350 protein-coding genes, 1 tRNA gene and 77 pseudogenes are annotated in these 461,373 nt (G+C 70.8%); 191 read left to right on the forward strand and 237 right to left on the reverse strand.

The window, feature by feature from the left end:
* Positions 1-71: 71 nt before the first annotated feature.
* From WJ438_RS01195 to istA (WJ438_RS01225), 7 genes and pseudogenes are all read right to left on the reverse strand, one after another.
* Positions 72-827, reverse strand: coding sequence for an IS6 family transposase (locus WJ438_RS01195; RefSeq protein ID WP_406723564.1), 756 nt, complete (start codon positions 825-827; stop codon positions 72-74).
* Positions 828-1,054: 227 nt separating this feature from the next.
* Positions 1,055-2,275 carry an IS110 family transposase gene (locus WJ438_RS01200; RefSeq protein WP_406723565.1) on the reverse strand — a complete coding sequence of 407 codons (1,221 nt, stop codon included), beginning with the start codon at positions 2,273-2,275 and terminating at the stop codon, positions 1,055-1,057.
* Positions 2,276-2,510: 235 nt separating this feature from the next.
* Positions 2,511-3,596, reverse strand: a complete 1,086-nt coding sequence (locus WJ438_RS01205; RefSeq protein ID WP_406723566.1) for an IS110 family transposase — start codon at positions 3,594-3,596, stop codon at positions 2,511-2,513.
* Between the two features lie 171 nt (positions 3,597-3,767).
* Positions 3,768-5,090, reverse strand: a complete 1,323-nt coding sequence (locus tag WJ438_RS01210) for an IS110 family transposase (RefSeq protein WP_406723567.1) — start codon at positions 5,088-5,090, stop codon at positions 3,768-3,770.
* A gap of 235 nt (positions 5,091-5,325) precedes the next feature.
* A complete protein-coding gene (locus WJ438_RS01215; protein WP_406723568.1) occupies positions 5,326-6,396 on the reverse strand; it encodes an IS110 family transposase in 1,071 nt (356 codons plus the stop codon).
* 219 nt (positions 6,397-6,615) lie between these two features.
* A complete protein-coding gene (gene istB / locus WJ438_RS01220; protein WP_406723569.1) occupies positions 6,616-7,386 on the reverse strand; it encodes an IS21-like element helper ATPase IstB in 771 nt (256 codons plus the stop codon).
* Positions 7,383-8,797, reverse strand: a pseudogene (gene istA / locus WJ438_RS01225) (IS21 family transposase). The gene istB (WJ438_RS01220) and the pseudogene istA (WJ438_RS01225) overlap by 4 nt, the downstream one beginning before the upstream one ends.
* Before the next feature lie 300 nt (positions 8,798-9,097).
* On the opposite strand from istA (WJ438_RS01225), the gene WJ438_RS01230 reads away from it, so the two are divergent.
* The gene (locus tag WJ438_RS01230) at positions 9,098-10,132 is read left to right on the forward strand and encodes an IS110 family transposase (protein WP_406723570.1); all 1,035 of its coding nucleotides are present in this window, start codon (positions 9,098-9,100) and stop codon (positions 10,130-10,132) included.
* Between the two features lie 244 nt (positions 10,133-10,376).
* Here the strand turns inward: WJ438_RS01230 and WJ438_RS01235 are convergent, their stop codons facing one another.
* The 3 genes and pseudogenes from WJ438_RS01235 to istA (WJ438_RS01245) form a co-directional block, all read right to left on the reverse strand.
* Positions 10,377-10,712, reverse strand: coding sequence for a transposase (locus WJ438_RS01235; protein WP_406723571.1), 336 nt, complete (start codon positions 10,710-10,712; stop codon positions 10,377-10,379).
* A gap of 177 nt (positions 10,713-10,889) precedes the next feature.
* The gene (gene istB, locus WJ438_RS01240) at positions 10,890-11,681 is read right to left on the reverse strand and encodes an IS21-like element helper ATPase IstB (protein WP_406723572.1); all 792 of its coding nucleotides are present in this window, start codon (positions 11,679-11,681) and stop codon (positions 10,890-10,892) included.
* A pseudogene (istA, locus tag WJ438_RS01245) lies at positions 11,681-13,214 on the reverse strand (IS21 family transposase). The gene istB (WJ438_RS01240) and the pseudogene istA (WJ438_RS01245) overlap by 1 nt, the downstream one beginning before the upstream one ends.
* On the opposite strand from istA (WJ438_RS01245), the gene WJ438_RS01250 reads away from it, so the two are divergent.
* On the forward strand, positions 13,192-13,611 hold the full coding sequence (locus WJ438_RS01250; protein WP_406723573.1) for a hypothetical protein: 420 nt from the start codon (positions 13,192-13,194) through the stop codon (positions 13,609-13,611). The pseudogene istA (WJ438_RS01245) and the gene WJ438_RS01250 overlap by 23 nt on opposite strands.
* Before the next feature lie 19 nt (positions 13,612-13,630).
* Here the strand turns inward: WJ438_RS01250 and WJ438_RS01255 are convergent, their stop codons facing one another.
* The 3 genes from WJ438_RS01255 to WJ438_RS01265 are packed head-to-tail and all read right to left on the reverse strand — an operon-like array spanning position 13,631 to position 16,613.
* Positions 13,631-14,149 (reverse strand): Mov34/MPN/PAD-1 family protein, encoded by a 519-nt coding sequence (locus tag WJ438_RS01255; protein WP_406723574.1) that lies wholly within the window; start codon positions 14,147-14,149, stop codon positions 13,631-13,633.
* Entirely contained in the window at positions 14,146-15,612 is a 1,467-nt protein-coding gene (locus WJ438_RS01260; RefSeq protein ID WP_406723575.1) for a ThiF family adenylyltransferase, read from the reverse strand. Before WJ438_RS01260 ends, WJ438_RS01255 begins: the two co-directional genes overlap by 4 nt.
* Complete coding sequence (locus tag WJ438_RS01265; RefSeq protein ID WP_406723576.1) at positions 15,609-16,613, reverse strand: SMODS domain-containing nucleotidyltransferase; 1,005 nt, start codon at positions 16,611-16,613, stop codon at positions 15,609-15,611. Before WJ438_RS01265 ends, WJ438_RS01260 begins: the two co-directional genes overlap by 4 nt.
* A 523-nt stretch (positions 16,614-17,136) precedes the next feature.
* Here WJ438_RS01265 and WJ438_RS01270 point away from each other — a divergent pair.
* On the forward strand, positions 17,137-17,619 hold the full coding sequence (locus WJ438_RS01270; protein ID WP_406723577.1) for a hypothetical protein: 483 nt from the start codon (positions 17,137-17,139) through the stop codon (positions 17,617-17,619).
* On the opposite strand, the gene WJ438_RS01275 is transcribed toward WJ438_RS01270, so the two are convergent.
* Positions 17,564-18,838 carry an ISL3 family transposase gene (locus WJ438_RS01275; protein WP_406723578.1) on the reverse strand — a complete coding sequence of 425 codons (1,275 nt, stop codon included), beginning with the start codon at positions 18,836-18,838 and terminating at the stop codon, positions 17,564-17,566. The two genes, WJ438_RS01270 and WJ438_RS01275, sit on opposite strands and share 56 nt — an antisense overlap.
* Before the next feature lie 241 nt (positions 18,839-19,079).
* On the opposite strand from WJ438_RS01275, the gene WJ438_RS01280 reads away from it, so the two are divergent.
* Positions 19,080-19,688, forward strand: coding sequence for a hypothetical protein (locus WJ438_RS01280; protein ID WP_406723579.1), 609 nt, complete (start codon positions 19,080-19,082; stop codon positions 19,686-19,688).
* 15 nt (positions 19,689-19,703) lie between these two features.
* Here WJ438_RS01280 and WJ438_RS01285 read toward each other — a convergent pair whose 3' ends face one another.
* Positions 19,704-21,206 (reverse strand): SAVED domain-containing protein, encoded by a 1,503-nt coding sequence (locus WJ438_RS01285; RefSeq protein ID WP_406723580.1) that lies wholly within the window; start codon positions 21,204-21,206, stop codon positions 19,704-19,706.
* A 32-nt stretch (positions 21,207-21,238) separates the two neighbouring features.
* On the opposite strand from WJ438_RS01285, the pseudogene WJ438_RS01290 reads away from it, so the two are divergent.
* Positions 21,239-21,472: pseudogene (locus tag WJ438_RS01290) on the forward strand (IS30 family transposase); the annotation flags it as partial.
* Positions 21,473-21,930: 458 nt separating this feature from the next.
* Positions 21,931-23,043, forward strand: coding sequence for a three-Cys-motif partner protein TcmP (tcmP, locus tag WJ438_RS01295; protein WP_406723581.1), 1,113 nt, complete (start codon positions 21,931-21,933; stop codon positions 23,041-23,043).
* Here tcmP and WJ438_RS01300 read toward each other — a convergent pair.
* The 5 genes from WJ438_RS01300 to WJ438_RS01320 form a co-directional block, all read right to left on the reverse strand.
* Positions 23,040-23,795, reverse strand: coding sequence for a DUF5131 family protein (locus WJ438_RS01300; protein WP_406723582.1), 756 nt, complete (start codon positions 23,793-23,795; stop codon positions 23,040-23,042). The genes tcmP and WJ438_RS01300 overlap by 4 nt on opposite strands.
* 471 nt (positions 23,796-24,266) lie before the next feature.
* Positions 24,267-25,469, reverse strand: a complete 1,203-nt coding sequence (locus WJ438_RS01305) for a hypothetical protein (protein ID WP_406723583.1) — start codon at positions 25,467-25,469, stop codon at positions 24,267-24,269.
* A 109-nt stretch (positions 25,470-25,578) separates the two neighbouring features.
* Positions 25,579-25,953 carry a fic family toxin-antitoxin system, toxin component gene (locus WJ438_RS01310; protein ID WP_406723584.1) on the reverse strand — a complete coding sequence of 125 codons (375 nt, stop codon included), beginning with the start codon at positions 25,951-25,953 and terminating at the stop codon, positions 25,579-25,581.
* A gap of 16 nt (positions 25,954-25,969) precedes the next feature.
* Positions 25,970-26,203, reverse strand: a complete 234-nt coding sequence (locus WJ438_RS01315) for a hypothetical protein (protein WP_406723585.1) — start codon at positions 26,201-26,203, stop codon at positions 25,970-25,972.
* Positions 26,204-26,274: 71 nt separating this feature from the next.
* Entirely contained in the window at positions 26,275-26,592 is a 318-nt protein-coding gene (locus tag WJ438_RS01320; protein WP_406723586.1) for a hypothetical protein, read from the reverse strand.
* Positions 26,593-26,716: 124 nt separating this feature from the next.
* Between WJ438_RS01320 and WJ438_RS01325 the strand changes: the two genes are divergently transcribed.
* From WJ438_RS01325 to WJ438_RS01335, 3 genes are all read left to right on the forward strand, one after another.
* Positions 26,717-28,006 (forward strand): IS701 family transposase, encoded by a 1,290-nt coding sequence (locus WJ438_RS01325; RefSeq protein WP_406723587.1) that lies wholly within the window; start codon positions 26,717-26,719, stop codon positions 28,004-28,006.
* A 599-nt stretch (positions 28,007-28,605) separates the two neighbouring features.
* Positions 28,606-29,415 (forward strand): BlaI/MecI/CopY family transcriptional regulator, encoded by an 810-nt coding sequence (locus WJ438_RS01330; protein WP_406723588.1) that lies wholly within the window; start codon positions 28,606-28,608, stop codon positions 29,413-29,415.
* Between the two features lie 190 nt (positions 29,416-29,605).
* Positions 29,606-29,812, forward strand: coding sequence for a cold-shock protein (locus tag WJ438_RS01335; protein ID WP_352234964.1), 207 nt, complete (start codon positions 29,606-29,608; stop codon positions 29,810-29,812).
* 439 nt (positions 29,813-30,251) lie between these two features.
* Here WJ438_RS01335 and WJ438_RS01340 read toward each other — a convergent pair whose 3' ends face one another.
* The 4 genes from WJ438_RS01340 to WJ438_RS01355 all read right to left on the reverse strand — a co-directional run bounded on the left by WJ438_RS01340 (position 30,252) and on the right by WJ438_RS01355 (position 33,178).
* The gene (locus WJ438_RS01340; protein WP_406723589.1) at positions 30,252-31,343 is read right to left on the reverse strand and encodes an integrase core domain-containing protein; all 1,092 of its coding nucleotides are present in this window, start codon (positions 31,341-31,343) and stop codon (positions 30,252-30,254) included.
* A gap of 208 nt (positions 31,344-31,551) precedes the next feature.
* The gene (locus WJ438_RS01345; RefSeq protein ID WP_010982331.1) at positions 31,552-31,755 is read right to left on the reverse strand and encodes a cold-shock protein; all 204 of its coding nucleotides are present in this window, start codon (positions 31,753-31,755) and stop codon (positions 31,552-31,554) included.
* Between the two features lie 608 nt (positions 31,756-32,363).
* The gene (locus tag WJ438_RS01350; protein ID WP_406723590.1) at positions 32,364-32,630 is read right to left on the reverse strand and encodes a DUF4235 domain-containing protein; all 267 of its coding nucleotides are present in this window, start codon (positions 32,628-32,630) and stop codon (positions 32,364-32,366) included.
* A gap of 5 nt (positions 32,631-32,635) precedes the next feature.
* Positions 32,636-33,178 (reverse strand): hypothetical protein, encoded by a 543-nt coding sequence (locus WJ438_RS01355; RefSeq protein ID WP_406723591.1) that lies wholly within the window; start codon positions 33,176-33,178, stop codon positions 32,636-32,638.
* On the opposite strand from WJ438_RS01355, the gene istA (WJ438_RS01360) reads away from it, so the two are divergent.
* Entirely contained in the window at positions 33,161-34,576 is a 1,416-nt protein-coding gene (gene istA, locus WJ438_RS01360; RefSeq protein WP_406723592.1) for an IS21 family transposase, read from the forward strand. The two genes, WJ438_RS01355 and istA (WJ438_RS01360), sit on opposite strands and share 18 nt — an antisense overlap.
* A complete protein-coding gene (gene istB / locus WJ438_RS01365) occupies positions 34,573-35,343 on the forward strand; it encodes an IS21-like element helper ATPase IstB (RefSeq protein ID WP_406723569.1) in 771 nt (256 codons plus the stop codon). Before istA (WJ438_RS01360) ends, istB (WJ438_RS01365) begins: the two co-directional genes overlap by 4 nt.
* Before the next feature lie 139 nt (positions 35,344-35,482).
* Here istB (WJ438_RS01365) and WJ438_RS01370 read toward each other — a convergent pair whose 3' ends face one another.
* Positions 35,483-35,854 carry a phage holin family protein gene (locus WJ438_RS01370; protein WP_406729553.1) on the reverse strand — a complete coding sequence of 124 codons (372 nt, stop codon included), beginning with the start codon at positions 35,852-35,854 and terminating at the stop codon, positions 35,483-35,485.
* A 389-nt stretch (positions 35,855-36,243) separates the two neighbouring features.
* Positions 36,244-36,528 carry a DUF2382 domain-containing protein gene (locus WJ438_RS01375; protein ID WP_406723593.1) on the reverse strand — a complete coding sequence of 95 codons (285 nt, stop codon included), beginning with the start codon at positions 36,526-36,528 and terminating at the stop codon, positions 36,244-36,246.
* A 290-nt stretch (positions 36,529-36,818) separates the two neighbouring features.
* Here WJ438_RS01375 and WJ438_RS01380 point away from each other — a divergent pair, with 290 nt between their 5' ends.
* From WJ438_RS01380 to WJ438_RS01390, 3 genes are all read left to right on the forward strand, one after another.
* Complete coding sequence (locus tag WJ438_RS01380) at positions 36,819-37,208, forward strand: gas vesicle structural protein GvpA (protein ID WP_406723594.1); 390 nt, start codon at positions 36,819-36,821, stop codon at positions 37,206-37,208.
* 12 nt (positions 37,209-37,220) lie between these two features.
* Entirely contained in the window at positions 37,221-38,009 is a 789-nt protein-coding gene (locus WJ438_RS01385; protein WP_406723595.1) for a GvpL/GvpF family gas vesicle protein, read from the forward strand.
* An 81-nt stretch (positions 38,010-38,090) separates the two neighbouring features.
* Entirely contained in the window at positions 38,091-38,312 is a 222-nt protein-coding gene (locus WJ438_RS01390) for a hypothetical protein (protein WP_406723596.1), read from the forward strand.
* Here the strand turns inward: WJ438_RS01390 and WJ438_RS01395 are convergent.
* The 3 genes from WJ438_RS01395 to WJ438_RS01405 form a co-directional block, all read right to left on the reverse strand.
* On the reverse strand, positions 38,309-38,860 hold the full coding sequence (locus tag WJ438_RS01395; RefSeq protein WP_406723597.1) for a phosphatase PAP2 family protein: 552 nt from the start codon (positions 38,858-38,860) through the stop codon (positions 38,309-38,311). The two genes, WJ438_RS01390 and WJ438_RS01395, sit on opposite strands and share 4 nt — an antisense overlap.
* A 55-nt stretch (positions 38,861-38,915) precedes the next feature.
* The gene (locus WJ438_RS01400; RefSeq protein ID WP_406723598.1) at positions 38,916-39,914 is read right to left on the reverse strand and encodes a YihY/virulence factor BrkB family protein; all 999 of its coding nucleotides are present in this window, start codon (positions 39,912-39,914) and stop codon (positions 38,916-38,918) included.
* Positions 39,915-40,052: 138 nt separating this feature from the next.
* Positions 40,053-40,850 carry an IS5 family transposase gene (locus WJ438_RS01405; RefSeq protein WP_406729554.1) on the reverse strand — a complete coding sequence of 266 codons (798 nt, stop codon included), beginning with the start codon at positions 40,848-40,850 and terminating at the stop codon, positions 40,053-40,055.
* A gap of 178 nt (positions 40,851-41,028) precedes the next feature.
* Here WJ438_RS01405 and WJ438_RS01410 point away from each other — a divergent pair, with 178 nt between their 5' ends.
* From WJ438_RS01410 to ltrA (WJ438_RS01425), 4 genes and pseudogenes are all read left to right on the forward strand, one after another.
* Complete coding sequence (locus WJ438_RS01410) at positions 41,029-41,493, forward strand: hypothetical protein (protein ID WP_406723599.1); 465 nt, start codon at positions 41,029-41,031, stop codon at positions 41,491-41,493.
* 51 nt (positions 41,494-41,544) lie between these two features.
* The gene (locus WJ438_RS01415; protein ID WP_406723600.1) at positions 41,545-42,378 is read left to right on the forward strand and encodes a transposase family protein; all 834 of its coding nucleotides are present in this window, start codon (positions 41,545-41,547) and stop codon (positions 42,376-42,378) included.
* A 266-nt stretch (positions 42,379-42,644) separates the two neighbouring features.
* A pseudogene (locus WJ438_RS01420) lies at positions 42,645-42,818 on the forward strand (IS5/IS1182 family transposase); the annotation flags it as partial.
* A 649-nt stretch (positions 42,819-43,467) separates the two neighbouring features.
* Entirely contained in the window at positions 43,468-44,940 is a 1,473-nt protein-coding gene (gene ltrA, locus WJ438_RS01425; protein ID WP_406723601.1) for a group II intron reverse transcriptase/maturase, read from the forward strand.
* A 189-nt stretch (positions 44,941-45,129) separates the two neighbouring features.
* Here ltrA (WJ438_RS01425) and WJ438_RS01430 read toward each other — a convergent pair whose 3' ends face one another.
* From WJ438_RS01430 to WJ438_RS01445, 4 genes and pseudogenes are all read right to left on the reverse strand, one after another.
* Positions 45,130-46,446: an IS701 family transposase gene (locus WJ438_RS01430; RefSeq protein ID WP_406723602.1), complete on the reverse strand. Its 1,317-nt coding sequence runs from the start codon at positions 46,444-46,446 to the stop codon at positions 45,130-45,132.
* Between the two features lie 143 nt (positions 46,447-46,589).
* The gene (locus tag WJ438_RS01435; RefSeq protein WP_406723603.1) at positions 46,590-46,997 is read right to left on the reverse strand and encodes a hypothetical protein; all 408 of its coding nucleotides are present in this window, start codon (positions 46,995-46,997) and stop codon (positions 46,590-46,592) included.
* Positions 46,998-47,384: 387 nt separating this feature from the next.
* Positions 47,385-47,546 (reverse strand): annotated as a pseudogene (locus WJ438_RS01440) (IS6 family transposase); the annotation flags it as partial.
* 30 nt (positions 47,547-47,576) lie between these two features.
* Positions 47,577-47,861 (reverse strand): annotated as a pseudogene (locus tag WJ438_RS01445) (ISAzo13 family transposase); the annotation flags it as partial.
* A gap of 71 nt (positions 47,862-47,932) precedes the next feature.
* Here WJ438_RS01445 and WJ438_RS01450 point away from each other — a divergent pair.
* Entirely contained in the window at positions 47,933-48,079 is a 147-nt protein-coding gene (locus tag WJ438_RS01450) for a hypothetical protein (protein ID WP_406723604.1), read from the forward strand.
* A 103-nt stretch (positions 48,080-48,182) separates the two neighbouring features.
* Here WJ438_RS01450 and WJ438_RS01455 read toward each other — a convergent pair whose 3' ends face one another.
* Both WJ438_RS01455 and WJ438_RS01460 read right to left on the reverse strand, forming a co-directional pair.
* A complete protein-coding gene (locus WJ438_RS01455; RefSeq protein WP_406723605.1) occupies positions 48,183-48,554 on the reverse strand; it encodes a M23 family metallopeptidase in 372 nt (123 codons plus the stop codon).
* A 329-nt stretch (positions 48,555-48,883) separates the two neighbouring features.
* On the reverse strand, positions 48,884-50,200 hold the full coding sequence (locus WJ438_RS01460) for a peptidoglycan-binding protein (protein ID WP_406723606.1): 1,317 nt from the start codon (positions 50,198-50,200) through the stop codon (positions 48,884-48,886).
* A gap of 262 nt (positions 50,201-50,462) precedes the next feature.
* Between WJ438_RS01460 and WJ438_RS01465 the strand changes: the two are divergent.
* The 6 genes and pseudogenes from WJ438_RS01465 (at position 50,463) to WJ438_RS01490 (ending at position 58,371) form a co-directional block, all read left to right on the forward strand.
* Positions 50,463-51,448: pseudogene (locus tag WJ438_RS01465) on the forward strand (IS5 family transposase).
* Positions 51,449-52,114: 666 nt separating this feature from the next.
* Positions 52,115-52,510 (forward strand): hypothetical protein, encoded by a 396-nt coding sequence (locus WJ438_RS01470; protein ID WP_406723607.1) that lies wholly within the window; start codon positions 52,115-52,117, stop codon positions 52,508-52,510.
* Entirely contained in the window at positions 52,507-54,414 is a 1,908-nt protein-coding gene (locus WJ438_RS01475) for a GMC family oxidoreductase (RefSeq protein ID WP_406723608.1), read from the forward strand. Before WJ438_RS01470 ends, WJ438_RS01475 begins: the two co-directional genes overlap by 4 nt.
* 60 nt (positions 54,415-54,474) lie before the next feature.
* Positions 54,475-56,328 carry a peroxidase family protein gene (locus tag WJ438_RS01480; RefSeq protein WP_406723609.1) on the forward strand — a complete coding sequence of 618 codons (1,854 nt, stop codon included), beginning with the start codon at positions 54,475-54,477 and terminating at the stop codon, positions 56,326-56,328.
* A 1-nt stretch (position 56,329) separates the two neighbouring features.
* On the forward strand, positions 56,330-57,874 hold the full coding sequence (locus WJ438_RS01485; RefSeq protein WP_406723610.1) for a trypsin-like serine peptidase: 1,545 nt from the start codon (positions 56,330-56,332) through the stop codon (positions 57,872-57,874).
* Positions 57,859-58,371: a hypothetical protein gene (locus WJ438_RS01490; RefSeq protein ID WP_406723611.1), complete on the forward strand. Its 513-nt coding sequence runs from the start codon at positions 57,859-57,861 to the stop codon at positions 58,369-58,371. The genes WJ438_RS01485 and WJ438_RS01490 overlap by 16 nt, the downstream gene beginning before the upstream one ends.
* 231 nt (positions 58,372-58,602) lie before the next feature.
* Here WJ438_RS01490 and WJ438_RS01495 read toward each other — a convergent pair whose 3' ends face one another.
* The 3 genes and pseudogenes from WJ438_RS01495 to WJ438_RS01505 all read right to left on the reverse strand — a co-directional run.
* Positions 58,603-60,381, reverse strand: coding sequence for a S41 family peptidase (locus WJ438_RS01495; RefSeq protein WP_406723612.1), 1,779 nt, complete (start codon positions 60,379-60,381; stop codon positions 58,603-58,605).
* 148 nt (positions 60,382-60,529) lie between these two features.
* Positions 60,530-61,456 (reverse strand): DNA/RNA non-specific endonuclease, encoded by a 927-nt coding sequence (locus WJ438_RS01500; protein ID WP_406723613.1) that lies wholly within the window; start codon positions 61,454-61,456, stop codon positions 60,530-60,532.
* Between the two features lie 119 nt (positions 61,457-61,575).
* Positions 61,576-61,737 (reverse strand): annotated as a pseudogene (locus WJ438_RS01505) (IS6 family transposase); the annotation flags it as partial.
* Between the two features lie 261 nt (positions 61,738-61,998).
* Here WJ438_RS01505 and WJ438_RS01510 point away from each other — a divergent pair.
* Both WJ438_RS01510 and WJ438_RS01515 read left to right on the forward strand, forming a co-directional pair.
* The gene (locus WJ438_RS01510) at positions 61,999-63,720 is read left to right on the forward strand and encodes an IS1634 family transposase (RefSeq protein ID WP_406723614.1); all 1,722 of its coding nucleotides are present in this window, start codon (positions 61,999-62,001) and stop codon (positions 63,718-63,720) included.
* A gap of 130 nt (positions 63,721-63,850) precedes the next feature.
* Positions 63,851-66,313 (forward strand): Helicase associated domain protein, encoded by a 2,463-nt coding sequence (locus WJ438_RS01515; RefSeq protein WP_406723615.1) that lies wholly within the window; start codon positions 63,851-63,853, stop codon positions 66,311-66,313.
* A 201-nt stretch (positions 66,314-66,514) separates the two neighbouring features.
* On the opposite strand, the gene WJ438_RS01520 is transcribed toward WJ438_RS01515, so the two are convergent.
* The 3 genes from WJ438_RS01520 to WJ438_RS01530 form a co-directional block, all read right to left on the reverse strand.
* A complete protein-coding gene (locus WJ438_RS01520) occupies positions 66,515-68,275 on the reverse strand; it encodes an ABC transporter ATP-binding protein (RefSeq protein WP_406723616.1) in 1,761 nt (586 codons plus the stop codon).
* A complete protein-coding gene (locus tag WJ438_RS01525; protein WP_406723617.1) occupies positions 68,272-70,056 on the reverse strand; it encodes an ABC transporter ATP-binding protein in 1,785 nt (594 codons plus the stop codon). Before WJ438_RS01525 ends, WJ438_RS01520 begins: the two co-directional genes overlap by 4 nt.
* Positions 70,057-70,261: 205 nt before the next feature.
* Positions 70,262-72,421, reverse strand: coding sequence for a hypothetical protein (locus WJ438_RS01530; protein ID WP_406723618.1), 2,160 nt, complete (start codon positions 72,419-72,421; stop codon positions 70,262-70,264).
* Positions 72,422-72,930: 509 nt separating this feature from the next.
* Between WJ438_RS01530 and WJ438_RS01535 the strand changes: the two genes are divergently transcribed.
* From WJ438_RS01535 to WJ438_RS01555, 5 genes are all read left to right on the forward strand, one after another.
* A complete protein-coding gene (locus tag WJ438_RS01535; protein WP_406729555.1) occupies positions 72,931-73,644 on the forward strand; it encodes an IS6 family transposase in 714 nt (237 codons plus the stop codon).
* A 165-nt stretch (positions 73,645-73,809) separates the two neighbouring features.
* On the forward strand, positions 73,810-74,157 hold the full coding sequence (locus WJ438_RS01540; RefSeq protein WP_406723619.1) for a VOC family protein: 348 nt from the start codon (positions 73,810-73,812) through the stop codon (positions 74,155-74,157).
* 450 nt (positions 74,158-74,607) lie between these two features.
* Complete coding sequence (locus WJ438_RS01545) at positions 74,608-75,105, forward strand: hypothetical protein (protein ID WP_406723620.1); 498 nt, start codon at positions 74,608-74,610, stop codon at positions 75,103-75,105.
* Positions 75,106-75,237: 132 nt separating this feature from the next.
* Positions 75,238-75,702: a hypothetical protein gene (locus tag WJ438_RS01550; protein ID WP_406723621.1), complete on the forward strand. Its 465-nt coding sequence runs from the start codon at positions 75,238-75,240 to the stop codon at positions 75,700-75,702.
* 69 nt (positions 75,703-75,771) lie between these two features.
* Positions 75,772-76,179 (forward strand): hypothetical protein, encoded by a 408-nt coding sequence (locus WJ438_RS01555; RefSeq protein WP_406723622.1) that lies wholly within the window; start codon positions 75,772-75,774, stop codon positions 76,177-76,179.
* A 109-nt stretch (positions 76,180-76,288) separates the two neighbouring features.
* On the opposite strand, the gene ltrA (WJ438_RS01560) is transcribed toward WJ438_RS01555, so the two are convergent.
* On the reverse strand, positions 76,289-77,752 hold the full coding sequence (gene ltrA / locus WJ438_RS01560) for a group II intron reverse transcriptase/maturase (protein ID WP_406723623.1): 1,464 nt from the start codon (positions 77,750-77,752) through the stop codon (positions 76,289-76,291).
* 461 nt (positions 77,753-78,213) lie between these two features.
* Here ltrA (WJ438_RS01560) and WJ438_RS01565 point away from each other — a divergent pair, with 461 nt between their 5' ends.
* Complete coding sequence (locus WJ438_RS01565) at positions 78,214-78,777, forward strand: transposase family protein (protein ID WP_406723624.1); 564 nt, start codon at positions 78,214-78,216, stop codon at positions 78,775-78,777.
* A 924-nt stretch (positions 78,778-79,701) separates the two neighbouring features.
* The gene (locus tag WJ438_RS01570) at positions 79,702-80,196 is read left to right on the forward strand and encodes a DUF1877 family protein (RefSeq protein WP_406723625.1); all 495 of its coding nucleotides are present in this window, start codon (positions 79,702-79,704) and stop codon (positions 80,194-80,196) included.
* Positions 80,197-80,275: 79 nt separating this feature from the next.
* Here WJ438_RS01570 and WJ438_RS01575 read toward each other — a convergent pair whose 3' ends face one another.
* Both WJ438_RS01575 and WJ438_RS01580 read right to left on the reverse strand, forming a co-directional pair.
* The gene (locus WJ438_RS01575) at positions 80,276-80,995 is read right to left on the reverse strand and encodes an IS6 family transposase (protein ID WP_406723626.1); all 720 of its coding nucleotides are present in this window, start codon (positions 80,993-80,995) and stop codon (positions 80,276-80,278) included.
* A gap of 34 nt (positions 80,996-81,029) precedes the next feature.
* Positions 81,030-82,211 carry an IS4 family transposase gene (locus WJ438_RS01580; RefSeq protein ID WP_406723627.1) on the reverse strand — a complete coding sequence of 394 codons (1,182 nt, stop codon included), beginning with the start codon at positions 82,209-82,211 and terminating at the stop codon, positions 81,030-81,032.
* Between the two features lie 173 nt (positions 82,212-82,384).
* Between WJ438_RS01580 and WJ438_RS01585 the strand changes: the two are divergent.
* A pseudogene (locus tag WJ438_RS01585) lies at positions 82,385-82,882 on the forward strand (IS3 family transposase); the annotation flags it as partial.
* Between the two features lie 893 nt (positions 82,883-83,775).
* Here WJ438_RS01585 and WJ438_RS01590 read toward each other — a convergent pair.
* Entirely contained in the window at positions 83,776-83,949 is a 174-nt protein-coding gene (locus WJ438_RS01590; RefSeq protein ID WP_406723628.1) for a hypothetical protein, read from the reverse strand.
* 311 nt (positions 83,950-84,260) lie between these two features.
* Between WJ438_RS01590 and WJ438_RS01595 the strand changes: the two are divergent.
* Positions 84,261-85,430 (forward strand): annotated as a pseudogene (locus WJ438_RS01595) (recombinase family protein); the annotation flags it as partial.
* A gap of 794 nt (positions 85,431-86,224) precedes the next feature.
* Here WJ438_RS01595 and WJ438_RS01600 read toward each other — a convergent pair.
* The 8 genes and pseudogenes from WJ438_RS01600 to WJ438_RS01635 form a co-directional block, all read right to left on the reverse strand.
* Complete coding sequence (locus tag WJ438_RS01600) at positions 86,225-87,205, reverse strand: IS5 family transposase (RefSeq protein ID WP_406723629.1); 981 nt, start codon at positions 87,203-87,205, stop codon at positions 86,225-86,227.
* Between the two features lie 982 nt (positions 87,206-88,187).
* A complete protein-coding gene (locus tag WJ438_RS01605; protein ID WP_406723630.1) occupies positions 88,188-89,417 on the reverse strand; it encodes a Dyp-type peroxidase in 1,230 nt (409 codons plus the stop codon).
* Between the two features lie 19 nt (positions 89,418-89,436).
* Positions 89,437-90,693, reverse strand: a complete 1,257-nt coding sequence (locus tag WJ438_RS01610) for a hypothetical protein (RefSeq protein ID WP_406723631.1) — start codon at positions 90,691-90,693, stop codon at positions 89,437-89,439.
* Between the two features lie 314 nt (positions 90,694-91,007).
* Positions 91,008-91,518, reverse strand: a pseudogene (locus WJ438_RS01615) (IS5 family transposase); the annotation flags it as partial.
* 78 nt (positions 91,519-91,596) lie between these two features.
* Positions 91,597-92,355, reverse strand: coding sequence for an IS6 family transposase (locus WJ438_RS01620; RefSeq protein WP_406723632.1), 759 nt, complete (start codon positions 92,353-92,355; stop codon positions 91,597-91,599).
* Between the two features lies 1 nt (position 92,356).
* Positions 92,357-92,680: a hypothetical protein gene (locus tag WJ438_RS01625; protein ID WP_406723633.1), complete on the reverse strand. Its 324-nt coding sequence runs from the start codon at positions 92,678-92,680 to the stop codon at positions 92,357-92,359.
* A 572-nt stretch (positions 92,681-93,252) separates the two neighbouring features.
* A pseudogene (locus tag WJ438_RS01630) lies at positions 93,253-93,753 on the reverse strand (IS630 family transposase); the annotation flags it as partial.
* 239 nt (positions 93,754-93,992) lie between these two features.
* Positions 93,993-95,255 carry an IS701 family transposase gene (locus WJ438_RS01635; RefSeq protein ID WP_406723634.1) on the reverse strand — a complete coding sequence of 421 codons (1,263 nt, stop codon included), beginning with the start codon at positions 95,253-95,255 and terminating at the stop codon, positions 93,993-93,995.
* A gap of 114 nt (positions 95,256-95,369) precedes the next feature.
* On the opposite strand from WJ438_RS01635, the gene WJ438_RS01640 reads away from it, so the two are divergent.
* Positions 95,370-96,779, forward strand: coding sequence for an IS4 family transposase (locus tag WJ438_RS01640; RefSeq protein ID WP_406723635.1), 1,410 nt, complete (start codon positions 95,370-95,372; stop codon positions 96,777-96,779).
* On the opposite strand, the pseudogene WJ438_RS01645 reads toward WJ438_RS01640, so the two are convergent.
* The 14 genes and pseudogenes from WJ438_RS01645 to WJ438_RS01710 all read right to left on the reverse strand — a co-directional run.
* Positions 96,779-97,084 (reverse strand): annotated as a pseudogene (locus tag WJ438_RS01645) (IS6 family transposase); the annotation flags it as partial. The gene WJ438_RS01640 and the pseudogene WJ438_RS01645 overlap by 1 nt on opposite strands.
* A 144-nt stretch (positions 97,085-97,228) precedes the next feature.
* On the reverse strand, positions 97,229-97,609 hold the full coding sequence (locus WJ438_RS01650; RefSeq protein WP_406723636.1) for a nuclear transport factor 2 family protein: 381 nt from the start codon (positions 97,607-97,609) through the stop codon (positions 97,229-97,231).
* Positions 97,606-98,436 (reverse strand): thioesterase II family protein, encoded by an 831-nt coding sequence (locus WJ438_RS01655; protein ID WP_406723637.1) that lies wholly within the window; start codon positions 98,434-98,436, stop codon positions 97,606-97,608. Before WJ438_RS01655 ends, WJ438_RS01650 begins: the two co-directional genes overlap by 4 nt.
* On the reverse strand, positions 98,433-99,662 hold the full coding sequence (locus tag WJ438_RS01660; RefSeq protein WP_406723638.1) for a PLP-dependent aminotransferase family protein: 1,230 nt from the start codon (positions 99,660-99,662) through the stop codon (positions 98,433-98,435). Before WJ438_RS01660 ends, WJ438_RS01655 begins: the two co-directional genes overlap by 4 nt.
* 57 nt (positions 99,663-99,719) lie before the next feature.
* On the reverse strand, positions 99,720-101,090 hold the full coding sequence (gene dpgC, locus WJ438_RS01665; protein WP_406723639.1) for a (3,5-dihydroxyphenyl)acetyl-CoA 1,2-dioxygenase DpgC: 1,371 nt from the start codon (positions 101,088-101,090) through the stop codon (positions 99,720-99,722).
* Complete coding sequence (dpgB, locus tag WJ438_RS01670) at positions 101,087-101,818, reverse strand: enoyl-CoA-hydratase DpgB (protein WP_406723640.1); 732 nt, start codon at positions 101,816-101,818, stop codon at positions 101,087-101,089. The genes dpgC and dpgB overlap by 4 nt, the downstream gene beginning before the upstream one ends.
* Positions 101,819-101,838: 20 nt before the next feature.
* Positions 101,839-102,963, reverse strand: coding sequence for a 3,5-dihydroxyphenylacetyl-CoA synthase DpgA (gene dpgA / locus WJ438_RS01675; RefSeq protein ID WP_406723641.1), 1,125 nt, complete (start codon positions 102,961-102,963; stop codon positions 101,839-101,841).
* A 71-nt stretch (positions 102,964-103,034) separates the two neighbouring features.
* Positions 103,035-105,614, reverse strand: coding sequence for an amino acid adenylation domain-containing protein (locus tag WJ438_RS01680; protein ID WP_406723642.1), 2,580 nt, complete (start codon positions 105,612-105,614; stop codon positions 103,035-103,037).
* A gap of 159 nt (positions 105,615-105,773) precedes the next feature.
* Positions 105,774-107,021, reverse strand: a complete 1,248-nt coding sequence (glyA, locus tag WJ438_RS01685; protein WP_406723643.1) for a serine hydroxymethyltransferase — start codon at positions 107,019-107,021, stop codon at positions 105,774-105,776.
* 115 nt (positions 107,022-107,136) lie between these two features.
* Positions 107,137-107,751, reverse strand: a complete 615-nt coding sequence (locus WJ438_RS01690) for a phosphopantetheine-binding protein (protein WP_406723644.1) — start codon at positions 107,749-107,751, stop codon at positions 107,137-107,139.
* Positions 107,727-116,699: an amino acid adenylation domain-containing protein gene (locus WJ438_RS01695; RefSeq protein ID WP_406723645.1), complete on the reverse strand. Its 8,973-nt coding sequence runs from the start codon at positions 116,697-116,699 to the stop codon at positions 107,727-107,729. Before WJ438_RS01695 ends, WJ438_RS01690 begins: the two co-directional genes overlap by 25 nt.
* 303 nt (positions 116,700-117,002) lie before the next feature.
* Entirely contained in the window at positions 117,003-125,648 is an 8,646-nt protein-coding gene (locus WJ438_RS01700) for an amino acid adenylation domain-containing protein (RefSeq protein ID WP_406723646.1), read from the reverse strand.
* A gap of 25 nt (positions 125,649-125,673) precedes the next feature.
* Positions 125,674-126,183 (reverse strand): hypothetical protein, encoded by a 510-nt coding sequence (locus WJ438_RS01705; RefSeq protein WP_406729967.1) that lies wholly within the window; start codon positions 126,181-126,183, stop codon positions 125,674-125,676.
* A gap of 386 nt (positions 126,184-126,569) precedes the next feature.
* Positions 126,570-127,273, reverse strand: a pseudogene (locus WJ438_RS01710) (BTAD domain-containing putative transcriptional regulator); the annotation flags it as partial.
* 110 nt (positions 127,274-127,383) lie between these two features.
* On the opposite strand from WJ438_RS01710, the gene ccrA reads away from it, so the two are divergent.
* Positions 127,384-128,640, forward strand: coding sequence for a crotonyl-CoA carboxylase/reductase (gene ccrA, locus WJ438_RS01715; RefSeq protein WP_406723647.1), 1,257 nt, complete (start codon positions 127,384-127,386; stop codon positions 128,638-128,640).
* A 23-nt stretch (positions 128,641-128,663) separates the two neighbouring features.
* Here ccrA and WJ438_RS01720 read toward each other — a convergent pair whose 3' ends face one another.
* From WJ438_RS01720 to WJ438_RS01745, 6 genes are all read right to left on the reverse strand, one after another.
* Positions 128,664-130,406 (reverse strand): condensation domain-containing protein, encoded by a 1,743-nt coding sequence (locus WJ438_RS01720; RefSeq protein ID WP_406723648.1) that lies wholly within the window; start codon positions 130,404-130,406, stop codon positions 128,664-128,666.
* Positions 130,340-134,524, reverse strand: a complete 4,185-nt coding sequence (locus tag WJ438_RS01725; protein ID WP_406729556.1) for an amino acid adenylation domain-containing protein — start codon at positions 134,522-134,524, stop codon at positions 130,340-130,342. Before WJ438_RS01725 ends, WJ438_RS01720 begins: the two co-directional genes overlap by 67 nt.
* 49 nt (positions 134,525-134,573) lie before the next feature.
* On the reverse strand, positions 134,574-137,486 hold the full coding sequence (locus WJ438_RS01730; protein WP_406723649.1) for a condensation domain-containing protein: 2,913 nt from the start codon (positions 137,484-137,486) through the stop codon (positions 134,574-134,576).
* Positions 137,483-140,593 (reverse strand): condensation domain-containing protein, encoded by a 3,111-nt coding sequence (locus tag WJ438_RS01735; RefSeq protein WP_406723650.1) that lies wholly within the window; start codon positions 140,591-140,593, stop codon positions 137,483-137,485. The genes WJ438_RS01730 and WJ438_RS01735 overlap by 4 nt, the downstream gene beginning before the upstream one ends.
* Positions 140,521-142,788: a condensation domain-containing protein gene (locus WJ438_RS01740; protein WP_406723651.1), complete on the reverse strand. Its 2,268-nt coding sequence runs from the start codon at positions 142,786-142,788 to the stop codon at positions 140,521-140,523. The genes WJ438_RS01735 and WJ438_RS01740 overlap by 73 nt, the downstream gene beginning before the upstream one ends.
* A 252-nt stretch (positions 142,789-143,040) precedes the next feature.
* Complete coding sequence (locus WJ438_RS01745) at positions 143,041-143,253, reverse strand: MbtH family protein (RefSeq protein WP_406729557.1); 213 nt, start codon at positions 143,251-143,253, stop codon at positions 143,041-143,043.
* A gap of 561 nt (positions 143,254-143,814) precedes the next feature.
* On the opposite strand from WJ438_RS01745, the gene WJ438_RS01750 reads away from it, so the two are divergent.
* From WJ438_RS01750 to WJ438_RS01770, 5 genes are all read left to right on the forward strand, one after another.
* Positions 143,815-143,937: a winged helix-turn-helix domain-containing protein gene (locus WJ438_RS01750; RefSeq protein WP_406723652.1), complete on the forward strand. Its 123-nt coding sequence runs from the start codon at positions 143,815-143,817 to the stop codon at positions 143,935-143,937.
* A complete protein-coding gene (locus WJ438_RS01755) occupies positions 143,934-144,437 on the forward strand; it encodes a transposase (RefSeq protein WP_406723653.1) in 504 nt (167 codons plus the stop codon). The genes WJ438_RS01750 and WJ438_RS01755 overlap by 4 nt, the downstream gene beginning before the upstream one ends.
* Positions 144,434-144,781, forward strand: coding sequence for a hypothetical protein (locus tag WJ438_RS01760; protein ID WP_406723654.1), 348 nt, complete (start codon positions 144,434-144,436; stop codon positions 144,779-144,781). Before WJ438_RS01755 ends, WJ438_RS01760 begins: the two co-directional genes overlap by 4 nt.
* A 338-nt stretch (positions 144,782-145,119) precedes the next feature.
* Positions 145,120-146,568, forward strand: coding sequence for an NF041680 family putative transposase (locus WJ438_RS01765; RefSeq protein WP_406729558.1), 1,449 nt, complete (start codon positions 145,120-145,122; stop codon positions 146,566-146,568).
* Between the two features lie 95 nt (positions 146,569-146,663).
* Positions 146,664-147,137: an NUDIX hydrolase gene (locus tag WJ438_RS01770; protein WP_406723655.1), complete on the forward strand. Its 474-nt coding sequence runs from the start codon at positions 146,664-146,666 to the stop codon at positions 147,135-147,137.
* 197 nt (positions 147,138-147,334) lie between these two features.
* Here the strand turns inward: WJ438_RS01770 and WJ438_RS01775 are convergent, their stop codons facing one another.
* Positions 147,335-147,973: a hypothetical protein gene (locus WJ438_RS01775; RefSeq protein WP_406723656.1), complete on the reverse strand. Its 639-nt coding sequence runs from the start codon at positions 147,971-147,973 to the stop codon at positions 147,335-147,337.
* A gap of 123 nt (positions 147,974-148,096) precedes the next feature.
* Here WJ438_RS01775 and WJ438_RS01780 point away from each other — a divergent pair, with 123 nt between their 5' ends.
* The gene (locus tag WJ438_RS01780) at positions 148,097-148,333 is read left to right on the forward strand and encodes an Hsp20/alpha crystallin family protein (RefSeq protein ID WP_406723657.1); all 237 of its coding nucleotides are present in this window, start codon (positions 148,097-148,099) and stop codon (positions 148,331-148,333) included.
* A gap of 139 nt (positions 148,334-148,472) precedes the next feature.
* On the opposite strand, the gene WJ438_RS01785 is transcribed toward WJ438_RS01780, so the two are convergent.
* Positions 148,473-149,528, reverse strand: a complete 1,056-nt coding sequence (locus WJ438_RS01785; RefSeq protein WP_406723658.1) for a hypothetical protein — start codon at positions 149,526-149,528, stop codon at positions 148,473-148,475.
* Positions 149,529-150,436: 908 nt separating this feature from the next.
* The gene (locus WJ438_RS01790) at positions 150,437-150,805 is read right to left on the reverse strand and encodes a hypothetical protein (RefSeq protein WP_406723659.1); all 369 of its coding nucleotides are present in this window, start codon (positions 150,803-150,805) and stop codon (positions 150,437-150,439) included.
* A gap of 104 nt (positions 150,806-150,909) precedes the next feature.
* On the opposite strand from WJ438_RS01790, the gene WJ438_RS01795 reads away from it, so the two are divergent.
* Together WJ438_RS01795 and WJ438_RS01800 are read left to right on the forward strand one after the other, a co-directional pair.
* Positions 150,910-151,041, forward strand: a complete 132-nt coding sequence (locus WJ438_RS01795) for a hypothetical protein (protein ID WP_406723660.1) — start codon at positions 150,910-150,912, stop codon at positions 151,039-151,041.
* A gap of 336 nt (positions 151,042-151,377) precedes the next feature.
* The gene (locus WJ438_RS01800; RefSeq protein ID WP_406723661.1) at positions 151,378-151,644 is read left to right on the forward strand and encodes a hypothetical protein; all 267 of its coding nucleotides are present in this window, start codon (positions 151,378-151,380) and stop codon (positions 151,642-151,644) included.
* Between the two features lie 260 nt (positions 151,645-151,904).
* Here WJ438_RS01800 and WJ438_RS01805 read toward each other — a convergent pair whose 3' ends face one another.
* Entirely contained in the window at positions 151,905-153,521 is a 1,617-nt protein-coding gene (locus tag WJ438_RS01805; RefSeq protein ID WP_406723662.1) for an IS1182 family transposase, read from the reverse strand.
* A 253-nt stretch (positions 153,522-153,774) separates the two neighbouring features.
* Positions 153,775-154,272 (reverse strand): integrase core domain-containing protein, encoded by a 498-nt coding sequence (locus WJ438_RS01810; protein WP_406723663.1) that lies wholly within the window; start codon positions 154,270-154,272, stop codon positions 153,775-153,777.
* 42 nt (positions 154,273-154,314) lie between these two features.
* Here WJ438_RS01810 and WJ438_RS01815 point away from each other — a divergent pair.
* The 3 genes from WJ438_RS01815 to WJ438_RS01825 all read left to right on the forward strand — a co-directional run bounded on the left by WJ438_RS01815 (position 154,315) and on the right by WJ438_RS01825 (position 157,228).
* Positions 154,315-154,415, forward strand: a tRNA-OTHER gene (locus tag WJ438_RS01815).
* Between the two features lie 767 nt (positions 154,416-155,182).
* Positions 155,183-156,022: a transposase family protein gene (locus tag WJ438_RS01820; protein WP_406723664.1), complete on the forward strand. Its 840-nt coding sequence runs from the start codon at positions 155,183-155,185 to the stop codon at positions 156,020-156,022.
* A 396-nt stretch (positions 156,023-156,418) separates the two neighbouring features.
* Positions 156,419-157,228, forward strand: coding sequence for an SAM-dependent methyltransferase (locus tag WJ438_RS01825; RefSeq protein ID WP_406729559.1), 810 nt, complete (start codon positions 156,419-156,421; stop codon positions 157,226-157,228).
* Between the two features lie 261 nt (positions 157,229-157,489).
* Here the strand turns inward: WJ438_RS01825 and WJ438_RS01830 are convergent.
* The 3 genes and pseudogenes from WJ438_RS01830 to WJ438_RS01840 all read right to left on the reverse strand — a co-directional run bounded on the left by WJ438_RS01830 (position 157,490) and on the right by WJ438_RS01840 (position 159,201).
* Positions 157,490-158,604 (reverse strand): annotated as a pseudogene (locus tag WJ438_RS01830) (integrase).
* A 193-nt stretch (positions 158,605-158,797) separates the two neighbouring features.
* Positions 158,798-158,935, reverse strand: a pseudogene (locus WJ438_RS01835) (hypothetical protein); the annotation flags it as partial.
* Positions 158,932-159,201, reverse strand: coding sequence for a hypothetical protein (locus WJ438_RS01840; protein ID WP_406723665.1), 270 nt, complete (start codon positions 159,199-159,201; stop codon positions 158,932-158,934). The pseudogene WJ438_RS01835 and the gene WJ438_RS01840, both read right to left, overlap by 4 nt.
* 796 nt (positions 159,202-159,997) lie before the next feature.
* Between WJ438_RS01840 and WJ438_RS01845 the strand changes: the two genes are divergently transcribed.
* Positions 159,998-160,903 carry a TIGR03619 family F420-dependent LLM class oxidoreductase gene (locus tag WJ438_RS01845; protein ID WP_406723666.1) on the forward strand — a complete coding sequence of 302 codons (906 nt, stop codon included), beginning with the start codon at positions 159,998-160,000 and terminating at the stop codon, positions 160,901-160,903.
* Between the two features lie 192 nt (positions 160,904-161,095).
* Positions 161,096-161,449, forward strand: a pseudogene (locus WJ438_RS01850) (IS1380 family transposase); the annotation flags it as partial.
* Positions 161,450-161,570: 121 nt separating this feature from the next.
* On the opposite strand, the gene WJ438_RS01855 reads toward WJ438_RS01850, so the two are convergent.
* On the reverse strand, positions 161,571-162,287 hold the full coding sequence (locus WJ438_RS01855) for an IS6 family transposase (RefSeq protein ID WP_406723667.1): 717 nt from the start codon (positions 162,285-162,287) through the stop codon (positions 161,571-161,573).
* A 151-nt stretch (positions 162,288-162,438) separates the two neighbouring features.
* Positions 162,439-163,431, reverse strand: coding sequence for a hypothetical protein (locus WJ438_RS01860; protein WP_406723668.1), 993 nt, complete (start codon positions 163,429-163,431; stop codon positions 162,439-162,441).
* A 203-nt stretch (positions 163,432-163,634) separates the two neighbouring features.
* Here WJ438_RS01860 and WJ438_RS01865 point away from each other — a divergent pair, with 203 nt between their 5' ends.
* The 3 genes from WJ438_RS01865 to WJ438_RS01875 all read left to right on the forward strand — a co-directional run bounded on the left by WJ438_RS01865 (position 163,635) and on the right by WJ438_RS01875 (position 165,628).
* Positions 163,635-164,387, forward strand: coding sequence for an IS6 family transposase (locus WJ438_RS01865; protein WP_406729560.1), 753 nt, complete (start codon positions 163,635-163,637; stop codon positions 164,385-164,387).
* A gap of 80 nt (positions 164,388-164,467) precedes the next feature.
* Positions 164,468-164,803, forward strand: coding sequence for a hypothetical protein (locus WJ438_RS01870; RefSeq protein ID WP_406723669.1), 336 nt, complete (start codon positions 164,468-164,470; stop codon positions 164,801-164,803).
* A 198-nt stretch (positions 164,804-165,001) separates the two neighbouring features.
* The gene (locus WJ438_RS01875) at positions 165,002-165,628 is read left to right on the forward strand and encodes a nucleotidyltransferase family protein (protein WP_406723670.1); all 627 of its coding nucleotides are present in this window, start codon (positions 165,002-165,004) and stop codon (positions 165,626-165,628) included.
* Here the strand turns inward: WJ438_RS01875 and WJ438_RS01880 are convergent.
* A pseudogene (locus tag WJ438_RS01880) lies at positions 165,620-166,429 on the reverse strand (IS5 family transposase). The gene WJ438_RS01875 and the pseudogene WJ438_RS01880 overlap by 9 nt on opposite strands.
* Before the next feature lie 462 nt (positions 166,430-166,891).
* Here WJ438_RS01880 and WJ438_RS01885 point away from each other — a divergent pair.
* The 5 genes and pseudogenes from WJ438_RS01885 to WJ438_RS01905 all read left to right on the forward strand — a co-directional run.
* Entirely contained in the window at positions 166,892-168,235 is a 1,344-nt protein-coding gene (locus WJ438_RS01885; RefSeq protein ID WP_406729561.1) for an MFS transporter, read from the forward strand.
* A gap of 93 nt (positions 168,236-168,328) precedes the next feature.
* Positions 168,329-168,946, forward strand: a pseudogene (locus tag WJ438_RS01890) (IS5 family transposase); the annotation flags it as partial.
* 69 nt (positions 168,947-169,015) lie between these two features.
* Complete coding sequence (locus WJ438_RS01895; RefSeq protein WP_406723671.1) at positions 169,016-169,327, forward strand: transposase; 312 nt, start codon at positions 169,016-169,018, stop codon at positions 169,325-169,327.
* Positions 169,324-170,244 carry an IS3 family transposase gene (locus WJ438_RS01900; protein WP_406729562.1) on the forward strand — a complete coding sequence of 307 codons (921 nt, stop codon included), beginning with the start codon at positions 169,324-169,326 and terminating at the stop codon, positions 170,242-170,244. The genes WJ438_RS01895 and WJ438_RS01900 overlap by 4 nt, the downstream gene beginning before the upstream one ends.
* 48 nt (positions 170,245-170,292) lie before the next feature.
* Positions 170,293-170,553, forward strand: a pseudogene (locus tag WJ438_RS01905) (MFS transporter); the annotation flags it as partial.
* Positions 170,554-170,609: 56 nt separating this feature from the next.
* Here WJ438_RS01905 and WJ438_RS01910 read toward each other — a convergent pair.
* Entirely contained in the window at positions 170,610-171,653 is a 1,044-nt protein-coding gene (locus tag WJ438_RS01910; RefSeq protein WP_406729968.1) for a hypothetical protein, read from the reverse strand.
* Between the two features lie 108 nt (positions 171,654-171,761).
* Between WJ438_RS01910 and WJ438_RS01915 the strand changes: the two are divergent.
* Positions 171,762-172,231 (forward strand): annotated as a pseudogene (locus WJ438_RS01915) (transposase); the annotation flags it as partial.
* A gap of 134 nt (positions 172,232-172,365) precedes the next feature.
* On the opposite strand, the gene WJ438_RS01920 reads toward WJ438_RS01915, so the two are convergent.
* Positions 172,366-172,812, reverse strand: coding sequence for an anthrone oxygenase family protein (locus WJ438_RS01920; protein ID WP_406723672.1), 447 nt, complete (start codon positions 172,810-172,812; stop codon positions 172,366-172,368).
* A gap of 91 nt (positions 172,813-172,903) precedes the next feature.
* Between WJ438_RS01920 and WJ438_RS01925 the strand changes: the two genes are divergently transcribed.
* The 3 genes from WJ438_RS01925 to WJ438_RS01935 all read left to right on the forward strand — a co-directional run bounded on the left by WJ438_RS01925 (position 172,904) and on the right by WJ438_RS01935 (position 175,797).
* On the forward strand, positions 172,904-173,482 hold the full coding sequence (locus WJ438_RS01925) for a TetR/AcrR family transcriptional regulator (protein WP_406723673.1): 579 nt from the start codon (positions 172,904-172,906) through the stop codon (positions 173,480-173,482).
* A 690-nt stretch (positions 173,483-174,172) separates the two neighbouring features.
* Entirely contained in the window at positions 174,173-174,985 is an 813-nt protein-coding gene (locus WJ438_RS01930; RefSeq protein ID WP_406723674.1) for an SMI1/KNR4 family protein, read from the forward strand.
* Positions 174,985-175,797, forward strand: a complete 813-nt coding sequence (locus WJ438_RS01935) for a hypothetical protein (protein WP_406723675.1) — start codon at positions 174,985-174,987, stop codon at positions 175,795-175,797. The genes WJ438_RS01930 and WJ438_RS01935 overlap by 1 nt, the downstream gene beginning before the upstream one ends.
* Here WJ438_RS01935 and WJ438_RS01940 read toward each other — a convergent pair.
* On the reverse strand, positions 175,787-177,535 hold the full coding sequence (locus WJ438_RS01940; protein ID WP_406723676.1) for an IS1182 family transposase: 1,749 nt from the start codon (positions 177,533-177,535) through the stop codon (positions 175,787-175,789). The two genes, WJ438_RS01935 and WJ438_RS01940, sit on opposite strands and share 11 nt — an antisense overlap.
* A gap of 91 nt (positions 177,536-177,626) precedes the next feature.
* Between WJ438_RS01940 and WJ438_RS01945 the strand changes: the two are divergent.
* Positions 177,627-177,893 (forward strand): annotated as a pseudogene (locus tag WJ438_RS01945) (SMI1/KNR4 family protein); the annotation flags it as partial.
* A gap of 230 nt (positions 177,894-178,123) precedes the next feature.
* On the opposite strand, the gene WJ438_RS01950 reads toward WJ438_RS01945, so the two are convergent.
* Both WJ438_RS01950 and WJ438_RS01955 read right to left on the reverse strand, forming a co-directional pair.
* Entirely contained in the window at positions 178,124-178,498 is a 375-nt protein-coding gene (locus tag WJ438_RS01950) for a PIN domain-containing protein (protein WP_406723677.1), read from the reverse strand.
* Positions 178,495-178,746 carry a hypothetical protein gene (locus tag WJ438_RS01955; RefSeq protein ID WP_406723678.1) on the reverse strand — a complete coding sequence of 84 codons (252 nt, stop codon included), beginning with the start codon at positions 178,744-178,746 and terminating at the stop codon, positions 178,495-178,497. The genes WJ438_RS01950 and WJ438_RS01955 overlap by 4 nt, the downstream gene beginning before the upstream one ends.
* 90 nt (positions 178,747-178,836) lie before the next feature.
* Here WJ438_RS01955 and WJ438_RS01960 point away from each other — a divergent pair, with 90 nt between their 5' ends.
* Complete coding sequence (locus tag WJ438_RS01960; RefSeq protein ID WP_406723679.1) at positions 178,837-178,971, forward strand: hypothetical protein; 135 nt, start codon at positions 178,837-178,839, stop codon at positions 178,969-178,971.
* Between the two features lie 245 nt (positions 178,972-179,216).
* On the opposite strand, the gene WJ438_RS01965 is transcribed toward WJ438_RS01960, so the two are convergent.
* The gene (locus tag WJ438_RS01965; protein ID WP_406723680.1) at positions 179,217-179,957 is read right to left on the reverse strand and encodes a class I SAM-dependent DNA methyltransferase; all 741 of its coding nucleotides are present in this window, start codon (positions 179,955-179,957) and stop codon (positions 179,217-179,219) included.
* Positions 179,958-180,068: 111 nt separating this feature from the next.
* On the opposite strand from WJ438_RS01965, the gene WJ438_RS01970 reads away from it, so the two are divergent.
* Positions 180,069-180,431 carry a DUF4913 domain-containing protein gene (locus WJ438_RS01970; RefSeq protein WP_406723681.1) on the forward strand — a complete coding sequence of 121 codons (363 nt, stop codon included), beginning with the start codon at positions 180,069-180,071 and terminating at the stop codon, positions 180,429-180,431.
* Positions 180,432-181,863: 1,432 nt separating this feature from the next.
* Entirely contained in the window at positions 181,864-182,715 is an 852-nt protein-coding gene (locus WJ438_RS01975) for a hypothetical protein (RefSeq protein ID WP_406723682.1), read from the forward strand.
* A 120-nt stretch (positions 182,716-182,835) separates the two neighbouring features.
* On the opposite strand, the gene WJ438_RS01980 is transcribed toward WJ438_RS01975, so the two are convergent.
* The 3 genes from WJ438_RS01980 to WJ438_RS01990 form a co-directional block, all read right to left on the reverse strand.
* Positions 182,836-183,549: a transposase gene (locus tag WJ438_RS01980; protein ID WP_406723683.1), complete on the reverse strand. Its 714-nt coding sequence runs from the start codon at positions 183,547-183,549 to the stop codon at positions 182,836-182,838.
* Between the two features lie 66 nt (positions 183,550-183,615).
* The gene (locus tag WJ438_RS01985; protein ID WP_406723684.1) at positions 183,616-184,368 is read right to left on the reverse strand and encodes an IS6 family transposase; all 753 of its coding nucleotides are present in this window, start codon (positions 184,366-184,368) and stop codon (positions 183,616-183,618) included.
* 232 nt (positions 184,369-184,600) lie between these two features.
* Positions 184,601-184,843, reverse strand: a complete 243-nt coding sequence (locus tag WJ438_RS01990) for a hypothetical protein (RefSeq protein ID WP_406723685.1) — start codon at positions 184,841-184,843, stop codon at positions 184,601-184,603.
* 480 nt (positions 184,844-185,323) lie between these two features.
* Here WJ438_RS01990 and WJ438_RS01995 point away from each other — a divergent pair, with 480 nt between their 5' ends.
* The 3 genes from WJ438_RS01995 to WJ438_RS02005 all read left to right on the forward strand — a co-directional run bounded on the left by WJ438_RS01995 (position 185,324) and on the right by WJ438_RS02005 (position 189,260).
* Entirely contained in the window at positions 185,324-186,076 is a 753-nt protein-coding gene (locus WJ438_RS01995) for an IS6 family transposase (RefSeq protein ID WP_406729563.1), read from the forward strand.
* Positions 186,077-186,566: 490 nt separating this feature from the next.
* Positions 186,567-188,909, forward strand: a complete 2,343-nt coding sequence (locus WJ438_RS02000) for a SpoIIE family protein phosphatase (protein ID WP_406723686.1) — start codon at positions 186,567-186,569, stop codon at positions 188,907-188,909.
* Between the two features lie 111 nt (positions 188,910-189,020).
* Positions 189,021-189,260, forward strand: coding sequence for a hypothetical protein (locus WJ438_RS02005; RefSeq protein WP_406723687.1), 240 nt, complete (start codon positions 189,021-189,023; stop codon positions 189,258-189,260).
* 15 nt (positions 189,261-189,275) lie between these two features.
* Here WJ438_RS02005 and tpg read toward each other — a convergent pair.
* From tpg to WJ438_RS02045, 8 genes and pseudogenes are all read right to left on the reverse strand, one after another.
* Positions 189,276-189,523 (reverse strand): annotated as a pseudogene (tpg, locus tag WJ438_RS02010) (telomere-protecting terminal protein Tpg); the annotation flags it as partial.
* A gap of 686 nt (positions 189,524-190,209) precedes the next feature.
* A complete protein-coding gene (locus WJ438_RS02015; RefSeq protein WP_406723688.1) occupies positions 190,210-191,127 on the reverse strand; it encodes a hypothetical protein in 918 nt (305 codons plus the stop codon).
* A 58-nt stretch (positions 191,128-191,185) separates the two neighbouring features.
* Positions 191,186-191,275 (reverse strand): annotated as a pseudogene (locus WJ438_RS02020) (IS5/IS1182 family transposase); the annotation flags it as partial.
* A gap of 38 nt (positions 191,276-191,313) precedes the next feature.
* Positions 191,314-192,072, reverse strand: coding sequence for a hypothetical protein (locus tag WJ438_RS02025; protein ID WP_406723689.1), 759 nt, complete (start codon positions 192,070-192,072; stop codon positions 191,314-191,316).
* 535 nt (positions 192,073-192,607) lie between these two features.
* Positions 192,608-193,012, reverse strand: a complete 405-nt coding sequence (locus tag WJ438_RS02030; RefSeq protein ID WP_406723690.1) for a hypothetical protein — start codon at positions 193,010-193,012, stop codon at positions 192,608-192,610.
* 217 nt (positions 193,013-193,229) lie between these two features.
* Positions 193,230-193,655 carry an SMI1/KNR4 family protein gene (locus WJ438_RS02035; RefSeq protein WP_406723691.1) on the reverse strand — a complete coding sequence of 142 codons (426 nt, stop codon included), beginning with the start codon at positions 193,653-193,655 and terminating at the stop codon, positions 193,230-193,232.
* Positions 193,656-193,752: 97 nt separating this feature from the next.
* A complete protein-coding gene (locus WJ438_RS02040; RefSeq protein WP_406723692.1) occupies positions 193,753-193,929 on the reverse strand; it encodes a hypothetical protein in 177 nt (58 codons plus the stop codon).
* A 121-nt stretch (positions 193,930-194,050) separates the two neighbouring features.
* On the reverse strand, positions 194,051-195,757 hold the full coding sequence (locus WJ438_RS02045) for an IS1634 family transposase (RefSeq protein ID WP_406723693.1): 1,707 nt from the start codon (positions 195,755-195,757) through the stop codon (positions 194,051-194,053).
* A gap of 173 nt (positions 195,758-195,930) precedes the next feature.
* Here WJ438_RS02045 and WJ438_RS02050 point away from each other — a divergent pair, with 173 nt between their 5' ends.
* Both WJ438_RS02050 and WJ438_RS02055 read left to right on the forward strand, forming a co-directional pair.
* Positions 195,931-197,205, forward strand: a complete 1,275-nt coding sequence (locus WJ438_RS02050) for an ISL3 family transposase (RefSeq protein ID WP_406723694.1) — start codon at positions 195,931-195,933, stop codon at positions 197,203-197,205.
* Positions 197,206-197,353: 148 nt separating this feature from the next.
* Positions 197,354-197,653: pseudogene (locus WJ438_RS02055) on the forward strand (ATP-binding protein); the annotation flags it as partial.
* A 53-nt stretch (positions 197,654-197,706) separates the two neighbouring features.
* On the opposite strand, the gene WJ438_RS02060 reads toward WJ438_RS02055, so the two are convergent.
* Both WJ438_RS02060 and WJ438_RS02065 read right to left on the reverse strand, forming a co-directional pair.
* A complete protein-coding gene (locus WJ438_RS02060) occupies positions 197,707-198,258 on the reverse strand; it encodes a serine hydrolase domain-containing protein (RefSeq protein ID WP_406729564.1) in 552 nt (183 codons plus the stop codon).
* A gap of 81 nt (positions 198,259-198,339) precedes the next feature.
* Positions 198,340-198,504: pseudogene (locus WJ438_RS02065) on the reverse strand (IS6 family transposase); the annotation flags it as partial.
* A 53-nt stretch (positions 198,505-198,557) separates the two neighbouring features.
* On the opposite strand from WJ438_RS02065, the pseudogene WJ438_RS02070 reads away from it, so the two are divergent.
* A pseudogene (locus WJ438_RS02070) lies at positions 198,558-200,662 on the forward strand (ISAzo13 family transposase).
* 12 nt (positions 200,663-200,674) lie between these two features.
* On the opposite strand, the pseudogene WJ438_RS02075 reads toward WJ438_RS02070, so the two are convergent.
* From WJ438_RS02075 to WJ438_RS02155, 17 genes and pseudogenes are all read right to left on the reverse strand, one after another.
* Positions 200,675-201,283 (reverse strand): annotated as a pseudogene (locus WJ438_RS02075) (IS6 family transposase); the annotation flags it as partial.
* Positions 201,267-201,434: a hypothetical protein gene (locus WJ438_RS02080; RefSeq protein ID WP_406723695.1), complete on the reverse strand. Its 168-nt coding sequence runs from the start codon at positions 201,432-201,434 to the stop codon at positions 201,267-201,269. The pseudogene WJ438_RS02075 and the gene WJ438_RS02080, both read right to left, overlap by 17 nt.
* A gap of 443 nt (positions 201,435-201,877) precedes the next feature.
* Positions 201,878-202,315 (reverse strand): archease, encoded by a 438-nt coding sequence (locus tag WJ438_RS02085; protein ID WP_406723696.1) that lies wholly within the window; start codon positions 202,313-202,315, stop codon positions 201,878-201,880.
* Positions 202,316-202,635: 320 nt separating this feature from the next.
* Positions 202,636-203,899 (reverse strand): annotated as a pseudogene (locus tag WJ438_RS02090) (IS701 family transposase).
* Between the two features lie 87 nt (positions 203,900-203,986).
* Positions 203,987-205,252 carry a helix-turn-helix domain-containing protein gene (locus WJ438_RS02095; RefSeq protein WP_406723697.1) on the reverse strand — a complete coding sequence of 422 codons (1,266 nt, stop codon included), beginning with the start codon at positions 205,250-205,252 and terminating at the stop codon, positions 203,987-203,989.
* Positions 205,253-205,394: 142 nt separating this feature from the next.
* The gene (locus tag WJ438_RS02100; protein WP_406723698.1) at positions 205,395-208,328 is read right to left on the reverse strand and encodes a LuxR C-terminal-related transcriptional regulator; all 2,934 of its coding nucleotides are present in this window, start codon (positions 208,326-208,328) and stop codon (positions 205,395-205,397) included.
* Between the two features lie 218 nt (positions 208,329-208,546).
* Entirely contained in the window at positions 208,547-209,482 is a 936-nt protein-coding gene (locus WJ438_RS02105) for an alpha/beta hydrolase family protein (RefSeq protein WP_406723699.1), read from the reverse strand.
* 709 nt (positions 209,483-210,191) lie between these two features.
* Positions 210,192-211,715 (reverse strand): CocE/NonD family hydrolase, encoded by a 1,524-nt coding sequence (locus WJ438_RS02110; RefSeq protein WP_406723700.1) that lies wholly within the window; start codon positions 211,713-211,715, stop codon positions 210,192-210,194.
* Positions 211,716-211,945: 230 nt separating this feature from the next.
* A complete protein-coding gene (locus tag WJ438_RS02115; RefSeq protein ID WP_406723701.1) occupies positions 211,946-212,887 on the reverse strand; it encodes an MBL fold metallo-hydrolase in 942 nt (313 codons plus the stop codon).
* A gap of 35 nt (positions 212,888-212,922) precedes the next feature.
* Complete coding sequence (locus WJ438_RS02120; protein WP_406723702.1) at positions 212,923-213,846, reverse strand: alpha/beta hydrolase; 924 nt, start codon at positions 213,844-213,846, stop codon at positions 212,923-212,925.
* Between the two features lie 4 nt (positions 213,847-213,850).
* A complete protein-coding gene (locus WJ438_RS02125; protein WP_406723703.1) occupies positions 213,851-214,969 on the reverse strand; it encodes an FAD-dependent oxidoreductase in 1,119 nt (372 codons plus the stop codon).
* 44 nt (positions 214,970-215,013) lie between these two features.
* On the reverse strand, positions 215,014-215,973 hold the full coding sequence (locus WJ438_RS02130; RefSeq protein ID WP_406723704.1) for a phosphotriesterase: 960 nt from the start codon (positions 215,971-215,973) through the stop codon (positions 215,014-215,016).
* Positions 215,974-216,023: 50 nt separating this feature from the next.
* Positions 216,024-216,998 carry a phosphotriesterase gene (locus WJ438_RS02135; protein WP_406723705.1) on the reverse strand — a complete coding sequence of 325 codons (975 nt, stop codon included), beginning with the start codon at positions 216,996-216,998 and terminating at the stop codon, positions 216,024-216,026.
* Positions 216,999-217,226: 228 nt separating this feature from the next.
* Positions 217,227-218,144 carry a LysR family transcriptional regulator gene (locus WJ438_RS02140; RefSeq protein WP_406723706.1) on the reverse strand — a complete coding sequence of 306 codons (918 nt, stop codon included), beginning with the start codon at positions 218,142-218,144 and terminating at the stop codon, positions 217,227-217,229.
* Positions 218,145-218,220: 76 nt separating this feature from the next.
* The gene (locus tag WJ438_RS02145) at positions 218,221-219,294 is read right to left on the reverse strand and encodes an NAD(P)/FAD-dependent oxidoreductase (protein ID WP_406723707.1); all 1,074 of its coding nucleotides are present in this window, start codon (positions 219,292-219,294) and stop codon (positions 218,221-218,223) included.
* Positions 219,291-219,479 carry a ferredoxin gene (locus WJ438_RS02150; RefSeq protein WP_363041555.1) on the reverse strand — a complete coding sequence of 63 codons (189 nt, stop codon included), beginning with the start codon at positions 219,477-219,479 and terminating at the stop codon, positions 219,291-219,293. Before WJ438_RS02150 ends, WJ438_RS02145 begins: the two co-directional genes overlap by 4 nt.
* A complete protein-coding gene (locus WJ438_RS02155; RefSeq protein WP_406723708.1) occupies positions 219,476-220,648 on the reverse strand; it encodes a cytochrome P450 in 1,173 nt (390 codons plus the stop codon). Before WJ438_RS02155 ends, WJ438_RS02150 begins: the two co-directional genes overlap by 4 nt.
* A 311-nt stretch (positions 220,649-220,959) precedes the next feature.
* On the opposite strand from WJ438_RS02155, the gene WJ438_RS02160 reads away from it, so the two are divergent.
* On the forward strand, positions 220,960-221,781 hold the full coding sequence (locus WJ438_RS02160; RefSeq protein ID WP_406723709.1) for an SAM-dependent methyltransferase: 822 nt from the start codon (positions 220,960-220,962) through the stop codon (positions 221,779-221,781).
* 101 nt (positions 221,782-221,882) lie between these two features.
* Here WJ438_RS02160 and WJ438_RS02165 read toward each other — a convergent pair whose 3' ends face one another.
* Together WJ438_RS02165 and WJ438_RS02170 are read right to left on the reverse strand one after the other, a co-directional pair.
* A complete protein-coding gene (locus WJ438_RS02165) occupies positions 221,883-222,827 on the reverse strand; it encodes a helix-turn-helix domain-containing protein (protein ID WP_406723710.1) in 945 nt (314 codons plus the stop codon).
* Positions 222,828-222,965: 138 nt separating this feature from the next.
* A complete protein-coding gene (locus WJ438_RS02170) occupies positions 222,966-223,196 on the reverse strand; it encodes a DUF397 domain-containing protein (RefSeq protein ID WP_406723711.1) in 231 nt (76 codons plus the stop codon).
* 212 nt (positions 223,197-223,408) lie between these two features.
* Here WJ438_RS02170 and WJ438_RS02175 point away from each other — a divergent pair, with 212 nt between their 5' ends.
* Positions 223,409-223,936: an ATP-binding protein gene (locus WJ438_RS02175; protein ID WP_406723712.1), complete on the forward strand. Its 528-nt coding sequence runs from the start codon at positions 223,409-223,411 to the stop codon at positions 223,934-223,936.
* Between the two features lie 44 nt (positions 223,937-223,980).
* A complete protein-coding gene (locus tag WJ438_RS02180) occupies positions 223,981-224,526 on the forward strand; it encodes a hypothetical protein (RefSeq protein ID WP_406723713.1) in 546 nt (181 codons plus the stop codon).
* A gap of 144 nt (positions 224,527-224,670) precedes the next feature.
* Here WJ438_RS02180 and WJ438_RS02185 read toward each other — a convergent pair whose 3' ends face one another.
* Entirely contained in the window at positions 224,671-225,285 is a 615-nt protein-coding gene (locus tag WJ438_RS02185) for a dihydrofolate reductase family protein (protein ID WP_406723714.1), read from the reverse strand.
* 155 nt (positions 225,286-225,440) lie between these two features.
* Between WJ438_RS02185 and WJ438_RS02190 the strand changes: the two genes are divergently transcribed.
* From WJ438_RS02190 to WJ438_RS02200, 3 genes are all read left to right on the forward strand, one after another.
* Positions 225,441-228,179 (forward strand): SpoIIE family protein phosphatase, encoded by a 2,739-nt coding sequence (locus WJ438_RS02190; protein WP_406723715.1) that lies wholly within the window; start codon positions 225,441-225,443, stop codon positions 228,177-228,179.
* A 151-nt stretch (positions 228,180-228,330) separates the two neighbouring features.
* Entirely contained in the window at positions 228,331-229,695 is a 1,365-nt protein-coding gene (locus tag WJ438_RS02195; protein WP_406723716.1) for an FAD-dependent oxidoreductase, read from the forward strand.
* A gap of 218 nt (positions 229,696-229,913) precedes the next feature.
* On the forward strand, positions 229,914-230,411 hold the full coding sequence (locus WJ438_RS02200) for a lamin tail domain-containing protein (RefSeq protein ID WP_406723717.1): 498 nt from the start codon (positions 229,914-229,916) through the stop codon (positions 230,409-230,411).
* 22 nt (positions 230,412-230,433) lie between these two features.
* Here WJ438_RS02200 and WJ438_RS02205 read toward each other — a convergent pair whose 3' ends face one another.
* From WJ438_RS02205 to WJ438_RS02215, 3 genes are all read right to left on the reverse strand, one after another.
* Complete coding sequence (locus WJ438_RS02205) at positions 230,434-232,803, reverse strand: glycoside hydrolase family 65 protein (RefSeq protein WP_406723718.1); 2,370 nt, start codon at positions 232,801-232,803, stop codon at positions 230,434-230,436.
* An 84-nt stretch (positions 232,804-232,887) separates the two neighbouring features.
* The gene (locus WJ438_RS02210) at positions 232,888-234,612 is read right to left on the reverse strand and encodes a GAF domain-containing protein (protein ID WP_406723719.1); all 1,725 of its coding nucleotides are present in this window, start codon (positions 234,610-234,612) and stop codon (positions 232,888-232,890) included.
* Between the two features lie 103 nt (positions 234,613-234,715).
* Positions 234,716-235,408 carry a response regulator gene (locus WJ438_RS02215; protein ID WP_406723720.1) on the reverse strand — a complete coding sequence of 231 codons (693 nt, stop codon included), beginning with the start codon at positions 235,406-235,408 and terminating at the stop codon, positions 234,716-234,718.
* 447 nt (positions 235,409-235,855) lie between these two features.
* Here WJ438_RS02215 and WJ438_RS02220 point away from each other — a divergent pair, with 447 nt between their 5' ends.
* Together WJ438_RS02220 and WJ438_RS02225 are read left to right on the forward strand one after the other, a co-directional pair.
* Positions 235,856-236,215 carry an STAS domain-containing protein gene (locus tag WJ438_RS02220; protein ID WP_406723721.1) on the forward strand — a complete coding sequence of 120 codons (360 nt, stop codon included), beginning with the start codon at positions 235,856-235,858 and terminating at the stop codon, positions 236,213-236,215.
* A 217-nt stretch (positions 236,216-236,432) separates the two neighbouring features.
* A complete protein-coding gene (locus WJ438_RS02225) occupies positions 236,433-237,635 on the forward strand; it encodes a globin domain-containing protein (RefSeq protein ID WP_406723722.1) in 1,203 nt (400 codons plus the stop codon).
* Positions 237,636-237,740: 105 nt separating this feature from the next.
* Here WJ438_RS02225 and WJ438_RS02230 read toward each other — a convergent pair whose 3' ends face one another.
* The 4 genes from WJ438_RS02230 to WJ438_RS02245 all read right to left on the reverse strand — a co-directional run bounded on the left by WJ438_RS02230 (position 237,741) and on the right by WJ438_RS02245 (position 239,962).
* The gene (locus WJ438_RS02230) at positions 237,741-238,115 is read right to left on the reverse strand and encodes a hypothetical protein (protein ID WP_406723723.1); all 375 of its coding nucleotides are present in this window, start codon (positions 238,113-238,115) and stop codon (positions 237,741-237,743) included.
* 85 nt (positions 238,116-238,200) lie between these two features.
* Entirely contained in the window at positions 238,201-238,719 is a 519-nt protein-coding gene (locus tag WJ438_RS02235) for a roadblock/LC7 domain-containing protein (RefSeq protein WP_406723724.1), read from the reverse strand.
* A 38-nt stretch (positions 238,720-238,757) separates the two neighbouring features.
* Entirely contained in the window at positions 238,758-239,561 is an 804-nt protein-coding gene (locus WJ438_RS02240; protein WP_406723725.1) for a DUF4388 domain-containing protein, read from the reverse strand.
* Positions 239,558-239,962: a hypothetical protein gene (locus tag WJ438_RS02245; protein ID WP_406723726.1), complete on the reverse strand. Its 405-nt coding sequence runs from the start codon at positions 239,960-239,962 to the stop codon at positions 239,558-239,560. The genes WJ438_RS02240 and WJ438_RS02245 overlap by 4 nt, the downstream gene beginning before the upstream one ends.
* A 601-nt stretch (positions 239,963-240,563) precedes the next feature.
* Between WJ438_RS02245 and WJ438_RS02250 the strand changes: the two genes are divergently transcribed.
* Entirely contained in the window at positions 240,564-241,673 is a 1,110-nt protein-coding gene (locus WJ438_RS02250; protein ID WP_406723727.1) for a hypothetical protein, read from the forward strand.
* Positions 241,674-241,751: 78 nt separating this feature from the next.
* Here the strand turns inward: WJ438_RS02250 and WJ438_RS02255 are convergent, their stop codons facing one another.
* Positions 241,752-243,095 (reverse strand): hypothetical protein, encoded by a 1,344-nt coding sequence (locus WJ438_RS02255; RefSeq protein ID WP_406723728.1) that lies wholly within the window; start codon positions 243,093-243,095, stop codon positions 241,752-241,754.
* Between the two features lie 224 nt (positions 243,096-243,319).
* Between WJ438_RS02255 and WJ438_RS02260 the strand changes: the two genes are divergently transcribed.
* The 3 genes from WJ438_RS02260 (at position 243,320) to tgmB (ending at position 244,960) form a co-directional block, all read left to right on the forward strand.
* The gene (locus tag WJ438_RS02260; protein WP_406723729.1) at positions 243,320-243,646 is read left to right on the forward strand and encodes a YkvA family protein; all 327 of its coding nucleotides are present in this window, start codon (positions 243,320-243,322) and stop codon (positions 243,644-243,646) included.
* Between the two features lie 119 nt (positions 243,647-243,765).
* Positions 243,766-243,957 (forward strand): putative ATP-grasp-modified RiPP, encoded by a 192-nt coding sequence (gene tgmA, locus WJ438_RS02265; protein WP_406723730.1) that lies wholly within the window; start codon positions 243,766-243,768, stop codon positions 243,955-243,957.
* A 16-nt stretch (positions 243,958-243,973) separates the two neighbouring features.
* Positions 243,974-244,960: an ATP-grasp ribosomal peptide maturase gene (gene tgmB / locus WJ438_RS02270; protein ID WP_406723731.1), complete on the forward strand. Its 987-nt coding sequence runs from the start codon at positions 243,974-243,976 to the stop codon at positions 244,958-244,960.
* 47 nt (positions 244,961-245,007) lie between these two features.
* Here tgmB and WJ438_RS02275 read toward each other — a convergent pair whose 3' ends face one another.
* Both WJ438_RS02275 and WJ438_RS02280 read right to left on the reverse strand, forming a co-directional pair.
* Positions 245,008-245,223, reverse strand: coding sequence for a hypothetical protein (locus WJ438_RS02275; protein ID WP_406723732.1), 216 nt, complete (start codon positions 245,221-245,223; stop codon positions 245,008-245,010).
* Positions 245,224-245,386: 163 nt separating this feature from the next.
* Positions 245,387-245,860 (reverse strand): hypothetical protein, encoded by a 474-nt coding sequence (locus tag WJ438_RS02280; protein WP_406723733.1) that lies wholly within the window; start codon positions 245,858-245,860, stop codon positions 245,387-245,389.
* 199 nt (positions 245,861-246,059) lie between these two features.
* Between WJ438_RS02280 and WJ438_RS02285 the strand changes: the two are divergent.
* Positions 246,060-247,032: pseudogene (locus tag WJ438_RS02285) on the forward strand (GlxA family transcriptional regulator).
* Positions 247,033-247,111: 79 nt separating this feature from the next.
* Here the strand turns inward: WJ438_RS02285 and WJ438_RS02290 are convergent.
* Positions 247,112-247,372, reverse strand: a complete 261-nt coding sequence (locus WJ438_RS02290) for a DUF5133 domain-containing protein (RefSeq protein WP_406723734.1) — start codon at positions 247,370-247,372, stop codon at positions 247,112-247,114.
* Positions 247,373-247,859: 487 nt separating this feature from the next.
* Here WJ438_RS02290 and WJ438_RS02295 point away from each other — a divergent pair, with 487 nt between their 5' ends.
* From WJ438_RS02295 to WJ438_RS02310, 4 genes and pseudogenes are all read left to right on the forward strand, one after another.
* Positions 247,860-248,273, forward strand: coding sequence for a VOC family protein (locus WJ438_RS02295; protein WP_406723735.1), 414 nt, complete (start codon positions 247,860-247,862; stop codon positions 248,271-248,273).
* A gap of 132 nt (positions 248,274-248,405) precedes the next feature.
* Entirely contained in the window at positions 248,406-249,308 is a 903-nt protein-coding gene (locus WJ438_RS02300) for a Gfo/Idh/MocA family protein (RefSeq protein ID WP_406723736.1), read from the forward strand.
* Positions 249,309-249,572: 264 nt separating this feature from the next.
* Positions 249,573-250,778, forward strand: a pseudogene (locus tag WJ438_RS02305) (beta-1,3-glucanase family protein).
* Positions 250,779-251,020: 242 nt separating this feature from the next.
* Complete coding sequence (locus WJ438_RS02310; RefSeq protein WP_406723737.1) at positions 251,021-251,227, forward strand: hypothetical protein; 207 nt, start codon at positions 251,021-251,023, stop codon at positions 251,225-251,227.
* 91 nt (positions 251,228-251,318) lie between these two features.
* On the opposite strand, the pseudogene WJ438_RS02315 reads toward WJ438_RS02310, so the two are convergent.
* From WJ438_RS02315 to WJ438_RS02325, 3 genes and pseudogenes are all read right to left on the reverse strand, one after another.
* Positions 251,319-251,831, reverse strand: a pseudogene (locus WJ438_RS02315) (DUF5709 domain-containing protein).
* Positions 251,832-251,957: 126 nt separating this feature from the next.
* Positions 251,958-253,487 (reverse strand): hypothetical protein, encoded by a 1,530-nt coding sequence (locus WJ438_RS02320; protein ID WP_406723738.1) that lies wholly within the window; start codon positions 253,485-253,487, stop codon positions 251,958-251,960.
* Between the two features lie 136 nt (positions 253,488-253,623).
* Positions 253,624-254,388 (reverse strand): beta-phosphoglucomutase family hydrolase, encoded by a 765-nt coding sequence (locus tag WJ438_RS02325; protein ID WP_406723739.1) that lies wholly within the window; start codon positions 254,386-254,388, stop codon positions 253,624-253,626.
* A gap of 60 nt (positions 254,389-254,448) precedes the next feature.
* On the opposite strand from WJ438_RS02325, the gene WJ438_RS02330 reads away from it, so the two are divergent.
* The 3 genes and pseudogenes from WJ438_RS02330 (at position 254,449) to WJ438_RS02340 (ending at position 257,687) form a co-directional block, all read left to right on the forward strand.
* Positions 254,449-255,111, forward strand: a complete 663-nt coding sequence (locus WJ438_RS02330) for a nucleoside/nucleotide kinase family protein (RefSeq protein WP_406723740.1) — start codon at positions 254,449-254,451, stop codon at positions 255,109-255,111.
* Positions 255,112-255,375: 264 nt separating this feature from the next.
* Positions 255,376-255,879, forward strand: a pseudogene (locus WJ438_RS02335) (N-acetyltransferase family protein).
* 266 nt (positions 255,880-256,145) lie between these two features.
* A complete protein-coding gene (locus WJ438_RS02340; RefSeq protein ID WP_406729565.1) occupies positions 256,146-257,687 on the forward strand; it encodes an ArnT family glycosyltransferase in 1,542 nt (513 codons plus the stop codon).
* A 63-nt stretch (positions 257,688-257,750) separates the two neighbouring features.
* On the opposite strand, the gene WJ438_RS02345 is transcribed toward WJ438_RS02340, so the two are convergent.
* The gene (locus WJ438_RS02345) at positions 257,751-258,152 is read right to left on the reverse strand and encodes a DUF3662 domain-containing protein (RefSeq protein ID WP_406723741.1); all 402 of its coding nucleotides are present in this window, start codon (positions 258,150-258,152) and stop codon (positions 257,751-257,753) included.
* Positions 258,153-258,475: 323 nt separating this feature from the next.
* Between WJ438_RS02345 and WJ438_RS02350 the strand changes: the two are divergent.
* Positions 258,476-259,392 (forward strand): annotated as a pseudogene (locus tag WJ438_RS02350) (MurR/RpiR family transcriptional regulator).
* Between the two features lie 328 nt (positions 259,393-259,720).
* Entirely contained in the window at positions 259,721-260,098 is a 378-nt protein-coding gene (locus WJ438_RS02355) for a hypothetical protein (protein WP_406723742.1), read from the forward strand.
* Between the two features lie 26 nt (positions 260,099-260,124).
* On the opposite strand, the pseudogene WJ438_RS02360 reads toward WJ438_RS02355, so the two are convergent.
* Positions 260,125-260,807 (reverse strand): annotated as a pseudogene (locus WJ438_RS02360) (peptidoglycan-binding protein).
* An 81-nt stretch (positions 260,808-260,888) separates the two neighbouring features.
* On the reverse strand, positions 260,889-261,740 hold the full coding sequence (locus WJ438_RS02365) for a hypothetical protein (protein ID WP_406723743.1): 852 nt from the start codon (positions 261,738-261,740) through the stop codon (positions 260,889-260,891).
* Positions 261,741-261,974: 234 nt separating this feature from the next.
* On the opposite strand from WJ438_RS02365, the gene WJ438_RS02370 reads away from it, so the two are divergent.
* A complete protein-coding gene (locus WJ438_RS02370) occupies positions 261,975-262,397 on the forward strand; it encodes a Zn-ribbon domain-containing OB-fold protein (RefSeq protein ID WP_406723744.1) in 423 nt (140 codons plus the stop codon).
* Positions 262,398-262,425: 28 nt separating this feature from the next.
* Here WJ438_RS02370 and WJ438_RS02375 read toward each other — a convergent pair whose 3' ends face one another.
* Positions 262,426-262,812 carry a PPOX class F420-dependent oxidoreductase gene (locus WJ438_RS02375; RefSeq protein ID WP_406723745.1) on the reverse strand — a complete coding sequence of 129 codons (387 nt, stop codon included), beginning with the start codon at positions 262,810-262,812 and terminating at the stop codon, positions 262,426-262,428.
* A 204-nt stretch (positions 262,813-263,016) separates the two neighbouring features.
* Here WJ438_RS02375 and WJ438_RS02380 point away from each other — a divergent pair, with 204 nt between their 5' ends.
* Complete coding sequence (locus WJ438_RS02380; RefSeq protein ID WP_406723746.1) at positions 263,017-264,375, forward strand: S1 family peptidase; 1,359 nt, start codon at positions 263,017-263,019, stop codon at positions 264,373-264,375.
* Between the two features lie 39 nt (positions 264,376-264,414).
* Here WJ438_RS02380 and WJ438_RS02385 read toward each other — a convergent pair whose 3' ends face one another.
* Positions 264,415-264,600 (reverse strand): hypothetical protein, encoded by a 186-nt coding sequence (locus WJ438_RS02385; protein WP_109378756.1) that lies wholly within the window; start codon positions 264,598-264,600, stop codon positions 264,415-264,417.
* Positions 264,601-264,923: 323 nt separating this feature from the next.
* On the opposite strand from WJ438_RS02385, the gene WJ438_RS02390 reads away from it, so the two are divergent.
* On the forward strand, positions 264,924-266,126 hold the full coding sequence (locus tag WJ438_RS02390) for a Gfo/Idh/MocA family protein (protein ID WP_406723747.1): 1,203 nt from the start codon (positions 264,924-264,926) through the stop codon (positions 266,124-266,126).
* A 70-nt stretch (positions 266,127-266,196) separates the two neighbouring features.
* Here the strand turns inward: WJ438_RS02390 and WJ438_RS02395 are convergent, their stop codons facing one another.
* The 4 genes from WJ438_RS02395 to WJ438_RS02410 all read right to left on the reverse strand — a co-directional run bounded on the left by WJ438_RS02395 (position 266,197) and on the right by WJ438_RS02410 (position 269,798).
* Complete coding sequence (locus WJ438_RS02395) at positions 266,197-266,994, reverse strand: SDR family NAD(P)-dependent oxidoreductase (protein WP_406723748.1); 798 nt, start codon at positions 266,992-266,994, stop codon at positions 266,197-266,199.
* Positions 266,995-267,041: 47 nt separating this feature from the next.
* Positions 267,042-267,968 carry an SDR family oxidoreductase gene (locus tag WJ438_RS02400; protein WP_406723749.1) on the reverse strand — a complete coding sequence of 309 codons (927 nt, stop codon included), beginning with the start codon at positions 267,966-267,968 and terminating at the stop codon, positions 267,042-267,044.
* 112 nt (positions 267,969-268,080) lie between these two features.
* Positions 268,081-268,710, reverse strand: a complete 630-nt coding sequence (locus WJ438_RS02405) for an MBL fold metallo-hydrolase (RefSeq protein WP_406723750.1) — start codon at positions 268,708-268,710, stop codon at positions 268,081-268,083.
* On the reverse strand, positions 268,710-269,798 hold the full coding sequence (locus tag WJ438_RS02410) for an S-(hydroxymethyl)mycothiol dehydrogenase (protein ID WP_406723751.1): 1,089 nt from the start codon (positions 269,796-269,798) through the stop codon (positions 268,710-268,712). The genes WJ438_RS02405 and WJ438_RS02410 overlap by 1 nt, the downstream gene beginning before the upstream one ends.
* Positions 269,799-269,970: 172 nt before the next feature.
* Between WJ438_RS02410 and WJ438_RS02415 the strand changes: the two genes are divergently transcribed.
* Positions 269,971-271,725, forward strand: coding sequence for an ABC transporter ATP-binding protein (locus WJ438_RS02415; RefSeq protein ID WP_406723752.1), 1,755 nt, complete (start codon positions 269,971-269,973; stop codon positions 271,723-271,725).
* 157 nt (positions 271,726-271,882) lie between these two features.
* Entirely contained in the window at positions 271,883-272,386 is a 504-nt protein-coding gene (locus tag WJ438_RS02420) for a metallophosphoesterase family protein (protein ID WP_406723753.1), read from the forward strand.
* A 196-nt stretch (positions 272,387-272,582) separates the two neighbouring features.
* Here WJ438_RS02420 and WJ438_RS02425 read toward each other — a convergent pair whose 3' ends face one another.
* The 8 genes and pseudogenes from WJ438_RS02425 to WJ438_RS02460 form a co-directional block, all read right to left on the reverse strand.
* A complete protein-coding gene (locus WJ438_RS02425) occupies positions 272,583-273,239 on the reverse strand; it encodes an SRPBCC family protein (RefSeq protein WP_406723754.1) in 657 nt (218 codons plus the stop codon).
* Positions 273,240-273,280: 41 nt separating this feature from the next.
* On the reverse strand, positions 273,281-274,390 hold the full coding sequence (locus tag WJ438_RS02430; protein WP_406723755.1) for an XdhC family protein: 1,110 nt from the start codon (positions 274,388-274,390) through the stop codon (positions 273,281-273,283).
* A complete protein-coding gene (locus tag WJ438_RS02435; protein ID WP_406729566.1) occupies positions 274,383-275,579 on the reverse strand; it encodes a vWA domain-containing protein in 1,197 nt (398 codons plus the stop codon). The genes WJ438_RS02430 and WJ438_RS02435 overlap by 8 nt, the downstream gene beginning before the upstream one ends.
* Positions 275,580-275,593: 14 nt before the next feature.
* The gene (locus WJ438_RS02440) at positions 275,594-276,451 is read right to left on the reverse strand and encodes an AAA family ATPase (protein WP_406729567.1); all 858 of its coding nucleotides are present in this window, start codon (positions 276,449-276,451) and stop codon (positions 275,594-275,596) included.
* Between the two features lie 41 nt (positions 276,452-276,492).
* A pseudogene (locus WJ438_RS02445) lies at positions 276,493-277,346 on the reverse strand (FAD binding domain-containing protein).
* Positions 277,343-279,727, reverse strand: a complete 2,385-nt coding sequence (locus WJ438_RS02450; RefSeq protein WP_406723756.1) for a xanthine dehydrogenase family protein molybdopterin-binding subunit — start codon at positions 279,725-279,727, stop codon at positions 277,343-277,345. The pseudogene WJ438_RS02445 and the gene WJ438_RS02450 overlap by 4 nt, the downstream one beginning before the upstream one ends.
* Positions 279,724-280,200, reverse strand: coding sequence for a (2Fe-2S)-binding protein (locus WJ438_RS02455; protein ID WP_406723757.1), 477 nt, complete (start codon positions 280,198-280,200; stop codon positions 279,724-279,726). Before WJ438_RS02455 ends, WJ438_RS02450 begins: the two co-directional genes overlap by 4 nt.
* Positions 280,201-280,508: 308 nt before the next feature.
* Positions 280,509-280,874 (reverse strand): nuclear transport factor 2 family protein, encoded by a 366-nt coding sequence (locus WJ438_RS02460; protein ID WP_406723758.1) that lies wholly within the window; start codon positions 280,872-280,874, stop codon positions 280,509-280,511.
* A gap of 517 nt (positions 280,875-281,391) precedes the next feature.
* Between WJ438_RS02460 and WJ438_RS02465 the strand changes: the two are divergent.
* The 3 genes and pseudogenes from WJ438_RS02465 to rfbC all read left to right on the forward strand — a co-directional run.
* Positions 281,392-283,081, forward strand: a pseudogene (locus tag WJ438_RS02465) (hypothetical protein); the annotation flags it as partial.
* Between the two features lie 76 nt (positions 283,082-283,157).
* The gene (locus WJ438_RS02470; protein ID WP_406729568.1) at positions 283,158-285,095 is read left to right on the forward strand and encodes a glycosyltransferase family 2 protein; all 1,938 of its coding nucleotides are present in this window, start codon (positions 283,158-283,160) and stop codon (positions 285,093-285,095) included.
* Between the two features lie 4 nt (positions 285,096-285,099).
* Positions 285,100-285,708 carry a dTDP-4-dehydrorhamnose 3,5-epimerase gene (gene rfbC / locus WJ438_RS02475; protein ID WP_406723759.1) on the forward strand — a complete coding sequence of 203 codons (609 nt, stop codon included), beginning with the start codon at positions 285,100-285,102 and terminating at the stop codon, positions 285,706-285,708.
* Here rfbC and WJ438_RS02480 read toward each other — a convergent pair.
* From WJ438_RS02480 to WJ438_RS02500, 5 genes are all read right to left on the reverse strand, one after another.
* Positions 285,698-286,501: a class I SAM-dependent methyltransferase gene (locus WJ438_RS02480; RefSeq protein WP_406723760.1), complete on the reverse strand. Its 804-nt coding sequence runs from the start codon at positions 286,499-286,501 to the stop codon at positions 285,698-285,700. The two genes, rfbC and WJ438_RS02480, sit on opposite strands and share 11 nt — an antisense overlap.
* Positions 286,488-287,375, reverse strand: coding sequence for a dTDP-4-dehydrorhamnose reductase (gene rfbD / locus WJ438_RS02485; protein ID WP_406723761.1), 888 nt, complete (start codon positions 287,373-287,375; stop codon positions 286,488-286,490). The genes WJ438_RS02480 and rfbD overlap by 14 nt, the downstream gene beginning before the upstream one ends.
* On the reverse strand, positions 287,372-288,358 hold the full coding sequence (rfbB, locus tag WJ438_RS02490; protein WP_406723762.1) for a dTDP-glucose 4,6-dehydratase: 987 nt from the start codon (positions 288,356-288,358) through the stop codon (positions 287,372-287,374). Before rfbB ends, rfbD begins: the two co-directional genes overlap by 4 nt.
* Positions 288,355-289,422 carry a glucose-1-phosphate thymidylyltransferase gene (locus WJ438_RS02495; protein ID WP_406723763.1) on the reverse strand — a complete coding sequence of 356 codons (1,068 nt, stop codon included), beginning with the start codon at positions 289,420-289,422 and terminating at the stop codon, positions 288,355-288,357. Before WJ438_RS02495 ends, rfbB begins: the two co-directional genes overlap by 4 nt.
* A 349-nt stretch (positions 289,423-289,771) precedes the next feature.
* The gene (locus WJ438_RS02500) at positions 289,772-292,222 is read right to left on the reverse strand and encodes a SpoIIE family protein phosphatase (RefSeq protein ID WP_406723764.1); all 2,451 of its coding nucleotides are present in this window, start codon (positions 292,220-292,222) and stop codon (positions 289,772-289,774) included.
* A gap of 181 nt (positions 292,223-292,403) precedes the next feature.
* Between WJ438_RS02500 and WJ438_RS02505 the strand changes: the two are divergent.
* A pseudogene (locus WJ438_RS02505) lies at positions 292,404-294,557 on the forward strand (PP2C family protein-serine/threonine phosphatase).
* Between the two features lie 20 nt (positions 294,558-294,577).
* Here the strand turns inward: WJ438_RS02505 and WJ438_RS02510 are convergent.
* Positions 294,578-295,951, reverse strand: coding sequence for a S1 family peptidase (locus WJ438_RS02510; protein WP_406723765.1), 1,374 nt, complete (start codon positions 295,949-295,951; stop codon positions 294,578-294,580).
* Between the two features lie 639 nt (positions 295,952-296,590).
* Here WJ438_RS02510 and WJ438_RS02515 point away from each other — a divergent pair.
* From WJ438_RS02515 to WJ438_RS02530, 4 genes are all read left to right on the forward strand, one after another.
* Positions 296,591-296,806 (forward strand): type A2 lantipeptide, encoded by a 216-nt coding sequence (locus WJ438_RS02515; protein WP_406723766.1) that lies wholly within the window; start codon positions 296,591-296,593, stop codon positions 296,804-296,806.
* A 196-nt stretch (positions 296,807-297,002) separates the two neighbouring features.
* Positions 297,003-297,809 (forward strand): HlyD family efflux transporter periplasmic adaptor subunit, encoded by an 807-nt coding sequence (locus WJ438_RS02520; RefSeq protein ID WP_406723767.1) that lies wholly within the window; start codon positions 297,003-297,005, stop codon positions 297,807-297,809.
* On the forward strand, positions 297,806-300,028 hold the full coding sequence (locus tag WJ438_RS02525; protein WP_406723768.1) for an NHLP family bacteriocin export ABC transporter peptidase/permease/ATPase subunit: 2,223 nt from the start codon (positions 297,806-297,808) through the stop codon (positions 300,026-300,028). The genes WJ438_RS02520 and WJ438_RS02525 overlap by 4 nt, the downstream gene beginning before the upstream one ends.
* Position 300,029: 1 nt before the next feature.
* Entirely contained in the window at positions 300,030-302,858 is a 2,829-nt protein-coding gene (locus tag WJ438_RS02530) for an NHLP bacteriocin export ABC transporter permease/ATPase subunit (RefSeq protein WP_406723769.1), read from the forward strand.
* A 24-nt stretch (positions 302,859-302,882) separates the two neighbouring features.
* On the opposite strand, the pseudogene WJ438_RS02535 reads toward WJ438_RS02530, so the two are convergent.
* From WJ438_RS02535 to WJ438_RS02560, 6 genes and pseudogenes are all read right to left on the reverse strand, one after another.
* Positions 302,883-303,194: pseudogene (locus tag WJ438_RS02535) on the reverse strand (ArsR/SmtB family transcription factor); the annotation flags it as partial.
* A 185-nt stretch (positions 303,195-303,379) separates the two neighbouring features.
* Positions 303,380-303,814 carry a subtilase-type protease inhibitor gene (locus WJ438_RS02540; protein WP_406723770.1) on the reverse strand — a complete coding sequence of 145 codons (435 nt, stop codon included), beginning with the start codon at positions 303,812-303,814 and terminating at the stop codon, positions 303,380-303,382.
* Between the two features lie 498 nt (positions 303,815-304,312).
* The gene (locus tag WJ438_RS02545) at positions 304,313-305,878 is read right to left on the reverse strand and encodes an RICIN domain-containing protein (RefSeq protein ID WP_406723771.1); all 1,566 of its coding nucleotides are present in this window, start codon (positions 305,876-305,878) and stop codon (positions 304,313-304,315) included.
* Between the two features lie 341 nt (positions 305,879-306,219).
* Positions 306,220-306,597 carry a toxin Doc gene (locus tag WJ438_RS02550; protein ID WP_406723772.1) on the reverse strand — a complete coding sequence of 126 codons (378 nt, stop codon included), beginning with the start codon at positions 306,595-306,597 and terminating at the stop codon, positions 306,220-306,222.
* A gap of 3 nt (positions 306,598-306,600) precedes the next feature.
* The gene (locus WJ438_RS02555; RefSeq protein WP_406723773.1) at positions 306,601-306,846 is read right to left on the reverse strand and encodes a hypothetical protein; all 246 of its coding nucleotides are present in this window, start codon (positions 306,844-306,846) and stop codon (positions 306,601-306,603) included.
* On the reverse strand, positions 306,765-308,165 hold the full coding sequence (locus WJ438_RS02560) for a glycoside hydrolase family 9 protein (protein ID WP_406723774.1): 1,401 nt from the start codon (positions 308,163-308,165) through the stop codon (positions 306,765-306,767). Before WJ438_RS02560 ends, WJ438_RS02555 begins: the two co-directional genes overlap by 82 nt.
* 849 nt (positions 308,166-309,014) lie before the next feature.
* Between WJ438_RS02560 and WJ438_RS02565 the strand changes: the two genes are divergently transcribed.
* Both WJ438_RS02565 and WJ438_RS02570 read left to right on the forward strand, forming a co-directional pair.
* Positions 309,015-311,429: a SpoIIE family protein phosphatase gene (locus WJ438_RS02565; protein WP_406723775.1), complete on the forward strand. Its 2,415-nt coding sequence runs from the start codon at positions 309,015-309,017 to the stop codon at positions 311,427-311,429.
* Between the two features lie 17 nt (positions 311,430-311,446).
* Positions 311,447-312,109: a DUF4232 domain-containing protein gene (locus WJ438_RS02570; protein ID WP_406729569.1), complete on the forward strand. Its 663-nt coding sequence runs from the start codon at positions 311,447-311,449 to the stop codon at positions 312,107-312,109.
* On the opposite strand, the gene WJ438_RS02575 is transcribed toward WJ438_RS02570, so the two are convergent.
* Together WJ438_RS02575 and WJ438_RS02580 are read right to left on the reverse strand one after the other, a co-directional pair.
* Entirely contained in the window at positions 312,078-313,991 is a 1,914-nt protein-coding gene (locus WJ438_RS02575; RefSeq protein ID WP_406723776.1) for a ricin-type beta-trefoil lectin domain protein, read from the reverse strand. The two genes, WJ438_RS02570 and WJ438_RS02575, sit on opposite strands and share 32 nt — an antisense overlap.
* A gap of 403 nt (positions 313,992-314,394) precedes the next feature.
* Positions 314,395-314,891 (reverse strand): annotated as a pseudogene (locus WJ438_RS02580) (flavoprotein).
* Positions 314,892-315,207: 316 nt separating this feature from the next.
* On the opposite strand from WJ438_RS02580, the gene WJ438_RS02585 reads away from it, so the two are divergent.
* Positions 315,208-315,513, forward strand: a complete 306-nt coding sequence (locus tag WJ438_RS02585; RefSeq protein WP_406723777.1) for a DUF4235 domain-containing protein — start codon at positions 315,208-315,210, stop codon at positions 315,511-315,513.
* Between the two features lie 135 nt (positions 315,514-315,648).
* On the opposite strand, the gene WJ438_RS02590 is transcribed toward WJ438_RS02585, so the two are convergent.
* Positions 315,649-316,041 (reverse strand): VOC family protein, encoded by a 393-nt coding sequence (locus tag WJ438_RS02590; RefSeq protein ID WP_406723778.1) that lies wholly within the window; start codon positions 316,039-316,041, stop codon positions 315,649-315,651.
* 327 nt (positions 316,042-316,368) lie between these two features.
* On the opposite strand from WJ438_RS02590, the gene WJ438_RS02595 reads away from it, so the two are divergent.
* On the forward strand, positions 316,369-317,400 hold the full coding sequence (locus WJ438_RS02595) for a 7-epi-alpha-eudesmol synthase (RefSeq protein ID WP_406723779.1): 1,032 nt from the start codon (positions 316,369-316,371) through the stop codon (positions 317,398-317,400).
* A gap of 90 nt (positions 317,401-317,490) precedes the next feature.
* Here the strand turns inward: WJ438_RS02595 and WJ438_RS02600 are convergent, their stop codons facing one another.
* The 6 genes and pseudogenes from WJ438_RS02600 to WJ438_RS02625 form a co-directional block, all read right to left on the reverse strand.
* Positions 317,491-318,765 carry a cytochrome P450 gene (locus WJ438_RS02600; protein ID WP_406723780.1) on the reverse strand — a complete coding sequence of 425 codons (1,275 nt, stop codon included), beginning with the start codon at positions 318,763-318,765 and terminating at the stop codon, positions 317,491-317,493.
* Entirely contained in the window at positions 318,762-319,367 is a 606-nt protein-coding gene (locus WJ438_RS02605) for a GTP-binding protein (protein WP_406723781.1), read from the reverse strand. The genes WJ438_RS02600 and WJ438_RS02605 overlap by 4 nt, the downstream gene beginning before the upstream one ends.
* Positions 319,348-319,719, reverse strand: coding sequence for a DUF742 domain-containing protein (locus WJ438_RS02610; protein WP_406723782.1), 372 nt, complete (start codon positions 319,717-319,719; stop codon positions 319,348-319,350). Before WJ438_RS02610 ends, WJ438_RS02605 begins: the two co-directional genes overlap by 20 nt.
* Positions 319,716-320,126: a roadblock/LC7 domain-containing protein gene (locus tag WJ438_RS02615; protein ID WP_406723783.1), complete on the reverse strand. Its 411-nt coding sequence runs from the start codon at positions 320,124-320,126 to the stop codon at positions 319,716-319,718. The genes WJ438_RS02610 and WJ438_RS02615 overlap by 4 nt, the downstream gene beginning before the upstream one ends.
* Before the next feature lie 138 nt (positions 320,127-320,264).
* Entirely contained in the window at positions 320,265-321,833 is a 1,569-nt protein-coding gene (locus WJ438_RS02620; protein WP_406723784.1) for an ATP-binding protein, read from the reverse strand.
* 274 nt (positions 321,834-322,107) lie between these two features.
* Positions 322,108-322,248 (reverse strand): annotated as a pseudogene (locus WJ438_RS02625) (AraC family transcriptional regulator); the annotation flags it as partial.
* A 154-nt stretch (positions 322,249-322,402) separates the two neighbouring features.
* Between WJ438_RS02625 and WJ438_RS02630 the strand changes: the two are divergent.
* The gene (locus tag WJ438_RS02630) at positions 322,403-322,783 is read left to right on the forward strand and encodes an anti-sigma factor antagonist (RefSeq protein WP_406729570.1); all 381 of its coding nucleotides are present in this window, start codon (positions 322,403-322,405) and stop codon (positions 322,781-322,783) included.
* A 48-nt stretch (positions 322,784-322,831) separates the two neighbouring features.
* On the opposite strand, the gene WJ438_RS02635 is transcribed toward WJ438_RS02630, so the two are convergent.
* Complete coding sequence (locus WJ438_RS02635; RefSeq protein ID WP_406723785.1) at positions 322,832-323,785, reverse strand: ribose-phosphate diphosphokinase; 954 nt, start codon at positions 323,783-323,785, stop codon at positions 322,832-322,834.
* A 187-nt stretch (positions 323,786-323,972) separates the two neighbouring features.
* Between WJ438_RS02635 and WJ438_RS02640 the strand changes: the two genes are divergently transcribed.
* Positions 323,973-324,635: a DUF4230 domain-containing protein gene (locus tag WJ438_RS02640; protein ID WP_406723786.1), complete on the forward strand. Its 663-nt coding sequence runs from the start codon at positions 323,973-323,975 to the stop codon at positions 324,633-324,635.
* 85 nt (positions 324,636-324,720) lie between these two features.
* Complete coding sequence (locus WJ438_RS02645; protein WP_406723787.1) at positions 324,721-325,356, forward strand: VanZ family protein; 636 nt, start codon at positions 324,721-324,723, stop codon at positions 325,354-325,356.
* Positions 325,357-325,409: 53 nt separating this feature from the next.
* On the opposite strand, the gene WJ438_RS02650 is transcribed toward WJ438_RS02645, so the two are convergent.
* Positions 325,410-325,649: a hypothetical protein gene (locus WJ438_RS02650; RefSeq protein ID WP_406723788.1), complete on the reverse strand. Its 240-nt coding sequence runs from the start codon at positions 325,647-325,649 to the stop codon at positions 325,410-325,412.
* A gap of 106 nt (positions 325,650-325,755) precedes the next feature.
* Between WJ438_RS02650 and WJ438_RS02655 the strand changes: the two are divergent.
* Positions 325,756-326,016 (forward strand): annotated as a pseudogene (locus WJ438_RS02655) (histidinol phosphatase); the annotation flags it as partial.
* Positions 326,017-326,325: 309 nt separating this feature from the next.
* Here the strand turns inward: WJ438_RS02655 and WJ438_RS02660 are convergent.
* From WJ438_RS02660 to WJ438_RS02670, 3 genes are all read right to left on the reverse strand, one after another.
* Positions 326,326-326,589 (reverse strand): hypothetical protein, encoded by a 264-nt coding sequence (locus WJ438_RS02660; protein WP_406723789.1) that lies wholly within the window; start codon positions 326,587-326,589, stop codon positions 326,326-326,328.
* 110 nt (positions 326,590-326,699) lie between these two features.
* A complete protein-coding gene (locus WJ438_RS02665) occupies positions 326,700-328,022 on the reverse strand; it encodes an ROK family protein (RefSeq protein WP_406723790.1) in 1,323 nt (440 codons plus the stop codon).
* Positions 328,023-328,077: 55 nt separating this feature from the next.
* On the reverse strand, positions 328,078-328,236 hold the full coding sequence (locus WJ438_RS02670) for a hypothetical protein (RefSeq protein WP_406723791.1): 159 nt from the start codon (positions 328,234-328,236) through the stop codon (positions 328,078-328,080).
* 82 nt (positions 328,237-328,318) lie between these two features.
* Between WJ438_RS02670 and WJ438_RS02675 the strand changes: the two genes are divergently transcribed.
* The 3 genes and pseudogenes from WJ438_RS02675 to WJ438_RS02685 all read left to right on the forward strand — a co-directional run bounded on the left by WJ438_RS02675 (position 328,319) and on the right by WJ438_RS02685 (position 331,275).
* Positions 328,319-328,804, forward strand: a complete 486-nt coding sequence (locus WJ438_RS02675; RefSeq protein ID WP_406723792.1) for an FBP domain-containing protein — start codon at positions 328,319-328,321, stop codon at positions 328,802-328,804.
* A 106-nt stretch (positions 328,805-328,910) separates the two neighbouring features.
* Positions 328,911-330,164, forward strand: coding sequence for an aromatic acid exporter family protein (locus WJ438_RS02680; protein ID WP_406723793.1), 1,254 nt, complete (start codon positions 328,911-328,913; stop codon positions 330,162-330,164).
* Between the two features lie 56 nt (positions 330,165-330,220).
* A pseudogene (locus tag WJ438_RS02685) lies at positions 330,221-331,275 on the forward strand (hypothetical protein).
* A gap of 80 nt (positions 331,276-331,355) precedes the next feature.
* Here the strand turns inward: WJ438_RS02685 and WJ438_RS02690 are convergent.
* Together WJ438_RS02690 and WJ438_RS02695 are read right to left on the reverse strand one after the other, a co-directional pair.
* A complete protein-coding gene (locus tag WJ438_RS02690; protein ID WP_406723794.1) occupies positions 331,356-332,084 on the reverse strand; it encodes a DUF2470 domain-containing protein in 729 nt (242 codons plus the stop codon).
* A 99-nt stretch (positions 332,085-332,183) separates the two neighbouring features.
* The gene (locus WJ438_RS02695; protein WP_406723795.1) at positions 332,184-332,798 is read right to left on the reverse strand and encodes a TetR/AcrR family transcriptional regulator; all 615 of its coding nucleotides are present in this window, start codon (positions 332,796-332,798) and stop codon (positions 332,184-332,186) included.
* Positions 332,799-332,958: 160 nt separating this feature from the next.
* Here WJ438_RS02695 and WJ438_RS02700 point away from each other — a divergent pair, with 160 nt between their 5' ends.
* A complete protein-coding gene (locus WJ438_RS02700; protein ID WP_406723796.1) occupies positions 332,959-334,509 on the forward strand; it encodes a cytochrome P450 in 1,551 nt (516 codons plus the stop codon).
* On the opposite strand, the gene WJ438_RS02705 is transcribed toward WJ438_RS02700, so the two are convergent.
* The 6 genes and pseudogenes from WJ438_RS02705 to WJ438_RS02730 form a co-directional block, all read right to left on the reverse strand.
* A complete protein-coding gene (locus WJ438_RS02705) occupies positions 334,471-335,301 on the reverse strand; it encodes a pentapeptide repeat-containing protein (protein WP_406723797.1) in 831 nt (276 codons plus the stop codon). The two genes, WJ438_RS02700 and WJ438_RS02705, sit on opposite strands and share 39 nt — an antisense overlap.
* A 43-nt stretch (positions 335,302-335,344) precedes the next feature.
* Positions 335,345-336,274, reverse strand: coding sequence for a sigma-70 family RNA polymerase sigma factor (locus tag WJ438_RS02710; RefSeq protein WP_406723798.1), 930 nt, complete (start codon positions 336,272-336,274; stop codon positions 335,345-335,347).
* A gap of 11 nt (positions 336,275-336,285) precedes the next feature.
* Positions 336,286-337,026: a PIG-L deacetylase family protein gene (locus WJ438_RS02715; RefSeq protein ID WP_406723799.1), complete on the reverse strand. Its 741-nt coding sequence runs from the start codon at positions 337,024-337,026 to the stop codon at positions 336,286-336,288.
* A 76-nt stretch (positions 337,027-337,102) separates the two neighbouring features.
* Entirely contained in the window at positions 337,103-338,404 is a 1,302-nt protein-coding gene (locus WJ438_RS02720; RefSeq protein WP_406723800.1) for an alpha/beta fold hydrolase, read from the reverse strand.
* Positions 338,405-338,507: 103 nt separating this feature from the next.
* Positions 338,508-339,020: pseudogene (locus WJ438_RS02725) on the reverse strand (substrate-binding domain-containing protein); the annotation flags it as partial.
* Between the two features lie 20 nt (positions 339,021-339,040).
* Positions 339,041-339,262: pseudogene (locus tag WJ438_RS02730) on the reverse strand (D-xylose ABC transporter ATP-binding protein); the annotation flags it as partial.
* An 8-nt stretch (positions 339,263-339,270) separates the two neighbouring features.
* Here WJ438_RS02730 and WJ438_RS02735 point away from each other — a divergent pair.
* From WJ438_RS02735 to WJ438_RS02750, 4 genes and pseudogenes are all read left to right on the forward strand, one after another.
* A pseudogene (locus WJ438_RS02735) lies at positions 339,271-339,686 on the forward strand (FGGY-family carbohydrate kinase); the annotation flags it as partial.
* Positions 339,687-339,756: 70 nt separating this feature from the next.
* A pseudogene (locus tag WJ438_RS02740) lies at positions 339,757-340,511 on the forward strand ((Fe-S)-binding protein).
* Positions 340,508-342,004 carry a LutB/LldF family L-lactate oxidation iron-sulfur protein gene (locus WJ438_RS02745; protein WP_406723801.1) on the forward strand — a complete coding sequence of 499 codons (1,497 nt, stop codon included), beginning with the start codon at positions 340,508-340,510 and terminating at the stop codon, positions 342,002-342,004. Before WJ438_RS02740 ends, WJ438_RS02745 begins: the two are co-directional and overlap by 4 nt.
* Positions 342,001-342,675 carry a lactate utilization protein C gene (locus WJ438_RS02750; RefSeq protein ID WP_406723802.1) on the forward strand — a complete coding sequence of 225 codons (675 nt, stop codon included), beginning with the start codon at positions 342,001-342,003 and terminating at the stop codon, positions 342,673-342,675. The genes WJ438_RS02745 and WJ438_RS02750 overlap by 4 nt, the downstream gene beginning before the upstream one ends.
* Positions 342,676-342,711: 36 nt before the next feature.
* On the opposite strand, the gene WJ438_RS02755 is transcribed toward WJ438_RS02750, so the two are convergent.
* The 3 genes from WJ438_RS02755 to WJ438_RS02765 all read right to left on the reverse strand — a co-directional run bounded on the left by WJ438_RS02755 (position 342,712) and on the right by WJ438_RS02765 (position 345,124).
* On the reverse strand, positions 342,712-343,551 hold the full coding sequence (locus tag WJ438_RS02755; RefSeq protein ID WP_406723803.1) for a class I SAM-dependent methyltransferase: 840 nt from the start codon (positions 343,549-343,551) through the stop codon (positions 342,712-342,714).
* Between the two features lie 70 nt (positions 343,552-343,621).
* The gene (locus WJ438_RS02760; RefSeq protein ID WP_406723804.1) at positions 343,622-343,981 is read right to left on the reverse strand and encodes a cupin domain-containing protein; all 360 of its coding nucleotides are present in this window, start codon (positions 343,979-343,981) and stop codon (positions 343,622-343,624) included.
* Between the two features lie 165 nt (positions 343,982-344,146).
* Positions 344,147-345,124: a pyridoxal-phosphate dependent enzyme gene (locus WJ438_RS02765; RefSeq protein ID WP_406723805.1), complete on the reverse strand. Its 978-nt coding sequence runs from the start codon at positions 345,122-345,124 to the stop codon at positions 344,147-344,149.
* A 148-nt stretch (positions 345,125-345,272) separates the two neighbouring features.
* Between WJ438_RS02765 and WJ438_RS02770 the strand changes: the two are divergent.
* A pseudogene (locus tag WJ438_RS02770) lies at positions 345,273-345,425 on the forward strand (hypothetical protein); the annotation flags it as partial.
* 259 nt (positions 345,426-345,684) lie between these two features.
* Here WJ438_RS02770 and WJ438_RS02775 read toward each other — a convergent pair.
* A pseudogene (locus WJ438_RS02775) lies at positions 345,685-346,299 on the reverse strand (DUF6629 family protein); the annotation flags it as partial.
* Between the two features lie 228 nt (positions 346,300-346,527).
* Here WJ438_RS02775 and WJ438_RS02780 point away from each other — a divergent pair.
* From WJ438_RS02780 to WJ438_RS02800, 5 genes and pseudogenes are all read left to right on the forward strand, one after another.
* Positions 346,528-346,767 (forward strand): vitamin K epoxide reductase family protein, encoded by a 240-nt coding sequence (locus tag WJ438_RS02780; RefSeq protein WP_406723806.1) that lies wholly within the window; start codon positions 346,528-346,530, stop codon positions 346,765-346,767.
* A 197-nt stretch (positions 346,768-346,964) separates the two neighbouring features.
* Positions 346,965-347,768, forward strand: a complete 804-nt coding sequence (gene ppk2, locus WJ438_RS02785; protein WP_406723807.1) for a polyphosphate kinase 2 — start codon at positions 346,965-346,967, stop codon at positions 347,766-347,768.
* A 138-nt stretch (positions 347,769-347,906) separates the two neighbouring features.
* Positions 347,907-348,674: a sulfite exporter TauE/SafE family protein gene (locus WJ438_RS02790; RefSeq protein ID WP_406723808.1), complete on the forward strand. Its 768-nt coding sequence runs from the start codon at positions 347,907-347,909 to the stop codon at positions 348,672-348,674.
* Between the two features lie 232 nt (positions 348,675-348,906).
* The gene (locus tag WJ438_RS02795) at positions 348,907-350,796 is read left to right on the forward strand and encodes an ATP-binding cassette domain-containing protein (RefSeq protein ID WP_406723809.1); all 1,890 of its coding nucleotides are present in this window, start codon (positions 348,907-348,909) and stop codon (positions 350,794-350,796) included.
* A 93-nt stretch (positions 350,797-350,889) separates the two neighbouring features.
* Positions 350,890-351,233: pseudogene (locus WJ438_RS02800) on the forward strand (aromatic ring-hydroxylating dioxygenase subunit alpha); the annotation flags it as partial.
* Positions 351,234-351,344: 111 nt separating this feature from the next.
* On the opposite strand, the gene WJ438_RS02805 reads toward WJ438_RS02800, so the two are convergent.
* The 3 genes and pseudogenes from WJ438_RS02805 to WJ438_RS02815 all read right to left on the reverse strand — a co-directional run bounded on the left by WJ438_RS02805 (position 351,345) and on the right by WJ438_RS02815 (position 354,577).
* On the reverse strand, positions 351,345-352,487 hold the full coding sequence (locus WJ438_RS02805) for a Vms1/Ankzf1 family peptidyl-tRNA hydrolase (protein ID WP_406723810.1): 1,143 nt from the start codon (positions 352,485-352,487) through the stop codon (positions 351,345-351,347).
* Between the two features lie 212 nt (positions 352,488-352,699).
* Positions 352,700-353,642: pseudogene (locus tag WJ438_RS02810) on the reverse strand (HAMP domain-containing protein); the annotation flags it as partial.
* On the reverse strand, positions 353,639-354,577 hold the full coding sequence (locus WJ438_RS02815; protein ID WP_406723811.1) for a response regulator transcription factor: 939 nt from the start codon (positions 354,575-354,577) through the stop codon (positions 353,639-353,641). The pseudogene WJ438_RS02810 and the gene WJ438_RS02815, both read right to left, overlap by 4 nt.
* Before the next feature lie 249 nt (positions 354,578-354,826).
* Here WJ438_RS02815 and ygiD point away from each other — a divergent pair, with 249 nt between their 5' ends.
* On the forward strand, positions 354,827-355,684 hold the full coding sequence (gene ygiD, locus WJ438_RS02820) for a 4,5-DOPA dioxygenase extradiol (RefSeq protein WP_406723812.1): 858 nt from the start codon (positions 354,827-354,829) through the stop codon (positions 355,682-355,684).
* 193 nt (positions 355,685-355,877) lie between these two features.
* Here ygiD and WJ438_RS02825 read toward each other — a convergent pair whose 3' ends face one another.
* Entirely contained in the window at positions 355,878-356,354 is a 477-nt protein-coding gene (locus WJ438_RS02825; protein ID WP_406723813.1) for a GNAT family N-acetyltransferase, read from the reverse strand.
* A 236-nt stretch (positions 356,355-356,590) separates the two neighbouring features.
* Here WJ438_RS02825 and WJ438_RS02830 point away from each other — a divergent pair, with 236 nt between their 5' ends.
* The 3 genes from WJ438_RS02830 to lepB all read left to right on the forward strand — a co-directional run bounded on the left by WJ438_RS02830 (position 356,591) and on the right by lepB (position 358,512).
* Entirely contained in the window at positions 356,591-357,313 is a 723-nt protein-coding gene (locus WJ438_RS02830) for a VIT family protein (protein WP_406729571.1), read from the forward strand.
* 65 nt (positions 357,314-357,378) lie between these two features.
* The gene (locus WJ438_RS02835) at positions 357,379-357,969 is read left to right on the forward strand and encodes a DUF6448 family protein (RefSeq protein WP_406723814.1); all 591 of its coding nucleotides are present in this window, start codon (positions 357,379-357,381) and stop codon (positions 357,967-357,969) included.
* A 12-nt stretch (positions 357,970-357,981) separates the two neighbouring features.
* Positions 357,982-358,512, forward strand: a complete 531-nt coding sequence (lepB, locus tag WJ438_RS02840) for a signal peptidase I (protein WP_406723815.1) — start codon at positions 357,982-357,984, stop codon at positions 358,510-358,512.
* Here the strand turns inward: lepB and WJ438_RS02845 are convergent.
* The 3 genes from WJ438_RS02845 to WJ438_RS02855 form a co-directional block, all read right to left on the reverse strand.
* The gene (locus tag WJ438_RS02845) at positions 358,439-359,122 is read right to left on the reverse strand and encodes a Crp/Fnr family transcriptional regulator (protein WP_406723816.1); all 684 of its coding nucleotides are present in this window, start codon (positions 359,120-359,122) and stop codon (positions 358,439-358,441) included. The genes lepB and WJ438_RS02845 overlap by 74 nt on opposite strands.
* 70 nt (positions 359,123-359,192) lie before the next feature.
* Positions 359,193-359,426: a universal stress protein gene (locus WJ438_RS02850; protein WP_406723817.1), complete on the reverse strand. Its 234-nt coding sequence runs from the start codon at positions 359,424-359,426 to the stop codon at positions 359,193-359,195.
* A gap of 134 nt (positions 359,427-359,560) precedes the next feature.
* On the reverse strand, positions 359,561-360,439 hold the full coding sequence (locus WJ438_RS02855; RefSeq protein WP_406723818.1) for a universal stress protein: 879 nt from the start codon (positions 360,437-360,439) through the stop codon (positions 359,561-359,563).
* 316 nt (positions 360,440-360,755) lie between these two features.
* On the opposite strand from WJ438_RS02855, the gene WJ438_RS02860 reads away from it, so the two are divergent.
* Both WJ438_RS02860 and WJ438_RS02865 read left to right on the forward strand, forming a co-directional pair.
* Positions 360,756-361,493, forward strand: coding sequence for a CBS domain-containing protein (locus WJ438_RS02860; protein ID WP_406723819.1), 738 nt, complete (start codon positions 360,756-360,758; stop codon positions 361,491-361,493).
* 309 nt (positions 361,494-361,802) lie between these two features.
* Positions 361,803-362,465 (forward strand): CBS domain-containing protein, encoded by a 663-nt coding sequence (locus tag WJ438_RS02865; protein WP_406723820.1) that lies wholly within the window; start codon positions 361,803-361,805, stop codon positions 362,463-362,465.
* A gap of 75 nt (positions 362,466-362,540) precedes the next feature.
* On the opposite strand, the pseudogene WJ438_RS02870 reads toward WJ438_RS02865, so the two are convergent.
* Positions 362,541-363,589: pseudogene (locus tag WJ438_RS02870) on the reverse strand (alcohol dehydrogenase catalytic domain-containing protein).
* Here WJ438_RS02870 and WJ438_RS02875 point away from each other — a divergent pair.
* The 9 genes from WJ438_RS02875 (at position 363,588) to ppdK (ending at position 372,944) form a co-directional block, all read left to right on the forward strand.
* A complete protein-coding gene (locus tag WJ438_RS02875; RefSeq protein WP_406723821.1) occupies positions 363,588-364,130 on the forward strand; it encodes a universal stress protein in 543 nt (180 codons plus the stop codon). The pseudogene WJ438_RS02870 and the gene WJ438_RS02875 overlap by 2 nt on opposite strands.
* A 247-nt stretch (positions 364,131-364,377) precedes the next feature.
* Complete coding sequence (locus tag WJ438_RS02880; protein ID WP_406723822.1) at positions 364,378-365,769, forward strand: nicotinate phosphoribosyltransferase; 1,392 nt, start codon at positions 364,378-364,380, stop codon at positions 365,767-365,769.
* An 11-nt stretch (positions 365,770-365,780) separates the two neighbouring features.
* On the forward strand, positions 365,781-366,065 hold the full coding sequence (locus WJ438_RS02885) for a DUF1876 domain-containing protein (protein WP_406723823.1): 285 nt from the start codon (positions 365,781-365,783) through the stop codon (positions 366,063-366,065).
* A 127-nt stretch (positions 366,066-366,192) separates the two neighbouring features.
* Positions 366,193-366,663 (forward strand): Hsp20/alpha crystallin family protein, encoded by a 471-nt coding sequence (locus WJ438_RS02890; protein WP_406723824.1) that lies wholly within the window; start codon positions 366,193-366,195, stop codon positions 366,661-366,663.
* 136 nt (positions 366,664-366,799) lie between these two features.
* Entirely contained in the window at positions 366,800-367,681 is an 882-nt protein-coding gene (locus tag WJ438_RS02895; RefSeq protein WP_406723825.1) for a DUF1918 domain-containing protein, read from the forward strand.
* 13 nt (positions 367,682-367,694) lie between these two features.
* Positions 367,695-368,687, forward strand: coding sequence for an Acg family FMN-binding oxidoreductase (locus WJ438_RS02900; protein WP_406723826.1), 993 nt, complete (start codon positions 367,695-367,697; stop codon positions 368,685-368,687).
* Positions 368,688-368,804: 117 nt separating this feature from the next.
* Positions 368,805-369,680 (forward strand): universal stress protein, encoded by an 876-nt coding sequence (locus tag WJ438_RS02905; protein ID WP_406723827.1) that lies wholly within the window; start codon positions 368,805-368,807, stop codon positions 369,678-369,680.
* Positions 369,681-369,741: 61 nt separating this feature from the next.
* On the forward strand, positions 369,742-370,347 hold the full coding sequence (locus WJ438_RS02910) for a hypothetical protein (protein WP_406729572.1): 606 nt from the start codon (positions 369,742-369,744) through the stop codon (positions 370,345-370,347).
* Entirely contained in the window at positions 370,260-372,944 is a 2,685-nt protein-coding gene (gene ppdK, locus WJ438_RS02915) for a pyruvate, phosphate dikinase (protein WP_406723828.1), read from the forward strand. The genes WJ438_RS02910 and ppdK overlap by 88 nt, the downstream gene beginning before the upstream one ends.
* Before the next feature lie 261 nt (positions 372,945-373,205).
* Here the strand turns inward: ppdK and WJ438_RS02920 are convergent, their stop codons facing one another.
* From WJ438_RS02920 to WJ438_RS02940, 5 genes and pseudogenes are all read right to left on the reverse strand, one after another.
* The gene (locus tag WJ438_RS02920) at positions 373,206-373,829 is read right to left on the reverse strand and encodes a hypothetical protein (RefSeq protein WP_406723829.1); all 624 of its coding nucleotides are present in this window, start codon (positions 373,827-373,829) and stop codon (positions 373,206-373,208) included.
* 147 nt (positions 373,830-373,976) lie between these two features.
* Entirely contained in the window at positions 373,977-374,426 is a 450-nt protein-coding gene (locus WJ438_RS02925; protein WP_406723830.1) for a pyridoxamine 5'-phosphate oxidase family protein, read from the reverse strand.
* A gap of 91 nt (positions 374,427-374,517) precedes the next feature.
* Positions 374,518-374,793 (reverse strand): hypothetical protein, encoded by a 276-nt coding sequence (locus WJ438_RS02930; RefSeq protein ID WP_406723831.1) that lies wholly within the window; start codon positions 374,791-374,793, stop codon positions 374,518-374,520.
* A 173-nt stretch (positions 374,794-374,966) separates the two neighbouring features.
* Positions 374,967-376,036: pseudogene (locus WJ438_RS02935) on the reverse strand (zinc-dependent alcohol dehydrogenase family protein).
* A 258-nt stretch (positions 376,037-376,294) separates the two neighbouring features.
* Positions 376,295-376,597, reverse strand: a pseudogene (locus WJ438_RS02940) (YgaP-like transmembrane domain); the annotation flags it as partial.
* A 239-nt stretch (positions 376,598-376,836) separates the two neighbouring features.
* On the opposite strand from WJ438_RS02940, the pseudogene WJ438_RS02945 reads away from it, so the two are divergent.
* The 4 genes and pseudogenes from WJ438_RS02945 to WJ438_RS02960 all read left to right on the forward strand — a co-directional run.
* Positions 376,837-376,950, forward strand: a pseudogene (locus WJ438_RS02945) (ZIP family zinc transporter); the annotation flags it as partial.
* Between the two features lie 321 nt (positions 376,951-377,271).
* Positions 377,272-377,834: pseudogene (locus WJ438_RS02950) on the forward strand (hypothetical protein); the annotation flags it as partial.
* A gap of 35 nt (positions 377,835-377,869) precedes the next feature.
* The gene (locus WJ438_RS02955; RefSeq protein WP_406723832.1) at positions 377,870-379,693 is read left to right on the forward strand and encodes a thiamine pyrophosphate-requiring protein; all 1,824 of its coding nucleotides are present in this window, start codon (positions 377,870-377,872) and stop codon (positions 379,691-379,693) included.
* Positions 379,694-379,792: 99 nt separating this feature from the next.
* A pseudogene (locus tag WJ438_RS02960) lies at positions 379,793-380,094 on the forward strand (enolase C-terminal domain-like protein); the annotation flags it as partial.
* A gap of 428 nt (positions 380,095-380,522) precedes the next feature.
* Here WJ438_RS02960 and WJ438_RS02965 read toward each other — a convergent pair.
* From WJ438_RS02965 to WJ438_RS02980, 4 genes and pseudogenes are all read right to left on the reverse strand, one after another.
* The gene (locus WJ438_RS02965; protein WP_406723833.1) at positions 380,523-380,906 is read right to left on the reverse strand and encodes a hypothetical protein; all 384 of its coding nucleotides are present in this window, start codon (positions 380,904-380,906) and stop codon (positions 380,523-380,525) included.
* A 37-nt stretch (positions 380,907-380,943) separates the two neighbouring features.
* Complete coding sequence (locus WJ438_RS02970) at positions 380,944-381,354, reverse strand: hypothetical protein (RefSeq protein ID WP_406723834.1); 411 nt, start codon at positions 381,352-381,354, stop codon at positions 380,944-380,946.
* A 1,181-nt stretch (positions 381,355-382,535) separates the two neighbouring features.
* A pseudogene (locus WJ438_RS02975) lies at positions 382,536-382,667 on the reverse strand (AMP-binding protein); the annotation flags it as partial.
* Positions 382,668-382,698: 31 nt separating this feature from the next.
* Positions 382,699-383,202 carry a MarR family winged helix-turn-helix transcriptional regulator gene (locus tag WJ438_RS02980; RefSeq protein WP_406723835.1) on the reverse strand — a complete coding sequence of 168 codons (504 nt, stop codon included), beginning with the start codon at positions 383,200-383,202 and terminating at the stop codon, positions 382,699-382,701.
* 76 nt (positions 383,203-383,278) lie between these two features.
* Here WJ438_RS02980 and WJ438_RS02985 point away from each other — a divergent pair.
* The 4 genes and pseudogenes from WJ438_RS02985 to WJ438_RS03000 form a co-directional block, all read left to right on the forward strand.
* Positions 383,279-385,389, forward strand: a pseudogene (locus WJ438_RS02985) (MMPL family transporter).
* 81 nt (positions 385,390-385,470) lie between these two features.
* Complete coding sequence (locus WJ438_RS02990) at positions 385,471-386,358, forward strand: SDR family oxidoreductase (protein ID WP_406723836.1); 888 nt, start codon at positions 385,471-385,473, stop codon at positions 386,356-386,358.
* Between the two features lie 1,061 nt (positions 386,359-387,419).
* Positions 387,420-389,024: an SDR family oxidoreductase gene (locus tag WJ438_RS02995; protein ID WP_406723837.1), complete on the forward strand. Its 1,605-nt coding sequence runs from the start codon at positions 387,420-387,422 to the stop codon at positions 389,022-389,024.
* Between the two features lie 4 nt (positions 389,025-389,028).
* Positions 389,029-389,196 (forward strand): annotated as a pseudogene (locus WJ438_RS03000) (deoxyribodipyrimidine photo-lyase); the annotation flags it as partial.
* Positions 389,197-389,773: 577 nt separating this feature from the next.
* Here WJ438_RS03000 and WJ438_RS03005 read toward each other — a convergent pair.
* From WJ438_RS03005 to WJ438_RS03020, 4 genes are all read right to left on the reverse strand, one after another.
* Positions 389,774-390,640 (reverse strand): F510_1955 family glycosylhydrolase, encoded by an 867-nt coding sequence (locus WJ438_RS03005; RefSeq protein ID WP_406723838.1) that lies wholly within the window; start codon positions 390,638-390,640, stop codon positions 389,774-389,776.
* Between the two features lie 121 nt (positions 390,641-390,761).
* Positions 390,762-390,986 carry a DUF305 domain-containing protein gene (locus tag WJ438_RS03010; RefSeq protein ID WP_406723839.1) on the reverse strand — a complete coding sequence of 75 codons (225 nt, stop codon included), beginning with the start codon at positions 390,984-390,986 and terminating at the stop codon, positions 390,762-390,764.
* Complete coding sequence (locus WJ438_RS03015) at positions 390,983-391,441, reverse strand: DUF305 domain-containing protein (protein WP_406723840.1); 459 nt, start codon at positions 391,439-391,441, stop codon at positions 390,983-390,985. Before WJ438_RS03015 ends, WJ438_RS03010 begins: the two co-directional genes overlap by 4 nt.
* A 1,050-nt stretch (positions 391,442-392,491) precedes the next feature.
* A complete protein-coding gene (locus WJ438_RS03020; protein WP_406723841.1) occupies positions 392,492-393,100 on the reverse strand; it encodes a TetR/AcrR family transcriptional regulator in 609 nt (202 codons plus the stop codon).
* A gap of 106 nt (positions 393,101-393,206) precedes the next feature.
* On the opposite strand from WJ438_RS03020, the gene WJ438_RS03025 reads away from it, so the two are divergent.
* The gene (locus WJ438_RS03025; protein WP_406723842.1) at positions 393,207-394,604 is read left to right on the forward strand and encodes an MFS transporter; all 1,398 of its coding nucleotides are present in this window, start codon (positions 393,207-393,209) and stop codon (positions 394,602-394,604) included.
* A 255-nt stretch (positions 394,605-394,859) separates the two neighbouring features.
* Here the strand turns inward: WJ438_RS03025 and WJ438_RS03030 are convergent.
* Positions 394,860-395,069 (reverse strand): annotated as a pseudogene (locus tag WJ438_RS03030) (N-acetyltransferase family protein); the annotation flags it as partial.
* Positions 395,070-395,129: 60 nt separating this feature from the next.
* Here WJ438_RS03030 and WJ438_RS03035 point away from each other — a divergent pair.
* Positions 395,130-395,264 (forward strand): hypothetical protein, encoded by a 135-nt coding sequence (locus WJ438_RS03035; protein WP_406723843.1) that lies wholly within the window; start codon positions 395,130-395,132, stop codon positions 395,262-395,264.
* 11 nt (positions 395,265-395,275) lie between these two features.
* On the opposite strand, the gene arsM is transcribed toward WJ438_RS03035, so the two are convergent.
* The 4 genes from arsM to WJ438_RS03055 all read right to left on the reverse strand — a co-directional run bounded on the left by arsM (position 395,276) and on the right by WJ438_RS03055 (position 398,810).
* Positions 395,276-396,106: an arsenite methyltransferase gene (arsM, locus tag WJ438_RS03040; RefSeq protein WP_406723844.1), complete on the reverse strand. Its 831-nt coding sequence runs from the start codon at positions 396,104-396,106 to the stop codon at positions 395,276-395,278.
* Between the two features lie 916 nt (positions 396,107-397,022).
* Complete coding sequence (locus WJ438_RS03045; protein ID WP_406723845.1) at positions 397,023-397,175, reverse strand: hypothetical protein; 153 nt, start codon at positions 397,173-397,175, stop codon at positions 397,023-397,025.
* Positions 397,176-397,843: 668 nt separating this feature from the next.
* A complete protein-coding gene (locus WJ438_RS03050; RefSeq protein ID WP_406723846.1) occupies positions 397,844-398,227 on the reverse strand; it encodes an STAS domain-containing protein in 384 nt (127 codons plus the stop codon).
* Between the two features lie 148 nt (positions 398,228-398,375).
* Positions 398,376-398,810, reverse strand: coding sequence for an Hsp20/alpha crystallin family protein (locus tag WJ438_RS03055; protein ID WP_406723847.1), 435 nt, complete (start codon positions 398,808-398,810; stop codon positions 398,376-398,378).
* 152 nt (positions 398,811-398,962) lie between these two features.
* On the opposite strand from WJ438_RS03055, the gene WJ438_RS03060 reads away from it, so the two are divergent.
* The 5 genes and pseudogenes from WJ438_RS03060 to WJ438_RS03080 all read left to right on the forward strand — a co-directional run bounded on the left by WJ438_RS03060 (position 398,963) and on the right by WJ438_RS03080 (position 401,831).
* A complete protein-coding gene (locus WJ438_RS03060) occupies positions 398,963-399,364 on the forward strand; it encodes a J domain-containing protein (RefSeq protein WP_406723848.1) in 402 nt (133 codons plus the stop codon).
* 49 nt (positions 399,365-399,413) lie between these two features.
* Complete coding sequence (locus WJ438_RS03065; RefSeq protein WP_406723849.1) at positions 399,414-400,382, forward strand: Hsp70 family protein; 969 nt, start codon at positions 399,414-399,416, stop codon at positions 400,380-400,382.
* Positions 400,383-400,384: 2 nt separating this feature from the next.
* Positions 400,385-400,768: pseudogene (grpE, locus tag WJ438_RS03070) on the forward strand (nucleotide exchange factor GrpE); the annotation flags it as partial.
* Positions 400,769-401,107: 339 nt separating this feature from the next.
* Positions 401,108-401,467, forward strand: a pseudogene (locus WJ438_RS03075) (hypothetical protein); the annotation flags it as partial.
* 151 nt (positions 401,468-401,618) lie between these two features.
* Entirely contained in the window at positions 401,619-401,831 is a 213-nt protein-coding gene (locus WJ438_RS03080; RefSeq protein ID WP_406723850.1) for a hypothetical protein, read from the forward strand.
* A gap of 305 nt (positions 401,832-402,136) precedes the next feature.
* On the opposite strand, the gene WJ438_RS03085 is transcribed toward WJ438_RS03080, so the two are convergent.
* The 3 genes and pseudogenes from WJ438_RS03085 to WJ438_RS03095 form a co-directional block, all read right to left on the reverse strand.
* Positions 402,137-402,829, reverse strand: a complete 693-nt coding sequence (locus WJ438_RS03085; protein WP_406723851.1) for a lysostaphin resistance A-like protein — start codon at positions 402,827-402,829, stop codon at positions 402,137-402,139.
* A 364-nt stretch (positions 402,830-403,193) separates the two neighbouring features.
* Positions 403,194-403,358: pseudogene (locus WJ438_RS03090) on the reverse strand (IS110 family transposase); the annotation flags it as partial.
* A 13-nt stretch (positions 403,359-403,371) separates the two neighbouring features.
* A pseudogene (locus WJ438_RS03095) lies at positions 403,372-403,756 on the reverse strand (transposase family protein); the annotation flags it as partial.
* Between the two features lie 599 nt (positions 403,757-404,355).
* Here WJ438_RS03095 and ltrA (WJ438_RS03100) point away from each other — a divergent pair.
* Entirely contained in the window at positions 404,356-405,819 is a 1,464-nt protein-coding gene (gene ltrA, locus WJ438_RS03100; protein WP_406723623.1) for a group II intron reverse transcriptase/maturase, read from the forward strand.
* A gap of 168 nt (positions 405,820-405,987) precedes the next feature.
* Here ltrA (WJ438_RS03100) and WJ438_RS03105 read toward each other — a convergent pair.
* Together WJ438_RS03105 and WJ438_RS03110 are read right to left on the reverse strand one after the other, a co-directional pair.
* Positions 405,988-406,346: pseudogene (locus tag WJ438_RS03105) on the reverse strand (IS5/IS1182 family transposase); the annotation flags it as partial.
* Positions 406,347-406,534: 188 nt separating this feature from the next.
* Positions 406,535-407,059 (reverse strand): hypothetical protein, encoded by a 525-nt coding sequence (locus WJ438_RS03110; protein ID WP_406723852.1) that lies wholly within the window; start codon positions 407,057-407,059, stop codon positions 406,535-406,537.
* A gap of 262 nt (positions 407,060-407,321) precedes the next feature.
* Here WJ438_RS03110 and WJ438_RS03115 point away from each other — a divergent pair, with 262 nt between their 5' ends.
* The 4 genes and pseudogenes from WJ438_RS03115 to WJ438_RS03130 all read left to right on the forward strand — a co-directional run bounded on the left by WJ438_RS03115 (position 407,322) and on the right by WJ438_RS03130 (position 410,291).
* Entirely contained in the window at positions 407,322-407,486 is a 165-nt protein-coding gene (locus WJ438_RS03115) for a hypothetical protein (RefSeq protein ID WP_406723853.1), read from the forward strand.
* A gap of 18 nt (positions 407,487-407,504) precedes the next feature.
* Positions 407,505-408,067 (forward strand): annotated as a pseudogene (locus tag WJ438_RS03120) (integrase); the annotation flags it as partial.
* A 667-nt stretch (positions 408,068-408,734) separates the two neighbouring features.
* A complete protein-coding gene (locus WJ438_RS03125; RefSeq protein WP_406723854.1) occupies positions 408,735-409,352 on the forward strand; it encodes a cell wall protein in 618 nt (205 codons plus the stop codon).
* Positions 409,353-409,388: 36 nt separating this feature from the next.
* Entirely contained in the window at positions 409,389-410,291 is a 903-nt protein-coding gene (locus WJ438_RS03130; RefSeq protein WP_406723855.1) for a MauE/DoxX family redox-associated membrane protein, read from the forward strand.
* On the opposite strand, the gene WJ438_RS03135 is transcribed toward WJ438_RS03130, so the two are convergent.
* The 6 genes from WJ438_RS03135 to WJ438_RS03160 all read right to left on the reverse strand — a co-directional run bounded on the left by WJ438_RS03135 (position 410,200) and on the right by WJ438_RS03160 (position 415,610).
* Positions 410,200-410,640, reverse strand: coding sequence for an IS3 family transposase (locus tag WJ438_RS03135; RefSeq protein ID WP_406723856.1), 441 nt, complete (start codon positions 410,638-410,640; stop codon positions 410,200-410,202). The genes WJ438_RS03130 and WJ438_RS03135 overlap by 92 nt on opposite strands.
* Before the next feature lie 594 nt (positions 410,641-411,234).
* Positions 411,235-411,693 (reverse strand): DoxX family protein, encoded by a 459-nt coding sequence (locus WJ438_RS03140; protein ID WP_406723857.1) that lies wholly within the window; start codon positions 411,691-411,693, stop codon positions 411,235-411,237.
* 867 nt (positions 411,694-412,560) lie between these two features.
* Positions 412,561-413,328 carry an SDR family NAD(P)-dependent oxidoreductase gene (locus tag WJ438_RS03145; protein WP_406723858.1) on the reverse strand — a complete coding sequence of 256 codons (768 nt, stop codon included), beginning with the start codon at positions 413,326-413,328 and terminating at the stop codon, positions 412,561-412,563.
* An 88-nt stretch (positions 413,329-413,416) separates the two neighbouring features.
* On the reverse strand, positions 413,417-413,767 hold the full coding sequence (locus WJ438_RS03150; RefSeq protein WP_406723859.1) for a cyclophilin-like fold protein: 351 nt from the start codon (positions 413,765-413,767) through the stop codon (positions 413,417-413,419).
* A 299-nt stretch (positions 413,768-414,066) separates the two neighbouring features.
* Positions 414,067-414,477, reverse strand: a complete 411-nt coding sequence (locus tag WJ438_RS03155; protein WP_406723860.1) for a cupin domain-containing protein — start codon at positions 414,475-414,477, stop codon at positions 414,067-414,069.
* 116 nt (positions 414,478-414,593) lie between these two features.
* On the reverse strand, positions 414,594-415,610 hold the full coding sequence (locus WJ438_RS03160; protein ID WP_406723861.1) for a zinc-dependent alcohol dehydrogenase family protein: 1,017 nt from the start codon (positions 415,608-415,610) through the stop codon (positions 414,594-414,596).
* A 255-nt stretch (positions 415,611-415,865) separates the two neighbouring features.
* On the opposite strand from WJ438_RS03160, the gene WJ438_RS03165 reads away from it, so the two are divergent.
* Both WJ438_RS03165 and WJ438_RS03170 read left to right on the forward strand, forming a co-directional pair.
* Positions 415,866-416,753, forward strand: coding sequence for a helix-turn-helix transcriptional regulator (locus WJ438_RS03165; RefSeq protein WP_406723862.1), 888 nt, complete (start codon positions 415,866-415,868; stop codon positions 416,751-416,753).
* Between the two features lie 319 nt (positions 416,754-417,072).
* Positions 417,073-417,273 (forward strand): hypothetical protein, encoded by a 201-nt coding sequence (locus tag WJ438_RS03170; RefSeq protein WP_406723863.1) that lies wholly within the window; start codon positions 417,073-417,075, stop codon positions 417,271-417,273.
* Between the two features lie 90 nt (positions 417,274-417,363).
* Here WJ438_RS03170 and WJ438_RS03175 read toward each other — a convergent pair whose 3' ends face one another.
* On the reverse strand, positions 417,364-417,783 hold the full coding sequence (locus WJ438_RS03175; RefSeq protein ID WP_406729573.1) for a hypothetical protein: 420 nt from the start codon (positions 417,781-417,783) through the stop codon (positions 417,364-417,366).
* Positions 417,784-417,932: 149 nt separating this feature from the next.
* A pseudogene (locus WJ438_RS03180) lies at positions 417,933-419,222 on the reverse strand (IS3 family transposase).
* Positions 419,223-419,370: 148 nt separating this feature from the next.
* Here WJ438_RS03180 and WJ438_RS03185 point away from each other — a divergent pair.
* The 11 genes and pseudogenes from WJ438_RS03185 to WJ438_RS03235 form a co-directional block, all read left to right on the forward strand.
* Positions 419,371-419,748: pseudogene (locus WJ438_RS03185) on the forward strand (phosphoesterase); the annotation flags it as partial.
* 188 nt (positions 419,749-419,936) lie between these two features.
* Positions 419,937-420,929, forward strand: a complete 993-nt coding sequence (locus WJ438_RS03190; RefSeq protein ID WP_406723864.1) for an LLM class flavin-dependent oxidoreductase — start codon at positions 419,937-419,939, stop codon at positions 420,927-420,929.
* Between the two features lie 186 nt (positions 420,930-421,115).
* Entirely contained in the window at positions 421,116-421,613 is a 498-nt protein-coding gene (locus WJ438_RS03195) for a hypothetical protein (RefSeq protein WP_406723865.1), read from the forward strand.
* A 418-nt stretch (positions 421,614-422,031) separates the two neighbouring features.
* Entirely contained in the window at positions 422,032-423,135 is a 1,104-nt protein-coding gene (locus WJ438_RS03200) for a hypothetical protein (RefSeq protein ID WP_406723866.1), read from the forward strand.
* Positions 423,136-423,521: 386 nt separating this feature from the next.
* Positions 423,522-424,655: pseudogene (locus WJ438_RS03205) on the forward strand (peptidoglycan-binding domain-containing protein); the annotation flags it as partial.
* Positions 424,656-425,538: 883 nt separating this feature from the next.
* The gene (locus WJ438_RS03210) at positions 425,539-426,663 is read left to right on the forward strand and encodes a hypothetical protein (RefSeq protein WP_406723867.1); all 1,125 of its coding nucleotides are present in this window, start codon (positions 425,539-425,541) and stop codon (positions 426,661-426,663) included.
* Positions 426,664-426,692: 29 nt separating this feature from the next.
* Positions 426,693-430,310 carry a DUF6603 domain-containing protein gene (locus WJ438_RS03215; protein ID WP_406723868.1) on the forward strand — a complete coding sequence of 1,206 codons (3,618 nt, stop codon included), beginning with the start codon at positions 426,693-426,695 and terminating at the stop codon, positions 430,308-430,310.
* Entirely contained in the window at positions 430,307-431,857 is a 1,551-nt protein-coding gene (locus tag WJ438_RS03220) for a hypothetical protein (RefSeq protein WP_406723869.1), read from the forward strand. The genes WJ438_RS03215 and WJ438_RS03220 overlap by 4 nt, the downstream gene beginning before the upstream one ends.
* A 50-nt stretch (positions 431,858-431,907) precedes the next feature.
* A complete protein-coding gene (locus tag WJ438_RS03225; protein WP_406723870.1) occupies positions 431,908-435,675 on the forward strand; it encodes a DUF3892 domain-containing protein in 3,768 nt (1,255 codons plus the stop codon).
* A complete protein-coding gene (locus tag WJ438_RS03230) occupies positions 435,668-440,101 on the forward strand; it encodes a hypothetical protein (protein WP_406723871.1) in 4,434 nt (1,477 codons plus the stop codon). The genes WJ438_RS03225 and WJ438_RS03230 overlap by 8 nt, the downstream gene beginning before the upstream one ends.
* Before the next feature lie 45 nt (positions 440,102-440,146).
* Entirely contained in the window at positions 440,147-441,886 is a 1,740-nt protein-coding gene (locus WJ438_RS03235; protein ID WP_406723872.1) for a hypothetical protein, read from the forward strand.
* Positions 441,887-441,946: 60 nt separating this feature from the next.
* On the opposite strand, the gene WJ438_RS03240 is transcribed toward WJ438_RS03235, so the two are convergent.
* Both WJ438_RS03240 and WJ438_RS03245 read right to left on the reverse strand, forming a co-directional pair.
* Positions 441,947-442,240, reverse strand: coding sequence for a hypothetical protein (locus WJ438_RS03240; protein WP_406723873.1), 294 nt, complete (start codon positions 442,238-442,240; stop codon positions 441,947-441,949).
* Positions 442,240-442,829, reverse strand: a pseudogene (locus WJ438_RS03245) (transposase). The gene WJ438_RS03240 and the pseudogene WJ438_RS03245 overlap by 1 nt, the downstream one beginning before the upstream one ends.
* A gap of 286 nt (positions 442,830-443,115) precedes the next feature.
* On the opposite strand from WJ438_RS03245, the gene WJ438_RS03250 reads away from it, so the two are divergent.
* The 4 genes and pseudogenes from WJ438_RS03250 (at position 443,116) to WJ438_RS03265 (ending at position 446,645) form a co-directional block, all read left to right on the forward strand.
* Positions 443,116-443,304 (forward strand): hypothetical protein, encoded by a 189-nt coding sequence (locus tag WJ438_RS03250; protein ID WP_406723874.1) that lies wholly within the window; start codon positions 443,116-443,118, stop codon positions 443,302-443,304.
* A gap of 227 nt (positions 443,305-443,531) precedes the next feature.
* Positions 443,532-444,593 carry a hypothetical protein gene (locus WJ438_RS03255; RefSeq protein WP_406723875.1) on the forward strand — a complete coding sequence of 354 codons (1,062 nt, stop codon included), beginning with the start codon at positions 443,532-443,534 and terminating at the stop codon, positions 444,591-444,593.
* 284 nt (positions 444,594-444,877) lie between these two features.
* A pseudogene (locus WJ438_RS03260) lies at positions 444,878-445,545 on the forward strand (IS6 family transposase).
* A gap of 349 nt (positions 445,546-445,894) precedes the next feature.
* Positions 445,895-446,645 (forward strand): annotated as a pseudogene (locus WJ438_RS03265) (IS5 family transposase).
* 1 nt (position 446,646) lies between these two features.
* On the opposite strand, the gene WJ438_RS03270 reads toward WJ438_RS03265, so the two are convergent.
* A complete protein-coding gene (locus tag WJ438_RS03270) occupies positions 446,647-447,204 on the reverse strand; it encodes a hypothetical protein (RefSeq protein ID WP_406723876.1) in 558 nt (185 codons plus the stop codon).
* A gap of 436 nt (positions 447,205-447,640) precedes the next feature.
* Here WJ438_RS03270 and WJ438_RS03275 point away from each other — a divergent pair, with 436 nt between their 5' ends.
* Positions 447,641-448,477 (forward strand): class II glutamine amidotransferase, encoded by an 837-nt coding sequence (locus WJ438_RS03275; protein ID WP_406723877.1) that lies wholly within the window; start codon positions 447,641-447,643, stop codon positions 448,475-448,477.
* Positions 448,478-448,902: 425 nt separating this feature from the next.
* Positions 448,903-449,799, forward strand: a pseudogene (locus WJ438_RS03280) (transcriptional regulator); the annotation flags it as partial.
* 64 nt (positions 449,800-449,863) lie between these two features.
* Here the strand turns inward: WJ438_RS03280 and WJ438_RS03285 are convergent.
* Positions 449,864-450,847 carry a hypothetical protein gene (locus WJ438_RS03285; RefSeq protein WP_406723878.1) on the reverse strand — a complete coding sequence of 328 codons (984 nt, stop codon included), beginning with the start codon at positions 450,845-450,847 and terminating at the stop codon, positions 449,864-449,866.
* 258 nt (positions 450,848-451,105) lie between these two features.
* On the opposite strand from WJ438_RS03285, the gene WJ438_RS03290 reads away from it, so the two are divergent.
* The 5 genes and pseudogenes from WJ438_RS03290 (at position 451,106) to WJ438_RS03310 (ending at position 456,827) form a co-directional block, all read left to right on the forward strand.
* Positions 451,106-451,300: a hypothetical protein gene (locus WJ438_RS03290; protein ID WP_406723879.1), complete on the forward strand. Its 195-nt coding sequence runs from the start codon at positions 451,106-451,108 to the stop codon at positions 451,298-451,300.
* Positions 451,301-451,444: 144 nt separating this feature from the next.
* Positions 451,445-454,122 (forward strand): annotated as a pseudogene (locus tag WJ438_RS03295) (LuxR C-terminal-related transcriptional regulator).
* 201 nt (positions 454,123-454,323) lie between these two features.
* Positions 454,324-455,951 (forward strand): annotated as a pseudogene (locus WJ438_RS03300) (MFS transporter).
* Between the two features lie 17 nt (positions 455,952-455,968).
* A complete protein-coding gene (locus tag WJ438_RS03305) occupies positions 455,969-456,502 on the forward strand; it encodes a hypothetical protein (RefSeq protein ID WP_406723880.1) in 534 nt (177 codons plus the stop codon).
* A 127-nt stretch (positions 456,503-456,629) separates the two neighbouring features.
* Positions 456,630-456,827, forward strand: a complete 198-nt coding sequence (locus WJ438_RS03310; RefSeq protein ID WP_406729574.1) for a hypothetical protein — start codon at positions 456,630-456,632, stop codon at positions 456,825-456,827.
* Positions 456,828-456,891: 64 nt separating this feature from the next.
* On the opposite strand, the pseudogene WJ438_RS03315 reads toward WJ438_RS03310, so the two are convergent.
* Positions 456,892-458,301: pseudogene (locus tag WJ438_RS03315) on the reverse strand (DUF2252 domain-containing protein).
* Positions 458,298-458,930: a potassium channel family protein gene (locus tag WJ438_RS03320; protein WP_406723881.1), complete on the reverse strand. Its 633-nt coding sequence runs from the start codon at positions 458,928-458,930 to the stop codon at positions 458,298-458,300. The pseudogene WJ438_RS03315 and the gene WJ438_RS03320 overlap by 4 nt, the downstream one beginning before the upstream one ends.
* Positions 458,931-459,157: 227 nt before the next feature.
* On the opposite strand from WJ438_RS03320, the gene WJ438_RS03325 reads away from it, so the two are divergent.
* Together WJ438_RS03325 and WJ438_RS03330 are read left to right on the forward strand one after the other, a co-directional pair.
* Complete coding sequence (locus WJ438_RS03325) at positions 459,158-459,817, forward strand: HdeD family acid-resistance protein (RefSeq protein ID WP_406723882.1); 660 nt, start codon at positions 459,158-459,160, stop codon at positions 459,815-459,817.
* Between the two features lie 124 nt (positions 459,818-459,941).
* Positions 459,942-461,279: a hypothetical protein gene (locus WJ438_RS03330; RefSeq protein WP_406723883.1), complete on the forward strand. Its 1,338-nt coding sequence runs from the start codon at positions 459,942-459,944 to the stop codon at positions 461,277-461,279.
* Positions 461,280-461,373: the final 94 nt, after the last annotated feature.

Here is a 461,373-nt window from a genome sequence, read left to right on the forward strand (position 1 = left end):
TGTCACGTTGTTGGGGGTGTGAGTGCCTGACGGTGTATCGGGCGTGGTGGGGCCGGCTTCCGGCTCCGTGCTCAGGCCGCGGCAGGCAGGCCGGCGACGCCGGTGACCTGATCCCAGATGGCGAAGCGGGTGGTCATCTCAGCGCGGTATGCGGTGGCGGTCATCAGGTGGCGATGGGGCCTGAAGTGGGGTGAGATGCCGCTGAATGCGGACAGGAACTGCTGGGCTCCGCCGACGGAGCGGAAGCCTTTCATGGCGCGTTCGCGCTGCCTCGTCGGCTGATGGCTGTTCTCGGCCCGATTGTTCAGGCCCTTGTGGGAACGGTGCTCGACCGAGGGCATGACCTCGCGGTGGGCCGCACCGTAGGAGCGGAGCTTGTCGGTGATGACCACGCGCGGCACGGCGCGGGTCTTCTTCAGGAGCTTGCGGAAGAAGCGCCGGGCCGCAGCCTGGTCCCTCCGGCCCTGGACCAGGATGTCGAGCACGGTGCCGGCGGCGTCGACGGCCCGCCACAGGTAGTGCAACCGGCCGTTGATCCTGACGAACACCTCGTCCAGATGCCATGTATCCCCGGGCCGCGGCCGGCGGCGGCGCAGGCCGTTGGCGTAGGTCTGCCCGAACTTCGCGCACCAGCGGCGGACCGTCTCGTGGGAGACGATGACGCCGCGCTGCAGCATCAGCTCCTCCACCTCACGGAACGACAGCGGGAAGCGGACGTACAGGCGCACACAGTGGGAGATGACCTCCACCGGGTACCGGTGCCCCCGGAACGACGGCGACGCGTCCCCCACGGACACCTCCTCCAACGTGATCAACCCGAAGATCATCCCACCCGGATGCTGATCGGAAAATCGATCGTCGGGAGGGCAGGCGGCAGCATCCGGGCCGCTTGCGGACCGGATGTCGTGATGGGGTCGGTCAGGCTGGTACGGGTTCGAGGGTGACGTGGTGGCCGAGGGCCTGGAGCTGGCGGACGAGATCGCGGGTCCTGCGGGCGGGGTTGAGATGCCGCTGGTGCCAGTCGGAGCCGAGTTCCTGGTAGACGGCGTCCGGATCATTGATCAGATGCCAGCTGATGACGAGTATCGAGCGGGCGACGGCGACCAGGGCTTTGGCGTGGCCGCGGCGTTTGACGATGCGCCGGTAGCGGGCGCCGAGGAAGGTGTCGGTGCGGGCAGCGGCGTTGGCGGCTTCGCCGAGGGCGCCCTTGAGCCTGGGGGTCCCCCCGGCCGAAGGCTGGGGGAGGGTTGCCCCGTCCGGCCGGGCCCGTGGTGTTCTTCGCCCCGGACTGGATCGTCCTGGGACATAGCTTCGCCCACGAGACAAGGTGTTCGGGGGTGGGGAAGCGGCTCATGTCCGTACCGATCTCGGCGAGGATGATCTGCGCGGTGGCCGGCCCGATGCCCGGGACGGCATCCAGATTCTCGGCCACGGCCCGCGCACTCACACCGGCGCTCGGCCCAGGGCCGGGTTCCGGGCCGTCGTGCGGGGTGGTGATCTCTTCCAGGGTCTGGACGATGAGCCGGTCGAGTTCGTCGATCTGGGCGGTGAGATGGTCAACGGTGCCCAGCAACACCCGCAGCAGCCGGGCGTGGTGGTTCTCGAACTGCCCGGTCAGAGCCTCCACGAGGGCGGGCTTCTTCTTGACCAGGCTGCCCCTGGCGAGGTCCGCCAGGATGCGGGGGCTGCGTTCACCGGCGGCCAGAGCGTCGAGCATGGCCCGGCCCGACATGCCGAACAGGTCCGAGACGACACCGGACAGCTTGATCTGCGCGTCCTGCAGGGCCTTGTCCACCCGGTGCTTGTGCCGGGTGCGTTCCTGGACGAACACCGTGCGGGTCCGGGTGAGGTCCCGGAGCTGCCGGACGGGTTTCGGTGGCACGAACGAGGCACGGACCATGCCGCGTTCGGCGAGTTTGGCCAGCCAGACCGCGTCCAGCTTGTCGGTCTTTGGCCGGCCGGGGACGTTCTTCACGTCCCGCGCGTTGACCAGCCAGCAGTCGAGTCCGCGGGCCTCCAGAATGTAGAAGAACGGGCGCCAGTACGAGCCGGTCGCCTCCATCACCACTCGCTCAACGCCCTGGCAGACCAGCTTGTCGCCGAGCTCCAGGATCGCGTTGGTGGTCGAGGCGACCGTCCAGACCTTCTGGACGCGTCGGCCCTCGATGGTGTCGTGCGGGACGCGCAGGCAGACCATTCCGGATGCCTTGGCGATGTCGATCGCCGCGACCCGCGCGACCGTTCCGTCGTCGTGGTCTTCTCTCGACTCCTCCACGGTGTGCCCCCTGTTGCAATGGTGCCGGCGGGGCTGTCCGGGGAACCTTGAGGGGAACGGAGAAGCTGATCGGCGTGCTCAAGGCGACAGTGTGCGGCCCCTCGGACGGCTCCCTCACCAGACTCCTATGCGGGCTCACGGCCCAAACATCGATCGGCGTCGGCGGACAGCCCCTGCACCGATTTTCACGCCCGCGAGGCGTCATCCGCAGGTGAACGGCTGACTCCTATAGATGTCAAGCGGCAGGAGCGAGGTCGGTTTGACCGATTCGTTTGGTTGGTGTGCTGGTCAGGGCGCGGTAGACCTCACGGGCGACGAATCGCTTGAGGCAGCGCATGATGTCCTTCTTCGACAGTCCTTCCTTGGTGCGGCGCTCGACGTAGGCGCGGGTGCGTTCGTCGTACCGCATGCGCACCAGGACGATGGTGTGCAGGGCGTTGTTGGCGGCCCGGTCGCCGCCGCGGTTGAGGCGGTGGCGGTGGGTGCGGCCGGAGGACGCCGGTATCGGCGCGACCCCGGCCAGATGCGCGAACGCGGCTTCCGAGCGCATCCGTTCGGGGTTGTCGCCGGCCGAGGCCAGCAGCTGGCCGGCGGTCTCGGGGCCGACACCGTAGAGCTCCAGGAGCGCGGGGGCGGCCTGCCGGGTCAGCGGTGCGAGTTCGGCGTCCAGCTCGGCAATCTCCTCGTCCATGGCTTGGTGGCGGCGGGCCAGGCGGCGCAGTGCCGCCCGTGTGGCGGCCAGCGGGCGGGACAGGTCGTCGCCGGGCCGCAGCCGGGCCAGGGTCTGTATCAGTGCTGCCCGTTGCAGGCCGGCGACCTGCTCGCGGAGCATCGCGGGCGCGGAGACCAGCAGGCCCCGGATCTGGTTCATTGCCTGGGTGCGGGCCTTGACCGCGCTGCGGCGGGCGACTCTCAGCACGCGCACGGCTTCGACGACGCCGTCCCGGCTCTTCGGCGTGCCGGTGGCCCGGCCGGAGAGCACCGAGGTCGCGGCGGCGTAGGCGTCGATCGGGTCGGACTTGCCCTTCATCCGCCGCGTCTTGCGGTCGGGCCGGTCGATATCGATGACCGCGACGCCGGCGGCGGTCAGCACGCGGGCGAGTTCGGCCCCATAGGCGCCGGTGCCCTCCACACCCACCACGGTCAGCGTGCCGTGGCCGCGCATCCAGTCCAAAAGGTCGCGGTAGCCGCGGATGGTGGCGGGGAACTCCCGGTCGGCCAGATGTCGGCCGATGGAGTCGATCACCGCGGCGTGGTGGGTCAGGCCGTGGGTGTCGACTCCGCCGGTGATCTCCGGGGCGTCGTGCGTCATGCTGGTCATGTCCGTCCTTGTGGCGTGTCCGTTCCGAGGGCGGCACGCGCCGGTCGGGCGGGTGAACAAGACAGTGACGGGGCTTCTGGACCAAGCTGAACGGAAAATCGGGGCTCAGCCAGGCAGGCGGCAGCATCCGTTCCGCGAAGCGGAACGGATGTAGTGGATGGGCGGGTGGCGTCAGGCCGTGGGGGCGAGGGTGACCTGGTGGCCGAGGGCTTGGAGTTGGCGGACGAGGTCGCGGGTCTTGCGGGCGGGGTTGAGATGGCGGTGGTGCCAGTCGGCACCCAGATCCTCGTAGTGCGCCTCGGGGTCCTGGAGGAGGTGCCAGGCGATCACGAGGATGGAGCGGGCGACGGCGACCAGGGCCTTGGCATGGCCACGGCGCTTGACGATGCGCCGGTAGCGGGCGCCGAGGAAGGTGTCGGTGCGGGCGGCGGCGTTGGCCGCTTCGCCGAGGGCGCCCTTGAGCCAGGGGTTGCCCCGCCCTGCCGGGCCGGCGGTGTTCTTGGCCCCGGACTGGATGGTCCGCGGACACAGCTTTGCCCAGGAGACCAGGTGCTCGGGGGTGGGGAAGCGCCCCATGTCCAGGCCGATCTCGGCGAGGATGATCTGTGCCGTTGCCGGACCGACCCCGGGGATGGCATCCAGGCACGCGATCGGGTCCTGCCCGGGCCGCTCGGAGGCGGCCCCGGCACTGCCGTCGTGACCGGACGGGCCGGTCATCTCCTCCACAAGCGCGGTGATGCGCCGGTCGAGGAGCTGGATCTGCCGGGTGAAGTGGTCGACGGTGTCCAGCAGCACGCGCAGCAGATGACCGTGGTGCTCTTCGAAGTGGCCGGTCAGGGCCTCGATGAGGGCGGGTTTCTTGTTCACCAGGCTGCCTCTGGCCAGGTCTGCCAGGGTGCGGGGGTTGCGTTCGCCTGCGGCCAGAGCGTCCATCATGGCCCGGCCCGAGAGGCCGAAGAGGTCGGAGACCACAGTGGAGAGCTTGATCTGGGCGTCCTCGAGGAGTTTCTCGGCGCGGTGCTTGTGCCGGGTACGGTCCTGGGTGAACGCGGTGCGGGTACGGGTGAGGTCCCGCAGCTGCCGCACCGGCTTGGGCGGCACGAACGAGGCCCGGACCATGCCGCGTTCGCTGAGTTTGGCGAGCCAGACCGCATCTAGTCTGTCGGTCTTCGGTCGGCCGGGCACGTTCTTCACCTCGCGGGCGTTGACCAGCCAGCACTCGAGGCCCCGGCTCTCCAGGAGGTAGAAGAAGGGTTTCCAGTAGCTGCCGGTCGCTTCCATCACCACCCGCTGGATGCCCTGGCACAGCAGCCGGTCGCCCAGCTCCAAGATCGCGTTGGTGGTCGATGCCACCGTCCAGACCTGCTGTACCCGTCGGCCCTCGATCTTGTCGTGCGGCACCCGTGTGCACACCACCGCCGAAGCCTTGGCGATGTCGATCGCCGCGACCCGGGCGACGGTTCCGTCGTCCTGCTCTTCTCCGGTTTCCTGCACGGCCGTCCTCCCCTCCTGCACCTCTTGGGCGGGGCTGTCCGGGGAGCCGGAGGGGAGTTGGAGAAGCTGAACGGCGTGTTCGAGACGACAGTGTGCGGCCCCTCGGGCGGCTCCCTCACCAGACTCCTATGCGGGCTCAACGGCCCAAGCGTCAAACGGCGTCGGCGGACAGCCCCGTACCCATTTTCACGCCCGCGAGGCGTCACGTCAGGGACACGGACGACTCCTATAGTTGTCAACTCGCGGCGGCGGTCGTTCGTGGGGCGGGTCGAATCAGGTGGTAGACCTCACGGATGACGTAGCGCTTGAGGCAGCGGATGATCTCCCGCTTCGTCTTGCCCTCGGCGGTGCGGCGGGCGACGTAGTCGATCGTGGGCTGGTGGAAGCGCATACGGACGATGACGGTGCGATAGATCGCGGCGTTCAGCTGCCGGTGGCCGCCGCGGTTGATGCGGTGCCGGCCGCCGGTCATGCCGGAGCCGGTGGGCACGGGCGCGATGCCCGCGAGCTTGGCGAGGGCGGCCTCGGACTTGATGCGTTCGGGGTTGTCGCCGGCCACGACGAGGATCTCCGCAGCGGTATCCACGCCGATGCCGAACGGTTCGAGCAGCTGTGGGGCCGCGCGGTGAACCAGATCGGCGATCATTTTCGTCAGGTCCTTGGCCTCGGCGTCGAGGTACTGCCACCGCTTGGCCAGCGTGCGCAGAGCATGACGCAGTGCGTCCTCGGGGCCCTCCAGTTGCCGAGGACGCAAGGCCGCCAGATACCGGGCCAGGGCGATCTGTGTCTTGCCCGCGGTCTCGTCGCGCAGGGGATCGGGGGCGTGGACAAGCATCGCTTTCATGGTGACCATCGCCGCTGTGCGCTGTTCGACGGCCTGGTCGTGGGCGATCTTGAGTTGACGGATCATCTCGGCTTCGCCGTCGGCACTCTTGGGTGTGGCCGTCGCGAAGCCGGCCAGGACGGCTCGGGCGGCGTTCTCGGCATCCAGGGTGTCGGACTTGCCGTTCATCCGCCGCAGCCGTCGGTCCGGGCGGCCGGCCTCGACCACTTTGTGCCCGGCCCGGCGAAGGAACGAGGCCAGGGTGGCGCCATAGGACCCGGTTCCTTCGACCCCGAACGCCAGAATCCTGCCGAATGAGTTTGCCCAGTCGAGGAGTTGCTGGAATCCACCGGTGTCGGTGGGAATCGTCAAGGTCGCCAGGATCCCGCCGATCGTGTCCATCACGGCTGCGACGTGCACGTGCTTGTGTGTGTCGACGCCGATCACGACGTGCCCGGACCTGTGCTGCTCGTTGGAGGTCACCGCGTTCCTTCCCGCCGGTAGCGTGGGGTGCACGCTGTCGCCGGCCGGACGGACAGGACTGTCACGGGGACGCTTTGACGAGTTGGCTCCAGGCTCCTGACTTGTTGAATCGACCCCAGACGCTCGGTCTGCAGCCGTAGCGTCCAGGGTGTCGGTCGGCACGGTGTCCGCGTACTCGTCTGAGTGCACCACCGAGTACGAAGTTATGTGCACCACTGCTCAGGCCACGTCGGTGTCCCGCTCGATGGCCTGGAGGCGGTTCTTGAGCCGGTAGCTGTTGCCGTTGATCGAGACGACCTCGCAGTGGTGCAGGAGGCGGTCGAGGATCGCGGTGGCCAGGACCTCGTCGCCGAAGACCTGGCCCCACTCGCCGAAGGTCTTGTTCGACGTCAGGATGATCGACCCCTTCTCGTAGCGCTTGGAGATCACCTGAAAGACCAGGTTCGCCTCGGCCCGCTCCAGGGGCTGGTAGCCCACCTCGTCGACCACGAGGACGCTGGGGCGGAGGTAGCTGGTGAGCTTGCTCATCAGCCGGCCCTGGTCCTCGGCGGCCTTGAGGTGGCGGACCATGTCGTCGAGGCTGGTGAAGTAGATCGAGTAGCCGGCCCGGCAGGCCGCGACCGCGAGGGCGACGGCGATGTGCGTCTTGCCGACCCCCGGCGGCCCGAGCAGGGCGACGTTGGCCTTGTCCTCGACGAAGGAGAGGGTGGCCAGGTCCTTGACCTTGCGCGGGTCGAGGTCGGGCTGGAAGGAGAAGTCGTAGTCCTCCAGCGTCTTGTGGTGCGGCAGCTTCGACAGCCGCAGGCCGTTGCGAAAGCGGCGGTCGTCGCGGACGGCGAGTTCCTCGGACAGCACCAGGTCGAGCAGGTCGAGGTAGCCCATCTTGGCCTCGTCGGCCCGCTGGATGTACTGGTTCAGGGCCTCGGCCAGGTGCGGCAGGCCGAGCTTGACTGCGGTGGTGCGGATGCGGGTGCTGGTCAGCTCGCTCAACGGGCTTCCTCGGTCGGGGCGGGTGAGGTGAAGGGTCGGGTGCCGGTCAGCTCGTCATAGACCGACAGCGGACGGCGGCCGACCTCGATGTGGGCGGCTGCGGCCCGGTTCAGCAGAGCCTGCAGCGGTCCGGTCTCCGGCCCGGCCGGCCGCGGCGGGGTGGCGGCAGAGTGTCGCCGGTGGTGACGCGTCGGCCGGCGCCGGTCGGCAGACCGTCCCAGTGCGTCTCATCCACGATGCGGGCGCCTCGGCCGACTGCCCGCGGATGGACGGCCAGCAGCGTCTGACCGCTGGCGTCATGAACAGTGGAGTGCAGCGTGATCTGGGACTTCGTGGCCCGGACTTCGACCAGTTGACGGGGGCGGACCCTGCGGGCGGGTACCGAGTAGAGGTTCGCGTCGAAGGCGACCAGGCAGTCCTTGCCGACGTGCCGCAGATGCCGCTGGGTGACCACATAGGGAGTCTGCGGCAGCGGGCGCAGAGCCATGTGATCGCGCACGGCCCGGTGTCCGATGACCTCACCGTGGGTGCCGTGGACCTTCGCCCGCCGCAGCGGCACCCAGGCCGCGAAGGCGGCGTTCATCTCCTCGATCGAGGCAAACGCCCGCCCGGCCAGGACGTGGTCGCGGACGATGCCGACCTGCCGCTCGACCCGGCCCTTGCCCTGAGGCCGGTAGGCGGCCAGCACGTCGATGTCGAAGTCGTAGTGCCCGGCGAAGGCGACCGCCTCCGGATGCAGCGGGACCGCCTCCCCGGGGGCGACGTGCCGGCGCACGACCGTCTTGGTCCGGTCGTAGACGATGCTCATCGGCACCCCGCCGAAGTGCGCGAACGCCTGGCGGTGGCAGTCGAAGAACGTCGCCAGGTCCTGGCCGGTGGTGAAGCAGCAGAACGGGTCGCGCGAGTACGACAAGGTCATGTGGAAGGAGTAGACCTTCAAGATGCCGACATGGGCGAGGATCTTGCCCTCATCGCCCCAGTCCACCTGGGCCTGAGCACCCGGGACGACCTCGAACCGCCGGTGCAGACCCGCCAGCTCGCCCGGGCTGATGCCCAGTTCCTCCGCGATCCGGGGCCGGGCCTCCTGAAGGTAGAGCTTGATCCGCTGGTAGTTGATGGTGACCCCGTACTCCTGGACCAGGCGCTCGTGGATCACCCTTCCCTTGAGCAGGATCTCGGACCTGAGCATCGCGTCGATCAGCGGAGCGACCTCGTCCACCACCCGCCGAGGGCGCTGACCTGCTGCTTCTCTCTTCGGCGGCGCTGCCGAAGCGGGGTCCTTGAGGTACTTGCCGACCGTTCGGCGGTTCAGCCCGGTCTCCTTCGCGATCTCCCGCAGGCTCATCGCGCCGGACTCGTACAGCGACCGGAACCGCCTCAACTCCAGCCAGCGATGGGGATCCAAGACCACCGTCAGCCGCCTCCCTGTCCCGTCGAACCGACAGCAGCAGACTCGCGGCCTTCACCCCATCACCGCACCGAAAACGGTGCACTTTCATCCGTACGAGGTGGTGCACGTTCGCTTGTACGCCGACACACGGGCCCGCAGTGCTCCTTGCCGCCCTCGGGCTGGCTCATTGATAGCGTGCCGCCGCCGGCCGGCACCCGCGCGGTGTGGCTCGACAGAGGCATGAAGGTGACACGGTGACTTCAAGTCAGGGTGCCCACCGCACTCCCCTTCCTGTCTCATCGAGTGCGAGGACAGCAGCCTGTGATCCTGATCGGCATCGATCCCCACAAGTCGTCCCACACCGCCGTCGCCGTCAACGCCGCAAGCCACCAGGTGGCCCAGCGCCGGTTCGTCGTCAACGCCGGCACCTTCCGCCAGCTGATGCGTTGGTGCGAGCAGTGGCCCGACCGTCGTTTCGCGGTCGAGGGCGCCGGCGGCCTGGGCCGCTCGCTCGCCCAGCAGTTGGCCGCCGCGGGTGAGAACGTGGTCGACGTGCCCTCCACCCTCTCCGCCCGGGCCCGGCTGCTGGCCACCGGAGGAGACCGCAAAACCGACGCCAAAGACGCCCTCCACGTTGCCCAGGTCGCCCTCTTCCGCCACGACCTGCGGCCCGTAGTCCAGGAAGACCAGACCACGATCCTGCGGCTGCTGACCGAGCGGCGAGACGACCTGGTCCATGAGCGCACCCGCGTCCTCAACCGGCTCCACGCCGTCCTGCGCGATCTCCTGCCCGGCGGAGCACCCACCGGGCTGTCGGCCGACAAGGCTGCCGCCCTGATGAAGGGCATCCGGCCGGTCACAGCCACCGACAACTGCCGCCGGGACATAGCCCGTGACCTGCTGGCCGACCTGCGCCGCCTGGACCGGCAGGTCAAGAACAACGAGGCCGAGATGCGCGAGGCCGTCGCCGCGACCCACACCACCCTCACCACCCTGCCGGGCCTGGGCACCGTGCTGGCCGCCAAGGTCATCGGCCACGTCGGTGATGTCGGCCGGTTCCCCACCGAGCACCGCTTCGCCAGCTACACCGGCAGCGCACCCCTGGACGCCTCCAGCGGCAACAACGTCCGCCACCGGCTCAACACCGGCGGCAACCGCGCGCTGAACTCGGTCCTGCACACCATCGCCGTCTGCCAGATCCGCGACGGCGGGCGCGGGCAGGACTACTACCTCCGCAAGATCGGTGAGGGGAAGACGCCTTCGGAGGCCCGCAGGGCCCTCAAACGACGCCTGTCCAACGTGGTCTACCGGATCATGAAACGAGACCAATGGACCCACCTCGCCCAAGCCGCTTGACACACAGAGGCGCTATGAGGTCACAAGCGCCCGTCCGGCCGCGTGCGTGGTGACGTTGGCGGGCCGACAAATCCGAAACAGGACAGTCGAGACGTCAGTCAGCCAAAGGGTCAGACCCACCAGCGCCGTCACCACGAACATCATCACTGTCAGCCAACGTGACAGCACCGGTTTGGAGCCTCCCTCCGCGGGGGCGACTCCGAGGGGCCAACACCCTCATCGTCTGTGCAGCACCATCCAGTTGCTACCGGCCTACACCGGCAGCCCCTCTCCGTTCAGGACACACGAAGGCCGTCGCTTTTTTCAATATCTCGATCGTCTTGGCCTGGTCGGTGGCGAGCTTGCGCAGTCGCTTGAGTTCCTCCCGCTCGGCCGCGTCCAGCCCGCTACCGGCGGCCACCGACGCCCCCGCGCCGGCCTGCCCGGTGCCGTTCGACTTCTTCACCCAGCCTCGCAGACTCTCCGAGCTGACGCCGAGTTCCCGGGCGACCTCGGTCACCGTCCGGCCCGAGGAGGCCACGAGCGCGATCGCGTCCCGCTTGAACTCCTCGGTGTACCGCTTCGAGTACTTGTTTCCCACCTGGCACTGCTTCCTCTGAGCTCACACCGCCCAGTCTCCAGGTGTCCACGATCAAGGGGAAAAAGTGTCAACGGCCTTCTGGTTCTCCCCGTAGGCGGCCAGGAGTTCGCCCCACTGGCGGCCATCGAGTCCTCCCCGGTGGCGGCCAGATAATTCCCCGCCCTCGGGTCGGTTGGATCAGCTGAAGGGCTTCACCCCCTGTCCGCTGGTGGCCTGGGTGAGCCGGTAGCTGTCACCCTGGGTGACGACGATGTGCGCGTGGTGCATGAGCCGGTCGACCGTCGCGGTGGCCAGGGTCTTCGGCATGATCTCGTCGAATCCGGACGGGTGGAGGTTGCTGCTGACCGCGATCGAGCGCCGTTCATAGGCGGCGTCGACCAGGCGGTAGAAGCCCTCGGCGGCATCCGGGGAGACGGGCAGCAGCCCGATGTCGTCGACGATGATCAGGTCGGAGCGGATGATCTTCGCGAGGGCCCGGGCGATGGAGTCGTCCGCGCGGTGCCGGCGGACCAGCGCTCCGAGGTCTTCGATGGTGAACCAGGAGACGGTCAGGCCGGCCTCGATGGCGGTCTGGCCGAGGGCCTCGGTGAAATGGCTCTTGCCCGTCCCACCGGGGCCGCAGATGCAGAAGTTCTCCCGGCGTCCGATCCATTCCAGGGTCTTCAGGGCATCCTGGGTGGGGCGGGGGATGGAGGACTTCGTCTCGTCCCAGTCGCCGAAGGTCTTGCCGGTGGGGAAGCCGGCCCGCTTGCGGCGGGTGTGAAGGTTGGCGCGGTCGCGTCCGGCGGCCTCCTCGGCCAGCAGGACGCGGACGACCTCGGCCGGGTCCCACCTCTGCGCCTTGGCGGTGGGGATGATGTCGGTCAACGACCGGCGGATGTGCGGGAGTTTGAGCCGTCGGGTCAGCTCGATGGCCTCGGCGAGCGGGTCGCCGCCTGAGCCGGGAACGGTGCGAAGTGGGGTGGCCATCAGGCAAGGTCGCTTTCGTCGTACTCGGGAACGTCCGAGGTCGTGGTGGGGATGCCGAAGGAGGACCAGGCGGAGGTGCCGGGCTGCAGGGAGTGCTCCTCGCTGCGGCGGACCGGCTCGGCCTGGCCGTGGACGGCCTGGTAGTCGAGGATGGACAGCAGGTCCTTGTCGGCGAAGCGGCCGGTGACCGCGGCGGTGCCCAGGGCCCGGTCGACTTCCGCTATGGAGTAGAGCTTTGACAGGGCGACGGCCTCGGCCATCTTCGCCTTGATCCGGCGGACCCCGGCGGCCGCGGCCTCCACCAGCCAGGAGGCGGCACCGGGCCCGAGCGCGAGGAACGCGGTCTCCTCCGCATTGGTGGCCCTCGGGGTGCGGCCGGCCTCCTTGTCCCCGCGCGGCGGGTAGTGGGCGTCGTCCAGGACCGGGGTGCCGGGGGTGCCGCGGCGGTGGCGGGCGACCTCGTGGGCCGAGCCGTCCTCGCCGATGGCGGTGACGATCAGCTCGTCGCCGTGGAAACGGGCCCAGACCCGGTTGTCGATCAGCTGGTGCGGGACCGAGTAGCGGACCGCCTCGACCGAGATCGTGGACTCCCAGTTCACCCGGCGGGTGGTGCCGAACGCGGCGGTGAAGGGCCGGCGCGGCAGTGGGTGCAGCCGCTGGCGTTCCTCCGCGAGCCGTTCGGTGGGCTTTTGCCGAATCGCCTTGTGGGTGCGGGAGTTGACCTCCTCGCAGAAGGCTCGGCAGGCCGCCTCCAGCTCACCGAAGGTCTTGTAGTGCTCGCGCAGGTTGACGTCCCTGGGCACCAGGTCGGCTTTCGCGATCCGCACCGTCGCCTCGGAGCCACCCTTGGTCTCCGGGTCCGCCGGCAGACACGTGCGGATGGTCGTGCCGTAGTGCCGGGCGACCTCGACGATCTCCGGATTGCGCACGGCGATGCCGGCGACGTGGTCGGTGGTGACCGTCTTCTCGTTGTCGGTGAGCACATAGGCCGGCACCCCGCCGATCCGGCGGAACGTGGCATCCAGACACGCGGTGACCGTCGGCAGCGTCTTGTCCCAGATCGGGATCACCACCCGGAAGCGGGACCAGGCCAGCCAGGCGCACCACAGCGTGGTCTTCCGCCCGCCGACGACCGGACCGTCGCCGAAGTCGTACTGCAACCAGAGCCCGGGCTCGGTCACCCACGGCCGATAGACCCGGCGCCAGGCCGCTGAACTGGGCCTTCGCCTCGGCCACCGTGCGGCGGATGGTGCGTTCCCCGCCCGTGAAGCCCATCGCGACGATCCTCTTGTGGACCACGTCCGCGCGGATCTTGCCCTGCGAGCGGACCACCAGTTCCTCGATCTTCGGCAGATAGTCGTCGATCGCGCGGGCCCGGTGACGGCGCCGGTCGGGGTGCTGGCCGGCAGCCCGCATCTTCACATACCGGGCCACCGTGTGGTGGTCGCACCCGGCCAGCTCGGCCGCGGCACGGTAACTGCCCGTGAGGTCGTACGCCTCAAGGATTTCCATGATCTCCCTGCTGTTCTTCACCCGCTCGAGCCTCGCCGAGCAGGACCTGTCGGGGCGAGCGGGGAGATATCTGGCCGTACGCGGGGAAACCCGTGGCCATCAGTGGGGCCGTAAGTGGCCGCCTATGGGGAGCCTGCCATGGCCGCCGTCAGGGAAGCTTCATCATCAGCGTCACCACCGGTGGCAGACAGCGCTGGCACTGCTGTTCAGAGCGGACGGCGACCTGCTGCGCGTGACCGCAGCCTGCCTGGCGCCGTCCACCGGCGTGCCGCGCCAGCAGCCCGTCCGGTGCGCACGACCGCAGGAGAAACAGCGTGCGGAGCGCGTCGGGCACCTGCTGCAAACCAGGCTGGCCGAGCGTGCACCGCACGCGCACGCGACGCCAAGCACGCTCTCATCGGCCTCATCGATGCCGTAAACCGGATCCTCGCCCGGCGTCAGCCGTCTGGCGCTCCCTCGGGTAGTGGCCCCAGCGCCTCGAATCTTGATGGTGGTGGAAGGACCGTTGCCTTCTTGCTTGAGAGGCGTCCGAAGCGTTGACGTCGGACGATCAGTCCGAAGAATGGATCCGCCCCTCCGGGAGCGTAAACGAGGAGCGCTATCGGGCCGTCGCTCGCACGGGCGGTCGCATGCATGGCAGCAACGTCTGTCTGGCTCGGCCCGGACGGAGCGGGATGGCTGTGCCATTCACCGACGTAGCCGGTTGGATCGTCATCCGCTCGCTGGGCCAGAAACGCTGCCAGGAGAACGTTTGCCCTGATGTCATCGCGCACATACCTGTGGGTGGACGCTCCCTCTCCGTCGATAACCAGGGCATGGGTGACAAGGACGTTGGCGTCTTCCCGGTAGCCGAGGAGGAGGCCACCCGTTTCCACGGGTAGATGCTCCGCGGTCGCGGACGTGATGGCCTCGTATGCCTCGCGGCACAGCTCGATCCGTATTGCGGGCCGGGTCACTGATGGCTCATTTCCGATGGGGACTGGAGATGGCGTGTTTCCCCTGCGGGATGGAGGGGGCGGTCGACGAGGAGGCCGATGGCGTGGCGGACGGTTGCCGCTGCTGCCTCAATCACCGCGTGGGGCGGTGTCGGGGATATCGGGCTTCCGCAGCCTGCTTCGTACAGTTGCGGTGCCTTGCTGTCGGCTTTGGTCGTCGAAGGTGGCAGCGTGGCGGCGTCGTCGAGCGGTGGCAGCACGTCGATGCGATAGGTCCTGCCGTCGTTTTGAAGCGCCGCTGAAAGGACTCGTGTGCCCAGTGATCGGGCGCTCAGGTGGAGGAGCGCGGTGGTGGCGAAGTCGGCGGTGGCGTTCACGACAAGGTCGTGCTTCCTCAGGAGGTCTACGGCGTCGTCGCCCGAAGTAAGCGCTTGATCGATGATGTCGATATCGCTGGACATCGTCTCGTTGTGTCCGACGAGGTGTTGCTTGACTGCTTCGACTTTCGGCAGTCCGGCCGCGTCGGGCCCCACGAGGTGGCGGACGACGTTTCCCGGTTTGACGACATCGTGGTCGATTAGGGTGAGGCGACGGACACCGGAGCGCACAAGCATGTCGGCGATGAACGAGCCCAAAGCGCCGACGCCGACGACCGCGACCCTAGATCCACGCAGTTCGGGAGCGAGGAGACCTGCGCGAGCCGACCTGGCTGCCTCGGTGTCCGCCCCCGAGCGCAGACGTGTGACAGCGGTGCCGCCATCCTTCGTGGGCGCTACTTCCAGCACGATCGCACTTTCGTGGGCGCCGCGTCGGTAGATCAGCACGACGACCGCGACCGAATGCTCACGGATTCTGCGCTCCAGGTCCGCGTTCGATTCGATCCGGGCGGAGATGTCTGCCCAGGTTCGCGGCGGCACGTCCACGTCGCCAAGGCCAGCGACGTATCCGAAGCGGTCCTTGCTGTGCTGGAGGGCCTTCCTGGGGCGGGTGCCGTGCCTGATCCGCATAGTTCCGTTCCTGGATGGGCTGAAGCGGACAAAGCGGTTGAGGTACTGGCCGAGGTCGTCGTAGAGGTAGAGGCGCCGGTCCGCGGACGGCTGGAAGTACCGGTCGAGATCGAGGTCGGGGCGATCGTCCGTCCAACCGTTGTCCGCGTGCTCGAACCACGCTGTGATGTGTTCGAGGAACGCGGGTGCCTCCGTCCACCACAGTCCATCATGATCGTCTTCGGCGACCAGGCACAGGGTGCCGTCCGGCTCACGGTGCCAGGACCAGGGCACCGCGTCGTGATCGACCGGCGCAACCCTCGGTGGACGAAACGGGAAGCGGGGCGGCAGGGCTATCACCACACGGGTCGTGCCCGCCGAGTGCGGGACCGGTCCCTGCCATCCCGCTTCGACCTCGCTGAACCCGGCGCGGATGAGGCCTTCCTCGAAGTGCTGTCGTGAGTAGGCGACATATTCGCCAAAGCTGTCGGGGCTCACCCAAAGATCCTCGTGCCAGCGGGCACGACGCGGGCGCCGGGCGAGATCGCGGATGCACGCTTGCTGCCGTCCTCGTTGAAGCCGGGAGGCATCGGGAACACCATGTCTCCATCGCCGTTCTTTCCCAGCAGTTTCCGGAATGCCAGCGCGGCCTTGCCCACGTCCTCCTGGTCGAGCGCAGCATCCGCCGACGCTGCGGCATCAGCGAACCGCGTACGCGCAGCGTCCAGTTCGTCGTCGGTCGCGCGGATGCGGATGGTGTGTCCGGGCAGTGTCGGATCTGTCACCGCGATGCCGTAAGCCACGAAGTCATTTATGATCTTGCTGACCTCCCGGAGAGCGGAGACGTAGTACTCCGCCTGGTCGTTCCCCGAGACTGCGCCAGAGGCGAACGCCTGGTAGGCAGCCATCTCGATGAAGAATCCGCCGGGCTTCTTCTTGCCGAGCAGAGCACGACGAGTCTGACGAAGCAGCTTGACGGTCGGTACGTAGTAATCGTCATGGTCCGCATTCATCGTGCTCGACAGCGCCGTCAGTCCGTCAGGGTTGGTGCGCACCCACTTGTTCCCATCACCCTTCTGCGGAATCTCCCACGTCCCGTCACCGTACGGACGGGCGGGCACCGCGTCGACGTAGAGGTCGTACTGCGGGAAGGAGACTTGCAGACTCCGGTCCTGACGCTTGGTACGCCGGTGCCCATCGGAGTCGGTGCCGAACTCCGCATGCAGGACCTTGAAGAACCTGTCGAGGATGTCCGTCGACGTGACGTCCGCCGGGACATCGGCAAGGCGCACGAACACGTCGACGTCCTTGATCCTGCGGATGGACACGTTGCGCTTGTAGGAGCCGATCAGTACCGGGCTGACACCGTACTCGGCGAGCTTCGAGTCGGCTTCGAGGGCATCGCGGACGAGGCGATGAGCCTCTGGTGCATTGGTCTTGTCGTCGCGGGGCTCGATGGAGCTCAGCGCATCCTTGAACTGCTGCTTGAGGTGAGCCATCGGGCCCTCCGATCCTAGATGTGGCTGCATTGGGTAGCGCTAAGCCTGGCCCACACCACTGACAGGGCCAGGCCGGCCGGGAGAAGGCTGGCAACCCCGTTGGGGGCCGTCAGGAACGCGTCGAATAGCTCGCCAGTCCCCATACGTTGTGCCTCCTCGGGCGCGTCGTCCAGCCCGGGTGCACGCCGCGGCCGCTGGCTCCCCGGTGGGAGCTCTGCGGTCGCAAACACGCATTTACGGCTGCTCGTTCACTACAGTACGACCCACCACTGACAAACCCTCCTGCACCAGGACTAGTTGATCGTTTACGGCGGCGTTCGTGCGCATCGGAGCCACGTTCTTTGCGCAGGTGGGAGGCGCACTCAAGGCTGCTGCCTCACGTTGAGGACCCGCCAGGACCAAGTTCCAGGGCCGATACGGGCCTCGATCGACGGCCGGGAAAACGCATCCCGCGCGTCTCCGGCATCTGTAGGCACACAGCGGGACACTGCAGAGAGGATTCGACCGGAGGGTGGAGGCACGTGTGAGGTGGCTTGGACAGCTGAGGCGGCTGCTGCTCTCCCGGGAAGGCGGCGGCACCGTCCTGATGGCGGCCTCCACGGCCGTCGCACTCGGTGTCGTACCGAGCATCCTGGAGCAGTGGACCACGCGGCAGTGGGTATTTGTCGTGGTGTTCACCGGCGCTCTCGTCCTGGTGCTGGTGGGGTGGGTACTTCAGCGTCCCCGTGGGCTCGGCGTAGTGGTCAGCCTGTACCCGGCGGACCGCACTCAGGCCTCGCGGGTGGTGGCGCTGAAGAACGCTTCCCGCGCCGCGCACAGCGCGACGCTGGTCATCGATCGCGCGGTCCTGTGGCCCGACGAGCGCTCTGTGCAGAGCCGTTCGGATGTGGCCGACTTCATGGCCAGGCTCATCGATGCGCAGATTGAGGCTCTCCTGCTGTATGAGTGGGTCACTCCGTGGCGGGTTGGCGGCCGGGGAGGGCGGGCTTGTCGCCGGCGAGGGTGAGCATCACGAGCGCGATGATCGCGTCCGCGCTGTGGAAGCCGAAGCCGCGGCGGATGATGAGGCGGGTCTTGGTGTTCGTGGACTCGATCAGCCCGTTGCTCATGCCGGTGGTCAAGGCGGCGCGGATGGCGTCGTCATGGCGGCGGATGCGGCGTTGGAGGTCGACGAAGGCGTCGATGCGGCAGCGACGGGCCCAGCCGATCCACCGGTCCAGGGCCTGCAACGCGGCGGTGGGACGGGTCTTGGCCAGCAAGAACACGGCCCGCAGAGCTTCCTTGAGGCGCCAGGCGCGGTGCAGGCGGGGGTCGGTGGCCGCGATCCAGGCGAGCTTCGCGGCCTGGCGGTCGGTGAGGTCGGCTTCGTTCTTCCACAGGGCGAACCGGGAGTCCTTCAGCGCCCGGGCACGCTCGCGGCCGTCGGTGTCGGCGGCCTGGTGGCGGGCCCGGTTCCAGGAGGCCCGGCGCTCGACGTCCAGGGCGTCGGTGGCCCAGGCCACCACATGAAAGGGGTCCATCACACGCAGGGCGGCCGGGGCCCGTTCGGCCAGTGTCTCGGCGATCCAGAGCGCGCCGTCGGCGCTGATGTGGGTGAGGCGGGCGGCCCGCGTCTCGCCGAGGTTGTCGAAGAAACGGGCGAGGACGGTCTTGCCGTGCCCGTCGGCCATCCAGACGACCCGGCCGGTGTCGTGGTCCACGACCACGGTCATGTACTTCTGCCCCTTGCGGTAGCTGATCTCGTCGATCCCGATCCGGACCAGCCCCGTGAGTCGGTCGACGGTCCGGTCGCGGTCGGCGACCACGCGCGCCACGATGCCGCCGACCGTGCGCCAGGAGGTCCGCATCAGCTGCGCGGTCGCGGACTTGGAGCACTCGGCGGCCAGCCACGCGGTCTGCTGGTCGAAGGCACGGGTGTGTCCGGCGTCGTGGCGGGCCCAGGGCACCGCACCGGTCACGATCCCGTGGGTCCGGCAGGCCACCCGGGGTGCGGCGGCCTCCAGGAACACGCGCATCGCCCCGTGGTCGAGGTCCCGCCACCGGCGCCGGCCCCGTCCCGCGTCATAGCCCGGGGCCCGCCGGCGGCACACCCCGCACCGCCCCCGCCGCCGCGCGTCGGGCCGTACCGACACGATCACGCACCGCTCGCTCTCATCGATCCGGACACCTTCGATCACCGTGTGGTCGACCGTCAGCGTCCGCTTCCATATCCTGAAGACAGACACGCCGTTTTCCTGCTTGATCCAACTTGAGCCTCAACACCTCAAGGGTCACAGGGGACGGCGTGTTTCACGTATCAGAGCAGGTCAGGACACCCACTCATACGGCAGGAGAGCCCAGATTGAGGAGTTGCGAGCGGCCGGCAGAGCGGAGCCCGAGGTCACACTGTACGTGCTCGCTCATCTGCAAGACGGGTTCCTTCTGGGCCGACGCCTAGCCGACGATGCACATCTGTCGCTGGCCGTGATGCACCTGTCGCAGCAGGCCGGGCACTCTGTGGTCCCTGGAGTCGACCTCAGCAGCTCACTGCGTGCAGCGCTCAGCCCTCACCAGCGCGGCCAGCTGAGCCAGCACCTGGAGGTTCCCGGGCACGGGCGACCGCAACTGGTGGAAATACCCGACGCGGCCGGACAGCAGCGTCACCGGATCGCGCTGATCGTACGACTGGCGTCGGCCGGCTCCATGGTCGACGACGCCCGCCACGTGGCGGCAACCGGTCAGGTCGCCTACGGGCCAGAACACCACACCGGCTACCAGATCCCGGGCCCGGTCCCTGCGAACGGCCCGTGCGGCGCCTACCTCGTCATCGACACCGGCAACGCCTACCTGCCCGACGATTCCGCCCTCTACGCCGCGGTGACCACCTACGTCTGGGAGTGCTGGCAAACAGCCCGGCAGGAGTGGGCCCAGCGTCTGGGCGGGACCGCTGCGGTGGAGGGGCTGCTGTTCTTCCACGGCCCGCTGCCGGTCGCCGTCGCGCTGGGCTGGCTCACGGCCCGCGACCGCCTCACCCTGGTCCACCACGACATGCACCTGGCACGCGGCACGACGATGCCTCCGGCGGCGGGACCGTAAGGGCTTACCGGGCCCTCATGCGTCGATGACGAAGGCCTTCTCGTACACCTGCTGTGCGTTGACGTCCTCGTACACGGTGGTGGGGCGCAGCCGGTTCCACCGGTTGCCCAGCAGCAGGGCCAGGCCCATGGGGCCGGCCTGGAAGAGGTGAATCGCGGGATGTGCGCGGCAGGCACGGCGCAGCAGGTCCCGAATACCGACGGCCAACGCGCTGGCCGTCGCGGCATCCGGGATGGAGTTGTCCTTCGCCCCGCCAGGCGGGCGCAAGACCAGCAGCCGGGAGACGGGCACCTGATACTCACGCAGGAAGTCCAGCACGTCCTGCGTCAGATCGGTGGCGACCGCGACGGCCACGGCAAGATCCGGTCCGAGATCGAGGATGTGCTCATCGACGGCTGGTGCCAGCGGAGAGTCGTACGCTGCGGTGGATGACCACAGCTGTTCACGCTGAGCCACGGCAAGGTCGGAGCCGGCCACCATGCGGAAGGCGGCACCGACCACGAACGCGGGTGCCAGACGCAGACTGCCGGTGACGGCAACGGTGGTGGTGCCCGGCGGCATCCGATACGGCGCGGCCTCGATGTCCGCCTGCAGCTGCGCCCAGGTCGCTGGGGCCAGCGGACGGCGCTTCACATATTGTGAGCCTCCCTCGAAGCGGTCCACCCAGTCCAATGCGTAGTCGGCATCCTCCGCCATGGGATCCGGCTTTAGGGTGGCGATGGACAGCACCGGACGGGACGAGCCGGTTTCCAGGCGCAGAGCCCGGATCGCCTCCCTAATGTCCGCCAGGGACAACCGGCGCTGCCCGTCGGCGACTTGACGGGCCACCCAGTCCGCGCCGGAGTGCATGGCTTCCTCGTTGAACCGCAGACCTGCGGCGAACATCAACATCTGCAAGTGCTCATGCAGGTGCATCACGTCTCGTGCCAGGTCGAAGCGCAACACCTTCAGCAGGTCCAGCAGTCTCTCCTCGGTCAGCCCGGCGCCGTCGGCCCAACGTCTGCGTGCCTGTCCCTTCTTCGATCCCGGGCCCTGTTGCGCCGCCTTCGGGACCAGTAGCTGAGTGCGGGAGTCCCGCAGCGAAATCAGCGGGTCTTCAGAATCCGGGGACCGGTTGCTCAGCAACGCAAGATCGACTGGAGTGCCGTCCTTGGCGAGCTGCTGCCAGGCCTGCGCCATCTTCCGCAGGATCGACGGGCCGCCACGATCGCTGAGCTTGAGCAGGTAGTCCTCATTGACTGGAGTGGAGCTGTCCGCGGCGTACTTGACCTGCATGTAGGTGTGCGGCGGCACCTGCCGGTACAGGACGACGTCGTCCAAATTCCCCGCGTCGTCGACCTCGACGCCGACCGCCACCACCGGGTTGGGCGCACGCAGCGCCGCATCCCGCACAGCGGCGACACACCCCTGCCACGCAGCCAGCCACTGGTAGCGGTCACCAGCAATACGGACACCCGTCGAGCTCGGTGCAGGCAGGTCAGGCACTGAAACGATCTCCCAGTTGTTGGGGCGCCGCACTTGCGGCCCGGCGTACTCAGCAGATCATCACCGCAACGGACATGCCCGTCTACTTCTGCGACCCCGGCAGCCCCTGGCAACGCGACTCGAACGAGAACACGAACGGCCTGCTGCGGCAGTACTTTCCAAAAGGCACCGACCTGTCCGTCCACAGCCCCGAGCACCTGGAAGCAGTGGCCGCTGAGCTGAACAGCCGCCCACGCAAAACGCTCGGCTGGGAAACCCCAGCCGAGCGTCTCGCTAAGCTCCTGACCACAGCCAATTGATCACTGTGTTGCGACGACCCCTGGAATTCGCCTTCACTGGCTTCTGACATTCATCGCTCCCCGCATGCCCGCGCCCGGCAGGGGCACAGCGGTGGGGTTACGGGGCGGCGGAGCGTGACTCGGGCTCGGTGAGGGGGCGGGCGAGGCCGGCCGCGGGCCCGGAAGAGCGCGGCGATGGTGCAGCCGCCGGTGATCGCTCCGCTGCTGGCACGTGCTCGGGCGCCGGAGCGGGTGCCGAGTTCGCCTGCGGCAACAGCGGCCGGCTGACCGCGGGGCAGAGCGCGCCGGCATAGGGCCGGAACCGAGATCGCCGGCTGGCGCCTCTCCTGCCGCGTGGCCGAAGCCGTGTGCTGGGCGGGGCAGCCGTGCCTGATGGAGGTGGCCGACTTGGTGTTGTAGACAACAGGTCCCGCAGCGGTGACGCTGGGTGTCCAACCGGTGTGGGGTCAGGGGGGACCATGCGGCGAGTGGAGGAACTGCGGGAGCGGACCGTCTGGAAGAGCGATCCGCACACGCAGATCAAGCACCTCGTGTACCGGCACTACCTGCAGTGCTGGATGGGCAAGATCCTTCAGAAGTTTCCCGAGGCCACCATCGTGGACGCCTTCGCGGGACCGGGCGTGTACACCGACGGCCCTCCCGGCTCTCCCATCGTGGTCGCCAAGACCTTCCTCGAGCACACGGCGTATCGGCGCTTCGGCCTGCTCAACCTCGTCTGCCTTGAAGAACGGCCCGACCGAGTGGAGGAGCTCAAGCGGCAGTTCGCCAAACTGCCCCGCTCGCCGCAGCTGAACACCAGCGTGCAGCCGCCGGGAACCTTCGCCGAACGGCAGGCCCAGCTGTCCGGGATCGCCCACCGCGGCCGCGCCGAAACCCCCGTGCTCTGGCTGATCGATCCGTTCCGTCTCAAGAGCGCACCGTTCTCGCTGATCAGGCAGTGCCTCGCCGGACCCCGCGACGAAGTGCTGTTCACCCTCTTCACGAACGAACTGCACCGCTTCTGCCAGCGCGAGGGCTTCGACAAGACGATGACCCCCTACTTCGGCGGAAACCACTGGCAGGCGGCAACGGCCGAGCGGCGCGCCGGGGCCCGCAAGGAAGCCTTCGCCACGGCCTATCGGCAAGGACTCAGGGAACATGGCCTGTTCACCGGCAGCTTCGGCATCAAGATCAGCAACCAGAGTGCCCGCTACCACCTGATCCTGGCCACCCACAACGAAGCCGGCCTGAAGTGCTGGGCGCCCGTCACCTGGAAGCTGGACAGTTACAGCGGACAGGGCGCCTCCGCCGACACGGCAGACGCCCCGTCGCTGTTCGACGAGGCCTCGATCGTGGACCGGCTGGACATCGCGCTGCGCGCCCACGCCGGCACCGAGCAACGGTGGGAGACGCTGTCCAGCCAGGCAGCCCAGCTGAACCACATGGACAAGCACTTGCGCCAAGCCCTGGACAACCTGGCTGCTCAGGGCCTGGCCTTCCGTGTCGACCCCGTCCGTGCGCGCACCGCCTGGCCGGAAGGGTGCACCGTGCGCTTCTACGCCCCCGAGGACGTCGCCGACGAAACCTCCTAGCCCGCAGGAAGCAGCGGGCGGTTCGGCATGTCGTCCCAGGTGCGGCCGTCCAGCTCGCGGCCGCCGGCCTTCGGCGTGCGGCCGCCCCACTGCTTGAAGAAGAAGGCCACCCCGGCCTGCTGGCAGGTGTCCCGGATCTGCGCCACCCAGGCCTCGTCCAGCGGCCGGTGCCCGGGCCCGGACTCGCCTCCCGCGATGACCCAGTCGATCGCCGTCAGCTCCAGCCCGTCCAGCGGCCCCAGCAGCGGCTCGCACGACAGGAACTTCACCGCCGCAGGCGCCTGCCGCAGGTCATCCACGCGCGGCAGTTCCTTCGCACTCTCCACCGAGACGCCCATCCACAGATTCGCCGGCCACTGAAGCCGGTCGGCGACCTGCCGCAGGCGCCGCGCCCGCTTGGTGAGGACCTGGTAGGTGTGCTGCGGGGTGTCGGCGATCACGTCGAAGACGCGGCGCACGTAGTCGAGCGGCACCCGGGCGTGGAACAGGTCGCTCATGGAGTTCACGAATACGGTGCGTGGGCTCTTCCACCCGTACGGCACGCGCAGCGCGTCCGGGTGCAGCGTCAGCCCGAAGCCAGGCCCGGAGGTCCGCGGGTCACCGTCGGCCTGGTATTTCGACGACCCCATCGCCTTCAGCCGCTTCGCCAGCGTCAACGCGTAGCAGTTGTCGCATCCCTTGGAGACACGGTCACACCCCGTGGTCGGGTTCCACGTCGCCTCGGTCCACTCGATTGCACTGCGGTCACTCACCGGCCGGCCCTCCATCCCCTCGAACCGAGCCTCATCCCCAACGGCGCAGCCGCGGCCCGCTGTGTGCCCAACGATCCGTCACACCACCGGACACCGGCATCCAACCATCCTGCGTCCGCGCCGTACTCACTTCCCCGAACAGCGAACATGCGTTCCCCTTCTTCGGCTAGTGCGCATGATGCAAACCGGCCATCCCTGCGCGCTGGACCCGCCGCCCGGGGCGGCTGATCCCCAGGGGCGTTCACGCTGTGGGCCGCGGTGATGCCGAGCCCGGCACCGCGGCTGCCGCCCCGGACTGCTGGGTGCGCTCAGCTCGTGCCCGCCGCCGCGCGGCAGCACGGGGCCTCGGATCTGCGGCGCCGCTGGACGCGGAATGCCGACCTGCGCGAACGCCTGTGCCCCCTGCCGCCCCTGACGTGTCCGGCACCGCCTCGGCGTGACGGCCGCCGGGCATCCGACGGCGGACGGTGGTTATGGGCAGCGGAAGCCGCGATCGGGGTCGCGGCCCTGATCGGGGTCGAAGGCGGCAAACCAGTCGTGCGGGGCGAGATTGACCATGCCCAGTGACTGATGGATGTCGCCTTCGGCGTCCTCGATACCGTCGAGGGAGTGGTCGAACAGCATCAGCACGTCGTGATCCTGGAAGAGGACGTCGGAGCAGGCACCCCAGTCGCAGTCCCGGCGGTCTTCGGGCAGGGCTGCCACGGCGTCGCGCACGAGCCGCGGCCGGTTGCGCGTCAGGTCCTGGGCGCGGGCGATGCCGAGGTGCAAGGCCATCTCCTCGCCGGTGCTGCGCGGTTCGACCTCGGCGGCGGACGAGCAGTCGGCGGCCAGGTCGTCGAAGGCCCGGGCCATCTGCCGCCGCCAGAGACCGTCCTGGCGCCAGGTCACCCGCGGTAGCGACCCGAAGAGCCCGTCGGCGCCCCGCTGGATCGGCTGGTCACCCAGCGTGGATACCTCCTGCCACGCCTGGTCCGACAGTTCCTGAAGGGCCAGGTGCAGCACCGCTCGCGTGCGCGCGGTGAGCACCTCCCCGTCGTCGTCCTCCTCGTCCCAGTCCTCGCTCAAGGGGTCGGCTCCGCCGTAGCGGGCGCGGGAGCGCAGGTGCTCGCGCACGCGGTGCGCGGCCTCCTCGGGGGCGGCGAGCGACGTGTCGATGATCAGCAGTTCGTCGGAGAACGGCTCGGCGCTCAGCAGGACGCCTGCCTCCGTGAGGAGGGCCGCCTCCGCGTCACCGGAGACACGAGGGAGGACCACGGCGAACTGGTTGTCCGTCAGCCGGTCAATGACGCTGGATGTCAGCCCCGCGACGATCCAGGGATCGTCCCAGGGCGCGGCGATGTGGAGGTCGTCGACCACGAGGACACTGCCTGGAAGGTCGACGAACGCTTCGAACTCCGGACGGAATTGACCGGTGGGATGGAGGAGCTGCTCCGCTGCCACCGCGGGGAAGGACTGCTCGTCGGCCATGCGCTGGTGAAGGTTGTGGGCCTTCCAGTACAGGCCGCGCGTCGCACGCAGACTGCCCACCGTCGTGTCGTTGGCGAGGAGGGAGATCTGCCAGGTCTGGACGCCCTCCGCGGCAGGATCGATGAGGCGGTGGACATGCCGGAATTCCAATGTCAGTGCGCTGGGATCCGCCTTGGCGTGGGACCTGGTTGCCTGGTCGGTCATCGACTTCCTCTCGCCGTGCAGCCGCCCGCGGCGGGCGCCGCGAATCCAGGCTAGCCAGCGAGAAGCCCGCTCCGCGTGCCATCAGCACAGACACCGGAGCCCAGCGCGCTCAGCCGCGCTCGGTCCACTCCTTCAGGGCCGTGGCCAGGGCGCGCACGTCCACGTGCCCGGCGGACACCTGGTCGGCGAGGTCGGCGGCCTCCTTGGCAGTGAACCGCACGGGCAGGCCGCTGGCGTGCAGGTAGCCGGCCGCGGCCGTCGCGCCGAAGAGTTCGTTGCTGTGCTCCAGGGCCGGGATGCGGGCCAGCGAGTGGAAGAGGGCGGCGGCCCGGTGATGCGGCCGCGGGTATACGGGTTCGTCCATGACGCGGAAGGCGTGCCGTGCGCGGGCCGCTTCCAGCGCTCCCCAGTCCGTCACGTCAGGGTCGCCCAGCTGTGTGCGGGCGATCTCCAAGAGCCACGGAAGATCTACCGTGAGGTCCATTGCGTCGCTGCCCGTCTCACGCCGCGGACGCGGTGGTGCCGGGTTCCGGGCCGAACCGGCTGGCGAACTCCTCGCGCACCCCGGGAGTGCTGAGGAAGAGGGCGCTGCCCTCGAGGAACCGCGCCTTGTTGAGCTCCTGGGCCAGGACGCGTCCGGCGTACACCGTCGGATCCTCGTGCCGCTCATGCGCCTCGCGCGCGAGCTGCTCGTACTGTGCGTCATCAAGCTCAATGCGAAGTTCCCTGGCCATGCCCTCCACGGTAGCCGGACCCGGCCTCCGACGGGAAGGAATCGGCTGGTGAGCTCCGTCCAGGGGCGCCGTCATGATGTCTCCTTCAGCTCGCTGCGGTCGTCGTCGACGCTGTTAGCTCTGGTCAGGCCCTCGCACACGGGAAGGCTGAGGGCGACGGCGGCCGCGTCGATGTGGGCCCACTGCTCGTCCGTGAGGTCAGGCAGCAGAGGCCTGAGGTGGTGGAGGACGAAGGCGGACTCACTGCTTACCTCTTCGACGGGGGTTTCCGAAGACGGCTGTACTCCTTGGCCCAGCTCGACTCGTGAGCGGTGCGGCCCGGACGGGCTCGCGCAGGGCGAGCTGTAGCCTCTGCCGCAGTCCGGGCAGAGGACTTCGTACACGCCCATGTGCCGAGCCTATACATCTGAACGGAATTCCTGACTCAGAGGACTAGCGGTGATTTGTTGACTTGGGGCAGGGTCCGCGGTAGGCCGGTAGGTGGGGGATTTCCGCAGGCCGGAGGTGGTCGCGATGGTGACCGCGAGGCGTCCGTGCCCGCCGGCGCCGGGACCGCTGGAGGGCTATGCGACCCGGTTCGACGACCTCTTCTCCTCGCTGGCGCAGCGGCGTGGGTTCCGGGAGTACCTGGCCGGGCTGCTGCTGCCGCGGGATCGGAACAAGACGCTGACCTGCCTGGCCGGAGCGGAGCCGATCGTGGGGGCCCAGCACTCGGGGGTGCAGCGGCTGCAGTTCTTCCTCTCCGAGTCGCGCTGGGACCCCGAGCGGGTCAACGCCCGGCGGCTGGAGCTGCTGCGGGCCGATCCGGCGACGGTCCCGCACGCCGATGGGGTGCTGGTCATCGACGACTCCGGGGACCGCAAGGACGGCACCACGACCGCGCACGTCGGGCGGCAGTGGCTGGGCCGGTACGGCAAGACCGACAACGCGGTGGTCACGGTGACCACGCTGTGGGCGGACGAGCGCCTGTACTATCCGCTGCACGCGGTGCCCTACACCCCGGCCCACCACTTCGAACGGGGCCGCAGCGACCCGGCCTTCCGCACCAAGTGGAAGATCGCCGCCCAGCTGGCCGGCCGGGCCCGGGCCGCCGGATTCCCCTTCCGGGCGGCGGTGGCCGACGGCGCCTACGGCGACCTGGACGACTTCCGCTGCGAACTGCACGCCGCCGGTGTGCCGTTCGTCATGGCCGTCAAACGCCGCCGCGGCATCTGGGCCTACGGTGACCAGGCCCGCACCCCGGTGGACGCCGCCCGCGAGCTGGCCTGGGACGGCCCCGGGGAGCCCGGGGACTGGACGCCCGTGGTGCGCACCTTCCGCGACGGGCACACCGCCATCTGGTGGGCCGCCGACGCCACCTTGGGCTTCTGGGGACCGGACGGCCTGACGCGGCTGGTGGTGGCCACCACCGACCCGGCCACCCTGCCGGAGAAGGCCACCTGGTACCTGGCCACCGACCTGCCCCGGCCCGGCTCGCCCCGCGCCGTCGAGTCCCCCTATCCGCCCGCGGACCTGGCCGAGATCGTGCGGATCTACGGCATCCGCACCTGGATCGAGCAGGGCTACAAGCAGGTCAAGGACGAATTGGGCTGGGCCGACTTTCAGGTCCGCTCCGATGCCGCGATCCGTCGTCACCAGACCCTGGTCAACTGCGCGTTCACCTTCTGCTGGGAGACCTGGCTCACCGACTCGGGACCTGAGGCAACGTCGGCACCGGCATCGGACACCGACGCCGGAGAGGGGGGAACGCATCGGTTCCGCCGTGCTGGCCGAAGGCGATCCGCGCCGTCCGCGGCTGGCTGACCCCCGCGGTCGCGCTGCAGCGCTGGTGGCGGGCCTGGTCCACGGCGTCCCCGCCGACCGAGCTCCAGAGCCTGATCGACGCGGTCACCACCGGGCACACCGTGAGCCTCTACTCCCCGGTTTAACAAATCACCGCTAGATAGTGATGTTCAGTGGTGACGGCGGTGGGGGACGGCCAGGCGCCGGGCCGGTGGCCCGCCGCGCGGTGTGTGCTGCGCCATGACCGCGTCCGGCAAGGGCGGCTGATGCGGGAGCGCAGGAAGGCGGGCAGCTCTCCCCTGCGCCGTATGGCCGTGATGTCGTCGGTGGTGAAGTCGTCGTTCACGGCGGCCCCTTCCCCCGCTGTGCACCGCGGCGCCACGGCAGTGTCGCCTGCGCGGGCAGGGCTTCTGTGCGGGCCGGACCCGGGCGGGCCGCGGGGCGGGAGACGGTGAGGTGGTTTCGCGTCCGGTGTCCCTTCCGGCGGGCCGGTGCCGGGAGGTGCGGCAGGCCGGGTGCGGCTGTTCGTAAGGGTGGTGTGTGCCCAGGACAGCGGCGACGGTCCCGTTTGGGTGAGTAGCATCCGGCAGCAACAACCCCCGTATGAAGGAGCGTGCCGCGTGGCCACCGAGCCGGAAGAGCCCACCACCCAGAGCCTGCAGAGCCAGTACGCGGCCCAGTTCGCCGATCACCTCAAGGCCAACCGGGAGGAACAGGCCCGTCTGCGTAAGCGTCTTGAGCAGCTCGAGGCGGACGAGGCCTGGCTGGTCAAGGCACTGGAGACGGTGTCCGCCCCGGCCAGCGCCGGCGCCCGGGCGCCCGAGGGCGAGCCGGCACGGCCGCAGGACAACACGTCCGGGCCCACCGAGCCGACCGAAGCGGCCGAGTCGGCCGAGTCGGCCGAGCCGTCCGAAGCGACCGATGTTGAGGCTTCCGCGGCTGTGCCGAAGCAGCGGCAGGACAAGCCGGCCGAGGCACCCGCGAAGAAGACCACGGCCAAGAAGACGGCCGTGAAGGAGACGACGGCCAAGAAGGCCACGGCGAAAAAGTCGGGGGCGAAGAAGGCAGCAGCGAAGAAGGCTCCTGCGGCGAAGAAGACGACGGCGACCAGGGCCGGTGAACCGGCCCTGGGTGAGCTGCTGTTGAGCGTCCTCGGCAAGCACGCCGGTCAGCCGCGCACCGCAGGCGAGGTCGCCGGCGACCTGGAGCGGGAGCACCCCGAGCGGGCCCGGGACATCAACACCGTGCGCAGCACCCTGGAGCGGCTGGTCGCCAAGAGCCGCATCGAGCGGACCAAGCAGAAGAACACCGTGCTGTACACCGCCGTGACCGAGTCCGCGCCCGCCACGGAAGACGCAGCCGCAGAAGCGTCCCCGACGACCGAGACGGCCGGCGCCGAGGAGACCGAGAAGGTGCCGGCGCAGGCCTAGTCAGGGCCGCGCCGCCCGTCTTCGCGCGCAGCAGCGTCCCGGGCGCCAGCACCCGGCACGCTGCGACCGGCGGAAAAGTCGGATAACCGCGCGCCGACGGGGTAGAACGGACGCCGGGTGCCTTCCGGCTACGGACGGCCCTGCCCACAGACCAGCCGGGACCTCTCGGCGATATCGAAGGACAAGCAGCATGGCCAGCGGCACCGTGAAGTGGTTCAACGCCGAAAAGGGTTATGGTTTCATCGCCCAGGACAACGGAGGCCCGGACGTCTTCGCCCACTACTCCGAAATCCAGGGCGGGGGCGGCTACCGTGAGCTGACCGAGGGCGAGCACGTCACCTTCGACATCGGTCAGGGCCAGAAGGGCCCGCAGGCACAGAACATCGTCCGGGGCTGACCGCTCACGGTGATGCACGGCGGGTTGCCGGAACAGGCAACCCGCCTCTTTTGTGCGCCGAGACCGCGCGACGACCGGGCCGGCCGCCCCGGACGTTGTCGGCGCCGCCGGACAGGAGACCGGGACACCGACCGGTGGGGCAAGCCGCCCTGCTGAGAGCCTGTTGTGCCGGCGCACCGGGCGGGGCCTGCGGGGCGTGCCGCGATGCCATCTGGTGGCAGCCCCCGTAGTCTGACGGTATCGCCTCATCCGCGGCTGCCCCGACTGGAGCCGGAGCGGACCCGCAGGCCCGCATCCTTCACCCTTCCGGCCGGCTGGATGCCTGTCTCCCTCAGGCGCCGGCATCCGTGTCGGGGCAGTCCGCACCCACGGGCTCCCGTTCGTTGCTCCGCGGTGTCTTGTGCCGGGTCTGCGGGTGCCGAGTAATCATCCGCCCTGGTCAAGCGGAGTGGTGGTACTCGTGGAGGGTGCCGCCGAGTCGATCTCGTCGGCGGATCTTCAGGTGTGTGATCTGTCCTGGTTCGGTGATCGGTTCGGGCAGTGAGCGGAGCGGGGCGGCTTGGCCCAGGGCCCGGTGAGGCCGGTGCCTGTTGTAGAAGGACTCGAACTCGCGTAGGGCGTGGAGCAGGTGGCGCTGGTTCCAGATCAAGGCGTGGTCCAGCAGCTGGCGTCGGCAGGTCTGGATCCACCGTTCCATGAGGGAGTTCATCCGGGGCCTCCGGATGTCGCTGAGGACGACCTCCAGCCCGGCATCGGCCGGCACCGCGTCGAAGGCCTGCGTGAACCTCGAGTCCCGGTCGCGGATCAAGAACCTGGCCTGGCTGCCCGCGTCCTCCAGGTCCATGGCGAGGTTGCGTCCGAGCTGCACCACCCAGTCCGCGGTGAGGTGTGCGGTCGCGCCCAGGATCCGGATCCTGCGGGTGGTGTGCTCGATGACGGCGAAGACGTACAGACGCACTCCGGTCGGGGTGCGGGTCTCGAAGAAGTCGCAGGCGAGCAGCGCGTCCGCCTGGCTGCGCAGGAAGTCGGCCCAGGTCGTGCTCTGCCGTTCGGGGGCAGGCGGGATGCCGTGCTCGCGGAGGATCTCCCAGACGGTGGAAGCGGCGACCTTGACGCCCGGCGTGGCGAGCTCACCGTGGATGCGCCGGTACTCCCAGGAGCTGTTCTCGCGTGCCAGGCGCAGGACCAGGGCGCGGATCGATCGGACGGTGGGCGGTCGTCCGCGCCGCCGGGGTGCGCAGTGCGCAGTGTGGCGTCGTTTGAGCAGGTCACGGTGCCGGCGCAGGACGGTGTCGGGGCGTACCAGCAGCAAGAGTTGGCGCAGCTTGTCGATCGGGAGGTGGTGGAGCAAACCGGCGAGGACTGCGCGGTCGGTGTCGGTGAACACGGGCTTGCCGACCTGGCGCTGCAGGACCAGCAGCTGGTGCCGCAGCGCGAGGATCTCGATCTCCTTGTCCCGCTCGCTCCTCGGTAGCAGGCGCAGGAGGGTGAAGGTGTTGGTCGCGGCGAGGTAGGCCGGGCGCAGCAGCACGACCGGTCATGATGCCGCCCGACCGCCGTCCACGTGCCCAGCAGGGGCGCGAGCGGGGAGGCAGCACGGAAGCCCCGCCATCAACGATCAAGCTCCTGACCTGGCCGGATGATTTATCGGCACCTGCAGCTCTGCCGGGAGGCCACTGCAGAGCGCACGGCACCCGCCCAGCGAGGTGACGGGCGGGTGCCGTGGAGATGCAAGCCGTTCAGGCGGGGGTGATGTTCTCCGCCTGGGGGCCCTTCTGGCCCTGGGTGACGTCGAAGTTCACCTTCTGGCCTTCCTGGAGCTCACGGAAGCCGGAACTGGCGATGTTGGAGTAGTGAGCGAAGACGTCGGGGCCACCGCCGTCCTGCTCGATGAAGCCGAAGCCCTTTTCCGAGTTGAACCACTTGACGGTTCCGCTGGCCATACTGCCCTCCAAGGGGACTGGAAATCGGTTCCTGCACCGCGCGGGAACCGGAGGTGATCGCCTTGGTCCTCAGACACTCTGAACAGCAGAAACGCCCGTGCGCACGCTCACGGGCGACCGGTACTTCGGAACCATGACAGCTGACTCTGACGCTACACCGGTAAGCCCACGCCCAGTGCTATCGCCCGTACGTGCCGCCGCCCGCCGCCCGCTGCGTGCTTGCGCCGACTGCGCCCACGGGTGGGTCACTCGGATGGATCGGCGCGTGTCTGGAGTTGCTGCCAACAGTGGTGGACGTGCTGTTCAGCCTCTCGCACGGCACAGGAGGCAGCGTCCGAGAACGCGGCCGCAGATGACGCGGCCGTCTCGGCACGAGGTGCGGTGCGACGGCGCACGAGGTGTGCTTCGCGGGCGACAGGCCTTCGGCTGCCCTGGTGGAGGACGACTGCCCGGGCGACCAAGATCGTGGCGATGACTGCTGCGGCGGTCAGCGCGGCAGCTGCGTGCTGATCGGACATGACGGTGAGGGGTCCTTCGTAAGGGTACTGGCCGGGGCATGGGAGGGCCGGTATTCGTCTCCTACCAGCCCTCCCACCTCCTCATGCGCGTCAGCCGGGCCAGGTTCCGGTCAGGCGGCGGACGGCGGTGGCGCCGGCGCGGTCGACGGCCGCTTTGACTCCGGCGAAGATCGCGCCCTGGAGCGTGGCGGCGAGCAGCACCTCGCGCCAGGAGCGCTCTTCGTCGGTCGCGTCCGGGGCGTCCTCGTCGTGGCCGAGCATCTTCCACGTCTGCTTGAACAGCGCTCCCGCGGCCATGCCGCTGACGGCGCCGAGCGCGAGACCGATCGGCTTGTAGGCGATCTTCGATGCCTTCACCCGGCTCAGCCCTTCCGGCGGCGGCAGGCCAGCCACAGCACGACGGCCACACCCGCTGCCGCCAGCAGCACCTTGCGGTTGTCCCGCGCCAGCTGCGCCCCTTGGGCGGTCTTCTGCCGCACCGGCTCGGGCGCCTTCTCCTGCCACAGCTGACCGGCCTGAGCCGCCTTCGCCCGGGCTTGCGCGGCAGTCTGGGCGGCTTTGTCCTTGACCGGGTCGGGCAGCCGGTCCTGCGCCTGGTGGGCCAGGTCGGCGGCCTTCGCCTTCAGTTCCCCGGCCTTGACCGTGGCTTGCTCCTTCAGCTCGCCGGCCTTCGCTGCAGCCTGTTCCTTGACCTCGACGGCCTTCTCCTGGGCGCGCGCCTTGACGTCGGTCTTCGCTGCGAGCGCCTCGACCGTCTGCCCGTGTCGGCGTACAAGCGAACGTGCACCACCTCGTACGGATGAAAGTGCACCGTTTTCGGTGCGGTGATGGGGTGAAGGCCGCGAGTCTGCTGCTGTCGGTTCGACGGGACAGGGAGGCGGCTGACGGTGGTCTTGGATCCCCATCGCTGGCTGGAGTTGAGGCGGTTCCGGTCGCTGTACGAGTCCGGCGCGATGAGCCTGCGGGAGATCGCGAAGGAGACCGGGCTGAACCGCCGAACGGTCGGCAAGTACCTCAAGGACCCCGCTTCGGCAGCGCCGCCGAAGAGAGAAGCAGCAGGTCAGCGCCCTCGGCGGGTGGTGGACGAGGTCGCTCCGCTGATCGACGCGATGCTCAGGTCCGAGATCCTGCTCAAGGGAAGGGTGATCCACGAGCGCCTGGTCCAGGAGTACGGGGTCACCATCAACTACCAGCGGATCAAGCTCTACCTTCAGGAGGCCCGGCCCCGGATCGCGGAGGAACTGGGCATCAGCCCGGGCGAGCTGGCGGGTCTGCACCGGCGGTTCGAGGTCGTCCCGGGTGCTCAGGCCCAGGTGGACTGGGGCGATGAGGGCAAGATCCTCGCCCATGTCGGCATCTTGAAGGTCTACTCCTTCCACATGACCTTGTCGTACTCGCGCGACCCGTTCTGCTGCTTCACCACCGGCCAGGACCTGGCGACGTTCTTCGACTGCCACCGCCAGGCGTTCGCGCACTTCGGCGGGGTGCCGATGAGCATCGTCTACGACCGGACCAAGACGGTCGTGCGCCGGCACGTCGCCCCCGGGGAGGCGGTCCCGCTGCATCCGGAGGCGGTCGCCTTCGCCGGGCACTACGACTTCGACATCGACGTGCTGGCCGCCTACCGGCCTCAGGGCAAGGGCCGGGTCGAGCGGCAGGTCGGCATCGTCCGCGACCACGTCCTGGCCGGGCGGGCGTTTGCCTCGATCGAGGAGATGAACGCCGCCTTCGCGGCCTGGGTGCCGCTGCGGCGGGCGAAGGTCCACGGCACCCACGGTGAGGTCATCGGACACCGGGCCGTGCGCGATCACATGGCTCTGCGCCCGCTGCCGCAGACTCCCTATGTGGTCACCCAGCGGCATCTGCGGCACGTCGGCAAGGACTGCCTGGTCGCCTTCGACGCGAACCTCTACTCGGTACCCGCCCGCAGGGTCCGCCCCCGTCAACTGGTCGAAGTCCGGGCCACGAAGTCCCAGATCACGCTGCACTCCACTGTTCATGACGCCAGCGGTCAGACGCTGCTGGCCGTCCATCCGCGGGCAGTCGGCCGAGGCGCCCGCATCGTGGATGAGACGCACTGGGACGGTCTGCCGACCGGCGCCGGCCGACGCGTCACCACCGGCGACACTCTGCCGCCACCCCGCCGCGGCCAGGCCGGGCCGGAGACCGGACCGCTGCAGGCTCTGCTGAACCGGGCCGCAGCCGCCCACATCGAGGTCGGCCGCCGTCCGCTGTCGGTCTATGACGAGCTGACCGGCACCCGACCCTTCACCTCACCCGCCCCGACCGAGGAAGCCCGTTGAGCGAGCTGACCAGCACCCGCATCCGCACCACCGCAGTCAAGCTCGGCCTGCCGCACCTGGCCGAGGCCCTGAACCAGTACATCCAGCGGGCCGACGAGGCCAAGATGGGCTACCTCGACCTGCTCGACCTGGTGCTGTCCGAGGAACTCGCCGTCCGCGACGACCGCCGCTTTCGCAACGGCCTGCGGCTGTCGAAGCTGCCGCACCACAAGACGCTGGAGGACTACGACTTCTCCTTCCAGCCCGACCTCGACCCGCGCAAGGTCAAGGACCTGGCCACCCTCTCCTTCGTCGAGGACAAGGCCAACGTCGCCCTGCTCGGGCCGCCGGGGGTCGGCAAGACGCACATCGCCGTCGCCCTCGCGGTCGCGGCCTGCCGGGCCGGCTACTCGATCTACTTCACCAGCCTCGACGACATGGTCCGCCACCTCAAGGCCGCCGAGGACCAGGGCCGGCTGATGAGCAAGCTCACCAGCTACCTCCGCCCCAGCGTCCTCGTGGTCGACGAGGTGGGCTACCAGCCCCTGGAGCGGGCCGAGGCGAACCTGGTCTTTCAGGTGATCTCCAAGCGCTACGAGAAGGGGTCGATCATCCTGACGTCGAACAAGACCTTCGGCGAGTGGGGCCAGGTCTTCGGCGACGAGGTCCTGGCCACCGCGATCCTCGACCGCCTCCTGCACCACTGCGAGGTCGTCTCGATCAACGGCAACAGCTACCGGCTCAAGAACCGCCTCCAGGCCATCGAGCGGGACACCGACGTGGCCTGAGCAGTGGTGCACATAACTTCGTACTCGGTGGTGCACTCAGACGAGTACGCGGACAGCCCGAGCTCTTCGCGGGTCTGCTCGACCTGCTCGCGCAGTTCCTCGGGACTGGAGGCGGTGGGTTCGTCGTGAGGCGGCTGGGTCATCGGTGTGCGCTCTCCTTGATCTCGGCCACGTCGGCCTTCACGTTCTCGACCGTCTGCTCGGGCGTGGGCGGCGCGGCCTGGTCGACCTGCTTCTTTCCACTCATGGCCATCACCGCGGCGATCACACCCAGCACCGCGGTGACGATCAGCCCAGCTGCCCACACCGGCAGCGCCACCGACAGTGCGGCGATCGCGGTGGCGACCAGCGCCTGCGCCATCAGGAAGCCGACCACGCCGGCGCCGCCGAACAGGCCGCCGCCCTTGCCGTAGCGCTTGCCCTTCTCCTTCATCTCCGCCTGCGCCAGCCTCATCTCGCCGCGCACCAGCTCGGTCAGCTGCTGCGAGGCCCGCTGCACCAACTCGCCCACCGGCTCCTGGCCGGAGCGGTCCGTGCTCTGACCGGATCCGGCAGAGTGCGGCTGCGTGCTCGACACGGCGGTCACCTCCCGTTCTCGAAAGTTCCTGCAGGCCGGGCCTGCGTCATGCACCCGACCATCCGATGAGCGCGCGAGTACCCCGAACGGGCGAGTTCAGGGCGGGCGGTGTGGCCCACTTGCAGTCCCGGACAGGAGGCGGTGCTGCGGGGTTTGACCGCGGATGCATGGGTGAGCCGCTGGTTGCGGCTGACAGGTTGCGGTGGCTGCCTGGACGGCTTGTCCCCGGTGTGCCTGGCGGCTGGGCCGCCGGGCACACACAGCCGGCCCACTCGAGCAGGTTCCGAGCGGGCTGGCGCGCGTCTTGCGAGGTGGGCACGGTGTCAGGTGCCGCACTGTTCTTCGTCGTCCACGCCTTCGGTGTCGATCTGTTCCTTGCGGACCTGTCCGCGCACCGTTTCCTCGTCGGTGTGTTCCTCGGTGGACAGGCGCACCCGCCCCGCCGGCACCGTCTCGGTCTTCGTCACGGGGCGTTCCTCATGGAGGCTGAGCTCGTGTTCGGCCTCGCTGATGTCGGGCCCGGACAGGGCGGCATCGCGGGTTTCGTCCGTGATCGGCTCGCGCTCGACGCGGACCTCCTCACGGTGCACCGGCACGGTCTGCTGCACACAACGTACCTGCGCAGCCGGGCCGGACCGGCTGATGCGGGAGCACTCCCCACAGCCGGACCGGTGGCTGCGGGGCACAGGGAAGGGCTGCCGAGTGCCGTCCCCGCCAGGTCGGGGCCGAAGTCTCCGTAGCGCTTGCGGGTGGGCCCGCCCGGCAGGTCCACCTCGCCAGGCTCGTACACGTGTTTGGTCGCAGGTGGTGGGGCTACTCGCACCCGGAAGCCTGCGTCGCAGCGAGGGACAGCGCCGACGGGACCGCGCCAGAGACAGACGACAAGGGGCTGGTCGCCATGACCGTGGCGACACAGCAGGGCGGCGGGGGCGGCTCCAGTGGCCTCTACGACGTTCTGGAACTCATTCTCGACCGCGGGCTGATGATCGACGCCTACGTGCGGGTCTCCCTTCTCGGTATCGAGATACTCAAGATCGAGGTACGGGTCGTGGTCGCCAGCGTCGACACCTACCTTCGCTTCGCCGAGGCGTGCAACCGCCTCGACCTGGAAGCGGGGCCGCGCAAGCCGGCCGGGCTCACGGAGCTCACGGGGCAGCTCACGGAGTCCGGCGCCCGCGGCAAGACCAAGGGAGCCCTGTCCGGCTCCGCGGAGACGATCTCCGATGCCTTCCCGCAGGCACGTGACGAGGGCCGGCAGCGTCAGGGCGACCGGGCCGCGCGCGGGTGAGGGGAGTGAGAGATGAGCACCTACGTCTACGGGATCATCCGCGCCTCACACTCCCCCCTTCGCCAGGACATGGACGGCATCGGAGACCCCCCGCGGCCGGTACGTGTGCTGTGCCGGGGCGAGCTGGCCGCGATCGTCAGTGACGCCCCCGATCAGCTGCGGCCAAAGCGCCGTGACCTGCTGGCCCACCAGCGGGTACTGGACGAAGCCGGAGCGGGTGGCGTGGTACTGCCGATGCGGTTCGGCAGCGCCTCTTCGGACGACGACACGGTGACCCGGGTGCTCGCCGAGCGTGCGGAGCACTTCCTCGAGCGGCTGCGGGCACTGGACGGCACAGCGGAGTGCAACATCAAGGCCAACCACGACGAAGAGGCCGTGCTCCGCCTGATCATGGCGGATCACGACGACATCCGGTCCCTGGCGGAAGCGAACCGCGAGGCCGGTGGCGGCACGCAGGAGCAGCAGATCCGGCTCGGGGAGATGATCGCCGCCGCCGTCCAGGCACGCGAGGCCACGGACGCGGAGCTGCTTCAGCAGGCGCTGGAGCCGATGGCCGAGGCGGTCAGCGCCGGGCCGCAGAGCACCGGCTGGCTGGCCAACCTCTCCTTCCTGGTGGACCGCGGTTCAGCGGACCAATTCCTGGCCGCGGTCGACGAACTCCGCGGGCAGCACCCGCACCTCGGGCTGCGTGTCAACGGCCCGCTGCCGCCCTACAGCTTCGTCGACACCCCCTCGTTGCAGCACGTCGAAGGCGGTACCGCGGAAGCGTTCGGAACCGCGGCAGCCCAGCCAAACGGCTAAGGAGTCGCGGTGCCTCAGGAACGGCGGATCCACCCGTTGCGGGTGACGTCTGTCGGGCCCGGTCCGGCTCAGCGTGAGGCTATGCCTGGTGGAAGTGCGGCACGCGGATACGAGTTCCGTGTCGTCAGCCCCGTCCCGGAGGCCGTCGCAGAAGCGTTCCCCGAGCTGGAGGCTGTGGTGATCGGCAACCAGACGGTGTTCTACGGCGACGTCATTGACGAGGCGCATCTGTTCGGCCTGCCGGCGCGCTTCCAGATGCTCGGTCTGCTGATCGTGGAAATGCGACCGCTCCCCGCAGCTTAAAGCAGCCAGTGGCGCAGGATCAGGCGCAGGGCGCGGCGGGTGAGCCAGGCGCTGGCCAGGCCGATGGCAGCGCCGGCGGTTACGTCAGTTGGATAGTGGGCGCCGCTTTGCACCCGCTCGACCGCCACCATGGCGGCTGGTACTGCACACGCTGCGCCGGCGGCTGGCCATGTGGGTGCCACGGCCGCGGTGAACGCCACCGCGGCGGCGGTGTGTCCGGAGGGGAAGGAGGAGGAGTCGGGGCGGTCGTCGACCTCGTCGTGGGGGAACCACTCCTTCGGCGGCCGGGGCCGGTCGGCCAGCTGCTTGCACAGGCCGTTCGAGGTCAGCTGGGCGATGACCAGGGCGGCCAGGCCGGTGGCCGCTGTTTTACGGCCGCGCCACCCTCCCAGCCGCGCCATCGCGGCGGCGGCGCCACACCACAGCTTCGTGCTCTCCGCAGTCTCCTCCACCGCTGAGAGCACTCTGCCGACGCCGGGCGGGATGCGGCAGGCCGCCTGTTTGGTCAGCGACCGATCAGCGTCGCGCAACCCTGCCAGAAGCCTCATGGAGAGCAGATATCCCGCAGTTCATCAATCTATGCCCAAGGCCATCGGGTGGGGGTCAGCCCTCGCCCAGGCGGCGTCGGTCGTCCTCGTCCCACTTCCGGGTGTCGCGGGGCTGGGTGTAGGGCTCGGTGTCCGGTGGCAGGCCGCCCGCGATGGATCGCTGGCGTACGGTCTCGGCGTCAAACTCCAGGCCCAGCAGGATGGCCAGGTTGGTGATCCACAGCCACAGGAGGAAGACGATGACGCCGGCCATGGTGCCGTAGGTCTTGTTGTAGGAGGCGAAGTTCGCGACGTAGAACGCGAAGGCGGCGGAGGCGATCATCCAGATGACCAGGGCGAGGAAGCTGCCCGGGGTGATCCACCGGAAGCCCTTCACCTTCGCGTTCGGACTTGCCCAGTACAGGATCGCGATCATGACGGTGACCAGGACGACCAGGACGGGCCACTTGGCGATCGACCACACCGTGAGCGCCGTGTTGCCGATGCCCAGCGCGGTACCGGCCCGGCGGGCCAGGGTGCCGGTGAACACCACGATCAGCGCACTGACCACGGCCAGCACCATCAGCACGACCGTCACGCCGATTCGCACCGGAAGAATCTTCCATACCGGGCGGCCCTCCGGCATGTCGTAGACGGCGTTCGCGGCACGGATGAACCCGGCCACATAGCCGGAGGCCGACCACACCGCCAGCGCGATGCCGACGATCGCCATGATGGAGCCGACGCCGGCGTTGCTCTGCAGCTGCTCCACGGCCCGGGTGATGATGTCCCGGGCTGAGCCGGGGGCGAACTTCTTGATGTTGGCCAGCACCGAGTCGGTGGCCGACTTGCCGGTGATGCCCAGCAGTGACACCAGCACCAGCAGGGCCGGGAACAGCGAGAGCACTCCGTAGTACGTGAGGGCCGCCGCGCGGTCGGTCAGCTCGTCGTCCTTGAACTCGCGCAGCGCTCCCTTGAGCACACCGCCCCAGGCCTGTTTGGGCAGCTTCGTCGGTGCGTCCGGCGCCCGGCGCTCCACCTCGGGCCCGGGCCCGACCTCCTCGGGCGTGGGCATCGCGCGTTCCTGCGCCTCGTCGCTCCCGTGATCCGCTTTCCGCCCTGGAAGATGCAGCTTCGCCATACCCCCGGGTAACCATCTGGGGCCCCGCCTACGCCAGCAAGAGCGGCCGCTGGGTGCGGCTAAGGGGTCCTTTCAGAATGCTGGGTTCTTCCGGGCGAGGGTCATGCAGTGGGCGAGCTGGAGGAAGGCGTCGTGCATGTCGTCTCGGGTCTCCCAGCGGGTGCGTAGGCGGCGGGGGCCGTGCAACCAGGCGATGGCGGACTCGGCGACCCACCGCACCCGGCCCAGACCCGAGCCGTGTGGTTCGCCGCGCCGGGCGATCTTCGCCCCGATGCCGCGCTCGCGCAGCCGGCGCCGGTACAGGTCGTGGTCGTAGCCACGGTCGGCATACAGCACGCGGGGCTTGCGCCGGGGCCGGCCGCGCTTGCCCCGCACCGGCACCAGGGCGTCGACCAGCGGCAGCAGCTGGGTGACGTCGTTGCGGTGTCCACCGGTGTGAGACACCCGCAGCAGGGTGCCGTGCGCGTCGGTCAGCACGTGGTGCTTCGATCCCGGCCGCCCGCGGTCAACCGGGCTCGGACCGACTTTTGGGCTGCCGCGCCCCCGCTTGGCCGGGACGTGGGAGGCGTCGATGGTGGCGCGGGAGAAGTCCAGGCGGTCCGCCTCCCGTAACCGGTCCAGCAGCACTTGCTGGAGCTTCTCCCACACCCCGGCCTGCTGCCATTCGGCCAGCCGCCGCCAGCAGGTGGAACCGGAGCCGAACCCCAACTCCTGGGGCGGGTACTCCCACTGGATACCGGTGTAGAGGACGAACAGCACACCCTGCAGTGTCCTGCGGTCATCGATCCGCTTGCGTCCCGGGTGCCGGAACCGCCGCTCGTGCTTGGGCAGCAGCGGTTCGATCACCGCCCACAGCTCGTCACTGAAGATCCACCATCTTGAAGCTGCTGGTCACGGGGCTGGTGTGAGTCGTTGATCGTGTTCTCGCGCTGGTCGGGGGCGGTTGTCGGAGCTCAAGATCGTCTGCCGTTTCGGCGATCACGGATCCACGGGTTTTCCGGCGTGCGCGGGGCGCCTGTCCGTACGATCCGGGCGGGAGGTGCATCAGGTGGCCCAGGACGCGGAACCGGACCTTCGCGAGCTGATCACGGCCCGCAGAGCGGAACTGGAGTTGCAGGCGGAGAAGTTGAGTCAGCAACTTCAGGAAGTGCGCGAGGAGCTGGAGGAACTCGCCGTGGCCGAGCGGGTTGCGCGTCGGCTGGCCGAGCAGCTGCGCGTGGAGCGGGAAGCGGTGCCGGCACAGGCTGCCGGGCAGGTCGCGGGCCGTCCGGTGCTGCTGGTTCCGCCGCGCGAGCGGGGCATGGACGAGGCGGTGCTGCCCGCGGACTACCAGCGGATCATGGACGTGGTGCGGCGGGCGGAAGGGCCGGTCATGGTCAAGCAGGTCTGCGCCGGGCTGGGGATGTCCACCGAGCCGGCCCGCTCGGAGGCGATGCGCGCGAAGCTGAACCGGCTGGCCGAGCGGGGCTGGCTGCGCAAGCTGGCCGACGGGAAGTTCACCACCACGCTGTGAGCGTCAGCCCAGGACCGTAACCGAAGGTCCCCCGGCGGCAGTTGGTGTCGTATGCGAAACAAGACCAGCCCCGCCGGGGGCACCGAGACGGTTGTCTACCAGTCCAGCCTGCAGCTGTCCACGGCCACCTTGGCCTTCCTCGGCGATCTGCTGCGCGGCCACCTGAAGAAGATCGGCTCGCGGTGGCGGAAGCTGCCGCCCGGGAAGATCGCCACGATCGTCCTCGCCGTTCTCCGCCATGACCAGCGGCTTGCCGATATGGCGGGCGGCAACCGCATCTCCGCGACCACGGTGCGCCGCTGGCTGCTGGAGGTGATCGAACTGCTCGCGGCGCGGGCCCCACGGCTGGACCGGGCGCTGAAGAAAGTCACCCGAAAGGGGGGCCACGTCGTCCTGGTCGATGGCACCCTGATCCGCACCCGGCGCCGTACCGGAGCGGACAACCGGCGCAACTACAGCGGGAAACATAAGACCCACGGCCTGCTCTTCCTCGCGCTCACCGACGACAAGGGGCGCCTGCTGTGGCTGTCCGCGGCCCGCCCGGGACGCTCCTCGGAGATCACCACCGCCCGCTACAACAAGCTCGTTGAGCAGCTGCGGGCCCACGAGCTGGGCGCCATCGGAGACCTCGGCTTCACCGGCCTGGACGACGATGTGGACAACCCCGTGGTCATCACCGGCTACAAGGCCGCCCGCACCAAGCCGCTCACGTCGGCGAAGAGGCAGGTCAACAAGCTGATCGCGTCCGTCCGCGCGGTCTGCGAGCACGCCTTCGCGCACCTGAAGAACTGGCGCATCCTCACCAAGCTGCGGTTGTCGGCCCGTTACGCGACGACGCTGCTGCGGGCGCTGCTCGTGCTGACCAACACCGAGGTCGCACGCTGACAGACGATCTTGGGAGCAGGCAACCGCCCGCGACCAGTACGAGTACGAGATCGCTGACTCACACCAGCCCCGATGACCTGCGGGTTCGAAGTTGGAGGAAGCTCATTGATGATGTCGGCCTGGTCAAGTACATGACGTTGATGAGCAGCGCGATGTCTCGATTTGAAGTCGTTCCCCTCTTCTGAAGCATCGCCATACAGCGCAGTGGCTCGCAGCCGGTCGGCGACCTCGCCAGGGCTGGTAGTGGCCGAGATGTCTTCGTCCGGCCGCCCTCGAAGTCGCAGTCGGCGGGCGGGCAGAAACCCGGACCGGCTGTGGCCTTGAGGGCGGCGTGGGTGCTGGTCAGCGGCTGTGCCTCGCGGCGCCTGCCACCCTGCATTGGGATCTCGAAATCGACCGCCCACCGCCGCTTCCCGAGGTGGTCCAGAACCAGAGTGTGGGACTGACTGCAGTCACGCCGCAACATTGAAGGACTCTGTCGGGGATCTTGGTTGCGCCGTGAGGCGCTGTCGGTTCGAGTGGAGGTGGAAGACCTGCACCAACACCCTGTCGCAGCAGGGATGTTGAAGCTGAGGGCAGCCTGATCCGGGTGGTGCCGGGGAGGGCGGGAAGCGGCCCTGACAAAGCCGGGACGTACCAGTACTGCCAGATGGTGCGGGTCCGGCGAGCGTGATGGAGAGGAGTACGCGAGGAACCGGCGTTTTACGTCTCTCAAAGCGACACCGGCTCGAACCTGGCGGATGGGGGCCGGGAGTGGCGCGTATCCGGGTCATCCGTTCGGGTGGCCCGGAGAACTCCTGGGGCGGTATTCAAGAGCTGTCCGGGAGGCCGTGGGGAAGGTCTGCGGCGTACTCGCGGCGATGCCACAGGGACACAGTCGGGCTCCTCCTTCATCGAGCGAACCGCAGTGAACACGGGAACCGTTCCGGTCCTTGCCCCGCACGCCGCGTCCGGCGGTGAGGGTGGGGCCGAGTCCACCGACGACCGATCGGTCCGGGACGGGGCGGAGCCGCCGTAGTACTCCGAGGCCGGGAGAGCCGGTCACATGGGGAAGGGCGGCAGCGGTATCGAGAAGGGAAGGATGCTGCAATGCCGGAAGACGCACTGCCGAACGGCGGTGCTCCGTCGGCGGACCCCGAACCGGGGCCCCGCCGGCGGGTATCGGAGATGCAGGCCAAGCTTCACCGTTGGGCGGCGGCCGATCCGGGCCGCGGGTTCGACGACCTGTTCAACTTCGTGCACGACCCGGCCACGCTGCGCATCGCGTGGGACCGGGTCGCGGGCAATCAGGGGGCGCGGACTCCGGGCGCGGACGGGCGCACGGTCGCCTGGATCGAGTCCGAGATCGGCGTCCCGGTGTTCCTGGCCGACGTGCGTGAGCGGCTCAAGGCACGGGCCTGGCGCCCGATGCCGGTGCGTGAACGCATGATCCCCAAGCCCGGTGGCTCGGGGAAGGTCCGCAAGCTCGGGATTCCCCGGGTGGAGGACCGCCTGGTCCAGGCGGCACTGAAGCTGGTGCTGGAGCCCGTCTTCGAGGCCGACTTCGAGCCGGTCTCCTACGGGTTCCGGCCCGCCCGGCGGGCCCAGGACGCGATCGCCGAGATCCACTACTTCGGCACCCGAGGCTATCGATGGGTGCTGGATGCGGATATCGAGGCGGCCTTCGACAACGTCTCGCACCTCGCCGCCATGGACGCGGTGCGGGCCCGGGTCAAGGACAAGCGCGTGCTGGAGCTGGTCAAGGCGTTCTTGAAGGCCGGTGTCCTCACCGAGGACGGCCGGTATCAGGACACCCACACCGGCACTCCGCAGGGCGGGATCCTCTCACCGCTGATCTTCAATATTGTCCTGTCGGCGCTCGACGAGCACCTGCACGGGCCGTGGAAGGACGGCGGAGAGATGAGTACCAACTCCCGGCGGACGATGCGTCGTTACCGAGGGCTGCCCAGGTGGCGGCTGGTCCGTTACGCGGACGACTTCGTCGTTCTCGTGAACGGCACTCGCGATGACGTCGAAGTGCTGCACGAAGACGTCGCTCATGTGCTGGAACCTCTGGGACTTCGGTTGTCACCGGCCAAGACCCGGATCGTGGACATGGCCGACGGGTTCGACTTCCTGGGGTTCCGCATCCAGTGGCGCCGCAAGCGAGGCACGAACAAGTGGTACGTCTACACCTTCATCGCCGACCGGCCCCTCCGGTCGCTGAAGGCGAAGATCCGTGCCCTGACACACAGGACGTCGCAACTCCCACCCAGGGACGTGCTGATTCGTCTCAACCAGATCATGCGCGGCTGGGCCAACTACTTCAAGCACGCAGTGGCCAAAGACACCTTCAGTAAACTGGAGTACTTCGTCTGGTGGCGGGTGGTCCGGTGGCTGAGAGCCCTGCATCGCTGGCGGTGGAAGGACGTCCGCCGGTGGCTCGCCGACCCCCGCGGGGGCTGGCGCCGCCCACACGCGGACGGGATCGAATTGTTCGACATCGAAGCGGTGACGGTCACCCGCTACCGCTATCGGGCGTCGAGGATCCCCAATCCCTGGACCAGTATCAACCACGCCTGACGGCAGGGACCGTGGAGAGCCCGTTGCGTTGAGAGGCGCACGGCGGGTTCGGCGAGAGGTCCGGAGAGACGGACCGGGAGCAATCCCGGCACCGCGCTCCGGGCCTACTCAGCGGGCGGGCAGTAAACGATCGTGATGTTGCGTCAGGCTCATACACGGCAGCTGTAAGTCTTGATCTTGGGCGTCGGGTCATGTGGTCGCCTCCGCGGTGACGTTGTTCCAGTGCCGGTGGCAGGTGGTGGCGCGGTGCTGGTGGCGGCGGCGCCAGGCGGACCAGTGCAGGATGTGCTCGAGGTCGCGGCGGGGCATCGGGATGACGGTGGCGCGGAGGACGGCCAGGAGTTCGCGTGGGCTGGCCGGGACGAGGTCGGTGCCGGCGGGGCCGGTGGCGCGGGCGCGGGTGACGGTCAGGACCGCGGCGGCCAGGAGGCTGATCAGGCTCCAGCGCATCCACAAGTTCCAGCAGGTCACCTGGCCCTGGTCGAGGCCGGCGGTCCCCTTCGCGCCTTGGAAGTCCTCTTCGATCTTCCACCTGGTGCAGATGATGTCCACGAGGTCGGCGAGGCTGGCGGGGGTGGTGGAGTGGCAGCGGTAGAAGGAGACTTCACGGGTGTAGCGGTGGCGGCGGACGACCAGGTGGGCGTGCCCGGCGGCGGCTGCTTCGCCGGCGGGGGTGTCGTCCTCGATCACGTCGATCAGGGCCCAGTCGTAGTGCCGGTCGTCCTTGAGGCCGTGGCCGGTGCGCATCCGCATCCACGCCTTCTTCGGGACACGGCGGGCGAGTTCGGCGGCACTCAGGCGGCCGACCGGCGTAGTGGCGCGGTGGTCGGCCTTCACGGCCAGGGCGTAGTCGAAGCCCAGGGCGCGGGCGGTGCGGCGCAGCTCGCGCCCGCCGTATACCTCGTCCCCGGCGAACCAGCGCGCCGCGATGCCCAGGGATCGGGCGCGGGCGAGCATGGCGGCGGCAAGCTGCGGCTTGGTGGCGAACTCCACCGTGTCGGGCACGTGCCGTAGCAGGCGGCGCTCTTCGTCCGTGGCCCAGCCGGCCGGCAGGTACAGCTCCCGGTCGATCAGCGCATGGCCGCGGGTGGAGGCGTAGGTCAGGTGCACGGCGACCTGGCACAGGCCGACCCCGCCCAGAGCGCCGGAGTACTGGTGGGCGGCGCCGAAGCAGTCCGTGGACGACTTCGCATCCCCGGTCTCGTCCACCACCAACACTGCTTCCTCTTCGGTGAGTTCACCGGCCGCCCAGGTCGCGAGCCGGTCCCGGGCCAGGTCGTGGTCCCACGCGCCGCGGGAGAGGAAGTGCTGCAGCCGGTGCGGCCCGCCATGCCCCAGCGCCTCGGCCAGTGACCAGCAGTTGCGCCGCTCCAGCTCCATCAGCATCGCCTGCACCGCCTCCCGGGCCAGCAGCCGCGAGTCCCGTCGCGGGAAGCAGTCCGCGACCTGCGCCATCACGTCCCCGAACGCGGCCGTCCACTCCTGCTGGGCTATCGTGGCCTCCACGGCCACCACATCTTGCGTTGTCCTCACAAACGACCATGATCGCGGTGGCCGTTCCCATGTCCGTGCCACCCCTGACCTGCGCAGACACGTCAACGATCAAGACTTACAGCTGCCGTGTCAGTGGCACCTTTCCGGCGGAATGCTCACACGACGTTCCAGCTGTCTTCGCCGAGCCAGCCTTCGGAGTCGGTGAGTTCATCGGAGACGTCGAGGGTCGGTGTCACGATGGATTCATGGCTGGACCGCGCCACGACAGCATAGAGCTTGAAGGTATGCACAGCGAAGGCATCGAGCTTCGATTTCAGTCGTGGCCCGACGGCCACGATGAAGGAATCAGGGCTCTCGCCTCCTTGAAGGGTCCACTCGATGATCCACAAGTAGGTTCGCTCTTTGGTGTGGTCCTTGACGATCACATGGCGATCGTCATGCAACCCCGCCCTACGGTCCGTGAAAGTTCGCGCAGCAGGGAGAAGTTCTTCGGCCGCGAATCGATTGAACGCGTTCTCGTCCGCCTCAGGACGCAGCGTAATGTGATGAATGCAAATCGCCATGCCTTTTCCTTTTGGTGATGCGTCTGGAGGAAACGTTCGGACGTGGTCCGGGCGTCGTGGATCAGGAACAAAGAACCAGGCCCTTCCGGGCGTGTCTGGTGGATGTCGTCGAGGTCCTTTCCGCTGTCACCAGTCCCTCTTGTGTCCGGACAGGAATTCCCGGCGCGACGCCAGAAATTCGACTCGGGCCCCTCAAGGGAGACGTCATGAGCCCTGGCTACCGTACGGAGCGTTTCCTTCACGTCCGGCTGGCTCTGCCGGCGATGCGATTCCGCCCCGATGGGCTACACGTCCGGCTGCGACCGGACGGCACTGTCACGTTGTCGAGGGTGTTGGCGCTTGGCGGGGCGTCGGGGCGTGGTGGGGGCCGGGGACCCGGACCGGTGCTCAGGCCGTGGTGGGCAGGGCGGTGGCGCCGGTGATCTGGTCCCAGGTCGCGAAGCGGATGGTCATCTCGGCGCGGTAGCCGGGGGCGGTCATCAGGTGGCGGTGGGGCCGGAAGTGGGGTGAGATGCCGCGGAACGCGGCCGGCAACCGCTGGGCTCCGCCGGGGGCTTGTGAAGAATCAACATGGCGATTCGGCCTTCTGCGGGGCGTTTTCGGGTGGTGCGAACCGGCTCCCCCACCACAGCGGCGAACCCGCCCGCCGGGCAGCGGATCCTCGCCGCCCTCCAGCTCGAAGACCCCCTTCCGCACCGTCGTCTCGCTCACGCCCGCAGTGCGCGCGACGGCCCGGACCCCGCCATGGCCCAGCAGCCGGGCCTCGATGGCCAGCGCCAGCCGCCGCTGCCGCTCATCCAGATGCGGAAACAACACCCCGAACCTCAGGGCGGGTTGATCACGAACCTCACTCGGTATGCGCATACCAGACCAACGCGCCAGAGCCCGCAAAGCAACGTGTTGATTCTTCACAAGCCCCCGACGGAGCCCAGCGGTTGCCGGCCGCGTTCCGCGGCATCTCACCCCACTTCCGGCCCCGCCGCCACCGGATGACCGCCACCGCATACCGCACCGAGATGATCCACCGCTTCGCCATCTGGGACCAGGCCACCGGCGCCGCCGGCCAGCCCGCCGAAGCCTGAGCACCGGCCCGAAACCCGACCCCCGCCACGCCCCGACGCGCCGTCAGAGACCCACCCACCCAACAACGTGACAGCGTCCCGTTGACCGTTTCCCGTGGGCTGCTCACCATGATGGCTTGCGGCACTGGGCATAGACGAACGGGCCCGCCGGGTGGTCCTCGAAGTGGAGGTGAGGGCCGGTGACCTTGCCGGTCTTGCCGACTTTGCCGATCTTCTGGCCCGCCTTCACCGATTGGCCCGGTTGGACGCCTCGCTGCGACAGGTGGCAGTAGACGTAGACCCGACCGTTGTCGGCTTGAAGGCCGATCCAGCGGCCGTACGCGCCCCCGTTGTTGTTCGACCATTGGACCGTGCCGTTGCGGACGGCGACCACGGGGGTCCCCTCCAGCGCGGCGTAGTCGTCCCCGGTGTGGTAACCGGCCTTGTAGCGCGGGTTCTTGATCCCGAAGCGGTAGGTGACGTGGTGCTCAGGCACCGGGGGGCTACCCGGCCGCCCGAGGTGCCCGATGGCTGGTGGCCGTCGAGGCTGACCTTGAAGCCGAAGCGGTCGCCGAGCTTCTTGAGCGATACCTCTCCCGGAATTCCGTCCGCCTGCGCACCTGAGAAGCCGAGGTGGCGCTGCCATTTGGCGTACGCGTCCTGGGTGAGTCGGCCGAAGACGCCGGGGCCCGAGCTGAAGTCGAGTCCCACGGCCGCTGCCAAGGCCTTCTGGACGACCAGGACGCTGTCGTTGCGCGCGCCGGGTTTGACTTGGGACAGGAGTACGAACTTGGACATGAGGAACATTCTTTCGACGGCTGGTGATCAGTAACCACCGGGTCGACGGGTGGGGTCGAACTGGCGGACGCGGCCTGCGAGATTCGATCCATCCCGGTAGACGCCGTAACGGACCATCACGTAATGCATGGCGGCGCAGATGTTGGCGACGCCGTCGTAGATCGCGTTCGAGGTGCCGGAGTGGTGGTACGCGGCGAACGTCGGCGGGATGACCTGGAGGACGCCGCGCGAGCAGTTGAGCGGATGGCCATCGCTCTGCTTGGGGCCGACGGCGTTGCTGTCCCAGGCGTTGACCGCGTTGAAGTTGTAGGACGACTCGCGCTTGGCAGCAACCAAGATGCCCGGCACCCAGTGGGTCTGCGGCACGCCGAGGATTCGGCATGCCTCCTTGGCCGCGGCCGTGGTGCTGCCGTCCGTCACGTGACCGAAGGTCACCGCCTCGAACGGGATCGCAGTGTAGCCCTTGGCGCTCCGCGCCTCCGGAGCCACTGCCTCGTCGTCGTCCGGCTGATGCCGGCCGTCGAAGAAGTCCAGCCCGAGGACGACAAAACCCTGTCGGCGACCCAGTTCGGTGAGCGAGTAGCGGCCGAACACCCCGTCCGCGTCGGCACCGGTCAGACCCAGCTTGCGCTGGAACGCCGCGACTGCCGCCTTCGTGCGCGGCCCGAACGTTCCGGGCGCGGCGGCGTAATCAAGCCCGACCTCCCTCGCCAGGGCCCTCTGGACGGTCCGCACCGAAGTATTGCGCGCCCCGAACACCAGGTGTGAGGCGGTCACCGTGCGCTCCTCGGCAGGCAGCGCCGTCCCAGGCCAGAGCCAGGACTCCATGGCTGTGCCGCCCCGGTGGTTGTCCGGGTCAGCCGTAGGCGGGCATCTGTCCTCGAACTTGGGCGCAAAGTAACCGACGACCTTGGAGCTCTTGCGTTCGGTCCGGTGAGAGTAGACGCCGTTTCCCTGACCGGCGTCCGTCGCGTCCGCGGCCACCGTATTGCCGCCTTTGGTGCGGATGTGTGTCGCGTCGAAGCCGACCACGAGTTCGGTGTGCTTGCCTTCGGAGAGGTTGACCCACGCCCCGATCGAGGGGTAATCGGACCATTGACCGCGGACGCGCGCCCATTCGCTGAAGGCAGTGACATTGTTGGTCTTGGGTACGAGGTGCTCTAGACTCACGTCCGCGTACATGTCCCAGTCGAACATGACGCACCACGGCTGTCCGTCTTCGCCGAATTGCTTTCCGAACTGCGTCCGGTTGTTGTAGCCGGTCCCGGGTAGATTCGTCTCATAGACACCCTCGGGGACACTCTGGATGTGATCAACGAGTTTTCGCCACTGAGGTACTGCCATCGTCGTCCCACCTTCCGAAATCAGCAGCCGACATCGGCGGTTCTCGGCGGTTCCAAGGAGTTTGAGAGGCTCTGAGTACTCATGAGTCCTTTATCCAGCACAGCACCCGAGACCCTTGATCACCACTTGGGCCATAGCCTGACTGCGTGTGTTCGCTGTGGGTCGGCCTGGCGTGTCAGGCCCTAGGTCCTGTCTGGAGTCCGGATCACGGATTCGGTAGATCGCCTGCGCCATGAGGGCCGGTTTTGATAGGCCATCAGTCATGGCGCGAGGCGATCTCACCGACGACCAGTGGGCCCTGATCGAGCCCCATCTCCCGGTCGCTGCGGTCGGGCCCATCCCCGACCTGCGGAAACACTTCAACGCGGTGATGTGGCGGTTCCGCACCGGCAGCCCCTGGCGCGACCTGCCGGATGAGTTCGGCCCCTGGCAGAGCGCGTACGACCGCTTCCGGATCTGGGCGACGCAGGGCATCTTCCAGTACCTGATGGAGGCCGTGATCGCCGAGGCCGCCGCCCGCGACCAGGTGGACCTGGGCCTGGTCAGCGTGGACTCGGCGACCGCCCGGGCCCACCACCACGCCGCCGGGATGGCCCTCGACCCTGAGCAGTTGGCGGCCCTGGAAGCGGCCGCCGAGTCCGAAAAGGGGGTGCCGCGAAGGGACAAGAGCCGCAAGACGGGCCGGCCGAAGACAACCCGCGCACCGAGCGGCGACGCCTCCGCCGACGACACCGGGCCCGCCTGACGGCCGCCGAACTGGGGCGTTCCCGGGGCGGACTGACCAGCAAGATCCATCTGGCGGCCGACCGGCGCTGCCGCCCGCTGGCGTTCGTCCTGACGCCCGGACAGGCCGGCGACAGCCCGCAGTTCGTCCCGGTCCTGGAGCGGGTGAAGGTGCGCGGGCCGGTCGGGCGTCCCCGGACCCGACCGGACGCGGTGGCCGCGGACAAGGCCTACTCCTCCCGCCGCAACCGCCGCTACCTGCGGCGTCGCGGAATCCGGGCGGTGATCCCGGAGAAGGTCGACCAGGCCGCCAACCGCAAGAAGCGCGGCTCGAAGGGCGGCCGCCCCGTCAGCCACGACGCGGCCTTGTACACCGAGCGCAACACCGTGGAGCGGTGCATCAACCGGCTACGGAACTGGCGCGGCATCGCGACCCGCTACGACAAGACCCCGGAGAGCTACGCGGCCGGACTGCACCTATGCGGTGCGATGCTCTGGCTCCGCAGCATCGCACCACAATCATGATCCGGACTCCAGACAGGACCTAGATGCGACTGGAGTTGCTCGGCCTCCGACAGGTTCTCGGCTCCGAGCGCGATCGCGACCGCCAGCTGCACCAGCACTGCCGCACGGTCTCGCCAGCCGGCCACCGTGCTGGACGGCAACACCGTCGCCAGCGCCTGCGTGAGCCCCGTGCGGTCCGCGCACCGGCGCAACAGCACCGCCCCGGCGTGCCCGACCAGCCTCTTCCCGTCAGCCGCCACCGACAGCCGACGGTCCCACCCTGTATTCTCGACCACCAGAAAGGTGCCCTGACTCTCGCAACGGATACGGACTAGACACTCGCATCCTCGCAGGTCAACGGCACCATTCTGCTATCGGGGCGTCAGGTCCCCCAATTCCGCTGAATACCCAGGGTTAGGCCCCGTAATGTCCTCTCACACCCTCAACAACGTGACAGCGCCTGGCGAAGGGCCATGTCTTCGACCCGTCCACCGGAGTCAACCTGACGCATCCGGAGCGGCCACCCCGCGTAGGCGCCGCGGCCATGGTCTCGAGGTGTGAGGTGCGAGATGCGTGCGAGCAGTCGTTCCCATAGTGTGTTTTTGAGTGCATTTCCTGCTGTATCTGATGACTGTTTGGGTTTCCGTCGTCGCAGTAGAAGTCACCGCACCCTCAAGGGGATAGATCATGGCCAAGCAACGCGCCGCCGCCCGTCGCCCTGCCTCGGTCTACGCGCTGGCCGGAGTCCGGCTCTTCAACGGGGCCACCGGCCTGCTGGCGCCCGCCCTGCTCATCCAGCGTCTCGACCCCGACCGTGAGCTCAGTCCAGCGGCCGTCTACGCCTTCCGGCTCTTCGGGATCCGTACGATCCTGCTCGGCCTCGATCTGCTGGCCAACCGCGGCGAGCGGCTCCGGGAAGACCTGCGCGAGGGCATCTTGATCCACGGCAGTGACACCGCGACAGCGGCCATGCTCGGCATCCGCGGCCAAGTGCCGCCCCGCACTGCCGCCCTCATCACGCTCATCTCAGCTACCAATACGGTCCTGGCCGCCACCGCCTCTGGGAAAGGGAAGCGGAAGTGACCACGCAGTCCGGTGCTCCCCCGGTTGAGACGGGCTTCGACTACGTCGTCGTCGGCGCGGGCGCTGGCGGCGGACCGCTGGCGGCTAACCTCGCCGCCGCAGGCATGCGCGTCCTGCTGCTCGACGCGGGCGGCGCCGAAGAGAACGACAACTACCTGGTGCCTGCCTTCCACGGCGACGCCTCCGAGGACCCTGTCCAACGCTGGGACTACTTCGTACGGCACTACGCCGACGAGCAGCAGCACCGGCGCGACAGCAAGCTCGTTCCGGGCACGGGCATCCTCTACCCGCGCGCCGGGGCGGTCGGCGGCTGTACCGCGCATCACGCGTTGATCACCGTCTATCCGTACAACCGTGACTGGGACGCGATCGCGGAGGAGACCGGCAACGCCACATGGCACAGCACGGCCATGCGCCAGTACTTCGAACGGCTGGAACGCTGTACGTACCGACCCAAGCCCAAGGAGCCGCCCGGCAACCCGCTACTGGCCGCGCTGCTGAAGCTCCTGCCCTTCGCGGCCGCCCGGTACCGCAACGACGCACGGCACGGATTCGACGGCTGGCTGCCGACCGACCTCGCTGACCCTGAACTTGCAATCCAGGACAAGCAGTTGCTGAAGCTCATTCTCTCCGCCGCGCGGGACACGCTCGCCGACTTCCTCGACCGGCCGCTGTCCCCGCTGGAGGGGTTCGAGTCCTTCGTCGATCCCAACGACTGGCGGGTTCAGACGCGTGCCCTGCAAGGGTTGTGGCAGATCCCGATCTCCACGGCGAACGGACGGCGCAGCGCCGCCCGCGAGCGCGTCCAGACCGTACAGCGCAGCCACCCGGACAACCTGATCGTCCGTACACACGCCCTGGCGGCCCGGGTCGTGCTGGATGAGACCGGAGCGGCGACCGGCGTCGACTACCTGGACCAGCCGCACGCCTACCGGGCCGACCCCGGCAGCCACAGCGACCTTGAGTCACCGGTCCGGCGCAGAGTTCTCGCCTCCCGTGAGGTGATCCTGGCCGCGGGAGCCTTCAACACGCCCCAGCTGCTGATGCTTTCGGGTATCGGACCGCGTGAGGAACTGGGGCGGCACGGCATCCCCGTACGGATCGATCTGCCGGGCGTGGGCACCAATCTGCAGGACCGTTACGAGGTCGGCGTGGTCAGCCAGATGGACCGCGAGTTCCCGGCCATCAAAGACTGCGACTTCCACGCGCCGGAGCCTGCAGCCGAACCGGACCGCTGCTACCGGGCCTGGCAGCGCGGCGAGGGCCTGTACACGACCAATGGTGCTGTCGTCGGCGTCACCCGCAAGTCCCGCCCGGAGCTGGACGCCCCGGACCTGTTCATCTTCGGCGGCCCCTTCGACTTCCGCGGCTACTACCCAGGCTACTCGCTCGACCTGACACGCCACCGGGACCGCTTCACCTGGGCCATCCTCAAAAGCCGGACTCACAACACCGGGGGCCGGGTGCGGCTGCGCTCCACCGACCCCCGCGACACCCCGCTGGTGAACTTCCACTACTTCACCGAGGGCACGGACAAGGACGGCCTGGACCTCGAAGCCATGGCCGACGCCGTGGAATTCGTGCGCGGAATGAACCGCAAGGCCAGCTCCGTGATCCTTAAGGAGTTGTGGCCCGGCGAGGAAGTCCGCGGCCGCGAGGGCGTCCGCCGTTTCGTGCAGGACGAGGCCTGGGGCCACCACGCCTCCTGCACCTGCCGAATGGGACGGGCGGACGACCCCTCGGCCGTCGTCGACAGCAGCTTCCGGGTACGCGGGGTGGACCGCCTGCGGATCGTCGACGCTTCGGTCTTCCCCCGCATTCCCGGATTCTTCGTCGCCGCTCCCATCTACATGATCAGCGAGAAAGCGAGTGACGTGATCCTCGGCGATGCCGCCCGCGCCTGAACCGCCACGGCCTCGTTGTCACCCACGCGAAACGACCAGAACTGACCCAAGGAGTGTCCGATGAGCACGCAACGACGCGCCGCACGGCGTTCCGTAGCCGGATACCGCTCTTCCCTCCCCTGGCGGATCGTCACTGGCATCGCTGGGTACGTCGACCGGCGTACCGGCTGGGACAAACTGGCCGTCACCCCAGGTCTGTTGACCCTCCTCGGGCTGCGCGTCAAACTCCGCCAGAAGAACCTCCACGACACCACCCAACTGCCCTCTGTCAATCTTCCCGATCCCGCGCCGCCGTCCGAGAGCCACAAGGTCAACCGGACCGCCGACGGCAGCCACAACGACCTCGACGAGCCGCGCATGGGCATGGCAGGAACCCGCTTCGGCCGCAACATCCCGCTGGACAAAGTCGCCCCGGCCACGGCCGAGGATGTCCTGTCCAGGCCGAACCCGCGCGAGGTCAGCCGCGCCCTCCTCACCCGCCACGAGCTGATCCCGGCCGAATCGGTCAACTCCCTGGTCGCCGCCTGGCTGCAGTTCATGATTCGCGACTGGTTCAGCCACGGTACAAGCCCCACGGAACGGCCTTGGGAAGTGCCCCTCATGGACGATGACCCGTGGCCGGAGCGCCCGATGCGTATCATGCGGACACCGGACGACCCGACCCGCGATCCATTGGCGCCCGCCGGGACGCCTGACACCCGGGTCAACGTGTCCTCCCACTGGTGGGACGCCTCCCAGATCTACGGGACGAACGAGACGGAGCAGCGCCTGATGCGCACCGGTGAGCTGGGCAAGCTGCATCTGTGGGACGACGAGCAGTCGCCGTTCCCCTCGGACCCCTCGCGCGATCCCTCACGGGTTCCCGGCTTCTGGCTGGGCCTCGCCATGATGCAGAACCTGTTCGCTCGGGAGCACAACGCGATCTGCGACCACCTGCACGCCGCGTATCCGTCCTGGGGCGACGAGGAACTGTTCCAGCGGGCCCGGCTCGTCAACGCCGCGCTCCTCGCTAAGATCCATACCGTGGAGTGGACGCCGGCCGTGATCAGCCACCCCACCACCGTCAAGGCCCTGCGGTCCAACTGGTGGGGCATCGCCGGCGAACGCGTCCACAATCTCTTCGGCCGGATCAGCGAGAGCGAGGTCATCAGCGGCATCCCCGGCGGCGAGACGGACCACTACGGCATCCCGTACGCCCTCACCGAGGAGTTCGTGGCCGTCTACCGCATGCATCCGCTCATCCGCGACGAGTGGCACCTGCGTTCCGCCGTCGACGACGCGCCCCTGCGCCACTGCACCCTCCGCGACATCTCGGGCCCCGGGGCGCTGAAGGTCCTGAAGGCCACGGAGATGGCCGATCTGCTCTACAGCTTCGGCACGCTCCACCCGGGTCTGGTCACCCTGCACAATTTCCCGAGTTTCCTGCAGGAGTTCGAGCGTCCCGACGGGTATCTACAGGACCTCGCCGCCACCGACATCCTGCGCAGCCGGGAGCTGGGCGTCCCCCGCTACAACGAGTTCCGGCGGCTACTGCGGCTGAAGCCCGCGGAGAGCTTCGAAGAACTGACAGATAACCCGGCGTGGGCCGAACAGATCGAGCGGCTCTACGACGGCGACATCGAGAAGGTCGACCTCATGGTCGGGCTGTACGCGGAGAAGCTGCCGGCCGGATTCGCCTTCAGTGACACAGCGTTCCGCATCTTCATCCTGATGGCCTCACGCCGGCTGAACAGCGACCGCTTCTTCACCGAGTACTACACCCCCGAGGTGTACTCCAAGGCCGGCATGGCCTGGATCGACGACAACAGCATGATCACGGTGCTCCTGCGCCACCACCCGGAGCTGCGTACGGCCCTCGCAGGGCTGACGAACGCCTTCGTGCCATGGCACACCGCCGGAAGGACGGGGAACTGACATGGGAACGGTGGGCAGGGCTCGCGAGGAGCGCCAGCGCCAGGTCGCGGCGGCTGCCGGGCGGTACCACGAGACCAGCGACGAGCGGCAGGCGGTCGAGCGGCAGCAGGACGCCGGGGTCAGCTTCCCGGACTCGCAGCAGGCACTCGCCGCGCGCGTGGCCCGCCTGCTCGACCGGCATGCGGTGCCTGCCGCCATGGTGGTCGAGGCCGTCCGAGCGGAACCGCTGACCGCGCCCGCCGCGTACGAACGCATCCTCGGGGTGTCCAAGGAGCTGCAGGCATGGAGCTTCCTGCCGCGCGGCGCCCGGGCGGCACGTACCGTCGCCCGGATCTCGGTGCGGGAGGACGGCCGCGAGCTGCCGCTCGGCACCGGCTTCCTCGTGTCACCGAGCCTGCTGATGACCAACCATCACGTGCTCACCGACGCGGAGGCCGCCCGGCAGTGCTTCGTGGAGTTCGACGCCCAGGTCACCGTCGACAACACACCGCAGGCGCCGACGCGGCTGGAACTCGACCCCGATGGGTTCTTCGTCGCGGACGAATGCCTCGACTTCGCCCTGGTGCTGGTCGCCCCCGGCCCGGACCAGCGACCCCCGGGCCAGACATTCGGCTGGAACCGGCTCAGCGCCCAGATAGGAAAGCTGGTGATCGGCGAGCCGGTCAACGTCATCGGCCACCCAATGGGGCGCCTGAAGGAGGTCGCCGTACGCGACAACATGCTCCAGGTACGCCTGGACGACTTCCTCCACTACAAGACGGACACCGAGCCGGGCAATTCGGGCTCCCCGGTCTTCAACGACCAATGGGAGGTCGTCGCGCTCCACCACAGCGGGGTGCCCAGGACCGACGACCAGGGCCGCGTCCTGCGCCGCGACGGACGGGTCTGGCAACCCGGTGACGGCGACGACGCCATCGACTGGGTGGCCAACGAGGGCGTACGCATCAGCTCCATCCTGAAACGCCTCGCCGCCCTGGCACTCACCTCCCGGCAGCAGGCTCTGCTGGCTGAGATGGGACCGGAGTCCGGCCTCCGCCTCGCCGAGGCCGAGGTGGCTCCCGCGACGATTCCCGCTCCCGCGCCCACCGTCGCCGCGCCGCGTCCGGTCGCCGAGAGGGCCACCGCCCGTGCAGGCCTGCGCGCCCGGGACGGCGCGTTCGGCGGCAACCGGCATCTGGTCTTCCTGCACGGTCGCTCCCAGGAGGGCAAGGACCCCGAGAAACTACGCCGAGAATGGGCGGCCGGGCTCAACCAGGGACTCGTCCGCGCCGGGCTCCCCCAGTCGACCCGGCCGACATCTGGTTCCCCTACTACGGCGACAGGCTGGCGCAGGCCCTCACCGCACACGAGGCCGTCCCCCGCATTGTCGAGGCACCGACCGCCACGGCGGCGCAGGTGGTCGCACCCACCTCTCCCAGCGCCCACGCAGTGTACGAGGCGATCATCAGCGAGGCCGCCACCAAGTGGAACATGCCCCCCGAAAGGCATCTCGCCACCGAACGGACCGGCCTGGGCGACGTGGTCGGGGCCTTGCAGAGGCAGCTGAGCTGGCTGGCTGCCAGGAGCGACCTCGACGCCTGGGCCATCGCCTTGATCTTCCGTGACGTGGCCGCGTATCTCGACGACGACCGCGGCATCCGCGACGAGGTCCTGAACTGCGTACTCGAAACGATGCCGGACACGGGAGAAGTGATCCTCGTCAGCCACAGCCTCGGCACGGTCGTCGGCATGGATCTCACCACGGCTCTCCCCTCTGGTGTGAACCTTGTCCACCTGACCACGGCGGGAAGTCCACTCGGCCTGGACAGCGTGTACAGCAGGCTGCTCGTCGGCGGGCCGAAGTGTCCCGACAAGGTGACGGACTGGCTCAACGCATGGTGCCCGACCGACGCGGTGGCCATCGGATGCCCGCTGGGCGACGACTGGGCGGACGGACTGACCGACATCGCCGTCGTCAACGCCCGCGACCGGGCACACAGCATCGTGGAGTACCTCTCCCACGCCGAGGTCGCCCGGGCGGTGGGCAGCCGCCTCGGCCACTGATCCGACTTCAAACCCGGCCGAGCGTGACACTTCTCCATCACGCGAGGGAGGGGCCACCGTCACGGTCGCTGTGAGAGTTGTTCTGTCTTGCTGGCGACCAACTGGCCGGCTGCGAATCCATCTGCTCGGACTGACTGTGCGGAGTCCGCGTTGGGTACTGTCACGTCGGCCTGGCCGTTGGCCAGATCGATTGATTCGCGCGGTCGCTGGTCGAGGTAGATGTCTACCCGATCAACGTTGGTGGCTTTCACCCTGAGTCGCAGGGCACCGTCGACGGGGGTGGCGTTGATGGATACGGCATGTGGGGTCCGGTTTTTTGAGGAGCTGGCCGGCACGGTCGAAGAGGTCGGCGTTGTCCTCCAGAAGATCTCGGCGGGTCATCTGGTGCCGCTCGTCGGGGATGACGCCGAGGTCTTCCACGGGGGTGCCGGACTGGGGGCCGACCCGCAGGGTGCGGCGGATCGATACGCGCATGCCAGCTCCTTTCGGCAGCGGCACGTACGGCGTGGCCTTGTCACCCTGCAGGAGAGAAGAGAGCAGCTGGTGGGTCCAGACGTTGGCGCCGCCGGCGCCGGTGTTCTCGTCGGTGCCGAGCACGGGGCCAATCTGGTGGTCCTGGAAACCTGCGGCGAAGATGTCGGTGGCGGAGTAGCAGCGGGCATTGGTGATGAGGACGACCGGGCCGAAGTACTGCTGCCCGATGGCGTTGGCCTTGTCCTCGGGGGTGAGGGGGAAAGCGCTGGAGAAGGCGGCGCCGATCTCGACAGCCTGTTCCATGGAGGGGACCCAGGCACCGAGGTTGATGTCCGGATTGGTTTGGTGTTCGCGGCAGATCCGCAGGTTGAGCGGGGTGTTGATGAACTGCACCGGCTCGGGGACGATCCGGCGGGGTGTCAGGACCTGCAGGGCGAACTCGGCGGCGTGGATGTGGCCGCCGCCGTTGTCGCGGACATCCACGATGAGCCCATTCTGCGGCAGCTTGCCGATGAGACGGACGAATTCCTCGACGAACGCGAAGGGGTCATCGACGTTGAATGTGAAGATACGGATGTGGCCATACGTGCCGGACTCTGTCCGCACTTTTTGGGCCTTAAACACCTTGGGCATCGTGGTGGCGACCTCGCCCTGGCGCAGTTCGGGGAAGGACTCGTTGGCCTGGACAGCCTTCTCCTGGGCGACGACCCGCGGCGCGAACAGCAGCACCTTGGCCCGGCTGGTTTCGTCCGCGTCGAGATCCAGGCCCTGGGACAAGGCGGCGGCGCTCACCGCGTCCGCGTTGACAAACGCGGGCAGGTTCTCCACGATCCGCCAGTTCTCCCGCAACTCGCGCTTCGTGCCGCCCTCGTCGATGTAACTGACGGTCACCCACTCCTCGAAGGGAGGCAGGTGGATGCGCAGCGGCCGCACCGTCAGCGACTGCACGCCTCGGCTACGCCGGGCTGGGGTGTTGCTGCCGGCGAACCGGGCCGCGTTCAGGTCGACGGCGTCGGAGATGGGGATGCCGCTCCAGTGGGTGATCTCGACGCCAGCCTTAAAGCCGGGTGCGGAGAAGCCCTCGACCACGTGGGTGACCATGAAGTGGGTGCCCTGCTGGTCTGTGTACTGCTCGATGAGGAACGGCAGGAAGGCGATCTTGCCGGCGAAGGGGTTGGGGAGCAGATAGTTGGTGTGGAGGTCTCTGACCGAGTGGAAGGTCTCCGACACCTCGGCGTGGAAAATCCATTCCAAGGGCATGGTCTTCTGCGTCTGCCGTTCCAGGCGCCGACGCAGGACCCGCAGGCGCTGTACCGGATTCACGGCGTGCATCGCGGTCTTCAGCGGCAGGTGGACGTAGTTCTGCTCCAGCAGGACCAGTGCCTGGTCGACGATGAGACGGCGCTCCTCCAGCGTCAGGGTGCCCGCGCCCTGGAGGAAGGTGTTCAATGCCGTTGAGGTGGCCAGGTGAGCGCGGACCGGTTCAGCGGCCTGCTGGATGAACTCGGGCGGGGTGCCGTCAACCGGGTTCGTCATGGTGCCTCCTGAGGGTGGGACGGGGCTCTGGAACTCGCGATATCAGTGATCGGGCGACGTCCACGAAGCAAGCGCGCCGTATGCGGCTTTTGCGCTCGATCGGATACCCCGAGTGGCTTCGAATGGGGGATGCTGATCTCGGCTGTCACTAGTCGTTCTGCCAGGTGATGTCGTGGAAGCTGCCGAGCGGCGTCCACCGCTCCTCGCTCGGCACGCCTGCTACCACGGCGACCGGCCTGAACCGGTCGACCGCCGGCAGTGGCCCCAGGTCCAGGCCGGTGATCTGGGCGATATCTCTGACCGGGGCCTGGAACGTGCGGAAGGCACCCAGAGGCGGGGGCTCACCCACAGCCTCGGCGGCAGCCAGAGCTGCCTCGGCGTCCGTAAGGTCGGGACTCTGATCCAGTACGTAGGCGGTTGCCGCCAGCTCACCGTCGTCGATAAAGGCTGCGACCTTCCAGAAACGAAGCGGGATCTTCACTCCCCGGTAGACCGGATCGTCATCGAGCAGGACGGGTCCCGAGTGGACCACCAGCCGTCGATCAAACTGGGCTGCGTGGTCCAGCAGGAAGTTCTCCAGCCCCAACCACAACTTGATCCCCTGATTGAAGACGTCCGCCTGCGGGGCCGCGTTCGTGTAATGGAAAGTGTCCTCATCCGCCTGATCCGCTTCCGCAGGCTCCCCCCACACAGGGTCCAACCGGCGGACCAGGTGCCCCCGGTCCAGGGAGTTATGCAGGTACAGCTCATTCCCCGCCTGGATGCCGACAGGTACTCGCGGGTCCAACCGCCACTCGCTATCCCGATCCGAAGCACGAAGCCGTGCCCCGTCGATGGCCACAGTCGTCGCCGCTGCCAGCTTCCGGTCCGGACGCAGCACCACGGTGAAGTGCGTGTACAGCAGCTGCACCGTCGCGAGGCTGGAGTCCGCAGGACGGGGCAGCGGCACGCTTCGTCCGAGAAACATCGGATCGTAGCCAGCGCGGTTAGCGAGAGAGCCAGCGGTAAAGGTGCTGGCCGAGGCGGCCGGCTGTGCCGGGTCGGGGGACGTCGTCATGGTTTCGAGGTACCGCACGCCACCGATGACCACACTCCCAGGGACCCGGATGGCGGCAGGAAAGGCGCTGTCACGTTGTGCGTGTGTGAGTGCCTGACGGTGTGTCGGGTGTGGGGGGTCGGGTTCCGGCTCCAGGCTCAGGCTGCGGTGGGCAGGGCGGTGGCGCCGGTGATCTGATCCCGGATGGCGAAGCGGGTGGTCATCTCGGTGCGGTATGCGGCGGCGGTCATCAGGTGGCGGTGGGGTCGGAAGTGGGGTGAGATGCCGCTGAACGCGGACAGGAACCGCTGGGCTCCGCCGGGGGCTTGTGAAGAATCAACACGTTGCTTTGCGGGCTCTGGCGCGTTGGTCTGGTATGCGCATACCGAGTGAGGTTCGTGATCAACCCGCCCTGCGGCCTGCGTTCCGCGTAATTCGGGGGTTCTGGAGTCCCTGCCGGGCTGAAGGTGCAGGTCAGTGGGTTGGAGGCTGGTGACGCGGGCGGATTCGCCTAGAGACGCGATTCTGCGGATTCACCTGCGCTGACCTGGAGTTGCTCCGTAGGGTCTGGAGTCGTGTATGTGAAGACGACGAAGCGGGAGAACAAGTCCGGCACGGTCCGGTACCTGCACCTGGCCCACAACGAGTGGGATCCGGTGAAGGGCCGGGCGGTCCCGAAGGTCCTGTTCACGTTCGGCCGTGAGGACCACCTCGACCGGGACGCGGTGAAGCGCCTGGTCGCGTCTCTATCGAGGCTGCTGGAGCCGGGTGAGGCCCTGGCGTCGACGGCGGCGGGTGACCTGGAGTTCGTCTCGTCGGTCCCGTTCGGCGGCACCTACGTCCTCGATCATCTCTGGCGGCGGCTGAGGATCGACAGGATCGTCGGGCAGGTCGGGCAGCCCAAGCGGGGCCGGCGCCGGGACATGTCGGTGACCGAGCGGGTGCTGTTCTCCCTGGTCGCGAACCGGGCCCTGGCACCGTCGTCGAAGCTGGCGGCCGCGGACTGGGTCACGCACGACGTGCGTGTCGAGGGCCTGCCGGCCACCGACGACGACGCCTGCTACCGGGCGATGGACTGGCTCCACGAAGTACAGGACGACCTGGAGAAGCGGGTGTTCGACGAGGTCGCCAACCTCCTCAACCTCGAGGTCGACCTGCTGTTCTTCGACACCACCAGCACCCACTTCGAGCTGGAGGAGGCCGACGAACCCGTCGCCCGCGACGACCAGGGCCGCCTCCCGACGGACGATGGCCCACCCGCTGAAGAGGACGGCGAGCCCGCGGATCAGGCCGGGTTCCGCACCTTCGGCAAGTCCAAGGACTCCCGCGGTGACCTGCCGCAGATCGTGATCGGGATGGCCGTCACCCGGGACGGGATCCCGGTCCGCGTCTGGTCCTGGCCCGGCAACACCGGTGACCAGAAGCTGATCCGGCAGGTCAAGGACGACATGCGGGACTGGACCCTCTCCAAGATCGTGTGGGTCACCGACCGGGGATTCTCCAGCGAACGCAACCGCCGCTACCTCCGCCAGGGCGACCATGCCTACATCGTCGGCGAGAAACTCCGCTCCGGCAGCCCGGAGGTGAAGGCCGCCCTGTCCCGCCAGGGCCGCTACGGCGAGATCGCCCAGAACATGCGGGTCAAGGAGGTGCGGATCTCGGAGACCGAACGGTTCGTGATCTGCCACAACCCCGAAGCCGCCACCCGTGACCAGCACATACGCGAACAGCTCGTCTCCCAGCTCACGACCCTGATCGAAGACACCGACCAGCTCAGCGACTTCAAGCGTGGCGAACTCCGCGGCAAGATCGCCGACAAGCCCGGCCTCAACCGCTACCTCCGCACCACCCCGGCCGGCAAGCTCCGCATCGACACCGCGAAGATCAAGACCGAGGAGAACCTCGACGGCAAGTACCTGCTGCGATGCTCCGACCCGGACCTGTCCGCGGAGGACATCGCGCTCGGCTACAAGCAGCTCCTCGAAGTCGAGCGGGGCTGGCGGGACATGAAGCAGATCATCGACCTGCGGCCCGTCTATCACCGGCTCGAGGAACGCATACGCGCCCACGTCGTCCTCTGCTGGCTCGCCCTGCTGCTGATCCGCATCATCGAGACCACCGCCGGCGCGACCTGGCCGACCGTCCGCCGCGAGCTCGACCGGCTCCACCTGGGCACCTTCACCGGCCCTACCGGCCTGTTCCGGCAGGTCACCACCCTCACCAAGCCCCAGACCGACCTGCTGGCCAAGCTCGGCACCCCCGCACCGAAGCAGATCATCGCCCTCGAACCCGCACCCCGCTGACCAGCACGAACACCAGCGCCTAGAGAAACGCCTCTCGGGCGCCCTCACCCATGTCCGCGCAGGTCAGACCCCAGATTCGTGACTCTAGGACGCTGAATTACGCGGAACGCAGGAGAGGAGGAGCGTGGAAATGCTGGGTATTCGGCTTCGGGAACACCAGGTCGATCAGAAGTCGGCGTTTCGGAGGTGGGTGGGATTTCCTGCAAGGTCATCCGTGCCGCCGGAGGGGGCGCGGGGGACGATCGTGTCCGCGACCGGATCGGGCAAGACGATCACCGCGGCCGCGTGCGCGCTGGACTGCTTCCCGGGCAGGCGGATCCTGGTGACCGTGCCGACCCTGGACCTGCTCGCACAGACCGCTCAGGCGTGGCGGCTGGTGGGCCACCGCTCCCCGATGGTCGCGGTGTGCTCGCTGGAGAAGGACGAGGTCTTGGAGCGGCTGGGGGTGCGCACCACCACCAACGCGATCCAGCTCGCCCTGTGGGCCGGGAGCGGGCCCGTCGTCGTGTTCGCCACGTACGCCTCCCTGGTGGATCGCGAGGACCCAGAGGACCCCTTGGGCCAAGGGAAGGCGCGCGGGCCGCTGGAGGCCGCCCTGGCGGGCGGGGAGCGGCTGTACGGGCAGTCGATGAGCGGGTTCGATCTCGCGATTGTGGATGAGGCCCACGGCACGGCGGGGGATCTGGGCAGGCCGTGGGCGGCGATTCACGACAACGCCCGGATCCCGGCGGACTTCCGGTTGTATTTGACCGCGACCCCGCGGATCCTGGCCGCGCCCCGGCCGCGGAAGGGCATCGGCGGGCAGGAGCTGGAGATCGCGAGCATGGCCGACGACCCGGACGGGACGTACGGTCCGTGGCTGGCCGAGCTCGGGCTGAGCGAGGCGATCGAGCGGGGCATCCTCGCCGGGTTCGAGATCGACGTGCTGGAGATCCGCGACCCCTCGCCGGTCCTCGGGGAGTCCGAGGAGGCGCAGCGGGGTCGGCGCCTCGCGCTGCTGCAGACCGCACTGTTGGAGCACGCGGCGGCGTACAACTTGCGTACGGTCATGACGTTCCACCAGAAGGTGGAGGAGGCCGCCGCCTTCGCGGAGAAGCTGCCGCAGACGGCGGCCGAGCTGTACGTCAATGACACCTCGGATGAGGATCTGGCGGCCGCGGACCGGCTCCCCGCCTCGTCGATCGACGCGGACTTCTACGAGCTGGAGGCCGTCTGCTTCGCCGACACCCGCGGCTCCCAGGTGGAGATCGTGCAGAACATCGGCCGGGCCCTGCGGCCCAACCGGGACGGCTCCACGAAGGTCGCGCGGATCATCGTGCCCGTCTTCCTCCAGGCCGGCGAGGACCCGACCGACATGATCGCCTCCGCCTCGTTCCGCCCCCTTGTCGCCGTGCTCCAGGGCCTGCGCTCGCACGACGAACGACTCGTGGAGCAGCTCGCCTCCCGCGCCCTCACCAGCGGACAGCGCACAGTGCACGTGAGGCGCGACGAGGACGGACGGATCGTCGGGGTCGGCGGCGAGGACCAGGAGCAGGGCGACACCGACAGTGCGGTCGAGTCGGCGCTGCTGCACTTCTCCTCTCCCCGGGACGCCAGCACGATTGCGGCGTTCCTGCGCACCCGGGTCTACCGGCCAGAATCCCTGGTGTGGCTGGAGGGCTACCAGGCCCTCCTCCGCTGGCGGAAGGAGAACCAGATCACCGGCCTCTACGCCGTCCCCTACGACGTAGAGACCGAAGTCGGGACGACCAAGGCGTTTCCACTTGGGCGGTGGGTGCACCAGCAGAGAAAGGCCCTGCGGGCCGGAGAGCTCGAGGAGCGGCGCAAGGAGCTGCTCGACGCCCCGGAGGCCGGCATGGTCTGGGAGCCCGGCGAAGAGGCATGGGAGACCAAACTCGCCGCGCTGCGCTCGTACCGGCGCGCCACGGGGCACCTCGCACCCCGCCAGGACGCCCTCTGGGACGACGGCGCCGGCGGCCAACCCGTGCCCATCGGGCAGCACATGGCCAACCTCCGCCGCAAAGACGGCCTCGGAAAGGACGCGGAGCGGGCGGCGGAGCGCGCAAAGCAGCTCGCGGCAATCGACCCGGACTGGGACTGCCCCTGGCCACTGGACTGGCAACGCCACTACCGCGTCCTCGCCGACCTGGTCGACGCCGACGGTGTACTGCCCGACATCACACCCGGCGTCCTCATGGACGGCGACGACCTGGGCAAGTGGCTGGAGCGGCAGAAACAGCCGGCCACCTGGAAGCAGCTGGCGACCGAGCAGCAGCAACGGCTGACCCGACTGGGCGTACAGCCCGCCCAGGCGCCGACTGGCGGCCCGGCAGCAACGCGTGCGACGAAGGTGTCGAGCAAGGCACAGCAGGCATTCCAGCGCGGCCTGGCAGCCCTCGCACAATGGGTGGAACGCGAGGGCGCTCACCGGCCCGTGCCGCGGGGGCACAGCGAAGAGATCACAGTCGGCGGCGAGACCGAGCCCGTGACCGTGAAGCTGGGCGTATGGGTCTCCAACACCAAATCCAGGCGGGGCAAGCTCAGCGCGGAGCAGCTGGGCGCGCTGCGGGAGCTGGGCGTGGAGTGGGCATAGATCCGTAGGCTCCGCTGGGACGCGGTCGAACTCGTGTTGGCCGTCGGGCCGGCCAGTGACCGAGGTCGCGCGGGAACTCGGGATCAGTCCGGAGTCGCTGCGGGGCTGGGTGAAGAAGGCCCGCGCCGCCCAGGACACCGGATCGGGACCCGATGCCTGGGGGCGGGCCGTCGATCGAGTCCCTATCGAATCCGGAGCGGTTCAGTCTTGGCCGTTCCAGGACCGCCAGAGCGCCGCGTACGGCCCTTCCGCGGCGACCAGTTCGTCGTGGGTGCCGAGCTCGACGATGCGGCCGTCCTCCATGACGGCGACCCGGTCGGCGTCGTGCGCGGTCTGCAGACGGTGCGCGATGGCGATCACTGTGCGATCGGCGCGCACGGCAGCCATCGCACGTTCGGCGTGCCGTGCCGTCGTGGGGTCCAGCAGCGCGGTCGCCTCGTCGAGAATCAGCGTGTGGGGGTCGGCCAGCTCCACCCGGGCGAGGGTGAGTTGCTGGGCCTGGGCGGCGTCGAGCTGAACGCCGCCGGCGCCGAGGCGAGTGTCGAGCCCGTCCTCCAGCTCCTGGGCCCAGTCGGCCTCAACCATGGCGAGCGCGGCGAGCATGGCACCGTCGGCGGCGTCCGGCGCCGCCATCGCGAGGTTCTCCCGGAGGGTCCCCAGGAACACGTGGTGCTCCTGGGTGATCAGGATGATGCGGTTGCCCAGTGCGCCCGCTGCGGCCAGGGCCGCGACCGATACGCCGCCCACCTTGATCGACCCCATGCGCGGAGCCCCCACACCGGACATCAGCTTGCCGAGGGTGGACTTGCCTGCGCCCGAAGCGCCGACCACTGCCAGCCGCTCACCGGGCTGCACCGTCAGATCGACGTCGTCCAGCACGTCGTGCGTACCGGAGTACGCGTAACGCACTCCGGAAACCTCGATGCGGTCGTCGGCGGGCTGCCGGGTGTCGGGCGCGGTCTCGTCGGTGACTAGGCCGACGCCCTTGATCCGGGCGAAGGACGCCCCGCTGCGCTGGAGTTGCTCCACCCAGGTGAGCGCGCGGTCGAGCGGGTCGACCAGCTGCCACATGTAGAGGCTGCCCGACACCACCAAGCCCAGGCTGACCGCACCGTCGAGGTAGGCGAGCCCTCCCACCAGGAGGACCAGCGCCATGGGCAGCGAGTGCGCGAATCCGGTGACGGGGAACAGCACGGTGCGCAGGAACAGGGTGCGCCGACCCGCGCGGTACGTCGTGTCAATGGTCTTGTCCGTGTGCAGCACCCGGCTCTTGCGCAGGCCGAACGCCTCGATGGTGCGGGCACCCTGTGCCGTGGCGTTCAGCGCCTCGGCGACGTCGGACGCGGCCGCGCCCTCGGCGAGATAGGCGTCCCTGGCCCTGGCGAGGTACCAGCGGCTGACCCACCAGACGAACGGCAGGCCCACGAGCGCGCACAGCCCCAGCAGGGGATGCAGCACGAAGACCGCGACGAAGATGAACAGCACCTGCACCATGGCGATGAACACGTCCGGCGCCGCGTTCCGCAGCGTCGAGGCCACGGTGCCGACGTCCACGGACGAGCGGGTCACCAGATCGCCGGTGCCGACCTGTTCGACCACCTGGGCCGGCAGGGCGAGGGTCCGGTCGACGACTTCCTCGCGCAGCCGGGCAAGCGCGCGCTCGCCGAACCGGTGGGAGTGGCAGCGGGCGTAGCGGGTCAGCACCAGCTGGGCCACGGCGAAGGCAAGTACGGCCATGGCCAATTGGTCGACCTGGGAAGTCGTGATGTCTTCTTGCTCGACCCTGGTGACGATCTTTCCCAGCAGCCACGGGCTCGCGAGGCCCGCCAGCGAGGCCAGACAGGTCAGGATGATGATCTTGACCATGGCCGGGCTGTCGTCCTTGAGCAGCCCCCAGCTGGCCCGGCGCACGGCCGGGCCGTCGGCGACCGGGAGCCGCAGTACCTCTTCCGAGCCGCTCATCGGCTGATTCCTTCCTGGGTACCGGCCGCTTGGACGGACGGTTCGTTTTCGTCGGCGCCGCGGAACACCAGGGCCCGGTAGTCGGGCTGCTGCGCGAGCAGTTCCCCGTGTGTGCCGACCGCGACGACCCGGCCGTTCACCAGGTAGGACACCTGGCTCGCGTGGCCGAGCAGCAGCGGGGACGTACTGACGACGAGGGTGGTGCGTCCCTCGCGGGCGGCCTTGACACGCGATGCGACGGTGGCCTCGGTGTGGGCGTCCAGGGCCGAGGTCGGCTCGACAAGGAGCAGGACCTCGGGGTCGGCGAGCAGCGCCCGCACGAGCCTCAGCCGCTGCCGCTGGCCACCGGACACGTTGAGGGCCCGGTTGTCCAGGCGGGATTCGAGCCCGTTCGGCAGTGACTCGATGATGTCCTCGGCCACGGCGGCCCGTACCGCCCGCTCGATGTCCTCGTCGGAATGGGATTCCCGTACGGAGACGGCAGCGCGGACCGAACCGCCGAAGAGGTACGTGTCGTTGTCGGCGAAGAGGATGTGGCGGCGCACCTCGGCGAGCTCCATGTCGGCCAACGGGATGCCGCCCCAGGTGGCGTCGGAGTCCGTGTAGCGGCCCAGCCGTTCGACCACCGCACGCGCCTCGTCGAAACGGGCGCTCACCAGAGCCGTCATCCGGCCCGCGGGAAGAACCAGTCCGGAGACCGGGTCGTGCAGCTCGGCGGAGCCGCTCGGCGCGGGCACCAGCGTCTTGCTGTCCTCGACATCGGGCGTCATCGCCAGGATGTTGGTCACCCTGCGCGCGGAGACGAGCCCGCGCGGGAGGTCGTCGGCACCTTCGATGAAGAACGTCACGGGCACCAGGAGCGTGGCAACGTATCCGTAGACGGCCACCAGTTCACCGACCGTGATGGTGCCGCCGGCGGCCATCCGCGCGGCGATCCAGGTGACCAGGGCGAGGAAGAGCACCGGCAGACAGGCTCCGAGGGACTGCACCCAGCTGGTGAGGGAGGCGACGCGGTAGCCGTCGGACAGGAGGGCCTGGGACCGCTCCCGGTAGCGGCGGGCGAACATCGGCTTCCCGCCGATGCCGTTCAGCACGCTCAGCCCGGTGACCACGTCCACCGCCTGGGCGGTGAGCTCGCCCTGCTTCTCCCGGTAGGCCCCCTCGGCGCCGTGCAGCTTCTCCAGCAGCGGGCCGATGGTCACCGCCAGCAGCGGGACTCCCAGCAGGACCACGAGCGCCAGCAGAGCGGAGATGTTGAACAGCAGCACGGCGGTCGTGGCGTAGGCGATGACCGCGCCCACACCGGGCCCCGCGATGGTCAGGGTCTGGGCGATCCGGCCGATGTCCCCCGCTTGCAGATGGGTCAGCTCACCCGCCGACACCTTGCTGGTCAGAGCCGCACCCAGATGAGTGATGTGCCGGACGACGACCTGCACCGTGCGGTACGCCGCATCGACCCGGATGAGGGTCATGGTGCGGTGGCGCAGGATGCCAAGGACCGCGACGACCGCACCGACCGCAAGGATGACCGAGACCCAGAGGACCAACTGCCCCCGGTCTCCCGCCTTAAGACCGCTGTCGATCGCCTTGGACATGAGGTACGGCGACAGCATGAGCGCGCACATCCATGAACTGCCCCACAGGGCCCCGAGGACGACCCGCTTGCGTTGCATCTTGACCAGCCACCACAGATAGCGTGCCGGGCTGCGGTGGTCCGGCGCTCCCGGATCGGCATAGGGGACCCGGTGCGCATACGTGCGCAGGTCCGATCCTTCGGTCATCTCGGTTTCCTCACATCGGTTCGTCGAGCAGTTTCGCGCCGCGCCGAACTGCCTCGGCTCGACGAGGATGCGCAGAACGCGAAGAGGGCAGGGGGAAAGAATCCTCGGCGGCGAATCAAGGAACACCAGGTAGACCAGAAGGCGAATTCCCGGAAGTGGGTGGGATTCCCTGGTGTCTACAGCCCGGGGGCAGGCTCGCTGATGATCAGAGATGGGGTGGTTGGGGATAGGTGGCGAGGTGGTCTTGCAGTTCGCGGTGGCGGAACTGGTAGGCGGTACCGGAGATCCGCAGGATGCCCAGGCTGTAGCAGGCGTGGAGGAACCTGCCCAGCCGCCACGGGAGACGGCCACGGGTGCACAACAGCAAGCTCACATACCGCAGGACAGCTCGGCCTCCGAACCCGAACGTGAGCCCGAACACGAGCCCGCCCCCGAACCCGAACACGAGCCCGAACACGAGCCTGCCGAATACGAGCCCGAACACGAGCCAGACCGCAAGCCAGACGGCAAGCCATGCGGTGAGGTCTTTTCGGATCAAGGCCAGCGGATCAGCGATTGATTTCTCGGCTTCCAAAAACAGCCTGCCCGCGAACCCGCCCACGAGCCCGACCGCGAGCCCGCATACGAGCCCGACCTCGAACCCGACCGCGAGCCCGAGCCCGCCGAATACGAGCCCGAATACGAGCCCGAATACGAGCCCGAATACGAGCCCGACCACGAGCCCGAACGCAAGCCATGCGGCGAGGTAGCCCCAGCCGGCTGGCGTACGCAGCAGCTCCAGGTTCACGCGACGCGGCTCGGGCCAGGACCGCCCCCACGCCGCGAACACACCGCCCACCGTCAGCGGTGCGGCCCAAATCAGATGCCACGTGCTGAAGAAACCGGCTCCGGCTCCGGCTGAGAAAAACCACAGCATCGCCGCCCCGGCCGTGAGGAAGACCGCTGCGACCAGGGCCCGCTCGGTCCAGCGCACCCGTCCGGGGCCGGCCAGGGGCCACAGTTCGTGCAGCACCAGGTCGCTGGTGGGCAGGGAGCGGCCGGCCAGGGTACGCCCGGCGGTATTGGCGTGCAGGTAGGAGGCCAGCAGGGCCAGGGCGCGCCAGGCCGTGGCCGGGTCCGGGGGCTGTGCGCGCCGGCGCCGGTGGTTCTGCGGGCCGCCGGTGTCCGTACCGGTGTCGGCGTGCAGGGCCGCGGGGACGAAGTGGTCGAGCAGGTACCGGTGCAGTCGCCCGGTGCGGGCGAGGGGGAGCAAGCCGGCGGGGTCGCGCCGGTAGGCGCCGTTCGGGTCGCGTTCTTGGAAGACGACGGCGGCCAGGGTCAGCCGCCAGGGGGTGTTCAGGGCCAGAGCGAGCGCCCGGGCGTCGGCCGGGACGCTCGCGCCCGCGGCCAGTGCCAGGGCCTCCAGGACCGGCTGCCAGCGGGCCCGCCCGGCCGGGTGGGCGGCCACCCGCCGCTGCAGATAGGCGCGGGCGGTCCCGGGGCCGACCCGGGCCAGGGAGACATGGACCACGGCATGCGGTTGCGCCTCGGCCGCCTCCAGCGCCTGGTAGTGGCCGCGGCGGCAGGTGAGCACCACCGGATGATGCTCACCGCCGACCTGGTAGTCGTCCACGGCCCGCAGCAGGCCGGCCGCGCGGGAGGTGTAGCCGGGCAGACCGGGGTCCATCTCGTCCAGGCCGTCGAGGACCGGCAGCACCAGGCGGGCGTCGACCACCCCGGCCGCCTCGCGCCGGCCGAGCCGATAGGTCTCGGCCAGGTGGGCGGTCAGCCAGTCGCGGAGCGGGCCGCCCGGCCAGGCCGCCGCGGACAGCCGCACCGGCACCGGCTCGCCTTCCGCCCGGTCCCGGGCCAGGCCCAACAGCAGTTCCAGCGCCAAGACCGTCTTGCCCGCTCCCGCATCACTGCCCGCTCCGCCGTCCAGCGTGCCGGTGATCACCAGCCGCCCCGGCTCCAGCCCCCGGTAGAAGACGGTGATCTGCGAGAGCGTCCCCGCCGGTGCGGCTCCCTCGGCCCCCCACGCCGTCGCGGTGAACGGCAGGTCCAACCGCCCGCTCAGCGCCTCCCGGCCACCGCCCAGCAGCCGCTCCAGCTCCTTCCCCTCACGCCGGACAACCTCGCGGGCCAGGTCTTTGGCGATCACCTCGGCGGTGCGCTGCTCCCGCAGCGCCCGCAACGTCGCCCACAGACTCCATCCGCCGGCCACCATGCCGATCAGCCCCGGGGCGAAGGACAGCACCCCGGCGGTGTCCGCGTCCGCCAACTTCACCTGGCCCAGCGCCCACACCATCCACCCCAGCCCGGCCAGACACACCACCACGGACACCCACACCGTCACCAGCAGCCAGACCCGCCCCCAACTCCTCATGTCCCCACTCCCCTTGGCCGCCACCGCACCCACACCGCGCCAACGTACCGCGCAAAAGATGACGCGGGTTGACGCGGCCTCCCCAGCCCGCAGAATCCGACCCCTCGGTACGGCTGACACGCACAAAGAGGTACCGGCGTACCGAACCCCCCCGGCGGGCATGGGTGCGATCTCTCACCTTCGTGTCAGTACGCCACCTGCGCGTATACCGCCCGGTGACAGTACCGACACCCCCTGATCTCTCATGCGCCCTGACTACTTTGTACGGGCTTGCCGACGGTCGTGCCCGGGTGGACGATGTCCGCACCGTTGACCGTACAGACCCCGACAAGCGGACCGCAGCGGCGTTCAGCGTGACTGAGCGGGCCTGCACCGCGGTCGGCTGGGAGTTCGCCATGTCGGGTCCCTGCCCTGGTGTTTATGGCGAATCTGGGCGTTGTCAGGTTGTCCGGCAGCGTTCCTGATTGGCATGATCATCGAGTGGATCGTCACTGGTGAGAGGGCAGGTCGTGGACTCGGTGCAGGCACCCTCGTACCGGGGTTACCGTTATCCGCCGGAGGTTATCGGTCACTGTGTGTGGCTGTATCACCGGTTCACCCTGAGCCTGCGCGACGTCCAGGAGCTGATGCTGGAGCGGGGTGTCGAGATCACGTACGGGACCATCCGCCAGTGGTCCATGACGTTCGGCCCCGACTACGCGGCCGCGCTGCGGCGGCGTGGCCCGCGACCGGGTGACAAGTGGCATCTGGATGAGGTCTTCATCAAGGTCAACGGCGAGCTGAAGTACCTGTGGCGGGCCGTCGACCAGGACGGAGGCGTCCTGGACATCCTGGTCCAGAATCGGCGGGACAAGGCCGCGGCCAGGCGTTTCTTCAGGAAGCTCCGCAAGGAGACCGCCTCGGTGCCGCGGGTGGTGATCACCGACAAGCTCCGTTCCTACGGGGCGGCTCTGCGCGAGACCATGCCCTCGGTGGAGCACCGCTCTCATAAGGGGCTGAACAACCGGGCAGAGAACTCCCACCAGCCGACGAGGGAACGCGAACGGACGATGAAGGGCTTCCGATCCGCCGCCTCAGCCCAGCGGTTCCTGGGAGCTTTCAGCTCCATCTCCCCGCACTTCCGACCACGCCGCCACCTGCTCACCGCCCGTGACTACCGACAGGAGATGACCGAGCGCTTCACCGTGTGGAACCAGGTCACCGGCGTGTCCGCGCAGGCCTGAACCAGCACGGACATCCCGCCCAGCCACGCCCCGCTACAGGTCACGCCGCCCGACGCTCCCTCAACTTGACAACGCCCCGATGATTCCTGCCGACCGATCGAGTCTGCCTTCGAACAGGAACAGTGACGTATCCGAGGTTCGACCTCATGGGGCAAGGAGGCAGTCGTGGCGGTAGGAATCTTCGCTGGTATCGCGGTGAGGAACTACAGGAGTGCGCTGGAGTGGTACAAGCAGCTGTTCGGCTCGGAGCCGGCCTTCTACCCGAATGACGTCGAAGCGGTGTGGCAGCTGGCTGAGGATCGGTATGTGTACATCATCGAGGACGCCGAGCGTGCCGGCGGCGCTGTGAGCATGATCTGGGTGGATGATCTCGAATCCGAGGTGGCGAAGATCGCCGAGCGAAGGCTGCAGCCGGTAGGCGTTGAGAAGCACGACGATGTGTGGAAGTACGTCTACCACGATGCCGACGGCAACGAGACAGGGCTCGGTGGCAAGGTCTCAAGGTCCGAGTGACCCTGGACCGTTCAACGCGAGGTCCGGGTCCGTGAGGGTGCAACGTGACTGCGCTCAAGGCCGGCGGAGTCTCGAAGAGCGAGTCAAGGGTCGGGCAGAGACGAGGTCAGTCGCCGAAGAAGTGAAGGGCCGGGTCTTTGACCTGCGGCCGTGCAATCGATCAACGCTGCGACCTGCGACTTAGCTGTCGGTGGTTGTCAGCGTTGGTCGTCGTTGCGCACGGCCCAGAGACGGCCCGGGCGGAGGTGTCGTGGTATGCCCCTCGATGCGAACTGCGGGCGCGACAGTCGTTGTGGTCTGCTCGGCCGATCATGTGGGTGTTGAAGGCGGCGACGGTCGGCTGTGATCGCTGTGGTTGCTGCACTTCTCTGCTGTACGGGAAGTCCCGCTGTGCAGTCGACTTCCTGCCTGTGTCCCCAACGGGGCGTCTCCTCCGGCATCCTGTCCGACGTGACATTGATCCGTGCGGTGGCGATCGGCTTTCTTGCCGGGGGTGCAGGAGCCCTGATCTTCGACCCCAGAGGTGAGGGACTCGACCACCTGCGTCTCGCCATGCTGATGGGGTTGCTTGTCGGTCAGCTCCTCACGGTCCCGGTCTCACTGGTGGGCGGGGTCGTCTGGGCGCGGCCACGGAAAGGGAGGTCGATTCGACCTTACGACTTTTCCATGGGCTCCCTGCTCATGGCCTTGGGTGTTCTGGTTGTGATCCAGGCGCAGGCAGCGGTGAACTGGCTCAGCACCGAGCCGACCCCCGGTGGCGTTGGCGATCCGGATGGAGAGACATCCATAGCGGGGTTGGCCGGCCTTTCCGGATGTCTGATGGTCCTCGTCGGCCTGGCGTTGCTGGCGAATGGCGTCTGGACGAGTACGCGGACAGGTGGCCTGCGGCCCACTGAACCTTCGCCAACTTCGTTTTCGCAGGTCACTGGGACTGGTGTGAGTCGTTGATCTCGTTCTCGTGCTGGTCGGGGGTGCTTGTCGGAGCTCAAGATCGTCTGCCGTGCCGGCGATCACGGATCTGTGGATTCCCCGGCGGGCGTGAGGCGGATCTCCGTACGATCCGGGCGGGAGGTACGTCAGGTGGCCCAGGATGCGGAACCGGACCTTCGTGAACTGATCACGGCCCGCCGGGCCGAACTGGAGGTGCAGGCAGAGAAGTTGAGCCTGCAGCTGCAGGAGGTCCGCGACGAGCTGGAGGAACTCGCTGTTGCCGAGCGGGTCGCACGCCGGCTGGCCGAGCAGGTGCGCGCCGAAGCCGGGTCGGCGGTGACGCCGTCCGCCGGGCAGGTCGCGGGCCGTGTGGTGCTGGCAGTGCCGCAACGTGAGCGGGGCATGGACGAGACGGTCCTGCCCGCGGACTACCAGCGGATCATGGACGTGGTGCGGCGGGCCGACGGTCCGGTCATGGTCAAGCAGGTCTGCACCGAGCTGGGCATCTCTTTGGAGCCGGCCCGCTCGGAGGCGATGCGGGCGAAGCTGAATCGGCTCGCCGAACGGGGTTGGCTGCGCAAGCTCGCCGACGGGAAGTTCACCACCACGCTGTGAGTGAGCGTGAGCGGCGACGCCGCGCGAGGGGCCCGTAACATCCGTGCCCCCGGCGGCAGTTGATGTCGTATGCGAAACAAGACCAGCTCCGCCAGGGGCACTGAGACGGTTGTCTACCAGTCAAGCCTGACCCTGTCCACGGCCACCCTGGCCCACCTCGGCGACCTGCTGCGCGGGCATCTGAAGAAGATCGGCTCGCGGTGGCGCAAGCTGCCGCCCGGGAAGATCGCAGCGATCGTCCTCGCCGTTCTCCGCCATGACCAGCGGCTTGCCAACATGGCGGGCGGCAACGGCGTCTCCGCGACCACGGTGCGGCGCTGGGTGCTGGAAGTGATCAACTTGCTTGCCGCGCGGGCCGAGCGCCTGGAGCGCGCGCTGAAAAAGGTCGCCCGGAAGGGTGGCCACGTCGTACTGCTGGACGGCACCTTGATCCGCACCCGGCGCCGCACCGGATTGGACAACCGCCGCAACTGTTGAGTCGGCACGGAGCGCGGTGCCGATGTTGCCATCGGTCCGTTTCTCCGTGCCGCTCGCCGAACCCGGCGTGCGGCTCTCACCGCACCGGGCTCTCCACGGTCTCTGTCGTTCAGGCGTGGTTGAGGGTCCAGGGGTTGGGGATTGTGTTGCCCCGGTAGCGATAGCGGGTGACCGCGATCGAGACCATGGGGAACAGTTCGATCCCGTCCGCCGAGAGCTTGTGCCACCGGCCGTTGCGGTCGGTGAAGCGTCGGCGGACGTCCTTCCACCTCCAGCGATGCAGCACCATCCACCAGCTGGTCACCCGTCGCCATACGAAGTGGTCCAGGGCTTTCAGCGTGGTCTTGCATACCGCGTGCTTGAAGTAGTTGACCCAGCCGCGCAGAATCGAGTTGATCCTCTTCAGCACGGTCCCCGGGTCCTGCTGCGACGTTCTGTTCGTCAGGGCACGGATCTTGTCCTTCAGCTGCCGGATGGGCCGGTCGGCGATGAAGGTGTAGACGTACCACTTGTTCGAGCCTCGCTTGCGGCGCCACTGGATGTGGAACCCCAGGAAGTCGAACCCGTCCGACATGTGCACGATCTGGGTCTTGGCCGGTGACAGCCGCAGCCCGAGAGGGTGCAGTACGTCGGCGATGTCCTCGCGCAGGCGGGCGACGTCGTCACGACTGCCGTCGACCAGGACGACGAAGTCGTCCGCGTAGCGGACGATGCGCCAGTTCGCGCGGCCGTGGTGGCGATGGTGTGCCCGCCTGCCTCTGGTGGACATCCGCCCGCCCGGCTCCCACGGCTCCATCACGTGCTCGTCGAGCGCGGACAGGGCGATGTTCGCCAGCAGCGGGGAGAGGATGCCGCCCTGCGGGGTGCCGGTGAAGGTCTCCTCGCGACCGCCGCCCTCAGTCAGGACACCGGCCTTGAGGAACGCCTTGACCAGCCGCAGCACGCGCTTGTCCTTGACCCTTGCGCGCACCCGGTCCATCAGGGCCGTGTGGTCGATGGAGTCGAAGCACGCCTCGATGTCCGCGTCCAGCACCCAGCGATAGCCGTGGGTGCCGTAGCGGTGGATCTCGGCGATCGCGTCGTGTGCGCGCCGCAGGGGCCGGAAGCCGTAGGAGACCGGCAGGAAGTCGGCCTCGAAGATCGGTTCCAGCACCAGCTTGAGGGCCGCCTGGACCACCCGGTCGGAGACGGTCGGGATGCCGAGCCTGCGCACCTTTCCGCTCCCGCCGGGCTTGGGGATCTTGCGTTCGCGTACCGGCAACGGGCGGAATTCACCCGTCTTCAGTACGCGTCGCAGGTCCTCCAGGTAGCCCGGGAGGCCGAGTTCCTGCTCGACGTTGACGACGGTGAGGCCGTCCGCGCCCGGCGTTCGGGCTCCCTTGTTGCCCGCGACCCGTTCGAACGCCACGAGCAGCGTCGCCGGATCGCATACGAGGTTGAACAGATCGTCGAACCTGCGGCCACGGTCGGCCGCCGCCCAACGGTGAAGCTTGGCCTGCATCCCCGATACCCGCTGGTGAGACCCCCGCGGGGCCTCAGGAGCACTGCTGTTCAGCAGCGCGTCTTTCGGCATTGCAGCCTCCTTCCCTTCTCGAAACCGCTGCCGCCCTTCCCCATGTGCCAGGCTCTCCCCGGCTCGGAGTACTACGGTGGCTCCGCCCCGCCCCGGCCCGGTCGGCCGACGGTGGACCCAGCCCTCCCGCCGTGCTGGACACGCGGCAGGAGGGCGGGACCGGGACGGTTCCCGTGTTCGCTCGTTGTTCGATCGTCGGAGTAGGAGCCCGGCTATGCCCCCGCGGCCTCGCCACGGCTACCCCGCAGCACTTCACCGTGGCCTCCCCGCGCGACCGAAGTAGACCGCGCGGAAAGTTCCCCGCCGGCCGAATATCCAGCGGGGACGCACCGCATCCAGCCCTCATCCACCAGGTTCGAGCTGGCGTGCCTTAAGGAGGCGTAGACGCCGGTTCCTCGCGTACTCCTCTCCGTCTCGCTTGCCGAACCCGCCCCATCTGGCAGTACTGGCACGTCCCGGCTTTGTCAGGGCTGCTTCCCGCCCTCCCCGGCACCTCCCGGGTCAGGCTGCCCTCAGCTTCAACCGTCCTGCTGCGACAGGACGGCGGCGGCGGTCTTTCACCTCCACTCGAACAACAAGCGCCTCACGGCGCACACAGCGGGAAACACAAGACCCACGGGCTGCTCTTCCTCGCGCTCACCGACGATCGGGGGCGTCTGCTGTGGCTGTCCGCGGCCCGCCCGGGACGCTCCTCGGAGATCACCACGGCCCGCTACAACAAGCTCGTCGAGCGCCTGCGGGCCACCGAGCTCGGCGTAATCGGCGACCTCGGCTTCGTCGGCCTGGACGACGATCCGGACGACCCGGTGGTCGTCACCGGTTACAAGGCCGCCCGCACCAAGCCCCTCACCTCGGCGAAGAAGCAGGTCAACAAGCTGATCGCGTCCGTCCGCGCGGTCTGCGAACACGCCTTCGCCCACCTCAAGAACTGGCGCATCCTCACCAAACTGCGCATCTCGCCCCGCTACGCGACCACGCTGCTGCGGGCCCTGCTCGTGCTGACCCGAACCGAAGTCGCCTCCTGACAGACGATCTTGGGGACAGGCAACCGCCCACGACCAGCACGAGTACAAGATCGCTGACTCACACCAGCCCCGACGACCTGCGGATTCGAAGTTGGTGGATCTTCACTGTGGATGCCTCTCAGGACTAGCATCAAGGTTCCCGAGACGGCCCCAGTTTGGAAGATCGCGTAACTGGAATCGGGCTGACCTGGCAAGATGCTGACCTGCGAGTCTCCGGGCGACTCGCCGACGTTCCCCGCTGTTCCCCGCCTATGGCCGTCCGATCGGGCACGCATGGGGCACACGTGGCCTTCCCCCGGCCTTCCCGGCTGCGAGTGCGCCCCCTCTTCCCCATACTGAGCCTGCTCGGCGCTTACGCGGTCGGCGGAGCCTCGCGAGCCCAGTCGAAAGGCATCGGCGCGCCCTGCGGGATCACCCAAGGGTGGGGATACCGAGCGTGACAACTGGTGCAGCGTGCGACGAACGGACCGACCTCGGGGTTTGTGAGAACGCTGTAGTGGCTGGAGGGCCGAGCCGGGAGCATGTGCCCGTTCGCCGTCGTCTCCAAGCCTGGCCACTCCGGCGAGCATTGGCACGGGCGATCTACCGCGAGCGGGTCGCTGTCAGGAGTCTTGGTCGTGGTCTTGAAGAGCTTGGCGAAGTTCTCGCGTATCGACACGGCGGCGCCCCCCCGGTCACTACGCCCGGCCCTCGGGCCCCCAAACAGTAACCGAGGTCGGCGGAGTCTCATGAGTTTGAGATCTGGCCTCATCCTTATCAGGTCGATCACGGGGCATCGGCAACGTCGGCCGACCGGCCGGCGTCCTTGGCTGATCGTCCGTTGTGATTCGGCGTTGGTCGGCGCTGCCCGCACCTGTTGGTGTCAGCCGTTGATGTCGACCGACCGACTCAGCGTTGTCGGTTGCCTCGGCCAGAATGCGCGACATGAGCATCGAGATGCAGCTGCGCGCCATGCCGGAGTCCGAGATCCGAGAGGACTGGGCTTGGCTGGAGGAGTTCATGGGGGCCGCCGGGGACTTCGACCGCTTCCAGGCCGAGCGCCGGGCCGGAATCGCCGAAGTCGTGGAGTACCACTTTCCCGCCCTCCATGAGGTCTACAAAGCGGTGTACACCCTGCGGGGCTCTCCTGACTGGGAACTCCCGGTCTTCGGGGGCAGCCCTGTGCACCACGCCACCTACGACCAGCCGCCGTTTCTGATACTCCGCCCCGCCCAGGTGCGCGAGGTAGCGGACTTCCTGGCTGCGGTCTCCTTCGACGATCTTTGGGACGCGGCCCGGCCGAAGGTCCTGCCTCCCTTCTCCGCCTTCGACGAGGCTGAGGTCAAGGGCTGGTTCCTCACCCACCACACGGACCTGCAGGCCTTCTACACCCGGACCGTCCCCACGGGGCACACCGTCGTCAAGGCCTTCTGGTACTGAACCGGGCGTTGTCACGTTGGTGGGGTGTGGTCGGCTGATGGGGTGTCAGGGTGTGGTGGGGCCGGATGGTAGTTTCGGGTCAGGCCGCGGTGGACATGGCGGCAGCACCAGTGATCTGGTCCCAGATCGCGAAGCGGATGGTCATCTCGGCGCGGTGGTCGGAGGCGGTCATCCGGTGGCGGCGGGGCCGGAAGTGGGGCGAGATGCCGCTGAACGCGGACAGGAACCGCTGGGCCCCGCCGACGGAACGGAAGCCCTTCATGGCGCGTTCGCGCTGCCGGGTGGGCTGGTGGCTGTTCTCGGCCCGGTTGTTCAGGCCCTGGTGGGAGCGGTGCTCGACCGAAGGCATGACCTCGCGGTGGGCCGCGCCGTAGGAGCGCAGTTTGTCGGTGACCACCACCCGCGGCACCGTACGGGTCGTCTTGAGCAGTGTGCGGAAGAAGCGTCTGGCCGCAGCGGTGTCCCTTCGGTTCTGGACGAGGATGTCCAGCACGGCGCCGTCGGCGTCGACCGCCCGCCACAGGTACTTCAACTCGCCATTGATCTTGATGAAGACCTCGTCCAGGTGCCACTTGTCCCCGGGCCGGGGCCGCCGGCGGCGGAGGCCGTTGGCGTAGGCCTGCCCGAACTTGGCGCACCAGCGGCGGACCGTCTCGTGGGAGACGGTCACACCGCGCTCGAGCATCAGCTCTTCGACCTCCCGGAACGACAGCGGGAAGCGGAAGTACAGCCACACGCAGTGGGAGATGATCTCCACCGGGTACCGGTGCCCCTTGTACGACGGTGGCGCGCTGTCCACGGACGATCCCTTCCCGGCATGACCAACCAGAAGATCATCCCACCCGGTCAGTCAACGTGACAGCGCCCTGCGCCGCCCTGGCGCGGGTGATCTGCACCAGCTGGTAGACGATGAGCAGCGCATACAGTTCCTGGGCCACCCCTTGGGGGTCCTTCGAGCGCAGGACCTTCTGGTGGCTGCGGAGGTACGTTTTCAGGTCGGCGAAGGCGATCTCGGCCTCCCAGCGTTCCGCATAGAGCCGGACAATCTGCTCGGCGGGGGCCTGCCCGGGATCGAGCAGGGTGGTGATCAGCCGGTAGGGCTCGGTGCGGGGCTCACCGTGTTCGGGAATGACGGTGACCTCGGCCTCGATGACGCGGATCCGGATGCCCTGGGCCTGGCGGGCCCGCAGCCCCAGCCTGCGTCCGCGCTCACGGGCACTGCGGCGCCAGTCGCCCTTGACCGAGTAGACCGGGCCGGGCAGCACCGACAGGTAGGAGCCGTCCGCAAGCTCGGTGAGCACCGGCAGCTTGCGCCGGGAGGGAGTGCGGAAGATCAGGTGCGCGCCGGTGCGGACGATCTGCGACACCTGGGGAAAGCCGGTGAAATACCGGTCGGCCAGCACCAGCATGCCCCGGCGCACGGCCCCGGTCTGCATGAGCTTGTCCAGCAGCGGCAGTTCGCCGACCGACCACGGCCCCCACACCGCCTCGAGCACGGTCCGTGTCCCGCTGGCGATCAGCGTGAGGACCCGGATCTGCGGATAGCGGCCGGAGCCGAAGCGGCCGCGCGGCGGATCACCGAACGCCTTGCGGTTGGCCGGGGTGTCCGCCACGTCCAGGCGGGTGCCGTCCACCGAGACCTTCAGCAGAGCCAGGTCGCATCCGAAGGCCGACATGCCCGGGGCGCCGGGGTCACTGTGCGGGCCGCGCAGGTGCCGGAACAGGGCCCTGAGCGGGGCCGGGCCGAGCCGACGGCGGGCCTGGACCACGGCCGCGGTGGAAGGGATGTGCAGTATCCCGGCCCGTAACTGCTCCTTGAGCTGCTGGAACAGCATCCGCAGCACCTCGGGGTAGCCGGCGGCCGGGCACAGCCACAGAGCGAGGACGAAGTACAAGGTCACGCGGGCCGGCAGAGCACGCACCCGCTGTTCCCGGCGTCCGCAGTCGGCGATGACCTGATCCACGAGGGCGGGAGACAGCAGCTGCGGCAGGGCTCCCAGACCGAGATCGTCCAAGGGATGAGGGGGACCCGATGGCTTCAGCCTCTCTCGGGCAGCGGGAACGGTGGCAGGATGAGCAGACACGGGAGCCTCGGCACGGACGCGGTCTTCTTGGTCGAAACCCAGTCCTGCCGGGGCTCCTTCGTGCCGTCAATCCCTCGAAAGGGCGGTTAACTTACCGGCGTTGCGATCTGACCTACATCCGCACCTGGTCGGGCTGGGTCTACGTCGCCTTCGTCCTGGACGTGTACTCCCGTCGGATCGTGGGCTGGCAGGTCGCGAATCACATGCGTACGGACCTGCCGCTGGACGCGCTGGAGATGGCGCTGTGGCGGCAGAAGATCAAGAAGGACGCCGGCCTCATCCATCACAGCGACCGCGGGTCGCAATACGTATCTATTCGGTATACGGAGCGTCTTGCCGAGGTCGGCGCCTCGGCGTCGGTCGGCTCCGTCGCGGACTCGTACGATAACGCGATGGCCGAGGCCCTGAACGGCACATTCAAGGCCGAATTGATCGAGCATCAGGGGCCGTGGCGGGGCTTCGACGAGGTCGAGCGGGCCGTCTTCCAGTGGGTCGCGTGGTACAACGGTGAACGACTCCACTCTGCCCTGGGCTACGTCCCGCCCGACGAGTACGAACAGGCGTACTGGGCGCCACCAGGGGAAGCCCCGCAGACCGCTTGATCACACGATCGCGGACTCCACAAAACTCGGGGCAGCTCAAAACTCAGCCGTTCTTACACCGAGGCCGGGCGCGAAGCACGCATTCGTCTCCTCCCGGCCCGCGGCAACCGGGACTGCCCGCGTGCGATCAAGAAGCCGAACCGATGGCCGGTGCTGAGAACCCGGGCCAGACGCAACACGGTGCAGCCCGGCCGCTGGGCCCACAACCCGACCTCGAAACCGAAGAGCACCCGCCGGGCCGGAAGACCAGCCACCAAGGGAACGTAAGCCTTGCGCCGATGCCTTCTGCTTGCCTGATGTCCGTAGGCGCCTCAGAAGGCATCCGCTTTCCGAACGTGATCCATTGGTTCGGCTGGGGTGGGCATGAACTCGCGCCTGCGGCGGGAGAGATGGGGCGTTTGGTCCGCTCGTGTCGCTGGTGGAGGTTGCTCATGCCGTCGGTTCTCGGTCTGCTGGAGGCCCGGGAGAAGAAGGTCCGGGAAGAGGCAGCGCGGCTGCGGGAGGAGGCCGAGCGGATGCAGGCCGCGCTCGGCGAGGCGGAATGTGCGCTGCAGCGGCTGGTGGATGCCCGTGTGACGGTGGCCGAGGTACTGGCCGAGCCATCTGCCGCGGTGGCGGAACCGGTGCGGAAGGCGGTGGCGGGGTCGGTGGTGCCGCACCGGACCGAAGGCATGACGGTGTCGGTCCTGGCGCCGGACTACCAGCGGATTGTGTCGGTGCTGGAGTCGGAAGCGGGCCGCGAGGGCATGCGCTGCCAGCAGCTGGCTGCGGCCCCGGGGCTTCAGGCGGTGCCGGCGAAGGTCGAGGGGCCGCGGCCGAAGTCCCCGGAGGGGCCAACCCCCAGAAACGCCTGGTGGAGCGGGGATGGGCCGTGCAGGTGCGGCCGGGGGTGTTCACCGCGCTCGGGATGCCGACCGGCTGAAGGCAGCCGGTCGGCGCCCGGCCAGACGGCCGCTCATGAGCATGGTCATGGACCACAGCACCATGGCCTCGTGCAGGACGGGCAGCGTCTCGTGGTCACGCACCAGACGACGCGAACGCATCAGCCAGCTCAGCGTTCTCTCCATCGCCCAGTCACACTGCACATATGGACGGTCTGGACAGTGAGCGGGCGCCGATAATCGGTCGTGAGGGCCTGCTGCGGCTGGCCGCGGTGGCCAAGCGGCTGCAGGACCGTGACGAGGGAGATGAGTCGCCATGCGCGACGACAGTGACGTCGGCCCCAGAGAACGATTCCGGCGGTGCCGGACGGGCAGGTGTGGGCAGCACTGCCGGAGGTGAACCGACGGGCGGTGGTGGGGCAGTTGGTGCGGCTGGCGAGCCGCGCGTTGCCGGTTGCAGCAATGGCAAGTGAGCGGGACCGACGATGACCTCGGTGATGCCGTGGGAGCGGCCCGGCAGCAAGATCGACGACCGTCACCTGCAGCGGCTCGCGGTGGTCTATGTCCGCCAGTCCACCCGCCGGCAGCTCGTCGACCACCAGGAGTCGACCCGGTTGCAGTACGCCCTGGCGGACCGGGCGGTCGCGCTCGGCTGGCCGGCGGACCGGATCCTGGTGATCGACGAGGACCTGGGCAGGTCGGCATCGAGTGCGGTCGCCCGCACCGGCTTCCAGCGTCTGGTCACCGAGATCGGGCTGGACCACGTCGGTCTCGTGCTGGGCATCGAGATGTCCCGCCTGGCCCGCTCCGGCAAGGACTGGTACCAGCTGATCGAGCTGTGCGCCCTGTCGGGTGCGGTACTGGCGGACCCCGACGGGGTCTACGACCCGGCCGAGTACAACGACCGGCTGCTGCTGGGGCTCAAGGGCACGATGAGCGAGGCCGAACTGCACCTGATCAAGCAACGGATGTGGAGCGGGCGCCTGAACAAGGCCCGCCGCGGCGAGCTGACCTTCCCCCTGCCCAGCGGCTATGTCCGCCGCCCGTCCGGGGAGGCCGCCCTGGACCCGGACGAACAGGTGCAGACCGTGATCCGCCTGATCTTCGCGCAGTTCGAGCGGCTCGGCACCTTGCACGGCGTGCTGCGCTATCTCGTGGACCACGACATCCAGTTGGGCATCCGGCTGCGGGAGGGGCCGGACAAGGGCACCCTGGAGTGGCGAAGGCCGAACCGGATGACACTGCAGACCCTGCTGCACAATCCCGCCTATGCCGGCATCTACGCCTACGGGCGGCGCCGGGTCGACCCGCGCCGCCAGGACCCGGCCCGGCCGAGCACCGGACGGGTCGTCCGCTCCCGGGACGGATGGCATGTGATGATCCCGAATGCCCTGCCCGCCTACATCACCGTCGCCCGGTTCGAGGCGAACGAGGCGAAACTGGCGGCCAACCGCGCCCGCGCCGAAGCCATGGGCGCGGTGCGAGGCGGCCGGGCGCTCACGGCCGGGCTGGTGCACTGCGGACGCTGCAACCGGCGCATGAGCGTGCGCTACCACACCCAGCACAGCAAGGCACTGCCCGAGTACGTGTGCGCCCGGGACATGACCAACTACGGCGCGCACAAGAGCTGCCAGCTGCTCAACTCCGCCTGCGTGGACGCCTTCGTCGAGCAGCAGGTCCTCGCGGCACTGACGCCCGCCGCCGTCGAGGTGTCCCTGCGCGCGGCCGACCAGGTCCTGGCCGAGCGGGCCGAGCTGGAACGGCTGTGGTCGAGGCGGTTGGAACGCGCCGCGCAGGACGCCGACCGGGCCCGCCGCAGCCACCACCTCGCCGAACCGGAGAACCGCCTGGTCGTGCGCCAGCTGGAGAAGGAGTGGGAGGACGCACTCGCCGCCCAGCAGCGGCTTTGCGAGGAGTACGACCGCTTCACCCGCAGCAGTCCGCGCATCCTCACTTTGGCCGAGCGGCAGACCATCACGGCCCTGGCCGGCGACATCGAGGGTTTGTGGCGCGCGCGCAGCACCACAAGGGCGGACCGCAAGGAGATCGTCCGCGCGGTCGTCGACAAGGTCGTCGTCACCGTGCTCGGCACCAGCGAGCGGGTGAAGGTCACCATCGTCTGGGCCGGCGGGACCACGACGGCGGGAGAGGTCATCCGCCCGGTCCAGCGGTTGGAACAGCTCAGCTGCTACCCGCAACTGACCGATCGGATCCGCGAACTCGCAGGCCAGGGCATAGGAGCCAGCGGAATCGCCGACCGCCTGGAAGCCGAGGGCTTCCGGCCCGCGAAGGGCGGCAAACGGATCTCCGCAGCCACCGTCCGCGACCTCATGCGCCGCCTGGCCTGTCCCGCAGGCCGCGTCCACCGGCACCGCCCCGCACCACCCGGCGAGGAGCCCGGCCCCAACGAGTGGTGGCTGGGGCACCTGGCCGCCGAGCTGGACATGACCACCTCCACTCTCTATGCCTGGATCAACCGCGGCTGGATCACCACCCGCCGGGAAAGCTGCTGGCCCCACCGGCTCATCGCCCACGCCGACCAGCGAGAACTCGCCGAACTCCGCGAACGCCGCACCCGTCCGCCCGGCTGGTACAGCCGCCGCATCTGGACCGAGACCGCCGAGACGGCAGAGCAACAGACTCCATGAGTGCGCTGTGCTTGACAGATCTCGACCACCCAGCGCCTGGGGAGCACCACGAACCCCGCCATGTCGTCGGAGCGCTTGACGATCTCCAGGGTGAGCCGGCACTTCTCGGCCGCCCAGTCGATCAGCCGCCCGGCATAGCCGCCGTCCGCCCACACCAGGCGGATGGAGAAGTACATCTCGCGCAGTCTTGCGAGCAGGGGGACGGCGGCGTCGCGGTCCTGCACATTCGCCGCGGTCACCGCGACAGCCAGGACCAGGCCGAGGCAGTCCACCACCAGGTGCCGCTTGCGGCCGCCCACCTTCTTCCCGCCGTCCCAGCCGGATGTTGAGCGCGGGATGTTCGCCGCTGCCCGCACCGACTGCGAGTCCACGATCGCGGCGGTCGGGTCCACCGCGCGGCCCGCCTTCTCCCGCACGCGGTCGCGCAGCCGGTCGTGGAACTCGGCGAGCAGGCCCGTCACCTGCCAGCGGCGGGCGAAGGCGTGCACCCGCCGGTACGGCGGGAAATCCGCAGGCAGGTTGGCCCACTTGACGCCGTTGTCGACCACGTAGCGCACTGCGTCCGGCATCACGCGGTGGCAATAGCCCTCCGGCCGGCCTCCCCGCCCCCGAAACCACGCCGGAACGGGCAGCAACGGCCGGATGACCTGCCCCTCCGCGTCCGTCAGGTCCGAGCCGTAACACCGCGCACGGTCCGGCCCGTCCGCCGCGTTGCCGAACCTGTGCGCGAGGCAGTCACACGACGGAGACGGCGCGTTGGACTCCACCGGCGCGAGCGCGAAAGGCTGCGGCAACAGGGCCTCCTGGTGCTCGTTGGCTTCGACAACCCCGAGCTACCAAGAGGCCCTGCCTTCATGCGCCGACCCCACCGCGATCACCCGATCAAGACCCTCGTTCGACCAGACCAGCCCGTTGATCGGTAAGCGGATGGCTTCTGAGTTTCTTCGATGGCATTTGAAGACCTTTTGATTCTTCCCTCTCGTGGCTTTCGGCCGAAGGAAAGGATGGAAAGGGGACCGGTCGGAACGCCGACGCGCGGGTTTGTGACGGTGCTCGGAGCTTGGACGACACCGCTGCTTGCGGCGCTGATTGGTCTGACGCGGCGGCGCCCCTGCGGTGGTCAGGAGGACCTGGCGCTTGCGCCGGAACACCGCCGCGGGCACGGGGCCTCTACGCCGGCCTCAACAACGGACGGCTCGACGTCGCCCGGCTGCGTCGTGCTGGCGGGGGATACCGCTACCGAGAGCGGCGGACGGCCAGATCGTGCTGCCGCGGACGTCTCGTCCTGACTGCGGCCAGACGCCAACACCTGCCCTGACCGGTCCCTCCGCTATACCTTCGGCCGGGGCGAGGGCAAGCACCAGATGGTCCCGGGCTGGCCGCACTCGAACGGGCCCTCGCCCGAGGCGGCCTTGTCGCCGGGAGCGACAGGTCTCCCGCCGGCACGGTGACCGGGCAGATGACCCGCCCGTTTCCGGAAGCGCTACGACGGCCTGCCCGAGTGCACAGCCGCGGGCGACGGGACGGTACACGCGGCGGGCTGTCGTGGATCGGCGAGCGTACGTCCGGGTCGACCAGTGGTGCATTCCCGGACCCTGCTGATCCCAGAGAGGGCTGAGCGGCAGGCGCAACCAGCTTGACGTCTCAGTCGCCGGGGGAGCCCTGTCACACGCTCAACGCGTGTTCCGCCGTCGGGGTGGCGAGCAGGGCGACGGAGGTGGCGGGAGCGTGGAGAAACGGGCCAGGGCCGCGTGCGTTGTTCGGTGTAGGCGGGGTTCAGCCGAAGACCTCGGCCCCCGGGTAGGGAGCCGCGTCGCGTACCGGCGGCGCCAGGTAGGTGCCGCCGGCCCGGACGGACAACAGTCGGTCGGCCGGTGTGCCGGGGCCGGCCAGTCCGCCGAAGTTGACGCCGCCCAGCCAGCCGCGTTGGGTGAGGACGCGCAGCACCCGGTCGGGGCCGTCCTGGAAACTGACGAAGTTGAGGCCCACCCGGAAGCCGGGGGCAAGGGCTACCGGCTCGAAGAACTCGTAGCCCTGCCGGAAGACCCGCAGTGAGCCGGGCTGCCCCGGGTCCGCAGCGCCGGTCAGGTTGGCCCGGTGGACGTGGGAGGCGGCCACCACCGGGTCGGCGGTGGGCGGCGGTTGCAGGAACTCCTCGTTGCCCGGCTGGGTAACCTCGGTGGTTCCGGCGACCGGGCAACCCGCGGCCGGCACGGGCTGACCCGCCGCGTCGACGCCGGTCAGCGGGGCTCCGGTGAGCTTGTCCCGGCCGACCAGCAGCTCCTGGGCCGCGCGCGGGAGTGTGTGCCATTGGTCGAGGTCCACGGCGAGCTTTAGGAAGACCAGGTAGGTGCCGCCGACTGTCCAACCGTCCTCGCCTGCGTCGGCCTCCCCGATGGCGACCACGCCCTCCCGGTCCTGGCTGCGCAGGTTGGACACGCCGTCGTGGAAGCCGATCCAGCTGCGCCCGTCCTCCCGCTGGAAACCGGTGTGGACGCCCGCGATCTCCAGGACCGCCGCCCGAGTGCCAGGGTCCCGCCCGTCGCGCAGCAGCTTCCACAGCTCCACGACCGCCCGTGATACGGCGAGTTGGGTGTGGGCGGTGAACTGAAGGCAGAACTCCTCGGTGGCGTCGTTGCGCACGATGTCCGGAGCGTACGGCAATCCGCCGCCGACCAGCAGCGGCCCGCCCCCGGTGGGGCGCGGCGAGCGGAACCGCAGGCGCGGCCCGAGGCCCGCCGGGCACGGCACCTTGGCGCCAGGGATCTCGAACGCCTTGGGGCCGAAGCCGAGCAGAAACTCCAGATCGCCGGCGGCCACGGGGTGGCCGGGCAGTTCGGCAAGCCGGCCCTCGGCGAGCTCGCGCAGCATGGCGGTCACCGCACGCAGCGCGCCGTCCACGGCCCGGGCGTCGGCCGCGGGGTCCGCGCGCAGGAACACCAGCCCGAAGTGGGCGGGCGGGCGGCGGCCGGGAGCATGGTAGATACCGGGCTGCAGGGTGCTCACCGCCGTGCCCATCCCCTGTTCACCGCCCACCGCGCGGGCCGGCGACCGGTGTACCGGGGCCATGCGCGGCCTCGAATGCCTCCTTAAGCGGCCCCACCACGTCCTGGCACACACTCGCGTCCCGGCAACGAATCGGAGCGTCCGGGTCGGGCAGCTCCACGAAGTCCTGCGGCGGTACGGTCCGCGCAGGGCCCAGGGCTACGACCGGGCCCACCTGCACCTGGCGGGTGACCTGGTAGCCGCCGGTGACCGGCTCCTCCGTGTCGCCCTCCACCACAGTGATCTCGTCCAGGAAGTGCGGGTCCTCATCCCGCGGTCCGAACTCCAGTCGCTGGTGCAGGCCCTGCGTGCCCCGGCTCAGCCGGATCCACGGGTCGGGCACCGGGGCACCCTCGAACAGGAACACCTCGGAGGTGAAGTGGTGGATGTACATGCCCAGCGGATCCGCGAAGGACACGGTGCGCCCCTGGAAGGCGGCACTGGCGGCGGCCAGCGCGGCGGCGGGGTCGGCGTGGCGGCAGGCGAGAGCGGCGAGGCCGGGTTGCTGGCTGAAGATCTGGTCACGTCCGGCCGGTTCCAGCGCACCCGCGGCGGTCCGCCGGGCGTAGGGCCTGGCGCCGAACATGACGATGTACAGCAGGTCGTCGAGGCCGTTGATGGGGTGGGCCATGAACAGCGCGTTCACCGCGTTGAGGGAACCGACTGGGGCATGCGGGACCCCCGCCTCGACGAGGTCCGCGTGGGATCCGTGGCCGGTCAGCTGGCGGGCGAACGCCACCCGGCGCGCGGTGGGGCTGAGCCGCCCGGGGTCGGCGACTGCGGGGCCGTACAGCTCCTGCCAGCGCGGCTGGGAGCCGAGCACGCCGGTCACGATCGAGCGCAGCAGCTCGGGGTCGTGCTCGGCCAGCGTCAGGTAGTACTCGGGCAGTTCGGTGGTGACCTGCACCCGCTTGGGGCGCAGCCGGCCCTCGCTGTCGGTGGCGGTGACCACCGCGTACTCGCAGTACTCGTTGTGCAGCGCGCGCCGCCCGCGCACTCCCCAGTCGGAGAGTTCGCGGGCGGTGGTCTTGTCGAAGCAGAACCCCGGCTCGGCCGGGTTGCCGAACCAGGTGACCGGAACGCGCTGCGCGGTGGCCGGGTTCTCGGGTTCGAGGGTGAAGTACTTGCTGCCCTGCTGGGCCTCCAGCCGCTGGAACTGGGCGTCGATCGCCTTGTTCCATCGGTCGAGCAGTGCGGCGGGCAGGTCGTCGACCAGCCCGGGGGCGGAGAAGGGCATTCGGCACCTCTCGAAAGTGTGACGGCAGAGCATATGACATCACTCAACGTAGTCACGCATCGTGCGAGGCGCCCGGTGTCCGCGTCCATCCGGGTACCTCAGCCCGGAATGCCCACCGTGTCGCCGGGGCGGCCCGGTGGGCATGGATCGGCGGCGCGGCGGAGCTGACCGGCGAGGGGTGGCCGGATGGGCTGGAACTGGCAGAGCGTGAGCGTGACACCAATCGAATGTGTCCCTGTTTGTCCGTTTCTTGGAGCCCGTAGGCGCCCCCCAGGCCGGATTCGAGGGCGGAGCGTGACACATAGGACCGTGTCCTATGTGGTGAGCTTGAGGAGTAGTTTGTAGCAGCAGAGGGCGGCGGCGAGTCCGAGAAAGGCCAGGTAGTTGCGGGGGTGGCGTTCGTAGCGGTGGTTGAGCCGGCGGTAGCCGGTCAGCCAGGAGATGGTCCGCTCGATCACCCACCGTCGGCGGCCGAGGCGTTCTCTGGACTCGATGCCCTTGCGGGCGATGCGTACGCCGATGCGCTTGCCTCGCACCCATTTCCGCAGCTCGGGTACGTCGTAAGCCTTGTCGGCGTGAAGACGCCGGGGTTTGAAGTACCGGCCATTGTGCGGGTCGTGTCTCGTTAGGTGCCCCAACAGCACGGGCTTCAGGGTCTGGCTGTCGTGGACGTTGGCGGCGGAGAGGCCGACGAGAAGGGGCAGTCCGTTCGCGTCCGACAGGACGTGCATCTTGGAACCCGGCTTGCCCCGGTCCACGGGGCTCGGACCCGTGTGTGCACCCCTTTTTAGCGCGGACGGGCGCGGAGTCGAGCACGGCCCGGGACGGCGTTGTCACGTTGTCGAGGGTGTTGGTGCTTGGCGGGGCGTCGGGACGTGCTGGGGCCGGGTTCCGGCTCCGCGCTCAGGCCGTGGCGGGCAGACCGGCGGTGCCGGTGATCTGCTTCCAGATCGCGAAGCGGACGGTCATCTCGGCGCGGTATCCGGGGGCGGTCATCAGGTGGCGGTGAGGGCGGAAGTGCGGTGAGATGCCGCGGAACGCGGCCAGGAACCGCTGGGCTCCGCCGACGGAGCGGAAGCCCTTCATGGCTCGTTCGCGCTGCCGGGTGGGCTGATGACTGTTCTCCGCCCGGTTGTTGAGGTACTTCGACTGCCGGTGCTCGACGGAGGGCATGATCTCGCGGTGCGCCGCACTGTAGGAACGGAGCTTGTCGGTGACGACCACCCGCGGCACGGCCCCGATTCCTTTGAGGAGCCGACGGAAGAAGCGCCGGGCCGCGGCCTTGTCCCGCCGGTTCTGGACGAGGATGTCCAGGACGTTGCCGTTCTGATCGACGGCCCGCCACAGGTACGTCAGCTCTCCGTTGATCTTCACGAAGACCTCGTCCAGGTGCCACTTATCACCGGGCCGGGGCCGGCGTCGGCGCAGCGCGTTGGCGTAGGCCTGGCCGAACTTCAGGCACCACCGCCGGACGGTTTCGTAGGAGACGAGCACGCCGCGCTCGAGCATCAGTTCCTCGACCTCGCGGAACGACAGCGGGAACCGGTGGTACAGCCACACGCAGTGGGAGATGATCTCGACGGGGTACCGGTGCCCCGGGTGCGACGGCGGCACGGACGACACGAGCGAACCCCTCCCCGGCACGACCAACTCCAAGATCATCTCAGGCAGGTCCGCTAACGTGACAACGCCCCATCGCCACCACCGTCTGCGCGATTCTGTCCGCAACCGTGGGCACGCCGAGGACCCTGACCCCACGCCCTCCCGGCTTGTCGATCTCCACCATCCGCACCGGCGGCGGGAAGTAACAGCCCGACGACATGCGATTCCACAGCTTGTAGAGGTTGCCCCGCAGGTCAGCCTCGAACTGCTCGATCGACTCGCCGTCGACGCCCGCCGCGCCCTTGTTGGCCTTGACCTTCAAGTACGCCTCGAACACCAGGTGTTTCGAGATCTCGAACGACTTCGGTCCACTCGTCCGGCTCATCCCGGGCACTCCGGTTGACCGCCATGCAGACCCGGACGACCCGTCCCCTTCGCTTCGCCCGCATTACCGGACCTCAGCGCTACTACGAGACGGTCCGCCCCCGTGCCCCGCATCGGTACTCGGCCCCTCGCGGCTTTGTCCGCTTGGGGTACTCCCTCTCGACCCCGGCCCACCAGGCCGGCGTCAGTATCGGGGCGACAGGTTCCCACGTTCCGTGCAAGAGCCCGGGCCAGGCTCGCGCCGCCTCCATGCCGGACGCCGTCCGGGCAGTCGGCAGGCTCCCCCGGACTCGTCCCGGAGCCCAGATCATGCCCCGGTTTCGACGCCACTGAGAAAGATTACGACACGTCATCAGCGGTTCGCTCACGCTCGCCTTCCCGACCCACACCTGACGCGATCACTGCCGCGCCTTTTCCGCAGCGCTCACCACGACCGGTACTTAACCGACGCAGCCTGCGGTGGTTTGGGGCCTCCCCCTGCAGGGCGACCCCGGAGGATCTACCTCCATCTCCTGCACAGCACCGCTTCCAGAAGCAGCTACATCAACGCCTCCTTCAGCGTTCGTGGCACACGATCTGGGACTTCTCGTCCACACACAGCACCACCGCGCCCTCGGGTGGGTTGTGGTACAGGCCGACCACGTCGTAGACCTTCTCCACGAACAGCGGGTCCGTGGACAGCTTGAACGTATCGGTCAGATGCGGCTTGAGCTGGAACTTCCGCCAGATCCGGCCGACGGTGGACTTCGACAGACCACTGTGGGCCGCCATCGATTTGCGCGACCAGTGGGTGGCGTTCTTCGGGATCTGCTCCAAAGTGGTGACCACGACCGCCTCCACCTGGTCAACGCTGATGGTGGGCGGCAGGCCCGGCCGCGGCTCGTCGACCAGGCCGTCCAGCCGCTCCGCCAGGAACCGACGCCGCCACTTGCGGACGGTGTCGGCGGCCACCCGCAGATCCCGGGCGACCGCGACGATCGGCGGCACCTCCGGGCCTGCGCACGCCAGCACGATCCGCGCGCGCAGGGCCAGCGCCTGGGCCGAGGTTGCCCGCCGCGTCCACCGCTCCAGCATCGCCCGCTCGTCAGCGGACAGCAGCAGCGGTTCCAGCTTTGGGCCCCGACGAGGGACTGATGCACCAGCAGCAGAAGTCACGCAACTACTAACGATCAACTATTGGCGCAGGACACTAGTAGGGCTTTGTTAGGTCCTGTGGTGGGGTTCGGGGGTCGGTACAGGCCGGCCGCATATCGAGCAGGCGCCGGCCCAGGTGGCCAGGAGGGCCTGGAGTGCGCGGAGGACCGCGTACAGGGTCAGGCCGGCGCAGGGACTTTTGGGTCGAGTCGCAGCAGGGTGCAGAACGCCTGCGCCAGTGCGGCGAGGGTGACATGCCGGTGCCAGCCGTGGAAGCTGCGGCCCTCGAAGTGGTCCAGGCCCAGGCCGTCCTTGAGCTCGCGGTAGTCGTGCTCAACTCTCCAGCGGATCTTGGCGATCCGCACCAGCTCACGCAGCGGGGTGTCGGCAGGCAGGGTGGACAGCCAGTAGTCGGTGGGCTCGGCGGAGCCCGGTGGCCACTCGGCCAGCAGCCAGCACTCGGGCAGGGAGCCGTCGGCGAAGCGGCGGATGGTGCGGTTGGCGGGGCGGACCCGCAGCGCCAGGAAGCGCGAGCGCATCTCGGCGCGGGGGTTGTGCTTGCCGACCCTGCTGCCCTGGCGCCAGGTCACCGTCCGCACCACCGACCTTCCTGCATCCAGGGCGAGTTGGCGCAAGGTGGTGTGCGGCTGGGGGTAGGTCGGGACGGGTGGGCGACCCCGACCGGAGTACGGCGGGCGCTCGGGGACCGCGTCACCCGGGTAAGCGGTGGTGGTGCCCTTGACCGCCACGGCGTAGGCCAGGCCGCGCTCGGTCAGCCCCTCGCGAAAGCCGGTGGCATCCCCGTATCCCGCGTCGGCGACGACCGGCAGGTCCGGCAGTTCCCAGTCCCCGCGCACTTCGTCGAGCATGTCCAGGGCCAGGCGCCACTTCTCCCGGTGCCGCTCGGCCTCGGGGATGCCGGCCCTGGCACGTCGGTGCCGGATCGCCTCCGCCAGCAGCACATCGCCGGCGTGCTGGGCGTCGTCCCAGCTCTCGGGCAGGAACAGGCGCCAGTCGACGGCCGCCGAGGCGCGGTCGGACACCAGGTTGACGCTCACGCCGATCTGGCAGTTGCCGCGCTTGCCCAGCGCGCCGCAGTACATCCGGGCCACCCCCGGGGAGTCGTAGCCGTCCTTGGGGAAGCCCACGTCGTCGATGGCGTACGCCTCCGGCGAGATGTGGGCGGCGGCCCAACGGGCCAGCCGCTCACGGACCGTGGTCCAGTCCCAGGTGGAGGAGGACACGAACTGCTGGAGTTGCTGGTGGTCCACGCCCAGGCGTTCGGCCATCGGCTGCATCGACTTGCGCTTGCCGTCCAGCATCAGCCCACGCAGGTACAGCTCGCCCTTGGCCCGCTGGTCCCGACGCGGCAGCGAATCCAGCATCTGGGCCGCGAACGCCTCCAGACGCGGGCGGACCTCGTCCATCTCCTCAGGTGTCACACCCAACACCGTTGCGTTTGAGTCTTGAGTCGCAGGTCAAGCCCTGATGAATGGCGCAACGGGACGTCCTGATAGATCAGCTTGTGTCGAGCAAGAAGATCATCGGGAGTCCCGTTGCAGGAGAAGTCTGTCATCACGCGCACGGTCGAGGCGGCCGGGGGCGTGTACGCGCCCGGCCACTTGGGCGAGTTGACCCAGATCGTGGACTTCGTACTGGTGGACACGGTGATCGAGGAGACCGGGTCACGTGAGAAGCGGCTGCGGCTGCTGCCGTCCCGGGTCGTGGTCTACTTCGTCCTCGCTCTGGCCCTGTTCGAGGACTGTTCCTATCGGAGCGTGTGGGGCAAGCTGACGGCGGGGCTGGAGGGACTGCCGCTGGTACGTCCGGCGGTCTCCTCGCTGTCCAGGGCCCGACGGCGCATAGGAGCGGCACCGCTGCGGCGGCTGTTCGAGATCCTCGCCGGACCCGTCGCCCACCTCGGGCAGGCCGGTTCGTTCTATCGAGGGCTTCGGACCGTGGCCGTGGACGGCACTTTGCTGCACGTGCCCGATGAGGAGGCGCTCACCTGGCACTATCCCAAGCGAGCGGGCGAGAGCGTGGAGTTCGGCTACCCGCTGCTACGGCTCGTGGTCCTGGTCGAGTGTGGCACCCGTGCCGTGTTGGCTGCCGCGTTCGGCCCCGAGAGCGACGGCGAACTCACCTACGCGGGACGCCTGTTGAGTGTGCTGGACCGCACGATGCTCCTGCTGGCCGATGCCGGCTTCGATGGAGCCGAGTTCGCCCGGGACGTCCAGGCCACCGGCGCCCAGTTCCTGGTGCGCTCCTCCGCCCGCCGGATACCCACCCCTTTCCGGCACCTGGGCGACGGCTCCTACCTGGCCCGGATCGGCTACGGCGTCCTGTCTGTTCTGCTGCCCGTCCGCGTCATCGAGGCGTCCATCACCGTAACCCTGGGCGATGGCACCGTCCGCACCGAACAGTGGCGCCTGCTCACCAGCCTCCTCGACCCGACCGTCCACCCGGCCGCCAGGCTCGTGGATCTCTACCACGAGCGGTGGCAGTCGGAGACGACGTACTTCTCGATCAAGGCGACCATGCTGGACGGCCGTGTCCTGCGCTCCCGCAGCCTGACCGGCCTCGACCAGGAGGTCTACGCCCTGCTCACCACCTACCAGGCCTTGATCCGCGCCGCCGCCGACACCGCCTGCACCCGGGCCGGCCTGGACATGGACCGCATCAGCTTCACCGTCCTGCAGACCACCGCCGCCGACACCGTCACCACCGCGACCGCAATCCTGCCCCCGACGGGACCCGCCGACCTCGTCGGCACCATCGGCCGGGCCGTCCTCGACGCCCTGCACCCCGCCCGCCACCGGCACCGCGTCAAGGCCCGCACCCGCAAGAACCCCACCAGCAAGTACGGCCCGAACGCCGGAAAACACCCCACGACCAGCCAGAACTACACCGTCCACAGCACCGTCACATTCTTCGAGCACGGACTCTCGAACCGCTCAAAGACATAAACGCAACGGTGTTGGTATTTCTGCTCACCGTTGATCTTGATGAAGACCTCGTCCAGATGCCACTTGTCGCCGGGCCGGGGCCGCCGGCGGCGCAGCGCATCGGCGTAGGCCTGCCCGAACTTCGCGCACCAGCGCCGGACGGTCTCGTACGAGACGAGCACGCCGCGCTCCAGCATCAGCTCCTCGACCTCACGGAAGCCGAGCGGGAAGCGGAAGGACCACCACACGCAGTGCGAGATCACCTCGACCGGGTACCGATGCCCCCCTGTACGACGGCGCACTGTCCACGGGCGGTCCCCCTCCATCGTGACCAACCCGAAGATCATCCCACCCGGTCAGCCAACGTGACAGCACCCCCTGGAGCGTCAACGCTGAAAACGCTCAGTACGTGTCCATGGCTGCAGCACGGTCACGATGACCCGTGTCGGGATGCCTACGTACAGGCTCGGTCAGACCATCGGGGTGAAGAAGAAGGTGTCCCTGCGGCGGAAGGCGTTCGCCTCGGAGAAGCTGAAGAAGTCCGCGAACCGCAGTTCCACCGCACGCCCGTCGCGCAGGCGCCCGGCGAAACTGCCCTGGACGGCGACGTCATCGCCCTGCTGAACGAGCAGGGACACGGTGTGCCGTCCTTCCTCGATGACGCGTCCCTCCCTGTAGAACCGCTCCAACCCCGCATGGCCGACCAGCGGCTGGTACCCGGGCCGGTGGTAGACGGCATCCCTGTCGAACAGCTTCACCAGGCCGGACACATCGCCCGCGTCCACAAGCTCGTAGTACCGGCGTACCCGGTCTTCCTTGATGCTCGGTGACGTCACACTGACCTCGTTCATGTGCGCGTACCCCCTGTCAGCCTGCCCGTGCGCGGCAAGCTGGTACGCAGGGCGTCCATGACCTCGTCGAACCGCGAATGCAGATAGAAGTGACCGCCCGGGAACACCTTTACCACGAGCTCCTCGGACGTCAGGTCGCCCCAGGCTCGCAGACCGTTCTCCGGTACCTCGGGGTCGCTGTCGCCGCCGAGTGTGGTGATCGGGAAGGGAAGCGGAGGGCGTTCCCGGTACCGGTAGGTCTCGCAGACCTTGTAGTCCGCCCTGATTACGGGGAGCAGAAGCTCTATCAGCTCCGGGTGTTCCAGCACCGCCCCGTTCGTCCCCTGCAGGGCGGTGATGTGCGCGACCAGTTCCGTGTCGGGAAGCTCGTGCGGCACAGGGCGTCCGGGCCTGCGTGGGAGGTGGGGGGCCGAGTACCCGGAGACGAAGAGGTGCGCGGGAGGCCAGCCCCTGCGCACCAGCTCATGGGCGAGTTCATAGGACAGCAGCGCGCCCATGCTGTGCCCGAAGAGTGCGAACGGCCTGGGCGAGCGGCTTCCGGCCGGTCCCCTCCCCTGCGATCCGCCCGGGGTGTCGAGGCGCGCGAGCAGCGGCTCCACGAGGGCCTCGACCACCTCCTCGGCCGAGGCGGCGGGCGGTTCCGTGAACCGTCCGTCTCGCCCGGGGAGTTGAGGGGCGAGCACCTCGGCCGAGGGACCGAGCCCCGACTGCCAGTCCCGGTACGTCGCCGCACCCGAGCCGGCGTGGGGCAGGCAGACCAGTTGGGTGACCGCGTCCGGCACCGAGGGCTGATTCACGAACCAGCGTCCCGTGCTTGAATTGCTCACGATGAACAGCCTTCCGTCAGGAGGGCGGCCAGCCGCCGCACCCCTTCCTCGATCTGCTCAGGCTCGAGGTAGCTGCACGAGAGCCGCAGTTGGAAATCTCCCGCGTCATCGAGGTGGAAGTGCCTCATCGGAGTCCACAGGACGCCGTATTTCACGGCTGATTTCTCCAGCAGTTCAGTGTCCGCGGGGACGGGTGACTGAACACGCACGAAGAACCCACCCAGAGGGCGGTTCCACCGAATTCCTGGACCGGCGCCATCACCCAGGTGCCGGTCCAACGCGTCCGTCAGACAGCTCAGATTGCGTTGGTAGATCTCGGCTCTGCGGCGACTCAACTCGAGCACGGAACCGCCGTGCTCCAGCAGCATTCCGCCGATCACCGCCTGGCACAGTGGGGACGTGTTGACGGTGACCATGCTCTTCACGGCGGCCAACTCGTCCGCGAGCAGCCCGGCACCGCCCGGTGAGCCGACCTGCTGGTCAGCGATCACAAAGCCGACCCTGGCTCCCGGAAAGGCGACCTTGGCGAACGTCCCGATATGAATGACTCGACGGCCGGCGTCCAGCGCCTTCAGCAGGGGGAGCTCGGATCCGGACGCCGCCGTGAACCCGTACGCGTTGTCCTCGACGATCAGGAAGTCCTCGCGGTCCGCGAGGTCAAGAAGTCGGGTGCGACAGGCGAGCGACATACGGGCGCCACCGGGATTGGAAAAGTCCGGCGCCACGTACAGCGCTCGAATGGGGCGGCCCCTTGCGCGAGAGGCGCGACACGCCTCCTCAAGGGCGTCGCAGTCGATTCCGAGGTCCGTCTCACCCACCGGAAGAACGTCCAGGTCGAGGAGTCGAGCCGCCCCGCGGATACCCACGTAGCACGGGTTGGCCACCGCGAGCACGCTGTCGTCCGGCCGGAACAGCGTGCGGAGGACCAGCAACATCGCTTCCTGCGCACCGACGGTGACGACGAGAGCGTTCGGAGTCGCATCGATCCCGTAGTCCCGACGCAGGGCGTCGCTGACCAGGTCGTTGATGATCCCTCGGCTCGGCCCGTACTCGAGAAGCCGTCGGCGGGCCTGCTCGGGACTCCTGCCCTCGTGGACCAGATGATCAAGAAATCTGTCCACGTACCGCTGTGTGTCGACACCCTCCAGCGTTTGTGGATGCGGAGCGCCGGGCGCAAAGGATATGGCCTCCGGGAATCGGCTCATCACTTCGTTGAGAAAGTCCATGGAACCGAGAAGAGGATCTTGCAGCGAGCCGTGCAGCGAAGAAGGAGCAAGTCTCATCTACTTGAGCCCTCCCTCTTTGGAGCGGGAACGCTGCCACCGTCTCTCGACCTTGGCCAGAACATCATCGCTGTACGCTCTCACCACCTGAGTGACAGCGAATTCGGCCATGTACTCCCGGAACTGGTCCAGTGGTTCTTCGGCCAGATTCAGCATGCGCCTGTTGGCTGCCACCGCCGGAGCACTCAACTCGCGGATAGCAAGTTCGATGGCCTCCTCCATGTCCGGGGCGGGCACGATGTCATCGCACAGCAGGCGGGCCTCCGGGTCGGTCATCCGTACACGGCGACCGCCGAGGATCACTTGACGGGCGTGTCTGGCCCCGGTCAGCCGGGTCAACCGAAGATTACCCAGTCCCGGCACGATTCCTTCCTCCGCGGCCGGCAGACTGAAGTACGCGCCCTCTTCGGTGATCACGCGGTCCATCACCAGGAGGAGTTGCATTCCGCCACCGATGGCGAACGCGTCGACTGCGCCGATCCATGGCTTCTGAGTCGCACGGTCGGACCACATGTGACCCGACGGATTCACCAAGAGGCCGCGGAACATCTTGTTGATGTATCCCAATTCACGACCCATCAGGAATTCCACGAAAGAAATGGCGCCGTTACGCAGGTCCTTCAGGTTGATGCCGGCGCTGAAGACCCGTCGCCCCTCATAACGAGGGTGGTCCACCTCCCCACCGCGCAGCAGACCGACCCGGACCTGGTCGTCCAGGAGGACCAGGTCGACCGCCGTCTCCATGTCGGCGATCAGCTGATTGTCCTCGGCGTTGAGGCAGTGCGCGTTACGGAAGGTCACATGCGCCGCGGATCCGTGCCGCTCCACCAGCAACGATGCCAGCTCGACCCGGCCTGCCGCCCTGAACTCGTCCAGCAGTTCCAGCGAGCGCGGGGTGGGCAGCAGCATCGCTTCGATGAGGTGGGTCCCCGCCGCCCTCGAATGCAGGACGGCGCCGCAGAAGATGCCCTGGTCCATCTCGCGGCCGTCCCGCTCCGCCTGGATGCGCGCATATTCCGATTCCATCTGCGCTCGGGTCGGGACCAGGCCAGGGAAGCGGTCTGCCGCGGCGTGGACCAGTTCCGGAAGCCGCAGGTACCGGGAACGGCCTGCGGTCAGAGCGTCGTAGACGGCCTCGGTATGCCGGGCCAGGAAGCTGCGGCGTGCGTCCCTGGATGCCCCGAAGACCGCGTCCGCCAAGCTCTGCTGGGAGGCGTCGCGGTCCTGCTTGGGCGGTAGCTGGCTCAGCAGCGCCTCGCAGGTGGCCGCGTACTCGGCCAGAGCGGCCGCATCACCCTCGAGATCGCCGATGAACTCCGGTGAGTGAGTCGGCCATGCCGACGCCGTGTCAGGTGCGTGTGTGGAGGTCATGCCGTCGCCTTCCCCGTCAGCTCGGACGCGGCAGCCTCTCGGCCGAAGCGCAGCCTCCGCAATTCCCTGTCGCAGGCCGCGAGGTGCGCACCCAGCGCTTCGTCATACTCGGTGGTCACGGCTTCCAGCAGCAACTGACGACGGACCGCCGCTTCCCGGCCGGACATACGTTCCAGGAGGACCGTCCCCGCGCGTACGGCCGCCGGGACATCGCCGCACACCTCGTCGACGAGGCCCAGTTCGGAGGCCTGGCGGAGAGATATTCCGGTACCCCGCATGAAGACCTGCCGCGCCCGTGCCAGTCCGAGGTGCTGCACCAGCCGGTAGAGCAGCATGCCGGGCCAGACGTGACCGTCGTTGACCGGCAGTGTCAGCTGGAGATCGGGAGCGCCGATGCGGAAGTCGGCGGCAAGCAGCAACTCCAGGGCGGGACCGCCGCAGTTGCCGTGGGCCACGGCGATGTTCAGCGCGTCCAGGCGTTCCAGCCGGCGTACCGCCCGCTCCCATCGGGTCACTGCCTGGATGTTCACCTCACCCGGCCACTCACGGCGGTCCACCGGCGTGGCGCCGAGTTCGAGGATCACCGCGCCCTTCTCCGGGCGGCCCTCGGCCCGGTCACAGGCCGAATTCACCAGGACCGTCAGCTCCGCCAGCGGTCGCGCCGCGTCGACCTTCACCATCAGGTCGAGCCCGTCCGGGGTTTCAGTGAAGTTCGAGTCGGAATGCATGTCAGTAGGTCTACCTTTCATTACCAGCCCGCCAAGGCCATTTCGATGGTGGATCCGGGACCCATGGTCATGAATACGCCGAACTTGCCCGGAGCGACGCGACCTTCAGAGGTCAACCGTTCGTACGAGAAAAGGAAAGAACCGCTCGACAGGTTTCCGTGGTCTCGGAGCACGCCTGTCGTGTGACGCACATCGTTGCGCGTCAGGCCAAGGTTTACGCGAACCGAGTCGACCACTTTCTTCCCACCGGCATGCACCACCCAGTGGGATATGTCGGAACGCCGCAGACCGGTTCCCTCAACGAGTCGCTCGAAGGCGACCTCGGCATGCGATCCCACCAGATAAGGGACTTCGGGATCGAGATAGAAGCTGTATTTCCCATGCGAATCGTCCCACTCGTAGCGCATCGCGTCAATCGCTTCCGGGATGATGCAACTGGAGAACCGCAGCAACGCCGGCCCGGTAGCAGAATCCTCCTCATGTGCATTCTCGGACGCGCGCACCGCGACGGAGGCCGATCCGTCGCCGAAAAGACTGTTGACCACCGACGTCCGCATCGTCCCGTCGAACACGTACGCAGCCGAACAGACTTCGACGCACACCATGACCGCCAACTCACCGGGGTGTGCGGCCGCCCAATGAGCCACCGCCGTCAGCGCGTTCAGACCGGCGTTGCAGCCCATTCCCACCACGTCCAGGCGTGAGCAGTGCCGATCGATCCCCAATTCCTTGATGAGAAGCGCGGAAAACCCCGGCGTGAGCAGGCCGGTGGACGTCACAACACACAGGTAACGCACGTCGGCCAGTTCCGCGTTCGTGTTCTTCAGGCAGGCTTCGACCGCCTCGCGCCCCATGGACAGACCGTGGGAACACTGTTTACGCAGTAGGTCTCCCTGGGTCTCCGTGCCCCTCGTCCCGTCCGGCAACAGCGGTGGAAGCGTAAGTCCGCGACGTTCGATCGCGCTGTTCAGGAAAACCGAGCGCACACGCGGATCGGTGATATTGAATTCATCCAGCAGCGCCTGCTGAGTGTATGAAGTTTTCGGAACCGAAGTACCCACGCCAACAATTTTGGGGGACGTCACATCTACTCTCCAGACATCTGAACGAATGTACGCGTGCTTTACCGGTGGCAGGCACGTCATGCGACCCCGGCGAAACCGGGCCCTTCGGCCCGGGTCCGCGGACCTCTCGTGCCTCGGCCGGCACGCACAGCTCATCCGTCGCCGGGCTCAACGGGGTGTTCGTCGCCTTCACCGAGCGCACCGGCGTCAGCGGGGATGGCCACGGCGGCCAGACTCGCGGGGCTCTGTCGCTCGAAGACCTGGAGGGCGGTGACGGCGAGGCCGGCCTGGTGGGCCCGGGACACCAGATCCATCACCATGATCGAGTCACCTCCGAGCACGAAGAACGAGTGGTTGGCGCCGACCCTCTCGACGCCGAGCACCTCGGCGAACAGGGCGCACAGCGTCTCCTCCGCGGACGTACTCGGGGCGCAGCCCTTGGCGACCCGCGGACGCGGGGCGGGCAGTGCGGCCCTGTCGAGCTTGCCGTTCATGGTGAGCGGCAGAGCCTCCAGGAGCACGACCGCCGGCACCATGTAGTCCGGTAGGCGCGTTTCGGCGAAGGCCGACAGGGCCGAGACGTCCACCGTCCGATGGGCGCCGGGCACCACGTAGGCGACCAGCCGCCGGTCGCCCGGCCGGTCCTCGCGCACCACGACCGCTGCCTGGCCCACGCTCTCGTGGGCGGCGATCACTGCCTCGACCTCGCCCGGCTCCACGCGCATCCCGCGGATCTTGACCTGCTCGTCCACGCGGCCGGCGAACAGCAGTCGGCCGTCCGTCGTCCAGCGGGCGAGGTCGCCCGAGCGGTACATCCGGGCGCCCGTGTCGAAGGGGCAGGCCACGAACCGCTCGGCGGTCAGTCCGGGGCGGCCGACGTAGCCACGGGCCAGTCCGGGGCCGGCGATGTAGATCTCCCCGGTAACACCGACTGGGACCGGCCGGAGGAGCTCGTCCAGCACGAACACCTGGGTGTTGCCGATCGGACGGCCGATCGGGGGCGGCTGGTCCTCCGGCGTGATCGCCCGGTCGACCGGCCCGGCGGTGGTGATCACGGTCGCCTCGGTCGGACCGTAGGTGTTCCACACCTGGGCATGCGCGCTCCATCGGCCGGCCAGGGCCGCGTTGAGGCGCTCCGCGCCCAGCACCCAGTTGCCGACACCGGGGACCGCACGCGGTTCCAGCACTCCCAGCAGCGACGGAACGACACTGGCCACACTCACCCCGGCCGAGCGGATCATCCCGGCGAGCACCGCGGGGTCGGCGCGCTCCTCGCTGGACGCGATCGCCAACGTGCCACCGGACGCCAGGGTGACCGCGAAGTCCAGCACCGCCCCGTCGAAGCTGAACGACGCGAACTGCAGCGCGACGACGCCTTCGGAGACGCCCAGCACCGGGCGCATCACCTCGGCCAGGTTCGCCACCCCTCGGTGGGGGACGCCCACGCCCTTCGGCCGCCCCGTCGACCCCGACGTGTAGATGACGTAAGCGAGTTGCCCCGGGTCCAGGAGGGTTCCCAGTGGTTCGGCGGACTTGGCGGCGATCGCCTCCGCCTCCTCGTCCAGCAGGACGACACGCCCCGGACCCGTGGGCGTCTCCGGCACCGCTCCGCCCGTGCCCAGCACCACCACGGCACCGCTGTCGCCGATCATGTAGGCGAGGCGGTCCTCGGGGTACTCCGGGTCGAGCGGCACATACGCGCCGCCCGCCTTCCAGGTCGCGAGGATGGACACCATCATGTCGGTTCCCCGCGGCAGGTACAGACCGACGCAGGTCTCCCGGCCGACGCCCAGGTTCGTCAGGTACCGGGCCAGTCGGTTCGCACGTTCGTCCAGCTCCGCGTACGACAGCATGTCCGGCCCGCAGCGCACCGCGGTGGTGGCGGGCGACTGCTTCACCCACGTGTCGAACGCGTCCAGCAGCGTTCCCGAGGCGTTCGGCTGCTCCGTGCCGTTCCGGTCCGCGGCCACCGGCAACCGCTCTTCCCTGTCCGCGGTGCCATGGACGGGCCGGTCGTCCGCTCCGTCGCCGTCGCCTGCCATCCGCGCGGCGATCGCCTCCAGCAAGGGGAGCGCCTGCTCGGTCAGATACATGTGCTCGCCGGGTATCTCGACCGCACAGAACTGCCCCGCGGTCGTCTCCCGCCACTGGTCCAGCTGTTCGCGCGCCACAAGCGTGTCGTCCGCACCGCGCAGTGCGGTCACCGGTATCGGCAGCGGTGGCTCGTCCCGAGCGGGCCGGTAGCTCTCGTGCATGACGGTGTCGGCGCGGAGCACCGGCAGCAGCAGCGCCCGCAGGTCGGGGTTGTCGAACGCCGGGGGACGGTATCCGGTGATCTCCTCGACGTGAGCGGCCAGTGCCTCGTCGTCGAGTCCGCTGGACGGCGGCCGCTGCTCCCACGGTCCCGCCGCTCCGCTGACGAAGACGTGCCGCAGCCGGTCGAAGCCCCGGGCCAGCAGCTCCCGGGCGGTCTCGTACGCCAGGACGGCGCCGAGGCTGTGCCCGAAGACGGCGACCGGACGCGTGTCCTCCGCGGTCAGCCGGACCGTCTCCGCCGCCACGTAGCGCGCCGCCTCCCGCACGTCGGTGTATGGGGTCTCGGTGAACAGCTCCTCGCGCCCGGGGAGCTGCGGGGCCATGACGTGCACGCCGGGAACACCCAGGCGGGCCCACGGACGGTACAGCCCCGCGCCACTGCCCGCGAAGGGGAGGCACACCAATGAGAAGGACATCTCAATACCACTTCCAAGTCGTCTCGCCCTCGCCGTACGGCGTGACGCGGGCGTCGCTGCGAATGACGCTGTCCCGGCGGACAGCGGCCACCTACCTCAGGGGGAACGCAGCCTGCCCGAACGCCGGCGGAGGGCTTCCGGAGGCTCGTTCCCGGGACATCACGCGCGGAGATAGATGGGGTACCTCCGAGCCAGAAGCTCCACCCGGTCCTTGGCCGACTTCTCGACCTGCGCGTCGCCCGCGCCTGCTTTGCGGACTCCGTCCAGCACATCGACCACGATCTCGGCTATGTCACGCGTCGCCTCGTCCCGGAACCCTCTGGTGGTGACGGCGGACAGACCGAAGCGCAGGCCCGAGGTGGTCCTGGGGCCCTCGGGATCACCCGGCACGAGGTTCTTGTTGCACGGGATGCCCGCGGCTTCCAAGCTCTCCGCCGCGACGTCGCCGGTGAGGCCGACCGACCTGAGGTCGACCATGACCAGGGGAGTGTCCGTTCCGCCCGTCACGATGTCGTACCCCGCGGAGGAGAGGACGGAGCAGAACGTACGTGCGTTCCGCAGCACAGCCTGCGCGTACTCCTTGAACTCGACCGACAGCGCTTCCTTGAAAGCCACGGCCTTGGCGGAGATGTACTCGGGAAGCGGTCCGCCCTGAATGCCCGGGAAGAGAGCGGAATCGAGCTTCTTCCCCAGACCTTCGTCATCGCAGAGGATGATCCCGCCACGTGGACCGCGCAGGTTCTTGTTCGTCGTACTGGTCACCACGTGGGCATGCGGGAACGGGCTCTCATGGACGCCTCCCGCCACCAAGCCAGAGAAGTGGGAGATGTCGGCCAGAAGGTAGGAACCGCATTCGTCGGCGATCTGCTTGAACCTCTCGAAGTCGATCCTCCGCGGATACGAGGAGCCGCCGACGACCATCAGTTTCGGCCGGTGCTTCCGGGCGATCTCCCGTACGGCGTCGTAGTCAATCAGCCCGGAGTTCTTGTCTACCCCGTAATTGGCCACGTTGAACCACTTGCCGGAGAAATTGGAGCGCAGGCCGTGGCTGAGATGTCCGCCGTCCCGCAGGGACATGCTGAGGACGTTGTCCCCGGACTCGAGAAGGGCGTAGAAGACGGCCTGGTTGGCCTGGGTTCCCGAGTGCGGCTGCACATTGGCGTAACTGCACCCGAACAACTGCTTGGCACGGTCGATGGCCAGCCGCTCGATCGCGTCGAGGTTCACCATGCCCGCGTGGAACCTGCGTCCGGGATAGCCTTCGATGGTCGTGAAGGAGACGATGGAGGCGAACGCTTCACGCGTCGCCCTGCTGGCATAGTTCTTGGGCGCCAGGAGTTCTATCTGCGAATGCTGCCGGTCCTCCTCGGCCACAACCGCGCGCATAAGGTCGCCGTCCACCTCCATCAGCCCTCGCGAAAGAATTCGCCAACGGCGGGCACAACGGCCCGGTCCTCAGAAAAGGACATCACGAAATCTCCTTGAAATTGTTGTTTTGTTTCTTGACGGAGCTGCGGAGCGGCTACTTCTCTTCGCCTCGCGGCCTGCGTCGCAGCAGGGGGCGCCGCGCGTCCCCGGCCCCCGCCAGCCGCCGCCCCAGGTCCGCCACGTTCGGCGCTTCGAACAGGTCCCGGACACTCAGCTCCGCACCTAGCACCCGGCGAACACGGCTCACCAGCCGCGTCGCCGATAGCGAATGCCCGCCCAAATCGAAGAAGTTGTCGTCGATCCCCACCGCCCTGACACCGATGACCTCGGCGAACAGGCCGCACAGAATCTCCTCCCGCGGCGTCCGCGGCGCCCGCCCCGAGGAGGCGGCGTCCACCCCGGGGGCGGGCAGCGCCTTGCGGTCCACCTTCCCGTTCGGTGTCAGCGGCAACGCGTCCAGCACCACGAACGCCGACGGCACCATGTAGTCCGGCACCGCCCGCGCCACGTGATCACGCAGCGCCCTCACCTCGACGCCGGACCCGTCCGCCGCCACCGCATACGCCACCAGGCGCCGGTCCCCGGGCCGGTCCTCACGCGCCATCACCAACGCCGCCGCCACCGACGGATGCCCCGCCACAGCGGCCTCCACCTCACCTGGCTCGATCCGGAAACCACGGATCTTCACCTGGTCGTCGACCCGGCCCACGAACTCCAGACACCCCTGCGCACGCCACCGCACCACATCGCCGGTCCGGTACATCCGCGAACCCGCCGGCCCGAACGGATCCGCCACGAATCGTGCGGCGGTGAGCCCGGCCGGCCGGCGTAGCCGCGCGCCAGTTGCACGCCGGCCAGGTACAGCTCGCCGCCGACTCCGGGCGGCACGGGCCGCAGCCGGTCGTCGAGGACGTAGGCGCGCACGTTGGCGAGCGGCCTGCCGACGGTCGGACGGCCGTCGCCCTCGATGCGGCAGGCGAGGGCGTCGACCGTGCACTCGGTGGGCCCGTAGAAGTTGTACGCGGCCACGTCCCGCCGCTCGCCCAGCTCCCTCCACAGGCCGGGCCCGACGGCCTCGCCGCCGAGCATCAGCACCCGGGGGTGGTGGCGCGGATCGGTGAGCAGCCCGGCGGGCAGCAGTTGGCGCAGGTAGGTGGGGGTCAGGTCGAGGAAGTCGATGCGGTGCTCGACGACGTACTCGACCAGCGCGGCGGCGTCCAGCCGGGTCGTCTCGTCGACCAGGTGCAGCGGGTGGCCGTCGGCCATCAGCAGCACGCCCTCCAGTGAGGTGTCGAAGGAGAACGACGCCGTCAGCGCCACCCGCAGCGGCCCGCCACCCGCCTCGGCGACGAAGCCCTCGCGATGGCCCGCCAGGAGGTTCGCCAGGGACCTGTGGGTGACGGTGACGCCCTTGGGGCGGCCGGTGGAGCCGGAGGTGTAGATCAGGTAGGCGGGATGGTCCGGCAGCAGCGGGCAGGCCCGCTCCCCGTCGTCCACGTCCTCACCGGACAGACCGGCCAGCTCCTCCAGCACACCGGCCTCCTCCACCAGCAGCGCGTCCGTCCCCTCCGGCAACCGGGACACGACCTCCTCCACGGCCACCACCACCGCGGGCTCCGCGTCCCCCAGCATGAACGCCACCCGGTCGGCCGGCAGCTCCGGATCCACCGGCAGATAGGCGCCACCGGCCTTCAGCACCGCCAGCAGACCCACCACCATCTCCACCGAACGCGGCAGCATCAACGCCACCACCCGCTCCGGCCCCGCCCCACGCGACATCAACAGCCGCGCCAGCCGGTTCGCCCGCGCGTTCAGCTCCCCGTACGACACCTCCACATCCCCGAACACCACCGCCGTGGCCCCCGGAGCCCGCACCACCTGCCGCTCGAACAGGTCCGGGATCAGTCCGGCGGGAGGTTCCGTGTGGGTGTCGTTCCATTCGGTCAGCAAGCGGTGACGGTCCTCCGGGGAGAGGATGTCGACCTGCCCCACCGGCCGGTCGGGATCCTCGACCAGCGCCTCCAGCAGACGCTCCAGACACCCCACCATCCGCTCGACGGACGCCTCGTCGAACAGATCGGTGGCGTACTCGACGACTCCGTCGATGCCTTCCGGGGTCCCGCTCTCCCGGCCCTGCCTCTCCGCCAGGTTGAAAGCCAGGTCGAACTTGGCCACACCCGGCAGAGCCGACTGCGGTGACGTCTCCACACCGGGAAGCCGCATGCCGCCGCCCGTGGCGTTGTGGAAGGCCAGCATGACCTGGAACAACGGATGACGCGCCAGCGAACGAGCCGGGTTGAGCGCCTCCACCAGACTCTCGAACGGCAGGTCCTGATGCGCATACGCCTCGAGATCCGTCTCACGGACCCGCGCCACCAGCTCCCGGAAACTCGGATCACCCGACGTGTCCGTCCGCAGCACCAGCGTATTGACGAAGAAACCGATCAGGTCGTCGAGCCCGTCGTCCGTACGCCCCGCGACCGGGGTACCGATCGGAACATCGACACCCGCTCCCAGACGCGTCAGCAACGCCGCCACCGCGGCCTGCATCACCATGAACACACTCGCACCACTGTTACGCGCGAGCTCCACCACACCCTGGTGCACGCCCGCCCCCAGACGGAACTCCACCCGGTCACCACGATGAGACGCACGCGTCGGCCGCGGACGGTCCGTCGGCAGCTCCAACTGCTCAGGAATCCCCGCCAGCGACTTCCGCCAGAACGACAACTGCCGCGAGAAGACGCTGTCCGGATCGTCCTCACCACCCAGCAGCTCCCGCTGCCACAACGTGTAATCCGCGTACTGCACCGGCAACGCGTCCCACCGCGGAGCCCGCCCCTCGGCACGCGCCGCATACGCCGACCCCAGATCCCGGGCCAGCGGAACAGACGACCATCCGTCCGCCGCGATGTGATGCATCACCAGCATCAGCACACACTCCCGCGGACCCAGCATGAACAACCACGCCCGGAAAGGCAGCTCCGACACCAGATCGAACGGACGCCCGGCCTCCGCCGCCAGACGCTCCTCCAGCTCCCGCGGACCGACCTCCACCACCCTCAAAGCACCCGCCGACACCTCTTCCACACCCAGGATCCGCTGATACGGATCACCGTCGACACCCTCCGGGAACACCGTCCGCAACGCCTCGTGCCGCCCGACCACATCCCCCAGAGCCGCCTGCAACGCCTCCCGGTCGACAGCCCCACGCAACCGCAGAACAAACGGAACGTTGTAAGCCGCACTCCCCCCGGCATCCTCGAAACGGTTCAGGAACCACAGCCGACGCTGCGCGAACGACAACGGAACCCGCTCAGGCCGCTCCACCACACCCAACGCCGGCCGCGCGTCCCCGGCCCCCGCCAGCCGCCGCCCCAGGTCCGCCACGTTCGGCGCTTCGAACAGGTCCCGGACACTCAGCTCCGCACCTAGCACCCGGCGAACACGGCTCACCAGCCGCGTCGCCGATAGCGAATGCCCGCCCAAATCGAAGAAGTTGTCGTCGATCCCCACCGCCCTGACACCGATGACCTCGGCGAACAGGCCGCACAGAATCTCCTCCCGCGGCGTCCGCGGCGCCCGCCCCGAGGAGGCGGCGTCCACCCCGGGGGCGGGCAGCGCCTTGCGGTCCACCTTCCCGTTCGGTGTCAGCGGCAACGCGTCCAGCACCACGAACGCCGACGGCACCATGTAGTCCGGCACCGCCCGCGCCACGTGATCACGCAGCGCCCTCACCTCGACGCCGGACCCGTCCGCCGCCACCGCATACGCCACCAGGCGCCGGTCCCCGGGCCGGTCCTCACGCGCCATCACCAACGCCGCCGCCACCGACGGATGCCCCGCCACAGCGGCCTCCACCTCACCTGGCTCGATCCGGAAACCACGGATCTTCACCTGGTCGTCGACCCGGCCCACGAACTCCAGACACCCCTGCGCACGCCACCGCACCACATCGCCGGTCCGGTACATCCGCGAACCCGCCGGCCCGAACGGATCCGCCACGAACCGCTCCGCGGTCAACCCCCGACGATTCAGATAACCCCGCGCCAGACCGGCACCCGCCACATACAACTCACCCGCCACACCAACCGGAACCAGGTTCAACGACCCGTCCAGCACATAGGCGCGGAGATCGGGGATCGGCCCTCCGACGAGGCTGGCGGCGTCCGAGGTCACCATCTCCTCGGTCAGTGCGACGTGGCTTACGTGGACGGTCGTCTCGGTGATCCCGTACATGTTGACGAAGACAGGGGCTCGGTCCCACTGCCCCTCGCACCAGTCCCTCAGCCGCGGCAGGTCGAGCTTCTCGCCGCCGAAGATCACTGTGCGCAGGGACAGATCGGCTGCCGGCCCGCCGTTCTCTCGGATCGCCTCGATCAGCTGGTGGAAGGCGGAGGGTGTCTGGTTGAGAACGGTGACCCCTTCTCGGGCGAGCAGCTCGAGAAGGTGCTGGGGCGAGCGGCTGACCAGGTACGGGACGACGACCAGCCTGCCACCGTGCAGAAGCGCTCCCCAGATCTCCCACACGGAGAAGTCGAAGGCATAGGAGTGGAAGAGGGCCCACACGTCGTCCGGCCCGAAGGTGAAGAGGCCGCGCGTGGACGAGAACAGCCGGCACACATTGCGGTGGGTGACGACGACGCCCTTGGGACGCCCGGTGGAGCCGCTGGTGTAGATCGTGTAGGCGGGATGGTCGGGGTGCAACGGGGCGACGCGGTCGACGTCCGTCGGATTGCTGGTGGGCCGGGTGCTCAGCAGGTCGTCGGGGATGTGAGTGAGGGTGAGGAAGGGCTGAGCATCGTCCCTCAGGCACGTGGTGCGCTCGGCGGGCTGGTCCGGGTCCAGGGGGAGGTAGGCCGCCCCCGCCTTCAGGGTGGCCAGGACCGCGACGACCATGTCGAGGGAGCGCGGGAAGGCCAGGGCGACGGTCTTCTCGGGACCCGCGCCCTGTGCGATGAGGTGGTGGGCGAGCTGGTTCGCGCGGGCGTTGAGCTCGGCGTAGGTAAGGGTGGTTCCCTCGTGGGTCAGCGCCGCCGCATCGGGTGTACGGGCGGCCTGCTCTTCGAACAGGTCCGGGATCAGTCCGGCGGGAGGTTCCGTGTGGGTGTCGTTCCATTCGGTCAGCAAGCGGTGACGGTCCTCCGGGGAGAGGATGTCGACCTGCCCCACCGGCCGGTCGGGATCCTCGACCAGCGCCTCCAGCAGACGCTCCAGACACCCCACCATCCGCTCGACGGACGCCTCGTCGAACAGATCGGTGGCGTACTCGACGACTCCGTCGATGCCTTCCGGGGTCCCGCTCTCCCGGCCCTGCCTCTCCGCCAGGTTGAAAGCCAGGTCGAACTTGGCCACACCCGGCAGAGCCGACTGCGGTGACGTCTCCACACCGGGAAGCCGCATGCCGCCGCCCGTGGCGTTGTGGAAGGCCAGCATGACCTGGAACAACGGATGACGCGCCAGCGAACGAGCCGGGTTGAGCGCCTCCACCAGACTCTCGAACGGCAGGTCCTGATGCGCATACGCCTCGAGATCCGTCTCACGGACCCGCGCCACCAGCTCCCGGAAACTCGGATCACCCGACGTGTCCGTCCGCAGCACCAGCGTATTGACGAAGAAACCGATCAGGTCGTCGAGCCCGTCGTCCGTACGCCCCGCGACCGGGGTACCGATCGGAACATCGACACCCGCTCCCAGACGCGTCAGCAACGCCGCCACCGCGGCCTGCATCACCATGAACACACTCGCACCACTGTTACGCGCGAGCTCCACCACACCCTGGTGCACGCCCGCCCCCAGACGGAACTCCACCCGGTCACCACGATGAGACGCACGCGTCGGCCGCGGACGGTCCGTCGGCAGCTCCAACTGCTCAGGAATCCCCGCCAGCGACTTCCGCCAGAACGACAACTGCCGCGAGAAGACGCTGTCCGGATCGTCCTCACCACCCAGCAGCTCCCGCTGCCACAACGTGTAATCCGCGTACTGCACCGGCAACGCGTCCCACCGCGGAGCCCGCCCCTCGGCACGCGCCGCATACGCCGACCCCAGATCCCGGGCCAGCGGAACAGACGACCATCCGTCCGCCGCGATGTGATGCATCACCAGCATCAGCACACACTCCCGCGGACCCAGCATGAACAACCACGCCCGGAAAGGCAGCTCCGACACCAGATCGAACGGACGCCCGGCCTCCGCCGCCAGACGCTCCTCCAGCTCCCGCGGACCGACCTCCACCACCCTCAAAGCACCCGCCGACACCTCTTCCACACCCAGGATCCGCTGATACGGATCACCGTCGACACCCTCCGGGAACACCGTCCGCAACGCCTCGTGCCGCCCGACCACATCCCCCAGAGCCGCCTGCAACGCCTCCCGGTCGACAGCCCCACGCAACCGCAGAACAAACGGAACGTTGTAAGCCGCACTCCCCCCGGCATCCTCGAAACGGTTCAGGAACCACAGCCGACGCTGCGCGAACGACAACGGAACCCGCTCAGGCCGCTCCACCACACCCAACGCCGGCCGCGCGTCCCCGGCCCCCGCCAGCCGCCGCCCCAGGTCCGCCACGTTCGGCGCTTCGAACAGGTCCCGGACACTCAGCTCCGCACCTAGCACCCGGCGAACACGGCTCACCAGCCGCGTCGCCGATAGCGAATGCCCGCCCAAATCGAAGAAGTTGTCGTCGATCCCCACCGCCCTGACACCGATGACCTCGGCGAACAGGCCGCACAGAATCTCCTCCCGCGGCGTCCGCGGCGCCCGCCCCGAGGAGGCGGCGTCCACCCCGGGGGCGGGCAGCGCCTTGCGGTCCACCTTCCCGTTCGGTGTCAGCGGCAACGCGTCCAGCACCACGAACGCCGACGGCACCATGTAGTCCGGCACCGCCCGCGCCACGTGATCACGCAGCGCCCTCACCTCGACGCCGGACCCGTCCGCCGCCACCGCATACGCCACCAGGCGCCGGTCCCCGGGCCGGTCCTCACGCGCCATCACCAACGCCGCCGCCACCGACGGATGCCCCGCCACAGCGGCCTCCACCTCACCTGGCTCGATCCGGAAACCACGGATCTTCACCTGGTCGTCGACCCGGCCCACGAACTCCAGACACCCCTGCGCACGCCACCGCACCACATCGCCGGTCCGGTACATCCGCGAACCCGCCGGCCCGAACGGATCCGCCACGAACCGCTCCGCGGTCAACCCCCGACGATTCAGATAACCCCGCGCCAGACCGGCACCCGCCACATACAACTCACCCGCCACACCAACCGGAACCAGGTTCAACGACCCGTCCAGCACATACACCGACGTGTTGTCCACCGGACGACCGATGGGTGGGCTGTGCACGGCCTCGCCCTCGATCGGTGCCGCGGTGGACCAGACGGTCGTCTCCGTCGGGCCGTACACGTTCAGCACCCGGCACCCGAGATCGTGAAGATCGCCGCACAGACCGCCCGGTAGGGGTTCGCCACCGACCAGAACACGCAGTCCCCGGATCGGTTCCGTGTCGAATCCCATCAGTATCTGCCAGAGGGAGGGCGTCGCCTGCATGATGGTGACGCCCCACTTCTCCATGATGCCCAGCAGGGGCCCACCGCCGCGGACGTCCTGGTGAGAGGCGAGAACGACAGCGGCGCCGCTGAGCAGCGGACCGAAGATCTCCAGTGCCGCGATGTCGAACCCGACCGTGGTGACCGCGAGGAGCCGGTCCTCCTGGGTGAAGGACACTCGCTTCTGCATGGCGGCCAGCAGATTCCCCAGATTGCCCAACGTGACGGTGACGCCCTTGGGGCGGCCGGTGGAGCCGGAGGTGTAGATCAGGTAGGCGGGATGGTCCGGCAGCAGCGGGCAGGCCCGCTCCCCGTCGTCCACGTCCTCACCGGACAGACCGGCCAGCTCCTCCAGCACACCGGCCTCCTCCACCAGCAGCGCGTCCGTCCCCTCCGGCAACCGGGACACGACCTCCTCCACGGCCACCACCACCGCGGGCTCCGCGTCCCCCAGCATGAACGCCACCCGGTCGGCCGGCAGCTCCGGATCCACCGGCAGATAGGCGCCACCGGCCTTCAGCACCGCCAGCAGACCCACCACCATCTCCACCGAACGCGGCAGCATCAACGCCACCACCCGCTCCGGCCCCGCCCCACGCGACATCAACAGCCGCGCCAGCCGGTTCGCCCGCGCGTTCAGCTCCCCGTACGACACCTCCACATCCCCGAACACCACCGCCGTGGCCCCCGGAGCCCGCACCACCTGCCGCTCGAACAGGTCCGGGATCAGTCCGGCGGGAGGTTCCGTGTGGGTGTCGTTCCATTCGGTCAGCAAGCGGTGACGGTCCTCCGGGGAGAGGATGTCGACCTGCCCCACCGGCCGGTCGGGATCCTCGACCAGCGCCTCCAGCAGACGCTCCAGACACCCCACCATCCGCTCGACGGACGCCTCGTCGAACAGATCGGGGCGGTAGCTCAGTCGCAGCAGGAGACGCTGTCCGGTGAGCGCGGCGACGAGGTTCAGTGGGTAGTGGATTCCGTCGTAACCCTTGAGCCCGGAGATACGGAGACCTGGAGCGGGAGAGACGAGGCTCTCCCGGTCCACCGGGTAGTTCTCGAACACAACCAGTGTGTCGAACAGTTCGCCGACGCCCGCCCACTCCTGAATGTCGGTGAGCCCTACGTGCATGTGGTCGAGCATCCGGGTGTGCCGGTCCTGGGCCCTCTTCAGGAGGTGGGCCAGGGACTCCCCCACCTCCAGCCGGATCCGTACGGGCACCGTGTTGATGAACAGTCCGAGCATGCTCTCGATGCCCGGGATGTCCGACGGGCGTCCGGCCACGGTGGTCCCGAAGACCACGTCGTCCTGTCCGGTCAGGCGGCCGAGCAAGAGAGCCCATGCCGCCTGCACCACAGTACTCATCGTCACGCCGGCATCACGGGCGTATCGCTGCAGCGCGCTGGTGAGTTCGGTGGGCAGGAAGCCCTCGGTCTGGGCCGGTGCGATCGGCGCGCGGGCCCGGTGTGCCGGTGCCAGATGGCATGACTGCGTGAAGCCTGCCATGTCCTCCCGCCAGGCGGACTCGGAGACCGATCGGTCCTGGCGCGCGAGCCAGGCCAGGTATGCGTTGAACGGTGTGACGCGCGGCAGGCCGGAGTCGTCCCCCGGTGTCTGGTAGAGGGAGAACAGGTCCCTGAGCAGGATGGGGACGGACCAGCCGTCCAGCAGGATGTGGTGATGGGTGATCACCAGCCGGTATTCCTGGTCCCCCAGGATCAGCAGGGTGAAGCGCATCAACGGCGGCCGAGCGGGGTCGAAGCGCTCTTCCCGTTCCTCGGCCGTCAGGCGGTCGGCCTCCGCCTCGCGGTCGGCGGGGCTCATCCCGGAGAGATCACACTGCCGCCAGGGAAGCACGATCTCCCGGGGTATGAGCTGAATCGGCTGTCCCTGCGCGCTGTGCCGGAACGCGGCCCGGAGATTCGGGTGCCGACGGAGCAGAGCCTGCCCGGCCGACTGCAGTGCCTCGGGATCCAGTTTCCCCTGGAGGCCGACGCTCACCTGCGCGGTGTAGACGTCAAGGCTCTGCGGGTCGTAAAGGGCATGGAAGAGCAGTCCTTCCTGCAGCGGCGACAATGACCAGACGTCCTGCAGTCCAAGCTTCATGCCTGCGGCACCTTCCACTCTGCTACGAAAACGGTCAATTCTTTGTGGCGACAGGACATCGCGCTCGTCGTCGCGGAACTGAGGTGAGTCCCGCGGAACGAGTGGGCGATCGGCCGGCCCGGGCCGACTGTCCGGAAAAATGGCGCCGGGATTCCCGTGCGACCGGGCGCCGGTGAATGTGCAGTCGGAGGGCGACGGGGCGGCGCCCTCAAGCGCGTCCCGACCGCGAGGCTGGAGGAAAATGTGGTCCTCTCGCCGTCACGCCAGGACGACGAGGCTTCCCGGCCTCCCGCGGATTTCTTGTCATCGTGCGCCTTCGGATTCGGCGTTCATCGAGTCCTGCTTTTCCAAGGCGTCGGCGATCCGTTCGGCGATTTTCGCGACGGGGCCGGGATCCATCATTTCCGCGTGTTCGCAGTAGACCTGCTCCACCTCGATCGGACCACGGCAGAAAGGATCCCATGTGCGGACGAATTCATCGACCCGTTTTCCATCGTGTTCGGCGACGAACAGGAGCATCGATCCGGAGTAGTTCCGGGGACGAAATTTCCTCCGGAGCAAGACGTTGTTCTGTGTGACCGCGATGAAGTTCTCCAGTTTGTCACCGAGAATGTGGCCGTACGAACCGCTGTCGTCGGACAGCGCGTCGCGCACCCGGGAGAGCGATTCCGTGTTCTCCGGCTCGTCCGGCAGCTCCGGGGGAGTCATCCCCAGGACCTCGAACAGTCCGTTCACGACATCGGTGCGGTCCAGCACGCCGGTGCCGGCTCCCGGTTCGTCGACGGCCGGGTACGAATCGAGAACGGCCAGCAGGTCCACCTGCTGCCCTTGCTCCGTCAGGAGGACAGCCATCTCGTGAACCACCAGTCCGCCGAAGGACCAGCCGATCAGCCGATAGGGCCCCTCGGGCTGTATCTCGCGTATCGCGCCCACGTAGGCGTCCGCCATCTCCTCGACGGACTCCGGCAGACCGGTCTCCAGGAAGCCCGACGACTGGATTCCGTAGAGCGGGCAGTCGTTGGGGAGGTGCCGCAGGAACTCGGCGTACCGCCAGCTCAGTCCCCCTGCCGCATGCACACAGAAGACCGGGTTCCGGGAGCCTGTCTCCCGCAGCGGGAGCACGGTCTCGAAGGCGTACTGCCGGGCGATGGCTCCCTCCCCCAGTGCCTTGGCGAGGGCTGCGACGGTCGGAGCGGCGTAGAGCGTTCGGATCGCCACCTTCACACCGAACGCGGCCTGAACCTGGCTGACCAGCCGGGCAGCGAGCAGCGAGTGCCCTCCGAGTTCGAAGAAGTTGTCGTCGACGCCGACCTTCTCCACACCGAGGACCTGGGCGAAGAGAGCGCAGAGCGTCTCCTCCTGACTGGTCCGCGCGTCGGTGAAGCCGGTCTCGTCGGGCTGCTCGGGAGCCGGCAGGGCGTTCCGATCGAGCTTCCCGTTCGGGGTCAGGGGCAACGTGTCGAGGGTCACGAAGGCCGACGGGATCATGTAGTCGGGCAGCCTTTCCCGAAGGTGGGTCCGCAACTCCTCCACTCGGACTTCGGGGGAGCCTTCTGCGCCGTCGGCGGCCACGACGTACGCCGTCAGGCGGACGTCCCCCGGGCGGTCCTCACGGGCCAGCACGGCGCACTGGCCGACCGCGGCATGGCGCCCGATGGCGGCCTCGATCTCGGCGGGCTCGATGCGGAAGCCCCTCAGTTTCACCTGCTCGTCCGTCCGGCCCACGAACTCCAGGGTTCCGTCGGAACGCCAGCGGACCAGGTCTCCGGTGCGGTACATGCGGGAGCCCGGCGCTCCGAACGGGGCGGCGACGAACCGTTCCGCCGTGCGGGAGGGCTGATGGATGTAGCCGCGTGCGACCTGCTCGGAGGCGACGTACAGCTCACCGACGACACCCACCGGGACCGGGAGCAGGCGGGAATCCAGGACGTAGGTCCGCATGCCGTCCATCGGGCCGCCGATGGGGACGTTGTCCGGGATCCGGTCCGTGGCGCACATCCGGTACTGGGTGGTGAAGACCGTTGCCTCGGTGGGACCGTAGCCGTTGACGACCACGAGGCCGGGACAGGCCTCGAGTACCCGCCGCACGGCCGAGGCCGGGACGACGTCTCCGCCCGTGCAGATCTCCTTGAGCGCCGAGAAGGCATGGGGCCGCTCCTCCGCCATCAGGCGGAACAGACCCGCCGTGAGCCACATCCTGGTGATGCCCCAAGAGGAGAGGTAGCCGGCGAGGTCGTCCACGCCGAGATCCCCGGGGGCCGCCTCCACCACCTGTCGCTCGCGCAGCAGCGTCAGCCACAGCTCCCAGGTGACCGCGTCCCACGCGTGCGGCGAGTGGAACAGGACGCACTCGCGGCGGCTGTCATCCCGCGGTGCGTACTGATCCGCGTCGACCATGCGCAGGACGTTGCGGTGGGTCAGAGCCGCTCCCTTGGGGGCGCCGGTGGATCCGGAGGTGTACATCACACAGGCCAGCTGATCGGGGTGCACCACGGTGACCGGTGGTGACACGGGCTCCTCGTCCAGCGCGACATCGGCCACCGCCACCCGCCGGACCGCCGGATCGAGATCAGGGCCCGGCCAGCCGATGTCCTGGGTGAGAGGACCGGTCAGCAGCAGCGAAGCGCCGCTCTCGGAGAGCAGGGCGGTAAGCCGCTGTCCCGGTGACCGTTTGTCCAGCGGGAGGTACGTGGATCCGGCCTTCAGGGTGGCCAGCATGGCGACGAGGAGGTCCGCCGAGCGCTCGAATAGGAGCGCCACCGGCACCTCCGGCCGTGCTCCGAGCTTCAGGAGGTGATGGGCGAGCCGGTTCGCCCGCCTGTCGATCTCGCCGTAGGTCAGCTCGCCGTGCGCCGACACGTACGCCGGCTCGTCGGGACGCCGCGCGGCGATCTCGGCGAAGCGCTGGTGAATCGTCGGTCCGGCACCCGCGTGGGCGCCAGCACTCGTCCCTCCGTCCGTCTCGCCGGCCTCGTTCCAGGCAACGGTGAGGGTGTGGCGTTCCTCGGCCGTCAGGATAGCGGTGCGGTCGACGAGGTGGCCGGGGTCGCGGGCGATGGCCGTCAGGACGGCGACGACATGACCGCTGATCCGCTGCGCGGTCGCCGCGTCGAAGGCACCCGGGTTGTAGGCGAGCCGGAGGTGGAGGGCGTTGGTGGCGGGATTGTGGGCCGCCACCAGGTTGAGGGGGTAGTGGGCGCCGTCGTGGCCGTCGCTGGTGACGACCGTGAGGCCGGACTCGTCGGTGGTTGCGTGGTCACCGGGTTCCTGCTGGACGGGGTAGTTCTCGAACACGACGGTCGTGTCGAAGAGTTCCGCGTGGGGGGTCAGCGCCTGAATGGCGCTGAGTCCGAGGTAGTGGTGGTCGAGAAGGTCCGCCTGTCGTTCCTGCAGCCGTCGCATGCGCGCGAGGAAGGTGTCGGTGGGCTCGGTGCCGGTCCGGACGGGCACGGTGTTGATGAACAGTCCCACCATGCTCTCGATGCCGGGGATCTCGGGCGGCCGACCGGAGACGGTGGCGCCGAAGACGACGTCGTGATGTCCGGTGTAACGCGTGAGCAGCACGCTCCAGGCGGCCTGGACCGCGGTGCTGAGCGTCAGCCCGTTCTCTCGCAGCCGGTTCCGCAGGAGACCGGTGACGTCGGCGGGGAGCGTGGTGTAGCAGGATTCGGTCCGCGGAGCGGGGTCCTTGTGCGGGCCGGGAGCCATCAGGGTCGGCTGGGCGAGTCCGGCGAGATGGTCGCGCCAGGCGGTGAGGGCCACGTCGGTGTCCTGCCGGCTGAGCCAGGCAAGGTAGGTTCGGTAGGGCGTGGGACGCGGCAGGCCAGTCTCGTCGCCTGCCGAGGCGTAGAGCGCGAGCAGGTCCCGGATCACCAGCGGCATGGACCAGCCGTCGAAGAGGATGTGGTGGTTGGCCAGCACCAGATGGTGCCGGCGCTCGGCGAGACGGATCAGGGTGAACCGGATCAGCGGGGGTTCGGCCGGGTCGAACCGGCGGTTGCGTTCCTCGGAGACGATCCGGTCCAGCGCGGCACGCCGTGCGTCCGGGGTGAGTCCGGTGAGGTCGTGCGTGGTGATTGGCGCCTCGACGTCACGGGGGACGACCTGCACGGGATCGTTGGCCGTGCGTATGTGGAAGGACGCGCGCAGGTTGGGGTAACGCCGCAGCAGCGTGTGGACGGCCTTGCGCAGCCGGTCGGGGTCGAGCACGCCCTCGAGGCCGAGTTCCGTCTGCACGGCGTAGACGTCGGGACTGTCGTGGTCGTACAGGGCGTGGAACAGGAGCCCTTCCTGCAGCGGCGACAGCGAGAGGACGTCCTCCAGGCCGCCCGCGCTGTCCTCCAGTTGGTCGATCTCCTGCTGGGTGAGGGTGACGAGGGAGAGGTCGGAGGGGGTGTGGCCGGCCTTCTGGTCCTTGGCGTGGGCGGTGATCGCCTGAACGGCTTCGGTGTACAGGTCCGCCAGTTCGTGGATGTCCGAAGGACCCAGGAGGCTCTCGGGCCAGGTGAAGTGCGTGGTGAGGCGGGGGCCGTCGGGGTGGTCGTGGGCCACCGCGTCCAGGGCGATGGTGTGGGGCGTGGGCATGACGTTGTCGACGGTGGGGAGGGCAGGCTTCTCGGGTGCAGGGGTGAAGAGGCCCTTGGTGTCCGCGTCGATGCTCGCGGGGTTGGCTCCGGCCGGGGAGTGGCCCAGGTAGTTGAAGCTGGTCTGTGGGGTCTTCTGGTGGCTGAGGGGGTGACCGGGGGTCAGATACCGAAGAAGCCCGTAGCCGATGCCGTGGTCGGGGAGGGTCCGGAGGTGCTCCGTGACAGCCCCGACGGTGGCGGCCACGGCGGCCGGGTCGGTGTGGAGACAGTGCCAGGGCAGGTTCTCCGTGGTGACGCGGACGGGGTGGCAGGAGGTGAACCAGCCGATGGTGCGGGTGAGGTCCGTGTCGGTGCCGGTTTCGTGACGCCCGTGGGTTTCGAGGTCGATGAGCGCGCCGTGCGTGTGGTCGTGTCCGCGGCGGCGCCGCCACTCGGTCAGGGCGAGGGCGTAGGCGGTCACGAGGATGTCGGTGATGCCGGCGTTGTAGGCAGCGGGAACGGAGGTCAGGAGGGGCTGGGTGACGTCGGGGGCGACGGTGGTGGTGTGGCGGCCGGTGACGGTGTCCTGCGTGGGCCTGAGCTCACGGGAGGTGAGCAGGGGGTCGGGCGGCGCGAGGACGGCGGTCCACAGGCCGGTTTCCGCCTGCCTGGCCGGCAGGGTGGCGTGGTGGGCGAGGTGATGGGCCCACTGGCGCCAGGAGGTGGGCACCGGGTCCAGCCGCAGCTGTTCGCCCTGGACGAGGTTTCGGTAGGCGTCGGCCAGGTCCGGCAGCAGGATGCGCCAGGAAACGGCGTCGACGACGAGATGGTGGACGGTCAGCAGGAGGCGGCCCGGCTGGGCGGGACCGGCGTCGAACCAGACTGCCTGGAGCATGGTGTCGGCACGCGGATCGAGGCGCTCGATGGCTCCTCGGGCGTGCTGGGTGATCAGTTCGTCGGGGACGCGGTGGTCGCTGACGGGGGCGGGGACGCGGGTGAGAAGGGCCCCGGCGTCGGGGGTGCCGGCAGGGAGGATGTGGAGGTTCCAGGTGCCGTCGGAGGCTTCGACGAGGCGGGCGCGGAGGACGTCGTGGTGGTCGAGGATGGTCCGCAGGACGGTGGTCAGGTGGTGCCGGGTGGCGCCGGCGGGGGTCCGGACCAGGGCACTCTGATGGAAGTGGTCGATGTTTCCGCCCAGGCGGCGCAGCCATTCCATGATCGGGGTGGGCGGTGTGGTGCCGACCGGGCTGGTCTGCGGCTGTGTGACCGCGGAGCCGCCGGTGGTGGCGACGAGGGCCAGTTCGGCCACGGACTGATGTTGGAATACCTCACGGGGTCTGATGACGAGTCCGGCCTTGCGGGCCCGGCTGACCAGCTGGATCGAGGTGATCGAGTCGCCGCCCAGTTCGAAGAAGCGGTCGTCCACGCCTACCTGGTCGAGACCGAGGACCTCGGCGAACAGGTCGCACAGGATCTTCTCCTGCGGAGTGCGAGGGGGGCGCTCGGTGTCCCTCGACGGACCGTACTGGGGGGCGGGCAGGGCCCTGCGGTCCAGTTTCCCGTTCGGGGTTAGCGGCAGCGCGTCCAGAACCACGAACGCCGCGGGCACCATGTAGTCCGGCAGCGCGCGCCGCACGCTCTCCCGCAGTTCCTCGACCGGAACCTCGTGCCCGTCTTCCGCGACCAGGTAGGCGACCAGACGCTTGTCCCCGGGACGGTCCTGGCGGACTGTCACCGCGCAGTGGGACACCGAGGCGTGGCCCGAGAGCACCGTCTCGATCTCTCCCGGTTCGATCCGGAAGCCACGGACCTTGACCTGGTCGTCGGCCCGGCCCAGGAACTCGAGGTTCCCGTCCTCACGCCACTTCACCAGATCGCCGGTCCGGTACATCCGCGAGCCCGCCGGCCCGAACGGATCCGCGACGAACCGCTCCGCGGTGTGCCCGGCCCGCCCCAGGTAGCCCCGCGCCAGACCCACGCCCGCGACGTACAGCTCACCTGCCACCCCCACCGGCACCGGGCAGAGCAGTTCGTCCAGGACGAGGACGCGGGTCTCTGTGATCGGCCGTCCGATGGGCGGCTTCGAGGAGCCGGAGAGCGGCTCACTCATCGTGACGCAGACCGTGTACTCACTGGGCCCGTAGGCGTTGATCATGCGGCGGCCCGACGACCATTCCGACACCGTCTCGCCGGAGCATGTGTCACCGGCCACGACGAGGGTGAATTCCGGCATCTCCTCGGACGGAAGGGAAGCGAGCAGCGCGGGGGGAATCAGGGCATGTGTGATGCGTTCCCGCACCAACAGCTCGGTCAGTGATTCCGCAGAATGCAGGTTCTCCGCCGGGGTCAGGACGAGAGTGGCGCCGGCCAGCAGCGACACCGCGATCTCCATGAACGCCGCGTCGAATCCCAGCGAGGCGAACTGGAGCATGCGGTCACCGGGGCGTACGCCGAAGCCCACGATCTTGCTGGATATGAGGTTCGGGATTCCCCTGTGGGTGACGACGACGCCTTTGGGACGGCCAGTGGACCCGCTGGTGTAGATGATGTACGCGGCATTCCCGGGACGCAGCGGGGCGATACGGTCGGCGTCGGTCGGGTCAGTGGTGGGCCGACTGGCCAGCCACTCGTCGCTGATGCCGCGGAGGGTGAGCAGGGGCCGAGCGTCGTCCAGGACGTGGTTGATGCGCTCGGTGGGGTAGTCCGGGTCGATGGGCAGGTAGGCCGCGCCCGCCTTGAGCGTGGCGAGAACGGCGACGACCAGGTCGAGGGAGCGCGGGAGGAGCAGGGCGATGCTGGTCTCGGGGCCTGCGCCTTGGGTGATGAGGTGGTGGGCGAGCTGGTTGGCGCGGGCGTTGAGCTCGGCGTAGGTGAGCGTGGTGCCCTCGTAGCTGACGGCGGGGGCGTCGGGTATACGGGAGACCCACGCTTCGAAGAGCGTCGGCAGCATCGGAGTCGCGTCCACCGGATCCGGGTCCGGGTCCGGCCCGTGCGCGGAGCCGCCGGTGTGCCCGTGTGCGGTGAGGGTGCGGAGCTCGGTCGGCGAGAGGATGGGGACCTGGTTGAGGGGGAGGTCGGGGTGTGCGGCGACGGCCGTCAGGAGACGGGTGACATATCCGGTGACGTGTTCGGCCGTGGAGTGGTCGAACAGGTCGCGGGAGTACTGCAGGGAGCCCTCGAGTCCCGCCGGGGCACCGGCCGGGCCGGAATGACGTTCGGCGATGTTGAACGCGAGGTCGAAGAGGGCGGAGGTGTCTTCGTCCGGGATGGGCTCGAGGGTGAGACCGGGCAGTTCGAGGGCGGACCGCGTCTGGTTGTGAAAGGTGAGGACGACCTGGAAGAGGGGGTGGCGGGCCAGGGAGCGTTCGGGATTGAGCGCCTCGACCAGGCTCTCGAAGGGGAGGTCCTGGTGGGCGTAGGCGGCCAGAACGGTGTCACGGGTACGTTCCAGCAGGTGGCGGAAGGTGGGGTTGCCCGAGACGTTGCTCCGCAGCACAAGGGTGTTGACGAAGAACCCGACGAGATCCTCGAGGGCCTCGTCGGTGCGCCCGGCGATCGGGACACCGATGGGGATGTCGCTGCCCGCTCCCAGGCGCGTCAGTGTCGCGGCCAGAGCGGCCTTCAGCACCATGAACATGCTCGCGTTCGTGGAGCGGGCCAGGCCGACCAGCCTCTGGTGGGTCTCGGTGTCGACACCGAACTTGACCACACCGCCCCGGTAGCTGGGCTCGGCCGGCCGCACCCGGTCGGTCGGCAGCGACAGCTCCTGCGCCATCCCCGACAGCGATCGCTTCCAATGAGCCAGCTGGCGCGCGAACAGGCTCTCCGGGGCCGCCGGATCCCCCAGCAGGTCTCGCTGCCACAGGGTGTAGTCCGCGTACTGCACAGGCAGCGGATCCCACCCCGGCGCCTCACCCTTCAGCCTCGTGGCATACGCCTGAGCCAGGTCCCGCATGAACGGCGCCGTCGACCAGCCGTCGAAGGCGATGTGATGCATCAGCACCAGCAGCACGTGCTCCTGCGGGCCCACCCGGAACAGGCGTACCCGCAACGGCCGCTCGACCGCGAGGTCGAACACGTACCGCCGGGCCTGTGCCAGCCGGGCCGGCAGCTCCTCCCGGGACACCGTCTCCGCCCCGGCCATCACCGCCTGGTCCTCGGGCCCTTCGGGCAGGATGTCCTGGAACGGCTCGCCGTCACGCTCACCGATGACCGTCCGCAGCGCCTCGTGCCGGGCCACCACGTCCCCTACGGCGGCTCGCAGCACCCCCTCGTCCAGCTTCCCGCCGACCCGCAGGGTCAGCGAGGTGTTGTAGGCCGCGCCGACCGACTCGAAACGGTCCAGGAACCACAAACGGCGTTGCGCGAAGGACAACGGAATCATCAGAACTCCATGCTTGGTCAAGCGGTCACGAGTTTCCGGCGAGCTGCTCCTGCGCCGGTGTCGTCCTGGGGCGCGATGTGAGCGCGGGGTGCCTGGTCCTCGGTGCGGTGGCCGCCGCCGCGGAACAGCTGACGACGCAGCGGCGGTCGATGTCGGTGACTGCCAGGCGCAGTGCCAGCGGCAGGTGTCCGCTCAGCTGCCCGAGCTCGGCGCCCGGCCCGGTCCCCGCCCCGGCTGGGTCGCCGTGCATCAGCCGTCTGATCAGGACAGAGCTCTCCTGCGGGGTGAAAGCACCCAGGCGGATCGGCTGGGCCCCTTCCAGCGCGATCAGTCCGGTCGGTTCGGTGCGGCTGGTGACCACGACCATGCAGTGCCGTCCGGCGGGGAGCAGCGGGCGGACCTGATGGGAGGAAGCAACGTTGTCCAGCACCACGAGGATCCTGCGGTGGGCGAGCATCGACCGGTAGAGGGCTGCCTGCTCGTCCTCGTCGTCGGGCACCGCCTCGGGAGGAACCCCGAGTGCTCGCAGAAACATCGACAGGGTCTCGGTGGTGGTGCGGGGAGCGGACGGGGGACTCCGCGCAGATCGGCGTAGAGCTGGCCGTCGGGAAAGTGGATCTGGGCCTGGTGGCCCCAGCGCACGGCTAGCGCCGTCTTGCCGGCCCCCGCCGGGCCGGTGATGGCGGCGATCGCCAGGCCCGACGCGGGGGCGCCGCTCGCCGCGCGGAGCCGGTCCAGCTGCCGTATCGGTTCCGCACGTCCGGTGAATCCGGCGATGTTCAGGGGCAGCTGGGCCGGGACCGGGGGTTTCCATGGAGCCGTGCGCGGCCCGCACGCGCCCGAGAAGGGGAGATCCTGGCGCAGCACACGCAGCTGTGCTGCCTCGATCTCCGGGCCGGGGTCGATTCCGAGGGTTTCGGAGAGCCGCTTGCGCAAGGTGGTGAACAGGTCGAGCGCGGCCGCCTGCTGGCCGGCTCCGCCAGGGCGAGCATCAGGCGCGCGTGCAGCCCTTCGTGGAGCGGTTCCTCGGGCGTGACCGACTGCAGCTGCGGCACCACCTCGTGGAAGTGCCCTCTCTCCAGGGCGAGGTCGGCGTACGCCAGGGTGCTGGTGAGACGGAGATGGACCGCGTTGAGGACCACCGGATCCTGCCCCAGACGATGGTCCAGGTCCGCGAGGACGCTTCCGCGCCATATCCGAAGTGCCTCGTGGAAGAGCTCCTCGGCTCGTTCCGCGTTCCGCGTCGCGTGTTCTTCGTGCGCCTTGGCCGCCAGGTCGAGGAACCGGAGCAGGTCCACCTGGTCCGTGCCGAGGTCGAGACGGTATCCGGTGCCTGTGTGGCGGATCAGGCTCGGGGACGCGCTGTCGGCACGGAAGCTGTCACAGCCCGGCTGAAGGGCCTTGCGCAGACGCGCCACATAGGTGTGCACCAGGGCGAGGCTGGTCGCGGGCGGATTCTCGCCCCACAGCGCGTCGATGATCTTCTCGTGCGAGACCACCTGGCCGGCATGGAGCGCGAGAGTGGCCAGGAGGTGCCGCTGTTTCAGGGACCGGATGGACACGGGCCGGTCGTCGTGGCGCACACTCAGCTGCCCGAGAAGATCGACGTACGTCGTGCCTGTCATGAGGCCACCGCCTCGTACAGCGGGCGTGCAGCACGTCTACCCGTTCCACCGGATACGTTGCGGGCGCGTCCCGCAGACGCCGAATGAACGGGAACCGAGGAGCAATCGCAATGAAGACGCTGTACGAACTTGGTGAAATGCCGCCTCTGGGCCGGGTGCCGGAGAAGATGTACGCATCGACCGTTCGGCAGGACCGCTTCGGTACGCCTGCGAGTGCCATCCGTACCGAGGTCGTCGACGTTCCGCCCGTGGGACGCGGCCAGGTGCTCGTGTACGTCATGGCCGCGGGCATCAACTACAACGGCGTGTGGACCTCGCTCGGTGAACCCATCGATGTCATCGCCATGCGCCGACGCCAGGGTGCCACGGAGGACTTCCACATAGGCGGGTCGGAGGGTGCGGGGGTGGTCTGGGCGGTGGGCCCGGACGTGGAGCAGGTGAAGGTCGGCGACGAGGTCACTCTCTCCAGCTGCCAGTGGGACGAGACCGCACGGGACGTCCGGCTCGGCGCGGACCCCATGACCTCCGTCACCCAGAGAGCCTGGGGATACGAGACGAACTACGGTTCCCTCGCCCAGTTCGCCCTGGTCGACGAGTACCAGTGCCACCCCAAGCCGTCCAGGATGACCTGGGAGGAGGCCGGCTGCTTCATCGCCACCGCGGCAACCGCCTACCGGCAACTGTGCGGCTGGGAACCGCACACCGTCCGCATCGGGGACCCGGTCCTCATCTGGGGAGGCGCCGGAGGGCTCGGCTCGATGGCCATCCAGATCACCGCCCTGAAGGGAGGGCTGCCCATCGCGGTCGTGTCGACGGACGAGCGCGGCGAGCACTGCCTGCGGATGGGTGCGAAGGGAGTGATCAACCGGACCGAGTTCGACCACTGGGGACGCATGCCGGACCACGACGACGTGGAGGCGATGGCGGCCTGGGCCAAGGGCGTCCAGGCGTTCGGACGACGGATCTGGGAGATCCTCGGCGAGAAGCGGGCCCCCCGGATCGTCTTCGAGCACACCGGTCAGGACACCCTTCCGACCTCCATGTTCGTCTGTGACACCGCGGGCATGGTGGTGACGTGCGGTGGCACCAGCGGCTACAACGGCGATCTCGATCTCCGGTACTTGTGGATGCGCCAGAAGCGCCTGCAGGGTTCGCACTTCGCCAACACCAGGCAGTGCCATGACGTCGTGGAACTCGCGGCCCGGGGGCAGCTGGACCCCTGTCTGTCCTGGTGCGGCGGGTTCGAGGACATCGGCAAGGCCCACCAGATGATGTACGAGAACGTGCATCCGTCGGGAAACATGGCCGTGCTGGTGAACGCGCCCACCACCGGCCTGACCACCGCTGGCCTGGCCGCTGCCGGGTAGACCGATCGCCGCGCCGGAGGGCCTCAGAACTCCCACTGCGCCTCCAGGTCGTCGAGTTCGCTCTGGCTCAGTGTCACCAGCGGCAGGTCAGAGGGTGACCGACTACCGGTCTTCTGCTGCTCGGCGTATCCCACCAGGGCGTCGAGGGAGCTGAACCAGAGTTCGGCTAGCTCGCGTACGTCCTGTTCCGACAGGCATGTGGGCGCCCAGGTCCAGGTGGCGACGAGTTCGGGGCCCTCCGCGCCGTCCAGGCAGGTCGCCGTGAGTTCCAGGGTGTGCGACAGAGGCACGTCCGGGTCGGCGCCTGCCACGACCGGTCCGGCGGTGGTGACGAAGGACCAGTCCTGATCGGGAGCGACCGTGACCCGTCCCAGGTAGTTGAAGCCGAGCTGCGGGCGGGGCAGCGCGCCGAGCCGGGCGCGGCCCTCCGGGTGCAGATGGCGCAGCAGCCCGAAACCGGTGCCGTTGTCCGGCAGTGCCCGCAGCTGTTCCTTGATCCGCTTGAGCGCCCGGCCGACCCCGGGGCCGCCGACGCGCAACTCCCCGGAGGTCACGGTGCCCGGAGCCAGACGGACCGGGTACATGCTGGTGAACCAGCCGACGGTGCGCGAGAGATCGGTGCCGGGCGTCTCCTGCCTGCCGTGGCTCTCGAGGTCGACCACCACGTCGCTGGTGTCGTCGTGACCGCGGCGCCGTTGCCAGGTGGTCACCGCGAGAGCCAGGCCGGTGAGGAGTACATCGTTGACCTGGCCGTTCACCACCATGGGCACATGGGTGAGGAGCGGGGAGGTCCGGTGGGCGGGCAGTGTCATCCGCAGTCGGCGGGCCGTGCCCATGGTGTCACGGCCGGCATCCGGGGTGGCGCCCAACGGCACCTGGCGCTGGGGCAGCGCGGCTTCCCAGTACGCGAGCTCGTCGAGCCTCGCGGGGTCGTCGGCGAGGTCCGCCAGGCGTTGTGCCCATCGCCGGAACGAGGTGCCGACCGGCGGCAGTTCCGGTGTGCGACCCGTCACGGCGTGTTCCCACGCGGCGGCGAGGTCGGACAGCAGGATCCGCCAGGAGACACCGTCGACGACAAGGTGGTGGGCGACGAGGAGCAGCCGCGCGGCCTGCCCCGGCCCGGCGTCGAAGAGGACGCACTGCGTCATCACACCGTCGGCGGGTGAGAGCCGGCGCCGCGCCAGCTCACCCTCCTCGGTGATGCGCCGGGTCAGTTCGGGCTCGTCGAGGCCGACCACGTCGACCTGGCGCAGCTGTTCCCCGGCCCGCACAGCGCCCGGAGGCCGGACCTCCAGCTGCCACGGCGCTCCGGTGGGCCGGTCCAGGCGCATCCGCAGCGCGTCGTGGTGGTCGAGCACCGCCTGCAGCGCCGTGGTCAGGTGGTGGTGCCGGGCCCCGGCCGGGACCCGGACCAGCACCGCCTGGTTGAAGCCGTCCACCGGGCCGCCGAGGTCTTCCAGCCAGCGCATGACCGGTGTCAGGGGCACCGGCCCGATGCCCGCCTCGGTGGACTCGTCCACCGTTTCGGAGGGTGTCGTGCCCGCCACCCGGGCGAGGTCTGCCATGGTCTTCTGTTCGAAGACGTCACGGGGTGTGAGAACCAGCCCGCGTTCCCGGGCCCGGCTCACGAGCTGGATCGAGACGATGCTGTCCCCGCCCAGGAGGAAGAAGTTGTCGTCGGCCTTCGCTTCGGGCAGGTTCAGCAGCTCGGCGACGATCTCGCACAGCACGGCCTCTTCCGGTGTCCGCGCGGAGCCGGTCGCCACGGACTCGGGGCCGGCAGGCGCAGTTGCGGCCGGTCGACCCTGCCGTTCGGGTCGAGCGGCAGGATGTCGTGCACCACGGCACGGTCGGGCACCGCGTAGTCGGGCAGGAGTTCCGCGGCGAATCGACGCACGTCCTCCCATTCTGCCGAACGGCCGCGCCTCGGCACGAGGTGCGCGACGAGCTGCCGGCCGCCCGGCCCGTCGTCGTGGACAAGGACGACGGCCTGGTCCACGTCCGGGTGGGTGGCGAGGACCACCTCGATCTCGCCGGTCTCGACACGGGCACCCCGGATCACGGTCTCGTCGTCGGCGCGGCCGACGACATCGAGGCGGCCGTCCGCGCGTCGGCGTGCCAGGTCCCCGGTGCGGTACATCCGACTGCCGGGCTCACCGACGAGGTGCCCGAAGGGGTCCGCCACAAAGCGTTCCGCGGTGAGCCCCGGCCGGCCGAGATAGCCGCGCGCCAGTCCCTCGCCGGCCAGGTACAGCTCGCCGACGACCCCGGGCGGTACCGGGGCGAGCCGTGCGTCCAGCACGTAAGCCCGGGTGTTGTCCACCGGTGTACCGACCGGGGGCAGCACCTCGGCGTCGCCCGGCGTCACGTCCCCGGACAGGGCGACGACGGAGAGCTCGGCGGGTCCGTAGTGGTTGACCACCCGGAAGGGCAGTCCGGGCCGGGGCCTGCGGCCGAGCGTGTCCCCGCCGGCCAGCACCGCTCGCAGGGACGAGGCGGCGAGGGCCGGTTCGTCCAGCAGGGCCCGCAGTCGGGGTGTGGGCAGCAGGCAGACGGTCACGCCTGCGGCAACGCACCACTGCGCCAGAGCGGCGGGATCGTCCACGGCGTCCGGGTCGGGCAGGTGGACCGAGGCGCCGGCGTACACATAGGGCCACAGCTCCCACACGGCGGCGTCGAAGCCCGGAGGGGCGAGCAGGCTCGCCCGGTCCTCGGGGGTGACCGCGTGGTGCTTGTTGTGCCACAGGCACAGGTCCAGCAGGCCGCGGTGTTCGACTACCACGCCCTTGGGCGTGGCGGCGGAGCCGGAGGTGTACAGGACGTACGCCGCGTCACGGGGGCCGACGGTGACGGCCGGGGTGGTGCCGGGCATCGCGGCGAGGGCCGCCTGCTCGGCCGGGTCGTCCACGAGTAGAGCGCGGGTCTGCGCTCCGAAGAGGTGGGCGAGGTTCTGCCGGGTCACCACCACCGGGGCGGCCGCGTCGGCGAGGATCGCCTGCCGGCGCTCGTCGGGGCCGGCGGGGTCCAGGGGGACGCAGGCCGCGCCCGTCTTGAGGACGGCCAGCAGGGCCACCACCGCCTCGGGGCCTTCCAGGCAGACGCCGACGACGGTGCCGGGCCCGGCACCGACCGCGGCCAGTCGGTGCGCCAGCCGATTGGCACGGGTGTCCAGCTCCGCGTAGCTCAGCGGCCTGCCCTGGTGTACGACCGCGGTGGCGTCGGGCGTGCCGGCCGCGTGCGCGGCGACCATCTCGTGGGTGAGCCGGTCGGCGGGCCGCTCGGCGGCGGTGCCGTTCCAGTCGTGCAGGATCCACCGGCGTTCCTCGCGGGTGAGGATGTCGGCCAGGCCGATCGGCCGGTCCGGGTCGGCGGTGACGGCGTCCAGCAGCGCGATCAGTCGGGCGAGGAGCCGTTCCGCACCGTCGGCGTCGAACAGGTCGGTGGCGTACTCCAGGAAGGCATGGATACCGTCGGGGGCGCCGTCGGCGCCGTGAGTCTCGGTGAAGGCGGCGGCCAGGTCGAACTTGGCCCCGCCGGTACCGACCGGCATGACGGTGGTGTCGAGACCGGCGAACCCCTCGGCGCCCGCCGTGGCCGTGTTCTGCAGGGCGAGGGCCACCTGGTACAAGGGGTGCCGGGCCAGCGAGCGGGGCGGGTTGACCTCCTCCACGACCCGTTCGAACGGCACGTCCTGGTGTGCGTAGGCGGCGAGGTCCGTCTCCCGTACCCGGGCAAGCAGTTCGGAGAACGTGGGGTCGCCCGAGGCATCGGTGCGCAGCACCAGCGTGTTGACGAAGAAGCCGACCAGCTCGTCCAGCGCCTCGTCCGTACGCCCGGCGACCGGGGTGCCGACGGGGATGTCGTCGCCGGTGCCCAGCCGGTTCAGCAGTGCCACCAGGCCGGCCTGCAGCACCATGAAGACGGTGGTGCCGGTCTCCTGCGCCAGGTCGACGACGCGCCGGTGCAGCGCGGCGTCGAGCCGTGCGGCGGCGACTTCGCCGCGGCGGCTGGCGACGGCCGGGCGCGGGCGGTCCGTGGGCAGCTTCAGGTGGTCGGGAAGGCCGTCGAGCATACGCAGCCAGAAGTCGAGCTGGCGGCCGAGCACACTGTCGGCGTCCTGCTCGTCGCCCAGGATCCGGCGCTGCCAGAGGGTGTAGTCGGCGTACTGGACCGGCAGCGGCCGCCAGTCGGGGGCGGCACCGGCCCGGCGGGCCGTGTAGGCGTGGGCGAGGTCCTGGGTGAGGGGAGCCATCGACCAGCCGTCACCCGCGATGTGGTGCAGTAGCAGGAGGAGTACGTGGTCGTCGGGGCCGAGGACGAACAGCCGGGGGCTCAGCGGGAGTTCTGTGGTGATGTCGAAGGAGTGGCTCACGGCCTTCGCCAGCGTCTCGGGCAGCTCGTCGACGCCGCACGCAACCTCCGGCAGGCCCTGCCACGCCGACGCCACGTCCAGGATCATCTGCCGGGGCACACCGCGGCGTTCCGGGAAGACGGTGCGCAGCGACTCGTGGCGGCCGATCACGTCGCGCAGCGCGGCGGCCAGCGCACGGCGGTCCAGTGGGCCGGTCAGCCTCAGCGTGAGCGGGATGTTGTAGGTGGCCCCGCCCTCCTCGAGACGGCTGAGGAACCACAGGCGGCTCTGCGCGGGGGACAGCGGGATCTCCTCCGGCCGTTCGGCCGGTACCAGTGCGGGGCGTCCGGCGGCCGCCGTGTCCTCTGTGTCGAGCAGGCGGGTGAGTCGCTCCACGGTGGGCGCCTCGAACAGGGCACGCAGCGGCAGTTCCGCGCCCAGGACCGAGCGGATCCGGCTGACCAGCCGGGTGGCCAGCAGCGAATGGCCGCCCAGCGCGAAGAAGTCGTCGTCGATGCCGACCTCGGGCACACCCAGGACCTGGGCGAACAGCTGGCACACCGTGCGTTCGCGAGGGGTGCGCGGCGCGCGCGATGCGGCGGCCGGACGGAACTCGGGGCTGGGCAGTGCCCGGCGGTCCACCTTTCCACTCGCGGTCAGGGGCAGGGCGTCCAGTGTGACGAACGCCGCCGGCACCATGTAGGCGGGCAGGGACTTGGCCAGGGTGTCGCGCAGGGCGGCCGGATCGTAGACGTCCGGTGCGCTCGGTACGACGTAGGCGACTAGACGCCGGTCGCCCGGCGCGACATCTCGGAGTGTGACGGTCGCGGTGCGGACCTGCGGGTCCGCGGTGATCCGGGCCTCGATCTCCCCGAGTTCGACGCGGTGGCCGCGGATCTTGACCTGCTCGTCCGACCGTCCGGCGTATTCCAGCACGCCGTCGGCCCGCCAGCGGGCCAGGTCTCCGGTGCGGTACATGCGCGCTCCCTCGGCCTGCCCGGCCGAGGAGGCGTACGGGTCGGCGACGAAGCGCTCGGCTGTCATACCGGGCCTGCCGAGGTAGCCACGGGCCAGAGCGGCGCCGGCGAGGTACATCTCGCCGACGACACCGGGGGGCACCGGACGCAGAAACTCGTCGAGAAGGTAGACGCCGGTGTTCCGGATGGGCCGGCCCACGGGCACGGCCCCGCCGCCGAGGGTGTCCCCGGGGGTGATCCGGTGCGCCACCGTGCCGACCGTGGCCTCGGTGGGCCCGTACTCGTTGACCACCGTGACGCCCGGGTGGCGGCGGCGCCACTCCCCCAGCTCCTCGCCCAGCAGTTGTTCACCGCCGATGACGAGGTCCTCCGTCGGCGCGAAGGCGTCGGGCAGCGCGGCGAGCAACGGGAGGTGGCTGGGAGTGATCTTGCAGAAGGTGATCTCCTCCCGCGGCGGGGCCGCGTCGTCCAGGTCCGCCACGCAGACGCGGCCGCCGACGGTCAGGGGCAGCAGCAGGGTGGTGAGGGTGAGGTCGAAGGAGACCGGCGAGTGCAGGAGGGCGGTGCCGGCCGCACCGGGGTACGTGTGACCGGCCCACGCGAGGTCAGCCGGCCAGGGAACGGTGTTCGACGACGACGCCCTTGGGGCGGCCGGTCGAGCCCGACGTGTAGATGGCGTAGGCGGGCGTGCGCTGCGGGGGCACGGTGGGCAGGGCGGTGCCGTCGTACCCGGCCACGGCCGCACACGTGTCCTCGTCGTCCAGCGCGATCCATGGGACGTCCGGTGGCAGGGGGACGTCCCGTGCGGTCCCGACGGTGGTGAGGCCGAAGACGGCGGCGGAGTCCCGCGTGGTGAACGCGACGCGCTCGGCGGGCTGGTCGAGGTCTATCGGTACGAAGGCCGCGCCGCTGCGGGCGACGGCCAGTACGGCGACGATTAGTTCGGGCGACCGGGGCAGGAGCACGGCGACGAAACGCTCGGGCCCGGCGCCGCGGTCGACGAGGAAGCGCGCCAGACGGTTCACCCGGGCGTCGAGTTCGGCGTACGAGAGCGCGACTTCGCCCTGGGTGACGGCGGTCCGTTCCGGGGTGCGCGCCGCCTGCCGGGAGAAGGCCTCGGGCAGGGACGGCACCGGGTCCGGGTGGGTGGTGTCGTTCCACCGCTGAAGCACCGTGTGCGTTTCGTCCGGGGTCATCACCTCGACGTGCCCGATGGGTGTGCCCGGGTCGGCGATCACGGCGCCGAGGAAGCGCAGCAACTGGGCCACGATCCGCTCGACCGTCCCGCGGTCGAACAGGTCGGTGGCGTACTCCACCGCGCCGAGGATCCCCTCGGGCTCGCCCTCGTGGCGCTCGCGGAAGGCGAACGAGAGGTCGAACTTGGCCACTCCGGCGTCCAGGTGGTGCCGTTTCACGGTCAGACCGGTGAGGTCGAAGCGTCCGGTCGGGTTGTTCTGGAAGGCCAGCATGACCTGGAAAAGCGGGTGACTGGCGAGTGACCGGGCCGGGTTGAGCTGTTCGACCAGGTGCTCGAACGGCACGTCCTGGTGCGCGTAGGCGGCGAGGCTCGTCTCCTTCACCCGGTCGAGCAACTGGGTGAAGGTCGGGTTGTCCGAGGTGTCCGTGCGCAGGACCAGGGTGTTGACGAAGCATCCCACGGCGTCGTTCAAGGCACCGTCGCCACGGCCGGCGATGGGGATGCCGAGGGGGATGTCCGTTCCGGCCCCCAGCCTCGTGAGCAGTGCCGCCAGTGCTGCCTGCACCACCATGAACGGGGTGACCCGGTGGCTCAGCGCCAGTTCACCGAGCGCCCGGTGCGTGGCGGCGTCGATGTCGAACGTGAACGACGCGCCGCGGTGGCTGGCCACGGCCGGGCGCGGCCGGTCCGTCGGCAGTCGCAGGGATTTCGGGATCCCTGCCAGCGCGTCCGCCCAGTAGGCGGTCTGCGCGGCGATCTCGCTGTCCTGGTCCTCGGGGTCGCCGAGCAGTTCACGCTGCCAGGTGGCGTAGTCGGCGTACCGGACGTGGGCCGGCCAGGACGGTACCCGTCCCGCCCGGCGCGCGGCATACGCCGTGGCCAGGTCCTGCCCGAGCACGGCGACCGACCAGCCGTCGGCGGCGATATGGTGCAGCACCAGAGTCAGCACGTGGCCCCTGCCCGGCAGGGCGAACAGCCGTGCGCGCAGGGGGAGTTCCGCGGAAAGGTCGAATCCGCTCCGCACCTCGCCCTCGAGTGCCGCGATCAGCTCGGTCTCCGCGACGTCGATGACCGGCAGGTCGATCGCGCAGGCCGGACGCAGCTCCTGGTACGGCTCTCCGTCGTGGTCGCCGAAGACCGTGCGCAGGGTCTCGTGCCGCTGTGCCACGTCACGCAGGGCCGCCCGCATGGCGGTGACGTCCACAGCCCCGGACAGCCGCAGCACCAGCGGCATGTTGTACGTCGCCGACGGTCCCTCCATCCGGCTCAGGAACCACAGGCGGCGCTGGGCGTACGACAGCGGCATCCGGTCGGGCAGCTCCCGGCGCCGCAGGACGGGCCGGGGGGGCCGGGCCTCGTCGAGTCGGCGGACCAACCGGTGGACGGACGACGCCTCGAACACGGCTCGTATCGGCAGGTCCACGCCCAGTTCGGCGCGCACCCGGCCGACCAGCCGGGTGGCCAGCAGCGAGTGCCCGCCCAGCGCAAAGAAGTCGTCGTCGATGCTCACGGCGGGCGAGCCCAGGATCTCGGCGAACAGCCCGCACAGGACCGCTTCGCGAGGTGTGCGCGGGGCTCGTCCCTCACTGAGGTCTCGCAGTTCCGGAGCGGGCAGTGCCCGGCGGTCCAGTTTCCCGTTCACCGTCAACGGCAGCGCGTCGAGGGTGACGATCGCGCCGGGCACCATGTGGGTCGGCAGCCACTGGGCGGCGAACTCGCGCAGCTGCTCACCGGTCACGCGCCGCTCGCCCGCCGGCACGACGTAGGCGGCCAGGCGCTGGTCGCCGGGGTGGTCCTCACGGACCACCCCGGCTGCCTGGGCGACGGCGGGGTGCCGGACCAGCGCGGACTCGATCTCGCCGAGCTCGATTCGGAATCCGCGCACCTTGACCTGGTCGTCGGCCCGGCCGAGGAATTCCAGGGTGCCGTCGGCGCGCCTGCGCACCAGGTCCCCGCTGCGGTACATCCGTGTTCCCGGAACACCGAACGGATCCGCCACGAAACGCCCCGCCGTCAGCCCCGGCCGGGAGATGTATCCCCGTGCCAATCCGGGACCCGCCACGTACAGCTCGCCTGCCAGCCCGGACGGAACCGGTCGTAGCCACTCGTCCAGGACGTACCCGCGCAGATCGGCGAGCGGCGTGCCGATGGGGCTGCCGTAGGGCTCGTCGGCGTGCCCGCGCTCCAGGGCGAGGTGGGTGACGTGCACGGTGGTCTCGGTGATCCCGTACATGTTGACGAGGGTCGGTGCGTTGTCGGCGTGCCGCTCGTACCACGCGCGCAGGCGCCCCGGGTCCAGCGCCTCGCCCGCGAAGATCACGAAGCGGAGTCGCAGGGCCGCGCTCCACTCGGGATGCGCGGCGTCCGCCGCGATGAACTGGGGAAGGCCGAGGGGGTCTGGTTCAGTACGGTGACGCCTTCGGTCGCCACCAGTTCGAGAAAGTCGTCCGGCGACCTCGACGTCTCGTACGACACGACCACGAGGCGGCCGCCGTGCAGGAGCGCGCCCCATAGCTCCCACACCGAGACGTCGAACGCGTAGGAGTGGAACAGCGCCCACACGTCGTCGGGGCCGAAGCCGAACTGCTCGCTGGTCGCCTCGAAGAGGCGCACGACGTTGTGGTGCGACACCGCCACGCCCTTGGGCTGCCCCGTCGAGCCAGAGGTGTAGATGACGTACGCGGGATGGGCGGGCAGCAGCGGTCGGGTCCGATCCTCGTCGGTCACGTCGTGCTCGGGCCACGATGCCAGATCGTCGGGCAGCCGGTCGAGCATCCAGCAGGGACCCGCGTCCCGGGTGATGTAGGCGGTGCGCTCGGCGGGGTTCTCCGGGTCGATCGGCACGTAGGCGGCGCCCGTCTTCACGACGGCGAGGATGGCCACCACCAGATCGGCCGAGCGCGGCAGGCTGACAGCCACGTACCGCTCCGGTCCGGCGCCGCGTTCGATCAGCCAACGCGCCAGCCGGTTGGCCTGTGCGTTCAGTTGCGCGTAGGTGATCGTCGTCCCGCCGGAGCGCACGGCCGTCTCGCCGGGGGCACGCCGCACCTGCCGCTCGAGACGCTCGACGATGGTGGCGGGTTCGGACACGGCCGGAGCCCACGGCGCCGAGAGCGCGGCACGCTCCTCGTCGCTGAGCAGGTCCGGCGCGGACAGGCGCTGGTCGGGGTTCTCCGCCATCGCCGACAGCACCCGTCCCAGACGCTGTACCAGCGCTTCGGCAGTGTGCGGGGTGAACAGGTCCGTGCTGTAGTTCAGCACGCCGCTGATGCCGCTGGCCTGTCCGCCTGCGGTCGACTCGCTCAGGTTGAGCGAGAGGTCGAACTTGGCCGCCCCGAGGCCTACCGGCTCCAGGGTGGTGCTAAGGCCCGGCATGGTGAAGTCCGGGTCCACGCCGGTCTGGAAGGCCAGCATGACCTGGAACAGTGCCTGCCGCGCCAGGGAGCGCCGGGGGCTGAGCGCCTCCACCACGTGGTCGAACGGCACGTCCTGGTGGTTGTAGGCGGCCAGGTCGGCGGCGCGTACGCGGGCCAGCAGCTCGCGGAAGGTGGGGTCCTGGGAGGTGTCGGTCCGCAGCACCACCGTGTTGACGAAGCAGCCGACCAGGTCGTCGAGGGCCTGCTCGTCCCGGCCCGCGACAGGGCTGCCGATCGGGATGTCGGTGCCCGCGCCCATTCTGGTGAGCAGAGCCGCGAACGCCGCCTGCAGGACCATGAAGACGCTGGTCCGGCCGTCCTTGGCGAGGCGTGCCAGTGCCTGGTGGGTCGGTTCGTTGATCCGTACCGGCACGGCGGCGCCGCGGTGGGTGGCCACGGCGGGCCGCTGACGGTCGAAGGGCAGGCCGAGTTCGTCGGGAAGGCCGGCGAGTGCGGTGGTCCAGTACGCGAGGTGCCGGGCGAGGCGGCTGTCGGGGTCCGAGGCGCTGCCCAGCCTGCGCTTCTGCCAGAGCGTGTAGTCGCTGTAGGAGACCGGCAGCGGCTGCCACGACGGGGCGCCGCCGGCGACGCGCGCCTCGTACGCCGTTGCCAGGTCCCGGGCCAGTGGCCGCAGCGAGAGTTCGTCGCACGCGATGTGGTGCGGCAGCAGGAGGAAGACGTGCTCGGCCGGGCCGAGCACGAAGAGAGTGGCCCTTACGGGCGGTTCCGCGGACAGGTCGAACGGGTACCGGACCGCGTCCGCCAGCAGGGCGGGCATCCGGGACTCCTCGGCGGGCACGACGGTCAGTTCGGGGCGTGCTCCGGCGGGGCCCAGGACAACTTGGTGGGCGGCGCCGTCGGCCTCGCAGACGACCGTGCGCAGCGTCTCGTGACGCGTCACCAGGTCGGCCAGCGCGGCCCGGAGCGCCTCGACGTCGAGCTCTCCGGAAAGCCGCAGGACCAGGGGCGTGTTGTAGGTGGCGCTCGGCCCTTCCAGCTGGTGCTGGAGCCATAGCTGTCGCTGGGCCGCGGACAGCGGCACCGGTCCTTCGTGCGGTGAGGGGCGGAGCGCGGTCCGGCCCGGTCCGTCGGCACCCAGACACCGGGCGAGGGCGGCGGCGGTCGGCATGTCGAAGACCGTCGCGACCCGCACCTCCTCCCCCAGCTCCGAGCGAATGGCGGTGACCAGCCGGGCGGCCAGCAGCGAATGGCCGCCCAGGTCGAAGAAGTTGTCGTCGACGCCGACCTCGGGTATCCCGAGAACCTTGGCAAACAGGCCGCACAGCGCTTTCTCGCGGTCGTTGCGGGGCGCCACCCGGGAGTCCGGCGAGCGCTCCGGTACTGGAGCGGGCAGCGCGTCCCGGTCGAGCTTGCCGTTGGGGGTGCGTGGCAGGACGTCCATCGTCACGACTCCGGACGGCACCATGTAGGACGGCAGCGCGTCGGCGACGACGGCGCGAACCTGGCCCACGTCGACGACCGCGCCCGGTGCGGGCACCACGTAGGCCACCATGTGCTCATGGCCGGACGGTGCTGTGTGCACCACGACGGCCGCCTGGGCGACGGCGTTCAGCCGGGTGATGACCGTTTCGACCTCGTCCAGTTCGACCCGGAATCCGCGCAGCTTGACCTGCCGGTCGGCACGTCCGACGAACTCCAGGTTGCCGTCGTGCCGCCAGCGGGCCAGGTCACCCGTGCGGTACATCCGGGTCCCGGGCTTCCCGAAGGGGTTGGCGACGAACCGGGCGGCGGTCGTGCCGGGCCGCTGGAGGTAGCCGCGGGCCAGGCCTGGTCCCGAGAGGTAGAGCTCACCGACGGTGCCCGGCGGGACCGGCTGCAGCGCCGCGTCGAGCACGAAGACCTGGGCGTTGGCTATGGGCTTGCCGATCGGCGGGACGACGCGCCCTCGCAGGGGATCGCTGAGCGTGGCGCAGACGGTCATCTCGCTCGGCCCGTAGGAGTTGAGCATGAGCCGGTCCTTCGACCACCGCTGGACGAGCTCAGGGGGCATGCCTCGCTGGCCACCACCAGCGTGATGCCCGTGGGCAGCGAGTCCGCGGGCAGCTCGGCGAGCATCGACGGCGGCAGCGCGACATGGGTGATGCCCTGCTCACGCACCAGTTCGCCTAGGACCGGTCCCACCAGTTCACGGCCTGCCAGCGCCAGCGACACCGTGGCGCCCGCCAGCAGCGTGATGAAGACCTCCCAGAACATCCCGTCGAAGCTCGGCGACAGGAACTGCAGCACCTCGGAGGTTTCGTCCATGCAGAGCTGTTCGCGCAGGGACGCCAGGCTGGGCACACCGGCGTGGGTGACCGTGACGGCCTTCGGGACACCGGTCGATCCCGAGGTGTAGATGACGTAGGCGGCGTTCAGGAGGGAGACCGCGTGCGTCCGGTCGGCGTCGGTCGGGTCCGTCATCGGGCGCCCGTCCCGGTCGTCGGGGGCGTCGGCGGGATCCAGGACCAGTTCCGGAATCGCGTGGTCGGGCAGCGTGCCGCGGATCTCTTCGGTGGTGAGCAGGCACACGGGCCGTGCGTCGTCGAGGATGAAGGCGACGCGGCCCGCCGGGTACTCCGGGTCCACCGCGAGGTAGGCCGAGCCCGCCTTGAGGGTGGCCAGCATCGCCACGAGGAGTCCGGGCGAACGGGGCAGTGCGAGCGCCACCACCTGCTCCGGTCCGACGCCGCGCGCGATCAGCCGGTGCGCCAGGCGGTTGGCCCGCTCGTTGAGTTCGCGGTACGTCACCGTGGAGGCGCCGTGGCGCACGGCAATCGCGTCCGGTGCCTGATGTGCCCTCGCTTCGAAGAGATCCGCGAGGTGGGCGGTGGGGAGGTCGTGGGCGGTGTCGTTCCACTGCTCCAGGACCTGGCGGCGACGCGTGGGCCCCAGAAGGTCGATGCCGCCGATCGGGCCGTCGCCCGTGGCGATCGACGCCGCCAGGTGTTCCAGGAAGACGAGGAAATGATCGTGGTGGGTCCGCAGCTCTTCAGGACTGTGACGGGCGGTGTTGCCGTCGAGGTCGATCCGCAGCGGGTTGCCGTCCGACCGGTCGTACACGGACAGCAACAGGTCCTCGACGTGTCTCATGGACATGTTGTGCGTGGTGGTGCGGAAGCCACCGAAGGTGAGGTCGTAGTTGAATGGCCACACGTTGACCGACGGTCCGAACCCCACCGGCCGGCCGAGTTCCTGGCCGAGTTGATCACCCCAGTAACGCTGGTGGGCGAGCAGTTCCCGGATGCCGTCCGTCGTGTTCGCGAGGAGCTCGGCACCGGTCATGCTCGGCCGCAGGTCCAGGCGCAGCGGAAGGACGTTGGTGCGCATGCCCGGTGTGGTGCGGGCGAGGGGCGTGGTCCGAGCGGTCACCGCCATCGACAGGACCACGTCCCGGTTGCCCGTCAGGCGGTGGACGTATCCCGCCATCGCCGCGATGGCCAGCCGTGACAGCCGCGCGCCGGTACGGCTCAGGGCCGCCCGCACCGCCTCGGTCGCGTGAGGGGCCAGGTAGCCGGTGTGGCGCAGCGGCTCGGCCGGACCTGACCCGGCATGGCTGGACAACTGCGTGGGCGTGGGATTGTCCGCAAATCGCTCGCGCCAGTACCGACCGTCGTCGGCGTACTGAGATGACCGGCGGTAGGCAACATCTTCCTCCAAGAGGTCCTGGACCGAACCGAACGGGGTCTCGTTAAGGGGCCGGTCCTCCACCAGCGCGGTGTAGAGCTCCGCCACCCGGCGGACGATCAGCGTCGTGGATGCCCCGTCCATCACGAGATGGTGCTGGTGGTGGAACCAGAAGTACCGGTCGGCGGCCACGCGGAAGAGCATGTGACCGAATAAGCGGTCCTTGTACAGGTCGAGAGATACGGACAGTTCCTGCCGCATCACCCGCTCCGCGGCTGCGCGTGGCTCGGGTTCAGAACTGACGTCCACGAAGTCCATCGACCACGCGGGGGTGGCGCCCACGGTCTGCCACGGTTCCCCGTTGTCCACGCCGAACCGGACATGCAGCGTATCCGCCTCACGGACGACTTGTTGGAGCGCCGCCTCGAAGAGAATTCGGTCCACCGGACCGTGGATCTCGATGTACTCGCCGCCACGGAAGACCGCTCGCGCCGGGTCGACCTCCCACGCGCGCCACATGCCAGTCTGCGTCGGTGACAGGGCCCAGCGGTTGACCTGTACATCCTTCAGTTCGTCAGGCAATGGTCTTCCTTCATGGCACGAGTCGACAGAAAAGGAGTTCGGATTCTCGGTGAAGGGCGGAGATCAGATGGCTGCTCAGATCGCACGGACAGCGCTGTCGAACCCGACGGCATGACTCCCGGCGTCAACCCAGAAATGACACACAATCTACCCGTGTCACGCGCGGACAAGATGAGGTGAAAATGCCGCCGTTCGGTGGTCACACGTCGGCGTCAGTGACTTTGGGTTGCGGACTTGCGAGGGCTCGCGGAATCAAGGCTTTTCCATGGCCTCAACGAGGCTCTTCGGGCGCATGTCAGTCCAATGTTCCTCGACATAATCGAGACAGGACTGTCGGGAAGCTGCACCGTGAACGGATCGCCAGCCGTCCGGAATCTCCGCGAAGGATGGCCACAGAGAGTGCTGCCCCTCGCTATTGGTAAGTAGAAAGAAAGTACCGTCTTCATCGTCGAAAGGATTCGCCATCTTCGTCGCACCTGCCAATCCAGAGAAGCGCAAGGCTGCTTGGTTATTTGCGGGACAACCCTGTTCTGTTCTATCGGCGACCTGTATAGGCACCGAAATCCTGGAAGATCACTCGGGTATTCAACATGCCGGGGCTAGCTCGCGCAATCGATTTTAAGACAGCCGCAATGCCACTTCAATTAAATGTATATTCGGTGCCATGTAGTGATCTTTGGGTCCGTCATTGACGGATCGAAGATATGCGGTATGCCCGATATTGAGCCGGAACTGATGGGTTGCCTGCTCGGTGACCGGGCGCGATCGAGGATGGGGACATGCGGCGTCTGCCGCCCGCTGCGCAGGAGGACCTGCGGCTGCGGGCGGTGAGTGCGCTGGAGTCGGGGCGGATCCGGACGGACGGCCAGGCGGCGGAGATGTGCGGGGCCTCCGAGCGGCCGGTGGGCACGTGGTGGCGGGCCTGCCGCACCGGGGAAGGCAGGCACCGCTCACGGCGGTGCGTGAATCTCGGGCGGGCAAGGGAGGGTGGTCGACGAGTCCGCCCGTGGAGCGGTCTTGCAGGCGATGCGGGATGACACCCCGGCCGACCTCGGGCAGAGCGGGGTGCTGTGGACCCGCGCCTCGGTGCGGACCCTGATCCGGTCGGTGTGCGGGGTGTCGATGACCGAGCGGGGTGTGGGCAAGTGACTGCGCCGGCACGGCTTCGCCCGCAGCAGCCCGCCCGCCGCTCCTGCCGGCAGAAGGGCGACGAGGTCAGCCGGTGGCTGCAGGAGGAGTATCCGGCGATCCGGGCCCGGGCGAGCGGGGAGAAGGCCGAGCCGGTCCGGGCCGATCGGTGCGGTCTGCGCTCGGACACCGCCCCGCCGGGACGCTCGTGGGCCCCGGCCGGAGTGACCCCGCTGGTGCGGGTGAACGGCCGCCGCTTCAGGGTCACCCTCATGTCGGCCGTCGCCTCCCGCGGGGCGCTGTGGTGCACCGTCTTCCCCGGCAGGTGCACCTCACGGGTGTTCTGCGCGTTCCTCGACCGCCTCGCCCGGCATGCCGGCCGCAAGGTCCACGTGATCGCCGACCGGCCCCCGGTCCACCGCAGCAAGACCGTCCGGGTCTGGCTCGCCGAGCACGCCGAGCGCGTCGAACTGCACCTGATGCCCGGCTGCAGCCCCGAGCTGAATCCGACGAGCTGTTGAACGCCGATCCGAAGCACCACGTCCACGCGGCCCGGGCCATCTCAGCCGACGCTCTCGCCCACGAGACCCGCCGCTTCCTGCACCGGCGCCGGAGGCAGCCCCACGTCGTCTGCGGCTACTTCGCCGCCCGCCACGTCCGCTACACGATCCAGTGGGAAACCCGTCAGTTCCGGCTCAATATCACGGGACCGTCCATGCAGTGGCTGGCCGGATGGCCCAGGCAGTTCATCATCGCGTGGCCCATCGCTTTCGCCGTCACGATGGTCGCCTGGCCCACGTCGATGGCACTGAGCAGTGCGATCCTTAAGTCCCGCAAGGGCAGGCCTGCCGCCGACGAGGCTTGACATCTACGCCACCGAGCCGGGCCCCTGGACCAGGGTCTCCACGGAGACCCTGGTTCCTGTTCCAGGTGCACCGCCTGCCCCGATGGATCCGTTCGCGTTCCCGTCACCGTGACTGTTCAGCGAACGGCGCAGTTCCCCCGGGGCGGTTCGTCCCGTGGTTTTGACCTGCCTTTCCGGATTTCGGAAACAGGTACTCAGCTTGTTCTTTATGGTCCGGGCTCGAACACCGGGTAGGACACCGTCACTCACCTGGGCATTCGCCGGACAGGCGGACGGCCTCCGCATGAGCATGCGTTCTGTCACCGAACCACACTCATACGAAGGCCGCAGGGGTGAGTCTGCTGCATCACGATGCCCGGCACGAGGCGTTCGACTTCACATCACACTTCCGGGAGGACCTCTACGCCTGCCTGACCCGGCGCGGTGACACCCTGTTCGAGCTCTGCGACGCGATGCTCTGCGAGAACGGGCCGGTGACCTCGCCGGTGGACCTGACACTGCTGGCCGAACACCGTCGCGGACACGGCGCGCTCTACGACGCGCTGAACTGTGGCCGCATCGACGCCGCACGGCTGCGCCGTGCGCTGGCCGTGCTCCCGCAGCCCAAGGCCGCCGACAACCGGCTCGTCCTGGCCGTCGACGTCAGCCACTGGCTGCGACCCGACGCCCCGTGCAGCCCGGACCGCCTGTTCTGCCACGTCTACGGACGCAGCGGACGCTCCAGTGACCAGCTGATCCCGGGCTGGCCGTACTCGTTCGTCGCCGCTCTGGAGAGAGGACGCACCTCGTGGTGCCAGATCCTGGACGCGCTCCGTCTCGGTCCCGACGACGACGTCGCCGAGGTCACTGCCCGCCAGGTGAGCCGGGTGGTGGCCGACCTGATCGACGGCGGCCAGTGGGAGGACGGCGACCCGGACATCCTGGTCGTCTGCGATGCCGGCTACGACGCCCCACGCATGGCCTACCTCCTCAAGGGCCTGCCGGTGGAGGTGCTGGGGCGCATGCGCGCGGACCGGGTGATGCGCAGGCCCGTCCCTGCCACCTGGACACAGCCGAGGCAGGGAGGCCTGCTGCTGAAGCACGGTGCGGAGTTCCGCTTCGCCAAGCCCGACACCTGGGGCGAGCCGGACCAGGCGACGGTGCAGGTCACCGACCGGTACGGCACCGCCCGGGCGATGGCCTTCGACCGCCTCCACCCGAAGCTGACCACCCGCAGCGCATGGATCGACCACACCGGTGAACTCCCCCTCATCGAGGGCACTGTGATCCGACTCGAAGTCGACCACCTGCCCGGCGGCCAGGACCCGCTGCCCGTCTGGCTGTGGTCCTCGAAGACCGGCATGACCAGCGAGGATGTCGACCTGCGCTGGCAGGCGTTCTTGCGCAGATTCGATCTGGAGCACACCTTCAGAATGATCAAGCAGACGCTCGGCTGGACCCGGCCGAAACTCCGCAGCCCCGAGGCGGCCGACCACTGGACCTGGCTGGTCATCGCCGCCCACACCCAGCTCCGCCTCACCCGTGATGCCGCCGCCGACCTCCGCCATCCCTGGGAGAAACCGGCCGAGCCCGGCCGGCTCACCCCCGCCCGCGTCCGGCGGGGGTTCCGGAACATCCGCCCGCACCTTCATTGCCCGGCCCGCGCACCGAAACCCTCAACACCCGGGCCGGGCAGGCCACGTGGATCGAAGAACCGCCACCCGGCAACCCGCCATGACGTCGGCAAAACGACCAGACGTCCCGAGAGCATCACTGAACGGAATCAGCACAAAGACCGCAAAGGTTAAATTTCAAGCTAAGAAGTTGATCTGGCTCCACTCTGCGCTCATGGCGCTGAATGGATCTTGGACACCGGGATAGGGTCCGGTGGGAGGTGCGGGGGATGAGTTTCCGGCTGGCGGCGTACGCCGTGTGCATCGAGGGCGGGCGGGTGCTGCTCTCCCGTCACGTGCCGCCGAAGGGCGAGAGCAACTGGACCCTTCCGGGCGGCAGGGTCGAGCACGCGGAGGATCCGTTCGACGCGGTGATCCGGGAGGTGGCTGAGGAGACCGGCTGCGACGCGGTGGTCGAGCGCCTGTTGGGTGTGGACTCCCGGGTGATCCCCGCGGCCGAACGTGCCGTCCCCGGGGGACCGGAGCATCAGAATGTCGGCGTCTTCTACCAGGTTCGTATCACCGGCGGCCAGCTGCGGCCGGAGCCGAACGGCGAAATCGCTGAGTCGGCCTGGACTCCGATTCCCGATGTCGCTTGCCTGCGCCGGTCGTCGCTGGTCGACATCGGCCTCGCTCTGGCTCAGACGCTTCCGGCGACCGGCCACGTCGCTGCTGTCCCGGTCGGCGGCCTGATCCAGCACTGAGGCTCCATCGACATCCGCACTGGTTGTCCCGCAGGCGGCGTCGTTCGCCGATGGGTCGGCCTGGCAGGTCCGCGACGTGCCCTCTTTGGGTGGAGCCAAATCACCTTGCTACGGGAGCGTGAATCACACCAATACACGCCCCTCCACTCCAGCAGTGGAGCCAGAACAGCTCCGTGCACTGGAGCCAAAACAAGTGCTTACAGACACCGCCGCCGTCCCGGCCGCCACAAAGCCGGCCCCGACACCCCCGCATCCGGCCGGACGCCGCCCCCTGGGCGCCTGGCCCACCCCCTTCCCTCCCCGCGTTCCGGGCACCTCAGCGACCGGGTGAACGCGGCAACCCCGCCGACGCGCACCACCCGAACCCGCGCAACGTGCCGCAGCCAGTACGGCATCGGTCCCGGCCCGGCCACCAGCGGCGCCACCCGCCCGAGACGGCGCCGTGCGCAGCCTCCCCGGCCGCCGTCGGCGCCGGGCCGGCGCGGGGACGACGAGGGGCCGGCAACGGCGGTGCGGGCCGGGGGGATGGCCGCGCGGTCCGGAGCCGGGGTCGGGGCCGCCAGGGCGCGCTGCAGATCCTCGAGGTGGCCGGCGCGTTCCTCCAGGCACGCCTTGAGGTGCCGGGCCTTTGCCTCGGCGAGGGCGCGGGCGGTGCGTTCGTCGGCGAGCGCCAGGGCGTGCCCGGGCCGCAGCCGCTCCAGCTCGGCCCGCGGGGCCGCCGCCTCGTCGTCGGTGGCGTCCCGCTGCACTGCGGCCGGCGCCTGGTCCCCGACGGCCTTCTCGTCGGGCGGGGCGGGGGCGTTGAGGCGGGATCCGGCGGCGAGCAGGTCCTCCACGGGGATCAGCCAGCCGCGGTTGACGGCGGCTGCCGGTCACTGGCACGACGCCACCGCACCGCTCGGGGTGCAGACGCCTCGGTGCCGATGCGGGCGCGGGTGTTGATGAGGATTCCGGCAGTCGTGGCGGCGTGCAAACCGACGCAGATCATCAGCGGCGAGTGCAAGGAGCGCGAGCGCACCGGCGTCCTGCGCCGCTCCACGCGGCGCACCGGCCGGTTCGAGTACCGCGCCGTCCTGCCCAGCGAGCTCAACGCCGAAGGTATCGGGGCGACGCTGAGCGAGGGCGTGCTGTGCGTCAAGGTGTTCAAGGCGGAAGCGGTAGAGCCGCGCCGTAGCGAGATCCGAGCCGGGGAGTGACAGCCTGCCGGCGAGCAGCCCTGGAGCCTGAGTGAGGGTGAGGCTCCAGGGCCTGCTCATGATGCCCCCGTGCGCGGCCTGCCGGGTGAGCGTGCTGCCTGCATTCACCCGCCGGCGGCGGCACGCTCACCCGCCTGGTTCACCGGGCGGTGCGGGCTTCGGCGGCGGAGATGACCTCCTGGCGCCGGCGGTGGCGCCGTTCGTACTCCTGGACCTGGCGGGCGACGCCGGCGGAGACGTTCTGCAGCCGGGCGGTGAGCTTGCCCGGGGCCATGGTGTCGTAGCCGGACCAAGGCTCGCGGCCGCGTAGCTGCTCGATGGCGTCCAGGACCGGGGGCCGGTTGGCGTGCGTGCGCTCGTATCCCTCGATCACTGTCAGCTCCGACTGGGACAGCAGGCGCAGCCGCTGCTGGATCTCCTCCACACTGAGCTGGCTGAAGCGGGCGATCGGCAACTCCTCCTCCCGGGTCACCGCACCCTGGACTCCTTCGGCCATCCGGGTCGGCCCGGGCATCTCGCGCACCGCGCCCTGGGCCGCCCCCCGGGCCCGCCGGCCGCCGCTCTGCGCGGCGTCCTGCACCCGGCCGGCGACGGCCCGCAGCGTGCGGGCGGCCGCGTCCGCCCAGCCGCCGCCGTTCGCGGCGCCGAATCCGTTGGCCGCGGCCGCCACGGCCCGGGCGTTCTGGGCGACGCCGTCCTCCAGCCTTTCGAGCAGTTCCTCGTCCTGGCGGCGCAGGGCGGCGAGCAGGTCGGCGGTGGCCTGGTCGTGGGCCTCTTCGGCGATGCTCTGCCCGGCCCGGCAGGCGGCCAGCGCCCGGGCGGTGACCGCGTACTCGTCTTGGGCGTTTTTCAGCAGCCGCCGCTCGTCGTGGGGCCGCCGGCCGCGCAGCATGTCCGTCACGAGCGTGGAGCCGATGGTCAGCGGCAGCATGGCGGTGCGCACGGCGCCGCGCGAGAGGAACCGCGCCATATCGAGGCTGTCGCCGACCAGCCCGCCGCGGGGCCGCAGCTCGCGTGCGTGGTGCTCGAGGCGCTGGAGGCTGTCCTGGACGTCGTCCACCTGGCGTTCGAGCATCTGCCGGTAGGGGCCGGGCGGGGTGATGGTCGCATCCGCCCTGAACCGGTCGAGTACCGCCTCGTGTGCCTCGCGGGCGTCCTGCAGTGCCGGTACGAGCGCGTCCGTCATCACTGTCATGGGGTGCTCCTGGGGAGTCAGGCGGCCGGTCCGGCCCGCCGTGCGTGGGGGAGTGGCTGCCCGCCGGGCATTGCCGCGGCCGGGCCACCGGGGACCATCCTGAGGCACCCCGAGCAGGATCGCCCGGAGGCTGGGCGCACCACCTCCGGACGCCTGTTGCCCTGTTGCCCTGTTGGGCCCAGGACAACAGGGGAAGAGAATGCGTTCCGCTTTCCGAAGCGGCTGACCCTCGCGCGCGGACCCGGGTGGGCGCGGCGCCGTTGGGGGGCCGGCGTGTGGGCTGAACGGGTGATGACGCGGTGGTGCCGTGTCGAAAATCCTGATCACGCGTTGGTCCCAGCGTGCATCCTCGCGTCGACGACGCGGTGCCCTGTGCGGCACCGCCCGGGCTGACCGGCGCCCGGCCCGAGCGCGCTGACCCGGGCGCCGGCGTCCGGCGGGACGGCAGGTGGGGCCGGGCCGTGATGGTCCTCTGCTCAGCGGTGATCGTTGCCGCTGCCGTGGTGCCTGCCGTTGCGGACCGGCTCGCGTGAAAGACTCCGAACCGGGTGGCCAGGGCCAGTCGGACGGCCCGGGCTCGACCGCGGCGGCAGCCGGAATGGATGCGCATGCGGGCCTGCGTGACCAGCTGGCCGAGGCGATCGCCGCCCTTCGCTCGCAGACCGCAGTGATGCTGTCGCATCCCCCCGGCCGTGTCAGTGCAGCCGGTGCCACCGGGCCGGAGGGCGAGTCGTCACCGGGCGCGCAGCCCTGATCAGAACCTGGGCAAGCCCGGGTGGGCAGCCAGGGCGTGTTGCTGGCCGACGAGGCCGCCACCCGTCGGCGACCGGGCGGTGCGGGCCCGGGCAGCTTCGGCGGCGCGGCGACAGCGGCCGGGAGCCGGCGAACAGGGCGCTCTGCAAGGCGCCTCAGCCGCGCGCGGAAATGAGGAAGCCTCGCAGGTCAGCACGCTGGTCAAGGGGCCGGCCGCGCCGACTACTTCCCTCGGAGCCCCCGCAAGGCTCCTGCGGGCAGTACCGGCCCGGTTCCGCCGGGCCCCCGGCGCCCTGCTCCGGGCCGGGCATCGCCGCCGCCCAGACCACCGCCGGGTGCTCACCGAAGTTCACCGCCTCGCACGCACCCGACACGCGCGCCCTGGGGCGCGTGGTGGCGAGCGTGCCGGGGCTCAGCCACTTCTTCGGCAGCCGCCCCCTGGGCCCCGCGGCCTGGACGATCGCGCCGGCGTCGGCGGCGGGCTCGGTGCCGGTGCCCCTCGCGGTCCGGGGCGCCGCCGGCACGCTGAGAAAAATTCACCCGCAGCACACCCGCGTGCGGCCTGCTGGATGACATCGGGGCCGACAAAGGAGTGGTACCCGGCACGACACACGAAAGGCGGCGGACCATGCCGCACATCCTCACCACGATCCTGACCCAGGTGGCGGTCGCCCTGCTCGAGGCCGCCGTGGTCCGGCTGGCCGTCCAGCTCTGGAAGGCCCTCGGCACGAGCGGGCGCCCGGCGGCCGCACACGCCTGAGCGGCCCCCGAACCAGCCTGCCCGAATTGTCCGTTCGGGCGGGTTTATTCGCGCGCATTGATGGAAGGCGGCCAGGGAGAGCCCTCGCCACTCACGCCGCACGGCAGGAGAGGAAGAGATGACTTCCCCGGATCCACAGACCCAGCCACCGCACCAGCCAGCCACGCCACAGGCCGCGGAGACCCGCGCTCCGGAACCCCAGCAGGCCCCGGCGGAGCACCCCAAGGAGAAGCGGACGGGCGGCAAGCTGCTGCACCTGCGCACCGCGCACGCCCGGGTTCCCATCCCCTACATCACCCCGGGCGACATGTTCTCCCCGCCGGCCCGGCCGCACCCGTGTCCACGGCCACGTCCCTGCTCCCCTCGCCCCGCAGGCTGGCCTTCTACGGCCTCCTCGGCGCCATGGCCGTGGTCGAGGCCGTCGAGTGGCCGATCGCGGTCGCCGTCGGCGCCGCCACCGAAGTGATCACCCGTGAGCAGGCCGCACGCCAGCGCGCCGAACACGAGCGCATCGAGCGGGACCGCGCCGAGCGCGAACAGGGCCGGCAGGCCGCCACCGAGCGGACAGAGCCCGGGGGGCCCGCGCAGCCAGCGATGGCCTGACACGTTCCCTGCGGGCGGTCGCCCTCAGCGGCTCGCGGCAGTGCCGGCCCCGGCGCGCGCCGGGGCCGGCGGGGTTTCGGCCTGCGGTGCCCCCGCAAAGGGGCTAGCGTGATCCACAGAGCAGGCGTGGTTCCGAAGTCGTTCGCCCGCGGTCACCTTGCCCGCGGGCGCATTGCTGTGCAGCCCTCTCCGGACCAGGCGATTACCTCCGGGCCCGCACCGTGTGGGCCCTGCCCGATCTTGGTGGTTAACCCCAATAGTCATGCGGCGAGGCGGAGTTGGAGTCTGGCGAGGTGGCTGTGGTTGGTGCGGTCGAGGGGGTGGCCGTTCCACCAGGCGTTGAGTCGGATGAGGTTGAGGGCGGTGGCGCTGGTGGTGTGGTCGAGGTGGGTCTTCGCGAGGCCGCGGTAGCGGGTTCGGCGCAGGCCGGTGGTGTGGGTGGCCTGGCGGATGGTGCCCTCGATACCGGCGCGGAGCGCATAGTCGCGCTGCCAGGTTCCGTCCTGTTGCCGGGCGCGGGCGGTGCGGATGGCCTCGGTGAGCTCACGGGGGTAGAGGCTGAGCCGGCGGCCCTTTCGTGAGCTGGTGCACTGCTCCTTGGCCGGGCAGGGGATACAGTCCAGGGCGGCGAAGGCAACAACGGTCTTGGCCACGCCCTCCTGGACGACGTCGTTCCAGGTGGCGCTGATCTTTCCGGCCGGACAGACGGCTCGCTTGCGATCCCAGTCGATGGTGAAGTCGTGTGCCGCGAAGCCCTGTTGGGCCTTGGCTTGGTGGGAGGTGTCGAGGAGGACTGGGGTGATCAGGGCGAGGCCGTAGGTTCTGGCGGAGGAGACGATGAGTTCGGCGCTGGGGTAGCCGGAGTCGAGGTAGTGCCGGGCGGGCAGCAGTCCGCGGTGTTGAAGGGATTGGTGGATCGGCTCCAAGGCCTTGGTGTCAGGCAGGGTGGAGGCGGTGGTGGCCACGTTGGTGATGATGTTCGGGCGGGCGGGCCGGTCTCCGTCGGCCTGTGGGTGACAGGTCTCCGAGACGTGGAGTTTGTAGCCGTTCCAGAATGTCTCGCGTTTGGCGGACCACCGGGTGTCGGTGTCGTAGGGGGAGGCAAGGCGTATCGGGGCGGGTGGCAGGCCGTCGCCGTTGTCCTCGGCGCGCTCGCGGCGCCGGATCCGTAGTCTGCCGTTCCGGTCCGGGGTGCGGATGTAATTCTGCAGCAGCACGATCCGTAGGGTCTGGACCGCGGGCAGTTCGCGCAGCCATGCCGGGGACGAGGGTGCATACACGGCCTGCAGCAGGGTGTAACCGTCGGTGGCGTAGTGCAGGGCGAGTTCGTGCTGCTTGGTCTTGGAGGCGGGCAGCCGCCAGTTGTCGATCCGGTCCGCGTAGCGGTGGCTCCAGTCCTCCACCACCAGCACCTGATCGACCCATTCGGGGCATGCGGCGGCCAGCGCGTTCAGGGCGGCGCGGACGCTCTCGCCGACCAACTCGAGGCGGTTCAGATCTCGCACCGCGGCAACGATGTGGGTGGAGTCGGTGCGCTGGCTGCCGCCCGCCTGCACCAGTTCCAGGGTCTGCAGGCGCTCCAGCAGCAGGTCCAGCACACGTTCCTCCAGGCCGTGGGCGACGACGCGGGAGCGGAACTCTGACAGCACGCTGTGGTCGAAGCCCGGGTCCTCCAGGTCCAGGCCGAGTGCGTATTTCCAGGCGAGGTTCTCGCGAACCTCGTCAGCAGCCTGCCGATCGGTCAGGTTCGCGGCCTTCTGCAGCACCGTGACCAGCGCCAGACGCCCCGGCGACCAGCCCGGCTTGCCCACCTGGCCGAACGCGTCAGCAAAGGCCGTGTCCGGGAACAGCTCCCCGAGCCGGTCACGAACCTGCACCGCCAGCGGCGCCTCCCGCCGGCCCGATACATCGCCCGGATCGCCGCCGCGACCTGCGGATCCGGCTCAGGCCAGGACTGCGGCTGCATCGACACGACACACTCCGATCCCCAAGGAACCACGACAAGATCAACGATCAGCATGATCCCATCCGCCGGAGCCGTCGTTCCTCAGCGATAACTCCGACTCACAGAAGGTGAATTGGAATTAGCCACCAAGATCCTGCCCTTGCCGAAAACCACATCCATCCTGGTCAGGCCGCATGCCGGTACTCGTGGAGGGTGCCGCCGAGTCGGGCCCGTCGTCGTATGTCCAGGTGGACGATCCGGTCCGGGTCCTCGATCGGGGCGGGCAGCGGGTGGAGGGGGCGGGCGTTCGCAAGGCCCTGGTGCGGCCTGTGCTCGTTGTAGAACGTCTCGAACTCGCGCAGGGCGTACAGGAGATGGCGTTGGTTCCAGATCAATGTGCGGTCCGGCAGCTCTCGTCGGCAGGTCTGCACCCACCGCTCCATGATCGAGTTCATTCTCGGTACCCGGACGCCGCTGAGCACCACCTGGATGCCCGCGTCGTTCAGGACAGTGTCGAAGAGCTCGGGGAACTTGCCGTCCCGGTCCCGGATGAGGTAACGCACTCGGCACCCGGCGTCTTCCAGGTCCATGACGAGATTCCTCGCGGCCTGGGCCACCCAGGACGCGGTCGGATGCGCGGTGGCGCCCAGGACATGGATCCGGCGGTTGGCATGCTCGATCACCGCGAACACGTGCAACCGGGCCCCGGACAAGGTGACGGTCTCGAAGAAGTCGCAGGCCAGCAGGGCGTCGGCCTGGGAGCGCAGGAAGCCGGCCCAGGTACTGGAAGCTCGTTGGGGTGCCGGTTCGATCCCGGCCTCCTTCAAGATCTCCCATACCGTGGACGCGGCCACCTTCACCCCGAGCACGAGTAGTTCGCCATGCACCCTCCGGTAGCCCCAGTTGGGATTCTCCCTGGCCAGGCGCAGGACCAGCACGCGGATCGAGCGTACGGTGCGCGGCCGGCCGCCGCGCTTGGGCCGGGACCGGGCGGCGTGCCGGCGGACGATCAGGTCGCGGTGCCGGCGCAGGACCGTGTCCGGCCGGACCAGCAGTCGCATCCGGCGTAGCACCTCGCGGGGCACGCCGTGGAGCAACGACGCCAGGAACGCCCGGTCGCCGGCGTCGAACCGGACCCGCTGCCCGTCCAGCTGCCGCTCCAGGACGGCAATCTGATGACGCAGGGCCAGGATCTCGACATCCTTCTCCCGGTCGCTCATCGGCAGCAGTCGCAGCATCGCGAAGGTGTTCGTCATGCCCAGGTACGCCAGTCTCAACAGCACGGCCGATCATCATGCCGCCTCCACCGTCCCCCAAGCGAGAGCGCCGACGCGGGTGACCACGGTCGGCACCGAAACCCACTCCCACCTGCATGGATGAGGTTATCGGCAAGGGCAGGGTCTGGACACGGGCGTGCGGGGCAAACTGGAGCCGCTGCGGGGGAAGCTGACCAAGCTTGCCGAGCGCGGCTGGCTGCGCAAGCTGCCCGACGGCCGCTTCACCGTGCGCCTGTGACCGGCACTGCTGCCGGCCGCCGCCGCGAGCGGCGACTCGGGGCGTAACTGCGGTGCCTCCGACGGCCGTTGAGATTGTGTGACCAAAAACAAAGAACACGCCGGGGACACCGTCTCCCTTGTCTACCAGTGCCGCCTCAACCTGTCCACGAGCACCATCGCCTACCTCGCCGGCCTGCTGCGATCCCACCTGAAGACGATCCGCTCCCCGTTCAGGTCGCTGCCGCCGGGCCGGATCGCGGTGCTCGTGCTGGCCATGCTGCGACACGACCAGCGCCTGCTGGACCTGGCCGGCGGCAACGGCGTACCCGAGTCCACCCTGCGGCGCTGGCGCGACGAGATGATCGGCCTGCTCGCCGCCAGGGCCCCGCGCCTGGACCGCGCCCTGCGCGCGATAGCCAGGCGGGGCGGGGAGGTCGTGCTGATCGACGGCACCCTGATCCCCACCCAGCGCCGCACCAAAGCGGACGACCGCCCCAACTACTCCGGCAAGCACCACCGCCACGGCCTGCACTTCCTCGCCCTGACCGACGAGAGGGGCAAGCTGATCTGGATCTCCGCGGCCCGGCCGGGACGGACCCATGACGCCACCGCCGCCCGCCACGACAAGATCGTCGAGCACTTGAAGGCGGCCGGTCTCGGCGCGCTCGCCGACCTGGGCTTCCTCGGCGTGGACAAGCCCGACGACCCCGACGAGCAGGTCATCGTCACCGGCTTCAAGGCCACCCGCGCCCGCAAGCTCACCCCCGGCCAGAAGCAGGCCAACCGCGTCCTGGCCGCCGGACGCGCCCCCGTCGAACACGGCTTCGCGAACCTGAAGGCCTGGCGGGCCCTCACTAAACTCCGCACCAACCCCGGTCACGCCACCGCCCTCCTGCGCGCCCTGCTCGTCCTGACCAATCTCGAGATCAACCGGTGACGGACGATCAAGACCGCAGACTCCCGCCCGCGACCAGCACGAGCACCCCGACCGAGCATCACACCAGAGCCTCCGACCAGCACGTTCGAAGATGGCGAAGCCTCATTGCATCTCGGAAGTGCCCTCGTGATCGTGCGTGCTGGAAGCCTGAAGAACTCCCATCACCGCAGGTCACAGGGCACTTCCTCATTCCCGGCGATATCACCGCCGCACATCAACCGGTGGATCCGGGCTCAGCGGCTGGCAGGTCTGCCGCACTGTTTCACTGCCACGCTCATGCCTCCACTTCAGCTTCGCCCCCGCCCCGTCCGGGACGAAGTCGCTTTCGACAACTCCTGGCGATAGGTTGCCTCTTGAACGACGGCGGTCTGATCTGGAGGACATCGCGTGACCGAAATGCCCGCTGCGTCGAACGAGACGCGTAAGCGAATCAAGACCGACCAGCCGCACACAGCCCGGATCTGGAACTACTGGCTGGGCGGCAAGGACAACTACGAGGTCGACCAGGCTGCCGGAGATCAGATCCGCACGCTGCACCCCGGTATCGGGGATTATGCCCGTGCCGACCGGCTGTTCCTGGGCCGCGCCGTGCGATACCTCGCCGGTGAGTGCGGGGTACGGCAGTTCCTCGACATCGGAACCGGCCTGCCGACGGCCGACAACACGCACGAGGTTGCCCAGCGCGTTGCACCGGAATCCCGGATCGTCTACGTCGACAACGATCCCATCGTATTGGCCCATGCACAGGCCCTGCTCACCAGCACACAGGAGGGCAGAACCGACTATCTCGACGAGGATCTGCGCAACGTCGACACGATCCTGGAGCAGGCTGCGAAGACCCTGGATCTCAGCAAGCCCGTTGCGCTCATACTGCTCGGCGTCGTCATCTTCATCGAGGACGAAGCCGAGGCGTACACGATCGTGCGTCGTCTCATGAATCGGCTGGCCGTAGGCAGCTACCTCGTCCTCTCGCACACCATCACAAGGCCCGACATGCCGGACGTGGACTCCGCGGTGGCGTTCTGGAACCAGCACGGCACTCCCAAGCTGATCCAGCGCACGCCAGAAAAGGTCACCGGGTTCTTCGACGGGCTGGAGCTCCTCGAGCCGGGTGTCGTCTCCTGTAACCGCTGGCGTCCGGATGACAGTGGGGCCGGCATGGCCGCAGAAGTAGCCATGTTCGGAGGGGTTGGCCGCAAAGCCTGATCGTCTTCTACGGCAAGTACGGGCGCGAGCCGCAGCACGGCTGCGGAAGCACCGCGCACGAGCTGGAGGAGCAACCGCCCTCCGCTATGCCCCGAGCCTTACCCCTCGCGGGCTCAACTGCCGCGGCCATCGAGGACTCGTCGGTCACGTCCAAGGCGAGGGGGCGAGCACCAGCGGCGGCCAGGTCATCGATAGCGGCAAGGCGGCGGGCCGTGGCGTATACCGTGAGGGTGCGCCTGCCGAAAAGCTCATCCGCCCAGTTCAGGTGGCATGTCGGTACTCGTGGAGGATGCCGCCGAGTCGTTGGCGTCGTCGTATGTCGAGGTGGGTGATCTGCCCCGGATCGCTGATCGGCATCGGCATCGGCATCGGCATCGGCAAGGGGCATAGCGGGCGGGCGTGGGCGATGCCTTGAGGGGGCCGGTGGAAGTTGGAGAAGTCTTCGAACTCGCGTAGCGCGTGGAGCAGGTGTCGCTGATCCCAGATCAATGTGCGGTCCGGCAACTCCGCCGGCAGGTCTGCACCCACCGCTCCGTGCTCGAGTTCATCCGCGGCATCCGGACGCCGCCGAGCACCACCTCGATCCCCGCGTCGTTGAGGACGGCGTCGAACAACCGCGGGACCTTCCCGTCCCGATCCCGGATCAGACAGTGCGCCCGGCAGCCGGCGTCCTCGAGGTCCATGACAAGATTCTTCGCGGCCTGGACCACCCAGGAGGCGGTCGGATGCGCGGTCGCGCCCAGGATCCGGATCCGGCGGTTCGCGTGCTCGATCGCGGCGAACACGTACAAGCGGGCCCCGGACAGGGTGACGGTTTCGAAGAGGTCGCACGCCAGGAGCGCGTCGGCCTGGGAACGCGGGAAGCCCGCCCACGTGCTCGAGGCCCGCTCGGGCGCCGGCTCGATGCCGGCCTCCTTCAAGATCTCCCAGACGGTGGAGGCGGCCACCGTAACGCCCAGAACGAGGAGTTCGCCGTGGATGCGGCGGTATCCCCAGTTGGAGTTCTCGCGGGCGAGCCGCAGCACCAGCAGCCGGATGGAGCGCACGGTCCGCGGCCTTCCCGGGCGCCTGGGCCGGGAGCGCGCGGCGTGGCGGCGTGCGACCAGATCGCGGTGCCGGCGCGGCACCGTGTCCGGACGCACCACCAGCCGTATCCCGCGCAGCACCTGCGAGGGCAGGCGGTGCGGCAACGCCGCCAGGAACACGCGATCGTTCGGGGGGAACCGAACCTTCTCGCCACCGAGTTGGCGCTCCAGCACCGTGATCTGATGCCGGAGGGCGAGGATCTCCGTGTCCTTGTCCCGGTCGCTCATGGGCAGCAGGCGCAGCACGGCGAACGCGTTCGTCACGGTCAGGTAGGCCAGTCGCAGCAGCACGACCAGCCATCATGCCGGGCTGATCGCCGGCCCCGCGAGAGCACCGATTCCAGCGTCCGTGCTCGAGAACCCGCGCATCCCGCACACCGGCTCCCACCTCGGCGGATGAGATTTTCGGCAAGGGCACCGTCTCCACCACCCACCGCCGGCCCCGATGGTGCTCATCGATGAGCACCTGCAGGGCATCGTGCGCCGAGCGTTTCGGGCGGAACCCGAAGCTGCACGCCAGCATGTCGGCCTCGAAGACCGGCTCGAGCACGCTCTTCATCGCGGCCTGCACGACGCGGTCACGAACCGTCGGGATGGACAGCGGCCTGCGCTCGTCCTTCACCCCCGGCTTGGGATGAACACCCGGCGGGCGGGCGAGGGCCGATACCGCCCCTGCCCCAACTCGTCGGCCACTTCGTCGAGGAGACGGTCGATGCCGTACTCCTCAACGCCGGCCAGGGTGGTGCGGTCGATGCCCGGTGCGCCGTTGTTGGCACGCACCATGGCCCACGCACGCCGGAGCACATCCCTGCGGTGGATCTTGTCTCCCAGCGCGTGGAACCGCCGTCCGGGATCGGCCTCGGCCGACCGGTAAAGCGCATGCTGCAAGGCGCGGACCTTGTCCGAGGGAGAACGTCCCCCGACGGCGGGACTAGCCATACCGGCACTCACCGGGCCCCTCCTCCACTTCATGACGCACCGACGAAGCAGTGGCCCTTCCCTCACCGGGAGTTGTGTTGTCTCCTCGGCTCAAGCGGTACTACGGCCACCTCCGACGCCCACCCGGCCCGCGTCCACTTCCCGGGGTCACCGGTTATAGGACGCGCCGCTTCCGATGACGATTCTCCGCAGGTCACCGGGCCGGGGAGGGCCTCCCCAGTTCCCGCCGCCACCCTCGATACGTTCCGCGCCCCATACGCCGGGGAGTCCTTCACGGCTGCCCGTCCAGGATCTTCACCGCTTCCATGGCCTTCACCCCGATTTCGAAGGGCTCGGCACTCCCTCGTTCCACCCGAAAGAGTGGCTGAGTAACGACGCCGCAGGCTTCGCGTGATGCTACGGACCGTATCGTCGCTCCCCCCTTTTTTTGCAGGGCCTTTGACGCTGGGCTTCGACGCCGGACGTTTCCCTCCGACGCCGCCGGCCTGCTGCCGGGCCCCTGGCAGCTACCCGGACCGGACTTCCACCGGCAGGCGACGACGAGCTTCCGAACAGCAAGAACACCGCTACGTCACGGTGTCACCTCCTGTCCTGCTGGGCGCACGGAAAACGCTCACTGGTGTGGGGTCTCCAGACCGCATGACGCACAGAGATGTATGCATCACCCAACGAACCGACCCGTGTTACGGCAAGATGAAAGGTTCAACGAACATCGTTGCCGTTATCCCTCACGAGAGGACGCACGATGCGCATCGGTTTCACACTGCCGCAGTTCGGCGCGCAGGCCCTCCAGACCACCGACGTCACCCGTTTCGCGCGGGAGGCCGAGGCACTCGGCGCCGCCAGCCTGTGGGTCGGTGACCGCCTGCTCACAGCGGTGTCTCCCAGCGTCGGCTACGGCGGCAGCGGGGACACCGTCCCGGAGGAGTTCCGTACCGCCGCCGACCCCTTCGTCTGGCTCGCCGCTGCGGCCGCTGTCACCGACCGGGTCCTGCTCGGCAGCAACGTTCTCAACGCCCCGTGGTACCCGCCGGCCCTGCTCGCCCGGCAGCTGGCCAGCATCGACCGGCTCAGCGGCGGGCGGCTCCTGGTCGGCCTGGGCACCGGCTGGTCGCCCGAGGAGTACCAGGCTGCGGGTGTGCCGATGAACGAGCGCGGTGCCCGGCTGGACGAGTGCCTGGACATCCTCGAGGCCTGGTGGACCCGCGACCCCGTGGAGCACAAGGGCTCCCGGTGGACCATTCCTCCCAGCCACGTGCAGCTCAAGCCGGCCGGCAGCCCTCGCCCTCCGGTCTATTTGGCGGGCTTCGCACCGCGCGCGGTGCAGCGGGTCGCCCTGCGCGCCGACGGCTGGCTGCCGGTCGCCGCGCTCCCCGGCGGCTTCGACCCCGCGGCTTCGATCGCCGAGCCGATGGCACGCATCCGCGCGGAGGCCCGCCGGGCGGGGCGCGCCCCCGAGGAACTGGACGTGATCCTGCGCGTCAACCCCTCCTCCCGGACCACGGCCGACGACATCGCCGACGCCCTGAAGCGGGCTCACGGCGAGGCCGGCATCGATCACGCCTTCGTCGACCTGATGTACCTGGCACGCGATGTCGACCACGCGCTCCAAGTAGGCGCCCAGGTACTGAAGGCCGTCGGCATCCGCTGAGGGTCAAAGTGGGACGCTCATCGCGCCACCTGGCACCTCCCTCGCCGGGTGGGTGAGCACGCCGAACGGGCCGACGCGAGAAGCGCCTACGAGCGGGCTAACCTGCGCGTTTCAGTTGCCAGGGTGTCCGGATCTTGATCGGAAAAGCGAAAGTGCCTTCTGAGCTGGGAAGATGAGGCTTGTCGAAGGTCTCTGTCATCCCAGCAGGAAGGCACTTTCTGCGTGCGCCCTGCCCGGTCGCGTCCCCAGCTCGTCGTGTCGGCCGACGGTCACGGGGTGGTGAGCCACGCCGGATCCCGCCTGCTGGCCGATCTCGCCGATGCCACCGGTCTGACCAGCGCCTTCACGGACGCGCTGCGTCGATTGCGACCGCGTGGTACCGGGCACGACTCCGGCCGCATCGTGGTCGATCTCGCGGTCATGCTCGCCGACGGCGGCACGGCGACAGCGGACCTGGCCGTGCTGCACGACCAGGCGGAGGTGTGCGGCGCCGTCGCCTCATGTGACCGCCGCTGGCTGCGGCTCGTAGAAGGTGCCGTCGCGGAGCATGGCGAAGAGGACGTCGGCTCGTCGTCTGGCGAGGCAGAGGAGGGGCGTTGTCAGGTTGAGCGAATGCTCTAGAATGTGAGCCGGTTCGGCGCGTTCCAGCTGCGGTGGTGATAGCGGCTCAGGCTACGGCGGGCCTGGCGACGCCGGTGACCTGCTCCCAGACGGCGAAGCGGACGGTCATCTCGGCGCGGTAGTTCGGGGCGGTCATCCGGTGGCGGCGGGGCCGGAAGTGGGGTGAGATGCCGCTGAACGCGGACAGGAATCGCTGTGCCCCGCTGGCCGAGCGGAAGCCCTTCATGGCGCGTTCCCGCTGCCGGGTGGGCTGGTGGCTGTTCTCCGCACGGTTGTTGAGGTACTTCGAACTGCGGTGTTCGACGGAGGGCATGACCTCGCGGTGGGCGGCGCCGTAGGAGCGCAGTTTGTCGGTGACGACCACCCGGGGCACCGCGCGCGTCTTCTGCAGCAGGCGGCGGAAGAACCGCCTGGCCGCCGCGGTGTCCCGGCGGTTCTGCACGAGGATGTCCAGCACCATCCCGTTCTGATCGACGGCCCGCCACAGGTACTTCCGCTCGCCGTTGACCTTCACGAACACCTCGTCCAGATGCCATGTGTCCCCGGGCCGGGGCCGGCGGCGGCGCAGGCCGTGGGCGTAGGCCTGCCCGAACTTCGTACACCAGCGGCGGACGGTCTCGTGGGAGACGAGCACGCCGCGCTCGAGCATCAGCTCCCCGGCCTCGCGGAACGACAGCGGGAAGCGGAAGTACCGCCACACGCAGTGGGAGATCACCTCGGCCGGGTACCGGTGCCCCTGGGACGACGGCGACGCGCTGTCCACGGACGGTCCCCCTCCACCATGACCAACCCGAAGATCATCCCACCCGGTCAGCCAACGTGACAGCACCCACCCGCGCCCAACCCCTGTACGTCGGGCACCGCCCACGGCCTGTCGCCGCGGGCGGTGCCCACCGGCGCAGGCCCGGCCCCGGTCACAGTTTCAGCAGCGCCTTCAGCAGCGGGCCGCGCTGCGCGATCTTGCCGACCTTCTTGTCGTCCGGATTGTCGGGAACGGTCACCTTCACCACGGACGGCTGCCCTTCGCCCTCGTCCCCCTCGAGGACCGTCACCTCGGACCCCTTGTACTGCGGCTGGCCCTTGAGCACGGCCTTGACGGTCTCGGAGGCCTTCAGCGCGGACTTTTTGCTGCGGGCGACCGCGCAGACGACTCCGGAGGTGTCGTCGGCGGACCGGGCGAGCTGGCCGATCGCCAGGTGCGAGAGCTCCTTCCCGCCCTGGCGCGGGTCGATGCCGCTTTGGCGCGGTTCGATGCTCACCGAGTAGACGTCACCGAGACAGGCGGCAAGCTGCCGGTACTCGGCCTTGTCGGCGAGCGCCTTGCCGTCGGCGGGGTGGAACACCCGGGTGCCCACCGGGCGGACGTGGGTGAACTCCTGGTCGGACACGGTGTAGTCATTCTGGCTGTCCTCGTCCCCGCCCCAGACCGTCACCCCGTCTTGCTCGCGCTCCGGACGCCCTTCGGCCTTGAACTTCTTGATGATCGACTCGGAGTCGAAGGCGCCACGCCAGTAACCGGCCATGAGCGGGGAGTCGATCGACTGGATCCACAGCCTTTCTTCGACCTGGTCCGGGTCGATCCGGTAGCTCGAGACAGCCGAGCCGCTGAGCTCGGTGGCGAACTCCGAATCGGGGAACGGCTGGAAGTCGGCGAACCGCTCCGGGGCCTCCTTCGTCAGCTCCCGAAGCCTCGCGCTGTCCGTATACCCGACGCTCCAGGTCCCGGGCTCGGACGAGACCTTCCCGAGCGCCGCGGACAGTCCTGAAGCGTCCTCGGAGTCGGATCTCGAGCCGGAGGTGAGGGAACAGCCGGTGGTGAGCAGCAGACCGCATACGGCAGCGACGGCGGCCGGTCTTCGGGCCGGAGCCCCGGTGGTACGGCGACGGCGATCAAATGATATGGACATGATCGGTCAGGTTATCGGAAAAGGCGGCCAGGGTGGGAATCCCCCGATTGTGCGACATCCTGCGGGTTCGCCCTGGCTTTCATCTCCCGTTGCCGCAGGTCAGCCGGGCAGACGGGAGCGATGGATCCGCCTAGATCATGATGGTTCTTCAGGAGTCCTGAAGAACCATCATGATGGCGCTGTCACGTTGGCTGACCGGTGGGATGATCTTCTGGTTGATCAGGCTGGGAGGGTCGTCCGTGGACAGCGCGCCGTCGTACAAGGGGCACCGGTATCCGGTCGAGGTGATCTCCCACTGCGTGTGGCTGTACCACCGCTTCCCGCTGTCGTTCCGCGAGGCCGGGGAGCTGATGCCCGAGCGCGGCGTGACCGTCTCCTATGAGACGGTGCGGCGGTGGTGTGGCAAGTTCGGGCAGCAGTACGCCAACTCGTTGCGCCGACGGCAGCCTCAGCCTGGGGACAAGTGGCATCTGGACGAGGTCTTCATCAAGATCAACGGTGAGCAGCGGTACCTGTGGCGGGCCGTCGACCAGGACGGCAGCGTGCTGGACATCCTGGTGCAGAACCGGCGCGACAGGGCCGCGGCCAGGCGTTTCTTCCGCAGGCTGATGAAGAAGACCGGTACGGTGCCGCGGGTGGTCGTCACCGACAAGCTCCGCTCCTACGGCGCGGCCCACCGCGAGGTCATGCCCTCCGTGGAACATCGCTCGCACAAGGGTCTGAACAACCGGGCGGAGAACAGCCATCAGCCCACGAGGCAGCGTGAACGCGCGATGAAGGGCTTCCGCAGTACCGGCGGGGCGCAGCGGTTCCTGGCCGCATTCAGCGGCATCTCGCCCCACTTCCGGCCCCGCCGCCACCTGATGACCGCCTCGGATCACCGAGCCGAGATGACCATCCGCTTCGCCGTCTGGGACCAGATCACCGGCGCTGCCGGCCGACCTACCACGGCCTGAACGCAGGCCCGAAGCGCAAGCCCACCACGCCCCCACGCGCCATCAGACACTCACACACCCAACAACGTGACAACGTCGTCTTGACAATTACTCCCGAACACAGCAACCACGGAAACCCGGCAGTCGGCGGTCTGCTCGCAACAGATGTGGGGCCGCGCCTGTTCGCCATCGGCGCCTACCTTGGCGAGACCGTCCGGCATAATCTTGGTGGAGTCTGGGAAACCGATGACGAGGACCCGTACGGCGAGATGAACATCGCTCTCCGCCTGCCCGATGGCTCAATCGTCTGGCCCGTCCAGCGCGTGATCAAACGCTTCCGGAACGGCCCTGAAGACAGCATCGTCGGTTACGCAACCGGACTTGGCCTGCGCCTGGCCCTGCCAAATCGCCGACGAACATGGTTCCGTCGCAACTGACCGGCATATGCCGCGAGACGCGGATGCCCAGACGTACATGAGACAGAACCTGAAGCAGCGTCCCACCCAACTCTGAGTACCGCAGGTCAACTCCTCGCCCTGCCCACACTTACTGATCGTTTCAGAATGAGATCCATCAGGAGGGCCTCGAAGGCGGTACGCAGGCACTGTTGGCCTGCCGCGTGGTAGGCATGAGCGGTGATTGGTCGCCTCCCGCTCGACGAGCAGCTCGCTGCCCTAAAGTCTGTGCTGTCCCGTAACGAGGTGCTGCTGGAGGTGCTGAACCGCACGGCGCGATTGGGGCTGCCGGGCTGGTACCTGACGGCAGGCTGCCTGTTCCAGACCGTCTGGAACGTGGCCACGGACAGGCACCCCACCAGCGGGATCAAGGACTACGACGTCTTCTACTTCGACAATCACGACCTGTCGTGGGAGGCGGAGGACGCTGTGATCAAGGCCGCCGACGATGCCTTCGCCGGATTGCCGGCAGAGGTCGAGGTCCGCAACGAGGCCCGCGTCCACCTCTGGTACGAGCAGAAGTTCGGCGTCGAGTGCGCCCCCTACGCCTCCACCGAGGCCGCCATCGACAGCTTCGCAGCTACTACCTGCTGCTTGGGCGTGCGCCTGAAGCGGGATGGGCGGTGGCGCGTCTATGCACCGCACGGACTCGCCGACGTGTTCAATCTCGTCGTCCGGCCCAATCCAGTGCTTGCTCCGCGCGAGGTGTACGAGACCAAGACGGCCCGCTGGCGACAGCAGTGGCCCGAGCTGACCGTGCTCGACTGGCCTTCAGAACCCACCACCCTGACGCCTGCCTCAACCTGATGCGCGGAGCCGACGCAGACAGATGATGCTGCACGCGAGTTGAAGCAGGCCGACGTGGAGGTCAGCGCGCCGTTCGTAGCGGACACGGAGTCGCTTGAACTGGTGCAACCAGGCGAAGGCGCGCTCGACAACCCAGCGCACCTTGCCCAGCCCCGAGCCGTGAGCGACACCGCGTCGGGCGATCAACGGTTTGACGCCGCGCTTCCACAGCAGGCGGCGGGTACTTGTCGAAGTCGTAGCCCCGGTCGGCATACACCCGTCGGGGCTTGCGGCGAGGCCGTCCTCGCACGCCCCGGATCGGCGGGACCGCGTCCAGCAGCGGCAGGAGCTGGGTGACGTCGTGTCGGTTGCCACCGGTGAGCGTGACGGCGAGTGGGGTGCCGTGCCGGTCGACGATCAGATGGTGCTTCGAGCCGGGACGCGCGCGGTCGACAGGCGAGGGCCCGACGTGATCCCCCCTTTCAGAGCTCGGACGTGCGAGCCGTCCACGGCACAGTCGTCCAGGTCCAGCAGGTCCGCGCGGCGCAATTCGGACAACAGGGCGGTGTGCAGCCTCGGCCAGACGCCGGCCTCGGTCCAGTCCCGCAACCGGCGCCACGCGGTCACCCCGGAGCAGCCCACTGCCTCCGCAGGGACGTCGCGCCAGGCAACACCGGTCCGCAGCACGTACATGACTCCCGCGAGGGCTGCCCGGTCGGGAACACGCAGTCGGCCGGGATAGCGCTGCCGCCGCTCGGGAGCAGGCGGCAACAGCGGAGCCACCCGCTCCCACAGGTCATCCAGAACAAGATCAGTACGCACCCCGGATACCCTGCCGACCAAGATCGCCGGGCACAAGGCCCGCGGCTCAACTCATTCTGAAACGATCAGTTAGAGGTCGCGCGGATAGGCGGGAGTTCTGTCCGACGGCGCCGGCTCGGCCGGGCGTGACGGGGGACAGGGGCTGGGTGTGGTGCGGGGGTGGCTGACAGGTCTGCGGCGGAGTGACGTCAAAGGATCACTTGCCGTCGGCTCCGGTAGCATCGGCGCCATGTCCGGTGCTTCGTGCGCGGCTTGTGCCGCGGTGACGAGGACGCTCCGCTAGCGGCGGGGCGTTCCTCTCACTTCTGTTGAACGTTCTGCTGCTTCGTGGTTGAACCGGAGCGGCACGTTCGTGCTGCTCGGAACTTCTTCCGGGCAACGGAGCACTCGATGGTTTCAGGCATTCCCTCTTCGCGCCGGGACGAATCGTCCCCGGTGCGCGCGTGGCTGGTGCTGTGCTGCATGGCCATGCTGCAGTTCTTCATCGCGGTGGACGTGACCGTGGTCAACGTCGCCCTGCCCTCGATCGGCGCCGCCTTCGGGGTCGACGGGCACGCCCTGGTCTGGGTCGTGGTCGGGTACACGATCACCGGCGGCGGGCTGCTGATGCTCGGCGGCCGACTGGGCGACGTGCTCGGCAGGCGCCGCATCCTCCTGCTCGGCACCACGCTCTTCGGTGCCGCGTCCCTGCTGGCCGGGCTCGCGCCGTCCTTCGCCGTGCTGGTGACGGCCCGGCTGCTGCAGGGTGCCGGAGAAGCGATCGCGCTTCCGGCGGCGATGGCGGTGATCGTGCTCATGTTTCCCGAGGGGCCGCGCAGGTCGCGGGCGCTGGGCGTGTGGGCGGCCGTCGCGAGCTGTGGCCTCGTCCTCGGGTTCGTGGTCTCCGGGATCATCACCGAGCTGCTCGGCTGGCGGTGCATCTTCCTGGTGTCCGTGCCGTTCATCCTGGTCGTGCTCGCGGCTGCGGCCATTCTCGTGCCGAGCGAACGGCCTGCCGGGCCCGCACCGCTGGACCTTCCCGGTTCGCTCCTGCTGGTCGCGGCCCCGCTGCTGTTCACCCTCGGCGTCATCGAGGCAGGAGGGGCGGACGGCCCGCTGCCCTGGCTGCCGCCGGCGGCGCTGGCCGGCGCAGTGGCAGCCGGGGCCCTGTTCGTCGGGGTCGAGCGCCGTGCACGGAACCCGCTCGTGCCGCTGCGGTTCTTCCGCAACCGGCCGCGCGTCCTGGCCAACCTCGCCACCGCTCTGCTGAGCGCGGCGCTGTCCACCTCGTTCCTGCTGTTCACCTACTACCTGCAGGACCGGTGGGGCGCCGGCCCGCTCCGGGCCGGTCTGACGATGCTGCCCCTGGCGGTGTCCCTGATCGCGGCCTCGGTGCTGGTGCCCCGGCTGCTCGGACGGTGGGGCGCCCGGGCCTGTGTCCTGGCCGGCATCGGCTTCACCGCGCTGGCGATGGCCGCCATCGCCCTGGTCTCCTCCCTGGGGGCCACCGGCCCGGCGATGATTCCGGCCATGGTGCTCATCGCGGCCGGGATGGGGTTCGGGATCGTCGGGCTGCAGTACGTCGCGGTGACCGGCGTGACCGAGGACGACGCCGGCATCGCCTCCGGCGTCCAGCGGGCCGCCGACCAGCTGGGCGGTTCCATCGGGATCACGCTCTACGTCGGCATCGGGTTCGCTCCCGCCCTGGACGGCACCGACCCGTTCCTCGCCAGTAGTTTCCTGGCCGTCGCCGGGCTCGCCGCGGCCGGGTGCGTCGCCTGGCGGATCTCCCTGCCCGCCGCGGTGACGGAGGAGACGCTCGGGTGATCTTGGGCAGGGCTGCGCCCGTCCGGCGGCCCGGCCGGGCGCAGCCCGGGAAACAACAGGTCCACGATCACCACCGGGCAAGCAGGAGGTCACGTGCCCGTCCTGCCTTCCTCCATCACCGCCCCTCTGTGGGAGCAGTTCCACGCGTTGATCCCGCGCCGCCAGGTCGTTCATCCGCTGGGCTGTCATCGGCCCCGCGTCCCGGACAGGGTCGTGTTCGACAAGCTCCTGGCCCGGCTCGTGCTGGGCGGCACCTACCAGCAGCACGCCGACCACCGGGTCTCCGCGACCACGCTGCGGTCCCGGCGGGACGAGTGGATCGCCGCGGGAGTCTTCGAAGCCCTGCACCGGGCCGCGCTGGAGGCCTGTGACCAGGCCATCGGCCTGGACCTGGATAACCTCGCCGTGGACGGGTGCATCGTGAAAGCCCCCGGCGGCGGGGAGAACACCGGCCGCTCGCCTGTGGACCGCGGGAAATCGGGGACCAAACGGTCGCTGCTGGTCGAAGGCGGCGGGCTCCCGATCGGGTGCGCGCTCGCCGGCGCCAACCGGCACGACTCGCCGCTGTTACGCCCCACCCTGGAGATCCTTGGGCGCTTCGGCTTCCATCTGCCCGACCGGATCACGGTGCACCTGGACTCGGGCTGCGACTCTCGCGTGACCCGCAACCCGCTGACCGAGCTGGGCTGCGGATGGCGGATCACCCCGAAGTGAGCTTCCCCCGAGATGCGGTGGAGGGTGACAGAGGGTCGGATGGGTCTCATGAGAGGAACCCACACGATGCCCGCACCGAGGAAATACCCGCTGGAGTTGCGTGAGCGTGCGGTGCGGATGTACCGCACGGCCGAGCCGAAGCCCGTGATCCGCCGTCTGGCCGAGGAACTCGGCGTGCACCACGAGGCCCTGCGCAACTGGATCCGGCAGGCCGAGGCCGACGCCGGCGAGCGGGGCGATGTGCTCACCACCGCCGAGCGGGAAGAGCTGACGGCCCTGCGCAAGGAGAACGCCCAGCTCAAGCGGTCGAACGAGATCCTGAAAGCCGCCTCGGCTTTTTTCGCCCAGGAACTCGACACGACCCGGCGCAGGGACTGACGTTCGTCGACGAACACAGTGACCTCGGTGTCGAGCCCGTCCTCCGGGAACTCTCCATCCCCTCGTCCACCTACTACCGCTGGCGCCGTGCGGAGAAGGAGCCGTGCGCCAGGAAACGCCAGGACGCGGAGCTGACCGAGCACATCCGCAAGGTCCACGCCGACTCCGGCGGGATCTACGGTTCGCCGCGCGTGCATGCCGTCCTGAAGCGCGAGGGCGTGTCGATCGGCCGTAAAAGGGTCGAGCGGCTGATGCGCGAGGCCGAGCCGGCCGGCATCAGCCCACGCCGCCCGAACAGGGGCTTCACCCGCCGCGCCCCGGACGCCACCCTCGCCCCGGACCTGGTGCGGCGCGACTTCACCGCGAGCGCGCCGGACCGGCTGTGGGTCACCGACCTGACCATGATCCCCACCGGCGAGGGGCCGCTGTGGCTGTCGGCGATCCGGGACGCCTTCTCCCGCCGGGTGGTGGCCTGGGAGACCTCCGCCCGCGCGGACGCCGACCTGGTCCTGACCACGCTGGAGTACGCCCTCGCCTCCCGCGAGGTCGCCCCCGGCACGCTCATTCATCATGCCGACCATGGCTGTCAGTACACGTCTATCAAGCTCACAACCCGCTTGATGCGGGCGGGAATTGAGGCGTCCATGGGGTCGGTGGGCGACTCGTTCGACAATGCCCTGGCGGAGAACCTGTGGATGCTGGTCAAGACCGAGTGCCTCCGCGGCCGGATCTTCGCCACCCGGGCCGAGGCCAACCTCGCACTCTTCGAGTATCTCGACGGCTTTTACAACAGCCGGCGCATCCAGAAGCGGCTCGGCTACCTCAGCCCCGTCGAGTTCGAGGAGAAGCACTACGCCGAACAGGCAGCGGCCGAACCGGTGAACCTGAAACCCCGCCAACCCGCCCTGACCAGCTGATCAGCCGCTCCCGCACAGCGGGGGAACCTCAACCCCCGACTTCTCTCCGTGTCCTGGCTGGTCAAGACGGTCGGCAGCGGGCTCTACCTGACTACCAGCACCCTGTTCTTCACCCGGGTCGTCGGACTGCCCGTGCACCAGGTCGCCTCCGGCCTCACCGTCGCCGGGATCGTGGGGCTGGCTGGTGCTGTACCGCTGGGCAGGCTGGCGGACCGGTTCGGCCCCCGGCGGACGTACACCGTTCTGCTCGGCGTCCAGTTCGCCACGATGGCCGCGTTGGCCTTCGCCCGTACCTTCCCGGCGTTCCTGGCCTTGATCCTGACTTGCACGGGTGAGGTATTCGGCAAGCGCAGCGGCAGGCGGTCTCACCGGTCGGCGGGCAACCGCAGGTCCGTGCAGCCGTGCCGCTTCACCGAGCGTTCGGCAAAAGCGCTCAAGGTGTCGACGAGGAAGCGCGTGTCCGCCCCGTTCGCGTATTCCGTCGCGGTGATGGTGAGGAGCGCCTTCGGAGCGCCAGGGCAGGAGGCCGTGGCCCACGCCCGGCCCGGGGCGATCCCCGCGGGCTCGTCCCGCAGGCTCGAGTCGTGGGTCGCCGCGCGCCTGGCCTGTGCGTACGGCCCGTAGTAGGCGGACAGCCAGTAGAGTTCCTCGGCGCGTGCCCTGGTCTCTCCCAGCACACACTGCTCTACCGGCGTGGCCGCAGAGGCCCGGCTCTCCTTGATCCAGTGGATCTGGAGGTCGTCATAGGGGATCGACAGGCCTTGGCATGTTCCGGTGGCGCTCTGCGGCTGAGGAATTGACTCCCCCGCCAATTCCGGCAGGGGCGGGACAGGGCCTCCCCGTTCGGCCGCGCACGACCAGTGGTCGGCCGCTTTCCGGCCGATGCCGGCGGCCAGTTCTGCCACGTCGCGGGCCTCCTGCCGGTTGGTGTGCGACGCGTCGCTCTCGACGTCGACCACGACGTACCCGGGCCTGTTGGTGCACGCCAGCACGATGCCGGTGCTCTGCAGGTCCGTGTAGCCGTACCAGCCGCCACCGAGGGCCATGGGCAGGAAGTCCTGCGATGTCGGGGCCAGTTCGCCGAGGATGTTGTCCCCTCGCATGCGTGTCTCGTCGGCCTCGGCAGGAACCTGGCCGACGGACACGTCCAGGTCGGCGACCTTGCAGAAGTGGAAGGCGGCGGCACCCGAGTTGCGCTGCCGGTCGAGCGGAAGGCCCACTTCCGTGTTGTACCCGGTGAAGACGGCGGACTCCTCGAGCGGAATCAGACCGGCGCAATACGACGTCAGCCTGTCCTCGTAGCGCCAGCGCTTGCCGGTCTCGCTCGTCCGGTACCAGAGGTAGCCCGCAACGAGGGCGACCGCCAAGGGCAACACCACGAACAGGGCGGCCCGCCGCAACATCTTCATCTCGCCCTGTCTCTCTTCCCGTTGGTCTCCATACCCTAGGGCGCGTATCGGGTCGTGATCAAAGAGCGGGTTTTCCCCTCGCGCTGATCTTCGATCCGGTAGATCGTCTTGCGTGGCCGTGCGCAACTGGCCGATGTGGAGTGGGAGTTCATCGAGCCGTACCTGCCGATCGGCGAGTATGGCCCGTATCCGGTGCGGCTGCGGCAGCAGTTCGAGGGGGTGCTGTGGCGGTTTCGGACGGGCGGGCAGTGGCGGGAAATGCCCGCCGAGTTCGGCGCCTGGTCGACCGTCCACAACCGTTTTCGGCAGTGGCGCGACGCCGGTGTCTTCGAGGCCCTGCTGGAGGGGCTGATAGCCGAGGCCGCGAAGCGGGGCGAGGTGGACCTGTCGCTGGTCAGTATCGACTCCACCACCGCCCGAGCCCACCACGGCGCCGCCGGGATGCACCTCGATCCCTGCGTGCTCGACGCGCTGGAGAAGGCCACCGAGGAGGAGAGACCCAGGTCAAAGGGGGCGGTTGCGAAGAGCAAAAAGGGCGGAAGACCGAAGACGATCCCGGGCGGGAAGAGCGGCATCGAGGGGCGTAGTTTGTCGGGATCGCAGTTGCGGGCTCTCAGCGGCGGCCGCATTTCCGGATGTCGGGATTTCGGTGGCCCGCTGCCGCCCGGGGAGTGGGGATTGTGCGCCGCGTGCGCGGTGTCGGCCCGCGGGGTCAGGCGAGGGCGGCGGCCAGCAGGGCGAAGGCGGCGATGATGACGGCGACGCGGACGTAGTGGAGGCGGTCCCAGCGGTTCATCTGCTGCTTCCAGTCGGCGGGCCGGTTCTCGGGGGTCCATGTCTTGCCCCGGTTGTTGATCGGGACGAGCAGCAGGATCGACATGAGCACGCTGAGGATCAGCAGCGCGCCGGCGGTGACGACGAGGCCGGTGCCGTGGTGGTGCCATCCGGCGACGGCCCAGGCCGCGACGAGGACGAGCGAGGTGATGTACCAGACCGGCATCACGGCGCCGAGCATCCGGCCCCCGTGGGCGCGGCCGCGCACGCCGCTGTCCTCCGGGAGGGCGTTGAGGATCGGGTTGATGACGAAGGCGACGGAGAACTCCACCCCCACCATCACGCCGACGACCACGGTGGTGACGACCTGGAGTGCGTTGAGCACGATGACCCCTCCCAGAATCTAGCGCCGCTAGATGACGAGGCAACGCTAGCGCTACTGCCGCTCGATTGTCTAGCGATGCTAGGATCGCATCATGTCGGTACAGGAACGCAAGGCGCGCGAACGGGCGGACCGCGAACGCCTCATCGTGGCCACGGCCCGCGAACTCGCCGAGCGGCAGGGCTGGGACGCGGTCACCACCCGCCGGCTCGCCGAACGCATCGAATACAGCCAGCCCGTCCTCTACAGCCACTTCCGCGGCAAGCGCGAGATCATCGGCGCCGTCGCCCTCGAGGGCGCCGCCGAGATGGCCGCGGCGCTGCGGGCCGCGGCCTCCGCCGCGGACGGCCCGCGCGCCCGGGTCACCGCCCTGGCCCGCGCCTACCTCGACTTCGCCGAGCGCAACCCGGCGGTCTACGACGCCATGTTCCAGCTCGACGGCGGCCTGGCGTTCGCACACGAGGACACCCCCGAGCCGCTGAAGGACGCCTTCGCCGCCCTGCTGGAGAGCCTCGGAGAGGTCGCCGGCGACGGCGTCCACCCGGCGCTGTTCACCGAGGTGTTCTGGGCGGCCCTGCACGGGTTGGCCACCCTGACCCGGGCGGGACGGCTGCCGCCGGAGGACACCGAGCGCAGGGTGGAGCTGCTGGTGGACCGGCTCGCCATGCTCTGACACACCGTCCCGGCGGGCACACAGCCGGGGTCCTCGGGCCCCGCTGCCTGCCTGCGGCACCGCCTCCGGTCACTCGCGCCCACACGGCGGAGCCGCAGATCGCCGGGCCCCGCGCCCCCAACGGGGCACCCGCCCCGGAAGCTGCGGCGCTCATTGATCACGACCCGATACGCGCCCTAGTGGCCGGTGTGGAGCGGCCCGCGAGCGGTCAGACCGTCAGCCGTCGGCGACATCGGAGCGCCGGCCGCGGTGAGGTGCGCTTGTCGTGCAGGTAGGTGCGAACGCCCTGGTGGCTGCCTTGTAGCCGAGCGGGACAATCTCCTCCCATAGCTTCCGTGCGTTGGTGCAGCCCTCGTTCCAGCGGTCGCCCAGGTAGGCCCGGTTCTCGTATAGCTACGGCAGACAGACAGGTAGCGGAGAGTGACGACCCGACTGGGCTTGTCACGGCGTACACCTCACCTGCGAAAACGCGGCCGTCGCCCCTGCTGGAGCGGCCCGCCGTCGCGGTGAATACGCGATTTACCGCGACGGCGGCCCGGGCTGCTGACCGGGGCGGACGGCTCCAGACGCCACGTGGCCGCAGCTGTACGAGAGCCGGGCCGACCCCGTTGTCGGTGCCGGATGACACCATCCGGCCATGAGTGGCGAGTCCTTCGACTGGCACGATTTCCTGGGACGTTGGCAGGAGGAGTGGGTTCCGCGCGCGGACGCGGACGAGGGCGGCGGGCGGACCGTCGTCCCCCGGGCAGGCCCGGGGCGGACGAGGCGGCGATCGCCGCGGCCGAGGAGCGGCTGGGGCGGCGGCTGCCGCCCTCGTACCGGGAGTTTTTGGCCGTGAGCGACGGGTGGCGCGTGGACCAGACGGCCGGGGTCTATCGGCTCGGCGGCGCCGCGGACATCGGCTGGTTCCAGGACCCGTACGACATGACCCCGCTGTACGAGCAGAATCTGGACGACAACCCGCGCCAGGAGGACGTCCTGCTGGCCGGGATGTGGCAACGGGCGCTGCGGCTGGAGACGGACTCCGACATGTCGTACGCCCTGCTCGACCCGGGCGACAGCGACCAGGACGGCGAGTGGGCGCTCTACGTCTACAAGGGCTGGGGCGGTGAACGGCCGGACCGTTACCCGTCGTTTCGCGCGTACATGGAGGCCATGTACCGCGGCTTCCACTCCGCCCGGGCGGAGAGACCCGACTTCGTGAACGCGACCACGCGCGCCCAGGACGCCCAGGTGGAGCAGGCCCGCCTGCTGGCCCTGCGCGGACGGTACGAAAAGGCCCTGCCCCTGCTCGAGGAGGCGCTGGCCTTCGGACGGCCACAAAGCGCCGTCCTGCTGAACCAGCTCCGGCATCTGCTGGCTTCGCCCGGCTCCCAGGGTTACGGCGACCTGGTGGCCGACCCGCGCTACCTGCCGGAGATTCTGCCCGTGGAGGCCATGGGCCGGCGCGCGGCGCATGGCGGCTGGGCGGGGCCGACCAGGACGGCCACTGGCTCGGGGTGATGACCGCCCGCGGGGCCGCCCGGAAGACCGCCGAGGCCGTCCTGGACGCGGTGCGGGACGGCACCCATCGCTACGCGCCTCCCGGCCTGTGGGGGCGGGCCGTCGCCGAGGCCCGAAAGGCGGCCCGCTGGGGGGCGACCGACGCCGCGTGGCGGGTGCTGCGGGACGCGCTCCCGCGGTGGGAGGCGCCCGGGCCCTTGCTGATCGCCCCGATCGGCCTGCTCGCCGATCCGGTCCTGGGTCCGCTGATCACCGCGGAGCGCAGGCGGGAAATCCTCGCGACCCCGCGGTCCGGTCAGAGGGGTCCCGCTCCCGAGCCGGTGCCCGATCTCGACCCGCCGGGCCTGGCCTGGCTGACGGAGCCCGCGGGGAACCGGCGGCCGCTCGACGGATACCGCTGTGTCTGGGGCGAGGGGATCGATCCCGCCCGCCTGCCCGCCCTGATCGGCGAGGAGGGCGCCGAACTGAGCGAGCCCACGAAGCCGCGCGAGGCGTCCCGGCGGGCACCCCAGCCCCACGAGCGGGAGGGCGTGGGACTCTGGGAGGACCGGGCCGTGGTCGCCGTCGGCCGCACCGCCGAAGCGTGGGCCTTCGCCTTCGACGGCCACTCCCGTCGCCACCTGGACGAGCTGTTCCTGTCCCCCGCTGCGGCCGCCTCCTCGGCCGGCCGCGCGGTGGTGGTGTGGCGCGACCCGAGGAGCCCGTTCCCGGGCGGCCGCCCGGCCGCGTTCCACCTGTCGGTGGCCGAACGGGGCGAGGAGCTGTACGCGTTCACCGTGCGGACTCTGCTGCTCAATTCCGTCAGGCGGTGAGTCGGTAGCTGAGGCGCTCGAGCTGGCTGGTACGGGTGCGGCGGAGTGGGTGATCACTCCAGTGGGCGTCGAGCCGGATGATGTTGATCGCGGTGGCGGAGAAGGCGTGCTGGAGACGGACTTTCGGCAGGCCGCGGTAGCGGGCCCGGCGCATCCCGGTGACGTCGAGAGCCTGGTTGATCGTGCCCTCGATGCCGGCGCGCAGGGCGTACTTGTCCCTCCAGGTGTCGGTCTTCTGCTCGGCGCGGGCTCGGACGAGGGCCTCGTGGGGTTCTCTCGGCTGCAGGGTGAGCATCCGGCGGCCGATCTTGGAGGTGGTGCACTGTGCCCGGAAGGGGCAGGGGCGGCAGGTCAGCACGCTGAAGGTGATCACGATCGCGTCCTGGCCGTGCTGCTTGACGGGGTTCCAGTTGAGGTTGATGCGGCCGGCGGGGCAGCGGACCTGGCGGGTCTTCCAGTCGATGGTGAAGGCGCTCTTGTCGAAGCCGGCGGCGGCGCGGGCCTGGGCGGAGTGGTTGAGCAGGACCGGGGTGACCATGGTGATGCCCTGCGCGCGGGCAGCGGTGATCAGGTCGGCGGAGGGATAACCGGCATCTAGGTAGTGCTCGGCGGGTTTCAGGCCGCGTGCGGCCAGGCGCTGCTGGATGGTGGCGGTCGCCTTCACATCCGGCACCGTGGCGTCGGTGGTGGCCACGTCCGTGATCAGGTTCGGTGATGGGACGGCCTTCCTCCCGGCTTCGGCTTCGGCTTCGGCTTCGGCTTCGGCTTCGGCTTCGGCTTCGGCGGGAGTGTGGCAGGTGGTCTCCGTGAGGTGGACCTTGTAGCCCATCCAGTACAGGGCCTCGCCCTTGGCCGCCCAGCGGGCATCGGTGTCATACGGCGAGGCCAGGCGCAGTTGGCCAGGCGGGACGCCCTCGTCGTCGGCCTCCCGCTTGCAGATCACCTCCCGCCCCCGGGTGTCGGTGCGCAGGTAGTAGGTCTGCACGAGGACCTGCCGCAGGATCTGCACGGCCTCGATCTCGCGGATCCACGCGGGGGTGTCGGCGGCCCAGGCGGCCCGGCACAGCGTGTAGCCGTCCTGGGCGAATACGAGCGCGAGCCGGTCGCGCTTGGTCTTCGACACCGGCATCGTCCAGCCGTTCACGCGGAGCCCGTAGCGGTGGGCGAATTCCGCGACGTCGATTGTCTCGGCCAGCCAGGCCGGGGCCGCCACCGCGAGGGCCTCCAGTGCCGCGCGGATACTCTCCCCGGCCAGCTCCAGGCGGTTCAACTCCCGCACCGCGCTGATCACATGGGTGGAGTCGGTGCGCTGCTTGCCTCCGGCACCGACCAGCCCGGCATCCTTGCAGTGCTCAAGGAGCCGGTCGAAGACAACGCGCTCCAGGCCCTGGTCGGCCAGCCGGGCACGGAACCGGCTCAGCACGCTCGCATCGAAGCCGGTATCAGTGAGTTCCGCCCCGATCGCGTACTTCCAGTCGATCGCCCGCACGGCCATCGCGGCGGCCTGCCGGTCGGTCAGGTCCTCGGCGAACTGCAACACGGTGACCAGCGACAGCACCGCAGGCGACAGGCCGGGCGCCCCGCGCACCCCGAACGCGTCGGCAAACGGCTCGTCTGCGAAGACCTCGGCCAGATGATCCCGAACCCGGATCGCCAGACTGCCCTTCGGGAACGCGGCGCGGGCCACGACCGCGGTCTGTTCCGGGATCTTCGGCAACCCCTTCGGCTGCAACGACATCCACCACCCCCGCGGCCGCACGACAGGACAAGACCGCACGGACGATCATCCCGTACCCGCAGGGCTCCACGAGCCGAATTGCGCAGCAGAGTCCGTGCGGGGTACAAAGATCCAGCGCTCCGGGGCGCTACCCGAGGCCCTGGACCCCGCACGGCTGTTCCGCCCGGAGGACAGCGAACCGGACCGCGAGCTGCGTGTGTTGGAGGCTCTGCACATCGAACTCGGGCTCTCGCTCCCCCGCTTCGCGCTGACCCGAGGCAGGCTTGGCACCTTCACCACCCGGTCCTGGACCCGGGCGCCACGCGCGGGCGAGGAGTTCGCCTACGCCTACGTCGGCTACCTGTGGCACCGGCCCTGAACCCGGGCAGGCCCGCCGAAAAAAGGAAACGTGGCCGACCGCTCCCTCAGCACCGCCTCCGCGGTGCGGTGGCTGGACGGCGAGCAGCCCACCCGCAGCCGCCGGCGGACACTGGTCACCGCACGGCGTGAGTACCTGCGCAACGTGCGCCGAGCACGAGGTCGGCGGCCGTTTCCAGGGGAAACGGCCGCTGTTCCTGCGACATGCGTCGGCGTCTGGACGCGGCGCGATCAGGTGGGATCGAGCGGGGTGATGCCCGTTTCCGCGTACAACTCGGGCTCAAGTGACAACACCGTGAGCGGCTCGCCCGCCTTGAGCGCCTGCCAGGCGATCGCCGCCGCGTGAGCCACCGGCCAGTCCACGCTCGGCCAGTCCATCGCATCCGCGGCGTGCGCCGTGCTGAAGGAGACGTTCTCCGCGAATCGCAGCGACGCGGCGTGTTGGCCCGCCCCGGCAACCTGACGCTCGGCAGCGAGGACGGACAGTGACGGGACCAGGACGCGACCGGTGCCGCGCGAGGCCTCGATGTACAGGCCGGTGAAGAACGGGTCCGCCCGGTAGAGGGCGGTCAACGCGGTGTGGTCCAGGACCGCCGTCAGATTCATGCGGCGTCGCCCTGATGGGCGCGGATTTTCGCCCAGGCGTCCTGGCCTGCCTGCTGGATCTGCTCGGTGAACTCGATGCCGAGCTCACGAGCGGCCTCGAGGGCCCGCTGCTCACGCTCGGCAGCCGTGGGCTCGCGGGTAGCGAGCTCCTCCAGCAGCTCCGTGATGGTGGTGCCGCGCTCGTCGGCCAGGACGCGCAGTCGGTCACGCACCTCTTCGCTGGTCTTGATGCTCGTCGGCTTACTCATGCCGAGGATTCTACCGCCGGTAGAGCCGGACAGGCCTACGGTTCCGTCCGCTCAGTGAATCGAATTGGCCCGGGCACACAGGAGCCGCGCATGTATCGCGAGTGTGTCGCGCGGGTCGAGGGACAGAGCCTCGCACAGCGCCGCCCGCGCGGCGTGGTGCTCACCCCGGGCGGAGACCACCGACCCGATCTTGTAGACGAGCCGGCCGGACCGGTGTCCCCGTGATGCGGCGGGCTCGTCCAGACGAACTCCCGGTCCTCCTCCGGGCCGGCCGCGATGTCCGACAGGCCGGGCAGCGCGAGGACGACCCCGGGCGCTTCGGACGCCTCGTCCGGCTCGGCAGCGGGCGTCCCTCGAGGGCAGTCGGTGTGCCCGGTGGATACGCACCTGCGACGGCGGGATACCTCCCACCGTCGTGACTTTTTCATCGTGCCCGGCCCGGCCGAGGGGCGGGACCAGGAGGGGCTGCCTCAGGCCGGCTTGCGCCACACGGAGATGTGCTTCGCGGAGTCCTGGGTGAACGGCGCCCCGTCCCAGTCCGCGACGCGCCGTTCCAGCTCGAGCCCCGCGATCCGTGCCATCAGGTCGAGCTCCGCCGGCCACGCGTACCGGTGCCGGGAGTAGCCGCGGCGGTAGCGGCCGTCCTCGCCGTCGCGGGTGAGGTGGTGCGAGACGAGAATCTGCTCGACCAGGTCGAAGGTGTCGAAGCCCAGATGCCGCTCGGAGACGTCGAACGGCACCGCGACCTGGCCGGGCGGCAGGAACCGCAGCGGCGGCACGCCCAGCTCGATGACGAATCGGCCGCCGGGCTCCAGGTGACGTGCGGCGTTGCGGAAGCACTCGACCTGCTCGTCCTGGGTGAGCAGGTTCGTGATCGTGTTGTAGACGAGATAGACCAGGGTGAACTCGCCGGGGACGACGGTGGTGGCCATGTCCCCGAGGGCGACCGGGAGCATGTCCTCGTCGATCTTGCGCCGCAGGACCGCTGCCATGTGCTTGGACAGTTCGATGCCCACCACGGGCACGCCGCGTTCCCGGAGCGGGACGCCCACTCGTCCGGTTCCGATGGCGAACTCCAGTGCCCGGCCGTCTCCGGCGAGTTCGGTGAGGAAGGCGAGGGTCGGTCCGAGAACGGCGGCCGAGGACATCTCGCTCTCCTCGGCGTCGTAGCGGTCGGCGGTCGCCCGGGTCCACAGCTCGCTGCTCGTCACGGGCGGCCACTTTGCCGGGCGCGGCGGGGAGCTGTCCATGTATTTACGACCTGTCCCCCGCCTGCGGCGCAGTGGCCGGGACGTGATGGTGGCCGCGCGGGTTCTTCGAGTGTGGTCAAGAAGCAAGCCCGCGAGGCCTTGGCCGAGGCGGAGCCGGACGCCGGCGACGAGGCCGCGTGGCAGTATCCGCCGTTCATTCTGCTGCTCGACCCGCCGCTGTACGACGACCTGCGTGCCCTGATCGAGTGGGTGGAAGGTGCTCTCGTTCCCGGCTGCCTTGCCGAACCCAGCGCGGACGCCCGCCGGTGCCACCTGTGGTTCGAGCACCCGGTGGCCGTCGCCCGCCTCCACGCCTGCTGGCTGGCGTGGCAAAAGCTGACGGACCCGGCCGGCTGCGGCTGCACCGGGCCCGGCGTCTGGCACCGCGACCACTCACGCCCTCGCCGCCCTCCAGCACGCGGATGCCGAAGCTGAGGCCGGGACACCGTGACAGGGCCACCGGCTCCATCCGCCGCCCGGCGGCAGACGCGGGGCCAGTCCCCGGGGTGCGTCCTGTGAAGCAGCTCCGCAGCCTCATCCCGGTCCAGCCCGCCGGTTCGCCGACGCGCTCCGGGCCGACGCACGTCGTCACCTTGGCGACCCGATTCGACCTGTGCGGGAGGACGCAGGGGGCGGTTCACCGCTGTCCACGGACAGCTGTTTGTCGAGGAGATGGCCAGGACGGTGACATTCGGTCGTGGCGGTTGTTGACTTCGTCGACGCCTGTGCATCCGAGAGCCCCAGGAGTGTGGAGCGGTGCAGTTAGTCGTACGAGCGACACGAATTGGGAGCAGGGGGACAGAGAGCGCGATCAAAAGGTAGGCTGCTGCTCGTGCCAGACGTGCAGTCAGATGCGATCTTGGCCGACCAGACAACAAGGAACGGCCCCGCTGCTTCCCCGGTGCTACCAACACCAGGAGCGGGGCCGAGCCGACACCACAAACCTTGCGAGAAGTAAAGGTGCCGACGATGGCTAAGAGTACCCGGGGACCGGACCCCGCAGACAGGGTGACCCGCATTTCCGGCGTGAAGATCACACCGCCGACGCTCGCGGACCCCGTCCCCTCAACCCTCACCATCACGTGACCGGCCAGGGCGGGAAACTTCTCGCCTCACGGCCGCGGGGCGCCCCCGCCTCAGGGATCCTGCCCATCGTTGGCATGCACGTCTTCTGCTGCCGCCCTGCCGACGGCGCCACCCAGTGCGGCGTCAACGCCCAGAACTGGGCTGGTCTCTCTCGGCTCCTGCCGTCACGGTCGAGTCGCGCGCACAGCGTCGCGCTCGAACGCCCCGCCGATGGCGCTCACCAACTCGTGCCGGACGGTAGGCACGCAGAACTCACCCACCGAGGAGAGCTAATGACGTAGCGAATAGCTGCGGCGGGAGGTGCCTGGGCCCCCTGGCGGGGGCTCTACCTCAACCGCCTGGCCGCTGGTGTTGGCGCACCGTGCGCGGCCTTCTGCCACGGCTCGAAGTGGACGCTTCGAGCTAAGGCTCGAATCTCAGATCCGGTTTGGCGACCGGGTCAGAGCTTCGAGCGAGATCACTGCCTAGCAGCAGTTCAGACCACCCGAGTCGGGGGTCCTTTTGTGCCTCCGTCGGGACAACGAAGACAAGGTACATAGTGCCGTACGCACACCCCAGTTGTCAGCTTGGCGCATCCATGCTGGGCGATTCGCGGCTTATTTCCCCCCGCACGGGCGAAACCCAGCCCCCGCAGCCCCCGCACGACGCCCCCAACCTCACTCGCACTTTCGAACGCTCGGTTGATTGCAGAGGTGCTTGGAGCGCCCCTCTACGCCACGTCGACCAGGAGCTCACTCGCACGCGCTCACGCCGGAGCGGCCCGCGTCGGTGGCTTCGAGCGGTGGAATGGCTGATCACAGCCGGCCTCCATGACCGCGCGAACACCACCACGCTGAAGGTCGCCGAGGACCTGGCCGCGCGCATGGACTACGACACCGGGCACGTCCGCTACGGCCTGGACCAGACTGTCGCCCGCACCGGTGTGTCCCGGGCCTCGGTGAAACGGCACGTCGCCGTCCTCCGGGAGCTCGGCGCACTCGCCTGGGTCCAGCACGGCACCCGCACAAACATTCGCCGGATGCTCGGTCTGAAGGGCTACGCCGGCACCGCCACGATCTACGCAGCGGTCATCCCGGCCGTGTACGACCACGCCATGGGCCACCGCATCATCGGCACCGGCTACACCGCCCGGATCGTCATCGACCACCGCGACCGCCACTGCGTCCCCGCGCAGGCCACCCAGGAGCCTGTGGACAACTTGCCTGTGGAAAACCCTGGTTCCGAAGACCGTGAGCCCCCTTCCCTTACCTGGCTGAGGAAGAAGGGAAAGGTTGAGGTAGTGGGTGGTTCTAACTACACCTCGCAGAGGCAGGCGAAAACCCAGATCCCTCACCAGGACAGCAGCATCAACGGCCGCCGCCGTACCGCCAGCGACGTTGAGAAGGCCAGTCGGACCGTCCGCCTGGTGCGCGCCCTGGTCAACTGGACCCAGTCTGTTCCACTGCGGCGCCTCGAATACGTGCTGCGCCCGTTGACCGACCGCGGCTGGGACGCGATGCGGATCGCCGACGAGCTGAAGGGCATGTGTTCCGGGATGCGCTGGAAGCCCAAGCGCCCGGGCGCGTTCATTCGTGCCCGCATCGCCCAAGACCTCGAGCATCAGCCCGGATCCACCGGCTCACTTTGTGAGTGATCGTTTTCGGTGATCAGGGCGATACGTCTGGCGGCGGGCATGGGGTGGCCGCTGGTCTGTCCAGCCTTTCCACATGTCCACAGCTCTCGGGCCCTGGCGGGCGGGTTGGATACGACCTGGTCAGGCCGGTTGGGGCGGGGTGTGCACGGTGCTGAAGAGGGTTTCGAAGGCGTCGCGCCAGGGCCAGTGTTCGGGCAGGTGCAGGGCGAGCCGCCGAGCCGAACGGGCCAGCCGGGCGGGCACGTTGATGAGGTGGTCGCGGATGGTCGCGCACGTCGCCCGGGCGTGGACGGTGCCGGCAAGCGTCCCGCAGGCGCGGGTCAGGTTGAAGGCGAGGGCGGCCAGCGCGAGCCAGGCGGCGTTCGCCTGGAAGCTGCCCGAGGGGGCGTGCGTGAACGGCCCGTTCTTCAGCTCACAGATCACCTGTTCCACGATCGCGTGCCGCCGGTGGTCACGCTCGGCGTCGATGAGCGGCAGCGTACTGTCGGTGAATGCGGCGTGGTAGCGCCAGGTGGTGAACAGCTCGCCCTGGCCCTCGGGCACCGCCGCCGGGTTGAGCCGTTTCACGCGGCGCACGATGAGGCGGGCGGTGACCTGCTGCTTCTTCGGTTTCGAGGCGAAGGCGGTATAACGGATCTCGGCGATTTCGGCGTCGGATATCCAGCGTTCCTCCTCGCTGTCCCAGACCGCCTGGGGATACTTGATCGCCTTCCAGGCCGTCGCATCGATGGCGGCAATGGCCTGCTTGATGGAGGCGTTCATCCGCACCGTCACGGAGAACCGGACATCCAGGGCCCGACAGGCGGCGATCACCTCGGCGGCGGGCGTTGTCACGTTGTTGGGTGTGTGAGTGTCTGATGGCGCGTGGGGGCGTGGTGGGCTTGCGCTTCGGGCCTGGGGTCAGGCCGTGGCGGGCAGGCCGGCGACTCCGGTGATCTGGTCCCAGACGGCGAAGCGGATGGTCATCTCGGCTCGGTGATCCGAGGCGGGCATCAGGTGGCGGCGGGGCCGGAAGTGGGGCGAGATGCCGCTGAATGCGGCCAGGAACCGCTGCGCCCCGCCGGTACTGCGGAAGCCCTTCATCGCGCGTTCACGCTGCCTCGTGGGCTGATGGCTGTTCTCCGCCCGGTTGTTCAGACCCTTGTGCGAGCGATGTTCCACGGAGGGCATGACCTCGCGGTGGGCCGCGCCGTAGGAGCGGAGCTTGTCGGTGACGACCACCCGCGGCACCGTACCGGTCTTCTTCATCAGCCTGCGGAAGAAACGCCTGGCCGCGGCCCTGTCGCGCCGGTTCTGCACCAGGATGTCCAGCACGCTGCCGTCCTGGTCGACGGCCCGCCACAGGTACCGCTGCTCACCGTTGATCTTGATGAAGACCTCGTCCAGATGCCACTTGTCCCCAGGCTGAGGCTGCCGTCGGCGCAACGAGTTGGCGTACTGCTGCCCGAACTTGCCACACCACCGCCGCACCGTCTCATAGGAGACGGTCACGCCGCGCTCGGGCATCAGCTCCCCGGCCTCGCGGAACGACAGCGGGAAGCGGTGGTACAGCCACACGCAGTGGGAGATGACCTCGACCGGATACCGGTGCCCCTTGTACGACGGCGCGCTGTCCACGGACGACCCTCCCAGCCTGATCAACCAGAAGATCATCCCACCGGTCAGCCAACGTGACAGCGCCTCGCGGACGCTTCACCTTCGTCGTTGCCGCACCGCGTACGCATCGAGGGCATAGGTTCGGCCTACTCGTGGAGGTGAACCTGACGTGGGGCTGACGCCTTGGGAATCGGGTCGTTCCCGAGGGCTGGCCGGGCGTCCTGGCGTTGGCGCGAGTGGCCACGAGGGGCTGCTGCTCGCGCCAGGTCGACGCCTGAGAACTGGTCGGTCATGCCCATGCTGCTTGGCGCTCCAGGCGAGCCTGCTGCCCAATGGCGTACTGGCACAGCTTCACGCCGTACAAATCGATGGCGTCGTCCTGGTCCTCCGCAAGGTGGTCCAGAACTTCCGGCCACACGTTCCAGTCCATCCGGGCGCGCTTGCGGTCTTCGTCGGTCCGCCCTGGCTCGGCGAACAAAGCGGCGAGAGTCTGCCGCTGCCGCACGAGGGCTCGCCACTCCGGGTTCGCCATCGGGTTCGCGGCTTCTGCCTGAGCGTCCAGGAGCTGCTGAGCCCGGATCCACCGGTTGATGTCCGGCCGTGATACCGCCGGGAACGAGGAAGTGCCCTGCGACCTGCGATGATGGGAGTTCTCTAGGCTTCCAGTACGCACGAGCAACAAGGCACTTCTGAGATGCAATCCTCGCATGCCGCGGCGAAGGTCTCCGCACGGTTCGATGATCCGAATCTGATCGCGTACGGCGGGCTCGCGCCGCTGGTGCGCCTGGCCGAGCGGTGCGGACTGCCGAGTCTGATCGGCGAGCTGGTGCGGCTGCCGGCCTCGAAGGACGGCACCGGCGCTTTCCCGGCCGCCAAGGCGATGGCGCTGATCGCGGGCATGGCCGCGGGCGCGGACTGGGGGTTGCCCCCTGCGGGGACATCGACGACATGGACCGGCTGCGGCACGGCGCGATGCGGCGCCTGGGCGCTGTCACGTTGGCTGACCGGTGGGATGATCTTCTGGTTGATCAGGCTGGGAGGGTCGTCCGTGGACAGCGCGCCGTCGTACAAGGGGCACCGGTATCCGGTCGAGGTCATCTCCCACTGCGTGTGGCTGTACCACCGCTTCCCGCTGTCGTTCCGCGAGGCCGGGGAGCTGATGCCCGAGCGCGGCGTGACCGTCTCCTATGAGACGGTGCGGCGGTGGTGTGGCAAGTTCGGGCAGCAGTACGCCAACTCGTTGCGCCGACGGCAGCCTCAGCCTGGGGACAAGTGGCATCTGGACGAGGTCTTCATCAAGATCAACGGTGAGCAGCGGTACCTGTGGCGGGCCGTCGACCAGGACGGCAGCGTGCTGGACATCCTGGTGCAGAACCGGCGCGACAGGGCCGCGGCCAGGCGTTTCTTCCGCAGGCTGATGAAGAAGACCGGTACGGTGCCGCGGGTGGTCGTCACCGACAAGCTCCGCTCCTACGGCGCGGCCCACCGCGAGGTCATGCCCTCCGTGGAACATCGCTCGCACAAGGGTCTGAACAACCGGGCGGAGAACAGCCATCAGCCCACGAGGCAGCGTGAACGCGCGATGAAGGGCTTCCGCAGTACCGGCGGGGCGCAGCGGTTCCTGGCCGCATTCAGCGGCATCTCGCCCCACTTCCGGCCCCGCCGCCACCTGATGACCGCCTCGGATCACCGAGCCGAGATGACCATCCGCTTCGCCGTCTGGGACCAGATCACCGGAGTCGCCGGCCTGCCCGCCACGGCCTGACCCCAGGCCCGAAGCGCAAGCCCACCACGCCCCCACGCGCCATCAGACACTCACACACCCAACAACGTGACAACGCCCTTACGAGCAACAGTCGGCTACTCTGACACTTGCCGCATAACGACACGAACAGGTGTCCACCCTCCGGGGACAAGGCCCAGGTGCGGGTGGTCTGGGCGGACGGCTCGAACTCCTTGGCCGGCTCTTCCGGCGTGCGGCCGGAGCGGACCAGCTCGATGATCCGGCGACGGAACTCCGGCGGGCAGGCCGGACGCGTCCTCGGCACGATGGACTCCTCCTTGCGGGACCCAGTGTCCCCAAGCGGATGGTCGTCCACCAAACCGGAGCAACTTCAGCATCGCTTGCGTCGCTATCCTGGGCAGGCAGGGAAGGGGTCAGGGACGGGCTGGTGGCGATGAACGGTCCTAAGGTTTCCGGAGGCCTTGGCGCAGGTTCAAGAGACCCGACGCAGGGGCCGTACACAGCCACGGCAGTGGTGGACAGCAAGGGCGACATCTCCTTGTGGAGTCCGCAGGCGGAGACGCTGCTCGGATATCCGGCGGAAGAGATCTGCGGCACGCCTGCGGTGGACCTGCTGACCAGCCCAGAGGGCCGGACTGCAGCGCATGTCGCCCGCGAGGAGCACCCAGCCGGGCAGGACTGGGACGGCGTGCTGGGCCTCAAGCACAGGGACGGGCACGAGGTGCAGGTCGCGCTGCGCGTGCGCCCGCTGCTCGGCCGGGAGGGCCGGGCCGGCTGGTCGGTCAGCGCCGCCGACGCCCGGCAAGCGGAGCAGGAGGAGGTCGACCGGGCGATCCTTCAGGCGCTGTTCAGCCAGTCCCCGATCCCGATCACTGTCATGGACAGCGAGCTGCGGCACCGCTGGGTGAACGCCGCGACGGAGCGTGCGGCCGCCGTCCCCGCCGAGCGGCTCCTCGGCCGGCGCATCGGCGAGGTCGCACCGGGTCTTGACGTCCAGACGGTCGAGGAGGTCCTGCGCCAGGTGCGGGACACCGGCGAGCCGGTGCTCGACTTCCAGGTGCGCGGCCGTCCTCCGTCGGAGCCGGACCGCGAGCACGTGTGGTCCACCTCCTTCTTCCGGCTGACCGATTCGGCCGGCCGCCTGCTGGGGATATGCCAGACCTTCGTCGATGTCACCGACGGGTACCTGGCCCAGCGGCGGCTGGCGCTGCTGACCGAGGCCGGCGAGCGCATCGCCACCACCCTGGACGTGGTGCGCACCGCCCAGGAACTGGCCGACGCGGCCGTTCCCGGGCTCGCGGACATCGTCGTCGTCGACCTGCTGGAGGCGACGGTGCGGGGCGAGGAACCGGACCCCGGGCCGGTGGGCGGACAGGTATTGCTTCGCCGGTCGGGCATCAGCTCGGTCCAGGAAGGCGCCCCGGAGGCCGTGTACGCGGTGGGCGCGACGGGGGCTTTCCACCCCGGCACCCCTCAGGCCCGGTGCCTGGCCACCGGGCGGCCGGTTCTGGTGCGGCGGCTGGATGTCGAGGAGTGGTTCGCCTTCGACCCGCGAGCGGCCGAGAAGATCCGCGAGGTGGGGATCCACTCGCTCATGGCGGTGCCACTGCGGGCCCGCGGAATCACCCTGGGAGCGGCCGTCTTTAGCCGGTACCGGGATCCCCAGCCGTACGACGAGGGCGACCTGGCCCTGGCCGAGGACTTCTGCTCCCGCGCCGCGGTGTGCGTGGACAACGCCCGCCGCTACACCCGCGAGCACATCACCGCCTTGACCCTGCAGCGCAGCCTGCTGCCGCACGACCTGCCCGACCACCCGGCCGTGGAGACCGCCCACCGGTACCTGCCCGCCGCCGCCCACGCCGGAGCGGGCGGGGACTGGTTCGACGTCCTCCCGCTGTCCGGAGCCCGCGTCGCCCTGGTAGTCGGCGACGTGGTCGGCCACGGCCTGCACGCCGCGGCCGTCATGGGACGGCTGCGCACCGCCGTCCACACCCTGGCCGACCTCGACCTGGACCCCGACGAAATCCTCACCCGACTCGACGACCTGGTCGTCCGCCTGGCCGAGGAGGACTCCGACTGCCAGGGCGCCACGTGCCTGTGCGCCGTCTACGACCCCATCTCCCGCCGCTGCACCTTCGCCCGCGCCGGCCACCCCCCACCCGCCCTGGTGCAGCCCGACGGCATGGTGGAGTTTCTCCACGAGATCCCGCCCGGTCCACCCCTGGGCCTGGGCGGACTGCCCTTCGAAACCGCCGAACGCCAGCTCCCCGAGGGCACGCTCCTCGCCCTGTACACCGACGGCCTCATCGAAGCCCCGGACCGGGACGTCGACATCGGGCTCGACCGACTGGCCCACACCGTGGCCGCCCCCGCCCGATCGCTGGAGCAGCTGTGCGAGGCCGTGGTGGCCTCCCTGGCGCCGGAGCGCCGCTCCGACGACGCCGCCCTGCTCCTGGCCCGCACCCATGTATTGGAGGCGAACCGGGTGGCCTCCTGGGAGCTGCCGGTCGACCCCACCCTGGTCGCCCAGGCCCGCACCCTCACCGAGGCTCAGCTCGCCGACTGGAACCTGGAACCCCTTGCCTTCACCACCGAACTCATCGTCAGCGAACTGGTCACCAACGCCATCCGGCACGCCCGCGGCCCCATCGCGCTACGCCTCATCCACACCGCATCCCTCATCTGCGAAGTCTCCGACGGCAGCCTCAGCGCCCCCCACCTGCGCCTCGCCCGCAACAGCGACGAGGGCGGCCGCGGCCTGTTCCTGGTCGCCCAGCTCTCCACCCGCTGGGGCACCCGCTACACCACCGACGGCAAGACCATCTGGGCCGAACAAGCCCTCACCCCGGCCTGAGCATCGGGGAGTGTCTGATCATCGGCTCTGTCCCGTAATCGGTGGTAGGGCGTTGTCACATTGACTGACCGGCCTGGGACGATCTTGGAGTTGATCGTGCCATCTCGGGCGATGACCGACCGCCGCCCGCCGGGCACCGGACCGACCCGCACCGCCACCGAGGCGGACACCGAACTGCCGCCCGCGCCACGCGCCCGGCTCGCCGCCGAACGCCTGCCCGCCGCCCCGGCCGCCGGCGACCCGATGCCCGCGCGCCCGGTCACCGGTCGCCGCGCCCTGGGCGCCGGCCCTGAAGGTGATCCGCAGCCACCCACAGCCGAATGCGCAGCTGCGCAGCCTCCCCCGATCTGATGGCGCAGCCCGGCCCTACAGGTCGAACTCGAGGTGTTCGACGTCGGTGAACACCACCGCCAGGCCGTGGGCGCGGCGGCCGCCGTCGCGGAAGTAGACCTCGCCCAGGCCCTCGGCGGCGAGGATGCGCAGCTGCCGCTCACTGGCACCGGCGTCCTAGGCGTCGAACAGGCGGGCCGTGTACTGCGGGGGCAGGCGAGGGTGAGGTGCCGGATCCGGGCGTCGTCGGTGGTGCCGGGCGCGGCGGTGAAGCCGAAGCGGGCAGGGCAACCTGTGTTCACACGGGCGGTCACGGGGTCCGGGCCCGGGAAAGCGGCGGTGGTCAGGGGGTGATCGCCTGGGAAAGCGAGGTGTCGGTGAGCAACTCGGCCCGGGCGGCGCCGGTGCCGGTCAGGACGACCGGCACGGCACCCGCCGGGTCGTGACGGCAGCGCGGCGGGGGCTGGCGCGTCTTCGGCCGCCGGCGGGGGCGGCTGCTTCGGCCGGCGCCCGTCGGCGGCCGGGCAGGGCGGGCCCGGGCCGCTTCGGCGACGCGGCGACAGCGACCGCCGGGAGCCGGCCGGCAGGGCGCTCTCCAAGGAGCCTCACAGGACGCTCTGCAAGGCACCGGACAAGGCGTCCCGCAGAGCGCCGGACAGGGCGCCTCAACCGGGCACGGACCTGAGGAAGAGTCGCAGGTCAGCGCGCTGGTCAAGGGGGCCGGCCGCACCGACTACTTCCCACAGCGCCCTCTGCGGCAGTCCGCCTCGAGGAACCGCAGGCCTTCGGCACCCGCCGCCTGGCCCCGGTCGCCGTCGTCGTCCCGGACAACGCCCCTTGCATGGCGCGGTCCAGGCCATCTCCGACGATGCCCATCGGGGGTTCACCGAACTGGGGCCCCGGCCACACCATCCGAGCCGAGGACGAATACCTGTAGTGGTGTTCCGTCGCTGCGTCGGTCGTCGTTACGTCAGATCCCGGCACGCCTCATCCTCGTCTCGGCTTCGTCGCGCCCCAGCGCGTCGAAGTTGTCGAGATGGAATTTCTTGGCGTTGAAGGCGCGCACCCACAGGCCCGCTGCCCAGCACAGCTGCAGTTCGTTGTCGCTCAGCGCTCGTCCGCGCGCGGTTTGGTACTTCTCCAGGAAGGCCACTGTCCGCTCGACCGAGGCTCCGGCACCGGTGGGCCCGCCCTCGAACATGGCGGCGGCCTGACCGATGATCACCACCTCGGGCTCGTAGACCACGCTGTCCCAGTCGTGGACTGCGAGCGGCCGGCCGTCGCGGAACTTCACATTGCGGCCGTCCCAGTCCCCGTGTCCGAAGACGCGGGCGGCGTCGCGGACCTCCTCGAGCCGCTCGCGCACGGCCGCGCCGAGCTCGTCGACCCACGCCGTGGCAGAGCACCGCTCGGCGTTGAGGTCGGCGTCCCGGTCATCCGGGACCGGCCAGACGCCGTCCTCCTCGTGGTACCAGAGGACCCACGCGGGGGCGGGCCGTAGCAGCGGCTGCGGATCGAACTCCTCTGCGCGGGTCACGAAGTCGGCCAGTAGGCCGGCGAACAGTCGGGGAGCATCGGCGGGCGCGGGCGCCTCGCCCCCTGGCACAGGAGTCTCGGCGCTGGCGACCTTCCTGCCCAGCGGCAACGGACCGGTCAATGGCTCCGGGCAGGGGAAGCCCGCCTGCCACATCCGGCGTTGCACCCGGGTACAGGCTTCCAGCCGCGCATCGTCGTCGCGGATCTTCAGCACCACCTCGCGGCCGTCTGCCAGTCGTAGTCCGTAGACCACGGACAGGTTCCCCGCCGTGAAAGTGCGCTCGGCGACCGGGCAGCCCAGGTGCTTGAAGCACCAGTCATTCACTGCTCGATCGTCGGAGTCTGCAGGCATGGCTTTCCTTTCCATGGGTCGTTCGTCCGTCCGTTCAGGGCCGGGATGGCCGCCCGGAGCCCGTTGGAACCGGATCGGCGCCCTCGCGTCGCAAAGCGCTGATCGGATTGGCGAACTGCCGCGGGCTCAGCCCAGTGAACGGAGCCATCCAGGACGGCTCCGACGCCGTCACCACCAGGGCAGAGATCAGGGAGCCTCGCTGTCTGCCTCTTGCGGTCGCATGAGGTCCAGGTCCTCGCCCCATGCGTCCAGCACCTCGCCGTGCCCGGCCGCCCGGGCGGCCGCCTCGACCAGGGCGAACAGGTGCCGCTGCAGGGCTACGTCGCCCGTGGCCGAGATCCGGTCCACGGCGCGGAGCAGCACGTCGGTGTCCCAGCCCGGCAGCGGGTGCCGGTCGAGCTCCCACTCCAGGTACTTGTTGTAGGGACGGGGGCGGCGGTCGAGAGCGAAGAGCAGCTCCAGCAGGAACCGCATGCTGTCGGCGGCGTCGAGGCGGGCGGCGAGGGCCCAGCCGTCCCGGTGGTTCTTGACGGAGCGGTAGAGGGAGTTGGCATAGGCGTCGAGCCGGTCGCCGGCGTTTTGGAATGCCTCCTCGGCCCCCAGGCGTGCCTTGTCGGCGAGGATCCGGGCGATGCCCCCGTCGAGCCGGTCGAGCACGACCCGGGCCCGGGCGAGGGCGTAGCGTTCAAAACCGGGCATCCCGGCTGCACGGAACTCGGTGAGAGAGACGATGACGAGGTCCAGCCGGGCGGTGCGGTGGCCCGCGAACCCGGTGAGATCGGTCGTGGTGTCATCGGCGAGGACCACGTAGAGGTCGTGGTCGGAGTGCTGGGTGGCCATGCCGTCGTGGGCTCGGGAACCTGTGAGGACGAGGCCGACGACGGCTGGATCGGCGGCGGCGAGTTCGACGAACGCGTCGTGGGTGAGGGGCTGCTGAGCGGTCATGGTGTGGAACTCCGGTGGGGTGACGACGGGTATGCCCGCCGGGGCGGCCCCTTCTTCGGGAGGCGCCCGGCACCGTCTGCGGCTGCACAGGGCCGCCGCCCGGAAGATCAACGCACATCCGGACCCTATCGCCCGGCCGGGCCGTGGGGCAGGGTGAGTGCAAGGTTGATCTGGCAAGCGAGGATGGTCGAGGAGTAGGCCGTGTCGCTCCGGAGCAGCCCCTCGGCGGCATGGCGGGTGAGGGGAAAAGCTGGAAGTGGCGTAGGCGCAGGTGAGAGCGTGGTCCCATGAGCACGATCGATGACGTCATCGCCCTGGCCGCCACCCACGGCCCGCGCCTGTCCGCGCAGGATGCCACCGTGAACGAGGCGGGCCTGGACTTGTCCCTCCCCTCGTAGCGTGGAGTCCGTGCTTGCAGGGGAAGTTGGCAGCCGTGGGTGCTTGATGTCGGCCTGGTCGAGTCGCTGCGGTTCGGCCCTCCGGCCGGCCGCACAGACCTGGAGGTCACCATCGCGCTGACCCGGCTCCGAGGCTGTCAGCGGGGGGTGCGGGTCACTTGCGTGACCTTGCAGGTCACGTGGTCTCCGAGGGGCAGCATGCCGTCGGCGGTGGTGGTGATCGACTGGCCCGGTTCCAGGGGGCTGGTGGCGAGTCCGTGGTCGCCGAAGCTGACGCGCACAGGAGTCACAAACGCGATGTCGAGCTGGTAGGCCACGCGCCACGCGGCGGAGTTGGTGACGGTGATCTGCATCGAGGGCCTGCCCGTGGCCGCATCGACTGTGCACGCCCCGATCCGGACGTCGTCCTTCGGATCCGCGCCCTCGCCCGGAGCCGGGCCCTCGGCGTCCCCCGCCGACTTCTCCAATCCTCCCGGCCAGTGCACGGAAACGAAGGAGGACGCGGGCAGGACCGCCAAGGCGATCACGAGCCCGAGGACCACTTTGCGTACCGTCCCGCCCCCGCCGACGATGGCCCCACGGCGCCGGGGCGCGGGCTGCTGCGGCGGCACGGTGCCCTCTGCGGCACCGGCCCCTCGCCGAGACTGTGAGCGTGACATGTTCCCCTCTCGCGATGGACCAGGCCGGTTCCGACCCCGTGATCACACCAGCCACGCCAAGATCATCTCATCGGGAACCGGCGGACCGTGAGGCGTGGCGCTACATTTTGATCCGCCCGGTCAGCCACCCCTCGCGGTACTTGGCCAGGCTCGGTGCCACCCAGGTGCGGCTGTCGTCCTCGTGGTCCCGGACGAATACATCGGGCCGCCGGAGCCCGGAAAGGAGCCCGAACAGGTCTCCGTTGCCTGCGTCCGCGAAGAAGCGCAGCGGCTCGAAGGGCATGTAGAGGGCGGCGAACTCACTGTCCTGGCGACGGGTCCGGTTCTCGGAGACGGTGCGCTCGGCCGACCAGATGAGCCCGGCTCCGTACTCTCCTTCGACGCCGTTGCTCTCGCGGAGCAGGGCAGCGAGGTCCGCGGGCAGTGGATGGCCGAGGACCGTGGCACAGCGCAGCAGCGACGCCTCCGCAGCAGGGGGTTGGAAGACGGTCGTGCCGGGTAGGACCGCGAGGGCTTCGGTCCACACGGTTGATTCGACCTCCAGGAGACTGGCCCGCGATCGAGCCGTCAAGCGGCCCGCCGGCCGGGCCGGCGTCGCGCGATTCGACCAGTGGCGCGGCTGATCACCGAGCGACAGTACGGCCCGCCGGGCCGGCCACGCACCGCCCCCGGACCAAGAGGGGGCAGCCCAGGCGGGCCTTCGGCAGGCCGCGGTAGCGGGCCCGCCAGATGCCGGTGACGTCGAGGGCCTGGTTGATGGTGTCCTCGATCCCGGCGCGAAGTGCGTCCTTTTGCCGCACGTCGGTGCCCCGGGTTCGACGTAATTCGGTGGCCTGGAGGGCCGAATCTGGGGTCTGATCTGCGCGGACATGGGTGTGGCCGCCTGGAGGGCGTTTCTCTAGGCGGTGGTATTCCTGCTGGTCAGCGGGGTGTGGGCTGGAGGTCGAGGACCTGCTTGGGGTGAGGGATGGCGAGCTTGGCGAGCAGGTCGGTCTGCGGCTTGGTGAGGCCGGTGACCTGCTGGAACGTGCCGGCGGGGCCGGTGAAGGTCCCGACATGGAGGCGCTGGAGCTCGCGGCGGGCCCGGGGCCAGGTCGTGCCGGCCTGGGTCTCAATGATGCGGATGAGCAGGAGGGCGAGCCAGCACAGGATGACGTGGGCGCGGATGCGTTCTTCGAGCCGGTGGTAGACGGGCCGCAGGTCGATGATCTGCTTCATGTCCCGCCAGCCGCGCTCGACTTCCAGGAGTTGCTTGTAGCCCAGAGCGATGTCCTCGGCGCTGAGCTTGGGGTCGGAGCAGCGCAGGAGGTACTTGCCGTCGAGGTTCTCCTCGGTCTTGATCCTGGCGGTGTCGATGCGGAGCTTGCCGGCGGGGGTGGTGCGCAGGTAGCGGTTCAGGCCGGGCTTGTCGGTGATCTTCCCGCGTAGTTCGCCCCGTTTGAAGTCGCTGAGCTTGTCGGTGTCGGCGATCAACTCCTCGAGGTTGGCGACGAGTTGGGTGCGCATGTGCTGGTCGCGCAGCGCGGCTTCGGGGTTGTGGCAGATCACGAACCGGTCGGTGTCGCTGATCCGTACTTCCTTGACGCGCATGTTCTCAGCGATCTCGGTGTAGCGGCCCTGCCGGGAGAGGGCGGCCCTGACCTCGGGTGATCCGGAGCGGAGCTTCTCGCCGATGATGTAGGCGTGGTCGCCCTGCCGCAGGTAGCGGCGGTTGGCCTCGCTGGAGAAGCCGCGGTCGGTCACCCACACGATCTTGGCCAGGGTCCAGTCGCGCATGTCGTCCTTGACCTGCCGGATCAGCTTCTGGTCGGAGGCGTTGCCCGGCCAGCACCAGCAGCGCACCGGGATGCCGTCGCGGGTGACGGCCATGCCGATGACGATCTGGGGCAGGTCGTCGCGGGAGTCCTTGGACTTGCCGTAGGCGCGGAACCCGGCCTGCTTCGCCTTGTCGTCGCCCGCGTCGGCGTCCAGCCGGCGGCCCGCGTCGTCGCGGGCGATGGGGGCGTCGGGCTCCTCCAGCTCGAAGTAGGTGCTGGTGGTGTCGAAGAACAGCAGGTCCACCTCGAGGTTCAGCAGGTTGGCGACCTCGTCGAAGACCTGCTTCTCCAGGTCGCCGGTCACTTCATGGAGCCAGTCCATCGCCCGGTAGCAGGGCTGTTCGCCGATCTCGGCCAGGCGGTCGATGTGCGCGTCGTGGGTGATCCAGTCCGCTGCGGCGAGCTTGGACGACGGCGCCAGTGCCCGGTTGGCGACCAGGGCGGACAGCACCCGTTCGGTGGCGGTCATGTCCCGGCGGCGGCCGCGCTTGGGCTGCCCGACCCGGCCCACGATCTGGTCGATCTTCAGTCGGCGCCACAGGTGGTCGAGGACGTAGGTGCCGCCGAACGGCACCGAGGAGACGAACTCCAGGTCGGACGCGGCGGTCGCGGCCAGCGCGTCGCCCGGCTCCAGCAGCCTCGATAGAGACGCGACCAGGCGCCTGACCGCGTCGCGGTCGAGCTGGTCCTCGCGGCCGAAGGTGAGCAGGACCCTGGGCACCGCCCGACCCTTGGCCGGGTCCCACTCGTTGTGGGCCAGGTGGAGGTACCGGACCGTGCCGGACTTGTTCTCCCGCTTCGTCGTCTTCACGTACACGGCTCTAGACCATACGAGCTGCGGCCAGGACAGCGCAGGTGAATGGAAAAAATCGGGCTCTCCTGCCGTATGAGTGGGTGTCCTGACCTGCTCTGATACGTGAAACACGCCGTCCCCTGTGACCCTTGAGGTGTTGAGGCTCAAGTTGGATCAAGCAGGAAAACGGCGTGTCTGTCTTCAGGATATGGAAGCGGACGCTGACGGTCGACCACACGGTGATCGAAGGTGTCCGGATCGATGAGAGCGAGCGGTGCGTGATCGTGTCGGTACGGCCCGACGCGCGGCGGCGGGGGCGGTGCGGGGTGTGCCGCCGGCGGGCCCCGGGCTATGACGCGGGACGGGGCCGGCGCCGGTGGCGGGACCTCGACCACGGGGCGATGCGCGTGTTCCTGGAGGCCGCCGCACCCCGGGTGGCCTGCCGGACCCACGGGATCGTGACCGGTGCGGTGCCCTGGGCCCGCCACGACGCCGGACACACCCGTGCCTTCGACCAGCAGACCGCGTGGCTGGCCGCCGAGTGCTCCAAGTCCGCGACCGCGCAGCTGATGCGGACCTCCTGGCGCACGGTCGGCGGCATCGTGGCGCGCGTGGTCGCCGACCGCGACCGGACCGTCGACCAACTCACGGGGCTGGTCCGGATCGGGATCGACGAGATCAGCTACCGCAAGGGGCAGAAGTACATGACCGTGGTCGTGGACCACGACACCGGCCGGGTCGTCTGGATGGCCGACGGGCACGGCAAGACCGTCCTCGCCCGTTTCTTCGACAACCTCGGCGAGACGCGGGCCGCCCGCCTCACCCACATCAGCGCCGACGGCGCGCTCTGGATCGCCGAGACACTGGCCGAACGGGCCCCGGCCGCCCTGCGTGTGATGGACCCCTTTCATGTGGTGGCCTGGGCCACCGACGCCCTGGACGTCGAGCGCCGGGCCTCCTGGAACCGGGCCCGCCACCAGGCCGCCGACACCGACGGCCGCGAGCGTGCCCGGGCGCTGAAGGACTCCCGGTTCGCCCTGTGGAAGAACGAAGCCGACCTCACCGACCGCCAGGCCGCGAAGCTCGCCTGGATCGCGGCCACCGACCCCCGCCTGCACCGCGCCTGGCGCCTCAAGGAAGCTCTGCGGGCCGTGTTCTTGCTGGCCAAGACCCGTCCCACCGCCGCGTTGCAGGCCCTGGACCGGTGGATCGGCTGGGCCCGTCGCTGCCGCATCGACGCCTTCGTCGACCTCCAACGCCGCATCCGCCGCCATGACGACGCCATCCGCGCCGCCTTGACCACCGGCATGAGCAACGGGCTGATCGAGTCCACGAACACCAAGACCCGCCTCATCATCCGCCGCGGCTTCGGCTTCCACAGCGCGGACGCGATCATCGCGCTCGTGATGCTCACCCTCGCCGGCGACAAGCCCGCCCTCCCCGGCCGCCAACCCGCCACGGAGTGACCCACTCATACAGCAGGAGAGCCAAAAATCGCGTCTCTAGGGACTTTCGGGCTTCTCTGCCTCTCGCAGCCCGATGACCTGGGCCTTCAGCTCCGCAGGACCTCTAGAACCCCCAAATTACGTCGAACCCGGGGGTGCGGCCTGCTCGGTGTCGGCGCGCGCGATGGAAGTCATCCAGCTCGTGGTCAGCGAGCTGGTCGCCAACGCCCGCAAGTACGCGCCCGGCCCCATCCGGCTGGATCTGCGCATCCTCGGCGACGCCCTGGAGGTGAGGGTCCGGGACGGCAACCGCGTACCGCCCGTAGTCCGGGACCCGGCCCCGGGCCGGGTGGGGCAGCACGGCCTGGAGATCGTGACGGCCCTCGCCCAGGCGCTGGACGTGCAGCCGGAGACGTCCGGCAAACGCATCACCGCCCGCATCTCCCTCATGGACACCGGCGGAGCGTGACCCGGCGGCCCCCCTCCCGCTCCCCGGCGACGGCACCCGACCGCGTGACCGCCTCAACCGTTGGACCCGGCCGGGCCGTTCACGAGGGCGTCATGCACGGCCCACCCCATGTCACCCGCACACCAGCTGACGTTGCCCAGGACGGCGACGTCCACCTCGTGCCGGGGATAGTGGTAGAGGCGGGCGCTGACCCCGTCCTCCTCGCCCGTGTGGCCCCAGCGGACGACGGCTCCCCGGTCGTCGAGGAGGTGGGTGAGGCCGAAGCCGTACTTCCACCGGTATCCGCGCACCTTCTCCGCCCGCTCGTCGACCTGCGGGGTCAGCGCGAGGCGCGTGGTCCCCTCGTCCAGCAACCGGCCGGTGCGCAGCGCCCGGGCGAAAGCGGTCAGGTCGGCGGCACTGCAGGTCGCTCCGCCGTCGGCGGCGGCGCGCGGGGTGGTGGTGTAGTGGTGGGTCCGGTACGGAGTCGGACCGGCGGCCGGGGTGAGATATCCCTCGGCGATGCCCGGACCGAGTTCGTCCAGTGCCCAGAACCCCGACGCGGTCATGCCGGCGCGGGCGAAGACCTCGTCGGCGATGACCTGCTCGTAGGAGCGGCCGGTCAGTGACTGGCACTGTCACGTTGTGGAGTGTGTGGGTGCCTGACGGTGTATCGGGTGTGGTGGGGCCGGGTTCCAGCTCCGTGCTCAGGCCGCGGTGGGCAGGGCGGTGGCGCCGGTGATCTGATCCCAGATAGCGAAGCGGACGGTCATCTCGGCTCGGTAGTCGGGTGCGGGCATCAGGTGGCGGCGGGGCCGGAAGTGGGGCGAGATGCCGCTGAATGCGGCCAGGAACCGCTGCGCCCCGCCGGGGGCTTGTAAAGAATCAACACGTTGCTTCGCGGTCTCTGGCGCGTTGGTCTGGTATGCGCATACCGAGTGAGGTTCGTGATCAACTCGCCCTGAGGTTCAGGGTGTTGTTTCCGCACCTGGATGAGCGGCAGCGGCGGCTGGCGCTGGCCACCGAGGCCCGGCTGCTGGGCCACGGCGGGGTCCGGGCCGTCGCGCGCACTGCGGGCGTGAGCGAGACGACCGTACGGAAAGGGGTCTTCGAACTGGAGGGCGGCGAGGATCCGCTGCCCGATGGCCAGGTCCGCCGCTGTGGTGGGGGCCGTAAGAGTGCCGAGGAGCTGGACCCGCTGCTTGTTCCGGCTCTGCTGAGGCTGGTCGAGCCGGACGAGCGGGGGGATCCCATGTCGCCGCTGCGGTGGACGACCAAGTCGCTGCGGCACCTGGCCGAGGAACTCGCCGGGCAGGGGCATCCCGTGTCGGCGCCCACCGTGGGCCGGCTGCTGCGGGAGGACGGCTTCAGCCTCCAGGTCAACGCCAAGACCCTGGAGGGCAGGCAGCACCCTGACCGGGACGCCCAGTTCCGCTACATCAACGAGCAGGTCAAGCAGCACCAGGGAGCCAGTGAGCCGGTCATCAGCGTGGATGCCAAGAAGAAGGAGAGGCTCGGCCGGCTGCCCAACGCCGGCCGTCAGTGGCGCCCGAAGGGCGAGCCGGTCAAGGTGGAGGACCACAGCTTCTTCGCCGCCGGCCCGACGCCGAGCAGGCCATCCCCTACGGCATCTACGACCTCACCGCCGATACCGGCTGGGTCAACGTCGGATGCGACCACGACACATCCGCCTTCGCGGTCGCTTCCATCCGCCGCTGGTGGCAGGCTCGCGGACGAGACGACTACCCGCAGGCCACCCGGCTGCTGATCACCGCGGACGCGGGCGGCTCCAACGGTTATCGCACCCGGGTCTGGAAGGCCGAACTGGCCGCGCTGGCCGCCGAGACGGGCCTGAAGATTACGGTGTGTCACTTTCCGCCGGGTGCTTCAAAATGGAATAAAATTGAGCATCGGCTATTCTCCCACATCACGATGAACTGGCGCGGCAGGCCACTGACCAGCCACGAAGTCGTCGTCCAGACCATCGCCTCGACCCGGACCCGCACCGGGCTGCGGGTCGAGGCCGCCCTGGACACCGGCGCCTATCCCACCGGCGTCACGGTCGGCACCGACCGCATGAAGGCACTTCCCCTCGAGCCGCACACCCAGCGCGGCACCTGGAACTACACCATCCGCCCCGCGGACAAGCCCACCGACCCGGCGGCCCCCGGGAGGGCTCCGCTGCCGGAGCGGGCGGCGGCCCTTGAACTGCTGTTCGACCCGCGCCTGACCGGGATGAGCCACGAAGAACTGGACGCGATGGCCCGGCACCTGGCCCCCGCCCAGGCCGCGCGGCGCGAAGAACTCCGCCACCAGCAGCGCGGCGGGAAACGCCGCCAGGTCCCGGGAGCCCACGGCCGGTCCCTGCTCTCGGCCAGGGACCGCCTCCTGATCACCGTCCTGCATCTGCGGCAGACATGCGCCCAGAAAGTCCTGGCCGAGATCCTCCAGGTCACCCCGCCGGCGATCGGCCAGGCGATCAGGGAGACCCGGCCTGTGCTGGACGAGCACCACTACGCCATTACCCCCACCGCCTTGCACTTCATCCAGGCGCAGGAGGTCCTCGCCTTCGTACGGACCGGCTCCGCCACCCCGCCCCGGCGGCCGGACATCTCCACGGTGCTGTCCGACCCGTCACTGACCGGCATGAGCCGCGCAGACCTGCAGAAACTGACCGACCGGCTACTGGTGAGGTATACAGCCCTGCGGGAACGGCGCCGCTACCAGCGACGCGGCGGGCCACGCCGGCCCGGGACGAACGGCGGCGCCTTCCACCAGAAGATCCCCCACGCGGAACGCGTCCTGATCTCAGTCCTCCACCAGCGCAACGTCTGCACCCGACAGGTACTCGCCGCCCTCTTCGACGTCACCCCGCAGACCATCGGCACCATCTTCCGTGACCTCCGCCCCCTCCTGGAAGAAGACGGCCACCTCCCGACACCGGCCACGCCCTTCCGCACCGCAGCGGACCTCCTCGCCTCCGTCGCACCACCCGAGAACGCCCCGCAGAAAGCCGAATCACCACGTTGATTCTTTACAAGCCCCGGTACTGCGGAAGCCCTTCATCGCGCGTTCACGCTGCCTCGTGGGCTGATGGCTGTTCTCCGCCCGGTTGTTCAGACCCTTGTGCGAGCGATGTTCCACGGAGGGCATGACCTCGCGGTGGGCCGCGCCGTAGGAGCGGAGCTTGTCGGTGACGACCACCCGCGGCACCGTACCGGTCTTCTTCATCAGCCTGCGGAAGAAACGCCTGGCCGCGGCCCTGTCGCGCCGGTTCTGCACCAGGATGTCCAGCACCATCCCGTCGGCGTCGACGGCCCGCCACAGGTATTTCTGCTCACCGTTGATCTTGATGAAGACCTCGTCCAGGTGCCACGTGTCGCCGGGCTGGGGCTGCCGACGGCGCAGGCCGTTGGCGTAGACCTGGCCGAACTTCAGGCACCAGCGCCGGACGGTCTCGTACGAGACGGTCACGCCGCGCTGGAGCATCAGCTCCTCGACCTCCCGGAAACTGAGCGGGAAGCGGAAGTACAGCCACACGCAGTGCGAGATCACCTCGACCGGGTACCGATGCCCCCTGTACGACGGCGCACTGTCCACGGACGGTTCCCCTCCGCCATGACCAACCCGAAGATCATCCCACCCGGTCAGCCAACGTGACAGCACCCCAGCTTCCCTCAGGGGTCATCACCGTGCCATCGATGACCAGCCAGTTGTCGTCGTACGAGTCGCCCCGGACCGTGGCGAACTGATAGCGCACCGGGTGGAGGTCGACACTGCTGGCGAGATCGTTCAGGAGCACTGGGCCAGGATGTCATGCGCTGGCCAACAGGACGGACTGAGCCTTCCAGCCCGGGTGCACAGGCCAGAGCGCCGCCCCGGACTGACCTCCGTTTCGGAGACAATCCCGACCTCTGTCAGACGATCTTCTCCATGGACTCCCACCCACGACCAGCAGGAGCACCGCGAGAGCCGGTCACACCAGCCCTTTGACCTGCGGCTTCAGGTTGGCGGAGGCTCACTCAGCCCCCCACCTCGCTTACCTCCGCTATGGAATCGGCACGGTACAACGCGGACGGCTCACCCCCGACGATGTGATCAACATGTGGCCACTGCGGCGACTGCGCCGGTCCCTGCGCAAAGACCGGGTGGACTGAGGCGCACGTGCAGCGGGTCACCCAGCTGCTCAGGCCATGCGCCGAGGTGCCGCGGCAGCCGACGTGGGCCAGTGGCTGCGGCCAAGGCTCACACGTCGAGCGTCACCGAGCACTTCCAGCCCTCCGGCCCGCCGACGAAGGTCAGCTCGTGCAGCGTGACCGCCTTCGGCGCGGCCCCCGTCACCGGAAGCGACCCGGCATCAGCCAGCTGCAGCCCGCACCGCACGCCGCCGGTGACAGCCGCCAGTTCCATACCGACCGGCACCTCGCCCTCGGTGTCGAGCCAGTACACGACCTCCTCCAGCAGAGCGACCAGTACATCCTCGCCCCTGTCCGCCTGTACCACAACGTCCCGCCGGCGGACACCGGCTGCCCCAGTCAGGTCCAGAAACGACTCGCAGACACCCCGCACCGCCTGCGCCAAGCACTCCTCGCGCGTTGGCGCCCATGCCTCCACCCGCAGGTCCGCGGTGTGCGGAACACTACGATGCCCGGCGTGCCGCGCGGAACTCTCCGGCCTTGTCACACCACTGCTTTCCCCTCACGAATCCACACGAACGGTCCGTGCCTCCATCGTCGTCCCGTGGGGAAAGGCACGCGCGTCGGCCTGGGACTGACACCTGTAAGAAAGAGGGTCTTCAACAAGCGGCTGCCCCACACGAGTGATGCTCGGCCGCGTCGTCCTCATGGAAGCACTCATCTGCCGATTCCCATGCAGGCCTTTACTAGGGCTTTGTTAGGTCCTGTGGTGTGGTTCTGGTGTCGGTGCGGGCCGGCCGCATATCGAGCAGGCGCCGGCCCAGGTGGCCAGGAGGGCCTGGAGTTCGCGGAGGACCGCGTACAGGGTCAGGCCGGCGCAGGGACTTTTGGGTCGAGTCGCAGCAGGGTACAGAACGCCTGGGCGAGGGAGGCGAGGGTGGTGTGCCGGTGCCAGCCGGAGTAGTTGCGGCCCTCGAAGTGGTCCAGGCCCAGGCCGTCCTTGAGCTCGCGGTAGTCGTGCTCAACTCTCCAGCGGATCTTGGCGATCCGGACCAGGTCACGCAGCGGGGTGTCGGCAGGCAGGGTGGACAGCCAGTAGTCGGTGGGCTCGGCGGAGCCCGGTGGCCACTCGGCCAGCAGCCAGCACTCGGGCAGGGAGCCGTCGGCGAAGCGGCGGATGGTGCGGTTGGCGGGGCGGACCCGCAGCGCCAGGAAGCGCGAGCGCATCTCGGCGCGGGGGTTGTGCTTGCCGACCCTGCTGCCCTGGCGCCAGGTCACCGTCCGCACCACCGACCTTCCTGCATCCAGGGCGAGTTGGCGCAAGGTGGTGTGCGGCTGGGGGTAGGTCGGGACGGGTGGGCGACCCCGACCGGAGTACGGCGGGCGCTCGGGGACCGCGTCACCCGGGTAAGCGGTGGTGGTGCCCTTGACCGCCACGGCGTAGGCCAGGCCGCGCTCGGTCAGCCCCTCGCGAAAGCCGGTGGCATCCCCGTATCCCGCGTCGGCGACGACCGGCAGGTCCGGCAGTTCCCAGTCCCCGCGCACTTCGTCGAGCATGTCCAGGGCCAGGCGCCACTTCTCCCGGTGCCGCTCGGCCTCGGGGATGCCGACCCTGGCACGTCGGTGCCGGATCGCCTCCGCCAGCAGCACATCGCCGGCGTGCTGGGCGTCGTCCCAGCTCTCGGGCAGGAACAGGCGCCAGTCGACGGCCGCCGAGGCGCGGTCGGACACCAGGTTGACGCTGACGCCGATCTGGCAGTTGCCGCGCTTGCCCAGCGCGCCGCAGTACATCCGGGCCACCCCCGGGGAGTCGTAGCCGTCCTTGGGGAAGCCCACGTCGTTCGATGGCGTACGCCTCCGGCGAGATGTGGGCGGCGGCCCAACGGGCCATCCGCTCACGGACCTTGACCCAGTCCCAGGTGGAGGAGGAGACGAACTGCTGGAGTTGCTGGTGGTCCACGCCCAGGCGTTCGGCCATCGGCTGCATCGACTTGCGCTTGCCGTCCAGCATCAGCCCACGCAGGTACAGCTCACCCTTGGCCCGCTGGTCCCGCCGCGGCAGCGAGCCCAGCATCTCGGCCGCGAACGCCTCCAGGCGCGGGCGGACCGTCTCCATCTCCTCCGGTGTCACACCCGAAAGAAGATCACAACACTACCTACGCACGAACAATCGGGGTACCTAACAAAGCCCTACTAGGGCCTGTCCGGGGAATGCCGGTCAGCGCGGGAGGAGTCTGCGGGCGGTCAGGGCGAGGGTGACCTCGACCAGGTCGAAGGGGCGGGAGAGGGAGCGCCCCGTCAGTTGTTCGTAGCGGCGCAGGCGGTTGAGGACGGTGTTGCGGTGGCAGTACAGCCGTCTGCTCGCCCGCTGGGCCGAGCCGTCGCAGGCCAGCCAGGTGGCCAGGGTCTCCAGTAGGATCTCCGTGTCGGCGGGTTCGAGGTGCGCCAGCGGGCCGAACAGCCGGTCCGCCAGAGCGGTGCCGAGGTCGGGGGACGACACCACCAGCGCCGCCGGCAGGTGTTCCGTCAGCCGGACCGTACCACCGGTCTCCGGGCACAGGCTCAGCGCGGTGTCCGCCAGCCTGCGCGCCTCTCCCACCGCCGCGAGCCCTTCGACGGCGCTGCTGACCCCCACCCGTACGCCCGGTGGCTGCTCGTCCGCCACCACCGGCTCCGTGTCGTCGTCGACCCGTACGATGCCGTGGTCCGCGTCCACGCCCGTATGCCAGTGCACGCGCACACCCGGAACGAGGACCGCTTGGGCACCGGGACAGGCGGTGAATCCGCCACCGCCGACCGCGACGACCAGGTACCGGCCCTGCTCCGGCAGCTCCAGCGCGAGCGCGGCCTCGGGCAGGTCGGCGATGCGGCTGGTTCCGTCCAGCAGCGCCGCGGTCAGCAGCCGCACCCTGTTCTCCCGCCGCCAGGCCAGTTGCCGCTCGGTCTGCCGGTAGGCGTCCACCACGACGGTGCAGTGCTCGTCGACGAAGTTCCACACGTCCGACGCCACGTGCACCAGCAGCCGTACGTCCTCGGGGGCGGTCCGGGAGGTCTCCTCCACCAGGCCCTGCCACACCAGGGAGCCACCGAGGCGGAAGGCGTGCAGCACCGCGTCCAGCGGCAGCCCCTGCTCGGCGCGTGTGGCGCCGATCTTCCAGGAGCAGCGACGCGCGGCGTCGCGGGCACCACGCGGGTCGAGCAGCGAGGAGACGCTGTGCCGCAGTGAGCGGTGCGCCTCCTGCCAGATCTCGGTGGCATCGCGCTCGCCCGCCGATCGGTAGGCGGGCTCCTGGTCCTGGAGCAGGGCGACCAGTTGGTCGGTGAGCTGGGGCAGGTCGTCCAGCAGGACCCGGGCGGCACGGTGCAGCACGCGGAGCGCGTCGGCGTCGATCAGTGACCGCACGCGCGGTGTCCGTGGCCGCGGTGCGGGTGCGTGCACGGGTCCGGGGCGGGGCAGGCCACGTGGCCGTACGGCGTGTTGCATCGCGCATCTCCCCCAGGGTCGGCTTCCCGGCGGCGCCCGCGTGGCGGTCCTCGAACCGGCTCCCGACCGGCCGCGGAGCCCGTGGGCGGGCCGCCACCTGACGCGTCCTGCCCCGAAGGATGGCATACCGTCCGGTCGGTCCCTAGGGTTGTGCGCTGATCTTTTCCGCCTGTTCGACCAGTCGGACGAGCTCGACCCGGGAACGCACGCCGAGCGTCGCGAAGACGTTGCGCAGGTGGTAGTCGACGGTACGGGTACTGACGGACAGGCTCAGGGCCACTTCCCGGTTGGTGGCGCCCTCGGCGACGCACCGTGCGATCCGCAGTTGCTGCGGGGTCAGCCGGGACAGGTCCCGCGCATCGTGCCGGGGCGGCTCGCCGGTACCCGCCCCGCCCAGCGCCGCGCCGCCCGCGCGCAGTTCCGCGCCGGCCTGGCGCGCCCACAGGTGCGCGCCGCAGCGCTCGAAGTCCACCAGCGCCTCCCCGAGCCGCGCCCGCGCCTCGCGCAGCCGGCGCTGGCGGCGCAGCCACTTGCCGTGCAGCAGTTCGGTGCGGGCCCGTTCGAAGTCGCCGGACGTCTCGTCATGCCGGTCCAGGGCCCGCAGGTACAGCTCGTCGGCCGCCTCCGGTGCGGCCAGCAGGGCGCGACAGCGCAGGAGTTGGGCGGGAGCCTGCGGGTCGGCGCCGCACCCGGCCCACAGCGCGAAGTCCTCGACCACCGCGCGGGCGCGCTCGGGCTGCCCGGCCAGTGCGGCGGCCTCCACGAAGCAGGGGACCGCGAGCATCCACACCGCGAAGTGCCCGCGCCGCGCACCTGGGCGCACCAGTGGGCCGAGCCGGTCGGCGGCCTCGCCGGGGCGGCCCGCACCCAGGTCGGCGCGGGCCGCCGCCCACTGGGCCAGCATGGCGGCCTGCGCCAGTCCGTGCCGCCGGGCCGTGGCGAGCGCGGTCGCCGTGTGCTCGGCCACGCGTTCCTCCGCCCCCTCGATCGATGCCGCGAGTGCCAGCACCGCGTGATGGTGGGCGGCCGTGTTCCGCTGCCCGGTCCGGCGCGCGGCGCGCAGCCCCTCCTCCGCGTGGGTCCGGGCGAGTTGGTGGCGGCCGGCACGCAGTTCGGCGTAGGCCAGGTACTCCAGGGCCCTCGGTTCGAGGGCGACGGTCCTCAGGGTCCGTGCCGCGGCCAGCGCCCGCGCCCCGGCCCGGCGGGCGGCGGCCACGTCGCCGAGCATGAGTGCCGCGGCGGCCGAACGCAGCAGCCGCTCGGGCTCGGTGGCGGGACGGCCCCGGTCCACCACCCGGGTCAACGGGGCGGCGGCAAGGTCGAACCGCCCCAGCAGGACCGCGCGCATACCGTCCCGGTGGTCGCGGAGCAGGGCGTGCGGGCCGGGAGGCGGTGACACCGTCGCCGCGGCCCGGGTGTCGATACCGACGACGGTAGGGGCGGCCGCGCCATGGCTCTCGGTCCGGGACAGGGCGGCCGTGTCTCCGGTTCCGGGTGGGGCGTCGTGGGCGAGGGCGCGGAGGCAGGCCGCCGGATCGCCCGCGGCCCATGCCGCGTCCGCCGCGCCGAGGACTGCCTCGTCGGACTCCGCGGGGCTCGGGCCCGCGAGGAGGGAGGCTGCGAGCAGGAAGGACTCGCGGGCGTCGTCCACCGGGCCGTCGGCCAGGAGCACCCTGGCGCGGAGCAGTTCGGCGCGGCCGCGCACCGGGGCGGGTGCCGGACAGGCCCCAGCGGCGTCGAGCAGACGCAGGGCCTCGGGCGGATGCCCGGCGAGCAGGGCCTGTTCCGCGGCGGCCGTGTACCGGTGCGCACGCTCCCCGTCGTCCGGTGTCAGTTCGGCGGCACGCACCTGGGCCGCACGGCGCAGACCGGGTGGCAGCCCGGACGTCAAGTCGACTGCGGCGGCGGCCAGTTCCGCGGCAAGGTCGGCGTCGGGGCCCGGGACGGTCCACGAGCGGTGCAGCAGGGCGGGCACGCCGTGCGGTGCCGGGAGCGCCCCGGCCAGCGCGCGGTGCACGGCACGGCGGCGTTCGGGCGGCGCACTGGCGTACACCGCCCTGCCGAGCAGCGCGCTGCGGAATCGGAGCCGGCCCTCGGAGACCACGAGCAGGTCGGGCAACTCCTGCATGGAGAGAGGTGGTTCGATGTGCGGCACCGGTCCGGAGCCGGCGGCGGTGGCGGTCACTCCCGCACCCGGTACGTCCCCCCGTTCTCCGAGGACGGCCGCCGCCCGCCGTACGAGCGACGCCTCGGCATCCGGCTCGCCCGTGACACGTGTCGCCGCCGCGACCGTCAACAGCAGGTCGGCGTGGCCGGGCCGTAAACCGGTCAGGCACCCGCCGGCGGCGGCGGCCAGTGTCCCGGCGTCGGCCGGCGGGCGGGGCAGCGCACGCCGACCGTGGAGCTGGGCGGGCGAGAGGCGGTGGGCCAGGGCCACCAGCAGAGCGGGATTGCCCTGCGCCTCGGCCACCAGTTCGTCGCGGACGGCGGGGTCGACGGCACCGTCCGTCAGGTCGTGCAGGAGTCCCGCCGCGGCCCCGGGCGTGAGCGGGGCGAGGTCCAGCACCGGCAGCCCGGCCAACTCCGGGTCCACGGGCCGGTGCCCCGGGACGGTGAGGAGCAGCCCGACCCGGTGGGCGCCGTCCGCCGCGTGCACGCGTGCCGCCGCCCGGCCCAGCACGGCGCGCGAGGCGGGGTCCCACAGGTGTGCGTCGTCCACGCACACCAGCAGGGGCGAACGGGCCGACGCCTCCCGCAGGATGTCCAGGAACACCTTGTCCGCCGTGCCGTCGGCGGGGAGGCGTACGGAGCGGCCGGCGGCACGCAGCAGGGTGCGCAGACCACTGTGCGGCCGCGGGGTCCGGGCCGGACCGGCTCGGACGTGCCACACCGGTCCGGCGCGGAAGGAGCGTGCGGCGAACTCCAGGAAGGCCGTACGTCCGCCACCGGGTTCACCGGTCACGACATGGGCGCCGCCGTCGGTGCGCAGCCCGTTCAGCAGCGCGGCGAGCGCCTGCCGTCGGGGGCCCGGGCGGTACCGGAGCGGAGCGGATCCGGGGGGCGTCTGTCCGGTCATCTCCGTGACGTTACTCACGCGCAAGAAGCGGCGGAAGGCATTCCTCCGTGCTCGGAAAGTGGCCCAACCGCCCTACCACCAGCGGATTTTCGACGTGCGCGCGGGGAACGGAGTGTGCCGCGGACCAAGCTGGGCGGCCCTCGGTGGTGCACACGCACAACGCCGGTGGCGGCCCGCACCGCGTGCGGGCCGCCACCGGGTCGAGGTCCGACGGAATCTCAGGACGTGTGCGGGCAGTTGCCCCGTGACTCCTCGATCGTCAGGCTCCGCTGCGGCAGCGGGCACAGGAACCGCTCGTAGCGGATGTCGTTGTCGATGAACCGCTTCAGCCACGAGATGCTGTACTTCGCGATCGTGGTGTTGTTCGAGTTGGGCGTGAAGTGGGTGGCGTTGTTCAGCTCCAGGTAGGCCCGGTCGAGGGAGGACGGCAGACCGGTGTAGAGGGGCTCGGCGTGGGTGGAGACCGGGGCGACCGTGTCGCCGTCGGCCCCGAAGATCAGGGTCGGGGTGCGGACCTCGGGCCAGGTCTTGTCGAGGTTCCAGGGCGTCAACGGGATCGCCGCTTCGAGCGAGGGCCGGTCCTTCGCGGCTTCGAGGGTGCCGCCGCCCATCGAGTGGCCCATGACGCCGAGGCGGCTGCTGTCGATACGGCTGCGGACCGCGCTGCTCTGGGTGAGGTAGTCCAGCGCGGCCAGCAGCTGGTCACCGCGGGAGGCGGGCTGGTCGAGCGTGCTGTTCGTGTCGATGGTGAACACCACGAAGCCCTGGGAGGCCAGGCGCGGGCCCAGCCAGGCGATGGAGGACTCGTAGGCGGTGAAGCCGGGCGAGATGGCGATCGCGCCGAACGTTCCGTCGGCGGTGCTGTTCGGATAGTAGATGGTGCCTCCGCCGAAGCCCCTCACTAAGAGCGAGGAGACGGAGACGTCGGAGACGGAGTACGGGCCGCGCAGCGCCTCGATACTGGATTCGGTCGGCGCCGGACCGCGCTCGTAGGGGTTGCCCGCGGCGTGGGCGCCGGGGCCGGTGAGGGTGGTGAGGCCGACGACGGCGGCGACGGCCGCGGCCAGTCCGGCGAACCGTCCGGTCCTGCCACGCCGGGTGCGGGCCGGGTACGTGGTCGCGGCCGAGGTGCTGGTGTGGGGGCGCTGCTGCACGACGAGTGGTCCTCTCTGTCGCGGCGAGCCGCCCGGCGGCCGATGCACGGGGTACGACGTGGGACGTGGGAGTGACCGTGCTCCGGGCCGTGGGCGCCGCCTCTGGGGCTGGCGGTTGCCACTGTCGGCGCGGAAGGGTCCGGCGCGGACCGGCAATCTCACCGGTCTCGTTGCGCCGCTCCCCAAGGCCCGCCGCTCCCCCGAACCCGTCGGCCCGGCGGCCCACCGAGCCGGCGGCACCGTATGCGGGCAGGCGGCCGGGGTAGACGAAGAGGCGCGGTCAGCGCCGGAGTCGGCGCCGGCGGTGACCGCCGTGCGGGAACTCGAGCGCACTTGCCCCGCGCGTCACCCGCATGGCCCTCTCGGGGAGTCGATTCGGCCCGCACCGTGCTCGTATGGAAGCGGCCTGCCTACCCGGAGGGAGCTGGGAATGCACGAGATGTGGTGCGGTGCAGACACTTCGGGGGAGCCTGTGTGGCATGTCCTGACCACGGACAGAAGGGCCACGCTGTGCGGGGTGGAGAAAGAGGAGGAGGAGTCCCGTCGGCGACACGCGACGGACCGCCACTGCTTCCCCTGCATGCAGTCCTTCCAGGAGGTCGTGGAAGCCCGTTGACACCGTCCGCCGTCCTCTGCTCCCGGCGCGGCCCGCGACGCCGTCGGCCGCGCCGGGAGCAGATCGGTGGTATGCGCACCCGCACGGGCGGGATCAGTGCGCGTCTGTCGCCGTGACCGTCGTGAACGGCAGCACGAGGCGGGAGGGGTGCGCGGCGTCACGGTAGATCTTGTGGGTGACGGGGCGGCCCACCGGCAGGTGGAAGGCGTCCGGCGGCAGCAGCGCGTTGTGCTCGTCGGCCAGCGGCTCGGCGTTGGAGAGCTCCGCCACCAGCTTGTGGCCCGGCAGGAACGTCGCCCCGAACGGGTAGACGCGCAGCACGTACTCCTCGATCCTCCCCGGCTCGACCGGCACCGCCCGGGTGTGCGGGTGGTGGGGGTCGCCCTCCGTGGTGCGCTCCTCGTCGAGCTCGCGGTGCGAGGCCTTGAGGTAGGCGGTCGTGATCAGCTGACGCCTGCCGTTCGGGGCCTCGTCCCAGATGCGCAGGATGAAGTTCGTGTCGGGCTGGTCGATCTCCACGAAGAGGTGCGCCGCGCCCTGACCGATCATCTCGGTGGGCTCGGTGAACGGAGCGGTGCTCCAGTTGAGGATCTCCACCTTGTCGGTCACCGTCAGCGGCGCCTGGTAGAAGCCGTCGGGGGCGGCGTACTCGGCGCCCATGAGCTCGGGCTCGAAGGACAGCTTGCGGCGCGGGCGCAGGTAGAGCGACTTGTGCTCCACGTCCTTCGGCGGCCACTGCGCGCCGGTGACGGTCTCGCGCGAGCCCTCGACGTGGACGGTGACGGCCGGCTCGTCCATGACCCCGTTGTCGATGCCCTTGAGCCAGTACTCGTACCAGCGGAACATCTTGTCGTGCTCCTCGATGAAGGGGCGCGACTGCATCGGCGGGTAGGGGCCGATGTCGAGCTTCTTCGGGCCCTGCAGCGACTTGTACAGCTCGATGGTGCCGTCCATCGTCCAGCCGCGGCCCTGGTCGATCTGGAGCCAGACCGGAATGTCGATGTGGGGCGCGAGCGTGATCGGGTTGCGCTCCTCGTACCAGTCGCCGTCGACCTCGTTCATCACGATGTCGAACCAGGCCTCGTGGTTCTTCGGGTAGTTGAGCACATGGACCAGGTTGGGCCAGGCGGCCACGTCCGGGTCCCGCAGCCGCTTGGCGACCTTCTCCTTGATCTCCTCGGGGGAGAAGGTCTCGAGCATGCGGGACTTGACGCCGTCGGTGAAGGCCCAGCCGGAGTCGCCACCGCGGCCCTCACGGGCGGCACGCGGCATGAACCACATGACGCCGCCGTGGTAGGTGGTCTCGTAGAAGTCGTAGTGACCGCCGCTGACGAAGATCGCCTTGAGGCTCGGCGGCCGCTCGGCCGCCGCCAGCACCTGCATCGAGCCGAAGTAGGAGATGCCGATCATGCCGACGTTCCCGTCGCACCACGGCTGCTCCGCGACCCACTCGATGAAGTCGTACGCGTCCTGGCCGAGCGAGACGCCACCGGCGTTGTAGTTGCCGATGTGCTCGCCCTCGGAGGCGCCGGAGCCGCGCAGGTCGCCGATGACGTGGACGTAGTCCTCCTGGACGACGCGCGCGATGTCACCGGCCTCGATGCATCCGTCCCACATCGGGCTGGGCGCCGCTGCGGCGGCGTGGTGAGCGCGAGGGCCTGCAGCTCCTTGCCGTACGGGCTGAGCGCCACGAGCGCCGGACGCGGCTTGTCGTCGACGCCGCTGTAGGTGTCGGCCGCCAGCATGACACCGTCGCGCATCGGCACTCGGAGATCCTTGCGGACGGCGATCTCCTGCCTGCCCGCCTGGATCGTCTGGAAGTCGGTCATGAGTGCGAAGCTCCTGTACTACGAGTTCTGGTGGTGCTGCGTGCGGTAGCCGTGCATCGACGTGAAGAAAGGCGACGGCTCGAGCGTGGGGTCGCCGGTGTAGCCGAGCTCCTCGGCGGCGCGGGCGAACGGGGAGTACGGCGAATCCGTCTCCTCCAGGCCGGCCCGCAGGCAGCCGCAGGCGGCCTCGGCGACCCGGCCCTCGACGGCGAGGCTCTGGTCGATGGCCTCCCGGGCCTGTGCGGCGTCGAGCTCGACGCCGTACGGCGTGCCGTCCGCGCGTCGGTACGGGTGCCCGAGATACAGCTGCTGCGGACGGATCTCGTCACGCAGGTACTCAAGGCCGATGCGGTAGGCGACCGGGTCCGTGTAGCCCGGGAAACCGTTGGCGGCCCCGTGGACCTGCACGGAGTCGCCGACGAACACCGAGCGCTGCCCGTCGACGACGTAGGCGACCGATCCGGGCGTGTGGCCCGGGATCGAGTGCGCCGAGACAGTGACGTCGCCGCCGAGGGAGAGGGTCTCGCCGCCCTCGAGGAGCATGGTGGGCTCCATCTCGCCGGAGATGACGGCGTTCGCGGCTGCCGTCACCTTCGCCTCCCCCTCCGGGTCGCCCAGATACCGGCCCCGTCCCGCGAGGTACTCCTCCACGTGGGCCCGCCGCGAGCGGAGCATCGGGGCGTCGGCCTCGTGGATCACCACCTGTGCGCGTCGGCCGGTGAGCTCCCACAGGGCGTGCGCCCCGCCGACGTGGTCGATGTGACCGTGGGTCAGCAGGATCCAGCGCACGTCCTCGATGCGGCGCCCGATCGCCTCGAGCGCGGGAACCATCCCTTCGGCGGGCGAGGAGGCGATACCCGTGTCGACGATGGCCGGCTCGGGTGCGTCGATGAAGAAGCTGTAGAGACCGAACCGGCCCCACGGCGAGACCAGGGGATGGACGGTGGCTGCGTGCGTCATGGCCCTCTTTCTGTGCTCGTGCGCGGTCGGCCGGGTCAGCGCCGGCCGAGGAAGTCGCGCGTCTCGGCGAAGACCTCGTGGTACTCCGGGATCCAGGAGAAGTGCTGGACGAATCCGTGGCCCGCGCCCTCGTACCGGCTCACCGTCGCCTCCACGCCGGCTTCCCGCAGCCGCCGGCCGTAGAGCTCGCCCTCGTCGCGCATCGGGTCGTACTCCGCGGTGACGACCAGGGCCGGCGGCAGCCCGGTGAGGTCCGCCCGCTTGATCGGCGAGACGAGCGGGTCCGCGGGGTCGGCGCCGCTGTCGAGGTAGAAGGCGTTGAAGGGCTTCAGCCCCGCCGTCTCCAGGCCGTAGCCCACGGCGTTCTCCCGCAGCGAGGCATAGCGGTCGACGTCGAAGTCCAGGTCCAGCGAGGGGTAGTAGAGGATCTGGTGTGTGATCCGGTCGAAGCCGTCGTCGTGTGCCCTGGCCGCGACCGCGGCGACGAAGTTGCCGCCGGAGCTGTCGCCGGCGAGGGCGAGCGTCGTGCCGTCCCAGGCCAGGCTCTCGCCCTCCTCGGCGGCCCACCGCACGACCGCGTAGCAGTCGTCGAGACCGGCGGGGAAGGCGGCTTCGGGCGCCAGGCGGAAGCCGACGGAGATGACCTTGAGCCCGGTCTCCTTCGCCAGCGAGCGCGCGACGTGGTCGTGCGTCTCCAGACTGCCGAGGAAGAACGCGCCGCCGTGGAAGTAGACCAGCACGCCGTAGCTGTCGGCCTCGACCGGCGTGTAGATCCGCACCGGTACCTCGCCCGACGCCGTCCGCGCCGTCACGTCCTCGACCGCGTGGAGCGGCAGGCGCTCCTCTAGGGGAGCGACGTGCGTCTCGTCCGCGGCGCGCATGAGGACCGGGTCGAGCGGACCCTCGGACGGGGTCGGCAGACCGGCGAGGAACTTGGCGATCTCGGGATGCAGGGGCATGGTGTCACTCCTTCGGGGCGGCGGCAGCCGCGGGCTTCTGGCCGGGGAAGACGTCGTCGATCTCTTCCGCACTCCACCCCTGACGTGAAATGGCCTGCAGCTTGTCGGTCTCCGGCTTGCGGATGGCCTGGTACTGGGCCAGCGCCTCCTTCGGGGAGTCCGCGTCCCGCAGGGCGTCGGCGAGCGCGCCGGCGTCCTCGATGGCGGAATTCGCGCCCTGGCCCTGGTGGTGCAGCATCGAGTGGGCCGCGTCGCCCACCAGGACGACGGAGTCCGAGTGCCACGTGTCGACCGGGTCGATGTCGTAGACCGCGCGGATGTTCACGGTCTCCATGTCGAGGTCGCGCGTGATGCTGACGAGGCGCTCGTCGAAGCCCTCCACCGTCGCCAGCATGTCCTCCTTCGTGTTCTGCGGATTCCAGGTGCTGTCCGGGCACAGGGCGGTGATGTCGAACGACACCTGGCCGCGGTGACGCAGCGGCAGCAGGTAGATCTTCGTGCCCTTGCCGATGTACATCCGCAGGTTGTCGTCGGTGACCATCCCGTGGGCGTCGTCGACGGAGATGACCGCGCGGTAGGCGTGCTCGCCCGAGAACACCGGGCCTTTGTCACTGAACAGTTCCTTGCGCACCACCGACTTGATGCCGTCGGCACCGACGACCAGGTCGGCCTCGACGGTCTTGCCGCCCGCGAAGGTGAGGACGGAGCGGTCGCCGTCGTCCTGGATGCTCTCCAGCTTGTGACCGAGGTGCACCATGCCCTCGGGGAGCACGCCCAGGAGAGCTTCGATGAAGTCGCCGCGGTGGATCAGGTGGGTGTGGGTCTGCTCGCCGTCGGCCGGCCACGCCTCCTTCATGATCGGGTCACCGGTGGCGGTGAGGATCTCGAAGTACTCGCTCGGCGAGCTCACCTTCGCGATCGCGTCGAAGATTCCCCACTCGCGGAACCGGTTCATGGTGGCCGGACGCAGACCGATGCCGGCGCCGACCTCCCGGATCTGGTTCGCCTGCTCGTAGACGTTGACGTCGGCACCCAGCAGGCTGAGGGCCTTGGCCGCCGCCGCGCCGCCGTATCCCGCTCCGACAATGGCGATCTTCAGGTTTTTCAGTTCTGAGGTCTGCATGGTGGTTCTCTCTGATTCTGAGGGTCAGGAAGAGCGCTGGAGGGTCAGGAGGACTTCTGGAGGGTCAGGAAGTCGGCCGGGTTGTCGACGAAGATCGTCTTGATCGCGGCCTCGTCGAGGCCAGCGGCGCGGAGGTCCGGGAGGAGGTCCTCGAAGATGTAGTTGACGGTGTGGCCCTTCACGCCCGGCCAGCCCAGCGGGCTGCAGTTGGCGTCGGCGGAGGCGAGGACCTGCTTCAGCCGGCCTTCGCCGATGAACCGGAGGAAGTGGTCCAGCCGTTCCTGCCGGGGGCGGGCCCAGAACGGCGGGTCCGGCAGCTCGGTCTCGTAGCCGAAGGTGTCGAAGCCGATGCGTCCGCCCTGCTCCGCGATCCAGACGTCGCGCGTCTTGTCGGCGTTCACGCCGTCGTCGACGTGCCCGAACAGGACGCGGTCCAGGGGGAGGCCCTCTTCGTTGAAGATCGCGATCGCGTTCTCGGCGTCGATCGCGAGATGGGTCAGGATCGGCACACCCGTGGTGAGCGAGGCGCGGGCCGCGGCGCGGTAGATGCGTTTGTCCAGGTCCGTCATGCGGCCGCCACGGCTCACTCCGACCTTGATGACACCGGCGAGACTGCCGGTGTCGCCGATGCCGACGGTGATCTCGTGGACGAACTGCCGGGTCAGGTAGTCCACGTCGGCCCGGGCGAAGTGCGGCAGGGCGGTGTCGCCGCCGACGAAGCCGGTGCAGGCGACGATGTGGACGCCGGTCTTCGCGGACAGCGACTTGTAGTAGTCGACGTCGCGGCCGTTGCAGATCCCGGTCGCGTCGACGAAGGTGCCGCCGCCGTACTCGTGGAACCTGCGCAGCTTCGGGACCGTCTCCTCGTACCGCTGCTCGGGGGCCTTCCACCACTTCGTGTCCAGCTCGGAACCGGGCATGCCGTAGCCAATGTGCTCGTGGATGGCCACGAGACCCAGCTCCTCGGCCGGGATCGGCCCCAGGACGGTGTTCACTCTCGACACAACACTCACCTTTGAAGAAAGTAACTCGATGGTCGTTCGTGCCCGCGCGCTCAGCGCACCGACAGCAGGTCGCGCGGGTTCTCCACGAGGATCCGCTGCGTGTCCTCGTCGCTGAGGCCCCGTGCCTTCAGGAGCGGGACGAAGGTGGTCAGGACGTAGCTGTACGGGAGGTCGTTGCCGGGGTGGCCCTTCGCCACGCCGGTCGCGTTGCTCGAGAGCAGGATCCGGTTGCCGAAGCCGGCCCGCACAAGGTCGACGACCAGGTCGGCACGTTCGGCATCGGTGAGGTGGGCCTCGTCCTCCACACCGACGTGGTCGAGCGCGACGTAGGCGCCGCGGCGGGCGATCTCGAGGGGGGCGTCGGTGGCGACGGCGTCCTTGCGGTCGAGTCCGCCGGCGACGACGCGGTCGGCCGGCAGCTCCTCGTCCAGGACGATGTCGAGGTCGTGGACGGCGTCGCTCCCGTAGCGGATGGAGACCGCGATGCCGGTGCTCAGGGCGGTCCGGGCCGCGCCGCGGAACAGGCTCTCGTCGGTCGCGGTCATGCCCTCGAGGGTCGCGGCGGTGGCCACCAGGCCGGCGGCGCCGCGGCGCTCCACGCGGGGGACCACCATGCCCTCGGTGACCTCCTTGGTGAAGAGGTCGGCGAACTTCTCGGCCGGCCACGGCGTCGGCGGGTTGGTCTGCGGCGTGAGGAAGTAGCCACCGAGCAGCTCCTCCGGGCCCTGCCCCGTCGAGGCGACGATGTGTACGCCGGTCGTGCGGGAGAGGGCCTCGTACAGCCGGACGTCCCGGCCGTGGAACATGCCGGTGCTGTCGACGATCGTGCCACCGCCGTGGGCGCGGAAGTCCTTCAGCTTCGCGGCGAGGGTCTCGAAGATCTCGGCGCGGTCGAGGGTGATGTCGAACGCGTGCTCGGCGCCCGGGACCACGGAGAGCAGGGCCTCGTGGACCGCGACGACGCCCAGCTGCTCGGTCGGCACCGGGCTCAGGACGGTGTTAACGGTGTTGCTCTTGACGCTCATGCCTGCCCTCACGTGTCCAGGTGGGGTGCACAGCACCCCGTGGCTGCTGGCACAGTATCCATTCGGTTTACATAGCGTCAATGAAATGAACGACACGTAAAACAATACGCGGGAGAGGGGGCGGACAAACCGGGACCCACCGCTCGGCGCTGCACGTCGAAGCCGACCGAGGAGGCGACGACCTCGCCGTCGACGTCGTCGCGGACGTGGTGGAGGGCGTTCTCGGCGTCAGAGGTTCGTCGCGACGTCGAACAGCAGCGCCCGAAGCCATTCCATGAAGTACTGATCAGCCAGTCGGGGGTTCCAGACCATGTCGATCCCGAGTCCGGGAAGCGGGAACGGGAACTCCTCGATCCGCAGGTCGGCGAGCGTCCGCATGGTGGCGGCGACCCGGTAGCGGAGGAGCGCGACGCCGCCCGCGCGTGCGACCAGGAAGGGCACCAGCAGGAAGTCGGAGCTCAACTGGCCGACGCGGTAGGGGACGCCCTCTTCCTCGAGCACCGAGTACGGGAAGACGCGCCGATCGGTGTCGACGACGATGTGCGGCTGGTTGGTCAGGAGGTCGAGCGCGCTCGCTTCCGGTGGCGTGTCCGGTGAGGCCACCACCACACAGCGGTCGTTGTACAGCCGCTCGCGCGGGTACGGCGAGAAGTGCCCCTCGGAGAGCAGCACGACGTCGACGCCCTTGTCGGTGAAGGTGGCCTCCGTCGGCACCGTGATCGTACGCAGACGCAACGTGGCGTGGGGCGCACGCTCGGCAACGAGCCGCGCCAGTTGAGGTCCGACGACGAACGCCGTGCTGTTCGTCATGGCGATCGTGATGACGCGTCGATCCGTGGCGGGGTCGAAGCAGGGGAAGTTCACGATGTGTGCCGCCTGTTCCAGGGCACTGCGCAGCGGCGCGATCAGCTCCAGCGCGCGCGGGGTCAGCGTGAGGCCCGCGCCTTGCCGGACGACGAGGTCGTCACCCAGCAGCCGACGCATTCTCGTGAGGGCGTGGCTCATCGCCGGCTGTGACAGTCCGACCCGCTCCGCCGCCAGAGTCACCGAGCGCTCCTCGAGGAGCGCGAGGAGGGGCACCAACAGGTTGAGGTTGACCGATGCCAGTCGATCCAGCCCCGAACCCGTGGTGCCCTCTTCGCCCATACGTCGACCTTACGCGGCTGCCCGGGTCATGCGGCGCAGCCGCGGAATCGGGATCCGGTAGTTGAGCGCCACGACGTCACCGGTGCCGTCCTCGTGCGACCAGCGCATCAACGCCGGCCCGCCCCGGCTGCCCGTCGACGTACGTCGGCTCCCCTTCCACCGGAAGGTGGCCCACCGCCTTCAGGCTCAGCCCGAACTGCTCGGTCCAGAAGTACGGCTGGAACCGGAGCGGCGGCGACTCGTCGCCGTGGACAAGCGCCGTGGCGGCGACCTTCGCCTGCTCGATCGCGCTGCTCCACAGGGGGATGCGGCGCAGGCCGTGCGGAGTGGGGAAGGCCGCGAGGTCACCGACGGCCGCGACGTCGGGGCGGACGAGCCCGCGCTGGTCGACCGGAATGGCGCCCTTCGCCGCGAGGCCCGTGTCCGCGAGCCACTCCGTGTTGGGCACGTCGCCGGCTGCGGTGATGATCATCTCTGCGTCGAGGACCGCGCCCTCGTCGAGGACGACCCGAGTACTTCCGTCCCGCCGTTCGAGCCGTGCCGCCGCGGTCTCGACGACGGTGAGCCCCTGGTCCAGCGCGGCCTTGACGAAGACGTCGGCGAGGTAGGGGCCGAGCTGGAGGATGAGGGGCACGCCCTGGGAGACGACGGTGACCCGGCAGCCGGCGGCCAGGCACCCGGAGGCGATCTCCATTCCGAGCGGGCCTCCGCCGACCACGACGACCGACGGCTTGTCCGCCAGCCGGCCGCGCAGGGACAGCGCGTCGTCGAGTCCCCGCAGAGTGAGTTCTTCGGGCAGGTCGGACAGCCGTCGCGCCCGGGAGCCGGTGGCCAGGACGACGCGGTCGTACGGCAGATCCGTACCGTCGTCGAGCGTGACGCGCCGACGGTCGAGGTCGAGTCCGGTCGCGCGTACGCCGAGCAGTTCGGTCGCTCCGTGACCGGCCGGTGGAAGCTCGTGCGACGACATGTCGTCACTGTCGAGCAGGAGCGCCTTCGACAGGGCCGGGCGGCTGTACGCCGGGCGCGGTTCGTCGCCGACGATGGTCAGTTCGCCGTCGAAGCCGGCCTCACGGAACGTGTCGGCCGCGGTGAGCCCGGCGATCCCGTTGCCGACGACGACGACACGGTTCAGGGTGCTCGTACTCATATGACCCTCAGCGCGGCGACCGGGCACACGCGGGCGGCGGCGTTCGCCAGGGCGACGTCGGCCCCGTCGACCTCCTCGCGGTCGAGCACGAGCTCGCCCTCGTCGTCGAGGTGCATGAGCTGCGGGGCGGCCTCCTCGCACAGGCCGTGGCCCTCACAGCGGGGACGGTCAAGAACGATCTTCATGCGGGGATCACCTCCAGGACGGGGAGCTCCTCGATGCTCCGGGTGATGTTGCTGGGCACACGGACCTCGGGTCCGACGACGAGGCGCTTGACGCGCCGGGAGAGCGCCTCGATCACGGCGTGGGCCTCCAGGCGGGCGAGTCCCTGACCCGCGCAGCCGTGCGGGCCGTAGCCGAACGTCAGGTGGTCGACCGGATTGCGCTCGACGAGGAAGGCGTCCGGGTTCTCGTAGTGGCGGGGGTCGCGGTTGCCGGCGCCGAGCAGGACGGCGATCTGCGCGCCCGCCGGGATGACGGTCCCGTCGATGTCGACGTCCTTGGTGGCGCGCCGGCCCCAGGCGTTGATGGGAGGCCAGAAGCGCAGCACCTCGTTGAACGCCGCCGGTACCAGCGACGGGTTCTCGCGGACCAGGGCGAGTTGATCGGGGTGCGCGGCGAAGAGGGCGACGATGTTGCCGATCGCCGCAATGGTGGTGTCGACGCCGGCGCCGAGGTACTGGTGGATGATGTGGCCGGCTGTGCCCGGCGAAATGGCGCCGCGCGCCTCGGCGTCGAAGATGCCGCGGCCCACGGACCCCTCGGCCAGGTCGTCGGCCTTGACCTCGGAGCACCATCCGTAGAGCTCGCCGGCGATCGGGAAGTTCTCGGCCGTGCGCTGGTTCATCGGGCCGAGGACCTGCATGGCGGCCTGTCCCCAGCGCAGCATGTTGTCGCGCACATGGCCCGTGAAGCCGATCAGGTCCGCGACGACCTCCAGCGGGAAGGCACGGGCGAGGGCGTCGATCGCCTCGAAGGAACCCGTTTCGACGAGCTCGGCGACGAGAGCGTCCGCCTTCGCCTCGATCCCGCCCTTGAGACCGCGCAGTGCCCGCGGGGAGAGATTCTCGGTGAGCGTGGCGCGCAGCTGGGTGTGCACCGGCGGGTCGGACGCGAGCGAGGTGCCGGTGAGCGCCTCGTTGGCCATCGGATTGAAGGCGATCGAGGTCGAGGAGAACGACTCCCAGTCCGCGAGTGCGCCCCGGATGACGTCGTACCGCGTCAGCGCGTAGACATCGTTCGTCCGAAGGTGAACGACAGGGCCCTGCTCCCGCAGTTCGGCATAAGCGGGGTAGGGATTGAGCACGACCTCGTCGGCGAAGAGGTCGATGCCGGAGGTGGGTTGAGTGGCCATGCCACCAGTGAAGTAGTCGATTTCACATCCAGCAAGTGAATGTTTTATATGCCGTAACATGCATGCCATTCATATCCTTCCGGTGTCCCGGCAGACCGGTGCTGGAGCGGCCGGGCGGCCTCACCCGCGCCACAGCCGCGGGGAGGAACCACGTGATGCCGGCACGCACACGATGACTCCGGGCACCGGCAGGGAGAACTCCGCCATTCCTTCAGGGTCTTGTTCACTCATGGGCTGATCCGAGCCGCGCGGCGCTCCCTAGGATGTACTCCCTGTCCAGCCAGTCCAGTTGGCACTCCGCAGGGGGAACGATGCACACCGGTAAGCAGCTGTCCACCGAGATCGACGCCACAGTGCCGACGGCCGCACGCATGTACGACTACTACCTGGGTGGCAAGGACAACTACTCGGCCGACCGGGCCGCCGTGGAAGAGCTCGACAAGGTGGTGCCCAGCACCCGCCGCCTGGCCCTGAACAACAGGCGCTTCCTCCAGCGGGTCGTCCGGGTCCTCACGCAGGACTACGGGATCCGGCAGTACCTCGACCACGGCTCCGGTCTGCCCACCCAGGACAACGTCCACCAGGTCGCCCAGCGCATCGACCCGACCACCCATGTGGTGTACGTCGACAACGACCCGATGGTGCTGGTGCACGGGCGCGCACTGCTGGAGCAGGACGAGCGCACCGTGGTCATACAGGCCGACATGCGGGAGACCGACGAGATCTTCGGCCACGCCGAGACGCGGCGCCTGATCGACTTCTCGCAGCCGGCCTGCGTGCTGTTCAACTCCGTGTTCCACTGCATCCCGGACAGCGACACCGACGGCCCGCTCGCTGTGGCCCGCCGGGTCCGTGAACGGCTCGCACCGGGCAGCTTCCTGGTGATGTGCCAGCTGGTCAGCGAGGACGCCGAAGTCCGCAAGTCCGTCACGGAGTTCATGGACCAGGCGACCCAGGGGCACTGGGGCCGGGTGCGGCAGGAGAGCGACGTCGAGTCGTACTTCGAGGGCCTGGAGGTCCTGGAGCCGGGCCTGGTGGAGGTCTCCACCTGGCGTCCGGACACGGAGGTGGCGTACCGTCAGCTCACCCAGGAGTGGATCGAGTTCGGGGGCGTGGGCCGGATCCCGCTGTAGGCCCCGGCACACCGGGCCCCGACACGTCGACGCCCCTCGCCGGGCCCGGATCGCCGGGGTCGCGCGAGGGGCGTTCCGCGTCGGTCGTGCTTCCGGAACCGCTACGCCTCGGCGTGCGGGGCTGGGTGGGGCGAGGGGTAGCGGCCCTCCCTCGTGGTGCGCAGCAGGTCCAGGGACTCACGGGGTCTCAGGGCCTCGTCGGCGAGGCGGTCCAGCGTGATCCGGTACTCCTCCGTCTCGTCGCGGTCCTCGAGGAAGTTGGCGCTCTTGATGTGCTCCAGGTAGACCACGTCGGGCAGATCGAGCCCGCCGCAGCGCAGATACGTCACCGGGATGGCGGGGGCCGACGCGTTGGTCACGCTCAACGGCACGATCTGCACCGTGACGTTGGGGCGCTCCGCCATCCGCGCGAGGTGTTCGAGCTGCTCGCGCATCACCTCGACGCTGCCCAGCACACGCAGCAGAACCGACTCGTCGATGACCGCCCACAGCTGCGGAGCCCCCTCACGCAGCAGCAACTCCGCCCGTCGCATGCGCAGTTCCACGCGACGCAGCACCTCGCCCGCCGAGGCGTTGGGCAGACCGCGCTCCACCACCGCGCGAGTGTAGGCGGCCGTCTGCAACAGGCCGGAAACGTACTGGATCTCGAAGGTACGGATGGTGGCGGCGGCCTCCTGCAGTCCGACCAGCCGGTCGAACCACTCGGGCATCAGCCGCTTGTCGTACCGCTGCCACCAGCCCGGATCCCCGGCTCGCTGGAGCAGTTTGAGCAGCACCGAGGTCTCGTAGTCGTCGGTGCCGTACAGCTCCAGCAGCGCTCGGACGTCGCTCTCGGTGGGCGGGCGGCGCCCCTTGCCGGACTCGATGCGGGACAGCTTCGCCGCACTGAAACCGACGGAGCGCGCCGCCTGGTCCTGGGCCAGCCCGGCATCCTCGCGGAAGCCCGCCAACTGCACACCGACCAGCATCTTCAGCAGGGTCGGAGCCGGCTCGGGGCGGTCCAGATAGGGTTCCAGGCGGGAGATTCGATGCGACGCGGCGAACATCCTGACTCCCAGCAGACCGGCACAAGAGCGTTTCACACTATCGCACCTCTATCCTGCCGCAGCGCATCCGCCGACAGAAGCCGTATGAAAGTGGAGAGTTGGGCTCCGCTTCACTGCCCGGCACGGGCTCCGGGCCGTTCAGACGAGGTGGTCGAACTCGCCGTCCTTCGCCCCGGCCAGGAATGCCGCCAGCTCCGCCGCCGTGTAGACCAACGCGGGCCCGTCGGGATCGCGGGAGTTGCGCATCGCGACGCCGCCGTCGCTCAGCGGGGCCACCTCGACGCAGTTACCCTCGGCGTTGCTGTGCCGACTCTTGGTCCAGCAGGCGCCCAAGGAACTCGCCCGCACTCCGTTCCGCACTCCTGGCACCGCAGTCTCCTTGCTGTTCATGTGTATCGCCGGGCGGAGCCCGGCCGTTCACGCGGGACGGGGCCGAGCCCGGTCGCCACCCGATCCGCCCCACCACGAAAAACTTCACGCAATTTCTCGTGCAATTGCACGCGATCACTCTCGGCGTGGATAATAGCCGTGGCGTCAACCCCGTTCTCGACGCCCTCCTGACGTCGCATCGGGGAGATGGCGTGTCCGCACCTGCGCGCCAAGTGATCCGGTCGACCGCCGGGCCCGCGGTTCGGGCGGGTGGCCGCGGTTCGGCCACCGCGAGAGGGTTCGGCCTGCTCACCGCGACGCCGTCCCCGCTGCCCGCCTCGGCGGCCCTGCGCCTCGAGTGCGGCCGGCAGGGTCTCGCCCGGGCGCGGTCCTTCACCCGTGAGACCCTGTGTGGCTGGTCGCTCGACCACTGCTGCGACGACGCCGGCCTCGTGGTCACCGAACTCGCCACCAACGCCGTGACGCACGCGGCGCCGAGACCCGCGGAGGTGCCGAACGTCCGGCTCGGATTCCGCCTGCACCCGGCGTACCTGGTCATCACCGTCTCCGACGCCGACTGCCGGCCTCCCGTTCACACCCCCGATGCCGGTTCCCCCATGGAGGAGCACGGCCGGGGACTGCGCATCGTCGACGCCCTGTCCGAGGCCTGGGGCTGGGCTCCCGCTCCTCCGGCGGGCAAGACGGTCTGGGCCCGGTTGTCGACCCGGCCGCCTGTCTGACCAGCCTCCACTCGACACCACCGCCGCGGAAAGGCACCCACGCGATGCGCAGCGCTTCTACGGAACACCCGGGCAGCGAGCGCCCTGTGCGCCACACGTCCCCGACCGGAATGGCACGTACGGCCCCCCTCATGTCACTGTCCCGGGTGCCGTGGCGCGACATCCAGGACTCCACCGGGTCGGCGGCGGCCATCCCCCTGCTGCTCAACGGCATCGCCTGGGGAGACGCCGACACGGCCCGGTCCGCTCTGGCGGATCTGCGGAAACGGATCTGCCAGTACGGCTTCGTGGTGGAGCAGGCGACGGCCGCCACCGTCCCCTTCCTCTGGGAGCTGGCGCAGCTGCCGCGCGTCACGTGTCGTGCCGAGATCATCCGGTTGCTGAAGGCGATCGCCGATGCCCGGCAGTGGGAGAGCACCGCCGCCGCGTATCCCAAGCTGCTCAATCACCGCGAGAACCCGGTCGTGTGGGAACGGGCCGCCCGGCAGGCGGTGCGCGCCCGGCGGGGCGACCTGAACCGCCTGATGGCCGACCAGGACACCAGGATCGCCCGTGCCACGTCCGAGCTGGCCCACGCGCTGGCCGAATGACCCCCTCCGAGCGCCTGAGGGACGAGCGCCGAGGGGCGAGTGGCACGGGGAGAGAGCCGCGCGACCGGAAACGCACCACCGGTCGCGCGGCCCTCGGGCACACCCGGCGGCGGGCTGCCGGGGCCGGACCGCGTCAGTGCCGGTTCACTTCATGAAGCGGTACTTCAGGTGGGTGGCGGCGGGACTGTCGACGACCCTGACCGGCTCGAGGTTCCGCTGCCCGGTCCCCAGCCCCTCGAAGAGCCGCAGCCCCGCTCCGAGGAGTACGGGCACGACGTGCAACTGCAGCTCGTCGATGAGCCCCTCCTTGAGGTACTGCCGCACCGTGCTCGCCCCGCCCGCGATGTCGACGTTCCGGTCCCCGGCGGCGGCCTTCGCCCGGTCGAGGGCGCTGTGGATGCCCTCGGTGACGAAGGTGAAGGTCGTGCCGCCCTCCTTGACCAGGGCCGGCCGGGGGCGGTGGGTGAGCACGAAGACCGGAGCCCGGAAGGGCGGGTCGTCACCCCAGAACTCCTCGCCCGTGTCGTACATCATCCGCCCCATGACCACCGCCCCGGTGGCATCGAACCACTCACGGATCAGCTCGGAGTCGCGGTTCTCCTCCCCGCCGGTCATGCCCTGACGCTGCCGCCAGCTCGCCAGGTCGTGAATCCACTCGAAGATCGGCTCGCCGCCGTCGCCTCCTGGGTTGCCGACGGCGACGTCGGTGCCGGCGACGAAGCCGTCGAGGGAGAGGGCCATGTCCGCGGTCACGGTCACGAGGAGCTCCTGAAGTCGTGGGATGTACTGCCTTCACTCCTACGTCGATCGGGAACCCACGCTTTCGACAATCCCGGTGACGCGCGGCAGCCCCGCCACGGACGGCCGTCACCCGCCGAAGACGCGCCATTCTGGCCTGTAGTTAAACTCGGCACATGGTCCGACTGATGGGTCGATCCCCGACCCGGTCGCCCCAGCGGCCCAGCACCACGGCCTCCGTAAGTCGGCAACGGCAGGGAGGCGATGGTGCGCGGTGGCGCCCACCGGCGTGGCTCCGGCCGGTGCTGAGCGTACGCAGCGTCGCAGGACAGGTGTTCACCCTGCATGTCGTGATCGTGCTGCTGCTGGTCGTGTCGGCCGTGATCGCGCTGGTGCTGCAGGTACGGCACGACAGCGTTCAGGAGGCCCGCAGCCGTTCGCTCGCCATCGCGGAGACGCTCGCCCACTCGCCCGGCATCGTCGAGGCGCTCGATTCTCCCGACCCCACTCTCCTGCTCCAGCCGCGCGCGGAGGCCACCCGCAAGCAGGCGAAAGTCGATTTCGTCGTCGTCATGAACACCGACGGCATCCGCTACACACACCCCGAGAGGGACCGCATCGGCGAGAAGTTCGTCGGCACCCTGCAGCCCGCGCTGGCCGGACGGCCGGTGACCGAGAAGATCACGGGCACCATCGGTCCCCTCGTCCAGGCCGTGGTGCCGGTGAACAACCCCGACGGCGTCGTCGTGGGCCTGGTCTCGGCGGGGATCACGATCGAGCACGTCGGTGGCGCCGCCGACGAGCAGCTGCCGTTGGTGCTGGCCGCCGGGGGCGCCGCGCTCGTGCTGGCCACCGCGGGCGCGGCCCTGATCAGCAGACGCCTGCTGCGGCAGACCCACGGCCTGGGCCCGCACGAGATGACCCGGATGTACGAACATCACGACGCGGTGCTGCACGCGGTACGGGAAGGCGTGATCATCCTCGCCGACGACGGCACCCTGCTGCTCGCCAACGACGAGGCGCACCGGCTGCTCGGTCTGCCCGAGGACGCGGAGGGCCGTCATGTGCTCGACCTCCCCCTCGACCCCGGCACCGCCGACCTGCTGTCCTCGGGGCGTGTCGCCACGGACGAGGTGCATCGGGTCGGCGGCCGGCTGCTGGCCGTCAACCAGCGGTCCACCGACCGCGCCGGAGGCCCGCCCGGCAGCGTCGCCACGGTCCGCGACTCCACCGAACTGCGTGCCCTGTCCGGTCGGGCCGAGGCCGCGCGGGAGCGGCTCAACATGCTCTATGACGCCGGTGTGGGCATCGGGACCAGCCTGGACATCACCCGCACGGCCGAGGAGCTGACGGAACTCGCCGTACCGCGGTTCGCGGACTTCACCACGGTGGACCTGTTCGAGACGGTGCTGGCCGGCGGTCAGCCGGACGGGGCCGGATCGGTGCGCCGCACGGCGGTGGCCGGCGTCCGCGAGGACGCCCCGCTGTACCCGGTGGGCACACAGACCCGGTTCGTCGAGTCGTCCCCGCAGGGCCGCGGCCTCGCCATCGGCCGGCCGCTCATCGAGCCCCGGCTGAGTGAGGCCCCGGGGTGGCGGGCGCAGGACATGGAACGCTCCGGGCAGGTCGTGGAGTACGGCATCCACTCGCTGATCACCGTGCCGTTGCGGGCCGGTTCCCTGACACTGGGCGTGGTCAGCTTCTGGCGTGCCGAGAAGCCCGAGCCGTTCGACGAGGACGAGCTGGCTCTGGCGGAGGAACTGGTCGCACGGGCCGCGGTGTCCATCGACAACGCCCGCCGCTATACGCGCGAGCACAGCATGGCGGTGACGCTCCAGCGCAGCCTGCTGCCCCGCAGCCTGCCCGAGCAGAGCGCCCTGGACATCGCCTACCGCTATCTGCCCGCCCAGGCCGGGGTGGGCGGTGACTGGTTCGACGTCCTGCCGCTGTCCGGGGCACGGGTCGCACTGGTGGTCGGCGACGTCGTCGGGCACGGGCTGCACGCCGCGGCCACCATGGGGCGGCTGCGCACGGCGGTGCACAACTTCTCCGCGCTCGACCTGCCGCCCGACGAACTGCTGGGCCTGCTGGACGAGCTGGTCGGCCGCATCGACTCGGACGAGTCGGAGGGCGAGCACAGCGCCCCGGTGACCGGGGCGACCTGTCTGTACGCCGTCTACGACCCGGTCACCCGGAAGTGCACGGTCGCCCGCGCGGGCCATCCGCCGCCCGCGCTGATCCACCCGGACGGCACCGTGGAGTTCGCGGACGTGCCCGCCGGCCCGCCACTGGGACTGGGCGGGCTGCCGTTCGAGACGGCCGAGCTGGAGCCGGCGGAGGGCAGTCGGCTCGTCCTGTACACCGACGGGCTGGTCGAGGACCGGCAGCACGACATCGACGTCGGTCTGGAACTGCTGCGCGAGGCGCTGTCGCGGGCCGGGGACTCCCCCGAGGACACCTGCCGGACCGTGCTTGAGTCCCGGAGTCCGGTCAGGGCCCGGGATGACATCGCCCTGCTGGTGGCCCGTACCCGGGCGCTCGCCGCGGACCGGATCGCCCAGTGGCCGGTGCCGTCCGCTCCGGCGGCCGTCGCCGAGGTGCGCGCCGCGATCACCCGGAAGCTGACCGAGTGGGAACTGGAGGACCTGTCCTTCACCACGGAACTGATCCTGAGCGAACTGGTCACCAACGCGATCCGTTACGGCGCCGGCCCCATCGAGGTGCGGATGCTGCGGGACCGCCATCTGATCTGCGAGGTCTTCGACAGCAGCAGCACCTCGCCGCATCTGCGGTACGCGACCATGACCGACGAGGGCGGGCGCGGCCTCTTCCTGGTGGCGCAGCTGGCGGAGCGCTGGGGCACCCGCTATCTACCGACCGGTAAGGTCATCTGGGCCGAGCAGGCCATCCCGTGACCACGGGGTCTGCCCCGGAAACCACACGAGGAGCCCTGAGAAGTCATAAGGGTCACCTATGTGCTCATAGACCGGACCCGCGTACCAGGTAAGGCAAGCCTTTGTTTAGGATCGAGTGAGGCTCTTGTCATCGCTCGAAGGGAACCTGCCCATGCCCCGCCCCCTGCGGGTAGCCGTCGTAGGATCCGGCCCCGCCGGGATCTATGCCGCCGACGCCCTGCTCAAGTCCGCCGTGGCCGCCGAACCGGGCGTCTCCATCGACATCTTCGAGCGCATGCCGGCGCCGTTCGGTCTGATCCGGTACGGCGTCGCTCCCGACCACCCGCGGATCAAGGGCATCATCACGGCCCTGCACCAGGTGCTCGACAAGCCGCAGATCCGGCTGTTCGGCAATGTGGACTACGGCACGGACATCCATCTCGACGACCTGCGCGCGTTCTACGACGCCGTGATCTTCGCCACCGGCGCGACCGCCGACCGGTCGATGTCCGTCCCGGGAATCGACCTCGACGGCTCGTACGGCGCGGCCGACTTCGTCTCCTGGTACGACGGTCACCCGGACGTGCCGCGTACCTGGCCGCTCGAGGCGGAGAAGGTCGCCGTGCTCGGTGTCGGCAACGTCGCCCTCGATGTCGCCCGCATCCTGGCCAAGACGGCGGACGAACTGCTGCCGACGGAGATCCCGTCGAACGTCCACGAGGGGCTGAAGGCCAACAGGGCGCGGGAGATCCACGTCTTCGGCCGCCGCGGTCCGGCGCAGGCGAAGTTCAGCCCGATGGAACTGAGGGAGCTGGACCACTCCCCCAGCATCGAGGTGATCGTCGACCCCGAGGACATCGACTACGACGAGGGTTCGATCGCGACCCGGCGCGGCAACAAGCAGGCCGACATGGTCGCCAAGACCCTGGAGAAGTGGGCGATCCGCGACGCCGGCGACCGTCCGCACAAGCTGTTCCTGCACTTCTTCGAGTCGCCGTCCGAAATCCTCGGCGAGGACGGCAAGGTGGTCGGCCTGCGCACCGAGCGCACGGAGCTGGACGGCACCGGCAACGTCAAGGGCACCGGCGAGTTCAAGGACTGGGACGTCACCGCGGTCTACCGCGCGGTGGGCTACCTGTCCGACAAACTCCCCAAGCTGCCCTGGGACATCGACTCCGGCACCGTTCCGGACAAGGGCGGCCGGGTCATGCAGGAGAACGGCGACCACCTGACGTCCACGTACGTCACCGGGTGGATCCGTCGCGGCCCGGTGGGCCTGATCGGCCACACCAAGGGCGACGCCAACGAGACGGTGGCGAACCTGCTGGACGACTTCGCCAACGGTCGACTGTCGGCGCCGGCGTCGCCCGCCCCGGAGGCCGTGGACGCGTTCCTCGCCGAGCGCGCCGTCCGCTACACCACCTGGGACGGCTGGTACCGGCTGGACGCCGCGGAGAAGGCCCTGGGCGAACCGCAGGGACGCGAGCGGGTGAAGATCGTCGAGCGTGAGGACATGCTGCGGGAGAGCGGCGCGTGAGCTGAGAACCGGACGGCGGACACCGAACGCACCGCCGAGCGCCCGCCCGGCCCCTCGGGGGACCGGGCGGGCGCTCCGCTTTCCGTACGGCCGGCGAGCGGCCGTCGGTGCCCACTCGTACCCCCCTGGTGTGACAGCGATCGGAGTTGTGTACGATCCAGCCTTCACCAGATCACCATATGACCTTCACACAAAGGTCATACAGGGGGGATGAGTTCATGCGCATACGCACTGCCGCCGTCGCCACCACCGCCGTCGCGGGCGCCCTGGCCATGCTGACGGCCTTCCCGGCGCACGCCGCCGAGTACACCTCCGCGCTCAAGGTCCGCGGCGTCCAGTACGACGCTCCGGGGCGCGACTCCAACAAGTGTTCCACGGGCAACACGCACCAGGAGTACCTGACGATCAAGAACTACTCGCCGACGAAGACCGTGAACCTCAAGGGGTACCTGGTCAAGGACGCCGCCGGGAACCGGTTCGTCTTCACCGCCAACCACTACCTCGAGCCCCGCGACTACGTGAAGTTGCGCGGCGGCCACGGCACGGACTCCGACAAGAACAACGTCGTCTACCGCGCCAACTGCAACTTCCTCTGGAACAACGACAAGGACACCATCTACCTGGTCAAGCCCACGGGCAGCCGCGCCGACGTGCACTCGTACACCAAGCACGGCTCCGACCGGGACGGCAACGGGTACATCACCTTCCACAAGTGACCTGCCCTGCCGGACAGCGCGCCTAGTCCGTGAGCGGTAGGTGGCACGTCTCCCCCGGGTGGATGCGGGCCGTGCGGTCCGGGAGGCGCACGTCGATCGGGGCGGGGCCGGAGGCCGGTACGGCGATCTCCAGCCGGCCTCGCTCCAGCCTCAGCCGGACACCCCAGTGGCCGTGGTAGCGCAGGGTGAAGCCGTAGGAGGACAGCTCCGGCAGGGGCACCGGGTCCAGCCGCAGGTCGCCGTTTCGGGTCTCCAGCCCGGGCAGTCCGCGCTGGACCAGGTCGAGGGTGCCGGCCATGGCGCCGAGGTGAATGCCCTCGCCGGTGGTACCGCCCTGGATGTCGGCGATGTCCCCGCGAAGTGCCTCCTGACAGAACGTCCAGGCCTCGGCGCGCCGCTCCCGGGCCAGCACCCAGCCGTGGACGAGGCCGCTGAGGGTGGAGCCGTGGCTGGTGCGGTGCAGGTAGTGGTCCATCGTGAGCCGCCAGGTCGCCTCGTCCAACTCGTGCCCCAATCGGCGGAACAGGTCCTGCAGTTCGGCCGGGGCGAACAGATAGCCGAGCATCAGGACGTCCGCCTGCTTCGAGGCCCGGTAGCGGTTGACGCTGTCGCCCTCGGCCTCCAGGATCCGGTCCAGCCGCCGGATGTCGTCGTACCGCCGCCGGTAGTCCTGCCAGTCGAGCTCGGCGAGCTTTCCGTACCCCTCGAACTGGCTGATGACGCCGTCGTGGAAGGGCACGTGCAGGGTGCGGGAGACTTCCTCCCACTTCTCGAGTTCGCTTCCGTCCAGGCCCGTGCGTTCGTCGAGTTCCCGCCGGCGCGGCTCGGGCAGGGTGCGCAGCACGTCGAGGGTGTGGGCGAGCACCCAGGCAGCGGTCACGTTCGTGTAGGCGTTGTCGTCCAGTCCGGGCTCGGCCGCGTCGGGATAGGCGTCGTGGTATTCGTCGGGGCCGACCACACCCTTGATCCGGTGCCGGCCGAGCAGCGGGTCCCAGGCGGCGGCGTCCGCCCAGAAGCGGGAGATCTGCAGCAGCAGTTCGGCACCCTTGGTGTGCAGGAACTCGGTGTCGCCGCTGGCCTCGCAGTACTGCCACACGTTGTACGCGATCGCCGATCCCACATGGTGCTGGAGGTGGGAGTGGTCGGGCACCCAGCGGCCCGACCGCGGGTTGAGGTGGAACTGTTGGGCCTCTTCCCTGCCGTCGCTGCCGCTCTGCCAGGGGAACATAGCCCCCCTGCGTCCGGCGTCCCGGGCGGCGGTGAGAGCCCGGCCCAGTCGGCGGTGCCGGTAGTGCAGCAGGGCTCGGGAGACCTCGGGGAAGTGCAGGTTGAGGTAGGGCAGCACGAACAGCTCGTCCCAGAAGACGTGTCCGCGGTAGGCCTCGCCGTGCAGTCCCCTGGCCGGCACCCCGACGTCCAGGTCGGCGGTGTGCGGGGAGAGGGTCTGGAGCACATGGAAGAGGTGCAGGCGCAGAATGGTGCCGGCCTCGCCGGGGACGTCCAGTTCGCCCCGGCGCCACAGCTGGCCCCAGGTCGTCCGGTGGGACTCCAGCAGTTCGTCGTAGGCGGGAACACGGGCCACCCGGTCGACGGCGGCGTGCAAGGGGTCGCTGATGGCCGGGTCGCGCGAGGTGTGGAGGGCGACGATCTTGTCCACGGTCGCCGTATGGCCCGGGGTCAGGTGCAGGCGGGTCGACTGGACGGCACGTCGGTCCTCCCTGAGGATCGCGGTGGGCGCCTCGGACAGCAGCCGGGAAGCGAAGGCGATCAGGATGTCCGAGGTACGGGTGCGGCAGCGCAGCCACACCGTGTCCGGCGCCGAGCTGCCGCTGTGCACATGGGTCAGATGCCGGCCGTCCAGGTCCCGGTAGCGTGCCACTCCCGCGTTCGTGACGCCACCGTCGAGTGCCGCCTCGACCTCGAGGGCGCCGGAGTGCTGCTCACCCGTGAACTCGGTGCGCAGCGCGGCCAGATGGGGGTCGGCCAGGTGCACCAGCCGTTCCTGGCGCACCCTCAGCACCCGGCCGCCGCCCAGATCGTACCGGGTCAAACGCTCCAGCAGCCCCGAGGACAGCCGCAGGGTTTCCTGGTGGTCGAGCACGGTCGTGGTGTCGGGGGTGAGCCACGGGCCGCCGGGCAGCCGGAAGCGCAGCGGCAGCCAGTTGGGAAGGTTGACGAGGTCCTCGTTCTCCACCTGCCGCCCGGCGACCTCGGAGGTGAGCCGGTCGTAACAGCCGGCCACGTAGGTGCCCGGATAGTGCACCTCGTCGGCGGTGCATTCCGGCAGCGCTCCCCGGGTGGCGAAGTAGCCGTTGCCAAGTGTGCACAGCGACTCCCGCAGGCGCGCCTCGGCGGCGTCGTATCCCTCGTACTCCCAGGTCCAGCCCGTCACGAGGACGCTCCTTCCGCAGTCGGGCCCCGGTGGTTCGGCACGGGGTACCCCGCCCCGGGCCGACCACACGCGGCCGGGCGGGCGCTAACTCTCCCGTACGGGCACGCGCCACACCAGGGTGGTGCCGCGGTCCGCGGAACTGTCGATCTCCAGCTCGCCCCCGAGCTGCGTGGCGCGCTCGGCCATGTTGCGCAGCCCGCTGCGGCGGCCGTCGGCCGGAATGCCCACACCGTTGTCGGAGACGGTCAGCCGCACCTCGCGGCCGTCGGTCTCGAGGGCCACCTGGGCGCGGTCGGCACGCGCGTGCCGGGCGATGTTGGTCAGGGACTCGGACAGGACGGCCACCACATGGTCGGCGGTCTCCCTCGACACATGGGTGTCGACCAGTCCCTCCATCCGCACGCTGGGCGCGAAGCCGAGCAGGGGGGCCGCCTCGCCGACCACCCGCACGGCGCGGGCCCGCAGACCGGTCCCGGACGCGGTGTCGTGTGCGCGCAGGCCGAAGATGGTCGACCTGATGATCTTTATGGTCTCGTCCAGGTCGTCCACCGCCCGGGCAACCCGCTCCGAGGCCTCCTTGTGCTCGATGAAGCGGCCGGCGCTCTGCAGCGTCATCCCGGTGGCGAACAGCCGCTGGATCGCCAGGTCGTGCAGGTCCCGGGCGATCCGGTCCCGGTCCTCGAGCACGGCGATCTGCTCGGCGTCGCGGCGCCGCTCCGCCAGTTCCATCGCCACGGCCGCCTGCGCGGCGAAGCCCTGCAGTGGTTCGATCTCCTTCTCGGAGAACTCGCCGCCGCCGGTGGCGCGCACCAGCAGGACGATGCCCCGGACGCCGTCACCCGATCCGACGGGCACCGCCACCGCCGGGCCGAGTCCGGCGAAGCGCGGCGGTCCGGACGAGATCCGCTCGTCGCTGGAGACGTCCGGGCTGGTGACGGGGGCGGCGCTGGTGAACGCCCGGCCCAGCAGACTGTCGTCGACGGGTACGACGAGCCCGCGGTGGGCGTCCGCCTCCTGGCCGATGGCGAGTTCCACGGTCAGTGATCCGGTGCCCTCCATCGGCACCGCCACCTCGGCGAGCGCGGCACCGGTGATCTCCCTGGCGCGTTCGGCGATCAGCAGGAGGGCCTCGCTGCCGCCGCTGCCGGACATCAGGGCGTGGGTGATCTCCGTGTTCGCCTGCAGCCACCGCTCCCGCAGCCGGGACTCCTCGTAGAGCCGGGCGTTGTCGATGGCCACGCCGGCGGCGACGGCCAGGGTCGACAGGACCGACTCGTCCTCCTCGTCGAACTTCGCCCCGGCACGCTTCTCGGTGAGGTACAGGTTGCCGAAGATCTGGTCGCGGACCCGGATGGGGACGCCGAGGAAGCTGTTCATCGGCGGGTGGTGGGGTGGGAATCCGTAGGAGGCGGGGTGGTCGGAGAGCTTGGCCAGCCGCAGCGGCTCGGGGTGGCGGATCAGTTCCCCGAGGATGCCGTGTCCCTCGGGGAAGTGGCCGATCCCGGCGATCACTTCCCCGCTGACGCCGACGGTGTGGAAGGCCGACAACCGTTTGCCGTCGGGGCCGATCACACCGAGGGCGGCGTACTCCGCGTCCACCAGCACCGCCGCGGCGTCGACGATGCTGTGCAGGACCTGCTTCAGGTCGAGTTCGCGCCCCACCTCGAGGACGGCCTCCAGCAGGCTGTGGACCCGGTCGCGCGTGCCGCGGGCCGCGTCGATCCGGGCTTGGAGCTCCTCCAGCAACTCGTCCAGCCTCAGCTGCGGCAGCCTGAGGCGGGCGTCCCCGTCCCGCTCGGAGCTCTCCACCCGTGGTCCTCCCGTTCGCTCGCCCTACCGGGAGAGTGCCCCCGGCAGGTGCCACGGTAACGGGCCCTGCACGCCCGCATCCCACCGGACGCCGCACCCGGCGTCAGCGCTCCGTGCGCCGCAGCCGGTCCTGGGCCTGGGTGGCGATCACGGCGGCCTGGATGCGGCGCTCCACCCCGAGCTTGGCCAGCAGCCGGGAGATGTGGTTCTTCACCGTCTTCTCCGCCAGATACAGCCGCTGGCCGATCTGCCGGTTGGTCAGCCCTTCACCGATCAGTGCGAGGATCTCCCGCTCGCGTTCGGTCAGTCCCGGCAGGGCGTTCCGCTCCTCCTCCGGCTCCTGTTCCTTCCTCAGCCGGGCCATCAGGCGGGTGGTGGCGCTCGGGTCGAGCAGGGACTGCCCCGAGGCGACCGTCCGCACGGCCGCGACCAGGTCCGAGCCCTGGATCTGCTTCAGCACATAGCCGGAGGCACCCGCCATGATCGAGTCCAGCAGTGCCTCCTCGTCGTCGAACGAGGTGAGCATCAGGCAGGCCAGGTCGGGCATCTTCGAGCGCAGCTCGCGGCAGACGGTCACACCGTCGCCGTCGGGCAGGCGGACGTCGAGGACCGCCACGTCGGGGCGGAGTGCGGGGACGCGCACCAGGGCCTGCTCGACGGTGGCGGCCTCGCCGACCACGGTGATGTCCGGTTCGTCGTTGAGCAGGTCGTGCACTCCGCGGCGGACCACCTCGTGGTCGTCCAGCAGGAAGACCCGGATGGGCCGGTCGGGTCCGGGCTGCTCGCTGTCCGCCATCTGACGCTCCTTGTCCTCGGTGTGCCGGGCTGTCGGCCGGGCAGTCCCCCACAGGGAGATCCTTCTCGATTCCGGGCCGGACGGCCAGGGCCGACCGGCCTTGCTTTCCTTCGGTCACCCGTTTCGTCTCGGGTCACCCACTGCTTCGCGGGGCGCGGCCAAGGCCGGTCGGTCCGGGACGCCGGGACCATCGGCCCCTGTGCCACGGCGCGCGGCCGGGCCATCCTCGAGCACAGGAGCGGCGCCGATCCCCCGCGGTGTCGCTCCGCTCACGATACCGACGGTTCCGGTGCTCGCCTCCGTCCTCGCCCTCGTCCCAGGTGCCGTACTCACCGGTCAGTGCCGGTCGGCCCCGGTGGACCGCTGCGGCTGGGGCCGGGCGGCCCTACCGTCGGGCTCGCCGCTCCGGGTTGTCTGGGTGGTACGTCTGAGAACCACTGCCGGTCCGTGTCGGAGCCGTCCGAACGGATCGTCGCCGGAACGACGGTCGTCACTCCGCGCGGTGAACTCGACCTGTGCACCGCGCCCGTGCTGTCGCGGCGCCTGGACGCACTGACCGACCACGCCTTTCCCGACCTGGTGCTCGATCTGCGCGCCGTGTCCTTCATCGACTGCTCGGGACTGGGCGCGCTGTGCCGCGCGCGCAACCGCCTGCTGGCCCGCGACGGGCGGCTGCGGCTGATCACGGACAAGCCCTCCTTCCTGCGCATCCTCCACCACGTCCGGCTCACCGGCGTCTTCGAACTGCTCCCCCGGCTGCCCGCGGAGCTCGACGCGGCCGTCCCCACGGTGCGCGAAGGCCGCTGAACAGCCTCGTGAGTCCCCCGGAACCGAGCCGATCGGCCCTGCTTGGTGCGCGTCGCCCGGGACCGAAGGTCCCCTTCTCCCGGGCCGATGGGCCCGCAATGCCCCGCCGGCGTCGGTTACCGACGGAAACCCGCACGTCGGATTGCTATACAGGTGGTGCCGCCGGTCCGGAACGGCGGCCCAATCCCCTTACCGCGTCACGTTGTTGGGAGACCTCATGCTGTCCGAAGAATCTGCCGCAGTGGTCCGGGCCACCCTTCCCGCCGTGGCCGGAGCGCTCGACGAGATCACCGCACGTTTCTACGGGGCGATGTTCCGCGATCGCCCCGAACTGCTGGACGGCATGTTCAACCGGGGCAATCAGGCCAGTGGGGCTCAGCGCCGGGCGCTGGCCGGTTCCATCGCCGGTTTCGCGCAGGCGCTGCTCGCCGACCCGGACACCCGGCCGGACGCCCTGCTGGCGCGGATCGCGCACAAGCACATCGCGGTCGGGGTCACCGACGACCAGTACACGATCGTGCACAAATACCTGTTCGGCGCGATCGCGGAGGTGCTCGGCGAGGCCGTCACCCCCGAGGTGGCCGCCGCCTGGGACGAGGTGTACTGGCTGATGGCCGGTGCTCTCATCGCGCAGGAGGCCCGCCTCTACCAGGACGCGGGGGTGGAACCGGGCGCGATATGGCGGCAGTGGACGGTCGTCGAACGGCACGAGGAGACCCCCGACGTGGTGTCGTTCCTGCTGCGTCCGGCCGACGGCGAGCCCGCTCCGCCCGCACGGGCCGGGCAGTATGTGAGTGTGCGGCTGCGGATGCCCGACGGGGTGCACCAGCTGCGCCAGTACAGCCTCTCCTCGGACCCCGGTGGCGACCTGCGCCGCGTCACCGTCAAACGCGTCACCGGCGAGGCGGAGGCACCGGACGGCGAGGTGTCCAACCTGCTGCACGCGCAGACCGGCGTGGGTGACGAACTCGCGCTGTCCGTGCCGGCCGGCGACGTGGCCCTGGACGAGGCGGACACTCCGCTGGTGCTGGTCTCGGCCGGTATCGGCTGCACCCCCATGGTGGGCATGCTCGCCCGGCTCGCCGCGACGGGCTCGGCCCGCCGGGTCCTGGTGCTGCACGCCGACACCTCGCCCGACGAGCACGCCCTGCGCGCCGAGGTGCGGTCACTGGTGGAGCGACTGCCGGACGCTCGCGCGGTCTTCTGGTACGAGCGGCCGGGTGCCGAGGAGTCCGCCGCGCGCGGCGGCCTGATGGACCTCGCCGGGATCGACGTCCCGGCGGACGCGTCGGTGTACCTGTGCGGCCCGCTGCCGTTCATGCGCACGGTGCGTGGCCAACTCCTGGGCACCGGCGTCCCCGCCCGGCAGATCAGCTACGAGGTCTTCGGTCCCGACCTGTGGCTCCCCGACGCGGCCTGACCGCGACCGGCTGACACCGTGACGCCGTGTGCCCTTCGCGCGTACCGCTCGCGAGGGGCACACGCCCGTCGCGCCGATCCGGACCGGCCCCGGATCGGCCCCGTCTCAGACCTCCAGGTCGGTCTCGATCCGGCGCAGCTGGTGGCGCGCCATCGCCAGGTTGGCGCGTACCTTGTCCAGGACCAGGTAAAGGAACAGGCCGTTGCCACCGCGCCCCTTGAGCGGGCGGATCAGGTGGTACTGGCTGCCCAGGGTGATCAGGATGTCCTCGATCTCGTCCTTCAGCCCCAGGAGTTCCATGGTGCGCAGTTTCGAGCGCATGACGTCGGTGTTGCCCGCGGCGGCGACCTCCAGGTTGAAGTCCTTGTCGCCGCCCATCGTGCCGAGCGCCATGCCGCTGGTGTAGTCGACGAGTGCGGCGGCCGTCGCGCCGTCGATGGAGCTGAGGCAGTCCTTGAGCGAGGTCTCGGTGTTGGCCATGAGAGGTGTCCTTTCGGTCGTGATCGTTGTTCTGGCCGGTCGCCAGGTCGTGCCGCGGCGGCAGGCCGGGAGGAGGAGCCGGGAATCAGCCGTCGGCCTGGGGCCGGGGCCGGTGTGCGGGCCGCTGCGGAGCGCGCACCGGGAGGATGCCGATCCGGCGGTCCGCGTCCGAGGCGGGTACGGGGCCTTGTTCGGGCGCCGCGCGGTCGGCGTGTCGGCCCACTCCGGGGCCGGCTCCGGTGGCGACCAGATCCGCGATCCGGGCCCCGCTGCGCCGGCCCTCCAGATGCAGCCGGCCGACGTTGACCCGGTCGTCGGCGAGCAGGGTGAGCACGGCGGTGCTTCCGGCGGCGTAGGTCGCCACGTATCCCTGGGTCCCGCGCACCAGCAGTTCACGGAACTCACCGCGGGCGGCGGCGTCCGTCACGCGGTACGCGACACCGAGCGCGGCGGCGGTGAGCGCGGCCAGCCCCTCCGGTTCGGTGTCGGGCACGTCGTGGGCGAGGACGAGTCCGTCGACGGTGGCCGCGAGCGATCCCGCCAGCCTGGGGACGCGGGCACGGAGCCGACGCAGTTCGTCCAGCACGTCGGTCTCGACGGCCATGAGCAGTCTCCTTTCGGCACGCTGTCGACGCGCGCGGATCACAGGGCCTCCAAGGCGTGCAGGAGCCGTCGCAGCAGCGCTGTGTCGGGCTCGTCCCACGCGGCGCCGGCTTCGCCGGTGCCCGGTGAGACGGCGGCGACGGGCAGGGGTGGGGGCGGCGCGGGGGTGATCAGCCCGTCGGCGGCCAGGCGGCGCAGTTCGACGAGGGTGTGGAAGGTGCGGCACGCGAGGGCCGAGGCGATCTGCGCGGCGGTGCTGGCTCCGTCGACCCGGGCAAGGGTCCGGCCGCGGCGGGGCGGCAGGTCCGCCGGGTCGGCGCCGGGCGCGCGGGTGAGCGGAGCGGTGTCGACGGCGGGGTCGGGCCAGATGCGGTGCAGCAGGTCGCGGCGGCGCCGCGACTCGCGCAGCACGCTGTGCACCGGAACGGGGCGGACCGCGCCGAGCCAGTGCGCTGCTTCCGGGCGGAAGCGGAGCGCGGCGGTGTCCTGGGCCAGCGCGAAGTACGCCGCGTCGAACAGCGCGCCCGTGTGACACAGTTCCAGCGCGCCCGCGGTGAGACGGCCGCTGTCGACCAGCTGGCGGCCGACGCGGTGGTGGGCCCCGGCCCGCTCGACCGCATCCCACCAGCCGTCGGCCGGAAGGGCCCCGCTGCGGGTGAGCAGATCGCCGAGGTCGGGGCTGTACGCGGATTCCACGTGGACGACGTGTCCCTCCGCCAGGTAGAAGATCCCGGACTCGGTGGACAGGGCCCCGGTGGCGCGGTCCGCCGCGAGGCTGTCCAGCACGGCCGGCACCGATCCTCCGGTGGGTGCCGATCCGTCGGCGGGTGCCGCCGTGGTCATCCGAGCACCAGCCGGTCCGCCATCTCGGCCAGCCGGATGCGGGCCAGGGCCAGGTTCCCGTCGCGGCGGTCGAGCCACAGGTACAGGAACACGGTGCTGTCGAAGGTCGTGATGACGAACCGGAGCAGGTGGTACGCGTCGGCGGTGGTGAGGATGAGGTCCTGGACGGGTGGTTCCTTGCCGGACGCGACGGACAGGCCGCCGTCGGCCGGTGCGAGTGTGCCGCTCTCCATGGCGAGGCGGGCGAGTTCGGCGGTCTCCGCCGCTGTCGCCTCCGGGTCGTCGCCCGGCGCGTCGCCCACCGCGCCCAGCGCCAGTCCACTGATCCAGTCGACCACCAGTGCACCCCGCGCACCAGGCAGTCGCATGGCTTCCAGCAGACTCTCGTCGATTCCGGGCACGCCGGATCCCCCCATCGCACGGCTGTACCGCGAACGTGACATCGACGCTACGGTGTGTGCTCGACCGAGGTGAGAGCTTCGGTGTTTTCCCTTGGAATATGCGACAAGGGCCCCCCGGTGCTGATAACGTCAGCGATTTTCCCCGTCCGGTACGGCCTCCGGGAGGACCCCGGACGCCGGGCGGACGCCGCGCGGCGCATGGTGGCGGGGCCCGCGATGCCGCGGCGGGGTGCGAGCAGGGCCTTCCCCTCTGCGGATGGTGGGTCGGCCCTGCTCACCGGGTTCCATTGTGGTGACCGGGTACTGTCGCGACCACGAGTGAAAGCCCTCCGCCATGTGTGCGCCCCGCACACCCCGTGCGCGGGACCCGCGTGCGGGGATGACACGTGGTACATGGGGGCACCACCGCGCGGGTAGCCGCGGACGAGGACCGCCGCCCGGCGGAACCCGCGTCAGTTCGCCGTCCGACAGCGACGACAATGGCAGGAGCCCGTGCCCCCGTTCACCCCTGGACCCATGCCGACCTCACGCACAGCCCGCCCCACGATCCCTCCGTCCGTCTGGCTGACCGCGCAGGCACACCGGCGCCTCAGCGCTGGACGTGCTCCGGCGCACCCTGCCCCGGCTGGAGGACAGCGGGGGCGTCGATGCCTTCCTGGAAGTGCCCGAAGCGGGGCACGAGGCGCGGCAGGACGCGCCGGACCGGGTGTTCCAGGCCCGTGTCCGGGTCGCCGGGGCGGTGACCGTGCGCGCCCGGCTGAGCGTCGGCCCCGCCGACGGGGACGGGCAGCGCTGGATCCTGGTCGCCGAGGCCGAGCAGCCCTGGGACCACACATGGCCGTCCCCCGCCGGTATGTTCTGGCCCCTGGACGACCCGGACACGGACTGGAACCACGACGCGGCCACGGGACTGCGGCTGGGAGAGCTCAATCCGCTCCCCGAGGACGACAAGGCCGTACGGCGGCTGCTGCGCGCCTGCGCGCGGAGCGCCGACGGGAACGGGTGGAACATCCACGTGGTCGTCCACGAGGCGATGACCACGGACGACCGCGGCCGGTTGCCGCTCGCCCACTGGCTGCCGTCGGGGCTGCGGCACCGCGTGGTGGAGCACCGGGCCGCGCCGCACCAGCTGCGGGTCGTGAACTGGGCGCTGCGGGACTCCGGTGTCGAGGTGCCGCGCGGCGGGGCGGTGGTCCTGCCCGGCGGACCGGTCCCGGACGGCTACGAGGCCGGGGAGTTCTCGGTGCGCGCGGTATTCCTGGACGGCACCCCGCCTGCCGACCTGGTCGACGCGGTGAACCGGTTCGCGGCGCTGCCGCGTCCGCTGCCGGACGGCGCCGAGGCTGCTCTGACCGCGCTGCGCGAGGACTGGCGTCTGCTGACCCCGGAGGAGGAACTCGCCCGCGAGCGCCGGCTGGTCGCCATGTACGCCGACGCGCTGGAGGCCATGACGAAGTCCCGCGACCTGTACCGGGAGGCGGCCGAAAGCGCGCACGAGGCACTGGCCGCCTACCGGGAGTCCGCCGCGGCCTACGGGAACCGTGCCCTGCCGCCCGGTGGTACGCCGGCTCCGTCGCCCAAGCGGCAGCTGACGCGCACGCTGGAGCGTCTGAAGTTCGGTCCCAGGGCGGCGCGCCGCCCGTCGGCCGAGGAGGAGGAGCACCGGGGCCCGCCCGCCACCGACACGCAGTCGGCGGCTTCGGGCGCGTAGGTCCTTTTCCGGCCCGTGCCCGGTCGGCCCCGGCCCGTGCTCGGTGGATCCCCGCGTCTCTCCTCGATCGATGCTCGCTCAGTCCGGCATCCGGTGTGTCCCGGGTGCCGGCCACACCGCCCAGCGCCTGCCGGGGAACGGGGACGCCACCCGGACGACCAGGGCCGTCAGCGCCAGCAGCGCGGCGCTGACGGACGCCGCACTGGCCAGCCACTGCGGGGCGAGCGCGAGGCGGACGGCCCGGGACAGGAAGACGGACGGGAAGGACGGGCCGTAGGCGTGCGCCCCGACCAGGGCCGCGGGTACGACGACCGCCACCGCGAGCATCAGTGTGCCGGGGCGCACCACCAGGATCAAGGCCAGCGCCGCGCAGAGCACCGACAGGCCGACGGCGAGGGCGTGCAGGCCCAGTGCGGAACCGTCGCACTGCAGGGGGAAGTGGGCCACCGCGCACAGGGCGAGGGCCACCGCGGCGAGCCAGCTGGACCAGGTCAGGGACCGGACCACCTGTTCAGGCGGGCGCTCGCGGGCGGCACCGTCGGGTCTCCGGTCGGGCCGCGTGCCGTGACCCGTTCGCGCGCGGGGCCGGTGGTGCCTGATCCGCCGTCTCGAGCGCAGGGCCGCCGCGCCCCGGGCACCGCGGTGGACGGGCCGGTACCCGGCCTCTGGAGTCGCACCGCGCCCGTCTCCGCCTCCGTCGCCGTCCCGGGCGCTTCTTCGGGCCCCGTCCCCGTCCTGACCGCTGTTCCTGGCTCGGTACGGGGCTCGGTGCCGGTCTCCGTACGCGTCGTCGTTGTCCTCCTCGCCGTGGTCGTCCCCGTAGCGGGACGGGACTGCCGTCGGGTCGCCGGAGCGTTCCGTCGGCTCCTGCGCGGCCAGACGGTCTATCAGCTCGATCAGTTCCTCGACGGAGCGGCCGGAGGCGGCGGCCCGCAGCGCCTCCTCACGACAGTGGGGTGCCAGCTCCTCGTTCTGCAGCAGCGCCACCAGCCGGGTCACGTCCGCCACGGGACGGTGCGCCGCCGCGGCCCGGATCACCTCGTCGGCGCTGTCGGCGTCGTGAGGCGGCCGGGTCAGCAGGGCGACCAGACGGGCGACGTCCTCCACGGGCAGGCCCACCCCGACGGCGCGCAGAGCGTCGACCACGGCCCGCGTGTGCTCGGGCGAGCGTGCCAGCGACGTGATGAGGTCGGCGACCTCCTCCAGGGGGCGGTCCGACACCACCGCGTACATCAGGCTGCCGACGGAATCCCCGGTGCTGAGCGGGGCCAGGTCCAGCCGGCCGGTGCCGGTGGCGGAGACCGTCGCGGCGGACGGAGGGGGCATCGTCGGCGGTGCCGACGGGAGGGCCGGGTCCGTCCCGGCGGGTATCGCGGATTCGTTCGAGGTGTTCGAGGGGGGTGTCGAAGAGCAGGTGGTCATGCTCGGCTCCATGAAGAAGGCTGAGGCCGCTCCTCGCTCCCGGACGTACGACGAGCGACGTTACGTGGACCATTACTAGGCCCCCTCGCCCCGCACGGCCACTCGGCTGGGCCATGGGTATGACCCGCGCGGCTCCGCGCGTCCGGTGGATGCCATACCGGAGCCGTTACCGGGCATCCAGACAGAGAGACCGGTGTCTCGCCGCACCTGGAGGAGGACAGCCCGTGGACACAACCACCGTGGTACTCGTCGTCGCCGCCGTCGCCGCGGCCGCCGTGCTGGCCTGCGCCGTGGCCGTCCTGGTGCGACTGGTCCGCACCCGGCGGGCGTTGCGGGAAGCCGGTCTGCCCACGGGCCCGCGATGGGTGTTCTGGGGTGCGGTCCTCTATCTGGTGCTGCCTGCCGACCTGTTGCCCGACCCGATCTATCTGGACGACATCGGCGTCCTGCTGCTCGCCCTGCGCACCATGCGCGGCTCCCTCGGCGCGCGTTCACTCGGAGCGGCTCCCCGGCGACCGGACCGTGAACCCGCCGATGACTACGCTCCGTGAGGAAACCAACCACCCGTTCGATTCGTATAAGTCTCTGGAAGCCAAAACAAGTCGGCGGACCAAGCGGCGGCGCACGGTGGGCCGTCGGCGGTCGGCGCGGTACCGACGAGGGAGAGACGATGCAACCGTTTGCGCTCAACTACGCACGTCCGGCACCGGAGTTAGCCATAACCACTCCGTATGTGTACGACTCTGGACTGCAGTTGAACGTACTCGTCGACGGACGGGTGGCAGCCTGTGATCACGCACTGTTGCGAGAGGTGGGCACCACGACGTCCACCGCGGGGTCCAAGACACACTTCGACGACTGACCATGGACCGCAGACGATGACCGTACTGATCCTCACCTGCGAGGAGGACGTGACCGCCGACATGGTGATCGTGCATCTGCACGACTCCGGGGTTCCGGTGGTGCGCCTCGACCCGGCAGATCTGCCCGGCGGGGTCTCACTCTCGGGTGAATACGTCCACGGCCGCTTTCGCGGCCATCTCTCCGCCGGGGGACGGCTGGTGAGCATCGGCGGGCTGCGGTCCGTGTGGGTGCGCAGGCCGGGCACCCCGGCCGGGCGGGCGGCCCAGCCGTCGCCGTGGCTGACCGAGGAGGCCGCACAGGCCCTCTACGGCATGCTGCGCGGCTCGGACGCCCGCTGGATGAACCATCCGGACGCGGCCCGGCAGGCCCGTCACAAGCCATGGCAGCTACGCCTGGCCCAGCGCTGCGGCCTGCCCGTGCCCGCCACGGTGATCACGACCTTCCCGCGCGCCGCCCGGGAATTCGCGGAGCGCTTCCCGGACCTGGTGGTCAAGCCGGTCTCCGGAGCGCATCCGCAGGATCCACCGCGGGCCGTGCCGACCAGCCGGGTGGCGTCGGACGCCGACTTCGCCGCCGTGGCATTCGGGCCGACACTGCTCCAGCGGCGGATCGCGAAGCGCGCCGACATCCGGCTCACCGCCGTGGGCGAGCGCCTGTTGGCCGCCCGCAAGGCGACGGCTCCGGATGCGGAACCGACGGAGGTCGATGTGCGTTTCGCCACATCGACCTCCCCCTGGGAGCCGGTCGACGTACCGCCGCGCACCGCCGACGCCGTCCGCGCCTATCTGTGCGAGGCCGAACTGGCTTACGGAGCCTTCGACTTCGTCGAGGACGCGGACGGGACGTGGTGGTTCCTGGAGTGCAACCAGTCAGGTCAGTTCGGATTCGTCGAGGTGGAGACGGGACAGCCGATCGCCCGCACCGTCGCCGAGTGGCTGGCCCGGCCCGTTCCCAAAGAAGAGACTCCGGAGGTCAACGGGGCACGCACCACGGCGTGCTGAAGACCCGTACCCCACCTGGACGTGGTGGTACGGGCCCTTTTTCCGGGTCAGTGCGGCCGGGGGCCGGGCAACAGGGCGGTGCGCTGCCAGCCGTTGCCCGGGGACTGCGGACGGTCGAGACCCGGGGTGTACCCGGATGACCGCAGGGGCCGCATGACCAGCTCCAGCTCCCTGCTCACTCGTTCGGCCTCCCTGCGGACCTGTGCGGGCACATCGCCGCACTCCGCGATGAGTCGGTCGTAGATGGGGGAATCCTGGAACACCCGGCAACGTGCCTCTCTGCTCGTCGCCCCCCGGAACGGGGGTGCGACTGCCGAGTGTAGGCGCCCGGACACCACGGAGTGGGAATTCACCCGTACGACTTGATGCAGACCGGGACACGGGGGACAGCCGGCGCGAGCCCCGGTCCGCTCGGGCCCGGGCCGATCAGGCTCCCGTCGTGGAGCCGGGGCGAACGATCATGAGGATCGTGACCGTCACCCACAGCAGGTTGAACACACCGGTGAACACGGCCAGTCGCACCGTGGCCTGCCGATCGACGGAGCGTCCTTCCGTCAACTGCTCGACGAGCTCCTCCTGGCGGGGCAGGACCAAGGCGATCAGGACGCCCGCGGCGGCCGCCGTCAGGGCGATGGAGGCGAGGAGCCGGCCCTCACCCGGGACCCCCATGGCGAGAGCGGTGGCAAGTCCGAGGACGGGCACCGCGATCCCTGCCCGGGCGTAGGCCCCGCAGATGCGGTGCAGCACTCCGGCAGTGGTCACCGCCGTCGCCGCGGGCCCGTCACCCCCGGCGGGGACGGCTCGGCGCACGGCCGGCGGGAACATGCTCGCCGCGACGGTCACGGGACCGACGGCGATGATGGCGGCGAGGACGTGGACGGACAGCAGGAACTTGGTCACCGGGGCTCTTTCCTTGGTGCGATCAGCGGTGCCGGGCTCACGTGAGGGGCCCGGCGGACGATCACCCATGGGCCGGATCGGCGGCTTCCCACGGATTCCCGCCAACACCGCCCGCCTGCCCTCCCTGCCATTGCCGTACCACCACCCCGGCTCCACCCCGGTTCTCGCGGGTGGCGGGAATCCGCCTACCGTGGCGTTCATGCACTCCGTGGCGATCCTGCTGCTCGACCGGGTCATCCCGTTCGACACGGCGGCCCCCATGCAGACCTTCGACTGGACGCAGTTGTCCGACGGCCGGCCCGCCTACCGGGTGCGCCCGTGCGCGGAGACACCCGAGGTGGCGGCGGACGGGGCGGGCTGGTCCTGCGCGTCGACCGCGGGCTGGAGGCCCTGGCGGACGCCGACACGATCATCGTCCCGGGCCGTGCCGAGGGCGCCGCGCCGCTCTCCCCGCCGTCCGCGCGGCACTGCGCCGGGCGGCCGGGGCGGGCACCCGGATCGCCTAGGTGTGCGTGGGCGCGTTCGTCCTGGCGGAGGCCGGGTTGTTGAACGGGTTGCGCGCCACCACGCACTAGGTGGCTGCGGACCAGCCGGCCCGTGACTTTCCGCGCGTCGAGGTGAAGCCCGACGCGCTCTACGTCGACAACGGGCAGATCCTCACCTCGACCGGCGCCGCCGCCGCACTGGACATGTGCCTGCACATGATCCGCCGGGACCTCGGCTCGGCCGTGGCCGCGAACACGGCCCGGATGTCCGTCATGCCGCTGGAACGGGAGGGCGGGCAGGCCCAGTTCATCGGGCACCAGTATCCGCCCGTGCCCCGTGGGTTGGCCCTGGAACCGCTCCTGGAGTGGCTCGAGGACAATCTGGCGCACGAGGTCACACTCGGGGCGATGGCGGCGCGCGCCGGGATGAGCGAGCGCACCTTCGGCCGCCGATTCCGTGAACAGACGGGCACCACGCCGGTGCAGTGGCTGCTGCGGGCACGGGTGCGGCGGGCCCAGTACCTGCTGGAGAACAGCGACTACACCGTCGAACGGATCGCCCAGCAGTCAGGGTTCGGCTCGCCCACGGCGTTCCGTGAGCGGTTCCGCAAGGTGGTGGGCACCACACCGTATGCGTACCGGTCGGCGTTCCACGGGCGGCAGCCCGCCGCGAGTACCGGCTCGTAGCCGGCGAAAGCCGGCAGGAGCCCTGCGTCCGGCCGAACCTGCGGACTGCCCGCCTCGGCGGGGTGCGGCCCGGGAGCCGTCACCCGACCAGGTGCCGGCCGCTCTCGCCCTCCACGTCCGTGGTCCGGATGTCGGCCGTGGTCCGCTCCCGGGTGAGCAGCGCGTCCGCGCGGGCGACGGCCTCGCGGATGCCGGCCGTTCCCGTCATCACGCAGAGCGTGTACGTGATGTCCTCCAGCTCGCGCGCCGCGACGGGCGAGTGCCGCTCCGCCTGCGCGATCCGCAGCGTCGCGTAACGCGTCAGCAACTGTCTGACCCTCTTCGGATCCGGTACCAGCACGAAGGCGCCTTTCTCTGGGGTGTGAAGCAGCGCCTACCCGGATCACGCCGAAACATTCATCCCATGCACAACTGGTCGGAGTGGACAAAAACCTGTCGCCCCGCGACGCGTCCTGCGACCGCCCGTCAAGCCGCCTGATCGCCGTGCAGCGCGGTGTACGCCCGCCCGCGCAGCCTCGGGTTCGGCGGCGGGCGTGAGGAAACCCGCCCTCCGCTTCCCGGGCCGCGGACACGATCCGTGCGCCGGAAGCGGAGCGGACGCGTGCGACCAGGACCCCGGAACCGTGGCTCGTTGCGGCCGACTTCGCCGGCGTCCCGATGGTAGGCGTCGGCGGTGTCGATCAGGGTGACGCCGGCGTCCAGCACGGCGTGGGCGAGGGATCGCGCCCGAGGCAGCCACGGCCGGGGGATTTCGGCAAGGGCGGGTGTCAGTGGCCCGCGCTACGCTGCGCGCGACTGCACGTTCCGGCCAGTTTCAGGAGGTTCACATGGCTTCGCGCCTCAATCCGTACCTGAGTTTCGACGGCGACGCCAAGCAGGCAATGGAGTTCTACCAGGGCGTTTTCGGCGGCGAGCTGCGCCTCAACACCTTTGGCGAATCCGGCCAGGCGAGCGGAGAGCATGCCGGCAAAATCATGCACGCCATGCTGGAGACCACCGCCGGTTTCGCCCTGATGGGCGCTGACACACCGCCGGGTACGGAGTACACCCCGGGCACCAGCTTCTCCGTGAGCGTCAGCGGTGACGACGAGAGCGAACTGCGCGGCTACTGGGACAAGCTGAGTGAGGGCGGCTCGGTGGCCGTACCGCTGGAGAAGCAGATGTGGGGGGATGTGTTCGGGATGTGCACCGACCGCTTCGGCGTCCCCTGGATGGTCAACATCAGCGAGCACCAGGGCTGACGCCCGGACGGCCGTTGCCGCCGGCCGGGACTCCCCGCCCCCTGCCACCCCGGCCGGTGTGACACGCTCGGGCCCAACAGCGGGCCGGGCACCACCGGCCGGCGGCGAACACGGCACGGGAGAAGCGACGGCATGCGTATCGGACTGCTCGGCACCGGCCCCTGGGCGCAGGCGGCACACGCCCCCGCGCTGAGCGGGCACAAGGACCTCGACTTCGTCGGCGTGTGGGGCCGCCGCTCCGACGCCGCCAAGGAACTGGCCGACCGGCACGGCACGCGGGCGTACGACGACGTCGACGCGCTGATAGCCGACGTGGACGCCGTCGCCGTCGCCCTGCCGCCGGACGTGCAGGCCGGGCTCGCGGTCCGCGCGGCGCGGGCGGGACGCCATCTGCTGCTCGACAAGCCGCTCGCCCCGACGGTGGCGCAGGGGCGGGCGGTGGCGGAGGCCGTCGAGGAGGCGCAGGTTGCTTCCGTGGTCTTCTTCACCACCCGCTTCCAGCCCGAACCGGCTGCGTGGATCAGTGAACAGGCGGGTGCGGGTGGCTGGTTCACCGCGCGGGCGGAGTGGCTCGGGGCGGTGTTCACCTCCGGCGACAGCCCGTTCGCGGCCTCGCCCTGGCGGCGGGAGAAGGGCGCGCTGTGGGACGTCGGCCCGCACGCCCTGTCCGTACTGCTGCCCCTGCTCGGCGACGCCCGGCGGGTGTCGGCGGCGGCGCACGGCCCCGGCGACACCGTCCATCTCGTGCTGGAGCACACCAGCGATGCTTCGAGCACCCTCACCCTGAGCCTGACCGCGCCCCCGGCCGCCGCCGGCGCCACCGTGGAACTCCGCGGCAAGTCCGGCGCCACCGTCCTGCCGGAGACGGCCCAAGGGGCGGTCCCCGCCCTCGGCCGGGCCGCCGACGCGCTGCTCACCGCCGCGGACACCGGCAGGCCGCACCCGTGCGACGCCGCGTTCGCGCTCCGCGTCACCGAGATCCTGGCCACCGCGGAGGCACTGCTCGACGGTGGAACGGCCCGGCCCGGCCTCTGACGTCCCCCGGCTCGAAGACGCTCAAGAAGTGCTCAAGCAGTCGTGGGGTCCTCGTACGCCGTTCAAGTAACCGCTGGTCAGGGTGGGTTGGGGAACAAGTCGGACTCATTGGCGGGGGTCGTTCCGGTCCGTACCATCAAAGCCGTGCGTCGGCGCCGACGCACGGCGTGAGAGCGCTCTCACCCTTGGAGCGCTCTACGCTCCAAGGTTCCGGGCCGGGTCGGCGCCGTACGGCCCCCCACGATTACCTCAGGAGACCCCCACATGGCTCCTCGTCACCAGCGCTCCCTCGACCGTCGGAAGGTTCTCTTCGCTCTCGGTGGGGCAGCCGTGGCCACGCCCGCCGTCGCCGCGCTCGCTCCCCACGCCCTCGCGGAGTCGCCCGCGGACACGAAGGCCGCCGCGGCCGCCGCGGGCCCCCTCCCGCTGACGATCGTCAACAACAGTGGTTCCTTCGACAACACGAGCGTGCACCTCCACGTCGTGGGCAACCAGAACGGCCGTCGGGTACGGTCACCCCCGACGGCAACCCGGCCCCGATCGCCCTGTCGGACAACGGCGCCGACGGCTTCACCGACCACGCGATCAGCCTGGCCGGCAGCGGCGAGACCAAGCTGTCCCTGCCGTACATGTCCGGTCGTGTCTACGTGGCCCTCGGCGAGAAGCTCAAGTTCAAGGCCGTCGCGGACGGGAACGGCAACGCGGCACTGCAGTACCCGGCGGGCTGGGTCACCTCGGACCCCAACTACGGTGTGCTGCACGACTGTGCCGAGTTCACCTACGACTCCGCGGGCATGTTCTGCAACACCACGATGGTCGACATGTTCAGCGTGCCGTTGAACATCCGGCTCACCGGCTCCAGGGACCGGACCACGGGCGCCTTCCGTGACGGGGGCCGCCGTGCCGTGTTCGACGCCCTCAGGCAGGTGGGGGCGCTCTCGCGGCTCGTCGTGGACGACACCCGGATCATCGCGCCGGGAAACGGACTGGACTCGGGTCTGTTCGCCAAGGACTATCTCGCCCCGTGCATCGACGAGGTGTGGAGCGCCTACACCGGCCGGGACCTGGAGGTCATCACCAACGCCGGCACCTTCACCGGCCGGGTGCGCGGCGGCCGGTTCACCTTCGACGGTCCCGCCCCGGTCTCCTTCGGCAAACCGTCCACGCGGGACGTGCTCTTCTGTGACGGCGCGCTCGCCGCCCCCGACGACGGGTCCGATCGGCCCGGTAGCCGCTGTGCTCGGTGCCGGCTTCAACCGCTCGACGCTGCTCAGCCACCCCGCCCAGCCGACCACCGACGCCTCGGCCTTCTACCGGACCGAGCTCACCAACCACTGCTCCAAGGCCGTGCACACGGCCACGAAGGACGGAAAGGCGTACGGCTTCGCCTTCGACGACGTAGCCGACTTCGCCTCGTACATCCAGGACACGGCCCCCACGGGCCTGCGCCTGACGTTGTCGCCCTTCTAGACGACCGGACGGCTCCCCGACGGGGCGCCGTCCGAGGCGTCGCCGGTTCGGACCAGCCCGGTCGGCGGCCTGCGCAGTGTTTTCGGCGTGCCGGGGAAGGTACCCCTGCACGTGAGGAGCGGCCCTTCGAGGCGGCGCCCCACGTGTTCCGGATGCACGGCGGGCTCCCGCGTTGAATGGTGATATCGGACCCGATGACCGCACCGGGGCCGCTACAACGTCCGGACCCGAGGAGCCAGAAGATGTCGACGTCACAGCCCGAGCAGTCCCGGCCGTCCGAGGATCGCACCACCCCGGACGGCCTGCTCCACGCCCGTACCGGCACCGACGTGTCGCCGGAGGACCTCGTCCTTGCCTCCGGCAAGGATCTCACCCCGCAGAGTCTCGAATGGGCCAGGCGCAAACTGGCGGAGGAGGGGCCCGCCGCACTGGACAAGTTGCTTCCCTGAATCCCGGGACGGCGCGCCGCCAGCCGGTGCATGTCCGCACCGGGCCGGCGGCGCGCCGTCCTGATCAACACGGTTCCCCTCGGGGGTCGGGTCAGGTCACGTCCTGGCTTCGTTCCCGCTCCTCGCCCCGGTCCTCCGGCAACGCCGTCTCGTCCTCCACGACGTGCACGGCGGCCTCTTCCGCGCCGGCAGCCCCCGCGTCGACTCCGACGTCCTCGGCGACGGTCTCCTTCGTGCTGTCGGCACGGACGCCCTAGTCCGGGGCGACCAGGCGTCCGGCGCGCTCGGTGCCGGCCTCCGGATCGACCGGTTCGCCCTCGCCCCCGGGGAGGTCGCCCACGTCGTCCCCGCCGGGTGCGGACGCGTCGGGCACTTCCTGGGCCAGCCGTTCGTCCAGGGTCTCACCGTCGTGTTGTTCGGCGGCCGTGGTGCCGTGCCGGGTCACGCCGAGCGGCTTCTCCGGCGGGGAGTGGCCCTCGTCCAGGATGTCGTCATAGGTCCGTTCGTCGACGGCGTCCTGCAGGTCGAGGGGCGCGGCGTCCTCCTGCTCCTCGTTGCCTCCGGTGGGCTGGTACACGTCGTCCGCCATCGGGTCGGTGCCCATGGTTTCCTCCCTGTCACGCTGTGTCGACTCGTTCCTCTCGGGTGTCGGATCCGCGTTTCCCGTTACGCGCAGCCCAACCCCGATTTTCGGCGTGCGGAGCCCTGCCGCGTCCCGGCGGCCCGGGCGTCACCCGGCGGCGTCCCGCCTGGGCGTCGGGGCGATGCGGACCTCGAGGTCGCTGATCCGGTGGACCGGCCAGGGCCGCGCGTAGTCGGGTGGGGTGCCGCCGGGGCCGGTGAGCGCGGCCACGGGGACCCGGTCCGCGGTGCGCAGGATCTCCGCCACCGTGGTGTTCTCGTTGTTCCCGCTGGTCTCGCCGGAGGAGCAGCCGGTGTAATAGCCGATGGGGATGGCTTCGTGGCCGGTGATCAGGCAGGGCGGGCGGACGCCGAGCCGGTGCAGTTCGCCGGCGGTGCGGGTCCAGTCCCGGCGGCTTTCGGTGTTGCGGTCGACGGTGCGCACCAGGACGGCCAGCTGCACCGCCAGATGGCCGGCCAGGGCGAGCGCGATCAGCGCCGCCGCGACCGGTCGCCATCTCCCGCCCGGTCGCCATCTCCCGCCCGGTCGCCACTTCCCGCCCGGCTTCCTGGCCAGGTGCCACAGTCCGTCGGCGAGGGGGATCGCGAGCAGGACGTAGGCGGGCTGGAGGAAGCGCGGTGCCGCGTACCCGATCATGAACAGGTAGGGGAGGGCGGCCGTGGTGGCGCAGGCCAGCGGCATCACGGTGCGCAGGACACGCCGGGCCCGTACGGCGACGACCAGCCCGACGACGGCGAGCAGGGGCAGGGCGAACCACCAGAGGGTGACCACCGGAGGGGGCATCGGCCCGGTGCAGGGACGGCACAGGCCGCGTCCGCCCAGACTGCGCAGCTGGTCGTCGACGGCTACGTGCCAGCCGAGCCCGCCCTGGATGCGGGAGGCCTCGGCCAGCCGCTCCCCCAGGCCGCCGTAGTCCGCGTAGGCTTCGGCCACCCATTCGACCGCTCCCGCCGCGAGACCCGCCGCCAGCGCGAGCAGAAGCCGCCAGTGCCGGCCGGCCAGGGCGAGGACGAACAGGGGGACCGTCACCCAGACGGCGTCGGTGGGCCGCATCCACGCCATCAGCGCGGCCCCCGCCACGACGCCCCACAACGCGCCGCGCGCCGAGCGGTCGGCGCGGTACCGCAGGAAAGAGCCGACCGTGATCAGGGCGCCGATCGCGACCCAGTGGTTGGGCATGGCCTGGGGGCCGTAGAAGAGGGTCACCCACAGGGAGGCGTAGAAGGCTCCGGCGGTGACCAGGACGCGGGTGGGGAACAGGCCGCGCCAGGTGCGCAGCGCCAGGTACAGGGCGAGGCCGGACAGCAGGGCGAGGTAGACGCGCAGCAGTGCGGTGGACGAGGACCAGGACGCGACGGGCGCCACCAGGAGAGAGACGCCGCGGGAGCGCGGGGCGCTGAAGAAGGCGGCCGGGTGGTGGGAGGTGACCTGGCTGACGTAGACGATCTCGTCCCAGCCGAGTCCCAGGTCCGGGCGGACGAGGACGAGTTGGGCGAGGGTGAAGACGGCGGCCAGGACCGCGAGCGGTGCGGTGCCGGCGGTCGGATGGAACACGCCCGGGAACGTGTGCGCGCGTCGCCGTCCTCCGGTGAGGAGAACACCGCTTCCGTCGGGCATCGTCCGTCCCTTACGTCCCTTGCTCCGGTGAGGTGCCGTCCCTGTGGGTCGACGCCCTCGCGAGGCATCGGCGTGCAAATACGGACAAATTAAACCGCAAGGGGCAGGTGCCTGGAGTGAGGTACGGCCGTTCGCCTCATTCCGTCCGTGGGGGCCGCCGCTCCCCCGGCTCTCCGAGGAGCTCGTCGAGGTCCGTCACGACCCGGTCGGCGCCGTGGGCGTACAGTGCGTCCGGCCGTCCGACGCGGTCCACGCCGACCACGTATCCGAAGTGACCGGCGCGGCCCGCGTCCATGCCGGCCAGCGCGTCCTCGAACACGGCGGCCCGGCCGGGAGGCACGCCGAGGTCCCGGGCGGCGGCAAGGAAGGTGTCGGGGCGCGGCTTGCCCGGGAGGCCGCGTTCGGCGGCGACCACGCCGTCGACGCGGACGTCGAAGAGGTGCTCGGCATCGATCGCGCGCAGCACGTCGAGGCAGTTGGCGCTGGCGGAGACGACAGCGGTGCGCAGCCGGCGGGCGCGGGCCGCCTCGATGTAACGCAGGGTGCTGTCGTAGGCGTCGACACCGCCGGTGCGGATCCGCTCCAGGAGCAGCTCGTTCTTGCGGTTGCCGAGCCCGTGCACGGTCGGGGCGTCGGGCGGGTCGCCTGGTTTCCCCTCGGGCAGTTCGATGGCGCGGGAGGCGAGGAAGGTGCGTACGCCGTCGGCACGCGGGCGGCCGTCGACGTACTCGTCGTAGTCGCCGGCGTCGAAGGGCCGGAAGCCGACGCCGTCCCGCTCGCGCAGGAAGGCGTCGAACATCTCCTTCCAGGCCGCCGCGTGGACGGTGGCCGTCCTGGTGATGACGCCGTCGAGATCGAAGAGGCAGGCCAGGATGTTCTCGGGCAGACCCAGATCCGTCATACCGGACACCTTCCCCGCTCGGCGGCGAACACGAGGATCGCGGGTGACACACTCGTCCGTGTGACGCCGACCTTCGACGATCTCCTCGGCCGCGCCCGCGCCCTCGGCCGGGACGGCCGACGCGCGATGCTCGGCATCGCCGGCGGTCCGGGCTCCGGCAAGTCCACGCTCGCCGGGCACTTGGTGCGGGAGTTGAACGGCACCGGGGAGCCGTGGGTCGCCCATGTCCCCATGGACGGCTTCCACCTCGCCGACGCCGAACTGGACCGGCTCGGCCGCCGGGACCGCAAGGGCGCCCCGGACACCTTCGACGCCGCCGGGTACGCGGAGCTGCTGCGGCGCCTGCGCGAGGAGGCGCACGACGACGTCGTGTACGCGCCCGGCTTCGAACGGGTGCTGGAGCAGCCGATCGCGGGTGCCGTGCCGGTGCCGCCGACGGCCCGGCTGGTGGTCACGGAGGGGAACTACCTGCTGCTGGAGACCGGTGCCTGGGCCCGGGTCCGGCCGCAGCTCGACGAGGTGTGGTTCTGCGAGCTGGACGAGGCGGAGCGGCTCCGCCGGCTGGTGGCCCGCCACGAGGAGTTCGGCAAGCGCCCTGACGAGGCAGTGGCCTGGGTCCTTCGCTCGGACCAGCCCAACGCCGAACTGATCGCCCCGACCCGGCACCGCGCCGACCTCGTGGTGCCTGCGTCCGCGGTGCCGCGCGTGGGCACCGGGGCATGAGCCCGTTGCTGCCCGGCGAGGCCGGTGACGTGGCCGTCTGAGGGCCGCGGTGATACTCGGCCGCGGGAGCGGCGCGGTTCCCGTCCGGCCCCTGGCGGGCAGTGGGCAGCCGCACGACGGATGCCACCGAGTTCTGTCGAGGTATTCGGGATACGGGCTCCGCCACCCCGTCGAAGTGGCCGGGCACGCCCCGGGCCGGCTCGGGCCGTCCACCGAGCTGCTCCCGATGGACGCGGCTCGGTCCGGTGGTTCATGCTCCGGCCCATGATTCGAATCGCCACCGTGCGCGACGTCCCCGAGGTCCGCGCGGTGATCCGCGAACTCGCCGCCTACGAGAAGGCCGCCGAGCAGGCCCGCGCCACCGAGGAGCAGCTGCGCGAGGCGCTGTTCGGCGCGCACCCCGCCGCGTCCGTCCTGATCGCCGAGGACGACGCCGACGGCCGGATCGCGGGCTTCGCCCTGTGATTCCCGCGTTTCTCCACCTGGACCGGCACCCGGGGGACGTATCTGGAGGACCTCTTCGTACGCCCGCACACCCGGGGCGCCGGGCATGGCAAGGCACTGCTGGCCGCCCACGCGGCGATCTGCCGGGAGAACGGTTGCGAGCGCTTCGAGTGGGTGGTGCTGGACTGGAACGAGCCGGCGATCGGCTTCTACCTGTCGCTCGGGGCGGATTTCCTGGACGACTGGACGGTGTGCCGGCTGAGCGGCACCCCGCTGGCGAACCTCGCCGCTCACGCGCCGGACGTCGTGCGGCGCACTCCCTGACGGTCACCGGGCGCACCCCGGGTCCGCCCGAAGGAGCGGCGCGACCCGCCGGCCATTTGGCACCCGTCCGGGGTGCGGCGGTGCGAGAGTGGGGCGGTGCGAGAGTGTGGCGGCATAAGTCGTCTTTCGGTGGGGCGCGGGCAACAGCGGGCGTTGCTCGGCGGGGGTGAGCGGGGCGCTGTGCCGGCGGTGGCGGCCGTGGTCCGCTCGGCCGGCCGGGGCGGCGGTGGCTGGTTGCTGTGTTGACGGTGCTGCTGCTCGGGCAGATGGCCGTCGCGATGGTGACCACCGCCGTGCGGCAGACGCCGACGATCGACGAGCCGGTGTACGTGGGCACGGCCGCCGTGTATCTGGAGGAGCACAGCCTGCGGTACAACCCCGAGCATCCACCGCTCGGGAAGCTGGCGGTCGCCGTCGGGGTCGCGGTCGCGGATCCGCACCTCGCTCCCGGCTTCCGCGGCAGCCAGGGCGAGTTGGGACGGCATCTGCTGTACGAGTCGGGCAACGACCCGTGGCGGCTGATGCTGTGGGCCCGTCTTCCGGTGATCGCGCTGACGCTGCTGTTCGGGCTCGTGGTGTTCGCCTTCGCCCGCGAACTCACCGGTGACGCGGGCGCTTTGGTCGCGCTCGCGCTGTACTGCCTCTCCCCCGACGTGATCGCCCACGGTTCCCTGGCGACGCTCGACGTGCCGGCCGCCGGGTTCGTCCTGACCTCGGTGTGGCTGCTGTGGCGGGCCCGGCTGCGGCCACGGCTCCATCTGCCGCTCGCCGGTGCGGCGTTGGGGGCTGCGCTGGCGACGAAGATGAGCACCCTGCCCGTGATTCCGGTGGTGTTGGCGCTCGCCGCGGTGTCCGTCCGGTACGCGTCCAAGGGCGCGGCGGGGCGCAGGCTGCTGCGGGCGCTCGCCGGTTGCGTGGTCGTCGGGCTGGTCGCGGTCGCCGTCGTCTGGGCCAGTTATCTGGCCGTCGATCCACGACTGCGCTGGGCTCCGCAGCAGGTGCCCGTGGTGCACGGACTGCGGGGCTTGGCGGTGGAGTTGATGCCGTTCCCAGAGCCGTACCGGGACGGCGTGCGCATCCAGTTCGCCTTCGAGAACCGCCCCTGGGAGGGCTTCCTCTTCGGCAGGTTCTACACCGGCTCCCTCTGGTACTACCTGCCGGCCGCGCTGCTGGTGAAAACGCCGCTCGGCGCGCTCGCGCTGTGGGCTGCCGGAACCGCCGTGGTGGTGGCGGTGCGACGGCTGCGGCCCGCGGCGTCCTACCTGCTGGCGGCCCCGGCGGTGCTGCTGACCGCCGCCATGTGCGGCAGCCGGGACTTCGGCACCCGGTACGCCCTGTTCCTGCCGATGCTCCTCGCGGTGGCGGCGGGGTGCCTGGTCGTGGTGCGCCGATGGTGGGTGCCGGTGGTCGCCGCGGTGCTGGTGGCGTTCGTCGCGGCCGGCTCGCTGCGGGCGTATCCGTACTATCTGCCGTACTCCAACGAGGCCTTCGGCGGCCCGGCGAAGACGCGGCTGCGGCTGCACGACTCCAATGTGGACTGGGGCCAGGATCTCGGCCGGCTCGCCGACCGGCTGCGCGAGCGGTACCGGGGTGAGCGGATCTGGCTGGTGTACAAGGGCAGCGGGGTGCCGTCGTACTACGGCATCCGTGCCGCCGACCCGCTCCGGGTGCCGCCGGGCCGGGTGCACGGGGTGCTGGCCGTGTCGGACTCGGCGGCGGCCAAGGCGACCGGCAGGCTGGCCGAGTTGATCGACAGCAGCCGCCCGGTCGACGACGTCGGGCACTCGATCACGGTCTACCGGCGGTGACACGGCCCCGACCCCGGATGCGACGGCGTCGGTCCCAGCAGTTGCCGGCGGGGGCGCTGATCCCTACCGCCGTGCCTGCCGGAAGCCGTCGGCCCGGACGTGCGGCATCACGCTGCTCGCCACGCGGTAGCGGCCGTTGGGCACCTCGCGGGCCCTGCCCACATGCACGGTGAGCGGCCCCGCCCACTCGTAGCCGTGGCGCGCGGCGTGGCGGACCAGGCTGTCGGTGAGCGCCTGTCCCACGTGGCTGTCGCGGCGCGTGAGTTCCTCGTGCACCGGGTCGGCGAGCTCCACGTCGTAGGCGTTGGGGACCATCACCCGATCGGCCCGGCACACCACGGCGTTGCTGTCGCACTCGCGCCGCAGGGCGTCGACGACTTCGACCGGCTCCCGGTCGAACACCCGCGCCCGCAGCGCCTCCCAACGGTTTTCCAGAGCCTCTTCCAGCGCGCTCAGGGCGCTCATGGGTTCACCTGTCCAAAATGTCGTCGCGTCGGGGAGGAGCGGAGATTCTCAGACCGGCCCACGGGCCTGTCGTCGAAGTCGTCGGGCGTGTCTCGGCCTCCTCCAGCGCCTCGCGCAGGGTGCGGCCGGTGGCGCGGGACGATCATGACTCTGCTCCTCGCATGTCTTGCGGGGTTCTCGCTCTGCTCCGCTGAGGCGGCGGGTTCCCGCGGGACGCGGACATATCCCTGCGGAAGCCTGCCGATGCGCTCCCGTCGGCAGGCCTGTTCGCCCTCACGCGTGAGCTAAATTGAACGTTCGTGGGAGACGAAGGAGGCGCCCCGGTGCCATCGCCGCAGCAGGCACGCGCCCAGGCGTCCGCGATCACCTCGAGGAAGGCGGGCCAGGACACCGAGGCGTCCCCGACGTCCCAACTCCGCACGCTGTTCGACCGGCCCCGGCTGTCCCGGGGCAGCGGCGCATCGCCCAGTACCTGATCGAGCACATCACCGAGGCGGCGTTCCTGTCGATCACGGACCTCGCCGAGCGGGTCGGGGTGAGCCAGCCCTCGGTGACCCGATTCGCCTCTGCCGTCGGGTTCAGCGGTTACCCCGCGCTGCGGGAAAAGCTCCAGGCGATCGCCCTCGGCACACTCCCCGGCGGGTCGGCGGAGGAGTGCCGGGGCAACGAGTTGCAGGCGGCGGTGGACGCCGAGATCGAGAACCTGGAGAACCTGCGGCGGGACCTCGCCGACGCCGACCGGGTCATCGAGATCGGCCGCACACTGTCCGCGTCCGCTCCGCTGACCGTGCTCGGGCTGCGCATCTCCGTCTCGCTGGCCGAGTACTTCGCCTACGCCGCCCGCCGTATCCACCCGGACGTCCGGCTGGTGACGCGGGGCGGCAGCGTGGCCTACGACGCGCTCCTGCAGTCGCGGGAGGCCGGCGGCACCTGGGTGCTGGCGTTCTCCCTGCCCCGGCACGCCCAGGAGACCCTGACGGCGATGCGGGTCGCCCGGGGTGCCGGGCTGAAGGTCGCGCTGATCACCGATCTGGCGCTGGGGCCCCTCGCCGACGAAGCCGACGCCACCTTCGCCACCGGCACCGGGTCGCGCCTGGTGTTCGACTCCTACGCCGCTCCGGGCGTGATGTGCGCGGCGCTGCTCCAGGCCATGACGGACGCGGACCCGGAGCGGACCCAGACCCGGCTCGAGGAGTACGAACAGCTCGCGGACCAGCACCAGTTCTTCCTCAGGGACTGAGCGGCGACCGATCACCGACCCCTCGCCGCGGGCCACGGACGTGCACGGCCGGCACGCGGACCTTCCCTATCAGAGCACGCATGAATGTTTTCATACGCCTTGCAAACCAGATGGCATATATAAATACTGCTGACGGATCGCGACGCATCCATTCCGGACCGCGCCCCGTATCCCGAACGCCCGGGGCCGCCGGGTCCCACCCGCTCCGACGGCCAGGTGTTCGGCCGGGCAGTCCCTGCCCGGCCGCCCGTGGCGGCCCCGGTCGTCCCCGGCTCGGGGCCGCGCCACCCCGTCGTGCACCCCCTACGACGCCGCACACCCGGAAGCGATGATCATGACCGTGACGTCCACGCGCCTCAGCAGTCCGGACTGGCCCTGCCAGGTCAAGGCACCCGGCAGCTACGACTGGGAACGCTCGGCGGCCAAGTGGCTGCGCGAGCTGGTGCCGGCGCGCTACGCGAGCTATCCCGCGTTCATCCGGCACCCCGTCCTGCTGGCCCGGCACGCCCAGATCCAGGTCGAGCACGAGATCCGGGTGGCGCGCACCGCCCTGCAGACCGCACGGGCCGACCTGCCCCGGCTGGGCCTGCACGAAGGGGTCATCGAGCACACGATCAAGCTGTACGCGGCCGAGGTCATGCAGTTGCAGCACATCGCGCGCAGCGTGCGCGCGGTCAACCGGGCCCTGAGGGAAGCGGGCCGCTGACCACGACGGGACGTGCGGGTCCGGCGTCACCCGGTACGCGACTCCAGCGCGAGGCGGGTGTCGTCACCGTAGACGCCGGTCTCGTCGCCCTGGATGCCGTACCAGAGCTGGAATCGGGCGACGGCCGCCGTCAGGGTGGCGTCGTAGCGGCCGCTGGTGGCGCCGTCGCGGTAGACGTCCGGGATGCGCAGGAGCCGTTCCTGGAGTTCGGTCACCTCGGGGCCGGAATCGCCCTCGCTGAGGAATCCGGGGCCGGCCGGGCCGGCTCGGGTGGCGTGGCGGGCGTGCTCACCGGAGGGCTCGCGGAGGGGTGGGGGCCGGGAGCGACGCGGTCGTCGGCGTTCCGGTCGAGGAACAGGACCGCGCCGCCGAAACCGAGCACCGCCGCCGCGGCCACGGCGATCGCCACAGCGGCACGCCGCGTCACCGGTCCGTGTGCGGGACTCTGCGCAGGGCTGTGCACCGGGCCGGACCCGGGCGACGGTGGCCGGTCGGCCTCCTCGGGGACAACCGGCGGGAGCTCCTGCGTCTCGTCCTCCGCACCGCTCGACGGCCGGGGCAGGGTGACGGACTCGTAGTCCCCGCGCTCCTCCCGTTCGAACTCCCGGAACATCTCCGCGAGCGCGTCCGTGCGGCGCGGGCGCAGGACGCGGACGGGTTCCAGGGGCGGGCCGTCGTGCGGCTGCCCCGGGTCGGACGGCGTCGGCATGCTGCTCTCCTTCCGTCCCGTATCTCTTGCTGTGGGCGGCGCCGCCCACAGCAAGAGATACGGGACGGAAGTGGCGGAGGTTCAGCCCGCGGCGCGCAGAAAGCGGTGCAGGGAGGCCGTCATGGCGGACACGAACGTCTCCCGGGACGCCTCGTCCAGGGCGTCGAGGGACAGGTACGGGTTGAGGTCCTCCAGCTCGACCAGCAGCAGTTCGCCGTCCGGGGCGCGGCAGGCGTCGACCCGCTGGATGCCGTGGTCGAGGGTGTTCCATTCGACGAACCGCCGGGCGAACTCCAGATCGTCCGGGGTTGCCTGGTACGGCTCCAAGTGCCAGCGCCGGTCGGTGTGCGGGGCGTACAGGGCGTACTGGAAGTCGTGGTCGACGAAGTAGAAGGAGACCTCGTAGGCGAAGTCGATGTGCGGCTGCACCAGGACGCTGCCGTCGACGAGGTCCCCCACGGCGTTCCGGTCGACGATGCGCAGTCCCAGGGAGTCGGCGCCGAGCCTGGGTTTGACCACGTACCGGTCCGTCGGGGGCAGCCGGTCGAGGTCCTCCGCCCGGTCGACGGTGGGGATCACCGGGCGGCCGGCGGCGCTCAGTTCGAGCAGGTACCGCTTGCCGGCCATGTCGCCCCGGCCGGTGAGCGGGTTGTAGACCGGTGTGCCGGTCTCCGTGGCCCGTTCACGGAAGGCCTGGTGGGCGTCCAGGTACGACAGCACGGGGCCGCTGTTGCGGACCACGACGGCGTCGAAGCCGTCCAGCAACGCGGCGGCGTCCCGCGGATGGCACAGCGCCAGGTCGAAGTCCGCGCGCAGCCGGGAGGTGAGGAAGACGTCCTCCTCGCCGTAGCGGCGCCCACGGGCCGGGTAGGCCAGGTCGGTGACGTACAGGAGGCGGGGGCGGGCTTGGACGCGGGGGCGCGCGGGTGCCATGCGGGACTCCTCGGGGACGACGGCACCCTGATCATATGAACGGCACCAGGTCCTCGGTACGGCGCGGGGCGCACCGGGCACGTCCGCATACAGAGATTATGGTACCGAGTGCCTTTACGAGTGGCACTGAGTGCCATACCCTGTGGCCGTGCGCGGTGGCACGACAGACCGGGCACGGGCGTGCCGGGCGACCGCGCACGCGGGATTCCGGCCGAGTGCAGGGAGTTGACCAGCGTGTATCACCACTCAGGAAGCGTGACTCAGCAGGCAGCCGGCTCCGCGACGGGTCTGCTCGAATCCCAGAGCAGCACCTCCGCGTCCATCGAGGCCATGACCTTCCAGCGGTGCACCTGGTGCGGCACCGCCATGTACCAGCGGCTGCTGTGCCCCGTCTGCCAGGGCAGCGACCTGCGCACGGAGCGCAGCACGGGCGTCGGAATGGTCCGCCACTCCACGGTGGTGCACCGCAACACGCCGGCGGCCCGGAATGTGTCCCTGATCGAGATGGCCGAGGGCTTCGTCGTACGCGGCCGGGTCATGGGCCCGCCCATCGGCATCCACGGCGGCGACCGGGTGCGGCTGTCCACGGCCAAGGACCCCGTACGGGGCGAACCGGTCTTCCAGTTGGTCGACGAGCCCTACCGCGCCTGGACCTGACGCCCCACCGGGCACCGTTCAGAACCGTTCAGGCAGTCGGGGTGATGCGGATTCCGACGGTGCCGTCCCGGCCCCGGCGCAGGCGGCTGCCGAGCAGCGTCAGCCGCCCCGTCAGACCGTACTTGCGGGCGATCAGCTCGCGGTAGCGGGCGGTGGTGGCCCGATCGCAGATCTCCGCGGTGGCCGGGAGCTGGTCGCCGGTCGGGTTGCCCCGTATGTCGCAGGGGCCGACCAGGACGTCGGCGCGGGCGCGGATGCGCTTCACCTTCCAGGAGTCGGCGACGGTCCAGACCCCGAGCGCGTCCCCGTCCCGCACCACCCATACCGGGGTGGCCACCGGTGTTCCGTTGCGCCGGTAGCTGGTGACCAGCAGGTACTTTCCCGCTCCGAGACGCTCCACCAACGTGTCACCCATACCCGGCAGTATAGGACCTGCCCACGCATTCCCTCACCGCCTCGCCTGGGCGGCCGGCCGACATGCCCGGCCGACACGGCCGACGCATTCGGATCACGTCGGCGGTGAACACGAAGGGGCCCGCGCGCGTATGGGGAGAGGGCACTCGACTCAGCGGAGGCCCCGCGGTGTTCGCACCGCCCTGTTCTGGTTCGGGAGTCACGCATGAGGCACGCACGACGACGGGTCGTCCGGCGAGTGACACGGTTGGCAGCCGTCGGCGGACTCCTCCTCGGAGGAACGATGGTGACCCGTGCCGTCGCGAGTGAGCCGCCGGAGCCGGACGCGGTTCCGTACGCCGCCGCCGAGGAGACCACAGGCCCCGGCTCCGCACTCGTCTCCCGGCTCGGCACCTCCCGCACGGCGGGCAGCTGGCTCGATGCCGACGGGCGGACGGTCGTCGCGGTCACCGACGAGAAGGCGGCGGCCGAGGTACGGGAGGCCGGCGCCGACCCGAAGATGGTGCGCCACAGCATGCGCGACCTGAAGTCGGCCACGCGGACTCTGCGTGCGGCGCCGCGTGTGCCCGGAACGGCCTGGTCCATGGACTACCGGGCCAACGAGGTGGTGGTCCGCGGTGACAGCACGGTGTCCGCGGACGCCTGGTCCGACCTGACCCGAGTGGCGGAGGGGGCGGGTGGATTCGTCCGCATGGAACGCACCGAGGGCACCTTCACCACCCGGATCAACGGGGCGGTGCCCATCCTGTCGACCGCCGGGCGCTGTTCCGCGGGCTTCAACGTGACCGACGGCAAACGCGACTTCATCCTCACGGCGGGGCACTGCGGACCCGACGGATCCGTCTGGTTCGCCGACGACCGGAGCAGGCAGAAGGTCGGGACCACGGTCGGCGGCAGCTTCCCCGGCGACGACTACTCCCTGATCGAGTACGACGGCGGCCGGGCGGGCGAGGGTGCAGGTGTGGTGGCGGTCGGTGACGGACAGGGCGTGCGGATCATGGGGGTGGGAGATCCCGAGGTCGGCCGGCGGGTGTTCCGCAGCGGCAGCACCAGCGGGTTGCGCGACGGGGAGGTGACCGCGCTCAACGCGACGGTGAACTACCCGGAGGGCACGGTCAGCGGCCTCATCGAGACCAATGTGTGCGCCGAACCCGGTGACAGCGGCGGCCCGATGTTCTCCGAGGGCATCGCGCTCGGTGTGACGTCGGGCGGCAGCGGCGACTGCCGACAGGCGAGCGGTACGACGTTCTTCCAGCCGGTCACGAAGGCGTTGTCGCAGCTCAAGGTGGATCTCATCGTGGCCCCGAAGGCCGGTGACGGTGCGGGCACGGCCGCTCCGTCGGCGACGCAGGGCGCGGTGGCGCCGGACGCCGCGTCACCGGGCCCGTCGGCGCCGGGGGGCGACGTGTCGACCCTGCTGTCCCGCCTGGCCGACCCGCGTGCGGTCGGCCCCGGCATGCTGGTCATCGGAGGCAGTCTGGTGGCCCTGGTGGCAACCCGCTGGCTCCGCGCGGAGCAGGACCGCAAGGCGTACCGGCGCTACTACTCGGCGACATGGGGCTAGAGAAGAGCGCGGGCGAGGGGCAGCGGGCCCGTGCGGCGCTCAGGCCGCCTCGGCCCGCCGCGGAAGGGCCGAGGCCCACTCCTGGACGAGACGCTGGTACTCCGCGCGCTGCTCACCGCTCAGTGTCCCGCCCGACCGGAGCCACAGGGCCCGAATCTCCTCATTGACCTCGGCAGCCGATCGCTCGGAGGAGGGTTCGAGAGTCGTGGACATGCTGTGAAGCATACGACCCCGGACGTGAAAGCCGTGTGAGTAACGGCGAGCTAACTTTACATATCGGACATAATGGACAGTGTCACTGATCACGTCATCTGCCGTGCGACGTGGGGGAGTTCACACCCCGGACCGCCACCCGTCCGCCCGCAGCCCGGCCCCGCCCCGCTTCCCCCCGACGACTTGCGTGAACGGTCCGGCGTCGGACAAGTGCCAACAAAACGAGGCCGCTGCGGCATCGTGTTCTCCGACACTCCTCACGGCACCGCGGCCGCGATCGCCGCCCGCACCTCGCGGATCAACCTCATTCACTCCCGGTGAAGGGCACGCATGTCATGACGTTCTCGCTCGGTATCGTCGGCGCCGGCCAGTTCTCGGGCCAGTTCGCCACCCTGTTCCAGGCGCACCCCGGCGTCGGTGACATCCACGTCACCGACCTGCTGCCCGAACGGGCCCAGCGGCTCGCCGCCGCGCAGGGCCTCGCCGGCACCTTCCCGTCGTACGAGGCCATGTTGGAGTCCCCGCGGATCGACGCGGTCGCGATCTTCACCCAGCGCTGGACCCACGGCCCCCTGGTGCTCCAGGGCCTGAACGCGGGCAAGCACGTGTACTCCGCGGTTCCCATGGCGATCCGTACGGAGGAGATCGCGGCGATCATCGACGCGGTCAAGGCGACCGGGCTGACGTACATGATGGGTGAGACCAGCCAGTACCACCCCGCCACGGTCCACGCCCGCGACCGGATCGCCGCCGGTGCCTTCGGGCGGCTGTTCTACGCCGAGGGCGACTACATCCACGACATGGACCTGGGCCTCTACGAGGAATACCAGTACAGCGGCGGCGACGACTGGAAGGCCACCGCAAGCTATCCCCCGATGCTGTACCCGACGCACGCGGTGGGCGGGGTACTGGGGGCATGGCAGACGCACGCGGTCGGGGTGTCGGCGATCGGTGTCGGGGACGACCGCGGGGACGGCGTCTTCGAGAGGGGAATCAGCCAGTTCGACAACGACTTCTCCAACGCCACCGCCCTGTTCGAGGTGGCGGGCGGCGGCGCGTTCCGCACGAACGAGTTCCGGCGGGTCGGCTATCCCTCGCACATTAGGGAATCGCGGTTCCGTTTCTTCGGCACGGAGGCGAGCATGGAGCAGCTCGCCACGGTCGCGCTGTGGCAGGACAAGAGCGGGGTCCGGGACATCACCGAGCTGCTGGAGCCCAAGCCGACGCTGCCCCCCGACGATCCCTCCCTCGAGCACATCGCGCCGGAACTGCGCGCCGCCTTCACCTCCGGTTCGGCGGCGGTGCACGACCGCGCCCGGCTCCCGCGCGAGTTCGACCGGCTGGCCAACGGCCACGAGGGCAGCCACCACTTCCTCGCGGACGACTTCGTGACCGCGGTGAGCACCCGCACCCTGCCGTCGGTGAACGCCTGGGTCGCCGCCCGCTACACGCTGCCCGGCATCATCGCCCACCAGTCCGCGCTGCAGGGCGGCGCCAGGCTGGAGATCCCGGACTTCGGTGACGCCCCGGCCCCCTGACCTCAGGGTCTGCCAGCTCTCCGAGACCTCCGGCCCGTGAGCCGGATCCCCGCCGCATCGGGTGCCCGGCTCAGCTCTCCGGCCCCGCCAGCGCCTGACGGAATCCTGAGTTGACCGCCGTGACACCGCCGTCGACCACCAGGGTGGTACCGGTGATCCACGACGCGTCGCGGGAGGCGAGGAAGGCCACGGCGGCCGCGATGTCCTCCGGTTCGCCCACCCGGCCCAGCGGGTAGAGCCCGCGCACCGCCGCGAGTTCCTCGTCCCTGCCCTCCCACGCCCTGGTGCGCACCGTGCCCGGAGCGACGAGGTTGACCCGGACGCCCCGGGGCCCGGCGTGACCGGCGAGGGTACGGGTGAGGGAGGCCAGACCCGCCTTGGCCGCGCTGTAACCGTGGTTGCCGAAGTCCTGGATGCCGTTGACGGAACCGATGGCGACGACGGCCCCCCGGCCGGAGGCGGCGAGATGCGGGAGTGCGGCGCGGCAGCAGCGGTGGGCGCCGGTGAGGGTGACGTCGAGGTCGCGGGCCCAGGCCTCGTCCGGCTGGTCCTCGAAGAGGGGGGCGTCCGGTGTGCAGTGGGCGGCGTTGTTGACCAGGACGTCGAGCGAGCCGAAGGCGTCCACGGCCTGCGCGACGGCCGCTTCGACCGACGTGCGGTCCGCCACGTCGCAGGTGACGCCCTCGGCCGACAGGCCTCGCTCGCGGAGCGCCGACGCGGTGCGCCCGGCCTCGGCGCCGTCCACGTCGGCGACCAGGACACGCGCCCCCTCCTCCGCGAACCGCAGGGCGGTCGCCGCCCCGATGCCGCGTGCCGCGCCCGTGATGAGAATGCCGTACCCCTCGAAACGCCGTGTGTCCGTCGTCATGCGGGGACGGTACTGCGCCGGACGATCACCGCGGGAGGGGTAGGGCGTCAGCGGTAGCCGGTGGTGTCCGCCGGCTTGCCCGGGTCCTGGACCTCGACCAGGTAACGCCAGGCGTCCGGGCGGCTGCCGTCGAGGTCGGTGAAGCCGTACTCCCGGGCGAGGCCGCCGCTGGAGAGGGAGGTGCCGTTGAAGCGGGACACCCGTGGGTCGGCGGCGAGGGCGGTGACGGCCCGGCCCACGTAGCGCGGGGTCTCCGAGATGGCGAAGTGGGGGACGCGGGTCAGGGCGTCCCGCCAGTTGTCCTCCCGTACCCCGAACTCGTCGAGCATGATCTCCGAGCGGAGCCAGCCCGGGGTGAGCGCGACCGCGGTGGCGCCGCGCGGACCGAGTTCGTGGCCGAGGGCGAAGGCCATGCGCAGGACGGACGTCTTGGCGAGGTCGTAGAAGAAGGAGACGCGGTAGGTGTCGCGGTTGTAGTCCGCGGTGCCGTCGGTGACCTCGACGACCAGCCCGCCGGGGTGGCGCAGCAGCAGCGGCAGGGCGTGGTGACTGGTGACGGCGTGGGTCTCCACCGCGAGCCGGAGCAGGCGCAGCCCCTTGTCGAGGTCGTGCTCCCAGACGGGGGTGTCCCATGCGAAGAGGTGCTCGCCGCCCCAGATGTCGTTGACGAGGACGTCGAGGCGGCCCTGCTCGTCGGCGACGCGGTCGACGAGGGCCTTGACCTGGGCGGGGTCCAGGTGGTCGGTGGGGACGGCGATGCCCCGGCCGCCGGCCTCGGTGACCAGGTCGGCGGTGTCCTCGATGGTCTCGGGGCGGCCGTACTCGGAGCGCCGCTCGCGGGTGCTGCGCCCGGTGACGTAGACGGTGGCGCCCGCCGCGCCCAGTTCGACGGCGATGCCCCGTCCGGCTCCCCGGGTCGCCCCGGCGACCAGTGCGACCTTGTCCTTCAACGATCCTGCCCGCTGCTCCGGCATGTCCGGCCTCCCGCCACTCGCGATCTGCTGTCGCTAGGAGAGTGACGGGTAAGCCGGACATCCTCTGTCACCTTTCCGGCGGGGCTTTCGCGAGTCACCGGGACCGGGGGCGTCAGTGGCCGCGGGCGATCCACTCCTGGAGGTGCGGCGCCTCCGCACCGATGGTGGTCGAGTCGCCGTGGCCGGTGCGGACCTTGGTCTCCGGCGGGAGCGTCAGCAACCGGTCGCGGATCGAGTCGATGATCGTCGGGAAGTGGGAGAACGAACGGCCGGTGGCACCGGGGCCGCCCTGGAAGAGGGTGTCTCCGGTGAACACGGTGGCCAGCCCGGGGTCGTAGAGGCAGACCGCGCCCGGCGCGTGCCCGGGGGTGTGCAGCACCGTGAGGTCGGCGCCGGCCGCCTCGATCACCTGGCCGTCGACCAGCCAGGAATCGGGATCGCGGTCCGGATGGGTCTGTTTCCACAGCGGCAGGTCGTCGTGGTGCAGCCAGATTCTGGCCCCGGTGCGCTCGGCGAGGGCGGGAGCGGCGTCGATGTGGTCGTTGTGGGCGTGGGTGCACACGATCGCCTTGAGCTGGCGGTCGCCCACCGCCTCGGCGATGGCGTCGGCGTCGTGTGCGGCGTCGATGACGATCACCTCGTGGTCGTCGCCGACGATCCACACGTTGTTGTCGACGTCCCAGGTGCCGCCGTCGAGGCTGAACTGGCCCGAGGTGACGAGGTGCTCGATGCGTGCGGCCATCAGAGCACCACCACCGAGCGCAGGACGTCGCCCTTGTGCATCCGTTCGAAGGCCTTCTCCACCTCGTCGAGCTGGATGGTCTCGGTGACGAACGCGCCGAGGTCCAGGCGGCCCTGCTGATGCAGGTCGACCAGCATCGGGAAGTCCCGCGAGGGCAGGCAGTCGCCGTACCAGGACGACTTCAGGGAGCCGCCGCGGCCGAACACGTCGAGGAGCGGCAGTTCGAGCTTCATCTCCGGGGTGGGCACGCCGACGAGGACGACCGTGCCGGCCAGGTCGCGGGCGTAGAAGGCCTGCTGGTACGTCTCGGGGCGGCCGACGGCCTCGATGACGACGTCGGCGCCGAAGCCGCCGGTGAGTCCGCGGATCGCCTCGACGGGGTCGGATGTACGGGAGTTGACGGTGTGGGTGGCGCCCATGGAGCGGGCGGTCTCCAGCTTGCGGTCGTCGATGTCGACAGCGATGATCTTCGCCGCTCCGGCGAGCCGGGCCCCGGCGATGGCCGCGTCGCCGACGCCGCCGCAGCCGATGACGGCGACACTGTCGCCGCGGCCGACGTTGCCGGTGTTGATCGCGGCGCCGATGCCGGCCATCACCCCGCAACCCAGCAGGCCGGCGACCTGCGGGGAGACTTCGGGATCGACCTTGGTGCACTGTCCGGCGGCGACGAGGGTCTTCTCGGCGAAGGCTCCGATGCCCAGGGCCGGGGAGAGTTCCTGGCCCGTCGAGGCGAGGGTCATCTTCTGCTCGGCGTTGTGCGTGTCGAAGCAGTACCAGGGGCGTCCGCGCAGACAGGCGCGGCACTTGCCGCATACCGCACGCCAGTTGAGGACGACGAAGTCACCGGGCGCGACGTCGGTGACGTCGTCGCCCACCGACTCCACCACGCCCGCGGCCTCGTGGCCGAGCAGGAAGGGGAAGTCGTCGCTGATGCCGCCCTGCTTGTAGTGGAGGTCGGTGTGGCACACACCGCAGGCCTGGACGCGGACGACCGCCTCGCCCGGCCCCGGGTCGGGTACGACGATCGTCTCGATGCGTACCGGCTCGTCCTTGCCCGGTGCGATCACACCGCGCACTTCCTGCGCCATGGTGCTGGCTCCTTCGTCTTCCGGTGTCCGTACTCCGACCCTACGCGACCGGCAGGTGACTCGGCCGGTGGGCTCCACGGCAGGTCGCGGCGCTGCGTGGGTCCGCCCGCCGTTCCACGCCCTTGCCCCTGCGACGTAGCCTGAGCCTTCCGCCCGACGCCCAGGGAGCGACGTGAGCATCGCAGCGCAGAAGACCGGTCCGCCCGCCTGGCGGGCGCTCCTCGGATACGTACGACCGCACCGGTGGGCCCTGCTGGGCGGGGCCTCGCTGTCCCTGCTGACGGGAGCGACCGGGCTGATGCTGCCGCTGGTCGCCCGGGAGCTGATCGACGACCTGTCGGCCGACCGGGCCATCACCGGCGCGCTGCTGCTGATGTCGGCGCTCGTCGTCGCCAATGCCGTGCTGGGCGCGCTGGGTTCGTACGTGCTGCGGCGCACCGCCGAGTCGGTGGTGCTCGGGGCGCGGCGCTCGCTGTCGTCGTATCTGCTGCGGCTGCGCATCACGGCCGTGGACCGCAGCGAGCCCGGCGATCTGATGGCCCGCATCACCTCCGACACCACGCTGCTGCGCCAGGTCACCACCGACTCGCTGGTGGGCCTCGGCACGGGCGGCCTCACGCTGATCGCGACCATCGTGCTGATGGGCTTCGTCGACCCCGTGCTGCTGGCGGTCACCCTCGCCGTGATCGTGGGTGCGGGGACGATACTCGGCGTGATCGTGCCCCACATCAACCGGGCCAGCCGGCAGGCGCAGGACGCGGTCGGCGTGATGGGCGCCTCGCTGGAGCGGGTGCTGGGCGCGCTGCGCACGGTGAAGGCGTCCGGTGCCGAGCCGCGGGAGGAGCGCGCGCTGCACGATGCCGCCGAGGAGTCGTGGCGGCAGAGCGTACGCGCCGCCAAGTGGTCGGCCGCGGCGGGCAACACGGCCGGGCTCGCGATGCAGGTCGCGTTCCTCACGGTGCTCGCGGTGGGCGGCGCGCGGGTGGCGACGGACGCCATCGACATCGGCACGCTGGTGGCGTTCCTGCTGTTCGTCTTCTATCTCATGGCACCGATCCAGAGTGTCGTCGCCGCGATCACGCAGTACCAGACGGGCAGCGCCGCCCTGGCGCGCATCCAGGAGGCGCTGCGGCTGCCCGCGGAGCCGGCCGCCGATGCCACGCCCCTGCCGACACCGGGCACCGCTCCCGCCGCGCTCGCCTTCGAGGACGTGCGTTTCCGTTACGCCGACGATCTGCCGTACGTCCACCACGGGGTGACGTTCACCGTGCCCGCCCAGGGCATGACCGCGTTCGTGGGCCCGTCCGGCGCGGGCAAGACCACCGTCTTCTCCCTCATCGAACGCTTCTACGACCCCGACGCGGGTGTGATCACTCTCGACGGGCGCGAGCTGGCCGGCTGGGGACTGCCGGAGCTGCGGTCCTCGATCGGCTATGTGGAACAGGACGCTCCGGTGCTGTCGGGCTCCCTGCGCGACAACCTGCTGCTCGGGAACCCGGAGGCGGACGACGACACCGTGGCGCGGGTGGTGAGGACGACCCGGCTCGACGGGCTGGTGGCCAGGCTGCCGGCCGGGCTCGACACGCTGGTCGGGCACCGCGGCACCAAGCTGTCCGGCGGGGAACGCCAGCGGGTCGCCATCGCCCGCGCGCTGCTGCGCAGCCCTCGGCTGCTGCTGCTCGACGAGGCCACCTCGCAGCTCGACGCGGTGAACGAGGCGGCGCTGCGCGACACCGTCGCCGACGTGGCCCGTACGACGACGGTGCTGGTCGTCGCGCACCGGCTGTCGACGGTGACGATGGCCGACCGGATCGTGGTGATGGACGCCGGCCGGGTCCGCGCGGTCGGCACCCACCGCGAGCTGGTGACCGCCGATCCGCTCTACGCGGAGCTGGCGGCGACGCAGTTCCTGGCGGCCAGTACGTGACCCCGTGGCCAGGACGGTCTCACTTTTCGAACGCCGTCGAGATCGTGCCATGATCATCCCCTGCGGATCGGGCGACCGGCGTGCCCGGGTGCGCGCTTGGGCGTGGCGACACGCGCTGCGCCGGGCGCGGCCCACGGCAGGCTCTAGGGTGGTGAGCGTGCGGCTGCTCCTGATGTCAGACACCCACCTGCCCGTGCGGGCGAAGCAACTGCCCGCGCCCCTGCTCGACGAACTGCCGCGGGCCGACGTCGTGTTCCACGCGGGGGACTGGGTCGACACGGCCACGCTCGATCTGCTCGAGAGTCGCAGCCGCCGACTCGTCGCCGTGTACGGGAACAACGACGGACCCGAACTCCGCGCCCGCCTGCCGGAGGTCGCGTACGTCGAACTCGACGGTCTGCGCTTCGGCGTGGTCCACGAGACGGGTCCCGCGCGGGGTCGTGAGGCCCGGTGCGCCGCCCGCTTTCCCGACCTGGACGTGCTGGTCTTCGGGCACAGCCACATCCCGTGGGACTCCACCGCCGCCACGGGACTGCGTCTGCTCAACCCGGGCTCACCGACGGACCGCCGCCGGCAGCCCCACCACACCTATCTCACCGGCACGCTCACCGACGGCCGACTCGGCGATCTGGAACTGCACCGGCTGCCACCACGCCGGTGACGTCCGCTCCCGGCGTCCGCATCGGTCGGGCACGCCCATGGCCGGGGCCCGACGGGCCGGGCCGCTTCGTTTCGGTGGAAGCGGCCCGGACCCTGCGAGTAGTTGCTCTGTCACGGACCTCCTTCCCACGATCGGAGGTGATACGGGCCTGAATACCCACCCCGGCCGGGCTCACACATTTTTTTCGTCTCATTCTTCAGGTCCGGCGCCGCCTGCGGATCCGCGAGATCAGCACGACCACCGCGACGACACCGGCGAGGGCCGCGGCGACTCGTTTGGCGACCGGCACACCAGCGGTGCGCAGCAGGTCCAGGGGCTCGTCCGGCGGGTACTCCGCCCGTCGGCCGGCCTGGGCCGCACCGGCGGCATCGGCCACACCGGCCGTCCCGGTCGTGTCGGCCGCCTCGGCGGGTTCGGTCAGCCGTTCGGACAGGCAGGCGGCGAACTGGCCGATGATCCGCTCACCCACCTCCGCCAGCACCCCGCGCCCGAACTGCGCCGGCCGCCCGGTCACCGTCAGATCGGTACGCACCGACACCGCCGTGCCGCCGTCCCGCTCGCTGAGCGTTCCCGTCACGGTGGCCCGCGCCGTGCCCTGGCCACGGGTCTCCCGGCCACTGGCGACCAGCACCATCCGGTGGGCCGTCTCGTCCCGTTCCTCGAAGACCGCCGTGCCCCTGTACGTCACGGCGACCGGTCCCACCTTGACCTTCACCGAGCCGGTCACCGTCTTGTCGTCGTGCTCCTCGACGGTCGCTCCCGGCAGACACGGCGCGACCCGTTCGATGTCGAGGAGCGCCGGCGAGGCGTCGTCGACCGGGACGGGGATGGTGAACTCGTGATGCAGCTCCATGTCTGCCTCCTCGTGACTCGGTGGACGTGGGCTCAAGGGGCTCAGGGTGCGGGAACGGGTGGATGGACCGCTCCCTCGGTCACGGACAGCGGTGCGCCCGTCCCGCCCCAGCGCAGCGCGACGATCTCGGCGGCCACCGACACGGCAACCTCCTCGGGTGTACGGGCGCCGAGGTCCAGCCCGACCGGTGAGCGCAGCCGGGACCGTTCGCGCTCGGTGAGGCCGGCCTCGACGAGGCGCTCCGCACGGTCGGTGTGGGTGCGGCGGCTGCCCATGGCGCCGATGTAGGCGGCGGGCCGGCGCAGCGCCTCCTGGAGCAGCGGCACGTCGAACTTCGGGTCGTGGGTGAGGACGCAGATCACCGTGCGTTCGTCGGTCTCGGTACCGTGCAGGTACCGGTGCGGCCAGTCCACGACGACCTCGACGCCCTCCGGAAAGCGGCGGGGCGTGGCGAAGACGGGGCGGGCGTCGCAGACGGTCACCCGGTAGCCGAGGAAGACACCGATGCGGGCCACGGCCGCCGCGTAGTCGATCGCGCCGAAGACCAGCATGCGCGGCGGCGGCGCGAAGGACTGCAGGAACACGCTCACCGCGTCCTCACGGCGCTGGCCCCGGGGCCCGTAGTGGCGCAGCCCCGTGGCCCCGAGGGCGAGTTCGCCGCGCGCGTCGGCGGTGACGGCCACATCCAGGCCGGTCGTCCCCAAGGTGCCCGAGAGCCGGTCCCGCCAGACGGCGAGCGTGGCGCCGAGCGGTGCGGGACCGTCGGTCACCGTCGCCACGGTCACCGGCTCGCCCGCGGCCACCGACTCCGCGACGGCACCGAACGCCGGGTCCAGCTCGGGTGTGACCGGGCGCACGAGCAGGGTGATCTCCCCGCCGCAGGTCAGGCCGACCGCGAAGGCATCCGAGTCGCTGTAGCCGAAGGTCTCCAGCCGGGCCTCACCGTCGGCGACGACCTCTCGCGCCAACTCGAACACCGCACCCTCGACACACCCCCCGGACACGCTCCCCAGCACCTCGTCGTCCGGGCCCACGGCCATGGCGGCGCCGGGGTCGCGCGGAGTGCTGCGGCTGGTGCCGACGACGGTGGCCAGGCCGAAGGGCCGACCGGTGGTGTACCACCGGGCGAGCGCCGGGAGGATGTCACGCATGGTCGGCTCCTTCCCGGGGCACGTCAGCCGGGTCGGCGGAAGCGCCCCGTACCACCGCCGCCAGGGTTTCCAGGGCGGCCAGGCTGTGGCCCTCGACGAACGCGTCCACGCTCGGCAGTGCCGCCGCCATCCCCGCGGCCAGCGGGGCGTAACCGGGGCGTGCCTTGAGGGGGTTGGCCCAGATCACCCGGTGGGCCAGCCGGTGCAGGCGGTGCATCTGGGCCGCGAGGAGTTCCGGGTCGCCGCGTTCCCAGCCGTCCGACAGCAGTACGACCACGGCGCCGCGGGCCATGCCCCGCTGCCCCCAGCGGTCGAGGAACTCCCGCAGCAGCTCGCCGAGTCTGGTCCCGCCGCGCCAGTCGGGCACGGCCGCCCAGGCCGCGCCCAGGGCGGGATCGGGGTCCCGGTGCGACAGCTCCCGGGTCACCCGGGTCAGCCGGGTGCCGACGGTGAACACCTCCGCCGCCCGCCCTCGTACGGCTGCATGCGCGAAGCGCAGCAGCGCGTCCGCGTACGGCGCCATCGATCCACTGACGTCGACGAGCAGCACCAGGCGCCGCGGCCGTTCGGCCCGGACCCGGCGCCGCAGCCGGGCCGGCTCGCCACCCTGCCGCAGCAACTCCCGCACGGTGCGGTGCGGATCGACCTCCCCGCGCCGGGCAGGCCGGCGCCGCGCCGTGCGCCGTACCTCTCCGCGCGGCGCCAGTGCCGCCAGCAGTCGGCGTACCTGTTCCCGCTCGGCGGTGGCGAGGCCCGCGACGTCACGGTGGCGGAGCGTCTCGGTGGAGCTGGCCAGCGTGGCCAGGGGCGGCCCCGGCCGCTGCCCCTGGGCGGCGGCCGCACGGAGGCCCGTGGCCTCGCGTACGACGAGCCGCTGCCGGAGCCGGGGCGCGGGCGGCACCGGCGGCCCGTCCGGCCCGCCGGTGCCGAAATACGCGGCGAAGACCCGCTCGTACCGCTCCAGGTCGTCCCGGCAGGCGCACAGGGTCAGCCGTCCCGCCCAGTACACGTCCGCCCGCACCCCGGGCCGCAGGGCGTCCACCGCGCGCAGGAATGTGTGCGCCCGCTCCGCGCTCGCGTCGAGGCCGGCCGCGCGCAGGGCACGGACGAACCCGACGAGCACCGCGACCGCCCCGGCCGCCGGCACGCCCCGCTCCCCGTTCACCGCCGCGCGTCCCCCCGCCGCCATGTCCGCCATCCCCGTCACGTCCCTCGCGCGGCGAGCACCGCCGCAAGATCGAGTCCCCGGGCCCGCTCGGTGTCCTCCCGGTACTTCAGCGCCGACCCCAGCGTCGCCGCGGCAAGGTCCGCGTCGACCTCGCTCGCCCCGAGCGTGTCCAGGGCCTGCGCCCAGTCGATCGTCTCGGCCACCCCCGGCGGCTTGAGCAGGTCCTGCGTGCGGAGCTCCTGCACCAGCGCGGTCACCTGCTCGGCCAGCCGCGCCGACACCCCGGGCAGCCGGCGCCGCACGATGGCCAGCTCGCGGGCGAAGTCCGGGTGGTCGAACCAGTGGTACAGACAGCGCCGCTTGAGCGCGTCGTGCACCTCCCGGGTGCGGTTCGACGTCAGCACGACCACGGGCGGCACCTCTGCGCGTACGGTGCCCAGCTCCGGGATCGTCACCGAGAACTCCGACAGCAGCTCCAGCAGGAACGCCTCGAACTCGTCGTCGGCCCGGTCGATCTCGTCGACGAGCAGCACGCACGGCTGGGTCTCCAGGGCGCGCAGCAGGGGCCGGGCGATCAGGAAACGGCGGTCGTACAGTTCGCCCTCCAGCCGGCCGGCGTCCGTGATCCCGGTCGCCTCGGCGGCCCGCAGATGCAGTAGCTGGCGCGGGAAGTCCCAGTCGTAGAGCGCCTGGGCGGCATCGATGCCCTCGTGGCACTGGAGCCGGATCAGCGGGGCGTCCAGCGCCTCGGCGAGGGCGGTGGCCAGCGCGGTCTTGCCGACGCCCGGGTCGCCCTCGCAGAACACCGGGCGGTGCAGCCTCAGGGCCAGGAAGCAGGCGATGGCAAGCCCCTCGTCGACGAGGTATCCCGTCTCCTCCAGGCGGGCCCGCACCTCGTCCGGCCCGGCCGGCGCCGGTTCGCCGCTGATCGGCCTCACCCCATCCCGGCCGCGGTCAGCACCGCCCGCCTGGTGAGCACCTGCGCCAGGTGCGCCCGGTACTCGGGCGAGCCCGAGGTGTCCCGGGGCGGCTGGGTGCCGTCCGCCGCCGCCTGCGCGGCACCCGCCACGGCCTGCGTGTCGTCGCTGCCCGCCAGGGCCTGCTCGGCCGCCGTGGCCCGCAACGGGGTCGCGCCCATGTTGACCAGCCCGACCCGCGCCTCGGCGATCCGCCCGTTGTCGCGGCGCACCAGCGCCGCCACACCGACGATCGCGTAGGACTGCGCCACCCGGTGGAACTTCTCGTAGTGGAAGCCCCAGCCGTCCGCCTTCGGCACCCGCACCTCGACCAGCAGCTCGTCGGGCGCCAGCACCGTCTCCAGGTAGTTGACGAAGAACTCGCGGGCCGGGACCGTGCGCCGGCCCCCGGACCGGCGACGACCAGCTCACCGTCCATGGCGAGCACCGCCGCGGGCAGATCCGCCGCCGGGTCGGCGTGCGCCAGCGAGCCGCCGAAGGTGCCCCGGTGCCGTACGGCCGGGTCGGCGACCGTGCGGGTGGCGGCGGCCAGCAGCCCGGCGTACCGGCGCACCAGCGGGTCCCGGACGACCTCGTGGTGCGTGGTCATCGCGCCGATGACGAGCGCGTCGCTGTCCTCGCGCACACCGCGCAGCCCGGGGACGCGTCCGACGTCCACCACCAGTTCCGGGAAGGCCAGTCGCAGCCTGAGCAGCGGCAGCAGGCTCTGACCACCGGCCAGCACCTTCGCGTCCTCACCGCCGTCGGCGAGCACCCGCAGCGCTTCCTCGAGGCTGGTGGGCCGGGCGTAGTCGAATGCCGGGGGAATCATGCGGAGCCCTCCTTCGCCGAATGCACTGCCCGCCACACCCGCTCGGGCGTGCAGGGCATCGTCACGTCCGTCACACCGAGCGGCCGCAGCGCGTCCACGACCGCGCCCACCACGGCGGGCGTCGAGGCGATCGTCCCCGCCTCGCCGACGCCCTTGACGCCCAGCGGGTTGGAGGTCGCCGGCGTCTCGGTCCGCTCCGTGACGAACTCCGGCAGGTCCCCGGCCACCGGCACCATGTAGTCGGCCATCGTGCCCGTGATCAGGTTGCCCTCGTCGTCGTACACGGCCTCCTCGTACAGGGCCTGCGCGATGCCCTGGGCGAGGCCGCCGTGCACCTGTCCCTCCACGATCACCGGATTGATCACCCGGCCCACGTCGTTGACGCAGACGTAGGAACGGATCCGGGTCTGTCCGGTCTCCGTGTCGACCTCGACGGCGCACAGGTGCGTGCCGTGCGGATAGGAGAAGTTCTCCGGGTCGACCACCTGTTCGGCGTTGATGGTGGGTTCCATGCCGTCGGGCACGTCGTGCGAGGTGAACGCCTCGAAGGCGATCTCCTGGATGGTCCTGCGCGCCTCGGGCGACCCCTTGACGGTGAACACGCCGTCGGTGAACTCCAGGTCGTTCTCGTTCGCCTCCAGCAGGTGCGCCGCGACCCTGCGGGCCTTCTCGACGACCTTCTCGGCCGCGTGGTGCACCGCGGATCCGCCGACCGCCAGGGACCGCGAACCGTAGGTGTCCATGCCCTGCGGGGCCGCCCTGGTGTCGCCGTGCACCACCTCGATGTCCTCGAACGGCACGCCCAGCACGTCCGCGGCGATCTGGCTCCAGCTCGTCACATGCCCCTGCCCGTGCGGGCTGGTGCCGGTGACCACCTCGACCTTGCCGGTGGGCAGCATGCGGATGCTCGCCGCCTCCCAGCCGCCGGCCGCGTACCGGAGGTCCCGCAGTACCCGGCTCGGCGCGAGCCCGCACATCTCGGTGTACGTCGACACGCCGATGCCGAGCCGTACCGTGTCGCCGCGCTCGTTGCGTTTCTGCTGCTCGGCGCGGAGTTCGTCGTACCCGAACAGGGCGAGTGCCCGCTCGGTGGCGGCCTCGTAGTTGCCGCTGTCGTACGTCAGACCCGCGATCGACGTGTACGGGAACTCCTCGTGCCGGATCCAGTTCCGGCGCCGCACCTCGACGGGGTCCAGGCCGAGTTCGGCCGCCAGCTCGTCCATGATCCGCTCGATGGCGAACGTGGCCTCCGGACGCCCGGCACCGCGGTACGCGTCCGTCGGTGTCTTCGTCGTGAACACACCCGTACAGGTGAAGTCGTAGGCCTCCATCTTGTAGATCGCCGGGTACATGAAGGCGCCGAGGATCGGGATGCCGGGCGTGACCAGCATCAGATAGGCGCCCATGTCGGCGAGCAGGTCGACCTTCAGGCCGAGCAGCCGGCCCTCACTGGTCGCGGCGACCTCGATGTCCTGGATCATGCCGCGGCCCTGGTGCGTGGCCAGATAGCCCTCGGAGCGGGACTCGGTCCACTTCACCGGCCGGCCCAGCCGCCGGGCGACCTCCAGGGCGACGGCCTCCTCGCCGTAGACCTGGAGCTTGGAGCCGAACCCGCCGCCCACGTCGGGGGCCACCACCCGCAGTTTCTGCTCGGGGATCCCCGTGACCGTCGACAGCATCACCCGCAAAATGTGCGGGACCTGGGTCGCCGAGTAGACCGTGTACTCGCCGGAGGCGGCGAGCGGGGTGACGACGACCGCGCGCGGCTCCATCGCGTTCGCGACGAGCCGCTGCTGGTGGAAGCGGCGGGTGACGACCACGTCGGCGCGTCGCTTCACCGTCTCGTAGTCCTCGCCGGTCTTCAGCGGCCACACGTAGCTGCGGTTGGTGCCCTTGTCCGCGTGGACCAGCGGGGCGTCCTCGGCGAGCGCCGCCTCCAGGTCGAGCACCGGCGGCAGCGGCTCGTAGTCGACCTCGACCGCCTCCAGCGCGTCGGCCGCCGCGTACCGGTCGCGCGCCACCACGACCGCCACCGGGTCACCGGCGTGGCGCACCTCGTCGACCGCGACCGGCGGGTGGTCCGGCAGCACGATGTCCTCGGTGACCGGCCAGGCACAGGGCAGCGAGCCGAGACCCTGGGCGAGGTCACGGCCGCTGAACGCGGCGACGACACCGGGGCGTTCCAGGGCGGGGGAGACGTCGACCCGCTCGATGCGGGCGTGCGCCATGGGACTGCGCAGGAACGCGATGTGCAGCAGTCCGGTGACGGAGATGTTGTCCGTCCAGTTGGTCTGCCCGGTGATCAGCCGGGCGTCCTCCTTACGGAGCCGGCCCCGGCCCACCTCGCGTTCGGTGCTCCGGTCGGTGCTCTGGTCGGTCATGCCGTGACCTCCTCCGACGAGGCGGCCGCGGAGAGGACCGCGCGGACGATGTTCTGATAACCGGTGCAGCGGCACATGTTGCCCTCGAGGGCCTCGCGCACCTCGTCGGCGTCGGGATGCGGGTTCTCGCGCAGCAGATCACGCGCCGCCATGATCATCCCGGGGGTGCAGTAGCCGCACTGCAGTGCGTGCTGCTCGTGGAAGGCGCGCTGCAGCGGTGTCCACTCGCCTTCCTGGGCCAACCCCTGAATGGTGGTCACCTCACCCCCGTCGGCCTGCACGGCGAGCACCGAGCAGCTCTTCACGCTCGTACCGTCCAGCTCGATCGTGCAGGCTCCGCAGTTCGAGGTGTCGCAGCCGACCGGGGTGCCGGTCAGACCGAGCCGGTCGCGCAGATAGTGGACCAGCAGCAGACGGGGTTCCACCTCATCCTCGTACGCCGTGCCGTCCACTTTCACCGAGATACGGGTCATGTGCCCTCCTGAGGCCGTGCGGGCGGATGAGGAGTGTCTGTGACCTTGGAGTGATGAATCTCACTCTATGTCCAGGTCCGGCGAACGGCGAGTGCTGCGGCACCGATGCGGTGACCGCTGGACCCATTGCCGTGGTTCGGCCCGCTCCGTTCCACCGCTGGCGTCCGCCGTCACCGGACAAGGAGCGCACATGCCCTCAACGTCACCGTCCCTCCAGCAGGAATCCCGCCCCTGCCCAAGGACGTGACGCTCAGTGCACATGCTCACCGCGCGTCCCGTAACATCTTCCCGCTCGCCCCGAGCGGGGATCACTCGTCCCAGGCCTGGATCAATGTCTGCTCGGTGATCTTGCCGTCCCTCAGCGAGATCATCGACTCCGAGAGCACCCGCACTCCGTCCGGGTACACGCAGCTCTCGCTGTAGGCGGCGTGATCGCCCTGGATGACGCACCGCTCCAGCCGGTGCGTCATGTCACGGCTGTACACGTCGTCGAGCATGGCGGCGATCTCGTCCCGGCCGTGCAGGACCTTGGGGTGGCTGGGCTGGGTGTTGCGGTCCACGATGCGCAGTTCGGCGTCGTCCGCGTAGAGCGACACCATGGGTGCCGACGTCCGCGCCTCGATGCCCCGGCGCAGTGTGTCAGTGCTGAACCCGGGTTCTGCCGAGGTGGTCATGACGACCTCCTTCGAGAGCCTCGGCCCGGTCCCGAGCGGGCCACGCCGGGCCTCTCCTACGAGGCTCCTCCGGCCCGCGGGGCGCTGCAAGCCCGGCCCGTGGGCTCCGCCCGACGGATGAGCCAAGCCGTCTTCCCGTGTCCGGGACGGCCCCGTCGGCATTGCTGAGGCCATGATCTCAACACGCCGTATCGTCGCCGACGTTGGTTTCCCCGCCGCTGTCACCGACACCACCGCCCCGGCCCCGGAGTGGTCCCCTCCGGCCAGACCTGACGGCCGTACCGGGCCGGGACTGCTTCCCGCGCGCGGCGCCGCTGGGAGAGGTGGGGAGCTGCTGGGATGTGGCTGGGTACGAGTGTGTTCGGGCGTGTGTGGATGAGTGCTGGAGTGTGGTCGGGAGGTATGTGGTCATGCCTGGAGAGGGGAATGGTGGTTCGTCCGCCGGATGTGTGACCTTTGCGGGTGGGGTTCGTTGGGTGGGAGGAGCGGGTCTTCACGGCTGACCGGGGGGTGTGGGGTGGACGGACTGCGTGGGCTTGCGGCGCCGTTCGTGGCACCCGGCCCGTCGGGGGTGGCCATTCGTACCCGGCTCAAACTGCTCACCGCCGCCGATGAGGAGGTGCTGCGGCTGATGGGCGCGCATCTGGGCACGCCGGCCTCCGGTGATCTGAAGGCGCGCTGCCGGGATGGTCTGGGACATGACGCCGGGGCGTGGGCGGCGCGCAGGCGGGAACTGACCCCTGCGTCGTCGGCCCGCTGGGCGGGTGCGCTCACCAGGGCCACGCGCGATCAGTCGGCGCCGGCCCGGCGCTGCGCGCACACCCGCCTCCAGTGCCTGGAAGCCGGTGTGCGAACCCTGCGGCACCGACTGCCACTGCCGGTGGGTGGGAAAGGGACGCGGAAGGCCCCGGGTGGGTATCGCAGCGGGCGGGAGTGGCATGCCAAGGCCCGTCGGCTGCATGTCCTGGAGGACCGGCTGGCGCGGGAGCGCGCCGCTGGGGAGGCCGGGACCGTGCAGGTGGTGCGCGGCGGCCGGCGCCTGGCCCGTATGCGGCACCGCCTGGCCGCCGCGCGGCTGACCGAGGACCAGTGGCGCCAGCGGTGGCAGGCCGTCCGGTGTTTCCTGCAGGCCGACGGCGAGTCGGGGAAGCGGTACGGCAACGAGACGATTCGCATCGGCCCGGACGGTGAGGTCAGCATCAGGCTCCCCGCCCCGCTCAAGGGACTGGCCAACGCGCCGCACGGCCGGTACGTCCTGACCGGCCGGGTCCCCTTCGCCCACCGCGGAGTGGAGTGGGCCGACCGGGTGGCGGCGAACCGAGCGGTCGCCTACCGCATCCTCCCCCACTCTCGGCCGCGCTCGAGCGGGGGCACCCCCATCGACACAGACCGCGCTCGCTGGTACGTGACCGCCTCCTGGCAGAAACCCGTGGCGCGGACGGTCCCGCCGGCGGCGGCGCTCGCACACAGGGTGATCGGAGTGGACACCAACACCGACCTCCCCCACCGCCGCCTGGCGCCTGGATGTCCACGGCAACCCGACCGGCACCCCGCGCCGGTTCTGCTACGACCTGACCGGCCCGGCCGACCGCCGGGACGCCCAGGTCCGCCATGCCCTGACCCGGCTGCTGCACTGGGCAAAGGCCTGCGGGGGGCAGGCGATCGCGATGGAGGACCTGGACTTCACCGCGGAGAAGACCCGCGAGAAACACGTCCGCCAGAAACGGTTCCGAAAGCTGGTCTCCGGCCGGCTCCGCCCCCGGCTCGTCTCGATGGCCGACGCCACCGGCATCACCCTCGTCGCCGTGGACCCGGCCTACACCTCCCGGTGGGGTGCCCAGCACTGGCAGAAGCCGCTGATCGGCAGCACCCGCACGGCCACCCTCCCCCAAGCTCCCGACTGCGCTTCAAGCAGGGGGCCCCATTGATGCGGCGAGCATCACGATCGGCAGGCGTGCCCAGGGGTATTCGGTCCGGCGTCGGGCGGCACCGCCCCGCACCCACCAGAGCGATGGATGCGGGCGTCGGACCGTCCAGGCCGGACCGGAGGCTCCCGGGCGTGAGGAACCCCGCCCCCGCGTTCCCGGACCACGGACCGATCCGTGCCGCCGAACGCGGAGCGAACGCGGGCGACCAGGACACCCAGCACCGTTCGGGGTGTCCGCAGTGAGCGGGACTGGGCCCAGGACCCGCTCCCGCGCACTGACCAGGAACGTGACGATCGGGCGACGTGGAGCAACCTGCCCGTTCGAAGGCAAGCGACTCGAAGGGCCACAAATCCAGATGCCGGTCAAGGTCAGCGTCATCGTTCCCGTCTACAACCCGGGAATCTACATCGAGGACTGCGTCTCCTCCCTGCAACGGCAGTCACTGCCGCCCGAGGAGTACGAGGCGATCTTCGTCGACGACGGCTCCACCGACGGGACCCCGGCACGGCTCGACCGGCTGGCCGCCGAGGACCCCCGGATGCGGGTGATCCACCAGGAGAACTCCGGCTGGTCAGGCAAGCCGCGCAACGTCGGAATCGCCGCCGCCCGGGGCGAGTTCGTGATGTTCGTCGACAATGACGACTACCTGGGCGACGAGGCCCTGGAGCGGATGTACGCGTACGGCGTGGCCAACGGCGCGGATGTCGTCGTCGGCAAGATGGCCGGCAAGAACCGCGGTGTGCCGGTGGAGTTGTTCCGCCGCAACCATCCGCGCGCCACCGTGGAGAACGCGCCGCTGATCGACAGCCTCACCCCGCACAAGATGTTCCGCCGGGCGTTCCTCGACGACATCGGGCTGCGCTTCCCGGAGGGGCGGCGGCGCCTGGAGGACCACGTCTTCGTCACCGAGGCGTATCTGCGGGCGGCCAACGTCTCCGTGCTCAGCGACTACGTCTGCTACTACCACATCAGACGCGACGACGCCTCGAACGCCGGTTTCCAGCGCTTCGACCCGGTGGGCTATTTCAAGAACCTCCGCGAGGCGCTCGACGTGGTCGAGCGGTACACCGAGCCCGGTCCGGTGCGTGACAGGCTGTTCCGTCGCTGGCTGCGGGTGGAGATGGTGGAGCGGCTGCGGGCCCGGCGGCTGCTGGGGCTGCCGGACGACTACCGCAGAGAGTTGTTCGGGGAGATCCACAAGGTGGTCGTCGAGCGGTTCGGTCCGGCTGTCGCGGCCGGACTGCAGCCGACGCAGCAGGTGGTCGCCTCGCTGACGGCGGCGGACCGGTACGACGACGTGATGGCCTTCGCCGAGTGGGAGGCCGGGGTCGCACCGACGGCGGCGCCCACGAGCGTGGAGTGGGCGGGGGGTTCGCTGTGTCTCGGCTTCACCGCCGAGTACGTCTCCGCGGGCGCGCCGATGACGTTCCCCGCCGATGCCGCCCCTACCCCACTGGCCGACACGCCGAAGAACGTGGAGGAGGCGGTGGCGTGGGTCGGTGCCCAGACCGCGGCCCGCTTCGACCAGGCCACGGCGGATCTGCTGCTGCGTGAACGGGCCAGCTCCGCCCAGTACTTCCAGCCCGTGGAGTTCACCCGGGAGACGGTGCCCGTCGACGGCGGCGAGCGGGTGCGGCTGGTGCTGCGTGCGACCGTCAGGGTCGACCCGGGCGCGCTCCCCGGTGGCGAGGTTTGGGACGCCGTCGTACGGGTCAAGCTCGGCGGCTGGACCAAGGAGTGCCGGCTGGGCCCGGCCCCGCGCGCCACCCGGCCCGAGCCGTACGCGGGCATCGCCGCGGGCCGGGCGTTCCTGCCCTACTGGACGGAGCCGCACGGCAATCTCTCCCTGGACGTCGCCGTCCGAGGCAGGCGGCTCGGCCTCGGCCAGATGCGGCGGCCGGACGTGACGGTCTCCGGGGCGCGGCTGCGCGCCCGGGTGCCGCTGCACGCCGACGACGGCACCGGGGTGCGGCTTCGGTTCTCGTCCGGTGGCCGGATCCTGTACGCGCCTGGCACGCTGGCCGGTGAACCGGACCGGCCGGGGTCGCGGTTGGAGGCGACGCTGCCCTCGGGACTCCCCCGGGGTGTCTGGCGGATCGCGCTCTGCCTGGACCCGGACGCCGCCGAACCGCGCTTCGACGGGCTGCCGTTCGCGCTCCGCACCGGCGGGGACGGGGTGCTGGTGGTGTCGATTCCACGCCCCGGTGCCGTACGGAAGTTGGTGCGCGGGGCGCGACGGATGCTCGGCGCCGCCCGGACGAGGGTGGCTCCGCTGATCGACGGAAGGCGGTGACCCGGTGCGCGCACTGGAGTTGGAGGGGGCCTGGGTGCTGGAGCCCAAGGTCTTCCCTGACGACCGGGGAAGTTTCCACGAGTGGTACCGGGGTGAGGAGTTCCGCGAGGCGACGGGCTACGACCTGTCCCTGGCACAGGCCAACTGCTCGGTGTCGCGCCGCGGGGTACTGCGCGGGGTGCACTTCTCGGAGGTGCCGCCCGGCCAGGCCAAGTACGTGACCTGTGTGCGCGGCGCGGTCCTCGACGTGGTGGTCGACCTGCGGATGGGGTCACCGGCGTACGGGCGGTGGGAGGCCGTGCGGTTGGACGACGACACCCGGCACGCGGTGTTCCTGGCCGAGGGGCTCGGACACGCCTTCATGGCGCTCACCGACGACGCGACGGTGGTGTACCTGTGCTCGACGGGGTACGCGCCGGGCCGCGAGCACGGGGTGCATCCGCTGGACCCGGTGCTGGGCATCACCTGGCCGGAGGGCATCGACCCGGTGCTGTCGTCGAAGGACGAGCAGGCGCCCACGCTGGCCGAGGCGGAGCGCCTCGGCCAGCTGCCCTCGTACGAGGCCTGCCGCGCACGCTACGAGGAGCTGCGCGGCAGGGGGCTCAGCGGCTGACGCCGACCTGGTCGAGCGCGCGGCGCAGGGGCTCCCAGCCCAGGCGCCGCGGCAGTCCGCGGTTGCGGGCCTGGGTGAGTGCGCGCCAGAAACCGGCCTGCAGCAGCGCCTCGGGCGGCACCGCGCCGGCCCGCTCCAGGATCGCCTCGGGGACCTTCTGCGGGTCGGGCACCTTGTACTCGGCCATGATCTCGTCGTACTTGTCGTGCAGCACGGTGTTGTCCGGGTCGGCGCCGAAGACCACGAGCTGGCCGGTGGGCTGGGTGTCGACCAGGACGGTGACCAGGTCGGGGCGGTAGCGCGTCAGCACCTCGGTGATCTTGTAGACGTCACCGGTCCAGGCCGAGGTGTGCCGGTCCCGGGCCGCTTCGTCGACGCTGCGCGGCAGCATGTCGTCGAGGACGATCACGCTGGCCCAGTCAGAGTGCTTCTCGACATTCATGAAGTCGCGCAGGGCGTACTCGAACAGGTGCATGCCGTCGATGAACGACAGGTCGAGCGTGGTGCGCCGCCAGTGTCCGATGGGGCTGCGGCCGCGGCGGAGGTTGCGCAGCGGGTGCCGGCCGCCCTTGAGGTGGGCCAGCGGGTTGTCGCGGGCGAAGAAGTCGTCACTGGTGGCCTTCACCAGGTGGACGTCGCACTTCAGCTCCGAGACGACCTTGAAGGCGGGGTCGACCGCGATGCTGGGGACGCGTGACAGGCGCAGGCTGCGGCCGTCGTTGACGCCGATCTCCAGGTAGTTGCGGTTGGCGCTGGCCTTGTGCAGTTCCCGCAGGAACTCATGGCGTTTCACGAAGGGGACTCTCCTTGCGGATGCGGGGCAGTGCTTCGTGCAGGGCGACGCGCCAGTCACGCGGCGCCGGCAGGCCGATGTCCTGCCAGCGGCCGTGTGCGAGGGCGCTGTACGCGGGGCGCGGGGCGGGCCGGGGGAAGGCCGCGCCGGTGGTGGGCCGCACCCGGTCGGGATCGGCGCCGATCAGCCGGAACACCTCCCCGGCCAGCTCGTACCAGGTGGCCTCGCCGGAGTTTGTGGCGTGGAAGACTCCGTGCACGTCGTCGCCGAGGCGAGGGCCGAGGTCGGCCATGCGTTCGGCGACGTCCACGCTCCAGGTGGGCTGCCCCCGCTGGTCGTCGACGACGTCGACGGTGGGGCGGCGGGCCTCGAGACCGATCATCGTCCGCACGAAGTTTCTGCCGTGGACCCCGTACAGCCAAGCGGTGCGCACGACGGCGCTCGCGCCGGGCAGCTCCTCCAGCACGGCCCGCTCGCCGGCCAGCTTGGAGCGGCCGTAGGCGGTGCGCGGGGCGGTCGGGTGGTCCTCGGGATAGGGGGTGGCGCGGGCGTCGCCGGAGAAGACGTAGTCGGTGGAGACGTGGATCAGCCGGGCGCCGTGCGTGGCGCAGGCGCGGGCCAGCAGGCGGGGTCCGTCGCCGTTGATCCGGGTGGCGCGTTCCTCGTCGGTCTCGGCGTCGTCGACGGCGGTGTACGCGGCGCAGTTGACCACGATGTCGGGGCGGTGCTCGGTGACCGTCCGCTCGACGGCCTCGGCCCGGGTGATGTCGAGGGCGGTCCGGTCGAGAGCGGTCACCCGCTCGCCGCGCCGGATCAGTTCGTCGACGGTGTCCCGGCCGAGCATCCCGCCCGCCCCGGTGACCAGCCACTTCATGACTGCTCCGTGACGCGCCGCTTGAGGGGCTCCCACCAGGCGCGGTTGTCGCGGTACCAGGCGATGGTCTCGGCGAGGCCGGTGGTGAAGTCGTGGCGCGGGCGGTAGCCGAGTTCGTCGCGGGCCTTGGACCAGTCGACGGAGTACCGCAGGTCGTGGCCCTTGCGGTCCTCGACGTGCTCGACCCGGTCCCAGCCTGCGCCGCAGGCGTCGAGGAGGAGCCCGGTGAGGTCCTTGTTGGTGAGTTCGGTGCCGCCGCCGATGTTGTAGACCTCGCCGGCCCGTCCTCCGGTGCGCACGAGGTCGATGCCCGCGCAGTGGTCGTCCACGTACAGCCAGTCGCGGACGTTGAGGCCCTCGCCGTACAGCGGGACCTTCCCTCCGTCGAGGAGGTTGGTGACGAACAGCGGGACGACCTTCTCGGGGAACTGGTGCGGGCCGTAGTTGTTGGAGCAGCGGGTGACGCGGACGTCCAGTCCGTGGGTGCGGTGGTAGGCGAGGGCGAGCAGGTCGGAGGAGGCCTTGGACGCGGAGTAGGGCGAGCTGGGTTCGAGCGGGGACTCCTCGGTCGCCGAGCCGGACGCGATCGATCCGTAGACCTCGTCGGTGGAGACGTGCACGAAGGTGTCCACGCCGTGGCGCAGGGCGGCGTCGAGGAGGACCTGGGTGCCGACCACGTTGGTGAGGACGAAGTCGGACGCGGTGAGGATGGAGCGGTCGACGTGGGACTCGGCGGCGAAGTGGACCACCTGGTCCGCCTCGGCGGTCAGTTTGTCGACGAGGTCGGCGTCGCGGATGTCGCCGTGGACGAACTCGAGGCGAGGGTGGTCGAGTTCGAGGTTGTCGAGGGTGCCGGCGTAGGTGAGCGCGTCCAGCACGGTGATCCTCGGCGCGTCGGCGGCGTCGGGCGCGTCGGCGGCGAGCAGCGTACGGACGTAGCGGGAGCCGATGAAGCCGGCGGCTCCGGTGACGAGGAGGTTCATGAATGGATCTGCACCTTGCTGTGGTCTCCGAGGACGAGTCGGTGGGCGCTGGGGACGCTGGGAGCGGGGGTCACCTCGACATGACGGCCGATCAGTGAGGACTCGATGCGGCGGACGCCTTCGATCGAGGAGTCCCGCAGCACGATGGAGAACTCGAGCTCGCTGTCGGTGATCCGGCAGTTCTCCGCGACGGAGGTGAACGGTCCGACGTAGGAGTCGCTGACGACGGTGCCGGCGCCGATGACGGCGGGACCGACGACGCGCGAGTTGCTGATCCGGGCCCCCTCCTCCACCACCACCCGGCCGATGGTCTCGGACGCGGCGTCCACGTCGCCGTCGATCCGGCGCTCGACCCCTTCGAGGACGGACCGGTTGACCTCCAGCATGTCGACGACGTTGCCAGTGTCCTTCCAGTAGCCCTGGATGACGGTGCAGCGCACCTCGGCGCGGGAGTCGATCAGATGCTGGATGGCGTGGGTGATCTCGAGTTCGCCGCGCCAGGACGGCTTGATGGCGCGCACCGCGTCATGGATGGCGGGCGTGAACAGATAGACGCCGACGAGGGCGAGGTCGCTCTTGGGACGGTCGGGTTTCTCCTCCAGACCGATCACCTGCCCGCCCGTGTCGAGTTCGGCGACACCGAAGGAGCGCGGGTCGGCGACCCGGGTGAGCAGGATCTGCGCGTCGGGCCGGTGCCTGCGGAACTCCTCGACGAGACCGGTGATGCCGCCGACGATGAAGTTGTCGCCGAGGTACATCACGAAGTCGTCGTCGCCGAGCCAGTCGCGGGCGATCAGCACGGCGTGTGCCAGCCCCAGCGGCTGCTCCTGGGGGATGTAGGTGATCTGCAGGCCGAACTTCGATCCGTCGCCCACCACGTTCTCGATCTCCGCGGCCGTGTCACCGACGATCATCCCGACGTCGGTGATGCCCGCGTCCGCGATCGATTCCAACCCGTAGAAGAGCACGGGTTTGTTGGCCACGGGCACCAACTGCTTGGCCGAGGTGTGGGTGATCGGCCTCAGCCGGGTTCCGGCGCCGCCGGACAGCACGAGAGCCTTCATCTGACTCACCATAGTGGTGCGCGGCGGAGGGAACGTCGCTTGTTTTAACGGTTCATTACGAAATTCCCGACGAGAGCCGTCCAGTCGCCATGATTCCGGCCATGACGGCCGACCCTCGTCTCCCCGGACGTCCGTCGTCACCGGTGGGGCTCCGCCCCTTCCCGGCCTTTCGTATCAACGCCTCTGCGAGGACGGCGGGTTCCCGTGGGGCCGTCCGGCCAGGTCGGACGCGGGGCCGGACCCTGCCCGTGGCGGTGTACGCGGGACCGGGCGGCGCTCGCTGACCATGTCACTCGAAGGGATGACCCGGGCGCCGGGATCGTTGTCGACGGCCGGTGACGCCGCGCGCTCACCGGCGCGGGACGAGTTCCGCCCACACCTGTTTGCCGCCGCTGACCGGGAGTGTCCCCCAGGCCGCCGACACGGCCTCGACGAGCAGGACGCCGCGGCCGCCGGTGGCCTCCCAGCCGATGCTGCTCGGCTTGACGGGACTGCGCGGCGAGGCGTCGGCGACCGCGAGGCGGAGCCGGTCGCCGACGAGGGTGAGATCGAGACGGACCTGTCCCTCGGTGTGCACGAGGGCGTTCGTGACCAGTTCGGAGACGACGAGCAGGGCGGCGTCGAGGTCTTCGGTCGCGCCCCAGGAGCGCAGGGTGCGCCGGGTGAAGCGGCGGGCGTGGCCCACCGCCTGGGGCACCCGCCACACCGTCCAGCTCTCCCGCAGCGGGCGCAGGGTCATGCCGTCGTAGCGCATCAGCAGCAGGGCGACGTCGTCGCTGCGCGCGGCCTTGCCGAGCAGGGTGTCGGCGACGAGCCCGAGGTGGGTCGGGTCGGCGGCGGCGAGCCGGCAGGCGAAGTCGTCCATGCCCTCGTCGATGTCGGCCTCGTGGGACTCGACCAGGCCGTCCGTGGTGAGGGCGACGGTCGTGCCGGGCTGGAGCCGGAGCGGGCTCATGGGGAAGTCGGCCTGTGCCATGACGCCGAGCGGCGGACCGCCCTCCGCCTCCGCGATCTCGGTGCGGCCGTCCGGGTGACGCAGCACCGGCGGCAGGTGCCCTGCCCGTACGTACCAGGCGGAGCCCTGCTCCAAGTCGATGTCGACATAGCAACAGGTCGCGAAGAGGTCGCTCTCCATGTCGATGAGCAGCCGATTGGCGCGCGACACCACCACGTCGGGCGCGTGCCCCTCGACGGCGTAGGCGCGCAGCGCGGTGCGCATCTGCCCCATGAGGGTGGCGGCGCCCGCGCTGTGCCCCTGGACGTCGCCGATGACGAGGGCGACGTGGTTGTCGGGCAGCGGGATCACGTCGTACCAGTCGCCGCCGAGTTCCAGGCCGGCCGTGCTGGGCAGATAGCGGGCGACGGCGACCGCGCCGGGCAGCCGGGGCAGCCGGCGCGGCAGCAGCTGGCGCTGGAGCATGCCGACCAGCTCGTGCTCGGCGTCGAAGGCGCGGGCCCGCATCAGTGCCTGTCCGGCGAGGCCGGCGGCGGCCGTGAGCAGGGCGCGTTCGTCGGCGCCGAAGTCGTGCGGGGTGTCCCAGCCGATGAGGCAGGCGCCGACCATCCGGTTGCCGGCGGGCAGCGGCAGCATGGCGAGGCCGCCCGGCCCGACCTCGGCGAGGGAGGTCTCCAGCGGGCTGCCCGCGGGCCAGATCCGGGCCCGGCCCTCGCGCAGGACGGCGGCGAGGGTGGGCATGGTGCGCACCGGTGCCTCGGGCCATTCGGCGCGCCACTCCGCGCGCCACAGATCCGGCCAGGCGTCCGGTTCCGGCGGGTCGAGGACGGTGACGACGAGCCGGTCGCTCTCCAGTTCGGCGACCGCGATCCGGTCGGCTCTGAGCGGGCCGCGCAGGGCGGCGACCACGGCTCTGCCGACATCGTGGACGGTGACCGCGGTGGCGAGTGCGGCGGCGAGGCGCTGTACCCGGGCCACGTCGGTGACGTCGGAGCGCAGCGTGGAGGCGTCGGCGACGGAGCCCACGAGACGGGCCGGACGGCCCTCCCCGCCCGGCAGCAGCCGGCCGCTTAGTCTGAGCCACTTCGGCGGGCCGGTGGGCTGCAGCACCCGGAACTCCAGCTCGCGCTCGCCGATGGTCATGTGGTCGGCCTCGACCACCGACATCACGGAGGGCAGGTCCTCCGGCACGGTCAACCCCATCAGGGTTTCCACCCGGCCGTCGAAGTCGTCCGGGCCGAGGCCGAACAGGTCCAGGACGTCGTCGCCCAGCCGGACCCGTCCGGTGTCCATGGCGAGGCTGAAGGTACCCGGCGCCGGCTCGCCGCCGCCGTCGGCGGCGGGCGGCCCGGGAAAGGCGACCGCGTCGGCGACGAGCCCCAGGCAGACCCGGTCGTCGGGGTCGAAGCCGCCGGGGCGCTCGCTGACGGCGAGCAGACAGCCCCCGGAGTCGCGGCGCACGGGCAGGGCGGCGAGGGAGAAGTCACGAGCGGGTACGCGCCGCGCCTGGGCCTGCGCGGCGAGCTCCGTCGGTCCGAGCCACACCGGCCGACCGCCGCGCACGGCCTCGGCGGCCGGGGAGTGCCCGGCGACGGAGTAGCTGCCGCGCACCCCGCACAGGGTCCGCGGGATCCCGGCCGACTCGACCAGGAGCATCTGCTCGCCCTCCTCGTTGGGCGTGTACACGGCGACGAGCGCGGCACCGGCGAAGACGAGGGCCTGTTCCAGGACCCTGCGCAGCCGGTCCGGCGTCTCCGGTTCGGCCGTGACCGCCATCAGGGCGGCTTCCGCGCGCAGCGTTCTCGTGCTGCGTCCCGCAGCGCCCTCAGCGACCACGTTGGCCATTACAGCGCTTATCCGACAGCCGCGCAGCCCCTGCGGCACACCGTCGCGTTCCGGCAGGCCGTCGACCTCGACGGACCCGCGGGGCGCGCCGGAGCGGGCCGTGTGCCGCGCGGCTCGCCGTGCGGGAGGGGGCCGCAGGGGGAGATTGGGTTCTCGGCCGGCGACGCGGCCGTGCGAGGAGGTGGTCGGCGTGTCCGAGAGGCACTCCTCCGCGCAGGTGCCGCCGGGCGCGCGGGGCCCGGTCGGCCGTCCGTTGCTCTCCCTGACGCTCACCGCGATGGTGGACGAGGTGCAGGCCCACTCCGGCGCGGTGTATCTGGTCGCGCCGGACCGGCCGGTGCTGGAGATGACGGTGGTGGTGGGGCTCCCCCGGGCGTTCGCGGCGCCTTGGGAACGGGTGGCGCTGAGCGCGCCGATCACGGTCGCCGACGCGGTGCGCGAGCGGCGTCTGGTCTGGGTGGGTGGCGAGGAGGAGATGGCGCGGCGCTGTCCCCGGATCGCCGTGGTGCTGCCGTACCACTTCTCGCTGGCCGCGCTGCCGGTGGCCACCGCGACCAGTGCGTACGGTGCGGTGTTCGTGACCTGGCCCGGCGGCCACCCGCCGGAGCTGTCCGAGTGGGAACGCGATCATCTGACCGCCGCCTGCGACCGTCTCGCGGCGCGGCTGGAGCGGGCCGCCGAGGAGAGTCTGCCGTTGCCTTCGGAGCCGGATCTGCTGGCCGCGCCGCTGGTGCGCGGCCTGACCGGCACGCTCGGCACGGTGGAGGCGGCGCGCATGGTGGCCCGGCTGCCGTACGGGCTGTGCTCACTCGATCTGAACGGGCGGGTCGACTTCGCCGACGCCGCCGCGGCACAACTGCTGGACACCCCGGTCGACCGGCTGCTCGGCGCCCAGCTGTGGGCGTCCGTACCGTGGCTGAACGATCCCGTGTACGAGGACCACTACCGGGCAGCCCTGCTCAGCCTGGCACACCACGTCGTTCGTGGCGCCGCGCCCGCCCGGCGAGTGGCTGTCGTTCCGGATGTACCCGAGTACGACGGGGCTCAGCGTCCGGATCGGCCGGGCCCGTGGCGTGGCGGACATGAACCGGGCCGCACAGCCGCCGGGCACCGCTCCGGCCAGGCTCGTCACCATCTCCCAGGTGCTGAACCTGGCCGGCGCGCTGACCGAGGCGGTGGGCGTGCAGGACGTGGTGCAGCTGGTCGCGGACGAGATCGTCCCGGCGGTGGGCAGCCAGGGACTGGTGATCCTCGGCTCACGGTCGGGCCGGCTGCTCGTCCTCGGGCACCGCGGGTATCCGGACCCGCCCGTCGTCGAGCGGTTCGACGGAATGCCGCTGTCCGAGCCGACCCCCGGCGGTCAGGTGCCGCGCACCGGGGTGCCCGAGTTCTTCGAGTCCCGGGAGGAACTGGAGCGCCTGTATCCGGTCCTGATCGTGAACCCCTCGGGTTTCTCGTCGCGGGCCTATCTGCCACTGATCGTCTCGGGGCGTCCGGTGGGGACGTGCGTGCTGGCCTACGCTTCACCGCACCACTTCACGACGGAGGAGCGGGCGGTGCTGACCAGTCTGGCGGGGCTGATCGCCCAGGCGCTGGAGCGGGCGCTGCTCTACGACGCCAAGCACCGGCTGGCGCACGGGCTGCAGGCGGTGCTGCTGCCGCACACCCTGCCGTCGCTGGCCGGGATCGAGGCGGCGGCCCGCTACCTGCCGGCCACTCAGGGCATGGAGATCGGGGGCGACTTCCACGATCTGGGGCCGGCGCAGGGGACGGCGGCGGCGGTGATCGGGGACGTGCAGGGGCACAACGTGGCGGCGGCCGGGCTGATGGGGCAGGTACGCACCGCGGTCCGCGCGTACACGACGGTGGGGCAGCCGCTCGAGGAGGTGATGCGCAGCACCGACCGGCTGCTGCTCGAGCTGGGTTCCGAGCTGTTCGCGAGCTGCCTGTACCTGCGGCTCGATCCCGCGCGCGGGCGGGCCGCGATGTCCCGGGCGGGGCATCCGCCGCCGTTGCTGAGGAGGCCGGACGGGCGGGTGCGGGTGCTGGACCTGGCCGGTGGTCCGCTGCTGGGCATCGACGGTTCGGCGACGTATCCGGCGACCGAGGTGGACTCCTCCCCCGGGTCGCTCCTCGTCCTTTACACCGACGGGCTGGTGGAATCGCCCGGTACCGACTTCGAGGACGCGCTGGCCGGTCTGGGCCGCCTCTCACCGCCCTCGGGGAGCGTTCCCCGGACGAGCTCGCCGACGCCCTGGTCCAGCCCGGCGCACGCCCGGAGGGACGGGTGGACGACATCGCGTTGCTCCTGCTCAGAGCACTGCCCCCGGGTTGAGCGCGCCCTCGGCTCGCCGCTCACCGCCGCCCCGGGCTCCTGCCACGGTCGCGTGACGGGGCCCGGGGCGTCGGTCTGACGTGGGCGCTCCGCCCGGGTGCGGTCAGCCGGTCCCGGTCAGTGGGTCTCGGTCGGACCGCCGTCGTCCTCCGTGTCCTGGCCGGCCCCTGGCCGACACCGTCGCCGGCTCCCTGGCCGGCTTCCTCACCGCCGGCTCCACCGCCACCGGCGTCCTCACCGCCGCCGGCCTCTTCGCCGCCCGCCTGGTCGCCGGCACCGCCCTCGCCGAGGGTCGCGCCGACCGCAGCCAGGGCGGTGGTGACCGGCTGGAAGAACGTCTCGCCGCCGACGGTGCAGTCGCCGCTGCCGCCCGAGGTCAGGCCGATCGCGAGGCCGTCCTGGGTGAACATCGGGCCGCCGCTGTCACCGGGTTCGGCACAGACATCGGCCTGGATGAGACCGGTGACCGTGCCCTCCGGGTAGTTCACCGTGGCGTTGAGACCGAGCACCTGGCCGTCGGCGAGCCCGGTGGTGCTGCCCATCCGGAACACCTCCTGGCCAACGGTGGCCTCCGCGGCCTCGGTGATCCGGACCGTCTGGCCGCCCACATCGACGTCGCTCGGCGCTTCGGTGGCCGGGTCGTCGTACCGGACGAGTGCGAAGTCGCCCTCACCGGGGAAGACCGCCTGGTCGACGGTGGCGATCGGCCGGCCGTTCTGCGCGTCGGACCACTGGTCGGCCGCGACCGCGCAGTGACCGGCCGTCAGGAATGCGGGCGAGCCGTCGCCCGCGGTGACGTTGAAGCCGAGGGAGCAGCGCGCGCCGCCCGAGAAGATCGCGTCCCCGCCCGAGGCGAACGTTTTGAACGTGCCCGCGGACTTCTTGATGGTCGCCATGCCGGAGCCGAGGCTCCGCACGGCGGACTCCAGTCTGTCCCACTTGTCGCCGGTCACCGTGGAGTCGGCGGTGACAAGGATCTTGTTGGTGCGTGGGTCGGCGGCCCACGAGGTGCCGGGGATGGTCGCCTCGGTCTTCAGCGTCCGCGCGCCGGCCTCCAGCTCGGTCATGCTGTTGTCGACCTCGCGGACGGTCGCGCCCGCCTCCTTCGCCCGCACGATCACGTTGTCGTCGCCGGGCACGACGTTGACGACCAGCTGCTGTTTGCCACCGTCGTAGTAGGAGCCGGCGAACGCGTCGCCGAGGAGCCCTGCGAGCTGGGTGGAGAGATCCGAGGCGTCCGTGGCCTTCAGGGTCTTCGGCGCCGCCGCGACGCCGTCCGTCGCGCCGTCCTGTGACGCGTTGGCGTGGGGGAGCAGGATCGCGGCGGCGCCGAGCGCCACCACACCACCCACCGCTATCGCGGCCTTGCGCTTCGGAATTCGCTTGTGACTCAAACTTCTCGACCTCCTGGGGGGACCGGAGTCGTGCCGCCGTTCGGCAGCTGTCGGCGCCTGGACGGCTGTTGGTACGCACGGGTCCGGCGAGGCGTTCAGATCCTTTTGCCCACACCCGCCTTACGACGTGGAATCGGCCAACTCGTACGCCCGGCCCCACCACACGGGAACGCGCTCCAGAGCGATACGCACCGCGACCTGACTCACACGTTCCGTCATGGACGGTGAGCGGAATCCTGGCTTCAGTGAATCTGCACATCGAATGCCCAGCGCGGTCACTGGAGTCGGAAGTCGTCCACACTCCGGCCGCCCCCCTCACACCTTTGGGACCGGTGTGCCGGATTCCGGCCCGAGGGGCGCAAGCAGTGGGACGGGTCGATGCCGTGAGCCATGTGAAGAAGTCGCCACCGGGCCGTGCCCTTCTCTGCACTCTTGGGCGCCACAAGGCCGTAAGTTCGCTGGTGGGAGGTTTGTTTGATTGGAAGCCCGGCCCCGGGGCGTGCTTTGATCCATCGCACCGCAAGGCCGTTTCGGGCACCCGGCGACGGGGTCCGGCGCTCGCGGTCGCGGCCTTCATCTATCCCCAGAGGGGGCCGCTCTCCCCCTTGTTGACATACCCACACGAAGGGAAGTTCCCTCATGAACTCCACCCCCCAGGTCGAGACCGTCGAGATCTCCGACGCCGAGCTCGACAACGTCTCCGGCGGCCTGTCCGTGAACGCCGTGAACGCCGTCACGGGCGCGGTGGACGGCATCGCTCCGGTCTCCGGCCTGGTCAACACGGCCGTCGGCACCGCCGAGGGTGTCACCGGCCTGAACACCGCCCCGGTCACGAACCTGGTCGCCGGTCTCTGACCGCGTCCTTGTGCCGCTGAGTCCCGGAGCCGCCCCCGGCTCCGGGGCTCGGCGTCGCTCCAGGCCCTGTCGCCCGGCAGACGGGACGTCACGACAGGCCCCGATGACCCCCGGTCGGCCATCCGGCCGCCCCGCCGGCTCAGCCGAGCCGCACCCCGCCGTCCTTCGCAGAGTTCACGCAGGTGAGGGAAGTACCGTGCAGTTCCGCCAACAGGCCCTCGCCAAGCTCCAGTCGCCCGAGGAACTCGATCTTCCGGTGCGCTTCGCCCGGCCGCAGGGCTGGCTGGTCCTCTCCGTGACCGTGGTCGCCATGGCGGCCGCCTCCGTGTGGGCGGTGACCGGGTCCGTGTCCTCCACGGTGGCCGCGCCCGCCGTCCTGACGCACGGGCAGGGCAGTTACGTCCTGCAGAGCCCTCTCGCCGGCCAGGTCACCGCGGTCCTCGCGAAGCAGGGCGAGCGGCTGCCCGCGAACTCCCCCGTCCTGAAGGTCCGTACCGAGCAGGGCGACACGGTCGTCCGCACCCTGGACGCGGGCCGGATCACCACACTCGCCGCCAGCGTCGGGCAGATCATCACCACCGGCGCGGACGTCGCCGCCGTGGAGAAGGTCGCCGACGCCGACGACCCGCTGTACGCGACCGTGTACGTCCCCGCCGAGAACGCCGCCGGTATCCCCGCGCGCGCCACGGTCGACCTCACCGTGCAGTCGGTGCCGAGCCAGGAGTACGGCGTGCTGCACGGCGAGGTGAAGTCGGTGGCCCGCTCCGCGCAGTCCGCCCAGCAGATCACCGCGTTCCTCGGGGACAGCCAGCTGGGCGAGCAGTTCACGAAGAAGGGCAGGCCGGTGGCCGTCACGGTCGAACTGGAGAAGTCGTCCGCCACGAAGAGCGGTTACGAGTGGTCCTCCGCGGACGGTCCGCCGTTCCCCCTGACCTCGATGACCCTGGCCTCGGGCTCCATCCGGCTGTCCGACGAACGTCCCGTCGACTGGCTGCTGCCGTGACCACCGCGCAGGAGACCCGCGGCCGGCGCCGTGCCGCCCCGCCCAAGCGCAAGGTGCCCAAGGCGCGCGGGAAGACCGTCCGTACGCCCACCGTGCTCCAGATGGAGGCCGTGGAGTGCGGCGCCGCCTCCCTGGCGATGGTGCTCGGCCACTACGGACGCCATGTCCCGCTGGAGGAGCTGCGAATCGCCTGCGGTGTCTCCAGGGACGGCTCGCGCGCCAGCAACCTGCTGAAGGCGGCCCGCGGTTACGGGCTGACCGCCAAGGGCATGCAGATGGATCTGGCCGCCCTCGCCGAGGTGACGGCACCGGCCATCCTGTTCTGGGAGTTCAACCACTACGTCGTCTACGACGGCATGGGCCGCCGGTTCGGCCGCCGCGGGGTGTTCATCAACGACCCTGGCAAGGGCCGCCGTTTCGTGCCGCTGGAGGAGTTCGACGGCAGTTTCACCGGTGTCGTCCTGACCCTGGAACCCGGGCCGGACTTCACCCGGGGCGGTCGCAAGCCGGGCGTCCTCGGTGCGATGCCGGCCCGATTGCGCGGTACGGCGGGGACGATGCCCGCCGTGGTGCTGTCGAGTCTGCTGCTGGTGGCGGTAGGTGCGGCGGTGCCCGGACTCAGCCGTACCTTCATCGACGAGTTCCTGATCGGCGGCCAGACGTCGATGCTGGGCGTGCTGTTCACGTCGATGGGCGCCTGTGTACTGCTCACCCTGGTGCTGACCTGGCTCCAGCAGGCGAACCTGCTGCGCGGGCGGCTCGTCTCCTCCACCCTGTCCAGCGCCCGCTTCCTGCGGCATCTGCTGCGGCTGCCGGTGACGTTCTTCTCCCAGCGCAGCCCGGCGGACCTGGTGCAGCGCCTGCAGTCCAACGACGCCGTGGCCGAGACGCTGTCCCGGGACCTGTCGGCGGCGGGGGTGGACGCCGTCGTCGTCGTGCTGTACGCGGTGCTGCTGTACACGTACGACCCGCAGCTCACCTTCGTCGGGATCGGCGTGGCGCTGCTCAACGTCCTGGCGATGCGGATCGTCATCCGGCTGCGCGCGACCCGCACGGCGAAACTGCGCGCGGACACCGCACGCCTCACCAACACGGCGTACACCGGTCTGCAGCTCATCGAGACGATGAAGGCGACCGGCGGCGAGGACGGCTACTTCCGCAAGTGGGCCGGGCAGCACGCGACCACGCTGGAGGAGCAGCAGCGGCTCGGGGTGCCGAGTGCCTGGCTCGGCGTGGTCGCGCCGACGCTCGCCACCCTCAACAGCGCGCTGATCCTGTGGATCGGCGGTATGCGGGCGGTCGAGGGGTACATCTCGGTCGGTCTGCTGGTCGCCTTCCAGGCGCTGGTCACCCGGTTCACCGCGCCGCTGACCCGGCTCAACGGTGTCGCGGGCCGGATCCAGGACTTCGCGGCGGACGTGGCCCGGCTGAAGGACGTGGAGAACTTCCGGGCCGACCCGCTCTACGGCCGCCCCGGCGCCGGGGAGTCCACGCGCCGCCTGCACGGCCATGTCGAACTGCAGAACCTCACGTTCGGCTACAACCCGCTGGACAGGCCGCTGTTGACCGGCTTCGACCTGACCGTCGGGCCGGGGCAGCAGGTGGCGCTGGTCGGTGGCTCCGGCAGCGGCAAGTCCACGGTGTCCCGGCTGCTCTCGGGCCTGTACACGCCGTGGGAGGGCGTGATCCGGATCGACGGGCAGCGCATCGAGGACATTCCGCGCGGGGCACTGGCCGCGTCCGTCTCCTTCGTCGACCAGGACGTGTTCCTCTTCGAGGGCACCGTCCGCGACAACGTGGCGCTGTGGGACCCGTCGATCCCGGACGAGGCGGTGGAGGAGGCGCTCCGGGACGCGGCCCTGTACGACGTGATCACGCGCCGGCCGGGCGGCATCCGCAGCCGGGTCGAGCAGGACGGCCGGAACTTCTCCGGCGGGCAGCGCCAGCGCCTGGAGATCGCGCGGGCGCTGGTGCGGCGGCCGAGCATCCTGGTCCTGGACGAGGTGACCAGCGCGCTGGACGCCGAGACCGAGCTGGTCGTGATGGACAACCTGCGCCGGCGCGGCTGTGCCTGTGTGGTGATCGCGCACCGGCTGAGCACGGTCCGGGACAGCGACGAGATCGTCGTCCTCGACCACGGCACGGTCGTGGAGCGCGGCCGGCACGAGGAACTGGTGGCGCGCGGGGGCGCGTACGCCGCGCTGGTCAGGGAGCGATGAGATGACGACGACCATGCGGGAGGGGTACGGGGGCGACCTCGTGCTGGGTGCGCTCGGCTCGCTGGGCACGCGGGTGGACTGCGCCGGGTTCAACCGGCTGGATCTGGCGGGGCCGCAGACACTGTGGCTGATCGCGGCCGGCGCGGTGGACCTGTTCGCCGTCGACGCCGAGGAGCGGGGCCACTGGCACCATCTGGGCCGGCTGGAGGCGGGCTCGCTGCTGCTCGGCCCCGGCGCGGGACCGCGGCACACCCTGGTGGCCCGGCCGCTGCGGGACTGCGTGGTGCACCGTATCGGCCTGCGCGAGCTGTACCAGGCGGCGGACACCCAGACCTGGTCGTACGACGAGTACGGCAATCCGCAGTACGTCCCGCCGACCACGAGCCCGCTGGAGTACGCCCTCGCCCTCGGCGTGGGCCGCAGTCTGTCGGTGCTGTTCCAGGCGCCGATGGCCACCGAGCGGGCCGCCGCGCCCAGCGACGACGACGTGTTCTGGATGCAGGTGCCGCCGGGCAGCGTGCAGTACGGCTCGCTGTACGGTGCCGAGGCCGCGGCGGACCTGCTGATGGACCCGGCGCTGTGGCAGAGCCTGGTCGACCAGCAGTCCCGGCTGATGACCACGCTGGACCGCTGGATCGAGCAACTGGAGCACACCCACGAGACGCGCACCGCCGAGGGCATCAAGGCCGGCGAGGCGGCCCGCGCCCAGGCCGACCGGACGCTGCTCGCCGCCATCGGCAAGCGGTCGGCGCAGGGAACGACCGCGGCCGACGCGGACGCCACGTACGCGGCCTGCAGGCTGGTCGCGCGGGCGGCCGGGATCGCGCTCGCCGAGCCGGCCCGGTCGGGCACCGGCGGCGACCGTCTCGATCCGGTCGAGCAGATCGCCGTCGCGTCCCGCCTGCGCACCCGTGCCGTACGGCTGGCCGGCCGCTGGTGGCGGGACGACGTCGGTCCGCTGGTGGGTCACCGGGCGTTGTCCGGCGCGCCGGTGGCGCTGCTGTGGCGGCGCGGCGGATATGTCGCGGTGCATCCCGCCACGGGGCGTGCGACGCCGGTGGAGAAGGCGAACGCCGCGGAGTTCGAGCCGCAGGCGGTGATGTTCTACCGCCCGCTGCCCGAGCGGCGGCTCAGCCCGCTCAGGCTGATGCGGTTCTGCATGTCGGGCACCCGCGGCGATCTGACGGGTCTGCTGCTCAGCGGTCTGGTCACGGTGGCGATCGGGGCACTGGTGCCGATCGCCACGGGCAAGGTGCTCGGTGAGTTCGTGCCGAAGGCGCAGACCGAGCTGATCGTGCAGGTGTGTCTCGCGGTGATCCTCAGCAGTGTGGTGGCCGCCGCCTTCATGCTGCTGCAGAACCTCACCCTGCTGCGGCTGGAGGGCCGGGTGGAGGCCACGCTCCAGCCGGCCGTGTGGGACAGGCTGCTGCGGCTGCCGACGTCGTTCTTCACCGAGCGCTCGACCGGTGAGCTGGCGAGCGCGGCCATGGGCATCAGCGCGATCCGCCGGCTGCTGGCCGGGGTCGGGCCGACGGTGGCCCAGTCGGTCACCGTCGGCGCGATGAACCTGGGGCTGCTGCTGTGGTTCAGCGTGCCGATGGCGCTGGCCGCGATCGGGATGCTCGTCGTCATCGCCGCGGTGTTCACCGGGCTCGGGCTGTGGCAGGTGCGGTGGCAGCGACGTCTGGTGGTACTCACCAACAAGCTGAACAACCAGGCCTTCCAGACGCTGCGCGGCCTGCCGAAGCTGCGGGTGGCGGCGGCGGAGAACTACGCGTACGGGGCGTGGGCGTCCGAGTTCGCCCGCAGCCGTGAGCTCCAGCAGAAGGCCGGCCGGATCAAGAACCTGACCGCGGTGCTGGGCGCGGTCTATCTGCCGCTGTGCACGCTGGCGATGTTCATGCTGCTGGCGGGCCCGGCGCGCGGCTCGATGACGGCGGCCGAGTTCCTCACCTTCAACACGTCGGTGACGATGCTGCTGACCTCGGTCACCCAGCTGACCGGCGCGTTCGTCTCCGGGGTGGCCGCGCTGCCGCTGTTCGAGCAGATCCGGCCGGTGCTGGACGCGACGCCCGAGGTACGGGCGGCGAGCACCCGGCCGGGCCCGCTGAGCGGGGCGCTCGAGGCGCGGCGGGTGTCCTTCCGCTACTCGGACGACGGTCCGCTGGTCCTCGACGACGTCTCCTTCGAGGCGCGACCGGGCGAGTTCGTGGCGGTCGTCGGTCCCAGCGGTTGCGGCAAGTCCACGCTGCTGCGGCTGCTCATCGGCTTCGACCGGCCGCTGTCGGGGAGTGTGCTGTACGACGGTCAGGACCTGGCCGCGCTCGACCAGTCGGCGGTGCGCCGTCAGTGCGGTGTGGTGCTCCAGCACGCCCAGCCGTTCACCGGTTCCCTCCTGGACGTCATCTGCGGCACCGAGCCGTACACGCCCGAGGAGGCGATGGCGGCGGCCGAGATGGCGGGGCTCGCCGAGGACATCCGGCGGATGCCGATGGGGCTGCACACCATCGTCTCGGGCAGCGGCGCGGTCTCCGGTGGCCAGCGGCAGCGGCTGATGATCGCCCAGGCGCTGATCCGCCGGCCGCGCATCCTCTTCTTCGACGAGGCGACCAGCGCCCTGGACAACGAGACGCAGCGCACGGTGATCGAGAGCACCAAGGCGCTCCGGGCCACCCGGGTCGTCATCGCGCACCGGCTGTCGACGGTGCTGGACGCGGACCGGGTGGTGGTGATGGAGCACGGCAAGGTGGTCCAGCAGGGCCCGCCGGCACACTTGCTCGCCGACCCGGCCGGGCGGCTGCACGAACTGGTGCGGCGGCAGATGGCGTGACGACGGCCCTCGGCGCGCCGGGGCGGGCGGCGGCGCGTCGAGGCGCCGGCCCAGGGTGTCCAGGCTCTCGTTCCACAGCCTGCGGTAGGGGGCCAGCCAGGCGTCGAGCGCGGCGATCGGGGCGGGGTCGAGGGTGTAGACCCTGCGCTGCGCGTCCTGACGGACACGCACCAGGCCCGCTTCGCGGAGCACCTTCAGATGCTTGGAGGTGCTCGGCTGGCTCAGGCCGCAGGCCCGGACGATCTCCCCCACGGGCCGGGGCCGCTCGAGGAGCAGCGCGACGATGGCCCGCCGGTGCGGATCGGCGAGAGCGGCCCAGAGGGCGGCGTTGGACACGCACCCGATATGCCTCTGGAGTTATATGCCCGTCGAGGAGAGTAAGCGTCCCGAAACGCCGGGGCCGGCGGGCGGCCCCACTCCGCCCGCCGGCCCCTTGTGCGGGACCGCACGCTCCGCGAGGAGGTCGGTACTCCCCAGTACCCCGACCGCCGCGCGGTCACGGGAACCGTGCGGTCCCGGTCTCAGAACGCGAGGACGCCCGAACCGTGGGCGTTCATCACGCATTCGTTGGAGAAGGTGCGCTCGTGGGAGACGCGCCGCCCCTGCCACACGCCGTCGACGGTGACCACGACCGGGTCGTACTGCTCGGTGCAGAACACGCCCTCCGCGGCAGTCAGCGCGTGCAGGTCTCCGCCCGCATCGGCCAGCTCCCCGCACGCCACGGCCGCGGCCGGGTGGGTGCCCGAGGTCCCGGGGGCACAGGTCAGGGTGACGGCGCGTTCCGGCGTGACGGCCGCCGCGCTCTCGCCGTGGCCCGTGGTGAGCACGAGGGCCGACGGGGCGTAGAGCGCGGGCGGGGCGCCGCCCGGGGCGGCCGACGCGACCGGGGACAGAGGTGCGCAGACGGCCGCGGCCGTCAGGGCGAGGGTGGTGGCCCAGCGCGCGGTGTTCCGCATTGTGTGCATCCTTCCGCTCGTTTCGACGAGGTGCCGGACCGTGCTCGGTGGTGCCGGACCGGCGAGCGGGAGTCTGCCGAGTCCGCCGCGGAAACACACGTCGACCATGCCGGTTTCGGTAACATTGCGTATTGAATCAGTGGCGTGAAGTCACGGAACACGGAAACGTGGACCCTGCAACCGCAAGGGGGCCGTGTGTGCGAAGTGGCCAGATGGCCGAATTTCCGTCGCTCATCAATAGGCCTGAAACATTCCGATTCCGCTGTCGGCCGACCATTCCGCGACAGCTTGTGTTCATGATTCAGTCGGTCCGGGCGACACCGCGCCGGCCCGACGGCCCGACGGCTTCGACGAGGAGAGGGCGGGACACGCCACACCGGCCGCGGTCGGACCCGGCGACCTCGTGGAGGGCACCGTCCGACCGCCCGGCGTGGAGTGTGCCGGGGGCGGTGGAGTCGCCGGGGCAGTGGACCACCCCGCCCCGGCACCCGGTTCAGGTCAGGAGTCCTCGGCCGACTCCACCGGCTCGGTCACCCAGCGCTGCTCCTCGGCCCGGTCCCGCACCCTGACGACGATGTCGGCGTTCGCGTCAGGGCGGGCCGGGGTGAGCACCAGCTGTTCGTCCCAGCGGGGCAGCAACTCCCCCTGCGCGGTCAGGTCGTAGCGCACGTCGTCGCCCCGGCTGTCGTTCTCCTCGGCGCAGGTGGCGAGGACGACGACGCCGGCGTCCTTGTGCGAGTCCAGGCACAGACCGGGGTCGGCCACGCTGCGCAGCAGTCCGTCGTCCTCGTAGCTCCACCGCTGGCTCCACTGCGAGGAGCACGGCGCCAGCCGGGTGCCGACGCCGTCCTGGGGCTCGCCCCGGGTGTCGAGGCACAGGCCGGAGGCGACGTTGCGCAGGAGGGTCTGCTCCGGCCCCGTGGGCAGGCCGGCCACGCCCGGCGGGGACTCGGTCGGTACGACTCCTCCGCCGCCGGCCGCGCTGGTGGCGCCCGTCGGGTCGGTGCCGCCGCCGCCGGGTGTGGAGGACCCTGCGATGAGCACACTCACCAGCACGCCGGCCGAGACGGCTCCGAGGCCGGTGAGCAGGGTGCGGGTGGAGCGCACCGCGTCCGGGAGTCCCAGGCCGGTGAGGCGGGCGGACGCGGGAATCCGGGACAGGAGGCGGTGCCGGCTGCCGCCGCCCCGGTGTCCGCGGCGGGCGGCGCGGCCGCCGCGCGGGCCCGGCGTCGCCCGGCCGGGGCGGGAGTCGAGGTAGCGGCGGGCACCCCAGCCGAGGACCGCCTCGGCGAGGAGGGTGCCGAGACCGCCCTCGAAATGGCTCAGCTGCTCGGCCGCGTTCCGGCAGTAGCGGCAGTCCGTCAGGTGCTGCTGCACGTCGGGGAGCAGTGTCCTGCCCCGGCGGATGGGTACGTCGAGGAGTCGGTTGTAGAACCTGCAGTCCTTCATGGGCGCGAGTTCCTGATGGGCGTGGACGCAGCCCTGTCGGAATGTGTCACGCGCCTGTTCGAGCGCGCCCGACGCGATGTCGGGATCGATGCCGAGCAGACCGGCCGGGACCGATAGGGGTTCCGCCTCGACCTCGACGTGCCAGAGCACGCAGCGTGCGAGGGCGGGCAGGGAGCGGAAGGAACGCTGGGCGAGCGTACGGTTGTCCGGCGTCATCGTTTTCGCCGCGCGCATGCCGCGCCCGCCCGCGGGTTTCTGCAGTTCGGGCAGAGCTCCCGCCGTCCGGTCGTCGGCGGCCCATTCCCGGACCGTGTCCCGCACGGCCACCAGCAGCACCGGGCGCAGCGCGACGGCCGATTCGCCGAGGGCGATCCGGTCCAGGACCCGGTGCTGTGCCGCCGCGGTGACCATGGCGGCCGTCGGCCCCGACGAGGCGAGGCAGACGGTCGCGTAGTCGTGCATGGAAGGCCAGTGACGCGCCGTCAACAATGCCACCGCCTGGGAGGCTTCGTTCTCCGGACGGCCTCGCAGCCGCGTGGCGAGGGCCTCGTCGGACTCCCCCGGATCCCCGCCGGAAGGGGGATACGGTGGCCGACGGGAGTGAGGGGTGGGCACTGAGGTGGTTCCTTCCCACGCGCAGGTGACACAGAAGTTCTGACGCCTAGAAGGGAAGTCCCCGAGTGGTCCATACCTCTTGGCGGCTTTGCGTGGGAGGATGCGAATTCACCGACGGTGACATCGGACCCGGTTCATCAACGCGCGTGCGACCCCGGATTTTACCCCCCTCGCGGGTGGCTCACTCTCGCACACCCGCACACGGCCAACAAGGCGCTTGGGAAACCTCCGCCCGTTGACAGAACGTCGACACGAAAAGCCCGGCCGGCGCCACTCGCACCGGCTTTCCACCTGCGCGTTTCCTCCTGCGCTTTCCCCGGTTCGCATTCCGGGCGACGGTGTCAGATCTGCCAGGACCGCAGTCGGTCCGCCGCCGCGTAGACGTCCGCCGTACCGGACATCAGATCGCGGGCCAGGTCGACGATCGCACCGTAGGGCGGGTCGATGCCGACTCCGCTGACGAACATGTACGCCACGGCCGTCGCGCAGGCGAAGCGGGCATTGGCCGACGGCAGTGGCCGGAGCAGGGCGAGGGTGTGCAGCAGGGCGGCGGCCCGCCAGGCCGGGTCCGAGTCCACGCCGAGGCGGGGCGGGTCGACGCGATGCCGGGCGACGGCCGCGACCAGCGCCGAGAAGTCGTTGATGGTGGGCTGGTCCGGGAGGACCTCCTCGTGCCGCTGGAGCAGCCAGGGCACGTCTATGTGCAGGACGGGTCCCATCGGTCAGGCGGCCCGCCCCTCGCCCTTGGCACGTGGTTCGTCGTCCGGGAAGGCGGCGGCGAATTCGTCGGCGTGGGAGGCGAAGAAGCGACGGAACGCCTCCGCGCCCTCCTTCAGCGCCCGGTGGCGCGCTATGTCGGCCGCGGCCGCCTCGCGCACGAGCGCCTTCATCGATGTACCGCGCTCCTTGGCGATCTGCCGCAGGTCCTCGAGTTCACGGTCACTGAACTCCACATTGAGAGCAGGCATGCCCTCACGGTACCGCTCTGGTACTCAATCGTAAATATCAGCAGCTCAGGGCGGTTATGAACTGGTACCGACAGAAGAGACGGGAGCGGGCCGGAGGTGCCGCCTCGCCGGACGGTCCCTACCCCCTGGTCGGCCACGAAGGAGGCCATGCGGGTCAGGGCGGCGTTCCAGGTGATGGTGTGCTCGTCGGTGGACCAGGACTGGATGTCGTCGATGAAGCAGAACTGGCCGACGCAGCCCTGGATCCGACTGCGCGCAGGGGTCCTGGATGCTCGAGTGGGGACCGCCGGAGAGGGTTCCCGCGGGCGGGTTCGGCAGCGTCGGGTCGAGTTGACGGGCGTACCAGCGGCCGTCCAGGCCGTGCGCGCGGCCGCCAGTGTCCGCGTCGCGAACTGCCTGTCGGAGGACCGGTACAGGCGGGCCGCCTGGGCGGCCGTGGCCGCGAGGTTCAGGGTGGCCGCGGTGCTCGGCGGATGCAGCTCGCGCCGCTGCGGGTCGTCGCTCGGCAGCAGCGGCAGGCCGGTCCACTGCTCGTCGTGGATCTCGTGGTGGGCCATACCGGCCAGCGGCTCCCTCTCGGGCACCTGCGTCTTCAGCAGGAACTCCAGTCCCCAGCGGGCCTCGTCGAGGATGTCGGGCACCCCGTTGCCGCTCTCCGGGATGTCCAGCGTGCCGTCGCCGAGTTTGTCGGCCTGTCCGGTGCGGGCGTGCCGGGCACGCTCGTAGGTGCTGAGCACCTCCCAGGTGCTGATGCCGCCGTTGACGACGTACTCGCCGTGGTCGCCGGCGTCGTACCAGCCGCCGGTGACGTCGAGGGTGTGGTCGCAGACGCCCGGTTGGCAGGGCACCTCGCCGTCGCCCTGGTCGGGCGCCGCGTCCACGTGTCCGGCGGGGTGGGCGTAGCCGGGGCGCAGGTCGTCGCGGATCTCGATGCCGCTGCGCTGGGTGTAGTAGTACTTCGCCGAGTCCAGCCGCAGCCGCTCGTAGGCGCCCGCGTCGATGTCGAAGGGCCGGCTGGTCTCGCCGTCCACGACCAGGGGGTAGCCGGTGCCCCGCTCACGGTGGGCGCCGAAGTCGGGGGAGTGGACGTTCTGCCCGGAGGAGCCGTCCACGCCGCGCGGCGCGGTCGTGCCCTGCCGGACGACCCTGCCGTCGGCGTCCTTCAGCTGCCAGGGCAGCTTCCCGGTCGCCTCGGTGACCAGGGTGGCGTTCTTCGGACCCGCTGGCAGGTAGGCGACCTGGTCGACGCGGACCCGGGGCCCGGTGCCGGGCTCGTACGGCTCGGGCGCCACGCCGCCCAGCAGGGAGACGTCGTCCATGCAGAAGCGCCAGGGGGCGGCGCTGCCGCCGAGCTGGAGGCCGGCGCTGGCCCCGGGAGGTGTCGACGGGTGAGGTGAAGGTGTAGGAGTACGTGTCGCCGGCGACGCCGAGCTGCGGGGTCACCTCGAAGTAGGTGTCGTACGGCCGCCGACAGGCCGACGATCGCCCGGACCACGTGGCCCGCGGGCGAGCCGGCCGCGGTGAAGGTGAAGCGGTACGGCTCCTCCTTCACCAGGGTGATGTCGTGCTGGCCGACGGCGGCGTCCCACCGGTCGGCGGTGCCGCCGGGGACGTCGGCGCACAGGCGGCCCTCGGACAGGCCCGTGGTGACCCCGGCGGAGGCCCACCGGGTCGGTGGTGGTGTCGAAGGTGCCGTTCCTGACCTGCTCGGCCTCGTCGGCCCCGGCCGGGGCGGCGGGCAGCGCGGTGAGCGCGCTCGCCAGCAGGCCGGCGAGGGACGGCAGAGCGGTTCTGCGTCTGTTCACGTCCGGGCTCCTCTGGGGGAGGACACGGCGGCAGCACGGCGTGGGAGCGCGCTGCGTCTGGGGGTGGCAGGGGAGCACCACCCCATGGGAGCGCTTCCACTCGTACGGGACCATGGTTGCGGCAGGTGTGACACTCCGTCAACGACTGGGACGGGACTGGTGACGAACGCCGGGCGGACGGCGGTGCGGATGCCGCGAGGAGCCGGCCCCGGCGACCGTCTCCGATGTCCACCCGCCACTCCCGCCCCGGTCTCGCGGCCCCGGGCCGGGTCGGGTTCCGGGCCACGTGGGCCTTTGACGCACTAGGCTGGAACTCTGGCGATCCACCAGTTCACGGTGAGTGTGCGCGATGGAGTGGCGACGATGAGGCCGGACGACCCGTTCGACGATCCGGTGACGGCCCGCGTCGTCGTCGCCGCCGACGGCACCCTCGTAGGGTGGAACGAAGGTGCCCGGCTGCTGCTGGGCCACAGCGCCGAGGAGGTGGTCGGCCGTCCTGCGGCCGACCTGCTCGCCGCCGGCGCGGCCCCGTCCCGACCGCCGTCCGGCACACGCTGGAGCGGCACGCTCGTGCTTCGGCACCGGGACGGCGGCACCGTCACCGTATGGGTGCTCGCCCACCGCGTCCGGCGGAAGGACGGCGGCACCGGCGACTGGCTGGCCGTCACACCGCTGCGGTACGGGGACACCGATCCGGCCGACGATCCGCTGCTCCGGGCAGCCATGTTCCAGTCCCCGTGCGCCACCGCGGTCTTCGACCGGGACCTGCGCCTGCGCGGTGTCAACGACGCGATGGCGGCCCTCCTCGGGCTGCCGGCCCGCCAGCTGCGTGGGCTCAGGCCCACCGAGCTGGGCGGCCAATCCCGGCACTTCGAGTTGGAGCGGCACATGCGCCAGGTGCTGCGGAGCGGCCGGGGCCACGACATGCAGACCCACGTACGTGGCGCCGGCGTGGGCCGCGCGCAGGCCTGGCTGGCCCGGATCGCGCCCCTCACCGACGACGGCGGCCGGGTCGCCGGTGTGTGCGTGGCGGCCCACGATTTCACCGAACAGTACAGCGCGCGGGCACGGCTGCAGCTCGTCAACGAGGCCAGTGTGCGTATCGGCACCACCCTCGACGTCACCCGGACGGCGCAGGAGCTGACGGAGGTCTGTGTGCCCGCGCTCGCCGATTTCGTCAGCGTCGACCTGCTCGAGCAGAACGACCAGGGTGCAGACGTCACCGCTCCGCCGACCCTGCCGATCTCGCTGCGCCGGGTGGCCCACAGGTCCCACACCCCGGGCAGCTTCGAGTCGATCGCCGACACGGACGAGGTGATCGCCTACCCGGCCACCGCGCCCCAGGCCGATTCGCTGATCGCCGGTCACAGCGTCGTCGCCTCGGTGCCCTCGGGTGATCTCAATCCGTGGCTCGCGGCCGACGAGACCCGCGCCCGGCAGGTCCGGGAGCTCGGCGTCCACTCGATACTGTCCGTCCCCCTCCAGGCCCGCGGTACCACTCTCGGCGTCGCGGTGTTCACCCGGTTCCGGCATCCCGAGTCCTTCACCCACGACGACGTGCTGCTGGCCGAGGAGGTCACGGCACGGGCCGCCGTCTGCATCGACAACGCCCGCCGCTACTCCCGTGAACGCGAGACCACCCTCACGCTCCGGCGCAGCCTGCTCCCCCGCGGCCTGCCCCGGACGGCCGCGGTGGACTCCGCCTCCCGGTATCTGCCGGCCGCACGCTCCGGCGTGGGCGGCGATTGGTTCGACGTGATCCCACTGTCCGGGATGCGGGTGGCCATCGTGGTGGGGGACGTCGCCGGCCGTGGCATCCAGGCCTCCGCGACGATGAGCCGGCTGCGTACGGCCGTCCGTACCCTCGCCGACATCGATCTGGCCCCCGACGAACTCCTCACCCACCTCGACGACCTGGTCCTGCACCTCGCCCACGAGTCGGGCGTCGACGGCGGCCGTGGCGAGACCGCCGACAGCGGTCAGGGCGAGGTCGGCGCGACCTGCCTGTACGCGGTGTACGACCCGGTGTCACGGCGCTGCACCCTGGCGCGGGCGGGGCATCCGCCGCCCGTCCTGGTCCCGCCGGACGGGCAGGCCCGCGAGCTCGGCCTGCCGTCCGGACCGCCGCTGGGCCTGGGCGGTCTGCCCTTCGAGTCCGTGGAGCTGGAGTTGTCCGAGGGCTCCGTGCTGGCTTTCTACACCGACGGGCTGACCGAACGACCGGAGGGCGACACGGAAATCGGCGGGCTCATGCTCACCGACGCCCTGTCGAACGCGGCCTCGGGATCGCTCGACGAGGCCTGCGACCGTGTCCTGTACACCCTGCTCGGTCCGGGCAGCAGGACGGAGGACGCGGCCCTGCTGCTGACCCGTACCCGCGGGCTGCCGTCCTCCCAGGTCGCCACCTGGGACATCCCGGCCGATCCGGCGCTGGTCGCGTCGATCCGCAAACAGGTCCTCGACCAGCTGGGCATCTGGTCCCTGACCGAGGCGTCGTTCACCGCCGAGCTGGTGGTGAGCGAGCTGGTCACCAACGCGATCCGCTACGGCGCCCCGCCCATCCGGCTCCGGCTCATCTGCGACGCGTCGACGCTGATCTGCGAGGTGTCCGACACCAGCCACACCGCCCCGCACCTGCGGCGCGCCAAGACCTGGGACGAGGGCGGGCGGGGGTTGCTCCTGGTCGCCCAGCTCACCCAGCGGTGGGGCAGCAGACACACCGCCGAGGGCAAGACCATCTGGGCCGAACTGGGACTACTGGAGCAGGAGGAGCTGTGAGCGCTTTCCGAACCATCATGGGTGGGACCTCCGTGCGTCGGGCGGCCGGACGTCGGGCGGCTGTGCTCGCGAGCGCGCTGGCCGCGCTCGGCGCGGTGGCGTCCTGCGGAACCGGCACCGGCACCGGCACTGCGGCCTCCGACGCCGTGAGAGCCTCGGACGCCGGTGCCGCGTCCGCCGAGAGCGCCGTCCCGAGCGACGCCGCCGCCGCGTCCGCCGTCACCGCCTCCGGCACCTCCGGGAGGACGGCAGACCGTGCCACGGCCCGCTGCCACACCTCCGAGTTGCGCGCACGGGTCGGCGGCGTGGACCCGGGCGCGGGTCAGCGCAACTTCCCCGTCGTACTGACCAACGTCTCCCCCCGCGCCTGCACCCTGTACGGCTATCCCGGCGCCGCCTTCGTGGACGCGTCCGGCAAGCAGCTCGGCCCTGACCCGAAGCGCTCCCCCGGTGACGCCGTGCGCGTCGCACTGGAGCCCGGCGAGAGCGCGTGGGCGGGGCTGCGGTACTCCGCGCCCGGCATCAGCGGGGCGCGCACGGCCACCCCTGCGGCGCTGCTGGTGACCCCGCCGGACGAGCGGAACTCCCTGAAGGTGCCGTGGACGGCCGGCGCCGTGCCCGTCGCCGGTGACTCGGCCGCGGTGTTCGTCACGGTACTGAGCGAGGGCACCGGGCCCTGACGCGGGTGCGTGCGTCCGCCCGCGGCGGACGCACGCACCGTCGCGGTTCGTCGGCGCCCCGGTCGACGACCTTCCGCTGCGGGTCGGGCTCCGAGGTGTGGATCGCCCAGCGCTGGGTGTCCGAATCATTGCGGGTCTTGAGGACGAGGGCACCCGAGCCGTCGGTCGCGGCCGGTGCCAGCCCCAGGCCCTGACCGGAGCGGGGCACCAAAGTGCTCTGCACGGTGAAGTCGTAGCGCGCGCTGTCGGCGTTCCCCCGCGCCGGGCCCGTGCACCGGGCCAGCCGCACCGAGTAACCGAGGCGGGAGTCGAGGCACAGGTCCGGTTCCGCGGCGTTGCGCAGCAGCCCGTCCGTCTCGTACGTCCACTGCTGGACCTCGCCCGCCGAGCAGGCGGTGAGCTCGGTCTCGGCTCCCGCGACGGCACGGTCGCCGACCACGCCGACGCACAGGCCGGAGGCGGTGTTGTGCAGCCGGCCGCGCAGGGCACCCTTCGCCGCCTCGCCGGAGCCGAACCCCGAGGGGTCGCTGGGCGACGGGGTGCCCTCCTCGGCACCGGGGGTTTCGGAGGGGCGGCCGTCGCCCCGCGCGGAGGTGCCGTCGGAGCCGCCCGAGGTCCACAGCACCAGCGGTAGGACGATCAGTCCGCTGACCGTGAGGATGCCCACGGCGAGGTTGCGCCGGCGGGCGGCCCGGCGGGCGGCCCGGCGGGCGGCCTTCCGGGCGACGCGGGAACCGGCGCGGAGCACGGCACCGCGAGGACCGGTGCGGGGTGCCGCACGCCGCCCGGAGCGGGAAGCGCGGCGAGGGGCCGGGTGCTCGGCGGGAGTGCGGGCGGTGCTCGGGACCGGGGGCGCGGTGGGGGCGGTGCGGGGTGCCTCGGTGGGCATGGGCGGGATCGGTGCCGGGTTGGTGAACGACTCGCCCGTCGTGCCCGGGGGTCCGTCTGCGGGGCCGGGGAAGGCCGTGCCGACGACGCCCCCGGGTGACAGTCGTTCCTCGGCCGCCGAGCCGTCCGTGGACCCGTCCGTCGGCTCGTCGGTGGTGTCGGCCGCCCGTGCCCGGCTCTCCGCGTACTCCCGTGCGCTCCAGCCGAGGACCGCCTCCGCCAGGGCCGTGCCGAGTCCGGTGGTGAAGCAGGCGAGTTGGTCCGCGGCGTGCCGGCAGTGGCTGCAGTTGTCCAGGTGTGCGCGCAGGTCCGGGTCGAGTTCGGTGCCCGCTCGCCGGTAGGTCACCTCGAGCAGGCGGAGATAGCGTCGGCACTCCTGGTCGGGGGCGAGTTCAGCGTGGAGTTGGAGGACTTCGTCACGCAAGCGGTCCTGGGCGCGGCGCAGTTCGATGCGGGCACCCTCCTCGTCCAGCGCGAGCAGTCCGGCAGGGATGTGGAGCGGTTCGGACTCGACCTCCACGTGCCACAGCAGGCAGCGCGCCGACTGCGGCAGACGCTGGAACGCCCCTGCCAGCAGGCGTCGTTCGGACAATGGCAGCAGCCGGGCGGCCTGCCGCTGGCCGTCACCGGACTCGGCGGTGAGGTCGGGATGGAGCATGTCGCGCCGGTGGTCGTCGATCCACTCGGCGGCGATCCTGCGGACGGTGGCCAGGAGTTGGGGCCGCCATGCGGAACCCGGCCCGTTGTGCTTGAGGGTCTCGCCGAAGAGCCGGGTGAACGCGGCGGTGGCGAGCATCCCGGCGGACCGCGGGCCCTCGGTGCACAGCCGGGCGTAGCGGAAGACCGACTCCCAGTGCCGGTCGAGCAGTTCACCGACGGGGTGCAGCACCGGTGTGGCACCCGTCCACTTCCGCAGCTCGGCGGCCAGCTGCTCGTCCGTCGCATCGGATGAGTGGGCCGGAACCCGGGAATGCGACAGACCGGTGTCCTTCACGGATGCAATCCTCTCGAGGATGCGCGGAATAAAGTCCGTACCAGCGGGCCCGCAGCCTCGCCGACGATACGACGGAAGCCCGTCCGTACGGGATTCGACATCTCGAACCCCCGTCCGGAACAGCTCTTTTGGAGCTGGGTGGCCTGCGGGAGCGGCCACGTGCACGCCAGGGCAGAAAATATTGTCCGCGCGCCGGTACGACCCACTTTTGCACAGGTCAACGAGGAGGAACAAGGGACTCCGCGGTTTCGCGCATTTCTCTTCCGGCCAACATATTTTGACATACTGTCAATGAGATTCGAGGTACTTGATTTCACGCGCCTGATCACCCGGTTCGGCGTCCGGTGTCCGGAAAGGGGCGCCCGGAAAAGCGAGCGGGTCGGCGCGGCGAAGCCGGTCCCGGTCAGCCCCGCCGTACGAGGTCCAGAGCCCGTTCCCAGTGGAGCTCCGGCCGCCCGCCGTCCGGTGCCGTCTCCCCCGCGTACGGGTTGCCGACGCTGGGCAGGACGGCGACAGGCACGACCAGGCCCGCGGCCTCGCACAGGGTGCCCAGAGCGAGCGTGTCGGCGATTCCGGCCGCCCGTTTGTTGACGGTGTTGAAGGTGGCGGGCGCGGCCACCACCGCGTCGGGTGCCGGGAAGGGGCGCGGTTCGCCGGGGTGTGCCAGGCGATTGGGGTCTCCCCTGCTCGAACGGAGTCGAGAGCTCGGGGAATGATCGGCCGACCGGTCTGCGCCTGGACCGCGGCGGCGTCGAAGAACCCGTTCATGGCGACCGGTCTCGCGACGACACCGGCCTCCCAGTCCCGCTCCTGCGCGGTGGTGATCAGCTTGCTGACGTCCGCGGCGACACCGGCGGCGCAGACGACGTAGAGCAAGGGTTTCACGGGCTGTTCGGTCATCCCCGAAGCCCTGGTCACTCGTCCGGCCCACCCGCACTCGTCCGGTCCTCCGAGACCGTACGGCCTTCGGGCCGCTCCGCACCTGGAGCCCCGAAGTTTTCTTCGCTCCGGTGTGCATGACGGCCCGGTCGACGGGCACCCGTGCGTCGGGCCCTGCCGCGTTCCCCCGTCGTGGCGGGGTCCTCCACCCTGCCTCCCGTGCCTCTCGCGTTCCTGGGGGCACCCGGTCGGGTCCGGTGGAGCCGTGCCGACGGCGCAAAACGGGGAACGTGGTCACAGGAACTCTTGAACGCCGGAACCGACCTGGGAGACCCACGTGGCGAAGAAGACCAAGAAGAAGAAGCTGCCCCTGGTGTACAAGCCCATCGGGTTCGCGCTGGGCTGGACGAGCGGCACCCTGGCGGGGCTCGCCTTCCAGAAGACGTGGAAGGTGATCCGGCACGAGGACAACGCGCCCGACGCGCTGGACCGGGACCGCCGCTGGGGCGAGATCCTGCTGGCCGCCGCGATCCAGGGCGCCATCTTCGCGGCCGTACGCAGTGCCGTGGACCGCGCGGGTGCCAAGGCCATCGAGCGCTCGACGGGCACCTGGCAGGCTCCGGACAAGCGCGGACGTGACTGACGCGGCGCCCTTCTCCCGCTCCCTCGCCCCGTGCCCAGCCCCTGCCCACCGCCGTCCGGACCCGTCGCCACGCGGCGCGGCCCGCCCCTGCGGTCCCCGTCCCGGGCTCCGGGACGGGGACCGCAGGGGCGTCCGTCAGCCCTGTTTCGGCCCCAGCGGCACCCCGCGGCGCAGGGTGAAGGAGTGCCCGGCCGGGTCGGCGTAGCCGCGTTCCTCCAGGGGGCCGGTGACGTCCTTCGTCTCCACCGGACGGCCGCCGAGGCCGACGATCAGCCGTTCCGTGGCATCCAGGTCCTCGACCACGAACTCCAGGTGCGCCTGGAGCGAGTTCTCGGGGCGCGGCCAGCTCGGGGCGGTGGTGTTGACGTCGCGGCGCAGCGCCAGCCGGAAGCCGTCGGCGGCCCGGATCTCCACCCGGTTGGCGTTGGCGTCCGCCACCTCGGCCTCCAGCAACTCCCGGTAGAACTCGGCGAGTCTCTCCGGCTCGGCGCAGTCGAGCACCACCACTCCGGCATGTACCAGTGCCATGTCTTCCTCCACAGGATCCGGGTCCGTCCGGGCTCGGGGCGGCACCCCGGCCTGTATCTGGAGCCTGTCCCGGCTCGGCGGTTTCAATCTGCACCAAGTCCGTTGAGTCCTGGGGCGTTTGAGACGGCACTCACCTCAAGTGGCCTGCCAGGTAGCAGACATCACGAGGGACGTCCGGTGTAGATCATTTGGGATCTGGGCAGCTTCGTACCGCTTCCCGGTTCAACCTTCTTTCCGTGAAGCCGAGTTCAAGTGTGTGGGCGGTCGCCACGACGGCCCGACCGCAGGGCTGGGGGACTCTGCGTTCCGTCTCCCGAAAGGAAGCACATGCCTCAGGACGTCCGGTTCGATCTCCCCTTCAACACCCCCGTCAGCGAGCATCTGGAATACGCCCGCGCGCGCCATCTGCGCTGGGTGTGGGAGAGGGGCCTGGTCCGCAGCCGGGCCGGATTCGACGAGTACCGGTCCTGGGACCTGCCGCAGGCCGCCGCCCGTACCTATCCGTACGCCTCGGCCGAGGACATGGTCGTTCTGATGAACTGGTTCTCCCTGGCCTTCCTCTTCGACGACCAGTTCGACTCCGACCGACCGGACCGCGCGGACCTGATAGCGGACGTGGCGCGGGAGCTCATCGTCACCCCGCTGCGGCCGGCGGGAAGCACTCCTCGGGTGGCCTGCCCGATCACGATGGCCTGGGCCCAGGTCTGGGAACGCCTCTCGGATGGCATGTCCCTGACTTGGCAGACCCGGTTCGCGGCGTCCTGGGGACGGTTCCTGGTGGCCCACTGCGAGGAGGTCGACCTGGCGGCCCGCGGGCTGACCGGGACGCTCGGCCTGGACGAGTACACCGTGTTCCGGCGCCGTACCGTCGGCATCCACCACAGCATCGACGTCGGTGAGCGCAGCCGCGGCTTCGAGGTGCCGGCGCGGGCGATGGCGCATCCGCTGATGGAGCGGATGCGTGATCTGGCCGCGGACACCATCGGGTTCATGAACGACATCCACTCCTTCGAGCGGGAGCGGCGCCGCGGCGACGGCCACAACCTGATCGCCGTACTGCACCGGGAGCGCGGCTGCTCCTGGGAGGAGGCCGCCGCCGAGGCGTACCGCATGACGACCGCCTGCCTGGACGAGTACCTCACCCTCGAGTCGCGGGTGCCCGGCATGTGCGACGAGCTGGGGCTCGACACGGAGGAACGCGACCGGGTGGACAAGGGTGTACAAGCCATTCAGCACTGGATCGAGGGCAACTACGAGTGGGCCCTGACCAGCGGCCGCTACGCGGCGGCGAAGGAGGGAGCGGTGGCCACGGCCGAACAGGCGGGCCGCGGCTCGGTCGACGACCTGTTGACCGTGTGAGACGGCTGTGCTGCGCGGCCCCGTGGCGGGGCCGCGCAGCACAGCCGATCACGGTGGCCGGCCCGGTCGGCGGTTGCGGCGTCGCCGACGTCAGACGCTGAACTCGACGGGCAGGCGGTCCAGCCGGGTCTCCCAGGTGGATGCGGTCGAGGACAACTCCCCCGGCGGCACCGCCAGGCGCAGGTCCCGCAGCCGGTGCAGCAGGACGTCCACGGCGATCTCGATGACGGCCAAGCCGATGTTCCGGCCCGGGCACTCGTGCGGTCCGCCGCTGAACGCCAGGTGCGACTGGTTGCCCTGCACGGACACCCCGGCGTCCGGGCGGATCTCGGGGTCCTGGTTGCCCGCCGCGAGGCCCAGGACCAGCAGGTCGCCCTCACGGACGCGGTGGCCGCCGAGTTCCAGGTCGCTGGTGGCGAACCGGCCCGGCAGAACGGCCAGCGGCGGGCTGTTCCACATGACCTCCTCGACGACCGCGGAGATGTTCAGCCGGCCGCTGATCAGTCCGGAGAGCCGTGCGGTGTCGGTGAGGACCAGTTGGAGCACCCGGGCCAGCAGGTTGCTGGTGGTGGTGTGACCGGCGATCAGCACCAGCCGCAGATGGCTGACCACCTCCTCCTCGTCGAGCCCGGCGTGGTGTGCCAGCAGAGCGGTGGTGAGGTCGCTGCCGGGTTCGGACCGCTTGCGGACGACGAGCGCCCCGAGGATCTCCTGGATGCGGCTGTCGTGCGTGACGGCGTCCTCGCCGCCCTTGAGGACCTGGGCGCAGGACTCGACCAGGTCGCGCCCCTCCGCCTCGGGCAGCCCCAGGACGCGGGTGAGCACCAGCATCGGCAGGTAGTCGGCGTAGTCGCTCACCAGATCGGCGCCGCCCAGATCCGCGAAGGCGTCGATCTCCTTGTTCGCGAAGTGCGTGGCGTGCCGTCGGACACCGCGGCCGGCCGCGGCCTGGAGTCCGTCGGTGACGGCTCCACGCAGCCTGCGGTGCGGCTCACCGTCCTGGGAGACGCAGTCGGGGCGCCAGCCGAGCATCGGGACCAACGGTGAGGTGTCCGCGACGCGCCCGTCGCGCCGGTCCCGCCAGATCCGGGCGTCCCGGGTGAACTGGCGGGGGTTGTCGAGCACCCGGCGGTTGTCCCGGTAGCCGAGCACCAGCCAGGCCTGCACGTCGCCCTCCAGGAGCACCGGCGCGACCGACCCGTGTTCCTTGTGCAGCCGCTCGTGGACGCCGGCCGGATCGCCGGCCACGTCCGGCCCGTACAGCCGGGCGAGGTCCGCGCCGTGGTGTCGGACCGGCCCGGCCGGCAGTGGGGCGACGGGGCAGCCGCGGGCCGCGTCGGGGGCGTTCTTGGTCGGGTCGTTCATCGGGACTCCACGGCCACGGCCGAGCGTTCCCGCAGGTGATGGATGAGGGTGACGAGCACGTCGCGGCTGGCGGCCCGGTCCCGCGCGTCGAAGGCCACGACCGGGATGTGTTCGGGGATGTCCAGGGCGTCCCGGATCTCGTCCACCGGGTAGTCCTTGGAGTCGGGGAAGACGTTGAGGGCGATGACGAAGGACACCTTCTGCCGTTCCATCTCCTCGATCGCCCGGAAGCTGGAGGCCAGCCGTCGGGTGTCGACCAGGACGACCGCGCCGAGCGCGCCCTTGAACAGCCCGTTCCACAGGAACCAGAACCGCTCCTGGCCGGGCGTGCCGAACAGGTACAGGACCAGGCTGTCGTTGATGGTGATCTTGCCGAAGTCCAGACTGACGGTGGTCTCCGTCTTGTCGGCGACACCGATGAGGTGGTCGACGGCGGCGCCGGCCTGGGTGAGGGTCTCCTCGGTGGTGAGCGGCTTGATGTCGCTGACCGACCGGACCATCGTGGTCTTTCCGGTACCGAAGCCACCGGCGATCATCACCTTCACCGAGCGGGTGTCCCCGGCCGTATGCCGACCGGCTTGCTCAAAGCCTTTCAAGTCCACTGAGTACCTCCTCAAGGAGCGCGAGGTCGGTCCCGCGTCCGGCGTCGTGTGCCGGCATGGGGTCACGGGCTTCGACGTGGCCTTCGTCCAGCAGGTCCGACAGCAGCACGGCGAGAATGTTGAACGGCAGTCCGAGGTGGGCGCCGAGTTCGGCGACCGAGAGCGGATCGCGGCAGTGCCGGACGATCTCCTCGTGCTCATGCTGCATCCCCGGGACGGGGGCCGAGCGGGAGACGACGAGGGTCGCCACGTCGAGACTCGATGCCGAACCGCCCGGTCCGCTGCGTCCTCCGGTGAGGACGTAGTAACGCTCGAGACCGGACGGGTCCGACGGTCGGCGGGGAGCACTCATCCAGAGTGCTCCTCCAGGCGCGGAGTGGTGCCGAGGAGCTCTCCCATTCTGCGGGCGAGGTCTCTCATCTGGTGCCCGAGCAGACCCTGGTCGAGGCCCTCGCGGGCGAGGACGCCGAGGTAGGTCTCCACGCCGGCGCGGACCACGAAGAGGTGGCCGCCGTCGACCTCGATCACCGCCAGCCGCAGCTGCCCCGCGTAGGAGGGGAACTGTTCGGCGACCGGCTGGGCCAGCGCCTGCAGGCCGGCCACCACGGCCGCGAAGCGGTCCACGTCGTCGGGGTCGTCCGCCCCGAAGGAGGTGATGGCCTTGCCGTCGCTGGAGGCCACGAGGGCGAAGCGGATCTCCTGGATGCTTTCGACGAGATCGCGGAGCGCCCAGCTCACGTCGTTTCCCTGTTGCGTCATGGGGTGTGGTCGCTCTCCTCGGTGCGGTGCTCGGTGGACTCGCGTTTTGCGGGGGTGTCACCGGCGGTGGCCGCTTCGGACGCCGCGCCGGTGTCGCGTTCTCCGGAATCGTGCGCCCCCTCGTCGCGTGCCGCGATGTCACGTCCGGCGGTGGCGAAGGCGGCGAGGCCGGTGAAGGACGCGTCCGGTGGTACGGGGGTGACGGTGGCCGGCCCGCCTGGCGCTGCGGCGGCGGGGCAGCCCGCCGGGCGTGGTGGCCGGCGCCCCGTCGGCCCCTGGAGACACGACGGAGTCGGTCGGCCAGAGGTCGGCCTCCCCGTCGTCGGCGACCGCGGTGCACGGCAGGACGGACGGGACGGCGGGGGCCTCCGGTACGGGAGCGGTCGGCGCCGCGGCGGCCGTGGGCGGCCGGCTGAAGTACTTGTGCGGTACGACGACCACCACCGAGGTGCCGAGCCACGGCGAGTCCGCGAAGGTGACGCGGATGCCGTAGCGGCGGGCGAGGACGCCGACGACCCTGAGGCCGATGTTCGCGTCCTCGGTGATGCCGCCGATCCCCGCGCCGGGCGCGGTGCCCGCGAGGGCGTGTTCGGCCTCGCGCTTCTTCTCCTCGCTCAGGCCCTTGCCGGAGTCCTGGATCTCGATGCCGACGCCGTTCGGGACCTCCTTGCCTGAGACGACCACGGGCTCGGTGGGCGGCGAGTAGCGCGCCGCGTTGTCCAACAGGTGCGCGAAGATCAGCGTGAGGTGGTCCACCAGGCCGCCGTCGACGCCGAGGTCGGGCAGCTGGCGCAGCTGGACGCGGTGGAAGTCCTTGATCCGGCCGATGCCACCGCGCATCACGCTCAGCAGCCGTTGCGGCTCCTGCCACTGCCGGCCGGGCCGGTCCGAACCGCCGAGCACGCCGACGCTGGCGGCGAGACAGTCGGCGGGGCCGATCTCCTGGTCGAGTTCCATCAGGCCTCGGGCGACGGCCGGGAGGCGGCCGTGCTCGCCCTGCATCTCGTGCAGCCGGCCCCGGAGTTTGCTGGTCAGTACGTGGATGCGGTTGCCGATGCTGATGACGGCCTGTTCGGCGGAGGTGGAGCGGTCGAACTCCTCCTCGAGCGCCATCAGAGCGATCCGCAGGGTCTTGCGCAGTTCGGCCTGGAGTTCGGTACCGACCTCGGCGTTCTGGTTGACGCTCGGCAGCACGTCGTCGATGGCGTCACCGGCCCGCAGACGCTCTATCGCCTCCGGTAACTGCTCGTCGGCGAGCCGGGTCACCGCGGCCAGTTGGTGCGCCAGCTGCTCCCGCAGGGCCTCACGCTGCTCGGCGATCCGCGCCTCGTGATCGACGGCCTGTTCGGCGATCCGCGCCTCGAAGGACTTTGCCTGGTCGGCGAGTTGGCCCTCGCGTGCCGTGTCCCGGTCGGCGAGGAGCCGTTCGTGTGCGGCGTTCTGCTCGGCGAACCGCTCCTCCTGGGCGGCCTGTGCGGTACGGAGGGTGTCCTCCGTCCGGGCCAGTCGGGTCCGGGTGCGGAGCAACAGCCGTACGCATATCATTCCGGCCGCCGTGACGGCGGCGCCGGCGACGGCCGCCGTCATTCGCTCCGAGCTCACGAACGTGGCGGCAATCGTCCCGCTGCCCAGGCCCAGCGGCATCAACCACCAGCTGTACCAAGCGACAGGGGGCCGCGCCGCCGGTGGCGGAGTGGCGAGTTCCATCTGCATCCTTCGAAGCAACACGATCAAACAGGGGGGTGTGCAAGGGATCGCACTCAGGGGTAAGTACCGCGAACGGGCGCGGCACGATCGCTTCAACTCGCAGCGCTGACAAGGAGCTTATCGGTTCCTACCACAAAAGGATCAAGTTCGGGGGGCGGCGGCGGAGTGAGGGTTCCGTCACGCTCCCGAGGAGAGGCGAGGTCCTCAAATCTCCTTGCAAACTGGTCAGTTGACCCCCACGACAGTTCGCCGTACCGGAGCCGGCTCGCTCGGGTGCCGCCCGGAACGTGCGCCGGTAGGTCTGCGGGGAGACTCCGGTGACGGCGTGCGGATGCCGGCGCAGCGAGGTTCCGGGCTGGATCAGCCGGCGGCCGGGGCCGAGACCGGCCTCGTCATGAAAGCGGCGGGCGGCAGTGAACCGGTCGGCACCCGAAGAGCTTGGCCGCAATTCGCAGACATATGACATTCAAACATGCCTGCATCCACCCGCTCAAGGGTAACTTTCAATGCAGGGACCGGCGTTGGGGCCGATCCCACCGTGCAAGGAGCAGGCTGGAGGCGATGGCGTGGTGCGGCACCAACCTGCACCGCCTACCCGGTATCTCCGCGTCCGCCAGGAGCGGGGACACACAGTGCTGGAGTTCCGCGGCGAGATCGACATAGTCGCGGAGGCGGAGGTCGTCCCGCACCTCGATGCGGCGACCTCGGACCCCAAGTGCCTCGTCGTGCTCGATCTGACCCGGGTCGAGTTCCTGGACGCCTCGGGTCTGCGCCTGCTGTACCGCGCCCGGCGGCGGGTGCTGGACCAGCACGGCCGACTGCACCTCGTGTGCACTCACGCGCTGACCCTGCGTCTGTTGCGGATCACCGGCCTGGCCGGGCTGCTGCCCCCGCAGCCCACCCTGGACGCGGCCCTGGAACAGCCCGGGGCCACACCCGGCCCGATGTGACGGCCAGGGGCCTGTCCGGCGGATCATGCCGGGCAGGCCCCTGGGTCGCTATTCGGTCGGCGGGGCGTCGAACAGGGCGCTGACCGACTCGCCGTTGTGGATGCGGCGTACCGCCTCGGCGAGCGCCGGGGCGATGGACAGGACCCGCAGCTTGTCCGTGTGTTCGTCGGCGGGCACCGGAACGGTGTTGGTGCACACGATCTCCAGCACGTCGGGCTGCTCGCTCAGGCGTTTGAGCGCGCCTGCTGCGAACAGTCCGTGCGTGCAGGCCACGCGGATCGAGCGCGGGCCCAGTTCCCTGAGTCTGTCGAGCAGTTCGATTACCGTGCTGCCCTTGGCGATCTCGTCGTCCAGGACGATGACGTCCCGCCCGGCCACCTCGCCGATGACGGAGCTGATCCGCACCCGGTCGTCGGCGAACCGCTGCTTCGCCCCGGCCGCCACCTGCGCCCCGATCAGCCGGGCGAACGCCGCCGCCTCCTTGGCGTTGCCCAGGTCGGGCGAGACGACGGTGGTGCGGCTCAGATCGTACTGGCGGAAATGCGCGGCCAGTTCACGCAGCGCGTGCAGGTGGTCCACGGGCACCGAGAAGAAGCCGTGCACCTGCGGTGCGTGCAGGGTCATCGCCAGGACGCGGCTCGCGCCTGCCGCCACCAGCAGATCCGCGACCAGACGTCCGCCCATGGAGATGCGCGGGGCGTCCTTCTTGTCGGAGCGGGCGTAGGAGTAGTGCGGCATCACGACGGTGATCCGGGAGGCGGACGCCCCGCGGGCCGCGTCACACATCAGGAGCAGCTCCACGAGGTGTTCCTGGACCGGTTTGACCAGCGGCTGGAACAGAAACACGTCCCGCTCGCGGCAGTTGGCCAGCAGCTGCACCTCCAGGCAGTCGTTGGCGAACCGGCTGGCCCGGACCGGGCTGAGCGGTACACCGAGATGCGCGCAGACCTCCGCCGCCAGTTCCGGATGGGCACTGCCGCTGAACACGGCGATGTCTCGCACGGTCGGCTCCTCGAATGATCTTGTCGGCCGGAAGCCTCATGCTACGGCCTCGAACCGCCACCCGGTCCGCCGCGCCGGTACGGCGTGCGCCCCCCACGTGCTCCCGGCGACGTCCTCCACATCTCGACTTCCCTGCCTGCAAGAGGAAGTGAGGGGCATTCGGTCAACAGGAAGGAGGGCCGTCACCATGACGACTCCCATCAGGCGCCTCCCCGGTCGCATACCGGGCTGGGCGAAGGCACTGACCGCGGTGGTAGTGGTGCTCGCTGTGCTGTTCGCCGGTATCCGGCTGAGCGTACTGCCGGGCCTGAAGGACCTGTTCGGCACGGAGACCCAGGACCGCTCCGGCCCCGCGCTCCTGGAGTCCATCCAGGACATCAGCCGGTACGACGCGGCTACCGGCAACTTCCAGGTCGTGGTGGATCTGGAGAAGGACGCCAAGTTCCTGCCCGACGCGGTCCGCGGCAGCCGCACCCTGTACGTGGGCGCGGGCACCGTCGACGCCTATGTCGACCTCGGAAAGCTCGGCAAGGACGACGTACAGGTCGATGAGGACCGTACGTCCGCCACCCTGCGGCTGCCGCACGCCCGCCTGGGCACTCCGGCACTCGACCCCGAGCGCTCCTACGCCGTCTCCAAGCAGCGCGGGCTGCTCGACCGCCTCGGTGACCTCTTCTCGGACAACCCCAACAGCGAGCAGGCCGTGCAGAAGCTCGCGGTACGGCACATCGGCGACGCGGCGAAGGAGAGCGGGCTGACCGCCCGCGCCGAGACCAACACCACGGGGATGCTCGAAGGGCTGCTGCGTTCCCTGGGGTTCAAGAAGGTGGAGGTCGCCTACGTCGACTGAGCCGTACCGGCACGGGGCCGGCGTGATGGCCGCGTCGCCGGGTAACTGACCTGTTCAGCACAGCAGTTGACCATAGGAGGACGGAATGCCCCGTACTGCCTCACGCCGGCTCTTCGGGTGGCGCCACACGTCGGGCAGCGGTCCTGGGCCCGCCCGCGGCGCCGGGGGCGGGAACGAGGGGTCGCGGCCGCTGCCCCTGCCGGTCCGACTGCTCGCGATGCTGTGTGCCTTCACGTTCATGGTCGTCTTCGCGGCGGTGCTGGCCCGGCTCACCCTGCAGCCCTCCCCCGCCTCGGAGGCGCTGATCCACACCAATCTGCGTCCCGGCCGTTCCCTGCGGGCCTATCTCGACCAGCCCGCGCTGCGCGACGCCGTGCGCCAGGTCGGCGGCAACATCCTCCTGGGCATGCCCTTCGGTGTCCTCGCACCGGTGGTGGCCCCGCGTACCCGCGGATTCCTGCGCGTGCTGCTCCTGACCGGGAGCGTGATGCTCATGGTGGAGTTCGCGCAGGGGGCCATGATCACCGGACGCGCCTTCGACATCGACGACGTCATCCTGAACACCGCCGGTGCGCTGATCGGGTACTTGCTGCTCGGACGGCGGCTCAGCCGCGCCGTGCACGCACGGAGGCCGAAGGCCGACGCGAAGCCGAGCGCCGAGGGGAAGCCGAAGTCCAAGGGCAAGGGCAGGCCCAAGCCGAAGACCAGGGCGCAGACGTAACCCGGGCGGCGCCACCACGGGCTCGGGGCGGAGGGCACCGCTCTCCTCGGCGCCTACTGGCGAACGGTCCAGGTGAACTTGTCCCCGCCCACCCAGCGCACCGTGTCCGGGTCGTCAAGATCATGGACCGTGATCCCGAACGCGGCGGCGGCCTGCAGCACGTCGGTGATCGTTCTCGCCTCACCGATCACCTCTCCGTCGATCTCCATGATCCGGAACGGCGGCGTACCGGGCTGTACGCCGAGCACCATGATCCGTGGATGGGCCATGTACAAGCTCCCGCTTTCCGTCATGCATCAAAGGGTAGGACGCAAACCGGACGAGCGCGGGTTTCGGAAGTCACCCGGCGGACGGGAGTCCGACAGCCGGACCTGGGAACCCCGGAACCAGGAGGTGCCCATGGATCCCGTCGAGGCGCTGGACCGGATCGCCTTTCTGCTGGAGCGGTCCCTGGCGCCGACGTACCGCGTCCGAGCCTTCCGCACCGCAGCCCGGGTGCTGGTGGAGCTGGGCCCGGACGAGGGGCGCCGGCGGGCCGCGGCCGACTCACTGGAGGCACTCAAGGGCGTCGGTCCGAAGACCGCGCAGGTGGTGTCGGGTGCCGCCCCAGCGGGTGGTCACCGCCTGGCCCCTGGAGCGGTTGCTGGACTGGACCCGGGAGCGCGGCATGGGAGTACACCAGAGGTGACACACACCACCTCGTACTCGGGCATTCGGCTGGAACACCCAGAGGCCGCTCCCCGTTGAAGCAGGTGTGGGTGCGGAAGGAACAGTGTCCCCGGGCCTCACCTTCCGCCCACGGGGACGATCGTTCGGCTGAAGCCCTGTGGAGCCGTCCGCCGAGAGGCGACCGCCGTCCGTGCCCACCGCCTGACCGCCCCGACCGTGATTCCCCCGTCACGGTCGGGGCTTCCACTTTTCCCGTACGGCTCGGGTCACGCGGCGTTCGCCGCGCAGACCTGCCGCGCGTCATGCGGTGGGTTCGTCCGGTACCGGCTGGTCCGGGTTGGCGGAGGCCGAGTGCGGCGCGCCCCGGCGGCCGGTTCCGGCCTCGTCCGTGTCGGGGACGTCGGGCTGCCGCTCACCGGGCGCGTCCGGCCCGGCGGACTCCTCCTCGCCGGTGGCGGGAACGACCTCCCAGGGGTCCTCGCCCTCACCGGCCTGCTGGTCGGGCGGGTCCCGGGGGACGCCCTGGCCGCTCTCGCCCGGTCCTTCGTCGCGGTGGTCGGTCATGGTCCTCTCCCTTCCTCCGCACGCCGTCACGTACGGCCGGTGTGTACGGGGCGTCCGTACGCCGTCGCTCGGGCTGCCGCGCGGGTACCTGCGCGGCGAGCGGGGAAACCTCAGCGCGGCGTCCGTTCCTGCAGCGCTCTGCGCCAGGCGGGCGGCGGAGACTGCGGGTCCGGGTCGGGGCGCCGTCCACCGCGGGTGAAGAAGTCGGCGAGCGGCAGGATCGCGGCGCCGACGGTGACGGCGTCGGGGCCGCGGCTGCCCAGCTCGATCGTCACGTTCTCGGCGGGGTGGCGCAGCGCGTAGGACAGGGCGTGCTTGCGCACGGCGGGCAGGAAGCGGGAGCCGAGCTGGAGGCCGGCCCAGCCGCCCGTCAGGATGCGCTCCGGCTGGAAGAGGTTGATCAGGTCGGAGAGGCCCGCACCCAGGTACTCGGCGGTCTCCTCCAGCACCGCGAGGGCGACCGGGTCGGCGGCGGTGCCGTCGGCGGGGTAGGCGGCGAGCATCGAGGTCAGCGCCGTCTCCTCGTCGGTTCCGCCGGGGCCCCGGCCGCCCTCCTCGCGCCACCGGGCGAGCAGCGACTCGGCGCCCGCGTAGGCCTCCAGGCAGCCGAGCGCGCCGCAGCGGCAACGGCGGCCCCGCACCCGTACGGTCAGGTGCCCCCACTCGACCGCGCGGCCGTGCTCCACCTCGGGCGTGACGAGGCAGGCGCCGACGCCGGAGCCGAAGAGGACCACGAGGGCGTTGCGGGCGCCGCGTGCGGCCCCGAACCACATCTCGGCCTGACCGAGGGTCTTGGTCCCGTTGTCGATGAAGCAGGGGACGCCCTCGGGCAGGGGCGGGCCGCCGCGCAGCAAGGACTCCAGCTCGATGGCGTCCCGACCGAGGGTCTGCCCGTGCACGACGGCGCCCCGGTCGGGGGTGTGCTCGACGATGCCGGGGACGACGATGCCGACACCGAGGAGCCGCTCGGCGTCGAGGCCGGCGGTGGCGAGCACCTCGGTGATGCCGGCGCGGATGTGGTCGACGATGACCTCGACCTCGTAGCGCTGCTGTTCCAGCGGACGCTCGGCTCGAGCGAGTTCGGTGAGGGCCAGGTCGAACAGTTCGACCCTCACCCGGGTCTCGCCGACATCGACGCCGATCATGTGGCCGCTGACCGGTGCCACCCGCAGCAGGGTGCGCGGGCGGCCACCGTCGGAGTCGACGCTGCCGGCCTCCTCGACCAGGCCGTCACCGATCAGGTCGGCGACGGCATTGCTCACCGAGCCGGAACTGAGCCCGGTCGCCGGGCCGAGCCCGAAGCGGCTGAGCGGGCCGTCGAAGTAGAGCCGTCGCAGCACGGCCGTACGGTTGGCCCGCCTGAGGTCGCGCACCGTGCGCCCGTTCCGCCCCGCCGTATGGTTCCTTCCGAAACCCTGCCCGACCTGCGACATACCATCGAGGACCGGATCGGCGCGACTTCCTCCCACCCTTATTCAACGCGGTGAACTAACGACGCTCGCCGACCTCACCGGAGTACGCCGTCCCGGCTCCCTCCGGTTTCAGCGTGATGCGCAGCCCGGGGTCGAGGGGCGGGCCGGCCGAGCGGTCCGTGACATGACGCAGTGCCGCGCGGACCCGCGGCGAAGCGTCCTCGGGGAAAATCACTGGCTCGTGCTCCTTCGGGATCCTTACCCCGGACCGGAAACCAGAGCCTCCAGGTTTCGAAAGGCCAGGCCGGGAGAGCCCCATGAGATCACTCACCGAACAAGACATCCGCGGTTCCTTTGTCGACTGTTCGAAGGGGGGAGGCCAAGCATCTGTCCGTACTCCACGATCTCGGGGAGCGGGTCTGGAGCGAGCTGGACTTCCTGGGCTGGCGGGGGGGCGCCCCGACCGCAGTTATCTCGTCGCCGCGAGCGAGGGCCGCCCGGTCGGGGTGGCCATGCGGTTCCAGCCCGCCCGGCGCGGCTTTCTGCACCGCAGCATGTGCTCGCTGTGCCTGACGACGCATCCGCGCGGCGGCGTCTCCCTGATGACCGCGTGCCGGGCGGGCGCTGCCGGGCGCGAGGGAAACTCGGTCGGCGCCTACCTGTGCACCGACCTCGCCTGCTCCCTCTACCTGCGTGGCAAGAAGGTCCCGGAGACGGGACTCCGCTTCGAGGAGGCCCTCACACTGGAGGAGCAGATCGCCCGCACGCTGAACAATCTCCATGCCTTCCTCGACAAGGTGTGACGCCCGGCTGCTACTTTGGTCCACGATCGTCCCGTTTCCTCACCCGGCCGACCGCGGTCCTCCCTGAACACGTTCGATGCGTCCGGGGAAGGGGAACGGTCGGAGGATGCGAGTGGTTCGTGAGTGGATGTCGCCGGCCAGGGAGTTCGTCAAGCAGCGCCGCGATCCCGTGGCCGTGCAGACGCTGCGCTCGGCGGCGGCGGCGACGATCGCCTACGTCATCGCGCTGCGGCTGAGCCCGGAGTCCGCACCACTCACCGCTCCCCTGACGGCTCTGCTCGTCGTCCAGGTCACCCTGTTCTCCACGCTCACCACCGGCGTACGCCGGGTGAACGCCGTGGTGACCGGGGTGGTCGTCGCCATCCTCTTCAGCCTGCTGGTGGGGCTGAGCTGGTGGAGTCTGGGCCTGCTCATCCTGGCGTCACTGGTCGTCGGCCGCATCGTACGCGTGGACGAGTTCGTACCCGAGGTGGCGATCAGCGCGATGCTGGTGCTCGGGGTGACCCACCACGGGGACACGGCGTGGGCGCGGATCGTGGAGACGCTGATCGGCGCCGTCGTCGGGCTCGCCTTCAACCTCATCCTGGCCCCTCCGGTGTGGGTGGAGGAGGCCGGTGAGTCGATCGAGGCGCTGGCCCGGCGGGTGCGGCAGCTGATGCTGCGCCTGGGCGAGCAGGCCGCCGAGCACACACCCCACCACCGCGCGGCGGCCCGGCTGCACGAGGCCCGCCGGCTCGATCACGACATCTCCGAAGTGGACGCGGACCTCCGGCAGGCCGAGGACAGCCTGCGGCTGAACCCTCGGGTGCGGGAGGGCCTGCTGCACCGGGTCGTGCTGCGCACCGGCCTGGACACCCTGGAGATCTGCACGGTCGTCCTGCGGGTGCTGGCGCGCACCTTCACCGACCTCGCGAAGGAACGCGAGCCGGACCCCCTGTTCCCGCCGGAGACGGGTGCCGCCGTCGAGCAGTTGCTGTCCGAGGTCTCCGATGCGGTGGTCAGCTTCTCGGTGCTGGTCACCGCGAGTGTCAGCGCGAGCGCGGAGTCCGCGGAGGAGCGGCTCATCGCGGAACTGCGGCAGGCCGCCACGACCCGCGACCGGCTGGCCCGGCTGCTGCTGGAGGGGGTGCGGCGGGACGCCCGTCAGTGGCAGTTGCACGGCGCGCTGCTGACCGAGGCCAACCGCATTCTCGACGAGATGGACACCGAGCATCGTTCGCGACGGCTGCTGGAGGAGCTGGACCGGCACGCGCGCGAGCAGCGTGAACGCCTGCCGCGGCTCACCCGGATGCGGGAGCGGTTGCGCGTTCCGGACCGGCTGCGCCGGAACCAGCGGGGTACCGCCGGGCGTTCTCTGTGACGGAACCGGCCGAGGGTGTGCACGCCGTCGGCCACGGACACGAAGGGGGCGCGCGGATGACCGACACCACCGTGCGGATCGACGGGAACACCTTGCGGCTGCCGGGCGGTGCGGCGGTGCGGTTCATCCGTACCCTGCGGCTGCCGGAGACGGGAACGCATGCCCTGCCGCCGGGCCTGGGCGAGTTCCCGGTACGGCGTGTCGCGGACTACGCGGAGGCGGTGCCCGAAGCCTGGCGGGCGCGCGGCGGTGTGATGCTCCCGGTGTACCTGCGGGAGGCCATGTGGCTGAGCTTCGCGGGCACGAAGGAGCCGGCCGCGCTGCAGGTGGGGGTCGGCAAGGTGTGCGCGGTCTCCGGTCGCCCGTGGAGCGACCGGCAGGCTCGCGACCCGCAGAACTACGTGGTGCTGCCCCGGCAGCCCTGGCTGGACGGCATCAACTCCGGGAAGGGCACGGTTCGCCAGTTCGTGGCCGTGCCGCTGGGTCTGGGCGCGACCGTCGAGGGCCAGGTCACCGGCGAGGAGGTGTGGGGCGGCGTCCAGTTGCAGTCCTTCCCGCTGAACGGGGAGGCGCTGGCCCGGTGGCGCGAGGAGGAGCGGGAGCGGGAGCGCCTGCGGGCGGAGCGGGCGCGGTTGCCGGCCCCCACCGCCGGCTTCGGTGCCGCGCCCGCCATGGCGGCGCCGTCCGCGCCGGGCGCGGCACGCCCGGCGTTCGGTGGCGCGCCCCGGGCCGCCGCCATGGGGCTCGGTGTCGGTGGTTCCATGCGGCAGGAGGTCTACCAGGACGACCGGCCGCTGACGGACTGGTCCGAGCGGCCTGCGGGCCGCGTGTTCGTCCACCTGGTGACGCCTCCTCAGTGGCGGAGCATCACGGGTGAGGCACCGCCGCCGTCCCCGGTGGACCGGGCCGCCTACACCCGGGCGGGGCTGCCCTGGTTCGACTACTTCGACCAGGACGCGCGGGACCTCGACCCGGCCGGCCCGCTCCAGTCGGTGAAGCCGCAGGCGACTGGCTCGGGGACGATCACGAGCCCTGGCAGCCCCCGTCGCCGCATCAGGTGAAACCGCTCGGGGACGCGCCGGGCAAGCCGGTCGAGGACGGCGACTGGTAGGCGCGGGCGGCCGGGATCTCCGACGGCGGATCGGCCCGGGGGCACGGCTGTGGAGCACGCCCGCGGGCCGGGAGTCCGCCTCAGCCGTCGCCGTCGGCGCGTTGTCGTTGCAGCGGACGGGGGCAGGACACCGCGCTCGCCTGGGAGAGGAGTACACGCATACGCTCGGTGAGCTGACCGAGGTCGTCGGCGGGTCGGTGGAACGGCAGCCGTACGTCGCCGCCGGTGCGGACGCGTTCGATGCGCAGTGTGAGTCCGTGCCGGTCGACGGCGAGCGGCCGCACGCGGACCGCGCCGTGCAGGCTGCCCGGGTCGACCAGGCGGGTGAGCCGTTCGACCGCGTCACCGTGGCAGTCGGCGAGGTGGGTCAGCAGCCGGGCCTCGGCGGCGGCGAGCGGGTCGGGGCGTGCCGCGGCGAACTCGTCCGGGTCGACGACGACGGCTCCGGACGCCTGCCGCAGCACCACGCGCGTAGCGCGGAAGGCGAGCCGGCCGTCTTCGACGGCGAACCGGCCCGCGAGCCACAGCCTGGCACGGATCCTCTCCCGTACCGGGACGGGTGCGACGTCGGCGAACTCCAGCACGGCGGACGGTTCGCCGCGGGGCGCGCGGATCGCGGCGGTGAGCAGCGCGCTCTCCTCGGGCACTTCCAGCAGGACGCGGCCGTCGTCGCTCACCCCCTGCGCACCGACGAACTCCTCCCGGAAGCCCTCCGCGGTCACCGCGCAGGACCATGCGGCGGTGAGCACGGAGCGGGCCCGTTCCGCCGCGCCGGGCTCGGCCGTCCAGACGCGCGTGTCGTCACCCATCCTCGAACCTCCTCTTAGGTAAGCCTTGCCTAACCTAGCGAAGATCGGGGCGCACGCCAACCAGGCGGCGTGACCTTTGCGAGACCTTTCCGCACCTTCTCAGAAGGTGAGAACACCGAGCAGGGCGCGTGCACACAGATCGCGCACCTCCTCGCGGCTCAACTCGGAACCGCGCAGCCACTCCAGGCACACCGCCGTGGTGAAGGCCAGCCAGCCGCGCACGGCGAGGCGCGTGTCCGGCCGCCGCCTCAGCAGCGGACCGAACTCGGGGTCCCCCGCCAACGCCTCCAGGATCTGCCGCTCCTGCGCGGCCAGAGCACGCTGGTAGACCCGACGCACCGCCCGGTCCCCCGCCGCGTCGGCACGGTGGAAGGCGCGGTAGCCGTGCGCGTGCGCCTGGACGTACTCCAGGTACGTGTCGAGTCCCGACGCGAGCTGCCCGCGCACCGGGGCGCCGGGCACCGCCGCCGTCATGCGCAGCATCCGCTCGCTCTCGCGCTCGACGACCGCCGCGAAGAAGTCCCGCTTGGTGGGGAAGTAGTGGTACAGCAGCCCTCGCGAGACCCCGGCGATCTCGGCCACCTGCTCGATCCACACGTCGTCGTACGGACTCTCCGAGAACAGCCGCGCCCCGACCGACAGAAGCTGCTCGCGACGCTCCTCGGTACTGAGCCGACGGCGCGTGCGCCCGCCCTCGCCCTCGTTCCCGGCCATCCCCGCACCTTACTTGACGCCGGTTCAACCGCCGGACCAGACTGGGACGCCCTATTGAACCCGTGTACAACACGTCTCGTACTTCCCGTCCCCCACGTACCACAGCGTTCCGCGGACACCGCGCCGCGTCGCAGGCCCTCGCCGGATCGAAGGAGATCGCATGGCGGAGACGACGACACCGACCGGACTGCCGAAGGGGTTTCGCAGCGCCGAGCGGGGCTGGCCCGAACTGCACCGCATCCCGCATCCTCCCCACCGGGTCCCCCTCCTCGGGGACGTCCTCGGCTCGAACCGGCGCACTCCTCTGCAGGACTCGATGCGCCACGCCCGCCGACTGGGGCCGATCTTCCGGCGGAACGCCTTCGGCAAGGAGTTCGTGTTCGTGTGGGGCGCGGACCTGGTGGCCGATCTGGCCGACGAGGCGCGCTTCGCCAAGCATGTGGGACTGGGCGTGGCCAATCTGCGGCCGGTCGCGGGCGACGGCCTGTTCACCGCGTACAACCACGAACCCAACTGGCAGCTCGCCCATGACGTACTCGCCCCCGGGTTCAACCGCGAGGCCATGGCGCGCTATCACACGATGATGCTGGCCGTGGCGGAGCGGCTGACCGACCACTGGGACCGCGCGGCCGGTGCGGGCCGGAGCGTGGACGTGCCCGGCGACATGACCAAGCTGACGCTGGAGACGATCGCACGCACCGGGTTCGGGCACGACTTCGGTTCTTTCGAGCGGTCCCGTCCGCACCCCTTCGTCACCGCGATGGTCGGCACGCTCGCCTACGCGCAGCGGCGGAACTCCGTGCCCACGCCTCTGGCCCCGCTGCTGCTGCGGAACGCGAGCCGGCGCAACGCCGCCGACATCGCCCACCTCAACCGCATCGTCGACGACGTGGTGCGGACCCGACGCGCCGACGGCGGCGGAAAGGGCGATCTGCTCGACCGGATGCTGGACACCGCGCATCCCGAGTCCGGCGAGCGGCTGTCGCCCGAGAACGTCCGCCGGCAGGTCATCACCTTCCTGATCGCCGGACACGAGACCACCTCGGGCGCACTCTCCTTCGCCCTGCACCACCTCTCCCGGCACCCCGACGTCGCGGCCCGTGCCCGCGCCGAGGTGGACCGTGTCTGGGGCTCCGCGGCCGCGCCGGACTACGAGCAGGTGGCCAGGCTGCGGTACGTCCGCCGGGTGCTCGACGAGTCGCTGCGGCTGTGGCCGACCGCGCCCGCCTTCGCCCGGGAGGCCCGTGCGGACACGGTGCTGGCCGGGGAGCACCCGATGCGGCGGGGAGCGTGGACGCTGGTGCTGACCCCGATGCTGCACCGGGATCCCGGGGTGTGGGGCCCCGACGCCGAGCGGTTCGACCCGGACCGGTTCGACGCACCGGCCGTACGGTCCCGGCCGCCGCACACCTTCAAGCCGTTCGGCACGGGGGCGCGGGCCTGCATCGGACGGCAGTTCGCGCTGCACGAGGCGACGCTGGTGCTCGGACTGCTGCTGCGCCGCTACGAGCTGCGGCCCGATCCGGACTACCGGCTGCGCGTGACCGAGCGGCTCACGCTGATGCCGGAGGGACTGCGGCTGCGCCCGGAGCGGCGGACGGTGGGGCCGGCCGGGGCCGAGGCGGCCGGGGCGTCGAACGCGTCCGGGACGCCCGGCCCCGGCGGCGCGCCGTCAGCGCACCGCTGTCCAGTGCGCGGGACGGGTGAGTGACCCGGGCAGCCTGGTGCCGGCGCTTCCCCGGGCCGCGTTCAGCTGGGGCTGGGTGAGGAAGAACGCCCCGGTCAGATCGGCGTCCGTGAGGTCGGTGTCGCGCAGGTCGGCGCCGATCAGGTCCGCGCCCCGCAGGTCTGCGCCGGTGAGGTCGGCGGCGATGAGGTAGGCGCCACGCAGACTGACCCCGCGCAGATCGGCCCCCTTGAGGCGGGCACCCATCAGATCCGCTCCCCGGCGGTCCTTCCGGCGCCCGCGCGCCCCGGCCCGCGCCAGTTCGCTTGCCCTCAGCAGCAGCACGTTGACGTCCTGCCGGTGGGCGCCCACGTCCAACGCGCCCAGTTCGTCAGGGGTCTCGCGGGTCAGCCGCTCGGTCTTCTCCAGCGCCCGGCGCAGCTCGGCGTGGACCGGACGCGCCGCGGGCAGGGTGAGCGCCTCGGTCAGGTACCAGAGCAGCTCGTGCAACTGCCGGACGACCGGGAACACGTCGAACATGCGGCGGGCCCGCTCCGGCGGCCCGGTGCGCCAGTCCTGTCCGCCGAAGGTGATCTGCGAGACCTTCTGACCGGCGCCGAAGCAGTCGTAGACCGTGCAGCCACTGAATCCCTCCTGCCGCAGCCGCGCGTGGATGCCGCAGCGGTGGTCCTCACGCAGGTTCCGGCAGGGCTTGCCGGCTTGCTTGTCCACCGCGAAGTCGGCGGACGCGGTGAACGGCAGAGCGACACAGCACAGCCCGAAACACTCCTCGCAGTCCCCGCGCAGTTCCGGTCGGCCGGTCTTCTCTTCTGGCATGCCGTTCAGCATACGGAACGAGAGGTCGGCACCACTGCGGCGGTCACCCTCCGAGGCCGGGCATCGCCAGTCGGTCGAGCCGCTCCGGGTCGGCCAGGAGGTACATGCCGGTGATGCGACCGCCGCTGATGGTGACGGCCATGACCGACTGGGGTCTGCCGTCGACGATGCTGATGAGGCCCATCGAGTCGTTGACCATGACCTGACGCGCCGCCGCGGTGTACCGGGCGAACATGAGCGCCGACTCGGCCACCGTCCGCGCGCCCCGGAGGGCCTTGGATCCCGCGACGCCACGGACCAGGGTGCCCGCGTCCGCCCTGAGGGTCACGTCCGGGTGCAGGACGGCGACGAGCGCCTCGAAGTCACCGCCGCGTGCGGCCGCCATGAAGGCGTCGAGCACCTGCTTCTGCCGGCCGAGATCGGGATCGGACGACGGGGCGGCGTCCCGCACCCGGCGGCGGGCGCGGCTGGCGAGCTGCCGGGTGGCGGCCGGACTGCGCTCCACCACCGGGGCGATGTCGTCGAAGGGCACGGCGAACATGTCGTGCAGCACGAACGCGAGGCGTTCGTCGGGTTCCAGGTGCTCGAGCACCACCAGCAGGGCCACACCGACGGAGTCGGCCCGGAGCGCCTCCTGTTCCGGATCGGTCGGTGCGACGGGTCCGACCACCGGGTCCGGGACGAAGGTCTCGTCGATGGGCTGCTCGCGGCGGGCGGTGCGGGACCGCAGCAGGTCCAGGCAGATCCGGCCGGTCACGGTGGTCAGCCAGCCGCCGAGATTGCCGATGGCGTCGGTGTCCTCCGTCCGGCTCAGCCTCAGCCACGTCTCCTGGACCGCGTCGTCCGCCTCGGTCTGCGAGCCGAGCATCCGGTAGGCGACCGCCTTGAGGTGCCCGCGATGCGCCTCGAAGCGCCCGGCCAGCGCGTCCGGGGCGAACGTGCCCCTCTCGCCCGTGGCGTTGCCGTCATCCATGTCGTCACCCGTCACCGGGGGAACAGCTCGAAGGTGACCGCCAGGCCCCCGAACCGCTTGCCCGCCTCCCGGGCGTTCCCGGTCAGGAAGCCGCGCACATACGCCTCGGGCTCCTCGTCGGTCAACGCCTCGAGGTAGGTCCGGTGTTCGAGCAGGGAGCGCACCGCCCGCTCCCTGCCGGCGGCCGCGTCCACGGCGTGGGTGGGCATGTGGGAGCCTGCCACGGCGACCCAGCGGACACCGTTCCAGGGTTCGAGGCCCTGCTCGGTCAGTTCCGGGAAGATCCACCGGTTGCCGGCGTCTCCGGCCGCGTCGAGCACCGCGCGGCCGACGGCCACGTGGTCCGGGGTGTTCCAGAACGTGTCGCTCCAGGTCTCCCGGTGGTTCAGGGTGATCACCAGCTCGGGACGGTGGCGGCGAATGGCGGCGGCGATGTCCCGGCGCAGGGCGGTGCCGTACTCGATGACGCCGTCCCGGTGGTCCAGGAACTCCACGGTCGACACGCCGACCACGGCCGCGCTCGCCACCTGCTCCCGCTCCCGGATCGGGCCGGCCTCGGCGGGCTCCAGCGTGTCGATGCCCGCCTCGCCACGGGTCACCAGCACATAGGCGACCTCACGGCCGGCATCGGTCCAGGTCGCGATCGCCGCGGTGCAGCCGTACTCGAGGTCGTCCGGGTGGGCGACCACCGCCAGCGCGCGGTGCCAGTCGGCGGGCATGGGCTCGAGTTGGGTGAACGTCACCTCGGTCATGCCCGCAGACTAACCCGTACCACCGACAACCCCCCGGGGCCCGCGCGGAGCACCGGGGTCGCACGTCACCCCGCGCTCACGCCTCGTCCCGGGCCAGCGCCAGCAGCCGGTCCAGCACGCGGGGGCCGCCCGCGCGTACGCCGTCGTGCTCGAACTCGTCGGTGACCCAGGTGCGCAGGCCGCGGATCGCCCGCGCGGTGCGCAGGCAGTGGTCCGTGTCGACGTACATGTCGTCGTGGTAGACGGCCGCCGCGACCGGGACCTCGTTGGCGGCGAGGCGGGCCGGGTCGTACAGGGGCGTCCAGTCGGTGCGGGCGGCGAGCAGTTCGGCGGTCTCGCGCAGCGGACGCAGCGCGGGGTCGCAGTCGAACGTCCAGGGGTGCACGGACTCACCGGTGAACAGCAGCGGCCCGTCGCCCGCGAGCGTCTTCGCCGCGTCGAACTGCGGGAACTCGGCCCGCACCCGCTCGGCCGACCAGGCGGTGGCCCGGCCGTCCTGGCCGTAGATCGACTCGTGGACGAGCGCGTACAGCGGGTGCCCCGCGTACGACAGCAGGCCCTGCACCTGCTCCAGGAACGCGTCGGACAGCGCGGGGCCCGCCTGGGTGCGGACGAAGGCGTCCTCCAGGAGGTAGTGCAGTCGGTGGCTGCCGTCGCCGCTGCCGAGGAGGACGCCGAGGGACTGGAACGCCTCGACGGTGAGCCGGTAGCCGTTCGGGAGGACGACCTCGTGGGTGAGGAGGTGGTCGGCGATCCGGCGGGCGCGTTCGACGTCCTGCGGGTAGCGGACGTAATGGGCGCCGACCTTGCGCTCGACACGCGGGTAGGCGGCCCGGTAGACGTCGTCGGGGTGGGCGTCCAGAGAGGGCAGACCGCCCGTGATCACGGCGGTGGCGAGGCCCTCGGGGGCGGTGGACAGGTAGGCGACCGTGCAGAAGCCGCCGAAGCTCTGGCCGAGGACGGTCCAGGGGTCGCCGCCGGTGACCTGGGGGCGGATCGCCTCGCAGTCGCGGACGATCGAGTCGGCGCGGAAGAGGGCGAGGTAGTCGGCCTGCGCGGCGGGGCCGCCGCGCAGCGGGAGCGTCTGCCGGTTGGCGGGGGTGGAATGGCCGGTGCCGCGCTGGTCGAGCAGCAGGACGCGGTACTCCTTCAGGGCCCGGCCGAGCCAGGCCTGCTGCCCGATGAAACGGTTCGCCCCGAATCCGGGGCCGCCCTGGAGGTAGAGCAGCCACGGCAGGTCCTGGCCCGCCTTGTCGCCGGCGACGACCTCGCGCGCGTACAGCTCGATCATCTCGCCCGAAGGATCTTCGTGATCGAGGGGAACGGTGAAGCGGTGGTCGGTGAGGACGACACCGGGCTGGCGGTAACTGACGGTCAACGGGGCTCCCGGGACGAACGGATTGTCGGGCCGCGACCCAGTTCAACACATGTTCGTCCGGCCATCGAGCCCGGGATCACGCAATTCTTGCCGCGTGGGTCGGTCAGCGCGCCGACAGGCTGGATCGCCGGACCACGAGTTCCGGGCGCAGGACGACTCTCCGGTGCTCGTGGGGTGCGACCGCCGCGGTCCCGGTCTCCGTCTCCTCCAGCAGCTCCGCCGCCAGCACTCCCATGGTGACGGCGGGCTGCCGTACCGAGGTGAGGGGGACCGCCGCGGCGGCGGCGAACTCGATGTCGTCGTAGCCCACGAGCGCCAGGTCGTCCGGGACGCCGACCCCGGCCGCGTACATGGCCTGGAGCACGCCGAGGGCGAGCAGGTCGTTGGCGCAGAACACGGCGGTGGGGCGGTCTGCGAGGCCGAGCAGCCGGGCGCCCGCGTCCCGTCCGGCGGCGACGTCGAGGCGGTCGGTGGGCAGTTCGCGCGGGGACTGGGGTCCGAGCCCCGCCTCGGCGAGGGCGTTCAGGGCACCGGTGCGCCGGTCCCGGACCTGGTTCGGGCCGGGCGGTCCGCTGACGTAGGCGAGGGACCGGTGTCCCGCGTCGACGAGGTGGCGCGTGCGCTGGCTGGAGCTCATCCGGCGAGGCCGACGATCTCGCCGCGCCGCACGTCGAAGGAGACGTCGGTGACGACACCCTCGCGGGTCAGCCGCCGCACGCTCAGGGCTATTTCGCCGGGGCGCACCTCCTGCTTGGGGTACGGCTCCTCGAGTTCGCGGCCGACCATGCGGCGCACCATGTCGTCCTCGGTCATGCCATTCAGCGGCTCACTGGCGATCCAGACACCGTCGCGCAGGGTGGGTGCCCCTGCCGGAACGGATCGCGGAGACCTGCCGGGCCTCGGGGCAGCCGGTGCCGCTCTCCCCCGCCGAGCTCACGCGCTGCGTCCTCGACTCGCTCGCCCTCGCGCACCGCAGGGCCGTCGAGGACGCCCAGCGGCTCTCCGGGCGGTCGGCCGACGTCGTGCACCTCGTGGGCGGGGCGCCCGCAACGCCCTGCTGTGCCAACTGACCGCCGACGCCTGTGGTGTGCCGGTGGTGGCCGGTCCGGCCGAGGCAGCCGCGCTGGGCGATGTGCTCGTGCAGGCCCGTGCGCACGGGCTGGTCGGCGACCTCGCCGGAATGCGGCGCCTGCTCACCCGTACCCAGCCGCTGACCCGGTACGAACCGCGCGGCGACACGCGGCGGTGGCAGGCCGCGCAGTCCCGGCTCGCCCGGTGCTGACCGGGATCTGCCCCGGGACCCCCTCGGACTACCCTGAAATCACCCGATGACCGATCCACAAGGAGCCGCGATGCGTGTCGCCCTGTTCCTGACCTGCGTCAACGACACGCTTTATCCGGACACCGGGCGCGCCGTCGTGAGACTGCTGACCAGGCTGGGCGTCGAGGTCGACTTCCCGATGGCGCAGACCTGCTGTGGGCAGGCGCACTACAACACCGGTTACCGGCACGAGGCGGAACCGCTGGCCCGCCGCTTCTCCGAGGTGTTCCGGGACTACGAGGCGATCGTGACACCCTCCGGGTCGTGCGGGGCGATGGTGCGGGAGCTGTATCCGCGGATGGGTGAGCGGGCCCGCGCGGAGGGGCGCGGGGACACCCTCGCGGCCACGCTGGCGCCCGTGGTGCCGAAGACGTACGAACTCACGGAGTTCCTCGTGGACGTGCTGGGTGTGACGGATGTCGGTGCGTACTACCCGCACACGGTGACCTACCACCCCACCTGCCACGGGCTGCGCTCCCTGGGGCTCGGCGAGCGGCCCCGGCGCCTCCTGGAGGCCGTGAAGGGGCTGGAGCTGGTCGAGCTGCCGGGAGCGGAGGAGTGCTGCGGCTTCGGCGGCACGTTCGCGCTGAAGAACCCCGACGTCTCCGCGGCGATGGGCGCCGACAAGGTGCGCAGCGCCGAGTCGACGGGCGCCGAGGTGCTGTGCGCGGCGGACAACTCCTGCCTGATGCACATCGGGGGGACGATGACCAGGCTCCGCACCGGTATGCGGCCGGTGCACCTCGCGGAGATCCTGGCGAGCACGGGGAGGAACCGGCCGTATGAGTGGAACGTTCGTCGGCATGCCTGGGTTTCCCGCTTTTCCGAACGCCGCCCGGGAGGCCGTGCGCGACACCACCCTGCGCGGCAACCTCCGGCACGCCACGCACACCATCCGCGCCAAGCGGGCCAAGGCCGTCGCGGAGGTGTCCGACTGGGCGGAGCTGCGGGAGGCCGGCAAACGGATCAAGGATCATACGCTCCGTCACCTCGACCACTACCTCGAGCGGTTGGAGGAGTCGGTGACCGCCGCGGGCGGCACCGTCCACTGGGCCGCCGACGCCGACGAGGCCAATCGGATCGTGACCGGGCTCGTCAAGGGGACGGGCGAGTCGGAGGTCGTCAAGGTCAAGTCGATGGCCACGCAGGAGATCGAGCTCAACGAGGCCCTCGAGGCGGCGGGCATCCGCGCCTACGAGACGGATCTGGCCGAGCTGATCGTGCAGTTGGGCAGGGACCGCCCCTCGCACATCCTCGTCCCGGCGATCCACCGCAACCGCGGGGAGATCCGGGACATCTTCGCCCGCGAGATGAGTGGCTGGGGCCGCCCGGCGCCCGAGGACCTCACCGACACGCCCGCCGAACTCGCCGAGGCGGCGCGGCTGCACCTGCGGGAGAAGTTCCTGCGCGCCAAGGTCGGCATCTCCGGCGCCAACTTCATGGTCGCGGAGACCGGCACGCTGGTGGTGGTGGAGTCCGAGGGCAACGGGCGGATGTGCCTGACCCTGCCCGAGACGCTGATCTCGGTCGTCGGCATCGAGAAGATCGTGCCCAGCTGGCAGGACCTGGAGGTGTTCCTGCAGACCCTCCCCCGGTCCTCCACCGCCGAGCGCATGAACCCGTACACGTCCACCTGGACCGGCACCACCGAGGCGGACGGTCCGCGCGCCTTCCACCTCGTGCTGTTGGACAACGGCCGCACCGACATCCTCGCCGACGAGGTCGGCCGTCAGGCCCTGCGCTGCATCCGCTGCTCGGCCTGCCTCAACGTCTGCCCGGTCTACGAGCGGGCCGGCGGCCACGCCTACGGCTCCGTCTACCCGGGCCCGATCGGCGCCATCCTCAGCCCCCAACTGCGGGGCACGGCGAGCGAGATCGACGCGTCCCTGCCGTACGCCTCGTCGCTGTGCGGGGCCTGCTACGAGGTGTGCCCGGTCGCCATCGACATCCCCGAGGTGCTGGTGCATCTACGGGAACGGATCGTGGAGGGCGGCGAGGTCACCCGGGGCGGCAACAAGGTGGTGCTGCAACCCGCGAAGGGGCACGCCGCCGAGCGTGCGGCGATGCGCGCGGCGCGCTGGGCGTTCACGCGTCCGGGTGCGCTGCGCACCGGCCAGCGCCTCGCCTCCCGCACCCGCCGTTTCCACCCGCGCACCCTGCCGGGTCCCGGCCGGGCGTGGAGCGGGACACGGGACCTTCCGCCGGTCCCCGCCGAGCCGTTCCGGGACTGGTGGCAGCGTACGCGGGGCGGGGACGGCGCGAAGGGAGCCGCGGAATGAGCAGCAGGGAACGGATCCTGGGCCGGGTGCGGCGCGCCCTCGCCGATGTTCCGCGGGACGCCGAAACTCCCCCAGTGCCTGAACGGCCCGGGCGGTACCCCCACTACGAGCGGGCCGTCCCCCGCGACTACCTCCGCGAGCACGGCGCACGCACGCCCGCGGAAACGATGGACCTCCTCGCCGAGAACCTGGCCGACTATCGGGCGATCGTGCACCGCACCGACGCCGACGGTCTGGCCGGGGTCGTCGCCGAACTCCTGTCCTCGCGCGGTGTGTCGTCGGTCCTCGTCCCGCCGGGGCTGGACGAGACCTGGCTGGCGCGGACCGACGTGACGCGGGTCGCGGACCGGGCGGAGAGCACCCCGCACGAACTGGACCGGGTCGACAGCGTGGTCACCGCCTGCGCGGTCGCCGTGGCCGAGACCGGCACGATCGTCCTGGACGGCTCGCCCGACCAGGGCCGCCGCCGTATCACCCTCGTCCCCGACCACCATCTCTGCGTCGTCCGTGCCGCCCAGGTCGTCCCCTCCGTCCCGTACGCCCTCGAACGCCTCGACCCGACCCGCCCGCTCACCTGGATCTCCGGCCCGTCGGCGACCAGCGACATCGAACTCGACCGAGTGGAGGGCGTCCACGGCCCACGCACCCTGGAGGTCGTCCTGGTCGACTGAGGCCGGTGTGACACGTCGCGGGTGACGCCCTCGTGCTCAGGCGGACACGCGGCGCGCGGTGTACAGCAAGTACTCCCATTCCATGACCAGGTGGCCTCCGCCCGTTCCCCGGTCGTACCGGCGGGCGAGTTCGGCCAGTTCGGCGTCGAGGGCGGCGACGCGTTCGGGGGCGTCCGCGAGCGACCTGTAGACGCTGATGGTCGGGCCGTAACGCTGCTTGAAGTAGTCCCGGAACTCCTCGGGCGTCGCGAAACGCTCGACGACGACCGTACGGCGTTCGGCGGTCACCTCGGTGACGCCGTCGCCGATCAGCGCCCGGACGTGCTCCGGGTCCCCCCACAGCGGGGGCGGCTGCGCCCCGGGCGGGGGCGGCGGTGCGTATGGCTTCATCGTGGCCAGCATCCGGCCGACGAATCCGCCGGGCGTCCAGCTCAGCAGGCCGATGGTGCCTCCGGGACGGCAGACGCGGAGCAGTTCGCCGGCGGCCCTCTCGTGGTGCGGGGCGAACATGACCCCGACGCACGAGACCACGGCGTCGAAGGCGGCGTCGTCGAAGGGCAGCGCCTCGGCGTCCGCCTCCTGCCACCGCAGCCGCGCACCCCGTTCCCCGGCCAGCCGCCGTCCGGCCTCCAGCAGCTCCGGCGACAGATCGGTGGCGACCACGTCCGCCCCGGCCAGCGCCGCCGGGATCGCGGCGTTGCCGCTGCCCGCCGCGACATCCAGCACCCGGTCGCCCGGCCCCACCCCGGCCGCCTCGACCAGCGACTTCCCCAGGTCGGGGATGACCTCGGCGGCCACGGACGGGTAGTCGCCCTGCGCCCACATCGCCCGGTGCCTGGCCTTCAGGGCGCGGTCGGCCTCGGCCTTGTCGACCACGTTCGTCGTGGCTGCGCTCCTCGCTCTCCCCGCGCGGTCCGGCTGCGGCTGCGGCTGCGGCTGGGTACGGCTAGTCGGCCTTCGCGTACCGCTGGGCCGTGGCGCCCCCGAAGTCGTACACCACGACCTTTTCGTCACCGACGACCCACGCGTCGTGGCCGGGCGTGCAGACGAAGAGGTCGCCGGGGCCGACCTCGCTCTCGGCGCCGTCGTCCATGCGGATGCGCATCCGGCCCTGGAGAACGTAGCCGTTGTGGTGGATCTGGCAGCTCGGGGTCCCCATGATCGGTCCGACGGACTCGGACCAGCGCCACCCCGGCTCGAGCACGGCCACGGCGAAGTCCAGCCCCGTCATGTGGACGGCTTCGAGACGCCCCCTGGGGAAGTCCCGTCGCTCGTCCGGCTTGTCCAGCGGCTTGATCTCGAGCATGCCCCTTCTCCCTTCCGGCCCTTGTCGTACGTGGCCGGGTCCGGTCTCCGTCCGCCCACGGCGGCATCGACAGGGCCCGGTTCTTACCATTCCATCGTCTGTCCGGCCATACGGAGACGCCATTCGGGTGAGGGGTGACCGGGTCAGGGAGGTCAGGCGCCAGGGTCAGTGGTGAGGGCCGCAGAGCCGGGCGAAGCGGGCGGTGTCGACGTTGCCGCCGGAGAGGATCAGGCCGACCCGGTGCGGGAGGGGGCCCGCGCGGCCGGTGAGCAGTGCGGCCAGGGGGGTGGCTCCGCTCGGCTCGAGGACGATCTTCAGGCGCTCGAAGGCGAACCGCATGGCGTCCCTGATCTCGTCGTCACCGACCAGGACGATCCCGTCGAGGAGCCTTCGGTTGACGGAGAACGTCAGTTCACCCGGCGTGTGCAGCGCCTGACCGTCGGCGATGGTGCGCGGGACCGGGACGCTCACGCGATGTCCCGCCTCCAGCGACCGCTTGGTGTCGTCCCCCGCCTCCGGCTCCACGCCGATCACCCGCGCCTCGGGGTACAGGCCCTTGGCCGCGGTGGCGCTTCCGGCGATCAGCCCGCCACCACCGACCGGCGCGAGCAACACGTCCAACTCCCCCACTTCTTCGAGGAGTTCGAGCGCAGCCGTACCCTGTCCCGCGATGACGTGCGGGTGCTCGTAGGGCGGGATGAGCGCCAGGCCGCGCTCCGCGGCCAGGGCCTCGGCGACGGCGACACGGTCGCCGGTGTACCGGTCGTACGTGACGATCTCCGCGCCGTACGCCTCGGTGGCCGCCCGCTTCGACGGCGGGGCGTCCTCGGGCATGACGATGACGGCGGTGGTGCCGAGTTCCCGGGCGGCCAGGGCGACGGCCTGGGCGTGGTTGCCCGAGGAGTAGGCGGCGATACCCCGGGACAACTGCTCGGGGGTGAGGCGGGAGGCCGCGTGGTAGGCGCCGCGGAACTTGAAGGCGCCCACCCGCTGGAAGTTCTCGCACTTCAGGTGGACCTCGGCGCCGACGAGCGCGTCCAGGGTGCGGGAGCGCAGGACCGGCGTGCGGTGGACGACGCCTTCGAGCCGTTCGGCGGCGGCACGGACGTCGTCGAGGGTGACCGGCGGACTGGTGGTCGTCACGCGGTGACTATACGTCCCGTTGCTTCCCTCCGGTCCGGGTGGTGGGATCCCACCACCCGGGGGCACCCAGGGCACCCACCCGCCCACGGCCGCGTAGGCCGGCGGGTGCAGCTGGTTCGCCCCGTCCGCCGGGCGGGAGGCGTCGTAAGTGCGCACCGGCCTGCGGGCCATCCCCGCCGAACGGCTGTGGGTCGACCCCGACTGCGACCCGAAGATCCGCGCCTGGCCCGAGACCCGCGCCTTGCTGGAGGACCTCGTCACCGCGGCCCGCACGCTCCGTGACGAGTTGTCCGGTTCCTGACCCGGACGGCTCACCGGCGGTCACGCCCGCCGCCGCCGGGTGCCCCTGGCATCCGGCGGCGGCTCCTGGCGACCTCCCCCGTCGGCCGCACGTGCGGCCGACGGGGGGCGAGCAGGGGCCTGCCTGCTCCAGTCCTTCCGGGCCGACCACAGCGCCCCGCTCCCGCCGCCCGCACCCCTGGGGCTGGACGGGATCCACGGCCACCGGGCGCGGCCGCCGGGGTGACCGGCGGTGGTTTCGGGGCGTAGGGAGTTTCACCCGGGCCGGCCCGCGCCGGGCGGCGGCCGCGTACCCAGCCGAAGAGGGCCAGCGAGCACAGGGCGGCGAACGCGCACCAGGTCGAGACGAACTCCAACCGCCACAACGCCCAGCAGACCAGCGCGCCCGCGGCGGCCAGGGTGCCCAGCACCCGCAGGCCGCGGGCGCCGGACAGCAGCAGCGAGCCGACCGTGGCCACCAGGTACCCCACGACCAGCAGCGGAGCGTGCGGCAGGTCCAGCACGTAACCGATGGTGTGTCCGCGAATCTCCGCCCGCACCGGGCGTGTGGCGAGTACGTACCCGAGGACCGGCGCCGTCACGGCGCCGGCGGCGAGCGGCACGATCAGTGCGCGCCGCGGCGCGGCGCACCACACGCCCACCGGCACCCAGAGCGCCAGGAGCGGCAGGGCGACGACCGCCCAGAGCAGGACGGCCGGACCAGTCCCGCCGTCCGAGGCCCAGACCGCCGCCTCGATCATCTGATGCACACCAAGCAGCGGCGGCAGCGCGGCCAGCGGAAGATCACGAGCGCGGTCCGCCCGCGCCACGCAGGCCGCGCCGACCACCGCGACACCGACCCCCGCCACGAGGTCGGCCTCCGCACTCCAGCACATCACTCCGCCCTCGGGTCATCGGCCGGAAACCCCCATCTTCGCGGGCCCGGAGCAACCGGACGGCAGCGACACGGCGGTGTGCGCGCCCCTCCCGCGCCTACCCGGTGCGCTCCCGGCCCCGGGGTGGCGTGCGCCCGCCGCCTGTGCCGCGCTGGGTGTCGCCGCCCTCAGCGGTGCCCGCTTCCACCGGGGCTCTGGCTCGCGCTGGGCGCCGGGGCGCTGGCCGGGATGGTCTTCGTCCACCGGCTGATCGCTCAGTCGCTGCACTCACTCAACAAGCTCTGCCCCTACTGCGCCGTGGTCTGGATCGTCACCACCGCCCTCTTCTGGTACGTCACCGTGCACTGCCTGGACCAGGGAATCCTCCCCGCCCCCGAAGGGTGCTGGACGTCGTCCGGGACACCCACTGGATGCTGCTCGGCGGCCTGGTACGGCGTGATCGCCGTACTCGTCCTCACCCGCTTCTGACCGTACTGGCGCACCCTGCTCTGAGCCCCCTGCGGGTCGCGTGCGGAACGCCGGGCCGGGCGGGGCACGGCCCGTAGCCGGGCCGGCCTGCCGGATGCGCGGTCCGTCGCCGGTCAGTACGGTGGCGTTCTGGTGTTCGACCCTGGACGGAGTGACCCGACCATCGACGGCACGGGTCACCGGGCGGTGGAGGCGGCATGGCCGACAAGAAGGCGGTGAAGCTGTCCCGTGCGGTGTACGAGAGCGAGCTGCTGCGGCTGCAGACGGAGCTGATCAAACTCCAGGAGTGGGTGAGGGCGGAAGGTGCCCGGCTGGTCGTCGTCTTCGAGGGGCGGGACGCGGCGGGCAAGGGCGGCACCATCAAACGGATATCGGAGCACCTCAACCCGCGCGTGGCACGGATCGCGGCCCTGCCCAAACCGACCGAACGCCAGCGCGGCCAGTGGTATTTCCAGCGCTACGTCGAACATATGCCTGCTGCTGGCGAGATCGTTCTGTTCGACCGGTCCTGGTACAACCGCGCCGGCGTCGAGCGGGTCATGGGCTTCTGCACGAAGCAGGAGTACCAGCTCTTCCTCCGCCAGTGCCCGATCTTCGAGCGGATGCTGGTGGAGGACGGGATCCTGCTGCGCAAGTACTGGTTCTCGGTGAGCGACGCCGAGCAGCAGGCGCGCTTCCGCAAGCGGCTGGAGGATCCGCTGCGGCGCTGGAAGCTGTCTCCCATGGACCTGGAGTCGATCGCCCGCTGGGAGGCCTATTCCCGTGCCAAGGACACGATGCTGGTGCACACCGACATCGCCGAGGCGCCGTGGTACATCGTGGAGAGCGACGACAAGCGCAGGGCGCGGCTGAACATGATCGCCCACCTGCTGGACACCGTGCCCTACCAGGAGGTGGCACCCCCGGTCATCGAACTGCCGGAGCGCCCGCCGTCCACCGGATACCAGCGGCCGCCGCGTGACCTCCAGACCTACATCCCCGACCACGCGGCGGGCCTGTGAACTGCCCGCGCGCCGAGAGGGCCCGGCCTCGGGTCCGGGCAGCCCCCGTCGGCCGGCGGAGGAGCTTCGTGCATGATCGGTACGGCCCCTCGACCTTCCGGGCGGGGAGGCGGCTCACCGATCGTGAAGGAGACGGCCTTGTCCATCTGGGAGGCACTGGCGGTCTTCGCTGCCGGGGTCGGCGCCGGCAGCATCAACACGATCGTCGGCTCGGGGACGTTGATCACGTTCCCGGTCCTGCTCGCCACCGGGCTGCCACCGGTGACCGCCACCGTGTCCAACGCCCTCGGGCTGATCCCCGGGTCCCTCAGCGGCGCCATAGGCTACCGCAAGGAGCTCAAGGGCCAGCGCCGCCTCGTCCTGAGGCTGGGCGTCGCCGCGTCGGCCGGCGGGTTCACCGGAGCGGTGCTGCTGCTCACCCTCCCCGCGACCGCTTTCGAGACGATCGTCCCCGTTCTCGTCGCGCTGGCGCTGGTCCTCGTGGTGCTGCAGCCCCGCATCTCCGCCGTCGTCCAGCGGCGCCGTGCGCGCACGGGCACGATCACCAGGACCGACGGCGGTCCCGTCCTCTTCGGCGGGATCCTCCTCGCCAGTGTCTACGGCGGCTACTTCACGGCGGCTCAGGGCATCATCTACCTCTCCCTGATGGGCATGCTGCTCGATGACACCCTCCAGCGTCTGAACGCCGTCAAGAACGTCCTCGCCGCCCTCGTCAACAGCATCGCGGCCCTGTTCTTCCTCTTCGTCGCCGACTACGACTGGACGGCCGTTCTCCTCATCGCCGTGGGCTCGGCGATCGGCGGGCAGGTCGGAGCGAAGGTGGGGCGCCGGCTCCCCGCGCCCGCCCTGCGGACCTTCATCGTCGTCGTGGGCACCTTCGCCATCGCCCAACTGCTCCTGCGCTGAACGGGCCCACCGGAGGACTCTTCCGTCACAGGGGTATCAGCCGCGGCGTTTCGGCCATCGGCCCGCCCCTCCCCCACCCCTGCCTCCCACGGACGCGCGCGTCCCGCGCTCCCGCCTCCCGCGCCCGCGTACGGAATCCGCTTCGTCCGAAACACGTGTGTTCGACCGCGTCACCCCCGTCGTTGACTCCCGTGCCGTCGCTTTTCCTCACCGACCGCAGGGAGATGGGCAGTTGACCTCGACTTCCGACCACAGCAGCACGACCACCGCCGTCACACCCCCGCCGCCCGCCGAGATCACGTACTCGGGGCAGTACGCCGTGAATCCGCTCGGCCAGATCGGCTTCCGCGCCCTGTGCTCGCAGCTTCCCGCCGTCCTGCGGCGCATCACCGCCATGGCGTGGAGGATCGACCGCCGTGCCGTGCTCATGCTCCTCGCCTGCCAACTGATCACGGGAGTCTCCGCCGCGGTGCTGCTCACGGCCACCGCCAGGGCGATGAGCTCCCTCCTGGCGGCCGGGTCCGTCTCCGACCGCCTGCGCGACGCGCTTTGGGCGCTTGTCGTCGTGGCCGCGGCCGGCGCCGTGACCCGGGTCTCCGTGGCCGTGGCAGCGTACGCCGAGCGGCGCGTCACGCCCCGGCTGGTGACGGAGACCGACACCGCGCTGGTCGAGGCCGTCTGCCGGGTGGAGGCGACCGCGTACGCGGTGGACGGGTTCTCCGACCGCCAGGAAGCGGCGGAGATGGGTGTGACACGCGCGCACGTCATGGTCATGGACGCGCAGCGTTTCATGTCCGCGCTGATCCGGATGGTCACCGCGAGCGGGGTCCTGTCCGTCCTCAACCCGCTGATGCTGCCCCTGCTGCTCCTGGCCGTGGCCCCGGCCGGCGTGGGGGCGGTCCTCACCGCCCGGGTCGACTACGAGATCCACTACGCGAACGTCGCGGACCGCAACGTCCGCGGGATGACGCGCTGGTGGGCGACGACGCCGAAGTACGGGGACAAGGTCCGCGCCAACGGCATGACCGACTATCTCCTCCACTGGTACCGCGCGCTGTCCGAGCGGGTCGACCGGCGCACCCTGGCCGCCGCGCCCCGGACCCTGCGGATCGCGCTGTTCTCCTCCCTGGCCGGCGGGGCGTTCCTCGCCGCCACCTGGGGTGCGCTCGCCTGGCTGGCCGTGACCGGCCGGATCGCGCCGGCCATCGCCGCCACGGCCGTCGTCGCCGTCCAGACGACGCTGGCGTCACTGTCCCAGGTCGTCATCAACGGCGCGGCGGTGTTCCACACGAGCCTGTACCTCGGTGACATGCAGGCCTTCGTCGACGACGCCACCGAACGGGCGCCCGAACGGGGCCGGTTGCGCGTCGACGCCCCGGTCGAGGAGATCCGGCTGGACGAGGTCACCTACCAGTATCCCGGGAAGGCCAAGCCCGCCGTCGACGGCGTCTCCCTGACGCTGCGCCGCGGCGAGATCCTCGCCGTCGTCGGCGTGAACGGCTCCGGCAAGAGCACCCTGACCCGCCTGATCACCGGCATCTACCTCGCGGACAAGGGCCGGGTCACCTGGAACGGCATCGACATCGCCCGCGCCGACCCGGCCACCGTCTGGCGGCGCACCGGTCTGGTCCCGCAGATCTTCGCCCAATGGCCCCTGCGGGCACGGGAGAACGTGACACTCGGCCAGCCTCGCACCCACGACGACGGGCCTGTGTGGGATGCCGTCGACGCGGTGGGCATGCGCGAGGCGATCGAGGACCTGCCGGCCGGTCTGGACACGCTCCTCGCCCGCGAGATCTTCGGCGGCGCCGAGCTCTCCGGCGGCCAGTGGCAACGCCTGGCCTGCTCACGCGCCCTGTACCGACGCCCGTCCCTCCTGATCCTGGACGAACCCACCTCGCAGATGGACCCGCGGGGCGAGCACGGCATCTTCGAGCGCATCAAGGCGATCTCCGGTGACCGCATCACCATCGTCGTCACCCACCGCCTCGAGAACACCCGGATCGCCGACCACATCGTCGTCATGGAGCAGGGCCGCCTCACCGAACAGGGCACCTACGACGACCTCGTCCACGCCGCCGGCACCTTCGCCGACCTCCTGCGCCTCTCCCAGGACCGCTGACCCCTCACCCGTCCGGACCCGCTGGGCGGGGTCCGGGGCGGGCGGCCTCCGGCGCGCCGGGGCGAACCCGGGTTTCCGGTACCCGTCGCGCTGTACCCGTACCAGACGCTCGACCTGCTCCCGAGGGCGCCGAACGGCCGGCCTTCCGCCTCTGGGACGCGTACGCGCCCCAGGACGCCGCGCGGCGCACGTGTCACGCCTCCGACCTGCTCGTGATCGAGAAACCCGCGATTCCCGGCGCGCTCCCCCTGGCTCGGCCGTTCAGCAGACGCTTCACCGAGCGCGTCTGCGCCGAGGACCGCATGGCCGCCGAAGCCGAGCAGCGGGCGTGGGACGAACAGGGCGAGGACCGCAATCACGAGGTCTTCCCCCTGAGCCTGGACGTCCGCGAGGTGCTGCGCGCCAACGGCGTCCCTCTCCGGCCCCGGCCCGCCGCATGCGGGCTCCGCCCCGACGGCCCGGCGCCGAGCGGGCGGAGAGGGTCGGCAGCGGAAGGGCAGACCACGGCACCGCCCCTGCGGGACGCGTCCAGGTCACGTAGGTCCTCGTCAAGCCGGGGTCGGCTCGTACGTCCAGCGCAACAGGGCGCCGAGGCCGCCTGCCGGAACGTCGGGGCCGTCCTCGTCCGAGGGCGGGACGATCAGTACATCGGCGGCCGTGACGGCGGCCGACCGCAGCAGCGCGTCGTCCGCGCGTACGGGAACCGGGGCGTTCTCGCCCAGGCTGCGCGCGTCGGTCCGGCGTACCGCCAGCTGATCGGGTTCGTAGCCCACCCACGTCTCCCGGCCCAGCTCCGGCCCGTCGGGCCGGATCAGCAGTGTGTCGATGCGGTGCTCCCGGGCAGCTTCGACCAGGGCCGGGACACCTTCGACCGCGTCCGTCCGCCGGTCGGTGCCCACCCGTCCGGCGTGGAAGCGGTCGAGTACCTCATCGAGGCGACGACGTGTGTACTGCCGCCGTGCCCGCTCGATGGCCTCCTCCAGGGCGGGAGAGGACGAACCGGAGGCCCGGCCGCCGTGCTCCGTCTCCACCGTGACCTCGCGGACCGCTTCAGGGAGCTTTTCGTGCACGGCGGGCCGTTCGCGGGGGTCACCGACCAGAACCACCAGGTCGGCGCCGCACTCCTCGTACGCCGAGGCCAGCGCTGCAGCGATCTCCCCGGCGTTGTGCTCCCAGGTGTTCTCGACCTTGAGCTGGAAGTGCCGCTCGGACCAGTCCGACGAGGCCGTACGGTGAACCGGCCACTGTCGCCCCTCGGCTTGCCCGGCATCCTGTGGTCCGGCCGCCCCGCGCAGCTGGAAGTCGGCACCGGTCCGGTCGATGTACGCCACCAGGCAGTCCGGATCCTGGCTGGACAGCTCCAGCAGCGGCGTCAGTCGTGGGAGCGCGGCCCAGCAGGCGATCTGGCTCTGCGGCGACCGGGAGAGACGATGGCTGAGCACCACCTCTCCTCCGGTGGCGAAGATCACTCGGCCCGCCGGGTCTTCCGCGGGCCCGATGTTCGTCAGGGCCCTGCGCACCGCCTGGACGGTGGCCGCGTCGGCGCCCTCCTCCTCCAGGGTCCGGCAGGCTTCCCGTACTGACAGCTCGCGCCGCTTCGCCCCCGACTCGTCGTTCTGCGCGGCATCGAAGTACACCGTGGCCCACGGGCCGGGGCGGTCGAAAAGTGGTCCCAAGAATGACAACTGCATGCTCTCTCTCCTCATTGATCCCGGTTGTCAGGCCGAGTGCCCGAGGGACCGGCGGAGACACGCAGCAGGCTCCGGTGGACCGCGAGGACCGCACTCCCCGCGGTCGGAGCCCGCCGGCACCCGGTCACGGGGACGCTCACCGCGCTGATCCCGATGGGCGATGGCACCGGAAAATCAGGGGTTCCCTGGCCTGACCGGGTTTTTTCTCAAACCGGATCGACCACGTCCCGGGGGTGGCCACCCCCTCCAGGCCGGCCCTCGCGAGCAAGCCCTCCACCAGACGCGCCAGCCGGTCGGTCTCGGTGAGCGCCGCGGTCAGGGACGCCTGGCCGAAGGGCGCGACGGCCGGCTCGAGGTTGTCCAGGCGCAGTCGCAGTGCGGCGAGCGGGGTCTTGAGCTGGTGGGAGGCTTCACCGGCGAACGCACGCGGGGAGGCCAGGAGGTGCTCCAGAGGGGCGGCGGTCTGGTTGAAGGTGGCGGCCAGACTGCGTATCTCCGGTGGCCCGTCGGTCACGGCGACCGGTCCGGGCAGGCTGCCGTCGGCGAGACGGACGGCGGCCCGCTGCAGTTCGCGGATGGGGCGTGCGGCCCACCGGGCGACGGCGAACGCGAAACCGGCCACGACGGCCGGCACTGCGAGGCCGGCCAGGACGAGCAGCAACCACGCCTGGTGGACGCGGCCGTGCACGGTGTCGGTGGGCACGGAGATGCGGACGGTGGCGTCGGGCGGGGTCGCATGGCCCACGGGCGCGGCGACGGACAGGTACCGTACGCCGCCGATCCCGGAGGTGCGCACGTCGGCGGAACCGGTGCCGTTCAGGGCCGCGGCGACGTCCGGCCGCCCCATCAGCTCCCGCGCCTCCTGCTCGGACAGGGGAGGGAAGCGGCGATGAGGCTGCCGGAGCGGCTGATCACGGCAATCTGGCCGCCGATGCGCCCGGCGCATTCCGTGACGCGTCGGGGCAGGTCCTGCTCCTCCCGTCCGGCAGCCAGGGACAGTTCGGCGAAGGCCGGCAACGAAGCTGCTTCCTCGCGGGCAGCGTTGATCACGCGGTCCCGCTCGGCGCGGGAGTACACGAAGCCCAGAGGTATTTCCAGGCAGAGCAGCACCAGGGCGGCGATGCTCAGGTAGGTGAGCAGCAGACGGCGGGTCACGGGAAGGCGCCGTCGGAGGCACCCGCGTAACCCCGCGAACGACCGGTCGGCTCGGGAGGAGGTGCCTGCATCGCGAGCCGGAACCCCACACCGCGCAACGTCTGGATCCAGCCCGGGTGGCCCAGTTTCCGGCGCAGCGTGGACACATGGACATCGAGTGTCTTGGTGGCGCCCTCGTAGTAGGGGTCCCAGACGTGTTCAAGGATCCGCCGGCGCGAGCAGACCGCCCCGGGGTCCTCACACAGCGGCGCCAGCAGCTCGAACTCCTTCAAGGTCAGCGCGACCTGCGACTGGCCCACCCACACCTGCCGCGTACGGCGGTCGACCACCAGTGTGCCGGGCACGTCACCGGCTGCGGGAAAGTCTTCGGCCGCCGCTGCCGGGCCGGGGGGCCGGAGACGGGGGGCCCGTGGGCGGGGGCCCGTGGGCGGGGGGCCCGTGGGCGGGGGGCCCGTGGGCGGGGGGCCCGTGGGCGGGGGCGGCCGGCGGCTCCGTTTCCCGCTGCCCGTACACCATTTCCGCTGCCCGTACGCCCCCGGGGCGTCCCCTCCCGCCATGGTTCCCGGCGTGGTTCCGGGGCGCCGGGTGCGGCGAGAGACGGCGCGGATGCGGGCGACCAGCTCCCGAAGGGAGAACGGTTTCGCCAGATAGTCGTCCGCGCCCAGCTCCAGACCGAGCACCTTGTCGCTCTCCGCGCCGCGTGCGATGAGAATGATGACAGGAACGTCCGAAACCCGCGGGATCCCACGACAGACGTCGATGCCGTCCATGTCCGGCAGCCCCGGGTCGAGCAGGACGACATCCCCGAACGGCCCCGGGAGCCCCTCCGTACCCGTGGTGACCCAGGTGACCGGCAGGCCGCAGTTCCACAGTCCCTCGATCAACGGCTCGGCGATCGTCTCGTCGTCTTCGGTGAGCAGCGCCTGCATCCCCATGCGTCTTGTCTCTGTGCATCCCCACTACGACCTTGCAGAGTTGCCCGGCATCATGCCCCTTCGTCCGGGTAGCCGCTTTTCGTCGGCCGCTCGCGCGGCGGACCCGGGCCTCGGGCGAAGTTCCCACCGTCACGTACGCACCGCGGGGGCTCCGCGTTCAGGCTCCTCCGATCATCGATCGGACACCGTGCCTCATGAGGTGCGAGGCTGAGGTCGTTCGTCCCCCTCCTTCGGCGAAGGGAAGTCTCCGTGAACAGCAGGACGATGCCGGCCGCGTTCCTCGGACACGGCAACCCGATGAACGCGCTCGAGCGGAATCGCTACACCGAGGCGTGGCGGCTGTTCGGTGCGTCCGTGCCGCGGCCCCGGGCGATCCTGGTGATCTCCGCGCACTGGTACACCAACGCGACCGCGGTCACCGCGATGCCGCGGCCCCGCACGATCCACGACTTCTACGGGTTCCCGCAGGAACTGTTCGACGTGCAGTACCCCGCTCCGGGCGCACCCGACGTCGCGGACATGGTGGCGGACGTGGTGAAGCCGACCTGGGTGGGGCAGGACATCGACAGCTGGGGAATCGACCACGGCACGTGGTCGGTGCTGATGCACGCCTTCCCCGACGCGTCGATCCCGGTGGTGCAGTTGTCCCTGAACGCGTTCAAGGACTTCGACCACCACATGCGGCTGGGCCGCAGGCTCGCACCGCTGCGGGAGGAGGGTGTGCTGATCATCGGGAGTGGGAACGTCGTGCACAACCTCCGGGCGGTCGACTTCCGGCAACCGGACCGTGGGTACGACTGGGCCCTCCGCTTCGACGACGTGGCACGGGAGACCCTCCAGACGGACCCGACCGGGGTCGCGGCGCTCGACGCCCATGCGGACTTCGGCCACGCGGTGCCGACGCCGGACCACTATGTGCCGCTCCTGTACATCGCCGGCCTGGCCGACACCCAGCCGCTCGACCTGCTGGTCGACGGCCACGCCGCCGGCTCGATCTCCATGGCGGCGTACACCCTGGGGCTGGACTGCGACCTGTCGGGCACGCTGAGCAACGAGCCTGCCGCCGACCTTCCGGACGGATTCCCGGCGCTCGACTCCAACCTCTGAGCGGTCATCGCTCTCGCGGACGCGTACTCGTTCTGCCGTCCGCACAGCCTGGCGACATCGCGCCATCCGGACCAGCGTCCGAACGGCGCGTCACGTCATGACAAAGGCGTTCCCTCGCGGCGCTACGCGCTGGGGTTACGGAGGCCGACCGCGTCGTGCCGCCAGAACGGCTCCGCATAGACCAGTGTCCCTGTCATCCATGGTTCGTACTCCGGGAGCCTGACGGCCTGGAAGGCACCGTCGGGAATACGCAAGGATGGTTTTCGAAAGCCCTGGTCAGCACCGGGGGTGAATCCGAAACGAGCGTAGTAGCCCGGATCGCCCTCCGGAAGACGAGGGGGACGGCTCGCTCGGCGAGCGCCCTCAGTCCGTGTCGGACCAGGGCCGAGCCGATACCGCGCTTATGGCGCTCGGGCACGACGGCCAGTGGGCTGAGCACTTGCACCTCGACCAGTCGCCGGGGGGCGTCGAGCAGGCTGCGGGTGAACATGACGTGCCCGACGATCTGTCCCTCGTGCTCGGCGACCAGCGAGAGACCGTTCGCGGGCGTGAGGGTGGCCCGCAGAGTATCGACCAGGTCGGCCACGACAAGGCCGTGGTCACCGAACGCCCGCAGATGGAGGTCCCGCACTGACTCTCTGTCGCTCGGAAGTTCTTCGCGAAGATCCATACCCGGAGGTTGCCGTGCTCCCCGGCCTGAGGTCCAGGGATTCCGGCCTGGATCGGCCGCCCTTTTCCGGAGGCTTCCTGCTTCAACGCGCTGTGCCGGGACTTTCGTCCTCGTCCTACGAGAAGGAGGCGCACCGCCTCTTGACCGGCGTCAAGGATCGCTCCGCGCTTTGGTGCGACATTGAGGTCAGGACGAACGGTCCCATGGCTACCGAGGTCAGGAAAGAGGTGGGCGTGATGGGTGGCAGTCCGACGGACGAGGAGGTCTTCGAGGAAAGCCAGAGCGAACGGATCTCCAGTCGTTTGAACCGGCTCCGTGCCGGGGTGATGGGTGCCAACGATGGCATCGTCTCCACCGCGGGCATGGTCGTCGGCGTGGCCGGTGCGGCGGTGAGCAACAGCGCGCTGTTGGCCGCCGGTGTCGCTGCCCTGGTGGCCGGCGCCCTGTCGATGGCAGTGGGTGAGTACGTCTCGGTGTCGAGTCAGCGCGACTCCCAGCTGGCCGAGCTGGCCAATGAGCGCTCCCAACTGCAGGCCGATCCTGCAGGGGAGTTGGAGCAGCTCACGGGGCTGATCCAGGCAACGGGCATCGACGCCGACCTCGCCGGATCGGTGGCCGCGCAGCTGACCGAGAAGGACGCGCTGACCGCACATGCCCGCCTCGAGCTGGGCATCGACCCCGACGAGTTGGTCAGCCCTTGGCACGCGGGCTTGTCGTCGATGATCACCTTCGTGTTCGGCGGGCTGGTGCCGCTGCTCGCGATGCTGCTGACTCCGAGGTCTGTCGCTGTGCCGGTCACGGTCCTGGCCGTGGTCATCGCCCTGGCGGCGACCGGATCGGTCTCGGCCCATCTGGGCGGCGCGGACAAGCTCCGCGCGGTGGCGCGCATCGTCGGCGGCGGGCTCGCGGCGATGGCCATCACCTACGGCATCGGCCTGATGGTGGGCACCCAGCTCTGACCGACCCACGAACTTCGGTACACGAATCTCCGTGTCCGACCCGATGACCCGGAAGGGGAAAGACAATGAACGAGCTGCTCATCATCGCGGTGTTCGCGGTGACTCTGGCCGTGATGGTGCTTTGGCCGCAGCCGGCCGACGCCCACTGCGACACCATGGAAGGCCCCACGGCGAAGGACGGCGTGAAGGCACTGGAGTCCGCCGACCTCGATCACGCTCTGAAGTGGGTCACCCCCGACGGGGGGACCGAGCTGCGTGAGGTGTTCGAGCGCAGTCTCGCGGCCCGGAAGCTCGGCCCCGAGGCACAGGAGGTGGCCGACCGCTGGTTCCTGGAGAACCTGGTCCGGATCCACCGGGCCGGCGAAGGCGCGGCCTTCACCGGCCTCCAGCCGGCGGGCGCGCCGGTCGAGGAGAAGGTCGCTGCCGCCGATCGGAGCATCGAGCAGGGCGACCTGCGTCCCCTGGCCGGCCTGGTTCCCGCCGAGCGCCGGCCGGAGCTGGAGCGCAGGTTCGCGAAGGTGCTCGAGCGCCGGGGGTACGACGTGCACGACGTCGACGCGGGCCGGTCCTACATCGAGGCCTACGTGAGCTTCTTCAAGTTCGCCGAGGGACACGACCACGACCACGTGGACGCCCATGCCGGGCACGGGCACTGAGGGGGAGCAGTCATGGAGCACGCCGTCGCCGTGGCCGCAGCTCTGCTGGCCGTGGCCGTAGGACTGGTGGCGCGGCGCCGGCTCGGCTTCGTGACCATGGTCGAGTCCGATTCCATGACGCCCACCCTGACGCCGGGTCGGCGGCTGCTGACCCGGCGTCCCGGCGTCTCCCGACCGGTCCAGCGCGGTGACATCGTGGTGGTCCACTCGGCCGAGCTGGCCCGTGTGATCGTCAAGCGCGTGATCGGGCTCCCCGGTGAGCATGTGGACGTTGCCGCCGGCGAGGTCTGGGTGGACGGCGAGCGGCTGTCCGAGCCGTACGTCATCTGGCGGGGCGGGCGGTCCGGCAGCTTCGACGTCCCGGACGGCCATCTGCTCCTGCTCGGCGACAACCGCGCCCGGTCGAGCGACAGCCGCAGCTGGCGACAGCCCTACCTGCCGGTCGGCGTCCTGCGAGGCATCGTCCTCCTCAAGTCGAGGCGACCCGTCGCAACGCTTCCGGATCGAGGACCTCGACCTGCCGGCGCGGCCCGAGACGGATGACTCCGGCCTCCTGCAGCGCGCCGAGCCGGCGGCTCAGCGTCTCCGCGGTGGTGCCGAGGTAGGAGGCCAGCTCCTTCTTGGTCGTGGGCAACCGGAAGTCCGCGCCACCGGCCTCGTCCGCCAGGTGCAGCAGTTGCTGGGCCAGCCATTGCCGGACCGACTTCCCGCTGAGCGCGGACACCATCTCCTCGGCCGTTCCCAGTCGGCCCGACACCGTCTGCAGCATCTCCACCGCCACCGACGGATGCTGCCCAAGCAGCCTGGTGAAGCGCGCCCGGTCCATCACGCAGAGCTCACTCGGTTGGAGCGCGACCGCGAAGTGATCGGTGGTCGTGTCCGCGAGAAGCGCGGTCTCGCCGAGGAAGTCCCCCGGTGACATCAGCCGGATCAGCTGCTCGTTCCCGGACTCGGTGATCCGATAGACCTTCACCAGCCCGCGGTGCACGACGAACAACCCGGTGCGGTCCCCAGGGCCGTAGATGCGCTCGTCGCGCCGGTACCGACGCGTCACCGCCGCGGACGCGACCCGTTCCTGTGCGGCCTCCGGCAAGCCTCCGAAGAGCCGCACCGCCCGGACAAAGTGCAACCGGTGGTCGTGCCCGTCGCCCATCGTCTTTCTCCCCTCGCTCCCGCCCCAGTATGGTGAGGAGGGCGTTCGGTAGCCGCACGCGCAGAAAACGTCAGCCCTGCCGACCCCCACCTCCGGTTGTCCGGTAGTGGGGTACGACGGTCACGGGGCAGGCGGCCTGCCGGATCACGGTATGGGCGACCGGGCCGGTGCGCGGCACCTCCGGCCGGTCGGTGAGGCGGTGGCCGACGACCAGCAGTTCCGCCCCGGACGCCGCCCTCAGACACCGGCGACCACAGGACATGCACCTCCAGAACAAGGCCTTCTCCTCCGCCACCAGCGTCACGCGGGAAGCGGCGCCCGGGGAAGGGCCACCGGGTCCTCACCGGAGGCCGGGCAAGCCCAGAGGCATGGGGTCCGGCCACAGGGCACCCTCGGCGGTGGTCCCCCTTCTGACGGTTCTCCTCCGAGGGTTCTCCGTCACACCCGCTGCGGTACGACCGCCACCGGGCACTGCGCGTGGTGCAGCAGGGTGTGGCTCACCCGGCCGAGCCGGAGACCGAAGTGGTCCTGGCGGCGCCGCGCCCCGACGATCACCAGGTCGGCGGCGGCCGATCGGAGCACGAGGACCTTCGAGGCCGGGCCCTCGACCGTCGCCCGGCGCACCCGGACGCCCGGATGGGCGGCCCCCGCATCGCGCAGCAGTTCGTCGAGCAGGGCGCAGGCCTGCTCCTCGTGCCGACACGCCGGCTCCCCGGCCGGCGCCGGGCGGCCGGGGGTCTCGTAGGCCGGGCAGCGCCAGGCGCGCACGACGTCCAGGACGCACCCGCGCACCTCGGCCTCACGGAAGGCGAAGCGCACCGCCTCACCGCTCGTGCCGGGGTCCCCCGCGCCGAGCAGGATCCGCTCGTGGGTGCCGGCCAGGCCGGCCGTGTCGCCTCGCACCACGATCACCGGGCAGTGCGCCCGCGCGGCCACGGCCAGCCCGACCGAGCCCAGGAGCAGTCCCTGCAACTCCCCGCGGCCGCGCGATCCGGTCACCAGGAGCGAGGCGCTGTCGCTTTCGCGCAGCAGGGCGTGCGCCGCTTCCTCGGGGAAGAGCGCGGTGGAGACCTTGATCTGCGGGTTGCGCCGGCGGGCGCGTTCGGCGGCGGAGGCGGTGATGTGCTCGGCCGTCGCCCGGGGCGAGGGGTGTGGCGGGCCGGGCGACGGGCGGGGGCCTTCGTAGCGCTCCCAGAGGGAGGCGTGCACCAGCCGCAGCGGCAGTTCGTGCCGGCCTGCCTCGTCCACCGCCCAGTCGACCGCCCGCAGGCTGGGATCCGAGCCGTCGACACCCACGACCAAGGGCAATCGAGTCATGTGTCCGCCGCCTTTCGTCCGCCGCGTGCGCGCGGTGCCACTCGCCCGCCACCACCGTCCCACGCGCCACGGCGCGAGGGAGCGGGCCATGGGCCCCCTCCCGGGGACCTTCGGCCCGCCGCGGGCGCCCGGCGCACGGTGCGCGCCTGGGTGGCGGATGCTTCCACAGGCGCGCAGGGCCGGTCGGCCCTTGTTCGTGCCCGCTCAGTCCCTGGGCCCGGCAGACCGTCCGCCGGATGCTGAAGTCACAAGCTTCTGTGGGAAGTTCGCATCGGCTGTGCCGAGGGGTTTCCAACCGTTCGAGGAGGAATCAGCGATGAAGGCCACCAGGGTCGGTGCCGTCATGACCACCGATGTCGTCACGGCCGCATACGGCACGCCCTTCAAGGAACTGGTGCGCACGCTCGGGAACCACTGCATCAGCGGCCTCCCGGTGATCGACGACGACAAGGTCATCGGGGTGATGTCCGAGACGGACCTCATGCTCCACCAGGCCCGCACATCCGAGCCGGGCGGTACCGCCGGCGCCTGGAAGGACCGGCTGCGGAAGCTGAGCCGCCGCGTCCGCCGGGAAGCGGCCAAGAGCCGGGCACGGACGGCGGGCGACGTGATGTCGGCCCCTGCCGTCACCGTACGGGCCGACGCCACGGTCACCGAGGCCGCCCGGCTCATGACCGAGCACGGCATCGAGCGGCTGCCGGTGGTGGACGAGGAGGACCGGCTCGTCGGCATCGTCACCCGGCGCGACGTGCTCCGGGTCTTCCTGCGCACCGACGAGGACATCGAGCACGACGTGCGGAAGGAGGTCCTCGGCAACACGCTGTGGCTGGCCCCGCAGGCCGTCACGGTCACCGTCCAGGACGGCGTGGTCACCCTCACCGGTCGGCTGGAACGGCGCAGCGACGCCTCTGTCGCGGTCGGCGTGACGGGCCGTCTCGACGGCGTCGTCGCCGTCGTCGACCAGCTGTCGTACCGGATCGACGACACCCGCATGCGGCCGGCCGGACAGGCCGCTGTGCACGGTGTGGCCGACAACTGGATCCGCCGGCTCTGAGCCGGTGCCCCGCTCCCGGTGACGGAGCACCCCGTGATCCGTGCCACACCGCAGAACAGTGCCGCTGCCGAGGCAGTGCGCCGGCGGGGCGGGAGGGCCCTCCGAGGGGGCCCGGCCGCCCTGTGGCGTCCCGCGCCGGTCGGGCACACGCTGTCATGGGGACGCACGGTCTTTCCGGAAAGGCGACGTTGACCGACCGTCGCACAACCGCCGTCCTGGACCGGAAGGCGCTCTCGCACAGCCGCGGAAGGCCCGGCCCCCAGCGGGCCACGAGTTGATCCACGCACCTGACCACCCGAGGGGAACCCCATGAACGGCAGCCCGCACACCGTGAGCGACGTGATGACACACACCGTCGTGGCCATCGGCCGCGACGCCCCGTTCAAGGACATCGTCCGACTCATCGCGCAGTGGAAGGTCAGCGCCCTGCCCGTGCTGGAGGGCGAGGGCCGGGTGGTCGGCGTCGTCTCCGAGGCCGACCTGCTGCCCAAGGAGGAGTTCCGCGACAGCGACCCCGACCGGTTCGTGCAGCGGCGCCGCCTGCCCGACCTGGCCAAGGCGGGGGCACTGACCGCCGGCGAGCTGATGAGCACCCCGGCCGTCACCGTCCACGCCGACGCCCCCCTGGCCGAGGCCGCCCGCATCATGGCTCAGCGCAGGGTGAAGCGGCTGCCTGTCGTCAACGCCGAAGGGCTGCTCGAGGGCGTCATCAGCCGGGTCGACCTGCTGAAGGTCTTTCTGCGGACGGACGAGGAGCTCGCCCGGGAGGTCCGCGGGGAAGTCGTCGCTCCCCTCTTCCCGGCCCCGCTCGAGGCCGTGGGGGTGGAGGTCTCCGACGGCGTCGTCACCCTCACCGGCCGCATACGGGACACCTCGCTGGTGCCCGTCGCCGCCCGCGCGGTGCGTGCCGTCGAGGGGGTCGTCGACGTCAAGTTCCAGCTGACGGGCGGACCGTCGAGCGAACCGGCGTGAAGGAGAGACCATGCCGCTAAACAAAAAGGGAGGGTGCGTGGGGCTCTGTCGTCCCGGTGCGGGCCGGTGGGCCGGCTACCGGGACAGCGCCGGCACCTCCCGATGCAGCACCACCTTGAGGGCACCGGTCTCCGGGCCGCGCGAGAAGACCTCGTAGGCCTCCTCCATCCGCTCCAGGCGGAACCTGTGGGTGACCAGCGAGGAGACCGACAGACGCCCGAAGACCAGCAGATCGAGCAGCCACGGCGTGGAGAACGTGTCGACCTGACCGGTGCTGATCGTCACGTTCTTGCGCCACAGCGCCTCCAGATGCAAGGTGGCCGGCCTGCCGGGCATGCCGATGCTGGCCAGATGCCCCCCCCCGCGCGCACCACCCGCGTCGCCAGGACGAAGCTGTCCGGATCGCCCGCGGCCTCGATGACCACGTCGGCCCCGGGCCCCTCGGACAGCTCGGCGACCACCCGCCCGGGCAGCTCGGCGGCATCGGCCCCCAGCCGGGCGGCGGCCGCCAGCCGGGCGTGCGACAGGTCCACCGCCACGATCCGGCGCGGCGAGTAGAGCCGGGCCACGAGCACGGCGGCAAGCCCCACCGGACCCGCGCCCACCACCACCACGGTGTCGCCCGGGCCCACGTGCCCGTTGCGCACCCCGACCTCGTAGGCCGTGGGCAGCAGCTCGGCGAGCAGCACCGCCTCGTCCAGGGGGAGGCTGGGAGGCCGCCGGTACGTGGAGTGGTCGGCGAAGGGCACCCGGACGAACTCGGCCTGCGTCCCGTTGACCACGTTGCCCAGGAGCCACCCGCCGCCGCCGCGGCACTGTCCGTACCGGGTGTCGCGGCACGGCGGGCAGTGCCCGCAGGCCGACACGGACGACACGATCACCTGCTGTCCGGGGCGCCGGGTGTGCACCCCGCCGCCGACTTCCACCACCTCGCCGACGGCCTCGTGGCCGAGGACCGTGCCCGGTTTCACCTCGGCGAGGTCCCCCCGCCGGATGTGCAGGTCGCTTCCGCAGAGGGTGGTCGCGTCGACGCGTACGATCGCGTCGGTGTCCGCCTCGAGCGCGGGGTCCGGCACCGTGTCCCAGGAGGTCTGTGCCGGCCCGTGGTAGACGAGTCCTCGCATGAATGCCTCCCTCGCCGTCCTCCTGTCCACCGTCGCCCTGGGCAGGCTTCCCGGCAACACGGCGGGGCCCGCACCGCCCCGGAGTCCGTCAGTGCGGCGGGCGGCGGAAGACCGGGGCCTGGCCGGTGCCCCGCGGGCGCGGGGCCGCCAGCGCCTGGACGACCACCGCCTCCAGGGGACCGCTGGTCACGTACGGCGCTGCGAACTGGTGGCGGTACACGCCTGGAGTGCGCCGCTCGGCGCACTCGCCGAACCTCTGCCCGGGCCGTGGTACGCCCTCGAGACGCACCGTCGCCCGCCGGCCCAGGTGCTCGACGACGCTCTGCGCGGCCCCGCGAAGCAGTACCCGGACACCACCGTGACGCGCCGGGTGGTCGAGGGGGCGGCACGGCGGGCGCTGTGGGAGGCCGCGGCGGGAGCGGATCTGCTCGTCGTCGGTGCCGGCAGGCGGCATGCCCGTCCCGGCCTGCAACTCGGCCTGATCAACCACGCGTTGCTGCATCACGCACCGTGTCCGGTCGTGGTGGTGCCGCAGAGATGACCGTGTACCCCCGGGGGGCCGTGCCGGGGCCGGCCCCGGCTGCCTGAAGGACCGCTCATCAGGGACCTTCGGCCCTGTGCTCGGGGCCTGCCGCCGTTCGATGGTGGGAGGCGAAGCGACCGGCGATCCGCTGGAGGCCCGGCGATGAGTACCCGAAGTTCACCGCACACGAGCCCCCGACCGTGACCAGCGGCTGGTTCGCCGGTGACGCGCAGGAGAACCGGACGGGACCGAGAAGGTGGCGCTGATGTCCGATGCGACGACCACCGACCTGTACGAAGTGACGATGGCCATGTCCTATCTGCGGGAGGGGATGACCGGCCCGGCGACGTTCAGCCTGTTCGTCCGCGATCTGCCTGCTGAGCGGGGCTTCCTGGTCGCCGCGGGGCTGGAGTCCGCCCTGGACTACCTGTCCGGCCTGCGTGTCGACCCGGAGGATGTCCACGCCTTCGCCGCCGCGCTGCACCGCCCGCCGCGGGATCTGGAGCCCCTGCTCGGACTGCGGTTCACCGGCAGCGTGCGGGCGGTGCCGGAGGGCAGGGTCGTGCTCGCCGGAGAGCCCCTGCTGGAGGTGACGGCTCCGCTGCCGCAGGCCCAGCTGGCCGAGACGTACGTGCTCAACCAGCTCAGCCATCAGACGGCGATCGCCTCGAAGGCCGCACGCTGTGTGCTCGCGGCGGCCGGGCACCCGGTCGTGGACTTCTCCCTGCGGCGGACCCACGGCCCACAGGCCGGATTCCAGGCCGCCCGGCTCGGCTCCATGGTCGGTTTCGCCGGTACCAGCAACGTGGCCGCGGCCACGGCCATGGACCTGCCCGCGGTCGGCACGATGGCCCACTCCTACGTGGAAGCCTTCCCGACCGAGGAAGACGCGTTCCGCGCCTTCGCCCGGGCCCACCCCGGCCCCGTGACCTTTCTGGTGGACACCTACGACACCGAGGCGGGCGTCCGCATCGCGGCGCGCGTGCTGCGGGACCTGAACCGCGGGCCCGGATGCGCCGTGCGCCTGGACAGCGGCGATCTGGGAGCCCTGGCGGTGCGGGCCCGGTCCATCCTCGACGAGGCGGGCCTCGCGGACGTACGGATCACCGTCAGCGGCGGTCTCGACGAGTACGCGGTGGACGACCTGGTCCGCTCCGGGGCGCCGATCGACGTGTACGCGGTCGGCACGCGCATCGGGGTCTCGGCCGACGCGCCGTATCTGGACTCGGCCTACAAGATGGTGGAGTACGACGGGCGACCGGTCATGAAGCTGTCGTCGGCGAAGGTGGCGGCGCCCGGGCGGAAGCAGGTGTTCCGTCGTCCCGGCTGTGCCGACGTGATCGGTCTCGCCGACGAGCGGCCACCGCTCGACGGCACACCGCTCCTGGAAACGGTGATGCGGAACGGACAGCGCACCGGCGGCAGGTCCGCGCTCGACGAGTGCCGGGAGAGGTTCGCCGCCGACCTGGCCGCACTGCCGCCGGCCGCCCGGCGGATCCGGGTCCCCGTCGCACCTCGTGCCACGCCCTCCGAGCGGCTGAGCGTCCTCGCCGACCGCGTCCGGCGCCGTATCGCGGAGCAGATGGGCGCGCCCGCCGCACGGCACGGGTTGTCCGAACGAACCATGTCCGGGCCGTACCGGTCCGTACCGAGCTGAGGAGGAGAGCGATGTCGCACACCGTGGAATGGAAGGTTCGCCTCTATCTCTTCGAGGAGGGGGGAACGACGAAGGCCCGCGCGGTGGTCGACACCGGAACCACGGTGCTCACCGGCCGCGGGGCCGCGCACCGAAACCCGGCGGACAGGGAGGTGCCGGAGATCGGTGACGAGCTGGCGGCGGGCAGGGCCATGCAGGATCTGGGCCGGCAGCTGGTGGAGATCGCCGAGCGCGACGTCGAGGGCACGGGCGCGACCGGGCCGGGCCGCCGGCCGGCCGCTGGCCGGCCGGGGTGACCGCGGTCCGCGCCTCGGCCGGGACAACCTCGTGGGCCCGACGCTTAACGGGGAACCCGGCCTCGCAAGCAGCGGATCAGGCCGCGGCCGGATCCGCTGCCAGTCCACCAGTCAAGGAGGATGACCGATGACGCTTCCCGCACACCGCGGCAGGGGCCCGCTCTCCGGCTGGACACCCCTTCGGGAGCTCGAGGAACTGCGCACCCGGATGGAACAGCTCATGGACGCCACCTTCCCCTTCCCCGGCCGCGGTCTCGCCGAGGCCGGCACGGCCGCGGCGTGGGCGCCGCCGACCGCCGTCGAGGACACCGAGGACGCCTACCTGCTGGAGCTGGAACTCCCCGGCGTGGACAAGGACCAGATCAGCGTGGAGGTCAGCGGCGGCGAGCTCGACGTCCGCGGCGAGATCAAGGAGAAGGAACGCACCGGGGTGCTCCGCCGGCAGACCCGGCACGTCGGGCAGTTCGACTACCGCACCAGCCTGCCGCCGAACGTCGACCCCGAACACATCACCGCGGAACTGGCCAACGGCATCCTCACGGTGCGCGTCCCGAAGGCCCGGAAGAGCAAGCCGCACCGCATCGAGATCACGGACTGAGGAGGGCCGGGCCGGCCTGTCGCGGTCCGGGCGGCCACGGCAGGCCGGTGCCCGGTCCTCCCGTTCCGGCGGGACCCGCGCACCGTGTGCGTGGCATCTTGCAGACAGCCATACCGTGAGGAAAGGGGCGGCGCTCATGCGAGCTCACCTCGGCGATCACCTTGTCATCGAGAGTCCGGCGACCGGCGCCACCCGACGCGACGGCGAGATCGTCGGGCTCCACCACCCTGACGGCACACCCCCCTACGACGTGCGCTGGTCGGACACCCAGGAGGTGACGCTCCTGTTCCCCGGGCCCGACGCCCACATCAAGCACCTCGGGCACCAGCCCGGCACCGAGGCCGGGGCCGGCACGCCCCCGTCCACCGGCCCGTCCGACCCCGGCGACATCGGTCGGCGGGTGGCCACCGAACGCCAACGCCGGGGCCTGAGCCGGGAGGAGACCGCCCGCCGCGCCCGGATGGCACCGGGCTACCTCGCCTACCTCGAAGAACGCCCCTCCGATCCCAGCCTGGCGACTCTCTTCAGGCTGGCCGCGGCGCTGGGCACCAGCGTCCAGGCCCTGCGCGGCAGCGGCATCGGCATGCCGCCCGGCCGGGGCACGGCACTTCTGCACCCCCAACTCCACGACCTCGCCCCCCAGGACTGCCGCACCCTGCTGTCCACCCACGGGGTGGGACGCCTGGCGGTGACCACACCCGAGGGGCCCGCGGTGGTCCCGGTCAACTACGAGGTCCTCGACGAGGAGATCACCTTTCGGACCACGGCCGGCTCGGTGCCCGCGGCGGCCGTGGGCAGCGAGATCGCCTTCGAGGTCGATCACCTGGACGAGGCCATGAGCCAGGGCTGGAGCGTGCTCGCCGTCGGCCCCGCACGCAGGGTCACCGCCCCCGAGGAGGTGCGACGCCTGACCGAACACGCCCACACCACCCCGTGGGCCGGCGGCGAACGCGAGATGTGGGTGGCGATCCGGCCCGTACGCCTCACCGGACGCCGCATCACTCCGGCCGAACAGTGAGCAGGAGGCCCCTGTGAACCAGCAAGCACTGCCGGACGAGCGGGTGACGGCCCTCGTGCACGACGCAGCCGCCGCCCCGTCCATGCACAACGCACAGCCATGGCGCTTTCGCTACTTCCGCGGCAGCAACACCTTCCACGTGCGCGCGGACCTCGACCGCCTCCTGCCGCACGCCGACCCGGACCGCCGCGCCCTGCACCTGGGCGGCGGCGCCGCCCTGCTGAACCTGCGGGTCGCGCTGGCCCACCAGGGATGGCACCCGGCGACCCGACTGCTGCCCGACTCCGGCGACCCGGCGCTGCTCGCCACCGTGCGGCCCACCGGCCCCCACAACGGGGAGCGCGCGCTCGCCGCACTGTATCCGGCGGTCCATCGGCGGCACAGCAGCCGTTTCCCCTTCGAGGAGACGAGGATCCCCCAGGAGCTGCGCACGGCCCTGGCCGACGCCGCCCGCGAGGAGGGGGCGACACTGGCCTTCCCCTCCCCCTGGCACCTGCACCAGGTACTGGAACTGCTGGAGGAGGCCGAAACACGCAACCTCACCGACCAAGGCAGCGAACAGGACCTGGCGGCCTGGACCCGTATCGCCGCACCGTCGGCGGACACCGCCTTCGACGGGGTGCCCGACTCCGCCTTCGGGCCGCGCAAACGCGGCGGCAAGGCACCCATGCGCGACTTCGCCGGCGGCAGGCCGGTGCCCGGCCGCGGCACCGCCGAGTTCGAACACGCCCCCCAGCTGGCCGTCCTCAGCACCACCCGTGACCGCCCACAGGACTGGCTGCGCGCCGGCCAGGCCATGGAACGGGTCCTGCTGCTGGCCACCCTGGAGGGCCTGGCCTGCTCCTTCGCCACCCAGGCCCTCGAATGGAGCGACCTGCGCTGGCCGCTGCGCGACCCCGTGTCCGGGACGGGACACACACAGCTCGTGCTGCGCCTGGGATACGGCCCCCCGGGCCCCGACACCCCGCGCCGCCCGGTGCCGGACATCCTCGACATCCGACCCTGACCCCCCAGCCACCGACAGGCACCGCAGGTGCGGTCCGCATGTCGCGGCGGGGCTCGGGCAGTGCGACGGTGTTGACAGAAAATCTGTCAGTGGCCATGCAGGAAAGTGAGGGAAACCATGACACTCCCGCTGGTCGTGGGCGTCGACGGATCGGATTCCAGCCTTCAGGCACTGGACTGGGCGGTGGACGAAGCGGCACGCCATGGGTTGCCGGTGCGTCTCGTCCACGCCTCCCTGTGGGAGCGCTACGAGGCGGCCCTCCCCTCCCTCAGGACCGATCGCCCCGCCGAAGAGGTCATGGCGGAGCACATCATCGCGTCCGGCGTCGAACGTGCCCGGCTCCGCAATCCCGAGGTGAAGGTGTCGGGCGACGTGCTGCCCGACGATGCCGTGTCCGCGCTGCTGCACGCCGGGAGTGAGTCATATGCCCTGGTCACGGGCTCACGTGGTCGTGGCGGAATAGCCGGGCTGCTGCTGGGATCGGTCAGCCTCACAGTGGCGGCCCGTGCCGTGTGCCCGGTGCTCGTGGTCCGTGGTGCGGAACGGAACCGACAGGGCCTCTTCGGGCGGGTGGCGGTCGGGGTCGGCGACCCGGCCACGAGCAAGGGCGTCGTGCGGTTCGCCTTTCGTGAGGCCGAGGCGCGTGGCTCCGCCCTTGACGCCGTACGGGCCTGGCGCAGCCCGGCTCACAAGCACGTGGATCACCCCCTCCTCGCTGATGACGCCGCCAGTGCCCACGAGGAGCGCGCCGCGACCAACCTCACCGACGCGCTGGGCCAGGCGATACGGGAGCATCCCGAGGTCGAGGTGCGACGCAGGCCGGTCGAAGGCCCTGCCCACCGGGTCCTGCTGCACACGTCGACCGAAGCCGACCTGATCGTCGTCGGCGCTCTGCGGCGGCACGGCCACTTCGGTCTGCAGCTCGGCCGCGTCGCCCACGCCCTGCTGCATTACTCCTCGTGCCCGGTCGCCGTCGTCCCTCGGCGAGCCTGAGTTCCGTCATGTGGGCGGCACGCGGGTACGTGTCGTGAAGGGCGAGGGGGGAAAGCGGCAGATGCCGGAGTGGACGTGGGAGTACGGGGGATACGACCCCGCTGCCGAGCGGTTGCGTGAATCGCTGTGCGCCCGCGGCGCGGTGCCCGAGAGCCGAGCGGGGGTGGTGCGCTGCCCGGGAACCTGCGCGGCCGGCCGCTGCCACCGTCTGGAGTCGAGGGTGGCGGGGCGGCAGGTGGTGAACGAGGGGCTGGTCAACCTTCCGGACAGGCTGTGCCTGCGGTTTCGCTGCCGCCCCGCCGACGGACCGTGGGGGCCGTGGTTCTCCCCGGACACCTGTGCCCTCCTCGAGCACCGGCACACCCTGGACCTGCGCCGCGCTGACCCGCACGTTCGGTTATCGGGACGACGCGGGCGTGCTGAGTGTTCGGAGGAATCACCGATCCGCGTGGTACTCGCCGGCCGAGCTGTCACGGTCGCGCCGGGAGAGACGTGCACGCTTGTGTCGCCACCGGGTTGCTCAAGGCACGCATCGTCTTCGAGACGTGATCCGACACAGCCGAAAGGAAGAGCACCGCCATGGTCCGTTACGTGTACGCGTTCACCGAGGGCGGCCGGGACATGGCCGACCTGCTCGGCGGCAAGGGCGCCAACCTGGCCGAGATGACCCGCCTGGGCCTGCCGGTGCCGCCCGGCTTCACCGTCACCACCGAGGCCTGCCGCTCGTTCCTCGCCACCGGCAGTGAGCCGGCCGGCCTCGCCCGCGAGATCTCCGATCACCTGATGGTGCTGGAGCAGGCTGCCGGGCGGCGGCTGGGACAGCGGGACGACCCGCTACTGCTGTCCGTCCGTTCCGGGGCCCGTTTCTCCATGCCCGGCATGATGGAGACGATCCTCGACATCGGCCTCAACGACGACTCCGTGCTGGGCCTCGCGAAGTCCTCCGGGAACGAGCGCTTCGCCTGGGACTCCTACCGCCGGCTCGTGCAGATGTTCGGCAGCACGGTCATGGGTGTCGACAGTGCCCTGTTCGAGAACGCCATGGCCCGTCTCAAGCAGGACCGCGGCGCGGTCGACGACCTGGGTCTGGACGCGGCCGATCTGGCCGGGCTCGTCGAGGCGTACAAGGAGCTGATCCGCCAGGAGACGGGCGAGTCCCTCCCGCAGTCCCCGGCCGAGCAACTGCAGCGGGCGGTCCTGGCGGTGTTCACGTCGTGGAACGTCGAACGTGCCCGCCTGTACCGCCGCCGAGAGCACATCCCCGACGACCTCGGCACCGCGGTCAACGTGCAGACCATGGTCTTCGGCAACCTCGGCCCCGACTCCGGCAGCGGCGTCGCCTTCACCCGTGACCCGGCCACCGGCCGAAGCGGCCTGTACGGCGACTACCTGCCCAACGCGCAGGGCGAGGACGTCGTCGCGGGCATCCGCAACACCGTGCCGCTGAACGAACTCGGCCGGCTGAACCCGGAGGCGTTCACCCGACTGCGCGACCACATGGCCACGTTGGAGACCCACTACCGCGACCTGTGCGACATCGAGTTCACCGTCGAGCGCGGCCGGCTGTGGATGCTGCAGACCCGGGTCGGCAAGCGCACCGCCGAGGCCGCGTTCACCATCGCCGCCGAGCTGGCCGACGAGGGACTCATCACCTCCGACGAGAGTCTGGCGCGGGTCGGCGGGGACGAGCTGGCCCGGCTGATGTTCCCCCGGTTCGACACCTCCGCCGTCGGTGACGCGCTCGCACACGGGATCCCCGCCTCGCCGGGCGCGGCAGTGGGTGCCGCCGTGTTCGACTCCGCCGAGGCGGTCCGGCGGGCCGCCGCCGGGGAACGGGTCGTCCTCGTACGCGAGGAGACCACCCCGGACGACCTGCCCGGCATGGTCGCCGCCCAGGCCGTGCTCACCAGCCGTGGCGGCAAGACCAGCCACGCGGCCGTGGTCGCCCGCGGTATGGGCAGGGTGTGCGTGTGCGGCGCCGAAAAGATCACCGTCGACCCTCAGGAGCGCCGCTTCACCGTGGGCGACGTCACCGTCGAAGAGGGCACGGTCATCTCCGTGGACGGCTCGGAAGGCACCGTCCACCCCGGCGCGGTCCCGCTGGCCGATTCCGCCGTGATGCGGTACTTCGAGACCGGCGAGCGCCCGGCCGGGCTGGTGGACGTCGTGGCCCGCGCCATGGAGCACGCCGACGGCGTACGCCGGCTGGGGGTCCGAGCGAACGCGGACACCCCTCAGGACGCCGCCCGGGCCCGCCGGTTCGGTGCCGAGGGCATCGGCCTGTGCCGCACCGAGCACATGTTCCTCGGCGACCGCCGGCAGCTGGTCGAGGCGATGATCCTGGCCCGCACCGACGCCGAACGGGATCGCGCCCTGGACGCGTTGCTGCCGCTGCAGCGGCAGGACTTCGTCGGCATCCTGGAGGCGATGGACGGCCTGCCGGTCACCATTCGCCTCCTCGACCCGCCGCTGCACGAGTTCCTGCCCGACCGCACCGAACTCGCCGTGCGCATCGCCGCGGCCGAGGCACACGGCACTCCGCCCAGTGCGCGCGACGCCGAACTGCTCGATGCCGTCAACCGCATGCACGAGGAGAACCCGATGCTGGGCCTGCGCGGTGTGCGCCTGGGCCTGGTGGCACCGGGACTGGTCGCCATGCAGGTACGGGCGATCGCCGAGGCGGTCGTGGAACGCAAGCGGGCGGACGGGGATCCGCGGGCGGAGATCATGGTGCCGCTCATCGACACGGTCGAGGAACTGCGGCTGGTGCGCGAGGAGGTGGAGCAGGTTCTGGCCGAGGTCTCCACGGAGTCCGGCGTTCCCGTCACCTGCCCGGTCGGCACGATGATCGAGCTGCCGAGGGCCGCGCTCACCGCGGACCGTATCGCCGAGGAGGCGCAGTTCTTCTCCTTCGGCACCAACGACCTGACCCAGACCACGTGGGGCTTCTCCCGCGACGACGTCGAGGCGGCGTTCTTCTCCGCCTACCTCGACAAGGGCATCTTCAAGGTGTCCCCCTTCGAGACGATCGACCGCGCCGGCGTGGGGCGCCTGGTGGAGATAGCCGTCGTCGAGGGCCGCGCCGCCCGGCCCGACCTGAAGATCGGCGTCTGCGGTGAACACGGCGGCGATCCGGAGTCGGTGCACTTCTTCCACACCGTCGGCCTCGACTACGTCTCGTGCTCCCCGTTCCGCGTCCCGGTGGCCCGCCTGGAGGCCGGACGGGCCGCACTCTCCGGGACCGAGGTCAGCGACAGCAGGTGACCGGAGGCCGTCCGGCCCCGCCGAGGCACCGTCGGACATGGACCGGGCGCGGCACCCTCGAGGTGCGATGGTCGGCGGGATTCCGTCACGGGCCTGCTCGTACGGCGGCGCGGCCACCGGGAGGGGACGGCGCGGCGGCTGCTCGCCGGGCCGTGGGGCCTGGTCAACCGGAGCCTCACCGCACGGCGTCGGCGGGGGCGGGAACGAGGGGGCACCCCCGCCGACGAGCGGAGGTGCCCCGGTCCGACGATTCCGTGGCCGTCAGAGCAGCCAGCGGTTGCGGCTGACGAAGGGGAGCCGCGCCCAGACCTTGCCCAGGCCCCAGGTGGCGCCGGCGCCCGCGGCGGCGAGCGCGATGAGGACCACGGCGTAGATCAGGTGGTAGTCGGCGAACGGGTTCGTCGACATGCTCGGCGATCCGTCCGACAGGTGCTGGGCCGGCGGCCATTCCGCGACCCACATCAGCGCCATCATGGCGGTGCCCGCGACCGCGGCGAGCCGCAGGCCGATGCCCGCCATCAGCGCGAGACCGACGCCGAGCAGACCGAGCATGAACAGCCAGTCGGCCCAGGCGGCCCCGGCCCAGTCGTGGAAGGTGGACTCCATCGGCCCGACGGCGACGCCGCTGAGGAACCCCTTGGTCGGCGACCCGCCGTCGATCCACCCCTTGCCGGAGGGGGTCGCGTAGCCGAAGCCGAACGTCTTGTCCAGGAACGCCCACAGGAAGACGAATCCCGTCAGCAGACGGAGCCCGGCGAACACGTACGCGCGGGTCGCGGTCGCCGCCGCGGTCGTCGACTCGGCGAACGCGGGAGCCGTCTCGGCCCGGTGCAGGGACGGGAAGCGGATTCCCGGACGCCGGTGGGGGTGGTCGTGAACTGCCATGATGCTCATCCCTTCCAGAGGGTGGCGCATGATGTGGACGGCTCTCGTTGCTCCTTCAATGTCTCGCGTCGCCGACACCTTCCGGAGGGGCTGCAGGGCCCGGGCGGTGGGCCGAACGTCCCTCGGTCCGGGCCCTGTTGGCGGTCGTCAGCCGTCCTCTGCCGCCAGGCTCACCCCGTACAGGGTGCGTCCGCCGACGAGTTCGCGCCCGGTGACCAGCTCGGGCTCGATACGGACGAAGACCTCCCGCCCCGCGGGCGCCCAGGAGACCGGACCGGTGCGGAACAGCCGCGCGTGCTCGGCCGGGTCGGTCACCACCGCGGCCGGGCCCGTGACGACCACGCTCCAGCCGGCCTGCCGGGCCGCGTCGACGTCGTCGGCCTCGAAGGCGACCACCGCGCCGTCGATCGCGCGGACCAGTTCCGAAGCCGCAGCGGTACGCAGCAGGACCGCACCGTCGGCGTCCAGGCAGAAGTTGACCGGCAGCACGGCCGGCAGGGCCAGGCGCGTGAAGACGATGCGGCCGACGGGCACCTTGGCCATCAGCCGCAGGCACTCCTGCCGACCGAGTTCGCGGAAACCGTCATTGGGGTACATCGCCAGCCCGTCCTTCACCTGGTACAGCGGTATTACGTCCTTCCACCCTGAGCGGGGCGAGCCTGGAAGATGAGGGCCAACAGTCCCGTTTCTACCGGAAAACGGCCTGGTCGCAGCGGAGTGTCAGAGCGTCGGCACAGGTACCGCGGCGGCCCCGGTGCCGGGAGCCGGGGTCTGGATCGGGCACAGTGTTCCGGCCCGCTCTCACGTGTGCGTCAGCTCGTCGGCGACATGTGCCGCCCACGTCTCGATGCCGTGAAGTCGCGAAGCGGCGGCTCGGTCGGTGCGGGTCGGGCGTGGCCGCCCGGCGCGCCACCAGGTCCGTTTCGGAGATGACGCCGATGACCTTGGCGTCCTCGTCCACCACCGGCAGTCCGCCGGGACGTTCACACCGCGCGCCGGGTCCGGAGCGCGGCGGGCGGTCCGGGAAGAGAGGGCCGCGCCGACCAGAATCAGAACGCGATACCCGCCCGGGCGACCGTCTCCACTGGCGACAGGTCCCGCCAGGGCATGACTGGGCGGGTGTTGACCTGCCGGCTGTCAGGTTGTCCGCGTGGCGACGACGTCATGCTGTGGTTCGCCGAGTACGACCTTGAGTGCACCGGTCTCGGCGGCGTTGCCGAAGACCTCGTAGGCCTCCTCCATCTGGTCCAGGGGGAAGGTGTGGGTGACCAGCTGGGACGTCGGGAGCCTGCCGGCGGACGCCATCCGCAGCAGCGTCGGTGTGGAACGGGTGTCGACCAGGCCCGTGGTGATGGTCACGTTCTTGATCCACAGGTCTTCCAGATGCAGGACCGCGGGCTTGCCGTGCACGCCGACGTTGGCCACGTGCCCGCCGGGCCGCACCATGCGCGTGCACATTTCGAAGGTCTCCGGCACGCCGACCGCCTCGATGACGACGTCCGCCCCGAGCCCGTCCGTGAGGTCGGTGATCAGCTGTTCGGGGGCCTCCCGCGCGTCGGCCACGGCGTCGGCGCCGAGGCGCCTGGCGGCCTCGAGCCGGGCGGCAGCCGGGTCGACCGCGATGATCCGCTCGGGTGCGAAGAGCCGGGCGGTGGCGATGGCCGCCAGCCCGATGGGGCCGGCCCCGACGACCGCGACGGTGTCCCCGGGCCTCACCTTCCCGTTGAGCACGCCCACTTCGTAGGCGGTGGGGAAGATGTCGGCCAGCAGCACGGTGTCCTGACCGGCCAGTGCGCCGGGCAGCGGGTACACGGACAGGTCGGCGTACGGGACCCGGACGTATTCGGCCTGGGTGCCGTCGATCAGGTGCCCGAGTATCCAGCCCCGCCGCCCCGGCACTGGCCGTACATGCCCTCGCGGCAGTACCGGCACCGCCCGCAGGCGCTGATGCAGGAGACCAGCACCTGGTCCCCGGGGCGCACCGTGCGCACGTCGCTGCCCACCTCGACGATCTCGCCGACCGCCTCGTGCCCCAGCACGGTGCCGGGCCGCACCTCGGGCACGTCCCCCTTGAGGATGTGCAGGTCCGTCCCGCAGATGGTCACCGCGGTGACCCGTACGATCGCGTCGGTGGGCTCCTTGACGCCCGGGTCCGGGACCTCCTCCCAGGCAGCCTGTCCGGGACCGTGGAAGACGTAGCCTTTCATGCCGTTCCTCGCTCTCTTGCTCGCCGGTGAGGTGAGGAATCCGGCGAAGCGCAGTCAGCAGGTTCGATCCGGGCTCCGACGCGATGTCGGAACATTCCCGTAAGTCCAGCTTGCCCGACGGCTGGGACGTCCGCTTGGGCCGGTCGCCCCTCGGAGGACGGCTGGCCGGTCCGCTCCCGGGCGGCCGGGGCAGGTACGGTCGGCACGCCGGAAGGCCGCGGTGGGCCCGGTCGCGCGCGGTGGAGACCCGGTGCGCGTTCAGGGCACCCGCGACATCCTCGGGGCGCCCTGAAACGTGTCGGCCCGGGGCAGGGCCCAGCGGCCGCGCAGGGCGGCGAGCGCGGCCTCGAGAGTGGCCGCGCGGGGGCGGTTGTGGGGCAGCTTGCCCAGTACGACCGCCCTCCCGCAGGTATCGGTGAGCGCGGAGAAGACCGGGCCGGCCGCGATACCCGCCGCGAGGAACTGGAACGCCGGGTGCACGAGCAGGCCGAGCACGAGGCCGAACAGCACGAGCGTCCCGGCCGTGAAACGGACCTGGCGCTCCATGCTCCAGCCCGTCCGGTGGCGCAGCCCGCGCAGGGCGGTGCGTGTTCCGGGAAGCCCGACACGACTGCCTTGGCACCGGCGTCACCGGCGTCACCGGCGGCGGCACATGGAAACCCCCTTCATCACCGAGCGCTTCCCGGACGCCGGCACCTCCCGGCTGTGTGCCCTGTCCGTACCCCGCGAGCGCCATGGCGGAAGTAGTCGTCCCGCGCAACGAACCCTCCTGGCCCTGAGGCAGCCGGGGCAAGGGTCGGTTGCTGCGGATCGCCGACACGATGATCCCCGAAGCATTCCAGGAAGCCCATCTGGCGATCGGGCTGGTCACGGTCAGCGGCTTCCTGGTCTCCTTCGCGCTGTCCCATGCGTGACGTGTTCCCGAGCGACGGCAGTTGCCGTTCGGCGTCCATCTCTTCCCCGGCGTCCGGTCTTGAGGACCCGCGGCAGGGAATCCCGCATCGCGGGGAGCGTCCGCCTCCCTCTCCTGCGCACGCAGCCGGGGCCGCGACGACGACTCCCGATTGATGCGGCGCCGACCGACCTGCCGCCTGATGCCCTGCGAAAAAGACCCTCTGGCACACGGCAGGAGCGGGTACTCGTTTGCGGGCGGCCGGAGACGGACCTTCCGGCGAAAGGTCCTGCACGGTCCAGGAAGGCGGTTTTCCCTCGATGACTCACCCAGCTTCCTTTCCGGTGGCGTGATGTGCCCCTCCTACCGGGCCACGAGGGAGGAGGAACACTCCACGCGCGGCCGGACCCGGCTGCTGTCCGAGATGCTCGACGGCCACGCCGACTCCGCGGTCACCGACGGGTGGCGCTCCACCGAGGTCCGCGAGGCGCTCGATCTGTGCCTGGCCTGCGAGGGCTGCGAGGCTGCGAGTCGGACTGCCCGGTGCACGTCGACACGGCCGCCCACAAGGCCGAGTTCCTCGCCCACCACTATGCCGGCCGGCTGCGCCCCGCGGCCCACTACTCGACGGGCCGGCTGCCACTGCTGCCCGCGGACGGCTTCAACTGCCGTACCCGCATCGAACAGGGCGATACCGGCCGCCGCGCCCTGCACCTGGCCGAGGCACTCGCCCTCGGTCTGGACGGCAACCTCCCCAGCGGGCACCCCGAAGCACGGGCACAGCGGCCGTCCGAACCGTCCCGCGCCGCCCGGTGGGCGACCACCGCATCCGCCGCCGCTGTCACCGCGACCGCTGCGGCAGCGGCGGGACGAGCCGCCCTGCGCTCGCTCAACCACCACACCTGACAAGCCCGCAACACACTCCGGAAAGGTCTTCGGACATGTCGAAGAAAGTCTCCGACCACATCCTCCAGCGCCTGCGTGAGTGGGGAGTGGAGCACGTCTTCGCCTACGCCGGCGACGGCATCAACGGCCTGCTCGCGGCCTGGGGCCGCGCCGACGACGATCCCCGGTTCATCCAGGCCCGCCACGAGGAGATGGCCGCCTTCCAGGCCGTCGGCTACGCCAAGTTCTCCGGCAGGGTCGGCGTGTGCGCCGCCACCTCCGGACCGGGCGCCATCCACCTCCTCAACGGCCTGTACGACGCGAAGCTCGACCACGTGCCCGTCGTCGCGATCGTCGGCCAGACCGACCGCAGCGCGATGGGCGGCTCCTACCAGCAGGAGGTCGACCTCCTCAGCCTCTACAAGGACGTCGCCTCCGACTTCTGCGAGATGGTCACCGTCCCCGAGCAACTGCCCAATGTGCTGGACCGGGCGATGCGCACCGCCGCCGCCCGACGCTCGGTGACCGCCCTGATCATCCCGGCCGACGTGCAGGAGCTGGACTACTCGCCTCCCGGGCACGCCTTCAAGATGGTCCCCTCCAGCCTCGGCATGCCGCACTACGCGCCGGTGCCGAGCGACGACGACCTGCAACGGGCCGCCGACGTTCTCAACGCGGGCGAGAAGGTGGCGGTCCTCGTCGGGCAGGGAGCCCGCGGGGCTCGTCAGGAGGTCATGACACTCGCCGACCGGCTCGGCGCCGGAGTGGCCAAGGCGCTGCTCGGCAAGGACGCCCTCGACGACGACCTGCCGTACGTCACCGGCTCCATCGGGCTGCTCGGCACCCGGCCGTCGTACGAGCTGATGTCCGGCTGCGACACTCTCCTCGTCATCGGCTCGTCCTTCCCCTACACCCAGTTCCTGCCGGAGTTCGGGCAGGCCCGGGCCGTGCAGATCGACATCGACCCGCACATGATCGGCCTGCGCTACCCGTTCGAGGTCAACCTGGTCGGCGACGCCCGCGAGACCCTGACCCGGCTGCTGCCGCTGCTCGCACCGGCGAAGCACCGAGGCTGGCGCAAGAAGATCGAGAAGGACACCGCCCGCTGGTGGCAGGTGATGGAACGGCGCGCCGCGGTCGACGCCGACCCGGTCAACCCCGAGTACGTCGTCCACGCGCTGAACGACCTGCTGCCGGAGAACGTGATCCTGTCCTCCGACTCCGGCTCGGCCGCCAACTGGTACGCCCGGCACCTGAGGCTGCGCGGCACCATGCGCGGCTCGCTCTCCGGCACGCTCGCCACCATGGGACCCGGGGTGCCGTACGCCATCGGCGCGAAGTTCGCGCACGGCGACCGCCCGGCCCTCGCGCTCGTCGGCGACGGGGCGATGCAGATGAACGGCATGGCCGAGCTGATCACCGTCGCCAAGTACTACCGGGAGTGGGAGGACCCGCGGCTGATCGTGGCGGTCCTGAACAACCAGGACCTCAACCAGGTCACCTGGGAGATGCGCGCCATGGAGGGCGCCCCGCAGTTCCTGCCCTCCCAGTTGCTCCCCGACGTCGCCTACGCCGACATCGCCCGCCTGATGGGCCTGGAGGGCATACGGGTCGAGAAGCCGGGCAACGTCGTGGGCGCCTGGGAGGCCGCACTGGCCGCCGACCGGCCCTGCGTACTGGACTTCGTCACCGACCCGGCCGTACCGCCCATCCCGCCGCACGCCACCCTCGACCAGATCGAGGCCGCCGCGACCTCGATCCTCAAGGGCGACAGCGACCGCGCCGACGTGGTCCGCCAGGGCTTCAAGGCCAAGGTGCAGGAGTTCCTGCCCCGCGGCCGGCACCACGGGGACCGGCCCGGTGCCAAGGACGAGACGTGACCGGAGCTCCTGTCGTGGAACGCGTGGACACCGCGGTGTCCACGCGTTCCCACCGCCGCCCCCGAAGCGGACGGCACCCTCAGCCGGGACAGCACCACCCTGGTCCTGGACACCGTCCGCTGCGGCGGCATCACCGTCTGGCTGCGCGCCGCCGCCCTCACCAGGCCCGCGGCATCGGCTTCTCCGGGCACTGCGTCCCGCACGCCCACGCCCACGCCGCCGCCGCGGTGCCCAACCTGCGGCACCTGGAGTGGTTCCACGACCGCGTTCGCATCGAACGCCTGCTCTTCGACGGCGTCCTCGACCCCGGCGGCGGCAGCATCACCCCAGGTGCCGACGGCGCCCCCGGCCTGGGCCTGATCCTCAACGCCACGCAAGCCCCGCCCTATCGGGTGGGCTGACAGCGGGCGCAGCAAGAAGTACACGGCCAGCACAGGCGGCCATCCGGTGCACGAGATCCTCGTCCGGCGTCCGCGGCGTTGCGCCGTCCACGGCAGGAGCGGGATGCCGGGCGGGCCGTGACCGTGGGTGTCGGGGCGTTCCTCACCCGCCCCTCATGACGGGGAAACGGCAGGGACTCCGTCGGGCAGGGGGGTCGCCGGGATGGCGGGCGTCTCGGCCGTACGGGACTCGCTTGGCCGCCTGCCCCCGAACGGCCGAGCGCTTCCAGGCCCATCCGGACAGTCGCCGTCCTGCCGTTCTCACGGGTCGCTCAGGACTTCTGCCCGCCGGTCGCAGTGCCCGAGAACTTCAACCGACACACCATGACGCATGCGGCCTTGGCCGTCGGTATCGCCACCCACCCGTCGGAACCATGGCTGGATGCACGTCAGTCCTTTCTCATTGCGGCCGCCGCGCACAGCGCGCCCCAGAGGGTCGCGGAGACAGCAGCCTTGGCCCGCGCACCTCTGCTGGGCAGCATGGTCCCGAAGGCGACTGCGTCCGAAAAGTCGGCGACGATCCGACAGCCGACCGCCCAGCTGCGGGCGGTTCCACGGGGAGCGAGCATCATTGCCGTACCGATGACGGTGTCACGGGCCCCGATCGCCCTGATCAGAAGGCGAGTGGAACGCTCGGCGCGGCCGTCGGAACCGGTCAGTCCACAGGGACGCGCCAGGATCTCCGGGCGGATGACGAGGGCCGCACTGTAGGCCGCAGTGGCCAGCCCCAGAACCTGCGTCGCGGCGATCGGCTTGCTGGTCTGTCGTTTCATGCGTTCCTCTCACATGCTGTTACCCGGTGTCGAGGGGTCAGTCAGAGGGGCGGCTCGGCGGGCCGGTGTCCGGCCAGTCGGGGCGGGCCGTGTGGTCGGGGTGGTTCGGAGTCCGGCGGGCTTCCTTCATCTCTGCCTCGTACAGATGGTCGCGGCCCTCGGCGAGCCGTGCCACCGCCTCGCGCTCCAGGGCCTTGAACGCCTGGTAGTACGTCTGGTCGTACGCCTCGACGATCTGGAACGTCCAGTGCCCGGGGATGACGTTGCGCCCCACGATCTCCGCTTGGACACGCTCCGCCCACACCCCGTGGCCGGCCATGCGCAGCAACTCCACCGCGCGGTCCAGTTCGAGGTCGGCGGTGCCGGTGAGCTGGTGAAACGAGTACAGGTGCCCCCGAGCCCGCTCGGTCGTCTCCAGCGCCTTGGACAGGGATCCGAGGGCTTGCACCGTCTCATCGGTGACGCCCGCTGGGCGCAGGTGCGCACGGGCCGGCCCTCGTGCCCGCTTGGGGGATCCACCATGCCGTCCCAGCTCCTTTCGGGGTGCGCACTGTGCTGCCGGCTGCACAAGTGCCCAGTATTGGGCCTTACGCCCACCCGTGCGGACATAAAGCGCGCGTGCAGGGCATTCGGTGGAGATCGGCTGCGCATCCGAACTCTGGGGCCCATTCGAGCAGCGGTCGGGACCCTCGTGCTGCGACCGGCCCAGGAGAACCCGAGGCGGGGGCACAGGCGCATCCAAGGGGAGCCGGCCCGACGCGTACATCGGATCGCCGCCTCGACGGTCCGGGAGACCCTCAACGCCGCAGGCGTAGAGCCGGCACCGCGCCGCTCCGGCCCGACCCGGCGCGAGTTCCTCACCGCCCGGGCCGAGAGGGCATCATCGCCGTCGACTTCTCCCACCCCGGCACCGCGCTCGGCAAGAGGCTGTACGCGCCGGCGTTCCTCGAGCACGACACCCGGCGCCTGCACCTCGCCGGCGTCACCGTCCACCCCACCCGCGACTGGGCGGTGCAGCAGGCCCGGAACCCGGCCACCGATCTCGGCACACGCATGGAGTCTTTGCGCTTTCTCCTCCGTGACCACGACAGCCAGTACGGGCAGTCCTTCGGCGCCGTCTTCGAGGCCGAGGACCTGGACGTGAGCAAGACCGCGCCGCGGGCTCCCCGCAGTACGCCCACCGCGAGAGAGCCATCGGCAGCATCCGGCGCGAGGTCCTCGCCCACGTCCTCGTCCCCGGAAGAGACCCGTGCGCGCCGGATTCTTGCGGCCTGCCAGGCCCACCACAACGGGCACCGGCCCCACCGGGCCCGCCACCGGCTACCACCCAACGCTCAGGAACACCCCACCGCGGCCCACCACCTCAGCAGCCGCAGACTGCTGTGCACCCGGATCCTCGGCGGCCTCGTCAACGCGTACAGACACGCCGCCGGACCTGTGGCGATGACTTTTCGAGCGGCACACGGTCGAAGGTCAAGGAGCACGTGGTGAAGGGAACGGTGGACGACTTCCCCGACACGCTCCGGACGCTGTTCCGCGGTGAGAACGTGGGCAAGCTCGCGCTGGACCTGTCATGAGCGGGGAGGAGAGGGCGCCGGACCGGACCACACCGTGGAGCGCCGCGGCGAGGTCGACGGACCGCTCGAGGAACACTCCGACGACGGACCCCGGTCCGGCGCCGCGGGCCCGCAGCACGTGCGCGATCTGCGCCGTGCGGGCGTTCAGTCGGGCGTAGGTGAGGGCCGAGGCGGCGTCGCTCACCGCGACTTCGGCGCGCAGAAGACGCAGGCGCTCATGAGCGGGGAGTCTCGTGGCGCAGGAGCGCGAGTTCCCGGTTCATCTCCGTGAGGAAACGTACGACGGTCTTCAGCTCTTCGGGGCGGAAGCGCCGGCGCGCGGCGTCGGTACCGCGGGCGAGGGGCTGGAAGTAGTCCCTGGCGACACCCTTGGCCTCCTCCGCGTAGTGCAGGTGTACGACGCGGCGGTCGTCGGCCGCGCGGACGCGTCGGATGTGACCGGCCTTCTCCAGCCGGTCCACGCATGCGGTGACAGCGCCGGAGGTGAGATCGAGCTGTCTGCGGAGCCGCCCGGGGGTCATCGGCCCCTCGTCGGGATCGGCGTCGAGGATCGCGACCAGGGCCTGGACGTCGGTGAGGTGCAGTCCCTGCGCCTGGGCGAACTCGTGGGCGATGCGGTTGAACTCGCCGTTCATCCTGCGCAGCAGGACCGCGAAGGACTGCAACCCCGTCGGGTCGTTCTCGGGAAGAGGGGGCGTGGGGTTGTCGGTCCCGTGCATGCCTCCAGTATATAGTTTCTCAATGATTGAGATACTTGATGAATGACTTAATTCGTTCCAGATCTTGAGGATGTTCATGAGAACCACACCGCGCTGGGCCCGGTGGCTCGTCCCGCTCGCCCTGCTGCTCGTCTGGCTCGGCGTCGGTGGAACGCTCGGGCCATACGCGGGCAAGCTGGGTGAGGTGGCCACCAACGACCAGGCCTCGTTCCTGCCGCAGAGTTCGGAATCCACCAGGGTTCTCAAGGCCCGCAAGGCGTTCGACCAGTCCGAGAGCCTGCCCGCCATCGTCGTCTGGACGACCGACGGAAACGGTGTCGCCGAGGCGCAGCGGACGGCGGCCACCGACGCCGTCGCCGCACTCGCCGGACGGCCCGGAATCGTCGGCGCTCCGTCGCCCGCCTTGGTCTCCGACGACGGGCAGGCGATGCAGGCCGTCGTCCAGTTGAAGCCGGACCTCGGTGACGAACTGCCCGACGTCCTGAGCGAGGTGCGTGAGGCCGCACGAGGCGTGCCGGAAGCTGAAGCACGGATCGCGGGCCCGGCTGCGAGTCAGGCCGATCTGTCGGACGCGTTCGCGGGCGTCGACGGACTGCTGCTGGGCGTGGCGCTCAGTGCCGTGCTGCTGATCCTGCTGCTCGTCTACCGGAGCGTCCTGCTGCCGTTCGTGATCATCCTCGGATCCGTCTTCGCCCTGGGTCTCGCTTGTGCGATCGTCTACGCGCTCGCCGGCCGTGACGTGGTCCGAGTGGACGGCCAGGTGCAGGGAATCCTCTCCATCCTCGTCATCGGCGCCGCCACCGACTACGCGCTGCTGCTCGCCGCGCGCTTCCGTGAGGAACTGGCCAGGCGGGGAGACCGGACCTCGGCCGCACTGGCAGCCGTGCGCCGGTCGTTCGGCGCGATCACCGCCAGCGCGGCCACCGTGGCCCTCGCGCTGCTGGCTCTGCTCGCCAGCGATTTGACCAACAACCGCGCCCTCGGACCGGTCGGCGCCATCGGCATCGTGTGCGCGGTGCTCTCCACGCTCACCTTCCTCCCGGCCGTGCTGGCACTGCTGGGCCGGGCCGTCTACTGGCCTTCCCGGCCGAAGGAGTCGGACGCGTCCGTGGAGGGGCACGGCGTATGGAGCCGCGTCGCCGCGAGGGTCGACGCCCGGCCGCGTCGGACCTGGGTGGTGACCGCGCTCGTCCTCGCCTTCTTCGCGGCTTTCTCCCCTTCGCTGTCCGCCAAGGGTGTGCCCCTCGACGAGATCTTCGTGAACGACGCGTCGTCGGTCGCCGCCCAGAAAACGCTCGGCGAGCACTTCCCCGGTGGCTCCGGCAATCCCGCCGTCATCCTCGCCGACGCCGATCGCACCGCTCAGGTGACGGCCGCCGCGACGCGCACGGAGGGCGTGGCGTCCGTCGGCGCGGTCTCCGCCTCGGGGCGGCCGGGGCAGGCGAGCCGCTCGTCGTCGACGGGAGGGTCCGCATCGACGCGACTCTGAAGGACGCGGCGGACAGCGACGCCGCCAAGAAGACCATCGAGCGACTGCGCGCGAACGTCCACGCGGTGTCCGGCGCCGACGCGCTGGTCGGCGGGTACACGGCGCAGCAGTACGACACCCAGCAGACCGCCGCCCGGGACCGTACGGTCATCGTGCCCCTCGTGCTGGGCATCATCCTGCTGATCCTTGTCCTGCTGCTGCGCTCGCTGCTCGTGCCGGTCCTGCTGGTGGCGACCGTCGCGCTCAACTTCCTGGCGACGCTGGGCGTCTCCGCTCTCGTCTTCGAGCACCTCCTCGGATTCAGCGGCACGGACGCGTCGGTACCGCTGTACGGATTCGTGTTCCTGGTGGCGCTCGGCGTCGACTACAACATCTTCCTGATGTCCCGGGTACGGGAGGAGGCGCTCGCACACGGCAATCGACAGGGGGTTCTACGCGGGCTGACGACGACAGGAGGAGTGATCACCTCGGCCGGCGTCGTGCTCGCAGCGACGTTCGCGGCCCTGATGGTGATCCCCCTGGCCTTTCTGGTCCAGATCGCCTTCATCGTGGCTTTCGGCGTACTGCTCGACACCCTCGTGGTCCGCTCCCTCCTGGTGCCCGCGCTGACGCTCGACATCGGCCCTCGGGCGTGGTGGCCCAGCGTCCTGGCCCGCGACGTCACCGGATCCGAAAACGGGACGAGGCAGTCGGCGTGACGGCGGCCCGCATGCCGACAGCGGCATCCACCCCTACCGTGGGCGGGAGGGGGAACGCCGCCACGGGAAAGGAATCGTTCCATGCCGGTCACCGAGAGCCCGCTGCGCGGACGGACAGCTGTCGTGACCGGAGCGGCACGCGGTCTGGGGGCGGCGATGGCAGGGGATCTGTCCGGCCGGGGGGCGAAGGTGGCGCTGCTCGGTCGTGAGGAGAGAACACTGGCCCGGGTCAGGGATTCCCTGCCGGGTGTGGCCGAGTGCTGGGAGGTCGACGTCACGGACGACCGGGGCATGGCCCGGGCCGGCGCGGAAATCCGTGCGCGGCTCGGGCCGCCCTCCCTCGTGGTCGCCAACGCGGGACTGGCCGAGGGCGGCCCGTTCGCCGAGTCCGATCCCGCGGTCTGGCGTCGGGTGGTGGAGGTGAACCTGATCGGCAGCGCCGTCACCGCCCGGACGTTCCTCAAGGATCTGTTCGGCACTCGGGGCTACTTCCTCCAGGTCGCGTCGCTCGCGTCCATCGGTGCGGCCCCGATGATGAGCGCGTACTGCGCGTCGAAGGCGGGGGTCGAGTCGTTCGCCCACGCGCTGCGGGCGGAGGTGGCCCACCGGCGTGTGGGTGTCGGGATCGCCTACATCAACTGGACGGACACCGACATGATCCGCAGCGCCGACGAGTACGCGGTGCTGCGAGAGCTCCGTGGCCACATGCCGCCACCGGCGCGCAAGGTGTACCCCGTCGAGTACGTGGCCGGCCTGGTCACCGCGATCGAACGGCGCCGTCCGTCCGTCTACGTGCCTCGCTGGCTGCGGTCGACCCAACTCATGCGCGCCGCGATGCCTCCTGTGGTGACGATGCTGTCGCGACGTGAACTGCCTCGTCTCGCCGCAGTGGAGCCGTTCGAGGCCACGGGGCTGCTCGGCGCCGGTGGTCGGGCCGATCAGGCGGACTCCCCCTCTTCGCATCCCTAGGTCCTCGCGTCGGTTTCCCGCTTGCTCGGCGACCTCGGGTACACCTCCGAATCCCTCCAGCAGGCCGGCTGGACCCACTCGAACGGGACCGTTCCGACCGCGCCCGCATCCACCGGCCCGCACCCCCGCGAAGTAGTCGCGTGGGCGGTCGGCACGGCTCGTTGCCTTCGGCAGGAGACGCACATGCACGGGGTGGTGGTGGACGTGGCGCACGCGGCTGTCGGGCGGTCGCACCATGACGCCGACGAGCCGGGTCGGGCGGAGCCCGAGGCACGGGAGGCTGAGCTCAGCCGGCGCACGCCCGGGCTGGAGACGATGGCGTCGATGCTCGTCGTGTCCCTGCCCCGTCAGGGAAGCCGTCGCTTCGCCGCACGGTGCCGGTGGCCTCGCCTTCACCCGCTCAACGAGCGGGTGACCGCTGTGACGCACCACCCGTTGACCACGGTGGAGTCCCGCCCTCGGCTCGCGAGCGCACCGGAGCGGCGTCATCTGCCCGCGGTGGTTGGCGCACCGTTCGAACCCGTTTCGGTGAGCACGGGACCGCACCCGCGGGCGCGGCCGACCGAGAGCGGCAGTGCCACCGACGTGACCGTCGGGATCAGCGTCAGCGACCTCGCGTCGCGGGCCGGTGCGCTCACCGCCTGCCGGGTCACGGCCGAGTACCCGCACGCCGGCACACCGTTCGGGTCGTGCACCATGCGGTTCGCCCGTCCGGCGTATCAAGGCGCCCCGGCAACGACACGGTCGTCCCGGCGGCGCTGCCCCACCCCACGGCAGCCACGGTGGGTGCCGCTGCCGCCCCCGACGTCCTGCTGGCGCGGGCATCCCGGGGCGGTAGGTACTCGTCCCGCGCGACCCCGGTCATCCAGTGCTGCTCCCCGTTCGTCCTTCCCGGCTGCCCACGACGGCGTTGCCCGGGTGGAGGTGGCGGCGGAGCAGGGAGGTTCCCGCTTCCTCGTCACGGTCGCCGACCACGTCACCGCGGCGGGCACGGTCACGCTGCTGCGCCCAGGATCGAACATCAGAGCACGATGTCGGACCGAACGCTTGGAGGAGTACTCGTGAACACGGACGGACAGCGGGACGCGGAGCGGCTGCACTGCCTGGTCACCGGGGCGTCCGGGTACATCGGCGGACGTCTGGTGCCGGAACTGCTGGAAGCCGGCCACCGGGTCCGGTGCCTGGCCCGCTCCCCCGGCAAACTTCGCGACCACCCCTGGGCGCAGGACGCCGAGACGGTCGGCGGCGATGTCACGGACGCCGCCTCCGTCGCCGCTGCCATGCGGGGTATCGATGTCGCGTACTACCTGGTGCACGCCCTCGCGGGCGGTTCCGGCTTCGAGGACACCGACCGCCGCGCGGCCCGAACCTTCGCCGAGCAGGCGCACGCCGCCGGCGTACGGCGGATCGTGTACCTCGGCGGACTCGCTCCCGGCGGTGTCCCGGAGCGGGAACTGTCCCCGCACCTGCGGTCCCGGGCCGAGGTCGGACGGATCTTCCTGGAGGCGCCCGTACCGGCCACCGTGTTGCGGGCGGCGGTCGTCATCGGCTCGGGGTCGGCGTCCTTCGAGATGCTGCGCTACCTCACCGAACGGCTGCCGGTCATGGTGACCCCCAGCTGGGTGCACACCCGCATCCAGCCCATCGCAGTCCGCGACGTGCTGCGCTACCTCGTCGGCTCGGCCACCATGCCCGACGATGTCGACCGGGCGTTCGACATCGGTGGGCCGGACATCCTCACCTATCGGGAGATGATGCGCCGTTACGCCGCTGTCGCCGGACTGCGGCGGCGGCTCATCGTACCGGTACCGGTCCTCACCCCGGGACTGTCCAGCCACTGGATCGGCCTCGTCACCCCGGTGCCCGCCTCCCTCGCCCGGCCCCTGACGGAGTCACTGCGTCACGAGGTCGTCTGCCACGAACACGACATCGCCCGCTACGTACCCGATGCCCCCGGCCATCCCCTGCCGTTCGACGAGGCGCTGGCCCTGGCACTGCGGAAGGTGCGCGAGGCCCAGGTGGCCACCCGCTGGTCGTCCGCCGCCCTGCCCGGGGCACCCAGCGACCCGCTGCCCACGGACCCGGACTGGGCCGGCGGCAGCCTCTACCAGGACCAGCGCCGGCTGCTGGTCGGTGCCTCCCGCGAGGCCCTGTGGAAGGTGATCGAGGGCATCGGCGGCGACAACGGCTGGTACTCCTTCCCCCTCGCCTGGGCGGTCCGCGGCTGGCTGGACCGGTTCGTCGGCGGCGTCGGCCTGCGCCGCGGACGACGCGACGCCGAGCACCTGCGGGTCGGCGACTCGCTGGACTTCTGGCGGGTGGAGGAGATCGAACCCGGCCGCCTGCTGCGGCTGCGGGCGGAGATGCGGCTACCGGGCCTCGCATGGCTGGAGATGTACGCCGAGACGGACGCCGAGGGCCGCACCCGCTACCGGCAGCGCGCCCTGTTCCACCCCCGCGGCCTGCTCGGCCACGTCTACTGGTGGTCCGTCTCCCCGTTCCACGCCGTCGTCTTCGGCGGCATGGCCCGCAACATCACCCAGGCCGCCGCCAAGGGCATGAGCGCGCGCAGGGCCACATCCTCGCCGACCGCCTCCGGCACTCCCCCGCCGGGCGGAGCGTCCGGAAGCGGCACACACAGCACCGCCTCACGACACCAGGAGTGACGCCATGACCGTCGCCGTCGTCCCGTTCACCTCGCGTCTGCGTCGGCACGGCCGTCCGCCGCTGCGCGCCGCACTCGCGGCGGCGGACGAGGTGGTGCCGCTGTGCGTACGCGGTCCAGGGGTCCACGCGGCCGGCTTCGACGTACCCAGCCGCAACGCCTTCCTCGCCGACCGGGGATCAACCTGAAGCCAGTGAGTTGGAAAAGGCGACTCTCCTGGCTGCCTGCGGAGCCGGTGGAGGCAGCTCTCCCCTACCGCGCCCACCCGGCGCGCCGACGGGGCGGGCATGTCGCGCAAGCGGTGGGCTCAGTCGGCCACGGGGCCGGCGGTCGTCCACAGTCCACCCGCAAGGTCGGCACCACCGTGCTGGACAAGACCGGCGCCGTCACCACCGGCAAGAACGCCGAGATCACCCACCTCGAATCCCTGCCGCTCCTCGCTGCCACGCGCCCCTGGATCCGAGGGCATCGCCGCCCCGACAAGCGCTGCCGGCGCCGGACGATTCCGGCGCCGGCCTCTTCCAGGTCAGGGCTGATAGGCGACCAACGCCCTCATCCCGGCCTCGCCGTGATGGACCTGGTGGCAGTGCGGCATCCGCTGGCCCTGGTTGCCGGGGGACCGTATGGAAGCCTCTGCCTTGCGGCCCCACGCCCCCTCACTGCTGACGCACTCCGTGCAGCGGCGCGGACAGCAAACGCTTGGGTACCGCCGCACCAGCAAGAGCCCTTCTCGGGTCCGCGCGCCTCACATCAGTGACCGCCCTCCGACGCAATGTCCAGGCGCTGGTCGAACGTCTTGCCGCCGTCCTTCGACTCATAGACACCGTCCTGTGTCGCCGCCAGGATCCGATCGGCGTCGACTGCCGTCAGTGCCTGCGGCTGCCCCCCAGGCACTGCGCCCGTCTTCTTCCATGTGCTCCCGGAGTCCGTGCTGCGATAGAGCGCGCCCGAGCCGTCGAGTCCGTACGCGGCACCCCGCGGGCCCCAGGAGACGAAGAAGAGCGCCGGCTCGGCACCGTCGGCGAAGGTCTTGCCGCCGTCGGTGCTCTTCGCAACGCCCGCCTCAGTGGTAGCGAGCAGCATCTGCGGGTCGTCAGGGTTGACGGCGATGTCGAGCGCCGGCAGCGTCGCGCGGTCCTGCCACTCGACGCCGTCCTTGCTGACTCTCACCTTGCCGTTCGTGCTGTCGTAGCCGTAGATCGTGCCGTCGACGTAGTCGAGGGCGTGGAAGTCGACCTCGCCGGACAACGACTTGGTCTTCCATGTCTTGCCGGCGTCGGTGCTCTCGATCAGACCTTTGTTTCCGGGGCCTTCGCCGTCGGCCGCCGGGTGTCCGCTGGCCAGGAACGTCCTGGCCTCGGCGATCGTGAAGCCCATGTAGTCGTCTCGGCTTTCGCCGACCCGTTGCGGCTTGCCGTCCTTGTCCGGCGTGAAAATGCCCTCGTGAGTGGCCACGTACAGTCGGTCGTCGGCGGGGTCGATGCCGACCCCGTGAATGTGACTGACCGACGTCGTGGACGGCGCCTTCGCCTCATCCGAGCCGCCGTCCCCGGAACAGGCCGTCAGGGTGAGGGCGAAGGCCGCCGAAACGGCGATGGCAAAGTACTGCTTCCTCATGGTGTCCCGTCGAGTTTCGTGCAGGCCGGGGCGCCCTGGCGCCCCGGCTGGGTGGGAGGGGCGGATGCCGTCGCGGACTCGATACGAGGCACGCGACGGCATCCGCGGAGTGCGGACCGGGTCAGAGTCGGGCGAGGATCTTCTGAAGTTGCTCAACCTCGGCGGACTGGGTCTTCACCACGTCCTCAGCGAGCTTCTTCGCCGTTGCGTTCCGGCCGTTCTTCTGCTCGTCCTGGGCCATCTCGACGGCGCCCTTGTGGTGGTCGACCATCATCTGCGCGAACATCCGGTCGAACTCGGTGCCCTTCGATGCCTTGAGCTTCTCCATGTCCTCGTCGGACATCATGCCGGCCATTCCCGAGTGGCCCATGCCATCGGATCCGTGATCCATCCCGGGCATGCTCTCCTCAGCCGGCTGGGCTTGCCCCAAGTCTTGAGCCAGGACTTCATGGTCTGGATCTCGGGGTCCTGGGCCTTCTCGATCTCCCCGGCCAGGGCCTTGACCTCCGCGTCGGAGGCACGGCCGTCAGCGAGCTTCGCCATCTCCAGGGCCTGCTCGTGGTGGGGGGTCATCATCTGCGCGAAGGTGACGTCGGCGTCGTTGAAGGCGCCGGGCGCCGGGTTCTCTCCGGCGTTTGCGGTAGCAGAGGCGGACGCGGAACCACCACTTCCGTGGTCCACGCCCTCCACGTCGTCGTTGCCGCCGCACGCGGCAAGCAGCAGTCCTCCTGCTGCGACAGCGCTGACGAGCACGATCCGGTGGCGGTTCGAGCGGCCGAGGGCACGCTTGTAGACGGTCATGTGCAAGAAACCTCATGTGGTCGTGCGGATTTGCTGATTTCGCGGCGCGAGCAGGTGTACACGCGGCGCTGGGTACGCCCGTGTGTCCTGCCACAGGGCCTACGTCCGCAGGACCGACAGCTGAGGGAGGAGCGGCCTGGGTGGAGGTTCGGGGCACGTCGGCACGACGCTCCGGCTTCGGAGAGCTGCACCCCGGTCAAGGCGGCCGATGAGCGCGCCATACAGCAGTACAGCCAACGCCCAGGTGGCGAGCACAGCCACGCAGAGCGCCGTCATGTCCATACCCGTCCCCACGGGAGGGTGGTCCACCGACTGCGGGGCGGTCACCAAGCCCGAGTCGTGCATCGCCATGGCTGCCGACGATCCGGCATGCGCAGTGTTCGGTTCCGCCGCCGGCTCCACAGAACTGATGCGAACCGCTTCGGCTGTGACGGCGTGATATGCACCGTTCACGTGGGAACCGGAGGAACCCTCCGGATGCCCCAGGGTGTGCATGCCGAAGACGCCGACCGCGAGCACGATGACCAGCAGGAGCTGCCCGAGGGCACCGCCTGCTCGCAATCGTCGGCTCGCGTTCACTTCAAAACCTCCGCCCTCGACCTTACCGAAGACTCTACGGGCCCCCGGGAGGGATGGTTCTCCCGGGCCAGACCATCGGTCGAGCCATGGGTGCTCTTCGCCTCCCCACCGGCTGTCCCCCGTCTTCCTGTTGCGCTGAGCGCCGGAAGGGACCCGGCTGCAGGATTTGGCGGGTGACCCACATGTGAAGCGATCCCTCAGGTCCCGACACTCCGTTTCGTGCCGCGAGGTTTCGTGCCGCGAGGCCCAGTCGTCGGTGGCAGCGGGCCCTCGCCTGGTGTGGCGTGAGGTAGCCGATGGGCTTGATCGGGTGCTGCTGGTCACACGGACTCATCGCACGGGGCACTTCGCAGTGGCCCGGCGCACCGGCCAGTCCCCGCACCGGCCGGCCCACGGCTCACACGTCAGCGGCTGCGTGGCCACCGCGGTTGCCGCCTGTCACGCGCCGAGCCGTTCCCCAAGCCGCCGGTGTCACGTTTCCGCGCCGGGGTCCGGCACCGGCTGCCCCGGCGGGGTGAAGGCGGCGAGCACCGTGGCCGTGATGTGGGCGGCGGCATGGTCGGAGCTGAGGCGGCCGGCGCGAATCTCGTCGGCGGCGCTGTGCATGACGGAGTGCAGGACATTGACCAGCCATGCAATCGGCAGGTCCGTGCGGAAGACCCCCTCCGCACGGCCGCGGGCGATCAGTGTCTCGACCCGGGCGGCGGGGCCGTTGTGCAGCTCACGGATGCGCCCCGGGGGCAGTTCCCTCTGGGCAGCGACGAGCAGAGCACGCGCCCGGTCCACCAGGTGCCAGCTGACGTCGACATAGCGCGCCAGCGCGAGCAGTGGATCACCAGTCAGATCGACCGCGTCCAGCGCCTCGTTGCCCTGGTCGAGGGCGCGGCTCATCGCTGCGTCGACCACCTCCGCACGCGAAGCGAAGTGCGCATACAACGTCACCCGCCCCACGCCTGCGGCGCGCGCGATCTCGCTGAGGCTCGCCTCCGGATTACGCCCCAGGCACTCGGCTGCAGCCTGGACGATCGCGTCGATGCTCCGCAGGGCGTCGGCGCGCTTGGCGGTGCTTCTGCTGCTCATGACCCCACAGAATACCCGAAGAAACCGTACAGGGTTGTTTGGCTTACGACCTGGAGTGACCTAACCTGAACACACATGTACGGCTTAACGCCAAGGGATGAGTGTCATGAGTGATACGAAAGCCACGAGCACGCACACGCCGGGAGCAGCCCATCCGCTGCGCTGGCCGGCCCTTGGCCTGCTGGGGCTGGCCCAGCTGATGCTGATCCTCGACATCACCGTGGTCGCCATCGCGCTGCCCCACATGGGCGCCGAACTGGACCTGGATCGCGCCGCCCTGACCTGGGTGGTCAGTGGATACGCCCTCACCTTCGGCAGCCTGATGCTGCTCGGCGGCCGGGCCGCCGACCTGTTCGGCGCCAAACGGGTGGTCCTGTTCGGGCTCGCCGTGTTCACCGCCGCTTCCCTCGCCGCCGGACTCGCCACCGGCGCACCCCTGCTGCTCACCGCCCGGATCGCCCAGGGAATCGGCGCTGCGATGCTGTCGCCCGCCGCCCTGTCCGTGGTGGTGCGACTGTTCGACGGCGACGAACGCAACCGGGCACTGGGCATCTGGTCAGCGCTCGGCGGCGGAGGCGCCGCCCTCGGCGTGCTGCTGGGCGGACTGATCACAGCCGGGCCGGGCTGGGCCTGGGTCTTCTTCGTCAACGTCCCCGTCGGCCTGCTCGTCCTCGTCGCGCTCACCCGGATACTGCCCAACCTGCCCCGGGCGGCCACCGGCTCCCTCAACGTGCCGGGCGCCGCCCTGGTCGCCGCCGCGACCGGTGCCCTCATCTACGCCCTGATCCGTGCCGGCGACCACGGCTGGCTCAACGCCGTCATCCTCGCCTTGTCCGCCTTCGCCACAGTGGCCTACGCCGCCTTCGCCGTCCGGCAGCGCCGGGCGGCGGCACCGCTGATGGACCTCCGCCTGCTCGGTCGGCGTCCGGTAGTGGCGGGCATCTTCGTCATCGCGGTGGCCACGGCCTTGATGGTGGGAGTCTTCTTCCTCGGCTCCTTCTACCTCCAAAGCCATCAGGGCCACGGCGCCCTGATGACCGGCGTGCTGTTCCTGCCGGTAGCGCTGCTGACCATGGCCGCCGCCACCGCCGCCGGCCGCGTGATCGGCCGCCTCGGGGCCCGGTCGCTGGCAGCGGTCGCCCTGCTCATCGCGGCCGCCGGATTCCTCGCACCGGTGCTCTGGTTCGGCACCACCGCCATGGTCATCGGCGTGAGCGTCGCCGCGGTCGGCCTGGGCGCCCTGTTCGTCGCCGCCTCGGCCACCGCGCTCAGCAGCGTCGCCCCCCACGAAGCCGGCGTGACCTCCGGAATCGTCAGCACCTTCCACGAGTTCGGCGCATCGGCCGGCGCCGCAGCCGTCTCCAGCGCCGCAGCCGCCAGCATCGCCGCCCACACCGGCGCCACCACGGCCGCCGGATTCGACGACGCGTTCCTCGTGGCTACCGGTGTGGCCGCAGTCTCCGCCGTTGTCGCCATGTGGCTGATCCCGCCCAAGAGCGAGTAGTCGGGCACGACGGCGTCCGGGTGCCGGGCGATCTTCAAGCGGGGCGATTGAGCGGGGTGTCCTGGCCCCGTTCGAGAACGACGTGCTGGAGATTCGCGCCCCCTCGCCGTACTCGGATTGCCGGAGGAGGCGCTGGCGCCCTGTCTCGCCGCGGCAGGCCAGAAGGCGGCGCAGGGTACGCGCGAGTACTGGCCTCCCGTGCTCGCGGCGGACGGTGTGCATTCCGGGCAGCCGGTCCGTGCGACTTGGACCTCGGTTGATCACAGGACTACGGCGCTCGACGAGGACCACATCCCGCCAGCGGCCCAGATGCCGGCCGATGCCCTGTCGGATGCCGAGGAACCGGGACCCGGCCCGCCCGTGCAGGGCGAGGCAGGCGGTGTTCTCCGGGAGGACCCCGGACTGGATGGTCCGGATCCTCGCCGCCTCGGTCGACTCGACGAGCACCTCGAGCAGCGCCAAGCGGCGCCCCGGCTGCGGGCTGGACGGCGGTCGTGTCGCACGGACGGCGAGGGGGGCCACAGCATGGCCCCCACCTCGGTCGGCGAACAGCGCCGCCGGCTCGCGGCGGGGACGGCCGACCCGGCCGCGGATCGGCGGGATCGCGTCGAGCAGGCGCGGCCGCAGCCGTCCTGTTCCGCCGCCTCGGTCCTGGCGTAGCCCGCTCAGCGTCAGCCCGCGAGGGAGGTTTCCGCATCCGGCTGTGGGGCCTGGCTCGGCCACCGTTTCGGCGGCGTGCGTTCCGGGCTGGGGGCGGCGGGCTTGACGGCGCGGACGAGGGCGGAGTGCATGCCGTCGGCGACACTGTGGGTGGGGGTGATCTCGATGTCCGTGAAGCCGGCGGCCCGGAGGCCGTTGCGGTACTCGGCAAAGGAGAGGGCTCCGGCGATGCAGCCGACGTAGTCGCCGCGTTCCGCGCGCTGGTCGGGGGTGAGGGTGTCGTCGGCGACGACGTCGGAGACGCCGATGCGGCCTCCGGGCTTGAGGACGCGGAAGGTCTCGGCGAAGACGGCCGGCTTGTCGGTGGACAGGTTGATCACGCAGTTGGAGATCACCACGTCGATCGTGGCGGCGGGCAGCGGGATCGCCTCGATGGTGCCCTTGAGGAATTCCACGTTGGTGGCGCCGGCCTTCGCGGCGTTGACCAGGGCCAGGGCGAGCATCTCCTCGGTCATGTCCAGTCCGTACGCCTTGCCGGTGGGACCAACGCGACGGGCGGAGAGCAGGACGTCGATGCCGCCGCCGGAGCCCAGGTCGAGAACGCGTTCGCCTTCGTTCAGGTCTGCGACCGCAGTCGGGTTGCCGCAGCCGAGGGAGGCGGCGACGGCCTCGGCCGGCAGCGCGTCGCGCTCGTCGGCGCCGTAGAGAATGCCGCCGAAGTTGGCGTCGGCCTCGACCGGTTCCGGCCCACAGCACGCGCTTCCGCCCGCGGTGACCTTGAGAGCGGAGGCGGCGTACCGCTGGCGGACGGTTTCGCGCAGGTCGGTGGACTGCTCGGTCATGACTCGCTCCCCAGCAAGCCGCTTCGATGTTTCTCGATGCAACTCTGCGCTCTGCATCACAGTTCGTCAACATAGAGATCTGTCGAACCAAGGTTGCTGGTTGCGGCGGTGCACGGCGTCGGCGGTTGCCCAGGGGCGAGGAGCGCGGCGGCCAGGGAGATGACGGCCGACGGGCAGGCGAGTGGTCCGTAGCCGCCGAGGGGTGCGGCGGGGGCGGCTCCGGCGAACGGGGACGGGGCTGCTGCCGTGGTTGCCGGTGCCGCGAGCAGTCCGGAGAGGCGGCCGTATGCGGTGGTGCCCCAGCGGTTGGTGACGGCGGTGGCCCGGAGAGACGGCGGTGGCCTGGAGAAGGGTGAGGTTGCCGCGGACCGTACCGGCCGCGATCGGCGCAGCAACGATCAGTACGTGGGAGCCGGGCACGACGTGTCCTTCGACGACCCCGAGCTCCAGGGCAGGATCAGGCCGCGAGGACGGCCTCGCGATCGCGGTCGATCCCCTGGACTTGACCTGCCCGATCTGGTCGAGTTTTACCGGGTCGGCCAGCACCTCGAGCGTCGCTGCGTCCGCTTCGCGGAGCCGCTCACACAACGGCCGCAGGAAACGACCCCACGTCTTTGCGCCCGACTCAGTGCGCGCCTGTAAACCGTAGCCGTCCAGCCGGCCGTCCTCCTGCGGCTGAGCAGCCGGGATCATCCTGCGAGGTCGGCGCCGAGATCACCCGCCGGGAGCATGCTCGCCTAGGGGCAGTGGCGGTACTGGAGCCCAGCCTTCCCCGCACTGCCGTAAGCACGGAGCCGCTCTACAGGCGATTCGACCCTCCGGTGAGGGCATGTGTCCGCAGAGCAGCAGGACAGGCCCGGCGGCGCGGCCGGTGGCGATACGGAAGAGTGTCCACGCCGGCGCGCCGAGCGCCGAGTCAGGGTCGGCTCGGGTACTCCGGCTGCCCGCCGTCGGCGTCGAACACCTTGGCCCAGGTGGCACCGCACCGGCAGCGCGAGTACTCGATCAGTTCCCCTTCTTCCGACACACTCAGCCCTTGGCCGAGTCGCACATGCACATGATCACCCATGAGGAGCTGCTTTCCTTGACGCCCGTCGTCCGCCTCATCGTGGGGCTCCCCGCTCCCGCTGGCAATGTCGCAGCTCACATAGTTCACGAGTGCGACGTTGACGCTTCATCGCGTAGCGGGATCTGACAGTGCACGCACGGTAGCCGCGTAGGCCCTCAAGAGGTGTCGCCGACCGCCCGTCGCGGACAAGCGGCCCCCCGTCGCCGCAGCCTCGGCCAACTGACTTCTGCCAGGCACACGGTGAAGGACGCCACAAGACGAAGCGGTGCCCGTCTCGCACACAGCTCGGGCCGGACAGGCGGATCAGGACGGTTCCGTGGACGGCTGATCGGCTCGCGATTGCGGCTGGGGGCGGCCGGCGGCGTGCACCATCGGCGTGGCGTGTCGCTCCGGGCAGTGGACACCTTCGGCCGGGACGCGGCTGCGTGGTGCTTCGGTGGCTCCGGGCAGGTGCACAGGGCGGCGGGCCATGCGGCGCCCGACCCAGCGTCGACCGCAGTGTTCGCAGGGCGGAGCGCCTTGCGGGGTGTACGGCGAGGGAACCGCCGTGTTGTCGCGGTAGAAGCACTCCCACTCGTCCCGGTAGCGCTACACGCCGTAGTCGACGTTCCCACGGCGCCGGCACGGGCCGCAGGTGAACTCGACACGTCCGACGGCAAGTTCGGTGATCACTGCACGGCACCTCCTGGCCGGTCGGCGGGTGTGGTCCGGGGCGCCGCGAGGGCGGCGTCGAGGGAGGGATGGACGGACAGGGCCTGTGCGAGTCCGCTGCTGCGCAGGATCCGCTCCACCCGCCCTTCGGGACACACCAGGCGCAGCTCCCCCTGGTCTTCGTCCAGCAACGCGCGGACGGACAGGAGCGCACCGAGGCCGTCTGCGTCGGCCCAGGTCAACTCGGACAGGTCCACGATCAGATTGAGCAAGTGCCGGTGCTGCGCGGTGACGGCGGCCACGAAGTCACACAACTCCCGGGCGGTGGTGGCGTCCAGGGCCCCTTTGATCTCCATCACGGCCCAGCCGTTCTCCCAGTGCGAGGCGAGGAACAGAGCCATGGTCCTCACTCCTGCCGCTCAGCGCCTGCCGAGGGCCGCCGCACGCGCGGCGCTCCAGTGGGTGGATGCGACGGTCCCACACGGTGTCGTCGGTGCTGTGGTCCTCTGGTGGCTCGCCTCCTTCCCTTCGTCTCTCGCGTGGGGCGGATCAGCTCGCGCTCTGCTTTGTCTCCGCGTCTCCGCGGCTGATCTCGATGCGGCGAGGCTTGGTCTCCTCCATCACCGGGATATTCAGAGTGAGCACGCCCGCGTCGTAGTGGGCGGTGGTCTTCTCCAGGTCGAGCGAGTCGCCCAGCAGGAGCTGGCGGCTGAAGACACCATGGGGCCGCTCGGCGACCAGCAGGTCGGCCTCCTCGACGTCCGGGCCGGGCCGCTCGGCTCGTACAGTCAGCACGTTGCGTTCCGCGTTGAGGTCAATGGTGTCGGGGGCGACGCCGGGCAGGTCGAAGTGGACGACGAAGGCATCGCCGCTCTGATAGGCGTCGACCGGCATGACGGCCGGCCGCGCGAGGGTGCCGAACATCTGCTGCGTGAGCCGGTCGAGGTCCCGGAAGGGGTCCGTGCGGATGACAGCAGCCATCATGCAACTCCTTTCACCTGGTGCGACCGCCGGATGGCGGCCTCCCCGTCCGGGCTCCGGGAGCCCGGAATGCCTCTGACAACCCCTATACCTCTCAGAGCAAACCTTGACAAGAGTGGGCTCAAGTTTTATTTCAGGACTATAGGCAACTAAAGGTGAAGCCGCAGCTCTCAGCGGGCGAGGAGGTGGCCGGGATGCGGGCGCGGGCGCGGGACCAGAGGTCGGACTTGTACGCGGTGCTGGGGGTGGAGCCCTCGGCGACGGCCGAGGTGATCACCTCCGCCTTCCGCGCCCGGGTGCGGGATCTGCGCCCCGACACCCGCGTGGACGCGGCCACCGCCGAACGGTTCGGCGAGGTGAGGACGGCGTACGAGACGCTCCGCGATCCGGTCCTGCGCGCGGCCTACGACCAGACGTACGAGCGCACCCCCGACTGCGGGCGTGCCACCGCCCCGCCGGTCCGGCCGGCGGGGCGGTACGTCGTGGTGCTCGGGGCCGCCCGCCCCGAGCCGCCGCTGCGTGCCGGTCCCGTCCGATGGGAGCGGACATCCCGATGAGGCCCGGCCAGAGACGTTGCGCACAGCATGGGTGAGGAGGGAGAACCAGATGACGCGTTCGATCGGTATCGATCTCGGCACGACGAACTCGGTGGTCTCGGTCCTGGAGGGCGGCGAGCCCACCGTCGTCACCAACACCGAGGGCGCGCGGACCACCCCGTCGGTCGTGGCGTTCGCCAAGAACGGCGAGGTGCTGGTCGGCGAAGTGGCCAAGCGGCAGGCCGTGACGAACGTGGAACGCACCGTCCGCTCGGTCAAGCGGCACGTGGGCGATCACACGTGGCGGTTCCCGGAGCACGGCAGCATCGACGGCAAGCGGTACACCGCCCAGGAGATCTCCGCGCGGGTGCTGCAGAAGCTGAAGCGGGACGCGGAGGCGTACCTGGGCGAGGACGTCACGGACGCGGTCATCACCGTCCCGGCCTACTTCAACGACGCCCAGCGCACCGCGACCAAGGAGGCCGGGGAGATCGCCGGGCTGAAGGTCCTGCGGATCATCAACGAGCCCACGGCGGCGGCCCTCGCGTACGGCCTGGACAAGGAGCACGAGCAGACCGTCCTCGTCTTCGACCTGGGCGGCGGCACCTTCGACGTGTCGCTGCTCGACATCGGCGAGGGCGTGGTCGAGGTGAAGGCCACCAACGGCGACGAGGACCGCCGCCGGCGCGAGGCGGCGGAGACCCGCAACCAGGCCGAGCAGCTCGTCTACCAGACCGAGAAGCTCCTCAGGGACAACGCCGACAACATCCCGGCCGACGCGAAGAGCGAGACGGAGACGGCGCTGGCAGAGCTGAAGGAGAAGCTGAAGGGCGAGGACACCGCGGTGATCCGGCAGGCGATCAACCGCACCACGCAGGCCACGCAGAAGATCGGCACGGCCCTGTACGAGAAGTCGCGTGCCGAGCAGCCGACGGGTGAGGCCGGCGCACCTGCGGGAGGTGGTACAAGCGGTGGCCCGCCCGAGGACGAGGTGGTGGACGCCGAGATCGTCGACGACGACAAGCCGGAGGCTGGCTGACGATGACCGGGACCGGGCCGCAGAGCACCGAACTGGCACAGCTGCGGCGCCTGGTGGAGGAGCGGACCGCCGACCTGCAGCGGGTGAAGGCCGAGTACGACAACTACCGCAAGCGGGTCCGGCGGGACCGCCTGGCCGTACGCGAGATCGCAGCGGCCAACGTCGTCCGGGCGCTGCTGCCCGTGCTGGACGCCGTCGACCGGGCGTGCGCGCACGAGCCGCTCACGCCGGGTCTGGAGGACATCGCCGACAGCCTGAAGGACCGGCTCGGCTCGCTGGGCGTCACGTCGTTCGGCGAGTCGGGCGACCCCTTCGATCCCGCCTGCCACGATGCCCTGATCCACCACATCTGCCCCAGTGCCGACCGTCTGGTCTGCTCAGCGATCCTCCGGCCCGGCTACCGGCTCGGCGACCATCTACTGCGTCCGGCCAGCGTAGAGGTCACCGGGCCGGCTCCCGCGAGGAACTCGTTCGGAAGCGACCCTGGCGCCGACCGTTTCCTCCCGGATGTGCGCCACCCTTGCTTAGTCTTAGGGCGCCTGCTTGCCGCCGGACAGGCAGAAGTACTCCACGAACAATTGACACTCTCCCGTTGGGAGTGCCAACGGCTGGGTCGGGTGACGTGCGCGTGCGGCCGTGGGCCAAGCATCCGGTCGCGCGGGGGACGTCGCGGGCGTCACCCCGGTCCACCGTCGTTGTCCCCGGGAGCGATGCGGGAGGGACCCGCTCCGCTCAAGCAGATCGTCCACAACGCCGGGCTGGAGGGCGGCGTCGTGGCGGAGAAGGTCCGCACCCTGCCCGTCGGCCACGGTCTGAACGCAGCGACCGGTGAATAGATCGACATGCCGGCCGCCGGCATCGCCGTTCCGGCGAAGGTGACCCGTTCTGCCTGGCAGAACGCCGCCTCCCTCGCCGCGCTGTTCCTCACCACCGAGGCCGGCGTCGCCGACGGGCCCGGGAGAAGGACACTGCCGCCACTGCGGCCGACGCCGATCTGCAACGCCGCTGCCCGCGGCGACAGACCAGGTGGGTGTCGGCGACTGAAGGGAGGCCGTCGGCACCCGCTTGGCCTCGCGCGTCGGTGAGCCGATGCTGCTCGTGCGCCGGCGATTGAGGCGAGAAGCCTCGCCAGACCGGTTGGCGTTCTCCCCCGTCCGCGGGAATGCTGGCTGTAGGTCGACGGCCGGCGGGTAATCGGCGCCGCCGGCGCTGCTCCTGGCGTCCTCAGGAGGCTACGTGAGAATCGAACTGGTCCAACCCGCTGCCAGCGTGTTGTTCGAGGTCCCGAACGACATGCACGAGGAGATCGTGGCGCTCATCGACGCTGTGGCAAAGACCCCGCAGGCACAAGTCTCCGACCTGGCCGCAGCGTTCGGTGAATGGTGCTGGCTTGTCTACACCACCCACGATGACGTCATAGAGGTTCTGGACGTCGGCTGCGCACGGTGACCGACGGCCTCCCCTCCGCCAGCCACCGACTCACAGACGATTCAGCAGGTCAGCGGACCCTTCCCCGCGGCTTCAGCGGCACCGGCGGCAGCTCGGGAGCAGGACCGAACCGGCCTGCGAGACCACGACCCGGCCGGTACCCCGGACAAGGACATGGGGGTAGGGACCGGTGGGCTTCTTCACCTGGAAAGTGCCTCCGAAGGGAGCGGGAACAAGGGCCTCAGCAATCCTTGTTCTTGCCGGTCAGAGGCACTCTTCGCTTATCTGACCGCCTGTCGGCCAGCCCCCTTCATGAAAGCGCGAGGTCAATCCTCGTCCCCCCATCGAGATACCGCCCAGGCCAGCACGTACGCGAAGCCGTTGAGGGCCCAGTGCAGCGCCGCAGGCGCTAGCAGACTTCCGGATCGGCGCCGCAGTTCGCACAGGACGACCCCGGCGGCGGCGGTGGCGACAGCGGCGGCCGTGACCGACAGCACGGTGCCTGCCGGGCCGGTGCCGAGGACCGCTGCGGCCGCGTTGGCCCGGGGCAGCCCGCGAGAGGGAAGCACATGCCAGAGCCCGAACAGCAGCGACGACACAGCAGTGGCCCAGGCGGTACCGCGTCGGCGCCGGACCATGGCCCACAGGACACCGCGGAAGGCGGTCTCCTCCAGCAGCACGGTGCCGAACAGCACACGGATCAGCACCCGCCCCAGCAACTGCCCCACAGTCAGGCCCGCGGCACGCTCATCCTGGAACGCCTCCCTGGTGGCCGGCAGAGCAAGCCCGAGGAGCAAGACGGCGAGAATGGCGCCGACCAGGACCGATGCCCACCTCAGCCCCCGGCGCAGGGCAGCCGCATCGAGCCCGAGATCGGCGCGGGTGAGCCCGTCCCACCGGGCGATCAGCAGTAGCGCGGCAGCCGCGGCCACGCAGGTGGGTACATAGGCGCCGGGCGCGAGCCAATTGTTGAGCAGGTTCGCGCCGACCAGGATGGCGAGGACACAGAGCATCCGCATGGTGTCACCAGGATCCCGTGATCCAGCCGCGACGGGCATGGACCGAAACCGTTTGACAAAAAGCGACATATGGGGTGCGGTTTGCCGGGCTTCCCGCTTCCTCAACGCTCACTCGGTTTCGTCCGGCGTGTCCAGGGATGACGGAGGATGCGGCAGCGCCCCCGCCGGGCGAGGGAGCGGGAACCTGTGGAACCAGCCGGTCCGCAGACGGCGGACCGGCATCGTCCAGGCGGTGCGGGCCCTCCTCGTGCAACCGGCCCCAGAAGGTGCTCGAGCTGCTCGCCGACCAGGGCCTGGTCGCCCTGTCCCGGGTGGTGCTCGACTCCGCTCACGCGCGGGCTAAAAAGTGCCCCTATGATTTTCGTCAAGTGGTAACGATCTTGGGTGGTCCGTAGAAGGCGCCGTCCCGGAGCATGGCGAAGAGGACGTCGATGCGGCGTCGGGCGAGGCAGACCAGGGCTGCGACGTGGTGTTTTCCCTCCCGTCGTTTCCTGTCGCAGTAGGCGCGTGAGTCGGGCTGGGACAGTGAGCCTTTTCCCACCTCAGGTTGAGGCGTGATGGAGGGCGACGATGGCCTTCACGAGGCCGGTGATCCGGTTGGTGCTGCAGCGAAGTTTCCGCAGGACGCGCCGGCCCTTCAGGGTGGCCATGGCCTGCTTGCCGAGACAGCGGATCCTGGCGTGGGTGCTGTTGTGCCGTCGCTTTCACCGCTTGAGCCGCCGGCCGCGGACCGGGCGGCCGGCGGCTTGGTATGCCTGGTCCGCCCAGCACTTCACGTCCGCGTTGGCGAGGGCACCGATGATGCCCGTGCGTCCGTGCGGCGGTCAGGTCGTGGGGCGAGCCGGGTGGTGCGGGTGAGACCCCCACCAGGCGTCCGAACGGGTCGGTGAGGATTTGGACGTTCGTGCCGTGGCGTTTGTGCTTCCCGAAGTGTGCGCCGTGAGGCGCTTGTTGTTCGAGTGGAGGTGAAAGACCGCCGCCGCCGTCCTGTCGCAGCAGGACGGTTGAAGCTGAGGGCAGCCTGACCCGGGAGGTGCCGGGGAGGGCGGGAAGCAGCCCTGACAAAGCCGGGACGTGCCAGTACTGCCAGATGGGGCGGGTTCGGCAAGCGAGACGGAGAGGAGTACGCGAGGAACCGGCGTCTACGCCTCCTTAAGGCACGCCAGCTCGAACCTGGTGGATGAGGGCTGGATGCGGTGCGTCCCCGCTGGATATTCGGCCGGCGGGGAACTTTCCGCGCGGTCTACTTCGGTCGCGCGGGGAGGCCACGGTGAAGTGCTGCGGGGTAGCCGTGGCGAGGCCGCGGGGGCATAGCCGGGCTCCTACTCCGACGATCGAACAACGAGCGAACACGGGAACCGTCCCGGTCCCGCCCTCCTGCCGCGTGTCCAGCACGGCGGGAGGGCTGGGTCCACCGTCGGCCGACCGGGCCGGGGCGGGGCGGAGCCACCGTAGTACTCCGAGCCGGGGAGAGCCTGGCACATGGGGAAGGGCGGCAGCGGTTTCGAGAAGGGAAGGAGGCTGCAATGCCGAAAGACGCGCTGCTGAACAGCAGTGCTCCTGAGGCCCCGCGGGGGTCTCACCAGCGGGTATCGGGGATGCAGGCCAAGCTTCACCGTTGGGCGGCGGCCGACCGTGGCCGCAGGTTCGACGATCTGTTCAACCTCGTATGCGATCCGGCGACGCTGCTCGTGGCGTTCGAACGGGTCGCGGGCAACAAGGGAGCCCGAACGCCGGGCGCGGACGGCCTCACCGTCGTCAACGTCGAGCAGGAACTCGGCCTCCCGGGCTACCTGGAGGACCTGCGACGCGTACTGAAGACGGGTGAATTCCGCCCGTTGCCGGTACGCGAACGCAAGATCCCCAAGCCCGGCGGGAGCGGGAAGGTGCGCAGGCTCGGCATCCCGACCGTCTCCGACCGGGTGGTCCAGGCGGCCCTCAAGCTGGTGCTGGAACCGATCTTCGAGGCCGACTTCCTGCCGGTCTCCTACGGCTTCCGGCCCCTGCGGCGCGCACACGACGCGATCGCCGAGATCCACCGCTACGGCACCCACGGCTATCGCTGGGTGCTGGACGCGGACATCGAGGCGTGCTTCGACTCCATCGACCACACGGCCCTGATGGACCGGGTGCGCGCAAGGGTCAAGGACAAGCGCGTGCTGCGGCTGGTCAAGGCGTTCCTCAAGGCCGGTGTCCTGACTGAGGGCGGCGGTCGCGAGGAGACCTTCACCGGCACCCCGCAGGGCGGCATCCTCTCCCCGCTGCTGGCGAACATCGCCCTGTCCGCGCTCGACGAGCACGTGATGGAGCCGTGGGAGCCGGGCGGGCGGATGTCCACCAGAGGCAGGCGGGCACACCATCGCCACCACGGCCGCGCGAACTGGCGCATCGTCCGCTACGCGGACGACTTCGTCGTCCTGGTCGACGGCAGTCGTGACGACGTCGCCCGCCTGCGCGAGGACATCGCCGACGTACTGCACCCTCTCGGGCTGCGGCTGTCACCGGCCAAGACCCAGATCGTGCACATGTCGGACGGGTTCGACTTCCTGGGGTTCCACATCCAGTGGCGCCGCAAGCGAGGCTCGAACAAGTGGTACGTCTACACCTTCATCGCCGACCGGCCCATCCGGCAGCTGAAGGACAAGATCCGTGCCCTGACGAACAGAACGTCGCAGCAGGACCCGGGGACCGTGCTGAAGAGGATCAACTCGATTCTGCGCGGCTGGGTCAACTACTTCAAGCACGCGGTATGCAAGACCACGCTGAAAGCCCTGGACCACTTCGTATGGCGACGGGTGACCAGCTGGTGGATGGTGCTGCATCGCTGGAGGTGGAAGGACGTCCGCCGACGCTTCACCGACCGCAACGGCCGGTGGCACAAGCTCTCGGCGGACGGGATCGAACTGTTCCCCATGGTCTCGATCGCGGTCACCCGCTATCGCTACCGGGGCAACACAATCCCCAACCCCTGGACCCTCAACCACGCCTGAACGACAGAGACCGTGGAGAGCCCGGTGCGGTGAGAGCCGCACGCCGGGTTCGGCGAGCGGCACGGAGAAACGGACCGATGGCAACATCGGCACCGCGCTCCGTGCCGACTCAACGGTACGGGGTGTCGGCGGCGATCTCCCCCGGCCTTCGGCCGGGAGGTGCCCCCAGTCGATCGGCAGCAGGGTGCCGTCCAGGACCACGAACGCCTTCGTCCGCACGGTCTTCATCGCTTCGGTCAGGGTCGGTGCGGGGGCGGCCAGGACGTCGACGGCCTCGCGTATGGAGCGGTCGGCCGTCGCGACACCCATGCGGAACCCGGCCGCGAGCTGGGCGCGTTGGGGGGTGCCCCGGCCGGAGGCTGGGGGGTGTCACCGCATCTCAAGTGGGTCAGGGCGAGCAGGGCCTGCCGGCCCACCGGCAACCGTCGCCACCGCGTTCCGATCTCGCGCTGCCGGGCGCGGAGTTGTCCTGTCAGGTAGCGCAGGGTGTGGCTGGACAGATCGATCGACGACGGGTGGACAAGCACGCGAAGCTCCTGGCGGACACAGGTGACCTTGGTCGTGAACCCGTCTACCAGGAGCTTCTTCGCGTTGTACAGCAGCCCGCCTCGACGGTGCCGCCGGCAGATCGGAAAGGGCTCAGTGTGGCCCGGGCCCACCGTTCGGCCCGCCCTCAACGGGCCGAACGGTGGCTGCGGGGTGTGCGGGGTACGGCTCAGCAGCCGCCGCAGTTGTAGTACGTGACGTCCCAGTGGTTGCTCTCTTCGGCGTAGATGTTGCCGGAGCCGGAACGCCACTGCCGGGCGCCGTCGCCGCGTACCCCGATGTAGGCGAAGTTGTTCTTGATGTAGTTCCCGAGACACGTGTACTTGCTGTAGTCGAGCTTGTAGCCGTTCCAGTGCGAGTACGTCCCAGAGGCGTGGCCCGTCTCGGTGCCGCCGGTGATGTTCAGTGCGCAGCCGCTGGCCCGCTTGAGGGTCTGGGCACCCTGGGCGGTGGCGAGGTTGAGCTGCTCGAACGACGTGCATGTCGAGATGTTGCGGTTCGAGCAGTTGCCGGAGGATGACCAGGTGATGCCCACCTCGCGGAACATCGAGGTCGCGGTGGCGTGGCTGATCTTCGTGGCGGCGGACGCCTCGCCCGCCGTGCCGATGACGGCGGCGCCGGGGGCGATGACCAGAGCGAGAGCGATCAGGACCGAGCGGATCCTCGGGAACTTCAGAGCCTTCACGGCCTTCATGTGCGAACCTTCCTGCTGGGGGCCAGGTTTCCTTGGGGGTGGCTGTGCAGGTGGTGCACGCAGATAATGGCGGATATCTACGCGCGTTCGCCAGAGGGCGGACGGTATCCGTCCGCAGGCACGCGGGGAAGGCGCGGTGTCATGCCGTGTGATGCGCTCTCGGCGTCGTCAGTTCCAGAGCTCGCCGCTGCCGCACACACGCGCGCCCGTGTTGCGACCTCTCTGTTCGAGGCAACCTGACCGAGCCAGCGCACGGATGCCCATGACTCTGGGGCTGACCAAAGAACAGGAGGCCGGGGCATTCGAAGGCGTCATGCCCCGGCTGCGGGCGGCAGACGACATCACCACGCTGATGAGAGACAAGCTCGATCGTGTGGGGATCGGTTATTCATCGCTGCTGGTCAAAGGGCCAGGACTCCGCACGTAGGTCTGCGACCCTGCTGGGGTGATCGTGCCTCTCCCATACCAGGTGACCCGACGTCTGCCCTCCGTTCCCGCAGTGCTGTTGCGCCAGGACACGGCGAGGGCCGCCGAACTGCTCGTGCTGCGGCACGAGAATGCGGTGCTGCGACGCCAACTCCATGCACCCGTACGTACGAACCCGCGGACCGGCTGTGGCTCACGGCCCTGTCCTCGCTGATCCCCCGCCGCCGCTGGACGCAGATCTTCCCGGTCACGCCGGGCACACTGCCGGCAGGGCACCGCACGTTGGCCGCCCGTCGGTGGGACTACTCCCAGCGGCGCCACAGACCCGGACGGCCGCCCCCGACCGCCGCCATCAAAAGGCTCGTGCCGCGCCTCGCTCAGGTGAACAGCCGATGGGGTCATCGCCGGATCCAGGGTGAACCGGCCCGGCTCGGACACCCGATCGCCGCCTCGACGGTCTGGGAGGTCCTCCACGTCGCGGGCATCGATCCGGTCCCGCGCCGGGCCGGCCCGGCCTGGCGCGAGTTCCTGTCCGCGCAAGCCACCGCCGTGATCGCCTGCGACTTCTTGAACATCGACACAAGGTCCTTGGACCACAAGCCGACCTGCGAGGGCGGACTGTTGCAGCAGTCGACCAAGCCGGATGCTCAGGGCCGCTCCCTGGCCATGCTCGGCACCGGCCGGATCGATCGTTTTTCAACGGCCTTCTGGCCAATGCGCGTAGATACGCGCATCATGGCAGTGCTGTCTGCGGGACAACCTTCGAGCGACTTGTCATGGGCACGACATTTCTCAGTAGAGGGAGGCGGCACGATGGCTTGCGGATCGACCAGCCTGTGGGCCGGTGAAACGACCTGGTTCTGTTGCGGATCCTCATGGGGTCCGTGCGGCAGCGCAGGTGGCGGCGCCTGCGGCAACTGCCGGTCCAGTGCGAATCACGGCGCCTGGCCCAACGCGTCACAGGCGTGCTGGGACATCACCCGGCCCGACCTGTGCGGCGAGAACATTCCCAGACGCGGCTGCGGCTCCGTGATGAACGTCAGGCACCAGTGCTCCGGCGCCACGGTCTGCATCACGATCACCGACTGCGGACCGCGCACCAAGAGCTGGTGCGGCGAGGCCACCTGCTGCAACGGTGCCTGCCGTACCAACCGGGTCCTGGACCTGACCCCGGCCGCCTTCTCGGCCATCGGCAGCCTCAGCTCCGGCAAGCTGCCGGTCTACATCTACGAGTGAGGAGGCGTTCAACGTGACGTACCGTCAGAACGACAACGGCGGCCTGGGCCGCCGGCGCTTCCTCACCACGGCTGCCCTCAGCGGCGCAACCATCGTCGGCGCGACCGCCCTCGGCGGGATCGACGCCGACGCGGCCTTCGCCTCCGAGCCGTCGCTCGACCCGGCGGTCCCCGCATCGTCCTTCGTGGAGGGCCGGATCACCGGCATCACCGGCAGTGTGCTTCAGGTCGCGGGATCCTACGGCGACCATTCCCGGGTCCAGATGACCAACGCCACCAGCGTGTGGAAGGTCCAGCCCACCACCGCCGCCGAGATCGAGGTCGGTGACGGGCTCTACGCGCGCGGCGTCCCGATGCCGGACGGTACCGTCGCCGCTGACGCGGTGTGGGTGAACATCGTGAACATCGACACCCAGATCCGCGGCATCGCGAAGAGCCGGCTGCACCTCTCCCACGGACGGCACGAATTCATCGGCCACGTCCTCCCGGACACGACGAACGCCTCCTACGCGGGCCGCGCGCTCACCTCGGACCTGTCCCGGCTGCGTATCGGACAGAGCGCCCAGGTGCTCGGGGCCTGGCGGCCGTCCGACGACTCCGTGGACATCGTCCGTATCTCCGTCGGGCACTGACGTCCGGATCACAGGAGGGAGAAGGGTGAGACAAAGATGCTCTCACTGACAACGGGCCTCATACCCCTGGTCCTTGCGGGCCTACTGGGGTGGACCGGCTCGGTCAAGCTCTTCAACCGCGACACCGTGCGCCAGGCACCCAAGACGGCGCTGGCCCGCATGCTGCGCAGCAGCGAGCGGGCGGCACTGGTGCTGCGTGCCGTCGGCGCCGGGGAACTCCTGCTCGCCGTAGGGCTGCTGGCCCTACCGGCGAGCCCGGTGCCGGGCACGGCCACCGCCGTCCTCGGGGCCGGATTCCTCGGTTATCTCGGTTACGGCCGGGCGCTGGCACCGGAGTCCTCCTGCGGCTGTTCGGCGAATGAGGACACCCCGATCACCTGGCGCGCGTTCGCACGCGCCGCGGTGGTGCTCGCGGGCGGCGCGACCGCGGCGGCGGCGAACGGCGCATGGTGGTCCACTCTCATCGAACAGCCCGGCGGCTCGCTCGTGTTTCTGGCCGTCACCGTGGTCGTCCTGGTGGCACTTTCGGTCGATCTCGACCGGTGGTGGCTGCTTCCCCTGCGCCGGCTGAGGCTCCGTGTGTGGGGGCATCCGCTCTTCGGCAGGGAGCGCGGGGACCGCGTGCCGGTCGCCGCCAGCGTGGAGCTGCTGGAGCGCTCCCTCGCCTGGCAGACCGCCTCCCCGGTGGTCCGGTCGGGTCTGCTGGACCACTGGGAGGAAGACGGCTGGCGCATCCTCCTGTACTCGGGTGTGTACGGGACGCGGGAGAACGCACGACCGGTGTCCGTGGTCTTCGCCCTGGACGCCACCGCCAGCCGCGACACCCCTGGTGATCCCGCTGTCCGCGTCAGCTTCGTCGACGCGGACAGCGGGGAGCCGGTGGCGCAGGAGATGCTGAACGCGGTTCCTTCACGCCGGGCTCTGCCGATGGTCGGCTGAACAGCTGGCCCACCGGCTCCGGCTCCGGCGCGGCCGGACGTCTGTCCGGCCGGGTCAGTCCCCGCCGGCGCCGCACCACGCGGGCGACCAGGCCCAACTCCGCCATCAGCTTCGCCACGGTGTTCACCGACACCCGCCATCCGACCCGTATCAGTTCGATGAACACCCGTGGCGAGCCGTAGGTGCCGCCGAGGACTCGAAGACGCGCACGATCTCCTCCACCAAACGCTCCCGGCGTTCCTCCCACGCGGTGACCGCTCCTTGATCCACTTGTAGAACCACGACTCCGACACGCCCAGCACCCGGCAGGAGACACGGTGCGGAACGTGGTGCTCGGCCCTCTGGGCATCGATGAACGCGGCCAGCGCGGCCGGATCGGTCTCGGTCACTTCACCCAGAGGGCCACGAATCGCTCGCAGACATCACGCTCCCTCTCCCGGATCGTCGCCGCTGCCGGGTGCGGGGGCCGCGGGCGGCAGACGACTCAGACAGTGCTCGGGGAAGGAGTGCCGCTCCTGGCCGATGTAGGCATCGAGGTGCAGGGTGAGGGAGGTGCTGGAACTGGTCAGTGAGGCGATGCCGAATGAGCGCGCGCACAGATCCGAAGACGTGCCGAGTTGCTCGAGGGTGCGGTTTTCCAGCAGCGCCTGCGCCGGGGAGGCCGAGGGGGCGGGTGGCTGGTGCGAAGGCCGGCGCGGCCAGACTGCCCGCTGTACTCGGCCCGGTAGCGGCTTCCCGAGGCTTGCGGGGCTGCTCGCCCCAGGTAGCTGCCCCTGGAAGAGGACGTTCGGTTCTGCGCCCGTGCTTCGGCTCTCGGTGTTGCCTTCCAGCCCGGCAGCAGGAGAGTTGCTCTCGCGCGCGTTGCACCCTCTCGGACGCGACGGCGTCCTCCCCCGAGGGGTGAGGACCGGGGGAGGGCACCGCAGGGTGGACCTGTGGAACGTCAGGCGGCGACCGGGGTCTGTTCGGCCGTGCGCTGTTCCGCGGTCCGCGTGCCGTTGCGGCGGGTGAACAGCCGGTCCAGGCCGAAGGCGCCGGAGCCGGTGAACACCAGCAGGAACATGGCCCAGCAGTACATGGCCGCGCCCTCGCCGCTGTTCTGGAGCGGCCACAGGGCCTCCGGCTGGTGCACGCTGAAGTAGGCATAGGCCATGGCGCCCGACGATATGAACGCGGCGGCACGGGTGCCCAGTCCGAGCAGGACCAGGCTGCCGCCGACGAGCTCGATCACGGCCGCGTACCAGTGGGGCCAGGCCCCGGTCTCGGCGGTGCCGCCGCTGCCGTCCGTGCCGCCGAGCACACCGAACAGTGCGGCGGCGCCGTGGCAGGCGAAGAGCAGGCCGACGACGATGCGGAACAGGCCGAGGGCGTACGGCTGGGCGCTGTTGAGGCGTCCGGACATGTGGGGGTCTCCTTCGGTGGACCGGCCCGGAAAGGACCGGGCGGGGACGGGAACCGAGTCGAAACCTCGCATTAAGTGCACCCAATTTACGCTTGCAAACGCAATGTTTGACTTTGGGGCAACGCGGAAATGAAGGGCCAACCGCTTGCTGTCACGGGGAATACGGATCGGCCCCCGCCCTCGCACTCAAGGGTGTAACCGAATGCACACCCAGAGTCACATTCTGCGGCCAGGTGTGACTTCGCGCGAGCCGAGTCGCCAAGCGTGTCCACGTCACCCGCTCAGTTCGGTCTCCGCCACCGTCCTCAGCCGGACACCCTGTCCTGCACCCGGCCGTCCCGCGGCCGTCCCCGGTGCCGGGCGCTCCGTCACGTACGCGTGCTCCAGTCGCATTGGCTCACCCGCGATCTCCCCTGAGTAAGCCTCATGCCTTCGTCAACGACCGCATCCCGCTTCTCCGTGGCGAACTCCACCCGGCACGGAAACTCCTTGATGGCACAGTGATCCACGGTCAGGTGGAGGACCGCGTGACTCCCCCGCTGCTTACCGTCGGCCTGCCCGGGCGGAGACTGTGCCGACGTAGAGCTCGGGGGTGACCTGGGTCTATCAGGAGTCAGGCTCTGGCCCACATTCGGTGGTACCCGAGCGTCACGTTCGTCTGGGCCCGGATCTCGCAGCTCATGGAGGGGGCGACGGCTGCGTCCGGAGACGAGAGTCCCGCCTGGCAACCGCGAGCACCCCTCCGACCTGCGTACTCCACCGTCAGCAACCATGGCCACAAAGCGTCACCACCGAATGTGGGCCAGAGCCTGATTCATGACACTCCCCCGGTGGGAGCGGCGTCTGCGGCAGTCGGCGGTTGGGTGGTTACCGGGCGACGTAACCGCCGTCGACGGGGAGGGCGACGCCGATGACGAAGCCGGCGCCGGGGCTGCACAGCCACAGCACGGCCTGGGCGATTTCGTCGGCGGTGCCGAGGCGGTTGATGGGCTGGCCTGCTTCGGCCTCGGCGCGGTCGAGTTCTCCCTTGGCGATCATGCCGCTGACCATGGGGGTGTCGATGGTGCCGGGGCAGACGGCGTTGATGCGGATGCCGCGCGGGGCGTATTCGAGGGCGGCACTGCCGGTCAGGCCGATCACACCGTGTTTGGAGGCGTGGTAGGAGGCGCGGCCGGGGATGCCGACGAGGCCGCCCAGGGAGGAGCAGTTGACGATGGCACCGCTGCCTTGGGTGCGCATGTGACGCAGTTCGTGTTTCATGCTGGCCCAGATGCCCCGCAGGTTGATGGCGTGGACACGGTCGAAGACCTCGGCGGGTTCGTCGGCGGCGTCCGCCGGCGGGATCTGGATGCCGGCGTTGTTGTAGGCCATGTCGAGGCGGCCGAAAGTGTCCACTGTGCGGTCGACCGCGGCGGCGATCTGCTCCTCGTCGGTGACGTCGCAGATGATGGCGATGACATGGTGGCCTTCACCGGTGAGCTGCTCGGCGGCGGACGTCAGGGCGGCTTCGTCGATGTCGGTGAGGGCGACAGCGGCGCCGGAGGCGGCAAAGGCACGGGCGGTGGCCAGGCCGATGCCGGAGGAGGCTCCGGTGACGAAGGCGACCTGGCCGCGGAAGTCGTAGGTGGGGTTCACGGGCGTTCTCCCGAGAGGGCTGGGCGGCGGACAGAGGTCTGAGCGCGTGCCGGTACTGGGTGGGGTGGTGAAGCGGGTCCTGACCGGGTCAGGACAGTGCCTCGATGGTGATGCGGTCGGTGGTGGCGAGCCGCTCGGTGTCTCCGCTGTTGGTGAGGCGGCCCAGGATGGCCAGGCCCGGGGAGTGCTGCCCGTCGCGGTAGAAGAGGGCCAGGTTGCCCCAGGGCGCGTAGGAGGCGAGGTCGCCGGCCTTCGATGTGGCGGCGTCCGGGGCGCCGGAGGTGTCCAGCTTGCGGGGTGGGTAGGCGATCCGCTCAGTCTGGTGGAAGTCCTCCGTCTCCAAGGTGAGCGGGAGGAGGGTGGCGAGGTCGCGGGCGGCGGCGCTGTCGTTCAAGGTGGCCTCGACTCGCCGGCCGTCGATCGTCAAGCGGATGTGCACGGTGGCGTTCCTGTCGGACGGTGCGGGTGGTGTTTGGCGCGTCGAAGTCGGCTGGCGGGAAGAAGAGGACGAGGCGGACGGCGGGGCCGACGAGCCGTCGCTGCAGGCCGTCACGGCCAGTACGAGCACGGCAGCGGGAGCGGCTCGGACGGCCGCGTGAAGAAAGGCGCGGAGCACGGACTCCTCCTGTGCACTCGGGCAGTGGCTCGGCGTGGTGCTGCCTGCAGGGCCGTGGAGAGGGAGGCGGGATCGAGGACGTCGGAGGCCAAAACCCGCTGGTGGCTGGAGCGGGCCGGGTGTCAGTCGGTGGCCGGGGCTGAGGCGTACTCCTCGTCGGTGACGGGGGTCAGCCAGTGCACGACGTCGTGATCGGCGTCGCCCTCGTTGATGGCCAAGTGGACCATCAACCGGTTCGGTGCGGCGCCGTGCCAGTGCTCTTCGTCGGCCTCGAACAGGACGCGGTCGCCAGGTCGGATGACCTCGACCGGTCCGCCTCGGCGCTGGCACAGGCCGGTCCCTTCGGTGACGAAGACGGTCTGGCCCAGCGGGTGGCGGTGCCAGTGGGTGCGCGCGCCGGGCATGAAGTGCACCAGGGCGGCGCTGACCCGGGACGGGGCGGGAGCCGCGGCGACGGCGTCGATGTAGACGTCGCCGGTGAACCAGTCGGCCGGGCCCTTGACGGTGTCGATCGAGCTTCGGGTGATCTGCAAGGGCGTTCCTTCTCTGTGAGCGTCACGGGTGAGCGGACGGTACGCGAGCGCGTCGGCATGTCCGGAAACGACGCCCGTACGCGGGTGTCGGCGGAGAGGGGCGCGCGGGCGGCAGGTCAGGGCTTGAGGAGGGCCTTGATGGCGCGGCGCTCGTCCATCGCCCGGTAGCCCTCGGCGACCTGCTCCAGGGGCAGGGTGAGGTCGAAGACCTTGGCCGGGTCGATCCGGCCCTCAAGAACGCACTCGATGAGGTCGGGCAGGTAGCGGCGCACGGGGGCGGGCCCGCCGCGCAGGCCGACGTGGGAGAAGAACAGCTCCTGCCCGTCGACGGCGACGTCGTGCGGGACGCCGACGAAGCCGACGTTGCCGCCGGGCCGCGCGGAGCGCAGGGCCTGCCGCATGGCCTGGGCGGTGCCGACGCACTCCAGGACGGAGTCGGCGCCGATCCCGTCGGTGAGGTCCTTGATCCGCTGCACGCCGTCCTCGCCACGCTCGGTGACGATGTGGGTGGCACCGAACTCCCGGGCGAGGTTCTGGCGGGACTCGTGTCGGCTCATCGCCATGATCCGCTCCGCGCCCCTCTCCTTCGCCGCGATCACCGCGCACAGGCCCACCGCACCGTCCCCGACGACCACGGCGGTGGAGCCGGGTTTGACCTCGGCGGCATCGGCGGCCCACCAGCCGGTTCCCATCACGTCGGAGACGGCCAGCAGGCCGGGCCAGAACTCCTCGCCGGGCACCTCGTCGGTGGCGACCAGGGTGCCCTGGGCGTGGGGGATGCGCACGTACTCGGCCTGGCAGGTGCTCATGAACTCGCGGTTGAGGCAGTTGGACTGGAAGCCGCCCAGGCAGTTCGCGCAGGTGTTGTCCGAGGTGGCGAACGAGCCCACGACGAACTGGCCGGGCCGGACCGAGGTGACCTCGCTGCCGACCTCTTCCACGATGCCGACGTACTCGTGCCCCATCGGGTGCGCCTCGCCGATCGGCTCCAGGCCGCGATACGACCACAGGTCGGAGCCGCACACACAGGTGACGGCCGTGCGGATGACCGCGTCGGTCGGCTGGAGGATCTTCGCGTCGCCCACGGTCTCGAAGCGCACATCGCCGGGGGCGTGGATCACTGCTCCGCGCATGAGGGATTCCTTCCGTGCCGAAATATCCCGGACGCAGCCGTACCGGGCCGTCGGGTGCAGGTGCAGGGCCCCGGAACCGCGGACGAGAGCGCTGCCCGGGTGCCGGAGGCGGGGTCCGTCCGCCCACGGCCGCGGCCGGACGGGAACCACCACGTCATCCAGGTAACCCGCTCCCCGGGCGCGCAGCGAGTCACCATCAGGGGGTGTACCGGCCGTACACCCCTCCGGCCACCTGCGGGACGTACGGTCGGGGGGGTGTACAACCGTCGAGAGGTCCGCGAGTTCCTCACCTCGCGGCGCGCGAAGATCACCCCCGAGCAGGCCGGGATGCCCTCCGGCAGCCGGCGGCGCGTCCCCGGCCTGCGCCGCAGCGAGGTCGCCGCCCTGGCCGACATGAGTGTGGAGTACTACGCCAAGCTGGAGCGCGGCAACCTCGCCGGCGTCTCCCCCACCGTCCTCGAAGCCGTCGCCCGAGCCCTCCAGCTCGACGACGCCGAACGCGCCCACCTCCTCCATCTGGCCCAGGCCGCCGACGGCTCCGACGCCCTGACCCGGCCCCGCCGCCGCACCAGCCGGACGTGGACGGCGCGCCGCAGCCTGCAGTGGACCCTGGACGCCATCACCGCCGGCCCTGCGTTCGTCCGCAACGGCCGCATGGACCTGCTCGCCGCCAACCACCTCGCCCGCGCCTTCTACACGGATGTCTACGCCGCCCCCGGGAACCAGGCCAACCTCGCCCGCTTCCAGTTCCTCGACCCCGCCTCCCGCCGCTTCTACCCCGACTGGGACCAGGCCGCCGACGTCGTCGTCGCCATCCTGCGCACCGAAGCCGGCCGTAACCCCCACGACAAGGACCTGCACGACCTCGTCGGGGAACTGTCCACCCGCAGCGAGGAGTTCCGCACCCGCTGGGGCGCCCACAACGTCCGCCACCACGGCACCGGCACCAAGCGCTTCCACCACCCGGCCGTCGGCGAACTGACCCTCGCCTACGAAGGTCTCGACATGGCCGCCGAACCCGGCCTCACCCTCACCATCTACACCGCCGAACCCGGCTCCCCTTCCGAAGAGGGCCTACGCCTGCTCGCTTCCTGGGCCGCCACCCAAGAAGCGATCTCCCCCATGCGGCAGGCATCCAGCTGACGGCACTGGACGGAGGGAAATCTCGCTCCGCAGCCGCGGCGAACAGCGTGCAGGCGTGGCGGCACCACGACACCCCGATGGAGGGAAGAAGGCCAAGGAGGACGGCCCGAGTATCAGGCGGTCACCGCGGTCACCGCGGTCATCGTCGCCGACGAGCAGCGGCCGCGCTGGCCGGTGCCGCCGCTCGGCGTTGCAACGCACCTTTCGCCCAAGCCCACGGCGGAGCCGGAACCCGCACGCTTCCCTACACCACGGTGGTACACACGACCCGGTTCGAGCCTCAAGACGTCCCAGAATCCGTGACCCGCGCCCTTCCGACATGGCCACGCAGGAGATACGCGCGCCCCCACTCGGGGACGAGAGCTGGAGCCGGCTCCTGGCCTTCTCCGTCGGCGGGCGGGACACCGCTGTGCAGCAGACCGCGATCCGCGACGGAAACGTGCTGCTGATTGTCTGCGGCTCGCCCACCCTCGGCGACCGGCACCTCGACAAGGCCCTCCTCAAGGCGACAGGCCCCTGACGCCCACTCCCGACACGCTGCCCCGGCCTCGATGATCATGCCAATCAGGAACGCCGCCGGACAACCTGACAACGCCTCTGCGGGCTTTCCTCAGTGCGTGCCTGTCGTCGCAGTGCTGTAGGCGTACAGGGCGACGACGCCGACCACACAGGCGAGGGCCATCCAGGAGGCGAGGCTCATCCGTTTCCCTTTCCGCCCGGGCCGTTTCGGCTTCTCGGACCGCTTGGTCCGGGCGGGAGCCGCCGGAGCGGGCGGTGCGGCGTCGGCGGCGGTCTCGGCGAGCAGGCGGCGGCAGGCCGTGGCGAGCTCGCCGGTGCCGGCACGGAGCGGTACGACAGTCTCCGAACGCGCCGGAGCGGTGGTGCCGCCGTCGAGGATACGGCCCGCACGGAGCAGGATTTCGTCCCTGCGGCCCGAGGGGGCCAGACTGATCCAGCGCTGCACATGCTCTCCCCGGATGACCACACCCCCGGCCCGGTCCCGGTACACGGTGTGCCGGCGCCAGAGCATATCTGCCAACTGCACTGCGGTTTCTCTCAGTTGGGCACTCAAGACCCGTCCCCCAGAGCCGTACGGTCAATCGAACGGGAATCGTACTCCAGCGTCTCTGTTTCGTTCGGGGCGGCCCCGAGTGAACCGTTCCGGGTTTGATCGGGACTCTAGGTCGTGACTGTGACCTGGGGTTTCGTGGTTGCTCGGTAGTAGTTGGTCTCGTATTCGGCGGGTGGGATGTGCCCGATCTCACCGTGCAGTCGGCGGTGGCAGTACCAGTCGATCCACTCGGCGGTGGCCAGCTCGACCTCGGACAGCGTCTTCCAGGGCCGGCCGGGCTTGATCAACTCGGTTTTGAACAGACCGATCGTGCTCTCCATCAGGGCGCTGTCGTACGCATCGCCGACCGCGCAAGACCCTCGGCCGGAAGACCCCGGTCGAGGCCCTCAACGAGCAGCTACTGTTGATCCCACAGGCCGGTGTTGCGACGACCGGTTGAGTCCGGGCTGCGACCCGGCATCGGAGTGATGTATCAACTCGCCTTTTTGATAAGGACGTTGATCTCGGTCGCGCTGCCAGCGTGCCATCTCGAGGGCGTCCAGGACGAGCCGGATCTCCTTCGACGTCGCGGCGGACCAGCCGACGATACGGCGGGAGAAGGTGTCCACGACGAAGGCGACGCAGACGACCCCGCTCCACGTGGCGACGTGGGTGAAGTCGGCGACCCAGCAGCGGTTCGGGGCCGGGGCGACGAAGTCGCGGGCCACGAGGTCCGGAGCCCGTTGTGCGCTCGCGTCAGGGATCGTGATGATCACCTTCTTGCCGCGGACCGCTCCGGTGATGCCGAGCTCACACATGAGACGCTCGACGGTGCAGCGGGCCACCGCGACATCCTGGCGGTTCAGGTGCCGCCAGATCTTCCTCGCGCCGTAGACACGGTAGTTGGCCTCGTACACCTCTGTGATGAGGGTCTTCAGCTCGGCGTCGCGGACGGTGCGGGCAGCGGGCGTGGCCTGGCGTTTGTGGTGGGCGTAGTAGGTGGGACGGGGCGATCTTGCAGTCGTGGTCGGTGAGGGTCCTGCAGATCGGCTCGACGCCGCCGAAGCGGTCCCGGTGCTCGTCGATGAACGCTACGAGCGTGTGTGTGGCCGGCCGAGCTCGGCCGCGGAGAAAGAAGCCGCGGCCTTGAGGGTCTCGTTCGCCCACTTCAGCTCGGCGTTCTCCTTCTTCAGCCGCTTCAGCTCGGCGGACTCCTCCATCGTCGTCCCCGGCCGGGTGCCGGCATCGATCTGGTCCTGCCGTACCCACGTGCGCAGGGTCTCGGTCGTGCCGATGCCCAGCTTCGCGGCGACCGCTTTCCTCGCGGCCCACTCGGTGTCGTACTCCGGCCGCACCTCGGCGACCATCCGCACCGCACGGCGGCGCGGCTCAAACGGGTACGGGGAAGGACGTGCCATGACTCGGTCCTCTCAAATGTATCGAGTCCCTACCGAACCCGGAACGGTTCACTCAGCACCTCACGCCGCTCGCTGACGAGGGGGTCGCCACACAGCCAAGCGGACCAGACGTGGTCCGGTGGGCCGTGGCGGCCTGCCTCCAGCTCGTAGAGCTCGGCGTCGATCGACGATTTCGGCAGCTTCTCCGCGTTGGCGCCCGTTGTGGCTGCTGTTCGCAGGCAACTGCGCCTACGGGCGCACGGGCCTGACCGCCGGACGCCCGGCTCGACCTGGCGGACGCACTGTTCGACGTACGCGCCGTCTACGGCGGCCGCCGGGCCGGGGCACGCCTGATCGGCGCTGGCGGGGCCCCTGTCCCGATCGCCGTTCCACGCGGCGGTACGGACGAAGCGGGTACGGATCAAGGGCATCAGCCCCGGCACCCCGCTCGCGTACGACGGTGAGACCGCGGAAGAAGCCGGGGGCAACGAACGTGACGCTGTCCAAGCTCCACGAGGGCCTGCGGGTCTACCGTCCCGTCCGGTGACCGTCCCCTTCCCGCCACCGTCCCCGCGGTAGCGACCGACTTGCCGCTCGAAGCCTACGACGCGGGCCGATGGACCGTGGCGCCGAAATATCCCGGGCTTCGTCAGTGTTCCCGGATACGGGCACGGTCGGCGTTCGGCGTGCCCGCTCCACGTGCCTGTGTCTGTCTCTCCGAGAGGTCTGCTACCCGTGACTGTCCCACTCTCCATCCTCGACCTGGCGCAGATCGGCGAGGGCGAAACCGCCGCCGACAGCTTCCAGGCCAGCGTGACCATGGCCCAGCACGCCGAGGAGTGGGGCTATCGGCGGATCTGGTATGCGGAACACCACAACATGCCGACCATCGCGTCCTCGGCGACCAGCGTGCTCATCGCGCACATCGCCGCGCACACGCGGACCATCCGCCTCGGCGCCGGCGGCATCATGCTGCCCAATCACGCACCGCTGCCGATCGCCGAACAGTTCGGAACCCTGGCGACGCTGCACCCCGGCCGCATCGACCTGGGCCTGGGCCGGGCACCGGGCAGCGACCAGCAGACGATGCGTGCGCTGCGCCGCGACCCCAGGTCGGCGGACACCTTCCCGCAGGACGTGCTGGAGTTGCAGGGCTACCTGGCAGGTGAGTCCCGCATCCCAGGTGTCGACGCCACACCGGGCAAGGGCACCAACGTGCCGCTGTACATTCTCGGTTCGTCCCTGTTCGGCGCGAAGCTCGCCGCCGCACTCGGGCTTCCGTACTCCTTCGCCTCCCACTTCGCCCCGAACGCGCTGCGGGACGCCGTCGCCCTCTACCGGCGCGAATTCCAGCCGTCGGCGCAACTGGACAAGCCGTACGTCATCGCCGGCGTCAACGTCATCGCGGCGGACACGGCGGAAGACGCCCAGGAGCATTTCCACGCCACGAAGCGCCACCGCGTGACCCAGATGCTCGGCCGAGGCGGCCGGACGTTCACGCCGGAGGAGGCGGACATGATCCTCGAGACCCCCGCCGGACAGCAGGTCCTGCACATGCTCCAGTACACCGCCGTCGGCAACCCCGCCGAGGTCAAGGATTACCTGGATCGCTTCACCGAGCTCGCCCAGGCGGACGAGCTGATCATCGTGTCCTCGGCCATCGACAGGAAGGCCTGGCTGAGGTCGCTGGAGCTGCTGGCGGAAATCAGCGGACAGGCATCCGCCTGACGGGCCAGGGAACTGTCGAAAAATAACTCCTCGGTTCCGGGTGCGGGTTCAGCCGACGGCCACACCCTCTCGACGTCGTCGGTCGAACGTGCCCTGCGCAGACGGGACCTGCTCCAGCCCATCGACTACCAGGGCGAACGCCTCGAGCTCGCCCGGGCCCGCAAGGCGGCTTTCGCCGACCCGCCGGTGCGGCCGAACGAGGTGTGGCAGCTGGACTTCTCCGAGTACGAGACGACCAGCGGCGGGATCTGGCGGCCGGCCGGGGTCACCGACTACTTCACCACGTACGAACACGGTTGGCACATCACCTCGACCTGCACCGGCACTGACGCCATCGAGGCTGTGAAGACCGCGATCAGGGAGGCCGAGCGCCTCGGCGGCGCTCCGCCGGCCGAGGCGCTGTCCCGCGCTACCGACACCGGCGAGATCCGCCGGATCAAGCTGGTCACCGACAACGGTGCGGCGTTCAAGGGCGCCGCGTTCGCCCGGTTCACCGCCTCCCGGCCCGAGCTGCTGCATATCCGCGCCCGCGCGAAGAGCCCGGGCCGGAACGGGGCGCGTGAGCGGGCCTTCGGCTCGCTGAAGTTACGAGCACCTCTACCACCTGGAGATCGAGGACCTCAGCATGCTCGTCCGCGAGGCCGAACACCACCGGCGCGTCTTCCACCACATCCGCCCGCATGAGGCCCTCACCAGTCACCGCCCGATCGAGATCTGCAACGACCCGACCCTGCATCCCAACTTTCAAATCAAGATTTCTGTGCCACAACCTTGACGCGGGACAACCCACTCCGCTCTCTCACCCTCGCGACAGTGGACCGACACCCCAAGAACAGCCCCGACCAGCAAAACCCCCCGCGATCAACTGTCCCTCACCACCACTGCCCCGACACCGAGAGATCGCAGGTCACCCCGCCATACATGCGATATGCACCCAACTCCCAGTTTTTGCACGACACTTGTGGAATTACGGTGAAGGGAGATTTACTCGCGCCAGGCCGAAAACCGGGGGGTACCAATGCAGCGGTTGTCCAGGCATGTCCTGACTGTGCTATGGGGGGCTTGAGATGCCTCCCACTCCATTCGATGCCGCGGGGCGCCTTTGGTACTCGCCGGCCCGGTGGTCCGCCGGGTCGACGCGGAGAGCGCCACCGTCTGGGTGGCCCTGAAGGCCCCCCGCAAGGTGACGCTCGAGGTCCGCGAGGGCGCCGCCGGCGACCCCGCGGCGCCGCCACTGCTCCAGGGCACCCGGGTGACCGCCCGGATCGGCGAGCACCTGCACCTGGTCGCGGTCACCGCGACCGGTGACGCGCTGCGGCCGGGGACGCTGTACCGCTACGCGATGCGCTTCTCCGAGGACACCGCCACGCCGTCCGCGCCGGCCCCGGCCACCGCCCCGGACCTCTTCGCCGCCGGCGTCGTGGCGGCCACCCCCGAGGAGGCCCGCCGCCGGCTGGTCTACGAGGAGGCCCCCGGCGCCCCCGCCGCACCCGGGTTCGTCACCCCGCCGGACAACGCGGCCAGGCTGCGGATCTTCCACACCGCCAATCGCAAGCCGCACGGCGACGGCCCGGACGCGCTCTCGCTCCTCGACCAGGTGCTGCGCGCCGACGCCGGTTCGGCCGCGACCCGCCCCCAGCAGCTCTTCCTGACCGGCGACCAGATCTACGCCGATGACGTCGCCGAGGCGATGCTGCACCTGTGCACCACGCGCGGACGGGCGCTGCTGGGCCGGGACGAGACCTTCCCGGGCCTGCCCGACCCGGAGCGCGCCCTGCACCCCGGCTTCCGCCGCAAGCCCGCGCGGGAGCTCTTCGGGGTCACCACGCACCGGTGCGACAGCCACCTGCTGCGGTTCTCCGAGTTCTGCGCCATGTACCTGCTGGCCTGGTCGGACGTGCTGTGGCCGGAGTTCCCCCGGGGCCGGGCGGCGGGGTCGCCTCCCTCTTCACGGAGGTCCACCCGGACGTCGCCGCCGCCCTCGGGGTGCCGGAGGGCGAGCGGCTGCCCGCCGAGATCGTCGGCCCCGAGTACTGGAGCGAACTGGACGCCGTCCGCAAGCGCTTCCTCGACGACGCCGCCAGGCTCGACGTCTTCCGCCAGAACCTGGTCGCGGTCCGCCGGGTGCTGGCCAACGTGCCCACGTACACCGTCCTGGACGGCCACGACGTCACCGACGGCTGGTTCACCACCGCCCGCTCGGTGACCGGCCTGTCGGGCTCCCCGCTCGGCCGCCGGCTGCTGGGCAACGCGCTCGCCGCGTACGCCGTCTTCCAGGGCTGGGGCAACACCCCCGAGCAGTTCGCCGCCGACGGGCCGGCCGGTGCGCCCGGCCGCGATCTGCTCGCCGCGCTCGCCGCCCCGGACCCCACCGCCGACGCGCCCGCCCGCGCCCTCGCCCTGCGTACCGGCATACCGCGTGGCCTGGCAGCCGGGACGGTGGACCGCGAGGCGGGCGCCCTGACCTGGCACTACACCGTCTCCTGGCCGGCCCACCAGGTCTGCGTGCTGGACACCCGCACCGACCGGTTCTACCCGGGCGGCCCGGACTCCCCTTCGGAGCCGCTGTACGGCGACCGGCCGTTCGCGGCCATGGTCGACCCGGCCGGGGACACCGGGCTGGACAAGGTCACCCTGCTGGTCTCGGCGGCCCCGGTGGTCGGCCACCCCTACCTGTCCGGCTTCGCCACCCCCGCGCTGCGGGCGCTGCGCGGCGACGCCGCCGACCTGGTCGCGGACAAGGACGGCTGGGGCCACCGCAAACGCGCCTTCGAGGCGCTGGTCGCCCGGCTGCTGGCCAACGCGGCCGCGGACGGCGGCGGCGTGCGCCGGCGGCGGGTGGTGGCCCTCTCCGGCGACACCCGGTTCGGCTTCGCCGCCCGTTTGTCGTACGAGGCGTCCGCCGCCTTCCAGCGCCCCGGCACCGGGAACGTCCGCGGGGTGATCGCCCAGCTCACCGGAGGATCCGCGCACGACGAGCACGAGGGTTCGCTCTGGCTGCACAGCAACGGATTCCAGGAGCGGGCGAAGACCCTCCCCTCGGTCCGGCGGGTGGCGTGGGCCAACGACGACGAGGGGGTGATCGACGCCGGTCAGGAGCCGGACCCGTCCCGTCCGGGACAGTTCGTCCGCTGGCGCGCGGGGGGCTTCCCCGCCGTCACCGAAGTGGGCCCCTCGCACAGCCTGGAGCAGGACCCGGACTGGCGCTACCGGGTCGACTTCTACCGGCACGAGGACCCGGACCGGCTGCGCCCGCCCGCCGGCGCCCCGCAGCCCGTCACCTTCCCCGCCGAGGACGCCGCCGTGCGCGGCCGCTCGCTGCGCTGGTACGTCCGTGCCGCGCAGAACCACTCCGGCTTCCGGGACCGGTTCGGCGAGGGCAAGCAACTGGTGGGCCGCAACAACCTCGGCGAGATCCAGTTCACCTGGAAGGACGGCGACGCCAAGTCGGTCGTCCAGACGCTCTGGTGGCGGATACCCGGCGAGGAGCAGGGCGCCCCGCTGACCCGTCTCGCGGTGCCGCTGGACGTCGGCCAGCCGCCGTCGCTGCCGGTCGAGAACCTGCCGGAGCTTTACCACAACCGCAATCTCGAGGAGGGCGAGGTCGACGACGGCGAGACGCACGACGTCCTCGACCTCCAGCGCGACCTGCAGGAGCTCGGCTTCCTGATCGTGCTGGACCGCACCGGCCGCTTCGACCGTTCGGTGCGGTGGGCGGTACGAGAACTGCAGACGTACGCCAAGCGGGGGCGGATCGCGCGGGTGGCGACCGCGTTCACCCGGCTCGCGGAGGCACTGCCCGCGACCGCGACCAGCCTCCGGGTGGACTCCGCGGAGGGCTTCCCCGCCGCCCCGTTCCGGGTCCGGATCGGCTTCGAGAACCTGGAGGTCACCGAGGTCGCCGGCACCACCTGGACGGTCGTCCGCGGCAAGGAGGACACCGGCGCGGCCGGCCGACCCCGTGGGCGAGGGCGTCACCTGGCTGCCGCGCGACACCAGCGTGCCGGACGACCGGCAGTGGTACGGGTACGGCTCCACGCTGGAGCCGGTCGAGGTCCCCGAGGCCCGCAGGTACACCGGCCGGGTCAGCGGCTACGTCGACGCGGCGACCCGGGAGACGATCGCCCGCTGGAAGGTGAACCACTGGCGCTGTCCCGTGGTCGTCGAGTCGTGGGTGCTCGAAGCGTCAGGGGTCAAACGGCGCGTGCAGACCATCGCCCGGCGCGCCGCCGCCGGCGGCGTACCGGAACGCCCCGCCCGCATCGCCGACAACCTGTGGCGCTGGGACGACACCATCAATCCCGAGGGTGTCCGGCTGCGCACCTGCGTGCGGGACTTCTCCGACCGCTGGACCCGGCCCGCCGCCCGTCCGGCGGACACCGCCGAACGCGACCGGTGTACCGGGATCGGCCGCCGCACCACCTACAAGGACCCGCGCGGCACCGACAACGACCCGGACCGCCCGATGAACGGTCCCGTGGCTCTCCCCGAGCGCAACGACTGCTGGCCCGAGGCGGAGATCCTGCCCGATCGGCTCACCGACCGTGCGCTCGCCGCACTGGCCCCCTCGACCCTGGCCACCTTCAAGGTGATCCGCGCGGTCGCCGAGGTGGAGGCACTCGGCTTCTTCGACGCCGTCAATTGCTACGACCACGCCTTCGCCTCGCTGGGGCTGTGCCACTGGACCCTCGGCGCCCGCGTATGGCAGCCGAACAACACCGCCCGCAGGCCCCGCGAGGAGTGGGACGCCGAGGAGGGCGAACTGTGGGCGTTCCTGGCCTATCTGCGCACCAGTGACGAGGCGGCCTACAACCAGCTCCTCGGCGACTGCGGCATCGCCCCGGACCGCGCCTGGACCGGGGACGGCAGGACGGCGGCGCCGGGCCAGGACCGGCTGTGGGTACGAGACCTGCGCAAGTACACGGCCTTCGGCACGGCCACCGACCGCACCGGCGCGGCGCGGCCGCTCACCGGCTTCACCGCCCCCGCGGGCAGCGGCGTGCTGACCTACGGCCGCTACGGAGAGCAGGAGTTCTTCAAGACCTGGCACTGGTTCCACCGGTTCGTCATGGCGGCCCGCACCAGCGCCCCGTTCCAGCGGGCGATGTGGGACATGGCACGCATCCGCCTGCGGGACATCCTGACCACTCCCTGGAACGCCCCGGCGGACAACCCCGCGCCGATGGACCCGGGGGTCACCATCGGCGACGTCTTCCGCTCGGAGAAGACGGTCGCTCTGATCCACCGGTGGCACGTCTTCTCCCCCGCCTCCGTGTGCCGCCGCAACAGCACCGGGGTCGCCGCCACCACGCTCCAGAGGGTCGTCGTCACCGCCCGCGCCAACCGTCCCGACCTCGTCTGGGGGACGAACCCGGCGGGGTGGACGGTGGACCACGAGGAGGCCCTGGCCGCCGCTGCTCTGGAACGCAACCCGGACCCGGTCCCCGCCGCCGGTGTGACGCCCCCGGACGACGACCCCACCGACAATGTGTTCCCCCAGCCGGCCCAGGCCCACCCGGCCGACCACGGGGGCCACCGGCACTCCCGCGACCCCGGGCACACGCTGCGCTACGTCGACGACTGGCCGTACTGGTACGCGCCGACCGAGACGCCCGCGCAGCAGCAGGCGCGTAACCCGCGCAACTACACGCTGCCTCTGGGCGACCTCGACGCGGACGGGGCCACCCTCCGCACCGACCGCGACTTCCAGCTCGACACCGACGGTCTGCCGTAGCGACAGCCCGCCGTAGACGGGAGATCAACATGACCACCGCACCTCCCGCCCTGCCCGGGGCCCCCGATCCGGGCGACGGCAACGCCCAGGCCCTGCTCGTCCGCGAGGTCGAGCGGCTGCTGGAGCCGCTGCTCGCCGCCGCCGGTGACGAGTGGCACCTGGATGCCCTGCTGGACGCCCTCGGCTGGGACCTCTCCGCGCTCCCCGGCACCGGGGCCGACCTCACCGACTGGCTGAAGCACGTCACCGCCGCCGCCGGCGCGGTCACCGACCTGCTCCAGGACCCGCCCGACTCGCTGGACGACCTCGGCCGGGTGCTGACCGCCGCCTCGGCCGCCTTCTCCGCCGTCCGCGGCCTGCCGCCCGCGCTCGCGGCGCTCGACGCCGAGGTGCTGGCGCGCGACGTGATGGACCACCTCGTCGTCGCGTACCTGGTCCGCCACCACCCCGTGCTGCACCAGGTCCTGGTGCTGCTGGGCGTCGTCGTCGCCGCGGAGGACGCCGAACCCGAGCCGGGGCTGATCGTCGACGGGGTGGCGCTGCGCCGCCCTCGCGCCCGCTCGCGGGTGCGTCCCGAGCGGCTGGTCGACCTGGTCTCCGACCCGGTCGGCGTGCTGCGCGCCGACTACCTGCCGAACGGTCTGGCCACCGAGGCGGACGCCGACGCCCTCGCCACCCTGCTGCTGCCCCGGCTCGGCGCGCTGCTGCACGCCCTGGGCGTCCCCGCTCTCGTCGGGGTCCCCGATGTGGACGACGACACCGACCTGGACGAGAACAGCGTCGCGCTGGGCCGCCGCATGCTCACCCTCACCCACCGGGTCGGCGGCGCGGACCTCGGCGCGGAGCTGGGTCTGACGATCGCGCTGGCCTCCGGGGAGACGGGCGACCTCGGCGTCGTCCTGGTGCCGAGCGGTGCGGTCGCGGTCGAGCAGCTGCTGGGCCGCTGGGGGCTGCACGTGGACCTCGCCGCAGCCGGTCCCGGCCTGGCGATCGGCCCGCACGGCGTCACCCTCTCCGACGACGCCCTCGGCCACGTGGGCCTGCGCGCCGAGCTGCGCACCGTCCAGGACGGGCAGCCCGCCCTGCGGCTCGGCTCGGTCGGCGGCACCCGGCTGGAGATCGGCTCGGTCCGCATCCGGCTGGCCGCCGAGCTCGACGCCACCGGCGACGACGGCCCCGCCCCGACCCCGGCCGAACTCCTCGACCGCGCCGAGGTGGAGATCGGCGTCACCGCCGAGCAGGCCGCCCTGGTGGTGGTACCCGGCGACGGCGACGGCTTCCTGGCGAGCGTGCTGCCCGCCGAGGGGCTGCGCGCCGCGTTCGACCTCGGGCTGGTCTGGTCCCGCCGCAAGGGGCTGCACCTGCACGGCTCGGCCGGTCTGGCCGCCGAGCTGCCGGTGCACTTCCGCCTCGGCCCGCTGGAGGTCCAGGGCGTCCAGCTCGGCCTCACCGCCGACGAGGACGGCCTGCGCGCCACCGTCACCGGAACCGCCCGCCTCACCCTCGGACCGGTCACCGCGACCGTCGAACGGATGGGCTTGGCCGCCGAGTTGATCCCGACTCCCGGACGGGACGGCAACCTCGGCGCGCTCTCCGCCGGCGCCGGATTCGAACCGCCCAAGGGAGCGTCGCTGAGCATCGCGGCCGGACCGGTCACCGGCGGCGGCTACCTCTTCTTCGACGCCGACCGCGAGCAGTACGCCGGAGCGCTCGCCCTGCAACTGCGGGGCATCGCCCTCAAGGCGGTCGGCCTGCTCACCACCCGGATGCCGGGCGGCGAGGACGGCTTCTCGCTGCTGGTGATCGTCAGCGCCGAATTCACGCCGGTCCAGCTGGGGTTCGGCTTCACCCTCAACGGCGTGGGCGGCCTGATCGGCGTCAACCGCGGCGTGAACACGGACGCGCTACGCGCCGGGCTGCGCACCGGGGCACTGGACTCGGTCCTCTTCCCGGCGGACCCGCTGGGCCGGGCCGCCGAACTGGTCACCACGCTCGGCTCGGTCTTCCCGGCCACGCCCGGACGGCACGTCGTCGGCCCGATGGCCCGGATCGGCTGGGGCACGCCCACGCTGCTGACCATCGACGTCGGCCTGCTGCTGGAACTGCCCGCGCCGCTGCGCCTCGCCCTCCTCGGCCGCCTGCACCTGGCGCTGCCGACCGAGGAAGAGGCGGTCGTCGTCGTCAATGTCGACATCCTCGGCACCCTCGACTTCGACCGCGCCGAGGCCGCCGTCGACGCCTCGCTGCGCGACTCGCGGATCGCCGGGTTCGCCCTCACCGGCGACCTGGCGATGCGCGCCGACTGGGGCGACCGGCCCGCCTTCGCGATCTCGGCGGGCGGCTTCCACCCCCGCTTCCAGCCGCCGCCGGACTTTCCTCAGCTGCGGCGTCTGGCACTGTCGTTACTCAACGGCGACAACCCGCGGATCCGGCTCGAGGCGTACTTCGCGCTGACCTCCAACACCGTCCAGTTCGGCGCCCGGCTGGAGCTGTACGCGGCGGCGCTGGGGTTCAGCGTGCAGGGCATGCTGTCGTTCGACGCGCTGGTGCAGTTCGAGCCGTTCGGCTTCGCGGTCGACATGGCGGGAAAGTTCGCGCTGAAGCGCGGCAGTTCGACCATCATGGCGGTCGGTGTCGAGGTCGCGCTGTCCGGCCCGAGGCCGTGGCACGCGCACGGCCGGGCCCGGTTCGAGATCCTCTTCTTCAGCGGGGAGATCTCTTTCGACCGCACCTTCGGGAAGAGCGCCCCGCCGCCCGAGCTGCCCGCCGCCGTGGAGGTCGCGGCGCTGCTGGAGGCCGCGCTCGCCGACCCGAGGAACTGGACCGCCCAGCTGCCGGGCGCGGGCGACAGCGTGGTGACGCTGCGGGAGGTCCCGCACGAGGAGGGTGTGCTGCTCGCCCACCCGCTGGGCTCCCTCGCCGTCACCCAGCGCGTCGTCCCGCTCGACGTCACCCTGGAGCGCTACGGCCGGGTTCCGGTAGCCGGTCCGGACCGGCTCACCATCAGCTCGATCACCGTGCGCAGCGCCCCCGGCGGCGACGCCGACCCGCTGGACACCACGGAGACCCGGGAGTACTTCGCACCCGCGCAGTACCGCGAGCTGAGCGACGACCAGAAGCTGTCCCGGCCGTCCTTCGAGGAGCTCCCGGCCGGCCGCACCGCGGCCCGCGCCACTGGACCGGGCCGTGACCGGGCCGGGCTGGTACAGGCCGAGGTCGACTACGAGGAGGTGCTGATCGACGGCCCCGCCGCCGCGGCGCCGGCCGCGCTGCGCGCCACCACCCTCGCCGCCCCGGCCGCACCCGCCTCCGGCGTCCTCGCCGGGGAGACCCTGCTGGCCCGCACGGCGGCGTCGCCCGCCGCCCGCGCCACCACCCGGCACGCCGGGAAGGCCCGCTTCGCGGCGTCCGCCCGCCGCCTCACGGTGTGCGACACCGGCTGGAGGGTCGACGGAACACCCGCGTCCCTGAACGCCCGGACCTCCGCACCGCGTCCGACCACCTGGACCGAGGCCGACGAGTTGCGCCGGACCCTGCTGCGGAACGCCGCGCCCCGGGCCGGGGCCGTACAGGCGGCCGCCCACCCCAGTAACGACCCCGCGACCGCCGCGCTGCGGATCGTCGTAGTCCCCGGAGGAGAGCGATGACCGGCGGCCTGACCTTTCTGTCCTGGGTGCGCGAGGGGCTCGGCGCCGACGGCGGCGCCCCCGACCCGCTGAGCGGCGCGCTGCCCGCCCGTACCACCGTCACCCTGCACCCCCGCGTCAACACGCGCGACGAACTGACCGTCCCGGCACGGTTGTTCGGCCCAGGCGACGTCACCGGGATCGACCCACGCCAAGTCCTCCAGGTGTTCCCGCCGCCCGGCACCCCGGACGCGGAGCCGCACCTGTTCGCCTCGGTCGAGTTCGACCGGCCCGACCTGCCGTGGATGTTCAGCCCGGCCGCCCCGGACGGGCAGGGCCGGCTCCGGCCCTGGCTGGCCCTGGTCGTGGTGGAGGACGCGCACGCGTCGGTGGAGCCCTCCCCCGGCGGCGGCCTGCCCCGGCTGACCTGCGACCCGGACGAACTGCCCGACCTCGCCGAGTCATGGGGGTGGGCGCACGCCCAGGTCGTCACCGACGGCGACCTCGGCGACGGGGCGATCGACGCACTGCTCACCGGGGACCCGGACCGCACGCTGTCCCGGCTGCTCTGCCCCCGCCGCCTCGCGTCGGACACGTCCTACCTGGCGGCCGTGGTGCCCGCCTTCGAGGCGGGCCGCCTGTCCGGTCTGGGGCGGGACCTGCCGGCGGCCGACCGGGACCACCTGCGGCCCGCCTGGCCCCCGTTGGAGAGCGCTCAGCCGTGGCAGCTGCCGGTCTACCACCACTGGCGGTTCACCACCGGCCTGGACGGCGACTTCGAGTCGCTGGTCCGCGACCTCACCCCGCGGGCCCTGCCCGGCAAGGTCGGCACCCGCCCGTTGGACGTCGGCCGGGCCGGCAACGGCCTGCCCGAGCTGCGCGAGGGCGCCCCCGGCCGGATCGTCGATCTCCAGGGGGCGCTGGCCACCGCCGGCACCGAGCCGCTGCCCTGGCACGCCGGGACCGCGGACGACTTCGCGGACGCGTACACGGAGATCCTCGACGGCTCCGCCCCGGCCTCCGGCGGCGGGGAGGGCCCGGAGCTCACCCCGCCGGTCTACGGCGCGGCCCAGGCCGGCGGCCGGAACGCCGTGACCACGAACGGCGGGACCAAGCTGCCCAGTCCGCAGGCCGGGCCGTACTGGCTGCGCGAGCTCAACCTCGACCCCCGGCACCGGGTGGCCGCCGCGCTCGGCGGGGAGGTGGTCCGCCGCCACCAGGAGGACCTGGTGGCGGCCGCCTGGGACCAGGCCGCCGAGATCCGCCGAGCCAACGACGCGCTGCGGCAGGGGCAGTTGGCGCGCACGGTCGCCGACAGCCTGCACCGCAGGCTGGCCGGGGCGGCCGGCGACGACCGGGCGGACGCCCGGCTGCTGCAGATCACCGCCGCGGCGCGCGCCGCGGTCGCCTACGGGGCGGGCACGGCGGCGGGCGAGACGGCCCGCAACCAGGAGGCCGCGGCCGCCCTCTCCCCGCCTTCCGGAAACTCCTGCGCCCCGGCGGCCCGTTCACCGCGAAGACCGGCACCGCCGCCGACGCCACCGCCGCGGCGCTGGCCGGGCAGCTGACCCGGCGGCACGCCACCGCGACGCCGGAGCTGACGCCGCCGCCCGGCTCGATGGGCGTGGAGGACCTGCCGGGCAGCGAGACCTTCACCCGGCTCACCCCGGACCGGCTCACCCGCCGCTGGTGGGAGCAGGACACGCCGGGTCCGGAGGAGCGGCCCGCCCCGGTCGTCCCGAGCATCCGCTTCGTCGGCGCCGCCATGCCCACCCGGCTTTTCGTCACCACCACCGACGGCCGGGTGATGTCCCGCTTCACCTCCTCACAGGGAACGGTCAGCTGGACCGACCACGGCACCCCGCCCGGCACCACCGCCGAGTCCGCCCCGGCCGGCGTGCGCGACCTGCACGCCTTCGTCACCGGCGCCGACGGCCGTCTGTACCGGCTCGGCTGGGACGGCGACCGGTTCGCCTGGCACAACCACGGCCACCCGGCGAGCGGCATCCTCAGCCGCTGGTGGCGGCTGTCGGCGGTGGCGCGCAACTCCCGCCCGAGCGGCTCGCTGATGCAGACCGGCACCTACGACAGCGTCTACGCGGTCAACACGGCAGGCCAGCTGGTCGAGTTGAAGACGTACAACGGCGAGACATGGACCTGGTCGCAGATCGGCACCCCGAACGGCGCGAATGTCCCCAACCCGCCCCCACGGCTGCACGGCAGTCCGTTCGTCCTGGCGCCGCTCAAGCTGTCGGCGGTGGGCGAGAACGGACGGATGTACTTCTACAGCTGGGACGCCGGCTGGAAGTGGCAGGAGCTGGGCAAGCCGGACAACGGAGTGTTCGCCGCCGACATGCCGCCGGTCCCCGGTCCCGGTCTGCTCTCCTACATGATCAAGGGGCACCCCGACCAGCTCTTCACCTACCAGTTCTCGGGCGGGCTCTTCCCGCTGCCCGGCTGGAAGTCCTTCCGCACCGACGTCGGGATCTGCCTCGGCGCCATCGGCACCAACCGCGGTGTGGTCAGCAGCAATTACTCCTCCCTGCTGATCCACACCAACGGATCGGGCTGGGCCGAGGTCGGCGGCCGCGCGCCGGTCTCCGGCAACCAGGCGCTGCGCGGCGTGCTCCAGGGCTCGGTCGTGTGGGCGGTCGGTGACGGGCGGCTGCTGCGCCTGGACACCGCCGCCGCCAACCCGCGGTGGGAGGACCTCGGGCGCCCCGCCTTCGGCGGCGCCGGCACGCCGGGCGCCGTTCCGGCCCGGCACATCCGCTGGCGGCCCCGGCTGGGTTTCCGCTCCAACCTGCTCGTCGGCCATGTCGACAACCCGGGCGGCCCCAACAAGGCCTACCTGCGGATCGGCCGGAACACCGACTTCGACGCCAAGGTCACCGGCGGCTGGCAGGCTCCGCAGCAGCTGCCGCTGTACGGCTTCAACGACAACGTGCAGGGCTTCGCGATCGCCTGCACCGACCTGAACGTGCCCGATCCCGCCAACCCGCGCCCGGACCTGCTGGTCTTCTGGATCCAGGATCATCCGCTGGGCAACTTCGGCAACTACGTCTTCGGCCGTGACCTCTCCTCGACCGGCACCCCGGCAAACTGGACCGAACCCCAGCAACTCCCCGTTCCCATGAGCACGTTGTACGGTTCCTCCGGTGCCCTCACCGCCTCCTACCCGGTCGAGTGCGGCACCGCGACCCTGGCCGACCTGGACGGCGACAACCGCCAGGAGCTGATCGTGGTGTACGCCGCGGGCACTCCCGGCAACCGACGGCTCTTCCTGCGGATCGGCTGGGCACTGGACCCGGAATCCGGGAAGGTCACCGGCGGCTGGACCGACTCGGTGGAGATCCCCTGGCCGGGCCGTCCCTCGAACACGGCGCCGCCGATCGCCGGCATGGCCGTCGCGGTCGCCGACCTCGACGGCGACCTGCGGCCGGAACTCGTGGTGCTGCTGATGGAGCAGACCGCGTCCGGCGTCACCGCCTCCTACCGGATCGGCTGGAACATCAACGCCCGCGGCACGGTCACCGGCCGGGCCGGCGGCGAGAAGTGGAGCAGCCTCCGCAGCGTGCCCGGCGGCTTCGGCGCCAAGGTCTGCGGCGCCGGCCTGTCCGTCGCCGACTTCTCCGGCTCCCAGCAACCGGACCTGTTGGTCCTCGCCGTCGAGGACGTCGAGGGCGCGAGCCAGGAGAACCGTGCCTGGTACCGGGTCGGCACCGACGCCGACCACGGCACCCCCCGGAAGTGGTCCGACCTGATCCCGGCCCATCCGGGCGGCTGGTACGGCTGGTACAACCAGGGCGCCGCCGTCTGCGTCGCCGACCTGCCCGGGGACACCCTGGCCCGCAAGCGGAGGATCGCGGAGAACTTCCGTACCGCCGCGACCCGTCACCAGAACGGCCTGCTCGCCGCGCAGCACCGCGCCGAGCAGGAGGACGAGGCGGCGCTGCGGCTCAGCGGCCTGGCGGAGGCCGTCCACGAGGCACTGGCGCCCGAGCGCACCGTCACCCGGCGGATCACCGCCCGGCTCGGCGGCGCCGGTCTGGCCGAGGCGGACCTGACCGACCCGCTCAACCCGCTGCTCACGCCGCCGGTGTTCACCCATCCGATGGCGGAGCTCCTCACCGAGCTCGGCCAGGACCACCTGCTGCCCGGCGTGCAGGAGATCCCCGCCGACACGGTGACCCTGCTGCGCACCAACCCGGCGTTCGTCGAGGCCTTCCTCACCGGCGCCAACCACGAGCTGGGCCGCGAGCTGCTGTGGCGGGGCTTCCCCACGGACCGTTCCGCCACCTCGTTCCGGCACTTCTGGGACGCGCGCGGCACCGTACCGCCGGGCGAGGAGGAGCCGGACGTGCCGCCGCTCGCCGAGTGGCCGCGCCGCGCCCGGCTGGGCACCGTCGCGGTCGGACCGTCCGGCGGCGAGGAGCTGGTGCTGCTGGTGCGCGGCGAACTGGTGCGCCGTTTCGCGTCCTTGGGACTGCACGCCCGGCGCGCACTGCCCCCGGACACGCCCGGCGGTCCGCGCCGGCTGGGCGACGAGCGGCTGGAGCCGGTCTTCTTCGGCCGGCTCGACCCGGACATCCTCTACGCGGGCTTCCCGATCACCGCCGCCGAGGCGCGCGGTGACGACGCCGCCGAGGGCTCCGAGGGCGGCGACCCCGGTTGGTACCTGGTGTTCGAGGAGCACCCGACGGCGCCCCGGTTCGGCCTGGACGTACCGTCCCGCGACGCCGCCCACGGCGCGCTCCCGCCGACCTGGCGGGACATCAGCTGGGCCTCGGTCGTCCCCGACGCGGACGCCCTGGACGCCCTGACACACGCCCCGCTGACCACCCCGTTCGGCGCCCCGTCCCGCCCGCTGCGCACGCCGCGCCACGCCGGGGAGACGGTGCCCGAGGTCACCTGGGCGTACAACGCGGCCCACCTGGCCCACATCACCCTGCAGCAGCCCGCGCGGGTCGCCTTCCACGCCACCGACCTGCTGCCGGGTTTCGGCGCCGGCCGCCGCGTCACCCACGTCCGCAAGCGGGAACCCGGCAGCGACGTGGTGCGGGTGCGGGAACTCGCCGGGCAGCATCCGGACGGCACCTGGTGGCGGTTCACCACCGCCCAGGTGATCGCCGCGATCCAGGCCCGGGAGAGCTTCTGCGTCGAGCCCGCCCCGGGGCAGCGGGTCGCCGTACGGGTCGTCCGCCGCTCCGACGGCCGGCCCTACCTGCGCACCGAGGACAACGACACCACCGGCGACAACCTGCTCTCGCTGCCCCCCATTCCGCCCGGCGCGGGCCTGCCCCCGCAGTACGCCGAGCCCGCTGCGGCCACCGGCGCCGCCGCCCCCACGACCACTTCTCGCACTCCCCTGGACGGCCATGTCTGAGACACCCTGGACCCTGTCCACCCAGTACCCGGTGCTGCTGCTGCCCGTCCGGCTGGAGACCCGCTTCACCGCCAGCCAGCTGCTGGTCCGGATCTACCCCGACGAGCTGCACATCGACACCCACGAGCCGCCGTTGACCGCCGACGAGGAGGAATGGGGCCGCCGCTACTGGACGGCGATGTGGCGGGCCGGCCTCGACACCGCCGGGCGGGACGCCGGCACCACCTCCGCGCGAACCGCCGTGGCCGAGAAGGCCGCCTGGGACGAGCTCGCCGACCGCTACGGCGCCGAGCGCGCCTCCTGGATCGCCCGCGTCCTGGAGCCGGCCTTGTTCGACCACGGGGAGGCGCTCGGCCCCGTCTTCCCGGTGCTCGGCCCGCACCGCGCCGGCACCTGGACGCGGCGCGCGGTGGCCCGCGGTCTGCCCACCCGCTGGCACGTCGTCGGCTACCCGCTGGCGAACGGGCAGGCGCCGGTGCGCGTCACGGCGACCCACCCGGTCCCCCGCCCGCTCCCGGTGGGCCCCGCCCCCGACGGCGTGCTGCCCGATGACCCGGCCGAGCCGCCCGTCGACGACGCCACCCGCTGGCTGGTCGACTTCGCCGAGGCGGAGAAGGTGGGCATGGCCGTCCGGCTGCCCCGGACCGTCGGCGGCCTGGCCGGCTACCGCCGCCTGGTGGTCCACGGCGTCCTGGAGACCGACGACCCCGCCGTGGCGGCGGGCGAGCTGAACGCGCTGCTGGAGGCGCAGTACCACACCCGTGGCCTCGGCCTGGTGCCGCCGGGCGCGGCGAGCAACAACACCGCCACCGCCGCCTCGGTGCACAGCCGCACCGATCCGGCCCACCGCTCCGCCCTCCAGGTCCGCCACGGCGACACCGCGCCCGCCTCCCCGGACACGGCGGCCCGGCTGCTCCACCGCGCCCTCGGCCTGGATCCCGCCTCGGCCCCCGCGCCGGGCGGTCCGCGCCCCGGCACCGCCGGCGCACTGGCCCGCGCCCACTTCGGCGACCGTACCGACGAGCGCGCCGTCCGCGACATGTCCACCGCCCTGTGGGGCGCGACCTGGGGCAGCCTGCTCACCCAGCTGACCGCCGGCCGCTTCACCGACTCGACGATCCGCGGCGCCCGCGAGCACCTGGTCGAGTACGTCCGCCCCGGCGGCCCGCTGCCCGCGCTGCGGATCGGCAACCAGCCCTACGGGGTGCTGCCGGTGCTGCCGCTGGCCCGCTGGACCGATGTCGAGGGCCCCTCGTTCGGCCGGCACCGTCTCGACCCGGCGGTGGTCCCGTTCCTCCGCCACCTGCGCACCCTTGTGTGGGAGCCGGCCGCCGCCAACACCGCGGCCGTGCCCCGGGTCACCCGCGGCGCGCAGCCCGACGAGACCATCGCCCGCATCCTGGCGATGGCACCGACCGCCCGGCGGATCTTCGGCCGCAGCGCCCTGGGCGCCGAGTACGTCACCGCGCTGTGGCGGTTCGGCGAGCTACTGCTCAACGACCAGTGGCGCGACGAACTCACCGGCGCGGCGGCCGCATTGGCGCAGCGCTTCGGCATCGCCCCGTTCGACGTGCGACTCGCGAAGCTGATCTTCGCCACCGAGTCGTTCCCCTTGGACGCCCCCTGGGTGCTGGCTCCTCAGGACGTGCCAGGCGGCAGGCCCGCCGACTACCTGAGCGCGCTCGGCCGCGCCGTTCCGGACACCCCGCCCGCCCACGACCTGGGCGCCGCCGCGACCACGCCGCTGCTCTACCGGCTGGCCCGGCACTCCCTCCTCGTCGAGTACAGCACCGCCACCGCCCGCGTCCTGGGCGACGGCCTCGGCGACGGCCTGGAGGCCGAACTCGTCGACCTGGACGACCAGAAGCCCACCCGCACGCTGCGCAAGCGGCTCGGGTCCCGGGTCCCCGGCACCACCATCCCGGTCGCCGCCTGGCTGACCGGCGCGGGCGCGACCGACCTGCGTGCCCGGGACCTCACCGAGACCACCGCGGCCTTCCGCTCCCTCGCCGCGGTCGACCCGGCGGACCTGGAACGCCTGCTCGCCCAGCACCTCGACGCCACGTCGCACCGCCTGGACGCCTGGATCACCTCGCTGGCCACCAAGCGCCTCGCCTGGCTGCGCCGCCCCGCCGCACGGGGCGGCAGGGCGACCGGCGTCCACCTCGGCGGCTACGGCTGGCTCACCGACGTCACCCCGCGCGGCGCCGCGCCGACCCCGGTGCCCGCGGACCGCAGGCCGCGCGGCGAGTCCGGCCCACTGCTCGCCGCGCCCTCGGACACGCCCGGCCCCGTCCTGGCCCCGTCCCTGGCGCACGCCACCACGGCGGCCGTGCTGCGCGCCGCGCAGCGGGCGCACGGCGACCGGCCGGACAGCCCGTTCGCGGTCGACCTGTCCTCGGACCGGGTCCGTACCGCCGCCTGGCTCCTGGACGGTGTCCGCCAGGGCCGGCCGCTCGGCGCACTGCTCGGCGCCCGCCTCGAACGCGCCCTGCAGGACCACCCGTTGCCCGCCCTGGCCTCCTGGACGGACCGGTTCCGCGAACTCGCCCCGATCCGCGCCACCAGTCTGGCCGCCGATGGCACGGCGACCGAGACGATCCCCGCGCACGACCTGACCGACGGCCTCGCCCTGCACCGGCGCCGCCGGGCCGGCCGGCTCGACCTGGTCCGCGACGTCGGCGTCCCGGCCACCTCGACGGCCGAACTCGCGGCGCTCACCCAGGTCTTGGACAACCTCGCCGATGCCGTCGACGCGGTCGCCGACACCCTGCTCGCCGAGGGCGTCCACCAGGCCGCGCTCGGCAACCCGCTGCGGTCCGGCGCCACCCTGGACGCCCTCGCGGGCGGCGACGCCCCGCCGCCCGAGCCGGAGGTGCTCCGCACCCCGCGCACCGGTGACGCGGTCACCCACCGGGTGATGGTCCTGCTCGACGACTCCGCCACCGGTTCGACCCTGTGGCCCACCACCGACGCCGACCGGGCGGTGCGGGCCCGCGCCGCCGCCGAGCCCGTCCTCGACGGCTGGCTCTCCCGGCTGCTGCCCGCCCCCGCCACCACCACGATCGCCGCCCTGCTCGACGACGGGACCTCCGTCCCGGTCACCCTCACCGGGCTGCCGCTCTCCCCGCTCGACTGGGTCGCCCTGGTCCCCGACGCCCTGCCCGACCCGGCGGCCCCCGCCGCGGCCGCGCTGGACGGCACCGATCTGGAGGCGCACCTGCTGCGCCACGCCGCCGCCCGCCACGAGGTCGCCGCGCGGACCGCCACCGGGCGGACGGTCACCGGCCTCGACGTCACCGGGCTCGCCGCCCTGCTGGAGACCGCCCGCGCCGCCCGCGACCTGCTGCGGTCGGCCCGCCCGCTCACCCCGGCCGACCTCACCCTCCCGGAGCACGCCCCGGACACCCCGCCGCACCCCGACCCGGCACTGGCCGCCCGCGCGACGGCGGTGACGTCCCTTCTCACCACCGCGCTCGCCGACACCGGGCAGACCACCGACCCGGCCCGGCTGAGCACCGGTCTGCTCGCCGCGAACCAGCTCGGCATACCCGGCGTGGTGCCGCCCCCGGCGCCGTCCGCCGGTGCGCCCGCCGACCGGGCCACCGCCCACCTGGCCGCGCTGACCGCGCTCGCCCAGGTGGCCCGTCCCGAACTGACCCGCCGCCACCAGGCGGTTCAGGTTGCGACGACGAACCACGACCGGCTCACCGCCGCCCTCGGCCCCGACCTGCTGCTCCTCCCCGCCTTCACCCCGGCCGCCGAGCTCCCCGCCACCCACCCGCTGCTCTCCGCGTCCCTGGCCGCGAGCACCGCGCTCCAGGGCGGCGACCCGCACCTCGCGGCCGGGCACCTCACCGCCCTCTCCCGGGTGCGGCGCGGCATCGACCGGCTCACCACCTCGCTCGGCTACGCGGAGGCCCTCGCCACCGGCGAGTCCCTCACCGCCTCCGTCGCCCAGCTTCCCTACGCTGAAGGCGACTTGTGGGCCGCCCTGCCCGCCGCCTCCGGCGGCAGCCCCGGCACCCGCCTCTCCTTCGTCCTGCACAGCCCCGTCACGCCCTCGCTGGACGGCCCGGTGCGCGGCCTGCTGGTCGAGGAGTGGACCGAGGTCGTCCCCCGCCCCGCCGAGACCGCCGGTCTCGCGGTCCACGCCGACTCCCCGGACGCGGCGGCCCCGCAGGCGATGCTGTTGGCCGTGCCGCCGGACGGCCGCGCCCAGTGGGACCCAGGCCTCCTCACCGAAACGGTCGTCGAGGCCTTCGACCTGGCCCGGCTGCGCGCCGTCGACCTGGAGGCGCTGCACCCGGCGGACCCGGACGCGCCGACCGACATCGGCCAACTGCTGCCCGCCACGGTGCTGGCCACCAACGCCGAGTCGGTGGGCACGGCGACCACCGACATCACCCGGGGGCTGCCCCGATGACTCCCCTGTCCCTTCTCAGCGACCCCCGACCGGCGAGGTAGCCCCATGCCCTCCATCACCACCTGGACCCGCCTGGAGCCCCGGGCCCGCGCCGGCGACATGCGCCCCGCCCTGGAGGCCCAGATCCACGACCCGTTGTGGCTGCTCACCCGGCAGTGGCAGTTCGGCGAGTACCTGGCCGACGACGCCGGCTCGCCCGTCTGGATCCGGGTCCGCGCCCAGTCCGACTCCCTCACCGCCTACCGGCCGGGAGCCCTGCCCGCAGCCGGAGCCCCCGCCACGCCCCGCGAGGACTACTTGCCCGGCGTGCCCCTGGAGGCGCTGGCCGAACGCGAACAGACCCCCGCCGTGGACCTGCGCGCCGCCGGGGAGTCGGGCCAGCACCTGACCCGTCTCCTCGGCGGGGCCGGTCTGGCGGAAGTCGCCGCCGCCGTCCTGCGTGCCTGGGCGCTGCCGCTGCCCGGCCCGACCGACGAGCGCCCGGCCGCCGCCACCGCGCAGAGCCCGGCGGTACGCCGCTACCTCGCCGTCATGGGCGGCCGCGTCCCCGACGGCCACCGCACCGCCGACGCCCTGCGGCCGCTCCTGCCGTCCGGCTCTGTACCGCCTGGCCTCGAGCTCACCGCGGCCGAGACGGCCGCCGCCCTCCCCGTCCTCCGCACCTGGCTCGCCTGGCACGACGCCCGCCACCTGGCCGCCCCGGCCGACGGCGACGCCTGGCAGCCCGGCCGCATGGAGTACCGCTTCTCCGTCGGCGCGGACGTCGGCGGCCCCCTCGGCAGCACCGCCCCCGGCACCGAGGTCACCCTGGCCGCCCCCGAATACCTCGGCGGCCGCCTCGACTGGTCCGACTTCACCGTCACCGGCGCGACAGGCCTCGCCCCGGCCCCCGCCCGCACCGAGGTCACCGCGACGGTGCTCCCCGCCCCCGCCGCGTTCCCCGGCATGCCGGCTCGCCGCTACTGGGAGTTCGAGGACGCCCGCGTCTCCCTCGGCCAGGTCGAGACCGTCCCGGACGACCTGGCCCGGATGCTGCTCGCCGAGTACGCCACCGTCTACAGCAACGACTGGTACGTGGTCCCCCTCGACCTCGGCGCGGGCACCCTCACCACCGTCAGCTCCGTCGTCGTCGGCGACACTTTCAGCTCGGCCCTCGGCGGCCCCACGCTGATGCCGGCGCCCGGCACCGGCGCGGGCGACGCCCACTGGTCCCTCTTCCGCCTCTCCACCGCCACAGGCGGCCGCCACCCCGCCTTCCTCCTTCCGCCCGCCACCGCGCAGGGCCTGGACGGTGAGCCGCTGGAGGAGGTCCTCTTCGCCCGCGACGAGGGCGCCAACCAGGCGTGGGCCGTCGAGCACACGGTCACCGACGCGGTCGGCGCCCCGCTCGACCGTACGCGCTCTCCCCAACCACCCGCCGATCCCGGCCCCTTCACCAAGGACGCCCTCGGCTACCGACTGATGAGCCCCGTCCCCGAGCACTGGGTCCCCCTCCTCCCCGTCGAGGTCCGCCCCGGCGCCGTCCGCCTCCGCCGCGGCCACCTCACCCGCCCCCTCCCCGACGGCACCCGTGAACCGGTCCCGCCCCTGGGCCGCCTGCTCAACCCCGGCGGCACTCTGGACGTGCACCAGGAGGAGGTCCCCCGCGAGGGTGCGATCGTCATCCGCGCCTGGCAGTACACCCGAGGCGCCGACGGCCGCCCGTACCTGTGGGTGGGGCGGCGCAAGCGGACGGGACGGGGGGAGTCGTCGAGCGGGTTGCGGTTCGACGAGCTGCGGCCGTAGGGGCGTTACGACGTCGAGGGCCCGGCACGCGAACCCGCGCACCGGGCCCCACCGGTTGCATCAGCCGACCTGTTCGGCGGCGACCCCGAGGAACGATTCCCAGGCCGGGGAGCCGACGGCGAGAACGGGGCCGGCAGCGTGCTCCGGCATCACCGGCGACGACACCCCGCCCGGCCACCAGGAGGGACACGGCGTTGTCAGGTTGAGCGAATGCTCGAGGGTGTGAGTCGGTTCGGCGGGTTTCGGCTTCGGTGGTGACAGCGGCGCAGGCCGTGGTGGGCCGGCGGCGTCGGTGCTCTGGTCCCAGAGGGCGAAGCGGACGGTCATCTCGGCGCGGCGGTCGGGTGCGGCCATCAAGTGGCGGCGGGGCCGAAAGGGGGGTGAGATGCCGCTGCACGCGGCCGGGAACCGCTGCGCCCCGTCGACCGAGCGGGGAAGCCCTTCCTCGCGTGTTCGCGCCGGCGGGTGGGCCGGTGGCTGTGCTCCGCCCGGTGGTTGAGGCCCTTGTGACAGCGGTGCTCGACGGAGGGCATCACCTCGCGGGGGGCCGCGCCGTAGGAGCGCAGCCTGCCGGTGACCACCCCCCGCGGCACCGTACGGGTCTTCTTCAGCAGCCTGCGGAAGAACCGCCGGGCGGCAGCGGTGTCCCGCCGTTCCGTACCAGGATGTCCAGCACGGTGCCGCCGGCGTCCACGGCCCGCCACCGGTACGTCAGCTCCCCGTTGATCTTGATGAAGGCCTCGTCCGGGTGCCACGTGTCTCCGGCCGGGCCGGCGGCGGCGCAGTCCGTTCGCACAGGCCTGCCCGAACGTGGCGCGCCGGCGGCGGACCGTCTCGCAGGAGACGAGCACGCCGCGCCCGGGCATCGGCTCCCCGGCCTCGCGGAAGCCGAGCGGGAAGCGGAAGTACGGCCACACACAGTGGGAAAACACCTCGGCCGCATATCGGTGCCCTCTGGTACGACGGTGACGTACTCATCCCGGACAGCCCCCTCCCGGCGTGATCAACCCGAAGATCATCCCAGGCCGGTCAGCCAACATGACAGCGCCAGTGGGGGTATCGGTGAGGAGTACCTGGTGGCGCATGTCCTCGTCCAGGTCGAACAGGGACAGCTGGGCGCCGGGGTGCGGGCACTCGTGCCGCGTACGGGGCCGCGAAGGCCGATGTCGCCGGGCTGGTGCGGGGGCCGACCGCGGAGTGGGGCCGCGTTCGGTTCAGGTGAACGCGCCATGGCTTCCGGGGCCATCCGCACCAAACTCTCCGCCTCATCGCCGAACTCGGCGGTGGAGGGCTTCCCGTTCGACCAAGCGCTCCTCGGCACCGCCGACACGGCTGCCGAACGGTTCGATGAGGCGATGCCCGTCATCGCAAAGCTCATCAAGTCGACCGAGCCGTTCTCACACGACGGTGAGTTCTAACGGGAACCTGCCCCCGGTATCTGTCGGGGCGTGTGTCGCCATCGCTCCTGTAGTGAACGCGTTCCTACAAGCGGCGCGTTGGCCCATGGGGGAAATCGGTGGTACCCAAACCGCATCGTCTGGCTCTTGCCGTGCTGGGCAGCCTCGGAATGATGCTGGGAACGGCTCATCCGGCGTCCGCAGAGATACCGGCTGAGCGGGCGTGCGTCGTCGACGAGGCGTCCACGATGCCCGACTGGACGTGGACCAGCGCAACCACCGTGGAGCGGCAGCTGACCATGGACAGCGACGCAGACGACCGTGCCGAGCCGCTGATGACATCGATCCAGCCACGCATCGACCCCGCCGTGTACGCAGACGGCGAGCCCGGAGAGAAGCTGTTGCGTCCCGTCGGACCGCTGGGACACCTGGGGCCGCTCGGTCCCTGGGGGCCGCTCGGCCGGTACGGGCCCGTCGGAGAGGCGAGTGCGTACTGGGAGACGCAGCTCGATTACCTGCGGCACCATCCGTACTTCGCCTCGCTGCTCAACACCTGGGGCATCCTCGCGAAACCGGTCCTGGACGAGACCGGTCCGCTCGGCCCGACCGGTCCGGTCGGCCAGGAGGCCTACTGTGAGGAGTTGCCCGCGATCAACGAGATCTCCGGGCAGCTCCAGGCCGGCGGCGTGTATGGGCCTCTCGGGCCCGCAGGCCCCCTGGGCGTCTACGGGCCGCTCGGGCCGCTCGGGCCCCGCGGGCCTATGGGCGTCCTCCTCGATCCGGCCGACGGCCGCTACTTCGACCACGGGGAGCTGGTCACCGAGGTCGAAGGTGCGGCGCCCTGGGGCAGCGGACAGCGGCGCACGTACGAGCTCGTCGAGACGTACCCCATCGGCCGCGCCCGCGCCGCCGATGTCGCTCTCGACACATCGTTCATGGCCACCGACGTCACGACGCCCGGTCGGCCGACCGAGTACCCCATGACGTCGGCCGAGGATCAGTTCGTCACGGTCACGGTGGTGCCGGACCGGGGCTTCGCCGACTTGTCCTGCATGCTCAACGCCTACGGTTTCAACCCGTGCGGCGTCTATCCCGCCCTGGCGGTCTTTCCGAACGGAGCGGCCGTCGACACCGAGGACATCCTGATTCGAGACGTCTTCTATCTGCCCGCGAGATGGAAGTCGCCGCAGGAGATCACCGACCGCTACACGGTGGAACTGCTCGACGGTGCCGGCAACGTGGTGGCCGAGTCCAGGGCAAGCCGGTATGCCAATTGGCTTCAGATCAAGGTGCCCGCCGGTCGGAGCTGACGGCGCGCGTCACCCTGAACTCGACCTGGGACGAAGAGCAGACGACCGCGAAGTACCACCTTGTCGTCACCGGATCCACGGACTGGATCGGTTCCGTCGGATCCTCAGGAGCGCACCAGGCAGGTCCGGGCCCCCTGTGAATGGCGCGGCAAGGCATCAACTAATACGACACTGTCATGTTGGCTGACCGGCCTGGGATGATCTTCGGGTTGATCACGCCGGGAGGGGGCTGTCCGGGATGAGTACGTCACCGTCGTACCAGAGGGCACCGATATGCGGCCGAGGTGTTTTCCCACTGTGTGTGGCCGTACTTCCGCTTCCCGCTCGGCTTCCGCGAGGCCGGGGAGCCGATGCCCGGGCGCGGCGTGCTCGTCTCCTGCGAGACGGTCCGCCGCCGGCGCGCCACGTTCGGGCAGGCCTGTGCGAACGGACTGCGCCGCCGCCGGCCCCGGCCGGAGACACGTGGCACCCGGACGAGGCCTTCATCAAGATCAACGGGGAGCTGACGTACCGGTGGCGGGCCGTGGACGCCGGCGGCACCGTGCTGGACATCCTGGTACGGAACGGCGGGACACCGCTGCCGCCCGGCGGTTCTTCCGCAGGCTGCTGAAGAAGACCCGTACGGTGCCGCGGGGGGTGGTCACCGGCAGGCTGCGCTCCTACGGCGCGGCCCCCCGCGAGGTGATGCCCTCCGTCGAGCACCGCTGTCACAAGGGCCTCAACCACCGGGCGGAGCACAGCCACCGGCCCACCCGCCGGCGCGAACACGCGAGGAAGGGCTTCCCCGCTCGGTCGACGGGGCGCAGCGGTTCCCGGCCGCGTGCAGCGGCATCTCACCCCCCTTCGGCCCCGCCGCCACTTGATGGCCGCACCCGACCGCCGCGCCGAGATGACCGTCCGCTTCGCCCTCTGGGACCAGAGCACCGACGCCGGCAGGCCCACCACGGCCTGAACACAGGACCGGACCGCAAGCCCACCACTCCCCCGGCACACCGTCAGACACCGAGCCACCCAACAACGTGACAGTGCCGCCAGGAGGTCGTCGCGCACCTATGGTTCCGGCGGCTGGCTGTACGAGGTCGGCCTTTCTCGCGGCCAGACGGCGCGTTCTTGAAGCCCCGAACGATCGGTTGATGCCCTCCCGGAAGGCGAACCAGGAGGGCATCAACGCTGACATGTCACCGTGCGTTGCGGCGTTCGTATCTTCTTAGCGGCCATCTCATTTGGCTCGGTAGGCTGTCGGCCGCGGCAGGGATCGTTGGGGGCTGGTGCCGGATGAGTTGTGGGAGCTGTTCCAGCGCATGGTGCCAGAGGCACCCTCACGCCCCCAAGGTGGCGGCCGACGCCGGCACGGCGACCGGGAGGTGCCGGCCGCGACCGTGTTCGTGGCCACGTCGGGCTGCACCTGGCAGCAGCTGCCCGCCGCATCGTTCGGCCCGTCCGAGGTCACGGCCCACCGCCGGTTCACCGAGTGGACGAAGGCCCGGGTCCGGGCCAAGCTCCACCGCCTGGTCCTGGGCGAACTCGGCTCCCGCGGCGAGCTGGACTGGTCGAGGTGCGCGATCGACTCGGTGAACATGCGGGCCCTGAAAGGGGGGACTGACGGGTCCGCATCCTGTCGATCGGGGCACGTACGGATCGAAGATCCACCTGATCACGGAACGGACGGGTCTGCCCCTGTCCGTCGGAATCTCCGGCGCCCACGTCCACGGCAGCCAGGCCCTGATCCCGCTCGTCAAGGACATCCCTCCCGTCCGCTTCCGCCGGGGCCCCGCCGGCGCAGGCCCGGCAAGTTCCACGCCGACAAGGGCTACGACTACGCTCACCTGCGGAAATGGCTGTCCCAACGTGGCATCCGGCACCGCATCGCCCGCAAGGGCGTCGAGACCTCGCAGGGGCTCGGCCAGCACCGGTGGACGATCGAACGCACCGTGTGCCTGGCTCGCCGGCTGCCGCCGACTCCACCGCCGTTATGAGCGCAAGGCCGAGCACTTCCTCGCCTTTGCCAGCATCGCCTGCACCCTCATCTGCTATCGCCGACTCACCAAATGACTCACCAAATGAGATGACTTCGGAAGACCGACCCCTCCATCCCGACCGACGCCCACGTCAGCAACTCGCGCACGACGCCGGCCTCGGTGGTCGACGGGTACAGCGTCCACGGCGCCGTCAGCTGCCGCGCGGTGAACAGGGACTCCAGCGCGGCCCGCCGCCGTCGGTACGGCCACCCGGTCGTGTCCGTCCCGGACAGCCGCAGCAGATCGAACGCGACGAAGTGGGCCGGCCACTCCTCCGCCGCCCGGGCCGCCCGGCGCCGCGCCGGGCAAGCCGGTTCTGCAACCGCTCGAACGCGAGGCGGCCCGCGGCGTCCCATACGACCAGCTCGCCGTCCAGCGCGGTCGCGTCCGGCAGCTGCGCAGCCCCCGGCCACGATCTCCGGAAACGCCGGCGCCATATCGGTGCCGCGCCTCGAACGCAGCACCACCCGGCCCGTATCGACGGAGAGCAGGGCCCGGAATCCGTCCCACTTCGGCTCCACTGCCCAGCCGGGCGGCAGGAGAGGGCTGTCCACGTTCGCGGTGAGCATCGGATCGGGCAGCGACCAGTTCATGTGCTCGTGCCTTCCACGCCGCCCGCCCGCCAGATACGCGGGCTCACAGGTGGTGCAACACGGAGCTGCAACAGAGCCCCGTGTCGCAGGCTGTACTGGGCAAGCACCCAAGTACCCGGGCTGCAGCGTGCGTGTTGCCCTCAGCGTTTTCTCGGGGCGATGGCCGTCCGGTCCGCGCCCGCATGGCGATGCGCGGCGAGGGAGGCAAAAATGAGATGGGCCAGATAGGAGCCACCCGATCAGCGGACACGGCCTCGCCCTCAGCGCGGGGAAAGCGGCACCCCATCCCCAGCGCCGTTGAAGCAGACCCGACCCGGAGCGGGGCGCAGCAGGCAGGTGACCGGCGAAGTCGATGAGAATTCCGGAAACCGCGAGCGGGACATCAAGGTATTTCCGCGCGTGCAGATGCAGGTGCAGGTAGGACAGGTGGTCGCTCATGTGCCGATGGCTCGCTTACTCGGGCACGCCCCTGCTGCTCGACACCATCCTCTACAAACCGGCCCACTCGCTGATCGATCAGAGCCTCCACTCCAGACTGGGTGTCGAGACGACGAACGGCGACGGTTTCGGTGTCGGATGGTACGCGCAGGAGAGCATCGACACCCCGGCCTTGCTCAGGGACATCGGCCCCGCCTGGAACAACCGCAACCTGAGGGAGATCGCGGATCATGTCCGCTCCCCGTTGTTCTTCGCCCACATACGGGCGTCGACCGGCACGGCGGTGCAGCAGACGAATTGCCACCCGTTCCGGCACGGCCGTTGGATGTGGATGCACAACGGTGCCATCACGGGTTTCCACCTCATGCGGCGCGAGCTGTCCCTGCTCGTCGACCCTGGGCTGTACTCCGACATCGAAGGAACGACGGACTCGGAGATGATGTTCTACCTGGCGGTCACCTTCGGCCTGGATGAGGATCCGCCGGGCGCCGTGGCCCGGATGGTGGGAGTGGTGGAGCGCAGCGGCCGCGACCACGGTGTGGAGTTCCCGCTCCAGATGACGATCGCCGTGACCGACGGCGAACGCGTGTGGGCCTTCCGCTACTCGAGCCAGGGCGCTTCCCGGTCGTTGTTCTACAGCACCCGCGTGGACGCGCTGCGCAAGCTGCACCCCGATACGGCGTTCCTGCAGGAAGTGTCCGACGACACCCGCCTCATCGTGTCCGAACCCCTCGGTGATCTGCCTGGTGCCTGGAACGAGGTACCCGAGAGCAGCTACGGCGTTGTACATGCCGGAGCGGACGAGCTGCATCCCTTCGCCCCAGAACCGGCATGACGCGTCGACTGTTTCTCATGCGTGGGCAGTTCCAGGGGCCGCAGACGACGACGGCGGGCGGCGCCGCCGTTTCTTACTTCGCAGGTCCCGACCAGGTGGCCGCGCCCCGTCGCATGGTGGCCGGCCCGAGGTCCCCGACGCGACTCAGGGCGTTTTCGTCGTGCCCCGCTTCGCGCTTTTGCTCTTGCCGATGCCCGTGCTGCTGCGCCCTGGCTTGGCGGGCGCGCTCCTTCGTGTTGTGGCCTCCTTTGTGCCTGCGGCCGTTCGCGATGGCGCTGTCCGGGTCGGTGTGGTCGGCCACTTGAACTCGATCTCCAGCTCGATCTCCTCCTCACCGATTTCGACCTCCATCTCGCTGTGGAGGTCGTCGGGGATCCGCAGGCTCAGCGTTCGGGGCTGAGGTCCAGTTCGGCGTCCCCACCTTGCTCTTGGCGTACTGCACCGGCGACCTGGTTTTGGACGCGCCCGCCAGGAGCCTCCCGGCCCTGGTCGACTGGACGCTCACGGAGGCAGGGCTCGGGCAGCCGAAACTGTCCGGGCCGGGCAGGGACGCCGACCCGCTGCTCGTGCTCACCGAGGCCGCGCTGGAGCGCTACGGCCTGCCGGTCGCCCTCACCGAGGAGGAGCGGCTCGCCGGGCGGATCCCCGAGGGCCACAAGGTCGTCAAGCAGCTGGTCCGCGCCGACTGGAAGCTGACCAAGCGCGGGTTCGGGCCGTGGGCGCGGATCTACCGCCCCGCCACCGGTGCGGAGCGGGCCTGCGTGCAGCTGTGCATCCCGTCCTGGCACGCGCTCGACTTCCGCCACTGGGGCGAGGCCGGGCAGCTTCCGCCGGCGGACCTCGCCCGGGTGCTGGGCGTGTACGCGTCGCGGGTGATGACGCCGCGCGGCTCCACCGCCGTCACCGGCCGGGAGCTGATGACCGCGCTGCACCCGCCGACCCGGGCCTCCGAGCCCGACACCGACGGCACGCGGCACTCCGAGCACAACCCTGGCAGCCTGGGCAAGGACCCGGTGGACTGCGCGCCGTGCGAGGCCCCGGACGGACACCCGCTGCTGGCGGACCTGCCGCGCTTCCACGTGCGCGGCCCGGCGGAGAAGCTGTTCGAGGAGGCGTACGACTGGGCGCGGCCGATGACGGACGCCGAATGCATGCGTCGCCACCTGGTCGGCATCGACGTGAACATGGCCTTCGCCGCCGGCGCCGACGGCCTGGTCGTCGGCCTCGGTGCGCCGACGCACGTCAAGGCACCGGTGTTCGATCCGAAGCTGCCCGGCTCCTGGCTGGTCGACCTCAGCCATGTGCAGGAGAAGGCGACGAAGTTCAACGCCCTGCTCACCAGCGCGGTGATCTTCACAACGACCTGGACCTCGCGGAGGTCGTCCGTCAACTGCTGGAGGACGGCCCAAGGCGCCGGTGGCGGCGCCAGTACCAGAGCGCGCCGACTGCGGCGGACGCCGTGGCCAGGGCGATGCCGAGGACCGGCCAGCGGCTGTCGGCGATGCGCAGGCCGGTCACAAAGGTCACGGCGGTCAGGACGATCGGCACGAGGAGAGAGAGAAGCGCACGGAGTGCGGACGCCAAGACTTCCGGTTCGGTGCGGGAGATCCGGTGCCGCGGGGCGGGTGCGGTGTCGGCGAAGTAGTAGGCGAGGACGCGGTCTGCCAGGCGGGCGTCGGCGCGCTGGTAGGCCACCGCCAGGTACGGAAGCCAGACGAGGGGGGCGACCAGTCCGACCAGGAAGACCATGCCGAGGAGCAGCCACCGCCAGGCCTGGACGGCGACCCGGGGTACGCGCCGGCCCGCGTCCTGACTCTCATCGCCTGGCGTGAGCACGCCGAGGAGGTGGGCCATGCGCAGGGTGACGTCCCACAGGGCCACCCACCGCCTCCAGCGGGTGGGTGCGCCGGCGGCGCGTCCGGTTCGGACGAGCGCGTCCTGTGCCTGCCGGGTGTCCTGGTACACGCCCTGGAGGACGAGGAGTTCGCCGGCGCGGGCGCTCGCCGTGGGGTCGCGGCCGTCGAGGGCGGCCAGCTCCAGGACCGTACGTGCCTGGCGGAGCAGCGCCGCGCAGAACGCGACGGGAACGAGCACGAGGAACGGTCCGCCCACGAGGGATCCCTCCGATACGACGGTCCGTCGGCCGCGAGCGACCACCCGGGCCCGGAGCTCCGCCTCGGTGGCGTGGGGGTGGTTCTGCCGAAGACAGGCGATCGCTTCGGGCACGGCCGGACCGATGCGGCGGACGGCAAAGTCGGCGAGGAGTTCGGGAAGGTGCCCGGGATCGGTGACGACCGACGCCAGCAGCGAGCGTTCGGGCGAGGGCTCCTTGCGGGGACCCGCAGTGTTCAGATTCTCCCGGTGCGGCACAGATCGTATCTATCATGAATCATCCCATTAGGGCATGTAGGCAGTTCTCGCCTCTTCCGTTCCGCTCTCCCAAGCGCTCGCTCCGATCTCCCCCCAGCGCCCTGGGACTCTCCCAAACCCCCGTATCGCGCTAAGCGCTCGTCTTCATGTGACGGACGGGTCGAGAGTGTGCCGACCAGGCGCACCACCTCGCTCACGGTCGTCATCTGCGCGTCCGGGACGGCGCATTGAGCGACGAACCGCCAGTGGAACGCCTCCTTGGTGGCGGCCCTGATCCGTTCCGGGGAGTGCCGCGCCGCCCGCGGCTTCTCCGACAGGCCCGCGGCCCACTGGGTGGGGTTGCCGAACGAGGGTGCCGCGTGGAGAGGGGCGGACGTGAAGGACACCGTGACGGGAAGCAGCGGCCCCTCGGAGGAGCCGTTCCTCCGCCACGGTCAGCAGGGCGCGGGCTAGGCGTAGAGCCAGCCGGCAAGGGCGGGCGATGCCCCTGCTGAACGGGGCATTGGCCCCCGTGCGCCGTGCGCCGTGCGCAGGGGCAGGCAGGCTGGGATGCTGGGGGAGGAAGCGCTGCCTATGACGTGACCCTGGCGGACAGGGATGGTGAGCGCCGTGGCCGACACCTACGACAATGTCCGGGGATCGGCCGTTCCACGCGCTGATCCTCTGGGGACCCGTATCTGCGCACCCGGTTCGCTCTTCCCGTGAGGCCGGATACGTTTCTGCGGCGGCAGCGGCTCGTCGACCACCTTGACCAGGCGCTGTGGACTCCGTTGACATTGCTCAACGGTGCGGCCGGAGCCGGCAAGAGCTTGTTGGCCGCCGACTGGGCCGCCGGTCTGCGCCAGCCGGTGGCCTGGCTCACCGCCGAGGCGGGGGACCAGCAGCCCGGGGTGTTCTGGGCGTACGTCCTGCAGGCCCTGCGTGCCTGCGGTGCGGCGGCATCCGACGCGGTCGGGGTCCCCGCGGACGCGACCGGGGTGGACCGCAGGCTGCTGGCAGCGCTCGCCGCCGAGCTGAACGATCGTGACCGACCCGTGATCGTCGTGCTCGACGAGTACGACCGCGTGACCGCCCCGGAGGTCGCGGAGCAGCTGGAGTTCGTCCTGCGCCACGCCGGGCGGGGGTTGCACCTCGTCCTCGTCACCCGCACCGAACCGCTGCTTCCGCTGCACCGTTACCGAGCGGCCGGCGAACTGACGGAGATCCGCGCCGCCGAGCTGGCCTTCACCCCCGAGGAGACCGTCGCACTGCTGGAGCTGCACGGTCTGAGCCTTTCGATCCACGCCGCACGCGCCCTGGTGGACCGCACGCGGGCTGGGCCGCCGGCTTGCGCCTGTCCGCCCTGGCTGCTCGGGAGAGCGCCGACCCGGAGGTCTACCTGAAGGAGTTCGAGGCGGGCCGGAGCACGGTCGCGGACTTTTTTGCTGGCCGAGGTCCTCAAGGGGCAGACGGAGGAGGCACAGGACCTCCTGCTGCGCGTCAGCGTCCTGGAACGTTTCTGTCCCGATCTGGCCAACGCGCTGACCGGCCGGACCGATGCCGAGCCCATTCTCGTCGGGCTGCACCGCGCGAACGCGTTCGTCGAGCACCTCGGGCGCTCCTGGTACCGGCTCCACCCGCTGTTCGGAGAGATACTCCGGGCCCATCTGCGGGTGCGCCTGCCGGGGCTGGAGCCGGAACTCCACCGACGGGCAGCGCGGTGGCTGCGTCGTTCCGGCTTCCTGCCGGAAACACTTGCCCACGGAGCCGCCGCGGGCGACTGGGATTTCGCCGCCGGTGCCCTCGTCGGTGACCTGGCGATCGGCCAGCTCTTCACCGGCCTGCGCTCGGGCGACCTGGCCCAGTTGTTCTCCCACATGGGGCCCGAGGCCAGGAGCCCCGCGACGGACCTCGTGCGCGCCGCCCGCGACCTGTCCCGGTGCGACCTCGACCGTGGTCTGGCCCGCCTGCGCCGTGCCGAGGAGCATCTGGCCGACGACCCGCCCGACCTGGCGGCCGCCCAGCTGAGCTGTGCGCTGCTCGAGGCACTGGCCGCCCGGCTGACCGGATGCCCCCCACGGGCCGAACAGGCCGCCGAAGCGGCCGATGAACTGCGACGGGAAGTCCCGGCGCACCTCCTGGACAAGCATCCCGAACTCACCGCTCTCCTGCTGACCCATCTGGGCTCGGCCCGCCTGTGGGCCGGGCGTTTCGAGGACGCGCGCGCCGCCCTGACCGCGGCGGCCGGCGCTCCCGGCGGAGACTCCACCGTGCTGCCCCGGGAGGACTCGATGGGGCACCTGGCCCTGCTCGACTATCTGAACGGCTGGCTCGGCCGGGCGGAGCGCAAAGCCCTGGCGGCGGCCGAGGCGGAGCGGGTCGGTCTGCCCCAGCCGTCCGGCTCCGGCATCGGACGGCTGGTCCTGGCCGCCGTGGCCGTCGAACGCCATGAACTGGGCCGGGCCCAGGCCCTCCTCGACGAGACGGCCCAGCCCTCATCGGGAACGCGTGATCCGGTGATGGCGGCGGGACGAGCCCTCGCCACAGCACGTCTGCTGCTGGTCAGGGGCAAGGCACGAGCCGCCGTCGAGGCGGCGGACCCGGCCGTCTCCGCCACCGTGGCCTCACCCTGGGCGGCAAGCCATGAAGCGCTCGTCGCCTCCGCCGCCCACCTGGCCGAAGGACGGCCGGACGAAGCCGCCGAAGTGCTCCAGGGCGTGTCCGGCGACCAGCCGGCGTGTGCCGTGGAGGCCGCGGCGATCCAGCTCGCCGCGGGGCGTCCCGGGGCGTCCACCGACCTGCTCGACAGCATCCGCACCCAGGGCCGGACCGGTCCGGCGGTGACCGTGAGGGCCGCGCTGGTGAGGGCTCAGGCCGCGGAAGGGGCGGGAGACACCGCCACCGCCGGCAGGCTCGTGGCGCAGGCGCTCCTCGACGCCCGGCGGGAGCGGCTGCGGCGTCCTTTCCTCGATGCCGGAGCGTGGATCCGGCCTCTCCTGGCCACGGCCTCACTGCACGAGCTGGCAGCGGGCTGGCTCACGCCCGGCCTGCCGCGACGCGGTGAGCAGCCCCGGCCGGAGTCGCTGCCCCCGCCGCTCATCCCGGTGAAACTGAGCGTTCGGGAGCGTGACGTCCTGGAGCGGCTGGCCCGGATGATGTCGACGGAGGAGATCGCCGCCGACCTCTACCTGTCGGTGAACACGGTGAAGACCCACCTCAAGAGCGTGTACCGGAAGCTGGCGGTGAACCGGCGAAGCGACGCGGTGCGCCGCGCGCGCGACCTCGGGCTGCTGTGAACGCGCGTCGATGAGTCGATGAGAGGGTCCGACGCCCGCCCCCTCCCCTGACAGAGCACCACCGGGCACGGTCCTTCCCCCGTGGCGGGTGAGGCACGGGGCGCGTACTTCGGATGCGATGGGAGGAGCGGCGCGGTGGGCGCCGGCCGCTGCCCGGCCGGCCCCACCGGCGTAGCGGGCCGACTCGGCGAGGTGGACGGCGTGAAGCACTGGCGGGCTCTGATCGTCCTCGGTACGGCCCAGTTCCTGATGGTCCTGGACACCTCCGTCATGAACGTGTCCATCAGTCAGCTGGTCGAGGACTTCGACACGGAGGTCACCGCCATCCAGGCCGTCATCACGTTGTACGCGCTGGTCATGGCGGCGTTCATGATCACCGGTGGCAGGTTCGGGGACATCCTCGGGCGTCGCCGCATGTTCCTTCTGGGGCTGGTCGTCTACGGCGTGGGGTCGGCCCTGACCGCCGTGGCCCCCACACTGTGGGTGCTCACGCTGGGCTGGTCCGTCATCGAGGGGCTCGGAGCCGCCATGGTGCTGCCGGCCATGGCCGCCCTCGTCGCGGAGTCGTACCGCGGGAAGGACCGGGCCGTCGCCTACGCGGTCATCGGCGGGCTCGCCGGCGCCGGGATCGCGGTGGGCCCGCTGCTGGGCGGCTGGGTGACGACGTACCTCACCTGGCGGCTGGTCTTCGTCGGCGAGGTCGTGGTCGTCGTGGCCGTCCTGCTGTGCCGCCGGATGATCGCGGAGTCCCCCGGACCGGCCCGCGTCCCCGGCTGGACGGCGTCGGTGCAGTACTCTCCGCGGCCGGACTCGGACTCGGCGTACTCGGGGTGCTGCAGAGCAGCACCTGGGGATGGGTGCAGCCCCGCAACCCTCCCTTCACCGTCCTCGGCTTCGCCCCGACGCTGTTCGTCGTCGGCGCCGGGGCGGCCGTCCTGGCCGTCTTCCGGTCCTGGGAGCGGCGGCGCGACGCCCGAGGCGCCGACCCCCTCGTACACCTGTCCCTGCTGGGCAGGCCCGTGCTGCGGTCCGGCCTGCTGACCCTGCTGAGCCAGAACCTCATCCTGCTGGGGCTGTTCTTCACCATCCCGCTGTACTTGCAGGTGGTTCAGGGGTTCAACGCCTTCCAGACGGGGCTGCGCCTGCTCCCGGTGTCCGTCACCATGCTGGTGACCTCCCTGTCCGCGTCCCCGCTGGGGCGGGTGTGGGGGCCGCGCCGGGTGGTCCGGCTTGCCCTGATCACCCTGGCGGCGGCCATCGTGTGGCTGCTGGCCACCGTCGACCCGGTCATCGACGACGCGCAGTTCGCCGGGGCCATGGCCCTGCTGGGCGTGGGCGTCGGCCTGCTCGCCTCGCAACTGGGCAACGTCGTCCAGTCCGGCGTCGGCGAGGAGGAACGCAGCGAGGCCGGAGGGCTCCAGTTCACGGCACAGAACCTGGGCTCGGCGCTGGGCACCGCGCTCATCGGGTCGATCCTCATCGGTGCGCTGGCCCACGCCTTCACCACACAGGTGGCGGAGAACCCGCGGCTGTCCGAAGAAGCCCGTGAACAGGTCGGTGTCTCCCTCCAGGCCGGGGTCACCTTCGTCTCCACCGATCAGGTGCGCTCGGCGGCCGAGCGCGCCGGGCTGCCGCCGTCCGAGGTGGACGCCGTCGCGGACTCCTACGCCTCCGCACAGCTGAACGGCCTGAAGGCGGCGATCCTGGCCACCGGCGGCATCGCTCTCGCCAGTTTCCTGGTCACACCGCACCTGCCGACCGCCCCAGGCAGCCGCCCGCGGCAGCCGGACGCCGACGCTCCTGCCGGAGCCGCCGGATCGACACGCTGAGTCCGGGGGAGTCACCGATGTCCAGGACCAGAGCCAGGACCGGCCCGGCCACGGACCGGCGGACGCGCCGTGCCGAGCGCCGGGCCCAGGCGGACTACACGGGCGGCGTCTACGGATCCATGCTCGCGGCCTCCGTGGTGATCGGCGCCGGCTCGCTGGGCTCGTTCCCCCGCATCGAGCTGGTGCTGCTGCTGTTGCTCACCGGCGTGGTGTTCTGGATCGCGCACGTGCACGCCCAGCTGTTCGGGGCACGCCTGGCGCAAGAAGCTCTCGACCGCCGGGTGGTGCTGCACGTGTGCCGTGACGAGTGGCCGATCGTCAAGGCCGCCGTCCCGCCGGCCGCCGCGGTGGCCGTCAGCCCGCTTCTGGGCCTGGACGTGCGGGGCGCCCTGTGGCTGGCCCTCTCCGTCGCCGTGGCCGGCCAGGTGGGCTGGTCCGTGGCCGCGGCATACCGCGCCGGTGCTTCGCCGCGGCTGATGGCCGCCACCGCGTCGGTCAACCTGCTGCTCGGCCTGCTGATCATCTCCTTCAAGATCGTCCTGAAGCATTGATCCGTGGCGTCCGGTTGCCGGGCGACGGTCACCTGTATCGGGTGAGGTCCGAAGGAGCACGGAGGTCGGACGATCGCAGGGAAGGGCGCCGTCCGCCTGTCCACGGCAGTCCATGGGAGGCCAGCTCGTGCGCTACGAGATCCGAGTCGAGGGACACCTGTCGGAAACGCTGGCCAAAGCCTTCCCGGAGTTGGACCACGTGGTGATGTCCGGCCAGACCGTCCTGTTCGGCCCGGTCGTGGACGAAGCGCACCTGTACGGGCTGCTGGCACGCTGCCAGTCACTGGGACTACGAGTCGTGGAGATGCGACAGCTGCCGGAGTGACAGGGCCGGGAGGTGCGCGGTCCCGGACGACCCGGGGGCCCCGCTTGATACCCGCGCGGGAGCCTCAGCGCCGCTCCGCCGTGATACGGCCGGAGCGGCGGGCGGCTCCCAACGCCTCGAAATCCCGCTCGTTCTGGTCGGCGTAGGACTGGGCGAACTCCGCGAGCGCGCGATCGAAGCGATCGCTGCCTCCCAGGTAGGCCGCGAGGGCGAGGGGATCGCCCGAGCGGGCGTGGGCCCGTGCCAGGGACACCCCGCACAGCCGGCCGAAGAGGGACAGCAGGCCCGGTCCCATGGTCTCCGGCCGTGCGATGCCCTTCCAGTCCCACAACTGGCGCACGTAGAAGTCCCGGCCCTGCCCGTCCAGACCCACGACGTGCGTCCAGCCCAGGAAGATGTCGCCGGCCGTCTGCATCAGGCGCTGTCCGGCCACCACCCGGCGGCCCTGGTTGTCGTAGCGTTCACCGCCCGTGTGGGCGGCCAGCACCGACTCCTGGGCCTCCTTGGCCTAGAGCAAGAGGGGGTCGTCGTCGTCCCTGCCGAGCAGGAGCAGCACCCAGCAGCGCGTGCCGACACTGCCGACGCCCACCACCTTCCGGGCCATGTCCACCAGGTGGTAGTGGCGCAGCAGGTGCCGGCGTTCCGGGGGCAGGGTGCGTGCGTACCCGGCCAGGAGGGCCTGGAGTTCCTTCTCCCGTCCGGCCTCGGGCCGCTCGGCCGACAGCCGGTCGAGCGGAGTGATCAGCGGCGGGTCCGGTGTGATGCGTCGGCCCTCGGCCGTGACGCGGGTGAGTTTCGCGAAGGCCCGCAGATGCGTACGCGTGCGGGCCCGCGCCGCGGCCCTGACGGCACGCCGCCCGGCCTCGCCGTCTGTCGAGGAGGCCAGCAGTTCCCGCATCTGCTCGGCGTCGTCCTGGGCGTACCAGACGTCCAGGGTGCGCATGCCGGCGAACTCCCGCATCCGCTCCCGGTACGCCTTCACGCAGGCCCGTACGGTGCCGTTCTGCTCCTTGAGCGAGAAGCCGTTCGCCCGTGCCGCCGTCACCAGACCGGCCGCCAGCCGCTTGACGTCCCACTCGAACGGCCCGGTCAGGGTCTCGTCGAAGTCGTTGATGTCGAAGACCAGACGGCGCTCCGGCGAGGCGAGCAGCCGGAAGTTCAGAGGGTGGGCGTCCCCGCAGAGCTGCACGTGCAGTACCGTGTTGGGCGAGCCCGCCAGGTCCGCCGCCATGATCGCGGCCGCGCCGCGGTAGAAGCGGAACGGCGACTCGAGCATGCGGCCGTACCGGATCGGCACCAACTCCGGCACCCGATCAACGCACTGACGCTCTATCACCTCGATCGGATCGGGCCGCTGCTGCGCCGTCTCGTACCAGCCGTGGCACGAACGCGACGCCCGCCTGCGCGCGTTCCTGCCGTACGCCGCTCGCTCGGCCGGCGACAGGGACGCGGTGAAAACGCTGGGTACGGTCATGGTCCGGCCTCCTGGTGCGGTGTCCCGGTCGCGGTGCCGGAACGCGGCTGCGCCGACGGCTCCCGGCGCCGACGGCGCAGCCCCGCCTGGACCGCGCTCGCCAGCACCCGTGCGGCGACGCCCACGAGCAGCAGCCCTCCCGCCATCTGCAGCATCGTCAGCACCCGCCCGGTCTGGGAGCGCGCCGCGATGTCTCCGAAGCCGACGGTGCTGAACGTGGTCAGAGTGAAGTACAACGCGTCCGTCCTGGTCAGCGGTTCACTGAAGGAGCCCGGGGCGGAGCGGTCCAGCAGGTAATAGGCGCCGGCGAAGAGGACCAGAAACAGCACCAGCGTGGCGGCCAGGGCCTCGACGGCCTTCAGCCGCGGGTGGGGTGAGCGCACGATGGCCCGCACCTCCCACCCGAACACCAGCAGCACCGCCGCCAGACCGCCCGCGAGCAGCGCCGACGCACCGGCCGTGCCGCGCTCGTCCAGGGGCAGCAGATAATAGGCGGTGACCAGGCCTACGGCGATGAACACGGCGCGGGCGACGGAGACGGCCTCCGCCCACCGGCGGGTGCGGAACCGCCGGTGCATGTCCGGCCCGGACGGGGTTCGGTCCGCGCGAGCTGTGCTCGGGTCGCTCATCTCGTGTCTCTTCGTTCCGTCCGACCGGTGGGCCGGAAGGGCTGGCGGGCCGGGCGCCCGGGGATTCCACCTCACCGCCACGGCGGCGTCGACGGATCACCCGTGGTGGGTGATCCGGCACCCGGTGACGGGCGTGACCCTGGAGCGGTCAGGTTCTCGTACATCAGCCCCCTCATACACCGCCCCGCCGGGTCCGGTGGCGACCTACGATCACGCGAGGAGGAGTCATGGCCATGTCGCGTGATCCGGCGTCGCGCACCGAGCAGGAACACGAGCCCGACGGGGCGGCCCCCGCCCCCACGGGTGATGCCGCGTACGTGCTCGCGCGGCTCGGCCGTTCGTGGACCTGGCTCCTGGGCTCGGCCGTCGTGACGCTGGTGCCGGGCGTCCTGGTACTGGTCTGGCCGGAGGCGACCCTGCACGTCCTGGCCGTCCTCATCGGCCTGCATTTGTTGGTGGCCGGGGCGTTCCGGTTCGTGGCCGTCTTCGCGCGGGAGGGGCACGAGCGGCTTCCGGGGCTGCTCCTGGCCGTGCTGTACGTCCTGACCGGGGTGCTGTGCCTGCGCAACCCGCTGCAGACGATCACCGCGCTCTCGCTGATCGTCGGGGTGGTCTGGCTCGTCTCCGGCGTCCTCACCCTCTACACGGCCCTCGCTGCCCAGGACCTGCCGCACCGTGGCGTCGTCCTGGGCACGGCCGTACTCGCCATCGTCGCGGGGATCGTGGTCCTCGCCCTGCCGGCCGAGTCGGCCCGCGCCCTGACCCGGTTGCTCGGCCTGTGGCTCGTCCTGCTCGGACTGGCCGAGGTGGTGGTCGCCTTCGCGTGGCGGGCCGCGCTCCGAAGGACGCACTCCACGGGGCCGCGCACGCCCGTCCCGGCGGCCTGACCCCGCGCCCGCCGCTCCGGCGGGCGCGGCAGAGGCACCGGAGAACCCTGCGCTGCCTGCACGACCGTCATCCCGAGCGGCGACCGTCGCGGCCGGGGCGGCGCCCACACGGAAGGGAGCATTCATGGATCCGGCCTCGGCCCCGGGCCCGCCGGACTCCGGCGGAGCCGCGAGCTCGAAGCACGCCTTCACCGCCGACGAACGGGCGGAGTACGGGCGGCTGCGCCGTCACGCGGCGGTGCGCCACCGGCGGGTACGCCTGGCGGGCTCCTCGGTCCTCCTTCTGCTGGCCCTGCTGCTCGCGCCCCTGGCCGTCGTAGCGGCCTGGGTCCAGGACGCGGTCTCCGACACCGACCGGTACGTGGAGACGGTCGCACCGCTGGCGTCCGACCCGGCCGTGCAGGAGGCCGTGATCAACCGGCTCACGGACCGCGTGGTGGAGAACGTGGACGTCGCGGCGGTGACGGACTCGCTCGCCGAGGCCCTCCAGGACGCCGGGGCTCCGCCCCGCGTCGTGGAGGGGGCCGAGTCTCTCGAGGGTCCGCTGCGCAACGCGGTCAGGACCGTCGTGGACCGCGCCGTCACCGATGTGATCACCAGCGACACCTTCCAGCAGGTGTGGGAGGGCGCCAACCGGCGGTCGCACGCCGCGGTGGTGAACATGCTCACCGGCGAGCGCGAGGGTGCCGTGCGCGCCGTGGGCGACACCGTCCAACTGGATGTGGGAGAGGTCGTCGACCAGGTGCGGGAGCGGCTCGTCGACGCGGGCTTCGAGAAGGCCGCCGCCCTCCCTGACACCGACCGGACGATCACTCTGTTCCACACGGAGGAACTGGGCAAGGCGCAGGACACGATGCGGCTGCTGGACGTCCTCGGCGTCTGGCTGCCCGTCCTGACCGTCGTACTCGCCGCGCTCGCCGTGTGGACCGCCCCGGCACACCGCGTGATGCTGATGATCACTGGGGCGGGTGTCGGCGTGATGATGGTGGTGCTGCTCGTCGCGCTGGCCGTGGCCCGACGGGTCTACCTGGACTCGGTTCCGCCCGCGGCGCTGCCGCCCGACGCGGCGGAGGTGATCTACGACACGTTCGTCCGCTTCCTGCGTGACAGCACGCGCACCCTGCTGGTCGTCTCGGTGATCACGGCACTGGTGGCGTATCTGTACGGTCCCGGACGCCCCGCCCGCGCCGTCCGCACGGCGGCGGATCGGGGCATGACGGCCGTCGGCCGGGGGCTGCGCCGCGTCGGAGTGCGCACCGGGTCCATCGGACGCTGGCTGGCGGACCATCGGGCGTGGACCACCGGTGGCGCCTTCGCGGCCGGGGCGCTGGCGCTGGTGCTCTGGAACCACCCCACGGTCGGAGCGGTGGTGCTCGTCCTCGGCATCGTCCTGGCCGTCCTGGTGGTCCTGGCGATCCTCGCGGCCGCCGCTCCCCGTGGCCACGGGGAGTCCGGCGCCTGATCCGAGGGCGGGAACCCGTCCGCCGATGGCGCCTCACTCGGTGCGCACACTCACCCGCGCCGGGTGAGGCGTCCGGTGCCTGCCACAGGCACGC

The organism is Streptomyces sp. GD-15H, from assembly GCF_045291515.1.
Taxonomy (GTDB): Bacteria; Actinomycetota; Actinomycetes; order Streptomycetales; family Streptomycetaceae; genus Streptomyces.

Bases quoted from the DNA above. Each gene is read 5' to 3' on its own strand.
- WJ438_RS01195 (WP_406723564.1), bottom strand. From the start codon at position 827: ATGATCTTCGGGTTGATCACGTTGGAGGAGGTGTCCGTGGGGGACGCG.
- WJ438_RS01205 (WP_406723566.1), bottom strand. From the start codon at position 3,596: ATGACCAGCATGACGCACGACGCCCCGGAGATCACCGGCGGAGTCGAC.
- istB (WP_406723572.1), bottom strand. From the start codon at position 11,681: ATGGCCACCCCACTTCGCACCGTTCCCGGCTCAGGCGGCGACCCGCTC.
- WJ438_RS01250 (WP_406723573.1), top strand. From the start codon at position 13,192: ATGATCTCCCTGCTGTTCTTCACCCGCTCGAGCCTCGCCGAGCAGGAC.
- WJ438_RS01265 (WP_406723576.1), bottom strand. From the start codon at position 16,613: ATGGCTCACCTCAAGCAGCAGTTCAAGGATGCGCTGAGCTCCATCGAG.
- WJ438_RS01280 (WP_406723579.1), top strand. From the start codon at position 19,080: ATGCACCTGTCGCAGCAGGCCGGGCACTCTGTGGTCCCTGGAGTCGAC.
- tcmP (WP_406723581.1), top strand. From the start codon at position 21,931: ATGCGGCGAGTGGAGGAACTGCGGGAGCGGACCGTCTGGAAGAGCGAT.
- WJ438_RS01305 (WP_406723583.1), bottom strand. From the start codon at position 25,469: ATGACCGACCAGGCAACCAGGTCCCACGCCAAGGCGGATCCCAGCGCA.
- WJ438_RS01310 (WP_406723584.1), bottom strand. From the start codon at position 25,953: ATGGACCTCACGGTAGATCTTCCGTGGCTCTTGGAGATCGCCCGCACA.
- WJ438_RS01315 (WP_406723585.1), bottom strand. From the start codon at position 26,203: ATGGCCAGGGAACTTCGCATTGAGCTTGATGACGCACAGTACGAGCAG.
- WJ438_RS01320 (WP_406723586.1), bottom strand. From the start codon at position 26,592: ATGGGCGTGTACGAAGTCCTCTGCCCGGACTGCGGCAGAGGCTACAGC.
- WJ438_RS01325 (WP_406723587.1), top strand. From the start codon at position 26,717: ATGGTGACCGCGAGGCGTCCGTGCCCGCCGGCGCCGGGACCGCTGGAG.
- WJ438_RS01335 (WP_352234964.1), top strand. From the start codon at position 29,606: ATGGCCAGCGGCACCGTGAAGTGGTTCAACGCCGAAAAGGGTTATGGT.
- WJ438_RS01345 (WP_010982331.1), bottom strand. From the start codon at position 31,755: ATGGCCAGCGGAACCGTCAAGTGGTTCAACTCGGAAAAGGGCTTCGGC.
- WJ438_RS01355 (WP_406723591.1), bottom strand. From the start codon at position 33,178: ATGGGGATCCAAGACCACCGTCAGCCGCCTCCCTGTCCCGTCGAACCG.
- WJ438_RS01380 (WP_406723594.1), top strand. From the start codon at position 36,819: ATGACCGTGGCGACACAGCAGGGCGGCGGGGGCGGCTCCAGTGGCCTC.
- WJ438_RS01385 (WP_406723595.1), top strand. From the start codon at position 37,221: ATGAGCACCTACGTCTACGGGATCATCCGCGCCTCACACTCCCCCCTT.
- WJ438_RS01390 (WP_406723596.1), top strand. From the start codon at position 38,091: ATGCCTGGTGGAAGTGCGGCACGCGGATACGAGTTCCGTGTCGTCAGC.
- WJ438_RS01395 (WP_406723597.1), bottom strand. From the start codon at position 38,860: ATGAGGCTTCTGGCAGGGTTGCGCGACGCTGATCGGTCGCTGACCAAA.
- WJ438_RS01400 (WP_406723598.1), bottom strand. From the start codon at position 39,914: ATGCCCACGCCCGAGGAGGTCGGGCCCGGGCCCGAGGTGGAGCGCCGG.
- WJ438_RS01415 (WP_406723600.1), top strand. From the start codon at position 41,545: ATGCGAAACAAGACCAGCCCCGCCGGGGGCACCGAGACGGTTGTCTAC.
- ltrA (WP_406723601.1), top strand. From the start codon at position 43,468: ATGCCGGAAGACGCACTGCCGAACGGCGGTGCTCCGTCGGCGGACCCC.
- WJ438_RS01435 (WP_406723603.1), bottom strand. From the start codon at position 46,997: ATGGCGATTTGCATTCATCACATTACGCTGCGTCCTGAGGCGGACGAG.
- WJ438_RS01460 (WP_406723606.1), bottom strand. From the start codon at position 50,200: ATGGCAGTACCTCAGTGGCGAAAACTCGTTGATCACATCCAGAGTGTC.
- WJ438_RS01470 (WP_406723607.1), top strand. From the start codon at position 52,115: ATGGCCAAGCAACGCGCCGCCGCCCGTCGCCCTGCCTCGGTCTACGCG.
- WJ438_RS01480 (WP_406723609.1), top strand. From the start codon at position 54,475: ATGAGCACGCAACGACGCGCCGCACGGCGTTCCGTAGCCGGATACCGC.
- WJ438_RS01485 (WP_406723610.1), top strand. From the start codon at position 56,330: ATGGGAACGGTGGGCAGGGCTCGCGAGGAGCGCCAGCGCCAGGTCGCG.
- WJ438_RS01495 (WP_406723612.1), bottom strand. From the start codon at position 60,381: ATGACGAACCCGGTTGACGGCACCCCGCCCGAGTTCATCCAGCAGGCC.
- WJ438_RS01515 (WP_406723615.1), top strand. From the start codon at position 63,851: ATGCTGGGTATTCGGCTTCGGGAACACCAGGTCGATCAGAAGTCGGCG.
- WJ438_RS01520 (WP_406723616.1), bottom strand. From the start codon at position 68,275: ATGAGCGGCTCGGAAGAGGTACTGCGGCTCCCGGTCGCCGACGGCCCG.
- WJ438_RS01525 (WP_406723617.1), bottom strand. From the start codon at position 70,056: ATGACCGAAGGATCGGACCTGCGCACGTATGCGCACCGGGTCCCCTAT.
- WJ438_RS01530 (WP_406723618.1), bottom strand. From the start codon at position 72,421: ATGAGGAGTTGGGGGCGGGTCTGGCTGCTGGTGACGGTGTGGGTGTCC.
- WJ438_RS01555 (WP_406723622.1), top strand. From the start codon at position 75,772: ATGCGAAACAAGACCAGCTCCGCCAGGGGCACTGAGACGGTTGTCTAC.
- ltrA (WP_406723623.1), bottom strand. From the start codon at position 77,752: ATGCCGAAAGACGCGCTGCTGAACAGCAGTGCTCCTGAGGCCCCGCGG.
- WJ438_RS01570 (WP_406723625.1), top strand. From the start codon at position 79,702: ATGAGCATCGAGATGCAGCTGCGCGCCATGCCGGAGTCCGAGATCCGA.
- WJ438_RS01590 (WP_406723628.1), bottom strand. From the start codon at position 83,949: ATGGAGAGAACGCTGAGCTGGCTGATGCGTTCGCGTCGTCTGGTGCGT.
- WJ438_RS01610 (WP_406723631.1), bottom strand. From the start codon at position 90,693: ATGCCCTTCTCCGCCCCCGGGCTGGTCGACGACCTGCCCGCCGCACTG.
- WJ438_RS01620 (WP_406723632.1), bottom strand. From the start codon at position 92,355: ATGATCTTGGAGTTGGTCGTGCCGGGGAGGGGTTCGCTCGTGTCGTCC.
- WJ438_RS01625 (WP_406723633.1), bottom strand. From the start codon at position 92,680: ATGAGCCGGACGAGTGGACCGAAGTCGTTCGAGATCTCGAAACACCTG.
- WJ438_RS01650 (WP_406723636.1), bottom strand. From the start codon at position 97,609: ATGAACGAGGTCAGTGTGACGTCACCGAGCATCAAGGAAGACCGGGTA.
- WJ438_RS01660 (WP_406723638.1), bottom strand. From the start codon at position 99,662: ATGGACTTTCTCAACGAAGTGATGAGCCGATTCCCGGAGGCCATATCC.
- dpgC (WP_406723639.1), bottom strand. From the start codon at position 101,090: ATGACCTCCACACACGCACCTGACACGGCGTCGGCATGGCCGACTCAC.
- dpgB (WP_406723640.1), bottom strand. From the start codon at position 101,818: ATGCATTCCGACTCGAACTTCACTGAAACCCCGGACGGGCTCGACCTG.
- dpgA (WP_406723641.1), bottom strand. From the start codon at position 102,963: ATGACGTGCCTGCCACCGGTAAAGCACGCGTACATTCGTTCAGATGTC.
- WJ438_RS01680 (WP_406723642.1), bottom strand. From the start codon at position 105,614: ATGTCCTTCTCATTGGTGTGCCTCCCCTTCGCGGGCAGTGGCGCGGGG.
- glyA (WP_406723643.1), bottom strand. From the start codon at position 107,021: ATGGAGGTGGACGGCGACCTTATGCGCGCGGTTGTGGCCGAGGAGGAC.
- WJ438_RS01695 (WP_406723645.1), bottom strand. From the start codon at position 116,699: ATGAAGCTTGGACTGCAGGACGTCTGGTCATTGTCGCCGCTGCAGGAA.
- WJ438_RS01700 (WP_406723646.1), bottom strand. From the start codon at position 125,648: ATGATTCCGTTGTCCTTCGCGCAACGCCGTTTGTGGTTCCTGGACCGT.
- WJ438_RS01705 (WP_406729967.1), bottom strand. From the start codon at position 126,183: ATGTTTCTGCGAGCACTCGGGGTTCCTCCCGAGGCGGTGCCCGACGAC.
- ccrA (WP_406723647.1), top strand. From the start codon at position 127,384: ATGAAGACGCTGTACGAACTTGGTGAAATGCCGCCTCTGGGCCGGGTG.
- WJ438_RS01735 (WP_406723650.1), bottom strand. From the start codon at position 140,593: ATGCCCCCTGAGCTCGTCCAGCGGTGGTCGAAGGACCGGCTCATGCTC.
- WJ438_RS01745 (WP_406729557.1), bottom strand. From the start codon at position 143,253: ATGGCGAATCCTTTCGACGATGAAGACGGTACTTTCTTTCTACTTACC.
- WJ438_RS01750 (WP_406723652.1), top strand. From the start codon at position 143,815: ATGCGGGATGACACCCCGGCCGACCTCGGGCAGAGCGGGGTGCTGTGG.
- WJ438_RS01770 (WP_406723655.1), top strand. From the start codon at position 146,664: ATGAGTTTCCGGCTGGCGGCGTACGCCGTGTGCATCGAGGGCGGGCGG.
- WJ438_RS01785 (WP_406723658.1), bottom strand. From the start codon at position 149,528: ATGACAGTGATGACGGACGCGCTCGTACCGGCACTGCAGGACGCCCGC.
- WJ438_RS01795 (WP_406723660.1), top strand. From the start codon at position 150,910: ATGCCGCACATCCTCACCACGATCCTGACCCAGGTGGCGGTCGCCCTG.
- WJ438_RS01825 (WP_406729559.1), top strand. From the start codon at position 156,419: ATGCCCGCTGCGTCGAACGAGACGCGTAAGCGAATCAAGACCGACCAG.
- WJ438_RS01845 (WP_406723666.1), top strand. From the start codon at position 159,998: ATGCGCATCGGTTTCACACTGCCGCAGTTCGGCGCGCAGGCCCTCCAG.
- WJ438_RS01860 (WP_406723668.1), bottom strand. From the start codon at position 163,431: ATGTCCATATCATTTGATCGCCGTCGCCGTACCACCGGGGCTCCGGCC.
- WJ438_RS01865 (WP_406729560.1), top strand. From the start codon at position 163,635: ATGATCTTCTGGTTGATCAGGCTGGGAGGGTCGTCCGTGGACAGCGCG.
- WJ438_RS01885 (WP_406729561.1), top strand. From the start codon at position 166,892: ATGGCCATGCTGCAGTTCTTCATCGCGGTGGACGTGACCGTGGTCAAC.
- WJ438_RS01895 (WP_406723671.1), top strand. From the start codon at position 169,016: ATGCCCGCACCGAGGAAATACCCGCTGGAGTTGCGTGAGCGTGCGGTG.
- WJ438_RS01910 (WP_406729968.1), bottom strand. From the start codon at position 171,653: ATGAAGATGTTGCGGCGGGCCGCCCTGTTCGTGGTGTTGCCCTTGGCG.
- WJ438_RS01925 (WP_406723673.1), top strand. From the start codon at position 172,904: ATGTCGGTACAGGAACGCAAGGCGCGCGAACGGGCGGACCGCGAACGC.
- WJ438_RS01935 (WP_406723675.1), top strand. From the start codon at position 174,985: ATGACCGCCCGCGGGGCCGCCCGGAAGACCGCCGAGGCCGTCCTGGAC.
- WJ438_RS01940 (WP_406723676.1), bottom strand. From the start codon at position 177,535: ATGTCGTTGCAGCCGAAGGGGTTGCCGAAGATCCCGGAACAGACCGCG.
- WJ438_RS01950 (WP_406723677.1), bottom strand. From the start codon at position 178,498: ATGAATCTGACGGCGGTCCTGGACCACACCGCGTTGACCGCCCTCTAC.
- WJ438_RS01955 (WP_406723678.1), bottom strand. From the start codon at position 178,746: ATGAGTAAGCCGACGAGCATCAAGACCAGCGAAGAGGTGCGTGACCGA.
- WJ438_RS01960 (WP_406723679.1), top strand. From the start codon at position 178,837: ATGTATCGCGAGTGTGTCGCGCGGGTCGAGGGACAGAGCCTCGCACAG.
- WJ438_RS01985 (WP_406723684.1), bottom strand. From the start codon at position 184,368: ATGATCTTCTGGTTGATCAGGCTGGGAGGGTCGTCCGTGGACAGCGCG.
- WJ438_RS01990 (WP_406723685.1), bottom strand. From the start codon at position 184,843: ATGGCGAACCCGGAGTGGCGAGCCCTCGTGCGGCAGCGGCAGACTCTC.
- WJ438_RS01995 (WP_406729563.1), top strand. From the start codon at position 185,324: ATGATCTTCTGGTTGATCAGGCTGGGAGGGTCGTCCGTGGACAGCGCG.
- WJ438_RS02005 (WP_406723687.1), top strand. From the start codon at position 189,021: ATGACCGACCGCCGCCCGCCGGGCACCGGACCGACCCGCACCGCCACC.
- WJ438_RS02015 (WP_406723688.1), bottom strand. From the start codon at position 191,127: ATGCCTGCAGACTCCGACGATCGAGCAGTGAATGACTGGTGCTTCAAG.
- WJ438_RS02025 (WP_406723689.1), bottom strand. From the start codon at position 192,072: ATGACCGCTCAGCAGCCCCTCACCCACGACGCGTTCGTCGAACTCGCC.
- WJ438_RS02095 (WP_406723697.1), bottom strand. From the start codon at position 205,252: ATGCAACACGCCGTACGGCCACGTGGCCTGCCCCGCCCCGGACCCGTG.
- WJ438_RS02100 (WP_406723698.1), bottom strand. From the start codon at position 208,328: ATGACCGGACAGACGCCCCCCGGATCCGCTCCGCTCCGGTACCGCCCG.
- WJ438_RS02110 (WP_406723700.1), bottom strand. From the start codon at position 211,715: ATGTGGGACGGATGCATCGAGGCCGGTGACATCGCGCGCGTCGTCCAG.
- WJ438_RS02115 (WP_406723701.1), bottom strand. From the start codon at position 212,887: ATGACGCACGCAGCCACCGTCCATCCCCTGGTCTCGCCGTGGGGCCGG.
- WJ438_RS02120 (WP_406723702.1), bottom strand. From the start codon at position 213,846: ATGCCCCTGCATCCCGAGATCGCCAAGTTCCTCGCCGGTCTGCCGACC.
- WJ438_RS02125 (WP_406723703.1), bottom strand. From the start codon at position 214,969: ATGCAGACCTCAGAACTGAAAAACCTGAAGATCGCCATTGTCGGAGCG.
- WJ438_RS02135 (WP_406723705.1), bottom strand. From the start codon at position 216,998: ATGAGCGTCAAGAGCAACACCGTTAACACCGTCCTGAGCCCGGTGCCG.
- WJ438_RS02140 (WP_406723706.1), bottom strand. From the start codon at position 218,144: ATGGGCGAAGAGGGCACCACGGGTTCGGGGCTGGATCGACTGGCATCG.
- WJ438_RS02145 (WP_406723707.1), bottom strand. From the start codon at position 219,294: ATGAGTACGAGCACCCTGAACCGTGTCGTCGTCGTCGGCAACGGGATC.
- WJ438_RS02150 (WP_363041555.1), bottom strand. From the start codon at position 219,479: ATGAAGATCGTTCTTGACCGTCCCCGCTGTGAGGGCCACGGCCTGTGC.
- WJ438_RS02155 (WP_406723708.1), bottom strand. From the start codon at position 220,648: ATGGCCACTCAACCCACCTCCGGCATCGACCTCTTCGCCGACGAGGTC.
- WJ438_RS02160 (WP_406723709.1), top strand. From the start codon at position 220,960: ATGCACACCGGTAAGCAGCTGTCCACCGAGATCGACGCCACAGTGCCG.
- WJ438_RS02165 (WP_406723710.1), bottom strand. From the start codon at position 222,827: ATGTTCGCCGCGTCGCATCGAATCTCCCGCCTGGAACCCTATCTGGAC.
- WJ438_RS02180 (WP_406723713.1), top strand. From the start codon at position 223,981: ATGCGCAGCGCTTCTACGGAACACCCGGGCAGCGAGCGCCCTGTGCGC.
- WJ438_RS02190 (WP_406723715.1), top strand. From the start codon at position 225,441: ATGGTCCGACTGATGGGTCGATCCCCGACCCGGTCGCCCCAGCGGCCC.
- WJ438_RS02195 (WP_406723716.1), top strand. From the start codon at position 228,331: ATGCCCCGCCCCCTGCGGGTAGCCGTCGTAGGATCCGGCCCCGCCGGG.
- WJ438_RS02200 (WP_406723717.1), top strand. From the start codon at position 229,914: ATGCGCATACGCACTGCCGCCGTCGCCACCACCGCCGTCGCGGGCGCC.
- WJ438_RS02215 (WP_406723720.1), bottom strand. From the start codon at position 235,408: ATGGCGGACAGCGAGCAGCCCGGACCCGACCGGCCCATCCGGGTCTTC.
- WJ438_RS02225 (WP_406723722.1), top strand. From the start codon at position 236,433: ATGCTGTCCGAAGAATCTGCCGCAGTGGTCCGGGCCACCCTTCCCGCC.
- WJ438_RS02230 (WP_406723723.1), bottom strand. From the start codon at position 238,115: ATGGCCAACACCGAGACCTCGCTCAAGGACTGCCTCAGCTCCATCGAC.
- WJ438_RS02235 (WP_406723724.1), bottom strand. From the start codon at position 238,719: ATGGCCGTCGAGACCGACGTGCTGGACGAACTGCGTCGGCTCCGTGCC.
- WJ438_RS02240 (WP_406723725.1), bottom strand. From the start codon at position 239,561: ATGACCACGGCGGCACCCGCCGACGGATCGGCACCCACCGGAGGATCG.
- WJ438_RS02255 (WP_406723728.1), bottom strand. From the start codon at position 243,095: ATGACCACCTGCTCTTCGACACCCCCCTCGAACACCTCGAACGAATCC.
- tgmA (WP_406723730.1), top strand. From the start codon at position 243,766: ATGCAACCGTTTGCGCTCAACTACGCACGTCCGGCACCGGAGTTAGCC.
- tgmB (WP_406723731.1), top strand. From the start codon at position 243,974: ATGACCGTACTGATCCTCACCTGCGAGGAGGACGTGACCGCCGACATG.
- WJ438_RS02295 (WP_406723735.1), top strand. From the start codon at position 247,860: ATGGCTTCGCGCCTCAATCCGTACCTGAGTTTCGACGGCGACGCCAAG.
- WJ438_RS02300 (WP_406723736.1), top strand. From the start codon at position 248,406: ATGCGTATCGGACTGCTCGGCACCGGCCCCTGGGCGCAGGCGGCACAC.
- WJ438_RS02310 (WP_406723737.1), top strand. From the start codon at position 251,021: ATGTCGACGTCACAGCCCGAGCAGTCCCGGCCGTCCGAGGATCGCACC.
- WJ438_RS02320 (WP_406723738.1), bottom strand. From the start codon at position 253,487: ATGCCCGACGGAAGCGGTGTTCTCCTCACCGGAGGACGGCGACGCGCG.
- WJ438_RS02325 (WP_406723739.1), bottom strand. From the start codon at position 254,388: ATGACGGATCTGGGTCTGCCCGAGAACATCCTGGCCTGCCTCTTCGAT.
- WJ438_RS02340 (WP_406729565.1), top strand. From the start codon at position 256,146: ATGGCCGTCGCGATGGTGACCACCGCCGTGCGGCAGACGCCGACGATC.
- WJ438_RS02345 (WP_406723741.1), bottom strand. From the start codon at position 258,152: ATGAGCGCCCTGAGCGCGCTGGAAGAGGCTCTGGAAAACCGTTGGGAG.
- WJ438_RS02355 (WP_406723742.1), top strand. From the start codon at position 259,721: ATGATCATGACCGTGACGTCCACGCGCCTCAGCAGTCCGGACTGGCCC.
- WJ438_RS02365 (WP_406723743.1), bottom strand. From the start codon at position 261,740: ATGGCACCCGCGCGCCCCCGCGTCCAAGCCCGCCCCCGCCTCCTGTAC.
- WJ438_RS02375 (WP_406723745.1), bottom strand. From the start codon at position 262,812: ATGGGTGACACGTTGGTGGAGCGTCTCGGAGCGGGAAAGTACCTGCTG.
- WJ438_RS02380 (WP_406723746.1), top strand. From the start codon at position 263,017: ATGAGGCACGCACGACGACGGGTCGTCCGGCGAGTGACACGGTTGGCA.
- WJ438_RS02385 (WP_109378756.1), bottom strand. From the start codon at position 264,600: ATGCTTCACAGCATGTCCACGACTCTCGAACCCTCCTCCGAGCGATCG.
- WJ438_RS02390 (WP_406723747.1), top strand. From the start codon at position 264,924: ATGACGTTCTCGCTCGGTATCGTCGGCGCCGGCCAGTTCTCGGGCCAG.
- WJ438_RS02395 (WP_406723748.1), bottom strand. From the start codon at position 266,994: ATGACGACGGACACACGGCGTTTCGAGGGGTACGGCATTCTCATCACG.
- WJ438_RS02400 (WP_406723749.1), bottom strand. From the start codon at position 267,968: ATGCCGGAGCAGCGGGCAGGATCGTTGAAGGACAAGGTCGCACTGGTC.
- WJ438_RS02405 (WP_406723750.1), bottom strand. From the start codon at position 268,710: ATGGCCGCACGCATCGAGCACCTCGTCACCTCGGGCCAGTTCAGCCTC.
- WJ438_RS02410 (WP_406723751.1), bottom strand. From the start codon at position 269,798: ATGGCGCAGGAAGTGCGCGGTGTGATCGCACCGGGCAAGGACGAGCCG.
- WJ438_RS02425 (WP_406723754.1), bottom strand. From the start codon at position 273,239: ATGGAGCTGCATCACGAGTTCACCATCCCCGTCCCGGTCGACGACGCC.
- WJ438_RS02430 (WP_406723755.1), bottom strand. From the start codon at position 274,390: ATGCGTGACATCCTCCCGGCGCTCGCCCGGTGGTACACCACCGGTCGG.
- WJ438_RS02435 (WP_406729566.1), bottom strand. From the start codon at position 275,579: ATGGCGGCGGGGGGACGCGCGGCGGTGAACGGGGAGCGGGGCGTGCCG.
- WJ438_RS02450 (WP_406723756.1), bottom strand. From the start codon at position 279,727: ATGACCGACCAGAGCACCGACCGGAGCACCGAACGCGAGGTGGGCCGG.
- WJ438_RS02455 (WP_406723757.1), bottom strand. From the start codon at position 280,200: ATGACCCGTATCTCGGTGAAAGTGGACGGCACGGCGTACGAGGATGAG.
- WJ438_RS02460 (WP_406723758.1), bottom strand. From the start codon at position 280,874: ATGACCACCTCGGCAGAACCCGGGTTCAGCACTGACACACTGCGCCGG.
- WJ438_RS02470 (WP_406729568.1), top strand. From the start codon at position 283,158: ATGCCGGTCAAGGTCAGCGTCATCGTTCCCGTCTACAACCCGGGAATC.
- rfbD (WP_406723761.1), bottom strand. From the start codon at position 287,375: ATGAAGTGGCTGGTCACCGGGGCGGGCGGGATGCTCGGCCGGGACACC.
- rfbB (WP_406723762.1), bottom strand. From the start codon at position 288,358: ATGAACCTCCTCGTCACCGGAGCCGCCGGCTTCATCGGCTCCCGCTAC.
- WJ438_RS02495 (WP_406723763.1), bottom strand. From the start codon at position 289,422: ATGAAGGCTCTCGTGCTGTCCGGCGGCGCCGGAACCCGGCTGAGGCCG.
- WJ438_RS02500 (WP_406723764.1), bottom strand. From the start codon at position 292,222: ATGGCCAACGTGGTCGCTGAGGGCGCTGCGGGACGCAGCACGAGAACG.
- WJ438_RS02515 (WP_406723766.1), top strand. From the start codon at position 296,591: ATGAACTCCACCCCCCAGGTCGAGACCGTCGAGATCTCCGACGCCGAG.
- WJ438_RS02530 (WP_406723769.1), top strand. From the start codon at position 300,030: ATGACGACGACCATGCGGGAGGGGTACGGGGGCGACCTCGTGCTGGGT.
- WJ438_RS02540 (WP_406723770.1), bottom strand. From the start codon at position 303,814: ATGCGGAACACCGCGCGCTGGGCCACCACCCTCGCCCTGACGGCCGCG.
- WJ438_RS02550 (WP_406723772.1), bottom strand. From the start codon at position 306,597: ATGGGACCCGTCCTGCACATAGACGTGCCCTGGCTGCTCCAGCGGCAC.
- WJ438_RS02555 (WP_406723773.1), bottom strand. From the start codon at position 306,846: ATGCCTGCTCTCAATGTGGAGTTCAGTGACCGTGAACTCGAGGACCTG.
- WJ438_RS02560 (WP_406723774.1), bottom strand. From the start codon at position 308,165: ATGGACGACGTCTCCCTGCTGGGCGGCGTGGCGCCCGAGCCGTACGAG.
- WJ438_RS02565 (WP_406723775.1), top strand. From the start codon at position 309,015: ATGAGGCCGGACGACCCGTTCGACGATCCGGTGACGGCCCGCGTCGTC.
- WJ438_RS02570 (WP_406729569.1), top strand. From the start codon at position 311,447: ATGGGTGGGACCTCCGTGCGTCGGGCGGCCGGACGTCGGGCGGCTGTG.
- WJ438_RS02590 (WP_406723778.1), bottom strand. From the start codon at position 316,041: ATGGCACTGGTACATGCCGGAGTGGTGGTGCTCGACTGCGCCGAGCCG.
- WJ438_RS02595 (WP_406723779.1), top strand. From the start codon at position 316,369: ATGCCTCAGGACGTCCGGTTCGATCTCCCCTTCAACACCCCCGTCAGC.
- WJ438_RS02600 (WP_406723780.1), bottom strand. From the start codon at position 318,765: ATGAACGACCCGACCAAGAACGCCCCCGACGCGGCCCGCGGCTGCCCC.
- WJ438_RS02610 (WP_406723782.1), bottom strand. From the start codon at position 319,719: ATGAGTGCTCCCCGCCGACCGTCGGACCCGTCCGGTCTCGAGCGTTAC.
- WJ438_RS02615 (WP_406723783.1), bottom strand. From the start codon at position 320,126: ATGACGCAACAGGGAAACGACGTGAGCTGGGCGCTCCGCGATCTCGTC.
- WJ438_RS02620 (WP_406723784.1), bottom strand. From the start codon at position 321,833: ATGGAACTCGCCACTCCGCCACCGGCGGCGCGGCCCCCTGTCGCTTGG.
- WJ438_RS02640 (WP_406723786.1), top strand. From the start codon at position 323,973: ATGACGACTCCCATCAGGCGCCTCCCCGGTCGCATACCGGGCTGGGCG.
- WJ438_RS02645 (WP_406723787.1), top strand. From the start codon at position 324,721: ATGCCCCGTACTGCCTCACGCCGGCTCTTCGGGTGGCGCCACACGTCG.
- WJ438_RS02650 (WP_406723788.1), bottom strand. From the start codon at position 325,649: ATGACGGAAAGCGGGAGCTTGTACATGGCCCATCCACGGATCATGGTG.
- WJ438_RS02660 (WP_406723789.1), bottom strand. From the start codon at position 326,589: ATGACCGACCACCGCGACGAAGGACCGGGCGAGAGCGGCCAGGGCGTC.
- WJ438_RS02665 (WP_406723790.1), bottom strand. From the start codon at position 328,022: ATGTCGCAGGTCGGGCAGGGTTTCGGAAGGAACCATACGGCGGGGCGG.
- WJ438_RS02675 (WP_406723792.1), top strand. From the start codon at position 328,319: ATGAGATCACTCACCGAACAAGACATCCGCGGTTCCTTTGTCGACTGT.
- WJ438_RS02680 (WP_406723793.1), top strand. From the start codon at position 328,911: ATGCGAGTGGTTCGTGAGTGGATGTCGCCGGCCAGGGAGTTCGTCAAG.
- WJ438_RS02690 (WP_406723794.1), bottom strand. From the start codon at position 332,084: ATGGGTGACGACACGCGCGTCTGGACGGCCGAGCCCGGCGCGGCGGAA.
- WJ438_RS02695 (WP_406723795.1), bottom strand. From the start codon at position 332,798: ATGGCCGGGAACGAGGGCGAGGGCGGGCGCACGCGCCGTCGGCTCAGT.
- WJ438_RS02700 (WP_406723796.1), top strand. From the start codon at position 332,959: ATGGCGGAGACGACGACACCGACCGGACTGCCGAAGGGGTTTCGCAGC.
- WJ438_RS02705 (WP_406723797.1), bottom strand. From the start codon at position 335,301: ATGCCAGAAGAGAAGACCGGCCGACCGGAACTGCGCGGGGACTGCGAG.
- WJ438_RS02710 (WP_406723798.1), bottom strand. From the start codon at position 336,274: ATGGATGACGGCAACGCCACGGGCGAGAGGGGCACGTTCGCCCCGGAC.
- WJ438_RS02715 (WP_406723799.1), bottom strand. From the start codon at position 337,026: ATGACCGAGGTGACGTTCACCCAACTCGAGCCCATGCCCGCCGACTGG.
- WJ438_RS02745 (WP_406723801.1), top strand. From the start codon at position 340,508: ATGAGTGGAACGTTCGTCGGCATGCCTGGGTTTCCCGCTTTTCCGAAC.
- WJ438_RS02750 (WP_406723802.1), top strand. From the start codon at position 342,001: ATGAGCAGCAGGGAACGGATCCTGGGCCGGGTGCGGCGCGCCCTCGCC.
- WJ438_RS02760 (WP_406723804.1), bottom strand. From the start codon at position 343,981: ATGCTCGAGATCAAGCCGCTGGACAAGCCGGACGAGCGACGGGACTTC.
- WJ438_RS02780 (WP_406723806.1), top strand. From the start codon at position 346,528: ATGGTCTTCGTCCACCGGCTGATCGCTCAGTCGCTGCACTCACTCAAC.
- ppk2 (WP_406723807.1), top strand. From the start codon at position 346,965: ATGGCCGACAAGAAGGCGGTGAAGCTGTCCCGTGCGGTGTACGAGAGC.
- WJ438_RS02805 (WP_406723810.1), bottom strand. From the start codon at position 352,487: ATGCAGTTGTCATTCTTGGGACCACTTTTCGACCGCCCCGGCCCGTGG.
- WJ438_RS02815 (WP_406723811.1), bottom strand. From the start codon at position 354,577: ATGGGGATGCAGGCGCTGCTCACCGAAGACGACGAGACGATCGCCGAG.
- WJ438_RS02825 (WP_406723813.1), bottom strand. From the start codon at position 356,354: ATGGATCTTCGCGAAGAACTTCCGAGCGACAGAGAGTCAGTGCGGGAC.
- WJ438_RS02830 (WP_406729571.1), top strand. From the start codon at position 356,591: ATGGGTGGCAGTCCGACGGACGAGGAGGTCTTCGAGGAAAGCCAGAGC.
- WJ438_RS02835 (WP_406723814.1), top strand. From the start codon at position 357,379: ATGAACGAGCTGCTCATCATCGCGGTGTTCGCGGTGACTCTGGCCGTG.
- lepB (WP_406723815.1), top strand. From the start codon at position 357,982: ATGGAGCACGCCGTCGCCGTGGCCGCAGCTCTGCTGGCCGTGGCCGTA.
- WJ438_RS02845 (WP_406723816.1), bottom strand. From the start codon at position 359,122: ATGGGCGACGGGCACGACCACCGGTTGCACTTTGTCCGGGCGGTGCGG.
- WJ438_RS02855 (WP_406723818.1), bottom strand. From the start codon at position 360,439: ATGACTCGATTGCCCTTGGTCGTGGGTGTCGACGGCTCGGATCCCAGC.
- WJ438_RS02860 (WP_406723819.1), top strand. From the start codon at position 360,756: ATGAAGGCCACCAGGGTCGGTGCCGTCATGACCACCGATGTCGTCACG.
- WJ438_RS02865 (WP_406723820.1), top strand. From the start codon at position 361,803: ATGAACGGCAGCCCGCACACCGTGAGCGACGTGATGACACACACCGTC.
- WJ438_RS02875 (WP_406723821.1), top strand. From the start codon at position 363,588: ATGAATGCCTCCCTCGCCGTCCTCCTGTCCACCGTCGCCCTGGGCAGG.
- WJ438_RS02880 (WP_406723822.1), top strand. From the start codon at position 364,378: ATGTCCGATGCGACGACCACCGACCTGTACGAAGTGACGATGGCCATG.
- WJ438_RS02885 (WP_406723823.1), top strand. From the start codon at position 365,781: ATGTCGCACACCGTGGAATGGAAGGTTCGCCTCTATCTCTTCGAGGAG.
- WJ438_RS02890 (WP_406723824.1), top strand. From the start codon at position 366,193: ATGACGCTTCCCGCACACCGCGGCAGGGGCCCGCTCTCCGGCTGGACA.
- WJ438_RS02895 (WP_406723825.1), top strand. From the start codon at position 366,800: ATGCGAGCTCACCTCGGCGATCACCTTGTCATCGAGAGTCCGGCGACC.
- WJ438_RS02905 (WP_406723827.1), top strand. From the start codon at position 368,805: ATGACACTCCCGCTGGTCGTGGGCGTCGACGGATCGGATTCCAGCCTT.
- WJ438_RS02910 (WP_406729572.1), top strand. From the start codon at position 369,742: ATGCCGGAGTGGACGTGGGAGTACGGGGGATACGACCCCGCTGCCGAG.
- ppdK (WP_406723828.1), top strand. From the start codon at position 370,260: ATGGTCCGTTACGTGTACGCGTTCACCGAGGGCGGCCGGGACATGGCC.
- WJ438_RS02920 (WP_406723829.1), bottom strand. From the start codon at position 373,829: ATGGCAGTTCACGACCACCCCCACCGGCGTCCGGGAATCCGCTTCCCG.
- WJ438_RS02925 (WP_406723830.1), bottom strand. From the start codon at position 374,426: ATGTACCCCAATGACGGTTTCCGCGAACTCGGTCGGCAGGAGTGCCTG.
- WJ438_RS02955 (WP_406723832.1), top strand. From the start codon at position 377,870: ATGTCGAAGAAAGTCTCCGACCACATCCTCCAGCGCCTGCGTGAGTGG.
- WJ438_RS02965 (WP_406723833.1), bottom strand. From the start codon at position 380,906: ATGAAACGACAGACCAGCAAGCCGATCGCCGCGACGCAGGTTCTGGGG.
- WJ438_RS02980 (WP_406723835.1), bottom strand. From the start codon at position 383,202: ATGCACGGGACCGACAACCCCACGCCCCCTCTTCCCGAGAACGACCCG.
- WJ438_RS02990 (WP_406723836.1), top strand. From the start codon at position 385,471: ATGCCGGTCACCGAGAGCCCGCTGCGCGGACGGACAGCTGTCGTGACC.
- WJ438_RS03005 (WP_406723838.1), bottom strand. From the start codon at position 390,640: ATGAGGAAGCAGTACTTTGCCATCGCCGTTTCGGCGGCCTTCGCCCTC.
- WJ438_RS03010 (WP_406723839.1), bottom strand. From the start codon at position 390,986: ATGATGTCCGACGAGGACATGGAGAAGCTCAAGGCATCGAAGGGCACC.
- WJ438_RS03015 (WP_406723840.1), bottom strand. From the start codon at position 391,441: ATGACCGTCTACAAGCGTGCCCTCGGCCGCTCGAACCGCCACCGGATC.
- WJ438_RS03020 (WP_406723841.1), bottom strand. From the start codon at position 393,100: ATGAGCAGCAGAAGCACCGCCAAGCGCGCCGACGCCCTGCGGAGCATC.
- WJ438_RS03025 (WP_406723842.1), top strand. From the start codon at position 393,207: ATGAGTGATACGAAAGCCACGAGCACGCACACGCCGGGAGCAGCCCAT.
- WJ438_RS03035 (WP_406723843.1), top strand. From the start codon at position 395,130: ATGGCCCCCACCTCGGTCGGCGAACAGCGCCGCCGGCTCGCGGCGGGG.
- arsM (WP_406723844.1), bottom strand. From the start codon at position 396,106: ATGACCGAGCAGTCCACCGACCTGCGCGAAACCGTCCGCCAGCGGTAC.
- WJ438_RS03045 (WP_406723845.1), bottom strand. From the start codon at position 397,175: ATGGGTGATCATGTGCATGTGCGACTCGGCCAAGGGCTGAGTGTGTCG.
- WJ438_RS03050 (WP_406723846.1), bottom strand. From the start codon at position 398,227: ATGGCTCTGTTCCTCGCCTCGCACTGGGAGAACGGCTGGGCCGTGATG.
- WJ438_RS03055 (WP_406723847.1), bottom strand. From the start codon at position 398,810: ATGATGGCTGCTGTCATCCGCACGGACCCCTTCCGGGACCTCGACCGG.
- WJ438_RS03065 (WP_406723849.1), top strand. From the start codon at position 399,414: ATGACGCGTTCGATCGGTATCGATCTCGGCACGACGAACTCGGTGGTC.
- WJ438_RS03085 (WP_406723851.1), bottom strand. From the start codon at position 402,829: ATGCGGATGCTCTGTGTCCTCGCCATCCTGGTCGGCGCGAACCTGCTC.
- ltrA (WP_406723623.1), top strand. From the start codon at position 404,356: ATGCCGAAAGACGCGCTGCTGAACAGCAGTGCTCCTGAGGCCCCGCGG.
- WJ438_RS03110 (WP_406723852.1), bottom strand. From the start codon at position 407,059: ATGAAGGCCGTGAAGGCTCTGAAGTTCCCGAGGATCCGCTCGGTCCTG.
- WJ438_RS03115 (WP_406723853.1), top strand. From the start codon at position 407,322: ATGACTCTGGGGCTGACCAAAGAACAGGAGGCCGGGGCATTCGAAGGC.
- WJ438_RS03130 (WP_406723855.1), top strand. From the start codon at position 409,389: ATGCTCTCACTGACAACGGGCCTCATACCCCTGGTCCTTGCGGGCCTA.
- WJ438_RS03135 (WP_406723856.1), bottom strand. From the start codon at position 410,640: ATGCCCAGAGGGCCGAGCACCACGTTCCGCACCGTGTCTCCTGCCGGG.
- WJ438_RS03140 (WP_406723857.1), bottom strand. From the start codon at position 411,693: ATGTCCGGACGCCTCAACAGCGCCCAGCCGTACGCCCTCGGCCTGTTC.
- WJ438_RS03160 (WP_406723861.1), bottom strand. From the start codon at position 415,610: ATGCGCGGAGCAGTGATCCACGCCCCCGGCGATGTGCGCTTCGAGACC.
- WJ438_RS03170 (WP_406723863.1), top strand. From the start codon at position 417,073: ATGGCCACGCAGGAGATACGCGCGCCCCCACTCGGGGACGAGAGCTGG.
- WJ438_RS03175 (WP_406729573.1), bottom strand. From the start codon at position 417,783: ATGCTCTGGCGCCGGCACACCGTGTACCGGGACCGGGCCGGGGGTGTG.
- WJ438_RS03215 (WP_406723868.1), top strand. From the start codon at position 426,693: ATGACCACCGCACCTCCCGCCCTGCCCGGGGCCCCCGATCCGGGCGAC.
- WJ438_RS03220 (WP_406723869.1), top strand. From the start codon at position 430,307: ATGACCGGCGGCCTGACCTTTCTGTCCTGGGTGCGCGAGGGGCTCGGC.
- WJ438_RS03225 (WP_406723870.1), top strand. From the start codon at position 431,908: ATGGGCGTGGAGGACCTGCCGGGCAGCGAGACCTTCACCCGGCTCACC.
- WJ438_RS03230 (WP_406723871.1), top strand. From the start codon at position 435,668: ATGTCTGAGACACCCTGGACCCTGTCCACCCAGTACCCGGTGCTGCTG.
- WJ438_RS03235 (WP_406723872.1), top strand. From the start codon at position 440,147: ATGCCCTCCATCACCACCTGGACCCGCCTGGAGCCCCGGGCCCGCGCC.
- WJ438_RS03240 (WP_406723873.1), bottom strand. From the start codon at position 442,240: ATGGCCGCACCCGACCGCCGCGCCGAGATGACCGTCCGCTTCGCCCTC.
- WJ438_RS03250 (WP_406723874.1), top strand. From the start codon at position 443,116: ATGGCTTCCGGGGCCATCCGCACCAAACTCTCCGCCTCATCGCCGAAC.
- WJ438_RS03255 (WP_406723875.1), top strand. From the start codon at position 443,532: ATGCCCGACTGGACGTGGACCAGCGCAACCACCGTGGAGCGGCAGCTG.
- WJ438_RS03270 (WP_406723876.1), bottom strand. From the start codon at position 447,204: ATGAACTGGTCGCTGCCCGATCCGATGCTCACCGCGAACGTGGACAGC.
- WJ438_RS03275 (WP_406723877.1), top strand. From the start codon at position 447,641: ATGTGCCGATGGCTCGCTTACTCGGGCACGCCCCTGCTGCTCGACACC.
- WJ438_RS03305 (WP_406723880.1), top strand. From the start codon at position 455,969: ATGTCCAGGACCAGAGCCAGGACCGGCCCGGCCACGGACCGGCGGACG.
- WJ438_RS03320 (WP_406723881.1), bottom strand. From the start codon at position 458,930: ATGAGCGACCCGAGCACAGCTCGCGCGGACCGAACCCCGTCCGGGCCG.
- WJ438_RS03325 (WP_406723882.1), top strand. From the start codon at position 459,158: ATGGCCATGTCGCGTGATCCGGCGTCGCGCACCGAGCAGGAACACGAG.
- WJ438_RS03330 (WP_406723883.1), top strand. From the start codon at position 459,942: ATGGATCCGGCCTCGGCCCCGGGCCCGCCGGACTCCGGCGGAGCCGCG.